Origin of the sequence: Sphingomonas sp. 179-I 2A4 NHS (genome assembly GCF_045369135.1) — a bacterium.
In the GTDB taxonomy this organism is placed as follows: Bacteria; Pseudomonadota; Alphaproteobacteria; order Sphingomonadales; family Sphingomonadaceae; genus Sphingomonas.
Genome location: NZ_JBIQFL010000003.1, coordinates 56,028 through 480,156 on the forward strand (window position 1 = coordinate 56,028; position 424,129 = coordinate 480,156).

Consider the following 424,129-nt stretch of genomic DNA (forward strand, 5'->3'; position numbering starts at 1 on the left):
CGCAACTTCCAGTTCTTTGGCGCGCCGGCGGCGTTTTTCGTGACGGTGGACCGCCGCATGGGGCCGCCGCAATGGGCCGACCTTGGCATGTACCTGCAAAACCTGATGCTGCTCGCGGTCGAGAAAGGACTGGCGACCTGCCCGCAGGAATGCTGGGCGGTTTACCCCAATACCGTTGAAGGCTTCCTCGGCACACCGGCGGAGCGGATGCTCTTCTGCGGCGTGGCGATCGGCTATGAAGACCCGGAGGAGCCAGCGAACCGGACACGCGCGCCGCGCGCGCCGGAAGAGGAATGGCTGACCATCCTCGCGTAGGCAGCGGTAGGGATAAAAGGAGGGGGGCCGCGCGGATCGCGGCTTCCCCTGCTTCAGCAAGCTATCGGCGCTTAGTCTGGCTTGCCCTCGTCGATGGCGGCGAGGATCATCCGTTCCCATGCGGCGGTATCACCGACGTTCGCCATCGCTTCGGTGGGCGCACGCAGGGTGTGTAGAACCGCCAGCGCATCGTTGCGGAAATCGCGCCAGGTTGCGTCCACCGCATCGGCCGCCGATTCCTGATCGCCTTCCCCGTTCGCGCTGATGCGCTGGCCGGCGAGGACCCGCGCAATCCGTTCAAGTGCCGGGACGGTAGCTATATCCATGCTGGCTTCTCCTTGTTCCGGAGAAGCAACAGTTTAGGCGGCGCCGGGTTTCCACGGCGCCGCACTTATCAACGACCGTAAGCCGTTCAGGCCTGGGCGGCCGCACGCGGGCCGCCACGGCCGCGTCCGCCGCGACCACGGCTGCCGCCCGCCCCACGGCGGCTGGCGTTCGCATAGTCGCGTGTGGCGGTCGGCTGATGCGTTGCTTTCGGACGTGCCGGGCCACGCTGCTGGCGTGGGCGATCCTCGCGCGGGGCGGGATCATTGCCGATCGCCTTGATCCGCGCCGCCTTCAACGCGTCGGCGCGCTTCATGAAATCTGCCGGAAGCGCGCGGACCGGCACCTTCTGGCGCGTCAGCTTTTCGATGTCCTTCAGGTACGGACGCTCATCGTCCGCGCAAAAGGCAACTGCGATGCCGCTGGCGCCGGCGCGCGCCGTACGACCGATGCGGTGCACATATTGCTCCGCGACGTTCGGCAGTTCGAAGTTGAACACGTGGCTGACGCCCGAAATGTCGATGCCGCGCGCCGCGATATCGGTCGCGACGAGGATCGGCACTTCGCCCGATTTGAACGCGGCGAGCGCACGCTCACGCTGCGGCTGGCTCTTGTTGCCGTGGATGGCGTTGGACGCGATACCGTTGCCCGCCAGCAGCTTCACGACGCGGTCGGCGCCGTGCTTGGTGCGCGTGAAGACGAGCGCACGGTCGATCTGCTCTTCCTGGATCAGGATCGTCAGCAGCGCCTGCTTTTCAGTCTGGTTGACGAAGATAACCTGTTGGTCGACGCGCTCCGCCGTGGTCGAGGCCGGAACGACGGAGACGGTCTGCGGCTGATGCAGGAACTGGTCCGCGAGTTCGCGGATCGAGTTTGGCATGGTGGCCGAGAAGAACAGTGTCTGGCGGCGTCGCGGGACCATCTTCACGATCTTGCGCAGTGCGTGGATGAAACCGAGGTCAAGCATCTGGTCGGCCTCGTCCAGCACGAGGATCTCGAGCATGGTGAGGTTGCAGAAACCCTGCTCGACGAGGTCGAGCAGGCGACCCGGCGTCGCGACAAGGATATCAACGCCGCGCGACAGATCCTGGCGGTTCTTGTTGATGCTGGTGCCGCCGAAAACGGTCGCGACGGTCAGCCGCGAGTTGCGGGCATAGCCGCGCGCATTGTCCGCGATCTGATTGGCGAGTTCGCGCGTCGGGGCGAGCACGAGCATGCGCACATGCGTCGGCAGCACCCGCTTCTGGCCTTCGAGCAAGCGCTGGATCGAGGGGAGAACGAAAGCGGCGGTCTTGCCGGTACCCGTTTGGGCAATGCCGAGAAGGTCGCGCCCGGTCAGCACGATCGGGATCGAATCGCGCTGGATCGGCGTCGGCGTCTCATAACCCTTGGTCTCGAGCGCACGAACGAGAGGCTCGGCGAGACCGAGATCGGAGAAGTTCATCAAAAACGTACCTAATATGATCGCACCCGCGCATCACGAGGACACACGGGTAGCGGGGAAAAATGACACCCCGCGTGACTTGGGAAGCCGGTTCGATCGACCGAGGCGGAGCCTGGGCTTGATGCCCGATCACGCTGCATACGCCTCGATGCTCGAATAAATGCGCACGTGCGGCGCGTAAGTCAAGCTGCGCCGCGAGTGCCAACTGCCACGCATGGCGCGGATTAACCTTTACTTGGCGCTAATTGTTCTTCCGCCAAGGGGAGCGCATGAGCGTATCTTCTGTGCCTGCAACCTGGATCGCGGTTCTCACGCAATTTGCCCTTGGGAGCGGCGCGCTGGCTGCGCTGGCGTTCGCGCCGCCCGCCAACGGCGCGATGCTGCTGCTACCGCTGACGGACGGCGCATCGGGGGTTGCGATTGCGCGCAAGCATGATGCGCTGCTCGTCTCGTCGAGTGCCGGCGGCCAACTGGTCGTGCGGGGGGAGCGCGACGAATTGCTCTGGCCCCTCATGAAGGCGGGTATTCTCGTCGTGGCCGCGCCGGTCAGTGGTTGCGGGGAGCCGGGCTGATGTCCTCCCTCGTCTCACTGCGGCGTCGCGGCATGCGGTTGCTGGTCGGCATGGGCTGGCTGTGCATTCCCTCGCTGTTGATCCTGGGGCACGCGCTGTCGAGCCCGAACATCGGGTTTGCTGTCGCTGTCGCCGCCGCGGCGAACGTCGTGCCCACGATGATGGTGCTGCGCCGCCGGCACGATGCGGCGGCGCGGATGAGCGTTGCTGCGCTGGGTGCGGTTCTGCCGGCCTGCTTCGTCTACATGCTGGCGGGAAATGCGTGGCAGATGGACGCGCACATGTACTTTTTCGTCGCGTTGTCGATGCTGGCGGTGTTGTGCGACTGGCGACCGCTGGCGCTGGCCTCGGTCCTCGTCGCGCTTCACCATTTCTCGCTGTCCTTCCTGATGCCGGCCTGGGTCTTTGGAACCGATGGAACGATGGGGCGCGTGCTGTTCCATGCGTTTGCCGTAGCGCTGCAGTTCGCGGCGCTCGGCTATCTCACCGTACGCCTGCGCACGCTGATCGTCGGGCTGGATGCGGCGCGGGCCGAAGGGGAGCAGTTGGTCGCCGTAGCAGAGGAGGAGCGGCGGCGCGCGATCGACGCGCTGGCATCCGCGAAGGTCGCGGAGGAGCGTTCCGCCGATGAACGTCGTCGGCGTGTCGCGGCGGAAGCGCGGCTGGACGATGAGCGCCGTCATGCGCTGGCCGCCCTGGCGGACGAGTTCGAGCAAACCGTGGCAGGTGTGGCCGTCGCGATCGAAGGCGCGGCGTCATCAATGGAAGTGTCGGCAGCGAACCTCACGCGGATTGCCGCGGATGCGGGGAGACAGGCGAGCGAAGTGGCTGCAGGTGCAAGCCAGGCTGCCGGTGCAACCCAGGACGTGGCCGACGCGGTTCACCGCCTTACCGGCTCGATCGTCGGGATTTCCGGTAGCGCGGAGGCTCAGGCGACACTCACCAGCAGCGTGCGCCGCCATACCGATGAGGGCAAAGGCGCGGTGCTTGACCTCTCCGTGCAGGCACAGAGCATTGGCGGATTGGTGGGCGAGATCCACGCGATTGCCGCGCGCACCAATCTCCTCGCGCTGAACGCGACCATCGAGGCCGCGCGCGCAGGAGACGCCGGCCGCGGCTTCACGGTGGTGGCAGGTGAGGTGAAGCAGCTTGCTGGCGGAACAGCACGCGCTACCGAAAAGATTGTGGCGCTGATGCAGGGCGTCGAACAGGCAATCCGGGCGACCGAGGCGAACATCGTGGAGGCGTCCGACGGGGTCGGCCGTGTCGCAACAGCCGCAAGCGACATCCGCGGTGCGGTGAGCGATCAGCGTTTGATGGCAGCAACGATCGAGCGAACCTCGCAGGAGGCCGCCCGGGGCGTCGATATGATCGAGCGGCGCATCGTCGAGGTCGCCACCGCGGCGAACGAAGTGGGTGCGCTGTCGCGTCACGTGCGCGACGCTGCGGACGCACTGTCCGATCAGGCGCGGAGGCTGCGCGTCACCACCGATGGCTTCGTGCAGCAACTGCGCAGTGGCGATACGCCGGCACCGCACAGCTTGACGGCCAAAGTCGCGGCATAGCCAGAAAAGAACGGCCGGCAGCGTGGCGGCCGGCCGCAAGGCCGCTTAGTTGCGCTGCTTAAAGCTTGCGGCTGATCACTTCCTTCATGATCTCGTTCGTGCCGCCATAGATCCGGCTGACACGCGCGCCGCGCCACATCTTGGCGATCGGATATTCGTTCATATAGCCAGCGCCGCCGTGCAGCTGGAGGCACTTGTCCATGACTTCCCACTGGAGGTCGGTATGCCACAGCTTGGCCGCCGCGCCTTCCTCGTTGGTGAGTTCCCCCTTCAGATGGCGCGCGATCGCCCAGTCGAGGTGCGCCCAGCCGACCTGCAGCTTCGCCTTCAGATCAGCGAGTACGAACTTGGTGTTCTGGAAATCGAACACGGTGCCCTTGAACGCCTTGCGCTCTTTCACGAAAGCAACCGTGTCGTCGAACGCCTTTTGCGAGGAGGCCATGGTGCTGACCGCAATCGACAGACGCTCCTGCGGCAGCTGGCTCATCAGATAGATGAAGCCCATGCCCTCTTCACCAAGGCAGTTGGTGATCGGAACGCGCACGTCCTCGAAGAACAGCTCGGAGGTGTCGGCGGCGTCCTGGCCGATCTTGTCGAGCTTGCGGCCCTTGCTGAAGCCCTCACGGTCGCTTTCGACGAGGATGATCGACATGCCCTTATAGGCGGGCTGCGCATCGGGATCGGTCTTCGCGACGACCAGCGTCAGATCGGTGTTCTGGCCGTTGGTGATATACGTCTTCGAGCCGTTGATGACGTAGTGATTGCCGTCCTTCTTCGCGGTCGTGCGGATCGACTGAAGGTCGCTGCCAGTGCCCGGCTCGGTCATCGCGATCGCGGTGATGACGTCGCCCGACACCATCTTCGGAAGCCATTCCTTCTTCTGCTCTTCGGAGCCGTAGGTCTCCATATAGCCGGCGACGATGTCGGACTGGAGCGAGAAGCCGGCGGGGACGCCCGAATAGGCCATTTCCTCGTCGACGATGGCATTATAGCCAAAGTCGAGGCCAAGGCCGCCATACTCTTCCGGAACGGTCGGGCAGAGCATGCCGACTTCGCCTGCCTTCTGCCAGAAAGCCTTGGGAACGAGGCGATCCTTTTCCCACTGATCCGCGTGCGGCACGCCTTCCTTGGCCAGGAAGCTGCGGACGGTCTGGCGGAACGCCTCATGATCTTCGTTGTAAGCGAAACGGCCCGCGATCTGGTCGAGCGACATTGAAGAAACCCCTCCGAAAACTGATCGCTTCTTCTCGCGATGCGGCCGCAGAGGGTCAAGTAACTTTTGTTATGGTGGCAGGCGGCGTGCCGCGGCCCTCGACTTCCATTGCGGCCAAGGCCTATGCGGGATGGGAAAGAGAGGTAACGGATGAAACTTGCGAGCCTGAAACATGGTCGTGACGGCAAGCTCGTCGTGGTGTCGACCGATCTCGCCTGGTATGCCGATGCATCGCACATCGCGCCAACGCTGCAGGCGGCGCTGGACGACTGGGATCGGCTGCTGCCGGACCTGCAGAACCTCGCCACCGACCTCGATCATGAGGTGATCCCGCGGGAGCGCTTCCACGAGCGCGAGGCGGCCTCACCGCTCCCGCGGGCATATCATTGGGCGGATGGCTCGGCCTATGTGAATCATGTCGCGCTCGTGCGGCAGGCGCGCGGCGCAGAGATGCCGGAGACGTTCTGGCACGATCCGCTGATGTATCAGGGCGGCTCGGATGGTTTCCTGGCCCCGCGCGATCCGATCCCGCTCGCCGACGAGAGCTGGGGCTGCGACCTGGAAGCGGAAGTGGTGGTGGTCACCGGTGACGTCCCGATGGGCGCGACCCGAGAGGAGGCACTGGCGGCCGTCCGGCTCGTCGGCCTCACCAACGACGTTTCGCTGCGTAATCTGATCCCGGGGGAACTCGCCAAGGGCTTCGGCTTCTTCCAATCGAAGCCGGCATCCGCCTTTTCACCAGTGTTCGTGACGCCTGACGCGCTGGGCGACTGGTGGCGGGACGGCAAGCTGCACCGCAAGCTGATGGTGGACCTGAACGGCCAGCCGTTTGGCCGCGCCGAGGCGGGCGAGGACATGACGTTCGACTTCGGTACGCTGATCGCGCACGCCGCGAGAACACGTGCTCTTGGCGCGGGGACGATCGTCGGCTCCGGTACGGTGTCCAACCGTGATGCTGACGGGGGCCCGGGCAAGCCGATCGCCGAGGGCGGGGTCGGCTATTCCTGCATTGCCGAGGTGCGCACGATCGAGACGATCGCGGGGGGCAAGCCGATGACGCCGTTCCTGAGGAAGGGCGACACCGTCCGCATCTGGGCCGAGGATGATCGGCATCATCCTATCTTCGGCGTAATCGAGCAGGTTGTTGGAGGCTGATGCGACGCCAGCCGCCGGGCGGCCGGCGGCTGGAAGGCTTCTTAGCCGCGGGGCAGCTCGTGGCGGCTGGGCTCCCCCGCCGCGTCCGTGATCCCCAGCATGCGGGCGCTCGCGACGGGGCGGTTCGGATCACCCTGATGTGCATCCATGTCGAGCGTCACCGCGCGGCGGCCGGTGCGACGCGGTGTGACACGCGCGACGAGCGGTAGCGTGGCGAGCGCAGGCGCCAGGAAGCGGATCTCGATATCGAGCGGGCGGAAGGCAGGATCGATCGCTGACACGCCGGCATGTTCAAGCAATGCCGCGATCACGCCGCCGTGGTAAGCGGGCAGTGGCGCGCCGACATGCTCCACGCACGGCTGCATCGTCAGCCCGTCAGTTGAAGCGATCGCGCTGAGGTAAGCGGCGAAGTCTGGCGCGGGCGAGGGCGGCAGCACCTCGTGGCGTTCATCCATCCGCCCCGGCGTGCCGCCAGGCATCGAACCAATCAGATATCGTGCCATCGCGGCTCCGACGGGTTGGCCATTCGACGTCAGGCGAGCGCGTGACAGCGCCAGGTCGCCCTCGCGCGTCACGTCGTCGATGACGCAGTCGAGCGGGCCGGCGGGCAGCGGGCCGAACCAGTCGACACGCAGGTCCAGCGTCATCATCGGCGTTGGCCGCGGCAGGATGGTGAACACGCCGCCGGCAGTCGCCTGGTCTGCAAGCACCAGCGCTGCGCCGCGTGATATGCGTCCGTCCGCGTCGCAGACGGCCGGCAGCGCCCCGTCAAGCGAGGTAGACACTGGTTCGCCAACGGTCGCGCATTGGCGCATGCCGAGTGCTGCGCAGGCCGGGATGGTGCTGATATGCTCGTTGGGTCGGCTGCCCGGAAAGCCCGGGTACAGCCGCTCAGGATCGCTGCGGCTCACTTCGTGCGGTACCGGATCGGCAGGCGCTTCAAGCCGCTGACGAAGCTGGCGCGGGTCCATGCTGGTTCGCCGGCGAGCTCGAAATCATCGAAGCGGGCGAGCAATTCCTCGAACAGGATACGCATCTCCATCTTGGCCAGATGCTGGCCCAGACACAGATGCGGGCCATAGCCGAAGGCGAGATGCTGGCGCACATTCTCGCGATCGACGCGGAATGCGAAAGGATCTTCGAACACCGCAGCGTCGCGATTAGCGGACGGATAGGCCATGACAAGCCCGTCGCCGGCCTTGACCTGCATGCCGCCAACTTCCGCATCCGCGGCGGCAGTGCGGAAGAAATGCTTCACCGGGCTGGACCAGCGGATCATCTCGTCGACTGCGTTGGGCAGCAGATCGGGGTCGTCGCGCAGCTTCTGAAGCTCGCCGGGATTGCGGATCAGTTCGAGCAAGCCGGCGGAGGAGGAGGAACTGGTAGTGTCGTGGCCCGCGGCGGCGATGATGAGGTAATAGCTCATCGCCTCCATGTTGCCCATCGGCGAACCGTCGGTCAGGGTGGCATTGGCGATGATGGTCGACACGTCGTCGCGCGGGTTGGCCTTGCGGTCGGCAGTGATGCGATCACACCAGGCGTTGAATTCGGCGATGGTAGCAAAGAGGCCACCCATCTCTTCAGGCCGCATGTGATCGAAGTCCTGGGCGCCGAATACTTCTTGGGTGATCTTCATCAGGAACTTCTCGTCCTCACGCGGCACGCCGAGGGTCAGCATGATGACGCGCAGCGGGAACCAGATCGCGACCTCGGTCGCAAAATCGCATTCGCCGCCGAGCGAGACCATCTGCTCGACGCTTTCTTTCGCCAGCAAGCGGATGTCCTCTTCCAGCTGCCGCATGTGTTTGGCCGAGAAGTAACCCTGGGTCATCGCGCGGAAGTGGCGGTGATCGGGGTTGTCCATGCTGACGAGATTGCGGGTCAGTTTGCCGTCGCCGCCGGTAATCGCCTTGACGCGTTCCTCGTCGGCGATGGTCGTCAGCGTCAGGCGCGGGTCGTTGAGAAACGTGTCGGTATCGAGTTCGACCCGCTTGATGTCCGCGTGGCGCGCCACGGTCCAGAACGGGCGATAGCCTTCTGGCTCGCACCAATAAACCGGCGCTTCCTCACGCAGGTATTTGAAGATCGCGTGGTACCGCTCCTCATGCGCGTAGCTGTCGGGATCGACGATCGCGGCATCGAGAGCGGCCTTGTCAGCAGGCGAGGGAACGTTGGGGGTGAGGCCGATGTCCGGTTCGGCAATGGCGGCGGCTGTGGCCATGGTATCTCTCTCCATCATGCCGGTCGCACCGCCGGCTCGCCGCGACGTAAGCCGATCGCTTTATCAAGATCAATGGAAGTCGTGGCTGCGGATCGGAATCACGTCCTCCGGCCTGTCGCGATAATGATAATCCGTACGGTTGCGCGGCTTCCACCCGGCGTCGCCGCGATCGGGGGCGCCGGGGTGGGTCGCGCCGTCGCCGCGCGCGACGAGGGAGGGGAGGTCGATCTCGCCCACCTCGCGCAGCATCCAGGTGAGATCGGTGATCAGATCCGCGACGACATGGATCACGATGCCCTCTTTCTGCACGCGCCCGCGGATGCTCACCATCGCGGAGGACATGACGGTGCGGCGCTGCGCCTCGAACCGGTCAGGCCACAGGATGCCGTTGGCGACACCCGTTTCGTCCTCGATGGTGATGAACAGCACGCCCTTGGCGCTGCCCGGTCGCTGGCGGACGAGGATGATGCCGGCGATGTCGACCAGCGCATCTTCCTTGATCGTCTTCAGGTCCTCGCAGCGGACGCAGCGCCGTTCACGCAAGCGATCGCGCAGGAAGGTGAGCGGGTGCTGGCGCAGCGTGAGTTGCGTGGCGCGATAATCCTCCACCACCTCGCGCCCCGCGGTGAGCGCCCGCAGGTGGACAGGATCCTCCTTCGTCTCGATCGCGGCGAGTAGCGGGAGCGGCGTATCGCCAAGGCCGCGGATCGCCCACAACGCCTGCCGCCGATCGAGCCCCATGCCGGCAAAGGCATTGGCCTTGGCCAGCTTCTCCAGCGCGGCGAGCGGTACGCCAGAGCGGCGCCATACATCCTCCACGGAGGTGAAGGGGCGGACGGCGCGAGCGGTGAGGATCTTGCCTGCATCGGCGGCGGAAAGCCCGTGGACGATGCGCAGGCCGAGGCGGAGCGGCTTTCGCGCCCTCCGATCCTCCAGCAGCGTCGTGTCCCATTCGCTGGCCATGATGCATACCGGCCGGATCTCGACACCATGCGCCCGGGCGTCGCGGACGATCTGCGCCGGGGCGTAGAAACCCATCGGCTGGGCGTTGAGCAATGCCGCGCAGAACACGTCGGGATGATGGCATTTCATCCATGACGAGGCGTAGGCGATCTTGGCGAAACTGGCCGCGTGGCTTTCGGGAAAGCCGTAGCTGCCGAACCCCTCAATCTGCTTCACCAGCCGTTCGGCGAAAGCCTGCGAGATGCCGTTGGCGCGCATCCCCGCGATCAGCTTCTCGCGGAACTCGCCCACCCCGCCGGTCATCTTGAACGTCGCCATCGCGCGGCGCAGCAAGTCGGCCTCGCCTGGGGTGAAGCCGGCGCCGATGATCGCGACCTGCATCGCCTGTTCCTGGAACAAGGGCACGCCAAGTGTCTTCTGCAGCACCGCTTTCAAGGCCTCATTGGGGTATTCGACCAGTTCCTTGCCTTCACGGCGCTTCAGATACGGATGCACCATGTCGCCCTGGATGGGGCCGGGACGAACGATCGCGACCTGGATGGCGATGTCGTAGAAATTTTTCGGCTTCATGCGCGGCAGCATGCTCATCTGCGCGCGGCTCTCGATCTGGAACACGCCGAGCGTATCGGCCTGGCGGATCATCTCGAACGTCGGTTCATCGTCGTCCTGCAAGGGATCGCTGGCCATCGTCATCGCGATGCCCTTTTGCTGGCCGAGCAGATCAAACGCGCGGCGCATGCACCCGAGCATGCCGAGGCCAAGGATATCGACCTTCATGAAGCCGAGATGCTCGATATCCTCCTTTTCCCATTCGATGACGTGGCGATCGACCATCGCGGCGGGCTCGATCGGTACGAGATCATGCAGCGGATCGCGCGTCAGGACGAAACCGCCGGGGTGCTGCGACAAATGGCGCGGGGTGCCGATCAGTTCCCGGGCTAGCTCCAGCGCGAGCGCGAGGCGCGGTTCGCCGGCGTCGAGGTTGAGTGCCTGTACGTGACTGTCGGGCACGCCGTCGTTCGACCAGCCCCACACCTGGCCGGCCAGCGCGGAGGTCATGTCCTCTGGCAGGCCGAGCACCTTGCCGACTTCGCGGATCGCGCCGCGGGTACGGAAGCGGCTGACCACGGCGGTCAGTGCGGCATGGTCACGGCCGTAGGTTTCGTAGATCCACTGGATCACTTCCTCGCGCCGTTCATGCTCGAAATCGATGTCGATGTCGGGCGGCTCGCGGCGTTCCTCCGAGACGAAGCGCTCGAAGAGGAGCTGGTGCTTGATCGGGTCGATCGAGGTGATGCCAAGGACGAAGCAGATGACCGAATTGGCCGCCGATCCCCGGCCCTGGCACAGGATCTCGATCGAGCGGGCGTAGCTGACGATCGAGTTTACGGTGAGGAAATACGGCGCGTAGCCCATCTTCGCGACGAGCAAGAGTTCGTGTTCGAGTTGCCGGGTATAAGCGTCGGGTGGTTGGCCATCGAAGCGGGCGGCGAGCGCGTTGCGCGACAGGCGTTCCAGCGCTTCCTGCGCGCTGCGGCCGGACATGATGATCTCGTCGGGATATTGATAGTCGAGGTCGCGCAGCGAGAAGGTGCAGCGTTCGACGATCGCCTCGACCGCGGCGAGCGCATGGGGGTGGGCAGCGAAGCGGCGCGCCATTTCCTCGGGTGGCTGGAGATGGCGATCGGCATGGCGTTCGCGGCGAAAGCCAAGTTCGTCGATGGTGCATTTCTCGCGGATCGCGGTGACGACATCCTGCAGCATCCGTCGGTCGGGATGGTGGTAAAGCACGTCGCCGGTGGCGAGCGGGGTGAGGCCGTAAGCGGTGGCGGCGGCGATCGTCTCGGCGAAGCGCCGCCACTCGCCCGGGCGGCGCCAGGGGGTGAGGCAGACATGGCCGCGCTTGCCGAAGATGTCGGCGGTGGCGGCGAGCGCATTGGGCGGCGCGCCGCTGCGCCCCGGCACCAGCGCCGAAACGAGGCCATCGGCGTAAGCGGAGACATCCTCCCAATGGAGGAAGCATTGCCCCTTTTCACCGCGTTGTGCGTCCGCACGCGACTTGCCGAGCGTGAGCAGACGGGTGAGCCGGCTCCAGGCGGCGCGATCCTCCGGCCAGACGAGCAGGGATTCGCCAGTGACAAGATCGAGCCGGCAGCCGGGGATGGAGCGGATCTCCAGCCCCTGATCCTTGCGTACCTGTTCGGTAGCGTAGAGCGCGCGGACCACGCCGGCGACCGAGTTGCGATCGGTGATGCCGAGCGCTGGCATCCCCATCAGCGCGGCGGTGGCGAACAGTTGCTCGCACGAGGATGCGCCGCGCAGGAAGGAGAAGTGCGTGGTGACCTGAAGCTCGCTGTAGGTCATGCGGCACCATGCGGATCACGCGAATGTGCCATGGATGTACCAGCTGAGATCGCCCGTTTCCGCGCGCACGCCATCGCCGCGGCGGAACAGCCAGTAGCGGTGGCCATGTTCGTCCTCGACGCGGAAATAATCGCGCACCCCGTCGCGCTCACCGGCGCGGCGCCACCATTCGCCGGTGATCCGTTCGGGGCCGTCGGAATGGGTGACTCGGTGCGGGCGGCCACGCCACGTGAAGCGGCGGGGCGCATGATCGGGCATTTCGGCGATGACGTGGTCTATCCGCTCGGGCCGGCGCAGTAGCCGCGGGGGGCGCGGCCAGCGCGGGTGCCAGGCATGATCCGGCGTGCGGGCGTCGAGCTGACGCACGTCGTCGCGCTTCAGCCGGGTGGCAGCAGTGGCGGGGGGATCGAGCGGCGGCAGCGGGGCGACCGAGCGTTCGGGAACATCGCTTTCGATCGGCTGGTGCCGCCACAGACGCGTCGGGCCGATGCGATTGGCGAGCGTATCGACCAGCGGGGCGAGATCGGGCGCCTGCTGTTCCGCGAGGGCCGCGCCCAGCGTTTCGGGGGCAAGCGGATCGGCGCGGACGAGGTGAAGCGTCAGCGCGTCAAGGCCGTAGCCGACGTCGATTTCCTCGATGCGGCGGGCAATGAGGCGCAAGAGGTGCGATGGTTCGCGGCTGGCACGGGCAAGGCCGATGCGGATCACCTGATCGGTCGAATCGACACGCGCGGCGACGAAGGCGAGCGCGCGGGCACCGACCCCAGCCTTCGCCAGCGCGTCTGCCAGATCATCGACGAGGCCGGACAACCAATGGCCGATCGCATCGGCGGTGGCGATCGGCTCGGCGAAGCGGCGGGTGATGGCGATCGGCTGCACCGGGATGATCGGATCGAGCGGTTCGGGCACGGCGCCGGTCGCCTGGTCGAGCCGCTGCGCAATTGCCTTGCCGAAGCGGCGGACGAGTGGGGCGCGTGGCATCGCCATGAGTTCGCCGATCGTGTCGACACCGAGCCGGGCGAGCAGCTCGCGCGCGGCATCCTCAAGGCGCAGCGCCGCGACCGACAGCGGGGCGAGCGCGGCGACGTGCGCGCCGGGCGGGATGATCGCAGCGGGCGCGGCCTGACGCGCGAAGGCCCAGGCGGCGCCGGCAGTGTCGGCGATCGCCAGCTGCGCCGTGATGCCGAGCCGGGCGAGCAGGCGCAGCAGGCGGCGCGCCATCGCTTCCTCGCCGCCGTGAAGGTGGGCGGTGCCGCTGATCTCGAGGAACAGGCCGTCTTCGCCGGACAGCGCAACCACCGGGCACCAGCGGCGGGCGAGCGCGGTGGCAAGGCGCTGCAGATCGGCGAGATCGCCGGTGGCATCCGCATCGCGCACGTCGATGTCGGGCACGGAGGCGCGTGCCTGGGTCAGCGCCATGCCGGGCGTGAGGCCGAGGGCGCGTGCTTCGGGCGAGGCGGCGGCGATTTCGATGCGGCTGCCTACCTTGTGCACGGTGATGAGGGGGGCGCAAACTTCTCGAACATTGCGCTTATGGGGTTGGTTGGCGGGATTTTGGAGATTGCTGGCGCGGGCGACGGTGTTGGCGAGGGTGCGGCCAGTGTCGAAAAAGGCGGCGACGCCCGGCACATGGGCACCGGCATCGTTGGAGCCGCACCGGGCGTGCTTGTCGGGATGTGGACCCTCGCCCGGGTAGCGGACCGACGGCATGGCATTCCACCGCGCGAGCGCGGCGGCGGCGCGGTCGTCAGCATTGGGATCGAGGCCCTCGAAACCGCGCCAGCGGGTATTGGGCACGTCCTCCGGATCGGGACGCCCGGGAAGGCTCGTCGGCACGGGGCGCGCGCCCTCGTCCGGCGGCATGGCGCGGAAGGGATGATCGGCGGCCTCGCTGCGGCGACCCATTTCGCGCATCGGCGGGCGCTGGTGCGCGGGCATGGCCTCCACCTGACGTGCGACATCGGCGCGCGTCGATTGCGACCAGCGCTTCTCAACAGGCGCAGCCGCATCACCGCGAGCCCAGCGGGCGCCGGGACGCCAGCCGGTGTTCTTGGGCGCGTCGCATTGCAGCACCTGTTCCTCGGCCACCGCCGCGGTGAGCGGCGCGAGATCGAGCGGGGTTCCCGGTTCAGGCCGCGGCGTTGGTGCGCGGCGACGCTCGGCCCGGCGCACGCGATCGATTGCCCAGTGCGGCAGGTAGAGCGAGACGACCCGTGTCATCGCAGGCCTCCAGTAAAGTATCGAAAGGTTCGCCGCCGCGTTGCCGCACCAGCGAGACGGACCAGCGCGGACGGCCCATGCTGCCGCAGCGCAGGGGAACGGAAGGAGCAGCGCCGATTCGCCAGCGGGTGAGCGCGGCAGAAGGCATGCCGAGCGGATCGGAATCCTCGCGCGCATGGCGGCGCATGAGGAGCGCGATCGTGCGGCCCCCCTCTGCCGCGAGTTGCAGCCGGCGGGTGGCGCCCATGCCGGCGCGCTTCACTTCGCCGATCACCGCACCAAGGCCGCGGTGACGCAGCCCTTCCTCCATCAGCGCGAGCAATTCGGCATCATCGCGTGCCTCGGCATAAAGGACGCGTTCGGGCGTCAGCCCTGCCTGATAGAGGCCGGGAGCGAACAGATCGCGGCGACGCACGACCCACAGGATCGGGCCCCAGGCACGCGCGGCGATCCCGGCCATGAACAAGGTGGCGGCGGCATCGTCCGACATTTCGGCAGAGCCGGCCGCGACCTCGTGCAGGGCATCCAGCCGCAGCCCGCCATCGGCCAGCCGCGAATCAACTTGCGCAATCCCGAACGGCAGGGTTTCACGCCGGCGATGACCGTCGCCTTCAATGGCGCGGAGCGTTTCGCGAAGCTCTGCAATGACGGCGGGAGAGGACACTGGCACGACTCGATCAAGACTGTTGTTCCCATTTTGTTCCAACAGTCATCAGAGTCAATCAGGCAAAACCGCGCCCTGATTTCCGCGCTGATCGTTTCAGCTGCAACCATCACTAGCGCGGCGCTTTGAAATTTTATAACAAGGGCTCCAAGGACCCGCTGGTGCGTTTTGCCGGCGGTTTTCAGACCGGAGAGATCATGGCGGACGCCGCCCGCAGCAATTTGCCCCCGCTCGCGCTGCATGTGCCCGAGCCCAAGTTTCGACCCGGCGACACGGTGGATTTCGCGGACGTCGATGTTCCCGCGGCAGGATCCGTGCGCCGGCCCGACACGGCCGAGGACCCACGCGCCTTCACCGACCTCGTTTACACGATGGTGCGGGTGCTGGACGAGAACAACCAGGCCGTCGGCCCATGGAATCCCAAGCTGTCACCCGACACGCTGCGGCGCATGCTGCGCCACATGGCAACGGTGCGCGCGTTCGACGAGCGCATGTTCCGCGCGCAGCGGCAGGGCAAGACCAGCTTCTACATGAAGTCGCTGGGCGAGGAGGCGGTCGCCGTGCCGCAGGCCTATGCGCTGGACGCCGACGACATGTGCTTTCCGTCGTATCGCCAGCAGGGCCTGCTGATCGCGCGCGGCTGCCCGCTGGTCGACATGATGAACCAGATCTATTCGAACACGGGCGACAAGCTGCAGGGAAAGCAGCTGCCGATCATGTATTCGGAAAAGCGCTTCAGCTTCTTCTCGATCTCCGGCAACCTGACGACGCAATATCCGCAGGCCGTGGGCTGGGCGATGGCGTCGGCATCGAAGGGTGACACGCGCATCGCCGCCACCTGGTGCGGCGAGGGATCGACCGCGGAAGGCGACTTCCACTCCGCGCTGACCTTCGCCACCGTCTACCGCGCGCCGGTGATCTTCAACGTCGTCAACAACCAATGGGCGATTTCAAGCTTTTCCGGCTTTGCCGGCGCGGAGGCGACGACCTTTGCCGCGCGCGCCGTGGGCTATGGCATCGCTGGCCTACGGGTCGACGGCAATGACGCGCTGGCGGTCTATGCCGCGACGCAATGGGCGGCGGAGCGCGCGCGGACCAACCAGGGCCCGACGTTGATCGAGCATTTCACCTATCGTGCCGAGGGGCACTCCACCTCCGACGATCCGTCGCAATATCGCAGCGCGGGCGAACCAACGGCATGGCCGCTGGGCGACCCGATCCGGCGGCTGAAGGACCACCTGATCGCCATCGGCGAATGGGACGAGGAACGCCACGCGGCGATGGACAAGGAAGTTGCCGACGCGGTGAAGGCCGCGCAGAAGGAAGCCGAGAAGAACGGCATCCTTGGCCATGGCCTGCACCAGCCGCTCGACACGTTGTTCGACGGCGTGTTCGAGGAGATGCCGTGGCATTTGCGCGAACAGCAGGCGCAGATGCTGGCCGAGGAAGAGGAAAGCGGGCGGCCATGGGCGCGCAAGTGAGCCTCTCCTCTGTCGTCACCCCGGGCTTGATCCGGGACCCCGCTTCTCTTCTCCCGCTTCAAAACAGCGGGACCCCGGCTCAGGGCCGGGGTGACGGTGACATGCTATGACCGACACGCAGATCGAAACTGCACAGGCTGAAGCGGCCGGAGCCGCGGATGGCACCGATGCCACCCAGCGCATGAACATGATCCAGGCGATCAATTCCGCCATGGACGTGATGATGGCGCGCGACCCGGACGTGGTGGTGATGGGCGAGGACGTCGGCTATTTCGGCGGCGTGTTCCGCGCGACCGCGGGCCTGCAGGCGAAATATGGCAAGACGCGCGTGTTCGACACGCCGATCACCGAAATCGGCATCATCGGCGTCGCGATCGGCATGGGTGCCTATGGCCTGAGGCCCGTGCCAGAGATCCAGTTCGCCGATTACATCTATCCCGCGCTCGACCAGCTCGTCAGCGAGGCGGCGCGGCTGCGTTATCGTTCGGGCGGGGAATTCACCGCGCCGATCACGGTGCGATCGCCGTTCGGCGGCGGCATCTTCGGCGGGCAGACGCACTCGCAGAGCCCGGAAGGCATCTTCACCCACGTATCGGGCCTGAAGACCGTGATCCCGTCGACGCCGTATGATGCCAAGGGCCTGCTGATCTCCGCGATCGAGGACAATGATCCGGTGATCTTCTTCGAGCCCAAACGCATCTACAACGGGCCGTTCAACGGCCATTGGGACCGGCCGGCGGCGAACTGGTCCAAGCATCCCGGCGGCGACGTGCCGAGCGGCTATTACAAGATCCCGATCGGCAAGGCCGCCGTCGTCCGCGAGGGCGAGGCGGTGACGATGCTGGCCTATGGCACGATGGTGCACGTCTGTGCGCAGGTGGTGGAGGATACCGGCGTCGATGCCGAGATCATCGACCTGCGCAGCCTGGTGCCGCTCGACATCGAGACGATCGAGGAGAGCGTGAAGAAGACCGGGCGCTGCCTGATCGTGCATGAGGCGACGCGCACCGGCGGGTTCGGTGCGGAGCTGTCGGCGCTGGTTCAGGAGCGCTGTTTCTACCATCTCGAGGCGCCGGTGGAGCGCGTGACGGGTTTCGACACGCCTTATCCGCACAGCCTGGAATGGGCATATTTCCCGGGCCCCGTGCGCATCGGCATGGCCCTCAAGAAGATTCTGAAGGACTGATCGGCACATGGCGCGTTTTACCTTCAAGCTGCCGGACATCGGCGAAGGCATTGCCGAGGCGGAGATCGTCGGCTGGCACGTCGCGGTGGGCGACCGCGTCGAGGAAGACCAGAATATCGCAGACATGATGACCGATAAGGCGACGGTCGAGATGGAATCGCCGGTGTCCGGCGTGGTGGTGGAGCTGGCCGGCGAGGTCGGCGACCAGATCGCGATCGGCGCGATGCTGGTGGTGATCGAGACCGATGCCGATGGCGCGGTGGAGCCGGAGGGCGAGACGGCGGCGGACGTCGAGCACAAGCTGGGCGGCGCGGACGAAGCCGAGGCGTTCGAGGCGGAGAACCCGGGGGTCGAGGAGGTGGTGGAAGCCGCTCCTGCCACGCCGGCTCCTGCTGCACCCGCTGCGGACGTGGCTCCGGCTGATGCCGCGGCATCGCCAACGGCTCCCGTCCTTGCTTCGCCCGCGGTGCGGGCGCGCGCGAAGGATCTGGGCGTCGACCTGTCCGAGGTGAAGGTGTCGGAAGGCGATCGCATCCGCCACGCCGATCTGGACGCGTACCTGCGCTACGCGGGCGGGCAGGGCTATCACCCGCCGCATGCCAGCCGTGCGCGCGCGGACGAGCAGGTCAAGGTGATCGGGATGCGTCGTCGCATTGCCGAGAACATGGCCGCGTCGAAGCGCAACATCCCGCACTTCACTTATGTCGACGAGATCGACGTGACGGCGCTGGAGGATATGCGTGCCGACCTGAACGACAATCGCGGGCAGCGGCCGAAGCTGACCATGCTGCCGTTCCTGATCGTCGCGATCTGCCGCACGTTGCCGGACTTCCCGATGCTGAACGCGCGCTATGACGACGAGGCGGGCGTGGTGACGCGGTCGGGCCGGGTGCATCTCGGCATGGCGGCGCAGACCGATGCGGGCCTTACCGTGCCGGTGATCCGCGATGCGCAGGACAAGAACGTCTGGCAGCTCGCCGCCGAGATCGGGCGCTTGGCGGAAGCGGCGCGCACGCAGAAGCTGAAGCCCGAGGAGCTGGGCGGCGGGACAATTACCGTTACCTCGCTCGGCCCGCTGGGCGGTATCGCGACGACGCCGGTGATCAACCGGCCGGAAGTGGCGATCATCGGGCCGAACAAGATCGTCGAGCGGCCGGTGTTCCGAGGGGATGATATTGTGCGCGCGAAGCTGATGAACCTGTCGATCAGTTGCGACCACCGTGTGGTCGATGGCTGGGATGCGGCAAGCTACGTCCAGGCGGTGAAGAAGCTGCTCGAGACGCCCGTGCTGCTGTTTGCGGACTGAGGGGGGCGATGCTTCCCGCTATCGTCCTGTCCGTCACGATCGCGCGGCCATGGCGAGAGGTTTACGAGGCGTTCTGGCGCCCGACGGCCTTCCCGCGCTGGGCCTCAGGGCTCAGCGAGTTCGCGCTGCGCGAGGATGGCGACTCGTGGGTCGGCGAGGGCGCGGACGGTGGAATCCGCGTCTTCTTTACGCCGCACAACGAGTTTGGCGTGATGGATCATCGCGTCGAGCCGGACGGCGGGGAGCCGGTGAACGTGCCGCTGCGCGTGATCGCCAATGGCGAAGGCGCGGAGGTTCAGCTGACGCTGTTCCGCCAGCCCGGCATGGATGACGAGGCGTTTGCGCGCGACCGCCGCTGGATCCGCAAGGACCTGGCGACGCTGAAGGCGCTGGCCGAGCGCGGCTGACGATTCGCCGCGCCGGCCGGACGCAAGTCGCTAGACGCGGCGGCCGGTAAAGAGCTGCACGAGGCCGACGATCAGTGCGATCACCAGGAGAATGTGGATCAGGCCGCCGGCGACATGCAGGCTAAAGCCGAGGAGCCACAGGATCAACAGGATAACAACGATCGTCCAGAGCAAGGCGCGTTCCTTTCAAGCTTATGCCTTGTGAACGATGCCGTGGAGCGACCGTTCCGTGCTGGCCGGCAACATTGTGTAACACGTGCCCGGCCCCGTGGATGATGGATGCGGCCTGCCCGCCGGTGGGGGATTGCTCCGCAACCCATCCCGATCTATATTGGCTGTGCTTTCTCTTACATCGTCAGATGCGAGGGGTCGCGGGGCAAGGCTTCGCGGCGGCAACAACCTGTGTGTATGTGGAGCCCCGATGGCGGATATTGCCGCGCTGACCCAGATGATCGAGACCGAGGCGAAGGCGCTCGGCTTCGACCTCGTGCGTGTCGCGCTGTTCGGCAAGGGTGACGAGCGCACGCTGCAGGTGATGGCCGAGCGGCCCGATACGCGGCAGCTGACGATCGACGATTGCGCCGACCTGTCGCGCCGCATCTCCGACGTGCTCGACGTGCTGGAGGAAGAAGGGCGTGACCCGATCGAGGGCGCCTATCGCCTGGAAGTGTCGAGCCCCGGCATCGATCGCCCGCTGACGCGCCTGTCGGATTACACCGACTGGACCGGGCATGAGGCGAAGCTGACACTGGACGCGCCGCTCGACGGGCAGAAGCAGTTCCGCGGCGAGATTGCCGGCGTTGAGGGTGAGGACATCGCCATCCGCAATCGTACCGGCACGGTCGCCCACGTTCCCTTCGGTCGGATCATCGATGCGAAGCTGGTGCTGACCGACAAATTGATCGCTGCCACCGTCCCGCTCTCCGTCGAGGGCGCGGAAGAAGAAGAAATCGAAGCAGAGGAAACCGAGTAATGGCTACCGGCGTCACCGCGAACCGCGCGGAACTGATCGCGATCGCCAACAGCGTCGCCAGCGAGAAGATGATCGACAAGGCGATCGTCATCGAGGCGATGGAGGATGCGATCCAGCGTGCGGCACGTACCCGCTACGGCCAGGAAATGGATATCCGCGCGAAGCTGGACCCGAACAACGGCGACCTCAGGCTGTGGCGCGTCGTCGAGGTGGTCGAGCAGGTCGACGACATCTACAAGCAGGTTGACCTGAAGGGCGCGCAGAAGCTGCAGGCGGGCGCGAGCGTCGGCGACTTCCTGGTCGATCCGCTGCCGCCAATCGAATTCGGCCGCATCCAGGCACAGGCCGCCAAGCAGACCATCTTCCAGAAGGTGCGCGACGCCGAGCGCGAGCGCCAGTATGAGGAGTTCAAGGACCGCGCGGGTGAGATCATCACCGGGGTCGTCAAGCGCGTCGAGTTCGGGCACATTGTCGTCGACCTGGGCCGCGCCGAGGGCGTGATCCGCCGCGACCAGCAGATCCCGCGCGAAGTGGTGCGCGTGAACGATCGTATCCGGTCGCTGATCCTGAAGGTGGTGCGCGAAAACCGCGGGCCGCAGATCTTCCTCAGCCGCGCGCATCCCGACTTCATGAAGAAGCTGTTCGCGCAGGAAGTGCCCGAGATCTACGACGGCATCATCGAGATCAAGGCCGCCGCCCGCGACCCTGGGAGCCGCGCCAAGATCGGTGTCATCAGCCACGATTCCTCGATCGACCCGGTCGGCGCCTGCGTCGGCATGAAGGGCAGCCGCGTTCAGGCCGTCGTGCAGGAAATGCAGGGCGAGAAGATCGACATCATCCCCTGGTCGCCCGACATCGCGACCTTCGTCGTCAACGCGCTGCAGCCGGCAAACGTCAGCCGCGTGATCATCGACGAGGAAGAGGAGCGGATCGAAGTCGTCGTTCCCGATGACATGCTGAGCCTTGCCATCGGCCGCCGCGGCCAGAACGTTCGCCTCGCCAGCCAGCTGACCGGCAAGGCGATCGACATCATGACCGAGACCGATTCGAGCGAGAAGCGCCAGCAGGACTTCGTCGCCCGCACCGAGATGTTCCAGAACGAGCTCGACGTTGACGAGACGCTGGCGCAGCTGCTGGTCGCCGAAGGCTTCACCGAGATGGAAGAGGTCGCTTATGTCGAGCTCGACGAGCTCGCCGCGATCGAAGGCTTCGACGAGGATCTCGCGCAGGAGCTGCAGAGCCGCGCTGCCGAGGCGATCGAGCGTCGCGAGCAGGCGAACCGCGACGAGCGCCGTGCGCTGGGCGTCGAGGATGCGCTGGCCGAGCTGCCGTACCTGACCGAGGCGATGCTCGTCACGTTGGGCAAGGCGGGCATCAAGACGCTCGACGATCTCGCCGATCTGGCGACCGACGAGCTGATCGAGAAGAAGCGCGCCGAGCCGCGTCGCCGCAACGAGGATGCGCCGCGCCGGCCGGAGCACAAGGGCGGCGTGCTGGGCCAGTATGGCCTGACCGAGGAGCAGGGCAACGAGATCATCATGGCTGCCCGCGCCCATTGGTTCGAGGACGAGAATGAGGACGCTGGCGAGCCGGCGGCCGCAACGGAGGAATCGAACGCCTGATGCCGTTCGTATCGATCAGACTGTCGGGCTCCGCATCCAAGGAGCAGAAGGCGGGGATTGTGGCTGACGTCACGTCCTCGCTGGTCACGCGGCTGGGCAAGAACCCGGCCGCGGTGCAGATCGTGATCGAGGAAGTTTCGACCGAGAATTATGGTGCCGGCGGCGTGCTGATCGCCGACCGGGACGCGCCGAAGGTGCCAAGTGCCAAGGTGCCAAGTGCCAAGGTGCCAAGTGAGGGAGACGCACATGCGGAACCCTCACAATGATGCGCTAACGCCGCCCCGTATCAGTGTCTCGCGTTGCGACGCGCTTCCGAAGGAGGCGCGGCGATGAGCGAGCGTACCTGTATCCTGACCCGCGACTCGTCGTCGCCGGCGCATCTCATCCGGCTGGCGCTGGCGCCCGAAGGACGCGTGCTGCCTGACGTGCGCGCGAAGGCGCCGGGCCGCGGCGCCTGGATCGGCGTGACTGCGGCCGAGCTTGCCGAGGCGCAGGCCAAGGGCAAGCTGCGCGGCGCGCTTGCCCGTTCGTTCAAGACCGGCACCTTCACCGTACCGGACGATCTGCCGGCGCTGATCGCCATTGCACTCGAGCGAAATGCGCTCGACCGGCTGGGGCTGGAATCGCGCGCCGGCATGGTGCTGACGGGATCGGAGCGCATCGTCGAGGCGGCGCGCAAAGGGCGGGTATTCGCGCTTTATCATGCGTCGGACGCCAGCGAGGACGGCCGTCGCCGGCTTGCCCAAGCATGGCGCGTGGGATCCGATCGGGAGGGCAGCGATCTTGAGGGGTTGGTTCTTCCGGTCCCACGCCCCATATTGTCGATGGCGCTGGGCCGCGAGAACGTGGTACATATCGGCGTCATCGACCGCATGGCGGCCGGCAGATTGGGCGAAGCACTCGATCGCTGGCGGCGCTTTATCGGCCCCGACCCTGTAGAAGCCCGTCAAGGTGACACTTTGATGGGCGCTTTAGACTCCGCATCTTGCGCAACGGCCGCGCAAGGCGCATCGGCGCCCGGACTTTCCGGGCGCGTACCGGCCGTGACGACACACGAGGAATTTGAGTGAGCGACACCGACAACGAAAAGCCGAAACTTGGCATGCGCGCGCCCTTGGGCCTTCGGCGCACGGTCGAGACCGGCAAGGTGCAGCAAAGCTTCAGTCACGGCCGCAAGAATACGGTGATCGTGGAGACGAAGAAGGCGCGCCCGATGCGCCGGCCGGGCGACCCCGCCCCGGCCGAGCAGGTTGCGGCGCCTGAAGCTGCGCCCGCGCCGGTCCAGCAGGCGCCTGCCCCGGCGCCCGCACCCGCGCGCCCGCCGTCGAACGAGACGCCGCAGGAGCGCCAGGCCCGCCTGTTGCGCGAGGCCGAAGCGCAGCGGATGCGCGCGCTGGAAGAGCAGCGTCTGCGCGAGGAAGCCGAGCGCGCCCGCCAGGCCGAGGAGGAGCGCCGCCGTGCGGAAGAGCGCGCCGCTGCCGCTGCTGCCGCCGCTGCACCGGAACCCAAGGCCGAGCCCGCGCCCGAGCCGACGAAGGCTCCCGAGGCGGCTGCTACGCCGGCGCCTGCAGCGGAAGAGCCGAAGGCTGACGTGACGCCCGCGGCGGCGGAACCGTCTGACGCGCCGGCGGCAACGCCTGCACCGGCCGCGCCGGCGCATGAGCCGGAAGTCGTGCGTGCTGCCGCTACGCCAGCACCGCGCGCGCCCAAGGCTGCGCCGCCGGCACCGCCTGCGCCGCCGCCCGTGCTGGAACTGAGCCGGGATCCGTCGATGCCGGCGCCGCGCCGCTTCTCGCCGGTGCCGCGCCCGGAGATCCCTAAGCCGCAGCCCAAGCCCGAGCCGAAGCCCGAGCCTGCGCAGCCCACCGCGACCGCTTCGTCGTCGTCCTCGTCGTCCACCCCGCAGCAGCGCAACCTGCCGTCGGGGCAGGCGACGCCGCGCAACAATGCGGCGCCGGCGCGTCCGCAGCAGCGCGACCGCAAGGGCGACGAGCGTCGTGGCGGCAAGCTGACGGTTACCCGCGCGCTGAACGAGGATGGCGCACGCGCCCGCTCGCTCGCCGCGCTGAAGCGTGCGCGCGAAAAGGAAAAGCGTGGCTGGACCGGCCCGCGCGAACCGCAGGCCAAGCAGGTCCGCGACGTTCAGGTGCCGGAGGCGATCACCGTCCAGGAGCTGGCGAACCGCATGGCGGAACGCGGCGCTGACCTGGTGAAGGCGCTGTTCAAGATGGGTTCGCCCGTCACCATGACGCAGACGATCGACCAGGATACGGCCGAGCTGCTGGTCACCGAATTCGGCCACAATGTCGTGCGCGTCAGCGACAGCGACATCGATCTGGTGCTGGATACCGCGCCCGACGCCGAGGCCGATCTGAAGCCGCGTCCGCCGGTCGTGACGATCATGGGCCACGTTGACCATGGCAAGACCAGCCTGCTCGACGCGCTGCGCGGCACCGACGTGGTGCGCGGCGAGGCCGGTGGCATCACGCAGCATATCGGCGCCTATCAGGTGACGCTGAAGGACAAGTCGAAGATCACCTTCCTCGACACGCCGGGCCACGAGGCGTTCAGCGCCATGCGTGCGCGTGGTGCCGACGTCACCGATATCGTGGTGCTGGTGGTTGCCGCAGACGACGGGCTGATGCCGCAGACGATCGAGGCGATCAATCACACCAAGGCGGCCGGCAAGCCGATGATCGTGGCGATCAACAAGATCGACAAGCACGATGCCAATGCCCAGCGCGTGCGCGAGCGCCTGCTGGAGCATGACATCCAGGTCGAGGCGATGGGCGGCGAGACGCAGGACGTCGAGGTCTCCGCGCTGAAGAAGACCGGCCTCGACGAGCTGATCGAGAAGATCCAGCTGCAGGCCGAGCTGATGGACCTGAAGGCCAACCCCGACCGCGATGCCGAAGGCAGCGTGATCGAGGCGAAGCTGGACAAGGGCCGTGGCCCGGTTGCCACCGTGCTCGTCACCCGCGGCACGCTGAAGGTCGGCGACGTGTTCGTCGTCGGCGCGGAAAGCGGCAAGGTGCGTGCGATGGTCGACGACAAGGGTCGCCAGCTGAAGGAAGCGGGCCCGTCGACCCCGGTCGAGGTGCTTGGCATTTCGGGCACGCCGTCGGCTGGTGACCAGCTGCAGGTGGTCGAGAGCGAAGCGCGAGCACGCGAAGTGGCGGAATATCGCCAGGGCGTGCTGACGCAGAAGCGCACGACGGCGGCGCCGGCGAGCCTCGAGAGCATGTTCTCTGCGCTGGCAGCGAACAAGGCGATCGAATATCCGCTGGTGGTGAAGGCGGATACGCAAGGGACCGTCGAGGCGATCGTCGCTGCGATCAACAAGATCTCGACCGACGACATCCGCGCGCGCATCCTGCATTCGGGCGTCGGCGGCATCACCGAGAGCGACGTGAACGCGGCTGCGGCCTCGGGCGCGCCGATCATCGGCTTCCACGTCCGTGCCAATGCCAAGGCGCGCGAGATCGCCGAGCGGCACAAGGTGGCGCTGAAATATTACGACGTCATCTATGACCTGATCGACGAGATCCGCGCCGGTATGGCGGGCGAGCTTGGCCCCGAGGCGTTCGAGACGGTCGTTGGCCGCGCCGAAATCCGCGAGGTCTTCTCCGCCGGCAAGCACGGCAAGGCGGCCGGTCTGCTGGTGGTCGAGGGTGTCATCCGCAAGGCGCTCAAGGCCCGCATCACGCGCAACGACGTCATTATCTACAATGGCGAAATTGCTTCGCTGCGGCGCTTCAAGGACGACGTGCCCGAGGTTCGCGCTGGTCTGGAATGCGGTGTGACGTTCACGCAGAACTTCACCGACATCCGCCCGGGCGACTTCCTCGAAACGTTCGAGGTCGAGCTGCGCGAACGCACGCTGTAAGGACATGAACCCTCTCCCCCATGCGGGGAGAGGGGAGTCTCACGATGACCGATCAACCAGAAAAATCCGTCCGTACTCTGCGCGTTGGCGAGCAGGTGCGTCATATCCTGTCGGAGATCCTGCAGCGCGGCGACGTGCATGACGACGTGCTCACGACTCACCTGGTGAGCATCACCGAAGTGCGCATGTCCCCCGACCTGCGCCATGCGACGGTGTTCGTGAAGCCGCTGCTGGGCAAGGACGAGGAAGCGGTGCTGAAGGCGCTGCGTACCAACACCGCCTATCTGCAGCGCGAAGTCGCGCGGCGGGTGAAGATGAAATATGCCGCGCGCCTGAAGTTCCTGAGCGACGAGAGCTTCGACGAGGGCAGCCATATCGACCAGCTGCTACGATCGCCCACCGTGGCGCGCGACCTGGAGGCGGGCGAGGAGTAAGCCGCCGGCTGCCGATCAGCAGCCGAGCTTTGCCGCCAGGTCGATGAGGCTGTCGGCGGACCATTCCCAATCCTGCGCCAGCTTGGCATCGGGGGCGGGGCGGCCGCCATATTCCATCGGGCGTGACACGAAGGCGGTCTTCAGCCCGCAGGCGCGCGCGGCCGCGAGGTCGCTGTGGTGTGCGGCGACCAGGCACACCTCCTGCGGCAACAAGCCGAGGATCTCGGCAGTGCCGAGATAGGCGCGCGGATCGGGTTTGTAGGCGCGGGTGACCTCAGCCCCCATGATCGCGTCCCAGGGCAGGCGACCGCGACGCGCCATTTCGAGCATCAGCGCGATATTGCCGTTCGACAAGGTGACGATCGGGAAGCGGCCCTTGAGGCGCGTCAGCCCCTCAACCGAGTCGGGCCACGGCGTGAGGCGGCGCCAGGCGAAGGTCCAGTCCTGCAGCAATGCCTCGTCGAGCGTGGCGGGATCGACGCCCGCATCGTTCAGCGTTTCGTCCAGCATCTCGCGGTGAAGCACATCGAGGATGGTGAAGTCGCGGCCCGACTTCGCATAGGTCGCCATGCCGGTGAGATAGCGGCGGCGCCAATTGTCCGTGAAGGTGGCGGGATCGAGGTCGCTGCGGCCGATGCGCGCGAGGAAATCGGCGGATTCGGCGGTGATGCTGGTGCGCCAGTCGACCACCGTTCCGAACACGTCGAACGCGAGCACCTTCGGCAAATCGGAACCGGCCATTTCATCCCCTCGCAGATTGCACCGGCGCGTCGCGGCGCGCCCTTTTGCCGGGTGCTACGAGTGATGCCCCCCGTGGACAAGCCGCGTCGATCGGGCCACTCACGCGACCGGCAACAGCAAGGCGGTGCGGCATGGCGTTCACGGCAACAATCCTTCTGCTCGGTTCGGGCGAGCTTGGACGCGAGTTCGTGATCTCGGCCAAGCGGCTCGGCTGCTATGTCATCGCCTGCGACAGCTATGACGGCGCGCCGGCGATGCAGGTGGCGGATGCGCGCGAGGTTTTCTCCATGCTCGACGCCGACCTACTGCGTGCAGCCGTGGAGAGGCACCGGCCCGATTTCGTTGTTCCGGAGGTGGAGGCGATCCGCACCGAAGTGCTGGCCGAGCTGGAGGCGGCGGGGACGACGATCGTCCCGTCGGCGCGCGCGACGATGATGACGATGAACCGCGACGGCATCCGCGAAGTGGCGGCGGTCGAGCTGGGGCTGCGCACGTCGCGCTATCGCTATGCCGAGACGCTGGACGAGGTGCGCGCGGGCGCGGCACACACCGGGCTGCCGTGCGTGATCAAGCCGGTCATGTCCTCATCGGGCAAGGGACAGAGCACGGTTCGCAGCGAAGCGGATCTGGAAGCGGCGTGGGATTATGCCGTCGCCAATATGCGCGGCGACCGGGCGCGGGTGATCGTCGAGGAGTTCGTCGATTTCGACTATGAGATCACGTTGCTGACGGTGCGCACGCGCGACGGCGTCGTCTTCTGCCCGCCGATCGGCCACAGGCAGGAACGCGGCGATTATCAGGAAAGCTGGCAGCCGGCCGCCATGTCGGAAAAGGCGATCGCCGACGCGCAGGACATGGCGCGCAAGGTGGTCGACGATTTGGGCGGGTATGGCCTGTTCGGCGTGGAGTTCTTCGTCAAGGATGACGAGGTGATCTTTTCCGAATTGTCACCGCGCCCGCATGACACGGGGATGGTGACGCTGATCTCGCAATCGCTGAGCGAGTTCGACCTGCACGCCCGCGCGATCCTTGGCCTGCCGATCCCGACGCTGACCAGCTACGGCCCGTCCGCCTCCGCAGTGATCCTGGCGGATCGCGCGTCGGACACGGTGCGCTATGACGGCATCGCCGAGGCGCTGGCTACACCGGGGGGCGACGTGGACGTGCGGATTTTCGCCAAGCCGACGACACGGCCCTATCGCCGCATGGGCGTGGCGCTGGCGCGCGCCGCGACCACCGACGACGCCCGGCGCATTGCGGCCGAGGCGGCGTCGAAGGTTCAGCTTAGCTACGATCCGGCTTAGGCAGCGCGCTTGACGAGGCGCGGGTCGGCGGCGGCGACGCCGGTGGCGAGCACCAGCGCATCCTCGACGAAGCCGGTGGCGGTCTGGCCATAGCGGCGAAGCGCGGCCATGCGGATGCGCCAGCCGATGTAGGAACTGGCAAGTGCCGTGCCGAGCGCGACCGCGGCGCCGGTCACCCGTTGCCCCTTGGGCGCCAGCGCCGCGCCGGCATAGGCGGAGGTGACGCTGCGCACGGCAAGGCCGATCGGCACGATCCGGTCGGGTGCGGTCTTCTGCTTGTCGCCCGCCATTTCCGCGGCGCTGAAGGCGACGGCGCCCCAGGCGATCAGCGGGTTCTTGAACAATTTGGCGAGCGGCATGTCATCGGGCAGCGCGCCGCGACGGCCGGCGGCGGCGAGCGCGGCGAGCGGCACGATCCCGCGCTGACCCGCGGCCAGCCCGATGAGGTAGGAACGAAGCATCGGCGAATTCCTCGTGTGGTTCGCGCGAACAATCGCTGGGAGCGGTTTCGTATCCCGCGCGAGCTGCAAAACGGGCGGCAGGAAAATAGTGGCGCGGCACGCGCCGATGGGGAACAGCAACGCGATGGCCAAGCTCTATTTCTATTATGCCAGCATGAATGCGGGGAAATCGACCAACCTGCTGCAGGCCGATTTCAACTATCGCGAGCGCGGCATGGCGACGATGCTGTTCACCGCTGCGATCGACGATCGCTTTGCGGCGGGCACGATTACCTCGCGCATCGGCCTGTCGGCGCCGGCGACGATGTTCGACGCGAGCACCAACATCGCCGCCTGCGTGCTCGATCGCCATGCCGAGGAAACGGTGGCGTGCGTTCTGGTGGACGAGGCGCAGTTCCTGACGGCGGCGCAGGTCGATCAGCTCGCGCGGCTGGCGGATGTCGATGGCATTCCGGTGCTGGCCTATGGCCTGCGCACCGATTTCCAGGGGGCGTTGTTTGAGGGATCGGCGCGGCTGTTGGCGCTGGCCGACGCGCTGATCGAGATAAAGTCGGTTTGCGAATGCGGGCGCAAGGCGACCATGAACCTTCGGGTCGACGCCAAGGGGCGCCCGGTCGCGGCGGGGGCGCAGACGGTGATCGGCGGGAACGACCGCTATGTCGCCTTGTGCCGGCGGCATTTCACCGCCGCGCTGGAATTGGGCGCCGCGGGCCAGGCGTGACACGCGGGGGCGCTGGCGCTCGCTCGCCCGCCCCCCTATCTCGCCGGCATCATGACACCCGACAATCCCATCTACGCCGCGGCGGTGTGGATCATTCCGCTGATCATCGCGATCGTCTTTCACGAGGTGGCGCATGGCCTGATGGCGCGTGCGCTCGGCGATCCGACCGCGGCGCAGCTCAACCGGCTGTCGTTCAACCCGATCCGCCATGTCGATCCGATTGGAACCGTGATCCTGCCGCTGGGCCTTGCGCTCGCCAAGGCGCCGGTGTTTGGATGGGCCAAGCCGGTGCCGGTGGATGCGCGGCGGCTGCGCAATCCGCGCTGGGGCATGGTGGCGGTGGCGCTCGCCGGGCCGGGGATGAACTTCCTGCTGGCGGCGGTCGCGGCGATCGCGATCGGCGTGCTTTATGGGCAAATGAGCGGGCCGCCGGAGGGCGTCAGCCAGTTCATCTTCGCCAATCTCGTCAACTTCCTGCTGATCAACATCTTCCTCGCGGTGTTCAACCTGCTGCCGCTGCCGCCGTTTGACGGCGGGCATGTGGTGGAAGGCGTGCTGCCGCGGCGGCTGGCAGTGGAATGGGCGAAGCTGGCGCGTTTCGGCTTTCCGCTGATCATCGTCCTCCTGGTGGTGGTGCCGATGATCTGGCCGAGCGCGAGCATCGTCGGCAAGATCGTCGGTCCGCCCGCCGACTGGCTCGTGCGCCAGTATCTCGCCTTTGCGCAGCTGTTCGCCTGAGGACCCCTGACATGCATGGATGGCTGATCCTCGACAAGCCGCTGGGGCTTGGATCGACTCAGGGCGTGAGCGCGGTGAAGCGGTCGCTGCGCGAGGGCGGATATGGCAAGGCGAAGGTGGGCCACGGCGGCACGCTCGACCCGCTGGCGTCGGGCGTGCTGCCGATCGCGCTGGGCGAGGCGACGAAGCTCGCCGGGCGGATGCTCGACAGCGATAAGGTATATGATTTCACCATCCGCTTCGGCGAGCAGACCGATACGCTGGACGCCGAGGGCAAGGTGATCGCGACCAGCGACGTGCGCCCGACGCGGGATGCGCTGACGGCGGTGCTGGCGGACTTTACCGGGCCGATCGAGCAGATGCCGCCGGCGTTCTCCGCGCTGAAGGTCGATGGGCAGCGCGCCTATGACCTGGCGCGGGCGGGCGAGGAGGTGATCCTGAAGACGCGCGCGGTGACGGTGTTCGCGCTGAGCGTCACCGCGGCGGCCGACGCAGGCGCGCTGGAAGAAGCGACGCTGACCGCGCATGTTTCCAAGGGCACTTATATCCGCAGCCTCGCGCGGGACATTGCGCTCGCCCTTGGAGCCGTCGGCCATGTCACCTATCTCAGGAGGACCAAGGCGGGGCCCTTTGGCCTCGGCCGAGCGATATCGCTGGACAATTTGAGCGAAGCCGCTAAGGCGCGCACCCTTGAACATATTCTCCTGCCGTTGAGGGCGGGGCTGGACGACATCCCGGCTCTACCCCTCACTCCCGACCAGGCAGGGGCGCTCCGCCAGGGGCGTGTTCTGGCCGGGATCGTTGCCGACGATGGCCAGTATTTTGCCTGCCTGCACGATGTGCCGGTAGCGCTGATCGAGGTCCAGGCCCGCGAGGGTCGTGTCGTCCGCGGCTTCAACCTGTAAAGATGTCGAAGGAAAACACATGTCGATCACTGCGGAACGCCGCCAGGAACTCATCAAGGATCACGCCCGCGCCGAAGGCGACACCGGTTCGCCGGAAGTTCAGGTCGCGATCCTGACCGAGCGGATCCGGAACCTGACCGAGCACTTCAAGGGCCACGCCAAGGACAACCATTCGCGTCGCGGCCTGCTGATGATGGTCAACAAGCGTCGTTCGCTTCTCGACTATCTCCGCAAGAAGGACGGGGATCGCTACCTCGCCCTCATCGCGAAGCTCGGTCTTCGCAAGTAATAACGGAAGGGCGCCCTCGCGGCGCCCTTCTCGCATATGCGCTTCGCGTGTGACGCGAGCGTGCAACGCCAGCGGGCAATAAGGCCCGACTGGCACGAGCCAAGACTGGCTCAAGCAGGCCCCGGCTGCATAGGGCGGCCGGAGTGAAGGAAACGAAATGTTCGACAAGAAAACGGTAAGCATCGAGTGGGGCGGCAAGACCCTGACGCTCGAGACGGGCAAGGTTGCCCGCCAGGCCGACGGCGCGGTCATCGCGACGCTCGGCGAGACGGTGGTGCTGTGCGCCGTCACCGCGGCCAAGACGGTCAAGGAAGGGCAGGATTTCTTCCCGCTTACCGTCCACTACCAGGAAAAGTTCTCCGCCGCCGGTCGTATCCCGGGCGGCTTCTTCAAGCGTGAGCGTGGCGCGACCGAGAAGGAGACGTTGGTCTCCCGCCTGATCGACCGCCCGATCCGCCCGCTGTTCCCCGAAGGCTTCTACAACGAGATCAACGCCATCGCTCAGGTGCTGAGCTATGACGGCGAGAACGAGCCGGACATCCTCTCGATGGTCGCCGCCTCGGCTGCGCTCACCATCTCGGGCGTGCCGTTCATGGGCCCGATCGGCGCGGCGCGCGTCGGCTATGTCGATGGCGAGTATATCCTCAACCCCACCGACAAGCAGGTCGAAGAGGGTCAGCTCGACCTGGTCGTCGCCGCTACCTACGACGCGGTGATGATGGTCGAATCCGAAGCCAAGGAGCTGTCGGAAGAGATCATGCTGGGCGCCGTGCTGTTCGCGCACGATGCCTGCCGTGAGGTCGTCAAGGCGATCGTGAAGCTCGCCGAGCAGGCCGCCAAGGATCCGTGGGAGCTGGCGCCGGTCGACGACAAGTCGGCGACGCTGAAGAAGCTCGACAAGGCGATCGGCAAGGATATCGCCGCTGCCTACAAGCTGACCGACAAGCAGCAGCGCCAGAACGCCCTGAACGAGGCGCGCGCCAAGGCCCGCGAAGCCTTCGCGGACCTCAAGGAAAGCGATCCCGCCCAGTATCTCGGCACGCTGAAGCTGGTGAAGAAGCTGGAGGCGAACATCGTCCGTCAGGCGATCCTGAAGGACGGCAAGCGCATCGACGGCCGCACCACCACGCAGATCCGCCCGATCGAGGCGGAAACCCACTTCCTGCCGCGTGCGCATGGCTCGGCACTGTTCACGCGTGGCGAAACCCAGACGATCGCGACTGCGACGCTTGGCACCCGCGACGCGGAGCAGATGATCGACGGTCTGAACGGCCTGTCGTACCAGCACTTCATGCTGCACTATAACTTCCCGCCGTATTCGGTCGGTGAAGTGGGCCGCTTCGGCGCGCCGGGCCGCCGCGAGGTTGGCCATGGCAAGCTGGCGTGGCGTGCGCTGCACCCGGTGCTACCATCGAAGGAAGAGTTCCCGTACACGATCCGTCTGACCAGCGACATCACCGAGTCCAACGGCTCGTCGTCGATGGCGTCGGTGTGCGGCGGCTCGCTGGCCCTCATGGACGCCGGCGTGCCGATCAAGCGTCCGGTGTCCGGCATCGCCATGGGCCTGATCCTGGAAGGCAAGGATTTCGCGATCCTGTCCGACATCCTGGGTGACGAGGATCACCTGGGCGACATGGACTTCAAGGTGGCTGGCACGTCCGAAGGCATCACCACGATGCAGATGGACATCAAGATCGCGGGCATCACCAAGGAGATCTTCGAGGCGGCGCTGAACCAGGCGAAGGCCGGTCGTGCGCACATCCTGGGCGAGATGAACAAGGCGCTGGGCGAGACCCGCACCGAGCTCAGCGCGCACGCACCGCGCATCGAGACGATCACGGTCGACAAGTCGAAGATCCGCGACATCATCGGCACCGGCGGCAAGGTGATCCGCGAGATCGTCGCCACCACCGGCGCCAAGGTCGACATCGACGACGAGGGCGTGGTGAAGATCAGCTCGTCCGACCACTCGCAGATCGAAGCCGCGATCAACTGGATCAAGGGCATCGTCGAAGAGGCCGAGGTCGGCAAGATCTACACCGGCAAAGTCGTCAACATCGTCGACTTCGGTGCATTCGTGAACTTCATGGGTGGCAAGGACGGCCTCGTCCACGTCTCCGAAATGAAGAACGAGCGGGTCGAGAAGCCGACCGACGTCGTGTCCGAAGGCCAGGAAGTGAAGGTCAAGGTCCTCGAGATCGATCCGCGCGGCAAGGTTCGCCTGTCGATGCGGGTCGTGGACCAGGAAACTGGCGAAGAGCTGGAAGACACTCGTCCGGCACGCGAACCGCGCGAGCCGCGTGGTGATCGTGGTCCGCGCCGCGATGGCGGTGGTGATCGCGGTGGTCGCGGTGGTGACCGTGGTGGCGATCGCGGCCCGCGCCGTGACCGTGGCCCGCGCCGCGAGCGTTCGGAAGGCGGCAACGGCGGTGGCAACGATGACGGCCCGGCGCCCGAGTTCGCACCTGCGTTCCTGACGAACGACCGCGATCGCGACTAAGCGATCCGTCGCCTTCGGGTGATACAGGAAGGGCCCCGGCAGCGATGCCGGGGCCCTTTCTCGTTTCGGGGAGTGGAGGAGTCGGAAGGTCAGGCGAACGCGGGCGCCTGGCGGAGCTGCTGATAGGCGGAGATTACCTTCTGCAGCATCGCCTCGTGGCTGCGATCGCCGCCGTTCCGATCCGGATGATAGCGGCGCACCAGTTCGCTGTAGCGCTTGCGCAGGGCGCTGCGATCCGCGTCGGGGGCGAGGCCGAGCACTTTCAGGCTGGCGCGATCCTGGCCGGAAAGCGGCTTGCCGTCCTTGCGCTCGGGCGCGACTTCGCGGCGGAAGCGCGCGCCGATCGCGTCGAGCGGATCGGCAAAGTCGGCCCAGCGTGGCCCCTGGTCCCCGCCGCCGGCACGCGCGAAGGCGCGTGTCTCCCGCTCCCAGCCGGCCATCGGCCGCTGGGCGTGGTGAATCTCCTCGGCCGTCATGCCGTCAAAGTAGTTATAGCCGGCATTGAACGCGCGCACGTGATCGAGGCAGAACCAGCGGAACGCCGGCGGACCATCGCTGCTGGGACCCTCCAGCGGCGGCGCGCGGAACTCGCCCGGCTCATCGCAGCCCGGCACGCCGCACGGCCGATCCCCCTCGATCCTTCCATGAAAGCGCGTGTTCCGACGCTCCTTCGCCAAAATCCGATCTTCCCTGCAAAAACCGGCTATATAGGCGCGATGACTGATACTTTCATCGGGCCGATCCAGCAGGCGATCACGGCCCGTCTCACCGAGGCGCTCGATCCAACCCGGCTGGAGGTGATCAACGAAAGCGCCCAGCATCGCGGCCACGCCGGCGATGACGGCTCCGGCGAATCGCACTTTCGCGTGATGGTGGAAAGCGCCGCCTTCGCCGGCCTCAATCGAGTCGCGCGGCAGCGACTGGTGAACCAGGCGCTCGCTGAGCTGTTGCGTGATCATGTTCATGCGTTGGCGATGAAGACCATGGCACCGGGAGAAGCGTGATGACGTACCGCCTCTGGTATTGGCCGGGGATCCAGGGGCGGGGTGAGTTCGTCCGCCTGCCGCTGGAGGCAGCCGGAATCGCATATGAGGATTGCGCGCGCGAAGAGGGTGCGGACGCGCTGGTCGCGAACATGGAGGCATGGGGGGGGCGCGGGCCGTTCGCGCCGCCCTATCTGGAGGCGGACGGCTTCACCATCGCGCAGGTCGCCAACATCCTTCTGTTCCTCGGCGAGCGTCATGATCTGGCGCCGGAGGCACCCGCCGATCGTTACTGGATCCACCAGCTGCAACTGACCGTCACGGACATTGTGGCCGAGGTCCATAACGTCCACCATCCGGTGGAACTGATGTCCTATTATGACGAGCAGAAGGACGAGGCGGCACGTGCCGCACGCCAGTTCCGCGAAGAGCGGCTGCCCAAGTTCCTGGACTATTTCGAGGCCGCGGCGAACGCGAACCCCGGCGAATGGCTGATCGAGGGCCGCTGGACCTGTGCGGATACGTCTCTGTTCCAGCTGATCGAGGGGCTTCGTTACATGTTCCCGCGCCGGATGGCGGCGATCGAGGAGGATTATCCCGGCCTGATCCGGATCCGCGATTCTGTCTCGGCGTTGCCCGGCATCGCGGCCTATCTCGCCAGCGATCGGCGGCTGGCGTTCAACACCGACGGCATCTTCCGCCATTATCCCGAGCTTGACGGTGAGTGACACGATTGCGCGGGCGGCGCGGCCCGCGGCGCGGATATTGCTGGTCGATGGAGCAGGCCGCGCGCTGCTGTTCCGTTTCGTGACGGACGATCGGCCGCCGTTCTGGTGTACGCCTGGCGGCGCGCTGGATCCCGGCGAAAGCTACGTCGCGGCGGCGCGGCGCGAGTTGTTCGAGGAGACCGGCATCATCGCCGATCCGGGGCCTGAAGTTGCGCAGCGCACCGTTGATTTCCTGACGATCGAGCGGGTGCCGGTGACTGCGGACGAGCGCTGGTTCCGTGTCGATATCGACGCGGCGGAGGTGGATCCGGTGGGCCATACCGAGCTTGAGCGGCGCGTGATGACCGAGTGGCGCTGGTTCGCGCGTGATGAGATCGCGGATTGGCCCGAGTTGATCTATCCTGCGGATCTGATGGCGATGCTGGAGGCGACGGATCGATGACGAGAGACGAACTGATCGAGTTGACGCTGCTACCGGCGACGCACGACATCGGCGGCTTCAAGGTTCACCGCACGCTGCCGCATCGCGAGCGCACGATGGTCGGCCCGTTCCTGTTCTTCGACCAGATGGGGCCAGCGCATCTGCCGCCGGGGCAGGGGATCGACGTTCGGCCGCACCCGCACATCAATCTCGCCACCGTCACCTATTTGTTCGACGGCGCGATCGGGCATCGCGATTCGCTGGGTACCGAGATCGTCATCCGTCCCGGTGCGGTGAACCTGATGACGGCAGGGCACGGCATCGTCCATTCCGAGCGATCGCCGGGCGACGAGCGCGCGGCCGGCCCGGGCCTGTCCGGCATCCAGACCTGGCTGGCACTGCCGGACGGGCGCGAGGAGATCGATCCCGCGTTCGAGCACGTGCCCGCCGGCGACCTGCCGATCGTGGAGGGTGCGGGCGTCAACGCGCGCGTCATCATGGGCAGCCTGTGGGGCAAGTCCGCACCCACGACCACTTATGCCGACACAATCTACGCCGATATCGCATTGGCGGCCGGCGCGAGCGTGCCGATCGATGCCGATGCCGACGAACGCGCGATCTACCTGGTCGAGGGCGATGCCGTGCTGGAGGGCGTGCCGCTGGAACCGCAGAAGCTCTACGTGCTTCGACCGGGCATCGCGGCGACGCTGCGCACGACCGGCGGCGCGCGCGCGATGCTGGCCGGAGGCGACGCCTTCAAGACGCCGCGGCATGTGTGGTGGAACTTCGTCAGCTCCTCCCGCGAGCGGATCGAGGAAGCGCGGCGCGCGTGGATGGCGCGGGAGTTTCCGGTGGTGCCGGGCGACGAGATCGAGTGGATCCCGATCCCGGGACAGCCGAAGACCGTCAGCTATCCGTGACGCCTTGGGGCGGCGGCGGGCGGCTTCATGCCCCCGCCAGCTTGCGAGTCGCGGCGTTGGCCCAATAGCCTTCCCCGCCGGTAACGAAATCGCTCTCCATCGGCGTATCGGCAGGATCCGTCAGTGATACCCAGGTGCCGTGTGCGTGGGTCTGCGCCAGGCGGCGCGGGGCAGCAGCGCCGGGCCATGCCTGAACCCAGACTTCCTGGACCGCCGTGTCCTTGTTCGGCTCCATCCGTACCCAGGCGAGCGGGCGCTCGGGCGTTGCGGCAGCGGCGGCGCGCGCCATGGTGGCGCGAATCCGCTCCTGCCGCTGTTCGCCGAGGTACTGCCACACCACCGAATGAACGAGCGTGCGCGTGGTGCCTTCCGCCTGCGATTGCGCAAGTTGCTCCTCCAGCCAGTCAGCCGCGTCACCATGCGTGAGGTCAGGCGGATCGGCGTTGATCAGCGCGATGACCTGCTCGATCCGCGCGATCCGTTCGGGGGTGTCGATCCAGGCATAGGCCGCGAGCCGCCGGGCTGCGGCCGGATCGCGCGCGTCGATCGGATGTACATCAACGCCGCGCACCGAGGCGAAACGCACGTCGGCCGGCGGCGGGGCTGCGCCGTGCCACTCCGGCCGAATCGTCACGGCTGCATCGGCCGGCCCGTAGCGACTGCCGCCGAGATCAAAACCGAAGCGGTCGATCATCAGGTTCAGTCCGGCGCTCGATCCGATCTCCAGCAGCTCGATCGGCTGGCCGAAGCGGCGCGCCACGTCGATCAGGCCGACCATCAGCGCCGCCGAGCGACCAGGCTCGTTCGTTTGCGGCGGGCCGTCGAGCCAGGGGTAGAGTTCGTCGTCATGCGCCACCAGCGTCTCGCCGATGATCGCGGCGACCTCGCCCTCCTCCGCTACCGCGCCGGTGAAGACCTGGTCGAGGCGTGCGTCAGCGCCCGTGCGATGCAGTGCGTGGAGGCCGCCGACGAGGCGCAGCGGCAGGGCGTCGGCGGTGGGCTCGCCGGGCCAGTCGAGCACGCGGGCGCCGGTGCGGCTGTCGCGTGACACTGCGTTTGCCAGCGCCTTGCATATTCGCGCGGTGATCGGCGCCGCCATGACGGTGCAATAATGGTGCTGAATCAGGAACGCGCCGCGGTTCGTGTGCTCGTTTGCCATCCGCTCTCTCCCTCTTGTGCCCATGTTGCGCCTTCCGGGGGCGCTGCGTAAAGCCCGCGGCATGAGCGATCCGATCGTCATTGCCGTGCCCAAGGGCCGTATTCTCGGCGAGGTGCAGCCACTGCTCGCGGCGGCCGGCATCGTGCCGGAGGCCGCGTTCTTCGACGAGGACAGCCGGGCGCTGCGCTTCGCCACCAGCGACCCCGATATCGCGCTGATCCGCGTGCGTGCATTCGACGTCGCGACCTTCGTCGCACATGGCGCGGCGCAGCTTGGCGTGGTCGGGTCCGACGTACTGGGCGAATTCGCCTACCCCGAGCTTTACGCGCCGGTGGATCTGGGCATCGGCCATTGCCGACTGTCGGTGGCCGAGCCGGCGGACCTCGCCGCCACGGACGATCCGCGCGGCTGGAGCCACGTGCGAGTGGCGACCAAATATCCCCACCTTACCGCGCAGCATTTCGCGCGCCGCGGCGTGCAGGCGGAATGCATCAAGCTGAACGGTGCGATGGAGCTGGCGCCGATGCTTGGCCTGGCGCCGCGCATCGTCGATCTCGTCTCGTCGGGCCGAACGCTGAAGGAAAACGGCCTCGTCGAGGTGGAGACGATCGTCGAGGTCTCCTCGCGCCTGATCGTCAATCGCGCGGCGATGAAGACGCGCGCCGCGGTGGTTCCGCTGGTGGAGGCGTTCCGACGCGCCGCGAACGAGGCGGCCGCCGCATGATCCGCCTGTCCACTGCCGACGCATCGTTCACGACGGACTTTGCCGCCTTGGTCGATGCACGCCGCGAATCGGATGCGGACGTGACCCGCGATGTCACCACGATCCTGCGCAGCGTACGGGACGAGGGCGATGCCGCGCTGAAGGCTTTCACGCTGAAGCTCGACCGGCACGATCTTGATGCGAGCGGCTGGTCGATCCCGCTGAGCGAATGTGCCGCTGCCTTTGGCGGGCTCGACCCGGCGCTGCGTGAGGCGCTGGAACTCGCCGCGGCGCGGATCCGTGCCTATCACGAGAAGCAGCGGCCCGAGGATACCGCGTTCACCGACGACGCCGGCGTCCGGCTGGGCGCCCGGTGGCGGGCGGTGGATGCGGCAGGCATCTATGTGCCCGGCGGCCGGGCGGCTTACCCCTCCACGCTGCTGATGAACGCGATCCCCGCGAAAGTCGCTGGCGTCGAGCGGCTGGTGGTGGTGACGCCGACCCCTGATGGCATCGTCAACCCGCTGGTGCTGGCGGCGGCGCACCTGGCGGGCGCTGACGAGGTGTGGCGGATCGGCGGCGCGCAGGCGATCGCGGCGCTCGCCTGGGGCACGGACCGGATCGCACGCGTCGATGTCGTCACCGGACCGGGCAATGCCTGGGTCGCTGAGGCCAAAAGGCAGGTTTATGGCGTCGTCGGCATCGACATGGTCGCGGGACCTAGCGAGATCGTGGTGGTGGCCGATGGCAAGAACGATCCGGACTGGATCGCGGCCGACCTGCTGAGCCAGGCCGAGCATGACGTGACCACCCAGTCCATCCTGTTCACCGACTCGCCCGAATTTGCCGACGCCGTCGTGGCGGCGGTGGAGCGCCAGCTTGGCGATCTGGCGACCGGCAAGACGGCGCGCATCGCGTGGGAGGCGAATGGCGCGATCGTGCTGGTGCGCGACTTGGCGGAGGCGATGCCGTTGGTGGATGCACTGGCTCCAGAGCATGTCGAGATCGCGGTGGATGATCCGCAGCCGCTGTTCGATCAACTGCGCCATGCGGGTTCCGCCTTCCTTGGCCGGCACACGCCCGAGGCGATCGGCGATTATGTGGCCGGGCCCAACCACGTGCTGCCGACCGGGCGCCGTGCGCGGTTCGCCAGCGGGCTGGGCGTGACCGATTTCATGAAGCGCACCAGCTTCCTCCAGCTCGACGCTGCGGCCCTGCAGAAGCTTGGTCCGGCGACGGTGGCGCTGGCCGAAGCGGAAGGGCTTCCGGCGCACGCGCAATCGGTGGCGCTGCGGCTCTAATCACGGCACCGCCAGCACGGGGCAGGCCAGGGGGACTGGCCGATCCGCGCCTGGCGGCGTAAGGGCCGCCGCCATGTCCCGTACCGCTGCCCGAACCAAGGCCCGCGCCGCTGCGCGCCTCGCCGCCACCCAGGCGCTCTATCAGCACGATATGGAATCGACCGCGATTCCGGCGCTGCTGCACGAATTCCATATGCACCGCATCGGCGCGACCATCGAGGACGCCGAATATGCCGAAGCCGACGTCGCTTTCTTCGACGACATCGTCACGGGCGCCCATGCCCGGATGGGCGAGATCGACCAGCTGATCGAGAAGAAGCTTGCCGCCGGGTGGAGCCTCGATCGGCTCGACAAGCCGATGAAGGCGATCCTGCGCGCCGGCACCTATGAGTTGCTGTCGCGCGTTGACGTGCCCAAGGGCGCGGTGATCAGCGAATATGTCGATGTGGCGCACGCCTTCTACGAGCGGCGCGAGGCGGGCTTCGTCAACGGTCTGCTCGATGCGATTGCGCGCGAGGTCCGCCCCTGATGGTGGAAATCATCAACCTGCGTCGCATGCGGAAGGCACGCGCGCGGGAAGATGCTGCCGCGACCGCCGCGGCGAATCGGGTGGCCTTCGGCCGCACCAAGGCTGAGCGCGCCGCCGCGAAGGCCGAGCAGGAGCGGCAGGAGCGCGCCCTCGACGGCGCGCGCCTCGAAGACTGACTGCCGCCGGCCGCAGCCGATCAGATCAGGCGTGCGGCACCGATTCGGCCGGCACGACCGTCACTGGCCGGGCACTCGGCGAATCGATCACGATGGCGATCGCCCAGCCGGCAAGCACCAGCGTCACCACCCATGTCACCAGAGCGCCGCCGGCGCGCAGCGGATTGGGGCTGTTGCGCGCCATGCCCAAGGGGTGCGCGACGCGCGCGATGACGAACAGGATGCCCAGCACCCACAGGGCCACCAGCGGCCCGCGCGCGAACTCGATCAGGCCCATCAGGATCAGCACGATCGGGGCATATTCGATGAAGTTCGCATGTGCCCGCATGCCAGACAGCATCGCCGGATCGCCGCCATCCCCCACCATCACCTTGCCGCGCACGCGCCCACGAACCAGCCGTACCGCCAGCCAGATGTTGATCACCGCGCAGGCCGCCGCAGTGGCGAGCGTGACCGGTAGAACCATATTGTGCCTCCCCTTTGCTGTGCGGATCAGCCTGCCGGGGGCGGAGGCGGGTTGCAACCGCCGCGTGTTCCGCTATAGGCGCGGGGCTTCGCGATGCGCCCGGCTGCCCGGCGCGGCCGGTTCCCTCCGGTCCGTGCCGATCGTCGTCGGGCCAATCGCATTTGTTTAGAACATCAAGATTAAGGTGCCGCAATGGCCGTCCCCAAGCGAAAGACCTCCCCCTCCCGTCGTGGCATGCGCCGTTCGCATGATGCGCTGTCGGTCGAAGCGTTCCAGGAATGCCCGAACTGCGGCGAGCTGCGTCGCCCGCACAACCTGTGCACCTCGTGCGGCCACTACAATGGCCGTGAGGTCGTGTCGGTCGAGGGCTGACCCCACAGGTCACGGGAGTACGACGCATCATGGCCGACAGTTCCTGGATCGCCGTCGATGCGATGGGCGGCGACGAGGGGCTGGCGGTGATGCTGTCCGGAGTCGCGCGTGCGCGTCATCGGTTCGAGGGGATCAAATTCCTCCTCGTCGGTGACGAGCAGGCGATTCGCGCCGGCCTGGAACGTCACCCCAATCTCAGTCGCCACGCCGAGATCGTGCACGCGCCCGATGTGATTTCGGGCGACGAGAAGGCCGGTCAGGCGCTTCGCCGTGCGAAGACCACGTCGATGGGGATCGCGATCGACTGCGTGAAGCAGGGTCGCGCTGCCGCCGCCGTGTCTGCCGGCAATACCGGTGCGCTGATGGCGATGGCCAAGCTGTCGCTGCGGACGATGCCCGGCATCGATCGCCCGGCGCTTGCTGCGCTGCTGCCGACGCTGGGCGAGAACGACGTCGTCGTGCTGGATCTTGGTGCCAACACCGAGGTCGAGGCGAAGAACCTCGTCCAGTTCGCCGTGATGGGCGCTGCCTATGCGCGCGTCACGATGGATCTCGACAGCCCGCGCGTCGCGCTACTCAACATCGGCAGCGAGGACCAGAAGGGTACCGAGGAAATCCGCGACGCCGCCGCTGCGCTGCGCGGTGGCGGCCATTTGCCGATGACCTTCACCGGTTTCGTCGAGGGCGATCGGCTGTCTCGTGGCGATCATGACGTGATCGTCTGCGACGGCTTCTCCGGTAACATCGCGCTCAAGACCGCGGAGGGGACCGCGCGGTTCGTCGCGGACCTGCTGAAGCGCGCCTTCACCAGCTCGGTCCGCTCGAAGATCGGCTTCCTGATCTCGCGCCCGGCGACCCAGCTGCTGCGCGACCATCTCGATCCCAACAATCACAATGGCGCCGTCTTCCTTGGCCTGAATGGCCTGGTGGTGAAGAGCCATGGCGGCGCCAACGAGCTCGGTATCGCGACGGCGATTGGTGCCGCGGCCAAGATGGTGCAGGCCGATCTTGTCCGGCGTATTGCCGACGACCTCAGACATTTCGAGAAACAGGCGGCATGATTCGCAGCGTCATCATCGGAACCGGTTCGGCGCTGCCCGCGCGTCGCGTGTCGAATGCCGATCTGGCGCAGATGGTAGATACGACGGACGAGTGGATCGTCGAGCGGACCGGTATCCGCTTTCGCCACATCGCCGGCCCTGACGAGACGACTGCAACGTTGGCGCGCGACGCATCGAGCGCAGCGCTGGCGGCCGCCGGCATCACCGCGCAGGACATCGACCTGATCGTGCTGGCGACCGCGACGCCGGACCAGACCTTCCCCGCCACGGCGACGAAGGTGCAGGCGATGCTTGGCATCGACGATTGCGTCGCGTTCGACGTCGCGGCGGTCTGCTCGGGCTTTCTCTACGCGGTGCAGGTGGCGGACAGCATGATCCGCGCCGGCACGGCGAAGCGCGCGCTGGTGATCGGCGCCGAGACGTTCAGCCGCATCCTAGACTGGGAGGATCGCACCACCTGCGTCCTGTTCGGCGATGGTGCGGGCGCGATGGTGCTGGAAGCGCAGGAAAGCGCCGATGCCGACGGGCGCGGCATCCTGGCGACGAAGCTGCACGCCGACGGCCGCCATAATGAACTGCTCTATGTCGATGGGGGACCATCGACGACCGGCACCGTGGGCAAGCTGCGCATGAAGGGGCGGGAGGTGTTCCGCCATGCCGTGGTGAACCTTGCCACGGTCATGCAGGAATCGCTCGCCATCGCCGGGCTGGAGCCGAACGCGGTGGACTGGGTGGTACCGCATCAGGCCAATGCCCGCATTCTCGATGCGACCGCGCGCAAGCTGGGGCTGCCGGCCGAGAAGGTGGTGATGACCGTTGACCAGCACGCCAACACCTCTGCCGCCTCCGTACCGCTCGCGCTGGATGCTGCGGTGCGGGATGGGCGTATCAGGCCGGGACAGATCCTTGTCCTCGAGGCCATGGGTGGCGGATTTACGTGGGGCGCTGCGGTAGTCCGTTTCTAATATGTAACAATTACCATACATGTGCCTTCCGGTGATCGGTGGGAGGTGGTAACGTCCTCCAATCACTTCCGGGGGATAAGGCACGAACGATGAGCGAAGCTGGCACGTTGACCAGGGCCGATCTGGCCGAGGCACTTCATCGCCAAGTGGGCCTGTCACGCGCGGATTCCGCTCAGTTGGTAGAGCAGATTCTGGAAAAGCTGTGCGGCGCGCTGGCCAAGGGGGAGAACGTCAAGATCTCCGGCTTCGGCACATTCGTGCTGCGTGACAAGGGCGAACGGATCGGACGCAATCCGAAGACGGGCGTCGAGGTGCCGATCGCACCGCGCCGGGTTCTCACTTTCCGCGCCAGCCAGATGATGCGCGATCGCATCGTCGCCGCGGGCGCGTGAGCGGCAGCGACAAGGCCGCCGGCGCCTTTCGGACGATCGGCGAAGTCGCCACGGCGACGGGCGTCGCGCCGCATGTGCTGCGCTATTGGGAAACGCGCTTTCCGCAGCTGCGCCCGATCACGCGTGCCGGCAATCGCCGCTATTATCGGCCCGAGGACGTGGCGCTGGTGGAGCGGATTCAGCGGCTGCTGGCGACTGAAGGCTATACAGTGAAGGGCGTGCAGAAGCTGCTGGCGACCGAGGGGGATCAGCCCGCCGGGGCTGCCACGCCCATCGATGTGCCGGGCGCCAAGCCGGATCACACCGCGCTTATCTCGATCCGCGATCGACTGCAGCGAGCACTGGAAGCGGCCTGAGACGGCCGAGGCTGCCTCAGGCGGCGAGTGGGAAACGCAGCAGGCGATCGTTGATCGCGACCAGTGCCTGCGCGGGGCCGCCCATCGCGCGCACGATCTCGGGATGATCGGCATCCAGCCCGCCGGTGAGCGAGCCGAACGCCGGCAGGATGATCTTCGTGCTCGTGGCCACGAAACACCGCCGCGACACCAATTTGCCGCGCACGCGTACGCGCAGCTTGGGGTGGAAGTGGCCCGACAATTCTGGCCGGTGTTCGGCTGGCGATGCCTCGTGCCGCAGCACCAGACCGTCCACCGATGCCTCGTCCACGACATCGCCGCCGCACCGGTCGACGAAGTGGGGATCGTGGTTGCCGGTAATCCACGTCCAGCGAGTCGTTTGCGTCAGAGTTCTCAGCGCCGCCTGCGCTGTCTCGGGAAGCCGTTCGCATCCGGCGGGATCGTGGAAGCTGTCCCCCAGGCACCAGACCTCCTCGGCCCCGGTTGCTGAAACGACGGCGGACAGTTCCGCCAGGGTCGCCAGCGAATCATAGGGCGGCAGCATCTGGCCCGATCGCGCGAACCAGCTTGCCTTCTCCAGATGGAGATCGGCGACCAGCAACGCGCGCCGTGCAGGCCAGAACATCGCGCCTTGCGGCAGCGGCGTCAGATCATGCCCGGCGAACGAAAAGGGAACCATCCCCGTGCCTTGCCCGAAGCGAGTCGGCGGATCAACCGCCGGCCTCGTCTTCGGGGACACATCTGGTGGCGATCAGAAGGTGTAGCCAATGCCCAGCACGCCGGCCCATTGGTTGCGCGAACCGGCGATGCTGACGAGCGGGCTTGCCGCCACGTCATCAAGCATCCGGCGGTACGTACCCCCGCCGACCAGCTTGAAGCCCTTGAGCAGGTCCCCGGTCAGCGAGACCGTACCGACTGCGCCCAGCGTATAGCTCTTCCAGCCGCCGCGGCCGTTGTAGACTGGCAGGCCGGAAGCCACCGATGCCTCCGGCGACACGTTGAAATAGGTGCGGACGTACTTCGATTCGACTCGCTCAGCCGAGGCGAACAGAGCGACCGCGGTCTTCCGGCTCAACGGCGTGAAATAATTCAGGGTCGGTTGCCAGATGCCGCTGCGATGAACGCCGGCGACGTCGTGACGATAGCTCAGCGACAGGGATAGCTTGTCATACGGGCTGGTGATGACGCCCGTTTTGCCGATGCCGAAGTAGCCGCCCACTTCGACCGCTGTATCAAGCTCGCCCAGGCGGCGTACGCGCGGGTCATCGATCCCCTGGCGGCTGCTGCGGGTGAAGTTGATCACTGCCACCGGGCCCAGCTGGATGTCCCATGCCTCGCCCGGGCGGCTGGGGAGGAGATCCGCGCTAGCGCGGTTGCCGGTGACGGAGAAATTGATACCGCCGATGGTGCCGATTGCCGCCGGTACGGGAACGAAGCGATAGTCGTTCGAACCGTCGTAATCAGGCAGGTAACCTGCGCCGATGCCGATCGTGACCATGTCGCCGCTCGGCTGCTCGGTCGCCGTGGGGGTATCGGCAGGGCCAGAGACGCTCTGGGCCGAAACGGCCGTTGGGACGGCAGCAATGAGGGCAACAAATCCGATCAGGCTCTTGGGATTCACGTTGGGGCTTCCTTATGGTCGCCCTGCGTAACAACCCTGATTGATTTAAGGTCCGCCCCGCGCGTCAGAGCATGTAGCGCAATTTCACCTGTTGCGATTCAGCATCACCATCGAGGGTGAAGCGCGCCGCCTCGAACTTCGGCGGGCCGAAGCGGATCGGCGGATTGCGCGAGAAGCCGAAGCCTTCGCGCGGGATGCCGGCGAAGGTATCGAGCTTCTTGTTGCCGTTCTCGTCATGGATCACCGCCACGGCATATTTGCCATAGGGGAGCCCGGCGAGGTGAAGCGCGGTCGTGCCGGCAGGGATCGAACGCTTGGTGGCGTTGTGATCGTTCGTGCAGCGGGGAAAATTGTCCGGATCACCCGTCACGCAGATGCGCAGCATGCCCTTGTTCGAGCGCACATTGGAAAAGGTTAGGTCAAGCTGGCCCACCGGCGCCGCGCCGATCATGAGCAGCGCAGCCGCCCCCAGCACGAGCGCGCGCGCGGGCCTGATCGCGCGTGAAATCGCCGAGCCCGTCATCGGTGCCGCACAACCGGTCCCAGAAGCGGAAATAAAGCCCATAATTGCATCCGTACCGTTCGTGATGGCGCTGATGGTGACTGGCCGTGATCAGCCAGGCACCCAATGGCCCGCGCCACATGAACCGCGGGAAAACCTCCCAACCCATGTGGTTGGTCACTCCCATAACCGTCATGATCGTCAGCACTACCCCGAGCGCCGCGACGTGGATCGGAATGAGAAACACCAGTAGCGGAATTACCACAGCACCGGTGATCGCTTCGATCGGATGGAACGCCATCGCCGCCCAAGCGGTGGGCGGGCGGCTGGCGTGATGGACGGTATGGGCGATGCGGAAAGGCTTTGGCCAGTGCATCCAGCGGTGCGTCCAGTAGAACCAGGTATCGTGTGCAGCCAGGTACAGGAGCACCGACACCGGCAGATACCACAAGGGATAAGCGTGGACGTCGTCGTAGATCCGCGTCCAGCCGCGGTTCTGCCAGCCCCAGGCGACGATGCCGGCCGGGATGCCGTAGATCGCCGCGGAGGCGAGGCTCCACAGGATCTCGCGCCGGATCTGCGGATCGAGGCCGACGTAGAGTCCCGGATGCTTGCGCCGGGTGACGAATGCGAAGGCGCCGCTTGCCGCGAGATAGCGTACGCCAACGATCAGCGTCATGGCGACAGCAGAGAGGGCAATGGCAAGCGCAGCGGTCATGCTGCTGCTCTACGCCTGCCGGTGGGACGGGGGAAGGCGCTGCCGTTGATGCGCCGTTGGACAAGCTCGCCACCCCGTGCCGAGACAGGCCATGCGCCGATCCCGCTTTCGCGCGCATGCCCGATCCGCTAGGCGGAGGGTTATGCCCGAAACCCACCATTGCGATCTCGCCATCGTCGGCGGCGGGTTGGCAGGCGGCCTCATCGCGCTGGCGATGGCCGCGCGCCGCCCTGATTTGTCGGTGCGGCTGATCGACAGCGGCGAGAAGCTGGGCGGCAACCACGTCTGGTCGTTCTTCGATGGTGACGTGGCGAAGGACGACCGCTGGCTGCTGACGCCGCTCGTCTGCCATGCCTGGCCGAGCTACGACGTGCGCTTCCCGGCACACAGCCGCACCATCGCGCAGCCTTATTATTCGATCGAGTCGGAGCGCTTCGATGCGGTTGTGCGCAAGGCGCTGCCGGCGAGCGCGATCATGACCGAGCGCAAGGTGCTGGCATGCAGCGCCACGGCGGTAGTGCTGGCCGACGGCGAGCGTGTCGAGGCGACGGGCGTGATCGACGCGCGCGGCGCGGGCGACATGTCGATGCTGGAAGTGGGCTGGCAGAAATTCGTCGGGCGACTGCTCGATGTTCCTGCCGGCCACGGCGTCGAGCGACCGATGGTGATGGACGCGACCGTCATGCAGCACGACGGATATCGCTTCATCTATCTGCTGCCCTTCTCGCCGACGCAGATCTTCGTCGAGGACACCTATTACAGCGATACACCCGCGTTGAATGTCGGGGCGCTCAATCGCCGCATCGGCGTCTATGCTGAAAGCCGCGGCTGGGCCGCCACCCCGTCGGGGCGCGAGGAAAAAGGCGCGCTACCGGTGGTGATCGGCGGAGACTTCGAGGCTTACTGGCGTTGGGGCGGGGCGAAGGTCGCCAAGGCCGGGGCGCGGGCCGGGCTGTTCCACCCCACGACCGGCTATTCCCTGCCCGACGCCGTCCGGCTCGCGGTGCGGATCGCCGGGACGGCGGACCTTAGTGGTGAAGGATTACACGAACTGACCCATGATTATGCGCGGGAGCGGTGGGACGAACGCCGCTTCTACCGCTTGCTTGACGCGATGCTGTTTCGCGCCGCTGACCCGGAGGCCCGATACAAGGTGCTCGAACGTTTCTACCGCCTGCGCCCCGGGCTGATCTCGCGGTTCTACGCCGCGCGCTCGACGGGCGCAGACAAGATGCGGATTCTGTCCGGCAAGCCGCCGGTGCCCTTCTGGCGCGCGGTACGCGTGGCGAGGCGTGTGTCATGACCAAGGCGATCGTCATCGGTGCCGGTTTCGGCGGGCTCGCGCTCGCCATCCGGCTGCAATCGGCCGGAGTCGACACCACCATTGTCGAGGCACGCGATAAGCCAGGTGGTCGGGCTTACGTATGGCAGCGCGACGGGTTCACTTTCGATGCGGGCCCGACCGTCATCACCGATCCCGCCTGCCTGGAGGAATTGTGGGCGCTGACCGGTCAGAACATGGCCAGCGACGTGATGCTGGAACCGGTTCAGCCTTTCTATCGGCTGAACTGGCCCGACGGTACGAATTTCGATTACACCAACGACGACGTCCTGCTGCGCGATCAGATCGCGAAGCTCGATCCGGCTGACGTCGCTGGCTACGAGAAGTTCCTGACCTACTCCGCAGGCGTTTATCGCGAAGGCTATGAGAAGCTTGGCCACGTCGCGTTTCTCGACTTCGCCTCGATGATCAAGGCGGCGCCGGCGCTGGCGAAATACCAGGCATGGCGTTCGGTCTATTCGATGGTGTCCTCGTTCGTGAAGAGCGAGAAGCTGCGCGAGGCGCTGTCGTTCCACACGCTGCTCGTTGGCGGCAATCCGATGACGACCAGTGCGATCTACGCGCTCATCCACAAGCTGGAGCGGGACGGGGGCGTGTGGTTCGCGCATGGCGGCACCAACCGGCTGGTGCGCGGAATGGTGGCGCTGTTCGAGCGCCTCGGCGGGAAGCTGCGGCTCGATGATCCCGTGGCCGAAATCGAGACGTTGGGTGACCGGGTGACGGCGGTGCGCACGCAGAGCGGCTGGCGGCAGGAAGCGGCGATGGTCGCCTCCAACGGCGATATCGTCCACACCTATCGCGATCTGCTGAGCGGATCGAGCAGCGCGCGCCGTTCTGCGGCACGGCTGGAGCAGAAGAAGTATTCGCCGTCGCTGTTCGTGGTGCACTTCGGGATCAAGGGCACCTGGCCCGGGATCCCGCACCACATGATCCTGTTCGGCCCGCGCTATAAGGGGCTGCTGGCGGACATCTATGATCACGGCGTGCTTAGCGAGGATTTCTCGCTGTACCTGCACCATCCGACCGTGACAGATCCGAGCCTGGCGCCGGAGGGTTGCTCGACTTTCTATGCGCTCGCGCCGGTGCCCCACATGGGCAAGTTCCCGGAGGATTGGGATCGCGTCGGCCCGATCCTGGAGAAGCGCATTCTGGACGAGGTGGGGCGGCGGCTGATCCCCGACATCCATGATCGGATCATCACCAAGTTCAGCTACGCCCCGCCCGATTTCGCGCGGGATCTGAACGCCCATCTCGGCAGCGCCTTCAGCCTAGAGCCGGTGCTGACGCAAAGCGCTTGGTTCCGCGTGCACAACCGGGACGATGCGATCTCGAACCTCTATTTCGTTGGCGCCGGTACGCATCCCGGCGCGGGTATCCCGGGCGTCGTCGGCAGCGCGAAAGCGACTGCGGCGCTCATGCTTGAAGGAGTAAGGCGGTGAAGCGCCTGGCAATTTACTGCGGCTCTGCCACGCCGCGTGACCCTATCTACATGGAGAATGCGCGCACGATCGGTCGCACGCTGGCCGAGCGCGGCATCGGCGTGGTCTACGGCGGCGGACGGCTGGGCCTGATGGGCGCAGTGGCGGATGGCGCGCTGGAGGCCGGCGGCGAGGTGATCGGCGTGATCCCGCAGGCGCTGGTCAATGCTGAAGTCGCGCACCGCGGCCTTACCGAGCTTCACGTCGTGGAAGGGATGCACGAGCGCAAGCGTATCTTCACCGATCTGGCGGACGGCTTCGTCACACTGCCCGGCGGTACCGGCACCATGGACGAATTGTGGGAGGCGCTGAGCTGGGCGCAGATCGGTTATCACTCCGATCCGGTCGGCCTGCTCAACACGGACGGCTATTATGATCACCTCATCGCCTTCTGGGAGAAAATGGGGGAGGTCGGCTTCCTGCGTCCGCAGCATCGGGACCTGCTGATCGTCGCCGACACGCTCGATCTGCTCCTGGAGCGGATGGCGGCGCATCAGCCGAGCCAGCCGATCGTGCGGATGAGCGCGGCCGATCTTTGAGGCAGGCAGTGGCCGCGGCACCTGAAGAGCGCGCCCGGCTAGTCGAGGCGGCTCGCGACTCGATCGCGCGCGGCTCCAAGAGCTTCGCCATGGCGAGCAAGCTGTTCGATCGGGAAACGCGCGAGCGGGCGTGGCTGCTCTATGCCTGGTGCCGTGCCTGCGACGATATCGTCGACGGGCAGGACCATGGCCATGGCGCCACCGCCGTCAGCGACGCGGAAGCGCGCGTCGCGCTGATCGCCGAGAAGACGACCGCGGCGCTGGCCGGGCGGGTGGTTGGCGATATGCCCTTCGATGCGCTGCGCGTCGTGGCGGCGGAGACCGGCCTCCCGCCCCGTTTCGCGCACGACCTTGTCGCCGGCTTCCGCCTTGATGCCGAAGATTGGCGGCCGCGTAGCGAGGACGACCTGTATCGCTATTGCTATCATGTTGCCGGCGCGGTCGGCTGCATGATGGCGGTGGTGATGGGGGTGGACCCGGCCGACGAGGATACGCTGGACCGGGCATGTGACCTCGGCCTTGCCTTCCAACTCGCCAACATCGCGCGCGACATCGAAGAGGATGATCGCATCGGCCGGTGCTACCTGCCGGTGGAATGGCTGGTGGAGATGGACATCCCGCCGGGTCAGCACATGAAGCCGCCATTCCGTGATCGCCTGGTGGTGCTTGCGCGCCGCCTTGCCGGTCGCGCTGCGCTGCATGAGGCGAGCGCGCGGGTCGGTGCGGCGAAGCTGCCGCCGCGGGCACGCTGGGCGGTCCTGGCCGCGGCCGGGATCTATGGCGACATCGCACGCGAAGTGGCGGCACGCGGTGCCCACGCCTGGGATCATCGCGCCAGTACCTCGAAGGCGGCGAAGCTCGGCTGGGTGGCCAAGGCGGCCGTGGCGGCTCGGCGGCCCGTGCGAGAGACGCCCCGCGATCCGCGGCTTTGGACGCGGCCGCGCTAAGCGCCTACTATTAAGTGGCCGTCAGGCCATCTGGCGGCGGCCCCGCTCGACCGTCGCGCTGTGCCCCACCCTGGCAGCCGGATTGGGGGTCTTGACGGTGTCGACGAACAGCCAGTCATTGCTGACGCGATCGGGCGTGATCGTCAGCGCCATATATCCGCGCCTGCTGGTATCGCACCATTTGAGCTCCGGGCTGGCCGCAACGAGGGCGCGCGCGACGGTCGCCGGGTCGACGGTGAGGGCGCTTTCGAAACCGGACGACGTGACCGACTGGCCGGCAAATTCCACGCCGACGGGCTTACCCTTCTGCGCGAGGTCGAACGCCCAGGCATTATGACTGTCACCGCACAGCACGACGAGGTTCGCGTCTGCCGCTTGCGCCGCATCGAGGAAGCGGGCGCGCGCCGCCGGATAGCCGCCCCAATTGTCGAGGTCCGACGGCAGACCGGCCTTTCCGACCGCCACTGCAGCCTGGATGTATCCTGCCGCCCCCGGGCGCGCCTGCGCGATCCAGCCTTCCACTTCGGGCGGCACGCGCATCGTTCCCATGATCGTGCCGAAGCCGACGATCTGCCACCGTGCACCCGACGTCACCGATCTGGCGAGACCATGCTGGAGCCATGCTTCCTGCTGTGACCCGAGCATGGTCCGCGCCGGATCGTGCCATGCGCCGTCGCGATAGGCGGCAAGCGCGCGCATCGGATCGGGGCCGCGCAGCATGTCGGCCAGTTCCGGCGATTGTGACCGGCCGGCAAGGCGCGTGTCGGTGCGGAACAGCGTCGCGAGGCGGCCGATGTCATAGGCCTTCCACGGTTCGTCGGAGACCGGCATCCATTCGCGCCACGCCTGGATCGCGGCCGCACGCCGCGCGATCCATTCGCCTTCGCTCGCCGGATCGTGATTCTGTGCGCCGCCTTCCCAGCTGTTGTTGGCGCTTTCGTGGTCGTCCATCGACGCGATCATCGGCAGCCGCGCGTGCAGTGCCTGGAGATCGGGATCGGCGCGGTAGCTCGCATAGCGCAGTCGGTAATCGGCAAGGTGGATGATCTCGGTCCGCGGCTGCGGCAGCCGGCTCGCCACCACTTCCTGAAGCGATGGATAGGTGCCGTTGGCATATTCGTAGAAATAGTCGCCGAGGTGGATCCACAGATCGAGATCATCGCGGGCGGCGGCATGGGCATAAGCGTTGAAGAAGCCGAAGCCGATATTGGAGCAGGAGAAGATCGCGGCGCGAAAGCGGCTTGCGCGATCATCCGGCAGGGTACGCGTGCGGCCGACGGGTGACATCGTTCCGTCCGCCGCGACGAAACGGAAGTGATAATCGCGGGCCGGCTTCAGCCCGGTCACGGTGACTTTCGCGGTCCAGTCGCGCCATGGCCCTGTGATTGTCTCCCCGCCGGCGGCAACGCGCGCGAAATCCGGTGTCTCGCTCAGTTCCAGCTTCAGACGCGCGCTATCGCCGCTGGCCGGCACGTAGCGGGTCCACAGCAGCATCTCGTCGGGCCCGGGCTCACCGCTGGCCACCGAATGGGTGAAGCCGCGCGCGGTGAGGACGGTCTGCGCAGGGGCAAGCCCGGGCAGCGCGAGTGCGCCTGCGCCGAACATGCCAGTGGCCAAGAGCGAGCGGCGGCTGACGTTGATCATCAAATCCCTCCCCAAAAGCGGTGCGGTTCGTGCCGCCCCTGCCGTGGGAAGGTGACAGATCGGTGTCAGGCCCGCTAGGCGCGCCATGGATGGATGCGCGCTGGCTCGATCGCAATCGCTTGATGGTGCTGATCGCTGTTGCCGTCGCCGCGCGCGCCGCCACGTTCGGCAACCCGCTGATCCACGTCGACGAGGATTTCTACTTCGCCGCGGCGCGGCTGATCGCGGATGGGGCGGTGCCGTACGTCGAGGTGTGGGACCGTAAGCCGATCGGGCTGTTCTTGCTTTACCTTGTGCCGGCCTCGCTGCCGTTCGGCTGGGGGATCATCGCCTATCAGTTGATGGCGCTCGCCGCGGTGGTGACCGCCGCGTGGATCGTCGCACGCCTGGCAATGCTCGCAGGGTGGGGACGGGGCGCCACATATGCCGGAATCCTCTACATCCTGTGGCTCAACCTGGCGGACGGGCACGGCGGGCAGGCGCCGATCCTCTATAACCCGCTGGTGGCTGGTGCGGCTTGGCTGATCGTCACCAACACGCGCCGCCGCAGTTGGTGGCAGGACGCAGCAGCGATGACGCTGATGGGCCTTGCGCTGCAGGTAAAGTATTCCGTCGTGTTCGAGGGCGTGTTCTTCGGCCTGTGGACTCTTGTGCGCGAGTGGCGTGCGGGGGTGAGACCATCCCGCATCGCCGCTCGCGCCGGCGTGCTGGCGGCCATCGCGCTGCTGCCGACCTTGGCAGTCATGGGCTATTACGCGGCGATCGGGCAGATCGACGCCTTCCTCTACGCGAATTTCGAGTCGATCATCGCGCGGCAGGCCGATCCGCCACGCGAGCGCTGGGGCAATCTCGCCAAGCTCGTCCTGATCCTGTCGCCCCTGATGGCGATGGCGCTTGTGTCGGCGAGAAGGAGCACGTTGGCAGAAGCGTCCGAGCGTCGTTTCATGCTGTGCTGGTTTGCCGCGGCACTCCTCGGCATCCTCGTCCTCGGCGGCTGGTTCGATCATTATGCGCTGCCGGCGGCGGTGCCGGGCGCGGTCTGCGCCGCCGGTTTCCTCGAGACGCGACCTCGTGGCCGCATCGCCGTGCTGCTGTCGGCGGCGCTGATCGGGCAGGTGCTGGTGATCGCCAACCGCGTGTCACGGGGCAATGGGCGCGAGTTGGCCGCCATCACCGCGTCGATCGGGGCGGGGCCCGGTTGCCTGTGGGTCTATTCCGGCAGCCCGAAGATATATGCCACGGCAAACCGATGCCATGTCACGCGCTACCTCTTCCCCAGCCACCTTTATCGCACGCGTGAAGACGGCGCGATTGGCGTTCCGCAGGCTTTGGAAGTCGCGCGGATCCTGCGCCGGGGGCCGGAGGTGATCGTGATGCGGCCGCCGTCGATCGGCGAGCGGCGCGACATTCGCGCTATGGTCGAGCGTGCCGTCGGTGCGGATTATGTTGTCGCCGCCCGGCATCCGTTGGGGAACGAGGTGCTGACGATCTACCAGCGGCGCTGAGGCTTGATGGTCAGGCGGCGCGCCGCTCGCGCTGCGCGATCTGATCCGCGTAATAGGCCATCAGCTCGACGGTATGTTCCCGGTCGGTGCGCACTTGCCCGGCCGCAACGAGGGCCGTCCTTCGGAGGAGTGCCCGATCGCGCGCGTGCATTCGTTCGATCGCCCAGGCGCAGGACATCGGGTCACGCGGTTCGTACAGCTCGGCGCACCGTGCGTCCGCCACTTCCGCGCATCCGCCGGTGTGCGGCACGATGAGCGGCAGGCCCGATGCCATGGCTTCGGCCGCGACCAGCCCGAACGGCTCGGCCTCCGATCCATGGATCAGTGCGTCGCAGCTTGCCATGATCCGCGCGAGTCGCTCGCGATCATAGACCGGGCGGAAGATGCGGATGTGCGGGCTTCCAGCGATCCGGCGCTCGATCCGGTCGCTGTCGACCCCCTGGCCGAGCAGCACCAGCCCGACCGGCAGGTTGGCGCCCGCCCGCTCCACCGCATCAATCACCATCGGCCAGCGCTTTTCAGGGTGATGGCGGCCAAGCCCGAGCAGCAGGAGGCCGTCGTGCGGCAACTCGCACTGCTCCAGCAGCGCGCGACGCAGGCGCTCGTCACGAAACCCGGGGGAAAAGTGGCTGCGCTCGATTCCCAGTGGCATCGCCGCGTCAATCCGCAGGCCGCGTGCGCGCAGCCGCTTCACGAGCGCCGGGCCGTTGGTGACGACGCAGTCGTAAAGATCGAGAAAGCGCGCCATGTAGCGGGTGTACCAGCCGAATGCCTGCTCGATCCGCTCGTGGCTGGCGAACCCCTCGAACCAGCGCTGGGCGTAGGCGGCCATGTTGTCGTTGTGCATGAAGAACGACTTGAGCGCCGTTCCCTGCCATTCGCCCACGAACCAGGCCGGCCGCCAGGGCGAGGAGCATTCCACCACATCCGGTGCGTAGCGATCGAGCAGACGGTGAACCGCGGCGCGATCCCAGAACAGGCCGTAGTTCCGATCGAACGGCAGACGGGGTGATCGCACGTAATGGATCCGCCCGCCGCCGGGCTGTTCCTCGATCCGTTCGTCAGGCCCGGGCGCGAGCACGATCAGTTCGTGGCCCAGATCGTTCATGATGCCGATCTTGCGATCGATATAGGTGCGTACCCCGCCGCCGGTCGGCGAATAGAATTCGTTGACGTCGACGACGCGCACGTCAGTTGCCGACCGGTCCGAAGCTCGGGATGATGCCGCGCAGATACTGTGCGCGGATGGTGAGGCGGGTCAAACCGCGCGGTACGTTCACGATCGCCTGCGACAGCTTCGGCTTGGCCCGGCCGATGCGGTTGTTGGTCGGCACGCCTGCACCATCCGTCCAGACGTTGAACTTGTTCTTGCCGTCGCGATCATGGGTGAAGAACAGTGCGTAACGGCCCGGTTGGGGTGCCTGGATGCACAGCACCACCGGCCCGCGCGCCGGCGTATCGGCGCGTACGCGGTGAAACACCTTGCCCTCGCGCCGCAGATCGCGGTCGTCCTTCAGGAAATCCTCTTCGGTGGCCGGGTATAGCTCGAGCTTCAGCCCACCGGTGCGGTCCTTCAGCCCCTCCACCGTCACCTCGATCGCCGGCACATTACGCGCGGCGCAAGCAGGGGCATCGCTGCCGATCGGGGCAGCGACGGCGGCGGCAGGCGCAAGAAGCGCGGCGAGGCCGAACAGCATCAGCCGCGCCACAGCCGCAGCCCCTTCCAGCCAGCCGCCCCAGAGAAGACAAGCACCAGCAACAGATGCACGCCAAGCGTCAGCGCGGCGACAAAGGCTATCATCGCGCTCAGCGCCTCGTCCTGCCCGATCACCAGGATTGCGAAGCTCGCGAACAGCAGGTCCTTGTTCGGCACCAGCGGCAAGCGCGAGACGAGCAGGCGCGCCGCGGCCAGGAACAGCCAAACGCCAAGCGCCACGTCCGGCATCGCGAAATGCCAAGCAAGCGCGACGAACAGCGAGCTTGCGGCAATACGGCCGGTGTGGATCCAGAAGATCCAGCGCAGCTGCTGCCGGGGCAGCGAGAAGATCCGCCGCGAAAAGATCAGCATCAACAGGCTGATCACGAGCGTGATCGCGGCCGATCCCGCCACGGCGTGCAGCACGTTCGGCGACATCAGCTGATAGCCGATCGGCAGCGCGATGGCGCACAACAGGATGGTGACGGTATTGCCGGCGATCGCCGACAGTAGCGACACGTCCTTCACCGCACCGAATGGGGCCGCCACGATGTTCGCCCGTGCCCGTGCCCAGGCGTAGAAATATGCCTCGCCCGAATAGCCGAGCACCACGTCATTCGCGATCCGCTTCTTGTGAAGCGCGACGAAGCCGGACAGCGGGATGCGCCAGAGCCGGCGGAAGATGATGAAATCGCCCGTCGGTGCAGCCATGTAGAGGCAGAAGAAGGCAAGGTAGAACCACGGCGAATCAGGCGTTGTGCGGCTCAGCCCCTCAAGGCCGGAGCCCAGGAGCTCACGGCCGAGCATCACGACCATCGCCGCGCTGATCAGCCCGCCGACGATCGTCGGCCAGCGCCGACGGATCGTTTCGGCAGGCTCAAGCGCTGCAATGTCCGGCAGTTCGGCATCGATTACCGATGCCGGCATCCGGTCAGCTTTCGCGGTCAAGACAGGCGAGTTCCTTTGCACATTCCCACGCAACATACGGCAGGTCGGTCTGGCCGGTGCCCGCGGAATGTGGTGTCTTTGAGCGGCAATTTGGGCTGCAGCATGACGGGCTTCAAGATGACGGCGGCTCACCACATCCTTGGATATGCGCAAAGCTTCAAAGGCGGCGGGGTGGAGCGTGCGCTTCTACGGCTGGCTGGCGCCTGGGTGGAGGCGGGGCGAAGGGTAACGCTGGTGGTCGCCGACCCGCGAGGCCCATTGGCCGCCGAGGTCGCTGAAGATGTCGACGTCGTGCCGCTTGGATCAGCCACTTATCGTGCGTTGTTCGCACTACCCCGGCATGTGCGGACAATCAGGCCAGACGTCATTTTCTGCGCCGGGAGCCATTATACGAGTGTGGCGGCATGGACACGGCTACGGTTGAGGGGAGCCTGCCCGCCGATCGTCGGGAAAGTGTCGAATGCAATCCGCCGACCCGATCATCATGTCGCGCTAGCCGCCGGTCACGCCGCCTGGCTTCTCCTCCATCCGCTATTTCTCGATCGAGTGGTGGGGATGAGCGCGGCGAGTGCTGCGGCAATTGCGGCGGCAATGCGGCTGGCGCCCGAGGATGTGGTGGTGATCCCCAATCCGCCGGCCCGGCCGATCCCCAGTGGGGCACCTGTGCAGTTGCCCCCGCGCTACATCCTCGGCGTCGGGCGGCTTGCCCGGCAGAAGCGCTGGGACCGCCTCGTTGCCGCCGTGCCGCGATTACGGGATCGGCAAGTGCCGCTGGTCATCCTGGGTGAGGGAGAGGAGCGCGCCGCGCTGATGGCGCAGGCTCAAACACTCGGCATCGCGGATCGGCTCATCATGCCGGGCCATGTCCGCGATCCGCTCGGGGCGATGGCGAATGCGGCGGTGGTGGCGCTGTCGTCGGACTTCGAGGGGGTGCCGGGCGTGTTGCGAGAGGCCCTGTCGGTCGGCACGCCGGTGGTGGCGACCGATGCGTCGCCGGCAGTGGCAGAAATCGTGGTCTCGCCGGTCCTCGGCACCATCGTGGCGCGAGATGATCCTGATGCGCTCATCGCGGCGCTGGATCATTGGCTGGACGGCGCGGCGCGCCCGGCGCCGGTGCCGCCGCCCGGTGCTGATTCGGCGCTGCGCTACCTTGAGCTCTTCGATTCGCTCAGGCGGGCTTGACGCGGTCGGGGGCTGCAGCCTGCACCTCGGGCAGCGCAAGGTTCGCCTCTTCTGCCGTCAGAAGCCGTGGATAGGCGTCGAGCGGAAGCGCGAAACGGCGCGCGTTCGCCATCTGGGGGACAAGGCACAGGTCCGCGATGTCCGGCCCGTCGCCGCCAAGGAACGGGCCGGGCAATGGCGCCGCCATCTCCTCCAGCGCGGCCAGGCCCTCCGCGATCCAGTGGCGATACCAATCGTCCTTCGCCGCTTGATCGGCGCCGAACTGGGTCTCCAGCCGCTTCAGCACGCGCAGATTGTCGATCGGATGGATATCCGCGGCGATCACCAGCGCGCGGGCGAGCTGGCCGGATCGCTCGAACGGGTCCTTCGATACCATCGGCGGTTCGGGGAAGTTGGCATCCAGCCAGTCGACGATCGCGAGGCTCTGCACCAGCGGCCGACCATCAACCCTCAACGTCGGCACGAAGCCCTGCGGATTGATCGCGCGGTTTTCCGCGCCGGCCTGCTCCCCCGTCAGCAGGTTCACCGGCAGCGTTTCGTAGGAGACGCGCTTCAGGTTGAGGCAGATCCGGACCCGGTAAGAAGCGGAGGATCGCCAGTAATCGTGGAGGACGATGTTCATACCATGGCCGCTTCCGGGGTGTTGTCGTCGTCGCGTTCTTCCTCGATCTCGCTGCGGCGCTCCATCGCGGTCTTGATCAGCGCCGTCATCGGGTCGGCAAGCGCAAGGCCCAGGATGCCGAACAATGCGCTGGCCAGGATCTGCGCGCCCAGCGTCAGCGCCGGCGGCATATCGACGGTGCGCTTCGCGACCATCGGGATCAGCACATAACCGTCGAACGTCTGGACGATCACGTAGGTACCGATGGCCCAGATCCCGGTGTCGACGCCGGCCGAGAAGCCCACAGCCACCATCAGCGCGCCGGAGACGAACGCGCCGATATTCGGGATGAAGGCGAGCACGCCGGTCAGGATGCCGAGGATCATCGCCATCGGGACCCCGCCCATCATCAGCGCAACCCAGGTGAGCACACCCTCCGCCACCATGCCGATGATCCGCCCGAACAGCAGCCGGCGCAGCGTCGTCCCCATGCGCGTGATGGTGAGGGCGAACTCGGTGCGATGCTCCTCCGGGATCATCCACTGCAGCCCGCGATCATAGACCCTGGGATCCATCGCCACGAACAGGCCGATCACGATGATCATGAACATGGTGGTGAGCGCGCCGAACGCGCTGCCGACCCAGGAGGTCAGCCGACCGACCGAACTCAGCGCCTGGCGTGCGACGCTGCTGATGTCGGACGCGCCCGGCATCAGGCCCTGGCTTGTGAGCCACGTCGTCAGCTTCACCGTCTGCGCCTCGAGTGTCGTGCGCAGCTGCGAGATCTGCTCCGCGACCTGAACGCCGGTGAGATAGAAGGTGCCGAGCAGGAAGACGATTGTCAGAACGCAGACGATCAGCAGCCGCCAGCTGCGCCCGATCGGCAGCACCCGGTTCAGCAGCCGCACGCCGCCATCGAGCAAGGAGGCGAAGACGAGGCCTGCAAAGATGATCAGCAGCGGCTGGATGAGCAGCACGACGAGCGCGATCGCCGATGCCATCCCAAGCCACACCGCGGCCCGCTTGATCTCGCGCCGGGTGGCGGGATCGTGCACCTCGCTTGGGCTGGCGCCCTTGACGACGCGGACCTGGTCTTGGCTCATCGGGTCTCCTCTGGCCTCAGTGACGTGCCGGCGCGGCCCGGTCGAAGCGATGACCACCAGCTCAGCGGATTGAGGGTCGCCGATCCATCGACCGAGAAAGTGATGAACTCCGCGCGGCCGCCGATATTCTCCCAGGGCACCGCGCCGCCAAGGCCCTTTTCGGTGCCGCCCAGCGCGAAGCGGCTGTCGGCGGAGCGGTCGCGATTGTCGCCCATCAGGAAGACGTGATTGGCCGGGATCTTGACCGGGCCATAATCGTCGCCCGGGCTCGCCCCGAGCTCAACAGTGTCATAGCGGCGGCCTTCGGGGTTGGTTTCGGTGACGATCGGCAGGCGGCACACAGTCGTGCCGTCCGCCCGCGTCACACGCGCATCCGGATATTGCCACTGATCGCAGGTCGCATTGGCGTCGACTGGCAGGTCCTTGTAGTGGAGCGGCCCGCGTGCCAGCGGCTTCCCGTTCAGGATCACGGTGCCGCCGCGGACCTCCAAGGTGTCGCCCGGCAGCCCGATCACCCGCTTGATATAGTCGCTGGTCTGACCGGGCGGGGTCACGATCACCACGTCGCCGCGTTCCGGCATCTTCCCCCAGATGCGGCCCTGCCATGCCGGCAACTGGAACGACCAGCTTTCCACCGGTTTGTGCAGCACCGTCCCTTCGAAGATCGCCACCGGATTGGGGACGGTCGGCGATACGAACGACCAGCCATAGGCGAACTTGGACACGATCAGGCGATCGCCCACTTCTAGGCCCGGGAGCATCGATTCGCTGGGGATGTAGAACGGCTTGGCGATGAAGCTGTGAAAGCCGAGGACAGCGAGGATGAGCCAGAAGAGGCCCTTTGCCTCGCCCCACCAGTCCAATCCGCGCGCGGGACGCCTCGGCCCCTCGTCGGCTGCTGGTTTGCCCGTCAACGCCACGTCCTCGGCCACATCATTCACTCGGTTGGAGAAAATCGGTCTGATGCCGCGACCGCTTCGATGATCACGAAGGCCTGCGCCCAAGGATGATCGTCGGTCAAGGTCAGGTGAATACGCGGCTTATGCCCCGCCGGCGTCATTGCCGCCAGCCGGGCGCGTGCGCCGCCCGTCAGTGTTAGCGCGGGGGCACCCGCCGCGTCGGTGACGACCTCGATATCCTTCATCGTCACACCGCCACGAAAGCCGGTGCCGATCGCCTTGGAGAAAGCCTCTTTCGCGGCGAAACGCTTCGCATAAGTGCCGGCGGCGGTGAACGGCCGGCTGCGGGCGCGTTCCTGTTCGCCGGCGGTGAAGATGCGCTCCTCGAAGCGCGCGCCGTACCGGGTCAGAGACGTCTGGATCCGCTCGATATTGCAGAGATCCGCGCCCATCCCGATGATCACCGGGCGGCGTCCATCGCCGCGCGCATTTGCCGGATGCTTGCGTCGAGCCCGACGAAGATCGCTTCGCCGATCAGGAAGTGGCCGATGTTGAGCTCCACCACTTGCGGAATCGCGGCGACGGGCGCGACATTGTCGAAGGTGAGGCCGTGTCCTGCATGCACCTCGATGCCGTTCTTCGCCGCGAGCGCCGCTGCGTCGGTTAGTCGGCGAAGCTCCTCCGCCCGTGCCGGGCCCTGCAGTTCGCAATAGCGGCCGGTGTGAAGCTCCACGACCGGCGCGCGCAGCCGGGCTGCGGCGTCGATCTGCCGGGCGTCCGGCTCGATAAACAGCGACACGCGCGAGCCGGCGTCGTTCAGTGCCGCGACGAGCGGTGCCAGCCGATCGTGCTGACCCGCAGCGTCAATGCCACCTTCGGTGGTGCGCTCCTCGCGCTTTTCCGGAACGATGCAAACGGCATGCGGGCGATGCTTAAGCGCGATCGCCAGCATTTCCTCGGTCGCTGCCATCTCGAGGTTGAGCGGGATGTCCAGCGCGTCCATCAGCCGTGCGATGTCCTCGTCGGTAATGTGCCGACGGTCCTCACGCAGATGGGCGGTGATGCCGTCTGCGCCGGCGTCGGCGGCGAGCAGCGCCGCGCGCACCGGATCGGGATATTCGCCGCCCCGCGCATTCCGCACGGTCGCGACATGATCGATGTTGACGCCGAGGCGAAGCGGGCGGGGCGGCATCAGGCCGCCGCCCGGCTGCCCGGCTTGATCGCCGGAATCGCGGCCAGTTCCGGCGGCAAGGCATCGGGGTCATAGGTGGGCACGTCGAGCCGGATCAGCGGGAAGAACGGGACGCCGATGTCGGCGCTGCCGTTCGATCGGTCGACCAGCGCTGCGCCGGCGATCACCCGCCCGCCCGCGGCCTCGATCGCCTTGATCGCCTCCCGACTGGAAAGCCCGGTGGTGACGACATCCTCCATCATCAGCACTTCCTGGCCTAGCTCGAGGCGGAAACCGCGGCGCAGTTCGAAGGTGCCAGTGGGGCGTTCGACAAACATCGCGGGGACGCCGAGAGCGCGCGCCATCTCGTGCCCGGCAATGACGCCGCCCATCGCCGGCGATACCACGGCGGTGATCCGCTCGCGAAGTTCGGCCGGGATCTGCGCGGCAAGTGCTTCGGCCAGCCGCGCACCGCGGCGCGGGTCCATCAGCACGCGCGCGCACTGCAGGTAGCGCGAGGACCGCAGTCCGGATGAAAGGATGAAATGGCCTTCGAGCAACGCATCCGCCGCGCGGAATTCGGCCAACACCTCGTCTTCAGTCACAATTCGCCCTTTCGTCTTGCCGGCGAGATACGGTTGCTGTGGCGCCTGTGCAACGGAACGTGGCCGTCCGGCGCCAAATAATGCCGCTTGCGTGCTTGAGGCGCAGGGGTGCCCTGCGTATAGGCCGCCCGATGGACGGATTCCGCGCGGCATGGCGCTGGCGTCGGCCGGGACGAGCAGGGGTAACGACAAAACGATGAGAAGCGCGTTTAAGGGAGTGATGCTGGCCGCGGGGCTCGCGCTGGCGGGGCTCGCCCCGGCCGCCGCCCAGCCGGCGGGCAATGCCACCGCTGAAGCGGCGACGGCGATCGGAAACTCGGCGGATACGGGCAACGTGACGGCGGATACCGCCCCGTCTGCCCCGGTCCTCGCCATGGACGGCGCGCCTGCCATGACGGCGAAGCCGATGCTGGGACAGCCGACCGACGGCCTGATGACGATCCAGCCGCAGGTGACCGAAAATGGTCGCCGCGCGCACTGGTTCCATGATCGCATCCTCCTGCCGCTGATCACGATCATCTGTCTGCTCGTGCTCGCGCTGCTGGTCTATGTCTCGATCCGCTATCGCCGCGCTCGCAACCCGGTGCCGTCGAAGACCAGCCACAACACCATGATCGAGGTCGTCTGGACGCTCGTTCCGGTGCTGATCCTGGTCGCCATCGCCGTGCCGTCGATCGGCCTCCTCTCGGCGCAGTTCAAGCCGGCTCCGGCCGGTGCCGTCACGCTGAAGGCGATCGGCAACCAATGGTACTGGAGCTACCAGTATCCGGATCATGGCGGGATCGAGATCACCGCCAACATGCTGAAGGAGAAGAATGAGGTCGCCGCCGGTGAGCGTTTCCGCACCGACGCTGATGGTCCCCGTCTCCTCGCTATCGACAATCGCGTGGTGCTGCCGGTCGGCGTGCCGATCCGCCTGATCACCACGGCGAACGACGTGATCCACAGCTGGGCGATGCCGGCGTTCTGGATCAAGCTCGACGCCGTTCCGGGCCGTCTGAACGAGACCAGCTTCACCATCGAGAAGCCGGGCCTCTACTTCGGCCAGTGCTCGGAACTGTGCGGCGCGCGCCACGCCTACATGCCGATCGCCGTCGAGGCGGTGCCGCCGGCCGAGTTCGCGGCGTGGATCGCTGCCAAGGGTGGCAAGATGCCGGGCGCGGCCGAACCGTCGTCGTCCGTGATCCCGCAGCCGGGCGCCGACAACTCGGCCGCCGCGGTCGAGGATGCCGCTGCCGCGTCGAACGCTACGGGCCCGGTCGTCAACGCGACCGGCACCTCTCCCACTTCCCCGCAAGGCGCCACCGGCAACCCGGGCGGCACCGGCGACACGGGACGCTAAGATCATGACCGACACCGCTCTTCACCCCTCCGCCTTCCAGGCGCACGGCGATCACGCGCATCACCATGACGCGGATCACAAGCCCGGTTTCTTCCAGCGCTGGTTCATGTCCACGAACCACAAGGACATCGGCACGCTCTATCTGATCTTCGCGATCGTCGCGGGGATCATCGGCGGCGCGATTTCCGGCCTGATGCGCGTCGAACTGCGCGATCCGGGCATTCAGTATCTGCCGACGTGGCTCGCCATGCTGCACGGCCCGGGCACGTTCGACGAAGCGCTCCACCTGTGGAACGTCATGATCACGGCGCACGGTCTCATCATGGTGTTCTTCATGGTGATGCCGGCGATGATCGGCGGGTTCGGCAACTGGTTCGTTCCGATCATGATCGGTGCGCCGGACATGGCGTTCCCGCGCATGAACAACATCAGCTTCTGGCTTCTGATCCCGGCCTTCCTGCTGCTCCTCGCCTCGCCGTTCTTCGGCGCCGGTGCAGGCACGGGCTGGACGGTGTACGCGCCGCTCTCCACTTATGGTGAGCCAGGGCCTTCGGTCGACATGGGCATCCTCTCGCTCCACCTGGCCGGCGCTTCGTCAATCCTGGGCGCGATCAACTTCATCACCACGATCTTCAACATGCGTGCCCCGGGCATGACGCTGCACAAGATGCCGCTGTTCGCCTGGTCGGTTCTCGTCACCGCGTTCCTGCTGCTTCTCTCGCTGCCGGTTCTTGCTGCGGCGATCACCATGCTGCTCACCGATCGTAACTTTGGTACGACCTTCTTCGATCCGGCCGGTGGTGGCGATCCGATTCTCTACCAGCACCTGTTCTGGTTCTTCGGTCACCCCGAAGTGTACATCATGATCCTGCCGGGCTTCGGCATCATCAGCCACATCATCGCGACGTTCAGCCGCAAGCCGGTCTTCGGTTACCTCGGCATGGCCTACGCGATGGTCGCCATCGGTGTGGTCGGCTTCGTCGTGTGGGCGCACCACATGTTCGCCACCGGCCTCAGCGTGAACACTAAGATGTACTTCACCGCCGCGACGATGGTCATCGCGGTGCCGACGGGCATCAAGATCTTCTCGTGGATCGCGACGATGTGGGGTGGCTCGCTCACCTTCAAGACGCCGATGACCTGGGCGATCGGCTTCATCTTCATGTTCACCGTCGGGGGCGTGACGGGCGTCGTCCTCGCCAACGGCGGCGTCGACGATTACATGCACGACACCTATTACGTGGTGGCACACTTCCACTACGTGCTCTCGCTCGGCGCCGTGTTCGCTCTGTTCGCGGGCTTCTACTACTGGTTCCCGAAGATGTTCGGGAAGATGTACAACGAGTACCTCGGCCAGCTGCACTTCTGGGTGTTCTTCCTGGGCGTGAACATGCTGTTCTTCCCGATGCATTTCCTCGGCCTGCAGGGCATGCCGCGTCGTTACCCGGACTATCCGGACGCCTATGCGTACTGGAACCAGTTCGCGACGCACGGCTACGAGATCATGGCCGTCGGCATGGCAATCTTCTTCGTCAACGTGATCTGGTCGCTGATCGCGGGCAAGAAGGCCCCGGACAATCCCTGGGGTGAAGGCGCGACGACGCTGGAGTGGACGCTCTCCTCGCCGCCGCCGTATCACCAGTTCGAGACGCTGCCGGTGATCGAGGACTCCAAGCACTGAGCCTGATCTTCGATCGTCGACACGCTCGATGACAAAACGGAAGCGCCCCGCGAGGAAACTCACGGGGCGCTTTCATTTGCGACGATGGCGGGCTTGGCTGCCCGGCCGGTAAGGAGGGGCTGCGCCCTAGAGGCGTAGAAACAGCGTCAGCGATGCGACATGGGCCATCGCCACCTGTCGGCCCGGTGCGTCCCGCGTCTGGTTGAGATAGCCCGCTTCCACCGTGGAGGTGCCGCCGATCGGAATTTCAAACCCCGCGAACGTGCGGATCTGGTCGAAGCCTTTGCTGCCGCCCCAGTCAGCGGATTTCAGCCCGACGAACGCCTCGGTGGAGCCAAGCAGCGCCAAGCGTTGCGCACCGGGGCGCAACGGATACTCAAGTCGGACCATCTGGCGTGCGCGAAGCGACATGCCGTTACCGTCCGAGCGCCACCGTTGCTCGAGCCTGGTGCGCGATTGCACCTCCAGCTTCCCGATCTTGCCGACGTTCCACGTCGCCTGCTGGAACGATCGATCCTCGTTGCGATCCGGCCCGTCCGCCAGCGGCTCGATGACATGGGCATAGCCCTGGTAGAGCGTCAGGTCCTTCGACACCTGCCAGCCGATCGCCGGGCGCAGCAGCACCTGCGACAGGCGTGATACGCCATCGGTGACGCGCGGCTGGACCTCCGCAAAGAACACCAAGCGACCGCTGATGGGCCCCATCACCGTCGCGTTGATCCAGGCCCCCTCGTCATGGCTCGTCTGAGCGCGTGCGACGCCTGGAAGCACGGTGGTGATTGCAGCAGCGGCGAAGAAAAGATGACGTGGTCGCATGCGCTCACTCTAGCCCTGCCACGGCGGCTGCGTCATGGTTTGCGCCGACAGAGCAACAAAACGTTGGGGAGAACATGATGCCGACCTTCCGCATGATCGACACCGGTGGGTCGACGATCCGCACCGCCATCGAAGGCGAGGGGCCGCTGGTGCTGATGGTGCATGGATTTCCGGAAAGCTGGTATTCCTGGCGTCACCAGATGGGTCCGATTGCGGACGCGGGATTTACCGCTGCGGCAATCGACGTGCGCGGCTATGGCGGATCGGACAAGCCGAAGACGATCGAGGCCTACGCGATGGAGGAACTGGTCGCTGACATCGCGGCCGTTGCGCAAACGCTTCAGCCCGATCGCCCGACGATCCTCGTCGGCCACGATTGGGGCGCGCCGCAGGTGTGGAATTCCGCGCTGACGCGGCCGGAGCAGTTCTCCGCCATCGCGGCGCTTTCGGTCCCCTACACGGGCGTGCCTGCGCGCCCATTCACCGAGATCTTCCGCGAGGCGTTCACGAAGAAGAACCGCTTCTTCTATCAGGAATGGTTCCAGAAGGTGGGTCCGCCGGAGGAAGAGGCGGAGCGCGACGTGCGCGATTTCCTGCGCAAATTCTATTTCGGCATCGCTGGCGATGCGCCCGAAGGGACGTGGCCGACTAAGGCCGCAGACGCGACGCTGTTGGAAGGCATGGTCGATCCGGGCAAGTTCCCCGAGTGGATGACGCCGGAGGATCTGGATTACTATGTCGCGGAGTTCGAAGGCTCCGGCTTCTTCGGCCCGATCAGCCGCTATCGCAATCACGAGCGTGACTGGGCCTGGCTGCAGCAGTTTCGTGACCGCAAGATCGAGCAGCCGGCGCTGTTCATCGGTGGCACGAAGGACCCGGCCAGCACCGGCTTTGGCGCGATTGCCGATCCGATCGCGATCATGCGTCCGCACGTCCCGAACGTTGAAGGACATATGCTGGAAGGGTGTGGTCACTGGACCCAGCAGGAGCGGCCGGAGGAAGTGAACCGGTTGCTTCTCGATTGGCTCAAGCGGCTGAACTAGCCGCTCGGCGGCCCTCGCCAACTGCCGGTCGAGATCAACGCTTGTCCTGCGCTCACAAACCGCGCAGCTTCGTTTGGGGCAACAGGCGGGGGGCAGGATGGCGGTGATCAGCCGGCACGGCGGCAGGTGATCGGTTCGCTCGATCGCGCCGCCACGCTGCGGCTCGGGCGGACGCTGTCGGCGCAGGCTTATGGCCAGGTCGTCACGATCGTCGTTCAGCTCGCACTCGTGCCGTTGTTGCTCGATGCCTGGGGCGCGGATGTTTACGGCGCCTGGCTGGTTCTGGCGGCGATCCCGTTCTTCCTTACCTTCAGCGACCTCGGCTTCACCTTCGTCGCCAAGAACGAGATGGTGATGGCTGTGGCCGCTGGCCGGCGCGACGGCGCATTGCGCACGTTCCAGAGCATTCTTGCGCTACTCAGCATTGCGCTTCCGCTGCTTTTTGTCGTTGCCGCGCTCATCTTCGTGGTCGTCGATGTTCGCGCGGTTCTGCGGATCAACGCGCTTGGTGCAGGCGCTGTCAGTGGCGTGCTCCTGCTGCTTACCGCGAACGTGCTGCTCTACCAGCTGTTTCTCCTGATCTGCGCCGGGATTCGAGCAGAGAATCGGCCCGCCAGCGAGGCTGGCTGGGCCGCGACCGCGCGCCTCGGGGAGGGCGCTGCGATTGCGCTCGCGGCACTGGGAGGGGGGGGTGTGATCGCGGCAGCGGGGGCGGCGTTGCTGAGCCGTCTGTTGTTCATCGTGCTTGCCAGCCACTGGCTCCACGTGCGCTCGGCATGGCTGCGCTTCGGCTTCGCTCAAGCCTCGGTGGCGGAACTGCGTCGGATCGCGCCTCTGGCGTTCGCCTATATGGCGATGCCGCTTGGTCAGGCGCTGCTCATCCAGGGGCCCGTTATCATTGTCGGCGGCACGTTGGGAGCGTCGGCTGTGGTCGTCCTGTCGACATCCCGCACGCTCGCGCGCCTTGGCACGTCGGCTGGCAACATGCTCAACAACAGCGTCGTGAGCGAGTTTTCCGCCCTCGCGGGCGCCGGCGACTGGATCGGATTCGCGCGCCTGATCAGGACGCAGGTCGGGGCGACGCTGATCCTCGGTGCGATCTATATCGTGGCGCTCTTGGTGCTTGCCCCCTGGGGCTTGCGGCTCCTGACGCACGGCAATGTTGCGGTGCAGCAGCCCTTCTTCTTCATCCTACTGATGGGTGTGACGGCGGAACTCTTCTGGTCCGCCCTGTTCACGCCGATCTCTGCGGTCAATCGGCACGGACGGGCCACCTTCGGCTTCCTCATCATTGCGCTCGTCGCGCTGGCCGGAGGTCCCGCGCTGAGCCGGGCGTACGGGCTCACGGGGATCGCGTGCAGCGTGCTCGCCGCGCAACTGGCAATGATCCCGCTCTGCCTGCTGGTCCTGAAAAAGACCAACCATGGCGCGTGAACGCGTGCCGCGGGTCCTGTTCGTTGGCCTCTCCGCGATGGGGCATGGCGGCATCCAGGGTTTCAACCGTCGGTTGAGCGGCGCGCTTCGGCAACTGTCGGTGGAAGCCGGCGTGATCATGTACGCCGATCCGGAGGGCGAGGGGGAGACCGAAGCGCTCTGCGGCAGCTTTCTTGGCCTTTTGAGGGCCGTGTCATCTCGGGCGCGCAGCACGGATATGTTGCTGCTTGGTCACATCAACTTGCTCCCGATCGCCGCGCTCTATCGTATGCTTCGTCCGCGGGGGCGGGTGATCCTGTTCGCGCACGGCATCGAGGTGTGGGGCGATCCTGCGTATCGCCCCGCTCGCGCGCGAGATACGTTGCTGCTGCGCCGGCTGGTGGACCAGATAGCGATCGTCAGTCGCTATTCGCGGAATCGGATGATGCAGGCATTCGATATCGCCGACGCGAGCTTCACGCATTTCCCAAACGCGGTCGACCTTCCGTCAACACCTGTCGGGCCGAAGCAAGGATCCACGATCCTTTCGGTATCGCGGCTTGGCGCCGGTGAGCATGAGAAGAATATCCATCGCTTGATCGAGGCCATGCCGCGGGTGCTGGCCGAGGTTCCTGCCGCACGGCTGCGGGTCGTGGGTGAGGGCGCCCTGCGTGGTCGCCTGCAGGCGCTTGCGAAGGAATTGGGCGTAGGTGATCGCGTCACGCTGTCGGGTGCAGTGGACGCCGCCGGCCTTGCCGATGCCTTCAACAACGCGGCGGTTTTCTGCCTGCCCTCGTCGAAAGAGGGATTTGGCATCGTCTTCCTCGAAGCATGGGCCGCTGGCCTCCCGGTCGTCGGCTCGCAGTTCGGCGCTGCGCCCGATGTGATCGAGAACGGCGTCGATGGCCTCACCGTCGATCCGCATGATGTGCCGGCGCTGGCCGATGCTCTCGTCACGTTGCTTCGGGATTCAAACTTGGCGGCGCGGATGGCGACTGCCGGGCACGAGAAGGTCGCGCGCCTCTATTCTGCCGAAGCGTTCGTCGCCAATCTGGGCGCGTTGCTGGGCGCTGACGCACGCGGCACCCTGCGATAGCCGAGCAGTAACAGCGCTCCCGCGACGATCAGCAGGAACAGGTAGCCGCGGCAGAAGAACGACAGCATGGTGCTGACCTCCCGTTCCGCGAGGAACGTTGTGGACGCGAATACGAAGCTCGCCCAGCAGTTGCTCACCATTCGTCCGCCAATGCCGTCCAGCATGATGAACGTGAACGCCACCGTCAGCCCGGGCAGCAGCAGCACGCCCGCGAGGCCGAAGGCCGCAAGGCTGCTCGCAATCAGCCCGACGACCGGGCGCGCGATCGATCCTTTCGCGCGAAACCCGTAATGCCAGGCGATCCGATCAGGCGCGGTAGCGAGCGTCTTCGTGAGCAGGAACGACGGCAATAGCGTTTCCGCGGCGTCGCGCCACAGATCCGCGCCGCCCATGGTACCCCGTTCCTCCAGCTTTCGCGCCACTTGGTCGATCGGTTGGATCATTGTGAAACGTTCCGTGTTCCACGTCAGCGGGTAAACGTAACTGTCGCGGTACGTCAGGTGGTAGCCCGCGGCAATCGCATCGGCGCGCTGCGACAGTTCGACGGGGTCGAACCCCGCGTTACGAATGACTTCGAAGGTCGCCGCAATCCGGCTGATGCTCCGCACGTCAGGCTGCATCCGCACGATATGGATCGCGGGCACGACATAGACGATCGCGATCAGAGCAGCCGCCGCCGGCGGCACGATCCACCGCAGTCTGGGCCGCACGCCAAAGGCTAGGAAAGTAACGCCGACTACCATCACGAAATCGAACAAGGTGCGCTTCGTGTTGTCCGCCAGCGTCAGCGCTACGATGACGATCGTCATCAGGCCTAGCCGGGCCTTGTGGCCTAGCTGCCCTGGGTGGCTGGCGATCAGCGCCGTCTGCATCGCGGCGCCAAGCAGCAGCAGCGGGTAGAAGGCACCGAAGCCACCGAACCCGCTCGTCTCGAAGCCACCGTTGCTGGCGAGTGGCCGCATCTGCGTCTGCAGAAAGTAGAGAACGGCGCCGAGCGTGAATGTCGGTAGTGCAAGTCGGGCGAGATTGACCGGCGCGGCGGTGATCCCGTGCAAATCATGCTCGATCCGCCACGGCTGCCGCACCAGATGGCTCCCCAAATAACCAATGCTGATCGAGGCAAAGCCGGCGAGCAGCAATCCCGCGGAGAGTTCCGGCATCCGAAGATTCGATTGCACCGGCTGCATCGCCGCTGTCTTCACGATCAGGCTGGCGGTTCCAAAATAAACGCACATCACTGCATAAAGGCCGTCCGAAATGCGCCACCCGCGCATCTGCAACGGAATAAGCGCGCATGCTGCAACGATCACGAGTGATAATAGAACGGGAATATCCGCGCCGAGCATGAGCTGCGCGAAAAAAATAAGAGCAAGAGAAACGCTGTATATAACATAAACAACCCTCATCGGCGCTGAACCTCCCCGCGTCCTTGCTCGCACCGTAAAGGCTAGATGGCGCTACGTCACGCCAGATTAACCATAACTGTTGCTGCTGTTCTCAACAGCACCTACAAACCTCTGCGGGGAGCTTGCATGATTCGTCACGCCAATAGGATGGGGCGGCCGCTTGACGGCCACATGGCGCGTTCGTGGGAGGGCGGCGCCAGCTTCACGCTCGGCAATCGGCTCTATCGCGCGGTCTGGATCGTTACTTGGTGTCTCCTTGCCGCGTGGACGCCACCAGGGTTCCGGGCGTGGCGCCGTGTCTTGTTACGGCTGTTCGGCGCTTCGATAGCCCCAACCGCCAATGTCTATGGCAGTGCGCGCATCTGGTCGCCTGGCAACCTCATCATGGACGATCATGCCGCGATCGGGCCGCGCGCGACGATCTATGCGATGGCCCCGATCCGGATCGGTGCACACGCCGTGGTCTCCCAGGGTGCCCATCTATGCGCCGGGACACATGATATCGAGGATTCAGCCTTCCAGCTCCGCGTACGCCCGATCGTCATCGGCGCACGCGCCTGGATTGCTGCGGAGGCTTTCGTCGGGCCGGGCGTGAGCATTGGGGAAGGGGCAGTGCTGGGCGCGCGCGCCTGCGCGATGCGAGATGTCGCCGCGTGGACGGTATGTAGCGGTAATCCGGCACGCGTGGTGCGGCAGCGCCGAATTCGCTTCGTCGCTACTGCATGATTACCGCCGCGGCGGGCGAGCCGCCTGACCTCACGGTGGTCATCCTCACCTTCAACGAGGCGCATCACATCGCGCGCGCCATCCAGAGCGTTCGGAATATCGCGCGCGAGATCCTAGTTATCGACAGCTTCTCCAGCGATGCGACTGTTACACTGGCGCAGGCGCTCGGTGCGCGCGTGATCCAGCACACCTTCGTCAGCCATGCGGCGCAGCTGCAATGGGCGCTCGATCATGGCGACATCACCACCGACTGGACGATGCGGCTGGACGCCGACGAAGTGGTCGAAGCTGACCTCGCGGATGAAATTGCGCGACGCCTGCCCGATCTGCCACCCGATGTCTGCGGTGCTGAGGTCGATCGCAAGCATATCTTCATGGGACGCTGGATCAGGCATGGCGGCCGTTACCCGCTGCGCTTGGTGCGGCTGTGGCGCACGGGCAGCGGGCGAGTGCAACAGCGCTGGATGGATGAGCACGTGGTCGTCCACGGCGGCCGCACGATCCTGTTGCGCGGCGGTCTCGCGGACATGAACCTGGGGGACCTCAGCTTCTTCACCGCGAAACACAATGATTACGCCAGTCGCGAGGCGGTGGAAGTGCTGGCGGCACGCCACGGCCTGTTCGAGGCCGCCCCGCCACCCTCCACCCGCCAGGCCCGGCGACGGCATTGGATCAAGCTGCGCATCTACAATCGACTGCCGCTGTGGGCGGGGCCACTAACCTATTTTCTCCAGCGCTACGTGGTGCAGCTTGGCTTCCTCGATGGGCGGCCGGGCCTCGTCTATCATCTGCTGCAAGGCTTCTGGTATCGCTTCCTGGTCGCGGCGAAGGTTGCGGAGTGGGGGCCGACGCTGGCGCGCTGCACGTCGCGCGACGAGCAGATCGCCTGCCTTTCGCGCCTGTCCGGATTTACCCTTGGCGCCGCGACGTGACGCGGATCCTGCGTATCATCACCAGCGCGGATCCGCGCACCGGCGGGCCGATCGAAGGCGCACGGCAAGTCGGCGAGATCTGGTCGCGAGCCGGCCACCAACAGGATCTGCTGACGCTCGATCCGCCGGATGAACATCACCTTCATGATTATCCTGGCACCATCGTCGCGCTTGGCCCGTCACGCGGTACGCGGCTGGCCGAGCGCTACCGTTATAGCCCGGCGATGCTGCCATGGCTGGCGGCGCACCTGCGGGATTATGACGCGGTGATCGTGTCCGGCCTGTGGCGCTATGCGGCGCGTGGCGCGATGCGGGCGCTGGCGGGCAGCGACATACCCTATGTCGTCTTCCCGCACGGGATGCTCGATCCCTGGTTTCGGCGTACCGCGCCGCTCAAGCACCTCGGAAAACAGGCATCCTGGTGGTGGGCGGAGGGTCGGCTGCTCGCCGGCGCACGCCACGTATTGTTCACGAGCGAGGAGGAGAGGTGCCGTGCCCGAGGCGCATTCTGGCCGTACCGCGTCAACGGCACCGTGGTTGCCTATGGCACGCCGCGCCCGAGCCACAGCGACGCTTCCGCTGCGGCCTTTCGCGCCCTCTTCCCGTCGCTCGGCGATTGCCGATACCTGCTGTACCTCGGCCGCCTTCATCCCAAGAAAGGTTGCGACTTGCTGGTAGAGGCTTTCGGCAAGATCGCGCCCCATCATCCGGACCTCGATCTGGTGCTTGCCGGGCCCGATCAGACCGGGCTCGGCTCGTCGCTGCAGGAGACGGCGCAGAAGCTTGGCCTCAGCGACCGCATCCACTTCCCTGGCATGATCGAGGGGGAGGCAAAGGCAGGTGCGCTTCGCGCCGCGGAAGCCTTCATCCTTCCCTCGCACCAGGAGAATTTCGGCATCGCCGTGGCCGAGGCGCTTGCGCATGGCACGCCGGTGCTAATCAGCGATCAGGTGAACATCTGGCGAGAAGTGCTCGCGGAGGGTGCCGGGCTCGTCGCGCCGGACACGCTTGCCGGAACGGCGCATCTGCTCACCCGCTTTCTCGCGCTTTCGCCGGAGGAGCGCGCTGCGATGCGCGGTAGGGCCTTGCACTGTTTCGAGCATCGCTTCGATCTCGAACACGCGGCAGCCGAACTCATGACCCTCCTCCAACGCGAAATCCGCTAGCCGCTGTCCTACATGCGACCGTCTGTGGCAGGAACATAACAAGAACTGCAACGGAGGCTTAGATGGCGGTCGAGGTGGAAGTACCGGCGGGTTTTGTCCCGCAATATGCAGTGGCGTTCGGCGCGGTGGACGGCCCCGCGGTATCGGTGAACATGGCCAATCCGCTGCCCGTTCGCTCGGTGGCGGCGGAGGCGGCGACGGTTGCTTTGGCGGGCATCGCCACGGCGAGCGGCGTTTTTGGACCATTCGTGCCTGCGCTCGATCATCCGATCCGCGTCACACTCTCGGGCGCGTGGACCGGAGCGGTGGAGCTGGTGCGATCGGTGGACGGCGGCGCGACCAAGCTGCCGCTGACGATCGGCGGCGAACGCTGGGGCCGGTTCACTGGTAACGCCAACGAGATCGTGACGGAGGAAAGGGAAGCGGCGGCGAGCTACTTCCTCGCGGTTGCCCTGCAGTCCGGCACGCTCGCGTATCGGGTGGCGCAATGAGCGCGGTGGACGTGGTAGCGCGCGGCGTTGCCGTTCGTGCGCGCAGCGCCGTCGCGGCGGGCAGTCGGCACGGCCGGTTGTTGCGCGCCGCAGATGCCGCCGAGGGCCGCAACCCGGTCGTTCTCCCGCCCTGGCTCGCGCCGCCCGCCTACGCCGCCAGCACGAGCTACAATGTGGGTCAGGTGGTCACCAATGGTGGCTTTTGGTTCATGTGCGGTCTGGCCGGTACAACGCCGGCAACGGGTGGTGGTCCGTTGGTCACCAACAGCGGGCAATATGTCGCGGATGGCGGGAGCGGTGTCTATTGGACCTGCCTTGGCGGGGCACGTGCTCCTGATCAGGGCGATGGCGCACCCACGGTCTCCATCGTCACTGCCAGCCCGTCGATCGGGCCCAATTGGCAGCCGGAGACCTACCCCGCCGCTTACGCTGTTCGCGGCGCCGCGCCCTCGCCTTACCGATCGACCTTCTGGTCGCTCGGCACGTTCGAGGCGAAGCTCGGCACGGTCATGTCGGCCGGCGCATCGGTGGTGTTCGAAAGCGACGCGGATCGGCTGGCGCTGTTCCTACCGGCGAATTCGGCGCAGGTCCGCGTGATCGTCGGCGGCCGTTATCTCATGCCGGGCAGCCATGTGGTGGGCGGCAACGACCAGTGGATGGTGATCGACTGGACGGGTAGCACCGGGCGTCGGCTGCGGCGCTACGAACTGGAAACGGGCAAGAGCGCCTCCTTCTTCGGCTGCGCACAGGTTCCTGTGACCTCGACGGTCAGCGCGGCCGGCGCCGGCACGCCGCGCATGGTGGTGATCGGCGACAGCTACAATGCCGGCTCCAGCTACGGGCCGTGGCTCGCCGGGGGATCGATCGCGCAGCTGCTGGGGAAGCGGCTCGGGTGGCGCGACACGTGGAACCTGTCCATCGGCGGCACGGGGTATCTAAACCCGTCTCCGACCGGCTTCTTCACTTTCCGACAGCGCGTGCCGCAAGCGCTGGCGCTCGCTCCGGACGTGCTGCTGCTGATGGGTTCCACCAACGATGTCGATCATCCGCCGGCGGCGCTGCAGGCCGAAGTGCTGCAGACGATGCGGGCCATCCGTGCCGGCACACCGGCGCCGATCATCGTCGTCGGTGTTCCGTCGATCAACGTTGCAGGCGCCGTGGCCGCGGAAGGGGCAGTTCAGGCGGGGGTTGCGCAGTCAGGGGACCCGCTGGCCTTCTTCGTTCCCATTTGCGGTGCATCGCCGCCCTGGGTGCTGGGCAGCTGGAACAATGGCGGCGGCGGTGTGCCGAGCGGTACGGTCAATGGCGGGCTCTATGTCGCCGCGGATAATGTGCATCCGCCGGAGATCGGCTTCGATTATTATGCCCAGCGGATCGAGCAGGCGATCCGGGCCAAGGTGCTGCCGGTGCTGGCGGGCGCCTGATGCAACCGGGCTGCTGGTTCATTCCGCCAGCAGCCCGAGCCTCGGCATCGGCAGAGAACGACGCCAGCTCGGCAGCGCGCGCCACTCTGCGTGGAGGAGCCGCAATTCGCGCTCGAGATCGGCGAGGATCGCGGCCTTGCTCCAGCGGGAGGCCGCGCGCTCCTTCGCCGCCTGTTCGCACGCAGCGCGCAGCGGTGCATCGTCCAGCAGCCGCTCGATCGCCGCGGCAAACGCCAGCGCATCAGACGGCGGCGTGGTCAGGCCGCCCGCGCCGATCTCCTCGGCGAGCCCGGTGCCCTGTGCGGCCGTGGCAACGATCGGCCGGCCGGAGGCGAGCATGTTGGGTAGCTTCGACGGCAGCACCAGATCCGCCGCACCGCCTATTTGCGGCAGGAGGTGGATGGTCGCAAGCCCCAGCAGATCGCCCAATCGCGCCATGGGTTGAAGGCCGAAGATGCGCACGTTCTCGCAACCCGCCGCAAGGTGCTCCAGCCGCTCGCGCTCAGGCCCATCGCCGCAGATCACGAACAGCAGGTCGCGCCGCGCCGCGAGCAACTTTGCTGCCTCAATGATGATGGGAATGCCTTGTTTGGCGGCGATGTTGCCGGAGTAGAGCGCGATGGACGGTTCGTTGATCCGCCACTGTGCGCGGCAGGGCGACGCTTCGGTGAGCGGCTCAACGGCTGGATTTGCCCAGTTGCGGAACTCGATCACCCGACGTGGATCGTTGCCGCTGGCGACCAGCTTGTCGCACATGGCCGGTGAGATGCTGCTCACGCGATTGCCGCGATGGCCGAGGCGCTGGAGCCGGCGCATCAGCGGATGATCGGCGATCGAGAGCTGGCCGGTTGCGCTGGCCATGTCGAGCTCGAAATCCTGAACATGGACCCACACGGGGCGCCGTGCTGCCCACCCAAACAAGCGGGCGACGATCGTCGAGAGGAAGGACGGTGCAATGGCCACGACGATGTCCGGCCGCCGCCGAAGCAACAGCACCGCGATCAGCGCCGCGGCCGCCAGCAGAGCAAAGCAAAGATGATGCGCCGCCCGCGGCCAGCCGCGTGGAACCGCAGGCACGTAAAGCGGGAGCCGAAGCACCGACACCCCGCTTTCGCGCGATCGCCGAGGCAAGATACCGCGATAGGCCGGATCGATCTTCCATGCGGGATAGCAGGGTTGGCCGCAGATCACCCTTACGCGATGGCCACTCTCTGCCAATGCTTCGGCCATCCCTGCGGTGCAGGGTCCGATTCCGATCGGCTCAGGCGCGTAATTGTGACCGAGGATCAGGATATCCAGGGAAGAGCCGATCACGCGATCGATCGGATCGCTGGAGTTCTCCTGGAGTGCGCACGGATACAGTTGGTTGGCACTGCACTGGCCATGTCAGCGATCCCCCCACGGCCGGGTTGTTCAACCGCGACTCGCGAAAAGGATACGTTAACCAAACTATAAGTCTAGCGTGATCTTGGCATAACTCGCCAGATCAAAGATGAGGGCCCGAAACTCTGGCCCTCACCTGATAAGAAACGTTCGTCAGAACTTCGGGCCCGCGACGGCACGCGGCGCGCGTTTTGGCTTTTCGTCGATCAGCTTGGCGATGGCGGGGGAGCGCGCATCGGCATGGGCATAGTCCCGCGCGGACATGCCGGCGACATTATCGGTCTGGTCAGGGTTGGCGCCGGCCGCGAGCAGCGCGCGCACCAATGCGAGGTCCCGCTTCTGCACGGCCCGGATCAGCGGCGTTTCGCCGCCGCCATTCCCGAGATTGGGATTCGCCTTGGCCCCGGTCAGCAGGTCGACCATGCCGTTCTGGCCATATTGCACGGCGAGCAGCAGCGGTGTGTCGCCGCGGCCGTCGCGCAGGTTCGGATCGGCGCCGCGCGACAGCAGATAGCGCAGATAGGTTTCGTCGCCGCGCTTGATCACGATGTGCAGCGCGCCTTCGCCGGTGGTCACGTCGCGCGCGTTGACGATCGTCTGCCCCGGCTGGTCGAGGATCTTGATCACCTCCTCGCCCTTGGCGCTCTTCACGGCTTCGAGGAACTTGTACCCTTGCGACTGCTGCTGCGCGGCAGCGGGCAGGGCAGTGCCGATGAGGGCGGGGACGAAAAGGGCAGGAAGGATCAGTCGGCGCATCGTCTTCACGGGGGTCAATCCATCGTCATGGTTGCAGCGACGGCCCTAACAGACCAAGGCTGGCAAGGCTATGAACGCCCGTATCTTTGCCCTTTTCGCCGCACTCGCCGCAACCGCCTGTTCGCCGGAAGCTCCGCCGCAGCGCCCGCCGCTTGAGGGCGCGCGGATCGGCGGCCCCTTTGCGCTGACTGATCAGGACGGAAAGGCGGTTACCGACGCAAGCTTCGCCGGAAAGTACCGCATCGTCTATTTCGGCTACACCTTCTGCCCGGATGTCTGCCCGCTCGACGCGCAGAACATCGGCGCGGCGCTCAAGCTGCTGGAGAAGACCGATCCCACCCTGGCGCGCAACATCGTGCCGATCGTCATCACCGTCGATCCCGCGCGCGACACGCCCGCGGTGATGAAGCAGTTCGTCTCCGCCTTCCACCCGCGCATGGTAGGCCTCACCGGCAGCCCGGAAGAGATCGCGCGCGTCGCCAAGGAATATGGCGTCTATTTCAAACGCGGTGCCGGCACCCCAGATGGGTATATGATGGACCACAGCCGCCAGGCCTATCTGATGTCGCCGGACGGTAAACCGCTGGCGCTTCTGCCGCAGGAAGGGCCGCCGCAGGGCATCGTGGACGAGATCAAACGCTGGGCGAAATGAGTCGGTTCTGGGAAGACACACCGCTGGAAAAGCTTGATCGCGCGCAGTGGGAGGCGCTGTGCGACGGCTGCGGCAAATGCTGCCTTCACAAGCTGGAAGATGAAGAGACAGGTGAACTGATCCCGACCAATGTCGCATGCAGGCTGCTCGACCGGCGCAGCGGCCAGTGTTCGGATTACCGGCACCGCCACGCCTATGTCTCGGAATGCGTGCGGCTGACGATGCGCAACGTGCGCGAGATCGACTGGCTGCCGACCACCTGCGCCTATCGCCTGCGGGCGGCGGGGGAAGCGCTTCCCGACTGGCATTACCTCGTCTCGGGAGACCGGGATGCGGTGCATCGCGCCGGCGAATCAGTGCGCGGCTGGACGGTAAGCGAAGACGACGCCGGCGAATTCGAGCATCATATCGTCGATCGGGTGCTGTGAGCCACGACATCGATGTCGTGCGGCATCCCACCGCACGGCGGTTGAAGCTGGCCTTCGATCCGGCGAGCGGCCGCGTCCGCCTTACGATTCCCCGCCGCGCCTCGGCCAAGGCCGCGCTCGCCTGGGCGGCCGATTACGAGGATTGGATCGCCGCGCAGCGCGCCAAGTTGCCCGATGCGTGCCCGTTCGTCGATGGCGCCACCCTGCCGTTCGCGGACGCGGTGCTGACGATCGCGTGGCGGGAAGGGGCGTCGCGCGTCGTTCGCCGCGAAGGCGACACGCTCATGCTGTCCGGCCCGCGCGAGACGATTGCCCGGCGAGTCGAGGCCTGGCTACGACGCGAGGCGCTGCGGCTACTGGAAACGGATACGGCCTTCTATGCGGCCCGTGCGCGCGTGTCGGTGGACAAGGTGACGGTCGGCGATCCGCGCGGCCGTTGGGGCAGTTGCAGCAGAAGCGGCGCGATCAGGTACAGCTGGCGGCTCGTGCTGGCGCCCGAAGCGGTGCGGCGGGCGACTGCCGCGCATGAAGTGGCGCACCGCGTCCACATGGATCACTCGCCGGCGTTCCACGCGCTGGTCGCGGCGCTTTATGGCAGCGATCCAACCCCGCATCGCCGCTGGCTGCGCACCAACGGCGCGGCGCTTCACTGGTACGGGCGGTCGGCCGGGGGCGGCGCCTGATAGCGGGGATCGCGGCGCGCCTCGCGATAGGGGTCGCGGCCCATCTCCCGGCTCATGTCACGCCCCTGCTCACGGCCCGGCTCACGCCCCTGTTCACGCCGCGGCTCGCGCGGTTGATCCCGACCCGTGACACGGTCGATCCAGTCCTGGTCCAGTTGCTGCGGCGGCGGCTGATCGCCATCCGGATAGCCTTCGGGCACCGGCCGTTCGGCGCGCGATGAGGGCCGCTCGATGCCCTGGCCCGCCGGGTCGACCGGCACCGGCACGCCGCCGGCCGCCACCGGATCGCCGTTCTCGTCGACGAACACGCCATTGTCGGGTTCGCCGAAATAGCTCTCCTCGTCCGGCTCCAGCTGCCATTCGGGCAACGTCACTTCGGTGTCGAACTGTTCGATCGGCCGGTTCGCCACCGCGACGCGCATGAACTGAGCAAAGGCGCGCGCCGGGGCGGTGCCGCCGTGGAGGCCCGGCACTGGCCTCGCGTCGTCCCGGCCCATCCAGACGCCGGTGGTGATCCCGGAGGAGAAACCGAGGAACCAGCCATCCTTCGACGAAGAGGTCGTGCCGGTCTTGCCCGCCACCGGCCGCCCGATCTGCGCCGCGCGGCCGGTTCCGGTGTTGACGGCCGTCTGGAGCAGATCGGTCATCTGTGCCGCGACGTAAGGCGCCACCAGCACGCGGCTGCGATCCACCTCGTGGTTGTAGATCACCTCGTTGTTCGCGGTCACCTTGGTGATGCCGAACGGCGTGACGGCAACGCCCTTGTTGGCCACGCTGGCGAAGGCACGGGTCATGTCGATCAGCCGCACGTCCGACGTGCCGAGCACCATCGAGGGCTGGGTGTTGACCGGCGTGGTGATGCCGAAGCGGCGCGCCATGTCCGCCACCGTAGTGAAGCCCACCTGCTGGCCCAGCCGCGCCGCCACCGTGTTCAGCGAATAGGCGAAGGCCGTGCGCAGCGTCACCTGGCCGGAGAAACGGCGCGAATCGTTGCGCGGGCTCCAGCCGTCGATCGTGATCGGGCCGTCGAGCTCGCTCGATTCCGGGGTCTTCCCGGCTTCCAGCGCGGCGAGATAGACGAACAGCTTGAACGCCGATCCCGGCTGGCGCTGCGCCTGCGTCGCGCGGTTATAGATCGACGAGACGTAATCCTTGCCGCCGACCATCGCGCGAACGGCGCCGTCGCGGTCGAGCGCGACCAGCGCACCCTGCGCGCCGCCGGGTGCCTGCTGGCGGATCGCCGCATCGGCCGCGCGCTGCATCGAGAGGTCCAGCGTCGTCCAGACTTCCAGCGGCTTTTCCGTCTCGTCGATCAGCATTTCCAACTGGGGCAGCGCCCAGTCGGTGAAATAGCGTACGCTGTTCTGCTTGGGCTCGGGCGCCAGCTTCACCGCCTGCGGATCGGCGCTGGCCGCTTCGGAGGGCGAGATCGTGCCGTTGTCGGCCATCACGCGCAGCACCACCTGCGCGCGATCGACCGCTGCCTGCGCGTCGGCTGTCGGCGAGTAGTTGGAGGGCGCCTTGACGAGGCCAGCGATGATCGCCGCCTCGCTCAGCGTCAGCCGGTTCGCGCCATGGCCGAAGAATTTGCGCGACGCAGCGTCGATTCCATAGGCGCCGCCGCCGTAATAGACCTTGTTCAGGTACAGCTCGAGGATCTGATCCTTGCTGAACTTGCGCTCCATCGCGAGCGCGAGGATCCATTCGCGGAACTTGCGGCCGAACTTCTTCTGGTTGTTGAGGAAGACGTTGCGGGCGAGCTGCTGCGTGATGGTCGAGCCGCCCTGCACCCAGCGGCCGCGATCCAGCCGCACCTTCACCGATCGCGCGACGCCGATCGGATCGACGCCGAGGTGGCTGTAGAAGCGCTTGTCCTCGACCGAGACGGTCGCGTCACGCATCACGCGCGGGATGCGATCATAGGCGAGCCATTCGCCATAGCTTGGCCCGATCGAGACGAGCACGGTGCCGTCGGCCGCATGGACGCGGATCATCTGGCCGTTGGGGGACGATTTCAGCTCCTCGAAGGAAGGGAGCTGCGCGCGGGCGATATAGACCGCGGTGACGAGGGCACCCAGCGCCAGCACGGCGAGCGCGATCATAACCTTGATCGTGATCGACAGGCGGCGGCGCCAGGGCGAGCGGGGTGCGGGGCGGCGTGCCATTGGATACCGCTTGCCGGATAGAAGCTTAGGCCATGCTTAACAAGATGGCCGGACAGGCCGCGATCACCCCCGCTCGGCCGAAATCCGCGTCGCCTGGGCGATCATCCGCACCAGCGCGGGCGCGTGGCGGAAGGCGGGGAGCAGCCGCGCGGCGAGCGGCGGATGCTCGGCGGCGCCGCGCACCGCATCGGCAATTCCGATCGGGCGGCGCAGGCGCCGGGCGAAGCGCGGCTGCCAGTCGCTCATCGCCCCTTCGCGCAAATAGGCGCGCGCCGCCGAAACCCCGCTGGCCAGCGCGATGCCCATGCCCTCACCGGCGAGCGAGGGGATCACTCCGGCCTGGTCGCCCAGCCGGAACAGCCCGGGATGCGATTCCTCGTCGCGCCACCCGTACGGCACGTTCGCCACCGCGTCGGCGCCACTATGGGCAAAGGCGAGGCGGTCGCCGAGCTGTGGGGCCTCGCGGCCGATGCCGGCCAACAGGGTGGCAGGATCGCCCACCTCGTGCAGGCGGGACCGGCGCACCGCGAGGCAGATGTTCGCCGACCCGTCCTCCTGCCGCACCACGCCGGTATAGCCGCGATCGAACAAGTGAAGCTCGATCGCATCGCCGATCAGCCGATCGAGCGCCGGGTGCGTCGCGGCCCGCACGCGCAGGCCGAGTGCCGGATCCTCGCCGCGTGCGCCGGATGGGCGCCCGAGGCCGCGCACCTCATGCTTCCCACTCGCGAGGAACAGCGCCTTGGGGGCAAACAAACTGCCATCGTCGAGCCTGACGGCGTCGCGGATCGACCGAACCGAAACACCTCGCTCAACCGCCGCGCCCAGCGCCGCCGCCTGGTCGAGCAGCAGGGCGTCGAGCCGTCGGCGCGATACGCCGATCGCAGGGCGCGGCAGCGCCGCCTCGGCCACCCGGTCCCCGGCGATGATCCGGACGCGGGTGATCCGTTCCCGGTTCAGCGAATCCGGTTCGATCCCGAGGTCTTGCAGGGTTTCCAGCGTGCGCCAGCTGAGGAAGCCGCCGCACAGCGCATCACCGGCTTCGCGATTGCGCTCCAGCAAAAGCGGCGCTTCGTCGCCCCGCGCGAGCGTGATCGCCGCCGCCGATCCCGCGGGCCCACCACCAACGATCAGCGCGTCTAGCGTTCGCACACGCGCTCCACGCACAGCCGAAAGGGAAAATAGCGCGACACGCGCGCATCCTGAATGCCGGCCTCGGCAAGGATCGGCGGCCATTCCGATGGCCGATAACTGCGGGCGATCGAGAGCGTGCCGTCATGCCGCACGATCGGATGCCAGCGCGCGAGGCGGGCGAGCAGGGGATAGCCGCGATAGGAAAAACCGTGGCGATGCAGGTCGTTGACCAGCCAGCCCACGCGCGCCTCAGCCTCCATGAAGCGCAGGAAAGCGACGAGTTGATCGTGGCTCATGTGATGCGCGACGAGGCTGGAAATGACGAAATCCCACGGTTCGGCCGCCAGATCCGCATAGTCGCCGGTGACGAGCCGGATCGATGCCGGCGTGCGTGGCCGGGCGGCCTGTTCGCTGCGTGGATTGAGATCGACGCCGACGAGATCGAAGCTTCGGCCGTGCCGGTCGGCCCATTTGCCGATGCGGCGCAGCATGTCGCCATCGCCAAAGCCGACGTCCAGCAGCCGGTAACGCCCGCCCTTACGCGTCGCGCGCGACAGGAAGGCGAGCGTCGGCCGGGCCGCCAGCGTCACGACATTCACCTTCGCCAGATCGGCAACGACAGCGGCATAGACCTCTGGTTCGAGATCATCAGCGTCCATCAGTTCCTCGGCCGTAGCGCGCACGGCAAGGCTCATGCGGCGCTCCGGAAGCCGAAGCCTTCCGCCGCCAGCCCCGGCCCGAAGGCGAGCGCCACGCCGTGCGTCACCGGCGGGCCGGCGAACAGCCGCGCAAGCACGAACATCAGCGTCGCGGAGGACATGTTGCCGTTGTCCGCCAGCACGGCGCGCGACCCGGCCAGCGCATCATCCGGCAGCCGTAGGGCATGTTCCACCGCATCGAGGATCGAACGTCCGCCGGCGTGGACCGCCCAGACGTCCGGCGTCGCGCCTTGGGTCAGCACCTCCACGAGGTCGGGATCGGCAAGCGCGGTGCTGATCCGGCCGGGCACCTCGCCAGACAGATGCATGGCAAAGCCGCGGTCGGTGATGTCCCAGCGGATCAGCTCGGCGGAGCCGGGAAGGGTAGTGGCAAAGGGGCGCTCCAGCGCAAAGCCATTCGGCTCGGCAGTGACGAGCGCGGCCGCTGCGCCGTCCCCGAACTGCAGCATGGCAAGCAAAGGTTCCAGCGCGTCGGCAGCCTGCAGGTGCAGGGTGGAAAGCTCCACCGTTACCACCAGCACGCGTGCCTCTGGCTCCGATCGCACGATGTGGCGGGCGCTTCGGAGTGCCGCGACCGCAGCATAACAGCCCATGAACCCGACGAGCAGCCGTTCCACACTGGGCGGCAAGCCAAGCCGGGCGGCGATGATCTGGTCGATCCCTGGCGCGACGAAGCCGGTGCAGCTCGCCACCACCAGGTGCGTGATCGCGCCGAGCGGCTGGCGGCTGGCGAGATCGTCGATCGCGGCGAGTGCCAGGACCGGCGCCGCCTCGGCATAGATCCGCATCCGTTCGGCCGTTCCGGGGTGGGGCTCCGCGGCGTAGAAGCCGCCGGGATCAACCGGCGATCCGTTCGCGTCCGGCAATACCGACCAGCGATGCTCAATCCCCGATCGCGTGCCCATGCGATCGAACAGCCGGCGCTCCCGCTCGGGCAGGCGAGCACGGGCCCAGGCGATGAAGGCGCCATGGATGTCGTGCCCCGGCACCGCCGTGCCGATCATGTTGAGATGGGCGTTCATGTCCGCGGGTAACGCGCGGCAACGCGATTCGGCTCGCGCTCATCCCAGGGTGTTAGCTGCGCCCGCCGCGTTCAGTCGTTCGACCAGCGTGCCCAGATGGCGGTGGGCAGCACCAGCCCGCGCGCTTCCTCGCGCACGCCAAGCTCGCCGCATTCGACCGTGCCGGGCAGGTCGGCGAACAGCTGGCGCAGCATCTCGCCGATCGCCAGTGCGGACATGCGGACCGCATAGACGGTGAGGAACAGCGCGCGCGAGTTCGCATCGAGCAACTGGCGGCAATCGGCGATCAGAGCGGGCAGATGCTCCTCCAGCCGCCAGATCTCGCCCTCCGGTCCACGACCGTATTTGGGCGGATCGAGCAGGATGGCGTCATAGCGGCGACCGCGGCGTACCTCGCGCGCGACGAACTTCGCCGCATCGTCGACGATCCAGCGCACCGGGCGATCGGCCATGCCGGAGAGCTTCGCATTGGCGCGCGCCGCCTCGACCGACTTCTTGGACGCATCGACATGGACCATCTTCGCGCCCGCCGCGGACAGCGCGAGCGTGCCGACGCCCGTATAACCGAACAGGTTCAGCGCTTCGGGCTCGGCAACGCCGTCGATCTGCTCGCGCAGCCATGACCAGACGGGGGCCATGTCGGGAAAGAAGCCGAGGTGGCGAAACGGCGTGTTCTGCGCCGTGAAGCGGATCGTCCCGGCGCCGACACCCCAGGAGAGCGGCCAGCCATTGCGCGGCACGGGCCGGCTGTAATGCCACTGGCCGCCGCCATCCTCGTCGCTGCCGGGGACGAACTCACCATGCGCCTGCCAATTGTCATGTGCCGGCGCCCACAGCGCCTGCGGTTCGGGGCGGATGAAGCGATAGTCGCCGTAGCGCTCCAGCTTGCGACCATGGCCACAATCGACGAGGCCATAATCGCCCCAGGGTTCGCCAATCAGCGTCTCAAGCTTCATGGCCGCAGCGTTACCGACATTGCGATCTGCTTGGAACCGCCGGGCGGCACCAGGAAGATGCCCGGCTTGTCCTTGAGCTCGCCGCGATAGCCTTGCGGATCGGCAATGCCATGCCACGGCTCGACGCAGATGTAGCGCGCACCCGGCTTGGTCCAGATCCCCAGCATCGGCGTATCCGGAAAGCTGATCTCCAGCTGCGGACCGTCGCTTGCGCCATAGGTCACGCTGGACGAGCGGATGTCGTCCCATACCAGCGCGTCGTTGGCGAACAGGTCGTCCGCAAGGTACAGCGTGCGCCCGTCGAGCGGGGAGGGGCGGGTTCCGGGCGCGATCGTCGCGTCGCTGGCGATCACACGCAGCGGCTCCGGCTCGTCATGCGAGAAGGTGATGCGATGATCGCTGCGGTCGCGGCCATAGGGCAGGGGCCATGCGAACGCCGGGTGGAAGCCGAAGCTTGCCGGCATGGGTTCGGCGCCCGGATTGCGGACCGTGATCTCGGTGACGAGCGTCGCGCCGTCGAGGCGAAAGGCCGCGTCGAGCACGAAATCGAACGGATATTGCTTGCGGGTCTGCGCGTCCGCTTCCAGCCGGAACAGCAATCGCGCGTCGTCCCGCTCGACCAGCGCGAACGGCAGTCGCCGCGCGAAGCCGTGCTGCTTCATCGGATAGCTGCGCCCGTCGACGCGGATCTTCTCGCCCGCGGGCTTGCCCACGACAGGGAAGAGCAGCGGCGCGCGGCCGGTCCAGAACTTCGGATCCGCGTCGGTCATCAGCTCGCGCCCGGCGGCGTCCTTCAGCGAGGACAGTTCCGCGCCGAGCGGGTTGATCGCTGCGGACAGTTGATCGTTCGCGATGGTGATCCAGTCGGTCATGCTCGCCTCCCTGGCCGATCCGTCATCCCCGCCAGCGCGAGGATGACGGACATATATTAGCCCCGCAGCGAGGCGCCGAGCTTGGCGGCGGCGGCGACGACCTTGTCGGCGATCGCCTTCAGCTCCGCCTCGACGAACGCCTTGTCGCCCGGCTGCAGCACCACCTCGACCGCCATCGATGTTTCGCCATCCTTGGTGAAGACGTCGAACACCCGGGCGGAGACGATCGCGGCCTTGTCCGCGCCCTTCACCGCTCGGGCGAGCGCATCGGCCGCCAGCCCCTCCGGCACCAGGAAGGCGAAGTCGCGGCGGACGGCCTGGAGCGCGGGCGGCGTATAGGCGGGGCGCATGAAGCCAGCGGAACGCTTCGCCGGGATGGCATCGAGGTACAGCTCAAGCGCGGCAACGCCAGCGTCGAGATCGAACGCGCGGGTGACATTGGGGTGGAGGATGCCGAAAGCAGCAAGCACCGTTTTCGGCCCAAGCCGCAGCGTACCCGACTGGCCCGGGTGCCAGGCGTCGCCTGCTTCGCCGAACACCTGCAAATTATCGACCGGCGCACCCGCGGCGGCGAGCAGCGCCAGCGCCTCCGTCTTGGCGTCGAACGCATCAAAGGCCTGCGCCTTGCCTGTCTGCCAGTGCCGCGCGCGGCGGTCGCCGGCGAGGACGAGGCTGAGCGTCGGGCGCTCCTTGTCGGCAAGATAGCGGCGACCGATCTCGAACAGGCGGATCGTGCCGGCACCGCGCCGCACGTTGCGCGCGGCGGCCGAGAGCAGCCCCGGCAGCAGCGAGGGACGCATGACCTTCAGGTCCTCGCTGATCGGATTGGCGAGCGTGAAAGCACCCCCACCGAACGGCGCGGCCTCGCCTTCCGAGATGAAGCTCCACGTCACTGCTTCGTCCAGGCCGCGCGCGGCGGCGGCGCGGCGGACGCGGCGTTCCAGCTTCTGTTCCGGCGTTGCGGTCGGCGTGGCCACACCCGGCGCACGCGGCAGCGGCACAGAGGGGACGTTATCGATCCCCTCGATACGGATCACTTCCTCGACCAGATCGGCCGCGCCGTCGATATCGCGGCGCCACGTTGGCGGCGTGACCTGCCAATCGTCGCTGACGGTGAAGCCGAGCGAGGTGAGGATCGCGCGCTGCCGCTCCGGCGCGACGGCGAGGCCACCGAGAGTTTCGGCGCGCGCGGGGTCATAGGCATAGCTGCGCGTACCCAGCGGCGGCTCACCGGCGCGGGTGGTGCCGGTCGGCTGACCACCGCACAGGTCGAGCACGAGGCGCGTTGCGATCGCGAGGCCATCGTCCAGAAACGCCGGATCGACGCCGCGTTCGAACCGCTGGCGCGCATCGCTGGTCAGCATCAGCTTCTGGCCGGTGCGCGCGATATGCTCGGGATCGAAAAAGGCGCATTCGATGATGACGTCGGTGGTCGCGTCCGACACGCCCGATTCCTCGCCGCCCATGATGCCGCCGATGTCATGGACATGGGCATCATCGGCGATGACCGTCATCGTCTGATCAAGCGTGTAGGTCTTGCCGTTGAGGGCAAGGACCGTCTCGCCGGCCTTTGCCTTGCGCGCGACGAGGCCGCCGGAGAGCTTCGCCTTGTCATAGACGTGCAGCGGGCGGCCGAGATCGACGGTGACGTAATTGGTGACGTCGACCAATGCCGAGATCGGCTTCTGACCGATCGCGCGCAGCCGCTTCGCCAGCCATTCGGGCGAGGCGCCGTTGCTGACGCCATTGACGCCCTGCGCGAAGAAGGCGGGGCAGCCGGCGGGATCGTCGGTCCGTACGTCGGGGCCGGGGCCTTCGCCCGCAACCGGCTCTGCCGTCAGCGGCTTCAGCGTGCCGAGGCCGGCGGCGGCGAGATCGCGCGCGATGCCGCGCACGCCCATGCAATCCTGCCGGTTGGGCGTGATCGACACGTCGATGACCGGATCGTTGAGGCCCGCCCATTCGGCATAGACTTCGCCGACCGGCGCGTCGGCGGCCAGTTCGATGATGCCGTCATGATCGTCGCCCAGCTCCAGCTCGCGCGTGGAGCACATCATGCCGTTCGATTCGACGCCGCGGATCGCCGCGACCTTCAGCACCATGCCGTTGGCCGGCACCGTCGCGCCGGGCATGCCGAACACGCCGACGAGGCCGGCACGGGCGTTGGGCGCACCGCACACGACCTGAAGCGGGCCGTCGCCGGCGTCGACCGACAGCACCTGAAGCTTGTCCGCCTGCGGGTGCCGCTCGGCGGTCAGCACCTTGGCGATGCGGAAGGCGGCGAGCTTCTCGCCGGGGTTCTCGACCCCTTCGACCTCAAGGCCGATGCGGGTGAGGCCGACGAGGATCTCGTCCAGCGATGCCGCGGTGTCGAGGTGGTCCTTGAGCCAGGAAAGCGTGAATTTCATCTCTATCGTCCGATCACGCCGCGCCGACGCCGCCCGACAGGGTCGGGACGTCGAGGGCGGAGAAGCCATAATGCTTGAGCCAGCGGATATCGCCGTCGAAGAAGGCGCGCAGATCGTCCATGCCGTATTTCAGCATGGCGAGGCGATCGATGCCGCAGCCAAAGGCGAAGCCCTGCCATTCGTCGGGATCGAGCCCGCAGGCGGCGATCACCTTGGGGTGAACCATGCCGCTGCCCAGCACTTCCATCCAGCCGCCGTTGGGCACGTCACCACCGCCGCCGATCACGCGCTTGCCCTTTTGCAGCGTGTAGCCGACGTCGACCTCCGCCGAGGGTTCGGTGAAGGGGAAATAGCTGGGGCGCAGGCGAAGCACGATGTCGTCACGCTCGAAGAAGGCCTTGAGGAAGGTCTCCAGCGTCCATTTCAGGTGACCCATGGTGATGCCCTTGTCGATCACCAGCCCTTCGACCTGGTGGAACATCGGCGTATGGGTCGCGTCGCTGTCGCTGCGATAGGTGCGGCCGGGCGCGATGATTCGGATCGGCGGCTTGTTCGCCAGCATGGTGCGGATCTGCACCGGCGACGTGTGGGTGCGCAGCAGGCGGGGCCGCTCGCGATCCTCAGGCACATGATCGCCGGCGAGATAGAAGGTGTCGTGCATCGCGCGTGCCGGATGGGTTTCCGGAATGTTGAGCGCGGTGAAATTGTGCCAGTCGGTCTCCATCTCCGGGCCGGTGGCGACCGCGAAGCCGAGATCGGCGAAGATTTCCGCCAGTTCGTCCATCACCTGGCTCACCGGGTGGATCGTGCCGGCGAGCGGCGCATCGACCGGCAGCGTCATGTCGATCCGCTCGGCGGCGAGCTTTGCCTCCAGCGCGGCGGCCTCCAGTGTGGCCTTGCGGGTGGCAATCGCGTTGGTAACCGCCTCGCGCAGGCCGTGGATCGCCGGGCCCTTCACCTGGCGCTCCTCGGGGCTGAGGCCGCCCATCGACTTCAGCAGCGCGGTAACGCGGCCCTGCTTGCCCAGCGCGTCGACACGCACCGCGTCCAGCGCGTCCAGCCCCGCCGCAGCCTCGATCGCGGTCAGCAGGTGCGTTTTCAGGTCGTCAATCTCGGTCATCGGTAACTATCCCGTCATTCCCGCGCAGGCGGGAATCCATACGCGCTGTATCCTCGACTGGCTCGAAGCCAAGGTTGATCGCCAAGTCCACCCACCCGGGGTTGTTTTCCTCGATCAGCCGCAGCTTCCAGTCGCGATTCCACTTCTTCAGCTGCTTCTCGCGGCCGATCGCGGCTTCCATCGTGTCTGCCATCTCGAACCAGACAAGACGATGCACCCCGTAGCGGCTGGTGAACCCTTCGATCAATCCTGCGCGGTGCTGATGCAGCCGCGCCAGCAGGTTCGATGTGACGCCTATGTAGAGGGTGCCGTGCTTGCCGCTGGCGAGGATGTAGACGCAGGGTTGTTTGGCCACCTGATGTTCTCCTCACCTGGGGTCGGAGAATATGGCTTCCCGCCTGCGCGGGAATGACGTTTCGATCGCCAGGCGCCAGACACGCAAAGGGCGCGGGTGTTGCCACCCACGCCCTTCGTGTCGCTTCAGGTGAAGAGGCTTAGGCCTGGGCCGGCAGCGCGTTCTTCACCTGAGCGACGAGCGCCGTAAACGCTTCGCCTTCGTGCATCGCGATGTCGGCCAGGACCTTGCGGTCCAGATCGATGCCCGCAAGCTTCAGGCCATGCATGAACTGGCTGTAGGTCAGGCCCTCGGCGCGGACGCCGGCGTTGATGCGCTGGATCCACAGGCCGCGGAAAGTCCGCTTCTTAACCTTCCGGTCGCGATACGCATACTGGCCGGCCTTTTCGACGGCCTGACGCGCGATGCGGATCGTGTTCTTGCGGCGGCCGCGGTAACCCTTGGCCTGTTCCAGAATGTTCTTGTGCTTGGCGCGAGTGGTTACGCCCCGCTTAATGCGTGCCATGTGCTAGTTCCTCTCGCTCAACGCAGGCCGTACGGCGCCCAGGCCTTCACCGTCGCGGTGTCGGCCTTCGACAGCACCTTGGTGCCGCGGTTCTGGCGGATGTACTTGCTGTTGTGGCTGATCAGGCGGTGGCGCTTGCCAGCGACGCCGTGCTTGAGCAGGCCGGATGCGGTGAGCTTGAAGCGCTTCTTGACGCCGCTCTTGGTCTTGAGCTTGGGCATTTTGGTCCTTTCAAATCGAGCGAGACTGGAACCGCCGCGGCAGCCCTGATGGCCGGGCGATTCTTTTCACCTCGCTGGGAAGAAGCGGGGCGCATAGCGGCGGGGCGGGTGAAATGCAACCAACCCCTGCGCCATGCGATTTGCGCTTTCATGGACATGGCGACTGAACCTGATCGGCAGCCTGCGCTGTCTGGGGTGAAGCCCCCGCCGGGCACCGGCCTGCGCGATCCGCGTCGCCGCCGCCATATCCTGCGCAACACGATCATCGCCATCCTCGCCATCCCCGCGCTCATCTGGCTGGTGCTGTTCATCACCAAGGGCCGATTTCTGAAAGGGCCGTTCGAGACGATCGTCGGCCGGATGACCAACCGTGAGGTGCGCGTCGGCGGCGATTTCCAGCTGTATTTCGCGCCGCTCAGGATCAAATTCTACGCCGAGCGCTTCACCATCGCCAATCCGGCCTGGGCGACGCGGCCCTATCTGTTCCGCGCCGACCGGATCGACACTCGGATCGCGCCACTGTCGCTGCTGTTCGGGAAGCGGCGGCTGTACTGGCTCGACCTTCAGAACGGCGCGGCGGACCTGGAATGGAACGCCGGGCACACCACCAACACCTGGACGTTCAGCGAGAAGAAGGGCGGCAAGCCGCTCGATTTTCCCCGCATCGACGTGGCGACGGTGCGTGGAACGACGGTGCGCTATCTCGATCCCCGCATGAGGCTGCTCGCCGACCTCGGGATCGAGGATATCCGCTCGCAAGATGCGCAGATCGGCAAGTCGGTTCGGGTGGGCGGCACCGGACGCATCCGCGACACGCCGTTCCGCGTCACCGCGCAACTGCTGTCGCCCGACGCGACGGTGAACCGCGGCGAGAACAAGCTGACCGCGCGTGCCTGGGCGGCGAACAACGTGGTCGACGTGTCAGGCACGCTTCCTTCTCTGGCCGAGATCGAGAAGGTGCCTCTTGAGACGCGAGCGCGTGGTCGCGACCTGTCTGAACTGCTCGGCATCATCGGCGTCGTGCTGCCGGAAACGCGGCGCTACGCCCTGAAGGGCCGGATGGTGAAGGACGGTGAGGTCTACCGCTTCACCAACATCGCCGGCACCGTGGGTGAGAGCGATGTCGCCGGCAAGCTGACGGTGACGAATGGCGATCGGCTGCACCTCGATTCGGTGATCCGCACCCGCAGCCTCGATATCGTCGATGCGTCGGTGCTGGTCGGCTACAATCCCGACATCGTCGAAACGAAGGGCGCGGTTGCCGCAGCGGCCGCCACCGGCTCCGGCCCGCGCAAGCTGCTGCCGGACGATGACATGCCGGTCGAGAAGATGCGCACCTTCGACGCCGATCTCGTCTGGACGGTCGATCAGGTGAAGTCGCGCCGCGTGCCAATCTCGAACATGGAGCTCACGCTCGATCTCGACCGCGGCCGCCTTGCGCTGTCGCCGTTCAACTTCGCCATGGCGCGCGGCAACGTCGCCAGCGACATCGTGTTCGACACGCGCCAGCGGCCGAGCGCGGTGAAGTACGACTTCCGGCTGGCCCCGACGCCGATGGGGCGGCTGTTCGCCGGCTGGGGCGTCGCGGAATCGGGCACCACCGGCACGATCAAGGGCCGCATCCAGCTGAACGGCCGCGGCGATTCGATCGCGGATTCGCTCGCGACATCAAGCGGCCGCATCGCCTTCGTCATGCCGCAGGGCGCGCTGTGGACGCGCAACGTCCAGCTGTCCGAGCTCGACATAGGCACGTTCGTCCAGAAGATGTTCGCCGGCAAGCTGAAGAAGCCGGTCGAGATCAATTGCGGTCTCGTCGCGTTCACCGTGCGCAGCGGGATCGCGGCGGCGGACCCGATCCTGATCGATACCAGCAAGAACGTGATCCTCGGCCGCGGTGGCTTCAGCTTCCGGACCGAGGCGATCGACATCGCGATCCGCGCCGATGCCAAGAAGTTCAGCCTGTTCTCCGGCCAGTCGCCGGTCGGGATCGGCGGCTATTTCTCCGCGCCGACGCTGAACGTGATCAGCCCGCAACTGATCGGCCGCGCCGGTGTGGGCCTGGGGCTTGCCGTGGCCGCCGCGCCGGTCGCGGGCGTGCTGGCCTTTGTGGATATCGGCGACGCGAAATCGGCCGCCTGCGGTCCGGTGCTGTCCGCCGCCACCGCCGCCGCGCAGCGCACCACCAAGGGCCAGCCGCGCGACGACGTCGGCAGCGGGACGACCGCCAAGGACGAGAAGGGCAAGGACAAGCCCGGCAAGGAACAGCGCAAGAAGTTCCTCGGGATCTTCTGAGCCGGGGGGATCTTCTGATCCCCGCAGCGGCCCCTAGTGCGCGTGCCGAATGGCGTGCAGCGCCTCCAGCACCTCGTCCATCCGCGCAGGATCGCCGATCGCCAGCACCTGGCCCGTGCTCGCCTCGGTCAGCGGATCGCCGTTCCAGTCGCACATCCGCCCGCCGGCGCCCTCGACGATCGGGGCGAGCGCGGCGAAGTCGTACAGCGCCAGCCCCGCCTCGCACACGATGTCGAGGTGCCCGCTCGCGAGCAGCCCGTAATTGTAGCAGTCGCCGCCATAGACCGGCCCTTGCCGCGCATGCCCGCCCGACACCGCCGCGACCAGCGCCATGAAGTGCGGTACCTCGTCGTCGTTGAAGGCATGCGGGCTGGTGGTGGCGAGGATCGCGCCCTCGATCTCGCGACATGTGCGGGTGCGCGTCGGCGCGCCGTTGAACAGGGTCGGCCGCCCCGCCGCGCCGATCCACCGTTCGCGCTGGATCGGCTGGTCGATCACGCCCAGCATCGGCCAGCCATCCTCGACCAGCGCGATCAGCGTGCCGAAGATCGCGCGCCCGACGGTGAAGCTGCGCGTGCCGTCGATCGGGTCGAGCACCCAGCGCCGCCCGGTGACGCCGTCCTTGCTGCCATATTCCTCGCCATGCACCGCGTCGCCCGGCGCCTCGGCATCGAGGATACGGCGCATCGCCGCTTCGGCCGCCCGGTCCGCCAGCGTGACGGGGGAGTGATCGTCCTTCATCTCGGTGCCGAGCTCCCCGCGGAAATAGGGGCGGATGGCGTCGCCGGCAGCATCGGCGAGGCGGGCGGCGAGATCGAGGTCGGACTGGCGGATCGGCATCCTCACTGCCCTATCGTGCGCCGCCCGCCCGCGCTAGGATCAACCCACCCTGGGAGAACCATCATGCGCCGTCTGATTGCCGCCGTGTCGCTTGCCATCCTCGCCACGCCTGCTTCCGCCGCTCTGCCGGTCGGCGCCAAGGCCCCCGATTTCACCACCCGCGGCGCGGTCGCGGGGAAGATCGTCACCGTGAACCTCGCGCAGCAGCTGAAGAAGGGGCCGGTCGTGCTGTACTTCTTCCCCGCCGCCTTCACCGCCGGCTGCAATGCCGAGGCGCGTGCCTTTGCCGAGAATATCGCCAACTTCCGTGCCGCCGGCGCCACCGTGATCGGCATGTCGGCCGATCCGGTCGAGGCGCTGCAGAAGTTCTCCGCCACCGAATGCGCTGGCAAGTTCGCGGTGGCGAGCGCTGGCCCCGGCGTCGTCGCCGGCTATGACGTGGCGCTCGGCCGTCAGGTGAAGGGGCGGGATGCCACCAACCGCACCAGCTACGTGATCGATCGCGATGGGCGCGTCACCTTCGTCCACAGCGAGCTGGCGGCGGACCATCATGTCGCGCTCACGCTTGCCGCCGTTCGCAAGCTGAAGGACCAATGACGACAACGCAATATTAGCAACTCTCGGCTAACCACCGGTTCCGGGAAAGGCCGCGCTTCGGGCGGCATCGCGGGGCGGAGAAGCTGATTGTGGGTTCGATGATGACGCCGATAGGGATCGCACCGTCCGATCTCTTCGACGCCATCGGCACCTTCCTCGCCGATCATCACCTCAGTCCCGAACCGGCCAATTACGCGTTCGCCTACACGGTGCTGAGCGATCCTGCCGGGCCGCTGGCACGTGCCGTTGCCGAAATCACCGACGGCGGCATTCGCCTGTCGCGAGAGGACATCCGCAACCTTGGCGTCGGCGCCGGCGGCGATTGGGCGCCGTGGCGCGCGGCCGACGCGGCACGCGCCGAACTGGCGGATCATGTGGCCGCTGCCAACCAGCGCGCCGACCAGCTGATCGCACGCGCCGATCTTCAGGTCAGCGGGTTCTCCGATCTGGTCCGTGCGATGCACGCCGAAACGACCGGCTTCGGCCGCAACCTGGAAGAAAGCGCTGCGGCCATCCGCCGTGCGGATCCGCTCGCAGGGGGTGACGAATTGGCTCGCCTCACGGGCGCGATGATCGAGCGGGTTCGGTCATCCGAACAGCGGCTGGCCGCGGCCGAGCAGGAAGCTGACGAGCTGCGCCGTGCGCTTGACGAGGCGCGGGACTGCGCGCGACTCGATCCGCTGACCGAATTGACCAATCGCCGCGGCTTCGACGAGGCGTTCGGCGCCTTGTCCCCAGATACGCCGATCGCAATCGCATTGTGCGATATCGATCACTTCAAGCGGGTGAATGACGAATTCGGACATGCCGTCGGCGATCGGGTCCTGCGCGCAGTAGGACAGACGCTCGCGGGTGCCGTCGAACATGGCCTCGTCGCCCGATATGGCGGCGAGGAGTTTGCGGTGCTGATGAGCGGCCCCGCCGTCGCCTCGGCGCGTGATGCGCTTGACCGTGCCCGCGGCGCGGTGGCGGCGCGCCGTTTCCGCGTGCGCGATACGGACATGCCGATCGGCGAGGTGACCATTTCCGGCGGCATCGCCATCGGTCGCGCAGCCGATGCGCTCGAGGCGCTGTACGCGGTAGCGGACGCGGCCTTGTATGAGGCGAAGGCCAATGGTCGGAATCGCGTAATCTGCGCCGCTTGATGGTGTAGCGCGCCAACAGGGGTTGGCGGAATTTTCCACGCGAAAAGCGGCGCTGTCCTAAGTTGTTGATTTTGCGTGGGCCGTGAAATTGGCACGGTCGATGCAATGTCCCTGGCATGCAGATGGATCACCCACTGCCACCCAGGAGACACACCATGATCAACCGTTTCGCCAACCTTCAGAACCACGCCGTCAGCTTCCTCGGCGCTCTCGCATTCGCCGCCCTGATGATCAGCGCTGCAGTGCCCGTATCGCCGATCGCCTGACCGCAACCAGCCACTCTCACTCTCACCGAAAGGATATCGCCATGTTCCGCTCCGCCGCCCTCGCCGTTGCCGCGCTCGCCAGCTCCTCGGCCCTGCTGCTATACGTCAATGCAGCTGCCGCCGTGGTCGCCTGAACCGGCTCCACCCTTCCTTCCTCACCACGTGAATAGGTGCCAATGAGCAATCCCGCAGCCAACACATGCCCGGCCATCGCCCGCATCAGCGCGGTGCGGCCGGGCGATGGGCCGGGATCCTCCACCGAAGCGTCCAGCGCGAACAGCTGAAAGGCATAACGGTGCGGCCCGTGTCCCGTCGGGGGATCGGGTGGCAGCCAGCCCTCGCCAAAATAGGAATGACGGCCGACGTCGCCGCGCTCCTCGCTACCCGTGCCATCGGCGCTGATCGCACCTTCCGCCAGCCGCGCGGCATCCGCGGGCAGGCCCCATACCACCGCATGAACCAGCGGCTGCGGGGCAGGGGCGTCCGCATCCTCCACCAGAAGCGCCAGCATCATCGTGCCTTCGGGCGTGGCACCCCACACCAGCGGCGGGGAAATGCCGGCGCCGTCCGCGGTGAAGCGGGGTGGCAATCGCCCTTCATTCGCGAAGGCGGGGCTGGAAAGATCGAGGGCGTCGAAACGACCGCCCAGTTCGGGTTGAACGATCGCCAGCTTGTCCGCACCCGCGCGGATGCCGGAAAGCGCACGGCCAAGCCATGCGGGAACATGTTCTAACATGGTACCTCCTCCGATCCATCAAACGCGTCAGGCGGCACCGCGGTCCCACCCGCGCGTTGGCCGCTGATGGCAGACCCGCACAATCTCGATCGTTTCGTCACCGCGCAACAGGGCGTCTGGGAAGACGCGCTTGGCGAACTGCGGCGCGGACGAAAGACCAGTCACTGGATGTGGTTCATCTTCCCGCAGCTTCGCGGGCTCGGCCGCAGCGCCATGGCGCATACCTATGGCATTGCCTCGCTCGACGAGGCGCGTGCCTATCTCGCACATCCGGTACTCGGGGCCCGGCTGTACGAGGCGACGGCGACGCTGCTGGCTGCGCCTGGCAGCGCGGAGACGACCCTTGGCGACGTCGATGCGATGAAGCTGCGTTCCTCGATGACGTTGTTTGCCCTTGCCGCCGATGATCCGGCGCCCTTCCGGGCCGCGCTCGACCGCTTCTTTGCCGGCCAAGAGGACGCGGCAACGATTGATGTGCTGAAAGGCCGAACAGGCGCCTAGCGCGCATCAGGCGCTTGCGCTAACCCCCTTGGAAAATGGGGGGATATCATGATGGGGAACTTCCGCCGGCGCGTTGCCGCGTCCGTTGCGCTGCTCGCGCTCGTTTCCGGCTGCGGGGGCGGCGATGGCGGCTCGTCGCCGGTCGCTGGCGGCGGCACCGCTGCGGTGCCAACCCCTTCGCCAAGCCCGACGCCCACGGGTGCCTGCAGCCTTCGCGCCCGGCAGGACTGGGCTGCGGCGCAGCTGCGCGAATGGTATCTCTTCCCTGAGACGCTGCCGACCAGCCTCAATCCGGGCGGCTTTTCGGACCTGTCGGACTATGTCGACGCGCTGACTGCCACGGCGCGGGCGCAGAACAAGGATCGCTATTTCACTTACGTCACCTCCATCAAGGAGGAGAATGCTTATTATCAAAGTGGCTCCAGCGCCGGCTATGGCTTCCGCCTGGCGCTCGATGCCTCGGGGCGGATCTTCGTGACGGAAACGTTCGAACAGACGCCGGCGCTCGCCGCCGGGGTCGATCGCGGGGCCGAAATCGTCGCGATCGGCGAAACGGTTGCGGGTTTGCTCAGCGTATCCAGCCTGTACCAGTCGGGTGGCGTCAACGCGCTCAACAATGCGCTCGGGCCGTCGCAGGCCGGCGTGTCGCGCGTCTTCCGGGTGCGCGTGCCGGGCGGTGCAGAGCGGGACGTGACGATCGCTCAGGCCGATTACGAGATCGCGCCTGTTTCCAGTCGCTATGGCGTCAAGATCATCGAGGATAATGGGCGCCGCGTCGGCTATGTGAACCTTCGCACTTTCATCTCCACCGCTGATCAGGCGCTGCGCGACGGCTTTGCGCGGCTCCGCGCGGCGGGCATCACGGAACTGATCGTGGACCTGCGCTACAATGGCGGTGGGCTGGTCTCCACCGCGGAGCTGCTCGGCGATCTGCTCGGCGGCAATCGCTCCTCGAACGAGGTGTTCGGCTACATCAGCTACCGATCGGAGAAATCGTCCGAGAACGAGCAGCGCCTCTTCTCGCCGCAACCGCAATCCGTGTCGCCGACGAAGATCGCCTTCATCGGCACGGATCAGAGCGCCTCTGCCAGCGAAGTCGTGATCAACGCGTTCGTGCCCTATCTGCACGGCAACGCCGCGCTGATCGGCACCAACACCTATGGCAAGCCGGTCGGCCAGATCGCGCGCGATCTCACCGCGTGCGACGATCGCCTGCGGGTGGTGGCGTTCGCAACGCAGAATGCCGCCCGGCAGGGGGCCTATTACAACGGGCTCGCACCCGTCATGGAGGCGACCTGTCAGGCCGGCGACGATCTCTACTATCCGCTCGGCGATCCGCGCGAAGCATCGACCCGGCAGGCGCTCGACTTCTTGGCCGGGCGCAGCTGCACCCGCATCGGCGGGGCGAGTGCCAGTGCCTCCGCCGCGCGCACGCGCGACGTGCCCGCGCGGCGCGAGCTTCTCGTGCCCGCGCGCCCGACTACGGCGCAGCGCGAGACGCCGGGGGCGTACTAATCGCCGTCCGGGACGTCATCACCGAATCCGGCGGACGACCTCTTCCAGCTGGTCGGTCGCCGCATTCCACCCGGGCTCGAACCCCATGGCGGCGTGCTGGTCGCGCGCGTCCTCGGTCCAATGGCGCGCGATGGCGTTGTAGCGCGTATTGCCGCCTTCATCGGCGAACTCGTCTATCCGGAGCATGAATGGCCCCTGCGGCACCCAGCCGGGCGCAAAAGCGTCTGTCGAAACGATCCGCTGCTCCGGCACCACCTCCAGATAAACGCCCTCGGACGGGTTCTCCTCGCCATCGGGGCCGCGCATGATCATTGCTGATCGGCCGCCGGGGCGAAGATCCATTTCGACAAGCTCGACCGTCCATGGGCGCGGCACGAACCATTCGGTGAAATGATCGGTCCAAGCACGCCAAACGGTCGAAACGGGGGCATCGATCAGCCGCGTGATCCGCAATTCGTTGCTCATACGGTTTTGGCTCCGGCGCGGGCGCGCTCGATCGCTGCGATATCGATCCGCTGCATCGTCATCATCGCCTCCATCGCCCGCTTCGCCGCTTCGCGGTCAGGATCGGCCATTGCCTCCATCAGCGCGCGCGGCGTGATCTGCCAGGAAAAGCCCCAGCGATCCCTGCACCAGCCGCAGTCGCTCTCGGCCCCGCCGTTCCCGACGATCGCGTCCCAGTAGCGATCCGTTTCTTCCTGGCTCTCGGTCATCACCATGAAGCTCACCGCTTCATTGGGCTTGAAGTTCGGCCCGCCGTTCAATCCCAGGAACGGTCGGCCCAGCACCGTGAATTCGACCGTCAGCTCGCCGCCTGCGGGCATCGACGGGTTATCCGCGGCAGATGCCTGGATCGCCTTGATCCCGCTGTCGGGGAAGATGCTGGCATAGAAGGTCGCGGCCTCGCGGGCCTGGCCTTGGTCAAACCACAGGCACGTCACCATCTTGTCGTCGCTCATGGTGTCTCCTCACGCTCTGCCTGGCGCAACGACGCCGAAAACAGCCCCCATCGGGTCTCCAGCGACGATCACCTCGTCGCCACCTGGCACCGTCATCGGACCGGACAGGACCGTTCCACCGCCATTTTCGACCGCTTTTTTGGCGGCCTGAATGTCGTTCGTGCGGAAGTAGAACAGCCATCCAGGCGGCTGCTGGTCGTTGATCTTCATCATCGCGCCGATCGTCTCAGCGCCGATTTCGATGAAGGTATAATCACCCAGATCGTCCGGCATGACCATCTTGTCCGGGTATCGCCAGCCGAACACATCGGCGTAAAAGGCCTGTCCGTCCAACGGGTTGGCCGTGGCAAGCTCGTTCCAGTTGCACTTGCCCATGCCCGTCCGTTCCCAGGCGGTGCTCGGTGCGTCGACCGCGCCGCGCATGACGTAGAAGGTATTGCCCTGCGGATCCGCCACCATCGCCAGGCGGCCGACCCCCGGTATGTCGCGCGCCGGAAGGTGGACGCTGCCCCCCGCGGCCGTGATCCTCTCCACCGCCACATCGACATCATCAACGCCGATGTAGAACAGCCACGTCGGCTTCGCCCCCTGATCGATCATCTCGCGCCACAGCGGCATCATGCCGCCGGTATTTTCCCCGTTGGGAGCGATGATCATGCGATAGTCGGGACCATCCGCCGGCCGGTCGCCGAACTTCCACCCGACCACCGCCTCATAGAAAGCGATTGCCCGCTCGGGCTCCGGCGTGAGCAATTCGTACCAGATCGGCGAGCCATGCACGTTGCGCACCCTGCCCTCTTCAACGATCGACCAGTGGCGTGAAGCTGCCGAACACCATGCGCTTGCCGTCGAACGGGCGCCGGTCGCTCGGCGCGAGCCGCTCGTCGCTCATTAGCTTCTCCCACGCCGCGTCACGGACCTGCTTGGACGGCCATTCGATCCACCCGAACGCCACCGCTTCCCCCGGCTCCGCCTTTACGGTGCGCCGGAAGTCGGTGACCTTGCCATCGCTGACATCGTCGCCCCAAGTGTCGACCACCCGCGTCGCGCCATGTTCCAGAAACGCCGCATCGACCGCCGCGCAATAGGCCCGATAGGCGTCCTTCTGCGTCTCCGGCACCGGCGTCACCACCCCGTCGATATAACCGCACGCGCCGCCCGGCCCGTCCTCGTGCAGGAGCTCGAACCCGCCATAGATCATGCGCTGCCCGTCGAACGGCATATCGTGGATGGCCTTCATCCGCGGGTCGTTCATCATCTTCTCGCCCGCGGCGTTGCGCGTCGCCTTGTCGGGATACTCGACCCAGCTGAACAGGACCGCCTCGTCATCCTTCGCCTGCACAGCGCCATAGAGATCGTTCACCTCGCCGCGGGGGACGTCATCGCCCCAGCCTTCCACCATCCGGGCGACACCGAATTCCTTGAACAGGGGCAGGGCGCTTTCCGCATGATCCTTGTACTTCTGCTTGTTGGCGGTCGGTACGGCGACCAGGAAGCCATCGACATAGGTCATGCGGCTTCTCCCTGGCGTTCGAGCCACGCCTTGATTTCGGGCGGCGGGCTGCCGGTGAAGCCGGCCAGTTGAGCCTCCATCGCGCGCTGGAAGGCAGGTCGCGCGGTCGCGCGCGCAACGTAGGCGACGAGATTGTCGTAGCGGTCGAGATAACCGTCGCCAGACACGATCCGAAGCACATCGGCCATTAGCAAATCGCCAGCGGTGAAAGTGTCGCCATCCAGCCAGGTGCGGTCGCCGAGCCCCTGGGAAACTTCGCCTATCCGCTCGTCGATGCGCGTTTCCACCGAGGGCAGCCGCGGCTTCGACCAGGGCTGCTCCGCCTCGAACAAAGTGCAGATGGCATGATCCATGATCGGCGGCTCGACCGTGTTGAGCGCGGCGAACATCCAGCCAATGGAGCGCGCGCGCGCGCCGGGATCACTCGGGAGCAGCCCGCCGCCGAACCGCTCCGCGATGTGGAGCACGATCGCGCCGCTCTCGAACAACGTGAGATCGCCTTCCTCATAGGTCGGCACTTGCCCGAACGGCTGGCGCGCACGGTGCGGCGCGTGTTTCTGGCTACCTTGGCTGAGATAGCGAACCTCATAGGGCTGGCCAGCTTCTTCCAATGCCCAGCGCACGCGCAGGTCGCGCACCTGGCCCTCCGCGAACGGGGGCACCCAGTCGAAGGCCGTGATGACGGGTCTCGACATCCTCTCTCTCCTGTCATTGATCCGGCAGTTGCCGGCGATGCGTGCTCGGGCGGGGCGTCAGGCGGTGGCCGCTTCGGGCTGCGCCATCGTCTGTTCAGCGGCGGCCATGTCCATGAAGAACGGTCCCCAGCCGTGGCCGTCGGGGTCTTCGAAGGCGCGGCTGTACATATAGCCGTGGTCCTCCGGATCATGGGCCTCGCGCCCGCCCGCCTTTATCGCCGCCTCGGTGATCGCATCCACCTCGCCCCGGCTGTCGAACGCCAAGGCCAACAACACGCCGCTTTGCGAATGCGCGTCGATGATCGTTTTTGGCGTGAAGGTGGCGTAGAATGCGCGATCGAGCAGCATGACGCCGATCTCGTCGGACCACACCATGCCGGAGCCCTGCTCGTTCGAGAACATCGGATTCCTGGTGAAACCGAGTGCTTCGTAGAAGGCGGTCGCCTTGGGAACGTCGCTGACGGGCAGGTTCACGAAGATCTTCTTGGCCATGGCAAACACTCCTTTGCCGACTCGATCCTTGTCTTTGATGCCGGCAACAGTTACTAAAAGCAACTATGAAGTTAGAAAAAGTGACCAAGGAGGATCGTGCGGCCAGGCGCTGGTATGATGATGCGTGCGGCACTGCGCTCGCGATGGAACTGGTCGGCGAGCGCTGGTCGATGCTGATCGTGCGAGAGCTATTGTTCGGCGCCCGGCGCTTCGGGGAGATCAAGGCGGCGCTGAACGGGATCAGCGCGAATGTGCTGACGCAGCGTCTGGAGGGGTTGGAGGCAGCGCACATCCTCCGCCGTGTGAAGCTGCCGTCGCCGGCCAACGTCCAGGTCTATGAACTGACCCCTTGGGGATACCAGGCGGAGGAGCCGATCAAGGCGCTGGCCGCCTGGGCCGCCCGATCACCGGACTATAATCCGCTGCTGTCGCTGTCCGCCGCGTCGATGATGATGTCTCTGCGTGTCAACATCGATCACGGACGAGCGCGTACCATGCCGACAATGACGGTCGGCTTCACTATGGGTGCCGACTCGTTCGTTGCACGCCTTGCCGACGGTGAACTTGCGATCACGCGCGAGACGGGGGCTGGCGACGTGCATTTCGCCACCAGCGCGCGGCTGCTGGCGAACCTCATCTACGGCAAGTGGCCGCTGGAAGAGGCTGAAAGCGCTGGCGAACTCGTCTTCAGCGGCGATCGCGCCGCGGCGGCGCGCTTCATCGATCTCTTCTATCTTCCGGCGAAGGCAAAGGTTGAATAACCCCCGAAATCGCGCCTAAGGCAGTCGTGTTACTTTCGAGGCGCGCATGACCGATATTCCGAACACGCTTCCCGACAGCCGCGAGACGACGATCCTCGACGCGCCTGACAAGATGGTCAGCGTGCGCGAGATGTTCGGCATCGATTCGGACATGCAGTGCCCGGCCTTCAGCGAGGCGGACGAGCGTGTGCCGGATCTCGACCCCGCTTATGTGTTCGATCCCGACACGACCCTCGCGGTACTGGCTGGCTTCGCGCACAACCGCCGCGTGATGGTGCAGGGTTATCACGGCACCGGCAAATCGACCCATATCGAGCAGGTGGCGGCGCGGCTGAAATGGCCGTGCATCCGCATCAACCTCGATGCACACATCAGCCGTATCGACCTGATCGGGCGCGACGCGATCGTCCTGAAGGACGGCCAGCAGGTCACCGAATTCCGTGAAGGCCTGCTGCCGTGGGCGCTGCAGACCCCGACCGCGCTCGTCTTCGACGAATATGACGCCGGGCGCCCGGACGTGATGTTCGTGATCCAGCGCGTGCTGGAGACCGAGGGAAAGCTGACGCTGCTTGACCAGAACCGGGTGATCCGCCCGAACCCGTATTTCCGGCTATTCGCGACCGCCAACACGGTGGGCCTGGGCGACACGAGCGGGCTTTATCACGGCACGCAGCAGATCAACCAGGGCCAGATGGACCGCTGGAACATCGTCGTCACGCTGAACTATCTGCCGGCGGCGACTGAGGCGAACATCGTGCTCGCCAAGTCCGGCGAATATGACAAGCCGGAGGGCCGCAAGCAGGTCGAGGACATGATCCGCGTCGCGGATCTCACCCGCAAGGGCTTCATCAATGGCGATATCTCGACCGTCATGAGCCCGCGCACGGTGATCACCTGGGCGCAGAACACGCTGATCTTCAAGGACGTCGGCTTCGCGTTCCGCCTGTCGTTCCTCAACAAGTGCGACGAGGCGGAGCGGCCGCTGGTCGCTGAATATTACCAGCGCGTCTTCGGCAAGGACCTGCCGGAGAGCGTGGTGGGGAAAGCGTAACCTCTGGCCACCGAAACGCCCATCGATCGCTTCAAGAACGTCCTTGGCGGCGCGTCGCGGGCGCTTGCCGACGAGGCGGAGATCGAACTCGCCTTCACCGCCGACGCGCCGAGCCAGTCGGGCAAGCACCTCAAGGTGCCGATGCCCGCGCGCAGCCTGCCGGCGGACCAGGTGGCGGAGGCGCGCGGCTTTGCCGACAGCTTCGCGTTGCGATTGAAGCATCACGATCCGGCGCTTCACCTGCGCGGTGCACCGCCTGAGGCCGTTGCGCGCGCCGTGTTCGACGCGGTCGAGAATGCGCGCGTCGAGGCGCTGGGCAGCCGTGGCTATCGCGGGATCACCGACAATCTCGCGCACGCGCTCGACGTCAGGCTGCGTGCGGATCCGATCACCCGTGCGCGGACGAAGGACGAAGTGCCGCTCTCGACCGCACTTGGCCTAATGGTTCGTGAAGCGCTGACGGGCGAACAGGCGCCGGCCGCCGCTGCGCCGGGAATCGCGCTGGTGCGTGAATGGATCGAGCAGAAGGCGGACCTGTCGAACCTCGCGCTGGCGCTCGACGATCAGCGCGCCTTCCAGACGCTCGCGATGAAGCTGCTCGAGGACCTCGAGCTCGTCGAGGGCGACCAGACGCCCGAGGACAGCGACGAGGGCGGCAACGAGGACGAGGGCACCGACAGCGAGCAGCAGGACGAAGGCGAGGAAGGCGAGAACCAGGACGGGGAGGGCCAGGCCGAGAGCGAGCAGCGCGGCGAGCAGCGCGAGTCCGACGATACCGAGGGCGAAGGGCAGGAGCAGGGCGAGGAAAGCTACGACGATCTCGATGGCGAGCCAGGGGATGACGGGGAGGAGGGCATGCAGCCCGTTCGCCCAAACCGCCCGGTCGCGGATCTGTCGCCGCACTTTGACTATAAGGTGTGGACGACGCAGTTCGACGAGATCATCGCCGCGACCGAACTGTGCGACGCGGACGAACTAGCGCGGCTTCGTGGCTATCTCGATCAGCAACTGGTGCCGCTGCAGGCGGTGGTGTCGCGACTCGCCAACCGGCTGCAGCGCCGCCTGATGGCGCAGCAGAACCGCTCGTGGGACTTCGACCAGGAAGAAGGGCTGCTCGACGCCGCCCGGCTGGCGCGTGTCGTGATCAACCCGATGCAATCCTTGTCGTACAAGGTGGAGAAGGACACCGAATTCAAGGACACGGTGGTCACCCTCCTGATCGACAATTCCGGTTCCATGCGGGGCCGGCCGATCTCGATCGCGGCGATCAGCGCGGATATCCTCGCGCGTACGCTTGAGCGCTGCGGGGTGAAGACCGAAATCCTTGGCTTCACCACGCGGGCCTGGAAGGGCGGCCAGAGCCGCGAGACGTGGCTCGCCGCCGGTCGCCCGCCGCAGCCCGGTCGCCTCAATGACGTACGCCACATCGTCTACAAGCAGGCGGACGAGCCTTGGCGACGCGCGCGCAACTCGCTTGGGCTGATGATGCGCGAAGGGTTGCTCAAGGAGAATATCGACGGCGAAGCGCTGCTTTGGGCACATGGCCGGCTGATCGCGCGACCGGAAGAGCGGCGCATCCTGATGGTCATTTCGGACGGCGCGCCGGTCGACGACTCGACGCTTTCGGTCAACAGTGGCTCGTATCTGGAGCGGCATTTGCGCCAGGTGATCGACTGGATCGAGCGCAAGTCGCCCGTCGAGCTGATCGCCATCGGCATCGGGCATGATGTGACGCGCTACTACAAGCGCGCCGTGACGATCATGGATGCCGAGCAGCTTGGCGGCACGATCATCGAGCAGCTGGCGGCGCTGTTCGACGCGAACTGACGGGCGGCACGATGGCTGCGGCGATCATGCCACCGGCCGACGGCTTCATCGGACCGGTGAAGCGCTCGATCACCATCGCCGGGCACACCACCTCGATTAGCCTGGAACCCCTATTTTGGAAGTTGCTGGAAGAGGCGGCCGCGGCCCGCGCGCTGCCGCTTTCCGCCCTCGTCGCGCAGATCGATGCGCTTCGCATCGCCGCTGAAGATCCGCCGAACTTGGCTAGCGCTTTGCGCACCTGGATCGTCACCACTGTTTCGGAAAAATAAGAGTCATTCTCATTAGCGTTGACAGTGAGAACGACTCGCAATAGCTGCGTCCCAGGGAAATAAAAAGGGGCAGCTTTCATGTCGACTCTCGGCGCGCCGCGCAGCGGACCGGCCTTTCTTGCACTCGCCGCAGTCGGCTTTATCGCCAGCGCACCGGCACTTGCGGCTGATGCACCCACGGCGGGCGGAGGGCAGGACAGGCCGGCGGAGCGGGACGAGATCATCGTGACCGGCACCGCGGAAGCGCGCCCGCCGGAGGTTGAGAGCCCGAAGGCGACGTCCGACATCCTCGATACGCCGCAGACGATCACCGTCATCAGCGATCAGACGCTGCGCAAGCAGAACCTCCAGACGCTGCGCGATGCGCTGCAGACGGTGCCGGGAATCACCTTCGGCGCGGGCGAGGGCGGCGGCGGTTATGGGGATTCGATCAACCTGCGCGGTTATTCCGCCGCGAATGACATCACCATCGATGGGCTGCGCGATTCAGCCCAATATAGCCGTACAGATCCGTTCAATCTTCAGCAGATCGAGGTCTACAATGGTGCCAATTCGGTCTTCAATGGTTCGGGAAGTGTAGGCGGAACGATCAATCTGGTCAGCAAAGTACCGACCCCCGTTGACCTCACCATCGTTCAGGGCGCGCTCGGCACGTCGGACTATTATCGCGCGGCGATCGACAGCAACGTGCGCGCCAACGATCTGGTCGCGGTTCGCCTGAACGCGATGTACCACCAGAACAAGATCCCGGGCCGCAACCTCGAGAAGTTCGAGCGATGGGGCGTGGCGCCTGCGATCACGCTTGGAATCGATGGGCCGACGAGCCTGACGCTGGCGTATGTCCATCAGGAGGACAACAACACGCCCGTCTATGGCGTGCCATACTTCAAGAGCCTGGTGAACGACGGCGGCCTGCCGAGCGTCGACCGCGCCGACTATTACGGGATCGTCAACCTGGACAAGCAGGACACCGTCGTCGACCGGCTGACTGCGACGTTCCGCCACGATGCCGGCGACGGCATTTCGCTGCGCAACATCACGCGCTGGCAGCGCGTCGGCCAGTATAGCCAGACCTCGGCGCCGCAGGGCACCTTCTGCCTGCCGAACGGATTGCAGCCGGTGGGTGCCAATGGCCTGTCGACCGTCGGCATTCCGTGCCCGTCGGGACTCGCGCCCGGCCAGTATCTGCCGTCCGGACCGCGGGGCACGGTGCGCGACCAGGAGAACCAGCTGCTCGTCAACCAGACCGATTTGCGCGTCGAGAGCGGCGAACGGGGCGGAGCCTTCCGCAACGTGCTGAACATCGGCGTGGCCGGCATGATCGAGGATTATCAGATCTCGTCCGGTTCCCTGCTGCGCACCCCGGCCGGCGCCGCCATAACGCCGCTGCCGATCCTGGCGCTGCGCCATCCAGACACAACATGGACCGGCCCGGTGAACAAGACGATCACCGGCCAGAACAAGGGCGAGTGGCGGAATCTTGCTGTCTACGCGTTCGACACGCTCGAGATCGGGGAGCTGTTCGAGCTGAACGGTGGCATCCGCTGGGAGTATCAATATGCGAACTTCCGCGCCCTGCCGCTGCAGATCACGCCGCCGGGCACGGCGCCGCTGACGCCGGCGCAGCAGGCGCGGCAGATCAGCCGCGAGAAGCTGCTGTCCTATCGCGTGGGCGGCGTGTTCCACCCGGTCCGCGACGTCAGCGTCTACGCAAGCTTCGGCAATTCCAAGGTTCCGGCTTCGGCCACGGTTCGGCTGGGCTGCGGCACGATCAGCGCGCCGGGTGCGGCGGATCCGTGCGCCAGCGCGCCGGAGACGGCGAAGAACTACGAGGCGGGCGTGAAGGCGGGCCTGTTCGATCGCCGGCTGGAGTTGACCGCCGCGTTCTTCCGCAACGAACGAACGAACTTCCGTGTCCCTTCCAACGATCCGCTGCTGCCGGCGGGGCTGCAGGTTCTCGACGGCAAGAGCCGGGTCGACGGCATCACGCTGGGCGCATCGGGCAACATCACGCCGCAATGGACGATCTTCGCCAACTACACCTATCTCGACGGCAAGGTGCGGCAGAGCATCTCTGTACGTGACCGGGCGGCGGGTGTGTTCGATGCGCAAGCGGGGCAGGACCTGCTGCAGACGCCGGACCATTCCGGCAGCCTGTTCACGACCTACAAGCTGCCGTTCGGCCTCGAGATCGGTTACGGCCTGACCTATCAGGGCAGCTTCGCGCTCAACAACCGCGTGCGCGCCGTCGTGAACGGCGTGACCATCGACACGCCGCAGTTCCGTTCCGACGATTACCTGATCCACCGCGCGTATATGGCGTACACGATCGCGGGCGGACTGACAGCGCAGCTGAACGTGCAGAACTTCACCAACGAGAAATATTACACCGGCATCCGCAACAATGCGAATGCGACGAGCGGTGTGATCACCGGCGGCTGGGCCGTGCCGGGCGATGGGCGTCAGGCGACGTTGAGCCTGTTCTACAACTTCTGACGATGGAGCGCGGTGCGGCCTTCGTCATGACGAGATCGAAGGAGACCGTGCCGTGCTGATCGCTGTTCCCGACCTGCTCGATACCGCGGGCGTCGCGCGGCTGCGCGGGATCATCGATGCGGCCGAGTGGGTCGATGGCAACGCGACGTCCGGCCATCAATCCGCGCTCGCCAAGCAAAACGAGCAATTGCCGGAGGACAGCGCGGCAGCGCGCGAGGCTGGCCGGATGGTGCTCGAGGCGCTGGGCCGATCGCCGCTTTTCTTCGCCGCGACCCTGCCGCTCAAGGTCTTCCCCCCGCTGTTCAACCGCTATGGCGAGGGGCAGACGTTCGGCACGCATGTCGACAATGCGGTGCGGATCCAGCGCGGAACCGACTTTCGCATCCGCGCCGATATCTCGGTGACGTTGTTCCTCGCCGATCCTGCCGATTATGACGGCGGGGAGCTGGTGATCGAGGATTTGTTCGGCGAGCAGCGCGTCAAGCTTCCGGCGGGGTATGCCGTGGTTTATCCCTCGTCCAGCCTGCATCATGTGACGCCGGTGACCCGCGGCACGCGCGTCGCATCCTTCTTCTGGCTGCAATCCATGGTGCGCGACGATGGTGCCCGGCGCATCCTGTTCGATCTCGACCGCGGGGTGCAGGCGGTGGCCGGCGACAAGGGGCAGGACGACCCGACGACGATCCGCCTGACCGGCGTGTACCATAATCTGCTGCGCCGCTGGGCGGACGCCTGACAGGCCGATTGACGGCCGGTCGGCCGGCGTGTCACCCGCGCGCCGCTACGAAGGGCGCGCGATGAACAGGCTGGCGGTGCGGCGGCGTTGGTTTCAGGTCCACCGATGGATCGGGCTGCTCCTGGCCGCGGTGATCGTGCCGATCACGCTGAGCGGCGCCGCGCTGGTCTGGAGCGACGGGCTCGACCGGCTGATCCATCCTGCGCGCCATTCGACCAGCGGTTCCGTGCTGCTGCCGCTGGCGCGCTATGTCGCGGCTGTGCAGCCGGAGGTGCGGGACGGCGTGCGGATCGCGAACCTGGTTCTGCCCGCGCAGCATGGCCCCGTGCTGGTGACGCTGACCGCGCCCGCCGCGTTGCCGGACCCGCGTGGGCGGCGGCTGTTGATCTATCTCGATCCGGCCACCGCGCGCGTGCTGGACGTGGCGGATGGCGGCACGGGCGTGATGCGGGCGCTGCATGTGCTGCATGGCAGCCTGTTCGTGCCGGGTGCGGGGCGGCTGATCGTGGGGTGGATCGGCGTTGCGCTGATGGTGGCGAGCCTGACCGGCTTGTGGCTGTGGTGGCCGGTCACTGGCCGCATCGCGCGCGGGCTGCGCTGGCGGCGGCAGCCGAGCCTTGCCGCCAACCTGCACCACATGGCTGGCTTCTGGATCGCGCTGCCGTTGTTCCTGCTGGCGCTGACGGGGGCGTGGATCAGCTTCCCGGCCTTCTTCGGCGCGCTGGTGGGGGAGCCGGTGCAGCGGCGGGCGCTGGCGATCGCGCAGCGTCCGGTGGCGCAGCCCGCGCTGGAGATCGACGACGTGGTGGCGCGCGGGCAGCCGTTCGCGCCTTCCGCGCCGCTGCGCACGATCATCCTGCCGACCGAGCAGCAGGCCGACTGGACGCTTTCCTATGACACCATGCCGCTACGCACGGTGATGGTGGCGGACGACAGCGGGACGGCGGCGCCGGGGAGGGCCTTTGCGGCGGCGGGCGGGGTCAGCTTCGCGCAATGGGCGCGGCGGCTGCATGACGGGACCGGCATGGGCTTGGCGTGGCAGGCGCTGATCTTTGCCGCCGGGCTGATGCCGACGCTGCTGGCGGTGACCGGCGTGCTGATGTGGTGGCGGCGGCGCTGAGCTAGGCTGCGACGGCGGCGGCCCAGGCGGCGACTTCGTCCGCGTGCTGCTCCGACATCACGAGGTCGCGGGCCGCGCCGTTCTCCACGATGACGGTGCCGGACCATTCGAACGTCGCATTGCCGCTAAGCGTGACCATCCCGTCCGTCGCGGCAATCGCGCGGACGAGGCCGCCGCGGTTGCGCACCACGATCGACCGATCGAACGGCAGGCGACCCGTCAGGCCAGCGGCGAAAGTGGAGGCGCCCATCGCGCTGCCGCAGGCGTTGGTGAGGCCGACGCCGCGTTCAAAGGTGCGCACGTAAACTTCTCGATCATCACGCACATGAACGAAGGAGACGTTGGCGCGGTTGGGGAGCCAGGCGGGCGCAGCCTCACAGAGGGTGCCGATGCGGACCAGTTCCGCCTCGTCCACCGTATCGACGAAGGCGATGAGGTGCGGATTGGGGATGGCGACGGCGGTGAAGGCGAGGGTGGGCGAGAGGTGCGCGATCGGGCGGTCGATGATCTCGTCGCCTTCGCCCAGGAGCGGCCAATCGGCGATGCTTAGTGTGGCGGGGCCGGCGGTTTCGCGCACGGTATAGACGCCGGGCGCGAGGTCGGGGTCGCGCGCGACCTCTGCATGGCTGGTCTTGAGGCGGACGGTGGCCGCCTCCAGCCCCAGCGCATCGAGCCCGGCGCGCGCGACGCAGCGCAGGCCGTTGAGGCAGGTTTCCGGTTCCGAGCCATCGGCGTTGAAAATGCGCATGCCGAAGGCGGCTCGGTCATCGCCGGCCGTCAGCAGCAGGATGCCATCGGCGCCGACCGGCCCGGCGCGGTTCGTCAGCGCGCGGGCGATGCCGGCCCAGGCGGCGTCCGACAGATCAAGCGCACGCGCATCGATCAGCGCGAAATCGTTGCCGGAGCCGTGGCACTTCGTGATCTGGAGACGCATGGTGGCGCATATCGACCCGGGCGGGGGATGCCGCAACCCTCCGCCGCCCGAGACACGGCGAGTCAAGGCAAGGCGTAATGATCCGCCAGGCGATCGAGTGCCATGGTGAGCACCAGCCGGCCCGAGCGCGCCGGCCAGCCGAGCGACTTCTCGGCCACCGGCAACGCCTCACCCGCACATACCACGCGCCACAACACGTCACTGAGGCCGCGCCCGACCGCGGCGACCGCCGCATCGAAGCGGCGCTTGGCGGCAATCTGCGCGCTCGTCGGATCAAGGCCGGTGCCGGCGCCGCCGTCGACCCGCGCCGTCCATCGCATGGTGGTGCGCTGCGGCAAGGCGGCGCGCTCGTAATCGGCGCGCAGCCGCTCGCCCGCCTCGATCTGGCGCGCATCAACCAGCCCGCGCGCGCCGAGCCACGAGAGCGGCGATTCGGCGAGGTTTACCGTGACGCTGCGGGCGCGGCGCGCCGCCACCACCCGCCCATCCGAATCCACGCCCCGTTCCGCCAGCATCTGCATCATGTTCTCCTTGTGTTCCGCATGGAGACATGGCACGGATGCGTGTTTGTAGGACAGCCTGCCGCTTGCCGGGAGGCGTTCGATCGGAATCAATAAGCGGTGGCTGAATGAGAAGCGCCGGTGCGCCGCAGTCGCAGCCACGAGCCGAACGCCCACCAGGCAAGCGCCCACAAGGTGCCGGCGCTCCACCCGGCGATCACGTCGCTCGGCCAATGGACGCCGAGATAGACTCGGCTGAAGCCGATCAGCACGACGAGCGCGATCGTCGCGCTGAACAGATACCAGCGCGCCGCACGGCTGGGCACGATCTGCATCACCATCAGCGCGATGGTGAGGTAGATGATCGCGCTGTTCCCGGCATGACCGCTGGGGAAGCTGGCCGAGGAAACCTCGACGAGGTGATCCACCAGCGCCGGCCGCTCGCGCCCGACCAGCCGCTTGCCGATCGAGATGGCGGCCGAGCCGCTGACCGTGCCGGCAAGGACGAGCGCGGCGGTGAGGAAGTGGCGCGACGCGAGGAGGAAGCCGAGCGTCAGCATGACGACGAGCGTCAGCACCGTCTTGCCGCCAAGCGCGGTGATGTCGATCATCGCCTCGACCAGCCACTTCGGGCCGACCGGCGTCGCGAGGTCGGCAGGGGTGCGCAGCGCGAGCATGATCGCGTGATCGAAATCGAACTGCGCCCCGCGCGCGATGGTGCCGCCGAGCAGCGCAATGATCAGCACGGCCCCCGCAACCGCGGCCAGCGCGATGAAGATATAGGGCGGGTGGGAGATGCCTTCGGGCGCGGTCTGATCAGGCGTGGGCGGCGTTTCGGCAAGATGCGCGAGCGTGGATTCGGGAGGCATGGCGGTTGGTGTAGCAGGGATACGCCATCGCGCAGTCCCCTTGTCAGGCCAAAGTGGTGGCCGGGCTCTGAAAGCCGACGCCGCGGTCGCATGGCTACACCGCTTGAACACTGTACGTAAATTCGTACATTGTTCCGATGCAATCGATCAGCATTTCCGAGGCGCGCGCCAACATGAAGGCGCTGGTGGACCGCGTGGTGGCCGACAAGGCGCCGATCGCGATCACCCGGCAGAAGGGCGAAGGCGCGGTGCTGATCTCCGAAAGCGAATGGGCCTCGATCGAGGAGACGCTCTACCTGCTGCAATCGCCGGCGAACGCGCGTGAGTTGCTGGCGAGCATCGCCGAGCTGGATGCGGGCAAGGGCAGCGAGCGCGACCTGATCGAGCCGTGAGGCTGATGTTTTCCGACCGCGCCTGGAACCAGTATCTGCACTGGCAGGGCGACGATCGGCGGGGGCTGGAACGCGTCAATGCGCTGATCAAGGAATGCCAGCGTGACCCGTTTCGCGGCACCGGCAAGCCCGAGCCGCTCGGCGGCAACCTGACCGGCTGGTGGTCCCGCCGGATCAATCGCGAACATCGGCTGGTGTACCGGGTGAGCGGCAGTGGCGATGCGCAGACGCTGGAGATCGCGCAGTGCCGGTATCATTATTGAGGATGGCGCGGGGCCGCGGCGCGGGCAGCGGCCCTTCTGCACCTCCGATCGGCAGACAGCTGGCGTCTTATTCGACGTAGATGCCGGCGACCTTCCAGGTCCCGCCTTCGCGATTGAGCGCAACCGTTTCGATGGCGCCTTTCCTGTTGGCGAAATCGGTGCGGAACTGGACGGTGCGATTGCCATTGGGCGGCGCGGGCGTGTCGATATCGCTGATCAAGGTGCGGGACACGACCTTGCCGAGCGGCAGGCGCACCTTCTGCGCGGCGGATTGCCAGTTTTCGAGTGTGTTGGCGGTGCGGAAGGACTGGGCGGTGGCGGCATAACTGTCCCGCCAGTTGGCAGCGTCACCAAGCTCCAGCCATTCCCGTGCGGCCTTCGCGCCCTCGCTTTCGGTCAGGGGCACGGTGGCGGCTGACGGGGATTGTTCGGCGGGCTGGGTGATGGGACTGGTCAAGGCCAGCAGGGCAGCGGCGATGGTGATCATGGCAACTCCTCCGATCGCCCAGCCAGTCGCTCGCGACGATCGCGGCGTTGGTGGGGATAGAGGCTCATGGTGTTGATCGTGGCCGGGCTGCGCACCCCGTAATCCGGTGTCCCCGAGGATTTCGGGGGTCGTGCCTTCCGCCTCGCGGAGCAGCCGTGCGGCTTCCTTGCTGCTGGAGACGGCGAGCTTTCGGCGTGCGTCGCGCAACCGCTCGTTGATCGTATGGACCGACAGATCGAAGTGCCGCGCCATCGACTTGGCGTCGTGCCCGACAAGGAGCAGGCGAAGCGTCTCCTTCTCCTTTTCTGTCAGCGCCTCAACTCCGGGAGCCATCAAACCTCACGCTGTCCCACCTGATCCTGACACTGAGGCTAGCGGAGCGACCGGCAAGCGTGACCCCCAAAACGATTGTACCCGCGGCTGGTGGGCCGCGGGTACGGGAGAAACAATCGCGCGTGCGGTGTCAGTCGTGTTCGCGGTCACCGGCGCCCATGTAGAGCTCGCGGCCGGTTTCCTCGTAGACGTTGCTCATCTTTGCCATGCCGGCTTCCGCCTCTTCGCTGGCGATGAAGCCTTCGCTGCCCTGGTTCTGCAGCCGGGCAAAGTCGCGCACTTCCTGCGTAATCTTCATCGAGCAGAACTTCGGCCCGCACATCGAGCAGAAATGCGCGGTCTTGGCGCCCTCCGCGGGCAGCGTCTGATCGTGGTACTTTTCCGCCGTGTCGGGATCGAGGCTCAAGTTGAACTGGTCGCGCCAGCGGAATTCGAAGCGGGCGCGCGACAGGGCATCGTCGCGCATCTTGGCCGCGGGGTGCCCCTTGGCCAGATCGGCGGCGTGGGCGGCGAGCTTGTACGTCACCACGCCGACCTTCACGTCGTCACGATCGGGGAGGCCGAGATGCTCCTTGGGCGTGACGTAGCAAAGCATCGCCGTGCCATACCAACCGATCATCGCCGCACCGATGCCGCTGGTGATATGGTCATAGCCGGGCGCGATATCGGTGGTCAGCGGCCCGAGCGTGTAGAAGGGTGCCTCACCGCACGCCTCCAGCTGCTTGTCCATATTCTCCTTGATCTTGTGCATCGGCACGTGGCCGGGCCCCTCGATCATCACCTGAACGTCCTGCGCCCAGGCGCGCTTGGTGAGTTCGCCCAGCGTGTAGAGTTCGGCGAACTGCGCCTCGTCATTGGCGTCGGCGATCGAGCCGGGGCGCAGGCCATCGCCCAGCGAATAGGCGATGTCATAGGCCTTCATGATCTCGGTGATCTCGTCGAACCGCTCGTAGAGGAAGCTCTCCTTGTGGTGCGCGAGGCACCATTTCGCCATGATCGAGCCGCCGCGGCTGACGATGCCGGTGACGCGCTTGGCGGTGAGCGGCACGTAGGGCAGGCGGACGCCGGCGTGGATGGTGAAATAGTCGACGCCCTGTTCGGCCTGCTCGATCAGCGTGTCGCGGAAGATCTCCCACGTCAGGTCCTCGGCGATGCCGCCGACCTTCTCCAGCGCCTGGTAGATCGGCACGGTGCCGATCGGGACGGGCGAGTTGCGGATGATCCATTCGCGCGTGTCGTGGATGTTGCGCCCAGTGCTGAGGTCCATCACCGTGTCGGCGCCCCAGCGGATCGCCCAGACGAGCTTGTCGACCTCGGTCGCGACGTTGCTGGCGACGGCGCTGTTGCCGATGTTGGCGTTGATCTTGACCAGGAAGTTGCGGCCGATCGCCATCGGCTCGGATTCAGGGTGGTTGATGTTGTTGGGGATGATCGCGCGGCCGCGGGCGACCTCGTCACGGACGAACTCGGGCGTGACGTAATCCGGGATGGCGGCGCCGAAGCTTTCGCCGTCGCGGGCGTATTCGCGCAGCATCTCGCGGCCGAGGTTTTCGCGCGTGGCGACATATTCCATCTCGGGCGTGATGATACCGCGGCGGGCGTAGTGCATCTGGCTGACGTTGGCGCCCGGCTTTGCGCGCAGCGGGCGCTTCACGACATTGGGGAAGGGCTGGACCCCGCCGGAACGGTCGGGGCCGAGCTGGCCGTTATCCTCCGGGCGGATTTCGCGCGCATCATAGGCCTCGACGTCGCCGCGGGCCATGATCCACTCGCGGCGCAGCGGCGCGAGGCCGGCGTTGATGTCGATGCGGGCGGTGGGATCGGTGTACGGCCCCGAGGTGTCATAGACGTTGAGCGGCGGCTCACCGCAGCCCGGCTCCAGATCGATCGCGCGCATTGCGACCTTGAGCGGACCGACGTGGATCTTGCGGCTGCCGCGGATCGGGCCGGTGGTGACGCCGATGGCGCCGCGCGCTGCTTCGATGGGGGAATCTGCGTCGGCCATGCTTTTCTCTCCTCAATACGGAGAGAGAACAGGTGCCTTGGGTGGCAGGCCGCTCCTTCCCTCCGCCGGTGTCAACCGGATCAGGTTCAGCGGGTCGCGGGCTCGTGCCCGCCTCTCAACCGCCGACAGCGGTCCCCCGAGGATGCGTCATGTGTACGTGGTTTGCGGGGCGCGGTAAAGCGCCCCGCGGCCGATCAGCTGGCGGCGCTCGTCTTGAGGTTGCCGTTGAGCCCGGCGGGGAAGAAGCCGCCCGAATTCACCGATGCCTTGTTGAGGTAGAGGATGTTCAGCACCTGGGCGGCGGAGCGGCTGTAGGCGATGCCGTTGCCGTCTGCCGGCACGATGTTCGCCGCGCCATCGGCCTGGGTGATGCCCTGATCGATGTCAGTGGTGCCATCGAGGCGATCGCGTTCGTCGCTGATCTTGTTTGCCGCGTCGCGCAGGCCCGTCGCCGGATCGCTGCCGCGGGTGTAGAGGAGCGTGCGGATCAGGCCGGCGTGGTAGCCCTCCGCGCCGAGGATGCCGGCCGCGGCCGACGCGATCGTGGGGCTGACGATCAGCGGCACGCCGCCCTTGTACGCCGAGACAGCGACGTCGGCGAACACATACGCGCCGAGCAGGAAGCTGTTGTCGTTGGCGTAGGGGTTGAAGACCGCGCCCGCGCCGATCACCCCGGCATTGCGCATGAGCGTGGTGAAGGGGCCGTCGGCCGCGCCCGAGATGTTGATCGCCGGCTGCGCGACCGCGACGGCGGCGAGCTGCGCGCGCAGATACGCGACATGGGCACGTTCGTCAGCGGCGAGCTCCCGCGCACAGGCGGCGACCAGCGGATCGGCGAAGGGCACCAGCGCGCCGCCGGTCACGGCGCCGAGCGTGCCGGTGCCGCTGAGCAACGTATCGGGCAGGCCGACGCCGGTGGCGGCGAAAGAGTAATATTGCGCCTGGAGATATTCGAACTGCAGCAGGAAATTGAGGAGATCGCCGTCCGGGTTGGTGGTCGACGTGCCGGTGGGCGTTGGCGTCGGGCTGGGCGTCGGCGAGGGCGTGTCGTCATCGTCGTTGCCGCCGCAGGCCGACAGCAGCGCAAGGCCACCGGCTGCCACGGAGGCGCCACCGGCGAGCTGGAGGAAGCGGCGGCGTTCGGCGCGGCGCCGTTCGGTGGCGTCGAGGATGGCGTCGAGGTTCTTCTGGTCGATCATGAGGGCTGTCCCTGAAATCCGGATGAGGTGGAGCGAGGCGCGGGCGCGCCGTCAGCTCGCGGCAGACGTCTTGATCGTGCCGTTGACGCCGGCGGGGAAGAAGCCGCCGGCGGACACCGCGGCCCGGTTCAGATAGACGATGTTCAGCACCTGGCCGGGCGAGCGGCCGAAGGCGATGCCGTCGCCATCGAGGGGCGCGATATTGGCGACCTGCTGGCCGTTGACGGTGGTTGGGGCGACGCCCTGATCGAGATCGCTGCCGCCATCGAACGAGTCGCGCACGTTCGACAGCGCCTCGGTCGCGTTGATCAGCGACGGCGTGGTGAGGCCCTTGCGGTACAAGGTCGTGCGGATCATCGCACCGTGGTACGCCTCGACGGCAAGGATCCCGCCGACCGCTTCCTGGAAGGTCTTGTTGGCGAGAAGGCCCGTCGCGCCGCGATAGGCGGTGACGCCCAGATCCTCGAACAGGAAAGCTGCGAGGAGGAAATTGTCCTCGCTGGCATAGGGATCAAACGTCTGCCCGGTGCTGATCAGCCCCGCGGTGCGCGCGATGGTGCTGAACGGGCTGAGCGGCGTTGCGCTGAGATCGATCTGCGGCTGGGCGATCGCGACGGAGGGAAGCTGGGTGCGCAGAAAGCGCACGTGCGCCAGTTCGTTCGCGGCGATTTCCCGCGCGAACGAGGCGACCGCCGGATCAGTGAAGCTGACCTGGCGACCGCCAGTGGCGGCGCCCGCCGTTCCGGTGCCGCTGGTGTCAGCGCTGGCGAGCGGGGAGCCCGTGGTAGCGAAGGAATAGAAGTTCGCCTCGAGATATTCGAGGTTCAGCGCGAAGTTCAGCACGTCGACGTCGGTAATCGTCGTCTGCGCTGCGGCGGGGGTGGAAAGGGCGACGGCGCCCGCCCCGACCGCGGCAGCGCCAAGCGCGGCGGCGAAGAAGGCTCGACGATCCTCCCGCACGCGGGCCCGCGATTCCAGCGTCTCAAGCAATTGATCCGATTGCGACATCGCAGCATCCTTCCCTGAACTCGCGCCGACCGGCGCTGCACCGGACGGGCCTAGATCGTTTCGCTGTCCGTTTCCTGAACAAAATGACAGGCACGACGCAAGACGGAGCTACGAACGACAATCCGCAACGATCCGCCAGGGATTTTTTCGAAAGGCGGCGGGCGGGAGCGATCAGTTGCGCTGCGCGACCAGCCCGCGCGCAATCACCTGCGCCTGGATTTCCGCCGCGCCCTCGAAGATGTTGAGGATGCGCGCGTCGCACAGGATGCGGCTGATCTCGAATTCCAGCGCATAGCCGTTGCCGCCGTGGATCTGGAGCGCGGCATCGGCATTGCTCCACGCGGCGCGGGCAGCGAGCAGCTTTGCCATGCCGGCCTCGATATCGCAGCGCTTGCCCGAATCCTTGGCGCGCGCGGCGGCGTAGGTGAGTTCGCGCGCGGCGATGAGATCGACGAGGCTCATCGCGAGCTTGTCGGCGACGCGCGGGAAGTGGATGATCGCGCGGCCAAACTGCTGGCGATCGAGCGCGTAGGACAGGCCGAGTTCGAGCGCGCGGCGGGCGACGCCGACGGCGCGGGCGGCGGTCTGGATGCGCGCGCCTTCGAAAGTGCGCATCAGCTGCTTGAAGCCCTGACCCTCCTCGCCGCCGAGCAGCGCGTCGGCGGGGGCGACCATGCCGTCGAAGGAGAGCGCATATTCGCGCATCCCGCGATAGCCGAGCACCTCGATCTCGCTGCCCGACATGCCGGGTGCAGGGAAGGGATCGCCCTGCGTCCCGCGCGGTTTGGGGACGAGCAGCATCGACAGGCCGGCATAGCCCTTCGCATCCGGCAGCGTGCGGGCGAGCAGGGTCATGAGGTCGGAGCGGCTGGCGTGGGTGATCCACGTCTTCGTGCCGTCGATCCGCCACGTATCGCCATCGCGGCGGGCGCGGGTCTGCAGCGAGCCGAGGTCGCTGCCGACATCGGGTTCGGTAAAGACGGCGGTGGGCAGCACTTCGCCGCTGGCGATGCGCGGGAGCCACTGGGCCTTTTGCGCGTCGGTGCCCGAGCCGGCGATCAGTTCACCGGCGATTTCCGAGCGGGTGCCGAGCGAGCCGGCGCCGATCCAGCCGCGCGACAATTCCTCGGTGACGATGCACATCACGAGCTTGGAGAGGCCGAGGCCGCCGTAAGTCTCGGGAATACAGACGCCGAACGTGCCGAGGTCGGCCATCTTGGCGACGGTGGCGTCGGGGATCAGGTCGTTGGCGAGATGCCAGCCGTGGGCGTGGGGCAGGATTTCGGCATCGGTGAAGCGGCGGAACTGGTCGCGGATCGCGTCGAGCTCCGCGTCGTGGAGCGTTTCGCTGGGCCATTCGCCGGCGGCGAGCCGCTCGACCAGCGCGCGGCGATCCGCGGCGGCGTCGTGATCGAGAAGGTCGGCGCAGGCGGTCGCCAGCGTGCGAGCGGCGGCGGTGAGGCCGAGGTCGGCGGGGCGGAACAGTTCATTCTGGCCCATCGGCAGGCCACCCACGAGCTGAGCGATGCTTTCCTGAAAGGCGAGGCGGGCGACGAGGGCGTTGACCTCACCCTCGTTGCGATCGGCCCAGTCGGCCAACGCCTCCAGCGCAGCGACGGTGGTGGCGACCCAGGCGAAGCCGTGCGCTGCCCGTTGTTCCGTATCGATCGGCGCGGCGTCGAGCCGGGCCGCGAGGGCGGCACGGGCGTCGTCGCGATAGCGTTGCGCCGCCGCCAGTGCCCCCCCAAGCAAGCTCATGCGCGCGTCCTCACCGAAAGCCCCAGCATCAGGCGCGCTCGAAGACCGCGGCGATGCCCTGGCCGCCGCCGATGCACATCGTTTCCAGCCCATAGCGGCCGTCGCGGCGGACGAGTTCGCGCGTCAGGTTGGCGAGGATGCGGCCGCCGGTGGCGCCGATCGGGTGGCCGAGCGAAATGCCCGAGCCGTTGACGTTGAGGATCTCGTTACGGCTGTCGTCCTTGCTCCAGCCCCAGCCCTTGAGCACGGCGAGCACCTGCGGCGCGAACGCCTCGTTCAGCTCGACGAGGTCGATATCGTCCCAGCCGAGCCCGTTGCGGGCGAACAGGCGCTCGACCGCCGGGACCGGGCCGATGCCCATGCGCGAGGGATCGCAGCCGGCGGCGGCCCAGCTGTGGAACCAGGCGATCGGCTCCAGGCCCAGTTCCTCCAATTTGTCCTCGGCGACGACGAGGCAGGCGGCCGCGGCGTCATTCTGCTGGCTGGCGTTGCCGGCGGTGACGACGCCGCCCTCGATCGGACGCAGACGCCCAAGCGATTCAAGCGTGGCGTCGGGGCGGTAGCCTTCGTCGTGATCGAAGACGATCGCCTCGCCCTTCTTCTGCGGTACCGAGACGGGGACGAGTTCGTCGGCGAACAGGCCCTTTTCCCAGGCAGCGGTGGCGCGCTGGTGCGAGCGGACGGCGTAAGCGTCAGCCTCCTCGCGGCTGATGTCGTAATCCTTGGCGAGATTCTCGGCGGTCTCGATCATGCCGCTGATGACGCCGAAGCGTTCGACCGGCTGCGACATCAGGCGGCCGCGGGTGAGGCGGTCGTGGATCGTGAGGTTGCCCGAGCGCACGCCCTTGCGGATGTCGGTGGTGTAATGTTCGACGTTGGACATGCTTTCGCAGCCGCCGGCGACGACCACGTCGCTGACGCCGGTCTGCACCATCATCGCGGCGTCGATCACGGCCTGAAGCCCGGAGCCGCAGCGACGGTCGAGCTGATAGCCCGGCACCTCGATCGGCAGGCCGGCGGCCAGCCATGCCCAGTGGCCGATCGCGGGCGCCTCGCCATTGCCGTACCCTTGCGCGAACACGACGTCGTCGACGCGGGCAGGATCGATCTTGGTGCGCTCCATCAGCGCCTTCAGGATCGTCGCGCCAAGCTGGCCCGCGGTGAGCGAGGAGAGGCTGCCGCCGAACTTTCCGACGGCGGTGCGGATTGGGGCGACGATGGCGGCGCGGCGCAGGCCGGTGCTGGGGGTCATGATGGGATCCTAGTCTGAGGCGAACGGGACGGAAGGTTCATTCCGGGTTGCGGGGCGGGGCGGCGATGCCGGCATCGAACAGCCGCGCGATCTCACCCGATGACAGGCCGAGGGTTTCGGCGAGCACCTGTTCGCTGTGCTGGCCGTTGCGCGGCGCGGGAGCGGGTGGGCGGCGTTCCTCGCCCGGCAGCGTGGCGAAGGCACCGACCGCGGGATAGCGCGTGCCGCTGGGATCGTCGGCGGTGCCGAAGATCGGGTTTTCGGTGACGAGGCGGGGATCGCGCACCGCATCGGCCATGGTGCCGTAGGCGGAGTGGACGATGCCGCCGGCGTCGAAGGCGGCGGCTAGATCGGCATGATCGCGCGCGGCGATCGCAGCCTCGAACAGCGGAAACAGCGCATCGCGGTGGGTGAAGCGCAGGCCATCGTCCTTTGCGAAGCTGACGCCGCGTTCCGCCTCGACCCGCCCGATCGCGTCGCCGAGGTTCAGCGCGGCGACGAGGTTCGCCCACTGGCGATGGGTGACGGCGACGATCATCGTCCGCTTTCCATCGCGCGTCGTGAAATCTCGCCCGAACAGGCCGAAGACGGTGTTGCCCAGGCGCGGGCGGTCAGCGCCGGTGTCCATCACCTCGGCGATACCGCCGAGATTGGCGACGGTGCCGATTGCGACGTCCGACAAGGGCACGCGGATCTCGCCACCTTCGCCGGTGGCGTCGCGGCGGCGAAGCGCGGCCATCATCGCGAAGGCAGCATAGGCGCCGGTCAGCAAATCCCAGGCGGGGAGGACGTGGTTTACCGGGTCCGGACCCGGCCCGGTCAGCATCGGATAGCCGACCGCGTTGTTGACGGTATAGTCAAGCGCCGGGCTGCCGTCGGCCCAGCCCATCACGCGCACGGTGATGAGATCGGGGCGGCCCTGCGCCAGCGTCTCATGGGCGAGGAAGCCCTTTACCGGAAAGTTCGTGACGAACTGCCCGGTCGCGCGGACCAGCGCCTGAAGCAGCTCGCGCCCCTCCGGCCGGCCGAGATCGAGCGCGAGGCTCTTCTTCGCCCGGTTGAGGTTCTCCCAATAGAGCGAGTCGCCGTTTTGCGTGACCGGCCAGCGGCGGAAATCGGGGCCGCCGCCGATCTGGTCCACGCGGATAACCTCCGCCCCCATCTGCGCGAGATAGAGCCCGGCGGTGGGCGAGGCGACGAAGGACGACGCCTCGATCACGGTCAGGCCGGGGAGGAGGTTGTACATCTCAATTCACTCCGGCGTTGAACTCGCGCAGCATGTGCTTGGCGATCTGGAGCTGGAGGATCTGGGTGGTGCCTTCGTAGATGCGATAGACGCGCGCATCGCGGAAGAAGCGCTCCGCCTCATATTCGGCGAGATAGCCCGCGCCGCCGTATACCTGGACCACGCGATCGACGATCCGGCCGCATGCCTCGGAGGCGAAGACCTTGGCGGCAGCCGCCTTGCGCAGCACGTTCTCGCCAGCGTCGGCGCGCCGTGCGGCGTCTTCCAGCATCGTCGTCGCGGCGTAGATCTCGATATCACTGTCGGCCAGCATCTGCTGGATCAGCTGGAAATTGGCGATCGGCTCGCCGAACGCCTTGCGCTCGTTGGCGTAGCGGAGCGCCGAATCCAGCGCGCGCTGGGCATAGCCGATCGAGGCGGCGGCGACAGACAGGCGGCCGTTGTCGAGGCTCTTCATCGCGGTGATGAAGCCCTTGCCTTCCTCGCCGCCGAGCAGCGCGTCCGCGGGCAGGTGCACGTCCTCAAGGATGATGTCGGCGATGTGGCTGGCGGCCTGGCCCATCTTCTTGTCGGACTTGCCGACGCTGACGCCTGGCGTGTTCATGGGCACGATGAAGGCGGAGACGTGCGCGTTCTTCGGCAGCGGCTCCTTCGAGGTGCGCGCCATGATCAGCGCCACCTCCGCCTGCGGCGCGTTGGTGATGTAGCGCTTCGTGCCGTTCAGCACCCACCCGCCATCGCTGCTGCGGACCGCCATCGTCTGCATGCCGGCTGAATCGCTGCCGGAGCCTGGCTCGGTCAGGCCGAAGGAGGTGATCGTGCCGGCGGCGAGCTTGGGCAGCCATCCCTGCCGCTGCGCCTCGGTCGCGCCGTTCTTCATAGCCGAGGTGAACATGCCGATCGTGATCGAGATGATCGAGCGGAAGCACGGCATGGCATAGGCCAGTTCGCGGATCGTGCGCGTGTACTGGGAGATGTTCATCCCCGCGCCGCCATATTCCTCCGGGATGGTGATGCCGAACAGGCCCATCTCGCGCAGCTCGTCGATGATCTCGGGCGGGATGCAGTCGCTCTCGATGATGTCGCGTTCGGCCGGGATCAGCCGATCACGCACGTAGCGGCGCAGCTGATCGATGAACTGTTCGAACGTCTCGGCATCCATGCCGGGGTTGAGATTGGACATGGGCAGTGGCCTCAGATCGGATCGTAGGGGAAGACGTGGGCGGAGACTTCGTCGGCGCGGGCGAAGCTCGGGCGGAAGGAGGGGATCAGCTCGTCGGCGATCGACTGCGGCGTCCAGCCTTCCAGCTTCGTCATCGAGCGGATCGGGCGCGGCTTGGAGAAGAGCACGATCTCGTTCTTGCGCACCGCGAAGATCTGGTTGCTGACGTCCTTCGACAGATCGGAGGCGAGGAACGCGACCAGTGGCGCGATCTTGTCGGCGCTCATCGTCTGGAGGCGGGCGACACGCTCCTTGGCTTCGGGAGTTTCGGCCGGGATCGAGGCGGTCATGCGGCTCCACGCGAACGGCGCAATGCAGTTCGAGCGGACGCCGGCGCGCGCCATGTCGAGCGCGATCGACTGCGACAGGCCGATGATGCCGGCCTTGGCGGCGGAGTAATTCGCCTGGCCGATGTTGCCGATGAGGCCGCTGGTCGAGGTGAAGTGGACGAAGCTGCCGGACTGCTGCTCGCGGAAATAGGGCGTGGCGGCCTTGGAGACGTTGAACGCGCCGTTGAGGTGAACGTCGATCACCGCGCGCCAATCCTCATGGCTCATCTTATGCCAGATCGAATCGCGCAGGATGCCGGCGTTGTTCACCACCGCGTCGATGCGGCCGAAATGCTTCACAGCATCCTCGACGATCGTGGCGGCTGCGGCGGGATCGGCGACGCTGGCGAGATTGGCGACGGCCTTGCCGCCGGCGGCGATAATGTCCGACGCAGTCTGTTCGGCGGGGCCCGATTCGCCCCCTTCGCCGCCACCGCCGACGCCCGGATCGTTGATCACGACCGACGCGCCTTCACGGGCGCAGAGCAGGGCGATCTCGCGCCCGATGCCGCGCCCGGCGCCCGTGACCGCGACGACCTTGCCCTCGAGAATACCCGCCATTCCGCTCTCCTTGTTGCGCTTCGCGCTATCGCAGCGGGCGGCCGATTTCAACCGCGCTTCTTTCAGGCCGCCGCATTGTTTTTCAGAATACTGAAAGATAATGAAGGCGTGATGGATGCGCAGGTGAGATCGGTGAGCCACGCCTTTGCGATCCTGCGCCTGCTAGCGGATGGCGAGGCGCGCACCCTTTCAGAGATCGCGCGCGCCTGTTCGCTCAGCCCCTCGTCGTGCCTCGCACTGCTCAGGACGCTGGTGGCGGAGCGGGTGCTGATCGCCGCGGCGAGCAAGCGATATGCGCTGGCTCCGGCGTGGCGCGAGGGCGCGGCGCGCTGGGCCGATCCGCAGGCGCGGATGATCGCACTTGCCCAGCCGCAGCTCGACCGGCTCGCCCGCACGCTGGACGCGCCGGTGGGGCTATGGTGCGTCGTGCCGCGCGAGCGACTGCAGCTGATCGCCCTGGGAGAAAGCGGGGCGGCAACGCGGATCCACATGCAGGTGGGGCAGCGCCAGCCGATCGGCGGCGGCGCGACTGGGCGTGCGCTGGCGGCGGCGCAAGGCGTGGATCCAGCGCGGCTGGAGACGCGCTTCACCGCGGTTCGCTGGGAGCGGCCGCTGGAATTTGCCCTCTACCTGCAGCAGGTGAGCGACGCCGCGCAGGCGGGCTATGCCGTCGATGATCGCTACGGCCATGCCGGCGTGCGATCGATCGCCGTCGCGGTGCCGCGCACGGACCCGGCCTTGTGCCTATCGGTATCCTTCTTCGCCGATGCCGCACGCCACACAGATGCGGCGGTCGGTGCGGCGTTGCAGGAACTGGCGGCGCAACTGGCGCGGGGCTGAGGTGCCGCCGCGCCAGAGTGCCAGGAACTAGACGGAGGTCAGGCGGCCGCGACCTTGCTGGCGGCCTCGACTGCCTCGATCTCCGCTGCCTTCGCTTCGACCAGCTTCACGATATGGTCGATCATGCCCGCGTCCTGCACGTGGTGATCGGTGACGCCCGACAGATACACCATGTGCTTGCCGTTGCCGCCGCCGGTGATGCCGATGTCCGTCTCGCGCGCCTCGCCCGGGCCGTTAACGACGCAGCCGAGCACCGAGAGCGACATGGGCGTGCGGATGTGCTGGAGCCGTTCCTCCAGCGCCTGTACGGTGCGGATCACGTCGAAGCCCTGGCGCGCGCAGCTGGGGCAGCTGACTACGCGGACACCGCGATTGCGGATGCCGAGCGACTTCAGGATCTCGAAGCCGACTCGCACTTCCTCTTCCGGCTCCGCGGAGAGCGAGACGCGGATCGTGTCGCCGATGCCGAACCACAGCAGCGAGCCGATGCCGATCGCGCTCTTCACCGTGCCGCCGACGAAGCCGCCCGCCTCGGTGATGCCGAGGTGCAGCGGGCAATCCACCGCCTCGGCGAGCTGCTGATAGGCCGCGACGGCGAGGAACACGTCGGACGCCTTCACCGCCACCTTGAATTCGTGGAAATCGCGGTCCTGCAGCAGCTTGATGTGATCGAGCGCGCTTTCGACCAAAGCCTCGGGGCAGGGCTCGCCGTATTTTTCGAGCAGGTCCTTCTCGAGGCTCCCGGCGTTGACGCCGATGCGGATCGCGCAGCCGTTCGCCTTGGCGGCGTTGACGACTTCGTTGACGCGATCCGCCGAGCCGATGTTGCCCGGGTTGATGCGCAGGCACGCGGCCCCGGCGTCCGCCGCCTCGAGCGCGCGCTTATAGTGGAAGTGGATATCGGCCACGATCGGCACGCGGGCTGCGCGCACGATCTGCGGCAGCGCCGAGGTCGAATCGGTATCCGGGCAGCTGACGCGGATGATGTCGACGCCCGCATCCTCGCAACGGCGGATCTGATCGATCGTCGCGCGCGCATCGGCGGTCGGCGTGTTGGTCATCGTCTGAACCGTCACCGGCGCGTCGCCACCGACGGGGACATTGCCGACCATGATCTGGCGGCATTGGCGGCGCTGGATATCGCGCCAGGGGCGGAGGGACATGAAAGGCTTCCTAACGGCTTTGGCAGCGATATAGCGCCTTGCACCAATAAACGAAACAAAGGGCAGGATGATGACGTTTTCGCTGTACGACGCCGTGGTGCCGTCGAACCTCCAGATCCTGGGCGCGGTGGATGGGCTGATCGACAAGGCGGAAGCGTTCGCGGCCGAGAAGGGCATGACCCCGGAGGCGCTGATCGATGCGCGGCTGGCGCCGGACATGCTGCCGTTCGGATACCAGATCAAATCGGTGGCGGAGCATTCGATCGGCGGGATCGAAGGCGTGAAGAGCGGCAATTTCTCGCCAAGCCTGGCGGCATGGCCGACCGACTTCGCCGGGCTGCACCAGCGGATGCGGGATGCGATCGAGACGCTGAAGGGCGTGGATCGTGCCGAGTTCGACGCACTGGCTGACCGTGACACGCAATTTTCGATGGGCGAGCTCCGCATGCCGTTCACCGGCGCGCAGTTCCTGCTCTCCTTCTCGCAGCCCAATTTCTACTTCCACGCCACGACCGCATACGGGATCCTGCGGGCGCAGGGCGTGAAGCTGGGCAAGCGAGACTTCCTGGGGGCGCTGCGCATCAAGCGGTGACGCGCGCCGCGACGGCAAGCATCGATTTCAGCAATGTTTTGTCATCATCGGTGGCGCTATAGCGGCCGCCAATGAACGACCCTGTACCCGACACGCGCCACTATGGTCTCGATTGGCTGCGGATTGGTGCGTTCGGGCTGCTGATCGTCTACCATGTGGCGATGGTGTTCGCGCCATGGCCGTGGGTGGTGAAATGGCCCGAGACGTTCCCGTCGCTGATCGTGCCGATGGCGCTGCTGACGCCGTGGCGGATACCGTTGCTGTTTGTCGTATCGGGCTTTGCGACGCGGCGGCTGATCGCCCGCATGCCGAGCATCGGCGCGTTCGCGCAGCAGCGCAGCCTGCGCCTGCTGGTGCCGCTCGCGTTCGCCATGCTGGTGCTGCTGCCGCCGGAGCTTTGGGTGCGGGTGCGGCTGGCCGGCGATCCTGATGGCCTCGCGACCTATTGGCTGGGCGGTTACTGGAGCCCCCTGGCGCATTACGGCCGCAGTTTCCCGCAGTGGGAGCATATGTGGTTCGTGGTGTACCTATGGGCGTACACCATGGTGCTCAGTGCGCTGCTGGCCAGAGTGGATGCCGGGCGAATCCAGGGGTGGTTCGAGCGGCTGACGGTAGGGCGCCGGATGATCTGGGTGCCGATGCTGGCGCTGGCCGGCGCGAAGATCGCGCTGATGTTCGTGGTGCCGGAAACTCAGGGGCTGACGACCGATTGGGCGGGACATGCGGGATACCTGCCGCTGTTCCTTTTCGGCTTCGCGCTGGGCGGCTCGGCGATGCTGTGGCGTGCGATCGGGCGGCACTGGGCGGGCGCGCTCGTCATCGCGGCGGCCTGTTCGCTGCTCGTGATCTTGGTGGAGCTGCATTACCAGGGGGCCGACGTGCCGGGGCATGCGCTGATGGCGGCGGATCGCGCGGCGCGGCTTGCCATGGCCTGGGGCGTGATCGTCGCGCTGCTGCGGCTGGCAGACGTGGTGCTGAACCGGGATAACCCGGTACGCGTGCCGCTCGCGGAAGCGGTATTCCCGGCGTATCTGATCCATCACCCCGTCCTGGTGGTGCTCGCCTGGGCCGCGTCCACATGGGGGCTGAGCGCGGGTGCCGGCTTCGTCTTCCTGTTGAGCGCGACCGCCGCCGCTTGTGCTGCCTGTTACGTCATCGGGCGCGATGTCGCGTGGCTGCGGCCGCTGATCGGTCTTGCGCCGGCGAAACCCCGGCCGGCGCGGCGCCTGGCCTAGCGGTATCCGCCCTTAAGCGAACCTGCTACGAGCCCGGCGATGCAGCGGCATTATGGTCTGGACTGGCTCCGCATCGGGGCGTTCGCGATCCTTATCCTCTACCATATCGGCATGGTCTTCGTGCCCTGGGGCTTTCACGCCAAGCTGGCGACGGAGCAATGGGTGACCATCCCGATGATGCTGTCCAACCCGTGGCGATTGTCGCTGCTGTTCCTGGTGTCTGGCTATGCCAGCCGGGCGCTGTGCGTGCGGCATCCGGGGCCATGGCCGTTCGTACGCAATCGCACCGCGCGGCTGCTGATCCCGCTGATCTTCGGCATGGCAGTGATCGTGCCGCCGCAGCCATGGGTCGAACTGGTGACCCAGCATGGCTGGGCGGGCGGCTTCCTGGCGTTCTGGAGCCACGATTATTTCGTGTTCCGCCGCGTCGACGGCATCGCGCTGCCGACGTGGAACCACCTGTGGTTCGTCGCCTATCTGTGGGTTTACACGTTGGTCTTCACGGCGGTGCTGGCGATCACCCCACGCGGGGTACGAGCAGCGGCGCAGCGGGGGTTCGAGCGGTTGTTCGGCGGCGTCGGCGCGCTGATCCTGCCCATGGCGTGGCTGATGCTGGTCAGCGGCGTGTTGTTCCCGGGTGCGCGCGAGACGCATGAGATGATCGGGGACTGGGTGGCGCATGCGACCTATTTCCCGATGTTCGCGCTGGGATACGCCATGGCCGGCAGCGAGCGGATGATCGCCACCTTCGCGCGCTGGTGGAAGGTGGCGGCATTGGCCGCCCTGCTGGCGTTCCTAACGGTGGCGGCGATCCAGATCGTCTTTGCCGGCTACCGCGTGACGCCGCGGCCGTTTGGCACGATCTTCAGCCTGGCGCGCGGGGTGCAGGGCTGGATGACGATCGCCGCGCTGATTGGCGTCGCGGAGACTTATTGGAACCGCGACCACCGCTGGCGGCCGATGCTGACCGAGGCGGTATTCCCCTTCTACATCATCCACCAGACGATCATCGTCGTCGTCGCTTACTGGCTGATGCCGCTGGGGCTTTCCGGCGGCGCGGAGTTCGCGATCCTGGTCGCGGCGACGGTGGCGGGATGCTGGGCCTTCTACCTTGCCGGACGCGAAGTGATGTGGCTGCGCCCGTTGATCGGCCTGCGGCTGCACCGGGCCAGCGCCGCTGTGCCGCCCCGCCCCGCGATCATCTGACGCGGCGAGGGGCGGGGCGGGCGCGCTGTCACTCGCGGAAGGCGCGTTCCGACAGGCGGGTGATCGGCGTCAGGATGTATTGCATGACGGTGCGCGGATCGCCGAGCAGATTGACCTCCGCCGTCATGCCGGTGCCGATCGGGAGCAGCTTGCCGGTGCGGCGATCGAGCAGCCCTTTCGTGTCGGTCCGCACGAAGACGTTGTAATAGCTCATCTGCGTGCGCTCATCGACGATTGCGTCGGGCGAGATCGATTCCACCTTGCCATCGATCCAGCCGTAGATGGCACTGTCATAGGCAGTGATGTTGATCCGCGCATGCTGCCCGGTGCGCACGCGGGCGATATCCTGCGGCATCACCCGTGCCTCGACCAGCAACGTATCGCGGCTTGGCGACAGCTCGACGATCGGCGCGCCGGGGGCGACGGCGGCCCCGACCGTGGTGACGATCACGCGGTTGATCCGGCCGGCGAGCGGCGCGCGAACGGTCGTCCGCTCGAGCCGGGCGGCGAGCGCCGGGATGGTCGAGGCGCGTGCGGAGAGATCGGCCTGGGCGCGGGCAAGCTCGTCCGCCGCTTGGGCGCGCCAATCCTGCCGTGCCTGGGCGAGGCTAGCCTGTGCCTCCGCGACGCCCGCCTGCGAGCGTGCCAGAGCGGCCGCTGCCTGCGCGGCTTCGCTGGCGGCGACGGCGGCGGCGCTGCTCGACTGGGTGAGCGACAGGCGCGGCTCGATACCCTTTTCGACCAGCGGCTTGATGGTGGCATATTCCACCTCGCGCGCCTCCCGCGCGCTCTGCTTGGCGGCGAGCGAAGATTGCGCTTCCGCCACGGCGCGGCTGGCCTGAACGCCGCGCGCGGCATAGGTGCCGGTGATGCCGGCGAGCTCCTGCATCCGCGCGGCGTGGAGCGCCTTCTCGATCTCGATCTGCTCGGCGACCACGGCGTTGGTGGCCGGCGGATAGACCGGCTCGCGGCCGAGCACCTCGGCCTTCAGGCGGGCGATCTTGGCGAGGAGCGCGCCAGTCTGCGCTTCGCCAGAGCCGAGTTCGCCGCCCATAGCGGTGGGATCGAGACGGACGAGCGGCTGGCCGGCGCGCACGACCTGGCCGGTCCGAACCAATATCTCCTTCACGATGCCGCCTTCGAGGTTGGAGACGACCTGAAGCTGCGAGCTGGCGATCACGCGGCCATTGCCGCGCACGGTGCGATCGAGCGTCGCCCAGGACGCCCAGATGACGAAGATGACGAAGAAGGCGAGGATCGCCCACAGAAGCACGCTGGATGCCTGGCGCGGCTTGATGCGCGCGGCGAACTCCTCAAGCTGACTGGGATGATCGGCCGATGCCAGTTCGACCGGTGCGGCGGCTGCGGCAGTAGCGTGCGGAATAGCTGCTTGGGACATGGCTCAGGCCACCTTGGGTCGGGTAAGCTGCTGCATCACCTGATCGCGCGGACCATCCATGACGATCTTGCCGCGATCCATGACGATGACTCGCTGGACGAGCTGAAGCAGCGGCTGGCGATGCGTGACGAGCACCATCGTTCGGCCCTGCACCTCGCCTTGCAAACGGTCGATCAGCGCCTGTTCGGTTTGCGCGTCCATGCTGGCGGAGGGCTCGTCGAATACCAGCATCGACGGGCGCCCGGCTAGCGCACGGGCAATGGCGATCGACTGCCGCTGACCGCCCGACAGGCCCTCACCGCGATCGGCCAGTTTCAGATCATAGCCGTTGGCGAGCTGCCCCATGAACTGGTGCGTGCCGGAAAGCTCGGCGGCGCGCAGCACCTCCGCATCGTCGACCCCGGAGCGGCCGAGGCTGATGTTCTCGCGCACGGAGCCCGTCATCAGAACGCTGTCCTGCATGGCGACCCCCATCTGAGCGCGGAGCGTAGCAGGATCGATCTGGCGCAGGTCCGTGCCGTCGATCATCACCAGCCCGTCGGCGGGCGGATAGAGGCCGAGGATCAGCCGGGTGATCGTCGACTTGCCCGAACCCACCCGGCCGAGCAGCGCGACGCGCTCGCCCGGCTGGATCGTAAAGGAGATCCCCTGCAGCGCCGGCTCCGACGCGCCGGGATAGCGGAAGGACACGTTGCGGAACTCGATTCGGCCGGCAATCCGCGCGAGCTTGAGCGGCTCGCCCGCTGGCCCCTCGCTCGGTTGCTCCATCATCGCATTGATCTGGCGATAGGCTGTGCGCGTGGCAGAGAGGCGGCCGAGCAGCTGCGAGATGGTGGTGAGCGGCGCAATGGCGCGGCCCGACAGCAACGAGCAGGCGATGAGGCCACCCGAGGTGAGTTCGCGCGCGGCGATGAGGTTCACGCCGACGATTACCACCGCGGCATAGCTGACCGTGCTGGCCGACCCCGCGACCGTAATCGCAATGGCGGAGATGAGCCGCTGGCGCAGCGAGGATTCGGATTGCTGCCGAACGGCGGTGAGCCAGCGGCGCGACAGCATCGGCCCGGCGCCCGATGCCTTCACCGTCTCCAGCCCGCCGATCGTCTCGACCAGCACCGCCTGCTTCGACAGCCCTTCGCGCATCGTCTGCGCGGTGAGCCGCTCAAGTGCCGGGTTGGTGGCCCAGGCGGTGAGAAGGACGAGTGGAATGATGACGAGGAGGACGATCACCAGCTTGCCGCCGATGATCCAGATGACGATCACGGTGAGGAGCAGGAACGGCAGATCGACCAGCGCGGACATGGTGGCCGAGGCGAAGAAATCGCGCAGCGCCTCCAGCTCGCGCATCATGCCGGCGAGCGCGCCGGTGGAGCCCTGTTTGTGATCGAGCCGGATCGCCAGCAGCTTCGCGAAGACCCGTTTGCCCACCTCGTAATCAATGTCCGCCCCGGCTACGTCGACGAAATAGGAACGCAGCATCTTCAGGAGAAAATCGAAGATGATGACGATGCCGAAGCCGATCGACAGCGCGACCAGGCTGGACATGGCGTTGTTCGGGATGACGCGATCGTAGACGACCATCGAGAACAGCGACGTGACGAGGCCGAAGATGTTGATCAGCACTGCGGCGGCGGCGACCTTGAAATAGGTCTGCCGGTTTTCAAGCATCGGCTCGAGCAGCCAGGCGGCAAAGCGCTTCTTCGGTTCGGGAACGAGCGTGAAATCGCTCATGGCTGGCGTCCTTGGACTGGATCGGTGATGCCAAGTGTCGGGAGCAACTGCCCGGTCTTGGAAAGCAGAACGTAGCGGGAGGCGTCGAGCTCGGTGACGGCCTGGAGATAGCCGACGGCCGTCTCGAAATAGCTGTCCTCCGCGCCAATCACGTCGAACAGGGTGCCCGACGCGACGCGGAAGCGCTCGGCGATGGAATCGCGGGAGCGGCGGCTGGCGATATAGGTCGCCTCCAGCGCGGTGCGCTGCTCTTCGAGCGCCTGAACATCGGACCAGGCGATTTCAGCGTCACGCGCGGCCTCGATCGAGACCCGATCGGCGCGTGCCTCGGTTGCGCGGGCGCGGGCCTGCGCCTGTTGCGCACGTTCCTCGACACCGCCCCACAAACGTTGGCGCAACGTGAGGCGGGCGCGCACGTCATAATCGCGCGGCGTTTCGTAGATGCCGTAGCGGCCGGTATCGAGGCCGGCGGAGAGAGTGGGCAGACGATCGGCACGCGCCGCCCTGGCATCGTTGCGTGACGCCTCCGCCAGCGAGCGGGCTGAGCGCACCGCCGGCACGTCCACCGCCTGTGCGACAGCAAGATCCTTGCTGACGGCAGCCTGGCCGACGAACGGCGCGCGGGCCAGCCCGAGCGGGGGCGGCGTGCCGGTGAGCGACTGGAAGCGCGCGGTCGCCTGCGCCTCGATCCGTCGGAAGCGGGCAAGCCGCGCGTCGGCCGAAGCGATATAGCTGTCGACCCGCGCGATATCCGCCTCTGCCGAGACTCCGCGCCGGATCCTCTCCTGCACCATCACGCGCAGCTCACGCTGGCTGGCGGCAAAGGCGGTGGAGAGGGCGACAAGCGAACGATAGGTGAAGACGTCGTACCAGGAGGCGAGCGTCTGCAGCGCGATGCGGTCCTGCGCGCCGAGAATGTCCGTCTCCGCTGCGCGCAGCCGATCGCGGGCGGCGCCGATCCGGGCGTTGGTGCTGCCCCCGTCGAGCAGTAGCTGATCGACATTGAGCAACTGATCGGTGCGGTGGCCGGGGCGCGCCTCCTCGATCACGTTCTCGATGTTGTTGCCGAAGTTGCGCGACAGCACCTTATAGCTGGTGATGGTGAGATCGACCGTCGGGCGACGTGCCGCCTTGGCTTCACCGAGGGCGGCGCCGGCCTCGTCGCGGGTCGCCTCCGCCTCAGTCGCCTCCGGGGCACGGGCGATCGTCTCCGCGACGATCTGCTGCATCAGTGCAGTCGGCGCGGTGGTGCGCAGGAGCGCGATCAGCGGATCATCGGTGGCGCGGATCCGCATCGGATCCCCGCTGTGCGCGGGCAGCAGCGGGGTCGCGCGCGGCGCGTTATTGAAAGATCGAGCGGCAGTCTGTGCGGCGACGGGCACAGCAAGCCCCGCCACCGCGAACCCTGTGGTAGCGGCGCACAACACACCTCTGCACCCAACAACCGGGAACAAAAACACGGCGCCCCCCGCGGACAAGCAAATGCTCTATTCCGCGCCGTGGCAGCCCCCCGCCCGTGTTACGAGAAGATATGCATCCGGGATGGTTACGTTACTGGCCGAACACACCGGTTCTATAGAGAAGGGTAATAGCGACACGCCGATTACGTGGATCGCCGGGATCGGCGGCAATCATCGGTTCACGATCCGCGACACCTTCGATGCGATGGAAGCGGCTTTCCGGAATGCCGCCAAGCGCCAGCCGCCGCCTAGTCGCCTCGGCGCGGCCGGTGGCCAGCATCCAATTGTTCATCGCGCGCGGATCGCCATAGGGAAGGCTGTCCGTATGGCCGCGGATCATGATCGGATTCTGCGTGGCGCGGATCCCTTCGGCCACCATGCCGATCAGCGCTGAGGCATCACTTTCGAGCGTCGTCGTGCCGAGCGCGAACATCGAGTAATTGGCGTCGTCGACCAGATCGATGCGCATGCCGGCGGGCGTCATCGTGAAGCGGATGTGCTTGGCGAGCGCGGCGAGCGATTTTCGCTCCTTCAGCTGCTGTTCGACCTGCTGCTTGAGCTTGGCGAAGTTGCGCTTGTCCTCCGCAGCAACTGACGTCGGACTGCGCAGTGATCCCTTCTTGCCGGTTCCCATGTCAGGCCCGCCGGCACCATCGGCGCGCGAGACGATCGTGGGCATACGTGAATTACCCTCGTATGGGCCGGTCTGTTGCTGTGAGGTCGCCGATTCGCCGCCAAGCAGTCCGGTGCCGCCCACGCCGAGGGAGCGGGTGTTGATGACCGTCGGCGCGAAATAGTCGGCGATGCCCTTGCGCTGTTTCTCCGTAGTGGCGCCGAGCAGCCACATCAGGAGAAAGAACGCCATCATCGCGGTGACGAAATCGGCATAAGCGACCTTCCAGGCGCCGCCGTGATGGCCGCCATGCCCTTCGACATAGACCTTCTTGACGATGATCTTGGGCGGCTGGTTGCTGCCATGGGGTGCGCGCGCGGCCATGGCTTACTTGCCCCGCAGGCCGTCGAACACCTCGGCAAAGCCGGGCTGGTTGGTGTGGGCGATGCCCGAGCGCGCGGCCTCAATCACCAGCGGCTGCGGATGGCCGTGGAGCGAGGCGATGATGATCTGCTTCACCACGTGATAGATCGCCGCATCGGCATCGATCACCTGCTTCAGCCGCGAGGCGAGCGGGCTGACGATGCCATAAGCGAGCAGCACGCCAAGGAACGTGCCGACGAGCGCGGAGCCAATCATGCCGCCGAGCACGGTTGGCGGCTGATCGATCGAGCCCATCGTCTTCACCACGCCCAGCACGGCGGCGACGATGCCGAGCGCGGGGAGCGCATCGGCGAGCGAGGTCAGCGTGGTGTGCGGCCCCTCCACCTCGTGATGGTGGGTCTTGATGGCGTTATCCATCACTTCCTCGACCGCGTGCACGTCGAGCGTGCCGGAGGAGACGACCACCAGGCGCAGCGTGTCGGACACCAGATTGACCAGCGTGTGATCGGCCAGCAGGCGGGGATATTCGGCGAAGATCGCGGAGGATTTGGGATCCTCGACATGCGGCTCCAGCGCGATCGGGCCTTCCATGCGCAGCATCTTCATCAGCTTCGACACGAGGAAGATGACGTCGAGATAATCCTGCTTCTTGTACTTCGGGCCCTTGAACACCTTGGCGAGGCCGCCGCCGACTGCCTTCAGCTCCTTGCCCGAATTGCCGATGATCAGCGCGCCGGCAGCGGCGCCGCCGATGATCAGCATCTCGTGCGGCAGGGCGTGGAGCACCGGGCCCAGCGATCCGCCCGTGAAGGCAAAGCCGCCGAAGACCATGGCGATAAGAACAACAAGGCCGATGGCGGCGAACATCTTTATCCCCGGACGCTACATAAGGTGCTATCTGTAAAACGACCGGCCGGGCGATTTCTTTACCGCAAAAAGTGCCTCCCGCGGAGGCGGGCGGCCGGCCTCAGCGCAGATAGTCGAACACCGACAGGCTGGAGAGCTTGGAGAAGCTCGCCTGCGTCGCTTGCAGGATCGTCATGGTCTTTTGCAGCTGGACGATCGTCTCGGTCGGGTCGGCATCCTCGATCTCGGCGCGGGCGAGTTCGCGGTCGTCGGCGCTGGTCTTGAGCTGGGCGAGCTGCAGGTCGACGCGCACCTCACGTGCGCCGAGCGACGTCTGCATCGCCGTGACCTGATCACCGATCGTGCCAAGCGTATCGACCGCGCTGTCGGGGATCGGTTCGTCGGCGCGCAGCGCGGCGATGATCGCGGCCATGGCGGTGCCGAGGTCGTCGCCGTCCTTCACCGCCAGGAATTCGCGGGCGTTGACGGTCACCTCGACACTCTGGCCGTCGCCGATCGGGATCGCCGCCGCCTCGCCATCGGCAAAGGTCAGCGCGCCGGCGGCACCCGTCGCGACGGCCGTACCGTCGTCCTTGCCGCCGAACAGCGGCAGACCACGGGCATCCTTGCCGTTCGCCAGCGCGACGATCGATTCCATGATGCTGTCGAGCTCGGTCGCGATCACTTGCTTGGCGGCGGGGGAGTTGGTGCCGTTGCGAGCCTGGATCACCAGTTCGGACGCACGCTGCAGCCGCTCGGTCATCGAGGAGAGGTTGGTGCCGGCCTGCTGCAGCGTCGCCTGGGCGAGCTTCACATTGGCGGCGTCCTGCGTGCCATCGGCGTTGGCGCGGTTGATCACCTGCAGCCGCTGATAGCCCACGCTGTCGTCCGACGGAGCGAGCAGCTTCTTGCCGGTCGCGACCTGTTCGTTGAGCCGGTCGAAATCCGCCTGCAATTTCTGCATCGATGCGGTCGAGCGGTTGTAGAACAGGTTGGTGGAGAGATTGACGCTCATCAGCGGATATCCAGCAACGTCTGGAACGTGTCGCGGGCGATCGAGATGACGCGGCTCGACGCCTGATAGGCTTGCTGGAAGCGCAAGAGGTCGACCGCCTCGCGATCGAGATCGACGCCCGAGATCGTGTCGCGCGCGGCGATCGCGCCGTCATGGATCGCGCTTTGCGCATCGGCGACGACGCCGCGTGCCTGAATCGCGGCGGCGTTGGTCGCGACCATGTTGCCGATCGTGCCTTCGAAGCGCGCATTGTCGCGCAGCGTTTCGAGCGCGGCGAGATTGCCGTTGCCGCGGGTCCCCTCATCCGGTGCCGCCGCGGCGATCTCGCGCGGGTCGGTCATCGTCATGGTGATATCGGTGGGAGAGGCGCCGACAGCGAACATCGGCGCACCGGCGCCATTGTCGAGCGTGCGACCGCCCGCCTGCACCGCATTGACGCCATCGACGAATTGGGTGGCGAGTTCGGCGAGCTCGATCCGCGCGCCCGCGATGCGCTGCGCACCATCAACGATCCCGCCCAGCGCGCCGCCCTGAGGCGACACCACTGATACGGTGTCGCCGTTGGTGACGGCAAAGGCGACCGCGCCTTGCGCATTGCGCGCGTAGCTGACGGTCGCGACCTGGTTCCCACTGACGAGCGTCGTGCCGGTACCGCCGCCGGCGCGCACGGTGGCGCGGCCGGCCGCGTCATAGCTGGCGGTGATGTCGACCAGGCCGCTCATCTCTTCGAGGAGGGCGTCGCGCTGGTCGGCGAGATTCACGGCGGCGTTGGTGTTGGGCGTGACGCGGCTCAGCCCGTCATTCACCTTGGCGAGCGCGGCCGACAGGCTGTTGAGATCAGCGACCGCGCCGTCGGCGGTCGCATCGAGCTCCGCCATGGCATTGGCGAGCGCTACGCCGGTGGCGGTGAAGGAGGCGGCGACGGCATTCGCCTGTTCCAGCATCACCGCGCGCGGCGCGGTGGCAGTGGGGTCGGCGGCAACGCCCTTTGCGGCGTTGAAGAAGGCGGTGAGCCGCCCTTCAAGCCCGGCGCCGGTCAACGAGGACTGGATCCGGTCCATCCACACGCCGCCAGCCTGGGTGCGCGCGAGGTCGGCACCGGCGGTGCGCACGGCGGCGGCCTTGAACTGGTCAGCGGCGCGGGTGACGCCAGTGACGAAGACGCCGTGGCCGGTCGCGCGGCCCGTCGTGCCCGACGCGCTGCTGATCTCCGTCGTCGTGATCGTCCGGCGCGAATAGCCCGTGACCCCGGCATTGGCGATGTTCTCCGACACCACGCCAAGGGCGGTCTGATTCGCGCGGACGCCCGATGCGCCGATGGAAAGAAGGTCGCTCACGCGGGCCTTGTGGATCAGTCGTAGTTAAGGCGGGGTTGAGGCGCAGGCGTTGGTTCCGCATCTTTTTGGCCGACGTTCTGATTTTCGGCGCTTGTGGCGGAAAGGCCACGCGACAGGAATTCGGCCATCGCCTTGCCGATGCCGAGCGGCGTGTGCTGCGCCATCTGCTGCACCATTTTCTGGTCCTGCATGTCGCGGAAGGTGTCGATCGCCTGGCTGTCGAACAATGGCTCGGCAAGCTTTGCCGCGCGCATCGATTTCAGCATCATGCCGGTGAACACCGCCTCGAACTGCTCCCCGGCGGCCTTCAGGTTTTCGCTGGAAGCCTCACGCTTCAGGCCCGAGTCGATGCCGGTGGTTCCGGAAATGCGGCCGATCGGGGCGGCGGCAATCTGCGTCGGCCCGCTCACAGGACGATCAACTCGGCCTTGAGTGCGCCGGCTTCTTTCAGCGCCTCGAGGATGGCGACGAGGTCTGCCGGCGAAGCGCCGATCGCGTTCACGGCCTTGACGATGTCGGCGAGCTTGGGGCCGGGGGCGAGGAGGAACATCGGGCGATGCTCCTCATCCACCGCAACACCCGATTTCTGCTCCCGCGCGGTCTGGCCCTGGCTGAACGGCGCGGGCTGGCTGATGCGCTGATTCTCGTCGATCCGCACCGTCAGCTTGCCGTGCGTCACGGCGGCGGGGCCGACGCGCACCGCGGAATTGATGACGACCGTGCCGGAGCGGGCGTTGACGATGACCTTGGCGGGCGGCTCTGCCGAGACGACGTCGAGGTTCTCAATCGTCGACATCAGCGTCGCGCGCACGTCGGCACCGACCGGTGCGCGCACCGCGACCGACACGGCGTCGACCGCCTGCGCCACGCCGAAGCCGAGACGCTGGTTGATCGCCGCGGCGACATTCTGCGCGGTGGTGAAATCCGCGCGCTGGAGATTGAAGGTGAGGTTGGGCGAATCGGCAAAGCCGGTCGCAACCGCGCGCTCCACCGTGGCGCCTTCGGGGATGCGGCCGGTCGAGGGCGTGTTGACGACGATCTGCGACCCGTCCTTGCCCTCCGCGCCGAGCCCGCCGACGGCGAGGTTGCCCTGCGCCATGGCGTAGATCTGGCCATCGGCACCGAGCAGCGGCGCCATGATCAGGCTGCCGCCGCGCAAGCTTTTCGCCTTGCCCATCGAGGAGACGGTGATGTCGATCCGCTGGCCGGGCTTCGCAAAGGCGGGAAGCTCGGCCGTGATCATCACGACCGCGGCGTTCTTCAGCCCCTGATTCGCATTGGGCGGCAGTTGCAGGCCGAAGCGCGAGGCGACCGCCTTCATCGATTGCACGGTATATTCGAGATTGTCGTCGCCCGTGCCGGGCAGGCCGACGACCACGCCATAGCCGGTGAGCTGGTTCGACCGGATGCCCTGGAACCCGCCGAGATCCTTGATCCGGTCGGCCGAGGCGGGCGCCGCAACGCACAGCGCCGCGATCAGCAGCGCAGGGAGGGCGAGAAGGGTGCGGAACATGGTCATGATGCTCGCTTCTGGGGCAGGCGTGGTTAATTCGGCGCTAAATGGCGGCGGTCAGAACGGGCTGACGACCTGGAAGAACCGGCTGAGCCAGCCCTGCCGCCCGGCGCGTGCGACATCGCCTTTGCCGGTATAGGCGATCTGGGCATCGGCGACGCGCGTCGACGCCACGCGATTGTCGCGGTCGACGTCGGCGGTGCGCACCAGCCCCTTGATCTGGATGAATTCGTCGCCGCGGTTCAGCGTCACGCGCTTCTGCCCCTGCACCAGCATGGTGCCGTTGGGATAGACCTGCGCCACGGTGACCGAGATTTCGCCCGACAGCGAATTGGCCTGGCCGGCGGTGCCGGTACCGTTGAAGTTGCGATTGCCGCTGACGCTGGCGTCGCTGGTGTTGAACAGGTTGAGCGGGCCGGTGGTCGGCGGGGTGATGCCGAAGCCGCCGCCGGAGTCGAGCTTCGACGTCGACGACTTGGACGCTGCGGTGCGTTCCACCAGGACGATCGTCAGCGGGTCGCCGACGCGGCGCGCGCGCCAGCCCTCGTGGAGTGCGGCATAGCCGTCCGCCGCCTGGAAAATCGCGCCGGTCGCCGGCGCCGGCGCCGAGGCGACGGGGAGGGGATGGACGGCGGTGAAATCCTCCGCCGGCGCCTTCTTGCCGAACAGGCCAGCGTGCGCGGGCGCGGCGAGGAGCGCGGCGCTGCACAGCGCGGCGGCGAGCGGGAGCGTGCGGGACGTCATGGCCGGTCAGTCCTCAGATGTTCTGATTGACGTATTTGAGCATTTCGTCGGTGGCCGAGATCATCTTGGAATTGACCTCATAGGCGCGCTGCGTCTCGATCATGTCGACGAGTTCCTCGACGACGTTGACGTTGGACGCCTCCAGCATGCCCTGGCGGACCTTGCCGCGGCCGTCCTCACCGGGAACGCCCATGTTGGCGGTGCCCGACGCGGCGGTTTCGACGAGGTAATTGTCGCCGATCGACTGGAGCCCGGCGGTGTTGGGGAAGCTGGCGACCTGGATCTGACCGAGGTTGGATGATTCCGCTTGGCCGGGGATCGTCGCTGACACCGTGCCGTCCATGCCGATGGTGATCGCGGTGGCATTCTCGGGCACGTTGATGCCCGGCATCACCTGATACCCCTCGGAGGTGACCAGCAGGCCTTCGGGCGAGCGCGAGAAATTGCCGGCGCGGGTGTAGCCGAGCTGCCCGCCGGGCAATTGCACCTGGAAATAGCCGTCGCCGTCCAGCGCCATGTCGAGGCTGTTGCCGGTGGTGGCGAGCGAGCCCTGCGTGTCAATCCGCGCCGTGCTTTGTACGCGAACGCCCGTGCCCAGGTTCAGGCCGGTCGCGTACTTCGTTTCCTGCGTCGACTGCGCGCCGGGCGCGGTGATCACCTGATAGCTCAGCGTCTCGAACGCGGCGCGATCACGCTTGTACCCGGTGGTATTCACGTTCGCGAGGTTGTTCGAGATCACCCGCATGCGCGTATCCTGGGCGTCGAGCCCGGTGCGCGCGATGTGCATGGCGGCGGTGGTCATGGTCTAATTCCTTCTAATCGCGCGCGGGGCTTAGCCGGGCATCCGCATGACGGAGGCGGCGCCTTCGTCCATGGTCTTGGCTTCCTTCAGCAGGTTCGCCTGGACCTCGTAGCTGCGCTGGTTCTCGATCATGTCGACGAGCACTTGGGTCATGTTGACGTTACTTTGTTCGAGCGTGCCGGACGCGATCTTGGCGTCCATGTTCTCGGGCAGCACGCCGCCGCCGCGCACGTGCATCAGATTGTCGAGGCCCTTCACCGTCGACGAGCCGCGGTCCGACACCAGCTTCAGCTTGTCGATCACGGTGACGTCGGTGGCGTCGCCGCCCTGCGGCACGATCGAGATCGAGCCGTCGGAGCCGATCGAGAGCGAATTGTACGGCGGAATGGTGATGGGGCCCCCCGACCCCATCACCAGGTAACCGTCGCCCGTCTGCAACGTGCCCGATGCGGTGACGGTCAAGTCGCCGCGGCGCGTATAGGCTTCGGTGCCGTCGGGCGCCTGTACCGTCAGCCAGGTGTCGGCATCGGTCAGCGCCACGTCGAGATTGCGACTCGTCTGGATCATCGCGCCGACGCTGCGGTCGGCATCGGTGACTTCCTGCGCGGCCGGCGCGCGCGCATCGAAGCGTGCGCCGCCGCCCTTCAGTTCGATCCGGTCGAACACCACGCGATCGGCACGAAAGCCGGTCGTGGAGGCATTTGCCATGTTGTTGGCGATGGCGGCCTGCGCCGCCATGTGCGCCTTGAGGCCCGTCGCCGCCGTATAGACCAGCTTGTCCATGGTTCGATCGATCCAAAGGTGTTCCGTCCACGCCGAAGCGCAAACGGAACACAGCAAGAGTCAGGCCAGAATCACGCGCGGATGTTGAAGATCGTCTGCGAGATCTGGCTGGAGGTATCGAGCGCCTTGGCGTTCGCCTGGAAGTTGCGTTGCGCAGCGATCAGCTCGACCAGCTCCTCGGTAATGTCGACGTTCGATCCCTCGATCGTGCCCGACATCAGCTTGCCGAAGCCGTTCTCGTTCGCGGCGCCCATCGTTGCCGTGCCGGAAAGACCGCTCGCGCTCCAATATTGCCCGCCGGTCTGGCGCAGGCCCGTCGGGTTGACGAAGTTCGCCAGTGCGACCTTGCCCAGCTTCACCGCGTCGCCGTTGGAATAGCTGGCGGTGATGATGCCGCTGTTGTCGACGGTGATGCCGGCGAATTCGCCGGGCGCGGCGCCGTTCTGCGCGCGCGAAGCGACGCTGAACGGCTGCTTTCCGGCGGTGGTGCCGGTCAGGTCGAAGCTGATCGGCGCGCGGGTCGCGTCGCCAGCGTCGGGGAAGGCGAGCGAGAAGGTGCCGCTGCCCAGCAGATTGCCGCTCGAATCAAAGGCGATGTCGGTGCCGCCCTCGTTCAGTTCGACGTCGCCGACGAAGCTGTGGACGGTCCATTCGCTCGCGGTGCTGGTCGCATCGGCCGGTGCCTTGCGCACGAAATAGTTGGTCAGCGTCTGCGGATTGCCGGCCGCGTCATAGATGGTGGTGGTGGTCGCGCTGCCGTAGCTGGCCGGATTGGTACGGTTGAACTCGACGTCCGACGCGGCGGCGCCGGCGTTCAGATTGGCCTTCAGCGACAGCTTGCTGGTCGCGATCGCCGGGCCGCTGCTGTCGGGAACGCGCACGTCGATCAGCGTGCCGGCGCCGGGCACGGTGCCGTCCGTCTCGACCGCATAGGCCTGCAGGCGGCTGCCCTGCGCATCGGTGATGAAGCGGTTGGGATCGACGCCGAAGCTGCCGTTGCGGGTGTAGGCGATGGTGGTGCCGCCGGGCGCGGTCGTCTTGACCGGGAAGAAGCCGTCACCGGCGATCGCGAGGTCGAGCGACGAGCCGGTCGTCACCAGGCTGCCCGCGCCGAACATCTGCTTGTTCTGCGCCAGCGCGGCGCCCGAGCCGGTCAGGCGGCGCGGATCGCTGGTGAAGTTCGATGCCATGATGTCGGTGAATTCGCTGCGGCTCTTCTTGAAGCCGTTGGTCGAGACGTTGGCGAGGTTGTGCGAGATGGTCGACATGTCGGTCTGCGCAGCCTGGAGGCCGGAAAGCGAAGTGTAGAAGGACATGAGGGAAGCTCCTGGAACGTGGGATAGGTGAGGGGAGAGGTCAGCCGATCTGGCGAACGGCGGTGGCGGGAACCTCACCGATCCCCGGCAAGGTGAGGACGGCAGCGCCGCTGGTGGTCGAAACGGAGGTGACGGGCGCCCAGACGAGGCTGTTGGCGGCGACCGAGCCGCTGCCGTCATTGGCGCTGATGCTGACGGTGAAGGGGCCCGGGCCGGCATCCGCGCCGGCCGCGGTCTTGCCGTCCCAGTCGTAGCTGACGGTGCCCGCCTTCTGCGCGCCGAGATCGGCGCTGTGCAGCAGCTGGCCGTTGGCATCGGAGATCGCGACGGTGACGTTGCTGGCATCGGCGCCAAGCTCGATCCCGCCGGCGATACCCCCCGAGGCGCGGCCGTAGGCGACATTGCCCGGCGTCAGCACGGTGCGGCCGACATAGCTGACCGCGTCCTGCATGCTGGTGGCGCCCAGCTTGTCGGCGATCGCCTTCAGCGTGGAGCCCATCTCCGTGATGCCGGCGAGCGAGGAGAATTGCGCCATCTGCGCAACCATCTGCGTATTGTCGACCGGATCGAAGGGATCCTGGTTCTTCATCTGCGCGGTCATCAGCTTCAGGAAATCGGCCTGGCCCATCGTCGGGGACTTTGCGGCCGCATTCTTGGCCGCCGCGTTCGCGGTGCCGATGCCCAAATTGCCGATCGTGGCGTCAAAGGAGGTCGCCATCTATCAGCGCCCCAGCTTCAGCGTGTCGACGATCAACGACTTGGCGGTGTTCATCACCTCGACGTTGTTCTGGTAGCTGCGCGCGGTCTCCATCATGTCGACCAGCTCGCGCGTTTCATCGACCGCCGACTGGTAAACAAAGCCGTCGGCATCAGCCATCGGGTTGTTGGGATCGCGGATCTTGATCGGGTCCTCACCGGCGGTGACGACGCGTTCCACGTTGACGGTAGCCATGCCGCTCGCCTGATCGAACTGTGTCCGGAACACCGGCTTCATGCTGCGATAGGCGGTTTCCGACGAGCCGGTCACCGCGCCGGCATTGGCGAGGTTCGAGGCGGTCGTGTTCATCCGCACGAGCTGCGCGGACATTGCGCGGCCAGCGACCTGGAAGATCGATAGAGGCTGGTTCGCCATGGGTTATTCTCCCTTCAGCGCGCGGGTGAGCTGGTTGATGCGACCGTTCAGGAACGACAGCGTGGTCTGATACTGGACGGCGTTCTCGGCGAAGGCGGTCTGCTCCTTGCTGAGCTCGACCGTGTTGCCGTCCATCGAGGGCGAGTCGGGCGTGCGGTACAGTGTCGCCTGCTCGACGCCGCCCTGCCGCTCCACCGAGGCGAGCGCCTTGGTGAAATCGATGTCCTTCGCCTTGAAGTTCGGCGTGGAGGCGTTGGCGATGTTGGAGGCGAGCACGTTCATGCGCTGCGCCCGCACCTCGAGCGCCGCGCCATGAACCCCGAAAAGACTGCCGTTGGCCATTGGCCTGAAATCTCCTGCACGTGCCTGTGCGCGCAGTGTCCCAGCAAGGTGTGTGCCACTTCGCCTTGCCGGCAGAGCGCCACCCGCCAGCAAGGCGCGGGCGGCAAGATGTTGCCGGGCGGCCGGCAAGGTTGCCGGGTGGCGGCGGTGAGCCGGCGCGATTGCCGTATCAACAAGGACTTGGCCCGTGGGCGACGGAACTGGCCCGGCGCTTGCGTAGGCGCGGGGATGAACTTTGGTGCCTTCCTCGATCCAACAGCGCTTGCCATCGTGGGCGGCGGCACGGTGGCGTCGGCCATCCTGCGCAGCCCGCTGCGCGATGTGGGCGGCGCGATCGTCGCGCTGCGCGCTTTGCCGCGTCGCCCGTTCAGCGCCGATCCGCTGATCGAGCAGATCGGAGCGTTCAGCCGGATCGCGAAGCGGCACGGGGTCCTCGCGCTGGACCGATCGGTCATTGCCGACCCCGATGTTGCGGCGGCGATCGCCGATATCGTTGACGGGCACGGCCCGGCGCAGGTCGCCGCACGGCTGCACTATCTGCGTCGCGCGCGGATCGAGCGTCACGTGTCGGTTGCCGACATCTGGGCCGGCATGGCGGAAGCCGCGCCGTCGATGGGGATGGTCGGAACGTTGGTCGGGCTGGTCGCGATGTTCGTGCAGATGACCGATCCGCAAGCGATCGGTGGGGCGATGGCGGTGGCGCTGCTGGCGACGCTCTATGGCGCGTTGCTGGGCAATCTCGTCGCGCTGCCGATTGCCACGCGGCTGCGGACGGCGGCGCGGATCGAGGGGTTCGAGCGCCAGCGGCTGGAGGCGCCGCTCGTCGCGCTGGCCGCGCGCGAGGAGCCGCAGCCGGTCAGCTTCTCGCCCGCGCGGCGGAGCGAGGCGGCATGACGACAGCCGACGACTTTCCCGTTGCGGCGGCGCATCGGCCATTGTGGCTGATCACGCTGGCGGACCTCGCGCTGCTGCTGGTCGGCTTCTTCGTGCTGCTCCACGCCAATCAGAATCTTGACCGCGCCGCGCTGATGCAGGGGGTGCGGGCGGCCTTTGGCGAGCCGGCCGCGGCGCCAAGGCCGGATCCATTGCCGCTGGCGGCCGCCGGCATGTTCAACTTCGCACCCGGCTCTGCGCGCCTGCCGGCCGCGCCGGGCAGCCTTGTCGCCTGGGCTGAAGAAGCGGCGCGCGACCCGCGTGTGACGCTGCGCATCACGGGCGCGGTCGACGGGTCACCCGCCGATGTCGATCGCGCGACCGGCAGTGCTGCGGTGCTTGCCGCCGATCGCGCGCGCGCCGTCGCGTCCTCGCTTGCCCCGGTGGCGAATGGCCGCATCATCATCCTGACCGCCGACCGGCCATCGCGCCGGCAGGTCGTCGTTACCTTGTCCCTTACCGGAGAATCCATGTGATCGCGCTCGTCCTGGCGCTCGCTGCGCCTGCCACCGCCCATCAGGATACGACCGCACTCGACAAGGCGGTCGCCGCCTTTGCCGGCAAGTCGATCGGCGAGGATGGCGGCCCGCGTGCCGCGATCGACCCGCGGCTGCGGCTGAAGCAATGTTCCACCGTGGCGCTGTCCTGGCGCACCGATGCGCATGATGCCGTGGTGGTGTCGTGCGCCGCGCCGGAATGGCGGCTGTTCGTGCCGATCCGCATGCCCGCCGGCGCGACGGTAGTGACCCGGCCGGGGGGCGCCGCCGCGGCGCCGGCCGCGATGGCGGAAAAGGTCATCAAGCGCGGCGATCCTTTGGTGATCGAGGCGGGATCCGACGGCTTTTCGATCACGCGCGAGGGCATCGCCATGGCCGACGCGGCAGAGGGCCAGCGCCTGATGGTGCGAATCGATGGCGGCAAGATGCCGGTGCAGGCAGTGGCCGTTGCCGCTGGTCGCGCGACCCTGCCCGGATGGGTGGAGTGAAAAAATTCCTAAAGGTGCCTCGCCGCCGGCCGTTTATGCCGGTGGGATCGAGGTGCAACGGGGATTTTTATGGTCGAACCGATCGGGACGAGACCGCGCGACCGCATCGCCGGCGTGTCGCGCGTTACGACGCCGGCGGCCGCCGCCGGCGTGACGAAACAGCCGCAGGCCGCGCCGACGCCGACCGTGGCGGCGCAGCTGTCGGCCAGCGCGCCGGTCGATGTGGAGCGCGTCGCCAAGATCAAGGAAGCGATTGCCAAAGGCACGTTTCCGCTTTCCCCCTCCACCATCGCCGACGCGCTGATCGCCGCCCGCTACGAATGGATGTCGAATGACAAGGCGTGATGCCCTTATCCGCGTGATCGACACGCTGCACGGCGAGATCGCCGCGCTGAAGGCGAACAATGTCGCCGAGCTGGAAAAGGCGACCTCGGCAAAGCTGACCGCGATCGAGACGCTGCGGGGTCTGGGCGAGGGGCCCGCGGGGCCGGAGCTTCGCGACCTGGCCGACGAGGCCAACCGGCTCAACGACACCTGCCGGATTTACGTGAACCTGATGGCGGCCAATGTGCGCCGTCGCCTGCAGCTCCTCACCGGTGAGGACAGCAATTCCTATCGTCGGGCACCGGCCTACGCCTGATCTGTCATCGTTCTGTGGTGCGGGCGGCGTTCGGGCCGCGCAGCACCTGTTTGCCGTTCGACCTGGCGTGCCCCTGATCCCTCGCTGACGCACACGCCTTCTGGCACACTCCTTGCTGATCGTTCCTGCGAACAGGGAATGTTTCAGCACCGATGACCGTCAACGCTCTCAATGCCGCCGCTGGGCGGGTGCAGACCGCGATCCAGCGCGCCGCTGCCAAGACCGGGATCGATTTCGATTACCTGCTTGGCCAGGCGAAGGTGGAAAGCGGCTTCAACGCATCGGCGCGTGCGCGCACCTCGTCGGCGAGCGGCCTGTATCAGTTCATCGAGCAGAGCTGGCTGGCCGTGGTGAAGAACCATGGCGCGGAGCATGGCATGGGCTGGGCCGCGGACGGCATCCAGCGCAATGGCGCCGGACGCCTGACGGTGAGCGATCCCGGCCTGCGCCGCGCGATCCTCGACCTGCGCAACAACCCCGAAGCCGCGTCGCTGATGGCGGCCGAACATGCGTCCGACAACAAGGATGCGCTGGAGGCGAGCCTTGGCCGCGAGGCGACCGGCACTGATCTCTACATGGCGCATTTCCTGGGGCTGGGCGGGGCCAAGCAGTTCCTGAAGGCAATGCAGGTATCGCCCGATCGCAACGCGGCGAGCATGTTCCCCGCCGCGGCCGGCGCGAACCGCAACGTATTCTTCAACCGCGACGGCTCCGCCCGCTCGCTGTCCGACGTGTACGAGCGGTTCGGCGCGAAGCTCGGCGACGGGGCAGGGCCTGCCGGCAGCACCGGCAATGCCGGCAATTCGTTGCCGCGTCTGCAATTTGCCGCCCAGATGCTCGACATGGAGGGCGCGACGGTGATCACCGGTGCCAACCAGTCCGCGTCCGACGCCATGACCTGGGCCAATGCCGCCATGGGCCGTACCGCCAATCAGGCATCGGCGCAGGCCGCCAATCTGCTGCGCCCGTCGCCCGATAATGCCCGGCTGGCGTACATGATGCTCGCGAGCATGGGGGGCTGACCTAAGTGAAGCTGCTCGCCAATTCGCGCCAGGTGGCGCTGCCCGCCGCGATCCTGCTGCTGGTGCTCGTGATGGTTGTGCCGATCCCGGCCTTCCTGCTCGACATCTTTTTTGTCGCCAATATCGCAATCAGCTTGGCCGTGCTGATGGTCGCGCTGAACGCGCAGAAGCCACTCGACTTCTCGTCCTTCCCGACCGTGCTGCTGTTCGCGACGCTGTTTCGCCTCGGCCTCAATGTGGCCTCGACGCGCGTCGTGCTGGTGCATGGGCATGAAGGCGAGGCGGCGGCCGGCCATGTGATCGAGGCGTTCGGAAGCTTCCTGATCGGCGGCGACTATATCGTCGGCATCTTCGTCTTCGCGATCCTGATGATCATCAACCTGATCGTGGTGACGAAGGGCGCGGGCCGCGTGTCCGAAGTGTCGGCGCGCTTCACGCTCGACGCGTTGCCCGGCAAGCAGATGGCGATCGACGCCGATCTCAACGCCGGACTGATGACGCCCGACGAAGCCAAGAAGCGCCGTATCGAGGTGTCCACGGAGGCGGATTTCTACGGCTCGATGGATGGTTCGTCGAAGTTTGTGAAGGGCGATGCGATCGCCGCAATCCTGATCCTTGCGGCGAACATCATCGGCGGGCTGATCCTGGGCCCGGTCAGTCACGGGCTGTCGATCGCCGAAGCGGCCAAGACCTATACGCTGCTCGCGATCGGCGACGCGCTGGTCGCGCAGCTGCCGGCGCTGATGCTGTCGATCGCTGCCGCCGCGATCGTGACCCGCGTGTCGAGCGAGAAGGATCTTGCCGGCCAGATCGGCAGCCAATTCGGTAGCCCGCGCACCTGGACGCCGGTGGCCGGCATCCTTGGCCTGTTGGGCGTCATGCCGGGCATGCCGCACCTCATTCTGCTGCCCGCCGCCGCGATCGCCGGCTTCACCGCGTGGAAGCTGCACAAGATCGCGCAGCGCCCGGCGCCCATCGAGGAAGTCGCCGCGCCCGAGCCGGTCGACCAGTCGCGCATCGGCTGGGAGGAAGTGACCGACGGCATGATGGTCAATCTCGACATTGGCTATGGCCTCGTGCCGCTGGTCGATGAGCGCAAGGGCGCGCCGCTGATGGGCCGGATCACTGGCGTGCGCCGGCAGCTGTCGAAGGAACTCGGCTTCGTCGTGCCGCAGGTGAAGGTGCGCGACGACATCAACCTCGCTCCCTACACCTATCGCCTCCTCGTGGGCGGCGTGGTCGTCGGCGAGGATCAGGTGTCGCCGGACGAGATGCTGGCGCTCGACACCGGCACCGGCTTCGGCGAGTTGCAGGGCAAGAAGGCGAAGGACCCCACCTTTGGCCTCGACGCGACGTGGATCGCGCCGGGTGATGCCGATGCCGCGACCGGCGCGGGTTACCTGGTGGTCGATAGCGGCACCGTGATCGCCACGCACCTCAACCATGCGCTTGGCGCCAATGCCGCCGATCTGCTGGGCGCGGACGAGGTTCAGGCGCTGCTCGACGGGCTGAAGGAGCGCAACCCGCAGCTCGTCGCCTCGATGGTGCCGCAGCCGCTGTCGCTCACCACGCTGACCAGCGTGCTGAAGGCGCTGCTGAACGAAGGCATCACGCTGAAGGAATTCCGCCGTATCGCCTCTGCCGTCGCAGTCGTGGCGCAGCGCACGCAGGATGCCGAGGAGATCGTCGAGCTGATCCGCCCGGAACTGGGCCCGCTGATCATCCAGAAATTGTGCGGCGTGCGCGAGCCGCTGCGCGTGATGACGCTGGAGGGCGGCCTCGAGGGCCTGCTTGGCCAGGCGATGCGGTCCGACCCGTCGCGCCGCCATGTCGTCGAGCCCGAGCTCGGCCGCCGCATTGTCGATGCGCTGCAGCGCGCCGCCCAGCCGATGATCGCCGAGGCCAAGCCCTTCGCGCTCGTCGTTCAGCCCGCGATCCGCGTCGCGATCCGCAAGTTGGTCAAAACCTGTCTGCCGGATACCCCCGTCATGAGCTTCTTCGAAGTCCCCGAGGACAAGGCCGTCGAGGTCGTCGCCGTGATCGGCGCGAATGACACGCATCCTGCAATCGGTGCGGGCCAGCCGCAGATGGCGGTGGCGGCATGAGCGCGATGCCGATGGCAGCAGCCTTCGCCGAGGCGATGCCGCTGACCTATTCGCCGCGGCAGCGCGCGCGCGACGAAGGCGCCCTGGTGCGCGAGCACCTGCCGCTGGTCCGCCGGCTGGCGTGGCACGTTCATGGCAGCGTTTCGACTGCGATTGAGGTGGAGGATCTGGTCCAGACCGGCCTGGTCGCGCTGGTCGAGGCTGCGGGATCGTTCGAGGATCGCGGGCAGGTGACGTTCAAGCAATATCTCACCACCCGGCTGCGCGGCGCGATGATCGACGAGCTTCGCCGCCATGCCGCGATGACGCGCGGTGCGATCAAGCGGCGGCGCGACTATAACCGTGCGGTGCAGGCGCTGACCGGCGAACTGGGACGCGCGCCGTCGGACGCGGAAAGTGCGGCGCGGCTCGGCGTGTCGATAGAGAAGCTGCGTGCGGATTATGTCACCGCGGAAGCGGCGAAGTTCGATTCGATCGATGAAGTCTATGCCGACGACCAGCCCTGGTTCGCGAGCGACGAGCCGAGCGCGTTTGACCAGCTGGCGGAGGGGGAGATGCGCGCTCGACTGATCACCGCCATCACTTCGCTGCCCGAGCGCGAGCAGATGGTAATCCAACTGTATCACGTGGAGGAACTGAACCTCGAGGAAATCGGCGAAGTGCTGGGGGTCGGCGCGGCGCGGGTGTGCCAGATCAAGGCGAGTGCGCACGCCCGCTTGAAGAAGGCGATGCTGCGCGTCTGACCGGCAATCCGTGAGCTTGCGTTCGCAAGATATTGATTGAGATCAACTCAAATCGACGGAACGCGGCCGGGCCGCTGTGCGTAGGACCGGTCCATGCCGCAGCCCGAAACACCGCTCTTTCCCTGGCGCCACGCCGACCAGGATCATTTTGAACGACTGCTTCAGGACCATGTGGCCGACCGCTTGTTCCCGTGCGTCGGGGCGAAGGCGGCGCTGGCGCGTGGCACGCTGAGCGTCCTTGCCTGCAACCGGATCGACAGCGGGTGGGACGATCTGCGCATTCACGACGGGCTGATGCGCTTTGCCGCTGCCTACCGCGAGGAGCCGGCGCTGTTTCGCAGCTTCGCGGTCGTTTTCAACGGGCCGGTCGATCTGGATGAGGCGACGTTCGAGCGCGCCTTGTGGGACCGCGTGCAATCGCTATCCGACAAGGACGTGTGGCGCGGCCAGCCTTATGACCAGCGCGTCAGCCATGATCCGGATGATCCGCATTTCTCGCTGAGCTTCGGCGGCGAGGCGTTCTTCGTCGTCGGCATCCACCCCAATGCCAGCCGCCCCGCGCGCCGTTTCGCCAAGCCGGCGCTGGTGTTCAACCTGCACGACCAGTTCGAACGGCTGCGCGCCGAGGGCCGCTACGAAGGCATGCGCGAGAAGATCCTGGTGCGCGACGAGGCGCTGGCGGGATCGCGCAATCCGATGCTGGCGCGCCACGGCGCGGCCAGCGAGGCACGGCAATATAGCGGCCGCGTGGTCGATGAAGGCTGGGCCTGCCCGTTCCATTATCGCGGCGCTGATACCGATGCCGGCGCCACCGCCGATGATTGAGGCGACGCGCATCCCGGAGCGAAGCGGTACCGCGTTCCGGCTGGAGAAGGGCGCAACGCTTGAGGTGATCGATCCGAAAGGATGCCAAGTGGCGGACCTACTGGCATTCAACGCGGACGACGCGGGGGAGGCGATCTCTTCCGGGCGGACGTTCGACTATGCGGAGACGATCTATCTCACCACCGGGCACACGCTCTATTCCAACCGCTCGCGCCCGTTGCTGGAGATCATTGCCGACGATGTCGGGCGGCACGATTTCCTGCTGACGCCGTGCAGCGTGGACACGTTCCGGCATTTCTATCCAGACAAGCCGTTGCATCGCGGCTGCTTCGGCAACCTCGCCGCGGCGCTGGGACCTTACGGCGTGACCGAGGACATGATCCCCAGCGCATTCAACTGCTTCATGAACGTACCGGTGGATGGCGAGACCGGCAAGCTGCGCGTGCTGCCGCCGATCAGCAAAGCGGGCGACAAGATCGTGTTCCGCGCGGCGATGGACCTGGTGATCGGGCTGACCGCCTGTTCAGCGTATGATTCCAACGGCGGCAGCTTCAAGCCGATTGATTATCGGATCGCCGGCTAGCGCGCCGCCAGAGCGCGCGGGAATGAGCCGGCGCTCTGCTCGTCGCCCATGAACAAGAAAACCCGGCGGCCGATCGGCCACCGGGCTCCCACATCTTCTCTGCTGCGCCGAGCGGAGCGGCACCTGCACCCATTTGGGGGCGGTGCCGGTGCCGCTCACGGATCAGCCGAGAAGCTTCATCACGCCCTGCTGCGACTGGTTGGCCTGCGCCAGCATCGCGGTCGACGCCTGGCTCAGGATCTGCGCCTTGGCGAGAGCCGTCGATTCTGCCGAAAAGTCGGCGTCCTCGATGCGGCTGCGAGCGTCGGCGAGGTTGGTGCTCGTGGTGGTCAGGTTGTTCACCGTCACCTCCAGCCGGTTCTGGACCGCGCCGAGGTCGCCGCGCGTCGCCGAGACCTTGTCGAGAGCGGCGTCGATCGCACTGAGAGCCTGAGTTGCTGCGTCCTGCGTCGCGATTGAGATGCCGCCAGCCAGCTTTCCGTCCTCGCCGCCCTGTGCGGTGAGACCCACCTTTTCAAGCGTTGCGGCGGAACCCTGCACGCGGATGTCCGCGCCGCTTTGCGAAGACAGGGTCAGCTGGCCACGCGACGCCGCCGAGCCGTCTGACACACCAGTTGTGCCATCGACGTTGGTGACTGCCGTCGTGAAGGCGCCATCATCCTTGATCGTGATGTCCTGCCCAGTGTCGGACGTCAGCACCAGCTTGCCGTCAGCGTCGGTCGACGCCTTGATGCCCGAAACCTGTGCCTCGTTGATGGACTTTACTACGGCAGCGGTGTCCGTTGCAGCGGACAGATCGACAACGGTGCCGTTAATGCTGAATTCGTCAGGAGCGACTGCAGTGAGATCGATGTCCAACGTCACCTGATTGCGAGCGCTCGCCTGAACACCAGTCTCACCGGATGCTGCGTTGATCGCTGCCGCCTTCGATGCGGCCGACGCGTCCGACGACTTTCCAATGGTGACGCCGTTGATCTTCAGATCGTCGCTCTCGTCGAGAGCGTCCGCGCTCGCCTTGATGCCGGTGACCGCGCCGTTGGCTGCGGTCTGGTTCAGGCCGACGGACGCGAAGTCTGTGTCGCTGCCATCTTTGCCCTTTCCAACGACGACCGGCGAGCCATCGTTGCTCGAAAGCGCCACGAAGCCCTGGAAAGTACCAGCTTCGAAGCCAGCCTGACCTGGAGTAGTACCGCCAATCTTGATCGCGATGCCCGTGTCGTTGGACAACGTGATCTTGCCATCCTTGAGCGTCGCGGTCACACCCGCCACGTCGCGGTTGATGTTCTTGACCAGTTCCTCCGCATTCGCACCCGACACTTCGACGTCGTTGATCTCGAGCTTTCCTGCTTCGACCCCGGACGAGGACACGGAGTTGCCGGTCAGCGTGTTGTAGGCCGTCGCCGAAACGCCGGTTTTGGCGCTATTGTCGTTGACAGCCTTTGCCAACGCCTTCGCGGTGTCGGTGGCCGCCGTCAGATCCGCGGCGAAGGCTGCCTTACCATTCAGCGTGATGTCGCCCTTGGCGACAGCAGCCAGGGTGTCCCCGACGCGACCCGTGGTCAGCTGACCCTCGACGCGGTAGCCGTTCAGCCCCAGCGCGTTCGTGGATACCGAGCCCATCGAAACCGAGACGGTGTCACCAGCGCTGGCGCCGGTCTGGAGCTTGATGTTCTTGGCGGTGCCGTCGAGCAGCTTCAGGCCATTGAAGTTCGTGGACTTTGCAATATCGTCGATCTGCGCCGTCAGCTGAGACACTTCTGCCTGCAGCGCCTTACGCTCCGACGTGCCCAGCGTGCCGTTGGCAGCCTGGGTGGCCAGCTCCTTCATGCGCTGCAGCATGTTGGTGACTTCGCTCAGCGCGCCTTCAGCGGTCTGCGCCATCGAGATGCCGTCGTTGGCATTGCGAACGGCGATACCCATGGACTTGATCTGACTGGTCATGCGGCTGGCGATCGCGAGGCCGGCGGCATCGTCCTTCGCCGAGTTGATGCGCTTGCCGGTCGAGAGGCGCTCCATCGCGGTCGAGAGATCCGACTGCGCTTTCGTCGATGCGTTGGCGGCGCGAAGCGCCGAGATGTTGCTTCCGATAACGGTCATGGTGGGTTCCTTCGGTGTCTACGACCGCCCCGCCGCCCCCGGAGCGGAGGGCCGAGCCGTCGCCATACGAAACGGCCAACGCGTGGAAGCCTTTAGAACTTTTTGTGGGCCCGCCGGACGGGGGGAAATGCCGGGCGCTAACGCTGGTGATTGCCGGCAGGCGGCAAGATTTGGCCGGCCTTTCCGGCAAGGCGGCAAGCGGCTGCCCAAGTTGCCGTCATCGCGCGCAAGTTCATGCGGGAACGCGCCCATTCGTGTGCGCAGGTGCGTTCGGGCGCATTCGCGCGCGCGCGCGATGCGTGCCCGGAAAAATTCTGCCGGCCGGCTGCCGGTTCAAGAGGTCGTTAACCAAATGGCCGGTAGAGGCAGGATCATTCCGTGGGGGAAAAGTTTTGCGCTCGATCGTTCCGTCCGCTGCTGTTGCCGATTCGCATGTCACGCTGGTTTCATCGCTCCGCGCCCAGGGTTTTATTGTTGCCGCCCCGTCCGTCCGGCCGCAGCCGGACACTGCCTGGCTGGTGACCGAGGGCGAAGCTTCTCCGGTGCCGGCGCGCACGGTCATCCTGTCGCGCGGCGCGCCGCAGGTTACGCCCTTTCGCGACGGCGCGCCGGCGCGGCTGCGGTTCGACCATGGCGATTCGGCGGTAGGCAACGCCTTTGCCCGCGCGCTGGCTGGCGGCCCTGAGCTTCCAACCGCCGCTGACCCCGAGACGCTGGCGCTGTTCGCGCTGGCCGAGCGCGTCGCTGCGGCCGACATCACCGTCCTGATCAACGGGCCGACCGGCACCGGCAAGGAAGTGCTGGCGCGTGCGATCCATCGCAATTCGGGGCGCGCGGACGGCCCGTTCATCGCGATCAACTGCGCCGCGCTGCCCGAGACCATGCTGGAAGCGATGCTGTTCGGCCATATGAGGGGCAGCTACACGGGCGCGTCGTCCGGCGGCGAAGGCTTTTTTCGCGCAGCGAATGGCGGCACGATTGTGCTCGACGAGATCGCCGAGATGCCGCTGCCGCTGCAGGCCAAGCTGCTGCGTGTGCTGCAGGAGCGCGAAGTGGTACCGATCGGCGCGACGCATCCGGTGCCCATCGACGTGCGCGTCGTCGCCTGCGCCAATCGCGACCTTCAGGAAGAGGTCGCTGCGGGCCGTTTCCGCGCCGATCTTTACTACCGGCTGTCGGTGTTCCCGCTGACCACCCGCGCGCTGGCCGATCGCGCGCAGGACGTGCCGGCGCTCGCCGCGACGATGATCCTGCGCCATGCCGGCGTTCGCGCCGTGGTGCCTTGGCCCTCGCACGAGGCGATCGCGAAGCTGGTCGCGCACGATTGGCCGGGCAATGTCCGCGAACTCGAGAATGTCATCCAGCGCGCCCTGCTGTTCTGCGGTGGCGACACGATCGAGGCCGATCACATCCTGTTCGATCGCGCCAGCGCGCCGCGCCCGTTCGTCATTGCCGAAGAGGCCGCCGCAACCCCTGCCAGCACGCTGGGGTCGGTGGTTCAGCTGACCGAATTTGCCGCCATTCGAGAGACTTTGAAGGCGTGCGGCGGAAATCGTATCGAAACCGCCCGCCGCCTCGGCATTTCGGAACGAACCTTGCGTTACCGTCTTGCGAAGGCGCGCGAACAGGGTGAAGAGATCGCTGCGCCGCACGATCGGAGACTGACGGCATGAGCGGTGTTGGTGGGGTAGGCGGCATTGACCGGGTGATGGCGCTTCGTGCCCAGATCCTGGAGCGTAATGCCGCGCTGAGCCGTGCGAACGCGACCGTTGCGGCGGAGCAGACAGCACCCGCTTCCGGCGCGCAACAGGCGGGCAGCTTTGCCGCGACGATGGAAAGCGCGCTTCAGTCCGTGAATGCGCAGTCGCAAAAGGCCTCCGCTCTGTCGGAAGCCTATGAACGCGGCGAGACGGTCGACATCGCGAAAGTGATGCTCGCCCGCCAGGAAGCGTCGGTCGGTTTCGAGGCGACGCTGCAAGTCCGCAACAAGATCCTGTCCGCGTACAAGGACATCATGAGCATGCCGGTCTGATATGGCTAACGCACTTGCCCCTTCGAGCGCGATAATACCGGAGCGCTTCGCGAACCCGCTGAAGCAGATCCAGGGCGTGTTCGCGCAGCCCGCGGTCCGCCGTGCCGGCCCGATGGCGCTGATGGTCAGCCTGATCGGCGCCTCGGCGCTCGCTTGGTCGGCATTGTCCACGCCGCCGCAAAAGATGCTCTATTCGGGCCTGCCGGACGCCGACAAGGCAGCCGTCACCCAGGCACTGTCCGCCGCCAGCATCACGAGCCACATCGACGAGGCGACCGATGCGGTGACGGTGAACGAGGAAGATTATTCCCGTGCGCGCCTTCTGCTCGCCGGCCAAGGACTGCCTAAAGCGGCGCCGGGCGGGTACGCGATCCTCGATCAGCTGCCGATGGGCGTCAGCCGTGCCGTCGAGGGTGAGCGCCTGCGCCAGGCGCGCGAGACCGAGCTTGCCCGGTCGATCCAGGAGATCGACGTCGTCACCGAGGCGCGCGTGCATCTGGCTATGCCGGAATCGAGCGTGTTCGTGCGCGACAATGCCCAGCCATCCGCCTCCGTAGTAGTGAAGCTGCAGGGAGGCCGCGCTTTGAGCGAGGCGCAGGTGCAGTCGATCATCAACCTCGTGGCATCGTCGGTGCCGGGCATGAAGCCCGAAGCCGTGACAATCGTCGACCAAATGGGCGGCCTCCTCTCCAAGCCTGGCGCCATGGGCCAGAGCGGCACCGAACAACGGATCGCGCTGCAGCGGCAGGTGGAGGAGAAATATCGCACGCAGCTGATCCAGCTGCTGACGCCGCTGATCGGCGCGGGGAACTTTACGGCCGAGGTGCAGGCCGACGTCAACATGGACGAGACCTCCGCTACGCGTGAAAGCTATGACAAGCAGGGTGCGCTGCGTGCCGAAACCGGCAACTGGACCAGCAACCAGGCAAGCGACGCACAGGCGCCCGGCGGCATTCCGGGTGCGTTGAGCAACACGCCGCCGCCGGCTGCGACGCTGCAGCAGCCGCAGGTGGCGGTAGGCGCGGACGGCCAGCCGGTTCAGTCCGGCCAGCCGATCGCCGGTGGCCCGGCGCCGAACGCGAACAAGCAATCGGACCAGTTCGCCCGGTCCTATGACCTTGGCCGCGAAGTTTCGGTCACCCGCGCGGCACCGGGTGCCGTCAAGCGTCTATCCGTGGCCGTCCTGCTGCGCGAACCGGAGAAGGGCCGCCGCACCGCAGCCGAAATCAACCAGATTACCCAGCTTATTCGCTCAGCCGTTGGCTTTGATCAGGCCCGCAATGACCAGGTGACGGTGATCAGTCGCAAGTTCGCCGGCGAAGGCGAGGGCGCAAGTGACGGCCCGGCCTGGTATGACAATAGCTGGCTGCCGGTGATCGCGCGAAACGTGACGGCGATCGTGATTGCGCTGATGGTGTTGTTGCTGGGCGTGCGCCCGTTGGCCAAGGCGCTGATGAAGAAGAAGGAAGAGGCGGAGGCACCGTCGCACGCCGTGCTCAGCGCCGGGGGCGAGGCCATCGCTGAGGGCGAGGAGGGCGCGAATGGGGGCGCCGAAATCTCAGTGACCCCGCCGGTGACGCTCGACGAGATCGAGGCCAGTCGCAACTATGACGAGCGGATCGGCAAGGTGCGTGGCTTTACCCGTGACAATCCGGCGCGCGCCGCACTTGCGGTGCGTGACATGATGAAGGCGACGGCGCAGTGAACGAGATCGCGCTTCGCACTTTCACCGGCACGGAACGCGCCGCGGTGCTGATGATGCTGGTGGGCGAGGAGGAAGCCGCAGCGATCCTCCAAAAGCTGGAGCCTGATGAAGTGCGCGAACTTGGCCGCGCCATGTACACCGTCGCCGATGTGAGCGAGGCCGACGTGGAGGGCGTGCTGGACGATTTCGTCGGCCGTGCGCGTGAGCGGACCGGCATCACCTTCGATCCCAAGCCGAAGATCGAGGCGGTGATGCACCGTGCGCTGGGCCAAGAGAAAGCCGAAAGCGTCCTGGCGCGGATCACGCCGCCGGAAGCCGCGTGCGAGATCGAACTGCTCGACTGGCTTGACGCGACCGACATCGCCGCCATGATCGAGAAGGAGCATCCGCAAGTCGCCGCCCTGCTGATCGCGAATCTTGATCCCGCTGTCGGGGCGCAGGTGCTGGAATTGCTGCCCGATGCTGCGCAGCCGGAGATACTGCATCGCATCGCAAAGCTTGGCCCGATCACGCCGGAAGCGGTGGAAACGCTGAAGACGATGATCGGCAGCCGCGCGGCGAGTGCCGCGCAGGGCACGCAGGTCAAGCTGGGCGGTACGCGCGAGGCGGCAAAGATCCTGCAAGGTGCGCGCAAGACAACCGAGCAGCGGGTCATGCCCAAGCTGCTCAAGCTGGACAAGGAAACCGCGCGGGCGATCGAGGAGGCGATGTTCGTCTTCGACAACCTGCTCGACATGGACGACAAGAACCTGGGCACGCTGATCCGAAACATCGACAGCGATATCCTGACGCGCGCGCTGAAGGGCGTCGACGAAGCGGCGCGCAGCCGGTTCCTGGGCTGCATGTCTGCCCGTGCCGCCGACGGCATTCGCGACGAGATGGAAGCGCGTGGCCCGATGAAGCTGTCCGAAGTGCTTGAGGCGCAAAAGGTGATCATCGCGATCGCCCGCAACCTCGCCAAAGACGGTACTATCATGATGGGTGGGGGTGAGGACGATTATGTCTGAGGCGGCGGTGAGCGGTGCGTTCGTTGCGGGCTTTTCCGCGCGACAGGATGATGCGGCAGTACGGCTGCACCGCATGTTCGCGGAGCGGCCGTCAGGCTTCGCGCCGGGCGACCTGATCGCGCGAATCGAGGAAGCGTTCGCGGCCTCACCGAACGGCTTTGGTCCTGCGTCAGCAGGCACAGAGATAGACGAGGAAGAGACGCCGAGCCTTGATCCAGTAACGGCGGCGGCCGAGGTTGTGGCGATCGATCCGCTGGTGGAGGCGCATCGTGTCGGTTACGACGCCGGTTATACTGCGGGGCGGATCGAGCAGGAACAGCAGACCGCGCGGGATCTGGCGTTGCTCGAGGGCATCGCTGCGTCTCTGAAGTCCGATGAACGGCTCGATCGGGAGCGTATTGCGCAGCAGCTGCGCCAGACGGTGCTGCATCTCGTGACCCGCCTGGTGGGCGATACCGGCATTTCCGCCGAGCTGCTCGCCGCCCGAGTGGAGGCAGCGGCTGAACTGCTGGCCGACCAGAGCGAAAGCGCGATCCTGCGCGTGAACCCGGCGGATGTGGCGCTGCTTGAGGGCCGCTTGCCGGATACCGTTTTTGCGGTCGGCGATGCCGCGCTGACACGCGGCAGCTTCGTGCTGGAGGCGGCCTCTACGATCGTCGAGGAGGGGCCGGAGCTGTGGCTGGAGCAACTGACCAGTGCACTCGACAAGGTCGCCGTGCCGGCCGCGGCTTGACCATTTCCTGACTGCCCGGCAACCGCCGGGATTGCGCTCCAGACGCCGGACTGCCGACGCGTTCCGGGTGTTCTTCCACGGGACAATCAATGCTGAACCGTTTCACCGCCGATTATCTCGACGCGCTTGGTGATGCCGATTTCCGACCGGCGCCGAAGGTGGCCGGGCGGCTTGCGTCCTATGACGGGTTGTTGATGGAAGCGGTCGGCCTGACACTGCCTGTAGGTACCGTGTGCCGGATCGGCGACGCGCGTGTGGGCGTGGAGGCCGAGGTGATCGGTTTTCGCAATGGCCGGACCTTGCTGATGAACCTCGGCGGCCCCGCCGCGCTGCTGCCGCAGATGCCGGTGCGGCCAACGGGCGCGCCGGGCGAAGCGGAAGTTGGCGAGGCGCTGCTGGGCCGGGTGGTCGATGGCGCGGGAAATCCGATTGACGGCCTGGGGCCCATCCGCGGCGCCGGTCGCTGGCCGCTTGCCGGCAAGCTTCAGTCGCCGCTCGACCGTGGTCGCGTGCTGGAGCCGCTCGATGTCGGCGTGCGCGCGATCAACGGTTTGCTGACGATCGGCAAGGGTCAGCGCGTCGGCATCATGGCGGGCTCGGGCGTCGGCAAGTCGGTGCTGCTCGGCATGATGGTGCGCGCGGCCAAGGCGGACGTGATCGTCATTGGCCTGATTGGTGAGCGCAGTCGCGAAGTCGCTGACTTTCTGGAAACGAAGGTGGCGGGTGAGGCGCGCAAACGGTCGGTGGTCGTCGCGGTGCCGGCCAACCATTCACCGGTGCTGCGCATCCGCGGCGCGCTGCGCGCGACGGCGATCGCAGAGGCATTCCGCGCCGAGGGCAAGAATGTGCTCCTCATCATGGATTCGCTCACACGTGTGGCGCATGCCGGGCGCGAGATCGGGCTGGCGCTTGGCGAGCCAGCCTCCGCGCGGGGCTATCCGCCTTCTGCGATTGCCATGCTGCCGAACCTGATCGAGCGCGCCGGTACCGATGTGAACACCGGCGGCGCCATTACCGCGATCTACACCGTGCTGGCGGACGGCGACGACGGCAACGATCCCGTGGTGGATTCCGCGCGATCGATCCTAGACGGCCATATCGTGCTGAGCCGCGCGCTTGCCGAGCATGCCGTCTACCCAGCGATCGACGTGTCCAAGTCCGTCAGCCGCGTAATGACTGACATCGCGGTGAAGCCGCACGTTCAGGCCGCACGAGTCCTGCGGCGCCATCTGGCGACCTACGAAGAGAACCGCGATCTGGTGCTGATGGGCGCCTATCGTGCAGGCGCCGATCCGGCGATCGACGCAGCGATCGCCTACCATCCCGCGGTCATGGAGTTCATCCGGCAGGATGCGGACGCGAGCGTGTCACTGGAGGATGCGGTGACGGAACTGACCGGCGTGTTCGGCGATGGATAACAAGAAGCTCCAGCGGTTGCATCGCGTGCGTACGCTTCAGCTTGGCATGGCGCGGGCGGAGGAAACGCGCGCGCATGAGCAGGTGTCGAGCGAGATGACTCTGTCGCAGCGGATCGCCCAGCTTGCCGCAGCGGTTTCGCCCGAAGAAGGACTGAGAGCGGCGTTCTCCTTCGCGGCAATGGCGCATTATCGGGAAAAGCTGCACCGCAATGCGCAGGCGGTGGACAATCGCGTCCGCGCGGCTGAGGCAGCGGCCGCTCGCGCCGTGGAAGCCACACGTGCTGCCAAGCGTGATCAGACGGCGGTGGAGAAGCTGATCGCGCGCGGCGAAGCGGAAGCGGCGTTGCGTGCGATCAGGGCGCTTCAGGATGCGCCGCCGACCCGGAAGATCCGGCACGATCCTTGCTGAACTAACGTCGGAATAGATCCGACGAGAAGCCGATCCATGATGTCGATCCGCACCATCACTATCCCGCCGGTGGCTTCACCAGCCGGTATCCTGCCTGCTGGCGCAGCCGCGGGTGAGAGCTTTGCCGCGTTGCTGCCTGCGATGATGGTACCGGTGATGCCGATGGCGCCGGAAGGTGCCGGCAAGGACTTGCCGGTTGCCGGCGGCGAGGATGACGCCGTGACTGCCGGCGCCGGCACTGTTCTGTGGCTCGCGCCTTCGGTGACGACCGCCATCTATTCAGGCGCCGCGGCACCGAAGAGCGACGATACGGCCCCCGACGTGTCCCTTGCGCCGCCTGCCACGCTGGGGACGGCTTCTTCGGTTCTTCCTAATCCCCTTGCTGACGGGAACGCCGCGCGGCCGGCGCCAGGTGGCGCGGTTGCCAATTTGGTGCCACTGCTAGCGCGCCGGGTCGTAAGCCCGTCTGATGCCGCGGAGAAAAGCTTCGCGCAGAGCCCGTCAGCCGGCGCTGCGGTGCCGGTGAGCCAAGGGGCGGCGCTGGACCCATCGCCGAAGGCAACCCATATTTCGCGGCCGCTATATCCAATCGTGGCAAACTCTATTGCTGCCGGCACCTCGCGGCTGGCTTCGGAGGGCGCCATAGCTGATGCGGTGCCCCCACTGCCGGGCGGGCTGCATAGCGGCGCTGAAGGTATGACGCAGCCCGCATCCGATCGCGCCGTGGCGTCGAAGCGCCGCAATGTAATTTCGGGCGCGCCGCTGACGTCGCGCCATCTGTGGCGTTCGCCATCTCCGGTGATGTCGGATCCACATGCTGGCGGAAACACAGCGCATCTGTTGCCGGTTGGCACTCTCGCGAACACGCCGCAGTCGCCGCCGCCGGGAGCGACTCCGCTGGCAAGCTGGCTGGACGGCGGCGGCGAAAGTACTGCCAGGCGCCACGCAGGCTACGCGATGCCGCCAAAGCACGGGAATGCCGCCCCCGGCGTATGGCGGGCACCGTTTGAACTCTCGCGGCCGCTATCCTCGGTTGTGGCGGACTCACTTGCTGGCGGCGACGCCGCGCGGCTGGTACGAGTGGACGCTCCGGCTCCTGTGGTGCCGCTGCCTGTGAGCTGGCTGGATCACGATGGCGAAGGTGTGATGCAGCGCTCCTCCGAGGGCGCCTCGGTGTCGAAGTGCGAGAACGCAGAGCCGGTAGCATCGCTGACTCCGCGCTATATGTGGCGGTCACCATCTCAGGTAGTTGCGGATCCGCTCGCTGGCGGTAACGCCGCGCGGCTCGTGCCAGCGGAGGCTCCGGCTCTTGTCGGACCGGCGACGATGCCCCCGATGCTGAGCCGGCCGGAAGCTGGCGGGCCAGATGGGACGCACACCGCGCTATCCGACAGCCCGTCACCGAGCCCGGAAAGCGGCCTGAGTGATAAGTCGGCGTCGGCGCAGACCGTGGCGGACAAGGTCACTGGCTCGGGAGCCGCAAGTAGCCGAGATCGTGGCGCGCATCTGCCGGCTGCGAGTGTGCAGGCAGGGCCCGTGCTGCAGCCGGCCGAGGCAAACCGGATCGCGCCGGCCGCGCAGGTGTTCGCCGCCGCGATTCAACAAGTGGTGCGCGAGGAGCGTCGCCCGGCTGCCGCGGAGCAGGCGATCGTGGCCATCGCTCCCACGACGGATCTCGCCGCGCACGCCGTCACCGCGGCGGAGAGCAGCCGCCACGCCGCGCTCGACATGGCGCGCGACACTTGGCCAGCCAAGATGATCGAGCGGATCGAGATGCTGCGCGACGCGGCAAACGCGAACGACACCAGCATTCGCCTGGTGCCCGATCGGCTGGGGACGATCGACGTCTCGCTGCGCCGCGACGGCGATACGGTTGCCGTGCACTTCCAGGCGCAGCACGCCGAGACGCGCCAGCTGATTGCCGAGGCCCAGCCGCGGTTGGCCGACATGGCGGAAGCGCGTGGGCTGCGCTTGTCGACCCAGACGAGCGACGGCGGCAGCCATCCACAGCAACAGCAACAGCGCGCTGGCACCGGCACCGCGCCCACCAACAACGTGTCGCCGGATGCTGCCCAGACGGGCGCGTCGTCGGCCGACGAGCGAGTCGCATGAGAGCGGGGATTTTTGAGCAATGATTGAAAAGGAAGCAGCGGCCGAGCCCGCGTCCAAGAAGAAGGGCAAGCTCGGCAAGCTCGGCAAGATCGTCGTGATGGCGGTTGGCGTTATGGTGCTGGTCGGCGGGGGCGTCGGCGCGGGCCTCTATGCTGCCGGCTCCGGCCTGGTCGGGAGCGGCGCGCATTCGGCGGAAGCTCCGAACACGCCAAAGCTGGTGCCCAAGAGCGCGCAGAAGCGCGGCGGTGAGGGCGGCGACGGTGGCGGTGAAGCAGCCGAAGGCGATGCCGGCCACGAGGGCATGCCGACGCCGGACGGGGCGGGTGGCGAGGCTTATGCCTCCAACTATTATGCGCTTGAAAAGGAGTTCACCGCGAATCTGCAGGATTCGGTGCACTTCATCCAGGTCGGCATCGCCGTGTCGACCCCCTATGACGACAAGGTAATCCAGAACATCAAGACGAACGACATCGCGATCCGCTCAGCGATCCTGATGGCGCTCGGAGATACCACGGAAGATCAGGTATTTACCTCCCAGGGGAAGGCGCAGCTGGCCAAGCGGCTGGTGGCGGCAGTCAACACCACGCTGAAGCAGAAAGAGGGATTTGGTGGCGTTAGTAACGTCTACTTTACCAATTTCGTTGTTCAGTGAACGGGCATGGTTAACGCCAAATCCTCCCCTGCGCCTGAACGGCGCGAGCGCGCCCGCGCTCAAGCGGTCCAGCCGGGCGGCCTGGGGCAGGCGAAGCTCAATCCGTTCGGCGACCTGCATACGCTGCAGCATCTCTCGGCGCGTCTTGCGCGGGGGATGCGCGGCGTGTTCGAGCCGTTGCTGCGCGATGAGGTGCGGGCCTGGGCGGAGCCGCTGTCGGTGCAGCGCTTCGCCGATTATCGCGCGGAACGGCCGGACCGGCTGACCGCGTGGCTGCCGTTGGGGATGGACGATCGCACCGCGCTGCTGGTGCTCGACGGCAAGTTCGTGCTCGAGCTGCTGGACCTGTTCTTCGGTGGCACCGGTGCGGCGCCGGCGGATATGCCGCGCGAATTTTCCCCCGCGGCCGAAGCGATGGTCGCGCGGCTGGGGCAGATGATCGCGGTGCCGCTGACCAGTGCTTGGGAGCCGCTGGCGCGCGTCAGCTTTTCAATCGGACGCTGCGAAGCCAACGCCGCGATGCTTTCCGATTTCGATGGCGACGATGCGATGATCATCACCCGTTTCGGCGTGGCGCCGGGCCACGGAAAGCCTGCCTTTATCGATCTCATTTACCCAGTGTCCGCGTTGAAGCCGCACGGCACCGCGCTGACCGGCAAGGTCGTCGCCAAGGCGGCGGCCGAAGATGCGCTGTGGCAGACCGCGCTGACCCGCGCGGCGATGAACATCCGCTTTCCGGTGCGGTCGGTTCTGGCCGAGCCGACGATCCGCCTGTCGAAGCTGATGGCACTTCAGCCCGGCGACGTCATTCCGATCAGCTTCGGCCAGGATGTGCCGGTGATGGTCGGCAATGATCGCCTGGGCACGGGCACCGTCGGCACGTCGAACGGCCATGCTGCCATCCGCCTCACCTCGCTTGCCTCTCTCGAAGGACTAAATCCATGAACGACATGAGCGGGGGCTTCCCTGCGGACGGCGCGTTGGCGGCCAATTTCCGGCTGCTGCAGGACGTCGACGTGAAGCTGACGGTGGAAATCGGTTCGACGCAGCTGACGCTGCGGGAGCTGCTGGCACTTGGCGAGTCGAGCGTGATCGAGCTCGACCGGCAGGCGAACGAACTGCTCGACGTCTTCGTCAACGGCACGCTTATTGGACGCGGCGAAGTGGTGACCGTAGGTGACCGGTTCGGCGTGCGAATGACCGAGCTCGTCAACCCCGACAAGCGCGGCTGAGCCACCCGATGCTGTGGTCCTACATCCTGAAGCTGATCGTGCTGCTGCCGCTCGTGTGCGGCTTGATGATCGGCTGCCTGTACCTGTGGCGTCGGCTGGAGAGCCGCATGCCGGGCCGCGCCGAGACGCGGCTGATCACGGTGAAGGAAACCATGATGATCTCGCCCGGCCTGCGGCTTGCGGTCATCGATTTCGAGGGCAAGCGCCTGCTCGTGTCGGTTGGCCGCGGCGGCGTGACGCTGGTGGACCGCGCTGATGGGAAGACGCAGCTGTGATCACTGTTCGCCGCACCAATAGCGGCATCGCGCTGTTCGCGGAGCGCGGAGCGCCGGCGCGGCATGGCGCTCGCTCGCGCACCGCCGCCCCGCCGCTGTGCGCGCACACTATCGTGTTGGTCGTGCTGGCCATGGTCGTCGCGCTGCTGGTGGCGATGCCTGCCTTTGCCCAGACCGCGCCGATTGCACCGGCCGCACCTGCTGTGCCGGGCGCAGGAGACGCCGTGGATCGCGCGCTTGGCCAGCTAGGCGGCGGGGCGAACGGCTCGGGATCCATGTCGCTGTCGCTCCAGGTCCTCATCATCATGGGCCTGCTGAGCATACTGCCGGGCATCCTCCTCATGATGACCAGCTTCACGCGGATCATCATCGTGCTGTCGATCCTGCGCCAGGCGATGGGGCTGCAGCAGACGCCGCCAAATCAAGTGCTGATCGGCCTCTCGCTGTTCCTGTCGATGTTCGTGATGGCGCCGGTGATCAGCCAGATCAACACAACGGCGGTGCAGCCTTATGCCGCGGGGCAGATCGGCGGGACGGACCTGATCAAGACGGTCGGCGCGCCGCTTCACGCCTTCATGGCGAAGCAGACGCGGGTAAAGGATGTGACGATGTTCGCCGAGATGGCGAAGTCCGGTCCGTATGCGAGCCCGAATGACATTCCTTATTCGGTGCTGCTGCCCGCTTTCGTCACGAGCGAACTAAAGACCGCCTTCCAGATCGGCTTCCTCATCTTTCTGCCGTTCCTGGTGATCGACCTGGTGGTCGCGACCGTGCTGATGAGCCTCGGCATGGCGATGCTGAGCCCGACGATCATTTCGCTGCCGTTCAAGCTGCTGCTGTTCGTGTTAGTGGACGGATGGGCGCTAACGATGGGCAGCCTGGCGAACAGTTTCGCGACTTAGTCGGCATCCTCCCGTTCGTGCCGAGTGAAGTCGAGGGACGGGCAACATGGTGCTGGCTCGGAGGCACGTGCCTCGACGGCGCTCGGCACGAACGGATTTGAGCAGGCGACCATGGTAGACGCAGATTACTTCCTGACCGTCGCGAACCAGACGCTCTGGGTGCTGGCGCTTGCCGCCGCGCCGATCCTGATCCCGGCGCTCGTTTCCGGCTTGATCCTTGGCATGGTGCAGGCCGCGACGTCGATCCAGGAGCAGACGTTGAGCTTCGTGCCGAAGCTGATCGTCGTCGGCCTGTCACTCGTGATTTTCGGGGCGATGATCCTCGGGCTGCTGACCGATTTCACCATTTCGATCTTCGACCGGATCCCGGATCTGGTCCGCTAAACGGGTGCGGTTGAACTGCCCTCCCGTGGTGTCGCGTGCAGTCGAGGCGCTGTTCCTGTTATGCCCGGCTCGCCACTCGACCGTGCGCGGGACGAACGGCGTTGGGTTGGTGCGTGAAATCACCTCATGGCCGCAGAGCGACGCCGGATGCTAGGCTTCGGCCTCTCGATCGAGCCGCAATTGTGGGCGCTGGTCTTCGTCATGGTTCGCGTCGGCGCCGCATTCATTGCAGCGCCCGTGTTCGGCAACGTCTCCGTGCCGCTGCAGGTGCGCGTCGTGCTAGCGGGGGCGGTGGGCGTGCTGGTGCTGGGTACCCAGAACATCACGCCGCCGGCGCAGGTGTTCGGGCTCGCTACCTTCCTCGCCGTTGCCGCGGAGGCGCTGGTGGGGCTGGCGATCGGCTTCATCCTGCAAGTCGCCTTTGCGGCGCCGCTGATCGCGGGCGAGCTGATCGGCGGATCCATGGGGCTTGGCTTTGCCAATATGATCGATCCGAACACCGGACGTTCCTCGCCGGCGATCGGCCAGTTCCTGTCGATCCTGCTGACTTTGCTGTTCCTGTCGGTAGACGGCCACCTCGTGCTGGTGGAGATGGTGGCGAAAAGCTATGTCGCGCTGCCGCCGGGGGCCGCTTGGCTCGCGCCCGCGCAACTGCGGGACATTGCGATGTTCGGTGGCTATGCCTTTCTTGCCGGCCTCCTGCTCGCGCTCCCCGTCGGCTTCCTTTTACTGTGCCTTAACCTGGTTGTCGGCATGATCTCCCGATCGGCGCCGGCGTTGAACCTGTTCTCCATCGGCCTGCCAGCAAGCCTTGCGGTCGGCGTGATCGCGATGGCCGCCGGCTTTCCTGCCATGGGTGATTATATGCTCGTGATCGTGCGCGAAGGGCTGGAAGCGACGCAAAGCCTGGTCCTTGGCTGATGGCAGACGAGTTCGGCGAAAAAACAGAAGCCCCGACAGCCAAGCGGCTGAAGGACGCCGTCGACAAGGGCGATGTCCTCAAGTCCCGCGAGTTCGCGACCGCGCTGGTGGTACTGGCGGGGGTGGCATGGCTCGTCTTCTTCGGCCCGTCGCTGGTTGCGGCGTGCAAAGGCGTGATGGCGGAAAGCTTCCGCTTCGGGCGCGGTGACGTGGAAGATTTCCAGCCGTTCCGCCCGCTTGCGGCGGCGGGGTGGAAGCTGCTGCCGGCGCTTGGCGCGCTGTTCGCGATCACGGTGGTGGCGGGCGTGCTGAGCCAGGCGGGGCTGGGTTCGCTGCGCTTCAATGCGTCGCTGCTGGCGCCCAAGGGCAACCGCATCAACCCCGCTTCCGGGCTGAAGCGCATCTTTGGGATGCACGGCTGGATCGAGCTAGGCAAATCGCTGCTGAAGGTGGCGCTGCTTGGTACGGTCGGCGGATCGCTGCTGATGCAGTCCTCACGCACCACATTAAGCCTCGCGCGGTCGAACCTGAACGAGGCGGTGAACGCGCTTGGGGGATCGCTGACTCACCTGATGGTCGTCATGGCGATGGGGCTGGCCGCGATCGCATTTGTCGACGTGCCGCTGCAGATGTTCCAGCGCATGAAGAAGCTGCGCATGAGCAAGCAGGAGATCAAGGACGAGCACAAGGAGAGCGAGGGCAATCCCGAAGTGAAGGGGCAGATCCGCGCGCGGCAGCGGGCGATGCTATCCGGGTCCACGCGCGCCGCGGTGGCGGAGGCGCATGTTATCCTGACCAACCCGACGCACTTTGCGGTTGCGCTGCGCTATGATCGCGGGCGTGATCAGGTGCCGGTGGTGGTGGCGAAGGGCCGCGGTGCGACGGCGCTGGCGATCCGCGAACTCGCTGGCGAGGCGGCAGTGCCGATCCTGGAATATCCGATGCTGGCGCGTGCGGTGTATTACACCAGCCGCGAGGGGCAGGAGGTGCGGGACGATCTGTACCTCGCGATCGCGACGGTGCTGGCATTTGTCTTCGGGCTGAACGCCGCGGCGGGCGGGACAACGCCGCCGCTGCCGGCGGTGGATGTGCCCGAGGGGGCGCGCTTCGACGAGCATGGGGCGGCGCTGCATTGATCCGCGCCGGTGACAGACGGTCACCGATGGTACAAAGATGGTAAAGTTTGGCGCGCCTTGGTCGTTTGATGCGACGTCATGACCACCACGACCAGCACCACCGCCGCGCCGACCCCGACGCCGTCCACGACCAGCGTCACCAAATCGGCGGCAAGCGCGCTGCTGACGTCGCTGAATACGGGATCGGGCGTGGATACCGATGCGCTGGTCACTGGCCTGGTGGAGGCACAGTTCGCGGCCAAGAGCTCGATGCTCACGGCAAAGTCCGACCGGCTGACGGCTCAGCTTTCGGGCGTGTCCACGCTGAAGAGCGCGATCACGGATTTCGCCTCGGCTCTGGAAGCGTTGGTAAAAAGCGGGACGCTGCAATCGCAGCCAAAGAGTTCGGATGACCGCGTGCTGACCGCGACCGCGATCTCCGGTGCCAAACTGACCGGGCTGACGGCTAACATTCGCGTCGATCAACTAGCGACGCCGCAGACAGCGGTGAGCAAGGAGAGTGTCGAGTCCAAGGACGCGCCATCATTCAAGGGAAGCTTGACGCTCAGCATTGGTCCCGATCCCGCCAATGGCGATACCACGAACACGTTCACGATTGACCTCACCGGCGATACCTCGCTGACCGGCGTGGCTGCGGCGATAAACGCCAAGAAGAGCGGCGTGACGGCAACGGTGGTGACCGATGCGGATGGACACGCCTTTCTGTCGCTTAAGGGCGACACCGGCGCGGCCAAGGCGTTCACGCTGACGGCCTCCGGGGATTCGACGGACGAGCTGAAGAAGCTGAGCGTCGGGCCGGATGCGACCGGGATGACGATCAACAGCACCGCTGGCAATGCAAAGCTGACGGTTGACGGCATCAGCGTGCAACGTGCGAGCAACAGCATCAGCGACCTGGTGACGGGCGTGAAGCTGGACCTGACCGGCACGTCGGAAGCCCCCGTGTCGCTGTCCACCACTACGCCGACGACGGCGTTGACCAACGCAATCGAAGACGTGGTCTTCACCTACAACTTGGTGATGGCGGAGCTTAAGAAGCAGACCGACCCGATCACCGGCGACCTGCGCGGCGATCCAGGCGCGCAAAACCTGCTGCGCAGCATGAAGGCGCTTACCTTGCGTGACCTACTGCCGGGCGGAGCGCCTGGCACGCCCCGCACGCTGGCGGAGCTCGGCGTCAACACCAATCGCGACGGCACACTATCGGTGAACGTTGATACACTATCGAAGGCGATCACCAACAATCCCGGCGCCCTGGAAGCGATCTTTTCCAATTCCTCGGATGGCTCGGGCCTGCTGGCGGCGATGAACTCGGTGAAGCTGAACGCAACGAGTGCGCTCTATGGCCTTGGCGCATCGGCCAAACGCTACACCGAGGCGAAGGGCGAACTCACCAAAGAGCAGGACAAGATGACAGACCAGCGCGACCGGTTGACGACGCGCATGACGCAGCAATTCGCATCTATGAACGCGCGCGTCGCAGCTTACAAGTCGACGATGACCTTCATGGAGAATCAGATCAAGGCGTGGACCAACGAGAAACCCTGATGATTTACGCGTCCGTACTGTCGCGCGATCCCGCGCAGACCTATCGCCAGATCGACCTTGCGGGACGCACCGCCACCGCGGACGGACCGGCGCTGGTGCAATTGCTCTACGAGGAACTGTGCCAGGCACTTCGCGCGGCGGCTTGGGCGGCGGAGCACAAGAAATTTTCCACAAAAAGCGACCGCGTGACGAGGGCAACCGCCATCCTGTTCGCACTGGAGGCGGGGCTCGACTTCGAGAAAGGCGGCGAGGTGTCGACCACGCTCGCCAAGCTCTATGCCGGTGCGCGGCGGCAGGTGATCGAGGCGAGCCTGGGGAATGACGGCGCGCCGTTCCGCACCGTGGCGGATACATTTGACGAGATTGGCCAGGCCTGGAAGGTGGCGCGGGCCGCCTGACCGTCGTCGCGGTCAGAAGCCGGCGCCCGGGGCGACGGCGTCACCCTGGTTGATTGCTTACCGCGTCAGCGAAGCCAGTGGCGCGCCATGAAATAGCCGGTGACAAGGACCGAGATCACCGCGCAGATCCCGAGAATGGCGTCGAATGCCCATGGCTCCTTGGCGTACCAAAGGCCTTCCACGTTCATCCCGTAGAGGCCGGTGATGAAGGTGAGCGGCAGGAAGACGAGGGCGGCGATCGAGATGATGAGGCTGCGCTTGTCGAGCTGTTCGGCGCGGAGATCGGTCAGTGCCTCGTGCATCAGGCTGGATCGTTCGCGGATCGCCTCCAGTTCCTCCGCCATGCGCGCGGCGCGATCGGCCGCGGCGGCAAGGTGCGCGCGATCGTCCGATCCAAGCCAGTCCCCGGGCAACGCGACAAGCCGCTCGAGCGCAGCACGCTGCGGATTGAGGAAGCGGCGGTAGCTGATGGCTTCGCCGCGCACGCGCGTGACGTTGAGGCGAAGCTTCATGATCTGGCTGCTGTCGAGCTGCTGCTCACAATCGTCGAGATCATCGCCAAGATCGGCCACGACGGGATCTAGATCGCTGGTGATGGCGGTAGCGAAGGCAGTGATGAGATCGCCGGGATCACGGATGCTGCCGGTCTTCACTTCCCGCTGCACCGAATCGACCGCGAGGAGTCGCTTGCGTGCGACCGAGATAACGCGGCCCTTCACCGCCCAGATCCGCAGCGAGGCGAGCATGTCGGACGAATCGAGCGGTTCGGTGCTGCGACCGCGCAGGTTGAGGAAGGCACCGCTATCGAACGCTTCGCAGCGCGGGCGGCTTTCGCTCGCCGTCAAAGGCTCGACGACGTAGTCGGGCAGCTTCGCTTCGTCGGTGAGCCATGCCTGGGCATGCTCGGCGGTGGAGGTGAGATGCACCCAGGCCATCGCATCGCGGACGGCAAGTGCGTCCTTGATGTCGATCTCGTGCGCGCCGGCGTCGTCGATGCGATAGGCAAATCCGCTCACATCATCCTCACGTCGAGGGTCAATCCGGGGAGCCCGGCGGGGGGCTCGGCACAGGCAATGCGATCGGCGTCGGCGCGGGCGCGGTCGAGGATCGCCGTTGGCACCGCGGCATCGTGAGTCACGCGATCGGCATTGGCGAGAAGGCGCGCGTCACGCAGCGTCAGATCATCGGGATCGGTGGAGGTGAGGCGAATGGTCTCGATCGTGCCGGCACCGTCGCCTCGCCTGCCAGCCCGTGCGAGCCAACGGGCGACATCTGAGGTCGAGGAAAGCGGATCTAGCAGACCGCCGGGTCGAAGCGCGTCCGAAATGGCGCGCCTGCGCTCGGCCGCATCGGGAAAGGCCGTGCGGATCGCGCCGCGCGCCGCGAAAAGCGCATCGGCCAGGCGGCCGAGGCTGGCGGGGAATAGACTTTCGAGCCGCTGGCGAAGCGCGGCCGCGAGGCCGGCGGAGGCGCCGCCGGTGCCCACGGCGACAATCACCGGATCGCGGTCAACGATGGCGGGCAGCGTGAAATCACACAGCTCCGGCCGGTCGACCGCGTTCACGAGCACGCCGCGTGCCTTGAGCCGCGCGACGGCAGCGTCGTCGTCGACCACGATGGCGAGCCGGGCGCCCGCGTCAGTTTCGTCTTCACCGACGACGATCGCGCTGGCCCGTTCAAGCAAGCGGCGCTTGGCGTCTGCCGCCTCGCCATCGCCCACCAGGATCACCGCGCGGCCCTGCAGCCGCACGAAGATCGGCAGGCTGTGCAGCGTCACAGCCAGTCCGGCACGCGCTCGGCAGCGAGGATCGTCTCGGCCGCAATGCGATCCGCCACCACGGCGTAGCGATCACCGTCGACCAGCACCTCAGGCACCAGCGGGCGCGAATTGTACGTCGACGCCATGGTCGCGCCATAAGCGCCGGCGGTGCGGAAGATCGCCAGATCGCCCGACTTCACCGCATCGATCTCCCGATCGCGCGCGAAGGTGTCGCCGGTTTCGCACACCGGGCCGGCGATGTTCGCCATCATGCGATCGCCGGTCGGCCGCACCGCCTGGAAATCGTGCCATGCATCGTAAAGCGCAGGACGGGCGAGATCGTTCATCGCCGCATCGACGATGACATAGGGGTTGCTGACACCGGGCTTCACCCAGATCACCTCGGTCAGCAGCACGCCGGCATTGCCCGCGATCACGCGGCCGGGCTCGAACATCAGCGTGACGCCCCAATCCTTCGTGACCCGCGCGACCATCGCCCCAAAATCGGCGGGATCGGGCGGCACGTCGCCCGCCCTGTAGTTGACGCCAAGGCCGCCGCCGAGATCGACATGGGTGATCGTGTGGCCGGCCGCGCGCAACTCGGCGATGAACTGGCCGATGCGAGAATAGGCTGCCTCCAGCGGGGCGAGATCGAGCAGCTGGCTGCCGATGTGGATCGCGACGCCGCGCAGGTCGAGGCCGGGCAGGCCGGAGAGACGAGCGAAGATCCCTGCGGCCTCGTCGATCGGCACGCCGAACTTGTTCTCGCGCTTGCCGGTCGAGATCTTGGCGTGGGTGCCGGCATCGACATCCGGATTGACGCGAAGCACGGCGCGCGCCGTCTTGCCCATCGCCGCGGCGAGCTGCGCCAGGACGGCGCCTTCCTCCTCCAGCTCGATATTGAACTGGCCGATCTCCGCCTCGAGGCCGCGGGTCAGCTCCGCACGGGTCTTGCCGACGCCGGAGAAGACGATGTCGGCGGCGGGCATGCCGGCGGCGAGCGCGCGGGCCATTTCGCCGCCCGAGACGACGTCAGCGCCATAGCCTTCGCGCGCAAGCACGTTCAGCACCGCGATATTGGGATTGGCCTTGATCGCATAAGCGAGATGGACCGGACCGGCGTGCTTCAACCCATCGCGGAAGACGCGGGCGTGGCGGCGCAGCGTGGCGGCCGAATAGACGTAGACGGGGGTGCCGACCTCCGCCGCAATGCGCGAAAGCGGCACGGCTTCGCAATGAAGCTCGCCGTCGACGAGTGAGAAATGGTCCATGATTACCTTGGCGGGAGATCGAATTCGTCGCTGCGGCGCTCATCGGAATTGCGCAGAAGCTCGTCGCTGCGGCCCGGGCGGGCCTGAGCGCTGGGGGTGAGAAGTTCGGCCGGGGTAGGGCGTGCATCGGCGCCGTAAGGGGCGGGCGGCAGCTGTTCCCCCGGCGCCGGTTTCAACCCCCGCGATGCGCCGCAGCCGGCGAGCAGCAGGATAACGCCAAGCAGGGCGAGCGGTGTTGCAGGCTTCATCCCAGGGCCTCACGTGCTTCGCGGATCGCTGCGCGGACATTGTCGGGCGCCGTGCCGCCGAAGCTGGTGCGGCTGGCGACCGAGGCATCGACCGACAGCACGTCATAGACGCGAGCGTCGATGCGCGGATCGATCGCGACGAGATCATCGAGCGGCACCTGATCGAGGCGCACGCCGAGCGCTTCTGCCCGCGCAACGGCGCGGCCGGTGATGTGATGCGCCTCGCGGAACGGAACGCCGGCCTCACGCACCAGCCAGTCGGCAAGATCGGTGGCGGTGGCAAAGCCGCTTTCGGCGAGGCCCCGCATCCGATCCGTGCGGAAGGTGGCGCTTTCGACCATCCCGGTCATCGCGGCGAGGCAGAGCCCCAGGAGATCATGGCATTCGAAGACCGGCGGCTTATCGTCCTGCATGTCCTTCGAATAAGCGAGCGGCAGCCCCTTCATCGTCACCATCAGGCTGACGAGACAGCCGGTGATCCGGCCGGCGTGCCCGCGCACCAGCTCGGCCGCATCGGGATTGCGCTTCTGCGGCATGATCGAACTGCCGGTGGACCATTGGTCGCTAAGCGAGACGAAGCCGAAGGGCTGCGAGGCCCAGAGGACGAACTCCTCGGCGAGGCGCGAGAGGTGAAGCGCGCATTGCGCGGCGCTGGTGAGATACTCGATCGCGAAATCGCGGTCCGACACCGCGTCCAGCGAGTTGCGCGTGGGACCATCGAAGCCGAGCGCGGCGGCGGTAGCCTGGCGGTCGACCGGGAAGCCGGTACCGGCCAGCGCCGCCGAGCCGAGCGGCGACAGGTTCATCCGGGCGCGGGCATCGCGGAAGCGGCCGACGTCGCGCCGCGCCATCTCTACATAGGCCATCAGATGGTGGCCGAGCGTGACGGGCTGCGCCGACTGGAGGTGGGTGAAGCCGGGCATCACGCTGCCGGCATGTTCCTCCGCCCGGGCGAGCAGTGCGCGCTGGAAGGCCGCGAGGGCGGCGAGCGTCTCGTCGATCGCGTCGCGCACCCAGAGGCGGAAGTCGGTCGCAACCTGATCGTTGCGGCTGCGCGCGGTGTGGAGGCGGCCCGCGGCGGGGCCGATCGCCTCGGCAAGGCGCGCCTCGGTCTGCATGTGGATGTCTTCGAGTGAGAGATCCTCCGCGACGCCGTTCGCCTCATACTGTTCGGCGACCTTGCCCAGGCCGGCGCTGATCGCGTCCGCATCCTCGCCCGACACGATGCCCTGCTTCGCGAGCATCGCGACATGCGCCTGGCTGCCGCGGATATCCTGCCGCCACATCCGCTTGTCGAAGGGAATGGAGGCATTTATCTCGCGCATCACCGCGGCGGGCCCTTCGGCGAAACGACCGCCCCACATCTGGTTGGAACCGCTCATGTCATCGCGCTCGGGAACCGTCTTTCTCCTCATGGCCGCGCTCGCGGCAGCGGCTTGCGATAGGCAAACGCCTGCGCCGGAGCAAGCGAACGTCGCGGTGACCCCCGACGAAGTGTCGCCGGACGAAGTCGCGCCCGGGACGGGCACCCCGGCGGCAAAGTCGGGCGAGGTCGATCGGTCGCACAGGGGCGAGGCGGCGCCGGCGGTGTCGTTCGTCGATCCGGCGGGCAAGAAGGTGACGCTGGCGGACTTCCGCGGCAAGCCGGTGCTGCTGAACCTGTGGGCGACGTGGTGCGCGCCGTGCATCAAGGAGATGCCGAGCCTGGATGCGGCGGCGGCGGACCCGCGGATCCAGGTGCTGGCGTTGAGCCAGGACATGCAGCCCGAGAAGGTGGCGCCCTTCTTCACCGAGCGGAAGCTGGCGCGGTTGAAGCCCTACACCGATCCGGACATGGGCCTGAGCCTGCATTACCGGGTGAACCTGCCGACGACGATCATGTTCGATGCCGAAGGGCGCGAACTGTGGCGCGTGGCCGGCGCGCTCGACTGGACCGGCGACAAGGCGAAGGCGCTGCTCGCCGAGTGACGGCGACAGCGGCGCGACAAAGCGTGCGGCGGGCAGGGTGACGATTTCGCTGCGTCGCACTAGATGACGACAATGAACCTCAACGGACTCGACATTGCAGTGCTCACCCTGGTTGGCGGGAGCGCGCTGCTGGGGCTGAAACGGGGGTTCGTCACCGAGGTTCTGGCGCTGTTCGCGTGGGTGGCGGTGATCTTCGCGGTGAAGATCTTCCACTTGCCGACTGCGCAGTTCCTGGCCGGGCCGGTCGGTACGCCATCAGGCGGCGCGGCGCTGGCGTTCGTGCTGCTGGCGGGCGTCACCTATTTCCTGGGACGGATGGTGGCCCGGGCGCTCGGCGAGCGGGTGAAGAAGTCGGTGCTGGGGCCGGTCGACCGCGCGCTTGGTTTCGGCTTTGGTGCGCTGAAGGGGCTGATCCTGGCGAGCCTTGCCTTCCTGCTCGTCTTCCTGGTGCTCGACACGATCAGCGGCGGCCCGCGGCAGCGGCCGGCGTGGACGCGGGAGGCGCGGACCTATCCGCTGCTGAGCGCGACGAGCGCCGCCATGGCCGACTTCGTCGATCGCCGCCGCCGCGGCCAGCCGGTGTTCGGCCCGCGCACCCCGGCGGCGCCCCCCGCCAATGCGAGTAGCCCGTCATGAGCAGCACGCTCTACAATGATGCGATCCTGAAGCTGGCGACCGACAATCCGATCGACGAGCGCCTGGCTGAGCCGCAGGGGACGAGCGAGAAACGATCGCCGATCTGCGGCAGCCGGGTGACGGTGGACGTGAACATCGGCGCCGATGGCCGCGTCAGTGAAGCAGGCATGCTGGTGCGCGCCTGCGCGCTGGGGCAGGCGAGTTCCTCCCTGTTGGCCGGCAACATCGTGGGCCGCACGCCCGACGAACTCGCCGCAGCGCGTGATGCGCTGACCGCGTGGCTGGCGCGGGAGGGGGCGATACCGGACTGGCCGGGCTTGGACGTGCTGGCCCCGGCGCTGGATTATCACGCTCGCCATGCCTCGATCCGTCTCGCGTTCGAAGCGGCGGCGGAAGCGGCAGCCCAGGCCGCGCAGGTGGCTCAAGGGCCGGCAACGGAGGCGAACGAGGCCTGATGGAAGACGCGGCGGGATCCCTGCTCCGCGACGGGTTCATCCTGTTGGGGGCGGGGCTAGGCTTTGTCCTGCTGTTCCGAAGACTGGGCCTCGGCGCGACGCTGGGTTACCTTGTTGCCGGCGCCGTCGTGGGCCCGCAGATCCTGGGGCTGGTGGGGGATGCCGAAGCGAAGCTTGGCATTGCCGAGCTTGGCATCACGCTGCTGCTGTTCGTCGTCGGGCTTGAGCTCAACCCGACGCGGCTGTGGAAGCTGAAGGAAGACATCTTCGGCCTCGGGCTGCTGCAGGTGACGCTGTGCGGCATGGTGATCGCCGCGATCGTGGCGGTGTTCGTCAAATTCTCGCTTCCGGCCGCGCTGGCGCTGGGCCTGCCGCTGGCGCTGTCGTCGACCGCGCAGGTGCTGCCGATGCTGCAATCGTCGGGCCGGCTGCGCACCCCGTTCGGTGAGCGGGCATTCTCGATCCTGTTGTTCCAGGATCTGTCGATCATCCCGCTGATCACGATCATCGCCGCGCTGAGCCGCAACCCGGCCGATGCCGGCGGGCCGCCGGGATGGCTGCTGATCCTTTACACGATCGGCGCGGTCGCGGGCCTCATCGCGGCGGGCCGCTTCCTACTGCGCCCGCTGTTCCGCTGGATCGGCAACATGGGCGAGCGCGAGATGTTCGTGTTCGCCGCGTTGTTCACCGTGATCGCCAGTGCCGCGCTGATGGAGGCGCTTGGGCTGTCGACCGCGCTTGGCGCGTTCGTCGCCGGCGTGATGCTGGCGGACAGCCCGTATCGGCACGAGCTGGAGGCAGATGTCGATCCGTTCCGTTCGATCCTGCTTGGCCTGTTCTTCCTGACGATCGGGATGCTGCTGGACCTCAGCGCGATCGCGGAACGGCCGTTCTTCGTCCTGGCGATGGCGGTGGCGTTGATCGCGACCAAGACGCTGGTGATCTTCGGCCTTGGCCTTGCCTTCAAGATGACCTGGCGCTCCGCGCTCGCGCTGGGGCTGCTGCTGAGCCAGGGCGGGGAATTCGGCTTCGTGCTGTTCGCGCAGGCGACCCACGCGTACCTGATCGCGCCCGAGGCTGCCTCGCTGTTCGGCGCGATCATCACGCTTTCCATGGCGACGACGCCGTTCCTGATGTCCGCGACGCGCCGGTTCCGCGAGGAGCCGATCGTGAAGGAGGAGCGGGACGGGCCGATGGCGGACGGCGCCAATGCGCTGATCGTCGGCTATGGCCGGTTCGGGCAGACGGTGGGGCAGATGCTGCTGGCGCAGGACATTCCCGTCACGCTGATCGACACCGATATCGAGATGATCGACATCGCCGGCGAGTTTGGCGCGAAGGTCTATTATGGTGACGGCACCCGGCTCGACCTCTTGCGCCAGGCGGGTGCGGCGGAGGCGGAGCTGATTCTGTTCTGCATCGATGGCGAACAGGTGACGCCCGAGGTGGTGGAGGCGGTGCACGAGGCCTTCCCGAACGCGGCGATCTATGTGCGCGCGTTTGATCGCCGGGCGCTGATCAAGCTGAAGAACGGCCCGGCGAAGCTCGTGGTGCGCGAAGTGATGGAATCGGCGGTCAAGATGGCCCGGGCCGCGATGGAGGGGCTGGGTATCGAGCGCGGTGACATCGACCGGGCGGAAGACATGTATCGTGCGCGCGACAAGGAGCGGCTGCGCATCCAGATCGAGGCGGGCGACCTGCGCACGGCACGCGCGCTGGTGGCGGAGCAACAGCCATGGGGGAACGGCAAATGAACTGGCTGATGGTGTTGGCGGGACTGTCCGGCGCCCTGGCGGTGGGCGCGGGTGCGTTCGGCGCGCATGGGGCGAGCGGGCAGGCGGCGGAATGGCTGCGGACCGGTGGGCAATATCAGCTGATCCATGCCGTGGCGGCGCTGGTGGCGCTTCGGCTGGAGGTGCGCGGGCCGGGCTGGCTGTTCATCGCCGGCGGCGCGCTGTTCGCCGGTACCCTGTACCTGATGGCGCTGGGCGCGCCGCGCTGGCTGGGCGCGATCACGCCGGTGGGTGGCACGCTGCTAATCGCCGGTTGGCTGTGGCTGGCGTGGGCCGGGATGCGCTCCTAGCCGACGCTCGTGCGCGGGCTCAGCGCTTCTTCCGGCAGGCGTCCGAGCAATAGAGGACGCTGTCCCAGTCGCGGGCCCATTTCTTGCGCCACGTGAACGGCTGGTGGCAGGCGGGGCAGATCTTCGTCGGCAAATCGCGCTTGGCGACGCCGTTCGGCATCAGCCCGCGATTGCCAGATAGTCGCGGACGTCGTCGAGCGAGACGTTCTTGTCGAGATAGGTCTGGCCGATGCCGTGAGCGAGCAGGAAGGGGATGCGCCCGCCGCTCGCCTTCTTGTCGTGCCGCATGTGATCGACGAGGCGTTCTGCCGGGGCATTGATGCCAGCGGCGGCGAGGCCGTCGGGCAGCCCGGCCGCCTGCCAATGCGCCGAGACGCGGATCGCGTCCTCGGCCGAGCAAAGCCCCTGCGCCGCCGAATAACCGAAGGCGAGCGCGCAGCCGGCCGCCACTGCTTCGCCGTGGAGCAGGCGATCGGAAAAGCCGGCTTCCGCCTCCAGCGCGTGGCCGAAGGTGTGGCCGAGGTTCAGCAGCGCGCGGCGGCCGAGCGTTTCGAATTCGTCCTCGCCCACGAGGCGCGCCTTGGCAGCGACGGAGTGAGCGATGGCATATTCGCGCGCCGCGCTGTCGCCGGCGAGGAGCTTCGCGCCGTTCGCCTCGCACCAGGCGAAGAAATCCGCGTCGTCGATCAGGCCGTATTTCACGACTTCCGCGTAGCCAGCGCGAAGCTCGCGGGGCGGGAGCGTATCGAGCACGTCGGGATCGATCAGCACGACCTTGGGCTGATGGAACGCGCCGATCAGGTTCTTGCCCGCGCGCGTGTTGATCCCGGTCTTGCCGCCGACGGACGAATCGACCTGTGCCAGCAGGGTGGTGGGGATCTGCACGAAGCCGCAGCCGCGCTTCAGGATCGCGGTGGCGAAGCCGACCAGGTCGCCGATGACGCCGCCGCCAAGCGCGATCACGTGATCGCCGCGCTCGACGCCGAGATCGAGCAGGCGGTCGGTCAGCGTTTCCAGCGTGCCCCAGCTTTTCGATTTTTCACCCGCCGGAAGCACGATCGGCTCACTGGCCACGCCGGCCGCATCGAGCGAGGTGCGCAGCGTCTCGAGATGTTGCGCGACATTCTCGTCAGCGACGATCGGAACGCGGCGGCCGCGGGCGAGCGGGGCGATCTGTTCACCCGCGCGGGCGAGCAGTCCCGCCTCGATCACCACATCATAGCTGCGCGCGCCGAGCGCCACCCGAACCGTCGTCATGCCGCCCCGTAACCGATCGCATCGAGGATGGCACGTACCGTTGCCTCGTGCGGGACATTGTTGCTGGGCACGCGGATATGCGCCTGGGCGTAGAGCGGATTGCGCACCTCGGCGAGCTCGCGCAGCACCTTGGCGGGATCCTTGCCGCGCAGCAGCGGCCGCGTATCCCGCTTGCGCACGCGTTCGACCAGAACGTCGATATCGGCATCGAGCCAGATCGCCAGCGCTTCGGAGAGGATCAGCGCGCGCGTCGCATCGTTGATGAAGGCGCCGCCGCCAGTGGCGATCACCTTGGGCCGGCCATCAATCAGCCGCTGGATCACGCGCCGCTCGCCATCCCGGAAATAATCCTCACCGAACTGGGCGAAGATCTCCGGGATCGTCATGCCCGCGGCATCCTCGATCTCATTGTCGGCATCGACGAACGGCAGGCCGAGGCGGTGCGCCAGGCGGCGGCCGACCGTTGACTTGCCCGCACCCATCAGGCCGACCAGCACGATCGGGCCGCGCGGGCGGCGGGCGTTGTTCACAGGTTCGGCAGGGGCGGGGCTTTGCATCATCGGCTGGCGGGCTATACAGCGCGTCGGCGCCCCGGGCACAAGGTACGTGCGTGGGGAACTGGGCTGCGGGTGTACTCGCGTCGTACAGGGTAGAAACATGTCGCGGTTGATCGTCTCGCTGGTGGTGCTGTTGGTCGTGGTGGTCGGCGGGTTGTTCTTCCTCGCGGGCAGCGCGACCGAGCGGCCGACGACGCGTGTCGAAAAGGCGGTCGAGCTTGGCAATCTCGCGAGCTAAGGCACTGGCGGCGCTCGCCGCCGCTGCCTCCTTGGCTGCCGCGGCGGTCGCGCAGAACGCCCAGGCACCCGAATCACTGCTGCCGCCCGGGTTCGGCGAGCCCGTGGCTCCCGCGCCGCCGGCACAAACACCTGACGGCGCGACCGTGCAGCCGCTGCCGGCGCCGCTGGACCTGCCCCTGCCGGAGGTGAGCCCCACCCCGACACCGACGCCCACGCCGCCGAGCGAAGAAGAACTGGCGCGCTACGAGATGCCGCTGTTCGCGCGGCGCTCGCTCGCCATCGTCGGCCCGATCGGGACGGCGGAAGGTGGCCTGCCGCGTAATGCCTTCGGGTCTGCCGATGGCGGCTTCGTCGAAACGCTGATGCGGCGGCTCTCGGCTCCGCTGCCATCACGCTGGCTGTCGATCGCGCTTCGCCGTACGCTCGTCTCGCAGCTGGATACGCCGGCGGGCCTCAACGGCGCGGATTTCGCCGCCGAGCGCGCGTGGCTGCTGCTGCGGATGGGCGAATCGGTCGCGGCGCGCAGCGTGATCCAGAGCGTCGACACCGGCAATGCGACGCCCAAGTACCGGCAGGTCGCGATGCAGGCGATGCTGGCGAATGCGGATCCCGCCGGCTTGTGTCCGCTTGCCGATGATGCGGAGAACAGCGAGCGCGGCTGGATCATGGCGCGCGCGATGTGCGCGGCGCTGGGCAATGCCGATGGTGGCGCGCAGCCGTTGCTCGCCGACGCGCGCCGCCGCCGTGTCGCGAGCGGGATCGATCTGCAGCTGGCGCAGAAGGTGATCGGCGCGGGGCGCGACAGCCGGCAGGCGATCACGATCGAGTGGGACCCAGTGGTTCAGCTCACCACCTGGCGCTTCGGGCTGGCGACGGCGACTGGCGTGGCGATCCCGGCCGCATTGTACGAGACGGTCGGTCCGCAGGTGACCGGCTGGCGCGCGCTGGCGCCTGCCATTCCGCTTGCCGATCGCGCACCGGCGGCGGAAGCGGCGGCGGCGATGGGGGTGATCTCGAACGCCGCGCTGGTCGATCTGTTCGCCGCGCTCGATGCCGCCGACGACACTCCGGCGGCGCTTGGCGCAATCGCATCGGACTTGCGCGCGGCTTATGTCGGCGGCGATGTCGCAACCCGGCTGGGCGCGCTTCGACAGCTGTGGAATGCGGGCGAGACGCCGTCTACGCGCTACGCCCGGCTGGTACTGACGGCCCGGGCTGCGGCACGAATCCGGCCGACCGACGGCCGAGAGGAAGCTGACCGCATCGTTGCCTCGATGCTGACCGCCGGGCTCGACCGCTCCGCGCAGCGCTGGCGCGGGCAAGTGGACGAGGGCGGCGATGCGTGGGCGATGCTGGCGCTTGCCGATCCCGATGCGAATACGCGGATGAGCTACAGCAATGTCGCCGGCTACTCGGGGGCGGGCGATGCGGCGCTGAAGCGGCGGATGTTCTTTGCCGGCATGGCCGGGCTCGGCCGGATGACGCAGGACGATGTGGAGCGCGGGGCGCAGGCGCTGGACGTTCCGATCGGCGCGACCAATTCCTGGACGCGCGCGATGGACCGCGCAGTGCGGGAGCGCCAGCCGGCGACCGTCATCCTGCTGTCCGCCGTGGCCATGCAGACGGCGAGCTGGCGCGGCGTGCCGCCGGAGATGCTGTACCGCATCGTTGCATCGCTGCGCGCCGTCGGCCTCGACGGCGAGGCGCGGATGATCGCCGCCGAGGCGCTGGCACGGGCCTAACGATGGGCGCGGACGACGCCTCGATCGACCGCTTCCTGGAAATGCTGGCAGCGCAAGCGGGGGCGGCGCGCAATACGATCGCCGCCTATCGCAGCGACTTGATGCTGGCGTCCGAGGCACTGGATGGTGCGCTCTCGATCGCCGATGGTGCGGCGCTGGCGCGGCTTGGCGACGGATGGGCGAAGCTGTCGCGCGCGACGGTGGCGCGGAAGGCCGCTGCGCTGCGCCGATACTTTGCGTTTCTGGTCGAAGAAGGGGACCGCGCCGACGACCCGGGGGATGCGCTACCCAAGCCGGGTAGCCGGCGGCCGCTGCCCAAGACGCTGAGCCACGAGGATGTCGATCGGCTGTTCGCGGTGGTCGCCGCGCGGGTGGCGCGCGATCCGCCGCTGCCGGCGGACCTGCGCAACGCCGCGCTGCTGGAGCTGCTCTACGGATCGGGCCTGCGCGCTACCGAGCTCGTCTCCCTGCCGCGCAACGCGGTTCATCCTGATCGCCCGTTCGTGATCCTTACGGGCAAGGGCGGGAAGGAGCGGCTGGTACCGATTTCCGACCGCGCGCGAGCCGCGGTGGCGGCTTGGCGTGCACATGTCGCCGTCGATCGGCCATTTCTCTTTCCCTCCGGCGCAACCCATCTTTCGCGCGTCAGGCTGTTCCAGATCATCCGTTCGCTAGGGGCGGAGGCGGGAATTCCGCCCGACCGGATCAGCCCGCACGTGCTGCGTCACGCTTTCGCCACCCACCTGCTGGAAGGCGGCGCAGATCTGCGCGCGCTTCAGTCAATGCTTGGCCATGCCGATATCGCGACGACCGAAATCTACACCCATGTTGATCGCTCGCGTCTCGTCGCGCTCGTCAATGAACGCCACCCGCTCGTTGACGCAGCGAACCGGCGCGCCTAGCTGCGCGCGATGCCGACTTTCCTCGACTTCGAAAAGCCGATTGCGGAGCTTCAAGGCCGCATCGATGAATTGCGCGAGACCGGCGCCGATGGCGGCGTCGACATTACCGCCGAAATCGCCAAGCTTCAGGCCAAGTCCGACAAGCTGCTGCGCGACACCTTTTCCAAGCTGACGCCGTGGCAGAAGACGCAGGTCGCCCGCCATCCGGAGCGCCCGCATTTCAAGGATTATGTCACCGGGCTGTTCAGCGAATTTGTGCCGCTGGCCGGCGACCGCGCCTTCGCCGACGACCAGGCGATCTTGGGCGGCTTCGCCACGTTTCGCGGGCAGCGCGTGCTGGTGCTGGGACACGAGAAGGGTGCGGATACCGCAAGCCGGCTGAAGCACAATTTCGGCATGGGGAAGCCCGAAGGGTATCGCAAAGCCGTGCGGTTGATGTCGCTGGCGGACCGATTCGGCCTGCCGATCGTGACGCTGGTGGATACCTCGGGTGCTTTCCCGGGTCTGCAGGCGGAAGAGCGCGGACAGGCTGAAGCCATCGCGCGATCGACCGAGATGTGCCTTGCCGTTGGTGTGCCGCTGGTCTCCGCGGTTGTTGGCGAGGGTGGCTCGGGCGGCGCGATTGCGCTGGCGAGCGGAAACCGCGTGCTGATGTTCGAACACGCCGTCTATTCGGTGATCTCGCCCGAGGGATGCGCCTCGATCCTGTGGCGCACCGCGGATAAGGCGGCGGATGCCGCCGAGGCGATGAAGGTGACGGCGCAGCATCTGAAGGAACTGGGGGTGATCGACACGATCGTGCCCGAACCGCTGGGCGGCGCGCATCGCGGGCCAGCGGCGGCGATCGGCGCGCTGGGCGATGCAATCGACGGCGCTCTGGGTGAGCTGACATCGCTGGACCCAGACGCGCTGCGCCGTGATCGGCGCGAGAAGTTCCTCGCGATGGGCCGTGCGCTGGCCTGAGGGTTCGGGCGTGATTTTGTCGATGTAGTCTGGGCAAAGAAAAGGGCGGTGAGCCGAAGCTCACCGCCCTTTCTATTTCGATCTTGGAAATGGAGGCTTAGGTAGCCTTCATGTTCGTCGAAACGTTGGTGAAGGTCTTGGTCAGCTGATTGCCGAGGCCCTGCATGGCGGCGATGGCGGCGACGGCGATCAGCGCGGCGATCAGGCCGTACTCGATCGCGGTCGCGCCCTTGGAATTCTTCAGGAAGGCGCGGATCTTCTGCATGTTCGATCTCCAGTGGTTGTCTTAGCTTCAGTCACCCGACCGGATTGGAACATGGCCCCCGTCCGGTGATAGATCTGGTAGGGCGGGCAGGTTGAAAAAAACTTAAGCTGGCAGGGAACTTTTACCGAGCCGCGACGACCTTGGAGCTGATGTCGCTCCACATGTTCGTCGTGACGTCTGCCACTCCGATAAGGCTGGCCATCAACGCCAGCACGATGACGGCGAGGATCAGCCCATACTCGACCGCGGTTGCACCGCGCGTGTCACGCACGAAGTGCAAAAGCGCCCGGATGAGCGATCGTTCGGGCGAGGACGGGGGGCGGCGCATGGCTTAGGGATGACACGCCAGCGTTAATGAAAGGTCGACATGCCGAACGAGGCGCCTGAAAACTCACGAAGCTTCCTGGTGGTTGCTGGCGCGCTCGGCACGCCGGACGGCCGGTTCCTCATGCAGCAGCGACCTGCCGACAAGGAACATGGCGGGTTGTGGGAGTTTCCCGGCGGCAAGGTAGAGGCAGACGAGACACCGGAGGAGGCGCTGGTCCGCGAACTTCGGGAGGAACTGGATGTGGCGGTGGATCCGACCGATCTCTATCCGTTGAGCTTCGCCAGTCGCCCGGCAGCGCGCGGGCGGCAGCTTGTGCTCCTGCTTTATCGAATTGAGCGATGGCTGGGCGAGCCGCGCGCAATCGAAGCGGCCGGATTATGCTGGGGTGCGCCGCAGGCGCTTGTGCGGCTGGCAATGCCACCGGGTGATGCGGCCTTTGTCGATCTGTTGATCAGATCGGAACCGTCAGGCGGCGAGGCAGATGCTGAGACTGCAGAAGACAAAGGCGAACACGAGCCAAGGGTGCGAACGCACCATCCAGTCTGAATCCCCATCCATGTCACGCACGAGTCGCCCCCCGGCTTTGGAGCTTGGCGCAAGGCTTACCGCGCGCGTGCGGCGGCGCGAGGAAGGATCGACGAAACGACGTGATGACGCGCTGGCGGCGCTGCGTGCCGGCTGCGAGTGGTTCGCAAGCGGAGCCGATGGGCGATGATGGCGTTCAGCCAGCAATTCCCCCGACTATCGCCAGAGGCTGCCCATGCGGATCACCATCAACGGCCATACGCACGATGTTGAGGCCGACATCCGAACATCGCTGCTCGACCTGTGCCGCGAGCATCTCGGCCTCACCGGATCCAAGAAGGGCTGCGATCACGGCCAGTGCGGCGCCTGCACGATGCTGGTCAACGGCCGGCGCATCAACAGCTGCCTGACGCTGGCGGTGATGCACGAAGGCGACGAGATTACGACGATCGAGGGCCTGGGCAGTGTCGACACGCTTCATCCGCTGCAGGAAGCATTCGTCCGCCACGATGGCTATCAATGCGGCTATTGCACGCCGGGTCAGATCTGCTCCGCGGCCGGCATGCTGGACGAGGTGGCGAAGGGGTGGCCGAGCCATGTCTCGGCCGACCTTGCTGATGTTTCGCTCGATGATGATGAGATCTCCGAGCGCATGAGCGGCAATTTGTGCCGCTGTTCGGCCTATCCCAATATCGTCGATGCGATCCGCGAGGTGGCGGGCATGGGCGATCGTCGGCCCGAAAAGGTCATGCTCGGGGAGGAACGGGCATGAGGCTGTTCCAATATGAGCGTGCGGCGAGCCCGGAGGCTGCCGCGAGCCAGGCGAATGCACAGCAGACCAAGTTCATCGCGGGCGGGACGAACCTGCTCGACCTGATGAAGCTGCAGATCGAGACACCGGAGCGGCTGGTTGATATCAGCCGCCTCCCGCTCGATACTGTCGAGCAACGCGATGACGGCGGCCTGACGATCGGCGCATTGGTCCCGAACAGCGACCTTGCCGCCGACAAGCGCGTGACCGAAGGCTATGAAGTGCTGAGCCGCGCATTGCTGGCCGGCGCATCCGGCCAGTTGCGCAACAAGGCTTCGACCGGCGGTAATCTGCTGCAGCGCACGCGTTGCTATTATTTCTACGACACTGCCAGTGCGTGCAACAAGCGCGAGCCGGGCAGCGGATGCGATGCGATTGGCGGGTTCAACCGTATTCTCGCGGTGCTCGGTACGTCGGAACAGTGCATCGCCACGCATCCCAGCGACATGGCGGTGGCGATGATGGCGCTCGACGCAACGATCGTCACACTGAAGCCTGATGGCGATCGTCGTCGGATCCCGATCGCGGACTTCCACCGCCTGCCCGGTGACACGCCGCACATCGAGACGGTGTTGGAGCCGGGCGAACTGGTCACCGCAGTCGAGCTGCCGCCGCCCCCAACCGGTCGCCAGCTGTACCGCAAGGTGCGCGACCGCGCGTCCTATGCCTTCGCCCTGGTGTCGGTGGCGGGCGTCGTGGACATGAAGGACGGGAAGATCGCATCCGCGGCGCTCGCCTTCGGCGGCCTTGCGCACAAGCCGTGGCGTGATCCCGCGGTGGAGCAGGCGCTGATCGGAAAGGCGCCGAGCCACGAGGCGTTCGCTGCGGCCGCGGACGCGCTGCTGGCTGGCGCGCGTGGCTATGGCGCCAACGACTTCAAGATACCGCTCGCGCGGCGCACGCTGATCGCGGCGCTCAACGAATTGACGGGAGAGCGCTGATGTTCGGCTTTGGCCACACGAACAGCCTGAAGATGGACAAGCCGGTCGAGCAGAGCCTGCTCGATTCAGGTGCGCAGAACGTCATCGGCAAGCCGCTCAACCGCCATGAAGGGCGCAAGAAGGTGGCGGGGAAGGCGATCTATTCAGCCGAGTACAGCCTGCCGAACATGGCTTATGGCGTGCTCGTCGGTGCAAGGCAGGGTGCCGGCACCGTCAAGTCGATCGATGCGGAGGCAGTGAAGCGGCTGCCCGGCGTCATCGACGTCGTGACCGACTTCAAACACTTCATTCGCAATGCGGGCCAGGGCGGCGAGAGCAAGGCACCCACTACCGGCGTCAAGGACGTGGCCTATTTTGGCCAGGTCGTCGCGATCGTGCTGGGCGAGAGCTACGAAGCGGCGCGTGACGCTGCACTCCGGTTACCGATCGAGGTGGAGGAGGCGGACGGGCGCTGGGACTTCGATGCGCATCGCCACGAGACCGAGGTGCCGCCGCCGAACAATATCCCCGCGCATTTTACCCAAGGTGATCTTGATGCGGCGATGGCCAAGGCGGCAGTGACGATCGACGAGACGTTCACGACGCCGAGCCAGAATTCCGCGGCGATGGAGCCCCACGCCTCGGTCGCGACGTGGGAAGATGGAGAGCTGGTGATCTACGGATCGTACCAGATCCCCACCAAGGACGCGATGGCGCTGGCGGATGCGCTAGGCATTTCGTCGAAGAAGGTGCGGATCATCGCCGAATATGTTGGCGGCGGCTTCGGATCGAAGCTCGGCATCTCGCCGGAAAGCGCGGCGGCAGCGATCGCGGCGAAACAGCTTGGTCGACCAGTGAAGGCAGTCATGATGCGCCAGCAGGTGTTCGAGACGACCGTGCGCCGCTCGAACACCGAGCAGCGCATCCTGCTGGCGGCGAACGCCGACGGGCGGTTGACCGGGATCGGCCACGAGACGGTGTGCGCGAACCTGCCGAACGAGGATTTCTTCGAGCCGGCCGGGATCGGCACCCACTTCCTTTACGCTGGCGAGAACCGGCGGATCACTCATGATCTGGTGCGCATGAACCTCGTTTTGTCGGGGTCGATGCGCGCTCCCGGCGAGGCGGTCGGCATGCTGGCGGTCGAATCGGCGATGGACATGCTGGCAGAGAAGATCGGGATCGATCCGATCGAGCTCCGCCGTCGCAACGAGCCGGCGCAGGATCCAGAGAAGGGCGTTCCCTTCTCGTCGCGCAGCCTGATCGAGTGCCTGGAGACGGGAGCGGCCAGGTTCGGCTGGGATGCGCGCCAGCCTGCCGGCAAACGGCGTGAGGGCGAATGGCTGGTGGGCATGGGCGTCGCCGCGGCCTGCCGGAGCAACCTGCTCCAGAGCGAATCGGCCAAGGTATCCGTGAATTCCGCCGGCCACGCGACGATCGAAAGCGCGATGACCGACATCGGCACCGGCACCTACACTATCCTTTCACAGGTGGCGGGCGAACTGCTCGGCCTTGCGCCCGAGGCGATCACCGTAAAGTTGGGCGACAGCGCGGCGCCGCCGTCGGCGGGCTCGGGCGGGTCCTGGGGTGCATGCGGATCCGGATCAGCGGTGTATCTCGCGTGCGAGAAGATCCGCGAAGATATCGCAAAGAAGCTGGATGCGGAGCCGGCGGACGTCACCTTCAAGGACGGCATGGTGATCGCCGCGAACCGATCGGTGCGGCTTGCCGACATCGTCGGCGACGGCATCGAAGCGACGGGCGAGATCAAGCCGGGCAAGCAGAAGGACGAAACCACCCAGGCGTCGTTCGGCGCGCATTTTGCGGAGGTTGGCGTCAATGCGGTGACGGGTGAGGTGCGGGTGCGGCGGATGCTGGGCGTGTTCGCGGCGGGGCGGATCCTCAATGAGAAGACTGCGCGGTCACAGTGCCTCGGCGGCATGACCTTCGGCATCGGCGCTGCGCTGACCGAGGAACTGGTGCATGATCCCCGGAACGGCAAGCTCGTGAACCGCGATCTTGCCGAATACCATCTGCCGGTGAATGCCGATGTGCCGCAGCTCGAGGTACATTTCCTCGAGGAGCGAGACGTTCATGCCAATCCCTTGCAGGCGAAGGGATTGGGCGAGCTGGGCATTTCGGGTGCCGGCGCGGCGATCGCCAACGCCGTCTACAATGCCTGCGGCGTCCGCGTGCGGGATTTCCCGCTGACACTGGACAAGATCATCAAGGGACTGCCGGAGTGATCTGAAAAGCATCGGGCACAGGCTGGCCCACGGCGGGCAGCCTGTCGCCGCTGGAGGCCCGACCGGGAATCGAACCCGGGTGCAAGGATTTGCAGTCCTCTGCGTCACCACTCCGCCATCGGGCCTCGATGCGAGCGAGGCGCGCAGATGCGGCGGGCGGGCGGCCCTGTCAAGTTTATGCTTGGCCGTTGCGGGTTTCATCGTTGGCGTGGCGGAGCGCGCGCGATAAAGCGCGAGCTTCGACGACGTGTATTGCAACGCTAAAACAGCTGTGCGACAGGATGACCCCGATGACCATGACGACCGAACGCCGCCCGGACTTTGCCGCGATGCGCACCGCGATGGTGGCCAGCCAGCTGCGCACGAATGCGGTGTCGGACGCGCGCGTGATCGCCGCGATGGCGAACGTGCCGCGTGAACGCTTCGTGCCGGAAGAGTCGGCCGCTTTTGCGTATCGCGACGCGCTGCTGCCGCTGGGCGCGGGCCGTCATGCCAATTTGCCGATCGCCACGGGCCGGTTGCTGACCGAGGCGCGGCTGCTGCCGAGCGACCGCGTGCTGCTGATCGGTGCCGCGGGCGGATATACCGCGGCGGTGCTGGCGATGATCGTCGCATCCGTCGTGGCAGTCGAGGTTGATCCCGCGCTGGCCGCCATGGCTCGCGAGGCACTGGCCGGTGAGGACCGGGTGACATTGATCGAGGGACCGCTGGAAGCCGGCCATCCGGCAGGCGCCCCCTATGACGTGATGGTCATCGATGGCGCGGTCGAGCGCGTGCCCGAAGCGCTGGAAGAGCAGGTTCGTGTCGGCGGCCGCGTGGTCGGCGGTCTGGTCGACCGGGGCGTGACCCGGCTCGCTGCAGGTCGGCGCAGCGAGGGCGGCTTTGCGATGATGGATTTTGCCGACATCGAATGCTGCCTGCTGCCGGGCTTCGCCACCCCGCGCCGTTTCACCTTCTAATAAGGACCCCGATGAAGCGCGTCGTTCCCCTTGCCCTTTCGCTGGCATTTGCATCGGCGCCAGCTTCCGCGGACACGCTCCGAGAGGCTCTTGCCAAGGCCTACCGAGACAATCCGACCATCACCGGCAGCCGGGCGCGCCAGCGGGCGACCGACGAGACCGTGCCAATCGCGCGGGCGGCGGGGCGACCCAACCTTTCCAGCAACGCCGGGGTAGTCGACAATTACCTGCGCAGCGGCAATTCCTTCACCACGCCCGAACGCGTGGCGCAGGCGCAGCTGTCGCTGAACGTGCCTTTCTATTCGGGCGGCGCGGTGAAGAATTCGGTGCGTGCGGCGCAAACCCGGGTCGAGGCCGGGCAACTGGGGCTCCGGGGCACCGAGGCGTCGCTCTTCACCGAGGTGGTGGGCGCGTACAACGACGTGATCCGCGACGAGGCGATCGTCAGCCTCAACCTCCAGAACGTGCGCGTGCTGGAAACCAATCTGGAGGCGACGCGCGACCGCTTCCAGGTGGGTGACCTGACGCGGACCGACGTGGCGCAATCCGAGGCGCGGCTGAGCTTGGCGCGCGCCCAGCTGGAGCGGGCGCAGGCGACGCTGATCGGCAGCCGCGAGAATTACGTGCGGCTGGTCGGCACGGCGCCGGGGACGCTTGAGCCGCCGCCGCCGCTCCCCAACCTGCCGCAGAATGCCGATGGCGCGGTGGAAGTGGCGCTGCGCGACAATCCGAACCTGCTGGCGGCGCTGAAGGAGCGCGACGCGACCGCCTATGACGTACGCGTCGCGCGCGCGGGGCGTCTGCCCACGCTGGGCGTGGGCGCCACCGGAAATTACGTGAACTATCTGGGCTCGCTGGGCGACGGAACCGGGCTTGGTGTCGGCCAGTCGGGCAAGTCTGCCGGCATCGGGCTGAACATGAGCCTGCCCTTGTTCCAGGGTGGCCGGCCGGCGGCACAGGTGCGGCAGGCACAGGCAAATCGCGCGCTGGCGTTCGAGAATGTGACGGCGGCGGAGCGGCAGGTGATCGCCTCGGCACGATCCGCCTACGCCGTCTGGCAATCCTCGCTTCAGGTGATCCGATCGTCCGAGCAGGCGGTCGCCGCCAATCGGCTGAGCCTGGAGGGCGTGCGGGCCGAGAACAGCGTCGGCACGCGTACGATCCTCGATATCCTGAACGCCGAGCAGGAATTGCTGAACAGCCAGGTGACCTTGGTGACGGCGCGCCGCGATGCCTATGTCGCCGGCTTCGCGCTGCTTGCCGCGATGGGCGAGGCGGAGGCCGAAGATCTGGGGCTGGACGGCGGACCGCTATACAACCCGAACGACAATTTCCGTTCGGTGCGCGGACGCTTCTCCGACTTCAGCGATGGGCCGGCTCCGACGCCGCTGGCGCCGTCGACCGCAACCGTCCCGCCACAGGACGCGTCAGTCACCCGGCCGCTCGACCCGCTGCTCGACAGCAAGGTTGACAGGAGCCCGACGTTAACGACAGGTGAGAACGCACCGAACCGCTGATCGTCAGCGGTCAATCGTCACGAAGGTGGAGTGCGCGGATGGGGGATATCAGCGCCGAGCCGTCGATGGAGGACATCCTGTCGTCCATCAAGCGTATCATCGCCGAGGAAGGCGATGATCGCCCCGTGCGCCCGCGGCGCCCGTTGGCCCGGTCCGTTTCGCAGGCAGCCGATGAGGAAGAGGCCGGAGAAGTGCTCGAACTGAGCGATCCCATGCCGCCAGCCGCGGCGCGCGAGGACACGGCCGCGACCGAACCGGCGGAGGGAACGCTGGCGGAGATCATCTCCAAGGAAACCGCCCAGGCGACCCGCGGAGCGCTGGAAAACCTGTCACGCATGATGGTGAAGCCCGAGCCGCCGAGCGACGGCACGCTGGAAGGGCTGGTGCGAGAGATGCTGCGCCCGATGCTGCGCGAGTGGATGGACGCGAACCTGCCGGCGATGGTGGAGACGCTGGTCGCCCGCGAGATCGCGAAGATCACGCGGGGCGGCGCCTGACGCTACAGAACGTCACTTGAGGAAATGCCCAGGGGTCACGTTCATTGCGGCGCCGGGCGTTAAAAGCCGCTGAGCAGGCTGGCGACGTTGGCGCCGAGCGCGTCGATCGCATAGCCGCCTTCCATCACGATGGCGGTCGGCAGGCCTAAGCCGGCGATGTCCCGGGCCAGGATTGCATAGTCTGGCGTCGTTAGCGCGAACTGGCTGATCGGATCGCCTTCCCAGGTATCCGCGCCGAAGCTGACCACGAGGAAGGTGGCGCCGAAACGCGCAATGGCCTCCAGCGCGGTGGCCTGTGCGGCGCGGAAGGCCTCCGCCTTTGTGCCGTGCGGCAGCGGGAGGTTCAGCGTGGTGCCTTCTCCAGCGCCTTCGCCGATTTCGTCCGCATGGCCCCAGTAGAAGGGATAATCGGTCGCGGGATCGGCGTGGACGCTGGCGTAGAAGACGTCCCCGCGCTGCCAGAAGATGTCCTGCGTGCCGTTGCCATGATGGTAGTCGATGTCGAGGATCGCCACCCGCTCGTGCCCGGCATCGCGCGCGGCTTGGGCAGCAATGGCGGCAACGTTCAGGTGGCAGTAGCCGCCGAAGTAATCGGCGCCCGCGTGGTGGCCCGGCGGGCGGCAGAGCGCGAAGGCGGCGCGGTCTCCGGCCAGCACGGCGTGGGCGGCCGCGAGCGCGGACTGTGCGCTGCCATAGGCGCTGGCCCAAGTCTGGGGAGTGATCGGGGTCGTGGCGTCGAAGGCGTAGCGGCCCAACAGTGCATCGATGCGATCTAGGCGAAGCGGGCGGCGGCCGACGACCGGGAAGGCGTACGGGATGGCATCGCCGGGGCGTCCGGCGGCGGCCCAGGCGGCGGGCGCATCCTGCAGGAATTGCAGGTAGCCAGCATCATGCACCGCACGGATCGGTGCCTCGCCGCGATCCTCCGGTTCCTCGGCGCCGCCGATGGCATCGAGGATCATCTGCGCGCGCGAGGGCTTTTCGGCATAGTCGGTGAAATTGCCGTTGTGCAGCTCCTGCGCCGGGGCGTGATGGAGCTGATCGGGGGAGAAGAAGCGCCGCATCGGGCTGTACCTTGATAGGAGGAAGGAGGTTGCTCAGCGCACCTGAGTGACGGTCAGGCTGCCTGCCGGGAGCGGCTGGCATAGATCGGCGGATGGCACGGCGGGATCGAGCCAGGCGGACCAGGCGTCACGGCTAAGTACGACGACCTGCCGCGAATGGTAGGGCGCGATATCGGGACCGGGCTCGCAGGTGAGCATGGTGAAGGCCTCACCGACACTTGCGTCCTTGCGCCACAGGCCAGCGATGCAGAACCAGTCATGGCCGGTGAGGCGGAAGGCCCATTTGTCCTTGCGCTTCGCCTTGGGATCAGCGGGCTTGGTGAATTCGAAGAAGCTGTCGACCGGGATCAGGCAGCGGCCGGTGCGCAGATCTCGCCCGTCGGAGCGGAAATTGTACACGGGTTTTCCGCCCGAGCCGGGCCAGCTCCAGCGGCGGGTGACGCATTCCGCCGCATCCGCGCGGCCGTCGACGCCGCGGATGATGATCGTCGGATCGGTGATGCGGAAGCTGTCGAGCGGCGCCATGTTGGGCACGCCCTCGGGGAAGACGAGCGGAATGCGCGTCTCACCCCAATCGTTGCGCAATTCGCCGATGGCGATGCGACGGGCGGCCTCGTTGCACATGGGCGGGAGGGTAGCGGATCGGCGGGGCTGGCGCCAACCTCCCGCGGCGGGGGAGATTGGCGCCAGCTGCCGGTATCACTTGGCCGCGGCGAGCGCCTCGGCGATCAGGCGGCGGGTGTTGGCGACGCCGTAGAGCTTGATGAAGCTGCCCATGCGGGGGCCTTGGCTGGAGCCGAGCAGCGTTTCGTACAGCGCCTTGAACCAACCGCGCAGCTCCGCGAAGCCGGCGGTCTTGCCGATCTCATAGACGGCGTTCTGGATATCCTCCGCCGAAGCGTCCTCACCCAGCGTGGCGAGATCGGCGTCGAGCCGTTCGAGCGCGGCAACCTCGACGCCCTCGGGCGCGCGGCGCTTCAGCGTCGGGGCGATGAAGTCGCGGTGATAGGCGAGGGCATAGCCGATCATCCGGTCGAGCTCCGGATGCGCCGCGGCGTTGGCATCCGACAGGTAATTGCCGAGATAGCCCCAGACCTGCTCCTTCGTCGCGCCTTCGCCCATCACACCGACGAGGTTCAGCAGCAGCCCGAAGGTGACCGGCAGCGTTGCCGCCGGCACGTCGCCAGTGTGGATGTGGTGAACGGGGTTGCCGAGCTTCTCCTTCCACGATTGCGCGGGATAATTGGCGCGGAACTGCCAATAGTCGTCCACCGCACGCGGGATGAGGCCGAGGTGGAGCGACTTCGCCTTCTTCGGCTCGCGATAGATGTAGAAGGCGAGGCTCTCGTCGGGGCCGTAGGTCAGCCATTCCTCGATCGAAAGGCCATTGCCCTTCGACTTGGAGATCTTCTCGCCCTTGGCATCGAGGAACAGCTCGTACACCAGGCCCTCGGGCTTACGGCCGCCGAGGATCTGCGCGATCTTGCCGCCGAGGATGCCGGAATCGATCAGGTCCTTGCCGTACATTTCATAATCGACGCCGAGTGCGGCCCAGCGCATGCCCCAATCGGGCTTCCACTGGAGCTTCGCCTTGCCGCCGAGGATCGACTGTTCGACGGTCTGGCCCCCGGGAACAGAGGTATCCTGGAAGCGGATGATGCCGGCCTCTGCGTCGACCACCTCGACCGGGACCTGGAGCACGATGCCCGAGGTGGGGCTGATCGGCAGAACGGGCGAATAGGTCGCCTGCCGCTCGGCGCGCAGCGTCGGCAGCATGACGGCCATGATCTTGTCGTAGTTGCGCAGCACGTCGCGCAGCTTCTCGTCGAAGCGGCCTGAGGTGTAATAGTCCGTCGAGGAAACGAACTCGTAATCGAAGCCGAAGCGATCAAGGAAGTCGCGCAGCATGGCGTTGTTGTGCGCGGCGAAGCTGTCGAACTTGCCGAAGGGATCGGGCACGCGCGACAGGGGCTTGCCGAGGTTCGCCTCCAGCAGTTCCTTGTTCGGCACGTTGTCCGGCACCTTGCGCAGGCCGTCCATGTCATCGCTGAACGCTACCAGCCGCGTCGGGCGGCCGGTCATTTCCTCATAGGCGCGGCGGACCGTGGTGGTGCGCAGCACCTCCTGGAAGGTGCCGATGTGCGGCAGGCCCGAGGGGCCGTAGCCGGTTTCGAACAGCATGGGTTCACCGTTCGGCTTGCCCTCGGGCCAGCGCTTCAGAAGCTTTCGCGCTTCCTCATAGGGCCAAGCCTTGGACTCAAGCGCTGCGGCGCGCCGTTCGGGATCGAATGCGTCTGTCATAACGCGGTGCGACGTAGCGACGCGGGCGCGCGATGGCTATATGGGCAGCGCATGTCGATCTGGACCGGCCTTCTCCTGTTCTTCCTCACCGTCGCGGGGATGGAAGGCTTTGCTTACGTGATGCACCGCTGGGTGATGCACGGGCCGGGCTGGTTCCTGCATGAGAGCCATCATCGCCCGCGCACTGGGCGGTTCGAACTGAACGACCTCTATGGCGTGATCTTCGCCATCCCCTCGATCCTGCTGATCTATGGCGGGGTGCAGGGCGGCTGGGGCGAGGGTTGGGCCTGGGTCGGCGCCGGCATTGCGGCCTATGGGGCGATCTATTTCGGCTTCCACGACGTGATCGTGCATGAACGGGTGCGCACGCGCTATCTGCCGAAATCCAGCTACATGAAGCGGATCGTCCAGGCGCATCGGCTGCACCATGTGGTGAATACCAAGGAAGGCACGGTCAGCTTCGGCTTCCTCGTCGCGCCCAAGCCGGAAGCGCTGAAGGCCGAATTGAAGCGCCGCGGGCGCGCCGGCGTACGAGCGCCAGCCGGCGCAGACGGGCGATCCTGAGCGACTTTCCTGGGCCACCCCGGACCCAATGTTTGCCGAAAAGTAACTTCTGGCGCGGATAACGCCGCGCATGGACCCCGCTGTACCCCTTCCCAACCCGGGCGAGAGCGAAGAAAGCCGCCGCGCATTACGCAAGGCGGTGAAGATGCGCGCTCACCTGCGCGACCGCGGCACGACTCGCTTCGAGATCGAGGTCGTGGACCTGTCCACCACCGGCTTTCGGGCGCAGACGAGCTTCACGCTATGGCCGGGGACGACCGTGTGGCTGACTCTGCCTGGGCTGGCCGGGCTGGAGGCGGTGGTCGCGTGGCGCGACAAATATCGCTACGGCTGCGCCTTCACAAAGCCGCTGCACCCGGCGGTGTTCGATCACATCGTGGCGCTCGGCAACAGCTGAGCCGCACAGACTACGCGGCCGAGTCGCGGAGCGTTCCGAACGGCTCGACGGCGTGTGGGGGCAGGCGATACCTGCCCCTTTTTCTGTCAGTCGAACAGCGAGGAGACGCTGGTCTCGTCCGCGATGCGCTTGATCGCCTCGGCCAGCAGCGGCGCGATGGTCAGGTGGCGGATGCGCTTGGCGGCGCCGATCGATTCCTGATTGCCGATCGAATCGGTGACGACGAGTTCAAGCAGGTCGGAACCCTCGACGCGGGCGACTGCGCCGCCAGACAGCACGCCATGGGTGACGTAGGCGACGACGTCTTCGGCGCCGGACTGCTTCAACGCCGTCGCCGCGTTGCACAGCGTGCCGGCCGAATCGACGATATCGTCGACCAGGATGCAGAAGCGGCCTTCGACGTCGCCGATGATGTTCATCACTTCCGATTCGCCGGCACGCTCACGGCGCTTGTCGACAATGGCGAGCGGCGCGTTGTTGAGTCGCTTCGCCAGCGCCCGGGCGCGAACCACGCCGCCCACGTCCGGCGAAACGACCATCAGGTTCTTGCTGCCGAAGCGGGCGAGGATGTCCGCCGACATCACTGGCGCGCCGAACAGATTGTCGGTCGGGATGTCGAAGAAGCCCTGGATCTGGCCGGCGTGAAGATCGACCGAAAGGACGCGGTCGGCGCCCGCGGTGGTGATGAGGTTGGCGACGAGCTTGGCCGAGATCGGCGTGCGCGGGCCTGGTTTCCGATCCTGCCGGGCATAGCCGAAATAGGGCACGACTGCGGTGATCCGCTTGGCCGACGCGCGCTTCAGCGCGTCGATGCAGATCAGCAGCTCCATCAGGTTATCGTTGACCGGATAGCTGGTCGACTGGAGCAGGAAGACGTCCTCGCCGCGCACGTTCTCCATGATCTCGACGAAGATCTCCTCGTCGGCGAAGCGGCGCACCAGCGCCTCCGTCAGGGGGATTTCGAGATAGGAGGCGATGTCCCGCGCCAGCGGCAGGTTCGAGTTGCCGGTCATCAGTTTCATGTGCGCGCGTCCCTATGCTCGAATCGGGGGCTCCTTAGGCCGAGGGGCTAGCGACGAAAAGACCCGCGGGGTACGCGCGGCGCATGACCGCTCCCCAGACGATCGTCACCCGCTTTGCCCCGTCGCCCACCGGGCGCCTGCACGTCGGCAATATTCGCACCGCGCTGCAGAACTGGATGTTCGCTAGGGCGAATGGCGGCAAATTCCTGCTGCGGATCGACGATACCGATGGCGAGCGGAGCGAGGAGCGCTTCGTCGAATCGATTCGCGCCGATCTCGGGTGGCTGGGGTTCGACCATGACGGCGAGGTCCGCCAATCGGCGCGATTTGCGCTGTACGAGGAGCGGTTCGTCCAGCTGGTGGCAGCGGGCCGGATCTATCCCGCGTACGAGACGAGCCAGGAGCTCGACCTGAAGCGCAAGATCCAGCTCGGGCGCGGCTTGCCCCCGGTGTACGACCGTGCGGCGCTGGCCTTGACCGACGCGGATCGCGCGCGGCTGGAGGCGGAAGGGGTGAAGCCGCACTGGCGCTTCCGCCTGGATCATGCGGCGCCGGTGGAATGGGACGATCTGGTGCGTGGTCATCAGCGGTTCGACCCCGCGACGATGAGCGATCCCGTCGTGCGTCGCGCCGACGGCTCGTGGCTCTACATGCTGCCTTCCGCGATCGATGACGTCGACATGGGGATCAGTCACGTCGTGCGGGGCGAGGATCATGTCGCCAATACCGCGCTGCAGATTCAGATGTTCGAAGCGCTGGGATCGACGCCGCCGCAGTTCGCGCATGCCGCGCTGCTGACGGGCGCGGAAGGCAAGTTGTCGAAGCGGCTTGGCAGCCTTGGGGTGGATCAGCTGCGCGAGCAGGGCATCGAACCGCAGACGATCCGTGCGTTGCTGGCGCGGCTTGGCACCAGCGATCCCGTTGAGCCGGTGATCGACATGGCGCCGCTGTTCGCGACATTCGATTTCGCGCGCTTCGGCCGGGCACCGGCGCGGTTCGACGAGGCAGAGCTGACGCAGCTGAATGCGCGGATCGTGCACCAGCTGCCGTTCGCGTGGGTCGAGGCGCGCCTCCCGGCCGGGATGACAGAGGCGGCGTGGGAGGCCGTGCGGCCGAACCTGGCGACGGTGGCCGAGGCTGCCGACTGGTGGCGCGTGATCGAGGGGCCGGTGGAGGCGCCGCCGGCTGGCGAGGATGCGGAATACCTCGCCGCGGCTGCCGAGATCGCCGGCACGATTGTGTGGGACGGGGACCCCTGGCACGCGCTGACCGCCGCCCTGAAGGAAGCGACCGGACGCAGGGGCAAGACGCTGTTCCTGCCGCTTCGCCGGGCCCTGACCGGGCGCGATCATGGGCCGGACATGGCCGCGCTGCTGCCGTTGATCGGCCGCGATCGTGCAATTGCGCGGCTGAAGCAGGCGTGATGGAGCAGGTGATAATATCGCTTGCTACGTACTGGCGACGTTGTAACATCTCTATACGGGCGGAAGACCCGGGAAGGAGCATAGCCAAGGAGAGGAAGCATGACCGTGGACCGTTATGGCGCCCAGCAAAGCGTGAGAGTCGGCAGCCTCGTTGTTGCGATTGCGATCAATGCCGGCGTGATCGGGGCCTTGATGTTGTCGACGCCGGTTTTCCGAGTGCTGAAAGGCGACAAGTCGCTTCTCATTACCTCCGTCCCGCTAGACGAGCCGCCGCCGCCGCTGATCGAGATCGCCCCTCAGCGCCAGCCGGATGCACGAACGGCGGCTCAGCCTGAACGGGTCGATGCTTCCCGCTCGGTCACAGCAACCAGCGATTATGTCGTACCTAATTTGCCGCCGTTGCCCCTGCCACCACTCCCGCTTTCGCTTCCGACGGGCGAGGCCACGGTCATCGATCCGCCAGCGCAGCCGGTTCTGATCGGAGCCGAAGTGGACCCCCGCTACGCCAGTGATCTGCAGCCCCACTACCCCGCCGGTGAGCGCCGGGCCGAGCGGGAGGGAAGCGTTACCGTCCGCGTGACGATCCGGGCCGATGGGCGAGTCGCGACGGTGGAGTGCCTCAGCGCCACCACGACCGAATTCTGCCGCGCGACACGGCAGCAGGCGCTGGCGAAATGGCGTTTCCGCCCGGCGACTCGCGACGGCGTGCCGGTCACGGCGACGAAGGATCTGACGGTCAGGTTCGAGCTCGAATCCTGACGCGCCCTCTCAGGGTGGTGGGCGTTGCGGGGCTGGCCTATCCGGCCCCGCATCCCTATCTTCGTCGCTATGCAATTCTTCGCTCGCATGAGCCCGTTGCGCGCCGTGCGCGATTTGCGCCTGTTTCTGCACCAGCGGCAGAAGCACGAGCTGATCTTCCTGTTCCTGTCGATCTTCATCACTGGCCTGCTGCTGATCGGCTTCGCCAAGGATTCGAAGATCGAGAAGGAGTATCGGCCGAACATCGTCTACGTTCAGCAATGGACGCTTGATCGCACCGACGCCGAGATCAAGGCGCAGCAGGCGATCGACGCGCCGATCAAGCAGAAGCGGATCGACGAGGAAAAGCGCCGCCGTGAGGAGCGCCAGGCGGCGTTCAAGCGGCTCGAGAGCAAGATGGATAAGTGGGGCCTGTAACCGCCGGCGACCATCGCTGGATGGGCGCGGCGCTCGCCCTGGCGTCACGGGCACGGGGGCGCACCAGTCCCAATCCGGCCGTCGGCTGCGTCATCGTGCGCGATGGCGTGGTGGTGGGACGCGGCTGGACCCAGCCGGGCGGGCGGCCGCATGCGGAGGCCATGGCGCTGGGTGAGGCGGGTGAGGCGGCGCGCGGTGCAACCGCGTACGTGACGCTGGAACCCTGCGCGCATGTTTCACCTCGCGGGCCGGCTTGCGCCGATCTTTTGCTGGCATCGGGGGTCGCGCGGGTCGTGGCGGCGATCGGCGATCCTGATCCGCGCACGAACGGCAAGGGGCTGGCGCGACTCGCTGCAGCGGGGATTTCCACCACGGTCGGCATCCGCAGTGACCAGGCGCGCGCGTCGATGGCCGGTTTCCTGATGCGCCAGGCGCAAGCGCGGCCCCTGGTGACGCTCAAGCTCGCCACGTCGTTGGATGGCTGCATCGCGCGTGCAGATGGTGAAAGCCGGTGGATCACCGGCGCGGCGGCGCGCGCGCATGTGCATCTTGAGCGCAGCCGGCACGAGATCGTCCTGGTCGGGCGCGGCACCTGGGACATGGATCGGCCGGCGCTGGACGTACGGCTGCCGGGGCTGGAAGCGCGCGCGCCGACGCGCGTAGTGCTGTCGCGTGGCAGCGCGGAGGACGGGGTGACGCGAATCGCGAGCCCCGAAGATGTGGCGACATTACCGGGCGATCATGTCTTCGTGGAAGGCGGCGCCGGGGCGGCCTCGGCTTTCCTGGCCGCCGATCTGGTCGATCGCCTGCTGCTGTACCGCGCGCCGATCCTGATCGGTGGCGGACGCCCGGCGCTGGGCGACATCGGCCTGGAGCGGCTGGCGGATGCGCACTGGCGCTGGACGCTGACCGATTCACGGATGCTTGGCAGCGACCGGCTCGAGGTCTACGAGCGGGCGCGATGTTCACCGGGATCATAACGGACGTAGGGGAGATCACGCGCGTCGATACGCGCGGCGATACGCGCGTCGTCGTCTCCACCAGCTACGAAACGATCGACATCGATCTTGGCGCATCAGTCGCCTGTTCGGGTGTCTGCCTGACCGTGGTCGACAAGGGGCCGGACTGGCTTGCCTTCGACGTTTCCGGCGAGACCATGACGCGGACGCAGCAGGGCCAGTGGATGGTCGGCCGTCGCCTCAATCTCGAACGCGCGATGAAGCTTGGCGACGAACTGGGCGGTCATATCGTAACCGGCCATGTCGACGGCATCGCCGAGGTGATCGGCATCTGCCCCGAGGGCGATTCGAAGCGAGTCGGCTTCCGCGTCGCCAGCGATCTCGCGCCATTCCTCGCCGCCAAGGGATCGGTGACGGTCGATGGCGTGTCGCTGACCGTCAACGAGGTGTCCGATGCCGATGACGGCTTCACCCACTTCGCGGTCAACATCATCCCGCACACCCAGGCGGTGACGACGCTTTCGGATCTGGCGCCGGGCAGCGCCGTCAACATCGAGATCGATGTGCTGGCCCGCTACCTCCAACGGATGGAACATTATCGTGCAAAAGCCCGCTGAACTCGCGCGCCTGCGCCACGCCTTTCTTTCGACTCCGGAAGAGATCATCGACGAGGCCAAGAACGGCCGGATGTTCATCCTGGTCGATGACGAGGATCGCGAGAACGAGGGCGATCTCGTCATCCCCGCACAGATGGCGACGCCGGAAAAGATCAATTTCATGGCACGGCACGGGCGCGGGCTGATCTGCCTTGCGCTCACCAAGTCGCGGGTCGATGCGCTCGGACTCGACCTGATGAGCCGCCATAACGGCACCCGGCACGAGACCGCGTTCACCGTTTCGATCGAGGCGCGCGACGGCGTTACCACCGGCATCTCGGCCGCGGACCGCGCGCGGACGATCGCCGTCGCGATCGACGCCAGCAAGGGGCGGGAGGAGATCGTGACGCCGGGCCACGTCTTCCCGCTGGTTGCGCGCGACGGCGGCGTGCTGGTGCGTGCGGGTCATACCGAGGCCGCGGTCGACGTATCGCGCCTCGCCGGCCTCAACCCCTCGGGCGTGATCTGCGAGATCATGAACGAGGATGGCACGATGTCGCGCATGGACGATCTCGTCTCGTTCGCGCAGCTCCACAACCTGAAGATCGGCACGATCCGTGACCTGATCGCTTATCGGCGCCGCTACGATCATCTGGTCGAGAAGAAGGCGGAGATGACCTTCGAATCGCGCTGGGGCGGGCAGTGGAAGGCCGTGACCTTCCACAACAAGGCGACTGGCGACGAGACGATCGCGCTGGTGAAGGGCAAGATCGATCCCGACAAGCCGACGCTGGTGCGCATGCACACCGCGAGCTTCTTCGTCGACATGTTCGGTGAGGTTTCCGAACGCGCTGGGCTGCTCTCCACCTCGATGGAGATGATCGCTGAGGAAGGTGCGGGGGTGATCGTGGTGATCAACCGCGCGATGAAGGGCGTGGTTTCGCGCTTCATGCAGCTTCGCGCCGAGGGGAAGGGCGCCGGCGCACCGGAGGTTGAGGAACTGCGCGACTATGGCGTCGGCGCGCAGATCCTGGCCGAACTGGGGGTTGAGGAGATGGTGCTTCTCACCAACACGCACCACACGCTGGTTGGCCTCGAAGGCTACGGCCTGTCGATCGTCGGCGAACGCGCGATCCCGGGTACCGGCGGCGAGTGATGCGAACCGGGGCGGACGAAGCGCGTTCGCCCAAATATGCGCATGTCGAGCGTGAGCGCCGCTGGTTGGTCGACCCGGCGGCGCGACCGCCTGTGCCGACCGATCACGTGCTGATCGAGGATCGGTACATCCACAGAACTCGGATGCGGCTGCGGCGGATGACGGACAGCACGACCGGACAGGTCGCGCTGAAGCTGACCAAGAAATATACCGCGGACGATCCGCTCGCCCGCGCGATCGTCACCACGTATCTGAAAGAGGCGGAATTTACCCTGCTGGCACGCCTGCCGGGAACGGCGCTGATCAAGCGCCGGCACGATCTGGTCGGCGGGCCGGTCACCTACAGCCTCGATCGTTTTGCCGGCCCGCTCGAGGGGCTGGAACTCGCCGAGATCGAATGGCCGGACGATGCCGGGCTTCGAGGCTTGCCGCCGCCGCCCGGTTCGATACGGGAAGTCAGCAACGACCCGCGCTACCAAGGTGGCGCGCTGGTCGAGCATGGCAGACCGAAGGAAGATTGATGGCCAACATCCTCATCGTCGAAGCCCGCTTCTACGATCATCTGAACGACATGCTGATCGCCGGCGCCCGCGCCGCCATCGAGGCGGCTGGCCACCAGGCCGAGGTGGTGACGGTCCCCGGCGCGCTGGAAGTGCCCGGTGCGATCGCGATGGCTGCGGAAAGCGGACGCTATGACGCCTTCGTCGCGCTTGGCGTGGTGATCCGGGGCGAGACCTATCACTTCGAGATCGTCTCCAACGAAAGCGCGCGCGGGATCATGGCGCTAACCATGGACGGCATTGCAATCGGCAATGGCATCCTCACCACCGAAAACGAGGGGCAGGCGATCCGGCGCGCGGATCCGGCGCAGCTCGACAAGGGCGGCGGCGCCGCGCTGGCCGCGATCGCGATGATGGACCTTCGCGATCGTCTATCCTGATCAAGCGCAGCCGCAGATGACGGCTGCGACATAAAGTATCTGGCAAGATTCCGTGAGCTTACTTATACGGGTGTAAGTAAGCTCACGGAGGAAGAGGATGCCGTACGCCCACACGATCGAGGGTAACCCGCATTGGCTGCCGGTTAATCCCCCGTCCGCGTTGAACGATATTCCCGGTGAGCGCGGTTTGCCCTTCGTCGGCAACACGTTCCGCGTGCTGAAGGACCCGCTGGGCTTCACCCGGAAGATGGTGGCCAAGCACGGGCCGGTTTATCGCAACAACAGCTTCGGCGGCGATTCGGTCGTCCTGCTCGGTCCCGACGCGAACGAACTGGTGCTGTTCGACAAAGAGAAGAACTTCTCTTCCGAACAGGGCTGGGGCCCGATCCTCAATCTCGTCTTCCCGCGCGGCCTGATGCTGATGGATTTCGAAAAGCATCGTGCCGACCGCAAGGCATTGTCGGTGGCGTTCAAGCCGGAGCCGATGAAGCATTACGCCGAGGAACTGAACGCCGGCATAGCGTCACAGGTGGATGGCTGGGCCAACCGCACCATGCCTTTCTACAGCGCGATCAAGGCGCTGAGCCTCGATCTTGCGGCAACGAGCTTCCTCGGTGTGCCGCTGGGGCCGGAGGCGGCGCGAATCAACCAGGCGTTTGTCGACGAGGTGCAGGCCTCGGTCTCCCCCATCCGCACGCCGCTGCCGGGCACGTCGATGCGCAAGGGCGTGAAGGCACGCGAATATCTGGTCGACTTCTTCACTCGCGAAGTGCCCGCACGGCGCAACGGGACGGGGCAGGATTTCTTCTCGCAATTCTGCCGCGCGACCGACGAGAAGGGCGACCTGCTGCCGACCGACGCGATCGTCGATCACATGAACTTCCTGATGATGGCGGCGCACGACACGATCACCTCCTCGGCGACGAGCCTAGTGATGCTGCTGGGGCAGCACCTGAAATGGCAGGACCGCCTGCGCGAGGAAATTGCCGGCATCGGCAGCAACGACGGCACGGTGCCCTATGGCCAGCTCGATCGGCTGGTGTTGACCGAATATGCCTTCAAGGAAGCGCTGCGGATGATGCCGCCGGTGCCCTCAATCCCGCGCCGCGCGATGCGGGATTTCGAATTCGGCGGTTATCGCATCCCTGCTGGAACGTTCGTGGGCGTCAACACCGCTTACACTCATCACATGCCGGAGCATTGGCCGAACCCGGACCAGTTCGATCCGATGCGCTTTACGCCAGAAGCATCAAAGGGGCGGCATCGTTTCGCCTGGGTGCCGTTCGGCGGCGGCGCGCATATGTGCATCGGGCTTCACTTCGCGACGATGCAGATCCGGATCCTGATGGCGCAGCTGCTGAGCCGCTATCGCATCGAGCTGGCGCCGGGCGCAGGTGAGGATTGGCAGATCTTTCCGATCCCGAAGCCGAAGGATGGCCTGCCGGTGACCTTCCAGCCGATCTGAGGAGCCGGCACCGTTAGCGAACGTCACCCCGATCGGCACCGGGGTGACGCGAACGTGTTGGTTAGGCGGCAGGTCCGCCGTGGCGGCGGACAGCTGCAATCAATCCTTGTTACGGTTCGCGAAGAGCACCGCGGCGGCGACGGCGGCGGAGCCGATGCCCACGCCAAGCCCGATTTTGCCCAGATCCCATCCCTTGCGGTCGCGCTTGGCGTCCTTGGCGGCCTTCTCGTGCTGCTTTGCCGAAGCGGCGGTGGCGAGGATCTCATTGGGTTCGTCGGACACGCTTACTCTCCTTTGCTCCGTTGATAGCGCCCGCGGAACGTGTCCGCGAACGATTTGAGCCGTTGCTCGGCGATTGCCGCGCGCAGGTCGGCCATCAAGGCCTCGTAAAAGACGATGTTATGTTCGGTCATCAGCATCGCGCCGAGGATTTCTCCGGCGCGCACCAGATGATGGAGATAGGCGCGGCTCCACGTCGCGCAGGTCGGGCAGGCGCATTCGGGATCGAGCGGTCCCTGGTCCTCCGCAAAGCGCGCGTTGCGGATGTTGATCGGCCCGTTCCGGGTGAACGCCTGGCCGGTGCGGCCGGAGCGGGTGGGCAGCACGCAATCGAACATGTCAACGCCGCGCTCGACCGCGCCGACGATGTCGTCGGGCTTGCCCACGCCCATCAGGTACCGCGGCTTGTCTGCCGGAAGCTGGCCGGGAGCGAAATCGAGGCAGCCGAACATGGCTTCCTGTCCTTCGCCCACGGCAAGGCCACCAATCGCATAGCCATCAAAGCCGATGTCGATCAGCGCGTCCGCGCTTGCCTTGCGGAAGCCTTCGTCCAGCGCGCCTTGCTGGATGCCGAAGATCGCATTGTTGGCGGCATGCTCACCGCCGCTGTCGAATGCCTCGCGCGAGCGCTTGGCCCAGCGCATCGAACGTTCCATCGCGGCGGCCTGCACCTCGCGCGTCGAGGTGGTCGGCACCAGTTCGTCGAACGCCATGATGATGTTCGAGCCGAGCAGGCGCTGGATCTCGATCGACCGTTCGGGGCTCAGCAGATGGCGCGTCCCGTCGAGGTGCGACTTGAAGGTGATGCCTTCTTCCGACCGTTTGGTGAGATCGGCGAGGCTCATCACCTGATAGCCGCCGGAGTCAGTCAGGATCGGCTTGTCCCAGCCCATGAAGCGATGAAGGCCGCCGAGGCGCGCGACGCGCTCCGCCCCCGGGCGGAGCATCAGGTGATAGGTGTTGCCAAGGATGATGTCAGCGCCCGTCGCGGCAACATCAGCTGGCTTCATCGCCTTGACGGTGGCCGCGGTACCGACCGGCATGAAAGCCGGCGTGCGGATGACGCCCCGCTGCATCGCGATCGAACCGGTGCGCGCGGCGCCATCAGTCGCAGCGATGGTGAAGGTGAAGCGATCGCTCATCACCGGCGCCGCTTTCCCTTGCCCTGCGGCATGCGATCGTCGCCGAACGCGCGCGCACGGATCGTCAGCAGCTCCGCGCGTGTGACGACACCATCCTTGTCACGGTCGTAGCGGGTGAAGAATTCACCGAGCTTCGCCTGAAGCTCGGGGAGGGTGATGCGATTGTCGCCGTCACGATCGGTCTCGAACGGGCTTGGCAGGGCGTTGCGATCGCCCAGGAACCGCTCTGCCCAGTCGGCGAAGGCGATATAGCCGAGCGCGCCGGTGCCGCCGGTGTCGATCGCCTCGAACGTGCGGCGAGCGCCTGCATCGAGTTCCGCGCGCGTCACGCGTGCGTCACCATCGGCATCGAAGGTCGCGATCAGCATCGCGGCAGGCTCATAGGCCATGGTCGCCGGCGGCTGGGCGGGGCCGGGGGGCACGGCGGGGACAGGCGTGGCCTGAAGAAGCAGGGGGAGGATCAGCATCGGTCGGCCGGTGTTCGCACAAGAAAAGGAGAGGGGCCTGCCATCGCGGCTGGATGGCATGCCCGTCAACGCTGTTTTCCGCAGCGGCGATGAACGGAACGTGAGTGCTTTGCGGCGGCGCGAGGCTGCTCAGTCGTCGACGTGGAAGATCTGGAGATCGCGCAGGTTGATCGTCAGCTGGACGCTCAGCGCATGTTCCATCTGCGATTCCCCGCCGTCGCGGCCGGGTCGGAACTGGTTCAGATAGCCGATGTCGGCCACCGTGTTCTTGCCCAGCGGCACCGCGAAGCCGACGATGTTGCGCATGCGGTCATAGCCGCTGCGCTGGCCCCAGCGGGTGCTGTTGGGCATGAAGAAGCTCTCGTGACTTAGGAACAGCGCGAGGCCGTTCTCGCCGATCTTGTGGTTGTAACGGACCAGCGGACGGATCCGCACGCCGACGCCGCCGCCACGAACGGAGAAGCGCTCGTCGACGCGGAAGCGGGTGCTGAACGGGCCGAAGCTGGCGACGACCTGCTGGCGCAGCCGATCCTCGTCACCGCTGTTGTTGCCGTTATGCGCGCCGACCTTGCGATAACCGGTGCCGATCTCGACGTTGTCAGCGACGCGGTAGCCGATCAGCACGCCGAACTCGGTTTGGTAGAGGCCGTCCTGCCGATCGCTGAAGCGAGCGATCTGCTCCAGCGTGACGCGGACCTTATCCTGGATCGGCACGTGCGTGTTGATCTGGAACCAGAGCTGCTCGTCGTGCCGCTGCGCCAGCGCGGGCGTCCCGACGCTGACGGCGGCGACCGCGCTTGCGGCGCCGAGCGCCATACGGAGAGACCCGGCAAACCGGCGGTGGTCAGATCGCGACATGGGGAGCGTCATCCGCGCAGCGATGCTGGCCGCGGGAAGCGGGGGATCGCCATCGAAGGGGAGGATAGTGCTGGATGCCCGACAAGGATTCGAACCTTGATTGACGGAGTCAGAGTCCGCTCTCTTACCATTAGAGGATCGGGCAACAGCCGCTCGCTGCTCCGAGAAGCAACGACAGGGGCGCGCCTCTAAGCCGGCATGAAACGAAGGTCAAGCACTGGAATCGCGCGCCGCTTGCGGCAGGTGGTTGCTCACGCTACCTTCCGCTTCAAGCACCGAGCGGGCCGCGAGGGCCCGTGACGGCAGAACATAGAAGAAAGACACGGCACGTGGCGAAACAATCCGCCGACCTGCCGTACCGGCGCGGAGAGGCCCGCGCCCGTTCGGCCTCCGAGGGCCCACCTGTGGCCCGCCTTCGCCAAGGCTTTGCGCGCCATTATGCGGCGCTGGATCTTGGCACCAACAATTGCAGGTTACTGATCGCACGGCCGCAGGGAGACGGCTTTGCGGTGGTCGACGCCTTTTCGCGAATCGTGCGGCTGGGCGAGGGGCTGGCGATCACGGGGCGCCTGTCCGACGAGGCGATCGAGCGCACGATCGGGGCGCTACGCATCTGTTCCGACAAGCTGAAGCGCCGCAACGTCACACTGGCGCGGTCTGTCGCCACCGAGGCGTGTCGGCGGGCGAGCAACGGTGCTGCGTTCATCGCCCGCGCCTATGAGGAAACCGGCATCCACCTCGATGTGATCTCGGCAGAGGAAGAGGCACGCCTGGCGGTGCTTGGCTGCCACGTGCTGCTGGAACCCGGCAACGCGCCGGCATTGGTGTTCGACATCGGCGGCGGCTCGACCGAACTGGTGCTGATCGACACTTCCACGACCGTGCCGACGGTGATCGACTGGCATTCGGCCCCATGGGGCGTCGTGTCGCTCACCGAAAGTGCCGGCGGCGGCGAGGGGCCGGCGGGGCTGGCTGCGGCTTATGAGCGGATGCGCGGGCTGGTGCGCGAGAGCTTCGCGCCGTTTGCCGCCCGCCTCCCCAAGGAGCCGGGGCCTCGCCGGCTGCTCGGCACGTCGGGGACCGTGACGACGCTGGCAAGCGTTCACCTTGGGCTCGATCGTTATGATCGCACCCAGGTGGACGGGCTGATTGCGCCGGCCGAGTCGATGCGCCGGATCAGCCATGAGCTTGCCCATATGTCGATCGCGCAGCGCGCGCAGTTGCCCTGCATCGGCCGCGAGCGGGCGGATCTGGTGGTTGCCGGATGCGCTATCCTGGAGACGATCCTCGATCTATGGCCCGCCGAGCGGCTTGGCGTGGCCGATCGTGGCATACGGGAGGGCATTTTGCGGCGTTTGATGGCGAACGGACGGTGAGAGGCGGAGGCGGATTGCGCACGCGTGTGCGCACTGCGCGCGGCCGGACGGCGCAATCCACGCGCTGGCTGGAGCGGCAGCTCAACGACCCCTACGTCAAGCGGGCGAAGGCCGAGGGCTATCGCAGCCGCGCGGCGTACAAGCTGATCGAGCTGGACGAGCGGTTCGGCATCCTGAAGGGCGCAAAGCGGATCGTCGACCTGGGCATGGCGCCGGGCGGCTGGAGCCAGGTGGTGCGCCGGCAGGTGCCGGGAAGCACCGTCGTCGGGATCGACTTGTTGCCCGTAGACCCGCTGGACGGCGTTACGATCTTCCAGATGGATTTCATGGCGGACGAAGCGCCCGACCGGCTGATCGAGGCGCTCGGCGGCGCGCCCGATGTCGTCATGTCCGACATGGCGGCGAATACGGTGGGCCACCCGCAGACCGATGCGCTGCGCACCATGGCGTTGGTTGAGGCGGCAAGCGACTTCGCCATCCAGGTGCTGAAGCCGGGCGGCACGTTCGTGGCGAAGGTGTTCGCCGGCGGCGCCGATTCGTCGCTGATCGCCCTTCTGAAGAAGAACTTCACGACCGTGAAGCACGCCAAGCCGCCGTCGAGCCGCAAGGGTTCGGTGGAATGGTTCGTCGTGGCGCAGGGCTTCAAGGGCCGGCCTGATGAGGCCGCGGAGGAATAAGCGGATGCGTCACCCCGGGCAGCCCGGGGTGACGTTCCCAGCCGCTATGCAGGGCCGCCGCTCGCCCGGATCGTGCCGTTGACGCCGGCGGGGAAGAAGCCGCCGCTCTGGACCGCCGAGCGGCTCTGATAGACGACGTTCAGAACCTGCTGGCCCGTGCGGCCGATCACCAGGCCACCAGGATCTGTCGGCACCAGATTGGCGACGGCTGCGGTGCCGATATCCTGGTCTGTGTCATCCCCGCCATCGAGTAGATCCCGCGATTCCGAGATCCGCGCGATCTGACCGTAGATCGCCGGCGTCGTCAGCCCACGCCGCCAGAGTTCGGCGCGAATGACCCCGTCATGGTAGCATTCGGTGGCAAGGATGCCGGCTGCCGCTTCCAGGAACGTCTTGTTCGAGATCAGCCGCGCCGCGCCGCGATAAGCGGTGACCCCGACATCGGTGAGGAGATACGAGCCGATCAGGAAGTTTTCGTCATTGGCGAAGGGATCGAAGATGTCGTTCGGTCCAACCACACCAGCTGCTCGCGCAGCCGCCGTGAACGCACCAACCGGCGTTGCATTGCCGATCGTGACGGTGGCACTCCCCGAGAGGTTGATCGCCGGCTGCGCGGCCGCCGCGCTCCCCAGTGCATTGCGCAGGAAGGTGATGTGGCCGATCTCGTCGAAGGCGATTTCGCGCGCATATTGCTGCACCACCGGATCGGTGAAGGTGACGGCGCGCGCCGCTCCCGGACCGGTGCCGGTGGCGACAGCCCCTTGCGTGCCGGTGCCCGTCTGCAGAGCGGCGGGGATGCCCTGGCCGGAGACGGCGTAGGCGTAATAATTGCCCTCCAGATACTCGAGCTGAAGCGCGAAGTTCAGGATGTCCTGATCGGTCAGCCCCGGAGGCGGCGGGGGCGGCGGTGGAGGCGGCGGCGGAATGACATCATCGTCATCGTCGCATGCCGAAAGCAGGGACAGGCCCCCCGTCATCGCGGCCGCGCCGCCGCACAGGCGGATGAAGCTGCGCCGCGCTTGCCGCTGATGCTCTGCGCGCTCCATCAGATCCAGGAACTCGATTTGGTCGCTCATCGCCGCCTCCTCAATTTGCGCCCGAGCGGCGAAGCGCCGGGTTCGGATTGTTGGTGCCGTTCGGGAAGAAGCCGCCTGACGTCACGGCATTGCGCGTCAGATAGGCGATGTTGTGGACCTGCTCGGTGTTCCGGCTGAAGACGATGCCGTTCGCGTCGGTCGGCACAAAATTGGCCGTGAGGCCGAACTGGGTCTCCACCGGCGAGACGCCCGAATCGTCATCGGCGACGATCTGCGGCGGCCCCGCCGAGTTGAACGATCCGTCGACCAGATTGCGCAGCGCGGAGATCTTGTCGGTATTCGTACGGAGGACCGGGACCTCGACGCCGCGCCGATAAAGCGCGCCGCGGATGATCCCGGCGTGGAAGCCCTCGGCAGCGAGGATTCCGGCCGCGCCGTCGATATTGTCGACATTGGTCAGCAGTGGTGCCGCGCCCTTGTACGCGGTGACGCCGACGTCCTCGAAAATGTACGCGGCGAGGAGGAAATTGTCGTCGCTGGCATAGGGATCGAACACGCCGCCCGAGGCGGATAGATCGATTCCGGCCGCGACGGCCGCTGCGGTGAATATCGTGGGCGACAGGTCAATCGCCGGCTGCGCAACGGCGGATGAGCCGAGCACGCGGCGCAGCGTGGTGACATGCGCGAGCTCGTCAGAGGCGATCTCGCGGGCATATTGGATGACGGCCGGGTCCTGCAGATTGGCTTGCCGCGCGCCGACCGCCTGGCCCTGCGTTTGCGTCCCCGTCAGACGATCCGGCGGGATGCCCGTGCCGATCGTGGCGAAGCTGTAGAATTGCGCCTCAAGATATTCGAGGTTGAGTGCGAAGTTGAGAAGATCGATGTCGCTTGGTGCGGTTTGCGCCGCCGCACGCCCGGCCAGGCCGACGGCGCCGACACCAAGCGCCGCCCCGGCCAGCGCCATTCGGAAGAAGTCCCGCCGTCCGCCACCTCGGCCTGGCTCTGCTTCGAGCGCCAGGGTCAATTGCTCGCTTTCAGCCATGCTGTCTCTCCTTCCCGATCGATGATCGTCGCCGCGCTTTTCATGCGGAGTGCTTCGGAGCGGGGAGGGTTATCGGAATCGAATGGCGCGGCGATAAGTAAGACAACCTAGAACATATTGATTGTTGTCAGTGCCTTCGGGCTGAAAGGCGCCGGATTTGAGAAGCTGTTCTCTGAGAACGCGAGGCCGGTTCGCGGGGCAAGGGGCACAAAAAAAGCCGCAGCGTCCGCTGCGGCCTTTTTTGTTCGGATGGGGCAGCGACTGATCGCCGCGCCGGTTTAGCCGTCGTAGTCGGCGCCGAGGTTCTGGTTGCGCGGCGGGGCAGCGGCGGTGAGGCGAAGTGCCTCGGCCGAAGCCGCCAGCGAGCCGACCGCATCGGCCTCTTCCTCGTCGTCGATCTGCACGCGCTGCAGGCTCTGCACGACGGCTTCCTTGAGATCCGTCGGCTTGACCGTCTGCTCCGCGATTTCGCGCAGCGCGACGACCGGGTTTTTATCGCGATCGCGATCGATGGTCAGCTCCGCACCGCCCGACACCTGACGTGCACGCTGCGCAGCGAGCAGGACCAGATCGAACCGGTTGGGGATCTTGTCGACGCAATCCTCGACGGTGACGCGCGCCATGGACGCTTCCTTCGCAAAAATACCGCTGGGTAGAAGGCGGGCGATCTAGGGGGCGGCGCGGCACAAGTCAAGGAAAGCGCGTGCTTGCCCCGGGGGGAGCGGGCGGCCATCAGGGGCGGAACGATGAAGCATCCACCTGCCTTCGAGGTTGCCGGCAGCCAGCTGACGTTGCTGACCGAGGGACCGGATCGTCTTGCCGCCCTGACTGACCTGATCAACGGCGCGCAACAGTCGCTGCGCATGCTCTACTATATCTATGCCGACGATCATGCCGGGCGGCAGGTGCGCGACGCGCTGATCGCGGCGGCGCAGCGCGGCGTGAAGGTGGCGCTGATCGTCGACGGCTTCGGCAGCGACGAGGCGGCGGATCGCCGGTTCTTCGATCCGCTCGAGCCGGCGGGCGTCAGCGTGTGCCGCTTCATGCCGCGGCTTGGCCGGCGATACCTGCTGCGCAATCACCAGAAGCTGGCACTGGCCGATGGCGAGACGGGCGACAGCCGGATCATCATCGGTGGGTTCAACATCGAGGACGATTATTTCGGCACGGTCGACGAGAAGGCGTGGCGCGACCTGGGCCTGCTCGTCGAAGGGCCCGCGGCGGCGCGGATGGCCGGCTATTTCGATGCCCTGGAAGACTGGATCCGCTCATCCAACGGCAAGCTGCGTCACCTCAATCGTGCATTGGCGCAGTGGAGCGAGCGCGAGGGCGCGGTGCGGTGGCTGATCGGCGGGCCGACGCGCCGGCTGTCCCCGTGGGCGCGGGCAGTGCGAAACGACATGCGCCGCGCCGACCGGATCGACATTATCGCTGCCTATTTCACGCCGAGCCCGACGATGCTTCGCCGGCTGGATCGCGCCGGGCGGCTGGGCCGCGCGGTCCGAGTGGTGACGGCGCGCCATTCGGACAACAATGCGACGATCGCTGCGGCGCGCTTCACCTACCGCGGCCTCCTGAAAAAAGGCGCACGCATCTTCGAGTATCTGCCGACCAAGCTACACACCAAGCTCTATGCGGCGGGCGACGTGGTTCATATCGGCAGCGCCAACTTCGATATGCGCAGCCTGTTCATCAATTTGGAGCTGATGCTGCGGATCGAGGACAAGGCCTTCGCCGATCACGTCCGCGAATATATCGACGGAGAGATCGCGCGTTCGGAGGAGATCACGCAGGAAGGCTATCTGGCGGCGACCGGCCCGTTGCAGCGGATCAAGCAGTTCGTCGCCTATCTGATCGTCGGCGTCGCGGATCCGTTGGTGTCGCGAAGCCTCAACTTCGGGATCGACGAATGAACCAGAAGCACGATTTCGCCAGCCGGATCGAATGGACCGGCAATCGCGGCGCAGGGACGGCGAGCTATCGCGGCTACGACCGGACCTGGTCGATCACCACGCCGGGCAAGCCGCGGGTGGATTGTTCGAACGATCCGCGGCTCGGCGGCGATCCGGCGCTCCACAATCCCGAGGACCTGCTGATCGCCTCGCTCTCCGCCTGCCACATGCTGTGGTACCTCCACCTCGCGAGCGAAGCGGGCCTTGTGGTGGAGGATTATCAGGACGCGCCGCTCGGCCATGGCGAAAGCACGCCGGATGGTGCGGGTCGTTTCGTCGCGGCGACGCTTCGGCCGCGGATCACGCTACGTCAGGGAAGCGACCACGCCCGGGCCGACGCGATCCACCATGAGATCGGCAAGGTGTGCTTCGTTGCCCGCTCGGTCGCCTTCCCGGTGCGGTACGAGGCGACGTACCTGGAGGTGTGACCGCTCGGTTCGGGCGGTGTGCGTTCAGTTCTTCCAGGCCCAGTAGAGCTGCGCTGGCGGCACGTTCCACCATTCCATGTCGTGATCGATGCGGGTGAAATGCGGCGCGATGAAGTCGCGCACCTTGGGGCTGAACTGATAGACCAGGAACGCGCCGCCGGGCCGGAGCACGCGCTGCGTTGCCTCTGCGATTGCCGGGCCGACTCCCGCCGGCAGGGTGGAAAAGGGCAGGCCGGAAAGGACGAAGTCCGCCGCCTCATGCCCGTGTTCGGCGACGATCGCCTCGACGTCCGCCGCCGAGCCTTCGACCGCGACGAAGCGCGAATCGACGATCGTGTGATCGAGATAGCGGATGAAATCGGCGTTGGTGTCGATAGCGATCAAGGTCGCGTCGGGCGCCATCCGCTCCAGGATCGGGCGGCAGAAGGTGCCGACGCCGGGGCCATATTCCACGAACAGCTTGCAGTTCGCCCAATCTACCGGGGCCAGCATCTTGTCGATGAGCTTGCCCGAGGAGGGGATGATCGACCCCACCATCACGGGATGCTTCAGGAACCCGGAGAAGAACATCTGCCAGGGGCCCGGTACGCCGGTACGGGATCTCTCGCGGCGCACCGCACTGGTGGAGCTTGGCATGGAGGAAAGATATCTCCCGAACGGATCGTCAAACGTGCCGAACGCGGCACACGCACGTCGGTTGCCATAGCGGGGTTGCGCCGCCGCCCCAAGGCCCTAATCGAGCCGCATGAATAACGTTGCGGGGCAGGGGAGGGGCGCGCACGCACGCGGCCGGGGCAAGCGAAACGGTAAACCGTTGGACCGACGCTTTGCCCTTTTGTTCATGGTGATGCTGACGATCGCGGCGGGAAATACCGCGCTGCAATCGGTGCTGCCGGCGCTCGGGCGATCGCTTGGCGTGGCCGACAGCGCGGTGGCGGCGGCCTTCTCCGTTTCCGCGCTTCTGTGGGTCATCGCTGCCCCATTCTGGGCCAATCGTTCGGACCGCCACGGCCGCCGCGTGATGATCCTCCTTGGCATGGGCGGCTTCTGCGTCAGCCTTGCGACCTGCGGCGTTTTTCTTGCCGCGGGGATCAACGGGTGGATCGGCGGGACGACCGCCTTCCTGCTCTTCATCATGGGGCGGATCATCTACGGCACCTTCGGTTCGGCCGCGCCGCCGGCCGTCCAGGCGATGGTCGCTGGTGAGACGACGCGGGAGGAGCGCACGCGCGCGTTGACGCTGATCGCCAGCGCCTTCGGCCTCGGCACCATCCTGGGCCCGGCGATCGCGCCGTATCTCTTGCTCGGCCATTTCGGGCCCGTCGAGATCGGGCTTGCCGGGCCGGCGTTCGTCTTCACCATCTTTGGTGTGGCGATGTTCCTGACGGTGCGCGCCATGCTGCCCGATGATCGCGATCTGGCGAACGTGCACGGCGGCACCACAGGCTATCCCTCGATCGGCGGGCAGGGGACCGGCGCCAGCGTACGCAGCGCGACCGAGCCGAAGGGCGGCGCGAAGGTAAGTTACTTCGATCGCCGAATCCGCGCCTGGATGATCGCCGGCCTCGTCATGGGCCATGCCCAAGCGATGACCGGCCAGGCGATCGGCTTCCTTGTGATCGACCGGTTGAACCTGCCGCCGGCACTGGCGCTCGAGCCTACCGGCATCGTGCTGATGATGGGCGCGGGCACGGCGCTGCTGGCGCAATGGGGGATCATCCCGACGCTTAACCTCGCGCCGCGCGCCCTGGTGCTCGTCGGCCTCGTGCTGGCGGCCGCGGGTACGACCCTCACGGGTTTCGCCGACTCTCTCTACGGCATTGCCACGGCTTATGCGCTCGCCAGCCTCGGCTTCGGCTTCACGCGACCGGGGTTCACGGCGGGATCGAGCCTGGCCGTGGGCCCGGGGCAGCAGGGATCGGTCGCCGGCAAGGTGACGAGCGTCAACGGGGCGAGCTTCGTGCTTGGGCCGTCGATCGGCGTTGGCCTTTACGAGGTCTGGCATTCGCTGCCGTATTTCGTCGCCGGCATCGGCTGTATCGCGCTGTTCGCCTATTGCTGGGTAGCCCTGCGCGAGCCCGATCCGCAGGAGGTGGCGGCGTTCGACGATCCGGTGATCTGAATCCTTCGTTGCGGTCCCGCCCCAGCAGCCGTAGACGCGCGCGCCATGACTGACTCCTCCATCAAGCGCGTCGTCCTTGCTTACTCGGGCGGCCTCGACACCAGCGTCATCCTGAAGTGGCTGCAGCAGACGTATAACTGCGAAGTCGTGACGTTCACCGCCGATCTCGGCCAGGGCGAGGAGCTGGAGCCGGCACGTCGCAAGGCCCAGCTGGCGGGCGTGAAGCCGGAGCACATCTTCATCGACGATCTGCGCGAGGAGTTCGTCAGGGATTACGTCTTCCCGATGATGCGCGCGAATGCGACGTATGAGGGACTGTACCTGCTCGGCACGTCGATCGCGCGTCCGCTGATCGCCAAGCGGCAGATCGAGATCGCGCGTCAGGTCGGCGCCGATGCCGTCAGCCATGGAGCGACCGGTAAGGGTAACGATCAGGTCCGCTTCGAACTCGGCTATTACGCGCTGGCGCCCGATATCAAGGTGATCGCACCGTGGCGTGAGTGGGATCTCACCAGCCGCACCCGCCTGATCGAGTTCGCCGAGCAGAACCAGATCATGGTGACGAAGGACAAGCGCGGCGAATCGCCGTTCTCGACCGACGCGAACCTTCTGCACACCTCGTCCGAGGGCAAGGTGCTGGAGGATCCGTGGGAGGAAGTGCCGGATTACGTCTATTCCCGCACCGTGAACCCGGAGGACGCGCCCGACGCACCGGAATATATCACCGTCGATTTCGAGCGCGGCGACGGCGTGGCGCTGAATGGCGAGGCATGTTCGCCTGCGACGCTGCTGGCCAAGCTGAACGACCTTGGCCGCAAGCACGGCATCGGCCGGCTCGACCTGGTCGAGAACCGCTTCGTCGGCATGAAGAGCCGCGGCATGTACGAGACGCCGGGCGGCACGATCTATCACCTGGCGCATCGCGGCATCGAGCAGCTGACGCTCGATCGCGGCGCAGCGCACCTGAAGGACGAACTGGCGATCAAATACGCCGAGCTGGTCTACAACGGCTTCTGGTTCTCGCCGGAGCGCGAGATGCTGCAGGCGGCAGTCGACTACAGCCAGGAGAAGGTTTCCGGCACGGTTCGGCTGAAGTTGTACAAGGGCAATGTCGGCGTCGTCGGCCGCAATTCGCCCAACTCGCTCTACAGCGAGAAGGTAGTGACGTTCGAGGACGATCAGGGCGCTTATGACCAGCGCGACGCGGAAGGCTTCATCAAGCTCAACGCGCTTCGCCTCCGCCTGCTGGGTCGCCGCGACGGCCGCTGATCTCGGCTCGGGCGCGGCGAAGCGCCGCGCCCCGGTCACGTGGTCGTTTCTGACCGGGAACGAGTCCGGCGGATGTGGCGTTCATCAATCGCCTGGGGTGCTCGCACCCCGAGTTGAAGGGAGATTGTGATGAAGGGTGCTACATTCGCCGCGGTGCTGCTCGGCGCGTCCGTGCTCACCGCCTGCGCCAATACACGCGAAGACGTGGTTGCGCCTGCACCGCCCGCCGGCCCGGGCGCGCTCGTCGGCACCGTTGCCGCGGATCGCGACGGCGACGGGATCGTCGACGGCTATTACACCGCAGACGGCATCTATGTGGCGTTCCAGGCACCGCCGTGCCCGACCCCGCCGCCGCCGCCCCCGCCGCCCACCCCGCGCGGCGAGCGAGGCTAAGACTTGCCGGTCGGCCCCAGCGCGCCGGCCCGGCGCGTCGGCCGGCTGGCATCACTGATGTTGATCGCGGCGGTGGCGCTTCCGGGCGTCGCCGTCGCCCAGACCGTTGCTCCCGAGGCGGCAGCCAGCCAGCCCGACAATGCGGTTGCCCAGGCAATCCGCAGTCAGGTGGGTGGGCGCCTCAAGGATTTTTACCGTTCACGCGGTTATTGGCCGCTGTGGATCGTCGACAATGCGCCGGGCCCACAGGCGGTGGCGCTGGTCGACGTGATCGACATGATCGAAGTCGATGGGCTGCGGCCAAGCCGCTACTCGCCCGATCGCCTGCGGCGGCTGATCGACGAGGCGCAGGACGGCAATCTGCGCGCACTTGCCTATCTCGAGATCGCGCTGAGCAGCACGCTTGCCGATCTTGTGCGGGACATGCGCCAGCCGAACGTCGAGATTCGCTACCTCGAGGAATCGCTCGCGCCGACGAAAGTGAAGCCGGATGACGTGCTGCGCCGCGCTGGGCTGGCCAAGTCGATGCCGGATTATGTCCGCAATCTGGGTTGGATGAACCCGCTCTATGTGCAGCTTCGCGAGGCTTTGGCGGCGAGTGAGGGCGGCGGCGGTGATCCGGGGGTTCTGGTGCCCGGCGGACCACTGCTCAAGCCTGGTGCGACGGGTGAGCGTGTCATGCTGCTTCGTCAGCGATTGGGGCTGCCCGATGGCGACAGCTATGATCCCGCGCTTGCCGCTCGCGTGCGAAGCTTCCAGGCGTCGCGCGGCATGCCGGCAGACGGTATCGTCGGCGCGAAGACGCTGGCGGCGCTGAACGCGCTGGAGAGCGGGCCTGATCGAACCGCGCTGCTTCGGCTCAACCTCGAACGTGCGCGGCTGCTGCCCGATGCATATACGCGGCACATCGTGGTCGACGCGGCCGCCGCGCGGCTCTGGTATTACGGCGCCGGCGCAGAGCAGGGGACGATGCGCGTCGTCACCGGCACGCCTGAGACGCAGACGCCGATGATGGCCGGCATGGTCCGCTACGCGACGCTCAACCCTTATTGGAACGTGCCGGTGGATCTGGTGCGGAAGCGAATCGCGCCCAAGGTACTGGCGGGCACCTCGCTGGAGCGTCAGGGCTATGAAGCGCTTTCGGACTGGACGCATGATGCGCAGGTGATCCCGTCCAACTCGATTGATTGGCAGGGCGTGGCGGACGGCACGGTCGAGCCGCGCGTGCGCGAGCTGCCCGGCCGGGGCAATTCGATGGGCTCCGTCAAGTTCATGTTCCCCAACGATCTGGGCATCTACCTTCACGATACGCCGCAGAAGAACCTGTTCGCCAAACCCGATCGGCACTTCTCGAATGGCTGCGTGCGGCTGGAAGATGCGCCGCGGCTCGGTCGCTGGCTGTTCGGCAGCCCGCTGAAGCCGGACAGCTCCAAGCCGGAGCAGCACGTGCCCGTGCCGGAACCCGTGCCGGTGTACCTCATGTACTTTACCGCCAGCCCCAGCGAGGGCGGCGTGAAATATGTCGCGGACGTCTACAATCGCGACGAACCTGCGCTGCAGCACCTCGCCAGTCGCTAAGGGGGAAGGCAGGGCGTTAACCACGCCTCAACCATCCTTCGTCATTGCCGATGCTGCATTGCCATGGGGTAGTGCTTTGGGGCGGGCATCACATGGCGAATCCTGTCGGCACGGTGGACGTGGCGATCATCGGCGCGGGACCGGCGGGGCTGACGGCGGCCTATCTGCTGGGCAAGGCCGGCTATTCGGTCACCGTGATCGAGAAGGACCCGCGCTACGTCGGCGGGATCAGCCGCACCGTCGAGCATGAGGGCTTCCGCTTCGACATCGGCGGGCACCGCTTCTTCTCGCGATCGAAGGAAGTCGTCGATCTCTGGAACGAGATCCTGCCGGACGATTTCATCGAGCGGCCGCGGATGAGCCGCATCTATTACGAGGGGAAATTCTACAGCTATCCGCTGCGTGCGTTCGAGGCGCTGTGGAACCTTGGCGTCTGGCGGTCAGCGTCGTGCATGGCGAGCTTCGCCAAGGCCAAGCTGATGCCCAACAAGAGGGTGCAGAGCTTCGAGGACTGGACCGTCAACGCGTTCGGCTGGAAGCTGTATTCGATCTTCTTCAAGACCTACACCGAGAAGGTGTGGGGCATGCCGTGCGACGAGATGAGCGCGGACTGGGCGGCGCAGCGGATCAAGGGGCTGTCGCTGTGGGGTGCCGTTACCGACGGGCTGAAGCGCAGCCTTGGCCTCAACAAGCGGCCGAACGACGGGATGGCCGTCAAGACGCTGCTGGAAAGCTTTCGTTATCCGCGGCTCGGGCCGGGCATGATGTGGGAAGCGGCGCGCGATCATGTGGTGGCGCACGGCAACCATGTGCTGATGGACCACAAGCTTAAGCAGCTGGCGTTCAATGACGTTACGCAGCAGTGGACGATGACCGCGGTTGATGGCGATGGCGGGCAGGTCGCGATCAAGGCGGCGCACGTCATTTCCTCGGCGCCGATGCGCGAACTCGCGAGCCGGCTGCATCCGCTGCCGGCTGCGCTGCCGGAGGCCGCGAACCTCAAGTATCGTGACTTCCTGACCGTCGCACTGATGATCCGCTCGCCTGACCTGTTCCCGGACAATTGGATCTACATTCACGATTCCAAGGTGAAGGTGGGGCGGGTGCAGAACTTCCGTTCCTGGTCACCCGAGATGGTGCCCGATCCCGATCTCGCCTGTGTCGGCCTCGAATATTTCTGCTTCGAGGGCGACGGTTTGTGGTCCGCGAGTGACGACGAGCTCGTCGCGCTGGCGAAAAGGGAGATGGCGCAGCTTGGCCTCTGCGCAGCCGAGCAGGTGGTCGGCGGTACGGTCGTACGGCAGGAGAAGGCTTATCCCGTTTATGACGAGGATTATGCCGCGAACGTCGAGATGCTCCGACAGGAGATCGAGACGCGCTATCCGACGCTCCACTGCGTCGGCCGCAACGGCATGCACCGCTACAACAATCAGGATCACGCGATGATGACCGCGATGCTGACGGTGCGGAACATCGAGGCTGGGGCGCGGGTGTACGATATCTGGGCGGTGAACGAGGACGCCGAGTATCACGAGAGCGGCAACGAGGGTGAGCGCGCGGCGCTCGCCAGCGTGCGTGTCGTGCCGGAACGCCTGAAGGCGGCGTGATCCTGTGGAAGCGGGGCAACTGACCGGCCCTTTCGTCCCGAGCGGTGGCGAGGGACGTGTGGCCGGAGAGCCGGTTCAAGAACGAGCCTTCACCTCTTTTGGCATAGCCACGGCGGAGCCGGGCGACGAAATCGAGACCGGCTCAATCCTGGTCCCGGTGCTTGTCGCCTGGTTGCTGGCCGCGATCGTCCTTTCGCTGGCGATGGCGGACAATATCGCGACGTTGCGCTTCGCCGATCCGGACGATCCGATGCGTTTGGTTCAGGTGCGTGACTGGCTGGCCGGGCAGAGCTGGTGGGATGTTGCGCAGCATCGGCTCAATGGCGGTGCCTTCCCGATGCATTGGTCGCGGCTCGTCGATCTACCGATCGCAGCGGTGCTGATGCTCGCCAGCCCGCTCGGCGAGCCCGCGGCGACGCGGATCGCGCTGGTTGTGGTGCCGCTGCTTTCGCTGCTGGCCGCCATGGCACTGGTGGCGCAGATCACGCGGCGAGTCGCGGGGGTAGAGGTGGCGCGCTACGCCGTGCTGCTGGCGCCGCTATCCGTGTCGCTGGTTTACCAATTGCGGCCGATGCGCGTCGATCATCATGGCTGGCAGATCTTGTTGGCGCTTGCAGCCGTTGCCGCGTTGCTCGGGCGGTCCACGTTTCGCGGCGGGGCCTTGGCGGGTTTCGCGCTTGCGGCCCTGCTGACGATATCGCTGGAGGGCATGCCGATTGCCGCCTGTATCGCCGGTGTCGCGGCGCTTGCCTGGGCATGGCAGCCGGAGCGGCGGCCGTTTCTGCTGGGGCTGGGCTGGAGCCTGTTCGTCGGCGCGTTGGCGCTGCATCTTGCCACGCGCGGACCAGCGGTCCTTGCACCGGCCTGCGACGCGATTGCGCCGGCATGGCTGGCGATGCTCGGCGTTGCGGCGCTGGGCATCACCATTGCCTCCATGGCGGGGACGCGGACCGGACCGATGGGGCGGGCCGCGATGCTGGGTGGGGCCGGAGCGGCCACTGCGGCGACGCTGGTGGTGCTGTCGCCCGCGTGCATTGCTGGGCCGTTCGCGACACTGCCGCCGATCGTCTACGACCTGTGGTACGTCAATGTTCTGGAAGGCCGTCCGCTGTGGGAGCAGGATGCGTCCTGGGCTGCGATGAGCGTGGGGCTGCCGCTGGTCGGCCTTTATGGCGGCTGGCGCGCGTGGCGGGGGGCGACGGGAGAGCGGCGCGTGCGCTGGGCGCTGTTGCTGGCGGTTGCGACTGTTTCGTTCGCCATCGCGTTGATGGTGAACCGCGCGGGCGCGACCGCCAATGCTCTCGCCATTCCGGGCGCCGCGTCACTGTTGCTGGCGCTGCTCGTTCGGGCGCGAGGGATCTCGCGACTTGCGCCGCGGTTGGCTGCGACGGCCGGCGCGTTGCTGGTCGCGTCGCCCGGGCAGGTCGCGGCGATCGGCCTCATGGCGGCCGGGCGGCAGGACAGCGCGAGCGACGCCGCATCGGCGCCGCATCGCCCGTCATGCGACCGGGTGGGCGACGTGCGCGTGATCGGCCGGCTACCAGCGGGCATCGTCTTTGCCCCGATCGACATCACGCCGGACATCCTGGCGACCACCCATCATCGCGGCGTCGCCGGCGGCTACCATCGCGCGCCGCAGGCGCTGGCAGCGGTGCTGGAGGGCTTTTCTGCCGATCCGGAACGCGCACGGCGCATCATCCTCGCAAGTGGCGCCAGCTATGTGGCGGGTTGCCCCGGGCTGAATGAAACCGATCTTTATCGGGACCGATTTCCGAACGGCCTGTGGGCCCGGCTGGAGCGCGGGGAGCGGTTCGAGTGGCTGCAGCCGATCGCCACCGGCACTCCGGCACTGGCCTGGCGGGTCATTCGCCCCTTGCCCTCGCCGACACCCGAACCGTAAGGCGGGTTGATGGAGCAAACGGGGGCCCCCCTTCGCTGGTGGCAGACGCGCGCGTTCGTCTTGATCGCGACGCTTATCTCGATCGTGCCACTGCTGTGGCCCGAGATACCGCCGCTCGTCGACCTGCCCGGCCACATGGGCCGTTATCGCGTGCAGCTGACGCCCAGCGCCGATGCACCGTGGCTGGCCGAATGGTATGATTTCCAATGGTCGCTGATCGGCAACCTCGGCATCGACTTACTGGTCGTGCCGTTCGCCAAGCTGTTCGGCCTGGAATTGGGCGTGAAGCTGATCGTGATCTCGATCCCGGCGCTGACCACCGCCGGGCTGCTGTGGATCGCGCGCGAGGTGCACGGCCGAATCCCGCCGACGGCACTCTTTGCGCTGCCGCTGGCCTATAGCTACCCCTTCCAGTTCGGCTTCGTGAACTTCGCGCTGTCGATGGCGCTGGCGTTGTGCCTCTTCGCGCTCTGGCTGCGGCTCGCACGGCTCAAGCGGTTCGGCCTGCGCACCGCGATCTTCATCCCCGCCTCGTGCCTTCTGTGGCTGTGCCACACCTTCGGCTGGGGCGTGCTTGGCGTGCTCGCCTTCTCGGCCGAGATGATCCGCCAGCACGATGCCCGCAAAGACGCGGGATCGGGCCATTGGCTGGAGAGCTGGGTGCGCGCCGGGCTTGGCTGCGTGCCGCTCGCGCTGCCGATGGTGCTGATGATCTTCTGGCGCACTGGCGACCATGTGACTGGCCAGACGGCGGACTGGTTCAACTGGCAGGCCAAGGTCGCCTGGGTGATGATGGTCCTGCGCGACCGGTGGGAGCTGTGGGACATCGCCTCCACTGCGATCTGCCTGCTGATCCTGTTCAAGGGGCTGCGCGATCCGGCAATCGAGTATTCCCGCAACCTCGCGCTGTCGGCGCTGTTCCTGCTCGCCGTCTTCGTGCTGCTGCCGCGGATCGTATTTGGATCTGCTTATGCGGACATGCGGCTTGCCCCGTTCGTCATCGCCATTGCGCTGATCGCGATCCGGCCGCGGCCGGCGATGACGGCGCGGCATGCCTCGATCCTTGCGACGCTTGGTCTTGCCTTCTTCCTCGCGCGTACCGCCGGCACGACGGTCAGTTACTGGATGTTCGACCGGGATTACGACACCGAACTGGCCGCGCTGGACAAGGTGCCGGTCGGCGCGCGCCTCGTCACCTTCGTTGGCACCAACTGCCACAACGAATGGAAGATGAGCCGGCTGGAACATTTGCCGGCAATCGCGCTGGAGCGAAAGCTTGCCTATGCCAACGATCAATGGTCGATGGCCGGCGCACAGCTGTTGACCGCGCGCTACCGTCAGGCCGGCATGTTCGCGCATGATCCATCGGAAATCGTGACGCCGGGCTGGTGCCCGCGCGAATGGTGGAAGCCGATCGACTTCTCGATGGCCCGCTTCCCGCGCGAGGCGTTCGACTATGTCTGGTTGATCCGCACGCCGCCGTTCAATTCGCGCTACGCCAGTGACCTTGACCGGATCTGGCGCTCGCCGACCGGCGCGAGTGCGCTGTTCAAGGTGAACCACGATCGCCCGGCGCCGCAGATCACCGATGAGGAGCTGTACCCCAAGTGGTTCCTCGAGTTGCGCGAGCGGCGGATGCGCGCGCGCCAGCAGGAACTGCCGCCGCCGCCGAAGTCCTGAATCGACAGCGCCGCGCAAAAATGCGGCATGCCGCGCATCCGATTGCCGGGTGACGTGTTTGCTTCCTCATAAGAAGACTCGGGGGGCGCTGCATGAATCGTTGGGTGGCCGCGGGCGCGGCGGGGATCGCTTGTCTCGCGATTCCCGCGGCGGCAGAGACCAACCATGGCGGGCAGATCTGGGGCAGCGTGCAGGTGATCGCCCCGATCAGCGACGATTGGTTCCTGACCAGCGAGATCCAGCCGCGCTTCACCACCCGCAATGCCGCCACCGCCCCGATCACTTTTATTCCGCCGGTGATCTCGTGGCGTAAGAACGAATCGCTGATCCTGTCGGGCGGCTATCTCTACGCACTGATTGATGGCGCGCGCTTGCCGAAGGACCTGCACGAGAACCGCTTCTTCCAGCAGGCATCGTACCGGCTGGGCGCGGTCAGCCGTATCGGACTTCGCGCGCAGACCCGGCTGGAACAGCGCAATCGCTCCACTGGGAAAGACTGGAACCTGCGCGTCGCGCAGCAGGTGCTGGTCGCGACGCCGCTGACGCGCAAGGAAAGCGGCGGGCCGGTCGGCGTCCTTTCGATGGAGCTCTACTGGAACCTGACCGATGCCGATTGGGGCGCCCGCAAGGGCTATGACGATCTATGGACCTATGCTGGCGTGCAGTTGCCGGTCGCGGAGGCGGCGGCGCTCGAGCTTGGATATCTCAATCAGCGCCAGCGTGCGGTGAATGGCCGGGCGAACATGAATCACGCCGCGGTGGTCGGTGTGTCTTTCCGGCTGTCTCCGAAGATCCGGCCACCAGTCGCGGTGCGCACGCTCGGGCCGGAGGCGGGGCCGCCATCAGGCTATGAAAGCGTGGTGATCAAATAGGGCGGCCGCTCGGGATATGGCGCCCTAGCCGCGTTTGAAGGGCGTCATGCGGCCGAGAAACTCCTGGTCCGCCTCTACCGCGGCACGTTCGCGCACCAGATAGTCGGCCACCGCGCGACGAAACCCCGGGTTGGGGATGTAGTGCGCCGACCAGGTGGAGATCGGCGCATAGCCGCGCGCAAGCTTGTGTTCGCCCTGCGCGCCCGCCTCGACGGTGGAGAGCCCCCGCGCGATCGCGGCATCGATCGCCTGGTAATAGCAGAGCTCGAAATGGAGGAACGGTACGTCCTCCGTGCAGCCCCAGTAGCGCCCGTAGAGGGCATGGCCGCCGATGAGGTTGAGCGCGCCGGCAATCGGCACGCCGTCCCGCTCCGCGAGGATCAGGAGAACCCGCTCGCCCATTTGCTCGCCCAGCAGCGGAAAGAAGCTGCGGGTGAGGTAGGGGCGCCCCCACTTCCGCGCGCCGGTGTCCTGGTAAAAGGTCCAGAAGGCGTCCCACTCACGTGAGCCGATCTCACGGCCGGTGAGATGGCGGATGGTGAGGCCCTCGACGGCTGCGGCGCGTTCCTTGCGGATCGCCTTGCGCTTCCGGCTCGCAAGCGTGTCGAGGAAATCGTCGAAGCTGCCAAAGCGCTGGTTCTGCCAGTGGAACTGGGTGCCTTCCCGGATCAGCCAGCCCGCCGCCTCGAACGCTGCCACCTGATCACGCTCGACGAAGGTTGCATGTGCGGAGGAGAGGTTGTGCTGGTCTGTGACGGCCTCTAGCGCGGCGATCAGCGCAGGTGCCGCGGTGGGATCGCGCAGCAGCAGGCGCGGACCCGGCACCGGGGTGAAGGGTGCGGCAACCTGAAGCTTCGGGTAATAGTTTCCGCCCGCGCGCTCCCAGGCGTCTGCCCAGGCGTGGTCGAAGACATATTCGCCCTGGCTGTGTGACTTCGCATAGGCCGGCGCGACTGCCACGGGGGCGCTATCCGCTCCGTCGACGATGACAGGAATCGGCTGCCACCCACTTCGCCCGCCGACGCTGCCCGATCGCTCAAGCGCGCTGAGGAAGGCGTGGCTGACGAAGGGGTTGTCGCTGCCGGCGCAGGCATCCCACTGGTCGGCGGGGATGCTGGCGACGCCGTCGGCGAGGCGGGCGGTGACGGCGGTCATGCCCGCCTAATCTAGGGTGCGATCGCTCGCGCTCAAGCCACGGCGATGATGGCGTCGATCTCGACCGCCGCATTGCGCGGCAGCGCGGCGACGCCGACTGCGGCGCGGGCATGCTTGCCGGCATCGCCGAACAGCGCGACCATCAGGTCAGACGCACCGTTCGCCACTTCCGGCTGATCACCGAAACCGGGCGCGGAATTGACGAACACGCCGAGCTTCAGGATCCGCGCAACCCGCGAGAGGTCGCCGAGCGCGGCCTTCACCTGCGCCACCACCATCAGCGCACAGAGCTGGGCGGCATCCTTGCCCGCTGCGACATCGAGATCGTCACCCAGCCGGCCGGTCACCACCTTGCCATCGCGGAACGGCAGCTGGCCCGACACATGGAGCAACCCGCCGGCCTCGACCGTGGGGACGTAGGTGGCAACGGGAGCGGCGGCCTGCGGCAGCGTCAGGCCAAGCTCTTCGAGCGCGCGATCGGTACGGTTCGTCATGACCTCGGGTTCAACACAGCGCCTTCGAAGCGTCAATCCTCTGCGGGGCGCCCATCAGCGAAGCGCTGCGTGATCCAGGGCAGCGCCTGAGTCCAATCATCGATCCGCGCATGCGCCGCCGGGGCGGGGGGCACGCCCGGCGCGAGCGCAGGCTCGGCCACCATGTGCAGGCGGTGGACATGAGGCGCGAGTTCGGCGACCGATTCGTGGTGATGCGGCAGATCGTCGATGAACACGGTGACGGGATTGCCGTGCTCCGCCACCAGCGCGGCCACCGGACCGCCCTTGGGCCCCTGGTTACATTCGACCCGATGCTCGATGCCGAAAGCGGAGAGCTGCTCGATGCGATGCACGCGGCAATCGTCCTGCAGGTTGGTGAGGATCACGATGTCCGCCACCTCGGCAATCGCGGCCAGCGCTTCTCGGGCATGGGGCACCAGCGTCTGCCGCCCCATCTGGTGCGGGAAGAAGCCGCCGAGGAAGCCCATCATCTCCTCGCGCTCGACGGGGGCGCCGGTGCCGCGACGGCGCATGTTCTTCGCCAATTCCCAGCTCGATGGCGTGAAATCGATGTCATGCGCATCGCCCAGCCATTCGCCGAAATGCCGCACCATGTGCAGCAGCACCTCGTCACAATCGGAGATCAGCAGCGGACGCTTCATGCGGTTTCCAGTGTTTGGCGGGCGCGGACCAGGGCCTCGGGCCGGCTGTCGATCGCTGCGGCGCAGGCGATCAGATCGGGTTCGTATGCCTCCAGGAACTGAAGGCAGGCGGCGAGTACGGCTGGCTTGGTAAGCCGCGCGCGCAGATCATCGGGATCAAGGCCGGTGAGCGAGATCAGGCGGGAAGCGCGATCGGGCTCCTGCAACGTCCACACCAGCGCACGCAGCGCGAGCGCATCGGCAGGTTCTCCGTTTGAATCGCTCTGTCTCATTGCCTATCGTCATCCGCGAACGGGGGACAAACGCGCGTGGCAAAGAAGGTGCTCGTTGTCGAGGACAACGAACTGAACCTGAAGCTGTTTTGCGATCTGTTGCGGGCGCACGACTATGTGGTCGAACCGGTCCGCGATGGTCGAGAAGCGGTCGAACGTGCGCGCGAATTCGCCCCGGATGTGATCATCATGGACATCCAGATGCCGCATGTGACCGGCTATGAGCTGATCCTGGAGCTGAAGGCTGACGAACGGCTGCGCGAGATCCCGGTAATGGCAGTCACCGCTTATGCCGGGCGCGAGGACGAGGAGCGAATCCGCGCGGCGGGGGCTGAGGCCTATGTTTCCAAGCCGATCAGCCTGGTCCGCTTCATGGAGGCAGTGCGCGCGCTCACCGGACCAACGCCGAGCCTAGAGCAGCAGGCGGAAGGCAGCGCCCCCTAAGGCACTGTCACCAATATCCAGCGTGCCGCCATGAGCGACGGCGATCTGCCGGGCGAGATTGAGGCCGACGCCCGTGCCCTGAGCACGCGTGGTGAAGAAGGGCAGGAACACCTCCTGCCGCAGCGCGTCCGGCACGCCAGGGCCATTGTCCTCGACGGTGATGGCGACGCCATCGGCAGTGCGGGTGATCGAGAGCTTTACCTCCGGCTGGTCACCATGGGAGCTCGCTGCCTGTGCCGCGTTGCGCATCAGGTTGAGCAGCAATTGCGACAGGAGCGCGCGGTCGCCGTCAATCGTTGTGTCGGCGCATTCCACATCCAGCGCCACATGCGGCCATTCGGCGCGGAACAGCCGTTCATGCTCGTCGGCGAATTCGCGTGCCGAGAAGCGGTGGCGCACCACGCGCGGCTCGCGCGCGACGGCGCGGTAGCTGTCGATGAAGTGCCGCAGCCCCTCCGTGCGCCGGGCGAGCGCGCCGGCCGCCTCGCGCGCGTCGGCAATGCGCGGATCGGCAGTGTCGACGGACCCGAGCAGGCCGGCGGTGGTCTGCGCCAGCGACATCACGGGCGTCAGCGAATTCAGGATCTCGTGCGTCAGGACGCGCACGATATCGGTCTGCGCCGCCATCTCGACCGCGTCGAGCGTCTCCTGCACCGGCTGGACGACGACCGCGCTGGTCTGCCGACCGAGCCGGTTGAGCGAGGCGTGACGGACGAGCGTGCGCTTGGCACGGCCGTCGAGGTTCAGGATCAGCATCTCCTCGCTTTCGCGCGGATCGGCGAGGCGCGCGGCGAAGGTCGCGCCATAGACGGCGTAATCCTCCGGCCGCACGCCGCTATGACGCGCGAACAGGCGGCGGGCGGCCTTGTTGCCAAGCTCGACCCGGCCACCGTCGATCGTCAGCAGTGCGACCGGCATGTCGTCGATCAGCGCCTCGAAGTACCGCAGCTCGGAGTCGGTCTGCCCGCGCTGCTCGCGCAGCCGCCGGATCGTATCGTTCAGCGCCGCTCCGAGCGCACGAAAGCCGGCGCCGCCCCGTTCGGGGAAATGTGCCGCGAAGTCGCCGATCCGCAGCGCCTCGAGGAAGCGGGCGAGCGCGATGTTGGTTCGCTCGACGTGATACCACAGGGTCATCGCCGCGACGATGGCGACGCCGACCGCCACCAGACGGACCATCACGAAGGAGGGCGTACGGAAGGCCCACACCACCATCATCAGCGCCAGCACCAGCAGCGCGACGCGGAAGATCAGGCCGAGCGTGAAGCGCCCGTCAAAGCCCATGTTTTTCCATGCGCCGGTACAAAGCGGCGCGTGACAGGCCCAGTTCGGAGGCAGCGAGGGTGATATTGTAGCCGTGCTTGCGCAGCGCCTCCTCGACCAGCCGGCGCTCGACGCGGTCGAGGTTGAGATCGTCCGTCGCGGCACGGTGGGGCGCGGCGGCGGCATTGCGCGGCGCGGCCGCCTCGAGCCCGAAATCCTCGATCTCCAGCACCGGACCGGTGGAGAGGATCACCGCGCGTTCGACGGCGTGGCGCAGCGCGCGCACATTGCCTGGCCAGTCGTAGCGCGTCAGCGCGGCGCGCGCGCTGTCGCTCAGCGTCGGCCGCGGACGGTTGTATCGTTCGGCGTAGACGGTGAGGAAATGCTCCGCGAGGTCGCCGATATCCTCGGGCCGCTCGGCAAGCGGCGGCAGGGTGATCTCGACGGTATTGAGGCGGTAGAGCAAATCCTGCCGGAACACGCGTTCGTCCGTCAGCCGGTCCCGCGTCATATTGGTCGCGGCGATTACGCGGATGTCGACCTTGATCGGCTTGTTCGCGCCGACAGGCGTCACTTGCCGCTGTTCCAGCACGGTGAGCAACTTGGGCTGCAAGTGCAGCGGCAGGTTGCCGATTTCATCGAGGAACAGCGTGCCGCCATCCGCCTCCTGGATACGGCCGACCCGGTCGGTTCGAGCGTCGGTGAAGGCGCCCTTCACGTGGCCGAACAGCTCGCTGTCGATCAGCTCGGCCGATACTGCGCCAAGATCGACGGTCTGGAGGACGCGCCCCGCGCGCAGCGATCGCGCATGAAGCTCCCGCGCGACCAGCTCCTTGCCGGTGCCATTATCGCCCAGCACCAGGACGTTGGCGTCGGTGGGCCCGGCGCGCTCGATCAGCGAATGGACGCGTGCCATGGCGGGCGACCGGCCGAGCAGCGAGGACTTTGCGCCGCTACGCTCGGTATCCTGCCCGCGCGAGGCGCCGGCCGCGACCCGCGATCGGCGCAGCGCCGCTGCGGTGCGGACGGTGGCGAGCAGCCGTTCGTTCGACCACGGCTTTGGCACGAAGTCCGTCGCGCCGCGCTTCATCGCCTCCACCGCGACGTGGACGCCGGCATGGGCGGTGATCATGACCACCACGATCTCGGGATCGATCGCGACCAGTTGATCGAGCCAGGCAAGCCCTTCGCGCGCATCGGTCGCGCCGCGAGCGAAGTTGGCGTCGAGCAGCACTACGTCAGGCACGATGCTGCGGATTTCCGGAAGGGCCTCGTCCGGCGTGCCGGCCGTGATGATCTCCTGGAATAACGGCCGCAGCAGCAAGCGGGCGGCCAAAAGGATATCGTCGTCGTCATCGACGATGACGCATCGGTTGAATTCAGGCCCCATCCCGTTCGATCCCGTACAGCAAGTGTCCATCCGCGGACAATCAACAACTGTGCCACATTGATCATACACCTCGCCGGCGCGGAGGAAACCCCGGGAGATTTGTCAAAGAGCATCTCTCCACGCGCCAATTGGCACGCACGATGCAATGCTGTGTCTCATGATGAGGCAAGCCTGTAACCGTATCCTGATCGCTGCCGGTGCGATCGCTGTGGCGGCGAGTGTCTTGAGCGAACCCCGCCTGCCGCGATTATCGCTGACGATCACCACGCCGACACTGAGCTTGGCGGTCTCGCTGTGAGCATGCGCGGGGGCTTCTGCCGGAACTTTTCCTCGAGCTTCTGTCCGGAAGCGGACAATGCTTGCGTTCGGAAGCGGACATGAGCGTCGTTTCCTTGCCCAAGGATCGGGAAACGGGGAGCGCCGCGGTCTCCGGCAGCGGCATGGACCGGGTGATCGAGCGCCGGAAGATGCCGAAGGCGGTGATCGCGGGTGCAGTCGCGCTGGTCGTGTTGATCGCCGCCGGGCTATTCTGGTGGGCCGCGCCGCGCGCCGGGACTCAGAGCGTGGCGGCGGAGCGGCTGAACATCGCCACCGTCGCGCGCGGCACATTCGACGATTACATCCCGCTGCGCAGCCGGGTGGAGCCGCTTCTGACCGTCTACATCGACGCGATCGAGGGCGGCCGCGTCGAGGAAGTGCTGGTCGAGGACGGCGCCAACCTTGCCAAGGGGCAGCCGATCGCGGTGCTGTCGAATGCGGAGCTTCAGCTGTCGACCCTCGCGCGGCAGACCGAGGTGGAGCAGCAGATCAACAACATGCGCAGCCAGGAACTGGCGCTGGCGCAGACGCGCGTCGCCAATCAGCGCAACGTGCTGGAGGCTGAGCTGGCGCTCGACAAGGCGCGGCGTCAGTATGAGCGCGAGGCCCCGTTGGCGAAGCGCGGGTTCGTCGCCGGGCGGCAGTTCGCCGACACGACCGATCAATTCCATTACGAACAGCGCCGCGTCGCCGTGCTGCGCCAGGGGCAGACGACCGACGACCGGTTGCTGCGCAGCCAGCTGGCCCAGCAACGCGCCTCCACCGGATCGCTCCAGGCCGGGCTGGAACTTGCCCGTGCGAACCTCGAAGCGCTCAAGCTGCGCGCACCGGTGGCGGGGCAATTGTCAGGCTTCTCGATCCAGGTCGGCCAGTCGATGCAGCGCGGCGAGCGGATCGGGCAGATCGACAGCCCCGGCCGGAACAAGCTGCGCGCCGGCGTCGACGAATATTATCTCGGCCGGGTCGCGGTCGGCCAGCGCGCGACGATCGAGACGGCGGGCGGCCGGGGCGAGCGGCAGCAGGCACGGGTGACGAAGATCTTCCCGCAGGTGCAGAACGGCCAGTTCGAGATCGAGCTTCAGTTCGTCGGCACCGAGCCGGCCGGGTTGCAGCGCGGCCAGACGGTACAAGCCAGGCTCACCCTGGGCGATCCAACGCCGGCGGTGCTGATCCGCAACGGCGCCTTCTACAATGACACGGGCGGCGCCTGGGTCTTTGTCGTCACCCCGGACGGATCGCGCGCGGTGAAGCGCAACGTCCGCCTCGGTCGACGCAATGCCGATACGATCGAGGTGCTCGACGGGCTCAGCCCCGGCGAGCGCGTGATCACCTCTCCCTATACCGGGTTCGCCGACAAGGACGCGCTCGACCTCACCAAAGGAAAGGACATTTGATGCTCCGCATGCGTGATGTGGCGCGGCTCTATCGCACGGACAGCGTGGAGACGGTGGCGCTCGACGGGATCGACCTGGATATTGCCGCTGGCGAGTTCGTGGCCGTGATGGGGCCGTCCGGCTGCGGCAAATCGACGTTGCTCAACGTCGTTGGCATGCTCGATAGCCCGACCAGCGGATCCTATGTGTTCGATGGCACCGAGGTGGCGGGGCTTGCCGAAGGGAAACTTGCCGATTTCCGCAAGGAAAACATCGGCTTCATCTTCCAGAGCTTCAACCTGGTCGATGAGCTGTCGGTGCGCGACAATATCGAGCTTGCGCTCCTCTACCATGACGTGCCGGCTGCCGAGCGGCGGCGGCGCACCGACGAGGTGATGGATCGGGTCGGCATCGCGCATCGCGCGCGGCATCGGCCCAGCCAGCTGTCCGGCGGCCAGCAGCAGCGCGTGGCGGTGGCTCGCGCGCTCGTCGCCAAGCCCAAGCTGATCCTTGCAGACGAGCCGACCGGCAACCTCGACACCAATCATGGCGAGGAAGTGATGCGGATGCTGCAGGGGCTGAACGCCGAAGGGGCGACGATCGTGATGGTCACCCACTCGCCCGCGCATGCCGATTACGCCAGCCGCGTCGTCAACATGCTCGACGGGCGGATACTGCAAGAACGGCGCCGCGCGGCGTAACCGGCAAGGGGGGCAAAGCCCATGTGGCGCAATTATATCACCGTCGCGTTCCGGGCGCTGGCGAAGAACCGCACCTATTCGCTGATCAACCTGCTCGGTCTCGCCATCGGCATGGCGGCGTGCCTGCTGATCCTGGTCTTCATCCGCTACGAAACCAGCTTCGATCGCTGGGTGCCGGATGGCGAGAACACCTATCAGGTGCAGACCTGGTGGCCGAACCCGCGCGACGGGCCGCCGACGTTCCTGCAGATGACGAGCTACATCACCGAGGATCGGCTGCGGAAGGATTTCCCGCAGATCGACAAGACCGTCTACGTCCTCGGCGGCAGCCCGACGATCGTCAAGGACGGGACGGTTACGAGCGCCAAGGACTACCTGATCAGCAACGGGGACTTCCTGGCGGTCGTCAACCTGCCGCTCCTTCGCGGATCGAAGACGGCCCTGAACGCACCGGACACCGCGGTGATCACGCGATCGGAAGCGATCCGCCAGTTCGGTACGGATGATGTCATCGGTCGCACGCTGAGCCTGATCCAGAAGGGCAAGACCTATGACTATCGCATCAACGCGGTACTCGAGGACCTGCCGAAGAACTCGCACTTGCGTATCAACGCCGTGGTGCGCCGCGACTTCCCGTCCTACTTCGCGCAGGAGCCCGGCTTCCTTGATTGCTGGGGCTGCCAGTCCGGCTGGGTCTATGTGAAGCTGAAGCCGGGCACGGACGTCGACACGATCAACGCGCAGCTTCCGGCGTGGGAAAAGCGCAATATCGCCGACGAGAATTTCGGCGGCACCCACTACAACGCCGGCGACGACACCGACTGGAAGCTGGTGCCGCTGGCCGATGTTCACCTCGGCACGGCCCAGGCCGGCGCGATGACGCCGGGGAACGACCGCCGCACCATCGCGACCTTCGCGATCATCGCCGTGCTGATCCTGGCCATGGCGGTGGTGAACTTCACCAATCTCGCCACCGCCAGGGCCGGCCAGCGCGCGCGGGAAGTGGCGCTGCGCAAGGTGCTGGGCGCGACGCGCAAGCAGTTGATCGGGCAGTTCGTGGGCGAATCGCTCCTCGTCTCCGCCATTGCGGTGGTGATGGCGCTCGCGCTGGGCGAACTGCTCGTCCGGCCGTTCTCCGCGCTCCTCGATGCAGATCTTGGCTTCAGCTATCTCGGCGCGGACGGCATGCTGCTGCCGGCACTGGCGCTGGTGCTGATCGTTGGCGTGCTCGGCGGGCTTTACCCTGCGTTCTTCCTGTCGCGCTTCCAGCCGGCGAGCGTGCTGAAGGCCAATAAATCTTCTGCGGAAACGCCGGGCACGGGCCGGCTGCGCAGCGTGCTGGTGGTGGCGCAATTCGCCATCTCGATCGGGCTGATCATCTGCACCGCGATCGTCTATGGCCAGACGGTGTACGCGCGTTCGGTGGATCCGGGCTATAAGCGCAACAACATCCTCCAGATCGACGGGCTGGCCCGATACCAGCTGATCGGCCGCGGTGAGCAGCTGGCGGAGCGGATGAAGCGGGTGCCCGGCGTGGTCGCGGTCGGCCGTACGGACATCGGCGTCGCAACGAGCGACTCGAGCAACACCGGCGTGCTGGTGCCCGGGCAGCCACAGCCGGTGACGCTGGGGCGCTACCGGGTCGATGTCGGCTTCAAGGATGCGATGGGGCTGGATCTCGTCGCGGGCCGCTGGTTCGATCGGGCGCGCCCGATGGATGACCAGACGACCTCCTTCCCCGAAAATAAGGAGGAGATCCGCGCACTGGCGGCCCGCGGCGCGAACATCCTCGTCAACGAATTGGCGGCCCGCAAGATGGGCTACCGCAATCCTGCCGACGCCGTGGGCAAGACGATCAGGATCGGCATTTCCACCGAACATGGCGACATGGCGAACACGATCATCGGCGTCGTGAAGGATTCGCGCTTCCGCTCGGTTCGCCAGCCGCTCGATCCGATCATGTTCCTCGGCACGCGTGAGGGCGAGACCAAGATGGTCATCCGCTACGATGGCGATCCGGCCGCCGTGCGTGCGGGTGTCGAGCGGGTGTGGAAGGAAGCCGCGCCGGATGTGCCGTTCGAGGCGGAGTTCAGCGAAGCGATCATCCAGGAATTGTACAAGGCCGAGGATGTGCGGGCGAAGATATTCGCCGGCTTCGCTTTGCTGGCCGTGGTGATCGCCTGCCTAGGATTGTTCGGCCTCGCTGCCTTCACGGCGGAGCGGCGGACGAAGGAAATCGGCATCCGCAAGGTGCTGGGCGCGCGCACGCAGGATATCGTCCGGCTGCTGGTGTGGCAGTTCAGCCGGCCGGTGCTCATCGCCAATCTGATCGCCTGGCCGATCGCCTGGTGGGTGATGCGTGACTGGCTGAACAGCTTCGACACGCGGGTGACGCTTGGGCCGACGCCGTTCCTGCTGGCCGGGGCACTGGCGCTGGCGATCGCGGTCGGCACAATCGCGGGCCATGCATGGCGCGTGGCGCGGGCGAACCCGATCCGGGCGCTGCGTTACGAATAAGGAGTTTCGCAAACAGGCTCGACCCTGCCGCCGCGGCACCCGGCGGCAGGGGAGGGGCGGCGGCGGAGCGTATTTTCCCTCTCGCTCCGCCGCCGGTGCTGCCGGTACTGATGCAGCGACGGGTCGGCGCTGTTACCCCAGCGTGCTGCCGCGGTCGGCCGCGAAGCCCGGTGCGTGGCCGGTCGCCGGGCGAAGCGCCTCACGTTCCGATGCGGGCACCGGCGCGGTGGGATCGGGGCGGAAATGATCGACCGCCCGATCATGGGGCCCGGGGTGATGATCGCCCTCGAGATCCGGCGCCGGGTGCCCGTCCTTCGGTGGGAAGAAGCGGTCGAACAGGCCGAAATGGATCGCGCTGGCGAGGCCGGTGGCAATCGCCCCGATCGCGGTGGCAACGCCGATCGCGGTGTTGCGCTGGCTGTGATCGGCCTTGAAGCGGCCGCTGCTATCGCGTTTCTGGGTCATGCGCGCTCAACACCTGTGGCAAGCCGCGCGTTCCCCCCGATGCTGCATGCACTGCACTCTGGGCGCTACATGGTTCAAAAACCGGCCGCCCGGCCCTAGATCGCGAGAACGATGCAAGGTTCCTACGGCCCGCCAGACCGGTTCAACGAAGAGAAAGCGACGTTCGCGATCCGCGGCAGCGACCAGCCCGATCTGGATGCTGGCGTGGCGGCGATCCGCAACGTCGTGCGCACGCTGCCGGCGCGTCCGGGGGTGTACCGGATGCAGGATGCGCGCGGCGACGTGCTCTATGTCGGGAAGGCGCGTGCGCTGAAGAACCGCGTCAGCAACTATACGCAGATCAACAACCTGTCGAAGCGGCTCCAGCGGATGGTGTCGCAGACCCGGTCGATGACGATCGTCACGACCAACAACGAGGCCGAGGCGCTGCTGCTCGAGGCGCAGCTGATCAAGCGCTACCGCCCGCCGTACAACGTGCTTTTGCGCGACGATAAGAGCTTCCCCTTCATCCTGTTGCGCGCCGACCATGACTTCCCGCGCATCCAGAAGCATCGTGGCGCGCGCCGCGCGAAGGGCGATTACTATGGTCCTTTCGCCAGCGCCGGCAGCGTCAACAACACGCTGAACGCGCTTCAGAAACTGTTCCTGCTGCGAAGCTGCACCGACGGCTTCTTCAAGACGCGCGACCGGCCATGCCTGCTGTACCAGATCAAGCGCTGCTCGGCCCCGTGCGTCGGCCGGATCGACAAGGCCGGCTATGACGAGCTCATCGCAGACGCGAAGAAATTCCTCGCCGGCAAGACCACCGACGTTCAGGCGAAGCTTGGCGCGCAGATGGAGGCCGCGGCCGCGGCGATGGACTTTGAGCTCGCCGCCGTGCTGCGCGACCGGCTGCGCGCGCTGACCTTCATCCAGGGATCGCAGTTCATCAACGCCGAAGGGGTGGGCGATGCGGATATCTTCGCGCTCGCCAGCCATGAGGGCGTGATCGGCATCCAGGCCTTCTTCATCCGCGGTGGTCAGAATTGGGGCCACCGCAGCTTCTTCCCCGCGCACACCGCCGATGTGACTGAGGAAGAGGTGATGACCCTGTTCCTGATGCAATTCTATGAGGAGGTTCCGCCGGCCAAGGCAGTGCTGGTCGATCGCGTGCTGCCGGAGGCCGACCTGCTGGCCGAGGCGCTGACGACGCAGGCCGGGCGCAAGGTGTCGATCGAGGTGCCGCAGCGGGGCACGCGCAAGCGGCTGATGGAACAGGCGTGCCGCAATGCCAAGGAGGCGCTGGAACGCCGTCTGGCGGAAAGCACCACGCAGGCGAAGCTCAACCGCGAGGTCGCGGACCTGTTCGGCCTGGCGGAGCCGCCGCAGCGAATCGAGGTGTACGACAACAGCCATATTCAGGGCACGAATGCGGTGGGTGCGATGGTCGTCGCTGGGCCGGAGGGCTTCCGCAAGGGGCAGTATCGCAAGTTCAACATCAAGCAGGCGGCGACCGATGACGATTTCGCGATGATGCGCGAAGTGCTCACCCGCCGCTTCGCCCGCGCGATCGAGGAGGATCCCGATCGTGATGGTGACAATTGGCCTGATCTGGTGCTGCTTGACGGTGGCCGGGGGCAGCTGAACGCTGCCAAGGCGGTGCTCGAGGATCTCGGCATCGAGGACGTGTGTCTCGTCGGTGTCGCCAAGGGACCGCACCACGGCCGCGAGGGGCGCGAGGTGTTCCACCTGATGGACGGGCGCGAACTGACGCTGCCCGTCAATTCGCCGGTCCTGTTCTACCTCCAGCGGCTACGTGACGAGGTGCACCGCTTCGTCATCGGAGCGCATCGTGAGAAAAGGGCAAAGGCGATGGGGGCGAGCCCGCTCGATGAAGTCCCCGGCATCGGCCCGGCGCGCAAGAAGGCGCTGCTGATGCACTTCGGCACCGCGCGCGCGGTGCGCAACGCCAGTCTTGCCGATCTGCAGAAGGCGCCCGGCGTCAGCGCCGGCGTCGCGCAACAGGTGTACGACTTCTACCACGCGAAGTGACGCCTGCCGGGCGTCTGATCGAAAATCTCAGGCGAAATCAGGAAATCTGCTGCGCCATTTCGGCAAGCATCACGCGCGCGATGGGCTGCTGGATCTCGTTTTCGATATCCAGGCTGCCGCCGAGTACGCGCGTGCCACGGCGCACGGGCACCCGCACCATCGAGCGCGCGGTACGCTGCGCAAAAGCAAGCGCAGCATTGATATCCGGAAGCTCATGACACTCCGCCCGGCGAACGACCTGATCAGGAGTACGGACACGGAAGAAGTAGCTGGGCATGCTGCGGATAATGCGCGAGAAATCGGTCGGTTGCGCAACGCAACATAAGTTTGCAAATTTCTTGCCGCAGCCATGCTGCAGCAAGCGGCACCACGCCTACATCAGCCCCTTGGCGCGGAGGCTGACATGGCCGCTCGTGCCGATGATCAGGTGATCGTGCACCGCGATCCCCAGCCCGCGGCCTGCCTCGACGATCGCGCGCGTGATGTCGATGTCGGCCCGGCTCGGTGAGGGATCGCCGGACGGGTGGTTGTGGACGAGGATGATCGCGGCCGAACCAAGATCGATGGCGCGGCGGATCACCTCGCGCACATGAACTTGCGCTTGGTCGATCGACCCTTCGCTCATCACCTCGTCACGGATCAGCATGTTGCGCGTGTTGAGGTGCAGCACGCGCACTCGTTCGATGGCATGATGCGCCATGTCGGCGCGCAGGTAGTCGAGTAACGCTTGCCAGTTGCCGAGCACCGGTCGCGCCGCGACCTCCGCCTGCAGCAATCGCAGCGCGGTGGCCTGCGCGATCTTCAGCGCGGAGATGCTGACTTCGCCCATGCCCTTCACCCGCAGCAACGCCTCGCGATCGGCAGTGAAGACGCCGCCGATGCCGCCGAACTCGCGCAGCAACGCCTTGGCGATCGGCTTGGTATCGATCCGCGGGGTGGCGAGGGTAAGAAGGTACTCGAGCAGCTCGTGGTCGAGCAACGTGTCACCGCCGCTGCCGAGCAGTCGTTCGCGCAGCCGCGCGCGATGGCCCTGTGTGTCGTTCGGTGGATCGGCGTCGGCCATCGTCGAAAGGCTAGCAGGACGCAGCTTGTACGCAATCGGGAACGATCGGTCGTGGGCGGCAGTGCGTGGGGATGACGGGGCCCTGTTCAGCCGGTAGAGCGGCCCGCGTCGGGAGGACGAACGAGGGCGCGTGGAAGCGGCAGACGAGGAACGATTGCCGCATGTCCGCCGCCGGCCCTTCCGCCGGAGGCTGGCGGTCGCCGCGATCCTGCTGGCGCTTCTGCTGCTTGGCTTGTGGCTGGCGAGGGTGCCGATCGCGACGCGCTACATCGATCGCACGCTCGGCGCGCGCAAGGTGCCGGCACGCTATGCGATCACTGAACTCGGTTTCGGGCGCCAGCGGCTGACCAACGTGGTGGTAGGCGATCCGCGTTCGCCGGATCTCGTCGCGGACTGGATCGAAACCTACACCGATAGCGACCCCGGCGGCGCCCGGCTTAGCGGCATTCGCGCGGGCAAGCTTCGGATGCGCGCGCGCCTTGTCGAGGGCCGGATATCGCTCGGCGCGATCGATCAGTTGCTGCCGGCGCCCAGCGGCGGCCCCTTTGCGTTGCCGGCGCTCGACCTGTCTGTCGACGACGCACGCGTCCGGCTGGAGACGCCGCTGGGACCGGTGGGCCTTCGCATCGCCGGCCGGGGGCGGCTGGACGACGGCTTCCGCGGCACCGTCGCGGCGATCAGCAACGGGGTGGCGATCGGCGATTGCCGGCTGCTGCGTCCCAGCGCGCTGCTCGGCGTGGCGGTGAACAATTTCACGCCGCAACTAAGCGGCCCGGTGCGGCTGGCCGGGCTGCGATGCGGCCAGGCCACGGTCGCGGCGCCCGAGGCGCGGGTCGACGTGACTCTGGGGCCGGCGCTTGACCGCTGGCAGGGATCGGCCGGGCTGCGCGCCGGAAAGATGACGGCGGCCAATGCATCGCTCGGTGCGCTGACGGGCCAGATCGAGTTTCGCGGCAACGCCTCGCGCACCGAAGGCGAGGCGCAGGTGCGGGGCGAAAGGTTCAGCGCCGCCGGGGTGAGCGGGGCGTTGCTCGCCTATGCCGGTACCTGGCGGGTGGCAGCCGGCCGGGCGCTGGCGGCCGGCCGGGTCGACGCTGGCGACGTCTCCGTTTCCGCCTCGCGACGCGCTGAATTCGCCTCGCTCGCGGACAGCACGGCGGGAACGCCGGTCGGCCCCATCGCTGCAGCAGCGGCACGCGCGGCTGCGCGCGCTGCGCAACGCTTCGACCTCGGCGGTGAAGTCGCAATTGGCACTGCCTCTGGCCAGCCGCTGGCGACGGTGCGGCAGCTCGTCTTGCGCGCGGCGAGTGGCGCATCGATCCAGTTCGGCGATGGCGAAGGGCTGGTGTTCGGTGCGCCCGACGGCGTTCGCGCCGACGGCGTTTTGTCGATGGGCGGCGGGGGGCTGCCCGATGCACGACTGACGTTGGCCCAAGCGGCACCGGGCGAGACCGTCACCGGCACTGCGACCTTGGCGCCCTATGCGGCCGGCGGCGCGTTTCGGCTGAGCACCGTGGCGGACGTGAGTGGTCCGCTGGGCGACGGCGCGGTCGAGGGGCTGCGCCTGCCGATCGTCGCGCGGCGGAGCGCCGGTGGTGATCTGCGCGTGATCGAGACATGCGCACCGGCAAGCTTCCGGCGACTTGCGGTGGCGGGCCTCACGCTGCGTGAGACGGGTTTGCGGCTATGTCCGCTCGACGGTGCGCTGCTGCGGATCGATGGCGGGAAGATCGGTGGCGGCTTGGTCATTGCCGCGCCGCGGCTTGCGGGGGCGCTCGGCGGATCACCGGTGACGCTGGCGGCGGCGCGTGCCGAGTGGCGGCACGGCTCGGCCCGCTTCGTGCTAGATGACGTGAAGGCGCGGCTGGGGCAGGGGGATCGCGTCACCCGGCTCGATCTCGCGCGGCTTGATGGCGGGATAAGCGGCGGCGGGATCAGCGGGCGCTTTGCCGGCGGAGCGGGGCAGATCGGCGCGGTGCCGCTGCTGCTGAGCGAGGCCGCCGGAGAGTGGCGATTTGCCCGTGCAAATCTGGCGCTGAATGGCGCGCTGACGGTGGCGGATGCGGCAGCGTCGGCAAGGTTCCGGCAGCTGATGGCGCGCAATGTCACGCTTCGGTTGGCGAATGGAACGATCAGCGCGGAAGGCGCGCTGTTCGAACCGGGCAAGAGCGTGAAGGTGGCCGACGTGACACTCCGCCACGTGCTCGCGAGTGGCACCGGCGCCGCGCACCTCGCCGTCTCGGGCATCACCTTCGGCGATGGTTTCCAGCCGGAGGAACTGACCCCGCTCACCTTCGGCGTCATCGCCGACGTGCGCGGAACGGTGCGCGGCAGCGGCGATATCGCCTGGACGCCCGAGGGCGTCACCTCCACCGGTAGGTTCGCGACGGACCGCGCGGATCTCGCCGCCGCTTTCGGGCCGGTCGCCGGGCTGAAGGGCGAGGTGGTCTTCACCGACCTTCTCGGACTGGAGAGCGCGCCCAGCCAAGTGGCAACGGTCGCCTCGATCAACCCCGGTGTCGAGGTGACGGACGGGCGGATCGATTATCAGCTGCTGCCGGGTCTGCGCATCAAGGTGAACGACGGGCGCTGGCCGTTCGCCGGTGGGACGCTGACGCTGCGGCCCACCTTGCTCGATTTCGGCGCGCAGCAGCAGCGCCGACTGACCTTCCATGTCGAAGGCGCCGAGGCGCGCCAGTTCCTGCAGCAGTTCGATTTCAAGAACCTCGACGCGACCGGCGTCTTCGACGGCGAGCTGCCGATGGTGTTCGACCAGACCGGCGGCCGGATCGAGAACGGGACGCTGACCGTGCGCGAAGGCGGCGGCAGCCTCGCCTATCTCGGCGAGCTGACCAAGGAGGACCTGGGTACCTGGGGCAATATCGCGTTCCAGGCGCTGCGCTCGCTGCGCTATCGTAATCTGGACGTCGTGATGAACGGGCCGCTGGCGGGCGAGATGATCACGGAGGTGCGCTTCGCCGGGGTCAGCCAGGGGGAGGGCGCGAAATCGAACTTCCTCATCCGCCGGCTGCAGCGGCTGCCGTTCGTGTTCAACATCAGGATCAAGGCGCCGTTCCGCGGGCTGATCGATTCGGCCGCGAGCTTCTACGATCCCAAGCGTCTGATCGAACGCAACCTGCCCGCCCTGCTGGAAGAGCAGAACAAGCGCACCAACCCGCCCGCCGTGCCTTCATCGGCAGCGACGCCGGCCATTCAGTCATCCGCAAGCGAGAACATGCCATGAGCGACACATTGAAGAAGCGAGGAGGGCACCCGATTTCCACGATGACGAGGAAGGCGGCGATCGGACTGGCGGTGGTGACGGGCGGGTGCGTCAACGTCGCCGCACCTGACAAGCCGATCGTGATCAACCTCAACATCAGCGTGACGCAGGAAGTGGTGTACCGTCTCGACAGCGAAGCGAAGTCGCTGATCAAACAGAATCCGGGGATCTTTTAAGATGACCAGCAAGGCAGTGAGCAAGACGATCCTGATGATGGCGGGGGCGCTGGCGTTGACCGGCGTGTCGGCCACTGCCTGGGCGCAGCGCGACCCGGCCTATGCAGCGGCGCGCTCTGCCGGCGAGGTCGGCGAACAGCCTGACGGCTATCTTGGCGTCGTGGGTGCCGGCTCGCCGCAGGTCCGCGCGCTGGTCAATGCGATCAACATTCAGCGCAAGGCAGCCTACACGCAGAAGGCGCAGGCCTCGGGCGCCACCGTCGAACAGCTGGCCTTCACCAGCGGCTGCAACCTCATCCAGCAGACCGCGCCGGGCGAGAAGTATCGCACGCCGGACGGCAACTGGGAGACGCGCGGCGCCGGCGCACCGATTCGCGACCCGCGCTGTGTCTGAGGTCGCCGGGCGGGTTCCCTGCCGCGGCAGGGACGCTCGCTAAGCGGCTGTTTCCGCTGGACCGGACGGGGCCCTGGCATGGCATTCCGGGTCGTGTCCGAATGTTGCGCAAAGGTTGACACCCCCGGACCCCCCGGCTAACCGGACCGCGCCTTGGCGGGCTCGCCACTTGGCACTCTTCGCGCCTGCCCAGAACACGGGGAAGCGCGCGGATGGCGGAGAACGAGCCCGGACCAGACACCCTCGGCCAGGATGCACGCATCACCTCGCTCGACGAGCGGTTGAATGCAGCGCAAGCGGACGAGGCACGCCGGACAAAGGCGAGCAAGGCGGAATCCGATGGCGGCTATCGCCTCGGCAACCGCGTGCTCGCAGAATTGACTGGCGGAATGGTCGGCGGCGCGCTGATCGGTTGGGTAATCGACCGATTTGCGGGCACGCAGCCCTGGGGTCTGCTCGTGATGCTCGCCCTCGGGACGATCGCCGCGTTCAGAAACATCATTCGGATTTCGACCAAGCGCCCGAAGTAACGATCGGGCGCTTTCGTTAGGGAATTACAGGCGTGGCGGAAGGCGGCGGCAAGATCGATCCGATGCACCAGTTTCTGGTAGAGCCGTTGTTCGGCACCCAGGACTGGCAGATTGCCGGCTATAACATCGCCTTCACCAACTCGGCGATGTGGATGGCCGTGGCGACGATCGTGCTGATCGCGTTCATGTCGCTCGGCACCAAGGGCAAGGTTGTTCCCACCCGCGGGCAGATGATGGTCGAGGGCGCGGTGCGCTTCGTCGACAACATGCTCGCGTCGAACATCGGGCCGGAAGGGAAGCGCTACGTTCCCTACGTCTTCTCGCTGTTCATGTTCATCCTGTTCGCCAACGTGCTCGGCCTCCTGCCGCTCGGCGTCGTCGGCATCCACCCCTTCACCTTCACCAGCCACTTCACCATCACCGGCGTGCTCGCGATCATGTCGTTCGCGATCGTCCTGGTGGTCGGCTTCTGGCGGCATGGCCTGCACTTCTTCAGCCTGTTCGTGCCGCACGGCACGCCGTGGTGGCTGATGCCGGTCATCCCGCTGATCGAGTTCGTGTCGTTCATGGTGCGCCCGTTCAGCCTCGGCCTGCGACTGTTCGTCGCGATGACCGCCGGGCACATCCTGCTGAAGGTGCTGGCCGGGTTCGTCGTCAATGCCGGCAGTGCCGGGCTCGGCGTCGGCCTACTGGTGGGCATCCCCAGCTTTGGCCTGATGGTCGGAATCTCGGCGCTCGAGCTGCTCGTCGCCGGCATCCAGGCCTATGTCTTCGCGCTGTTGACCTCGCTCTATCTGAACGATGCGGTCAACCTGCACTAAGTTTCACCTGTTCTTTCCAACCGTTTGATTTTCATAGGGAGTTATTGAAATGGACGCAGAAGCCGCAAAGCTGCTCGGCGCTGGTCTCGCAGCCGTGGGTGCGGGCCTCGCCTCGCTCGGCGTGGGCAACGTGTTCGGCAAGTTCCTCGAAGGCGCGCTGCGCAACCCGGGCGCGGCTGACGCGCAGCAGGGCCGTCTGTTCATCGGCTTCGCCGGCGCCGAGCTTCTCGGTCTGCTCGCGTTCGTCGTGGCGATGATCCTGGTCTTCGTCGCCTAACATTACGATCCTCGACGGGGCGCGCCGGTCGGCGCGCCCCGTTCAGGCGGGATTTTCGATGCCTCAGATCTCCCAACTTGCCGCGACCTGGGCTTCCCAGTTCTTCTGGCTGGCCGTGACCTTCGGTATCGTCTTCTTCGTCGTGGGCCGCGGCATGCTGCCCAAGGTGCAGAAGACGATCGATACGCGCGATCAGTCGATCGCTGCCGATCTCGCTGCGGCGTCGGCGGCGCGCGATGCGGCGGATCAGGCGGAAGAGGCATGGCGCGTGCGCGACCAGGCCAACCGCGAAAAGGCTCAGGCGCTCGTCGCCGAGGCGCGCCAGCGCGCCGCTGCTGCGTCGGCGGAGACGCTGAGCGCGGCGCATGCCGAGCAGGCGGCGCGTATCGCGGCCGGCGAGGCTGATATCCGGGCGGCGACCGAGCGGGCGCTGGCCGAGATCGAGGCGGTTGCCGCTGAGGCCGCGCAGGATATCGTGGCGCGCGTGTCCGGCACCCAGGTGTCGGCCGAGGAAGCGAGGAGCGCCGTTCAGGCGGCGATGGCCAATGGCTGAGTTCATCATCATGAGCGCCATGTCCCCGGGCTCGGCCGAAGTGGCGCACAACCTCGCCACCGCCGCCAATGCCGAGGGCATGAACGCGCATGGCACCGAGGCGCTGTCGACCTCGATCGCCGAGGGCGGGCCCGATCACCACGTCGATCCGGCGCTGTTCGGCTTTGCCAACGGCACGGTGATCGTCTCGCTGGCGATGCTGGTGCTGATCATCATTCTGCTGGTGAAGAAGGTGCCGGCGATGATCGTCGGCGGCCTCGACAAGCAGATCGCGGACATCCGCCGCCAGCTGGACGAGGCGAAGACGCTTCGTGCCGAGGCCGAGGCGCTGCGCGACGAATATGCGCGCAAGATCGCCGACGCCGAGAAGAGCGCCGCCGACATGGCGACGCAGGCGACGCATGAGGCCGAGGCGATCGTGGCGCAGGCGCGCACCGATGCGGCCGAGCTGGTCGAGCGTCGTGCGCGCATGGCGCAGGACCGCATCTCCGCGGCCGAGCGTGCAGCGATCGCGGAAGTCCGCGCCAAGACGGCCAGCGCTGCCGCCAGCGCAGCGGCGCAGCTGATCAAGCAGCGCCACGGCGCCGAGGCCGACCGGGCACTGGTCGATCGCGCGATCTCGGGCCTTGGCCGCCTGAACTGATCACCGCCTGATCTTGGGATCACGAAGGGGCCGCGTCCGCAAGGATGCGGCCCTTTTGCTTTTGGGCGAGCGGACGCGGTAAGCGATTGCTCATGCGCCGGATCATTATCGCCATCGCGGGGATCAGCGGCGTGCTCGCGGCCTATCCGGTGGCCGGGCTTGTCGGGGGCACGATACCGAGCAACGCCGGCTGGACGGAGCCTTCAGCGGGCATCGTGCTCTATGTCGAATCAAATGGCGTCCACGCGGGCATCGTCATGCCCAAACAGGCCGCGGGGGTTGACTGGCGCGGCGTCTTCCCGGCGCGCGACCTCGCCGATCCGCGCTACGCCGGGTTCGACCATGTCTCGATCGGCTGGGGCGAGCAGGACTTTTACCTCGAAACGCCGACCTGGTCCGATCTCAGGCTCTCTACCGTGATCGCCGCGGCGTTCGGGAGCGATCGCACGCTGGTGCATGTCGATCACGTGCCGCGGCCCAAGGCCGGAGAAGACGTTCGCCGTGTCATCGTACGGCCGGCCGAATATCGCCGCCTGGCCGCCTACGTACAGGCGTCACTGGTGCCGGGCGGTCAGCGCTATCCCGGCTATTACGGCTACGACGCTTTCTACGCCGCCAGGGGCCATTACAGCGCGGTGCACACCTGCAACGCCTGGATCGGCGATGCTTTGCGTTTCGCCGGTATCCGTATCGGCGCCTGGACGCCTTTTCCGTCAACCGTCCTGCACTGGTTCCCGGCTCAGCAGTGATTGCTCCAGCAAATTTCCGCGGTAAACGGTTACACGTTTTAAAGGGGATCTTATGGCTTTCGCCCACGGCACAAACACCGCCAACAGTGCCGACCCGGTGCCTGAAACGGGCGATGGCGGGCATGTAGACGCGCCGGATCTGCGCTGGTTCGTCTTCGCACTGTTCTTCATCTTCGGCGGCATCACCAGCCTCAACGACATCGTGATGCCGAAGCTGCAGGAACTCTTCACCCTCAGCCACGCGCAGGCGAACCTGGTCAATTCGGCCTTCTTCCTCGCGTATCTGCTGTTCTCGCTCCCGGCCGCGGCGATCGTGCGCCGTGCAGGCTACATGCGCACCGCATCGATCGGCCTCGTCACCATGACGGTGGGCTGTCTGCTCTTCATCCCCGCATCGAGTTCGGCGACGTTCGGCATGTTCCTGCTGGCGCTGTTCGTGCTGGGTGCCGGCATCACGGTGGTGCAGGTGGTGGCGAACCCGCTCATCTCGCTGCTCGGGCCGGCGCGCACCGCGCACAGCCGCCTGACGTTCGCGCAGGCGTTCAACTCGCTCGGCACGACGATCTTCCCGCGCGTCGGCTCGACACTGATCCTCGGCAGCCTCGCCGGCGTCAGCGCGTCGGCGCTGAGCGGGCCGGCGCTGGACGCATATCGCGTCGAGGCGTCGCGCGCCATCGTCCACACCTATATCGGCCTTGCCGTTGCGCTGCTGGTGATCGCCGCGGTCGTCTGGACGCGGCGCAACCGGTTGCAGGAGGAGCAGGAGCAGACCGGCTCGATCTTCCACGCGCTGACGTTGCTCGGCCGGCCGCGCTTCGCATTCGGCGTGCTGTGCATCTTCCTTTACGTCGGTGCGGAAGTGGCGATCGGCTCGAACCTCGTCGTGTATCTCGCGCAGCCGACGGTTTGGAACGTGCCGCACCAGATCGCGGGCAATTACGTGCCCTTCTACTGGGGCGGCGCGCTGATCGGGCGTTTCCTGGGGTCGGGGCTGCTGCGTGTCGCGTCGCCGGGCAAGGTGCTGGCGTCGGCCGGAACGCTGGCCATCCTGCTGATCGCTTACTCCGCCAACGCGACGGGCGTGTCGGCCGGCTGGGCGCTGATCGCGGTTGGCCTCGCCAACTCGGTGATGTTCCCGACGATCTTCAGCCTTGCGTCGGAAGGGCTGGACAAGCGCGCGGCGGAAGGGTCGGGCGTGATCGCCACCGCGATCGTTGGCGGTGCGGTGATCCCGCCGCTCTACGGCTCGCTGGCCGACGGGTTCAACAGCCTGTCGTTCGCGCTGATCCTGCCGGTGCTGTGCTACGTGGTGATCGCCGGCTTCGGCGTGTTCGCGCGGCGCCCTGCCGTGGCCTGATGCCGACAACAGGCAAGAGACTGAGCGGTCCCGGCCATGTGCCGGGGCCGCTTTTATTTTGCATGAGCAGCAGTGCTTCCAGGCGGGGCAGGGCGCCCGTGTAGAGCTTAGGGCGTGGGATGGCCGCCATGGCCACATCGCCGTGAGGAACCGCCGTGGCGGCCCTCCAGCGGCTGCTCAGGCGGTATAGTCGATCGGGTAGAGTGCGGCAGCGATCTGCCGTCCTTCGCTGCGCAGCACGCCCCAGGCGCGCGCTGCGGCGCGGCTGTCCATCGCCTCCATGCCGATGTCGCGCGCCTCGAGCGCCGTCACCAGCCCGCGGGGCGGCCGCGCCAGCAGCTTGCCGGTGCCCACCAGGACGAACTCGGGGTTTTCTTCCAGGACGGCCTCAAGCGCCTCGATCGTCAGGTCGCCGAGGACAGGGGGGCTCCAGCTGCGCGCTTCCTTCACTGTCAGCAGGGCAGCGGGAAGGACCGTTTCCTCATCGATGCGAAAGCCGGTGCGGGTGAAGCCGCGCACCAGCGGCCCTCCCGCGCTCCGGTCAAGGCTCATCCGCACCGCGTTGGTCGCCCTTAAGCGCGCGGCTCGCGCGGGGCGACACGCTCGGCATTGTCGATGCTGCCGCCGCGCGCCGGCTTGTCGGGCGCCGGGTTGGCGCGCAGGCCGAGCACGATCAGCAGCGACGAGGACACGTAGATCGACGAATAGGTGCCGACGACGATGCCCAGGATCATCGCCGCGGTGAAGCCGCGCAGCACGTGGCCGCCCAGGAACAGCAGCGCGCCGAGCGCGAGCAGGATGGTGACCGAGGTCATCACCGTGCGCGGCAGCGTTTCGTTCACCGACAGGTTCACGATCTCGCGGATGTCCATCTTGCGATAGCGGCGCATGTTCTCGCGGATGCGATCGTCGATGACGATCTTGTCGTTGATCGAATAGCCGATGATCGTCAGCACCGCGGCGACGATGTTGAGGTCGAACTCGAACTGCGTCAGCGCGAAGAAGCCCAATGTCATCAGGAGATCGTGGACGATCGCCGCGATGGTCGAGACGCCGAACTGCCATTCGAAACGCACGATGGCGAACAGGCCGATGCCCAGGATCGACAGGACGACGGCCAGGATACCGTTGCGGATGAGCTCGCCCGAAACCTTGCCGGAAATGGTCGAGTAACGGCTGAACGTCGCGCCGGGGAACGCCTCGGCGATCGCGAGCTCCACCTTCTTCACCGCGGCGTTGGTGGCACCTTCGTCGGCACCTTCCTGCACCGGCAGGCGGATGGTGAGCGTGCGCGGATCACCGAACTGCTGCAGCGATGCCTCGCCCAGGCCCTGGGCGTCGACCACGGCGCGCAGCTTGTCGAGATCGGGCGGCGTTGCGAACCGCTCCTCGATCATCAGACCGCCTTCGAAGTCGACGCCGAAGTTCAAACCCTTGGCGAAGGTGATGCCGACCGCCAGCACCGACAGGATCAGCGTCAGGCCGAACGCCCAGCCACGCAGGCGGACGAAATCGAAGTTCGTGTTGTCGGGGACGAGCTTGAGGAGTTTCATTCGCAAACCTCCGCCAGGCCCGCACCGGCGGGCATGGCGATCAAGGTGGGGGAGGCGATCATATGTTGATCGTCTGCGGCCGCGTGCGGCGCAGCCACTGCGCAACCAGCATGCGGGTGAAGAGGACGGCGGTGAACACGCTGGTCGCGATGCCGATCAGCAGCACGACGGCGAAGCCCTTCACCGGGCCCGAGCCGAGCAGGAACATGATGATGCCCGAAATCGCGTGCGTCATGTTCGCCTCGAAGATCGTGCGGCTCGCTTCCTTATAGCCCAGTTCGACCGACTGGACCACGCTGCGGCCACGATGCCGTTCCTCGCGGATACGCTCGTTGATCAGCACGTTCGCGTCGACGGCGGTGCCGATCGTCAGCACGAAGCCGGCGATGCCCGGCAGCGTCAGCGTGCCGCCGATCAGCGCCAGGACGCCGACGATGACGAACACGTTGATGATGACGGCGAGGTTCGCATAGATGCCGAAGCGGCCGTAGGTCACGAACATGAACGCGACGACCAGCGCCACCGCGACGGCGGAGGCGAGGATGCCGGCGCGGATCGATTCGGCGCCGAGATCCGGGCCGACGGTCGATTCCTCGACGACCTTCAGCGTCACCGGCAGCTTGCCCGACCGCAGCGCGATGGCGAGCGCGTTGGCGCTTTCCGTCGTGAAGCTGCCCGAGATCTGCGCGCGGCCGCCGATGATCGGCTCGTTGATGTTCGGTGCCGAGATCACCTGATTGTCGAGGATGATGGCGAACGGCTTGTTGACGTTCTCCGTCGTCACCCGGGCGAACTTGCGGCCGCCCTGGCTGTCGAAGGTGATCGCGACCTGCGGCTCGTTGGTCTGCTGGCTGAATTCCTGACGGGCGTCGGTCAGCTGGTCGCCGGTGAGGATCGCCGTGCGCTTCACCGCGATGAACGGGATACCGGCGGGATTGTTGGGATAGGGAAGCACCTGGCTGCCCGGGGGCGCCTGACGAGCGACCAGTTGCTGCGGGGTCGCGCTTTCGTCGACCAGCTTGAATTCAAGCTTCGCGGTCTTGCCGAGCAGCTCCTTCAGCGCCTGCGGATCCTGCAGGCCGGGCACCTGCACGACGATGCGGTTCGAACCCTGGCGGATGATCGTCGGCTCGCGCGTGCCGAGCTCGTCGATACGGCGGCGGACCACTTCGGTCGCATCGCCCATCGCGGTGTCGATCGCCTGGTCGAGCCCGGCCTTGGTGGGGGTGAGCACCAGGCGGCTCGAATCGACCACCTGGATGTCCCACTCGCGCTGGCCGGTCATGCCGACGCCGCCGCCCGTGATGCTCAGCAGGCGCTCGCGTGCCGCGTCCACCTGGCTCGGATCACGCAGCAGGAACGAGAGGCGCCCGCCGCGCGTGGAGATGTCGCCGATCTCGATCCGCGGCTTCTGCCGCCGCATCTCGGTCTGCACCTGTTCGCGCATCGCTTCCAGCCGGCTCGCGGCGACGTCGTTCACGTCGGCCTCGAGCAGCAGGTAGCTTCCCCCGGCCAGGTCGAGGCCAAGGTTGATCCGCGGATGCGGGAAGCTGCCCCACTGGTCAGTGATGCGCTGCGGCAGAAGGCTGGGGATGGCGAGCGCGCAAAGCACCGCAATCGTCAGCCAGATCGATACGACCTTCCAGCGCGGGAAATCGAGCATCTCGGTTGCCCAGTCTTAGTCGTTGGCGGGCTTGGAGCCGAGCGCGGTCACCTCGGCGAGCGTGGCCTTGACCACACGGACGCGGGTGTTCGGCGCGATCTCGACCTCGACGAAGCGTTCCTCCACCTTGGTCACCTTGCCGACGAGCCCGCCGGCGGTGACGACGCTATCGCCCTTCTTCACCGCGGCGACCGCATTCTGCAGCGCTTTCATGCGCTTCTGCTGCGGGCGGATCATCAGGAAATAGAAGACGATGAAGACGAGGATCAGCGGCGCGAGGCTGAGGAAGCCGGCGAGGCCACCCTGCGAGCCGGCGCCAGTCGCCGTCTGAGCATAAGCTGGGGAAATGAACATGCCGTCCTTGCGTGCACATGGGGCGCGGGGCCCGAGATCGGACCCCACGTGAAGCGCGAGCCGCTACCATCGCTGCGGCCTTGGCGCAACTCGCGCGCCGCGATAGGTGCTGCTCGCGACCGGTCGGCAACACGGCCGCCAACGGGAGAGAATGATGACGATTTTGGTGATGGGCACGATCAAGCTGGGTGAGGGCGAAGGCGCCAAGGCGGCCAAGCTGTTCGCGGATCATGCGGCCGTGGTGAAGACCGAGGAAGGCTGCGAGGAATATAGCTTCGCCTTCGATGCGGCCGATCCCGATCTGGTCCGCGTCGCCGAACGCTGGGCCAATGCGGAGGCGCTAGGCGCACACGGCCAGGCGGAACACCAGAAGGCATTCGGCCGCGCGCTGCGGGCCCATTCACCCAGCGCCATGTCGATCGACGCGTGGGACGGGCAGCATTGGCGCAAGCTGATCTGAACGGTGCTTGCATAACCGGCGGGCGCGGCGTAGAGCCGCGCCCCTCGGTCGGGGCGTAGCGCAGCCTGGTAGCGCATCACACTGGGGGTGTGGGGGTCGCAGGTTCGAATCCTGTCGCCCCGACCAGAGATTTCCGCCACTCAGCTGGCGGGTGGAGCGGAAGCGACGTGTCGCTTCTCTCCCCACAGGGCACCTGATCCTTATTGGCACGTCTGCGTGCTGCACCCGCACAGCTACGAAGCGCATGGCAGGGACGGCAGGCTGCCGAGCCGCGGCAACATTGCGTGGCAGGCGGTTGAAAACACGATGAGCCATGCGAGCTACGCCAGCGGCTTTAATCCGGCGGCATTGACACGTCCGGCCCTCGCCGGTTGGTCCTCGGATCAACGAGCGATCTGCGCAGCATCGGTGCAGGCTGCGCTTCCGCATGTGGCGCGCCGCGCCTCGGCTAGAAGTTGAACACCACGTTCGCGAACGCGCCGGTCCAGGTCGGCGCCTTGCCCGGAAGCTCCGCCTTGATGCCGGCGCCGGGGAAGGACGCGGCGAGGCCGATCGTCAGGAACAGATTCTCGGTCAGGATCTGGTTGTATTCCAGGAAGAGGTCGTCGGACAGATGGTGCTTGGTCACGCCGTCGACCAGGTTGAAGCCGCTCGGCGTGGAGACGAGGCGGGTCGCCTGGCCGAACTGCAGCGGGCTCTCCAGCTTGTCCGCGCTGATATAGGCGTAGCGCAGCGTGACCGTGATCTTGTCCGACGGCTGAACTGCCGCGCTGAACTCCAGCGCCTTCAGATTGGTGTTGATGAACACCATCGATGATTCCGCGCCCGTCGCCCAGATGCCGGGCGATCCCTCATAATAAAGCGGATCGAACCGCTCGAGCTTCGGCGTGTTCGGATCGTCGCCGGAAAAGAATTTCGCAGTGTAGATCAGCGTCGGCTTCCAGGGGGCCTCGGCGAACGTGTAGCCGATCTGCCCGCGTGCCGCCCAGGCGGACATGTTGATCCGGTTGTTCCACTCGTAGGCGACATCGCCGGTGACGAACCAGTTGCGCCAGATGCCCTGGTCGCGGCTGCCCTTGAAATAGAGGTTGATGACGTTCGTCTTGTCGCGCCCGTCGGGGATGATGGTCGGCGCGCCGATGCCCCCCGGCGCGGCGCGGATGTAGGGGGACTGCGATTTCAGGGCGTTGATATAGGTGAAGCCGATGAAGTCCTCGTTCGTCGCGTCATAGCGGAAGTCGACGCCGGCAAGCTGGTTGTGCCCGTTATTGGACTTCAATTCGCGCGGTTCGATGAAATAGCCGGTAATCGTCTGGCGACCGTTGATGATGCGGCCGATTGCGGCCTGCTTCCACGCCTTGCGCGGCCCGAACTTCAGCGCGCCCCGCTCGAACCCGTTCACGCCGCCGTTGGCGATGAGCATGCCGCTGCCCAGCACCAGCTCGCGCGGGCCGAGCGACAGGTCGAAATTGGTGCCGGTGCCCTCGGTGCGGAAGCCAAGATAGCCTTCCTCCAGCGTGATCGCGCCCTGGTTGCGCGAGTCGAACGCGTCCGTCCCCCAGGTGCGCGACGCGACGCCCGAGATCTTGCCGTAGAAGACGTTGCCGCCCGAGAAGGCTTTATCGAAGCCGATCCCCGGCTTCACATATCCCTCGAGCCAATCCTCGTCGGAATTGAACTTCGATTGCGGCGAATAGGCGGATGCGAGATTCCAGAAGAGGTTGTTCTCAACATCGTAGTCGAGGCCGCCCTGCAGATACCAACGCACATGCAGCCCGTCCTTGTCGTAGATGTCGGTGATGGGCGGTCTGTCCTTGGCGGCGGCGGTGAGCTGCTCGGTCCGCAATCCGGACGGGCCGCCTTGTGGCAGCGTGGGCGGGCCAGACCGTCGTATCCTACCGTCAATCACCTGGATGCCGTCCGCGCGGCCGGCGGGAATGTCGCCGGATGTGCGGCGTGCCGGCGGCGCCTCCTGCACGGCTTGCGCGACGATGGCGGGCGGCACATCCATCATTGTGTGAGTTCCCGCCACGATGGAGTGGCGTCGGCATCGCGCCGGGAGGCATTTGCCTGCCCAAGCATCGTCTGACGACTGCTGCCCATAGACTTGCTCCCTTTGAGCAAATTTGTACGACGCGCTGAATCCAGGACATATAGTGGCAAGTACTTATCGAAAGGCGAAGATCACTTCTTCGCAGGTGAGAGCCGATGGAGTCTGCTGACAACACTGAACGTGTTCATCTGTTGTGATCTTGTCATGCCGGAATTTCCCGAAGCCGTTCAGTCACATCGGAACGTTTGCGCATTCAGGGAAATAGGTAAATTCGCGGATATGTACCCCTTCAAGATGGTCTAACCTGAATGCTGTAGTCCCCACGTGCAGGGGGCAATAGGCGCGTCGATGACGATGAAGGAGCCGATGGTGCCCTGACTACAGTGAGGAACCATTGATAAACTGAACGAAGCGCGCCCGGACGCCGCAGTTTGCCGTGTTTCAGGAAAATGGAGGCCGGACATGTGTACGGGGCTCAGCTTCGCTACCAAGGATCATTATTTCGGCCGCAATCTCGATTACGAGCGATCCTATGGAGAATCGGTCGCCGTCACGCCGCGCAACTATGCGATCGAGCTTCGCAAGCTTCCGCCGATCCCCACCCACCATGCGATCATCGGCATGGCGACGGTCGTGAATGATTTCCCGCTCTATTACGATGGCACGAACGAGAAGGGGCTCAGCATGGCCGGGCTCGCCTTCATGGGGAACGCCGTCTACCGGCCAGAGGAACCGGGCAAGACGAACGTCACGTCGTTCGAGTTCGTCCTGTGGGTGCTCGCGCAGTTCGAGACCGTTGACGAGGTCAAGGAGGCGCTGCGCGCCGTCAATCTCGTCGACATCGCGTTCAGCGAGGGCCTGCCGCCGTCACCGCTGCACTGGATCATCGCCGATCGGTCGAAGTCGATCACGGTGGAGCCGATGCCCGACGGGCTGAAGGTCTATGACAATCCGGTGGGGGTGCTGACCAACAACCCCACTTTCGATATTCAGTTGTTCAACCTCAACAATTTCATACACCTGTCGCGCTATTCGCCGACCAATACCTTCTCGGACGCGATCAAGTTCGACGTCTATAGCCGGGGCATGGGTGCGCTGGGCCTGCCGGGGGACCTGTCTTCCTCGTCGCGCTTCGTGCGTGCCGTCTTTACCAAGATGAACTCGATCGCCGATGAATCCGAATCCGCGTCGGTCAGCCAGTTCTTCCACATTTTGGGGTCGGTCGCCCAGCAACGCGGCTGCGCGAACGTCGGCGGCGATCAATATGAGATCACGATCTATTCGTCCTGCTGCAACGTCGACAAGGGCATCTATTACTACACCACGTACGAGAACAGCCAGATCACTGCCGTCGACATGCACAAGGAGGATCTGGATGGATCGGCGCTCGCTAATTATCCGCTGATCCAAGGCCAGCAGATCCGGATGCAGAACTGACCGCCCGCGTCTTCGCGCCCCACGTCGCAACAGCGCTCACATGATGGAAGGTGGCGGCCGATGACGAGCGGCGAGCTTATCGAGCAGCATATGCTGCATCAGTTGCTGTCCTTCATGGATCTGGGCGGCACGTTTGTCTTTGCGATCAGCGGCGCGATGCTGGGCGTTCAACGCCGCCTGGACATATTCGGCGTGCTGGTACTGTCGTTCGCCGCCTCCAGTGCAGGCGGTATCCTGCGCGATATCCTGATCGGTGTGGTGCCGCCGGCAGCGATCAGCGACTGGCGCTATCTCGCGGCCTCGGTCGCGGCGGGGCTGATCATCTTCCTGTGGTACACGCCGATGTCGCGCCTCCACAATGCGATCATGATGTTCGATGCCGCTGGCCTTGCCCTCTTTTCGGTCGCCGGCGCGGAAAAGGCACTGGCGCACGGGCTTGATCCGCTGATGGCGGCGCTGCTCGGAATGGTGACGGGGGCGGGCGGCGGCGTCGCGCGGGATATTCTGGTGGCGCGCGTGCCAGCGATCTTGCAGAGCGACATCTATGCGGTTGCAGCGCTGCTCGGCGCGGGGCTTGCGGTGACGGGCACTCACTTTGGCCTGCCGCTGGTGCCGACGATGATCGTCTCTGCCCTGGCCTGTTTCGGCGTGCGGGTAGCGGCGATCCACTTCGGCTGGCGCTTGCCGGTCGCACTGTCCCCGGACCGCGAACCGGGCGGCGAAGCTCGAAAACAAGCCGGCGTGTTGAAGCGGCCGACTGGTGGCGAGCTCAAGTGAAGCGGTTGAGGAACTGGCGGCGCATCTCCGGCCCCCAATCATCAGTGCCGCACCGCCCCACCATGGCCTTGGCGCTCCAGTCGCGCACCATCCGCGGCACCTGATCGGCGTCGAGCGGACGGCTGAACAGGAAGCCCTGTGCCGCGTCGCATCCCTTCAGGATCAGGTATTTCGCCTGTTCCGGCGTCTCGATGCCCTCCGCCACCGTATCGATGCCGAGGTTCCTGGCCAGATCGATGACCGCGCCAACGATCGCCGCGTCCTCGCCATCTGCGGAGCCGAGGCGCGAGACGAAGGACCGGTCGATCTTCAGCGCGTCCACCGGGAACTGCTTGAGGTGGGTCAGCGAAGCATAGCCGGTCCCGAAATCGTCCAGCGCGATCGTCACACCCTCCGCTGACAAGGTGGTGAGCGCAGCGCTGACGTTGGCGGCCAGCTGACGCAGGAACACCGTTTCCGTCACCTCGAGCTCAAGGAGGGAAGGGGACAGGTTTGCGCGATGCAGGCGTTCCAGGATCCGGTCGGCAAAGTCGCCGCGCCGGAAATCTTCCGGAGAGCCGTTGATCGCCAGCCGGCCGAAGTCGAGGCCGTGCTCCTGCCATTGCGCCATGTCGGTGATGGCGCGGTCGAGCATCCGGTCGGTGATCTGAACGGACGTTCCCGGATCGTCGAACGCGGCCGCGATGGCATGCGGCGCCAACAGCCCCTGTTGCGGATGGTGGAGCCGAAGCAGCGCTTCCAGCCCCAGAAGCTTGCCGCTGCGCAGGCACACCTTGGGCTGGTAGAACGGCACGATCCACTCGCCCTGCAGGGCGGCGCGTGCATCCGACAGCATCTGCTTCTGCCGCTCCGCGTCATCGCGAAGTTCGCGCTGGAAGGTGCGAGCCCGGCCCGGTCCGTCGCGCTTGGCGGCGTACAGGGCAAGGTCAGCGCTCTTGTGCAGTTCCTCCGCGACGGCGCCGTCGCGCAGCGCGACCGCAATGCCGGCACTCAAACCGACCTCGATCGTACGGCCGGCGTAGACCATCGGGGTGGATATGTCGGTCAGCAGCGTTTCGATGGCGCCGATACTGTTCTGGCCACCCGCGGCGCCCGGCAGGATGATGGCGAATTCGTCGCCGCCGAGCCGCGCGACCGTGGCCTGGCCTGGCGCGGACTCCATCAGCCGCGCCGCGATCTCGCGCAGCAGCGCATCACCGCAATCATGGCCGAGGCTGTCGTTCACCGTCTTGAAGCCGTCGACGTCGAGCACGACCAGGATCACTTCGTGGCCGAACCGGCGCGCATCCTCCAGCGCAGCGTCCAGGCGCTCGGCGAACAGCAGCCGGTTGGGCAGGCGGGTGAGCGCATCGTAATGTGCGGCGAACCGCAGCTCGTCCTGGAAGCGCCGTTCGGCCGTCACGTCCTGCAGCGATCCGATCAGCCGGGTCGCACGGCCCTCCTCGTCGCGCACCACATAGCCGCGGCTTCGCATGTGGAGATATTCGCCCGAGGCGGCGAGCATGCGAAACTCCTCCGACCAGTAAGTGAAGGCCGGATCATCCAGCCTCACCTCGGTGCCGACCCTGCCGCGATCGTCGGGATGAACATGCGCCAGCAGCCAGGCGAACGAGGTGCCTTCGGCCGTCTCCGGGAAGCCCAGCACGGCGCTGGTCGCCCCGCTCCAGGAGATCACGCCCTCATCGACGCGGAAGTCCCAGATGATGTCGTTGGTGGCACGGGACGCGAGGCGATACCGCTCCTCGCTGTGCTGCAGCGCCTGCTCCGCGAGCACCTGGTCGTGGATGTCCTCCAGGTTGCCGTACCACGAGATGATCGTGCCATCGGCGTCCCGCCGCGGGGCGGCACGCGAGCGGAACCAGCGATAGCTGCCGTCGGCGACGCGCACGCGGAAGCGGGCGTCCGCCAGGTCGGTCCGCCCTGATGTCAGCGCCTCTCTCCACTGCGCTCGCGTGCGGGAAAGGTCCTCCGGATGAATGTTGTCGATCCAGCGCGCGCCCAGCGATTGCTCGACCGGCAAATTGGTCAGCCGTGTCCAGCGCGGGCTGAGTTCAGTCAGCAGGCCATAGGGGTCGCTGATCCAGGGGATCTGCGGGTTGAGGTCGACCGAGTGGCGGTAATGCTCCTCGCTTTGTCGCAGCGCTGCGATAAGCTCGCTCATCGCCGATTGCGCCTTGATCGAGGCCACCATGGTCGCGTGGTTCGCGGTCAGCGTGCGCAGGATCACGCCCGACACGAGCAGGAAGCTCGCCGCCGTGCCCACCTGGTACCAGTCGCCCGACCCCGCCAGCGTCAGCGTGATCGGCAGCGCGCCGAACAGCAGGACGAAGCGGCCCGCGATCGGCAGTGCCTGCAGGCAGTAGCAGCAGCTGATCGAGCCGACGAAGACATAGAGCGCGATCGCGGTGGCCCGCGACGGCCCGGCTTCCTGCAGCAGCAGAACGCCCCAGGCGCCGAACCCCGCGCTCAACACGGCGGATACGAACACCGTCCCGCGGAAATAGCGCCGGATCGTCTCCGGATCGGGATCCTTGAACCCGCGGAAGATCCATATTCCCGATCGCGCCGCGGTGCCGACGAGCAGCAGCAGCGGTGCAGCAAGGCTGTAGGTGAGAGGCACCTCGCCCACCGTGGCAAGCGCTAGGAACCCTGCATTCATCAGCATCAGCGCGTACATCAGCGGGATCTGCGTACGCAGGTTCGCGAACTGCGCCCGGACCAGATCGTCGGGGCTGTTCGTGATTTCCTTGAGCGGACTGGACAGCATGGGCTTGATCACCAACCGAACATAGCCGTTCGCTATCGGCGCCTTTCCGTTAAGATCACGTGACTTGCCGATGGCGGATGTTCCCCACCCCGCGATCAGCGCCGGCCCGCAACCAAGCCGCCCGCGGCGCGTACCTTGATCGGCATTAACAAGAAGAAGGAACCCGATGAGAAAGCTTCTGGTCGGCGCTGCCGCGATCGGCATCCCGGCAGTTCTGGCGGCCTGTGTGGCCATTCCTCGCCCGGGCCCGGTCGGCAACCGGTCCGTCCCCGATCCCGCGCGCCCGGTGGACCTGCCGCAATATCTCGGCCGCTGGTACGAACAGTTTCGCTACGAAGCATCGTTCCAGAAGGGGATGGATGCCGTCATGGCATTCTACAGCCTGAACGATGATGGATCGATCCGCGTGGTCAACAGCGGCCGCAAGGGCGGCGTGAACGGCAAGGAGAAGTCCACCACCGGCAAGGCGAAGATCGTCGATCCTGCGACCAACGCCAAGCTGAAGGTTTCCTTCTTTGGCCCGTTCTATGGCGACTATTGGGTGCTTGACCATGGCGACAATTACGAATGGTCAATCGTCGGCGAGCCGTCCGGCCGTTACCTGTGGGCATTGACGCGCGAGAAGAAGCCAAGCGCCGAGACCATGGAATTGCTGAAGAAGCGGGTGCAGGAACTGGGCTACGACTGGTCGCTCGTCCGCGTCACCGCGCAATGACGATATGCTGAACTAGGCGCGCGCGGCGCTGGCTGCTGCGCGCGTTACCGCGGCTGGCGCGCTAAGGGCGCCGCTGCTCATTCTCAACCTGTCTAAGGTGTCAGGCGCGCCCACCGGCGGCGCTGCTACCTACGCACGCTACAGAGCCCGGACGAACGGGCCCGTGACATCTAGAGAGGAAATAACATGGTCGGATCGGTTCGCACGCGCACCTTGCTGGGTCTTGGCGTCAGCTTGGGTGCCTTCGTGATCGCAGGGGCCGCGCAGGCGCAGGACGCGCCGGCCGCAGCGGAAGCGCCTGCCGAGACCACCCAGACGACCACCGCGGCACCGGCAGATCACGCCACGGCCGCGAACGACGGCGCGATCGGCGATATCGTCGTGACGGCGCAGCGCCGCGCAGAATCCATCAACCGCGTCGGCATCTCGGTTCAGGCGCTGGAAGCGGACACGCTGCAGGAGCTGCGCGTCCAGAACGTGCGCGATCTCGCCGCCGTGGTGCCAAGCTTCACCGTTGCGCAAAGCTATCAGGGCGTGCCGACCTACACGCTGCGCGGCATCGGCTTCAATTCGATCAACCTTTCGGCACAGTCGACTGTCGGCACGTACGTCGACGAAGTGGCGTACGCCTATCCGATCATGAACACCGGCCCGATGATTGATATCGAGCGGGTCGAAGTGCTGAAGGGCCCGCAGGGCACACTCTACGGCCGCAATACGACCGCCGGCCTTATCAACTTCGTCACCGGCAAGCCGAGCGAGACCGCGTCCGGCGCGATGACGGTCGACGTCGGCAATTACGAGACGTTCAACGTCGGCGGCTATGTCACCGGCCCGATCGCCGAGGGCATCCAGGCGCGTATCGGCTACCGCGTCGACCTGTCGAACGAAGGCTGGCAGATCAGCAACAGCCGGCCCGACGAGCGGCTCGGCCGCGTGAAGCGCTATGGCTTGCGCGGCTCGCTGGCGTTCCAGCCGGGCCCGTTCGAGATCGATCTGTCGGCCACCTATTGGGTCAACAAGTCGGATACCGTCTCTGGCCAGGCGATCGGCTTCACCCCGGCGACGACGCCGGGCGGGGGCGGCTCGGCCAGCAACTTCAACGCGCCGGGCGCAGCCGCCTATATCGCGGCGAACTTCCCGACCCGCGGCAACCAGGCCGACTGGGCGCCGTACGCGCGCCGCTCGGCAGACATTGGTCGCGGCGCCGGCATCAGCGATCCGCTCGCCGAGGACAATTACTTCCTCGGGCTGAAGGGCCGCATCCAGCTCAACGTGTCCGACAGTGTCCGCGTCGTGTCGCTCACCGGCTATAACGAGTTCGATCGCAAGGCGACCTTCGACTGGTCGGGCATCCCGGCGGAAGTGCTGATCCAGAAGGCGGACGGCCATATCGAAAGCTTCGCGCAGGAGCTGCGCGTCGAAGGCGACGGCCCGGGCTATAACTGGCTCGTCGGCGGCTATTATTCGAAGGACACGATCAGCGACACGAACCGCACGCTGCTTGGCCAGAATGCGAACTCGGCGCTGCTGCGCTTCGCCACGTCGCAGCTGATCAACACGCCGATCAACACCTTCGGCTATACGCTGGCGGACGCGGCAAGCACCTTCCGCACCTATCGCGACGAGGGTGCGTTCGACACGCGGACGTGGAGCATCTTCGCCAACGGCGATTACGCCTTCTCCGATCTCATCAAACTGACGCTGGGCGCTCGGTACACGCAGGATCTGCAGAAGTTCACTGGCTGCTCGCGCGATTTCAACGGCAGCATGGTCACCAACATCAACCTGTTCAACCGCGGCCTCTACCAGCAGCTGTTCAATCCCACCGGCCCGCTCGCGGCGCCGATCGGGGTGAATGACTGCAACACGTTCAACCCGGCGACGAACAGCTTCGGCGTGGTCAATTCGCGCCTCGACGAGGACAATTTCGCCTGGCGCGGCTCGATCGACGTGACGCCGAACGCTACCACCTTGTTCTACGCCTCGATCTCGCGCGGCTATAAGTCCGGCACCTCGCCGATCAACGCAGCCAGCAACGCGCGCCAGAACCTGCCAGCCAGGCAGGAGCAGCTGACCGCCTATGAAATCGGCGCGAAGCTCGGTTTCCTCGATCGCAAGGTCCAGCTGAATCTCGCCGGCTTCTACTATGATTACAAGGACAAGCAGATCAGCGCCTATTTCGCTGATCCGATCTACACCGCGCTTGCCCGCCTCGATAACATTCCGAAGTCGGAAGCTTATGGTATCGAAGGCGAGCTGACGGTCCGTCCGGCCCGTCCGCTGACGCTGATGGCGAACGCCTTGTGGCTGAAGACGCGGATCAACGGCTATGTCGGCACCAACGCCGCCGGCAAGCCGCAGGATTTCGACGGCGCGCGCTTCATCTACAGCCCGGAATGGACGCTGTCAGGAACCGCGCTGCTCGATCAGCCGATCAACGACGACCTGGCGTTCACTGCCAATGCCAACGTGCGGTATCAGTCGCGCCAGACCACGATCTTCGAGGTCAATCCGCTGTATGACATCAAGCCGTACACGGTGGTCAACGCCGGCTTCGGCGTGAAGGCGACCGACGACAGCTGGGCGCTGAACGCCTGGGCGCGTAACCTCTTCAACCAATATTATTGGAACGCCGTCGCCAGCAACGCGAACATCGTGGTCCGCTTCCCGGGCCAGGTCCGCACCTATGGCGTGACGGGGGCCTTCCGCTTCTAAGCTATGGCTCGAACGGGATGACGACGGCGCCCCGGGCAAAACCGGGGCGCCGTTTCGTTTGGAAGCCGGCGAGGAGCGATCAGCGCGCGCGCAGGCTTCGGAAGGTGATCGACCAGCGCGTCCGGTCCATCTCGGCGATGCTATGCTCCCAATCGTGGCGCGCCTCACCGGTAAGGTGATAGGCGCCGCGCGGCGGCAGTGGCGCTGAGACGCGCTCGAACTTCGCGCCCACGCGCCGGCGAAAGCGCATCGCGGTCGGCGCGCCGAGCGATAGGCCGACGACATGCTCGAACGCCGGCCGGTCGCGATGCCAGCCGATCCCGGCGCCCGGATCGTAGCGGATCAGCAATGCCTGGACGAGTTCGTCCTCGGGAAGGCCGGCGAAGCGCGCCGCGCGGGCGCGGATCGGCAGCAACCAGTCCGGCAGCGGCTCGCCCGTCAGCAGGCGGCCCTTGTCGAAGTCATAGGTCCAGCCGAACGAGGCGGTCAGCCGCTTGCCGGTCCATCCCTGGAAGCGGAACGGCGCCAGCGCTTCGCCATCGATCGCGGCGGTCAGCGCGCGCTCCTCCGCCTCGCTGACGAGATCGTCGGTCGCTGTGAGGCCCGGCAGCAGCGGCGTATCGAACAGGTCGAGCATCAGGACGCCTTCGCCTGCTCGCCGCCGGCGGGCGGCTCCCAGCCGAAAACGCTTCGCCCGCCATAGTCGTGCGATCGCGCGCGCTCCTTGGCGATCAATGCTTCCACCGATGGTCCGGTCGCGGTCCGCTCCAGCCGGCGCGCCTGTTGGTCGAGGCGGCGGATCGCAGCCAGCTTCTCGTCCTGACCGAGCTTCGCCGCATCCACCGCCTGCTTCATCACCGCGATCGTCCGGTCATAGACCTTGGTGGGCACGGGGAAGGGGTGACGATCCTTGCCGCCATGCGCCAGGCTGAAGTGCGCCGGATCGGTGAAGCGGCACGGCGCGCCGTGCACCACCTCCGCCACCAGCGCGAGCGAGCGGACGGTTCGTGCGCCGATGCCCGGCACCAGCAGCAGGTCGGCGAAATCCTTCGGGCCGCGATCGGCGGCAGCAGCAAGCGCGCCGTGGAGCCGTCGCTCCACCACATTCTCCGCGTGTAAGGCATGATGATCGGGCATCACGAGATGCGGCAGCAGCGGCTGGGCCGATGCTGTGGCGGCACGCGCCGATGGTGGTTCGAGGCGGGCAACCTCGCGCATGATGCCGTCCGGCCCGGCATCGCGCAGCAGATCGAGCTGGCGGTTCCGCGAGGCTGCCGCCCGTCGATCCGCGAGGTTCACGATCGCGCCCTGCTGCCGACCCTCGATCGCGGCGTGCGGCGCGTCGACGAAGCTTTCCAGCCCCTCCGACAGCCAGTGATAGCGGCGCGCCTGCCGGCGATCGCCGTTCATGCCCTGCTGCACCACCACCCAGCGGCCGTCGTCCGCCACGATGAAGCCGTGGAGGTACAGGTCGAACCCGTCCTGTACCGCGGCGCTGTCCACCTTCGCGACCAGCCGGCTGGCCTGCGCCAAAGCCGCGCCATCGATGCCGACACGCTCACCGATCGCGACGAGTTCCCCCGGGGTGGCGCGGCTATGCCGTCCGCGTCCGCCGCAGACGTGAAGGCCAAGCTCGCCGGAAAGCGGGGCGAGCCCACGCTTCAACGCGCCGATCACGCTCGTCGTGATGCCGGACGAATGCCAGTCCATCCCCATCACCGCGCCGAACGACTGGAACCAGAAGGGGTGGGCGAGCCGCCGCAGCAGCTCGTCGCGGCCATATTCCAGCACGATCGCCTGGGTGATGACGGCGCCGAGCCGGGTCATCCGCTGGCCCAGCCATGCCGGCACGCGGCCGCCATGCAGCGGCAGATCCGCGCTTCCCGCCCGCCGCCCCATCAGCGTGCTCCCGCAGCGACGGCGTCGAACAGCGGCAGCGTCTCCGCCGGCGCTGCGCTCGCCGCCTCGAAGTTCGATACGGTCACGCCGACGAGGCGGATCCCGTTCTCGGGTGGATAGATCGACCGGATGAGATCAAGGCTGGCTGCGTGCAGTTGTTCGCGCGTGTTGACCGCCCCGGGGTGGCTGCGGCTGCGCGTGATCAGGCGAAAATCCTGGAACTTGATCTTCACCGTCACCGTCCGTCCAAAGGCCTGCGCCTTCTCGCACCACTCCCACACGTCGTCCGCCATGCGCAGCACGCCGGCCTCGATCTCGGCCGGCTCGGTCAGGTCGGTGCGGAACGTGGTTTCCGAGCCCGAGGATTTGCGCTCGCGATTGGGGTTCACCGGCCGGTCGTCCTGCGCCCGGGCGATCGCGTAATACCAGCCCGCCGAACTGCCGAAATGCTGCTCTAGGAACGCCATCGACTTGCCGCGCAGGTCCGCGCCCGTCTCGATGCCCAGCCGCTTCATCTTCGCCGCCGTCACCGGCCCGACGCCATGGAAGCGCGACACTGGCAGCGTCTCCACCCAGGCCGGGCCCATCTCCGGCGTCACCGCGAACTGACCGTTCGGTTTGCGATGATCGGACGCGAGCTTCGCCAGGAACTTGTTGTACGAGACGCCGGCGGAGGCGGTGAGGCCGGTTTCCTCGAGGATGCGCGCGCGGATCGCCTTCGCCGTCGCCCAGGCGGTGGGCAGCCCGGCGCGATTTGCCGTCACATCGAGATAGGCTTCGTCCAGCGACAGCGGCTGGATGATGTCGGTAAACTCGGCAAAGATCGCATGCACCTGCCGCGATACGGACTTGTAGACGTCGAACCGCGGGCGAACGAAGATGAGGTCCGGGCAGCGGCGCAGGGCCGTTACCGAGGGAAGGGCTGAGCGGACGCCGAAAGCCCGTGCCTCATAGCTCGCCGCCGCCACCACGCCGCGCGCGGCGGCGCTGCCGACCGCAACGGGCTTGCCGCGCAGCGCCGGGTCGTCACGCTGCTCCACCGACGCGAAGAAGGCGTCCATGTCGACATGGATGATCTTGCGAGTCGATCCGCCTTCCATCTGCGGGCCTATAGCAGCTGCGGAACGGATGCGGAACACCGCGGCGGCGCGATGCGATAAGCCGCGCCGCCGCGATGGTCAGTCAGCCGGTCGTGTCAGGCGACTTCCTCGACCTGCGGCAGGTACGCGCCATAGCCTTGCGCCTCCATGTCGTCGCGGTGGACGAAGCGGAGCGAGGCCGAATTGATGCAGTAACGAAGCCCACCGCGATCACGCGGCCCATCGGGGAAGACATGGCCCAGATGGCTGTCGCCGTGCTTGGAGCGCACTTCGGTGCGGGTCATGAAGTGCGAGTGATCGGCGAGCTCCGTCACGTTCGCGGGCTCGATCGGCTTGGTGAAGCTCGGCCAGCCGCAGCCGGATTCATATTTGTCGGAACTCGCGAACAGCGGCTCGCCCGAGACCACGTCGACATAGATCCCAGGCTCCTTGTTGTAGAGCAGGGCGCCGGTGCCCGGCCGCTCGGTGCCGCTCTCCTGCGTCACGTAATATTGCTCGGGGGTCAGTGCGGCGATCGCTTCGTCGGTCTTGCGGTAGCTTGTCATCAGCGCCTCCATTCGCCGCCCAAGATGGGGCCGCCGGGCGGAAATTTCGAGCCCGTCCCGGAACGCGCGCGCCGCTGCTTCGCTGACGCGCCGCAACAACGGAAGTTCGACATGGCCGAGACGAAGAAAGCGATCCTCTATCGCATGGTGCTGCCCGATCACACCTGCCCTTTCGGCGTACGCGCCAAGGAGATGCTCGAGCAGGCGGGCTATACGGTGGAGGATCACATCCTCGCCACGCGCGGGGAGGTGGATGCGTTCAAGGACGAGCATGGCGTCGCCACCACGCCGCAGGTGTTCATCCAGGGAGAGCGGATCGGCGGCAGTGACGATCTGGAACGCTACCTGGCGCAATAATGGTTCGTCACCCCGGCGCGCAGCCGGGGTGACGATGTCGATCAATTGCCTTCGGGAGGCTCCACCTTGAACGGCGCCGTTCCCGGGTGGGCCGGCGGCTCGGGCGTCAATCCTGGCGGTGTCGGCGTCACCCAAGCCGCTTCGTGGGTCGGTCGCTTCGGTGCGGGCGGCGGCGGGAGCTGCCGCGGGGCAGAGGATGGCCAGGTCGAGGACTTGCTCTTCCCGCCGCGAAGCGCCGCGAACAAACCAACACCAACGGCCAGCACCGCACCCGCCTTCAGCGCAAAGCCCGCCTTGTTATGCTTCCACTCGGCCTGCGCGCCCATCTCGGCCGGTACGTTGGGCACCTTGCCCTTGGCCAAATCCTCGACCACGCCCTCGACCACGTTGATCCGGTCCGCGCCCATCAGCAGCAGCCAGTGCCACCAGTCGGATTCGCTGTGGCGGAAGGCGTAGCGGCGAATCATGCCCGAAAGCCCGCTCGGCGGGGTCGAGGTGCCGATCACCGCGGGCAGCCGGTTGTGCTCGATCGATCGCAGCACCTCCACCTTGGGGCTCTGCTGCGCCGGGCGTTCCCAGGTCAGCCCCCGCGTCTGGTTCTCGATGTGCCGGATCGGCCAGGTCGGGTTGTTGTCCGGCTCGGCATCGACGCCCCAGCCGGGGATCGTGGACGTATCCACCATGGCTTTCGTCATCCTTGCGTCCTCTCTCACTGGCCGTTGGGCAGCAGCAGCGGCTTGATGCAGCCGTCGAGCTTGGCGGAGAAGATGTGATAGGCGTCGGCCACGTCCTCCAGCGGCACGCGGTGCGTGATCATCGCCTTAGGGTTTATGTGTCCGGCCTTCACGTGATCGATCAGCCGCGGCAGCAGGCGCTTCACCGATGCCTGGTTGGCACGGATGGTGATGCCCTTGTTCACCACGTTGCCGATCGGCACGATGTTGCCCGTCGGACCATAGACGCCGACGATCGAGACGATCCCGCCCTTCTTCACCGAGTTGATCGCCCAGTGGAGCGCGATGGCATTGCCCGCTTCCAGCTTCAGCTTGGTGCCGAGCACGTACTGGATCGCATTGCCCGCCGCGTCGCCGCCGACCGCGTCGATGCACACGTCGGCGCCCAGCGAATCCGTCTGCTTCTTCAGGAACACGACGACGTCGTCGATCTCGCGGAAATTATAGACCTCCGCCGGGCCGAAGACGCGGGCGAACTCAAGGCGATAGTCGAGATGGTCGATCACGATCACGCGGCCTGCGCCAAACAGCCAGGCCGATCGCGCCGCCATCAGGCCAACGGGGCCGGCGCCGAACACGACGACGGTGTCGCCCTTCTGGATGCCGCCCATCTCGGCGGCTTGGTAGCCGGTCGGCACCACGTCGGTCAGCAGCACCGCATCATCCGGGTCCATCCATTCCGGGATCACCGTCGGGCCCACATCGGCATAGGGCACGCGAACATATTGCGCCTGCCCGCCGTCATAGCCGCCGGCGGTATGCGAATAGCCGAAGATGCCGCCGACCGCGGTCGCCTGGGCGTTCGATTCATGGCAATTGCCGAACAGGCCCTGCTGGCAGAAATGGCATTTACCGCAGGCGATGTTGAACGGCACGATGACGTGATCGCCGCGCTTCAGGTTCTGCACCTCCGGCCCCACTTCCTCCACGATCCCGCAGAATTCGTGCCCGAACGTCATGCCCACCCGCGTGTCGGGCACCATGCCGTGATAGAGGTGGAGGTCCGATCCGCAGATGCAGGATCGGGTGACGCGCACGATCGCATCCTCGGGATGCAGGATCTTGGGCATCGGTCGTTCGTCGGCGCGGACGCGATACGGCCCGCGGTAATTCATCGCCAGCATTCATGGGCTCCCTGAAGCGGCAGAGGCTTGCCTGCCTTCATGAAGCCCGGTCGCCCGCAACGGTTCCTGATCTTGCGGCAGATCAGGGACTTTTCAGGCTCAATGCTCGCGCTGCCGCCGCAGCCGCAGGCCGATGAACAGCACCGTCGGCCAGAACAGCGTGTTCAGCGTATCGCCGATCGTGTCCGGCCAGCGCCATGATCCATGGTTGTACCGGTCGATACACTCGTTGATCGCCTGCAGCACCACCACGCACAGCAGCGGGATCGGCGTTGCCAGCGACCGGCGCGTGATCAGCCGCGCGAGCAGCAGCACCGCCATGCCGCCATGCACGTGCGCCAGCGAATCGCCGCCGGTGGTGAGGATGCCGGCAACGTGGGTCTTGAGCGCGACATAGTCCATGGTCAGCGCCTTGGCCGCGGTTCCTCAATCGCGCAATCGCGGCTCACGCCTTCAGGCGATAGCCGGTGCGGAATATCCACCACACTGCGGCCAGGCACACCGCCAGGAAGCCGGCCGTCACGGCAAGGCTGATCAGCGGCGACACGTCCGCGGTGCCGAAGAAGGTCCAGCGGAAGCCGTTGATGAGATACGCGATCGGGTTGAACAGCGTCACCGTGCGCCACGGCTCGGGCAGCATGTCGAGCGAGTAGAAAGCGCCGCCGAGGAAGGTCAGCGGGGTCACGACGAGCAGGGGGATGACCTGCAATTGCTCGAAGCCCTTGGCCCACACCCCCAGCACGAAGCCGAAGAGCGAGAAGGCGCAGGCGACGAGCATCAGGAACGCCAGCATGGCCACCGGGTGCGCCACCTCGACATCGACGAAGAGGTGAGCGGTGCCCAGGATCACCAGCGCCACCGCCATCGCCTTGGTCGCCGCCGCGCCGACATAGCCCAGCACCGTCTCGAACGCGGACATGGGGGCGGAAAGCAGTTCGTAGATCGTCCCGGTGAAGCGCGGCATGTGGATGCCGAACGCGCCGTTGAACGTGCTTTCCTGGAACAGCGACAGCATCATCAGCCCGGGCACGATGAAGCTGCCATAGGGAATGCCGTTCACCTCGGTCATGCGCGATCCGATCGCGGAGCCGAAGACGACGAAGTAAAGCGTCGTCGTGATCACCGGCACGGCAAGGCCGGTCCACAAGGTCCGGCGGAAACGATGCATTTCGAAGCGGTAGAGGGCCCAGACGCCGCGGGCGTTGAAGCGGGCCGGGTTGATGCTGCTCTGGTTCATGCGGCCCGCCGATCGTTGACCAGCCCGACGAAGATTTCCTCCAGCGAGCTTTGGTGAGTGTTGAGATCCGAGAATTCGATGCCGAGATCGCGCAGCCGCGCCAGCAGCGACGGAACGCCGGTGCGCTCGGCGTGGCGATCGAAGACGTAGCGCAGCTCGCGCCCATCGGCGGTGAGGTCCAGCTTCCAGTCGGCGAGGCTGGGCGGCAGTGCGTCGAGCGGCTCGGCCAACTGGACGATCAGCTCCTTGCGGCCCAGCTTCTTCATCAGCGTGGCCTTTTCCTCGACCAGCACCAGTTCGCCGCGATCGATCACGCCGATCCGGTCGGCCATCTCCTCGGCCTCCTCGATATAATGGGTGGTGAGGATGATGGTCACGCCGCGCTCGCGCAGCCGCCGCACCATCGCCCACATGTCACGGCGAAGCTCCACGTCGACGCCGGCGGTCGGCTCGTCGAGGAACAGGATCTCGGGTTCGTGCGCCAGCGCCTTGGCGATCATCACCCGGCGTTTCATGCCGCCCGACAGTTCCTTGATCTGCGCGTCTCGCTTGTCCCACAGTGACAGTTCGCGCAGCAGTTCCTCGACCAGCGCGGGGTTGGGCGGCCGGCCGAACAGCCCACGGCTGAACGCGACGGTCGCGCCAACCGGCTCGAACTGATCCGTGTAGAGTTCCTGCGGCACCAGCCCGATGCGCGCGCGTGCCTCGCGATACTGGCGAACATTGTCATAACCGTCGACCAGCACCGTTCCGCCCGTCGCCGTCACCAGGCCGCAGATTGCGCCGATCAGCGTCGTCTTCCCCGCACCATTGGGGCCGAGCAGCGCGAAGATCTCGCCGCGCGCGATATCGAGGTCCACTCCCTTCAGCGCCTGATGACCGGAAGCATAGGCCTTGCGCAGGCCACGGATCGAAATGACAGGTTGCATTGCTTCTCCGGAAGGGGAGGTAGGCTGCCCCGGCCGGGGCTTGCGCCATCTAGGAAGCCGATTGGCAAATACCATAACCGGCCGTGCACGTGCGGTTAGCAAGGCGCGCCATCCCGCTGTAAAGGCGCGGCATGATCCGCCTGACCAATTTGCGATTGCCGCTCCGCCACGCCGCCGAACACTTGCCCGCCGCCATCGCTGATCGGCTTGGCCTCGCGTCGCACGAGTTGCTTGGCCACAGCGTTGCACGGCGCGGCAACGATGCCCGCAAGCGCGGCCGGATCATGCTGGTCTATACGGTTGACGTCGAGGTCGCCGACGAGGCGGCACTGCTCGCGCGGTTCGCGGCGGATCAGGATGTTCAGCCGACGCCCGACACCGAATATCGCCCGATCGGCACGGCCCCTGCCGGCGCCCCGCGCCCGGTGGTGGTCGGGGCGGGGCCGTGCGGCCTCTTCGCCGCGCTGATCCTGGCGCAGATGGGATATCGTCCGATTGTCCTCGATCGAGGCAAGGTGGTGCGCGAACGCACGAAGGACACCTGGGGGCTGTGGCGCCGCAGCGTGCTCAACCCTGAGTCGAACGTCCAGTTCGGCGAGGGCGGGGCGGGTACCTTCTCGGACGGCAAGCTCTACAGCCGGATCAAGGATCCCCGGCATCTCAATCGCAAGGTGCTGACCGAGTTCGTCAAAGCCGGCGCCCCGGAGGAGATCCTGACCGAGGCGCATCCGCATATCGGCACGTTCCGCCTGGTGACGATGGTGGAGAGCATCCGCGAGACGATCGAATCGCTCGGCGGGGAGTATCGCTTCTCCACCCGCGTCGACGGGCTCGACATCGCCACCGACGGTTCGGGCGTGCGCCGCGTGCGCGGGCTTCATCTGGCGGGCGGCGGATACCTGGAGGCAGAACATGTCGTGCTCGCCGTCGGCCACAGCGCGCGCGATACCTTCGCGATGCTGCAGCAGGCCGGCGTCCATGTGGAGGCCAAGCCGTTCGCCATCGGCGTCCGGATCGAACATCCGCAATCCTGGATCGACCGCGCTCGCTTCGGCGACGATGCCGGCCACCCGATCCTCGGCGCCGCGGAATATCATATCTCGCATCACTGCAATAACGGGCGGACGGTCTACAGCTTCTGCATGTGCCCCGGCGGCACGGTCGTGGCCGCCACGTCCGAGGAAGGGCGCGTCGCCACCAACGGCATGAGCCAATATTCGCGCAACGAGCGTAACGCCAATTCCGGCTTTGTCGTCGCGATTGACCCTGCGCGCGACTATCCCGGCGATGCGCTCGCCGGCATCGCGCTTCAGCGCCGGCTGGAGGAAAAGGCCTTCGTCGCCGGTGGATCGAACTACAAGGCGCCGGCGCAACGGGTCGGTGATTTCCTCGCTGGCCGCCCGTCGACCGAACTGGGCAGCGTCGTCCCGTCGTACCGCCCCGGCGTGACGCCGACCGACCTCGCCGACGTTCTGCCCGGCTTCGTCGTCGAGGCGATGCGCGAGGCGATCCCCGTCTTCGGCCGGCAGATCCGCGACTATGATCATGAGGATGCGGTGATGACGGGGGTGGAGACGCGCACGTCCTCGCCGGTCCGCTTCACGCGCGGCAAGGACATGCAGAGCCTCAATACCGCCGGGCTCTTTCCGGCGGGCGAGGGCGCTGGCTATGCCGGCGGCATCCTCTCCGCCGCCGTCGATGGCATCAAGGTGGCGGAAGCGGTGGCGCAGAGCATGATGCAGGGGGCAGGTCTGGTCGGCGCGCAAAGTCTCACCGCGTGGCGCTGATCCTGTTCAACAAGCCCTATGACGTGCTGAGCCAGTTCACCGATCGCGGCACGGACACCAAGCGGGCGACGCTGTCGGACTATATCGACGTCCCCGGCGTCTATCCCGCCGGCCGGCTCGATCGCGACAGCGAAGGGTTGCTGCTCCTGACGGATGATGGCCGCCTCCAGGCGCGGATCGCGGATCCCAGATTCAAGCTGCCCAAGACCTATCTTGTCCAGGTGGAAGGCGAGCCGAGCGCCGAGGCGCTCGACCGGCTGCGCCGCGGCGTCACGCTGAAGGATGGTGTCACCCGCCCGGCGGAGGTGGAGGCGATCGACCCCCCGGATCTCTGGCCGCGCGTGCCGCCGATCCGCTACCGCGCCAGCATCCCCGATCACTGGCTGCGCCTCACGATCCGCGAGGGACGCAATCGCCAGGTGCGGCGGATGACGGCGGCGCTCGGTCACGGCACGCTCCGGCTGGTGCGGTGGAGGATCGGGGACTGGTCGCTCGACGGGATCGTGCCGGGCGAATGGCGCCGCGCGTGAAGATCTTCTTCGATGGCGGCAGCCGGCCTTCCGGCATGGAGATCGCTGTGGTCGCCGCCGGCCGCAGCTATGTCACGCGCGATCTCGGGCCGGGCAGCAGCATGGATGCGGAGTGGCTGGCGCTGATCGAGGCGACGCGGCTCGCGCATGATCTGGCCCTAGAGGATGCGTTGCTGCTCGGTGATGCCGCGGCGGTGATCGCGCAGGCAAACGGCGCCGTCCGATGCCCCGCCTCCTGCCGCCAGCATCTCGATCGTTTCCGCGCGCTGCCGCGGCCGCCGGGGCGGCTCGTAATCCGCTACCTGCGGCGTACGCAGAACCTCGCCGGCATCGCGCTGCAGAAGCTCAACGCCGGCTGATCGATCAGGCGGCGGCGCGGAAGCGTTCCTTGCGCTGCGCCTGCTGGTCCGCGCTGATGCTGTCGACCACCAGCTCATATTGTTCGGGCGTGAAGCCCGCCGCGAGGAAGCGCTCCACTTCGCGCCCCGGCACCGTATAGCCGAAGTGCCAGCTCAGCACCGCGATCCGGCGCAGCGCCTCGAGCCGCTCGTCGGCCAGTCGCGGATTGCCGCGCGACCCGAAGATCGTCCCCATCGCCACCGACAGCCGGCTCGGCTCGCGCAGCGAGGACAGCCGGTCACGCTTGGCCAGCGCCACCACCAGCCAGTCCAGCGCCGACAGGTTCGGCGCCTTGGCTTCCACTTCGGATTCGTTGACGAGCTGCGGCACGAAGGAGCGGGCGACCTGCCCGCCGACACTGCTCGCTTCGGAAAAGGCCAGATAAGCCATGGAAACTCTCCCTTTGGTACACCGGAGAGCACTCGCCGTTGCCGGCGACGCACTGCGCCCGGTGGAAAATGTCGTCAGATCCTGAGAGGAAGCCTGCGGTACACCGCGTGGGAGCGGCTAACTGCGTCGCTTCACTTCATTCCGTACCAAGGGGTATATAAACCACCGACCGGCGCGTCAATCGCCTTTTCTACCGATCGGTACTTTAATCGAGCGGCCGAGCGCTACTTGCTCGGCCACATCGCCATGCTGGTCTCGATCAGCCGCTCCAGCTCCTCGCGCGTCGCGCCCGATCCGGCCTGCACTGCCATTCCCTGCAGCAGGGCATAGAGATAGCTCGTGAGCCCTTCGGGATCGACGTGCTCGGGCAGGTCGCCGTCGCGCTGCGCCTGGCGGAACCGCTCGACCAGCATGACCTGCGAGGAGGCGCGCCGTGCCACCACATCGGCCTTGATCGCCTCCGCCTCGGAACCGCACGCGACCGAGCTGATGACGCCAAGGCAGCCCTTGGGCTCGCTGCAGCTCATCTGCGCGTCGAGCGCGCCGCGCATGTAGAATTCGGCGACCTTGCGGGCGGTCGGCTCCAGCAGCGCCTCGCGGGTATATTCCAGCTTCTCGGCCTCGTAGAGGTCGAGCGCCTTGTGAAACAGCGCCTCCTTGTTGCCGAAGGCGGCGTAGAGGCTTGGCTTGGTGATGCCCATCGCTTCCGTCAGATCGGCCAGCGAGGCGCCCTCATAACCCTTGCTCCAGAATACGCGAAGCGCCGCCGCCAGCGCCGCTTCCGTGCAGAACTCGCGCGGGCGGCCCTTGGGGGCGGGGATGGTGGCTGTTTCCATAACGGCTGGTATATATATTGTCCCGTCAATGATTCCAAGCTTTTGCGGCTCGGCTAACGCATTGAGCAGTAACGGAAACCCTGCGGTTCCTCGCGCGGCCTTGTGATCACAGGCGTAACTCGCCAGCTTCTTCTACATGAAAAAGATCGGCTTCCTCTCGTTCGGCCATTGGTCCGCGTCCCCGCAATCCGCGACTCGCTCGGCGAGCGACGTGCTGCTCCAGTCGATCGACCTTGCGGTGGCGGCGGAGGAGCTTGGCGCGGACGGCGCCTATTTCCGCGTCCACCATTTCGCGCAGCAACTGGCCTCGCCCTTTCCGCTGCTGGCGGCCGTCGGCGCGCGCACCAGGCGGATCGAGATCGGCACCGGCGTCATCGACATGCGCTACGAAAACCCCTTCTACATGACGGAGGACGCCGGCGCGGCGGATCTCATCTCGCGCGGCCGACTTCAGCTCGGCATCAGCCGCGGCTCGCCCGAGCAGGTGATCGATGGCTGGCGCCACTTCGGCTACCAGCCGGCCGAGGGCCAGAGCGATGCCGACATGGGCCGCCGCCATGCCGAGGTGTTCCTCGAACTGCTGAAGGGAGAGGGCTTCGCGCAGCCCAACCCGCGCCCGATGTTCCCCAACCCGCCCGGCCTGCTGCGCCTCGAGCCGCACGCGCCGGGCTTGCGGGACCGCATCTGGTGGGGCGCCGGCTCGAACGCGACCGCGGCGTGGGCGGCGCAGATGGGCATGAACCTGCAAAGCTCGACGCTGAAGATGGACGAGAGCGGGGAGCCGTTCCACGTCCAGCAGGCGAAGCAGATCCGCGCCTATCGCGAGGCTTGGGCCGCGGCAGGCCACGATCGCGCCCCGCGCGTCTCCGTCTCCCGCTCGATCTTCGCCCTCGTCGACGATCGCGACCGCGCCTATTTCGGGCGTGATCGCAGCGAGGACCAGATCGGCGTGATCGACAATATGCGCGCCGTCTTCGGCCGCAGCTATGCCGACGAGCCCGACCGGCTGATCGAACAGCTCCGCGCCGACGAGGCGATCGCCGAAGCCGATACGCTGTTGCTGACGGTGCCGAACCAGCTTGGTGTCGACTATAATGCCCATGTCATAGAGGCGCTCCTGACGCACGTCGCGCCGGCACTCGGCTGGCGCTGAGTCGCCCCGAGCTGGTTTGCGCCGATAGACCGATCCCCGCCACCCCGGCCTTGAGCCGGGGTCCCGCAGCGTGCCCCAAATCCGCCGGCCGTTACGTCAAGCTGCCCAACGCCGCCGCTCAGCGCTCCATCAGCCGCGGCATCAGTTCCACGAAGTTGCAGGGCCCGTGGCGGCTATCGAGCTGGCTCGCCAGGATCCCGTCCCACGCATCCTTCACCGCGCCCGTCGAGCCGGGCAGGGCAAAGATATAGGTCCCGCGCGCCACGCACGCGCAGGCGCGGGACTGCACCGTCGAGGTGCCGATCGTCTGGTACGACAGCCAGCGGAACAGTTCGCCGAACCCCGGGATCATCTTGTCCGCCACCCGTTCCACCGCTTCCGGCGTCACGTCGCGGCCCGTCACGCCGGTGCCGCCGGTGGTGATGATGCAATCGACGTTCTCGTCGTCGATCCAACGGTGCAGCAGGGCGACGATGGCGTCGCAATCGTCGCGCAGGATCGCGCGTTCCGCCAGTTCGTGCCCCGCGTCGCTCAGCCGAGCGATCAGCGTGTCGCCGGATCGGTCCTCCGCCAGCCCGCGCGTGTCGGAAACGGTGAGCACCGCGATGCGCACGGGGATGAAGCGGCGGGTTTCGTCGATCGGCATTGGTCATCTATCGCCTGCCGCCCGCCCACGATCAACGCCCCAGCTTCAGCGATAGCGCTTCGTGGCGGCAGCGAAGCGGGGATTGGCGAAACTCTCCTCGAATGCCGCGGCATGGCCCGTGTCGCTCGGCGACCGGAGCATCGCCTTCAGTGTCACCAGCGCGGCGGGATCGTTCTCGGCGATTGCCGCTGCCACCGCCGCGCCGTCGTCGATCGTATCCACCAGTCCGATGCGCACAGCTTCCGCGGCGTCGATCGTCGCGCCGGTGAACAGCAGCCGCGCTGCCTGCGCTTCGCCGACCCGCGCCGACAGCCGCGCGACATCCTCGGCCGGATAAGCGATGCCGAGCCGCGCGGGCGGCACCGCGAAACTCGCCAGATCGCTCGCGATCCGCAGGTCAGCCGCCAGCGCCAGTGCGACGCCAGCCCCGAAACAGCCGCCGTCGATCGCGGCCACCACCGGCATCGGCAGGGCCGCCAGCGCGTCGATCGCGCCGCGCATCGCCAGCCGGAACGGCGCACGCCGGCCCGCGTCCTCGGCCAGCAGCGCCAGATCGCGCAGGTCTGCGCCCGCGGAAAAGATGCCCGGCGTCGAGGATCGCAGCAGCACCGCCGCCGCCGATCGCGGCACCGCGGCGATCGTATCTTCAAGCAGCCGCCAGTCCGAGGTCGCGAGCGCGTTGCGCTGCGCCGGGCGGTCGAGCGCCAGTACCGCGACCGTGCCATCGTCATCCAGCCGGATCATGCCAGCACCGTCGCCATCCGCCACCAGTGCGGCGCTTGGGTCGCGACTGCCGCATCGGCCGCATCACGCGCGGCTTCCGTATCGAACAGCGCGAAACAGGTCGCGCCCGAACCCGACATGCGCGCCATCGTCACGCCCGGTTGCGCCTGAAGCAGCGACACTACCTCCGCGATCACCGGGGCGATGGCTCGGGCAGGGGGCTCGAGATCGTTGCGCCCACCAAGCGGGTCGGCAGGATCCAGCGCGCCGCGATCCACGCCATCCCACCCGGCGAACACCGGCCCGGTCGAAACGGCAACGCCAGGGTTCACCAGCAGCGCCGGCGTGCCGGACCAGCCATCGAGCGGCACGAGCGCGTCACCCTTGCCGGTACCGAATGCGGTTTTTCCCGAAAGGCAGGCAGGCACGTCGGCCCCGAGTGCCGCGGCGATCGCCACCAGCCGCGCATCATCCGGTGCGATCCCATGCCGACGTGCCAGCGCCCGAAGCGTCGCCGCCGCATCGGCCGATCCGCCGCCAATGCCGGATGCGATCGGCAGGTTCTTCTCCAGCGCAATCGCATGGCGCTGGTCGATGCCGAAGGCGGCGCGAAACGCGTCGGCCCCGCGCACGACCAGATTGCCTGCCGGCCAAGCGTCACCGATACCGAGTCCCTCGGCGAACGGCCCGCTGATCAGCAGCGAATCTTCCGGTGCGTCGGCCAGCGTCACCACGTCGCCGTCCCGGCAAAAGGCGAACAGCGTCTCCAGGTCATGATAGCCGTCCGGGCGCCGGCGGCGGACGTGAAGCGCCAGGTTCAGCTTGGCCGGCGCGGCCTCGACGATGTGCGACATTATTTCTCTTCGACTGATCTCTGTTGGCCCGGCCCGTTCGCGATCTTGGCCTCGAGCCGCGCGCTCTCCGCGTCCTCCGCCGTCAGCTTCGCCGCGCGCCACGCATAACGGGCCTCGAACCGGCGGCCGAGCGTCCAGTAGATGTCGCCGAGATGCTCGCCGATCTCGGCATTGTCGGGCGAGGCCGCTGCGGCGCGCTCGATCAGGGGCAATGCGCGATCGGCTTTGCCGGACAGGTAATAGGCCCAGGCCAGCGAGTCCCCGATCGCGGCATCGTCGGGGCGCAACCGGTTCGCTTTCTCGAGCAGCGCTTCCGATTCCGCGATCGCCTCGCCGCGGATGATGCGCGCATAGCCAAGGTAGTTCAGCGCCAGCGGCTCGTCCGGCGCGAGCTCGACGGCCTTCTGCAGCGCGGCGCGCGCACGCGGCCAGTCGTCGGCCTCGTCCAGCGCTGCGCCATATTGAAGCCACTGCGACCATTCGGGCGTGTCCGCATCGTCGATCAGCCGGCGATAGATCGCGGCCGCCTCGCGCGGCTTGCCCGCCTCGATCAGCAGATCGGCATAGCGCTGCGATCCTGCCCGTGATCCGTCGCTCGCCAGCGCTTTCGCCTCAGCCAGCGCCTGCTCCATTCGGCCGGACTGGCTCAGCGTCTGCACCCGGCCGGCGCGCGCCGGCTCGATATAGGGGCTGGCTTCCGGGATCTCGGCCAGCGTTGTCAGCGCGCGGTCTTCCTGCCCGCTGCGCCCCAGCGCATAGGCCAGCAGCAACTTCGCGCGGTCATTGGTCGGGTCCGCGATTACCGCCGCCTGGGCGAGCGACAGCGGAAGCGGGCCCGGGGGCCCAAGCGCAATGTCGGTCGCGACGCGCGTGAACAATATCGACGCACCGAACCCCAGCGAGGGCTTCGCGCCGCCGGCAGGCTTGGCGCGCAGAGCGGCGATCGGCGCCGCATCGCCCACCAGCAGCGATCGCGCATCCTCGGTCCGGCCCACCCCGATCAGCAGGCGCGCCGCCGCGATGCGCAGATCCTCGCCCGCCTGCCCGGTGCTCATTACCGCGCGCAGCGTCGCCAGTCCTTCGGCATGATGCCCCTGCGCGATCAGGATCAGCCCGCGTGCCTCGCCGGCGAAGCGCCGCGCCACCATGTCGTCGCGATGCGCGGCGAGCAGCGGCAGCGGGTTCTCGCCGCGCTCGAAGGCCGCCCAGCCCGCCAGCGGCGCTGCCAGCACCGCCAGTCGCCCCTTGGCGAGCCGGGCGATCGCGCTGTCCGCGGCTGCGCGGTCGCCACGCACGGCGGCATCAGCGACGATCAGAAGGTCGGCATCGGCCGGCGCGGCCGGGCCGAGCGCGCGGGCGGCCCGCAGCGCCAGTGCCAAGTCGCCCGCGCTGATCGCCTCGCGATAGGCATAGGCCGCCACCCGCGGATCGTCCGGCGTCGCATTCAGCGTCTGGGTATAATAAGCTGCGGCCTGATCGGCCGCATCGTCACCGCTCGCGGCCCGTGCCTTCAGATAGGCGAGCAGGTCGGGCGCGGCGGCATGCGCCGGCGCTGCGGCGATGATCGCCGCAAGCGCCGCCGCTGCCAGCAGCTTACATGTTGGGATAGTTCGGGCCACCGCCGCCCTCGGGCACCACCCAGTTGATGTTCTGCGTCGGGTCCTTGATGTCGCACGTCTTGCAGTGGACGCAATTCTGCGCGTTGATCACGAACTTCGGATCGCCCGTTTCCTCGCCGACGATCTCATACACCCCCGCCGGGCAGTAACGCTGCGCCGGCTCGTCATACAGCGGCAGGTCGTATTCGACCGGGATGTTCGGGTCCTTCAGCGTCAGGTGGATCGGCTGGTCCTCCTCGTGATTGGTGTTCGACAGGAACACCGACGAGAGGCGATCGAACGTCAGCACCCCGTCGGGCTTGGGATAGTCGATCTTCTTCGCCAGATCCTTGCGCCACAAGGTCTCATGGTCGGCATGCTGCTTCATGGTCAGCGGCCACTTCAAGCCGATATATTCCATCCACATCGCGATGCCGGCGATGCCCGAGCCCATGAAGTCGCCGAACTTCTTCACCAGCGGCGCGACGTTGCGGACGATCGACAGCTCCTTCTTCACCCACGACGTCTCGAACGCCGCCGGATAGGCGGTCAGCTCGTCGCCCTGACGCTGCGACAGGATTGCGTCGACCGCGGCCTCGGCGGCCATCATGCCGCTCTTCATCGAGGTGTGCGTGCCCTTGATCCGCGGCACGTTGAGGAAGCCCGCGCTGTCGCCGATCAGCGCGCCGCCCGGGAACACGAGCTTCGGGATCGACTGCAGCCCGCCGTCGCTGATCGCGCGCGCGCCATAGCTCACGCGCTTGCCGCCCTTCAGCAGCCGCGCGATCTCGGGATGCGTCTTCCAGCGCTGCATTTCGGCGAACGGGAAGACATAGGGATTGGAATAATTGAGCCAGGTGACGAGACCCAGGCTCACCTGCCCGTTCGCCTGATGATAGATCCAGCCGCCGCCATTGGTGTCGCTCTCGCTCAGCGGCCACCCTTGCGTGTGGATCACCTTGCCCGGCTCGTGCAGCGCGGGGTCGATGTCCCACAATTCCTTGATGCCAAGGCCATAGGATTGCGGATCGCAATCGGCGCGCAGGTCGAAAATGCGCATCAGCTCCTTCGACAGATGCCCACGGCACCCCTCGGAGAAGAAGGTGTATTTCGCATGCAGCTCGAGGCCCGGCTGATAATCGGGCTTGCGGGTGCCGTCGCGCGCCACGCCCATGTCGCCGGTCGCGACGCCCTTCACGCTGCCGTCCTCGTTGAACAGGATCTCGGCCGCGGCGAAGCCCGGGAAGATCTCGACGCCCAGCTCCTCGGCCTTGCCCGCCAGCCAGCGGCACAGATTGCCCAGGCTCCCGGTGTACGTGCCCTTGTTGTGCATGAACGGCGGGGTGACGAGGTGGGGCATGTTGAACTTGCCCTGCTTGCTCAGCACCCAGTGGATGTTCTGCGTCACCGGCACTTCCGCCAGCGGGCAGCCGTCCTCGCGCCAGTTCGGCAGCAGCTCGTCCAGGCTGCGCGGATCGATCACCGCGCCCGAGAGGATGTGCGCGCCGACTTCGCTGCCCTTCTCGAGCACGCAGACCGAGATTTCGGCCTCTTTTTCCGCCGCGAGCTGTTTCAGGCGGATCGCCGCGCTGAGGCCGGCCGGCCCCGCACCCACGATCACCACGTCATAAGGCATCGACTCGCGTTCGCTCATCACCATCTCCATCCGCCGGCCCCTGATCGCTAGCCTCGACCGCTAGCCTTGATCGGGCGCGCGTTCGGGCGCGCGCCGGCAACGTCCTATCCTCATCGGCTGTCGAGCGAATTGACCGCTGCGTCAACCATTGCGCTAACGGTAATGCGATGGGGGCCGAGCAAAACCACGATTGGCGGCAACAGGCCGCAAGTACACTGGAATGGTGGCGGGATGCCGGCGTCGACGTGCTCGTCGGCGACGATCCGTTCGATTGGCTGGGCGCCGAGGAGCCGCTTGCCGTAGCGTCCCCGGCGATTGCGGCGCCGGCAACTGATGCCGCCGCCTTGCCGCAGACGCTCGACGCGTTCCTTACGTGGCGCACAGGCGATGGCGCGCCGGAGGCGGGCTGGGGCATCCCCCTCGTCTCGGCGACTGGTCCGCTCGACGCCGATCTCATGATCCTCGTCGATTGCCCAGAGCGGGATGCGGCCGATTCGCTGCTTGGCGGCAGTGCCGGTCGCCTGTTTGATCGGATGCTCGCTGCGATCGGCCGCAGCCGTGCCGATGTCCACCTCGCCAGCGTCTGCGCCGCGCGCCCGGCCGTCGGCCGGCTGCCGCGCGACATGGAGGCGCGGCTCGGCGAGATCGCCCGTCACCATGTCGCGCTCGTTGCGCCGAAACGGCTTCTGGTGCTCGGTGATGCGGCGAGCCGTGCGATCCTGTCGGCGAACGTCATGGCAGCCAGTCATCATTTACAGGTACTTAACCACAGCAACGGGAAAACGACCGAAGCCATCGCGAGCTTCCACCCGCGCATGTTGGTGGAGCGGCCCGCGCTCAAGGCAGAGGCGTGGAGGAACCTGCAAATGCTGATCGCCGGGAAAACGGGGGAAACGAAGTGATCCGGAAGTTGCTGACCGCAGCATCGCTCGCCGCGATGACGCCGGTGCTGGCCTCGGCCGAGCCCGCGCGCGAGGCGTCGGCCAAGCCGGTGATCCCGAACCAGCTGACCGCGGAGCAGCGCACGCAATATCGCGCCGTCTTCACCGCGATCCGCGAAAGCCGCTGGCAGGATGCGCAGATCGGCCTCGATTCCATGGCGCCCGGGCCCTTGCACAATTACGCCCGCGCCGAGCTGTACACCGCCAAGGGCTCGCCCCGCGTCGAGCTTGAGCCGCTGGTGCGCCTCCTCACTGAAGCGCCGGAACTGCCGCAGGCGGAGGCGATCGCGCGCCTCGCCAAGATGCGCGGCGCGGAGGAGCTGCCTGCGCTCCCGGTCGCGCAGCGCCTCGTGTGGCAGAATGGCGCGCCCACCCGCGTTCGCGCCAAGGCGACGCGCAGCGATGCGATCGCCGCCGATCTTGCGCTGAAGATGCAGCCCTATGTGAAGGGCGACATGGGCCGCGAGGCCGAATCCCTGCTCGATTCCACCAGCGGGCTGACGCCGGAGGCGCAGACCGAATGGCAATCGCGCGTCGCATGGATCTATTTCCTCCAGGGGCTCGATGCCGATGCTCGTCGCGTCGGTGACAAGGCCTCGCGCGGGCAGGGCGATTGGGCCACTCACGGCCGCTGGACGTCGGCCCTCGCTGCCTGGCGCCAGAACGATTGCGCCGCCGCCGGTGAAGGCTTCGAGGCGGTCTCCGCCCGCGCCGGGGACACCGACATGCGCGCCGCCGGCCTCTACTGGGCAAGCCGCTCCGACATGGTCTGCGGCCGCCCGGACCGGATCGAGGCACGGCTCAAGAATGCCGCCCAATATGGCGAGACCTTCTACGGCCAGCTCGCCCGTCAGGCGCTCGGGATGCGCACCGCCGCGGTGAAGCCGCAGAAGGTGACCAGCGACTGGGCCAGCCTTGAGCGTCGCCCGAACATCCGCGTCGCCGCTGCCCTGATCGAGATCGGCGAGGAGGGCGCCGCCGACACCGTCATCCGCCAGCAGGCGAAGATCGGCCCGAAAGCCGAATTCGCCAGTCTCGTGCGTGTCACCGAGCAGATGAACCTGCCGGCAAGCGTCGTCTGGCTCGCGCACAATTGCCCGGAAGGGTTCGTCGCCACCGCCGATACGCGCTACCCGACGCCGAACTGGACGCCGGATACCGGGTGGCGCGTCGACAAGGCACTGGTGTACGCGCACACGCTGCAGGAATCGGGCTTCCGCAACAAGGTCGTCTCGCCCGCGGGCGCCTATGGCCTGATGCAGATCATGCCCGCCGCCGCGACCGATTACATGCGCGAGCGCGGCGTCACTGTCGACAAGACGGCGCTCACCCGACCCTCGACCAATATCGACATTGGCCAGCGCCATCTTGAGCGGCTTCGCGACATGGGGCTGACCCAGGGCCTGCTGCCCAAGGTGATCGCCGCCTATAATGCCGGACCCAAGCCGGTTGGCGAATGGAACTCGCTCGTTCGCGACAATGGCGATCCGCTGCTTTACATCGAGAGCATCCCTTATTGGGAGACCCGCGGCTATGTCGTGACGGTGCTGCGCAATTACTGGATGTACGAAGGCCAGACCGGCCGCGAGAACTCTGTCAGCCGCTCGGCACTCGCCCAGGGCATGTGGCCACGCTTCCCGGGCATGAAGGGCGAGCCCGCGATCCGCATGGCGGCGCGCGCCCCTGCGAACACCATCGCTTCCAACGCCACGGTGGCCCCGGCTTCCCGCACGACGCTCACGAGCGCGCAGTAAGAACGGGGCAGGGGCGCTGCCCGGCACGAGCCGCAGCGCCCGCCCGTTCGCGTCCACGGCTCCCGCGTCCTCGTTCGCATTCCCGTCCGTTCGGCCGGAGCAACGTCGAGGGGCGTGCGCCCATGCGCCATCTCGCCCATCGACCCGACTTGCCTCAGCCACACCCGCGCCGTCACCCTGGACTTGATCCGGGGTCCCGCTGCTGCCTTCCCACACCTATCGCAAATAACTTCGTTCGCCTCTTGTTCCGATGGAACAAACAAGATACACGAAGTTCACGCGTTGAACGGTTCGCGCGCTTGCTCTAGCGAAAGGGCTTCCCAATGGCCGCCAATCTCAAGGTGATCCCCAACAACATGGCAAGCGCGAACTCCGATCGTCAGAAGGCGCTGGACGCCGCCCTGGCGCAGATTGACCGCGCCTTCGGCAAGGGCTCGGCGATGAAGCTCGGCCAGAAGGAAACGATGAAGGTCGAGGTGGTCTCCACCGGCAGCCTCGGGCTCGACATCGCGCTTGGCGTCGGCGGTCTTCCCAAGGGCCGTATCGTCGAGATCTTCGGTCCGGAATCCTCGGGCAAGACGACGCTGGCGCTCCACGCCATCGCAGAGGCGCAGAAGGCAGGCGGCATGGCGGCCTTCGTCGATGCCGAGCACGCGCTCGATCCTGCTTATGCGAAGAAGCTGGGCGTCAACATCGACGAACTGATCGTCTCGCAGCCGGACACCGGTGAGCAGGCACTGGAGATCGTCGACACGCTCGTGCGCTCCAACGCGATCGACGTTCTCGTTGTCGATTCGGTCGCCGCGCTGGTGCCGCGCGCCGAGATCGAGGGCGAGATGGGCGACAGCCATGTCGGTCTCCAGGCTCGCCTGATGAGCCAGGCGCTGCGCAAGCTTACCGGCACGATCAGCCGGTCGAACTGTCTCGTCATCTTCATCAACCAGATCCGCATGAAGATCGGGGTGATGTACGGCTCGCCTGAAACGACGACCGGCGGCAACGCGCTGAAGTTCTACGCCTCGGTGCGTCTCGACGTGCGCCGCATCGGCTCGGTCAAGGATCGCGAGGAAGCGACCGGCAACCAGACGCGCGTGAAGGTCGTCAAGAACAAGGTCGCCCCGCCGTTCAAGCAGGTCGAGTTCGACATCATGTTCGGTGAAGGCATCTCGAAGCTCGGCGAGATGATCGATCTCGGTGTGAAGGCCGGGCTCGTCGAGAAGTCGGGTTCCTGGTTCAGCTATGATTCGATCCGCATCGGACAGGGCCGTGAGAATTCGAAGGGCTATTTGCGCGACAATCCCGAAGTCGCGGAGCGGCTGGAACGCCAGATCCGTGCGCGTCAGGAAGGCCTCGGCGAGGAACTGATGGCCGGCCAGACCGACGAGGATGACGTCTGATCAATCGTCAATTGCCGGCCGGCCATGTCCAGCGCCGCTGATCCAGCATCGACGAGGGGCCGGTACCGCAAGGTGCCGGCCCTTCGCACGTCGTGGGGAACTGCATCTGTTGGAGAAAAAAGCGCCAGCGCCTCAACTTCCTCAACATTCGCTCCAACACGCACAGTCATCGGTCTCGCGCACGCGTGCGAAAAAACGCGCCAGAGCCTCAACTTCCTCAACATTCGCGTTGCATGCAGGCGGTCGGCAATCTGCTACCATCCCCGCATCCGCGACGAAGAAGGAGCGCCGATGACCACTGCACCCGACTGGCAAGCACGCGTCGGTGACGTCTGGGCAGCCGAGTGGCGCCGTACCGATCGGAGCTTCGCCGATCTCGCCAGGCAGCTGGACGCGGCGATCCTTGCCGTCGCTCCCACGCAAGGCCGCGTGGCCGATCTTGGATGCGGCGCCGGGGCGACCAGTCTGTCCCTGGCCGCCGCAAGGCCGCAGCTCGACGTATATGGCGTCGACCTGTCAGCCCCGCTGATAGACGTCGCGCGCAGCCGCGCCGCCGAAGAAGGTTTGCCCAACCTATCCTTCGCTGTCGGTGCCGTTCCTGAGGCGCTTCAGGCGCATCAGCCCTTCGATCTCGCCGTGTCGCGCCACGGCGTCATGTTCTTCGACGATCCGATCGGCGCCTTCCGCGGGATCGCGGCTGCGTTGAAATCCCGCGCTCCGCTCGTGTTCTCCTGCTTCCGCTCCTCGCAGGAGAATGCATGGGCCTCACGAACGATCGCCGCGATCGGCGGTCGCCTTGATCCGCCCGGCGATTATGCGCCGGGCCCGTTCGCCTTCGCCGATCCCGCTGTGATCCGCCGCATCCTGACCGGCGCGGGCTTTGACGATCCGTCGATCGTCGCCGCCGATTATGCCTATCACGCCGGCGCCGGCCCCGATCCGGCAGCGGACGGCGCCAGCTTCTTCCAGCGCATCGGCCCGGTCTCCCGCACCATCGCCGAGGCATCCGATGCCGATCGTCCGGCGTTACTGTCCCGATTGCACGCCGTTCTGGCTGAGCAGGTGAGGGGGAATGCGCTCGACTTTCCCGCTGCCGCCTGGCTGGTCACGGCGCGCGTTAGCGGGAGAGGCCAATGATCATCGTCCACCACCTCGAGGATTCCCGGTCGCAGCGCGTGCTGTGGATGCTCGAGGAACTGGGCCTGCCCTACGAGATCAAGCGTTATGAGCGCGACAAGAAGACGATGCTCGCGCCGCCCGAGCTGAAGCAGGTCCATCCGCTCGGCAAGTCACCGGTGATCGAGGATACCGACGACGGCAATCGCGTGATCGCGGAGACCGGTGCAATCGTCGAGTATCTCGTGGACAAGGCCGATGGACGCCTCGGCGCACCGGCGAACCGCAAGGGCGCGCTCGAATATCGTTACTGGCTACATTATGCGGAAGGCTCGCTCATGCCGCCGCTGTTGCTGAAGCTCGTGCTCGGCCGGATTCCCCTGTTCGGCAAGGCGGCGCTCAAGCGGATTCAGCCGATGATCGACGTCCATCTCGATTTCGTCGAGGCGCACCTCGCCACGCGCCCATGGCTTACCGGTGATGCGATGACTGCCGCCGACGTGATGATGAGCTTCCCCCTGGAGGCCGCCCGCAGCCGTGCCGGCCTCGACGCGTCACGCCCCGCCACCATCGCCTGGCTCGACAAGGTTCACGCCCGTCCTGCCTTCCAGCAGGCGCTGCGCAAGGGCGGCCCCTACGCTTATGCCTGATCGAGGAGCCGTTCGTAGAGCTTGATGTAATCGTCCGCCATCCGCTCAACGCTGAACCGTTCGGCGACCCGGGCGCGGCAGGCGGCGCGATCGATCTCGCCGACCCGCTCGATCGCCGCCACCGCTTCCTCGACAGTGTCGACCAGGAACCCGGTGACGCCATGCTCGATCAGCTCGGGCATCGATCCGCGGTTAAACGCGATCACCGGCGTCCCGCACGCCATCGCCTCGACAACGGAAAGCCCGAACGGTTCGTCGAACCCGATCAGGTGGAGGAGAGCACGAGCCTGCCCCAACGCCCGGACCCGTTCCTCTCCACCCACCACGCCCCGGAAGACCACGCGATCATCATCGATATGCGGCGCAACCTCGCGCTGGTGATAGTCATGGTCCTGCACCAATCCCGCCATGATCAACCGCCGATCCGCACCCTTCGCCGCGGAAATTGCATCATGCGGCCCCTTGTCCGGGTGAATCCGCCCGAAGAACAACAGGTCCTCGCTTCCCGCAGGATCAAAGGCGAACTCATTCACCGGAATGCCGTGATGGATCGTAGCGGCATAGCTGAGCGACGGATGCCGATCCGCGTCGCTGATCGAGACGTAATGCACGTGATCGTCATAGCGCTGGTACACCGGCACGATCCGTTCGGAGGAAAAGCCGTGGATCGTCGTCAGCATCGGCGTGTCGATCAGCCGCGACCAGGCGAGCGGCATGAAATCGGCCTGGTTGTGGATGAGGTCGAAATCGCCCGCGCGCTCGATGCAATGCGCGATGTGCATCGCCTCCCACACCTTGGCGTCGAGGTGCGGTGGCTCCGAATAGCCGCGCGGGGCGACGCCCTCCAATTTGCCGGCGGTGCGCGAATTCTGCGTGGCGAAAAGCGTGACGTCGACGCCGCGCGCGACCAGTGCCTCGGTCAAGAGGCTGGTCACCAATTCCCACGGGCCATAGCCGGTCGGCGGCGTCGGCCAGGAGATCGACGACAACATGGCAATGCGCATCAGGCGAGTAGCTCCACGACATAGGCTTCATCGGCACCGACCGTGCCGTCGAATGTGGTCCGCGTGCCGGTCGCGACGATGATCCGGCCGGGGCGGGTGGCATCGGGCAGCGCCACGCCGCGCGGCGTGCTGCCGAGGTTGAGGACGACCAGCAGCCGCTCGTCGCCGTGGCGGCGTTCGTAGGCGAGCACGTCGGGTGCGGCCGCGTGCAGCGTCATGCTGCCCAAGGACAATGCGGGGCTGGCACGCCGCGCGGCAAGCAGGCGGCGGTAGAGCCATAGCATCGAGGCCGGGTCCGCCTCCTCCGCGGCGACGTTTCGGGTGCGCCAGTCCGGGTGGAGCGGGAGCCACGGCTCGGCGGTCGAGAAGCCGGCGTTGGGCGAGGCATCCCATGCCATTGGGGTGCGCGAGCGGTCGCGGCCGAGCCCCATGCCGGGCTGGCGCAGGTCCTGCGGGTCGCGGATCCGGTCGGGCGGGATGTCAACCGTGCCGATGCCAAGCTCGTCACCCTGATAGAGCGTCGGGGTACCGCGCAGCGTCAGCAGCAGCATGGCGGCGACGCGTGCCTGTGCCTCGCCGATGCGTGCAGCGATGCGCGGCGCGTCGTGGCTGCCGATTACCCAGTTCGGCCAGCCGTGGTCCGGAATGGCGGCGTCGTATTCCGCGATCAGCCGCGCGAGGGTGTCGCGATCCCACGGATTTTCGATCAGTTCGAAATTGAAGGGCAGGTGGACGCCGGGCTCGGCGGTGCTGCCATACCAACGCATCAGGCGATCGCGCGGCAGGAAGATCTCACCCACCAGCAGCGTCTCGCCGTACGTGTCGGCGAGCTGGCGCATCGCGCGGGTCAAGGTGTGCGCCTCGGGCTGGTCGGTGGAATTGTGCTGGAGGACGCGCAGCTTCTCGGCCTGTCCTTCGTGCCAGTCGGGGTTGGCCGGATTGTCGGGCAGCCCTTCCGCCTTCACGATGTGCCACAGAACGTCGATGCGGAAGCCGTCGACGCCGCGGTCGAGCCAGAAGCGCAGCACATCGGTCATCGCCGCCGCGACCTCAGGATTGCGCCAGTTGAGGTCGGCCTGCTCCTTCAGAAATGTGTGAAGGTAATATTGGCCGGTCGCGGGATCGAACTCCCACGCTGGCCCGCCCATGTCGCTGATCCAGTTATTGGGTGGGCCACCCTCCGGTGCGGGATCGCGCCAGATATACCAGTCGCGCCGCGGGTTTTCGCGGCTGGAGCGGCTTTCGACGAACCAGGGATGCTGGGTCGAGGAATGGTTGGGGACGAAATCGAGCAGCAGCTTCAGCCCGCGCGCATGGACCGCGGCAAGCAGGCGGTCGAAGGCGGCGAGGTCGCCGAACATTGGCTCTACGCCGGTGTAATCGGCGACGTCATAGCCGAAGTCGGCCATTGGCGAGGGAAAGATCGGCGAGAGCCAGATCGCGTCGACGCCGAGCGAGGCGATATGATCGAGATGCGCCTCGATCCCCGCGAGGTCGCCGATGCCGTCGCCATCGCTGTCCGCGAAGGAGCGCGGATAGACCTGATAGATGACGCCGCGCTTCCACCAGGGCGCAGCGGGGGTGCCCTCGCTCATGCGGTTCGTAACGCCCCGGCAATGGATGGGTTCACGCGGGCGATGCCGGCGGCGGCAGCGGGCAACAAAAAAGGCCGGGGTTACCCCCGGCCTTTTTCGTTACGCGAACTGGAAAGCCCGGATCAGGCCGAAGCGACTTCCGCCACGTCGACCTTGATGCCCGCACCCATGGTGCTGGAGATCGCGACCTTGCGGACGTACTTGCCCTTGGCGCCGGCCGGCTTGGCCTTGACCACCGCATCGACCAGCGCGTCGAAGTTCGCGCGCAGGTCCTCGGCCGGGAAGCTCGCCTTGCCGATGCCGGAGTGGATGATACCGGCCTTTTCGACGCGATACTCGACCTGGCCACCCTTGGCCGCCTTCACTGCCTCGGCGACGTTCATCGTCACGGTGCCGAGCTTCGGGTTCGGCATCAGGCCCTTCGGACCCAGGACCTTACCGAGACGGCCGACGATACCCATCATGTCCGGGGTTGCGATGCAGCGATCGAAGTCGATCTTGCCGCCCTGGATGGTTTCCATCAGGTCTTCCGCACCGACGACGTCGGCGCCGGCCTCGCGGGCCTCGTCAGCCTTCGCGCCGCGGGCGAACACGCCGACGCGAACGGTCTTGCCGGTGCCCTTGGGCAGCGTGACGACGCCGCGGACCATCTGGTCAGCGTGACGCGGATCGACGCCGAGGTTCAGCGCGACTTCGATCGTCTCGTCGAACTTGGAGGTCGCACCCGACTTGGCGAGCTGGATCGCCTCGTCAACGCCGTGCAGCTTCTCGCGGTCGATCGTGATCGCCTTCTGCTTCTTCGTGAGCTTCGCCATGTTCTTAGCCCTCCACAACCTGGAGGCCCATCGCGCGAGCGGAGCCTTCGATGATCTTCGTTGCTGCGTCGATGTCGTTCGCGTTCAGGTCCTTCATCTTGACCTGGGCGATTTCCGACAGCTGCGAGCGCTTGATGGTTCCCGCGCTGGTCTTGCCCGGCTCCTTCGAGCCCGACTTCAGGTTCAGCGCCTTCTTGATGAGGAAGGTCGCCGGCGGCGTCTTCGTCTCGAAGCTGAACGAGCGGTCGGCGTAGACGGTGATGACGGTGGGGAGGGGCGAACCCTTTTCCATGTCAGCGGTCTGCGCGTTGAACGCCTTGCAGAACTCCATGATGTTCACGCCGCGCTGACCCAGCGCCGGGCCGATCGGCGGCGACGGGTTTGCAGCGCCGGCAGGCACCTGCAGCTTGATATAGCCTGTGATTTTCTTCGCCATGTCACTCTCTTTAAGTTTAGCGGTCGTCGCGGGCGCGTTGCCGCACCCTCCCGCAAGCGTTCCAGCGATTTACCTGGAAGAGCGCGCGCATAGCGGGGTCGCGCGGGAAAATCCAGTCCCGTGCACGACCCGCGCTGCGCCGCCTGCGTGGCCGGTCAGGTCATCGCCATGAGGCTGGCATTGCCGCCCGCCGCGGTGGTGTTGATCGAGGTGGAAACCTCCTCGACCAGCCATTCGAGGCGATAGTCATTCGCCTGCGTCAGCACGATCGGGCCGTCGAGCGCGGCGAGTCGCTGCTGCAGGCCCTGCACACGCGCCGCGTCGCCCTCGATCAGCGCGCCGGCATAGGGACCATCGTTCGCCCAGTCGCTGGTCCAGCGGACGCGCGCCGCGATCGGCGCAGGCAGATCGGTGCGGAGCGCCGAGTCCACCACCAGATCGTTACCGGTGGCGAGCGCGGCGGCGAGCTGCGCCATCAGCCCGGCGCTGGTTTCCGGCAGCAGCAGGATGCGGCCGCGCGGGTGGAGGGCATAAAGGTTGCGCTCACCCACCGGGCCGTCGAGCTCCGCCTCGAGGCCGAGCGGGGAGGTGGCGGCGATGTCGCGGGCGTGCGCGGCGCCTGCGGTGTCGCCGTGCTGTTCGAGCCAGAGTGCGAGGTCGCGGGTGGCCGCATCCGTGGCGGTCGAGGTGCCCGCGGGCGCCTCGATCGCGCCTCGCACCAGGCGGCCGAGATAAAGCGGTCCGCCCGCCTTGGGCCCGGTGCCCGACAGACCGCGCCCACCAAAGGGCTGAACGCCGACGATCGCGCCGATGACGTTGCGGTTGATGTAGAGATTGCCTGCCTTCACCCGCGCGGTGACATGGGCGATCGTCTCGTCGAGGCGGGTGTGGAGGCCAAAGGTCAGGCCGTAGCCGGTGGCGTTGATGCGATCGATCAGCGCGTCGAGCCCGCTGCGCTTGTAGCGGATGACGTGGAGCACCGGGCCGAACACCTCGCGCTCCAGCTCGGCGATGTCGGGCAGCTCGACGATCGTGGGGGCGACGAAGGTGCCGTTGGCGGTCGCTTCGCCGAGCGGGAGCGAATCTACCTTGTGCCCGCGATCGCGCATCGCCGCGATGTGGCGAGTGATGTTGCCTTGCGCCTCGGCGGTGATGACCGGGCCGATGTCGACCGCCAGCCGGTCGGTGCGGCCGATGCGCAGCTCCTGCAGCGCGCCGCGCAGCATGGTGAGGATACGGTCGGCGACCTCCTCCTGCAGGCACAGGATGCGCAGCGCCGAGCAACGCTGGCCGGCGCTGTCGAAGGCGGAGGCGATGACGTCTGCCACCACCTGTTCGGCGAGCGCGGAGCTGTCGACGATCATGGCGTTCTGGCCGCCCGTCTCGGCGATGAGCGGGATCGGCGCGCCATCGGGCGAGACGCGGGTGGCGAGCTCGCGCTGGATGAGGCGGGCGACTTCGGTCGAGCCGGTGAACATCACTGCGGCAGTCTCCGGCGCGGCAACCAGCGCGGCACCGATCGATCCGTCGCCGGGAACGAGCTGAAGCGCGTCGGTGGGGACGCCGGCCGCGTGGAGGATCGCGACGGCCTGCGCGGCGATCAGCGGGGTTTCCTCGGCCGGCTTCGCCAGCACGGTGTTGCCTGCGACGAGCGCGGCGGAGACCTGCCCGGTGAAGATCGCCAGCGGGAAGTTCCACGGGCTGATGCAGGTGACGGTGCCGAGCGGCTGGTGTGCGGGGCCGAAGCTGCGGCGGGCCTGGTCGGCGTAATAGCGCAGGAAGTCGATCGCCTCGCGCACCTCGCCGATCGCATTGGGGACGGACTTGCCGGCCTCGCGCACGGTCAGGCCGATCAGCTCGGCCATGCGCGCCTGCATCGTGTCGGCGGCGCGATCGAGGATGGCCGCGCGGTCGGCGGGGGAGGTGGCGGCCCATGACTGGGCGGCGGCAGCGGCGGTGCGCGCGGCGGCCCATGCCTGCTCGGGGCTTGCCTCGACGACGGTGCCGACGGTGTCGCGGTGGTCGGCGGGGTTCAGCACGGGGCGGGGCGTGCCCTGACCATCGGCGGGGGCGGCGCGCCAGTTGCCGTACGCGCCGGCCTGCATCGTCTCGCCCAGCGCGGCGAGCGTGCGTTCGTCGGTGAGGTCGAGGCCGTCCGAATTGCAGCGGCGGGGGTAGAGATCGGCCGGGAGCGCGATCGCGGCGTGCTTTTGCCCCGGCGTATCGGTCGCGCGGACGACCGCGACCGGATCGGCGACGAGATCGGCGACCGACACCTCGGGATCGGCGATGCGGTTGACGAACGAGCTGTTCGCGCCGTTTTCCAGCAAGCGGCGGACGAGATAGGCGAGCAACGTCTCGTGCGTGCCGACCGGCGCGTAGATGCGGCAGGGGCGGTTCAGCTTGTCCGCGCCAACCACCTCATCATACAGCGGCTCGCCCATGCCGTGGAGGCATTGGAACTCATAATCGCCGATGGTGAAGTCGGGGCCGGCCATGGCGTGGACGGTGGCCAGCGTCTGCGCATTGTGGGTGGCGAATTGCGGAAACACCACATCGCGGTTCGCCAGCAGGCGGCGGGCGCAGGCGAGGTAGGATACGTCGGTGTGGATCTTGCGCGTGTAGACGGGGAAATCCGCCTGCCCATCGACCTGCGCGCGCTTGATCTCGGCGTCCCAATAGGCGCCCTTGACCAGCCGGACCATGATGCGGCGGTCGGCGCGGCGGGCGAGGTCGACGATCCAGTCGATGACGAACGGGCAGCGCTTGCCATAGGCCTGGATGACGAAGCCGAGGCCGTTCCAGCCGGCGAGAGCGGGATCGAGCGCCAGGCTTTCGAGGAGGTCGAGCGAGAGTTCGAGGCGGTCCGCCTCCTCCGCGTCGATGTTGAAGCCGATGTCATAGCCACGGGCGATCAGCGCGAGGGCGCGGACCTTGGGCAGCAGCTCGGCCACTACGCGGTCGGCCTGCGCGCGGGCGTAGCGGGGGTGGAGGGCGGACAGCTTGATCGAGATTCCGGGGCCGACATAGATGCCGCGGCCAGCGGAGGCCTTGCCGATCGCGTGCACCGCGGTTTCATAGTCGCGATAATAGCGATCGGCGTCGGCGGCGGTGGTCGCGGCCTCGCCCAACATGTCGTAGCTGTAGCCGAAGCCGCGTGCCTCGAGCGGGCGGGCGCGCTTCAGCGCTTCGTCGATCGTCTCGCCAGTGACGAACTGTTCGCCCATCATGCGCATCGCCATGTCGACACCGCGGCGGATCACCGGTTCGCCGGCCCGGGCAATGAGGCGGGTCAGCGCGGCGGCGAGCCCGCGGTCGTTGACGCTGTTGGTGAGCTTGCCCGTCACCACCAGGCCCCAGGTGGCGGCGTTGACGAAGAGGGAGCGGCCGTCGCCGATGTGGCTGCGCCAGTCACCGCCGGCGATCTTGTCGCGGATCAGCGCGTCGCGGGTTTCGTCGTCGGGGATGCGGAGGAGGGCTTCGGCGAGGCACATCAAGGCGACGCCTTCCTGGCTGGACAGGGCATATTCCTGGACGAGGCCCTCGACACCGGTGCCCTTGTGCTTGGCCCGCAGCGCCGTGATCAGCTTCGTCGCTGTCGCCAGCGCTTGCGCCTTCACCGCATCGGGTAGCGTCGCCTCGTCGAGCAGCGGCGCCAGCGCCTCCGGCTCCGGGCGGCGGGTGGCGGCGGTGATCGCGGCGCGAAGCGGCGTCGCGGGGCGGATCGGCGGGGCGAAATCGGCGAACAGCGGTTCCATGGCCGCAGATATAGCGATTCCGCCACAGGCCATCCGACTTTTGATCGCGGCCGTCGCAGGCTATTTAGCCTGGCACCGGAATGTAGGACAGGCCAAATGGACGAGATCGACGCGTTTGACCGGAAAATCATCGCGGTGCTGGAGAAGGACGGGCGGCTTTCCGTCACCGAGCTGGCGAAGCGGGTGGGCCTGTCCAAGACACCGTGCCAGACGCGGCTGAAGCGGCTGACCGACCGCGGCTATATCCGCGGGTTCAAGGCCGTCGTGGACCCGGAAAAGCTGGGCCTTGGCCATGTCGCCTTCACCGAGGTGAAACTGTCCGACACGCGGGAGGCGGCGCTGGCGGAATTCCGCCGCGGCGTGCTGGCCATCCCCCAGGTGGAGGAATGCCACATGATCGCCAGCAGCTTCGACTATCTGCTGAAGATCCGCACCAGCGACATCCGCCAGTATCGCGACGTGCTGGGGGAGCGGATCTCAACGCTGCCGCATGTCGCCAGCACCTCCACCTTCGTGGTGATGGAGACGATCAGGGAAGGAGGGTTCTAGCCGGCCGCGGTGAGCGGGGCGGTGGCGGCAGCAGCGGCATCGCGCTGCGCCGCGGTTGCGGCCTCGCGCTCGTGACGCTGGACGGCGACCCGCTCGGCGCGCTCGGCCATGGTTTCCCACGCACGCGCGGCGCGTTCGCAGCGATCGCGCACATTGGCGAGCGTTGCGCCCTTCGCATTGGCCATTTCGGTCGCGGCGCGGGCCCGGTACATGGTTGCATCATCGGCCATCGGGGGAAGCTCCTTGGTTCGAGGATCCGCGGGCCGGCACCATTGCCGGCCCACGCGGCAACGGGAGGGTTACTCCGCGGCTTCGAGCGAGACCGCGCTGGTCCGCCCGCGGCGATCATTTTCCAGCTCGTAGCTGACCCGCTGGTTCTGGTTCAGCGTAACAAAGCCGGCACGCTCCACCGCGGAAATATGGACGAACGCATCCGCGCCGCCATTGTCGGGAGCAATAAAGCCAAAGCCCTTGTCAGCGTTGAAGAACTTGACGGTGCCAAGATTAGCCATGTGTATTTTCCTTCTTGTTTCGGACGGGGGCCGACGACCGGTACGCCCCGGTGCCGCGGCAGCAGGGAAAGAAGGAAGAAGGTGCCGCAAAGCGCCAAAGACCGTCGATTTGCGAACGTAGCTTTACCTATATAGGCGCATCGGCCGGAAATAGCGAATCGGACGCCTCCGCCCACCGCCGCTGACGCTCCGCCAGCCGCATCGCCGCCCCCGCAAAGAAGCCCTCGCGTCGATCCGCGAGCAGATCGAGCGTCGTATCGTCGAGATATTCGGGAGGGGGGCCGATCGCCGCCTCCTCCGCCGGGGTGAGCGTGCGGCAATAATCGGGATGATCGGGCGTATGCTCCTCATCGCCATCGAAATCGTCGGGCGGGGGAAAGCGGGTGAGCCATTCCTGCTGATCCTCGTCCCACCACAACAGGGTTTCGGGCTCGATCGGGCCGTCGCCATCGCCGTCGAGCAGGTCAGTCTCCCGCGAATGTTGAGGAAGTTGAGGCGCTGGCGCGTTTTCGCCGGCGAGCGGATCGGTGTCTGCGGCGGGATCGGACGGGACGGCGAGGCGGAGCAGGCCGGCGGCCTCGGCGCGGGCCCATTGCTCCGCGGTCCATTCGCCGCGCCGGGCGGGATCGAGATCATCGACCGGCACCTCGCCGGCGGTGGCGATGCCGGTGCGCGCGAGGCGATCGGCGGTGGCGAGCGCATAGATGGGCGCGAGATCGGCGGTGTCGCCCGCCTCGTCACCATCATCGCCGATGAGGCCGCCGCAGCGCCGGGCGAGGAACAGGCCGGCGCGCGCCGGGCCTTCATCGCGGCCGACGAGATCGAGATAGGCGTGGAATTCCTGCGCCACGAGCCGCGCGGCCTTCACATCCGCATCGGGCGCGGCCTCCACCTGGCGATCGAGCCGGGCGAGCAGCGACATGGCGAGGCGATTGTCGTGCCGGTGGCGGGTGACGTGGGTGCCGTCGGCGCGGACATAGGTATCGACCTGGCCTTCAAGGGCGCGGACGAGCAGCGTTTCGGCGATCGCCTCCCGCGCGACGAGCGAGGCGGCGCGCCAGCCGAGCGCGAAGGCGGCGCCCTTGGGCGTGCGGCGGAAGGCATAGGCGGACGCGACCGACAGGCCGACGCGGCGGCACGCGGCCTCCACGCCATGCCCTTCGCCGATCGCCTCGAGGAAGCGGCGCTGGTTGGCGGCGGACCAGCCATCGGCACGGCGCGAGACACGGCCGAACGGCTCCTCCGCATCGGGATCGGGGAGGAAGGTTTCGTCCGGCAGCGCGGGCGGGGCGGGGAGCGCGGCGATGGCGGGCTCCGGCGCGGCGGGCGCGTCGATGATGGCGGCGGCGGGGGAGAGGCTGGCGGGGGCCTTGCGGCGGCTCATCGTGCTTCTCCCGTGCTGAGTGGCTGCCCGGTTGGGGGAGCGGCGGGGCGGGGGTGGCCGGGATCGATGCAGGGCGGTGGCAGGGTGAAGGAGGCGGCGCGTTCCAGCCGGCGGCGATCGTGCGCGATGCTGCGGAACAGCGCGTCGGTGGCGGCGCGGTTGGCGGCGACGTTCGGCGGGGTTTCGGGGCGGGTGCCGATCAGGCGCGCATCAAGCAGCGCTTGCCAGTGGCGGACGGCATCGAGGCTGGTGTCGCTGATGGGCGCGTGGGTGGGAAAGGGAGGGATGGCGGCAGGATGCGGCATCGACTTCGTCCTCGCGGGTGATCGCTGGACGGGGGAGTTATACCGAAAAGGGGGTTGTAGGACAGCGCGCGCGGCGTGCGCCGCGAGGGCGTAGCAAAGCTACGCACGAGCGCACCCGGCGCGGCCACGGCCAAGGGCACCCCGCAAAGTAGTACTTTGCGGGGACCCCGCCAGCGGCGCTCAAGCGCCGACTGACGACGCGGCTTTGCCGCGGCGGGGTGTTCCCGTTCCCTTTGTAGGGGTCATTCCCGCGAAGGCGGGAATCCATAAACGCCAGCGCTCACGATCGCCGGGGTTCGGAGGTTTTGGATCCCCGCCTGCGCGGGGATGACGAGTGAGTGACGCCGAAACGGTGCGGCCACATTGACCGTCAACAATCCGTAGCTACATATTTTCCGATTTGGAGATCAGCTTCGACCCGGAGAAGCGCGCTAGGACGCTGCACGAGCGCGGGCTGGACTTTGCGCAGGCGGAGCAGGTGTTCGCCGGGCCGGCATTTACGCAGGCGGACGAACGGTTCGACTATCGGAGCCGAGGTTCGTCACTTTCGGCCTGCTTGACGGCCGGATGATCGTCATCGTCTGGACCGCCACCAGCGGGGGACGGCGCATTATTTCGATGAGGAAGGCCAATGAACGCGAACAAGCCCGATATCGGCAGCGATTGGGTTGATCCCGACGACGCACCGGAGTGGACGGAGGAAATGTTCGAGACCGCCGAATTCTCGATCGGCGGGAAGGTCGTGCGCCCCGCGACGGGCTATCTTGGCCGGACCGGCGTCGTGCGCGGCCGCCCGCCGCTGCGCGGCGCGGCGAAGCGGCAAGTGACGCTGCGGCTCGATCCCGACGTGATCGAGAAGTTTCGCGAGGGCGGGCCGGGGTGGCAGGCGCGGATGAACGAGGCGCTGCGGAAGGCGGTGGGGTTGGGTTGATTAGAACAATGTTGGTTGAACCGTTGGCTTCATACGGACCACGCCGATGATCATCCATACGTCCGGATAAGCTGAGTGAGTGCCCATCGCGAGGGCCATGCCGCCTGAAGGATACTCCTTCCCGTAACGTTCAGCCATGAGCTCCAGAGTTCGCCGTTCCCCGTATTTTCGCTGCCAATTTATAAAGGTCTGCTCGACCTCCCAGTCATGACATCTGCATTCGTGAGGTCCATCGTTGTCGCGATACTTGTAGTAGAACTCGTAAGGTGCCGGGGGTAGTGGCTTAAGAGGCTTGCTGTTGAACATGTCGGGTTGACTAGCCAGTCGCCTGTAAGCGGACAAGCGATCCGCTATGGCATCATCCGAACGCGCGCGCCAAAAGAACTCTACGTCGCTCGGCTTTATAAGGGCTAGGCTGCGACCTTCTGAGCGCTCTCTTTTAGTACTATCTACAAGCGCCTTCTCTATGAACGCTGTTCTATTTTGAGGCTTCAACTCGCCCAGCAACTCAATCGAATCTTGATCGACATTTCGAGACTCAAATCGTCGATCCTTGTTCGGAGGCACCATCCTGAGTTGGACGCCGACTCTGCTCCATCTTGTAAAGCGCTGATCACCCGACAGCATTCGGAAAGTGATGGGGTAGAGCCTGAACCATTGCCTATTATCGTCCAAAGCTGCCACGCATACAGTCTCACCGTGCTTATCGCCGACCTGCGGCAATGCTTTGGCGATTATGTGAACCTCAGCACGGTGCGATCGCGACTGTTCCATGGCCCTTCGGTGTTCCTCTCTCAGTCGAGCGCCCTACCTTCTGAACGCCTAAATGACGTATCTGAAAGGCATAAAGCTCGGACATTGCGTTCGCTACAATCGTTCGATGGCAATGTCTGCTGTCCCGTTCATAACATAGCAGCACAGATCGAACGCTCTTCGCAACTTCCACCGCCGACTTCAAAGCTTCTTGTCCAGCATCAAGTGTCAAATGTTTTTCATAGATCGCCCGGAATGCATCAAACTGTCCTGCTCGTGCAGCCTCGCGGCCCGGCTTGGGATCGCCGAGCGCCTTGTAATGCACATAGCTTACACCCTGGTCGTGAAGGGCGCTTGCGAGGATATTCTTCGAAAAGCCTGGACGCCTGGACACAGGAACATCCCGAATATCAATTACTTGCTTTACGCCAGCAAGGTCCAGCGTGGCCAAAAAATCAGCGATTGAAGCACCTTCGTAGCCGATCGTAGCGAGCATAGTCATAAGCCGTTCCCCTTGGCGCCCGTTTGGGCGCGCAATGAGTCGAGATTATGCCCGTCGTCAATCAACGACGATCACTCCGCCGCCACAGCCTCCCGCTTCCCCAGCAACGGCGCCAGATACTTGCCCGTAAATGATCGCGGTTCCGCCGCCACCACCTCCGGCGTGCCTTCGGCGACGATCTCGCCGCCCTTGACGCCGCCTTCGGGGCCCAGGTCCAGCACCCAGTCGGCGGTCTTGATGACGTCCAGGTTGTGCTCGATCACCACCACGGTGTTGCCCTGTTCGACGAGGGCGTGGAGCACTTCGAGGAGCTTGCGCACGTCCTCGAAATGCAGGCCCGTGGTCGGCTCGTCGAGGATGTAGAGCGTGTTGCCGGTGGCGCGGCGGGAGAGTTCCTTGGCGAGCTTCACGCGCTGCGCCTCGCCGCCGGACAGCGTCGTCGCCTGCTGGCCGACCTTGATATAGCCGAGGCCCACCTCGACCAGCATCGCCATCCTGTCGCGGATCGGGGGGACGGCCTTGAAGAACTCCGCCGCGTCCTCGACCGTCATGTCGAGCACGTCGGCGATCGAGTGGCCCTTGAACTTCACCTCCAGCGTCTCGCGATTGTAGCGCGCGCCGTGGCACACGTCGCAGGTGACGTACACGTCGGGGAGGAAGTGCATCTCGATCTTGAGCACGCCATCGCCCTGGCACGCCTCGCACCGGCCGCCCTTGACGTTGAACGAGAAGCGGCCGGGCTTGTAGCCGCGCGCCTGCGCCTCCGGCAGGCCGGCGAACCAGTCGCGGATCTGGGTGAAGGCGCCGGTATAGGTCGCCGGGTTCGAGCGCGGGGTGCGGCCGATCGGCGACTGATCGATGTCGATCACCTTGTCGAGATGCTGCAGCCCGGTGACCTTGTCGTGCTTGCCGGCGAGGATGCGCGCGCCGTTCAACTGGCGCGCGGCGGCGGCGTAGAGCGTGTCGATGGTGAAGCTGGACTTGCCCGAGCCGGAGACGCCGGTGATGCAGGTGAAGGTGCCGAGCGGGATCGAGGCGGTGACGCCGGTGAGGTTGTTGGCGGTGGCGTTGTGCACCGTCAGCTTCTTGCCCGAGCCCTTGCGGCGCTTGGCCGGCACGGGGACCTCGCGCGTGCCGTTGAGGTAATCGGCGGTGACGCTGCCCTTCGACTTGAGGAGCTGCTTGAGCGTGCCTTGGGCCACGATCTGCCCGCCGTGGACGCCGGCGCCGGGGCCCATGTCGATCACGTAATCGGCGGTGCGGATCGCATCCTCGTCATGCTCGACGACGAGCACGGTGTTGCCGAGATCGCGCAGGCGGCGCAGCGTGGCGAGCAGCATGTCGTTGTCACGCTGATGCAGGCCGATCGAGGGTTCGTCGAGGACGTAGAGGACGCCGGAGAGGCCGCTGCCGATCTGCGAGGCGAGGCGGATGCGCTGGCTTTCGCCGCCGGAGAGCGTGCCGGACGTGCGATCGAGGTTGAGATAATCGAGGCCGACGTTGTTGAGGAAGCCGAGGCGCTCGACGATTTCCTTCAGGATGCGCTCGGCAATGGCGCGCTGCTGGTCGTTGAGGTGATTGGGGAGGTCGGTGAAGAAGGCGAGCGCGTCGACCACCGAGAGGTGGGTCGCGTGACTGATGTCCTGCATCGCGACCTTTACCGCCAGCGCCTCGGGCTTCAGGCGGGCGCCGTGGCAGACCTCGCACGGCTGGGACGACTGGTACTTGCCGAGCTCCTCCTTCATCCACGCGCTCTCGGTCTGGAGCATGCGGCGATTGAGATTGCCGATGACGCCCTCAAACGGCTTGCTGACGTCGTAGCTCTTCTTGCCGTCGATGAAGGTGAGGGTGACCGCCTTTCCCTTGGTGCCGTGGAGGATGATGTTCCGCACCTCCTCCGGAAGCTCGGCCCAGGGGGTGTCGAGGCTGAAATCATAGGCGCGGGCGAGGGAGCCGAGCACTTGCATGTAATAGGGTGAGGGCGGGTTGGACTTCGCCCAGGGGACGACGGCGCCCTTCTTGATGGTGAGCGCGTGGTTGGGGACGACGAGATCCTCGTCGAAGATCAGCTTTTCGCCGAGGCCGTCACAGGCCGGGCAGGCGCCCTGGGGGGCGTTGAAGGAGAAGAGGCGCGGCTCGATCTCGGCGATGGTGAAGCCGCTGACCGGGCAGGCGAACTTTTCGGAGAAGACGATGCGGTTGGCGGGGATGCCGGCGTTCTTCATCGCGCCGCCCGACGCGGCCTCATCCTCGCGCCCCGGGACGACGCCGTCGGCGAGATCGACGTACGCGAGGCCGTCGGCGAGCTTCAGCGCGGTTTCGAAACTGTCCGCGAGGCGCGTCGCGATGTCCGCGTTCACCGCGAGGCGATCGACCACGACCTCGATGTCATGCTTGTACTTCTTGTCGAGCGCGGGCGCGTCCTCGATCTCGTGGATCTCGCCGTCGATCCGTACGCGGGTGAAGCCGGCCTTCTGCCACTCGGCCATTTCCTTGCGATACTCACCCTTGCGGCCACGCACGACGGGGGCGAGGAGGTAGAGCCGCGTGCCTTCGGGCAGCGCCATGACGCGGTCGACCATCTGGCTGACCGTCTGCGCCGCGATCGGCTCCCCGGTGACGGGGCTGTAGGGCACGCCGACGCGCGCCCAGAGGAGGCGCATGTAATCGTATATCTCGGTCACGGTCGCGACCGTGGAGCGCGGGTTGCGGCTGGTCGTCTTCTGCTCGATCGAGATGGCCGGCGAGAGCCCCTCGATATGATCGACGTCCGGCTTCTGCATCAGTTCGAGGAACTGGCGGGCGTAGGCGGAGAGCGACTCGACGTAGCGGCGCTGACCCTCGGCATAGATGGTGTCGAACGCGAGACTCGACTTGCCCGAGCCGGAGAGGCCGGTGATCACCGTCAGCGTATCCCGGGGGATATCGACGCTTACGTCCTTGAGATTGTGCTCGCGCGCGCCGCGGACGGAGATGTGAGTCAGCATGCGTTTAGTTCTACTTCCGTTCCGGTCGGGAGGATAGACCGGAGATGTAGGAAGCGGGCAGCGGGGTTGCGAGTGGAGCGATGCAGGCGAGTTAGAACGTTGCCGTGCGGCATGGTGAACCGGCCGTACTACAGCGCCAATCTGAACGTGCTGCGCGAGCATGTGTGCGACGAAAGCGCGACTCCTCAGGTCCGATCAATCCCACCGGCACGCGGCAAGTGCGCCGCGACTCGAAGAGGACTCTACCTAAGACGGAACGGTGCGTGGGTTCGAAGATCTAACAAGAAGCATCCGTTCTGGAGATTCCTCTTCAAACATGGATCATCATCGGATCGGTTGATCGGAACAACTGTTCGGGCCGATATCACGCCTCCCGTCGACGTTCGTGCCGTGGGTTCCCACTCCGTCCAAGGTAATAAGGGCGCTGTTCAGAGCAACACTTGTGTCGGTTAGGCCGAGCCGATCTGACATCGCAAGTGCCTGTCGAACTCGCTTGATCAATTCTTCATTATCGCTTGAATGTGCCATAGCTATCGTTTCGAAATAGGGTTAACGGCGAGATAATAAGTCGCGTACAACCGACTACTGGGGAGTAGTGAGATGACTAGCCGCTTTGATTCCGATTGGGAATGCCAACAATCGGCGCGCTTCTCGGCGCCGCTTTCAGACTATGGGCTCGGCCATGACCATGTAGCAGCTGCCCGGGCGATCTACAGTGCACGGCGCCAGCGTGATTTTCATTTCCGGAACAGTGATCTGTTCGCTGATCCAGCTTGGGATATGATGCTCGCGCTCTTGATTGATTGCGCCGATGGGCGGGCTACATCGATCAGCTCCGCTTGCATTGCCTCCTATGTACCCGCCACAACTGCGTTGCGCTGGATTGACAAGATGGTGACCATTGGGCTTCTGAGCAGGGAGGCAGATCCGTTTGATCGGCGGCGTTCCCACCTAAACCTGACCCGCGAAGCCTGCGAAAAGTTGGCGCTGGCTCTTTCCACAAAGCCCCGCTTGGGCGGATCGCGCCGTGTCAGCTAGTGGATCCAACTGCCGTTCGGCGGCAAGAACGCGGGCCCCGACCGTGGGAACAACGGTATCGCCGCTTCAAGCCTGATGGGAAGGAGGCAGAGAAGGCGATCGTTTCCGTCAAGGGCGCGACAATGTCGGCGTGCCGGTGATCCGCGACCTTCATTCGGCGATGGCGCGCGAAAAGACGCCGATCGGCGTGTTCATCACCAAGGCGCTGCCGACCAAGGTGATGGAGCGCGGGGCGGCGGCGGTGGGGTGTTCCACTCTGCGCTGACCGGCAAGAGCTATCCCTGGTTGCAGATTCTGACGCTGGCGGAATTGTTCGCGGGGAAGCGGCCGGACATTCCCTATGTCGATCCGAGTGCCGCGTTCAAACGCGCCGCGCGCGAAACCACAGAAGTGCAGGCGCGATTGTTGTAACGGCGGGCGACACGGGCGCAATCGACGTCGGCTGAGTAGCGTCGGCGGCTTGCGGCGTCACAGCGATTGCGTCGAAGTCGCGCAAAAGTCGTCCAAATCAGGGACACACCGCGGCGAAGCGACGTTAAGGGCGCGGAGGCTGAGGATGGCGCGATACCGGATCGAGCTGCGCACGCCCGCTGGCGTACAGGCGACGCGGAACGTGGAGAAGGATGATCTGGCGGCGCTGCGCCATGAGGCGGCGCTGTTTGCCAGTGACATGCTGCGCGCACGGGCTTCGCAGGTCTGGGACGATGGTGACTGGAGCATCGAGGCGAGCGACGCCACCGGGCTGATCCTGTTCGTGCTGCATCTGTTCGTGACCAATGCGGCGGCGCTGACGGAGCCGCGGCGGTAAGCGTGCCTGCGCGCGAGCGGTGAGCCGCGGCGCCTTTCTCGGTTGCTGGTGAGGATGCGGGATCCCGGCTCAGGGCCGGGGTGAGGGTGGTCTTTGTCGCGGTGCTGGGTGCAGTGCCGGGGTGAGCGCAGGATGTGGCCGCCTGACCGAGAGCAATGGCGGTGCGTCCCCTTCAACGACAGGCTTGTCGCGCAGGTGGTTAAGAAGCGGGACCCCGGCTCAAGGCCGGGGTGACGGGGCGTTCTGGGGTAGCGGAGTGGCCGTGCCCGGGTGACCGGGCCGACGGGGGCTTTTTGGGGTGCCGGGGGTGGGTGTTCGGGGGGCGGCGGCGCGGTGCGGCGGCGGGGCCTAGACGAGGCCGAGTTCGGCGAGCTTGCCGAGCAGGGCGGGGGGCAGGGTGGCCATGCCGCTGCCGTCGCCGCCGAGATCGACGGGCGCGTCGGCATGTTCGAGATAGCGCCAGCCCTGGTGGGCGCGCTTCGGGCGGGCGGCGACGAGGCGGAGCGCGGGATCGATGTGGATCGCGACGCGGCCGCCCTCTGCCTCGCCGAAGCCGAGGATGGGGGAGCGGGCGACGAGCTGGTGCTTGATGATCCAGAACAGCGAGCCTCGGCCGGCGATCTCCTCATGCCGCTTGGGCAGATAGCGCGTCGTCAGGAACAGCGGGCCTTCCTCGCCACGCTGGCGCAGGCGGTCGGCGAGATGCTCCACCGCGCTGTGGCCGAAGGCAACCTTGGTGATGTGGAGCGGTGGGCGTTCTGAATCCATCGGGGCTGGCATGTGGGGTGGGTGGGGGCGGGTTGCCAATGGCGTTTGCGTGGCGAGCGGGGCTATCCCTCGACTGCGCTCGGGACGAACGGGCTGAGGGCGCCCCTCGTTGCTGGAGACGAGCGTTGGCGATCGCTTTGGCTCGGGACGAACGGGGGCGGTCATCCCGTTACCTCGTGTGGCAAGCCCGGGTGGCGACCGCGCGTGGGTTAGCCGACGAGGCCGGAGGCGGTGGCCAGGCCGAGGAAGGCGAGGAAGCCGATCGAATCCGTCGTCATGGTGACGAAGACGGAGGAGGCGACCGCGGGGTCCGCGCGCAGCCGCTCAAGGACGACGGGGACGAGCACGCCGGCAAGCCCGGCGACGAGGATGTTGGTCATCATAGCCGCGGCGATGACGCCGCCGAGCAGGGGATTGGCGAAGATCAGCGCGACGCCGGTGCCGATCACCACCGCGATCGTCGCACCGTTGAGCAGGGCGACGCGGATCTCGCGGCCGATCGCGCGCGCGGTGTTGGATTGCGTCAGCTGGTTGGTGGCCATCGCGCGCACCGTGACGGCGAGCGTCTGCGTGCCGGCATTGCCGCCGACGCCGGCGACGATCGGCATCAGCGTGGCGAGCGCGACCATGCGTTCGATCGTGCCTTCGAACCGCGAGATGATGAACGAGGCGACGAGCGCGGTGAAGAGATTGGCGATGAGCCAGCGGACGCGCGCCTTGTAGCTGTCCAGCACCGGCTCGTTGATGTCGCCTTCGCCAGCGCCGGAGAGCAGCAGGGCGTCCTCGCCGGCCTCTTCCTGGATGATGTGCACGATATCGTCGACGGTGATCATGCCGACGAGGCGGCCCGAGCCGTCGACCACCGCGGCGGAGATGAGCGCGTATTTCTGGAAGCGGAGCGCGACCTCTTCCTGATCCATGTCGACCGGGATCAGCGTCTGTTCGCGCGCCATCACGTCGGAGATGGCGATCGCGCGCGGAGTGCGCAGGATCCACGACAGCGCGCAGGTGCCGACCGGCTTGTGCTGCGGATCGACGACGAAGATTTCCCAGAAGTCGGTGGTGAGTTCCTCGTCACCGCGCAGGAAATCGAGCGTGTCGCCGACCGTCCAATGTTCCGGCACCGCGATCAGCTCGCGCTGCATCAGGCGGCCGGCGGATTCCTCCGGGTAGCTCAGCGCCTCCTCGATCGCGGCGCGATCGTCGGGCTCCATCGCGCGGAGCACCTCGCGCTGCTCCTCCACGTCGAGATCCTCGATGATCGCGACCGCGTCATCGGTATCGAGCTCGGAAGCGAGATCCGCGACCTGGCGCGCATCGAGCGCGTCGATCAGCTGTTCGCGGACGTGATCGTTCATCTCGGCGAACACGTCGCCGTCGAGCAGATCGGCCACCGCGGCAGCGAGCGCGGCGCGTCGATCCTCCGGCGTCAGCTCGAACAGGTCGGCGATGTCGGCGGGGTGGAGCGGCTCGACGAGGCGCTGCGCCTCCTCGGTATCGCCGCGATCGACCGCATCGAGCACCGCGTCGACATAATCAGGCTTCAGCCGATCGTCCGCGTCGAGCTGGTTCTCGTCCTCGCCCGGACGCTCGGCACTACGGAGTTCGGTTTCGCTCATCGCTGGCCTCCTCCGGCGGGTTGATCTGCGGGCGCTCCTAGCCGCCGCGACGGCGCCTGCCAACCGGGGGAGATTTGCGTTCGAAGAGAGCCAAGTATAGGGCGCCGGCTTTCCGGTTATCCCGAAGGAGGCTTTCCATGGCCGATACGTACAACACCCTGACGCTGACGCTGGACGGCGGCGACGTGACGATCAAGCTGCGCCCGGACCTGGCGCCCGAGCATGTGAAGCGCATCGGCGAGCTGGCCAACGAGGGCTTTTACGACGGCGTCGTGTTCCACCGCGTGATCCCGGGCTTCATGGCGCAGGGCGGTGATCCGACGGGCACTGGCATGCACGGTTCGGACAAGCCGAACCTTAAGCAGGAGTTCTCCAAGGAGCCGCACGTGCGCGGCGTCTGCTCCATGGCGCGGACCAATGATCCGAACAGCGCCAATTCGCAGTTCTTCATCTGCTTCGACGACGCGCGCTTCCTCGACGGCCAGTATACCGTGTGGGGCGAAGTGACGAACGGCATGGAGCTGATTGACGCGCTGCCCAAGGGCGAGCCGCCGCGCGAGCCGGGCAAGATCGTGAAGGCACGCGCCGAGTAAGCACCGGCCGATCGTCGAGGGATGAAGGGGGCTCGGGTGACTGGCCCCCTTTTTCTTTGCGCCGAGCCGGGCGATGGGGCGGGCGTTCAGCTCGGGTCGGAAGCGAGCGTGTCGATCAGCCAGTCGCGGAAGATGCGCACCTGCTTCAGCTGGAGCGCGCGCGGGCGGCAGACGAACCAGTAGCTGTAGGGGCTGACGACCTCGATATCGAAGAGCCGCACGAGGCGCGGATCCGCGGCGTCGGCGAAATGGCTTTCGTGCATGAAGGCAACGCCGAGGCCCTGTGCCGCGGCCTCCAGCATCAGCGCGCCCGAATCGAAATGATCGACCGCCATCGGCTCGATGTCGTTGAGCCCGGCGGCGGTGCGCCAGGCGACGAACGTATCCGGCATGTCGCGGTGGACGAGCGCGGTGAGCGCGGCGAGCTGCTGCGGGCGGACGACGGGGTCGGGGCGCTCGATCAGCGAGCGGCTGCCGATGACATAGACCATGTTGCGATCGAGCCGGCGGGCGTAGAGCGCGGGATCGATGTCGCGCGCGAGGGCGATGACCGCGTCGAGCCCGTCACCCAGCCGGGCGATGCCGTGGCCGGCGGTGTCGATATCGAGGTGAAGCTCCGGATGCGCGGCGCGCAATTCGGGCAGGCGCGGGAACAGCCGCTGCGAGGCGAAGAGCGGGAGCACGCCGAGGCGCAGGCGGACGACCTCGACCGCGCTGGTCATGGATTCGACCGCATCCGACAGCTGATCGAGCACCGGCGCGATCTGCGCCAGCAGCCGCTCGCCTTCCGCATTGGGGACCATCGCCTGGTGGCGGCGATCGAACAGCGGGCGGCCGAGGAAGCGCTCGAGCGTCTGCACGCGGCGGCTGAGCGCGGGGGCGGAGAGCGCGAGTTCCTCCGCCGCGAGCTTCACCGATCCCAGGCGCGCGACGGCGACGAACGCCTCGATCGCGGTGAGGGGAGGGAGCCGGCGCATCGTCAATCCAGTCGCTTATGGTGCGGTGCATCATGCGGGAATGCCGGACACGCGGCAAGCCGAATTGCACAAAATGCACGCGGCGGTGTTTTCTTCGCACTTGCACAATAAGCGGGTTCGACGCACATAGGGCGGGCCTTTCAGGCATCCTCTCCTAAAAACTTCCATGGGCTGGCCTTCGGGCCGGCCCTTTTTTTGTGCCTTTGCCGGGGCATGGGACATTCGTGCGTCGTGCACGAAAAAGGCCGCCGGGCCGGCTACTCCAAAAGCGTTCGTGCGTATCTATCTTAGCGGACACGGATACCGAAGGAGAAGCGGCTTGGCCGACAGCGACACACAAGCCACCAAATTGCAGGTTGCCAACGCCCGCCCGGAAGACAGCGGGCGCGGTATCGCGCATTTGCCGCGGGCGTTCATGGCGTCGCTTGGCCTCACCGAAGGCGACGTGATCGAGATCATCGGCAAGAAGACCACGCCGGCGCGCGCGGTCGGCCCCTATTCCGAGGACGAGGGACTGGCGATCGTCCGCATCGACGGCCTGCAGCGCGCCAATGCCGGCGTCGGCTCGGGCGATTTCGTCGAGGTGCGCAAGGCCGAGTCGAGCCCGGCGACGCGCGTGGTGTTCGCGCCGGCGGCGCAGAACCTGCGGCTGCAAGGGTCGACCGTGGCGCTGAAACGCACCTTCATCGGCCGGCCGCTGGCGCAGGGCGATGTGGTGGCGACTGCCGGGCACCAGCGCGTGGCGAACATGCCGCCGGGGATGCAGCAGTTCGTCAACGCCCCGGCCTATGCGTTGCAGGAGATCCGGCTGGTCGTCGTGTCCGCGGCGCCCAAGGGCATCGTCCACATCGACGAGAATACCGAGGTCGAGCTGCGGCCCGAGTATGAGGAGCCGAACGAGGCGCGCCGCGCCGACGTCACCTACGACGATATCGGCGGCATGGCGGCGACGATCGACCAGCTGCGCGAGATGGTCGAGCTGCCGCTGCGCTACCCCGAGCTGTTCCAGCGGCTGGGCGTCGACCCGCCCAAGGGCGTGCTGCTTCATGGCCCGCCCGGCACCGGCAAGACGCGGCTGGCGCGGGCGGTTGCCAATGAAAGCGACGCGCAGTTCTTCCTGATCAACGGCCCCGAGATCATGGGCTCCGCCTATGGCGAGAGCGAGGGCCGGCTGCGGCAGGTGTTCGAGGAAGCGGCCAAGAGCGCGCCCTCGATCGTGTTCATCGACGAGATCGATTCGATCGCGCCCAAGCGCGGGCAGGTATCGGGCGAGGCGGAGAAGCGCGTCGTCGCGCAGCTGCTGACGCTGATGGACGGGCTGGAGGCGCGCGCGAACCTGGTGGTGATCGCGGCCACCAACCGGCCCGAGGCGCTGGACGAGGCGCTGCGGCGGCCGGGGCGGTTCGACCGCGAGATCGTGGTCGGCGTGCCTGACGAGCGCGGGCGACGCGAGATCCTGGGCATCCACACTCGCGGCATGCCGCTGGGCGACAAGGTGGACCTGGGCGAGCTGGCGCGCACCACCTTCGGCTTCGTCGGCGCGGACCTTGCCGCGCTGACCCGCGAGGCGGCGATCGAGGCGGTGCGGCGGATCATGCCGCGGCTGAACCTGGAGGAGCGGACCATTCCGCCCGAGGTGCTCGACACGCTGGCGGTGACTCGCGAGGACTTCATGGAAGCGTTGAAGCGCGTCCAGCCGAGCGCGATGCGCGAAGTGATGGTGCAGGCGCCGACCGTCCGCTGGGACGATGTCGGCGGGCTGGACGATGCGCAGATGCGCCTGAAGGAAGGCGTCGAGCTGCCGTTGAAGGATCCCGATGCGTTCCGGCGCCTCGGCATCCGGCCGGCCAAGGGCTTCCTGCTCTACGGGCCGCCGGGCACCGGCAAGACGCTGCTGGCGAAGGCGGTGGCGCGCGAGGCGGAGGCGAATTTCATCGCCACCAAATCGAGCGACCTCTTGAGCAAATGGTATGGCGAGAGCGAGCAGCAGATCGCCCGGCTGTTCCAGCGCGCGCGGCAAGTGGCGCCGACGGTGATCTTCATCGACGAGCTCGACAGCCTGGTGCCGGCGCGCGGCGGTGGCCTCGGCGAGCCGCAGGTGACCGAGCGGGTGGTGAACACCATCCTTGCCGAGATGGACGGGCTGGAGGAATTGCAGTCCGTGGTGGTGATCGGCGCGACCAACCGGCCCAACCTGGTCGATCCCGCGCTGCTGCGGCCGGGGCGGTTCGACGAGCTGATCTATGTCGGCGTGCCGGACGAGGCCGGGCGGCGGCGCATCCTGGGCATCCAGACCGCCAAGATGCCGCTGGCGCATGACGTGGACCTCGACGTGGTGGCGCGGCGGACGGAGCGGTTCACCGGCGCCGACCTTGGCGACGTGGTGCGTCGCGCGGGCCTGATCGCGCTGCGGCGGTCGCTGGGTGCGCGCGAAGTGTACATGGGTGACTTCGAGGCGGCGCTGGAGGAATCCCGCGCGAGCGTGACCGAAGAAATGGAGCGCGATTACCAGCAGATCGCATCCAAGCTGAAGCAGGACGCGGCCTCGATCCAGCCGATCGGCTTCATCTCCCCGGGGCAGCTGACCCCGCGCGGCGAACGCCGCGACTGACCCATGGCGCGGCGCCCCGGTGCATGCCGGGGCGCCCGTCCATGGCGCATCAGGTGGCGGCTTCTTGGAGCTTCACCACCTCCAGCGGCCGGGCAAGCAGCTGCATCAGCTGATCCATCGCCCCGCTGCCCTGTCGCCAGGCGACATATTTCTCGTAATCCTCGATCGACGCCCAGCGTGCCAGCAGCAGCGCGCGATCGGGCTGATCATCCACCGTGTAGAGCGCGACTGACTCGCAGCCAGGGAAGGCGCGGGTCTCCTTCAGCCTGGGTGCCAGATAGGTGACGACCTTCCAGCCGTGACCCGGCTTGGCGGTAATCTTGAGCATCAGCGAGACCGCCATCGGGCGTTTTCCTTTCGCGAGATGAGGGGGCGATCGCGATGGCTGAGGTTCGTGACGGACGGGCTGCGCGACGACTGCTCCTAGCTACCTTCGCAATGCAGTTGCGGCCCGCGCGGCTGTTTTTCGAAGCCAGGTGCGGGGCGGTTTCCGAGAAAAGAGCGTGTTCTCTGTCGCTTGGGGCCAGTTCCGCGGATCAAGATAGGATCTCCATCAATGATGATCCTATAAAGCCTATCGACCTAGTAGGTGATCGTTCGTAACCAGCCCCTCCACGCGGCCCGAGCGGCGACAAGCAGCCGGCGCCGCACGCAAGATGGTGGGGGATTGAATGGTGTTCGCACGTCGCTTCGTGTTCCTGGTGTCCGCATCCTTGCTGCCGGCGACGGCGATGGCGCAGACCGCGCCCGATACGAGCGGCGTGGCGGCCCCCGTGGACCCGGCCTCTGCAGGAGCAGCCTCGGCAGACACGGTCTCCGCCGACGCGGCGCAGGCAGGCACTGGGGTGGCGACAGGCGCAGGCGCGACGGTGGTGGAGGGTGACAGCGGGCCGGACATCACGGTCACCGGATCGCGGGTGATCCGCAACGGCTATGATGCGCCGACACCGCTGACGGTGGTGAGCACGCAGGAACTGGAGGCGGCGGCCCCGGCGAACCTTGCCGATTATGTGAACCAGCTGCCTTCGGTGGCGGGAAGCATCACGCCGGCGAACAGCAACCGATCACTGGCGAGCGGGGCGGCGGGGCTGAACACCGTCAACCTGCGCGGGCTGGGAAGCAACCGCACGCTGGTGCTGGTCGACGGGCGGCGATCGGTGGCCTCCACGACGGACGGGACGGTGGACATCAACACCGTTCCGCAGGGGCTGGTGAAGAGCATCGAGATCGTCACCGGCGGCGCTTCGGCCGTTTATGGTTCCGACGCGGTGGCGGGGGTGGTGAATTACATCCTCGACAAGGATTATACCGGCATCAAGGGCGACCTGAGCTACGGCCAGACCACCTATGGCGACGACGACAGCTATCGCGCGACGCTGACGGCGGGGGCGCCGTTCGCCGGCGGGCGCGGCCATGTGCTGCTGAACGGGACCTTCATCCAGCGCGAGGGCGTGAACGGTGCCCCGCGCGGCTGGGCGGCGAAGGGCATGTATATGACGCAGAACCCGGCGTACGTGCCGGGGAACGGCCAGCCGCAATATATGCCGTCCACCAGCGCCGGGCTGAACAGCGTGACGGGCGGCGGGATCGTGGTGAGCGGGCCGGCGCGCGGCGTCTATTTCGGGCAGGGCGGGACGATCAACCGCTATGACTATGGCCCCGGTTACAATCGCGCCGGGAATGGCGAGTGGACGATCGGCGGCGACTGGCGCGAGAACCAGCATGTCGACGGCACCTCGCTTCAGCCGGGCGAGCGGATCCGCGGGCTTTACGGCCGGCTGAGCTACGAGATCACCGACGGGATCGAGCTGTTCGGCGAGGCGGCGTATAATTACACGCGCGGCCTGAACTGGGGCGGGCGGCAGACCGACCGCGGCAACATCGCGATCCGCGGCGACAATGCCTTCATCCCGGCCGCGCTGCTGGCGCAATATCCGAGCATCGCCACCACCGGCCTGACGCTGGGATCGTTCAACGCCGATTATCCGACGCGCCAGAGCGACAATCGCCGCGAGGTGCAGCGCTATCTGATCGGGGCCGAGGGCAAGTTCGACCTGATCGGGACGCGGTGGAGCTGGGACGGTTATTACCAGCGCGGGGTGACGGAGAACCACATCTCGCTGGTGTCGCCCAATCGCACCAAGCTTGGCTATGCGCGCGATGCGGTGTGGGATGCGGCGCGCGCCACGATCGTGTGCCGCGTGACGCGGGACGGGAGCAGCGACCCGCTGGCGCAAGGATGCGTGCCGTACAACAGCTTCGGCATCGGGGTGAATTCACCCGCCGCGGTCGGCTACATCATGGGCAATCCCTGGACGAAGACCCGCTTCCAGCAGGATGTCGCGGCGCTGAACCTCAGCACCGATATCGCCAATCCGTGGATCAAGCCGATCGGCCTTGCCTTCGGCATCGAGCATCGCCGCGAGGAGACGTCCGCCTATACACCGCCATTTGCGCAGAGCGGCTGGTACAGCGGGAACTTCCCGGACAATTCGCAGGTGGCGGGCGCCTATGACGTGACCGAAGGCTATATCGAGACGCTGATCTCGCTGCCGTTCAACATCGGGTTCAACGGCGCAGCGCGGCTGACCAGCTACAGCCAGGCGGGCGAGGTGGTGACGTGGAAGGCGGGGCTGACGTGGAGCCCGGTGAGCGACCTGCAGCTGCGCGCGGTGCGATCGCGCGACATCCGCGCGCCCAACCTGTCCGAGCTGTTCCAATCCGGCGGGGGGAACACGAACTCGCTGCTGAACCCGTGGACGCAGGCGAGCGCGCGCTATCGCGGGGTGCCGCAGGGCAACCTCAACCTCCGGCCGGAGAAGGCGGATACCTGGGACGTGGGGCTGATCTATCGCCCGTCGTTCGTGCCGGGGCTGGGCCTGTCGGTCGATTATTACGACATCAAGATCAATGGATCGATCGGCGCGCTGAGCGCGCAGCAGATCGTCGACCGCTGCTTCGAGGGGAACGAGGCGCTGTGCCAGCAGATCGCGCTGGCGACGACCGACAATGTCGCCGCGCCGCGCTATGCCTATGGCGACGGGTGGGACCGGACGACGGGGCCGAACGTGATCCCGAACCTTGGCGACATCTGGGTCTATACCACCAACTTCAATTACGTCGTCGAGCGTACCCGCGGGCTGGACGTGGAGGCGAGCTATCGCACTGCGCTCGACCGCATCTCGGCCGGGCTGCCGGGGACGATCTTCCTGCGCGCGCTGGGCACCCGCTTCATCGAGCGCTGGTCCGACAATGGCACGCAGCCGCCGGTGAACAGCGTTGGGCAGAACAGCGGCGCGCTGCCGAAGTGGAAATATCGCGTGACGGCGAACTATTCGCTCGACGATCTGACGGTGCAGCTCACCGGGCGCGGATTTAGTGCGGGGGTGTACAACAACACCTACATCGAGTGCACGAGCGGCTGCCCGGCCTCGACCGCGCTGAACCGCACGATCTCGAACAACCGGCTGCCGGGCGCCTTCTATGTCGATGCCTATCTGGCGAAGAAGGTGACGCTGGGCGGCGCGCGCGGCGAGCTTTATTTCCAGACCAACAACCTGTTCAACCGCGATCCGGCGCTGGTGGGGAGCGGGCCGTCCGACACGTCAAGCCCCGATCCGGGGACGAACCGGTCGCTGTACGATTTCCTCGGCCGCACGTTTCGTGTCGGCCTGCGGTTCGAGATCGGGAGCTGATACGAAACGTCCCGCCGGCGAGGGGCCGGCGGGACGCATTTTCTTGCCGCGAGGGTCCGCGTCAGACGCGCATCGGCATCAGGACGTAGAGCGCGGGCGCCTTGTCGTTCTCGCGGATCAGCGTCGGCGCGGCGGCGTCCGCGAGGTGGACCTCCACCACGTCACCGTCGATCTGGCCGAGGATGTCCATGAGGTAGCGGCTGTTGAAGCCGATCTCGAACGGGGCCGCGACATATTCGCCGGGCACTTCTTCGGCCGCCGTGCCGTTTTCCGGGCTGGTCACCGAAAGCGTGATCTTGTCGCGATCGAGCGCCATCTTCACCGCGCGGGTCTTTTCGGTGGCGATGGTCGAGACACGGTCGACGCCCTCCATGAAGGCGGAAGGATCGAGCTTCAGGATCTTGTCGTTCGCGGTCGGGATGACGCGGCTGTAATCGGGGAAGGTGCCGTCGATCAGCTTCGAGGTGAGGATCGCCTTGCCGAGATCGAAGCGGATCTTGGTGCCGCTCAGCGACACGCCGACCGAGCCGTCGACCTCGTCGAGGAGCTTGCGCAGCTCCGCCACGCACTTACGCGGCACGATGACGTCGGGCATGTTCTCCGCGCCTTCGGGGCGCGGCAGCGTCACGCGCGCTAGCCGGTGGCCATCGGTCGCCGCGGCCTTCAGCACCGGCTGCGATCCGCCCTCGTCCGATACGTGCAGGAAGATGCCGTTCAGATAATACCGCGTTTCCTCGGTCGAGATCGCGAAGCGCGTCTTGTCGATGATCTGCTTCAGCGCCTCGGCCGGCATCTCGAACTGCGTCGGCAGCTCGCCCTCGGCGATAACCGGGAAATCGTCGCGCGGCAACGTGCCGAGCGAGAAGCGCGCGCGGCCGGCGACGATCGTCATGCGGCCGTCCGCGGCGGTGAGCGAGACCTGCGCGCCCTCGGGCAGCTTACGCGCGATGTCGAACAGCGTGTGCGCCGACACGGTGGTGGCGCCCGGCTGGTCGACCGCGGCGGCGACATTCTCGTTGATCTGCAGATCGAGATCGGTCGCCATCAGCTTCAGCGAGCCTTCGGCCGTCGCCTCGATCAGCACGTTCGACAGAATCGGGATGGTGTTGCGCCGCTCCACCACCGACTGGACATGGCTCAGCCCCTTGAGGAGCGTCGCGCGTTCGATCGTCGCCTTCATGATTCAGATCCCCCGGCCCGCCGGATTCGACCAGGGGCAACTCCCGGGTTTCCTAGACAAAGAGAAAGGGCCGGAGCAAGCGCCCCGGCCCTTGTTTTCGGTGGATAGTTCGCATCTTCGTCCAGACAGGTGCGGCGAGGCCGCACCCGCAGGAGTTCAGAAGCGGAAGCCCAGGCCAACCGCCACCTGGTGACGATCGGTATCCACGCCGAACGTGCCGGTGCTGGCGCCGTTCGGATATTCGAGGCGGGCATCGCCATAGTTGGAGTAGCGATACTCGAGCTTCGCATAGGTGTTCGGGCTGAGCGACTGCTCGACACCGGCACCGAGGCGGTAGCCGTCGAGGTTGAAGTTCGCACCGGTCGTGGTGGTCGCGTCAGCGCGCGTCAGATCGAGACGGGCGTTGGTGTAACCGACCTTACCGTAGATCAGCGTCTGCGGCGCGGCCATGACACCGATGCGGGCGCCGACGTACAGATCGCGGCCAGCCTTCACGCGGCCATAGCCGAAGTCGTTCGGGTTGCGCGGATCGTTGCGGACCTTGCCGGTCGAGCCGGTGATTTCGCCTTCGACGCCGACGACGAGGTTGTTGAAGGCCACGTCATAGCCGATTTCGCCGCCGTACAGGAAACCGTCGGCACCCTGATCGCCACGGATCTGCGAATCCTGCGTGTCGCCGGGGCGCAGCGCGTCGTACCCGAGGATGACGCCAGCGCGCGGGCCAGTGAACGGCCCCGCATCCTGCGCGGCAGCAGGAACGGCAACTGCGGCGGTGGTGGCGGCGAGCGTCGCCAGGATGAGCTTACGCATAAGAGACTCCATTTTCACGTTGGTCGCCGAAACTCGCCGGCGACAGCGCTCAAATGGGGGGAAAGCGCAGGCGTTGCATGAACCTCAGATAAACAGCAATTTTCGTGGCTTTTTGGCAACAGGGACTTGAAGAGGAAGCTGACTCTCTTACGCGCGAGCGCACCTGCGTGCTGCTTATACAGGAGGGGCTCGGAACTTTTCTTGGCGAGCATCGGCTTCGCTTATCGAAACGCTGTGTTGCGATTGTAGCCCATGTGCGGCGACCGCCTTGCCCCGGCGGCGGTAGCGCATGGGCTACACGCGTCCCTTGATCAGAAGCGGACGCCCACACCGGCCATCAGCTGGTGACGATCGGCATCGATATCGAGGCCCTTCTGATCGCCGTAATGCGAGTAGCGGTACTCGCCCTTCACGTAGAAGCGCGGGTTGATCGCGACCTCGACGCCGGCGCCGGCGCGGAAGCCATCGAGATTGGTCGAATCCTTCAGCGTCGTCGGCCCGGTGGTGATGCGCGTCGTGACGCGGGCATTGGTGTAGCCGGCCTTGGCGTAGATCATCGCGCGCGGCGAGAGGACGTACCCGACCCGCGCACCGAGATAGAGGTCGCGGCCGAGATCGCTGCGGAAGCCGACATCGCGCTGGCGCACCGTGGAATCGGTGATCTCGCCTTCGAGGCCGAGCCGCACCTGGCCGAGCGCGGCATCATAGCCGCCGGCGGCGCCGTAGGTGAAACCGCCCTTGCCATCACCGTCGCCCGAGATGTGATCGTAGCCGGCGAGTGCCTCCAGCCGGAAGCCGCTGAAATCGGGCTTGCCGCCGTCCTGCGCCAGGGCCGGCGTGGTGAGGAGGGCCGCGGCGGCGGCGGTGGTGATGACGAACAATCGCATGATGAATCCCCTTGTCGTGCCGCCGGGCTGGCGGCCTTGCGAGGGCCGGTTTGCGGTGCGGGGCGCGGCTGTCCCATCGCTGCGCGCCAAAAGCCGTTGCTTTCGCGCCCGTGGCGACCAAAAGCGGGCGGATGGCGATAAACCCTTTTGAGCGCCGCGGTCGTGATTTCGTCGCGCGGCATGGAGAGACTGTATTCAATGCTGCCCGCCGGCTGCAGGGCGAGGCACCGCATACCCCGCTGACCCGCGCCGGTTTCGCCCAGGCGGAGGAGATGGGCCGCGCGCTGCGCGACTATCTGGGGCCCAAGCCGAAGCTGACCATGTATGCTTCCGCCACCGGCCGCGCGCTGCAGACGCTGGCGATCATCGCCGAGCATCTGGAACTCGACTGGCACGAGGCGAAGCATGACGGGCGGCTGATCGAGATCGGCATGGGAAGCTGGGGCGGCCGTTATTACTCCGACGTGGTCGGCGAGGTTGGTCCGGTGATCGACGAGCGCGGCCTGCTGCGCTGCGCCCCCGATGGCGAGCGCTACGAAGCGATCGCGGAGCGCGTGTCGGGCTGGCTGCGCGAGACGATGGACGACCACGGCGACCGGCTGGTGATCATGCACGGCATTTCCAGCCGGGTGATGCGCGGCGTGATGACCGGTGCGCCGATCGACCCGTGCGGGGCGCCCGTGATGGACGCGCATCCGCAAGGCACGGTGACGATGCTGGAGCGCGGGCGCGAGACGGTGATCCACCTTGGCACGGGGCATGCCCCGGCTTGATCGCGCTGCTCGCCCTGTTGCTGGCGAGCGATCGGACGGCGATCGGCGTCTATGACGCCTGGGGTGCATTCCGCGAAGGATCGCCGCCGCGCTGCTATGCGATCAGCGCGCCGGTGCGCGGATCGCGCGCACGCCGGGCGGCGACCAAGCCGTTCGCAAGCGTGGCGGCGCATTTCGGGCGCACGCGGCGCCCCGCGCTGTTCATCCGCCTGTCGACCGAACGAAGCGCGCGCGCGCCGGTGACGCTGGCGATCGGGGAGCGGCGCTTCACCCTGTCGGGCAATGCGCGGGCGGCGTGGTCCCCGGATGCGGCTACCGACCGCGCGATCGTGGCGGCCATGCGTGGCGGCCGAAGCATGAGCATATCATCGGTAAGCGCGAGCGGGCGGCCGTTTGCCGACAGCTATGCGCTGGGCGGCGCGGCGACGGCGATCGACGCGGCGGTGCTGGGGTGTGTGGGGTGATCTGATCTCCTCCCGCTTCTGGGCGGGAGCGTGAGGCGGGAGCCTCGACAGGCTCGGCACGAACGGGACGGTGGGAGATTGGCTGGTGGGCAAGGGCAAGGCCCCTCGCCGACCCCTCTCGCGAGCGGGAGGGGAGTTTGGGCGGCCGGCTGGAAACTCCCGGGCTTTTGCGCTATATGCGCGCGATGCAGACACTGTCGGCCGCTCCCATGCCCATACCGGGGCACATCGATCCCGTGCCCGTTGCACGCGCCATCACCCCGCGTGAGGACGGCCGCGTCGACCTCGTCGGCCTGTCACGCGATGAAGTGCGCGAGGCGCTGGCCGCCGCCGGGTTGGAGCCCAAGCAGGCGAAGCTGCGCGCCAAGCAGATCTTCCACTGGATCTACAATCGCGGCGCGACCGACTTTTCGGTGATGACCGACATCGCCAAGGCGCAGCATCCGTGGCTGACCGAGCGGTTCGTGATCGGACGTCCCGCCGTGGTGGAGGCGCAGGTATCGACCGACGGTACGCGCAAGTGGCTGCTGCGATCCGACGACGGGCAGGATTACGAGATGGTGTTCATCCCCGATGCGGATCGGGGGACCCTGTGCGTGTCGAGCCAGGTCGGCTGCACGCTGAACTGCCGTTTCTGCCACACCGGCACGATGCGGCTGGTGCGCAATCTGACGGCGGGCGAGATCGTCGGCCAGGTGATGCTGGCGCGTGACGCGCTGGGCGAATGGCCGAGCCAGCCCGAGGGCCGCATGCTCACCAACATCGTGATGATGGGGATGGGCGAGCCGCTGTATAATTTCGACAATGTGCGCGACGCTTTGTCCGTGGTGATGGACGGCGACGGCCTGGCGCTGTCGAAGCGGCGTATCACACTGTCCACGTCCGGCGTGGTGCCGATGATGGCCCGTGCGGGCGCGGAGATCGGCGTCAACCTGGCCGTCTCACTGCACGCGGTGACCAAGGAAGTGCGCGACGAGATCGTGCCCTTGAACCGCAAATACGGGATCGAGGAGCTGCTGCAGGCGTGCGCCGATTATCCCGGCGCGAACAACGCCCGGCGCATCACGTTCGAGTACGTGATGCTGAAGGACAAGAACGATTCGGATGACGACGCGCGCGAACTGGTGCGCCTGATCCGGCACTACAAGCTGCCGGCGAAGGTGAATTTGATCCCGTTCAATCCCTGGCCGGGCGCGCCGTATGAGTGTTCGACGCCGGAGCGGATCCGGGCGTTCTCGAACATCATCTTCGAGGGTGGCATTTCCGCGCCGACCCGCACCCCGCGCGGGCGCGATATCGATGCGGCATGCGGCCAGCTGAAGACCGCCGCGGAGAAGAAGACCCGCGCAGAGCTGGACCGGCAGGCGGAGGAAAAGCTCGCCGCTTTGGGGTGAGCGTTGCGGTTGCTTGAAGGTGAGCGGGACCCCGGATCACGTCCGAAGCGACACTGAGCTGTTACGTTGCCGCGCAGGATCTGCGTTGCGTGGATGACGGCGGAGTTGCGGGCGCGCCGCGTCTCGACTTCGCTGGTTACGACCGGATGAGCCGGCCTTTTACGCCGTCTCGATCAGGCGATCGGCCTGGGCGCGGGCTTCGTCGGTGATCGTGGCGCCCGACAGCATGCGGGCGATTTCCTCGCGGCGTTCGGCGTCGTCGAGCTGACGCACGCCGGTGCGGGTGACCACGCCGTCGTTGCGCTTGGCGATGAGGAGGTGCGCGGCGCCGCGGGCGGCGACTTGTGGCGAGTGCGTCACGACCAGCAATTGCGCGCTGGAGGCGAGGCGGTGGAGGCGTTCGCCGATCGCCGAGGCCACCGCGCCGCCGACGCCGCGGTCGATCTCGTCGAAGATCATCGTCGCTGCTCCGCCTTCCTCGGCGAGCGCGACCTTCAGCGCGAGGATGAAGCGCGAAAGCTCGCCGCCCGAAGCGATCTTGATCAGGGCGCCGAACGGCGCGCCGGGGTTGGTCGCGATCTCGAACTCGACGCGGTCGCGCCCGGCGGGGCCCCATTGCTCCTCGGGCAGCTCGGCGACGGTGGTGCGGAAGCGAGCGGCATCGAGCTTCAGCGGCGGCAGTTCGGCGGCGACGGCAGCGTCGAGGCGGGCAGCGGCGGCGGCGCGATCGGCCGACAGGCGCTCGGCGGCGGCGAGATAGCTGGTGCGCGCGGTCGCGGCGCGCTGCTGGAGCGCAGCGATGCCTTCCTCGCCGGCCTCCAGCCGATCACGGCGGCCGCGCAGTTCCTCGGCGAGGGCCGCGAGATCGTCGGGCTGAACGCGGTGCTTGCGGGCCATGGCGCGAAGCTCGAACAGGCGGGCCTCGTCATCCTCCAACGCCCGGGGATCGAAGCTCAGGGCGCGCGCGGCCTCGGCCACCTGCTCGGCGGCATTGCCGGCCTCGATCATCGCGCGGTCGATCGCGGCCAGCGCTTCGGCCAGCGCCTCGTGATCGCCGGAGATACGATCGAGGATGCGGGCGGCCTGGCGCATGTTCGACATCGCGCCGTCGGACCCCTCGAGCGTATCGGCGAGAGCGTTCAGATCCTCGGTGATCTTTTCCGACCGCTGCATGATGCGGCGGCGTTCGGCGAGCGCTTCCTCCTCGCCCACTTCCGGTGCGAGCGAATCGAGTTCGGCGACGGCGTGGTCGAGCCATTCGCGGTCGCGCGCTGCGGTCTCGATCTCGGCGCGCGCCTCGGCCAGCGCGTCCTCCGCCTCGCGCCAGCTGCGCCACGACTGCGCCACGGCGGCGGTGTCGAGCCGGGCGAACGTATCGAGCAAGGCGCGGTGGCCGCGCGGGTTCAGGAGGCCGCGATCGTCGTGCTGGCCGTGGATCTCGACGAGGCGCGTGCCGAGCTCGCGCAGCAGCGCCGCGGAAGCGGGCTGGTTGTTGACGAAGCCGCGGCTGCCGCCGTCCGCCTTCACCACGCGGCGAACGATCAGCGGCTCGCCCGAATCGGCCTCGATGCCATTGTCGTCGAGCAGCGCGGCGACGCCGGGGGGCGGATCGAAGGTGGCGGTGACGCTGGCCTGCGCGGCGCCGTGGCGCACGAGGCCGCTGTCCCCGCGCGCACCGAGCGCGAGACCCAGGGCATCGAGCAGGATCGACTTGCCCGCCCCGGTTTCGCCGGTGAGGACGCCAAGGCCGGGGCCGAAATCGAGGTCGAGCGCCTCGATCAGCACCACGTCGCGGATCGAGAGCGCGGTCAGCATGGGTGCGTCAACGCCCTAGGATGCGCGGGGTGCCTCAGGGGTTCTGCGGCGCATCCGCCGAGGGCGTGTCCGATGCGGGCGGCGTGCCGGGCTGGACGCCGGTGGGCGTCGCGGTGCTGGGCGCGTTGCCGCCGGGCGTGGCGCCTGCGCCGCCGCTGGTGGTGGCCGGCGTGGGGGCGCCCGGTGCCTCGGCACGCGGGGTGGGCGCATCGCCCTCGATCGGCAGCACTTCCACCTCGGTCCGCGGCGGGGTGGCCGGCGCGGGCACGGTGAGCTGCGGCACGACCTGTTCGCCCGGCGCGAGCGGCTTGATCGGCGTCGCCGGGTTCTCGCCGAGCAGATCGAAGGCGCGCTTGTACCAATAGGTTTCGGGGTAATTGGCGCCGAGCACCGCGGCGGCGCGCTTCGCCTCTTCGCGCACGCCGAGGGCCAGATACGTCTCGGTCAGGCGCATCAGCGCCTCGGGCGTGTGCGTGGTGGTCTGATAATCGTCGACGACCTTGCGGAAGCGCAGCGTGGCGGCGAGCCACTGGCCGCGGCGTTCGTAGAAGCGGCCAACTTCCATTTCCTTGCCCGCGAGGTGATCGCGCACGAGGTCCATCTTCAGCCGCGCATCGGCGGCATAGCGGCTGTTGGGATAGCGACGGGTGAGCTCGCCAAGCGCGTCCTGTGCCTGCTCGCTGATCTTCTGATCGCGCGTGACGTCGCTGATCTGCTCGTAATAGCTCATCGCGATCAGGTAATAAGCGTAGGGCGCGTCGCGGTTGCCGGGGTGGACCGACAGGAAGCGCTGCGCGCCCTGGATCGCGGCGGTGTAGTTCTTCGCCAGATAGTTGCTGAACGCGCCCATCAGCTGCGCGCGCCGGGCCCAGACCGAATAGGGATGCTGGCGCTCCACCTCGTCGAACAAGGCGGCAGCCACCTTGTACTGGCGCTGATCCAGCTTTTGCTTGGCGGCGGTGTACAGCGTGCCCACGTCGCGCGCGACATAGGGAAGATCACCCTTGGTGCTGTTGCGGGCGCAACCCGCCATCGGCAGGGCGACTGCCGCAAGCAGCAGAGCGACGAGTGGGCGGGACGGATTGATACGCATCGGGAAGGGCCTTTAGCGCAGGGCGGCGCATGCGAACAATGGCGAAACGTTCGCGCCGGTTCGGGGGAAGAAGCGATGTGAAACAGGTTGGTCGTGGCAGCGTTGAGCGGGTAACGAAACATCTTCCAAGATCGGGGCATAAAGATGACTGCAACCTTGCTGGCCACCAAGCGCGTCGAAAAGCCGTGGGGACGCCACAAGCTGTATCCCGGCTTTCCCGATCCCGCGCCCGGCGGCGAGCCGATCGGCGAGGTGTGGTTCCAGTCGCCGCACCCCGAAGAACCCGAGATGCTGATCAAGTACCTGTTCACCAGCGAGAAGCTGTCGGTGCAGGACCATCCGTCGGACGAGGAAGCGCACAAGCGCGGCCTGCCGCGCGGCAAGGACGAATGCTGGCTGATCCTGGACGCCGAGCCGGATTCGACGATCGCGATCGGCCCCAAGCAGCCGATGACCGCCGACGAGCTGCGCGCCAGCGCACTGGACGGTTCGATCGAGGACAAGCTGGACTGGAAGCCGGTGAAGGCCGGGGACTTCTATTATTCGCATTCCGGCGTGGTCCATGCGATCGGCGCGGGGCTGACGCTGATCGAGGTGCAGCAGAATTCCGACACCACTTATCGCCTGTATGACTATGGGCGGCCGCGCGAGCTTCACCTCGACGACGGGATCGCGGTGGCGGACCTCAACCCCTATGTCGCGCCGCCGCAGCCCGGCACGGTCGAGCCGGGACGCACGATCCTGGTGGAAGGGCCCAAGTTCGTGCTGGAGCGCTGGACCGGCGGCAAGCGCGACATCGCGCTGCCCGAGGGCAAGACGGGCTGGCTGGTGCCGATCCGCGGCGAGGGCGTGATCGGCGGCGTCGCGTGGAAGGCGGGCGAGTGCGTGATGGTGACGGGCGAGGAGATCCTGCACGCGTCCGTCGATGCGGACATGCTGTTCGCCTATCCGGGGACGACCCGCATCTGATCGCCAATCGCCGCCGGGAGGCGCGCCACAGGGGGGAATAGCCGCGTGGAACGGCGAACTTGATCGATTGGGCCGCGGTGGCGCTGGCGGCGGGCGCGGGCGTCATCGGCGGGGCGATGAACGCCCTGGCGGGGGGCGGCACCTTTGCGACGCTGCCCGCGCTGCTGGGCATGGGGCTGCCCGCCAATATCGCCAATGCGACATCGAACTTCGCCTTGCTGCCGGGCGCGGCGACCAGCGCCTGGGCGTTTCGCGACGAGCTGGAGCCGGTGGGCGGGCTGTCCGTGCGCGTGCTGGCGAGCGTCACCTTCCTTGCGGGGCTGGTGGGCAGCGCATTGCTGGTGCTGACCCCGTCGCGCACGTTCGACCTCATCATCCCCTGGCTAGTGCTCTACGCCTTCGTGGTGCTGGCGTTCGGGCAGCGCGCGTCGGCGTGGCTGGCGGCGCGGGTGACGATCGGCGTGCCGACACTGATCGTGGTGCAGGTGCTGCTGGGCATTTACGGCGGGTATTTCGGCGGCGGCGTCGGGCTGATGATGACCGCGACCTATGGCCTGCTGGCGGGGCTGGACCCGCGGCGCATGTTCGCGCCGCGCACGCTGATGCTGGCGGTGGCGAATGCCGCGGCGGCGATCGTCTTCGTCGCGGCGGGCATGGTGGCGTGGACCGCGTTCGTGCCGATGATGCTGGGCGCGATCCTTGGCGGATGGGGCGGGGCGGCCGTCGGCAAGCGGCTGCCGCCGGTCGCGGTGCGCATCTGGACCCTGTTCGTGACCGGCGCCACGACACTGGTGTTCTTCTGGCGCGCCTATACCTGAGGATGATCCGCGCTGCCTTCGCCGCGGCGCCGCGCCATGCTAGATGATCGCCGATGACTGCCGTCTATCGCCATCGGCTCGCCACGCGGATCTGGCATGCGATCAACGCAGTCGCGATCTTCATCCTGATCGGATCGGGCCTCGGCATCTCGAACGCGCATCCCCGCCTGTACTGGGGACATTATGGCGCGAACTTCGATCATGCCTGGTGGCAGCTGCCGCGTTTTCCCGCGTGGCTGACGATCCCGGCCAACTACAATCTGGCACTCTCCCGCCGCTGGCATCTGTTCTTCGCGCTGGTGCTGGCGTTCGGGCTGCTCGGCTACATGATCGTCAGCCTGATCAACCGCCACTTCGCGCGTGACCTGCGCGTGCGGCGCGCCGAGCTGGCGCCGAGGCACCTGATCGAGGACGCGCAGGCGCATCTCGATTTCCGCTTCCACGATCCGGAACGGCCGCTGGCCTATAACATCTGGCAGAAGCTGTCGTACGTCGGCGTGATCTTCGTGCTGCTGCCGCTGGTGATCCTGACGGGCCTGGCGCTGTCCCCGAACATGGACGCGGCCTGGCCGTGGCTGATCGAGCTGTTCGGCGGGCGGCAATCGGCGCGCTCGATCCATTTCCTGTGCATGATCGCGCTGACGCTGTTCGTCATCATCCACCTATCGCTGGTGATCCTGGCCGGGCCGCTCAACGAGGTGCGTTCGGTAATCACCGGCTGGTGGCGAGTGCCAGAGGAGCCGCGGCCATGATCATCTCGCGGCGGCGGCTGATCGCGGGCGGGGCGCTGGGCGGTGCGGCGCTGCTGGCGGGATGCGACCGGGTGATCGAGCAGCCCGCGGCGCGGCGGATCCTGTTCATGGGCGAGGACATGCACCGCGGGCTGCAGCGCGCGCTGACCAACCGCGATGCGCTGGCGCCCGAGTTCCGGCCCGACCAACGATCACCCTTCTTCCGACCGAACGGCACGCGCGATCCGGGCACGCCCGAATATGCCGCGCTGCGCGATGGGCGGTTCGCGGACTGGCGGCTGGCGGTGGGCGGGCTGGTGGCGCGGCCGCTGTCCTTGAGCCTCGCCGATCTTGGCGCGATGCCGCAGCGTGCGCAGATCACGCGCCACGATTGCGTGGAGGGGTGGAGCGCGATCGGCAAGTGGCAGGGACCGCAACTGGGCCAGGTGCTGAAGGCGGCGGGGATGCGCGACGGCGCGCGCTACATCGTCTTCACCTGCGCCGACCTGTACGGCGGCGCACCTTATTATGAATCGATCGACCTGATCGACGCCTTTCACCCGCAGACGATCCTGGCCTGGGCGCTGAACGACCGGTTCCTGCCGGTGATGAACGGCGCGCCGTGCCGCCTGCGAGTGGAGCGGCAGCTGGGATACAAGCACGCCAAATATCTGATGCGGATCGACGCCGTGGCGAGCCTTGCAGGCGTAGGCAAAGGCAAGGGTGGCTATTGGGAGGATAATGTCGATTACGATTGGTATGCCGGCATCTGATTGTTACGGGTTCGCACCATGGCCCTGATCGATATCTTCCTCTCGCGCGCCGTGAAGCGCGGAACGTTGACCCTTCATCGCCCCAAGGCTGCGACGCGCACCTATGGCACGCCGGAGCCAGGCTTTCCCGACGTGACGATCCGCTTCGCCGACAGCCGCGTTGCGCTTACGATCGCGCGCAACCCCGCGCTTGGCGCGGGCGAATGCTTCATGAACGGGCGGCTGATCGTCGAGAAGGGCGACATTCGGGACCTCGTCGAGCTGCTGAAGCGCAACGATGCCTGGGAATCGGGGCAGAAGAACCTGAAGCCCGGCCTTGCCGCGCGCACCTTCAACGCGGTGAAATATCGCGCCGACCGGATCAACATGGAGCGCCGATCGAAGCGCAACGTGGCGCATCACTATGACCTGTCGGGACGTTTGTACGACCTCTTCCTCGATCGCGACAAGCAGTACAGCTGCGCGTATTTCACCGATCCGGGCAACAGCCTGGAGCAGGCGCAGGAAGACAAGAAGGCGCATATCGCGGCCAAGCTGGCGCTGAAGCCGGGGATGCGCGTGCTGGACATCGGCTGCGGCTGGGGCGGCATGGCGCTGTACCTCAACAAGCATTTCGACGTCGACGTGCTGGGCGTGACGCTGTCCGAAGAGCAGCTGAAGGTAGCGCGCGAGCGCGCTGCCGAGGCGGGCGTCGCCGACCGGGTGAAGTTCGAGCTGATCGATTATCGCCGCGTCACGGGAAGCTTCGACCGGATCGTCTCGGTCGGCATGTTCGAGCATGTCGGGCCGCCGCAGTATCGCACGTTCTTCCGCAAGTGCCGCGAGCTGCTGACCGATGATGGCGTGATGCTGCTGCACACGATCGGCCGCATGGGTCCTCCGGGCGTCACCGACGACTGGACCGCAAAATACATCTTCCCGGGCGGCTATAACCCGGCGCTGAGCGAGATCGTGACGGCGTATGAGGGGCTGAAGCTGTTCCCGACCGATATCGAGGTGCTGCGCGTCCATTACGCGTACACGCTCGACCATTGGTACGACCGGACGGTGGCGGCCAAGGACGCGATCGTCGCGCTGTATGACGAGCGCTTCTTCCGCATGTGGACCTTCTACCTCGCCGGCGCGGCGGCGGCGTTCCGCAACGGGGGGCTGTGCAATTACCAGGTGCAGCTGACCAAGGGGCGCTATTCGGTGCCGCTGACGCGCGATTACATGATCGAGGGCGAGCGCAAGCTGCGCGAGGGGTAAGGGGGTTGCCGTTGCCCCGGACTGGACCGGGGCCCCGCTGCCTTGCTCGTCAGGTACAGAAGAAGCGGGATCCCGGGTCGAGCCCGGGGTGACGGTGGGATGTGGGATCAGCCGCCGCCGTGGAGGTTGATCTTCTGACCGTTGGTATATTCGCCGTCGGCCGAAACGAAATAAGCGACCGCCGCGGCGACATCCGCCGGGGTGGAGACGCGGCCGAAGGGGGATTGTGCCGCCAGATCGTGGATATCCGCCACGCCGCGCGTCGCCTTGGCTAGCCGCTCGCCCATGTCGGTGACAGTGAGTCCGGGGGCGACAATGTTGGTGCGGATGTTGTTGGGCCGCTCCTCCTTCGACAGAACGAGCGCGAGTGCCTCGGCCGCGGCCTTGCCCATCGAATAGGGCGCACCATTGGGGGCATGATAGAGCGTCGCAACGCTGGAAATCATGATGATGTCGCCGCGACCCTTTTCTTTGGCGCGTTCACGCATCGAGGGGAGGACGAGCTTCGACATGTAGTGCGGCGCGAAGCAGTGGGTGCGCATGACACGCTCGAACTCGGCCGGGTCGGTATCGGCGACGCTCTGCCCACGGCTGGCGATGCCGGCGTTGTTGACGAGGATATCGATGCCGCCGAAGTCAGCGACGACCGCGCCGACCAGTTTCTCGCAATCCTCGAACCGGTCGACCGAGGCGGCATAGGCCTTGGCGCGGCGGCCGAGGCCTTCGATCTCGCGCACCACTTCCTCGGCGGCCTCGGCATCGCGTCGGTAGTTGACCGCGACGTCGGCGCCGTCGCGCGCCAGGCGGAGCGCAATCTCGCGCCCGATGCCGCGGCCCCCGCCGGTTACCAGTGCGACCCGGCCCTCAAGTCCCCCACTCATGCCGCCTGCTCCTTGCTCTTCTTGCTGTAATTCGGGCGGCGCTTCTCGAAGAACGCCTTGATGCCCTCGCCGAAATCGGGGGCGGTCGCGCACAGGATCTGGTTGCGGTCCTCCATCGCCACTGCCGCCTCTAGGCTGGGCGCGTCGATCGACATGCGCAGGCACTCCTTGGTGAGGCGAAGGCCCATCGGCGAGGTGGTGAGCATCTGTTCGATCAGCGGCGCGGCGGCTTCCTCCATCTGGTCGTCCGGCACGACGCGGCTGACGAGGCCGGTGGCGAGTGCGCGATCGGCGGTGATGAAATTGCCGGTGAGCATGAATTCGGCTGCCACGCTCGCGCCGACCAGGCGGGGGAGGAAGTAGCTGACGCCGATGTCGCAGGCGGAAAGGCCAATGCGGATGAAAGCGGCGTTCATGCGGACGGATTCGCCCGCGATGCGGATGTCCGATGCCAGCGCCATCGCGAAGCCGCCGCCGCATGCGGGCCCGTGGACCAGGCTGATGATCGGCTGCGGGCAATAGCGCATCTTCATCACGATCTCGGCGATCGAGCGCTGGTGCGCGAGGCGATCGATCGTATCGAACTCGGAACGGCCGCCCTCCTGAAGATCGAGGCCGGCGCAATAAGCGCGGCCGGCGCCCTTCAGCACGACGACGCGGCAGTCGCGATCCTTGTGGAGCGCGCCGAAATAATGGCTCAGCTCCTCGACGTGGCGATCGTTCAGCGCATTCAGGACGTGCGGGCGGTTCATCGTCACCCAATCGACTTCGCCCCGGCGCTCGACCGAGATCATCTCATATTCCAACGTGCCTCTCCCGTTCCTGCTTGTTGCACTGATCTGTTGACGGCGCATCCTACATAACTAAAGTTATCCTGCAATCGCGAGGTCGCATGAGACCCGCGCACGACTCGGGAGGGGATGCTTTGAAGCTTGGACCAGATATCGCCGCGATCATCACTGGCGGCGCCTCGGGACTGGGGCTCGCGACGGCGAAGGCGCTGCGCGCGGAAGGCGTGAAGGTCGCGCTGTTCGACAAGAATGGCGAGATCGGCCCGGGCGTCGCGGAGGAAATCGGCGCGGTCTATTGCGAAGTGGACGTCATGGACCAGGCGTCGGTCGACGCCGGCTTCGCCAAGGCGCGTGCAGCGAACGGCCAGGAGCGTATCCTGGTGAACTGCGCCGGTGGCGGCTTCGGCGGGCCGAACAAGACGGTCGCGCGGTCGAAGGAAGACGGCTCGATCAAGCCCTATCCGGTCGAGAACTACCAGAAGACGATCGAGCTGAACCTCGTCGGCTCGTTCCGCTGCATCGTCGGCGCGGCTGCCGGGATGATGACGCTGGAGCCGACCGAGGATGGCGACCGCGGCGCGATCGTCAACACCGCGAGCGTCGCGGCGGAGGACGGCCAGATCGGGCAGGTGGCCTATACCTCGGCCAAGGCGGGCATCGTCGGCATGACGCTGAACGTCGCGCGTGACCTGTCGTCGGAAGGCATCCGCTGCAACACGATCCTGCCGGGCATATTCGACACGCCGCTGCTGGGCCGTGCGAAGCCGCAGGTGAAGGCCGCGCTTTCCGCCATGGTGCCGTTCCCCAAGCGGCTGGGCATGCCGGAGGAATATGCCAAGCTTGCGCTGGAGATGATCCGCAACGGCTATTTCAACGGCGAGGACGTGCGGCTGGACGGCGCGATCCGGATGCAGCCCAAGTAACCAACAGGATGGCAGCTTCCCGTTCGTGCTGGGCATGGCCGAAGCACGAACGGCGCGGGCGGGGAGAGTTTAGATGAACTTCGATTATTCCGACGACCAGAAGATGCTGAAGGACGAGGCGCGCAAGTTCCTCGCCGCGAAGTGCGACGCCAAGGTGGTTCGCGGCGTGCTCGACAATGACGACCGCGCCTATGACGAGGCGCTGTGGAAGGGCGTGGCCGAGCAGGGCTGGCTGGGCGCGGCGATCCCTGAGGAGTTCGGCGGGCTGGGGCTCGGCCATGTCGAGCTGTGCGCGCTGGCGGAGGAACTGGGCCGCGCCTGTGCGCCGATCCCGTTCGCCTCGACCGTTTACTTCGTCGCCGAGGCGCTGATGAAGTTTGGCTCGCAGGAGCAGAAGGCCAAGTGGCTGCCGAAGATCGCCGCGGGCGAAGTGATCGGCGCGTTCGCGACGGCCGAGGGCAAGGGGCCGGTGACGGTGCGCTCGATCAAGACGAGCGTGTCGGGCGGGAAGCTGACCGGCGAGAAGATCCCGGTCACCGATGGCGATGTCGCTGACCTGATCGTCGTGCTGGCCAAGGACGGGCTGTATCTGGTCGAGAAGGGCGAGGGCGTATCGGCCGAGGTACTGACGACGCTGGACCCGACGCGATCGGCGGCGAAGCTGACCTTCTCCGGCGCGCCGGCCGAGCGGCTGGGGGACGAGGACGGCATTGCGGCGATGCAGGCGGTGTTCGACCGCGCGGCGATCCTGCTGGCGTTCGAGCAGGTCGGCGGTTCGGACAAGTGCCTGGAGATGGCCAAGGCCTATGCGCTGGAGCGCCATGCCTTTGGGCGCGCGATCGCCGGCTATCAGGCGATCAAGCACAAGCTGGCCGACATCTATGTGAAGAACGAGATCGCGCGGTCGAACGCCTATTACGGCGCCTGGGCGCTCAACACCGATGCGGGCGAGCTGCCGCTGGCGGCGGCGACCGCGCGCGTCGCGGCGAGCGAGGCGTTCTGGTTCGCCGCCAAGGAAAATATCCAGACGCATGGCGGCATCGGCTTCACCTGGGAAGCGGACCCGCAGCTTTATTACCGTCGCTCGCGGCAGCTCAGCCTCGTGGCGGGTGCGCCCGCGACGTGGCGTGAGCGGCTGGTGAGCCAGCTTGAAATGAAGAACGCCGCCTGAGCGCGTGAGAGGATAGCGAGATGGACTTCAACGATTCCCCGGAAGAAGCCGAGTATCGCGCCAAGGCGCGCGCCTGGCTGGAAAAGAACGTCGCCGAGCACAAGGCGATGAATCACGCCGACGACATGGCGGCGGGCAAGGCGTGGCAGCGGCGCAAGGCCGAGGCCGGCTATGCGCAGATCACCTGGCCCAAGGAATGGGGCGGCGCCGGCGGCACGCCGATCCAGTCGGTGATCTTCGGCCAGGAAGAGGCCAAGTTCCCCGTGCAATACGGCTATTTCACCATCGGGCTCGGCATGTGCGTGCCGACCGTGATGGCCTTCGCCGATGCCGATACCAAGAAGCGCTTCGTCGGCCCGGCGCTGCGCGGGGAGGAAATCTGGTCGCAGCTGTTCTCCGAACCCGCGGGTGGCTCCGACGTGGCGGCGATCCGCACCCGTGCGGTGCGGGACGGCGACGATTGGGTGGTGAACGGCCAGAAGGTGTGGACATCTGGCGCGCATTATTCGGACTATGGCATCGTCCTGGTCCGCACCAACCCGGACGTGCCCAAGCACAAGGGCCTGACGATGTTCTGGCTCGACCTGAAATCGCCGGGAGTCGAGATCCGGCCGATCCACCAGATGTCGGGCGGGTCGAACTTCAACGAAGTGTATTTCACCGACGTTCGCATCCCCGATTCGCAGCGGCTGGGCGCGGTGGACGACGGCTGGAAGGTCGCGCTGGTCACGCTGATGAACGAGCGGCTCGCGGTCGGCGGTGCGAGCGGGGCGAGCCCGAAGGAGATCCTGGCGCTGGCCAAGGATCTGGACGCGGCGGACGGCCCGCTGATCAAGGACAGCGCGTTCCGCCAGCGGCTGGCCGACTGGTACGTCCAGTCCGAGGGGCTGAAGAACACCCGCATGCGCACGATGACCGCGCTGAGCCGCGGGCAGACGCCGGGACCGGAAAGCTCGATCGGCAAGATCATCGCCGCCAACGTGCTGCAGGACCTGGGCAATGCCGCGGTGGAGGCGGAGGATCAGTATGGGATCATCAACGATCCCGCGCTGCTGCCGCTGAAGGGGCTGTTCCAGGGCGCGGTGATGAACGCGCCGGGCCTGCGCATCGCCGGCGGCACCGACGAGATCCTGAAGAACATCATCGCCGAGCGCGTGCTTGGCCTGCCGGGCGAAATCCGGACGGACAAGGACGCGGCGTTCAAGGATCTCGCCGGCTGAGGCGATGTAGAAGGATCAACTGACGATCGTTACCGGGGTTCGGCGGGCGACGGGAATGCAGCGGTTCGATGCCGCTGCCGCTCCCCGGCTCTCCGGACCCCGGTGTTCGTCCGGCGTCCGACGTCGCGAGATCTATCGCCCGCACCGGCGATCGCCGTCCGGATTTTCCAAACGCAGCCGCGTTATGCGAACGGCCGATGCCGGCGGCATCGGGGCGGTGTTGCCCTGACGCCACGGTGTGGCCCGGGAACGTCGCTGCTGCATTCACTGGGTGTTCAATCCCTTACCGCTATGCCACCCCCGATGCGGATGCTCATTCCCCTTGCCTTGCTGTTGCCGGCCGCGCCCGTTGCCGCGCAACCGGGCGACCAGCAGCGCGACGGCATCGCCGCGTGGCGGGCGTTGCGCGAAGGACGCATCCTTTCGATCAAGGACATCGAGCGGCGGGTGATCCCGACGATGAAGGACGCGCAATATATCGGTTTCGATTTCGAGATGCCGAGCGCGATCTACACGCTGAAGTTCCTCAAGGACGGCAATGTCATCTGGGTGGATGTGGATGGACGTTCCGGCCAAGTGATCGGTCGCACCGGCAAGTGAGCACACTTTTGCGCACGCCACGGCGGTGCTAACCACCCCTCTTCATTTCCGGGAGTCACCATGCGCGTCCTGATCGTCGAGGATGAGCCCAATCTGGGCCAGCAATTGAAGAATACGCTGGAGGGCGCCGGCTATGCGATCGACCTCGCCACGGACGGCGAGGAAGGGCATTTCCTCGGCTCGACGGAGAATTACGACGCGATCGTGCTCGATCTTGGCCTGCCGGAGATCGACGGGCTGACCGTGCTCGACCGCTGGCGCAAGGAAGGCAAGGTGACGCCGGTGCTGGTGCTGACGGCGCGTGACAGCTGGTCCGACAAGGTGGCCGGGCTCGACGCTGGCGCGGACGATTATGTCGCCAAGCCGTTCCAGACCGAGGAACTGATCGCCCGCCTGCGCGCGCTGATCCGCCGGGCATCCGGCAACGCCTCGTCCGAGCTGACGGCTGGCGACGTTCGCCTCGACACCCGATCGGGCAAGGTGACGCGCGCCGGCGAGCCGGTGAAGCTTACCGCGCAGGAATACAAGCTGCTGTCATACCTGCTGCATCACAAGGGCAAGGTGGTCAGCCGCACCGAGCTGATCGAGCACATCTACGACCAGGATTTCGACCGCGATTCGAACACCATCGAAGTGTTCGTGACGCGCATCCGAAAGAAGCTGGGCCAGGACGTGATCACCACGATCCGCGGCCTTGGTTACAGCCTGGAAGATCCGTCGGCGTGAAGATCGCTCGGCTCTTCCCATAGGCCGATGCGGGCATAGCCTGCCTCGCGCCAGCTGTCGGGGGCGGCAAGGCTCGAGTCCACGCTGGCGACGCCGGGGACGTTGCTGGAGGAAACCGCGGGGGGAACGGCATAGGCGGGGGTGATGCCGGCAATCGCCCAGGACGCCAGCAGGAAGCCGGCAAGCATGCTGACGACAAGACCGCCCAAGAACCCGACGGCATATAACGGAAAGGTACGCGCCACGACTGGTCTCCCTTCTCCGCTGCCCAACATCATGGCGACGACATGGTTCCGAATCGCGACGAAGTGAACAACGGCGCAAAGATCCGGCGTGCGGGATCCTTGACGCGTCGCATGATCGTGATCGCGGCAGTGTGGATCAGCTTGCTGCTGGCGGGCGGAGGATTTGCGCTCGACCGCGTGCTGACTTCTGCCGTCACGCAAAACTTCGACGATCAACTGGAATATGTGCTTCGTTCCTTGCTGGTCTCAGCCGAAATCGGCCCGGACGGCGAGGTGATGTTCAACCGCGAGCCGGCCGACCAGCGCTTCCTGGAGCCGTATTCGGGGCTCTACTGGCAGGTTTCCGCCAAGGGGCGGGAGGCGTTTCCGTCACGATCCTTGTGGGACCGGCAGCTCGATTATGGCCAGCCGCACGACGATCGCGCGGTGCACATCTACGACAGCACGCAGTTCGGTGCGGAAAAGCTGCGCGTCGTCGAGCGCGACGTGAAGCTGCCGGGATCGGACGTGCGCTGGCGGTTCCAGGTGGCGCAGAGCCGCGAGGGGCTGGACGCGCAGATCGGCGCGCTACGCCGCACGCTGGTGCGCAGTTTCCTGTTGCTTGGGCTGGGACTGGTGGTTCTGGCGGCGCTGCAGACGTTCTACGGGCTGCTGCCGCTGAGGAAGCTGCGGCTGGAGATCGCGCGGATGCGCGGCGGGCGGACGAACCGCGTTGGCGGGCCGATGCCGAACGAAGTCGCGCCGATGGTGGAGGAGCTGAACGCCCTTGTCGCGCATAACGAGACGCAGGCGGAGGAAGCGCGGCGCCACGCCGGGAACCTCGCCCATGCGCTGAAGACGCCGCTGACGGTGATCATGAATGCGGCGACCGCGCAGTCGGACGATCTGGCGGACACCGTGGTGCGCGAGGCGCGCACGATGCGGCGGCAGGTGGACCATCATCTGGCGCGCGCCCGCGCGGTCGGCCGGCGCGGATCGGCGCACAGCCGGGCGGAGGTGTGGCCGAGTGTCGAATCGGTCGAGCGGGCAGTGCGGCGGCTCTATCCGCATGTGCGGGTGGACGTGGACGGGCCGAAGGACCTGGTCGCGCACATCGAGCGGCAGGACCTCGACGAGATCATGGGCAACCTGGTCGAGAATGCCGCGAAATATGGCGGCGGCAGCGTGTTCGTGACCGTGGGCGCGCAGGCCGGGTTCGTCGAGATCCTCGTCGAGGATGACGGGATGGGCATTCCCGAGGAAGACCGCATGCGGATCTTCGATCGCGGAGTGCGGCTGGATACGGGGAAGCCGGGGACCGGCCTTGGCCTCGCGATCGTGCGCGACGTGGCGGAGATCTACGAAGGCACGGTGAGCCTGGAAGAGAGCGAGGACCTGGGCGGGCTGCTGGTGCGGCTGCGGCTGCCGATGGCGACGTGATGGGGTAAGGAGCGGACCCCGGACCTAGGCCGGGGTGGCGCAAGTTGCTCGGCCAGCCCCGACGTCCCGCGGGACGACGGGGTTGGCGGTCAGGCCGCTTCCCTTACCCGCATGGCGTCTGCGGCGATGGCGATGCTGCGCTTGCGGGCTTCGTGATCGTAGATGCTGCTGGTGAGCATCACTTCGTCGACGCCGGTGCGCTTGACGAAGGCTTCAATGCCGGCGGCAACGTCGTCGCGGTCACCGATCGCGCTGCACGAGAGCACCGAGTTCAGGATCGCGGCATGTGAGCGCGGCAGGCTTTCCAGATAGCCGCGGACGGGCGGCTTCATCTTGCCCGGGTTGCCGGTGCGCAGCGCAACGAACTGCTGCTGCTGCGAGCTTGCCAGGAACTCCGCCTCGTCGCGCGTCTCCGCGGCGAAGACGTTGAAGCCGGCCATCGCATACGGCTTGTCGAGCGCCGCCGAGGGGCGGAAATCGCGGCGGTAGATGGCCATGGCTTCGTCCAGCGCATCGGGCGCGAAATGCGACGCGAAGGCATAAGGCAGGCCGAGGATCGCGGCGAGCTGCGCGCCGAAGGTGGAGGAGCCGAGAATCCACAGCTCGGGCTTCGCGCCGGCGCCGGGGGTGGCGGTGATGCCGGTGCGGCCATCGTCCGCGAAATAGCTCTGCAGCTCGACCACATCGTTCGGGAAGGCGTTGGGATCGCTGTCGAGCGTGCGGCGGATCGCGCGGGCGACGCGCTGATCGCTTCCGGGGGCGCGGCCGAGGCCGAGATCGATCCGGCCGGGGAAGAGCGCGTCGAGCGTGCCGAACTGCTCGGCGATCTGCAGCGGCGCGTGATTGGGCAGCATGATGCCGCCGGCGCCGACCCGGATCGTGCTGGTCGCTGCGCCGACGTGCGCGATCACCACCGCGGTGGCGGCCGACGCGATGCCGGCCATGCCGTGATGCTCGGCCACCCAATAGCGGTTGTAGCCATTGGCCTCCGCATGGCGCGCGAGATCCGCGGCATTCGCGAGCGCGCCGGCGACGGTGCCGCCTTCGACGACGGGGACGAGATCGAGCAGCGAATATTTGGTCATATTCGAAATGTGGGCCGACCGGTTGCGGATCGCAACCGTGCTTTGCCCTTCAGCCGGCCCAAGCTGGGCTTGGGGAGGATGTACGGCGATCGGCATTGCCCAATGCGCGCGTGCCGCTTAACGCACCGCCATGCCGCCGGACCTTGACCATATCCGCGCCTGGGTCTTCGATCTCGACAACACGCTGTATCCGTCGAGCGCGGACCTGTTCGCGCAGATCGATGCGAAGATGACCGATTACATCGCGCGGCTGCTGGACCTCGACCGCGTGGAAGCGCGCCGGATCCAGAAGGCGTATTTCTTCGGCCATGGCACGACGCTGGCCGGGCTGATGGCCGAGCACCAGGTGGACCCGCACGATTTCCTGAACTTCGTCCATGACGTGGAGATGGACGTGCTGGAGGAGAATGTGCCGCTTGCCGCGGCGGTGGCGAAGCTGCCGGGGCGCAAGGTGGTGTTCACCAACGGCGACGGACCCTATGCGCGGCGCGTGCTCGACCGGCTGGGGCTGGGGCGAAGCTTCGAGGCGATCCACGACATCCACGCGATGGACCTGGCGCCCAAGCCCGCCGCCTCCGCCTATGAAGGGCTATGCGCCTCGCTCGACATCGATCCCACGACCGCGCTGTTCGCCGACGACATGGCGCGCAACCTGGCGCCGGCCAAGGCGATCGGCATGACGACCGTGTGGGTCGACAATGGATCCGAGCAGGCGGCGGACATGGACCGCAGTTTTATCGATTACACGACCCACGACCTGACGGCGTGGCTGGAAGGGATATTGGAGACGGCATGAGCGACCTCGAAGCGACCATCGACGCAGCCTGGGAGAATCGCGCGGAGATCGGCCTTACCACGGCGGGCGAGGTGCGGATCGCGGTGGACCGGGCGCTGGCGCTGCTCGATTCGGGCGCGGCGCGCGTGGCGGAGCCGGACGGCGAGGGCGGCTGGCGCGTCAACCAGTGGCTGAAGAAGGCGGTGCTGCTGTCGTTCCGCCTCAATGACAATGCGCTGATCGACAACGGGCCGGGCGCTGGCCACTGGTTCGACAAGGTGCCGTCGAAATTCTCTGGCTGGAGCGAGGGCGAGTTCCGCGATGCCGGTTTCCGCGCGGTGCCGGGCAGCGTGGTGCGGCGCGGCGCCTTCATCGGCAAGGGCGCGATCCTGATGCCGAGCTTCGTCAACATCGGGGCTTATGTCGGCGAGGGGACGATGGTCGATACCTGGGCGACGGTGGGCAGCTGCGCGCAGATCGGCAAGAACGTCCACCTTTCGGGCGGCGCGGGGATCGGCGGCGTGCTGGAGCCGCTGCAGGCGGACCCGGTGATCATCGGGGACGGCGCGTTCATCGGTGCACGGTCCGAAGTGGCGGAAGGCGTGCGCGTCGGCGAAGGCGCGGTGCTGTCGATGGGCGTGTACCTTGGCGCCTCGACCAAGATCATCGACCGCGCGACGGGCGAGACGTTCATCGGCGAAGTGCCGCCTTATGCCGTGGTGGTGCCGGGAACGACGACGACCTCGGGCGGGCTGGGCCTGTATTGCGCGGTGATCGTGAAGCGCGTCGACGAGCGCACCCGCAGCAAGACGAGCATCAACGAGCTGCTGCGCGACTGAGGCGGGGGCGGGCGCCGGGCTCGTTTGCGCCGCTGCCGCTTACGGAAGCGGCGGCGTGGCCGGTTCGGGCGGGCGAACGAGGGCGAGGACGTGGTTCTCGCACACGTTGACGCTGAAGGTGATCGTGCGGCGATCCTGATCGTCGCGCGGATCGATGGTGGTGAGTTCCAGCCCGTCGAAGCGGCAGGGGCCGCGCCAGTAGGTTTCGCGGGAGTAGCTGGTCACTTCCATCGCGGAATTGTTCGGGCGCTCGTTGAAGTTGAGGAATTCGTAGCTGTCAGGATCCCGGCGAAGCTGGCGGCGCACGCCCGGGGCGTAGACAAACTTCGTGAGATGCCGGCGCGAGGTGCTGGGATCGCGCACGCTGACGATCTTTCGATCAGAACAATTCACCAAGAGCAGCACGCCGGTTTCGTTGCGGCGACCGGGCCCGGCAAATGCCATCAGGCTGAAACGGTCGCCCGGCACCGCCGCGAGCGTTTGCGTACAGACGGCGTCGCGGACGCTTTTCTTTGCCACATCAGCCTGTGCCGTCGGAGGCGGCGCAGAAACAAGCATCGCGAGCAGCATCAGCATGGTGATGATGCTGACACAGCATCAGCTATTCTGCCAGTGATCTTGCGAACCGCGTGGACAGTCGTGATCGGCGGCGCGCCGCTGCCTTTGCGATGAACCGGACGTTGTGCTGCGTTCATGCAACCCTCGCCATCAGCACACGTTACGACCCCGTCACTTGTTTGGGGTCTTCTTGGAGGGAAGTTACATGCGTAAGATGATGCTGGCGCTTGGCGCCTCGGCGTTGGTGCTGCCGACGCTCGCCGTGACCACTACCGATGCCGATGCGCAGCGCCGCTATCAGTATCGCGAATGGAAGGGCACGGACGGCCGCTGGCGCTGCCGCAAGCCGGACGGCACGACCGGCCTGATCGTCGGTGGCGTTGCGGGCGCCCTGGTCGGCCGCACGATCGATACGCGCGGCGATCGCACGCTGGGCACGCTGGGCGGCGCTGCGGTGGGCGCGCTCGCCGGCCGCGAAATCGAGCGCAGCGGCAGCCGCAAGCGTTGCCGCTGATCGGCGCTGCCACCATCTGAGTTTCTGGGGGCGCGGTCTGATGCAGGCTGCGCCCCTTGCGCTTTGAGGAGAAGACGAGATGCCGACACGTAGTGGTTCCGCGCGGTATGAAGGCTTTGGCAAGGACGGAAAGGGTTGGGTTTCGACCCAGTCCGGCGTGCTGGCCGATCAATCCTATGGTTTTGGCACGCGCTTCGAGGATACGCCGGGGACGAACCCGGAAGAGCTGATCGCCGCCGCCCATGCGAGCTGTTTCACCATGGCGCTGAGCTTTGCGCTGGCGCGCGCCGGGCACGACAAGGGCACGCTGGAAACGACCGCCAAGATCTCGCTGGAGAAGGACGGCGACGGCTTTTCGATCACCAAGTCCGCGCTTGATCTGCGGGCCTCGGTCCCGGGCATCTCGTCCGACGAGTTCGAGAAGATCGCAGCGGATGCCAAGGCGAATTGCCCCGTGTCCAAGGTGCTGAACTGCGAGATCACGCTGACACATTCGCTGGCGGAATGACCATCGTCGCCGTTGCCCGTACGTAGCTTAACGTATCGGCAACGGCGGCGCGCACGCGGATGCTCTTTCGTTCACAGGACGGGAGAGAAACATGCGTCTGCTCGTTGTTGCTACGCTGGTCGCGACAACCTTCGCTGCTGCGCCGGCGCAGTCGCAGGGCCCTCCCGGGCAACCGCCGCCCGGACGCCCGGGCGGACCGGGTGCGGGGCCACCGCCCCGTCCGCAGGGGCCCGGCCCGGTGCGGCCGCCGGGAGCGCAAGGGCCCGGGCCGGTACGCCCGCCGGGTGGGCCGGCGTGGAACCGCCCGCCGAATATGCGGCCGCCGGCCCCGCTGCCGTCAAACTGGCGCAACAATTGGAGGCAGTGGCGCCGCTGGGACTATAACCGGCCGCCGCCGGGGCAGCCCTGGTATTATGCCGACCATTATTACCGTGACGGCCGCTATTATCGGCCGCGGCGTCTGGGGCGGTACGACCGCATCTATCGCGGCTTTAACGGGCGCTATTATTGCCGGCGCAGCGACGGGACGACCGGGCTGATCATCGGCGGGATCAGCGGCAGCATTCTGGGCAGCCTGCTCGGCAATGGCGATTCGAACACCGTCGGCGCGCTGATCGGGCTGGGCGCGGGTGCGGCGCTCGGCAATGCAATCGATCGTGGGCAGGTGATCTGCCGCTGATCGGTGAGTGAGCAGAAAAGGGAGCCGGGGCTCAGCGGGCGATCGCTGGGCCTCGTCGCTTTTGGTAGCGCGGGAGGCTAGAGCCACAGGCGTGAGTGGCGAATTGACAGTCCTGGGCGCGGTGCTGGCCGGCGGCGAGGCGCGGCGGTTCGGATCGGACAAGGCGCTGGCGCTGTTCGAGGGACGGCCGCTGATCGACCATGTGATCGCGCGACTGGCGCCGCAGACGGATGGTGTGGTGGTGGTGGGCCGCGATCATGCGGGGCTGGCGCGTGTGCAGGATCGGCCGGCCCATGGCCTGGGGCCGCTGGGGGCCATTGCCGGCGCGCTTCACTGGGGGCGTGCGCACGGGTTCGACGCGGTGCTGACGGTGCCGTGCGATACGCCGCTGCTGCCATTGGATCTTGCGCACGCACTGGCGGGCGAGGGGGCGGCAGTGGTGGATGGGCTGCCGGTGATCGGCTGGTGGCCAACCACCCTGTCAGGCGCGCTGGACGCCTGGTTGGCGGAAGACCGGTCGCGCGCGGTGCGGCACTGGGCAGCGGCGGTGGGCGCGCGATCGGTGGTGCTGGAGACGCTGCCGGCGAATGTGAATACGGTGGCGGATCTGGACGGGCTAAGCGGCGCTTAGCCGATCCAGCGCCAGATGCCGGCGGGCCAGCCGGCGAGCGGGAGGTGCGCCCAGGTGGCGACCAGCCAGACGGTGACGCCGCCGCCGAGCGCATGCATGCCGATCTTGCCGATGCGCGCGCGATGCTGCGCGATGGCGAGGAACGGCCAGTAGCTGGTGCGCCGTTCCCATTCGCGCCAGAATTCGGGCTGCAGCGCCTCCTTCTTGCGATCCTGCAGATGCGCACCGACTAGCGCGAGGATGATGATCGCGCCGGCCAGCACGATGTTCGCCGGATCAGGGAAGACGAGGATGTGGACGAGGCCCCAAATGGCCAACCCCCACATCATCGGGTGGCGGGTGATGGCGAAGACGCCGCGTGCCTCCGGCACCACATCGGTCTTCGCTTCGGGCAGCGCGGGATTGCGGACGAGCGAGCCCATGAAGAGGATCGCGCCGGCCAGCATCAGCACGGTGCCGAGCGCCCACAGGCCATCACCGACCGGCCAGAGCGGGGCTTCGGCTGGCGCCGCGCGATAGGCGAGCGCCAGCCAGACCAGGGTGATCAGCGAAACGAGGCTGTAGAGGCCAAGGAAACCCTTTTCGCCGGCCGCGCGCACCAGCGGCGCGCGCAACGGGTGGGAGAGGAGGAAATGCGTCCCAACGAAGGCGATTGCTGCCGCGACGACATTTCCCATCCTCTTCCCCCCTTTTAGCTTATCGGCGTGTTTCGCCTGCCGTGTTGACCCCTGCGGCCTGCGGCTCGGCCAGCTCGGCTTCCCCCGCGAGGCCATGGCCCGCCTCGTCGCGCAGCGTATCGAGATGCATCCAGCGGCGCACCAGCGGGCTGAGTGCCAGCACCGCGACCGCGATGCCGATCGTCCACCAGCCGATCGTGGAATAGATGGCGAGCGTGCCCTCCTTGGTCATCTCTCCGCCTTCGCCGCCGGTCGCCTCGCCGATCTTGCCGGCGACGAAATTGCCGACCGCCGTCATGTAGAACCACGCGCCCATGATGAGGCTGGCGAGGTGCTTGGGGGCGAGCCGGTTCATCGCGCTGAGGCCGACGGGCGACAGGCAAAGCTCTCCGGTCGTCTGCAGGAAGTAGATCGCGAAGACGAAGAACACCGGCGTCGCGACTTCGACGCCGACGGTGTTCGCGCCCCAGACGAAGACCAGGAACGACAGGCCGACCTGCGCCAGCGCAAGGCCGAACTTGGCCGGCGCGGACGGCTCCAGCCCGCGCTTGCCGAGCCATACCCACAGCCCGGCGAAGATCGGGCCGAGCAGGACGATGTAGATCGGGTTGATCGACTGGAAGAGCGATGCCGGGACCCCGCCACGATCGACGTAGCGATCGGTGTAGAGGTTGAGGCTGCCGCCGGCCTGTTCGAACAGGCCCCAGAACACCGGATTCAACGCGATCAGGAACAGCACCGCGAACATGCGATCGCGCGCGTGCGGCTCGAGCTTGAAGCTTTCGAACAGCACATAGCCGAGCAAGGCGACGCCCGAGATGATCAGCAGCGTCTGGATCACGCTCTGATACTGGATCAGCGCCCAGATCACCGCGATCGCGGCGAGGCCGAGGCCGTACAGCGACAATTCCTTCTTCTTCGTCAGCGGGTTCGGCGCTTCGCCCTTGCCGAGCAGCAGCGGCTTGCCGAGGATGAAGACGATCAGGCCAAGCAGCATGCCGACGCCGGCGGCGCCGAAGCCATAGGCCCAGCCATAGGTTTCACCCAGCCAGCCGGCCATGATCGTGCCGATCGCGGCGCCGGTGTTGATGCCGATGTAGAAGATCGTGTACGCACCGTCGCGGCGAACGTCGGTCAGCGGATAGAGCTGGCCCACGATGACCGAGATGTTCGCTTTCAGGAAGCCCGAGCCGACGATGATGAAGGCGAGCGCCAGCCAGAAGACGTTGATCGCGGCCGATCCCTGGCCGCCGTCACCTTCCACCGCCATCAACAGGTGGCCGAACGTCAGCAGCACGGCGCCGTAGAGCACCGCCTTGCGCTGACCCAGATAGCGATCGGCGAGATAGCCGCCGAGCACCGGCGTGATGTACACGAGGCTGGTGTAGGCGCCGTAGATGAGGTTCGACTTGCCGTCGTCGAACAGCCAGTGCTTCGTCAGGTAGAAGATCAGCAGCGCGCGCATGCCGTAGTAGGAAAAGCGTTCCCACATCTCGGCGAAGAACAGGACGTAGAGCCCCTTCGGGTGCCCCATGAACTCGGGGCCCTTGGTGGTCGCGGCGGCGGCACCGCCGGCCAGCAGGATCGCGAGAAACCCTAACGCGATCGCGGGAATGATGGGCAAGGATACGCTCCCCAGGTGATTACGATCGGGGCGGTCGCCCCGGAAGTGGCGAGCCTAGCGCGGAAATTCGCGCTGCTAAAGCATTGTTACGAACGAAACGTTTCTGAGGGGGTGCTCGACTTGCGAGCCGTTCGCGATAAGAGGGTGCATGTTCAACGATACCGCCACGCCATTGTCGCTTCTCGCCACCCGCCGATCGGGCAAGCCGCGCGACCTCGGGGCGCCCGGACCGAGTGAGGAGCAGCTGGCGCAAATGTGCGCCATCGCTGCGCGCACGCCCGATCACGGCAAGCTGGCGCCATGGCGGTTCGTGATCGTCGGCGCGGAGCAGCGCGACGCCTTCGCGACGTTGCTGCTGGATGCCTATCGCGCCGACCGCCCGGAGGCGAAGCGGGCGGAGATCGAGGCAATCGAGCAATTCGCGCACCAGGCGCCGGCGCTGGTGGTGGCGCTATCCTCGCCGCGACTCGACAGCCAAATTCCCGTGTGGGAGCAGGAACTGTCGGCAGGCGCGGCGTGCATGAACCTGTTGCACGCAGCGCATGCGATGGGTTTTGCCGGCGGATGGCTGACGACCTGGGCCGCGTTCAACGACCGGGTGCGCGACGCGTTCGGCGCGGCGCCCGAGCGGATCGCGGGGTTCATCTTCATCGGCACGCCCACGCGCCCGCTGGACGAACGCCCGCGGCCGGACCTCGCCACGACCGTCCGGAAGTGGACAGCTTAAGACTCGACTGGGCGCACCATTGCTGTATTAAGGCAGCATGACAGCGCTGAGCAGTGAGGACAGCCCGGTCTACATCCGGCTGCGTGGCACGATCGCGGCGGGGATCCTGCGCGGTGACTTCCGCGCCGGCGACCAGCTTCCCTCCGTCAGGGCGCTTGCCGCCGAGCATGGCGCCAACCCGCTGACCGTCGCCAAGGCCTATCAGTCGTTCCAGGACGAAGGCTATGTCGAGGTGCGGCGCGGTGTGGGCATGTTCGTGCTGCCGGGCGCCGCGGAGCGGCTCCGCGTGGCGGAGCGCGATGCGTTCGTGACCCAGCAATGGCCGCGGATCCGCGCTTATATCGATCTGCTGGGACTGGATCTGGCGGGCCTGCTGGAGCGCGAGCGGGCCTGAGCGGTGCCGTTTCGGCCAAGTTTCACGACAAAGGACAAGAGGCTGGAGCGCGGGCTGTGCCCGGCCTGACGGTGCTTTGCGTCAGCCGGCCAAGGCCTGGAGCAGGGCAGTGGCGGGTGCGCGATCCGGGAAGGCGGGGTCGCGCAGCGCGATCGAGATCTGCGCGCGCGCTTCGGCCTTGCGGCCCGCTTCTGCCAGTGCCTGCGCAAGATGCCAGGCGATGCCGGCATGGGCGGGGGCGAGCTTCGAGGCCTTGACGAGCAACTGCAGCGCGCCGGGCGTGTTACCGCCCTCATAGAGCGCCCAGCCGTAAGCGTCGCAGACGGCGGGGTTCATCGGCGCCAGGGAATATCCATGGCGGGCGTAGATCGTCGCCGTTGGCGCGTCGCCGGCACCGGAATAGGCGTAGCCGAGCTGGGCCATCAGCAGCGCGTCGCGGTTCCCGATCGCGGCGCGCAGATCCTCGAGCGTCTCGATCGCTGGTTCCCATTCGCGAGCGGCGAGCTGAAGGTTCGCCAGCGCGCGGCGGGCGACGAGGCTTTGCGGATTCTGCGACAGGTACAGCGCCAGCGCCTCCGCACCGAGCCGCTGCTGGCCAGTGTGGCCGGCGGCCTCGGCGAGCCGCAGCAGCGCGGGCGCATCGAAGCGGAGATCAGCGGCACGACGGTATGCATCGAGCGCGGACGCGAAGTTGCCGGTGCTGGCAAGCACATCACCTGCGAGCAACTGCGCGTCCGGCACGCCGGGCGAAACGCCAGCGATCGATTGTGCGCGGCGAAGCGCGCCGTCACGGTCCCCGGCGGCGAGCAGGCCACGGACATAGGGGACGGAGACAGTGGGATCGCCAGGCGATGCGGCGACTTCGTTGGCGAGGACGGCAACGCCATTGTCGCCGTCGAAGGGCGTCGGGCCGGCGAGCAGCGGGCGAGCGGCGCGATCGAGGAAGCGGGCAGCCCAGTCGCGCTCCCCGGTCGCTTCAAAGGCGCGACCGACGAGGGCGAGCGTGTAGCTGTCCGCATCCGGGCGGAGCGCCAGCGGGCGAAGCATGTCCAGTGCGCCGCGTGCGTCGCCCGAGCGCAGCAGCGCGGCACCGAGCAGCCGGCGGGCGGCGAGGTTCATCGGCTGGCGGCCGACGATCTCTCGGAAGCTGACGACGGCCTGCTCGTAGCCGCCGTCGGCATAAGCGAGCATGCCCGTGAGGAGCACGACGCCGGGTGTGTCGAGGCCGGCGTCGCCCATCTTGGCGAGCAAGGCGCGGGCGAGATCGCGGTTGCCGGCGCGCGCCGCCATGACCGCCTCGAGATACAGCGCCGGCGGGCTGCCGGGGCGCGCGGCGCGGGCGCGGCGGGTGGCGTCCAGCATGTCGGCGTAGCGCCCGGCGTCGCCAGCCGTGGCGGCATATTCGATCAAGGCGGGGTGATAATAAGCGTCGAGCGCGAGCGCGCGATCGAACCAGGGCAGGGCGGCGGTGAGGCCGTAGCGGCTGCGCACGACCTGCCCGGCAAGGACGATGGCGGCAAGGTTCGTCGGATCGAGTGCGAGTGCCTGGCGTGCGGCGACGTCTGCGCTACCAATGTCGCCCGCGTCGAAGCGGACGCGGCCGAGATCGGCGTAGGCATAAGCGTCACGGGGCGCGCGGGCGACGAGCGCCTCGAGCATGCGGGTGGCGGCGGGAACGTCGCCCGCGGCGGCGAGGGCGCGGGCGCGCACGCGGACCGCGTAAGCGGCGTAGGGCGGCGCCGCGCGTGCGGCCTCCGTCAGCGCGCGCTGCGGATCGCCCTGCATCAGCCAGGCGTCGGCGAACAGGTGGTGGAGGCGCGCAGCCGGGACGCCGTCGGCACGGGCACGGTTGAGCGCCCCTTCAGCGGCGGCCCCATCGCCCAGCAGCAGATAGATGCGCCCCAGCAGCGCGCTCGCCACCGCCCCGTCCGGGCCCTTGGTAGCGGTGATCGCATGGTTGCGCGCGGCGCTGTAATTGCCACGCGCCAGCGCGGCGAGGCTGGCCTGTAGCGCACCCGCGGGATCCGGCGCGGCGGCACGGCGGGCGAGGAAGACGATGCCGCCCAGCACCAGCGCGATCGCGGCGAGCACGGCCAGGATGCGCGTGGTGCGCGCGCGATACCAAGCGCGGCCGGGCATGCCCGCGCGCGAACGGCGGCGTCTGCCCCGCAGCATCGGGTATCGCGCGGGCGTATCAAGCATGCAGATCGTAGCTTTTCAGGAGATCGTAGAGCGTCGGGCGGCTGACGCCGAGGAGGCGGGCGGTGTGCGAGATATTGCCATCCGCCCGGGCGAGTGCGTGGCGGATCGCGCGACGGTCCGCCGCCTCGCGGGCGGCGCGAAGGTTGATCGGCGCGTCGTCCGCAGACGCAAGATCGAGGTCTGCGGCGGTGACGAGCTTGCCGTCGGCCATGATCACCGCGCGCTTCATCCGGTTCTCCAACTCGCGGACATTGCCGGGCCAGTCGTGCGCGTCGATCGCGGCGCGGGCGTCGGGCGCAAGGCCAGTGACGGCGGGGTTCATGGTGCGCGCGTACTTCGCCACGAAATGCCGCGCGAGCAGTGCCGCGTCGCCGGGACGCTCGGCCAGCGCGGGGATGCGAACGACGATTTCGGCGAGGCGATAGTAGAGGTCTTCGCGGAACGAGCCGTCGGCGACCATCGCATCGATGTCGCGGTGCGTGGCGCAGACGATGCGCGTGTCGACCGCGATCGGCTTGCGGCCGCCGATCCGCTCGATCACGCGTTCCTGAAGGAAGCGCAGCAGCTTGACCTGCAAGGGCAAGGGAACGTCCCCGATCTCGTCGAGGAACAGGGTGCCGCCTTGTGCCTGTTCGATCTTGCCCTCGGTGGTTTTCACCGCTCCGGTGAAGGCACCCTTTTCGTGGCCGAACAGCTCGCTTTCGAGCAGCGTTTCCGGGATCGCGGCGCAGTTGATTGCAACGAAGGCGCCTTTGGCGCGTGGCGAGGCTTCATGCAGGCCGCGGGCGAGCAGCTCCTTGCCGGTGCCACTGGCGCCGAGCAGCATTACCGAGACATCGGCCGGCGCCACCCGCTCGATCGTGCGCATGACCTTGGCCATTTCGGGCGCGGCGGTGATGAGGCCGCCGAGCGCCGGGGCGGCGGCGCTGGCAGACAGGCGGCGGTTCTCGGCCTCCAGATCGTGGACGTGGAAGGCGCGCGCGACGATCAGGCCGAGCGCATCGATGTCGATCGGCTTCTGGTAGAAATCCCAGGCGCCGTCGGCAATCGCCTTGAGCGCGCTCTCGCGCGCGCCGTGGCCGGAGGCGACGATCACCTTGGTATTGGGCTTCAGCGACAGGATTTCGGCAAGGAGCGCGAAACCCTCGCTGGTGCCGTCGGGATCGGGCGGCAGACCCAGATCGAGCGTGACGACGGCGGGCTCCTCCGCGCGCAGCGCCTCGATCGCGCTGCTGCGATCGCCGGCGACGATCACCTGATATCCATCATAAGCCCAGCGCAACTGGCGCTGCAGCCCGAGATCGTCCTCGACGATCAGCAGCTTGCGTTGTTCGGTCATGCCGCAATCCCCACCGCGGTGGTTTCGGGTGCCGCCAGCGGCAGCGTGACACGGAAGCTCGTGCCTTCGCCTTCGCGGCTGGTGACGGTGACGGTGCCGCCCATCGCCTCGGCCAACTGGCGCGCCTCGAACGCACCGAGGCCGAACCCGCCGGGCTTGGCGGAGACGAACGGCTTGAAGAGCTGATCGCGCACGAAGGCGGGCGACATGCCGCAGCCGCGATCGCTGACGGTAATGACGGCGCGGCCGTCTTCGGCGGAAACGTGGAGTGCGACGGCGGCCTCCTGGCCGCTCGCCTCGATCGCATTCTGCACCAGATGCGAGAGCAACGTTTCGAGCGCGCTGCAATCGGCGTTGGCGAGCACGTGAGGGGCGCCATCGGCGGTGACCGGGTGCTGGGCGCGGCGGGCGTTGGCTATCCGTTCGGCGAGATCAAGCAGCGCGACCGCGCGGCGCGGTTCGCCGCGCGCGCCGTGATGCTGCGACAGGCGCGCGAGAAGCGCGTTCATGCGGTTCGACGTTTCGGTAAGAGTCGCCACCATGTCGGCACGGAAGGCCGGATTGTCGGCATGCCGCTCGGCATTGCGTGCGACCAGCGTCAACTGGCTCACCATGTTCTTCAGATCGTGCATGATGAAGGCGAAGCGGCGGTTGAACTCGTCAAACCGCTGCGCGTCGGCGAGTGCGGCCTGGGTGCGTGCCTCGGCGATATAGCTGGCGGCCTGTCGCCCAGCCACGCCGAGCAGGTCGAAATCCTCCCAGTCGAGCGCGCGGTCGACCGGCGGGCGGGCAAGCACGATCGCTCCGGCGAGCCGATCGAAGTGGATCAGGGGGACCACCGCCCAGGCATCCGCATGATCGCGCAGCCAGGGCGCGATGCTTGCCGCATCGGCGCGATCGGCACGACCGGCGCGCACTGCGTCGAGCTCCAGGATGCGGTGGCTGGCGGCGAGATGGGCGAACAGCGCCTTGTCGGCGGCCGGCGGCGCTGGCGAGTCGGGCCAGTTCCACGCCGGGCCGGCATCCAGACCCGCATCATCCGGCACCAGCAAGGCGCCGCCCGGCGAACCGGTGAGGTCCGCCACCGCCTTCACGACGCGGGTGTCGAGCGGTGATGCGCCGGCGCCGGGCGTGCCCAACGTCTCCGTGAAGCGCAGCCATTCGTTGCGGTAGTCGTAGCGGTGCGAGAAGAGATGCTTCGAGATGAGCACCTTCACCCAGGCGCGAATCCAGGGGGTGGAGACCACCGTCAGCAATGCCGCGGCGGTGCCGAAGACAAAGGCTGTCTGTACGATCCGCGCGTGGCTGCCGCCGACCGAAGCAAGCAGCCCGGTCGCGAGACCCGTCACCACCACGTAGAGCACGATCGTCAGCAACGAGAGCGATTGCAGCGCAATCGTGCGCGAGACCTGGAGCTGCCACTCGCCGTCCCGCTGGACGGCGAGACCGAATAACGGGGCAAGCGCGACCATCACCGCGCCGCGGGCGTCGATCAGCCCGACCGGCCAATCGCCCGTTGCCCAGGCGGCGGCATAGATCACCAGATCCGCGCTCCACATCAGGGTGAGCGCGAGCGTCGCCACCCGCACGCCGCCGCGCGTGCGCCAGGCCGCCGCGCCGCGGAGCCGATAAACGAGGATCAGCGCCGCGACGGTCGACAGCGTGCGGAACGCCGAGCGGGTGTAAGCTATTGCGGCGGTTGCCTCCGGATCATCCACCATCGCCGAGGCGATCGCGAGGCCCGCGGTGGCCACCACCACCAGCGCGACCGCCGCATAGACCCCCGCGATCCAGTGAAGATCGGGATTGCCCCTATCCCGCCGGGCGATCGCATACATGAAGGCGAGCCAGGCGAGATTGCGGATGCTTTCGGCGATCCGGGTGGCGACGTCCAGATTGTCGATCCCGGCGACGGCGAGCGCCCAGAGCGAGGTCGCGAGCAGCGCGGCGATGAAGGTGACGCGCGGCAGCCCGCTGCCGCCGGCGCGAAGCTGCGCCAGCGCGAGCGTACCGAACAGCAGCGCGGCAAGCGCGTGCGTCCACAAGCCGAGCGATGCGCCGATCACCGCGTCACGACCAAGGCTGACGCATCAGCGCGCGCCTGCCGGCCACAGCACCACGCGCAATGTCTGGAGCAGGATCAAGAGATCGAGGAACGGCGAGTAATTCTTCGCGTAATAGAGATCATACTCCAGCTTGTGCCGCGCATCCTCGACCGAGGCGCCATAGGGATAATTGATCTGCGCCCAGCCTGTGATGCCCGGTTTCACCATATGCCGTTCGGCGTAATAGGGCAGATGCTCTTCCAGTTCGGTGACGAACTGCGGGCGCTCCGGGCGGGGACCGACGAAGCTCATCTCGCCCTTCAGCACGCTCCAGCATTGCGGCAGCTCGTCGATCCGCACCTTGCGGATGAAGCGGCCGATGCGGGTGACGCGCGGATCCCTCTCTGCGGCCCAGACCGCCTTGCCGGCGACTTCCGCATCGGCGCGCATCGAGCGGAGCTTCAGGATATCGAAAGGCTCGTTGTAGAGCCCGACGCGGCGCTGGCGGTAAAAGGCGGGGCCGCGGCTTTCGAGCTTGATGGCGATCGCGGTGAGGAGGATCACCGGCGCGGCGAACAGCAGCAGTAGCGCACTCGCAGCGACGTCGAACGCGCGCTTGGCCATGCCCGACAGCATGCGTCCCGACGCGAAGCCATCGGAGAAGATCAGCCACGACGGGTTGACGCTGGCGAGATCGATCCGGCCGGTTTCGCGTTCGAGGAAGGTCGAGAATTCGTTGACATGGACGCCCGTCGTCTTGACGCGCAGCAGATCCTTCAGCGGCAGCGCGTTGCGGCGCTCCTCGATCGCGAGCACCACCTCGGTCGCGCCGAGTTCGACGACATGGGCCGCGAGGTTAGGAATGTCGCTGCGCGGGATAGCGCCGTCGACGACGATTGCCGGTTCGCCCATGGCCACGAAGCCTGCGACGACGAAACTGGAACGATTGGCGTGCTCCAGGGCGGCGAGCCGCGCGGCGCGATGGCCGGCGCCGAGCACCACGATGCGGCGCTTGAACCGTTCACCGCCAAGCAGCTTGCCGAACAGGAGGCGGACGGCGACGAGCCCGGTGATCGCGATCAGCATCGCGTAGAAGAGGCTCGATCGCCAGAAGGTGATCGAGGGGAAGAAGAAGAAGAGCAGGCTGAGGAAGATGACGCCGAGCGAGATCGCGACCACCAGCCGCATGGTTGCCTGGCGGGTCGAGACGAGCACGTCGGCCTGGTAGGCGCCAACCGCGACCATCGCGGTGGCGAGGGGCAGCGCAAAGGTGACGAGCTGCGGCAGCCGGGTCCAGATCGTCTCCGGCGCCATATCGAGCTGCCAGGCGCGGATCAGCCAACCGGCTTCGGCGGCGAACAGCAGGATGACGAGGTCAATGAGGCCAAGCAGCGCGACGGCATTGGGAACGTAATGTTTGAATACCCTGATCATCGCCCGCGCTTTGCCCGTACCGCCGTGTAAAGGGATCCGACACCCCCTGTCGCAGGAAATGGCAAACAAAGCCTGAATCGCGGAGTTGGTGATGGATCGGAAATGAAACATGCGCATTGTACGGCGCGGGGGATTTCCAGATAACCATCTGCGTGTCGGCCATCCGGTCGACTGCTCTGCCATGTGAGGAGTAAACGATGCCGTCGATCGTTCCCGTCATCCTGTCCGGTGGATCGGGGACACGTTTGTGGCCGATGTCCCGCCCGGAGCGTCCCAAGCAGATGCTGGCGCTGACCGCGGAGGAGACCATGCTTCAGCTGACCGCAAGTCGTGCGGCCGGTGAACAGTTCGCAGCACCGATCGTGGTGGCGAACGCGCGGCACACCGACATGATCGAGGAACAGCTGGCGGCGATCGGCGCCAAGCCGCAGGCGCTGGTGCTGGAGCCGATGGGCCGCAACACCGCGCCGGCCATCGCGCTCGCCGCCTTGGTTGCGCCGCAGCCGGACGCACCGCTACTGGTGATGCCGTCCGACCATGTGATCGAGGATGTGGCCGCGTTCCGCGCGGCGATCGCGTCTGCCTTGCCGATGGTGGAGGACGGCTGGCTGGTAACCTTCGGCATCACGCCGGACGCTCCGGAAACCGGCTATGGCTATATCAAGGTGGGCGAGGAGATCGCCGAGGGCGTCCACCGCGTCGACCGCTTTGTCGAAAAGCCGCCGCGCGCGGCGGCCGAGGCGATGCTGGCGAGCGGCGACCATGCGTGGAACGGCGGCATCTTCCTGTTTCGCGCGGACGCGTTCCTGGATGCGCTCGCGCAGTACGAACCCAAGATGCTGGAGGCGGTGCGGCGCTCTCTCGCGGAAGGCGAGCGCGCCGGCACGCAGGTCCGGCCGTCGGCGCGCGCCTTCGCCGAAGCGCCGAACGAGTCGATCGACTATGCGGTGATGGAGAAGGCCGACCGCGTGGCGGTGGTGCCGGTGGCGATGGGCTGGAACGACGTCGGCAGCTGGGACGCGCTGCACGCGATTAGCGCAGCCGATGAGGCCGGCAATGCGATCCGCGGAGAAGTGATCGCGCTCGACACCACCAACTGCCTGGCGCGGACTGACGGCGTGCGCATCGCGATGGTGGGCGTGCAGGACCTGATCGTGGTCGCGTCGGGGAACGATATCCTGATCCTGCCGCGCGGACGCAGCCAGGACGTGAAGAAGCTGCTGGAGGCGATGAAGGACTGATCCCGCGGCGATGGGCGGGAGGCGTTGCACCGGCGTCGCCCGGCACGTAGCAGCCGGGTATGGACGATCTCGCCCGCATTGCCGACGCGCTGGAGCGGCTGGCGCCCCCGCCGCCGGCGGCTGCCGATCCGCTAGCCCACCCCGCCTACGTCTGGCGTGACAGCGTTCTGGTGGCGGCGCGCGCCTTCGCGCCGCTGCCGCTGGAGTTGCTCCACGGGGTGGAGGCGCAGAAGGATGCGCTGCTGGCGAACCTGGAACGACTGGCGGCTGGCCATGCCGCGCAGGACGTGCTGCTGTGGGGTGCGCGGGGCACCGGTAAGTCCGCACTGGTGAAGTCTGCGGTTGGTGCGGTGCAGGGCGCGGGCGGAGCGCTCGCGATGATCGAGATGGCTGCGGATCGGCTCGACAGCCTGCCGGCGCTGTTCGACACAATCGCGGATGTGCCGCGCGCCTTCGTGCTGTTCCTCGACGATCTGGGCTTCGATGCGGCGGCCGATGCGCGCACCTTGCGGTCACTGCTGGAAGGGGGTGCCGAGGCGCGGCCAGCCAATGCGCGGCTCGTGGTCACGTCTAACCGGCGGCACCTCATCCCGCGTGACATTCACGAGCAGGAAAATGCGATCAATCCGCGCGACGCGGTGGACGATCATCTCGCCCTGGCGGACCGCTTCGGCCTGAGCCTGGGCTTCCACGTCGTCGACCAGCCGCTCTACCTCGACATCGTGCGCGGCTATGCCGAGCGCTACGGCTTGCCGTTCGAGCCGCAGGATGCGCTGCTATGGGCGACGAAGCGCGGCAGCCGATCGGGCCGCGTCGCGTGGCAATATGTGGTCGACCTTGCCGGGCGCGCGGGCAAGGCGCTTTAGCCCAGCCCCTCGACCATCTCGGCGAGTTCCAGCCAGCGCATTTCGGCGGCGTCCTTCTCGTCGCGGGCGGCAGCGACTGACTTCATCAGCGCGTCGAATCGGGCGGGATCGCGGGTGTAGAGGGCGGGATCGGCGAGCAGTGCCTCATCGCGCGCGATCGCTGCGTCGAGCGCCTCGATCCGCGCGGGCAGTTGGTCGAAATCTCGCTGGTCCTTGTAGCTGAGCTTGGTGCGCGTCGGCGGCGGGGGGGCTGGCGTGGTGGCCGTCTTTGCCGCGGCCTTGCGTGCGGGCTCGGCCCGAACGGCGCGCTGGCGCTCCCAATCTTCATAGCCGCCGGCGACGATGTCGACCTTGCCCGAGCCATCGAGGCCGAGCGTGACCGTCACGGTGCGATCGAGGAAATCACGATCGTGGCTGACGATCAGCACCGTGCCGTCATAGTCGCCGATCACTTCCTGCAGCAGATCGAGCGTTTCGAGGTCGAGATCGTTGGTCGGCTCGTCGAGGACGAGGAGGTTCGAGTGGCGGGCGAACTCGCGCGCGAGCAGCAGGCGGGAGCGTTCGCCGCCGGAGAGCGAAGCGATCTTGGCCTCGGCGAGGCTCGGATCGAACAGGAATTCCTTGAGATAGCCGTGGATGTGCTTCTTGGTGCCGAGCACGTCGATCCAGTCGCCACCGTCGGCCAGCACATCGCGCACCGTCTTCTCCGGCGCCATCAGCTTGCGCTGCTGATCGATGATGATGCCGTCGAGCGTCTTGGCAAGCTTCACACTGCCGCTATCGGGGGCAAGCTCGCCGGTGAGGAGGCGCAGCAGCGTGGTCTTGCCCGCGCCGTTGCGGCCGACGATGCCGATGCGGTCGCCGCGCGTCACCCGGAAGGTGAAATCGCGGATGATCGTGCGGCCGTCATATTCCTTGGTGACATGCTCGGCATCAATGACGACCTTCGTCTTGTTGTCGTCATGCCCCATGGCGAGCGCGGCAGCGCCCTGCGGGCCGATCATTGCGGCGCGGGCGGCGCGCATTTCCTTCAATTTGGTAAGGCGGCCCTGGTTGCGGCGGCGGCGGCCGGTGACACCGCGCAGCAGCCAGTGTTCCTCAAGCTTGAGCTTCGCGTCGAGCCGTTCGGCGGCGCGCTGCTCCTCTGCATAGACCTGCTCGGTCCAAGCATCGAAGCCGCCGAAGCCGACCTCGGCCCGGCGCAGATTGCCGCGATCGAGCCACAGCGTCTGCTTGGTCAGGCGGGTCAGGAAGGTACGGTCGTGGCTGATGACGACAAAGGCGCCGCGGTAGCGGTTCAGCCATTCCTCCAGCCATTCGATCGCGCCGATGTCGAGATGGTTGGTCGGCTCGTCGAGCAGGAGCACGTCCGGGTCTTGTGCCAGTGCACGGACGATGGCGGCGCGGCGGCGCTCGCCGCCTGAGGCAGTGGCGGCGTCGCGCGACAGATCGATGCCAAGCTGGTCGGCGATCGCATCCGCCTCGAAATGCTGGGGCGCGTCGGCTCCCGAAAGGACGTAATCGGCCAGCGTGGCGAAGCCGGCGAGGTTTGGATCCTGTTCGAGCAGAACGACGCGGGTGCCGGGCACGATGGTGCGGCGGCCCTCGTCACTGTCGATCGTGCCGGCGATAAGCTTCAACAGCGTCGTCTTGCCGGCGCCGTTCCGGCCGATCAGCGCCAGCCGATCACGCGGGCCGACATAGAAATTGAGGTGGCGGAACAACCAGCCGGCGCCCTGGATGAGGCCAAGGTCTTCGTACGCGAGAATAGGGGCAGCCATGGGGGCGGCAGATAGGGGGCCGGGCGCGATGCGCCAAGCCGGCAATAACGACGGGCGGCTTCTTGCGATGGGGTGAGAGGTATCGCCCGCAAAAGCGCGGCTGTCTGGCGTCCGCCGTCGCCCTCTGCCACGGGTGCGGCATGAAGATCCGCGACTTCCTGCTCCTCGTCCTCATCTGTCTGGTGTGGGGATATAGCAACGTGTTGAGCAAGATCGTGGTGGGCAATTGGGCGGTGCCGCCGCTGTTCTTCGCCGCGGTGCGCTTCCTGGTGGTGATCGCGGCGACCTTGCCGTGGCTGCTGCCGATGCCGCGGCCGCGCTGGCGGATCGTGGCGATCGGCATCCTGATGGGTGCGGGCAATTTCGCGCTTCTCTTCATCGGTCTGCAGACCGCGTCGCCGTCGGCCGCGGCGGTCGTGATCCAGATCGGCGTGCCGTTCACGACACTGCTGTCGATCGTCATGCTGGGCGAGCGAATCCACTGGCGTCGCGGGCTGGGCATTGCGCTGACGCTGGCGGGCGTGCTGCTGGTGGTGTGGAACCCGGAGGGCATCGATCTTTCCGCCGGGCTGTGGTTCGTCGTCGGCGCGGCGTTCACGGGATCGCTGGGCGCGGTGCTGATGAAGCAGGTGGAGGATGTGGCGCCGCTGCGCTTCCAGGCGTGGGTGGGCCTGGTCTCGTTCCTGCCGCTGGCGCTGGCATCGGCAGTGTTCGAGGACGGCCAATGGGCGAGTGCGATGGCAGTCGGCTGGCCATTCGTTGGCGCAGTGCTGTTTGCCGCGCTCGTCGTCTCGGTGCTGGGGCACACAAGCTATTACGGGCTGATCCGCCGCTATGAGGCCAATTTGCTAGCGCCGCTGACGCTGATGACGCCGCTGTTCACCATCGCCTTTGGTGTCGCGCTGACCGGGGACAAGCTGGACATGCGGATGATTGCGGGGGCGATGCTGGCGCTGGCGGGGGTGCTGGTGGTAGCGCTTCGATCCAAGAAGGCGACGCAGTTGCTGGCGGAGCGGGAGCAGGCCTGAGGGACCTGGCGCCCGCATAAGAAAAGGGCCGGGGCGCTGGTGCGCTCCGGCCCTTTCTTTTGGTCGATGGCAGCGGCGGAGCCGCTGCTGGACGTCAGACTGGTTCGGCTTTGCCGACCGGCTGGCCGATCCGGTGCGAGTCCGTCGCCAGCGTTCGCGCTGGCGACGGCCGCAATCTGATCAGAAGTCCATGCCGCCCATGCCGCCGCCGGGCATTGCCGGCATTGCGGGCTTGTCTTCCGGCAGCTCGGAAACGGTCGCCTCGGTGGTGATGAGGAGGCCCGCCACCGATGCGGCGTTCTGGAGCGCGGTGCGGACGACCTTGGTCGGGTCGATCACGCCGGCCGCAACCAGGTTCTCGTAGGTGTCGGTCGCAGCGTTGAAGCCGAACGCGGTATCCGTCTGGTCGAGCAGCTTGCCCGAGACGACGGCGCCGTCCTGGCCAGCGTTCTGTGCGATCTGACGCACCAGCGCAGTCAGCGACTTGCGGACGATGTCGACGCCGCGCGTCTGGTCGTCATTGTCGCCCTTCAGGCCTTCGAGAGCCTTGGTCGCGTACAGCAGCGCGGTGCCGCCGCCCGGAACGATGCCCTCTTCGACGGCAGCGCGGGTTGCGTGCAGCGCGTCGTCAACGCGGTCCTTGCGCTCCTTCACCTCGACCTCGGTCGCGCCGCCGACCTTGATCACGGCAACGCCGCCAGCGAGCTTCGCGAGACGCTCCTGGAGCTTCTCACGATCGTAGTCGGACGTGGTGACTTCGATCTGCTGACGGATCGCCTCGGTGCGGCCCTTGATCGCTTCGGCATCACCCGCGCCATCGACGATGGTGGTGTTGTCCTTGTCGATCGTGACGCGCTTCGCGGTGCCGAGCATGCCGAGCGTGACGCTCTCGAGCTTGATGCCGAGATCCTCGGAGACGACTTCGCCCTTGGTGAGGATCGCGATGTCCTCGAGCATCGCCTTGCGACGATCGCCGAAGCCCGGTGCCTTGACCGCTGCGACCTTCAGGCCGCCGCGCAGCTTGTTGACGACGAGCGTGGCCAGAGCCTCGCCCTCGATGTCCTCGGCGATGATGAGGAGCGGACGGCCCGACTGCACAACCGCCTCGAGGATCGGAAGCATCGACTGCAGGTTCGACAGCTTCTTCTCGTGGATCAGGATATACGGGTCGTTCAGTTCGACCTGCATCTTTTCCGGGTTGGTGATGAAGTACGGCGACAGGTAGCCGCGGTCGAACTGCATGCCCTCGACGACGTCGAGCTCGAATTCGAGACCCTTCGCCTCTTCGACGGTGATCACGCCTTCCTTGCCGACCTTCTCCATGGCCTCGGCGATCTTCTCGCCGACTTCACGGTCGCCATTCGCGGAGATGATGCCGACCTGGGCAACTTCCTGCGACCCCGAGACGGGCTTCGAGCGCGCCTTGATGTCGTCGACGACCTTGTGGACGGCGAGGTCGATACCGCGCTTCAGGTCCATCGGGTTCATGCCGGCTGCGACCGACTTCATGCCCTCGCGAACGATCGCCTGAGCGAGAACGGTCGCGGTGGTGGTGCCGTCACCGGCGATGTCGTTGGTCTTCGAGGCCACTTCGCGCACCATCTGCGCGCCCATGTTCTCGAACTTGTCCTTGAGCTCGATTTCCTTGGCGACCGACACACCGTCCTTGGTGATGCGCGGCGCGCCGAAGCTCTTGTCGATGACGACGTTGCGGCCCTTCGGGCCGAGCGTGACCTTCACCGCGTCGGCGAGGATGTCGACACCCTTCAGGATGCGCTCGCGTGCGTCGCGGCCGAATTTTACGTCCTTGGCTGCCATGGGGCTACCCTTTCAAATGAACGAATGTTGAGGAAGTTGAGGCGATCGAACGAGATCTCAGGCGATGACGCCGAGGATGTCCGATTCCTTCATGATCAGCAGGTCTTCGCCGTTGACGCGGACTTCAGTGCCCGACCACTTGCCGAACAGGACGCGATCACCGGTCTTGACGTCCAGCGGCGTGACCTTGCCGTCCTCGGCCTTCGTGCCCGAACCGGCGGCGACGACTTCGCCCTCCTGCGGCTTTTCCTTTGCGGTGTCCGGGATGATGATCCCGCCAGCAGTCTTTTCCTCGGCCTCGACGCGGCGTACGAGCACCCGGTCGTGCAGCGGACGGAAGTTCATGGCTGTACCCTCTTGTTGAGCGGTGTGTGACAGTTTCTTGGCACTCCCCTGAAACGAGTGCCAACAGCCGCCATATGTGAATGGCCCGTTGAGTCGTCAACGGGGGGACGACGCAAAAAATCGGAACAAATCGTCAGGACGTGCGTGGCAACAGCCCAAGCCGCCCGCGTGCATGCCACCGCCACATGAGAAGGATCGAGACGGCGAGCAGCCCGACGGCCAGGCCGACCCAGATCCCGACGCCTTCCCATCCGGCCCAGAAGCCGAGCAGCCCGGACGTGCCGAAGCCGATCACCCAATAACCGAACAGCGCGATCAGCATCGGGACGCGCGTGTCCTGCAGGCCGCGGAGCACGCCCGCCGCCACGGCCTGCGCGCCGTCGACGAGTTGGAACATGGCGGCGATGGCGAGGAACTTGATCGCGAGCGCGACGACGGCCGCATTGGCAGGATCATCGACATCGACATAGGCGCTGACGAATAGGCGCGGCATCGCCCAGATCGCAAAGGCAGTGACCGCCATGAAGCTGATGCCGAGGGTGAGCGCGACGCGGCCGGCGCGGGCGATCCACAGCGTGTCGCGGGCGCCATAGGCCATGCCGACGCGGATCGTGGCTGCCTGGGCGATGCCGAACGGCACCTGGAAGGCGATCGCGGCGATGTTGAGCGCGACCGCATGGGCGGCGACCTCGGTGACGCCGATCAATCCCATCAGGATCGCCGCGCCGCCGAACAGCGCGCCCTCGAACACCCAGGTCAGCATGATCGGCACGCCTAGCCGGATGATCTCGCGGAAGCGGGACCATTCGGTGCGCCACCAGCGGCCGAACAGACGGTACCGACGCAGGCGGCGGTCGAACTTGAGGATCACCCCATAGGCCAGCGCCATGGCGGTCAGGCTGATGACGCTGGCGAGCGCGGAGCCTTCGAGCCCCAGCGCAGGGACGCCGAGATTGCCGAACACCAGCATCCAATTGGCCAGGATGCTGATGCCGAGCGCCAGGCCGGTGACGACGAAGGCCCAGCCCGGACGGCCGAGCGCAGCCGCCGAGGTGCGCATGACGCCCGCGGCAACGCCCGGAACGATCGCGATCATGATGATGTCGAGGAAATGGCCGGCGCGCCGCGCGACCTCGGGATCCTGGCCGGCCAGCAGCAGCAATGTCTCGCCGTGCGCGAGGAGCAGGATCACCGGGATCGCGCCCGCGGCGCCGACCCACAAGGCCATGCGGACGCTTCGACGCACCTCGCGGACGGCATGTTTGCGCCGGCCGAGCTCCGCGGCGATCAGCGGCGCGGCGGCGCTGGTGAGGCCGATCAGCGCGTACATGGTGAGATTGAACATGAAGACGCCAAGCGTCGCGGCGGCGAGATCGACGGTACCGAGCCGCGCGACGAAGATCACGTCGACTGCGCTGACCGCCATCTGAAGCAGGTTCGCGCCCACCAAAGGCGCCGCGATCCGAACGAGCGCCGACAATTCCGCGCGATCGGTTTCCGGCCGGCTACCGGTCAGCGGGGGAGGGGCGGCAAGTTCCATGGTCGCCGGGCGTTAGGCGCAAAGTGTTACATGGGAAAGAGACGGCGCGGTCGCCCGACAGGCCGGATCCAGAAATGTTTGCTTACGGTGCCGGAACAAAGGCGCAGCAAGACGGGTTCCAGCGCAGTGTAGACAGTGTTGAGGGAGAGGAAGTCATGGCCGATTATCGTACAACGGACGATCATGTCGTGGTTCGCCGTGGCGGCGCCGGGCGGACGATTGCAATTCTGCTCGGGATCGTGGCCCTGGTGGTCGTGGTCCTCTTCGCGACCGGCTTCTGGAGCGCGGACGTCAAGGAAGGGTCGCTGCCGCAGGTGGACGTGAGCGCCAAGGGCGGCGAGCTGCCTAAGGTGGACGTCGACAGCAAGGAAGTGGTCGTCGGCACCAAGAAGACCGAAGTCGACGTGCCGGTGGTCGGCGTCAAGGACAACGGCGAGAAGTAAGCACCAGAGCCGGGCGGGTGTGGCGCGGCACGCGCGTCACACCCGTCGGGTCAGATGGTGATCCGAATGGCGGGGCTCAGCGCTGCGCGACGTTGACCGGCGCGAGCGGCGGCGGGAAATCGAGCGCGCCGCACTTGCGCACCTGCCACTCGCCCTTCTTGGACCAGCAGACATTGTCCAGCCGCGGGATTCGCGGATCGGTGTGAACATAGCGCGGGAACTGCTGCTCGCCCCACGGCACCAGGCTGTTGCGCAGCTTACGCATCTGCTCCTGCGCGACGGTGCCGAAGCTGCCGCGCGGCGCATATAGCGCCTGACGGCCGATCTCGCCGGCGGCCTGGCAGAAATTGTACTGCGATGCGACGGCGTTGAAGCTGGAATAGGTGCGGGTGCCGAACTGGTCGAGCGCCGACTGACCGGCCTTCACGCCCTTGTTGGTGCGGGCGAAATAGCCGCGCAGGGTATCATAGGACTCCTTGAGCTCGTCCTTATGATCGGTCAGCACGGCATTGTAATTGTCGACCGTCAGCAGCGTCGGCTCGAACTGGCATTGCAGCGCGGCGACGTTGAGCGCGGCACGCAGCGTCCAGCTGAGGCCAGCGCGCAGCTCCTTCTCGGTCGCGCCGGGCATCGGCTGCGCCACGCCCTGCTCGTCGCCACGCACCACCTGGCCGGACAGATCCTTGGATTTCATGAAGAATTGCGCCGATGCCGGCGAGGACATCAAAAGCGTCGCTGCCACCATGCCAGCGCCAACCAACCGCAACCCGCTCATCACAAAACCCCTTTGACGCAACGCGCGGGATTCATAGGCGTTTTGGCGTGAATCGCCAACCTAATTTGTGGCCGGCATGGAACATTTCGGACGCTGGTGAAACGACCGCCGGTGTGGGTACCGCCTCAGATATGGAAAGGGCCGCCCGGTTGCCCGAGCGGCCCTTCAAACACGCCAAAGGCGCGATGATTACATCGCGTTGGTGGCGGTCATGTCGTTCGACATCATCGTGTCGTTCGACATCATCGTGTCGTTCGCCATCATGCCGCCGTTCATGCCAGCGTCCACCGCCGTCATGTTGTCGGTCATGGTGTCCATGCCCTCGGTGGCGTTCATGTCGGTGATGGTGGTGTTGTCGACGGTCGTGTCGGTCTTCGAGCCGCAAGCCGACACGGCCAGAGCGGCCGCGGCGAGGGCGGAACCCGTCAGAATCTTCGAGATAACACGCATGGATAGCTCCCTAGATAGTGGATTTGGACGCGGATGGATCCTTAATACCCAAATCAAAGTGGATATTAGACACAGAACCGCGCCCCCTCAAGCCTCGATTTCACCCTTGCAAGAAAGACTTTGCAGGAACGCGTCGGCCGTCAACGCGAGCGCGGCGTCAAAGGTTTCAAGGGTGGCGTCGCTGCCGAGCGCCGCAGCGCTCGTAACCGGGTATTCCGCGATGCCGCAGGGGACGATCCCACCGAAGTGCGCCAGATCAGGGGACAGGTTCACCGAGAAACCATGCATCGTCACCCAGCGGCGCACACGGACGCCGATCGCGCCGATCTTCGCTTCCTGTCCTGCCGCGTCATGGGTCCAGATGCCGATCCGGCCGGGCGCGCGGAAGGCGGTGATGCCAAGCTGCGCCAGCGCGTTGATAACCCAGCCTTCGACGGCGTGGACGAAACAGCGCACGTCGCGCCCGCGGCGATTGAGGTCGAGCACGAGATAGCCGATGCGCTGGCCGGGCCCATGATAGGTGTAGCGACCGCCGCGGCCGGCATCGACCACGGGGAAGCGCGGGTCGATCAGCTCGGTGGGATCGGCACTCGTCCCCGCAGTATAGACCGGCGGATGTTCGAGCAGCCAGACCAGCTCGCGCGCCTCGCCAGCCACGACGGCGGCGGCGCGCGCCTCCATCTCGGCCAGGGCAGCGGGATAGTCAGTGAGGCCGGGCGTCACCCGCCATTCGATAGTGTCATCAATCACGCCGTGCGAGATGCGGACGGGCGAACCAATTGGCAAGCATCGCAGCGATAGAGTAGCGTGGGCGACGGGCAACAGCGAAAGACGGGTCGGTTGATGGTCAGCGTGGGTACGGTCTGGGACCGGACGATGGATGTGATCGCGGGAAGGTTCGCGATCCTCGCGTCCATCGCGCTGATGCTGCTGTTCGTGCCGACGGTGCTGCAGGCGCTGGTCGACGCGAATACGAGCGGATCGACGACATCCATAATTGGCGGGCTCGTCTCGATCGCCGTAGCGGTGGCGACCGCGATCGGGGCGCTGGCGATCACGGCCGTGGCGACGGACCCGTCGGTCGATCGCGGTTCTGCGCTGGCGATCGGCGGCGCGCGCGTCGGGCCGCTGCTGGGGATCCTCATCGTGCTGGTGCTGGTGCTGTTCATGGCCGCGCTGCCGGGTGTTCTGCTGCTCGTCTCGTCCGGCTTCGATCCGGTTCGCGCGCGGGCGAACCTGCCGCAGGAGGGGGTGAACCTTGCCAGCGCCGGATTTGCCTCGCTCTATTTCATGGCGCTGCTGATCGCGCTGTTCTGGGTGACGGCGCGGCTGGTGCCGCTGCTCGCCGTCATCGTGAACGAACGGCTGGGGCTGGGCGCGATCCGGCGCTCCTTTGCGCTGACCCGCGGATCGACGATGAAGCTGATCGGCGTGCTGATCCTCTATTCGATCGTGATGCTGGTGACGCTGCTGGCGGTGACCTCAATCATCGGCGTCGTCGTGCGGCTGGTTGTCGGCAGCGAGGGCGCGGCGACGGTGACCTTCATGGTCGCGCTGTCGACCGCCGCCGTGACCGCAGTGTTCAGCGTGCTCCAGTCGGTCTTTTCCGGCCAGTTCTACCTGGCGGCCCGGGACGCGCGCGGGGAAGCATGAACCCTTCCTTCGTGCGGCTGCTGGCAGACGCCTGGGGCGTCTTCCGGCGCGAGGCCGATCTCATCGTGCGCCTGGCCGGCGCGCTGATCTTCCTGCCCGCCTTTGCGGTGCAATTGCTGTGCGATCCGTTGCCGACGCTGCCGCGCGAGAGCGGCGATGAACAGGCGATGGAGGCGTGGTTCAACGCCGTCGCGGTTTGGGGGCAGGGCAACGCCTTCTGGTATGTCGCGGCGGACCTGATCGGGATCGTCGGGCTGTCAGCGATCGCCACCTTGCTGCTGACGCCCGACCGGCCGAGTGTTGCCGACGCGCTGCGGCTGGCGCTGCGCCGGATCGGGCGGTTCGTGCTGGCGAACCTGCTGGTCGCGATCCCCGTGGGGCTTGGCCTGTGGATGTTCGTGCTGCCCGGCCTGTTCATGCAGGCACGGCTGATCGTGGTGGTACCGGTGATCGTGGCGGAGCCGAACCAGAGCGCCGCGCGCGCGATGGGGCGCAGCTGGCGTGTGACCGGCGATGTGCGCTGGGCGCTGCTGGGCGCCGTCGTCACCCTGTTCCTGGTGCAATGGATGGTGGTGAGCCCGCTGTTCCCGCTCGACACGTGGCTGCGCGAGCCGGGGCATGACAATCCGTTCGTGATCGCGCTGGTGACCGCGCTGATGGCAATCGCGGGGACGATCTACAATGTCGCGCTGCTGATGTTGGGGATCGCGACCTATCGCGGCTTCGCCAGCAGCGGCACGTGAGGCGCGCACTCCTCGGGTAGCAGGCCCGCGGCGCGGGGATCGATGAAGGTTTCCACGGTGCGCCTCACCGGGATGAAGCCCTTGGCACGGTAGAACCCGAGAGCGGAGGGATGATCGAGCGTGCAGGTGTGAACCCACACACGATCGATCCCCTTGCGCCACATGCGCGTCATCGCCTCGGCCATCAGCCAGCTCCCATGGCCCTGGCCGGTCAGTTCCGGCACGAGGCCGAAATAGGAAAGCTCGCAGGCGCCGGCGTGGCGGAAATCGAGCTCCAGCATCCCGACCTCGATGCCGGCCGCGTCAGTGGCGGCATACACCTCGATGCCGGCATCGTGGATGATCGCGAGCAGCGCCGAATCGTCGAGCACGAGGCGCGAGAACCACAGCCATGGCGCGCCGACACGGCGGAACAGCGTGCGATAGGCGGCCGGGGAAGGGCGATCCCAGCGCACCAGCCGCAACCGCGAGGGCGGGCTGGGGCGGAGCGGCGGGCGCCGGTGCATCTCGAGCGTGGTGACGATGGTCGCGAGCTGATCATCGGGGACGTCGATCAGGCTCATGCCGTCAGCCTCCTTGCTCAGCCCCAGGTGGCGACAGGGGGCAGGCTCATCAGGATCGCATCGATGTTGCCGCCGGTCTTGAGGCCGAAGAGCGTGCCGCGATCATAGACGAGGTTGAATTCCGCATAACGGCCACGCCACGCGTTGCGCTGTTCCATCTCCGCCTCGGTGAAGGGCAGGTTCATGCGGCGGCGGACGATGCGGGGAAAGACGTCGAGGAAGGCGCGGCCGACATCCTGGGTGAAGGCGAAGTTGGCGGCGAAATCACCCTCGAGGTGATCGTAGAAGATGCCGCCGACGCCGCGATGAACCTTGCGATGGGGGATGTAGAAATAATCGTCCGCCCATTGCTTGAAGCGCGGATAGTGCGTGGGATCATGGGCATCGCAGGCATTCTTCAGCGTGCGGTGGAAGTCCTCGGTATCCTCGGCGATCGGCAACGGCGGGTTGAGATCGGCGCCGCCGCCGAACCAGCGCTTGGTGGTCGACAGGAAGCGCGTGTTCATGTGCACCGCGGGAACGTGCGGGTTGGCCATGTGCGCGACGAGGCTGATGCCGGTGGCGACGAAGGTCGGGTCTTCCTCCGCGCCGTGAATGGTCTTGCCGAAATCGCTCTCGAACCTGCCGCCGACGGTGGAGACGTTGACGCCGACCTTCTCGAACACGCGGCCCTTCATGACGCCGCGGACACCGCCGCCGCCGGGCGCGCGGGAGGGATCGGGGCGGTCCCAGGGGATATAGGTGAAGCTGGCATCGGAACCGGCCTCACGCTCGATCGCTTCGAACTCGGCGCAGATCAGGTCGCGCAGCTGTTCGAACCACGTGCGGGCGATTTCTTGTTCGGTGTCGAGGTCGATCATGGTGGTGCCTTAACGATAGCGCGGACGGCGTGTCGAGGTGACAGAATGTCTCAGCGGGGAAGGAGAGGAGGTCACCGTTGTGGCTGCGTCTGGCGAAGTGCCTCTGCCAGCATGATGCCGGCACTGACCGCGACGTTGAGGGAGCGGAGGCCAGGGCGCAGCGGGATTCGCACCGCAAGATCGGCGCGGGCATGGACGTGATCGGGCACGCCCGCGCCCTCGCTGCCGAAGAGGAGCACGTCATCGGGATCGAACCGGGCGGACCATAGATCCACCGCGCCGCGTGTGGTGGCGAGCACCAGACGCCCGGTGATGTGCGCCTCAAACGATCGCCAATCGACATGGCGGACGATGTCCCCCGCGGCGGCATAATCCATGCCGGCGCGACGCAAGGCGCGATCGCCCCAAGGGAAGCCCATCGGCTCGATCAGATCCAGCCCGACGCCGAAGCAGGAACAGGTCCGCATGATGGTGCCGACGTTGCCGGCGATGTCCGGTTCGTAGAGGGCGAGGCGCATGGCGCCCGTTACAGCACCGTCACGCCCGCGCAAAATGGCAGTTGGCAGGCGCGGGGGGCGCAGCTATCAGGCCGCGAACCTCCGTGGGGACGGGGGGATTCCATGGGCGGGCGCAGGGGACCTCTATCTCCAAAGATGCGGCCGACTCCGGCAGGAAGGACAAGGGTTTAGCGAATGGCGACGGTCGAGAGCACGATTCCTCCAGGCGAAAACCCGAAACCTTATCTGGAGGAAGCCCACGACCCCCGCCGGCGCGATTTCATCAATATCGCGGCCGTTGCATGGGCGGGCGTTGGCGCAGGCGTGATCGTTCTGCCGCTGATCAACCAGATGAATCCGTCGGCCGACGTGCTGGCGCTGTCGACCACCGAGATCGACATCAGCAAGATCGAGCCGGGGCAGGCGATCAAGTCCACGTTCCGCAAGCAGCCGCTGTTCGTGCGCAACCTGACGCCGAAGGAGATCGCGGAAGCCGATGCGGTGGCGGTGAGTTCGCTTCGCGACCCGCAGACGCTGGAAGAGCGCACCAAGAGCGGCAAGAAGAACTGGCTGATCACGCTGGGCGTGTGCACCCATCTCGGCTGCGTGCCGCTGGGCGCCGGCGAAGGCGAGAACAAGGGGCCGTTCGGCGGCTATTTCTGCCCGTGCCACGGCTCCGCCTATGACACCGCCGGCCGCATCCGCCAGGGACCCGCACCGACGAACCTCGTCGTTCCCGATTATGAATTTACGTCCGACACCGTCGTGACGGTCGGTTGAGGTAGCACACAGATGAGCTTTCCCTGGGCCAATCATTATGAGCCGAAGCAGCCGCTGATGCGGTGGATGGACGAGAAGCTGCCGCTGCCGCGCCTCGTCTACAACGCCGTTGGTGCCGGTTATCCGGTGCCGCGCAACCTCAACTATTGGTGGAATTTCGGCGTGCTCGCCGGCCTTGCGCTGGTGGTGCAGATCGTCACCGGCGTCGTGCTGGCGATGCATTATGCCGCCAATGGCGCGGTGGCCTTCGCCTCGGTCGAAAGCATCATGCGTGACGTGAATGCCGGCTGGTTCCTGCGTTATGCGCACGCCAATGGCGCGTCGATGTTCCTCGCCGTCGTCTACATCCACATTGCCCGCGGCCTTTATTATGGGTCGTACAAGGCGCCGCGCGAGATGGTGTGGCTGCTGGGCGTCGTGATCTTCCTTCTCATGATGGCGACCGCCTTCATGGGTTACGTGCTTCCGTGGGGCCAGATGAGCTTCTGGGGCGCGCAGGTGATCACCGGCTTCTTCTCGGCGATCCCCCTGGTCGGCGAGCCGATCCGCGTGTGGCTGCTGGGCGGCTTCGCGCCGGACAATGCCGCGCTTAATCGCTTCTTCTCGCTGCACTATCTGCTGCCGTTCGTGATCGCGGGCGTCATCATCCTGCACATCTGGGCGCTGCACATCCCGGGTTCGAACAATCCGACCGGCGTCGACGTGAAGGGCGAGCAGGACACGGTGCCGTTCCACCCGTATTACACGGCGAAGGACGGCGTTGGCGTCGCTGTCTTCTTCCTGATCTTCGCGGCGCTGATCTTCTTCTCGCCGAACCTGCTTGGCCATCCGGACAACTACATAGAGGCGAACCCGCTCTCGACGCCGGCGCACATCGTTCCGGAATGGTACTTCCTGCCGTTCTACGCGATCCTCAAGAGCTTCACCGCGGACTTCATCCTGACGGGCAAGCTGTGGGGCGTGCTGGCGATGTTCGGCTCGATCCTGCTGCTGTTCTTCCTGCCGTGGCTGGACAGCTCGCCGGTCCGTTCGGCCAACTATCGTCCGACGTACCGCTGGTTCCTGCTGGTCCTGCTCATCGACGTGCTGGTGCTCGGCTATGTCGGCGGCGCAGAAGCAACCGCGCGCAACGTTATCATCGGTCAGATCGCGACGGCTTATTACTTCGCGCACTTCCTGATCATCCTGCCGATCGTTTCGCGCTCGGAGCGTCCGCTCCCGCTGCCGAACTCGATCACCGAAGCGGTGCTCGCGAAGCATGGCGGCACCTCGCCGACCAAGACCGCGATGGCGCACTGAGCCGATACGGGGGAATTAGAAAACAATGGTTCGTACCATCGCACTCCTGATCGGGGCCGGCTTCGTCTTCGTGCTCGGCATCGCGCTGTTCGGCACGATTTCGACCGCGATCACCGATCCGGCGCCCGAGACCGCGGAGCATGAGTTCCACCTCCATCCCAAGGATGTGGGGCTCTCCTCGGCCGGCATGTTCGGCAAGTTCGACAAGCAGCAGCTGCAGCGCGGCCTGAAGGTGTATCAGGAGGTTTGCGCCGCCTGCCACAGCCTGAAGTACGTCTCGTTCCGCGATCTCGAGCAGATCGGCTATAGCGAGGGTCAGGTGAAGGCGCTGGCACAGGCCTGGCCGATCGAGCAGCCGAGCGTGAACCCGGACACGGGCGAAGCCGCGACGCGCAAGAACTTGCCGTTCGACCGCTTCCCGAGCCCGTATGCCAACGAGGTTGCGGCCCGCGCGGCGAACAACAATGCGCTGCCGCCTGACCTGTCGCTGATCACCAAGGCACGTCACGACGGGGCGAACTATGTCGCGTCGCTGCTGACCGGCTACCAGAACCAGCCGGCCGAGCTTCTGCGCAAGTTCCCGGACGCCAAGACGCCCGAAGGCCTGCACTACAACCCGTATTTCGCGAACCTCAACATCGCGATGCCGCCGCCGCTCACCTCGGACGGGCAGGTGACCTACGAGGATGGCACGCAGGCGACCAAGCAGCAGATGGCCGACGACGTCGCCGCCTTCCTGACCTGGACCGCGGAGCCGAACCTGGAGTCCCGCCACGCCGCAGGCTTCGCGACGATCATCTTCCTGGCGATCTTCGTGTTCCTGACCTGGGGCGCCTACCAGAACGTATGGCGCAACGTGAAGCATTGAGCCCGGCCTTCACCGAAGGCTGACGAGAACGAGCCCCGCCCGCATGATGCGAGCGGGGCTTTTTCGTGGGCCGGGCACGCGCAGCCCGCGGGGGAGGGCGCATCACGGTTGCTTGCGATGGCGGGCGGCGAAGAGCATGTGGGGCGGATGAGCTATGACGACCGCCGCTCGACCGACCTGTTGCCCGTATCGACGGGAGGCAGCAACGAAGACCTGAAAGCGCTGATCCGGACGATCCCCGACTTCCCGAAGCCCGGGATCCAGTTTCGCGACATCACCACGCTGTTGCTCGACCCGCACGGCCTCGCCACCGCCGTCGATCGGATGGTGGCAGCGGTGAAGGGGCCGGTGGATCTCGTTGCGGGGATCGAGGCGCGCGGCTTCCTGTTCGCCGCTGCGCTGGCCGTGCCGCTGAAGGCAGGCGTGCTGCTGATCCGCAAGGACGGCAAGCTGCCGGGTGCGACGATCGCGGAGGATTACGCGCTGGAATATGGCCAGGACCGGATCGCCATGCATGCCGATGCCTGTGCGCCGGGCGCGCGCGTGCTGCTGATCGATGACCTGATCGCAACCGGCGGCACGGCGCGCGCCGCGGTCCGGCTGCTGCGCAAGGCGGGGGCCGAGGTAGTACAGGCGCAGTTCCTGGTAGATCTGCCCGATCTGGGCGGCGCCGATCTGCTGCGCGGCGATGGTATTCAGGTGGACGCGCTGATGTCGTTTCCCGGGCACTAGGGAACTTCACTTATCAGGCCGAGTTTGCCGTTAACTGCGCGGCGCGTTTTCTGCCGCGGCTCCAACGTTCGGGAGACATGAGATGAAGTGGAAACGCATCGGCCTAGTCGCGTTGCTCGCCGGGATCGGCATGGGCACGGCCGCCTGCACCGACGGCTATGGCTATGGCGGTGCGTCGCTTGGCTATAGCTCGGGCTATGTCGGCGATCCCTATTACGACGGGTTCGGCGGTTATCCGGGCTATGCCGGCTATGGCTATGGCAGCACCTTCGGCTGGTATAACAACTTCTATTATCCGGGCACCGGCATCTACGTGTACGATCGCTATCGCCGCCCGCATCGCTGGAACGATGCACAGCGTCGTTACTGGCAGGGCCGGCCGGGGTGGAATCGTTCGGGCGCGCAGGCGAACTGGGACGGATTCCGGCGTGATTACCGCAATGAGCGGCGCGACTATCGCGGCGACCTGCGCGACAATCGCCGCGCGTATGGTAGCGGCGAAATCGATCGCGGGCAGTTCCAGCAGGGGCGGCGCGAGGCACGCCGCGAATTCCGCAACGACGTTAGGCAGGACTATCGCGACTACCGCCGCGAAAACCGCACCGAGGGATATCGCGCGCCGCGATCCTCGCCGGGGTTCAACCGTGCCCAGCCGCGCACGGCGCAGCCGCGCTACGCCCGGCCGCGCCGGCAGTAACCGGGCCGGGCCACGGCGCGTGGTCTAAGGGAAACGAACTGCCATCCCGGATCATCATCCGGGGTGGCGTTTGTCGTTGAGCGTCAGGCGGCCGGGCGCGTGGCGATGAGGCCGTTAGACACCATCGACATGACCGGCACGTCATCCTGATTGTAGACTGTCATCCGGCTTTTGAAGATCCCCATTTCGGGGCGTGACTGCGACTGGCGCTTCTCGATCACCTCGGTTTCGCAGCGCAGCGTATCGCCGGGATAGACCGGCTTCAGCCAGCGCAGCTCGTCTACACCGGGCGAGCCGAGGCCCGCCTGGCGGTTGTTCTTCAGGTTCTCGACGATCATCGACATCACCATCGCGCAGGTATGCCAGCCGCTGGCAGAGATGCGGCCGAAGTGCGTCTGCGCGGCAGCTTCGTCGGAGAGGTGGAACGGCTGCGGATCGTAACGCGCGGCGAATTCCATCACTTCCTCGCGCGTCACCCGGTAGCTGCCGAAACTGGCCTTCGTGCCGACAGCGATGTCCTCGAAATACTGCATTGCCTCTCCTTATCGTTGCGTCAGCACCGGGCGGAACGGTGCATCCGTCCCGTCCAGCGTAGGATCCGCCGGCAGGCCGAGCAACGTGCGCAGCAGCGGCGCGACCGAGACGTTGTCGAAATCTTCGATACGCTGCCCGCGGGCGAAGGCCGGGCCATTGGCGATGAACAGCGCGCGCATGCTGGGCAGATTGTTGTCGAAGCCATGTTCGCCGCGCGAGAAGGGCGTGGTCGGCGCGGTCTTGTACGTCATCCAGCCGTCCTCGGCGAGGCAGAGGAACGGCGGGACGCGCGGATTCTTGCCATAATGGAGGTGGGCCGGGATCTCAGCCTTGCGCCAGCATTCCATGTGCGCGTGCGGCTTCAGCAGCGCGGCAGCGACGGCCGCGTCGCGGCCCGGCAGCGGGGCGAAGGTGGCGTAGGGACCGCTTTCGACCACGCGCGCGTCTTCGGTCGAAACGATCTTGTCGAGCGCGATCACGCGATCGCTCGAGGTGGCCGCCATGCCGTGATCGGAGACAATGACGAGGTTCGCGGCCTGGCCCTGCGCGGCAAGCCCTTCGACGAGCTGGCCGATGGCGCGGTCGACCTCGACCAGCGCCTCGTTCACCTGCGGCGAGGTGGGACCGTATTGATGGCCGGCGGTGTCGACGACGTCGAAATAAGTGGTCACCAGCCGGGGACGGGTGGCGGCCGGACGGCGCATCCAGTCCAAGATTGCGCGCACGCGGTTCTCGTTCGGCATTTGCTGGCTGAACTGCTGCCAGTCCGTGGGCCGCGTGCCGCCGGTGACATAGTTGGGCCAGGTAGAAGCGCGCACGCCGCCCCAGCCGACGTTCGATCCGGGCCAGTACATGGAGGCGGTGGGAATGCCCGCCTTTTCCGCCGTCACCCAGATCGGCGGAGCGGCGTTCCACCAGAAGGGATCGTCGTTCGCCATGGTGAAGACTTCGCCGGGGCGCGCGGGATCCTCCATCGAATTGGCGGTGATGCCATGGCGATCGGGGCGCAGGCCAGTGACGATCGTCCAGTGGTTCGGGAAGGTCTTGGACGGGAAGCTCGGCCGCATCGGCCCGGTGACGCCATCCGCGGCGAGGCGGGAGAGCACCGGCGTCAGCCCGCGATCGAGATAATCGGGCCGGAAGCCGTCGATCGAGATCAGGATGGTGACCGGGGCGCGGCGCGCGACGGCATCGGCGGCGGCAAGCGGGGCCGGTGTGTTCGCGGGCGGGAGCGCCGGTGGGTTGGCGGGATAAGCGCATCCGGCCAGAGCGGAGAGCGCAGCGAGAGTCGGGAGGAATCGGCGAAACATGGGCGCCCCGGTAGCGCCTGGGATCTCGCCTGTCTTGCTTGGCCGTGTCACAATTGACGCGCTTCCCAAGGGAAGCGCGCCAGGGAAGGGATCAGCGGGTGGCGGGCTGCCCAGCCCGCTGTGCTGCAGCCGGCTGGCCTGCGGCAGGCTGCCCTGCCGCGCTCACCCGCCAGATCACGTTGCCGACGTCGTCCGCCACCAGCAGCGCGCCGGTTTGATCGGTGATGACGCCAACCGGGCGGCCCTGCGCCTCGCCCTTGGCGTTGAGGAAGCCGGTGAGCACGTCGACCGGCTTTGCGCCGGGCACCGGCCAGCCGCGATCGGTGAAGGGCACGAAGACGACCTTATAGCCGGAGACCGGCACGCGGTTCCATGAGCCATGTTCGCCGATGAAGGCCCCGTTCGCGAAGCGATCGCCAAGCTTCGCATCGGTAGCGAAGGTGAGGCCGAGCGCTGCGACGTGCGGCCCGAGCGCGTAATCCGGACGCTTCGAATACTGCTGAAGCTGCGGGTTGGCGGGCTCGACGCGCTTGTCGGGGTAACCGCCCCAATAATACCAAGGCCAGCCGAAGTGATCGCCAAGCTCAATCGCGGTCAGATAGTCCGGCACGATATCCGAACCGAGCATGTCGCGCTCGTTAACGACCGTCCACAGCTGCTTGGTATTGGGGTTGAGCGCCATGCCGTTCGCGTTGCGCACGCCGGCGGCGTAGATGCGGTACGTCTTTTCCTTCGGCCAGACCTGCAGGATGACGGCGCGCAACCGCTCCTTGTCGAGGCCGTTCTCGCCGATGTTCGAGGCCGAGCCGATCGAGAGATAGAGGGTGCGGCCATCCTCGGCATTGATGACGTTGCGCGCCCAGTGATTGGCGCCGCCCGGATATTTGATGACGGTCTCGGGCTTGGCGGTGACCTTGGTTGCGCCCTCGGTGTAGGGCACGCGCACCAGCGCATCGGTGTTCGCGATGTAGAGCTGTCCTTCGAACAGAGTCATGCCATGCGGCGAGTTCAGCCCGGTCATGAACACGTGCTTTTCATCGACCCGGCCGTCGCCGTTCGAATCGCGCAGCAGGGTGATGCGGTTCGCGGACGGCACCGCGGCGCCGCCGCGACCCATCAGAAGCTTCATCGCAGCGCCCGTGATCCCGCCACCCTCACGCGGCGGTGAGTTCGTCTCGGCAACGAGGATATCGCCGTTGGGCAGGCGGTACAGCCAGCGCGGGTGATCGAAGCCCTCGGCATAGCGGGTGACGGTGAGGCCCTCGGCCGCCGTCGGGGCGGCGCCCTGCGGCCAGCCGACGGCCTTCGCCACCTTGACCGTTGGGATCATCTGCCGGCGGGGTTCGGTGATCTGCGGCCGCTGGCCCGTGACGTCGGCGAAATCGACCTTCGCCTTGTCGGGCCAGCCAAGCCAGACAAGGATGCCGGCAGCCACCAGGATCAGCAGGCCGATCACGATCAGGATGTGTTTGCGCATGACCAAGAGATAGGCCGCGACGCGAAGCGGGGGAAGGGTGGTTCGTTGCCGGCGCGAACCGACCGGTCAGGGCAGCAGCACGTCGGTGAGCAGCAGCATAAGCTTCACATCGATCGCGACGCCCGCGGCGCGCTTCGCCGCGACGAAGGCAGCAAGATTCCGGCGCAGGACGAGATGGACGGTGATATCCTCGTCCGCATCGCCGCCGCCATCGCTGACCCGCGTGAGATCGCGGGCGCGCACCAGCGTAAAGCTTTCGCTGACCATGCCGGGCGAGGAACAGAAATCACCGAGTGGCTCGATCGACCCGGCGCGGTAGCCGGTTTCCTCCTCAAGCTCCCGGCCTGCGGCTTCGGCCAGCGGCTCGCCCGAAGTCACATCACCGACGAGACCGGCGGGAAGCTCGAGGCAGGTACGGCCGAGAGGCACGCGATATTGCTCGACCAGCACCACCTCGTCATTGTCGGTGATAGCGATGATCACCGCGGCGCCGATTCCGCGACTGCGATCGGCATATTCCCAATTGCCCTGCCGCATCATGCGAATGAAGCGGCCTTCCCACATGACTTGCGGGGCATCGGTGGGTGCGCTCATAGCTCGATCAGGCGATCGGGCAATTCGTTGGGATTGCTGCCGGTGCGCGGGAAATGTTCGGCCAGCACGACGCCGATTTCCTGGACTGCCGCCGCCATGCCGTCTCCGGGGCGCCCGTCCTTCACCGCGGCGACGAGCGCGGCCATCGCGTGGCCCCACACGTCACTGGAAACGCGGCTGTGGATGCCGACATCGGCGACGATCTCGGCGCGATGCTCGTCGAGGCTGAGGTAAAGGAGCACGCCGGTCGCGGCGATGGTGCGGTGTTCGGCGCTGGTGCGGAACAGGGCGAGCGCGCGGGCATGGACCCGGCGCGTCTTGGTCGCAGCGGGTGTGAGCGCCATACGCAGCGGGCGGATCGCGAGGAGATAACGCACGACAAGGAAGGTGACCGTCGCGAGCACGGTTGCGATGGTGAGTGCCGTGCCGGTCGAGACATGCTCGTTCCACGGATCGCCGGTGAGGAAATGGATCGCATCGACCGAATTGGGGAATGCCGACAGCAGTGCCAGCACGAGCAGCGAGGCCAGCACCGCCCAGTGCAGCCCGACATCGTGATACGCATCGGAGGTGCGGGCGACGATCGTCACGATCTCGCCATCGGTATGCTCTTCGGCCGCAGCGACCGCCGCCGTCACCTTGGCATGATCTTCAGCAGACAGGCGCATCACCAGCTCCCCGAGGCGCCGCCGCCCCCGAACGATCCGCCGCCGCCGCCGCCGAAGCCGCCGCCACCCCAGCCGCCGCCACCGCCGCCGAAGCCGCCACCACCGCCGAAGCCCCCGCCGCCCCAGTGATCGTCGTCGTCGTTATCACGCAGCGCCGCGCTCGCGACATTGGCTGCGATGTTCCACAGGATGACGGAGCTGAGGCCGCCATCGTCGCGGTAGCGCTTGCCGCGACCGACCGAGCCGCGCCGGCCGAGCGACAGCAGCACGAACATCGCGACCATGCCCCAGAAGACAAGGCCGAGCGGGAAGCCGCCACCGCCGCCGCTGCGCTGCGCCTTGCGGGTGCTGTCGAATTCCTTGATCGCGGCGTCGAGCCTGGCCTGCGCTTCCTCCGGCGAGGCGCGCAGCTGCGCGATCAGCGCGTCCGTGCCGGCGACCACACCGGCCGCCATGTCGCCTTCCTTGAAGTAAGGCAGGACATCATTGTTGATGACGACGCTGGAATAAGCGTCGGTCAGGAAGGGCTCGAGGCCATTGCCGACCTCGATCCGCACCTTGCGATCATTGGGGGCGACCAGCAGGATCGCGCCGTTGTTGACGTCCTTCAGGCCAACGCCCCAGGCCCGGCCGAGCTTGTAGCCATATTCCTCGATCGGATAGCCTTCGAGGCTGGGAACGGTGGCGACGACCAGCTGCCGTTTCGTATCCCGCTGCAGCGCGTCGAGCTTCTGCGTCAGCTCCGCCTCGACATTCGGGGGCAGGATATCGGCCGCGTCGACGACGAAGCCGGTGAACTTGGGGAATGTCTGCGCGGTTGCCGGCAGGACAATCATCGCGGCAAGGGCCACGATCATCGCGGCGAGCAAGGACCGCCATGCGTTCGCGCTGAGCCTGTGGAAGCGCTGCACTATTTACTCCGGCGCAAGATGGGGCGGGGCGCCCCGGGAGGCGACCCCGCCGGGAAACGATCGATCAGCTGCCGAAATCGACCTTGGGCGCGGCTTCCGCGCCGGGCGTGGTCGCCTGGAACGGCACCATCGGCTTTGCACCGTAGAAGATCTTCGCGCCGACCGCGTCGGGGAAGGTGCGGATGCGCGTGTTATACGCCTGCACCGCCGCATTATAATCGTTGCGGGCGATGGTGATGCGATTCTCCGTGCCCTCGAGCTGGCTCATCAGCGTGGTATAATTCGCCTGGCTCTTCAGCTCCGGATACGCTTCCTGCAGCCGCTGCAGCGACAAGGTGAGGCCCGCCTGCGCGCGCTGATAGGCCTGCATCTTCGCCGGATCGCTGAGATCGTCAGGCGACACCTGGACCTGCGTGGCGGACGCGCGCGCGTTGGTCACCTCGGTGAGAATATCCTTCTCCTGCGCGCCGGCCGCCTTCACGGTCGACACGAGATTGGGGATCAGATCAGCGCGGCGCTGATACTGATTCTGCACGTCGGCCCAGCGCGCCTTGGCATTCTCCTCCGCGGTCGGAACGCTGTTGATGCCGCAGCCGGCGACGCTGGCGGAAAGCGCAACGATAAGAAGGGGACGAAAGGTCATTAGCGTGGGTCTCCGAAAACGGCCTGTATCATTCATATAGGACAGCGGCTGCGCTTGGCGAGGGGGCAATCGGCGCGTAACCTAGATTAGAACAGCGGAAGGTTTTGTCATGCTCAAGGAATTCCGGGCGTTCATCGCGCGCGGCAACGTGCTGGATCTCGCGGTGGCGGTGATCATCGGCGCCGCGTTCAGCAAGATCGTCACGTCGCTGACTGAGGACGTGCTGATGCCGGTGATCGGCAGGGTCTTCGGGGGGCTCGATTTCTCCAGCTACTTCATCACGCTGGGCAAGGTGCCGCCGAACCTCGTCGGATCGACCGATTATGTCGCGCTGAAGAAGGCGGGCGTGCCGCTGCTTGGCTATGGCGCGTTCATCACCCAGGCGGTGAACTTCGTCATCGTCGCGTTCATCATCTTCATGCTGATGCGCACGGTGAACCGCGCGGTGGCGATGTTCGAGCACGAGAAGAAGAAGAGCGCCGAGGAGCCCAAGGCGGAACCCGCGGATGTCGCGTTGCTGCGCGAGATTCGCGACGAACTGAAGGCGCGGCCGAAAATCTAAATCCGGCGCAGCGGACGGTGAGGATCGGCGCGCCGCGATCAGGCGGCGGCCATCTCCACCGCCGTCGCATCGGCGAGGCTGGTGCCGTCGAGGATCCGCGCCGTCTCGTCCCGTACGCGGGCCATGGCGTGGCGGATCGCGCAATCCGCCTCGCTCTTGCAATCGCGGCACGGGCGATACGCGGTCCGGCTGACGCAAGGGACGAGCGCGAGCGGGCCTTCGATCACGCGGATGATCTCACCCAGCGAGATGAGATGCGCCGGACGGGCGAGGACGTAGCCGCCCATCTTGCCGCGGTGGCTGTGCAGCAGCCCGGCATCACGCAGATCGGCGAGGATCAGCTCGAGGAACTTGCGCGGGACGTTCGCCTCGACGGCGATACGGTTCATCGGCACGGGCGGGCCGCCTGCGGGCGTCGTTGCGAGATACAGCATCGAGCGCAGGGCGTAACGGGAACGCTGGGTAAGCATGATACCCTGTTATATGCACCCGCATTATGGCGACCGAAAGGCGGTCTTTGCAGTTTCGTCCCGACGCCCTATATCGGTCGGGCTCGCGGGGCTTGCCCCACGGCTATGGCGATAAACGCCGGCGAAGAATAGGCACAGCGGACCCGGGGGCAGTACCCGGCGGCTCCACCATCGCTTCTGCTTTCAGCAGAGACGTTGACGGGGCCGAACCAGGATCGACGTGTGTTGAAAGGCGCTGGCTTTTGCTCGGAATGGGACCACCGTGACGGCCCATACACAAGTGCCAACGATAACGAAGCACTCGCGATTGCGGCGTAACCTGACGGCTTAACGGCCTAAGGTTATACCAAAATAGCGCGGTTGGACCGCACCGGGCAACAGAAGCGGATTCCAGCGGCACGGGGGGCGCCGGGCAACAGAAGCCCCCCACCTGCCATGTCTCCTCAACATCGACACGCGTCCCGAAGCTGGCGCGGTAAGGTCAGTCGTGCCCGCCGAGAGGGCCGCATTGGCACCGCCCTTGTCTTCGGCCGGGCGGCGCGCAAATAGGTGCCATGGCGAGCCAATCTGTACCCGGACATCCATCGCAGCATCGCGCGCAGATCGGGGCGGCGGTCGCGGCGCGGCTGTCGGCTGATCCGCGCGCCGTGAAGCTGCTGAGCGCAGTCGCCGACGCCTGGAAGATCCCGAACTATCTCGATGTCGCCACCTGCAAGCGGCTGGTGGCGATGATCGACGCCAACCGGCGGCCCTCGACGCTGCTGTCCGATCGCGGCGATACGTCGTTCCGTACCTCCGAAAGCTGCGACATGAACCGGCATTCGCCTGAGATCCGGCCGATCGACGAGGGGCTGGCGGACTTGCTGGGGCTCGATCCTGCCTGGGGCGAGACGATGCAGGGGCAGCGCTACGCGCCCGGCCAGTATTTCAAGGCGCACCACGATTATTTCCACGAGGGCGAAAGCTATTGGCCCGCCATGAAGGCGTCCGGCGGGCAGCGTGTGTGGACAGCGATGATCTTCCTCAACGATGTGGAGGAAGGTGGCGCGACCTGGTTTCCGCAGGCCGGCGTGCGGGTTGCGCCCAAGCGGGGCACGCTGCTCGCGTGGAACAACATGCTGGCGGACGGCAGCCCCAATCCGATGACGCTGCACGAAGGGACGGCAGTGTCCGAGGGGGTGAAGTACATCATCACCAAGTGGTTCCGCGAAGCGCCCTGGACGGCGCGGGCGTGAACCGATGATGCACGTTCTGGGGGTCGAACGGTCAATCATGGGCCAGCCGTGGCGGTGGCGCGCGACGGCGGCGGACAATCTGTCGCTCGACGACCTCGTGACGCAGCTGCTGCTGGCGCGCGGCTGCCCGCGGGAGGCGCTGGACGATCACCGCAGCCCGTCGATCCGCGCCTTCATGCCCGATCCGTCGATCTTTCGCGACATGGACCGTGCCGCCGAGCGGCTCGCCGACGCGGTGGTGGCAGGCGAGCAGATCGCGGTGTTCGGCGATTATGACGTCGACGGCGCGACATCGGCGGCGGTCATGATCCTGCTGCTGCGGCAGCTGGGGATCGAGGCGCGGCCCTATATCCCGGACCGGCTGGTCGAGGGCTATGGCCCGACCGCGACGGCGATGACGCGGCTGGCGCAGGAAGGCGCGAGCCTGATCGTCACGGTCGATTGCGGCGCGCAAGCGTTCGAGGCGCTGGAGGCGGCACGTGCGGTGCCGGTCGACGTGATCGTCGTTGACCATCATCAATGCGCCAGCGCCTTGCCGGTCGCCCATGCGGTGGTGAACCCCAATCGGCTGGACGAAGATGAAGGCGCGGCGCACGGGCATCTCGCGGCCGTCGGCGTCGCCTTCCTGCTGGGTGCGGCGCTGCTGCGCGTGCTGCGCGGCCGTGGCTTCTTCGCGGCACGGCTGGAACCGCGCCTGCTCGACCTGCTCGATCTGGTCGCGTTGGGAACGGTTGCCGACGTTGCGCAGCTGCGCGGGCTGAACCGGGCCTTCGTCGCGCAGGGGCTGAAGGTAATGGCCGGGCGGCGCAACATCGGCCTTGCTGCGCTGATCGAAGCGTCGCGCCTGACCCGCGCACCGACCGCAAGTGACCTGGGCTTCGCGCTGGGGCCGCGGATCAATGCCGGCGGGCGGGTTGGGCGCGCGGACCTGGGCGTGCGCCTGCTGACCACGCGCGATCCGGACGAAGCGCGGATGATCGCGCAGGAGCTCGATCGGCTGAACGAGGAGCGGCGTGCGATTGAAGGCGCCGTGCAGGCCGAGGCGGAGACGATGTACGCGGCGGATCGCGCCGTGACGGTGGTCTCGGGGCGCGGCTGGCATCCTGGCGTGATCGGCATCGTGGCGGGGCGCCTGAAGGAGAAGCTGGGGCAGCCGGCGATCGTCATCGCTTTGGACGAACATGGCCTCGGCAAGGGATCGGGTCGCTCCATCCCCGGCGTCGACCTTGGCCAGGCGGTGCTGGCGGCGAAGGAGGCAGGGCTGCTGGTGGCGGGCGGCGGCCATGCCATGGCGGCCGGCCTCACCATCGATGCTGACAAGGTGCCGGCCTTTGCCGATTTTCTGGAGGAGCTTCTGTCCGCGCGGGTCGCGGCGGCGGTGGCGGATCGCGCCTTGCTGGTCGATTCGGTTCATGCGCCAGGGGGTGTGACGCCTGATCTCGTCACCGCGCTGGAAATGGGCGGGCCCTATGGCATGGGATGGCCGAGCCCGCGTGTGGCCATCGGGCCGGTGCGCGCAGTGCGCGTGGACGTGGTCGGCAATGGCCATGTCCGCGCGATCGTCGCCGGAGATGACGGCCGCAGCCTGAAGGCGATGGCCTTTCGCGCCGCGGACACGCCGCTGGGCGCCGCGCTGCTCGGCGCCGCGTCGCACCGCCGGCTGTGGCTCGCCGGCCGCGCAAAGATCGACGACTGGGCACAGCGCCCGGTCGCCGAGCTTCATCTCGACGATGCGGCCTGGGCGGATTGAGCAGCTGCAGCAATAAAAATATCTTTCGGGCGTGAGTGCGATTGACAGGTCGGGAGACCCCCTCTAGCTGCACCCCCCGCTGGCCCCTTCGTCTAGTGGTTAGGACGCGGCCCTTTCACGGCTGAAACACGGGTTCGAGTCCCGTAGGGGTCACCAGCACATCGCCCGCTCGCAGCTTGCGTCACCGAACGGGCGCAAGGCGAGGGGGGATGAATGGCTTTCGATCTCACTGGGCGCATTGCGCTCATTACCGGTGCATCCTCCGGTCTGGGCGCCCATTTCGCGGAAATCTTTGTTGCTGCCGGCGCGCGGGTAGTGATCGGCGCGCGGCGGATCGACCGGGTCGAGGCGCTTGCCGCCGAGCTTGGCGACAAGGCGCTGCCCGTCGCGATCGACGTGACCGACCAACAATCCATCGCCGCTGCCTATGACGCTGCCGAGGCGCATTTCGGCACGGTCGACACCGTGATCGCCAATGCCGGTGTCGCCAACGGCGGGCGCACGGTGGACGTCGCGCCCGACGCGCTTCGCCAGACGATCGACACCAACTTCACCGGCGTGCTGCTGACCGCCCGTGAAGGCGCCAAGCGGCTGATGGCGGCAGGATCGCGCGATACCGGCCGCGGACGCATCGTGCTGATCGGATCGATCACCGCCCATGTTACCGGCCATGGCGACAGCGCCTATGCCGCTTCCAAGGCAGCCGTCGCCCATCTGGGGCGCAACCTGGCGCGCGAGTGGGTCCGCATGGGAATCAACGTGAACGTGATCCAGCCGGGTTATATCCAAACCGAGATCGCCGGCGACTGGTTCGAGACCGAGGGCGGGGCCAAGCAGGTTTCCAGCTGGCATCGCCGGCGCTTCATGCCGATCGACGTGCTCGACCCTCAGCTCCTCTATTTCGCATCCGATGCCAGCGAGATGGTGACCGGCACGGTGGTGGACATCGACGACGGCCAGTCGCTCTAGGCGCGCGTTCCGTCACAGCCCCCTTAGACAAGCGGGGGGTGAAAGGCGTAGATGGCGGCGATGCGGTCGATCGATCTGAACGCCGATCTCGGCGAAGGCTTTGGCCCCTGGTCGATGGGCGACGATGCCGCGATGCTCGCGCTCGTCAGCAGCGCCAACGTCGCCTGCGGAGGCCATGCGAGCGACCCAGAGACGATGTTCCGTACGATGCGGCTCGCGCGCGAGCGCGGCGTCGTGGTGGGCGCGCATCCGAGCTATCCGGATTTGCCGGGATTCGGACGGCGGCGGCTACCGGCCACCCCGGCCGAGATCGAGCGATTCGTTGCGGCGCAGGTGGGCGCCCTGATCGCGATCGGCGCGCTTGCCGATCATCCCGTCAGCTATGTGAAGCCGCATGGCGCGCTGGCCAATGTCGCAGCCGCAGAGGCCGAGGTGGCGGCGGCGATCGCACGCGCGGTGGCGGCGGTGGACCGCGAGCTTGCCGTTCTGGCGATTTCCGGCACCGCGCTTGAGCAGGCCGCGCGGGCAGCGGGCCTGCGCGTGTTCAGCGAGGTCTTCGCCGATCGCGGCTACACCCCCGCTGGTGACCTCGTCCCGCGCAGCATGCCGGGCGCGGTGATCCATGACGCCGACGAGGCGGCGGCGCGTCTCGCGCGCTTCCTGGAGACGGGCGAAATGGCGACGATGGAGGGTGGGACGGTGCGCCTCGACGTCGATTCGATCTGCGTCCATGGCGACAACCCGGCCGCGGTGGCGATGGCCGGGCGCGTGCGCGACGTGCTGATGGCGCGCGGGATCACCATCGCGCCGTTCGTCTGATCAGTAGAAGTCGCGCAGCGTCAGCTTGCGCTCGGTGCCGTCGCACATCCGGAGCGTGACGGTTCGGCCCGGCGTCCCTGCGGACCAGCTGGCGAGCGGGCTGGCGGGATAATCGGCCGGGATCGTTTGCCCGTCGATGGCGCAGATCATGTCGCCTTCCTTCCACCCCGCCGCCTGTGCCGGCCCGCCCTGCATCACGTGCAGAACCTTCAGCCGGTCCCTGGCGACGCCGACCAACAGGCCGCTGGTCGAGCGGACCGGGGGCTGATCGGCATGCGGGACGGGGCTCAGGATCATTCGCCCGGCGGTGGGATCGAGCAGCACGCGGTAATTCTGCAGGAAGCCCGAACCGATCCGGCCCGCCGCCTCGATCGAATCGGAGAATCCGCCAGCCGGCTCGACACGGATTTCGACATTGCGCGCGGTAAGCTCGCCCAGCCGGAGCGTCGGCACGATGCCGATCGTGCTGGTGACCGCGCCGGCGAGGCCGAAGGAGATGGCGGTGGTCGTGGGGATGCCGGGAAGGCGGGCATTGGCCCAGCCGCCGGCGGTGACCGTCACTGACGAGCCATCGCCGGTATCGACCACCATTGGCCGCAGCCGCGCGGCGCCCAGCGTGATCTCGCTGACATACACCAGTCGGTCGCGCGAAATGCTGAGCGGCGCGGTGAAGCCGCGGAAAGGCAGGCGGCCGCTTGGCAGCAGGCGGAAGCGCCGGCCGGCATAATCGATGTCGAGCGCAAAGCCGCCGGTGAGGTCCCGGCCGACGAGAAGGTCGACCGCATCGGCGCTGCCGGTTGCGATCGCGGGGAGCGTGGCCACGGTGAGGCCGCCGCCGCGCCGCGTCAGGCCGCCCATCGCGATCGTCGCGGTCGGCGTCCATCCAATGTCCACCACGCCGCCGATGGCGGTCGCATTGCCGCCGGGGCGCACCTTCAGCGCTGCGCGCTCGGCGAAGCGACGGGAGAGGACGGAATAGCTGACCCCGGTGTCGAGGATGGCCGTTGCCGGCCGGCCGTCGACCGTCATGGTGAAGCGGAGCTGATTGCCGGGCGTGAGCTCGAACGGCACCCAGCGCGTTTCGGCGTCGCGCGCCAAAGTCGCGCTGCCGACCGGCTGGGCCGCGGGCAGGGCAAGCGGTGCGGCGGCAGCGACAAGCAACGGGAGAAGCAACACGTTGTGCGTTTAGCGCGGCACCGCGGAAGCGGCTACCGGCATGTCAGGGGTACGTTGGGCGCCCGTTCAACGATCACCGCCGCCGTCCAGCATCGGCAGGCGGCGGGGATCGTCGTGAGGCTGGTGATCAGCCCTTGTTCGCCTGACGCTTCGCCATGAAGGCGAGGCGTTCGAACAGCATCACGTCCTGCTCGTTCTTCAGCAATGCGCCGTGGAGCGGCGGAATCGCCTTCGTCGGATCGCGGTTCTGCAGCACGTCGAGCGGCATGTCCTCATGCAGCAGCAGCTTCAGCCAGTCGAGCAGCTCGCTGGTCGACGGCTTCTTCTTCAGGCCTGGCACGTCGCGGACCTCGTAGAAGATGTCCATCGCCTTGGAGACCAGGATCTTCTGGATGCCGGGGAAGTGGACGTCGACGATCGCCTGCATCGTTTCGCGGTCGGGGAATTTGATATAGTGGAAGAAGCAGCGGCGCAGGAACGCGTCCGGCAGTTCCTTCTCGTTGTTCGACGTGATGACGACGATCGGGCGCTCGGTGGCGCGCACCGTCTCCTTCGTTTCGTATACGTGGAATTCCATGCGATCGAGCTCCTGCAGGAGGTCGTTCGGGAATTCGATATCCGCCTTGTCGATCTCGTCGATCAGCAGCACCGGCAGTTCGGGGGAGGTGAACGCCTCCCACAACTTGCCCTTGCGGATATAGTTCGAAATGTCGTGCACGCGCTCGTCGCCGAGCTGACCGTCGCGCAGGCGGGCGACCGCGTCATATTCGTACAGGCCCTGCTGCGCCTTGGTGGTGGATTTGACGTTCCACTCGATCAGCGGCGCGCCGGTCGCCTTGGCGATCTCATAGGCCAGAACCGTTTTGCCGGTGCCCGGTTCACCCTTCACCAGCAGCGGCCGGCGTAGCGACACGGCGGCGTTCACCGCGACTTTCAGATCGTCGGTCGCAACGTAGCTCTGCGTGCCCTCGAACCGCTTCATGCCCTCATCCCGTCTCGTTCGACTATCGGGTACGACGATGGGGGAATTTTCGATCGTGCGCAAGCCAGTTAAGCCGCGGTGATTAAAGCGCGTTGCGTGCCTCCGCGCGGGCGGCGAGCAGATGCCACAGGCCGCGATGCTGCGCGACGAGTTGCTGGGCGCCGAACATCATGGCGCGGGCGCAGGCCGGCTCGCTGGCTAGCCGCTCGGCAATCGGCGCGATGTCGTCCGCGGACGGCAATGAGGTTTCGCGGAGCGTGACTCCGGCACGGGTGGCGGCCACCGCCAGGACGGAGCGGATCGCACGCCAGTCGATGAGGAACGCGAAGGTAGCGCCAAGCGCGCATCCATTGCGGTCCGAGCGCGCCAATGTGGCGAGCGCGCGCTGCTGCGTGGCGATCGCGGCTTCAGTCTCCGCCTGTCCGGGCGTGGAGGGGAGCGGGCCGATCGCGGCGGTCAGCTTGACCAGGAGGTGGCGCTCGTCATCGAAGGCGACCGCCGTCTCGTAGAGCCAGGCGCGAATATCCTGCGCACCGCGCGCATCAAGCGAGATCTCGACCATGCTGGGCGCGGCGCCGTGTAGCGCGCACAAAGCATGGACCGCATCGGACAGATCGCGCGTCAGCGCCGCCGGCGCGCGCAGTGCCAGTGCATGCTCCATGGCGGCGCTGCCCTCGTCGGCGACCAGATCGCCGATCGAGCGACCCGTCGTCGCGAAGCCTGGACTGGTAAGCGTCGGCACCCATGTTCCCCGATGGTTGAGGGTTGACCATAGGCCGACAGCGTAAACATGGCGTTTACGACGTCGTAGGCGTGACGACGACGGTAACCCCGACGACGCGCCCGGAGCTGGCAAGTGGCGCCAGGCCGACGCGAACCGGGCGAAGCTCGGCGCCGCCGACCAGCAGCGAGGCGGTGACCGACTGCGGGGTGCGTTCGTCGATCGCCGCTTCGAACGCTTCGCCCACGGTGCTGCGATCTCCCACGGTAACCAGCGAGACGATGCGCGCGAGGGACAATGCCTCGACACTGGCGCCGGTGAGCTTGGCAAGGGCAGGGGAGGCCTGTTCGATCCGACCCCGCAAATTGATGATCGCGCAGGCAGCGCCGGCGGCCTCGAGCGCGCTGAACGCCGAATCATGCCGGTCCCGCCAGTGCTGGCGTTCCTCCGCTGCAGTCGCGTCGCTGATCTGAACGATGCAGCCGGCGGGCACGCAATCGACCGCATAGGCGAGCAGGCGATCGGGGAAGCGAGGGGAGCGGCACTCGGTCGTCTCCGACAAGCCGGAGACGGCGACGCGCGTGACCGTCGCTGCCAGTGCTTCGTCACCGGGAGAGGCCAAGCCGCTGACCGGCGCGCCGACATCAGCGGCATCGCCAAAATAGGCGCGCGCGCCCCGACTTGCCGCAATGATCGTTTGCTCCGCGCCAAGCACGACGATCATATCGCCGAGCGCGTCGAGCAACGCGCCGAGCTGCCCGCCCTCGACCGGTTGACCGCTGTGCGTCGAGCACAGCGCGTCCATCACGTCAACCGAGGTCATCACCAGCCGGGGACGGCCGCGGTGGAGGATATAGACCGGCCCGCGCCCGGCGCGCTCCTGCCAGATGCCGAAGTGGCGCACGAGATCGGAGGCGGTGACCTGCTGGTCCGAAGCGATCGGAAAAACGGGAGCGTTCTTCATGAGCCGAAACTTGCGGGCGCGATGCCGGGGGCGACAAGTGGATCGATCCAAAGTGGCAAGAGGCGCGCGTATTTGCGTGGCCGATCGCGCCGATCTGGCTTGAACTCCGTCCGCGCCTCCCGTTCCGAACGCAAAAAAAGGAGCGGGAAGATCACTCCTCCCGCTCCGTTCGTGTCATTTCAGCCGTTGGTTACTGGTCGAGGAAACTGCGCATCTTGCGGCTGCGGCTCGGGTGCTTCAGCTTGCGAAGCGCCTTCGCCTCGATCTGGCGGATACGTTCACGCGTCACGCTGAACTGCTGGCCGACTTCCTCGAGCGTGTGATCGGTGTTCATGCCGATGCCAAAGCGCATGCGCAGCACGCGCTCCTCACGCGGCGTCAGGCTGGCGAGGACGCGGGTGACCGTTTCCTTGAGGTTCGCCTGGATCGCGGCATCCACCGGAATGACGGCGTTCTTGTCCTCGATGAAATCGCCCAGGTGGCTGTCTTCCTCGTCGCCGATCGGGGTTTCGAGGGAGATCGGCTCCTTGGCGATCTTCATCACCTTGCGCACCTTCTCGAGCGGCATGCTCAGGCGCTCGGCCATTTCCTCGGGCGTGGGCTCGCGGCCCTGCTCGTGGAGGAACTGGCGGCTGGTGCGGACCAGCTTGTTGATCGTCTCGATCATGTGGACCGGGATGCGGATCGTGCGCGCCTGGTCCGCGATCGAGCGGGTGATCGCCTGCCGGATCCACCACGTGGCGTAGGTGGAGAACTTGTAGCCGCGGCGATACTCGAACTTGTCCACCGCCTTCATCAGGCCGATGTTGCCCTCCTGGATCAGGTCCAGGAACTGCAGGCCGCGGTTGGTGTACTTCTTGGCGATCGAGATCACGAGGCGCAGGTTCGCCTCGACCATCTCTTTCTTCGCGATACGCGCTTCGCGCTCGCCCTTCTGCACCATGTTGACGATGCGACGGAACTCGCCCAGCGCCATGCCGGTCTGCTGCGAGATCTCGGCGATTTCGCTGCGGATGCGCTCAACGGCAGCCGCCTCGTTGGTCGCGAAGGCGGTCCACTTCTTGTCGAGGCCGTTCACCGTCGCCAGGAACGTATCGTCGAGTTCATGGCCCATGTAGCGATCGAGGAAGTCCTTGCGGCTTACCTTGTGCCGCTCCGCCAGCCGCAGCATCTGACCGCCCAGCGCGGTAAGGCGCCGGTTGTAGCTGTACAGCTGGTCGACCAGATACTCGATCTTGGCGTTGTGGAACTGGACGCTCTCGACCTCGGCCGTCAGTTCCTCGCGCAGCTTCTGGTACTTGCGCTCATCGGCCGCCGTCAGCTCGGTCCCGCCGCCCATGGCGTCGAGCCGGCCCTGCTGCATCTTCGAGAATTTCTTGTAGATCGACGTGATGTTGGCGAACTTCTCAAGCGCCATCGGCTTGAGCGTTTCCTCCATCTGCGCGAGGCTGAGGGTATTGTCCTCTTCCTCGTCGTCCGACGGCCGCGGCGTGCGGCGCTCGGTCATGTCATCGTCGTCGTCAGCCGAGACTTCCTCGGGCTCTTCCTCTTCCTTGAAGGAGGCGCCAGCGGTCTTCTCGCTAATCTCGCCATTGTCTTCCTCGGCACCCTCGACCTGTTCGGCCGAAGGACCCTTGGAAAGCATCGCGTCGAGATCGAGGATCTCGCGCAGCTGCATCGTGCCTTCATTGAGCTGGGTGGACCAGTCGATGATCGCGTTGAAGGTGATGGGCGATTCGCACAGGCCCATGATCATCGTGTCACGGCCGGCTTCGATGCGCTTGGCGATCGCGATTTCGCCTTCGCGGCTGAGCAGCTCGACGGCGCCCATCTCGCGCAGGTACATGCGCACCGGATCATCGGTGCGGTCCACCGTTTCCTTCTTCTTCTCGACGACAGGCGCGTTTTCCTGATCGACGTCGACGGTCTCGACCTCGTCCTCAGGCTGATCCTCGCCGTCCTCGCCCGCTTCCTCGTTCTCGACGATGTTGACGCCCATCTCATTGAGCGCGGACATCACGTCTTCGAGCTGATCCGAGGACATCTGGTCCTGCGGCAGCGCGGCGTTCAGCTGGTCATACGTGATGTACCCACGCTTCTTCGCGCGGGCGATCAGCTTCTTGATATCCGCGTCATTCAGGTCGATCAGCGGGGCATCGGCCACTTCCGCGCCTTCGTCTGCACCGCTACCGTTCACCTTCGCCATCAATCGTCCTCGGCATCAAAAGCGCGGGCGTCTTCGTTCGACTGCACGAGATTTGCAAGCCGAAGCTCCAGCGCCTGTTTTTCCTTCACCAACGCAACCTGCCGTTCAAACGCTTCTTCGGTGAAGCGCGCCTGCATGGCAGAGGTTGCATCGGCCAATGCCGCATCCACTTCTGGCTGCGCGACGAGGATCGCGATCGCTTCGTCAAGGTCTTCCCTGGCGCGCGTCTCGTCCCCCGTCGGTTGCGTGAAGGAATAGGGCATCGTATCGGCTCTCAGCAGATCGCGGGCGATCGCTTCGAAACCACTGCCGGCCAATATGGTGACGAGGCGGTCGCTATCAAGCGCCCGATCTTCAAGCGCCACATCAACAACCGCCTCGAACAATCGGCCAAGGGCGCCATCCGCCATGCGGAGCGATCCCAGCACCTCGACGTGGCGGGCGATTTCGGCCGGATGGCGGATCAGACCGGCGAGCACCGCCTTGGCAAGGACGCGGTCGATACCGGCAACGCGGAAGGCCTTTGCGTCCTCGGTGACGGGGGCGGGCGGCGGCGTCCACTTCTGCCCCGGGCGCCGCGGGGTGAAGGGCTGGCGTGGTTCGAACGGACGCCCGCGCTCGAAAGGGCGGCGGCTTTGGCCGAACTGCTCGTCGTAGCGGCGACGGAACTCGGCCTGATACTCCGATCGCACCACCGGATCGCCGATCGTCTTGGCGAGCTCCCCCATGCGGGCACGGAACCCCGCGCGCTGCTCGGGCGTCGTCAGCGGCTCGGCGGCGAGTTCATGTGCCCATAACCGGTCGACCAGGGGGGTCGCCTCGCGGACCAGCGCTTCGAACGCGCCGACACCCTTGGCGCGGATCAGGTCATCAGGATCCTGCCCTTCGGGCAGCGTCACGAACTGCAGGCTGCGGCCGGGCCCGAGCAGCGGCATGGCGCGGTGCGCGGCCCGGATCGCGGCTTTCTGCCCGGCATTGTCGCCATCGAGGCATAAAGTCGGCACGTCGCTGATCCGCCACAGGCGCTCCAGCTGATGCTCGGTCAGTGCAGTACCGAGCGGGGCGACCACTTCGCCGATCCCGGCCTGCGCCAGCGCGATCGCATCCATATAGCCCTCGACCACGAACACCCGGTCCGCCTTGCGGGCGGCAGGCAGGGCGCGATCGAGATTGTAGAGCGTGCGGCCCTTGTCGAAGAGCGGCGTATCGGGCGAGTTCAGATATTTAGGCTCGCCGTCGCCGATGATCCGGCCGCCGAAGGCGATCACCCGCCCGCGCTGATCGCGGATCGGGATCATCAGCCGCCCGCGGAAGCGGTCATAGGGCTCCTTGTTTTCGACGCTGATCAGAAGGCCAGCCTCGATCAGCATCGCGTCCCCGAATTGCTTCAGGGCGGTGCGAAGCTTGCCGCGCGAATCGGGCGCGAAGCCGAAGCCGAAGGCGCGGCGAGTCGCTTCCGTGATGCCGCGTCGTTCGAGCAATTCGCGGGCGGGCGCGCCCTCAATCCCGTCTAGCTGGGTGCGGAACCACTCCGCCGCCGCCGCCATCACGTCGTGCAGCGATTGCGCCTTCTCGGCTCGCTCGGCCGCGCGACGGTCGGGCGCGGGCACGTCCATTCCCGCCGCCTGCGCGAGTTCCTTCACCGCATCCATGAACGGCAGCCCGCGCTGATCCGTCATCCAGCGAATCGCATCGCCGTGAGCGGAGCAGCCGAAGCAATGATAGAAGCCCTTGTCGTCGTTGACGTAGAAGCTGGGCGTCTTCTCGTTATGGAACGGGCAGCATCCCTTATACTCCCGGCCCGCCTTGGTGAGCTTGGTCGTCTTGCCGATCAGCGCAGACAGCGACGTGCGTGCGCGCAGTTCGTCGAGGAAGGCGGGGGTCAGGGACATGGGTGTTCTGTCTTCAATCGACGTCCTTCGAGAAGCTCGGAACGAGCGCGCTTTCGCGCGGCGCCGGGCCTCTCTCCGCCCGTTCGCCCTGAGCCTGTCGAAGGGCGTGCCGGATGGGAGGCGGCCAGTCGGGAAATTTGATCCCACCCACCCGTGATCAACGCTTCCTTCTTGGCACGTGACCATCCCTTGATGCGGCGTTCGGTCTCGAGCGCCTCCAACCGCGTTGAAGACTCCCGGGACCATGCCAGCGAACCCGGCTGCCGCCGTGCCGTGTAGTCACTCCTGCGTGCGGCGTGATGCCGCGAAATTCGCGGGTCCAAGTTACCCGTATGTCCGGCGTAGAAGCTGCCGTCCGAACAGTGCAGTAAGTAGACCCAGAACAGCATGTCGTTGGCTTGGCAGATCGATGCGAGTCGGTCGAGGGGCGGTGGGTGGGCGCGCCCTTCGACAGGCTCAGGACGAACGGAGGGTTTTGTGCTGTCCGGTTTGACAGCCTGAACCTAGGCCAGCGCCGCCTTCACCAGCCCACTGGCCTTCGACATGTCCAGCACCGTGCCGTGGCGCGCCTTCAGTTCCGCCATTACGCGGCCCATGTCCTTCATGCCGGAAGCGCCGATCTCGGCCTTGATGGCCTCGATCGCGGCGGTGGTTTCTTCCTCGCTCAATGCGCGGGGGAGGAAGCGGTCGATAACGGCGACTTCGGCTTCCTCGGCTGCGGCCAGTTCCTCGCGGCCGCCCTTGCGATACATGTCGATCGACTCGATGCGCTGCTTCTTCATCTTCTGCAGCACTTCGACGACCAGCGCATCGTCTTCCGGCGCGTTCGTCTGGGTGCGGGCCTCGATGTCGCGATTCTTGATCGCGGCCTGAATCAGGCTGATCGCAGCGCGGGTTTCCTTGTCGCCGGATTTCATGGCGGCGATCTGGGCTTGCTTGATATCGTCTCGAATCATGATGACTGCGCCCATATCAGATTGACGCGGGGGAGGGGCGAGTTTAGCGCGCCGCACTTAACGTACATCGCCGCTTACCCCAGGAGTGCCCGCCACCATGGCCGACGCCGACCCTTCGCACGCGCCCAAACCTGACGGCGCCACCGGCGTCCTCGTCCTCGCCTCAGGCGATGTGATCTGGGGCCGTGGCTTCGGCGCCGAGGGACAGGCAGTGGGCGAGGTGTGCTTCCACACCGCGATGACCGGCTATCAAGAGATCATGACCGATCCCTCCTTTGCCGGGCAGATCATCACCTTCACCTTTCCGCATATCGGCAATGTCGGTGCGAACCCGGACGATGTGGAGGCGGATGAGCCGCACGCGCTGGGCATGATCGTGCGCGAGGATCCGACCGCGCCGTCGAACTTCCGTGCCGCCGAGAACCTCGAGGGCTGGATGAAGCGCCACGCACGCATCGGCCTTGCCGGGATCGACACCCGCGCGCTGACCCGCCGCATCCGCGCGGGCGGGGCGCCCACCGGCGTCGTCGCGCATTCCGCGGACGGCAATTTCGATCTCGACCTTCTCCTGAAGATGGCGCGTGAGTGGCCGGGGCTGGAGGGCATGGACCTCGCCAAGACGGTAACTCGTGAGACGCACGCCACCTGGGGTGAGGACCGCAACGGCGGGATCTGGCAGATCGGCTTTGGCTATAACGGTGTGCAGGGCGACGATCGCCCGCACGTCGTGGCGATCGATTATGGCAGCAAGCACAATATTTTCCGCAACCTAGTTCAGGCGGGCGCGAAGGTGTCGGTGGTGCCGGCGGAGACCGATTTCGACACGATCATGTCGCTCAATCCCGACGGCATCTTCCTGTCGAACGGCCCGGGCGATCCCGCCGCGACCGGTGAATATGCGGTCCCGGTGATCCAGAAGCTGCTGGAGACCGGAAAGCCGCTGTTCGGCATCTGCCTTGGGCACCAGCTGCTCGGCCTTGCGGTCGGTGCGCGCACGACCAAGATGTTCCAGGGCCATCGTGGTGCAAACCACCCGGTGAAGCGCCTCGCGGATGGCGCAGTCGAGATAACCAGCATGAACCACGGGTTCGCAGTCGAACGCGAAAGCCTGCCGGCGAATGCGCGCGAGACCCACGTTTCACTGTTCGACGGCAGCAATGCCGGCCTGGAGCTGACCGACAAGCCCGCGTTCAGCGTGCAATATCACCCCGAGGCGAGCCCGGGTCCGCAGGACAGCTTCTACCTGTTCGAACGGTTCGTGGGCTCGCTGCGTTGATCACCACGGGCCGGCTTGCTGCTCCGGTGCTGATCCTCGCCTTGGCTGCCTGTTCGCAGGCTGCCCCGGCGAACCAGCACCAGTTGCAGGCGCGGCTTTCCTCGATCCCGAACAAATGCGGGGTGGAGAAAGCGCGGCTCAAGGCGACGTCTGCCGCGGACGTGACGATGGAATTGCCGGGCGACATGCCAGCGTCTGCTGCCGAAAAGGCCGCCGCCTGCATCGCCGCCGAAGTGAAGAAGATTTCGGGAGCCAGCCTCACGCCGATCGGCGCGACGGCTGGCGCCGCCGAGTAGGACCAAGAGAGACATAATGCCCAAGCGCACCGACATCTCCTCCATCCTCGTCATTGGCGCCGGACCGATCGTGATCGGTCAGGCGTGCGAGTTCGATTATTCGGGCACGCAGGCGATTAAGGCGCTCAAGGAAGAGGGCTATCGCATCGTCCTGGTCAATTCGAACCCGGCGACGATCATGACCGATCCCGAGCTGGCGGACGCCACCTATGTCGAGCCGATCACGCCGGAGATCGTCGCGAAGATCATCGAGAAGGAGCGGCCCGACGCCGTCCTGCCGACGATGGGCGGGCAGACCGCGCTAAATACTGCGCTGGCGCTGTTCCGCGACGGCACGCTGGAGAAGTACGGCGTGACCATGATCGGCGCCGACGCGGAAGCGATCGACAAGGCGGAGGACCGCCAGAAATTCCGCGACGCGATGGACAAGATCGGGCTGGAAAGCGCTCGCTCGGCCGTGGCGCATACCGAGGCGGAGGCGCTGGAGGCCCTGGAGAAGACCGGGCTTCCCGCGATCATCCGGCCGAGTTTCACTTTGGGCGGCACCGGCGGCGGCGTCGCCTACAATCGCGAGGAGTTCCTCGAGATCGTCCGCAAGGGGCTCGATGCCTCGCCGACCACCGAGGTGCTGATCGAGGAATCGCTGCTCGGCTGGAAGGAATATGAGATGGAGGTGGTCCGCGACCGTGCGGACAATTGCATCATCATCTGCTCGATCGAGAATATCGATCCGATGGGCGTCCACACCGGCGATTCCATCACCGTCGCGCCGGCGCTGACGCTGACCGACAAGGAATATCAGATCATGCGCAACGCCAGCATTGCGGTGCTGCGCGAAATCGGCGTGGAAACAGGCGGTTCGAACGTACAGTTCGCGGTCAATCCGAAGGACGGCCGCCTGATCGTGATCGAGATGAACCCGCGCGTGTCGCGCTCCTCGGCGCTCGCCTCCAAGGCCACCGGCTTCCCGATCGCCAAGGTCGCGGCGAAGCTGGCGGTTGGCTACACGCTGGACGAGATCGAGAACGACATTACCGGCGCGACCCCGGCTTCGTTCGAGCCGACGATCGACTATGTCGTCACCAAGATCCCGCGATTCGCCTTCGAGAAGTTCAAGGGCGCCGAAGCCGTGCTGTCGACCGCGATGAAGAGCGTCGGCGAAGTGATGGCGATCGGGCGCAATATCCATGAGTCGATGCAGAAGGCGCTGCGTGGCCTGGAGACCGGTCTCAGCGGCTTCGATCGCGTCGAGCGGCTGGTCGGCGCGCCGCGCGCCGAGATCGAGGCGGCGCTTGCCGTTGCCTCGCCCGATCGCCTGCTGGTCGCCGCCCAGGCGCTGCGCGAGGGCTTCACCGTCGCCGAAGTGCACGCGATCGCCAAGTACGACCCCTGGTTCCTTGAGCGGATCGAGGAGATCGTGCGCGCCGAAGAGGAAGTGTGCCGCAACGGCCTGCCGATCGACGCGGCCGGCATGCGCCGCCTGAAGGCGATGGGATTCAGCGACAAGCGGCTTGCCTGGCTCGCGCTCCAGTCGGCGAACCTTCGCGGCATGCGTCGTGGCATTGCGCAAGGGTCGGGCCTGATCCATGAGGCGGTGAAGGCGATGACCGGCGGCGTCACCGAGCAGGAGGTGCGCGAGCATCGCCACAAGCTGGGCGTGCGCCCGGTGTTCAAGCGGATCGACACTTGCGCGGCCGAGTTCGACGCCAAGACGCCCTACATGTATTCGACCTATGAGGCGCCCAGCTTCGGCGAGCCCGAGAATGAGGCGATGCCGTCCGATCGCCGCAAGATCGTGATCCTGGGCGGTGGACCGAACCGGATCGGGCAGGGGATCGAGTTCGATTACTGCTGCTGTCACGCCTGTTTCGCGCTGGCGGATGCCGGGTTCGAAACGATCATGGTCAACTGCAACCCGGAGACGGTCTCGACCGACTATGACACGTCGGATCGCCTGTATTTTGAGCCGCTGACGGCCGAGGACGTGCTGGAGATCCTGCATGTCGAGCAGTCCAAGGGCGAACTCGTCGGCGTGATCGTCCAGTTCGGTGGCCAGACGCCGCTGAACCTGGCGCGTGCGATCGAGGCGGCAGGGATTCCGATCCTCGGCACCTCGCCCTCGGCAATCGACTTGGCCGAGGATCGCGAGCAGTTCGCGGCGCTGGTCGACAAGCTGCGCCTGCTCCAGCCCAACAATGGCATCGCCCGCAGCCGCGAAGAGGCGCTGAACGTCGCCGAACGCGTCGGCTATCCGGTGCTGATGCGCCCGAGCTTCGTGCTCGGTGGCCGCGCGATGGAGATCGTCGACGGGCCGCAGCAGCTGGAGGATTACATCCAGACCGCGGTTCAGGTGTCCGGCGACGCGCCGGTGCTGATCGACCAGTATCTGCGCGACGCGATCGAGGTGGACGTGGACGCGATCTGCGACGGCGACGATGTCGTGGTTGCCGGCGTGCTGCAGCATATCGAGGAGGCCGGCGTCCATTCCGGCGACAGCGCCTGCTCGATCCCGCCCTATTCGCTGCCGGCCGAGATCATCGCAGAGATCGAGCGTCAGGCCGAGGCGCTGGCGCACGGCCTTGGCGTGCGCGGCCTGATGAACATCCAGTTCGCTGTGAAGGACGGCAAGGTCTACCTTATCGAGGTGAACCCGCGTGCCAGCCGCACGGTGCCGTTTGTCGCCAAGGCGATCGGATCGCCGATCGCCAAGATCGCGGCGCGCGTGATGGCGGGTGAGAAGCTGAAGGACCTGCCGGCGATCGATCGCAACATCGATTATGTCGCGGTGAAGGAAGCGGTGTTCCCCTTCAACCGCTTCCCGGGAATCGATCCCGTGTTGTCCCCGGAAATGAAATCCACCGGCGAAGTGATGGGAATCGATCGCGATTTCACCACCGCCTTCGCCAAGTCACAGCTCGCGGCAAGCAATGTGCTGCCGAGCGGCGGCAAGGTGTTCGTCAGCGTGAAGGACAATGACAAGGCGGCGATCACGCCCGCGATCCGCGAACTGGTAGACGCCGGCTTCACCATCGTCGCGACCGGCGGCACCGCCGATCACCTGCAGCGTGCCGGCCTGCCGGTCGAGGTGGTAAACAAGGTGGCGCAGGGCCGGCCGCACATCGTTGACCGGATCAAGGACGGCGACATCGCGCTTATCTTCAACACCACCGAAGGTTGGCAGAGCCTGAAGGATTCGCAGCCGATCCGCGCGTCTGCGGTGAATCAGAAGATCCCGTACTTCACCACCGCCCAAGCAAGCATTCAGGCAGCAAAGGCTATCACGACGGTGTCGCAGAACCTTGAAGTGCGCCCGTTGCAGGCCTATTATTCGCAGTCGCACAACTAATCCCCGACAATTTGTTTGAGGTGCGAAGCGGCTAAGAGGAGGCCGCTCGGGGACGTGTTTATTGAAGGGTGACGCGCACATGGCGACCGTCGAGAAGATGCCGATGCTGCAGGAAGGCTATGACAAGCTGACTGCGGAGCTTAAACGGCTGAAAATCGAACGGCCACAGATCGTCGATGCCATCGAAGAAGCGCGTGCCCACGGCGATCTGTCGGAAAACGCCGAATATCATGCCGCCAAGGAGCGGCAGGGCCAGATCGAGGCGACCATCGCCGACATCGAGGACAAGCTGTCGCGCGCCCAGATCATCGATCCGCGTGACCTGTCCGGCGACAAGGTGGTGTTCGGCGCGACGGTGACGTTGCTCGACGAGGACGACAAGCCGATCAAGTATCAGATCGTTGGCCAGACCGAGGCCGACGCAAAGTCTGGGCGGATCAGCTACAATTCGCCTATCGGGCGCGCGTTGATCGGCCGCAGCGTCGACGACGAGGTCGAGGTGTCGGTGCCGGCTGGCGACCGCTACTACGTCGTCTCGAAGATCGAGTTCATCTGAACCGCGGGGCAGGGAAACCTGCCCTTTACGGCCGCCCATGTGTGTAGCCGCGTCTCGCGTCTCAGGGCGGGCCTGCGGCACCATAAGCGCCAGCGCACAACGGACATAAAGAAAGTGCCGGGATGTCAGTCCCGGCACGTGAAGGTTGGCGATCTCGGATCCTGGATCAGTCCTTGGTGTCGGGCTTCAGCAGATCCGGCTCGAGCAGCCGGTGCAGGTGTACGACGACATACTTCATTTCCGCGTCGTCCACCGTGCGCTGCGCTGCGCCGCGCCACGCCTTTTCGGCCGAGGCATAATCAGGGAACACACCGACGATATCGATCGAATTGAGATCGTCGAACTCAAGGGTACGGGGGTCGGAGACCCGGCCGCCGAAAACGAGATGAAGCTTGCTCATGCGGCGCTCCATAGTGCCTCGGCGGCCTTGTTTGAAGCCGTAGGAAGACGGCTATTCACGATCGCGCCCACGAAAATCATCTCGCCGGCAGTTTCGTTCACTGCTCCTGCGACTGTGCCGTGGCTGTCATCTGCTCCTTTCCGGCCTGGGCCGCAGCAGTTCCGGCCTGCGCCGCCGCCTTGGTCACGCCCTGGAACAGCGACTTCACCTGCTCACGCGCCGCTTCCTTGCTGAGGCCGCGCTCGTGGAGTTCGTTGCGCCCGGCTTCCTTGGCGGCGACGACCGCGGCGGCAGCGGCGGCGTTCACGCGCTTGCCGACCGGCGCGAGGATGGTTTTCTCGCGCTCGCTGCGTGGCACCAGCGCACCAACGAGGGCGCCAAGCGCCAGCCCGCCCGCCAGGACGCCCAGCGGGTTGTTCTCGATCGCGCTGCCGGCGGTGTCGCGCGAATGCTCAACGGTGTCGCCCGCGCGCGCGACGGCGCTTTCATAGGCGTGAGTCGCGCGCTCACGCAGCGACTCATGATCGTGATTGGTCTGCGTCTGGTCGTCGGTCATATATCGTTCCTCTCGGCCGTGGCTGGCCAGTCACCAGGGATCGAACGCGCTAGATTGTCGGCGGTTGCGCCGTGCTTGTGGCGGCGTCGGAACAGCGAGGCGATCCGGCGTCGGCCAAGCCAGGCGACCGCCAGCGCGCCTACCCCGGCGACGATTTCGGGGTGTGTCTTGGCGGTATCAACGCTGGTGCGCAGCGCCTTCGTGCCGGATTCAGTCAGCCCATCCATCGCCCCGCGTGCCAGCAGGCGCGGATCGAGCTTCACCTGGAGCGCGCCGATCGTTCTGTTCAGCCGCTCGCGTGCGGCAGCGGCACGGGCTTCGGCAAGGGCAAGGCTGGCCGCTGCGGCGTCGGTGCTCAAGGCGTCACCTGCGGCGTAAGGCGCTTCTTGCCCATCAGGCCAAGGACCGCAGCGATGATTAGCACGGTGCCGACCACCGCCAGTGTCGCGAGCCCCGGCCCGATCAACGTGGCAAGCGACAGGATCAACCCGACGAGAAGCGCGATCAGCGCCGCCAGCGCGAGCACACCGGCCACCGCGAAATAGACGGCGGCGGTGCGATAACGTGCGACGGCGGACGTGGCGCGAGCCTTGGCAAGCGCCACTTCCGCCTGCGCCATTTCGCGCGTGTCGAGTGCAAGCTGCGCGACGAGCTCGGCAATGCCGGCTTCCTCGTCACGGGCCGTCCTGTCCCCCAGCACGAAGCTTAGGCCTGATCGCGCTGGTTGCTCTGGCCGCCCTGCTCACGCTGGTCGAGGCCGGCCGAAAGCAGGCGAGCGAGGACGAAGCCGATCGTCGCAGCGGCGCCGATCGCCACCGCCGGGCTCTTGCGCACCAGTTCGCGCGCATCATCGAGCAGGTCATCGACCGACTTGTCGTTCAGCGAGGACGAGAGGCCCTGCACCGAATCCGCCGCCTGGCGGGCGTATTGGCCATATTGCGAGCCGAGCTTCTCATCGACCTGCGCGGCGGCATCGTTCAGCATTTGCGACAGCTGATCGAGCGCGCCCGTCGCCTTTGCCTTGCCTTCGTCTGCGAGGGTGCGCGCCCGGTCGCCGGCCTCGCCCTTCAGCTTCTGGACGCTGTCGCTGATCGTCTGCTTCGCGCCTTCGCCGCTGGCACTGGCGGCCGAACCGTTGCTGCCTGCCGCGGCAAGCGGGTCACCGCCATCGGTGTCCAGCCCCTTCAGCGGATCGGCAGGAGCGAACGGATCAGCCGCCGCCGGCGTAATGTCCTGATCGGTCATCGGCTTCAGAGTGTCGTCTGCCATTGCGAATCCTTCCTTGGTCGAAGCGACAAACCCCGTGGCGCGCGCAGCGGTTCCATCGTGAATTGCCGCGGGCGGCTCGCCTCGTTATCGGGCTTGCCGAACCCGTTCCTCGATATCGTAGAAGGATCGTTACGTGACCGCAATCATTGAGCTCCAGGGCCGCCAGATCCTCGACAGCCGCGGCAATCCGACCGTGGAGGTCGATGTGTTCCTTGAGGATGGCAGCTTCGGCCGCGCGGCCGTGCCGTCGGGGGCGTCGACTGGCGCGCATGAGGCGGTCGAGAAGCGCGACGGCGACAAGAGCCGCTGGATGGGGAAGGGCGTCGACGCTGCGGTCGAGGCGGTGAACGGCGAGATCGCGGACACCATCCGCGGGCTTGAGGCCGAGGACCAGATCGAGATCGACGCCGCGCTGATCGAGCTCGACGGAACGGAGAACAAGGGTCGCCTCGGCGCCAACGCGATCCTCGGCGTCAGCCTGGCGGTGGCGAAGGCCGCGGCGGATGCGCGCGGCCTGCCGCTGTATCGCTATGTCGGCGGTGTCGCCGCCCATGTGCTGCCAGTGCCGATGATGAACATCATCAATGGCGGCGAACATGCCGATAACCCGATCGACTTCCAGGAATTCATGATCATGCCGGTCGGCGCGGCGAATATCGTCGAGGCGGTGCGCTGCGGTTCGGAGATTTTCCACACGCTGAAGAAGGGCCTGCACGACAAGGGCCTGGCGACGTCCGTCGGCGACGAGGGCGGCTTTGCCCCGAACCTCGCGAGCACAACCGATGCGCTCGACTTCATCATGCAGTCGATCGAAAAGGCGGGGTACACGCCGGGCGACGACGTGATGCTGGCACTGGACTGCGCGGCGACGGAGTTCTTCAAGAACGGCAAGTATGAGATTTCGGGCGAGGGCCTGTCGCTCGAGCCGGGTGCCATGGCCGATTACCTCGCCGATCTCGTCGCCCGCTATCCGATCCTCTCGATCGAGGACGGCATGGCCGAAGACGATTTCGAGGGCTGGAAGGCGCTGACCGACAAGATCGGCGACAAGGTGCAGCTCGTCGGTGACGATCTGTTCGTCACCAATCCGACGCGTCTGCGCGACGGCATCAAGCGCGGCCTTGCGAATTCGCTGCTGGTCAAGGTCAACCAGATCGGCACACTCTCGGAGACGCTGGAGGCGATCCGCGTCGCCGAGCGCGCCGGCTACACCGCCGTGATGAGCCACCGGTCGGGCGAAACCGAGGATGCGACGATCGCGGATCTCGCCGTCGCCACCAACTGCGGCCAGATCAAGACGGGCAGCCTCGCCCGGTCGGACCGGCTCGCCAAGTACAACCAGCTGATCCGTATCGAGGAAGAGCTGGGCAGCATCGCCGCTTATGCTGGCCGGGACGTGCTGCGCACGCGGTAAAGACGCTTGAATCCATTGGGGGTTTGCGCGAGAATCGATGCCGATGCGCCGCAAACCCTCCAACTTCCGGTCCGTGCTGAAGCGCGCCGCCTGGCCGGCGGTGGCGCTGACGATCATGGCGTTCTTTGGCGGCTATGCCGTGCTGGGCGCCAACGGCTTGCTGGCCTTTGGAGACTACAAGCGGCAACTGGCGCAGCGCGAGCGGCATTATGCCGCGCTTGATCAGCGGCGCGAGATGCTGCGCAACCGCGTGGCACTTCTCGATCCGCGCCATGCCAACCCTGACATGGTCGATGAACTGGTGCGGCGCGAACTGAACGTCGCGCATCCCGACGAGATCATTGTCCCGCTGAAGTAAGGCGTCGTCGTTAGGGCGTGTGTCGCCCGCAGGCTGACGGCTGCGGCTTCCCACGCGCCCTGTTCCGCGCCATGCTGCCCGCCAGATCAATGGGGCAAAATGATTGGGGGGCGGGACGCATGGCGATCCTTGATATTCTGTGGCCGACGTTTGCGCTGGTGGCGCTGGTGTTCATCGTGTGGTTCACGCTGTTCCTGCAGCGCTTCGGCCACATGAAGCGCAACCCGCCGAAGCCCGCGGACTTTGCCGATGGCGAGACGGCGATGCGCTATTTCCGCCCGGTCGAGATGCCGGCCAACAACCTCGCCAATCTGTTCGAGATGCCGGTGCTGTACTTCGCGCTAGTGCCGCTGATGATGCTGACGGCGCAGGTAAACTACATCCAGGTCACGCTCGCCTGGCTGTTCGTCGGCCTCAGGGCGCTGCACAGCTTCATTCACATCGGCCCGAAGAAGGTGCAGGCGCGGTTCCTGGTGTACCTTTTGTCGGTGATCGTGCTGATGGCGATGTGGATCGGCTATTTCGTCGATATCGCACAGGCGGCGGGGGAGTATCGCCGCGCGATGGATTCAATGGGGGGTGTTCTTTGAAGATGAAGTGTCTTGCCAGCCTGCTGGGCGCGGCGGCAATGGTGGCGCCGTTCGCGGCCGCGGCCGAAACTGTGGTCATTACAGCGGCCCGGATGCTGGACGTCGAGAAGGGCGCGATCGTCGACCGGCCGGTGATCGTGGTGACCGACGGCCGCATCGCCTTGATCAACCGCGGTGAGCCGAATGCGCCGGCCGGAGCAAAGCGGCTGGACCTGGGTGACGTGACGCTGCTGCCCGGGCTGATCGACATGCACGTCCATCTCGATGCCAACCCGCGCTACGGCCCTTATCAAGCGCTTCAGTTTACCGACACTTTCTGGGCAGTGCAGGGTGTCGCCAATGCCCAGGCGATGCTGCGCGCTGGCTTCACGACCGTGCGCAACGTCGGCTCCGAGAACTATGACGACGTCGCTTACAAGCAGGCGATCGAGGAGGGGTTGATGACCGGGCCGCGCATCGTTCCCGCAGCGCATGCGCTTTCCGCGACCGGCGGCCATTGTGACAGCACCTTCTTCCCGCCCTCGTTCAACCAGCGCGGCAAGGCGGTCGGCGACACGCCCGACGAGCTTCGCACCCATGTTCGCCAGCAGCGCAAATATGGCGCCGAGGTAATCAAGGTCTGCGCGACGGGCGGCGTCTTCAGCCGCAACACCGAGCCTGGCCAGCAGCAACTGTCCGAAGCCGAGTTGCGCGCGATCGCCGACGAGGCGCATCAATGGGGCCTGAAAGTCGCCGCCCATGCGCATGGCGCGGCCGGCATTAAGGCCGCGATCCGCGCCGGCATCGACACGATCGAGCATGCCAGCCTGATCGACGACGAGGGTATCCGCCTGGCCAAGGAGCGGGGCGCGTATCTTTCGATGGATATCTACAACACCGAATATACCCAGGCCGAGGGCAAGAAGAACGGCATCCTCGAGGATAACCTGCGCAAGGACCGCGAGGTCGCGCAGATCCAGCGCGACAATTTCCGCAAGGCCAATGCGGCCGGCGCAAGGATGGTGTTCGGCACCGATGCTGGCGTGATGCCGCATGGCGATGCCGCCAAGCAGTTCCGCATCATGGTGCAATATGGAATGACGCCGCTGCAGGCGATCCGCGCCGCCACCGTCACCGCGGCCGAAGCGCTGGGCCGCACCCGCGATGTCGGCGCCATCGCGGTCGGGCGTTATGCCGACATGGTGGCAGTGCCGGGCAATCCACTGACCGACGTGACGGCGCTGGAGCGCCCGGCAGCGGTGATCAAGGGCGGCGAACAGGTCGACTGAGCCTGTGCTGATTGCAGCCGGGCAGGGGGCTGTCCTCCTGCCCCGCCAAGCCCGCCAGCATTGACGCGTGGCGAGTCGATGCGTATAGGGCCGCCGGTTCGTGGTGGGTCCTGCCCGTCCGAGCAGCTTGAACATTGCTGGATGCGTTAAGGGCCGGAAGTGTCGCCTTGCGACCGCCCCCGGTCCTTTTTGTATTCCACGTGCTGTTATGGCTCCAGCAAAGTAACCTATGGAAAGGTGAAGGCTTCAATGCCGACGATCAACCAGCTGGTCCGCAAGGGCCGCGAACCGCAGAAGGCCAAGTCGAAGGTCCCTGCGATGGAGCAGAACCCGCAGAAGCGCGGCGTTTGCACCCGTGTCTACACCACGACCCCGAAGAAGCCGAACTCGGCGCTGCGCAAGGTGGCCAAGGTCCGCCTGACCAACCAGCGCGAAGTCATCAGCTACATCCCGGGCGAAGGCCACAACCTGCAGGAGCACTCGGTGGTGCTCATCCGCGGCGGCCGTGTGCGCGACCTTCCGGGCGTGCGCTATCACGTGCTGCGCGGCGTGCTCGACACACAGGGTGTCAAGGACCGTCGTCAGTCCCGCTCCAAGTACGGCGCCAAGCGTCCGAAGTAAGCCGGTCGCTGCCCTCCGGCCATGGCCGGACGTGGCAATGCGATCACCCAGGCTGAAGTTTAGAAGGAAGATACCAGATGGCTCGTCGTCGTCGTCCCGAGAAGCGGGAAATCCTGCCTGATCCCGTTTACGGGGATGAGGTTCTGTCGAAGTTCATGAACTCCGTGATGCTGGACGGGAAGAAGTCCGTCGCGGAGGGCATCGTCTATTCCGCGCTGACCACCGTCGAAGCCCGCGCCAAGCGTGAGCCGCTCGGCGTGTTCCACGAAGCGCTGAACAACATCAAGCCGGGCATCGAAGTCCGTTCGCGCCGCGTCGGTGGTGCAACGTACCAGGTGCCGGTCGAGGTTCGTCCCGAGCGCGCGCAGGCGCTGGCGATCCGCTGGCTGATCAACGCCGCGCGCGGCCGCAGCGAGAACACGATGGATGCGCGTCTGTCGGGTGAACTGCTCGACGCGGCAAACAACCGCGGCAACGCGGTGAAGAAGCGCGAAGACACGCACCGCATGGCGGAAGCGAACCGCGCCTTCAGCCACTACCGCTGGTAATGGCCGCGGCTTCCGTCTTGGAAGCGCAACGCACCTGAACTATATCGTGGGGAGCCGGCCATGGGCCTGCTCCCCACATCGCTAAGGAAAGCCCGACCATGGCCCGCAGCCATCCGCTCGAGAAGTACCGTAACATCGGCATCATGGCGCACATCGACGCCGGCAAGACGACGACGACCGAGCGCATCCTTTATTACACCGGTAAGTCCTACAAGATCGGCGAAGTGCACGAAGGCACCGCGACGATGGATTGGATGGAGCAGGAGCAGGAGCGCGGCATCACCATCACGTCCGCGGCGACCACGTGCAAGTGGCGCGCGAACGAAGGCAAGGGTGACGAGCACCTCATCAACATCATCGACACGCCCGGCCACGTCGATTTCACCATCGAGGTGGAGCGGTCGCTGCGCGTGCTCGACGGCGCGGTTACCTGCTTCGACGGCGTCGCCGGCGTTGAGCCGCAGTCCGAGACGGTGTGGCGTCAGGCCGACAAGTATCGCGTTCCGCGTCTCTGTTACGTCAACAAGCTCGATCGCACCGGTGCGAACTTCGATCGCTGCGTGCAGATGATCAAGGATCGTCTGGGTGCGCGCACGGCCGTGCTCTACCTGCCGATCGGCATCGAGAGCCAGTTCGTTGGTCTCGTCGACCTCGTCGAAAACCGCGCGATTGTGTGGCTGGACGAGTCGCTGGGCGCGAAGTTCGAGTATCGCGAGATCCCGGACGACATGAAGGACGCGGCTGCCGCAGCACGTGCCGAGCTGATCGAGATCGCCGTCGAGCAGGACGAGGAGGTTCTGGAAGCCTATCTCGAAGGCAACGAGCCTGACACGGCGACGCTGAAGCGCCTGCTCCGCAAGGGCACGCTGGCGTTCGACTTCGTGCCGGTGCTGTGCGGCTCGTCGTTCAAGAACAAGGGCGTTCAGCCGCTGCTCGACGCGGTGGTGGACTACCTGCCGAGCCCGCTCGACATTCCTGACGTTCAGGGCGTGAAGCTCGACGGCGAGACCGTCGATTCCCGTCCGCCGTCGGATGACGCGCCGATGTCGCTGCTCGCGTTCAAGATCATGAACGATCCGTTCGTCGGCTCGCTCACCTTCGCTCGCATCTATTCGGGTAAGCTCGCCAAGGGCACCTACCTGAACTCGGTGAAGGACAAGAAGGAAAAGATCGGCCGTATGCTTCTGATGCACGCGAACTCGCGTGAGGACATCGAGGAAGCGCGCGCTGGCGACATCGTCGCGATCGCGGGTCTGAAGGAAACGACGACCGGTGACACGCTGTGCGATCCGGCCAACCCGATCATCCTCGAGCGGATGGAATTCCCCGAGCCCGTCATCGAGCTCAGCGTGGAGCCGAAGACCAAGGCCGACCAGGAGAAGATGGGCGTGGCCCTGAACCGCCTGGCTGCCGAGGATCCCTCGTTCCGCGTGTCGACCGATCACGAATCCGGCCAGACGATCATCAAGGGGATGGGCGAACTCCACCTCGAGATCCTCGTCGACCGCATGAAGCGTGAGTTCAAGGTCGAGGCGAACGTCGGTGCGCCGCAGGTGGCGTATCGCGAATACCTGAAGAAGCCTGTCGACATCGACTTCACCCACAAGAAGCAGTCGGGTGGTACGGGTCAGTTCGGTCGCGTGAAGGTGAAGCTGACGCCGGGCGAGCGCGGTGCCGGCATCATCTTCAAGGACGAGATCAAGGGCGGTAACATTCCGAAGGAATATATCCCCGCGATCGAGAAGGGCTTCCGCGAGACGGCGGCTACCGGTTCGCTGGTCGGCTTCCCGATCATCGACTTCGAGATCGTGCTGTATGACGGCGCGTACCACGACGTCGACTCGTCGGCTCTGGCGTTCGAAATCACCGCCCGCGGCGCGATGCGCGAAGCGGCGCAGAAGGCCGGCATCACGCTGCTCGAGCCGGTGATGAAGGTCGAGGTCGTGACGCCCGAGGATTACCTCGGGGACGTGATCGGTGACATGAACTCGCGTCGTGGCCAGATCCAGGGCACCGACACGCGCGGCAACGCGCAGGCGGTGACGGCGATGGTCCCGCTGGCGAACATGTTCGGCTACGTGAACTCGCTGCGTTCCTTCACCCAGGGCCGTGCGAGCTACTCGATGCAGTTCTCGCACTATGACGAAGTGCCGCAGAACGTCGCTGACGAAGTGAAGGCGAAGCTCGCCTGAGGCGCGCGGGAGTAAGCATGCTTGCTCCCGACACGCTGCAAGGCCGGCCGGCGGGTCGGCAAAGCCGGACCCGTCCGACGACGCGGGACTTGTTTCCGCGTCGGCCCCGCCGGAAGGCAGGGTTTGCGAAACGGGAATTCAGCCGCTATGGGGCCGCCTTCACGGCGAGTCCTCGTGCGGCTCAAGTGGAAATCCAGAAGGTAGGACAACAATGGCTAAGGCTAAGTTTGAGCGGACCAAGCCGCACCTGAACATCGGCACCATCGGTCACGTCGACCATGGCAAGACCTCGCTGACGGCGGCAATCACCAAGGTGCTCGCTGAGAACGTCGCTGGTAACGCAGCGGTCGACTTCGCGAACATCGACAAGGCTCCGGAAGAGCGTGAGCGCGGCATCACGATCTCGACCGCGCACGTCGAGTATGAGACGGCCAACCGTCACTATGCGCACGTCGACTGCCCGGGTCACGCCGACTACGTGAAGAACATGATCACCGGCGCGGCCCAGATGGACGGCGCGATCCTGGTCGTCTCGGCGACCGACGGCCCGATGCCGCAGACCCGCGAGCACATCCTGCTGGCCCGTCAGGTCGGCGTGCCGGCGATGGTTGTGTTCCTCAACAAGGTCGACCTCGTCGACGACGAGGAAATCCTCGAGCTGGTCGAGCTGGAAGTCCGCGAGCTGCTGAGCTCGTACGAGTTCCCGGGCGACGACATTCCGATCATCAAGGGCTCGGCTACCTGCGCCCTCTCGGGTTCGGACCAGAAGCTCGGCACCGACGCCGTCATGGAGCTCATGAAGGCTGTTGACGAGTACATCCCGCAGCCGGAGCGTCCGCTCGACAAGCCGTTCATGATGCCGATCGAAGACGTGTTCTCGATCTCGGGTCGTGGCACGGTCGTCACCGGCCGCGTCGAAACCGGCGTGGTGAAGGTTGGTGAGGAAGTCGAGATCGTCGGCATCCACCCGGAAGTCCGCAAGACCACGGTCACCGGCGTCGAAATGTTCCGCAAGCTGCTCGACCAGGGCCAGGCTGGCGACAACATCGGTGCGCTGATCCGCGGCGTTGCTCGCGACGAAGTCGAGCGTGGCCAGGTGCTCTGCAAGCCGGGCTCGATCAAGCCGCACACCGAGTTCTCGTCGGAAGTGTACGTGCTGTCGAAGGAAGAAGGCGGTCGTCACACCCCGTTCTTCGGCAACTATCGTCCGCAGTTCTACTTCCGTACGACGGACGTGACCGGCACCGTCGAGCTGCCTGAGGGCACCGAGATGGTGATGCCGGGCGACAACGTCGCTCTGGGCATCAAGCTGATCGCGCCGATCGCTATGGACGTGGGCCAGCGCTTCACGATCCGCGAAGGCGGCCGCACCGTCGGTGCAGGCGTCGTCAGCGCGATCGCCAAGTAAGATCTTTCTCTAAGATCTAGCGGTTCGCCGCAAAGCTGCCGCCCGGCGCGCCACAAGGTGCGTCGGGCGGTTGCCTTTTAGTGAGGGCAGGGCTATTGGCCGCGCCTTCGACAGTTTCACGAACAGCAAGAGCCGCGTTCACGTGGCCCGCTCTTTCGCATCGGTAGGGATTATGGACAGCAACATCCGCATTCGCCTGAAGGCGTTCGACCATCGTGTGCTCGATCAGGCCACCGGCGACATCGCCGACACGGCCCGACGTACCGGTGCCCTCATTCGTGGTCCTATTCCCCTGCCGACGCGCATCGAGAAGTTCACGGTCAACCGTGGTCCTCACGTCGACAAGAAGAGCCGCGAGCAGTTCGAGGTCCGCACCTACAAGCGCATGCTCGACATCGTGCAGCCGACCCCCCAGACCGTCGACGCGCTGATGAAGCTCGACTTGGCCGCGGGCGTTGACGTTGAGATCAAGCTGGCGTAATGGCCCGCATCCCGCGGTTGACGTGAGTCCCGCGGGTTTGTCGTTCCCGTGGTGAGGGAATGGTTGGGAAGCCCCGGGGGCCCCTGACAAGCAAGAGATACCGCCAGTCGCTCGCGGCTGGGACAGCGTCTCCCGTCTGCTTCCGCGAGGAAGCGACCAGCCCGGGACGGGGGCACGTTTCGCATTTTCCGGGCTGAGGGATCTCGTCAAAGGCGTTCTTTGATGGGGTCCCGAAACGATGCCTCCTTCCAGGGGGTGTCACAAGCACCTTGGGGATGGGCCTCAGGGTGCCTCTGTTGAGGAGCTACGGATCATGCGTACCGGCGTGATCGCGAAGAAGATGGGCATGACCCGCCTGTTCCAGGACGACGGCCGCCACGTGCCCGTCACCGTCCTGCAGCTGGAAGGGCTTCAGGTCATCTCTCGCCGCGAAACAGAACGTGATGGCTATACGGCCGTCCAGCTTGGTGCAGGCGTCGCCAAGGCAAAGAATGTCGCCAAGCCGCAGCGCGGCCACTTCGGCAAGGCCGAAGTCGAGCCGAAGGCGATCGTCCACGAATTCCGCGTCAGCGAGGACAACCTCCTCGACGTCGGCGCCGAGATCGCTGCCGATCACTTCGTCACCGGCCAGTTCGTCGATATCCAGGGTCGCACCCAGGGTAAGGGCTTTGCCGGCGCGATGAAGCGCTGGAACTTCGGCGGTCTGCGCGCGACGCACGGCGTGTCGGTCTCGCACCGTTCGCACGGTTCGACCGGTAACCGCCAGGATCCGGGCCGCGTCTTCAAGAACAAGAAGATGGCCGGTCACATGGGTGATCGTAACCGCACGCAGCAGAACCTCGAGATCGTCGGCACCGACGTCGAGCGTGGCCTCATCTTCGTGAAGGGCTCGGTGCCCGGCTCGAAGGGTGGCTGGCTGTTCGTCAAGGACGCCGTGAAGCTGAAGCCGCATGCCGGCGCACCGCGTCCGGCCGGCCTGAAGGCTGCCAATAGCAACAACGCAGCGGCTGCTCCGGCAACCGAAGCGACCGACGGCCAGGAGGGCTGAACGTGAAGGTCAAGGTTTCCTCCTTCGATGCCAAGGCGAGCGCCGCGGACGTCGAGCTGTCGGACGAGGTCTTCGGCCTCGAGCCGCGCGCCGACATCCTGCATCGCGTCGTCACCTGGCAGCTCGAAAAGCGTCGCGGCACCGCCCGCGGCACCCGCGAGCGTTCGGACGTCGCACGTTCGGGCAAGAAGCTCGGTCGCCAGAAGGGCGGCGGTGTGGCGCGTCACGGCGATCGCCGCGCTCCCGTCTTCATCGGCGGCGGTAAGGCTCACGGTGCCCGCGTTCGCGACTTCAACCCGTCGCTGAACAAGAAGGTTCGTGCGCTCGGCCTGAAGATGGCGCTTTCGAGCCATGCCAAGGCCGGCTCGCTGATCGTGCTCGACGGTTTCCAGGTCGCCAAGACCAAGGAACTGAAGGGCCACTTCGAGGCGCTCAACGTTGGCAAGCGCACGCTGGTCATCGACGCCGAGACGGCCGAGGGCTTCCGCGCCGGCTACAACCTGCCGGGTGTGGATCTGCTCCCTGCGGTTGGCGCCAATGTCTATGACATCATCAAGGCCGATACGCTGGTGCTGACCCGCGCTGCGGTCGAGAAGCTGGAGGCTCGCTTCAATGGCTAAGCAGCAGCAGAAGGCGATCGACAACCGTCACTATGACGTGATCGTCGCGCCGCACATCACCGAGAAGTCGACCCTTCTCTCCGAGCAGAACGCCGTGGTGTTCAAGGTCGCGCAGAACGCGTCCAAGCCGGAGATCAAGGCGGCGGTTGAAGCGATCTTCGACGTCAGCGTCGTTGGCGTGAACACCATCGTCCAGAAGGGCAAGACGAAGCGCTGGAAGGGCAAGCCCTATTTCCGGTCGGACATGAAGAAGGCGATCGTCACGCTCAAGGATGGGCAGACGATCGACGTCACCGAGGGGGCCAAGTAAGATGGCACTCAAGCATTATAACCCGACCAGCCCCGCGATGCGCGGGCTGGTGCTGATCGACCGGTCGGGCCTGCACAAGGGCGCGCCCGTCAAGGCGCTGACCGAAGGCAAGCGCAAGACCGGCGGTCGCAACAACAAGGGTCACGTGACCAGCCGCGGCATCGCGGGTGGCCACAAGCAGAAGTATCGCTACATCGACTTCAAGCGTCGCAAGTGGGACGCCGAGGGCACGGTTGAGCGGCTCGAGTATGACCCGAACCGCACGGCGTTCATCGCGCTGATCAGCTACGCCGACGGCGAGCAGGCCTACATCATCGCGCCGCAGCGCCTGAATGTCGGCGACAAGATCATCGCCGGCAAGAAGACCGACGTGAAGCCGGGTAACGCCATGGAGCTGGGCCAGGTCCCGGTCGGCACCATCGTCCACAATGTGGAGATGAAGCCGATGAAGGGTGGCCAGATCGCCCGTTCGGCCGGCACCTACGTGCAGGTCGTCGGTCGTGACCGCGGTCTCGTGATCGTTCGCCTGAACTCGGGCGAGCAGCGTTACCTGCGCAGCGACTGCATGGCGACGGTTGGCGCGGTGTCGAACCCCGACAACCAGAACCAGAACTTCGGCAAGGCGGGCCGTAGCCGCTGGATGGGCAAGCGTCCGCTTACCCGTGGCGTCGCGAAGAACCCGGTCGACCACCCGCACGGCGGCGGTGAAGGCCGCACTTCGGGCGGCCGTCATCCGGTCACCCCGTGGGGCAAGCCGACGAAGGGTGCGCGCACCCGCCACAACAAGGCGACGGACAAGATGATCATCCGCAGCCGTCACGCGAGGAAGAAGTAATGGCTCGCTCCGTCTGGAAGGGTCCGTTCGTGGACCTTCACCTGCTGAAGAAGGCAGAGGTGGCGCAGGACCAGAATGGCCGCTCGGGTCCGATCAAGACCTGGTCGCGTCGTTCGACCATCCTGCCGCAGTTCGTCGGTCTGACGTTCAATGTCTACAATGGCCGCAAGTTCGTGCCGGTGTCGGTGAACGAAGAGATGGTCGGCATGAAGCTGGGTGAGTTCGCGCCGACGCGCTACTTCCCGGGTCACGCCGCTGACAAGAAGGGCAAGCGCTGATGAGCAAGCCTCAGTCCCCCCGCAAGGTCGGCGAGAAGGAAGCCCTCTCGGTCGGCACGCAGATCCGTGGTTCGGCGCAGAAGCTGAACCTGGTCGCGGGTCTGATCCGCGGCAAGAAGGCCGGCGACGCGATGAACATCCTGGCCTTCTCGAAGAAGGGCATGGCGGTCGACGCGCGCAAGGTGCTCGCCTCCGCGATCGCCAACGCCGAGAACAACCACAACCTTGACGTCGATGCACTCGTCGTCGCCGAGGCGTCGGTCGGCAAGTCGATCACCATGAAGCGGTTCGCCACGCGCGGCCGCGGCAAGTCCACCCGCATCCTCAAGCCGTTCTCGCGGCTGCGGATCGTCGTGCGTGAGCAGGAAGAAGCCTAATGGGTCATAAGAGCAACCCGATCGGTCTGCGCCTGCAGATCAACCGCACCTGGGACAGCCGCTGGTACGCCGACGGCGCGGACTATGGTCGCCTGCTGCTGGAGGATCTCAAGATCCGCCAGTACATCCTGAAGACGCTGCCGCAGGCAGCGATCTCCAAGGTGGTGATCGAGCGTCCGGCCAAGCTGTGCCGCATCTCCATCTTCGCTGCACGCCCCGGCGTGATCATCGGCAAGAAGGGCTCGGACATCGAGAAGCTGCGCAAGACGCTCGGCTCGATGACCTCGTCGGATGTGTCGCTGAACATCGTCGAGATCCGCAAGCCGGAAGTCGACGCGAAGCTCGTCGCGCAGGGGATTGCCGACCAGCTCGAGCGTCGTATCGCCTTCCGCCGCGCCATGAAGCGTGCGGTGCAGTCGGCGATGCGCCTGGGTGCCGACGGCATCCGCGTGGCCTGTGGTGGCCGCCTCGGCGGCGCCGAGATCGCGCGTTCCGAGAGCTATCGCGAAGGCCGCGTTCCGCTCCACACGCTGCGTGCGAACATGGACTATGCCGAGGCGCAGGCCCACACCGCTTACGGCGTGTGCGGCGTCAAGGTCTGGATCTTCAAGGGTGAGATCCTGGGCCATGATCCGACGGCGACCGATCGCCTGATGATGGAGGCCCAGACCTCCGGCGTGCGCCCTGCGCGCGATGACCGCCGCTAAGGAGTAGAAGAAGTGCTGCAACCAAAGCGCACCAAGTTCCGCAAGGCGTTCAAGGGCCGCATCAGCGGCGACGCCAAGGGCGGTACCGCGCTCAACTTCGGGTCGTACGGCCTGAAGGCGATGGAGCCGGAGCGCATCACCGCGCGGCAGATCGAGGCGGCTCGCCGCGCGATCACGCGTCACATCAAGCGCCAGGGTCGCCTCTGGATCCGCGTGTTCCCGGACGTGCCCGTGTCGGGCAAGCCGGCCGAAGTCCGCATGGGCTCGGGTAAGGGCTCGCCGGAATTCTGGGCGGCTCGCGTCAAGCCGGGCCGTATCCTGTTCGAGCTGGACGGCGTTCCCGGGCCGCTCGCTGCCGAGGCGTTCGAGCGCGCGGCAATGAAGCTGCCGATCAAGACCAAGGTCGTGGCGCGCCTCGGCGACACGTCGCACCTCGGAGGCGAGTAAGATGGCGAAGACTGACTACAACGGCCAGAGCGACGATCAGCTCGTCGAGGCGTTGGGCAACCTGAAGCGCGAGCAGTTCAACCTGCGCTTCCAGGCGGCGACCAACCAGCTCGAGAAGCCGAGCCGCGTGCGCGAAGTCCGCAAGGACATCGCCCGCATCAAGACCCTGCAGGCGCAGCGTTCCGCTGCCGCCAGCAAGTAAGAGGACCACAGCAATGCCGAAGCGCGTGCTGACCGGGCTGATCGTCTCCGACAAGGGCGACAAGACGGTGGTCGTGAACGTTGAGCGCAAGGTGAAGCACCCGCTCTACGGCAAGATCATCCGCCGTTCGAAGAAGTATCACGCCCATGACGAGGCGAACGAGTACAAGCAGGGCGAGACCGTGCGGATCGAAGAGACCGCGCCGATCTCCAAGCTGAAGACCTGGAAGGTCGTCGATCGGGTGAACACCCATGCGACGCCGGAGCGGGTCGAGATCGACGAGCCGGCGTCGGCGTAAGCCGCCGCTCGGCACGTAGACCAGGGCCTCGCGCCAGTATCGGCCAGGGTCCGGCATCCGCCGGAGACCAGTCGAGGGGCACGAGGAAGCGACGGCAGGAATAGGCAGCGCACCACGGGGCATTGCCTTTCTCCTGCGGAGCGGCTAACGGGCCGCTCCCCCTGGACGCGGAATGCTCCGCGCCCGGGGCGTTTTTTTAGGCGGGGCTGGGTCGGTATCCACCCCATCAGAGAGAAGGAAGCGGATCGATGATCCAGATGCAGTCCAATCTCGACGTCGCTGACAACAGCGGCGCGAAGCGGGTACAGTGCATCAAGGTGCTTGGTGGTTCCAAGCGCCGCACGGCCAGCGTCGGCGACATCATTGTCGTGTCGATCAAGGAAGCTCAGCCGCGTGGCAAGGTGAAGAAGGGTGACGTGCATCGCGCCGTCATCGTGCGCACCGCCAAGGACATTCACCGTGCGGACGGCTCGACCATCCGTTTCGACGGCAACGCCGCCGTGCTGGTCAACAAGAACGAGGAGCCGATCGGCACCCGTATCTTTGGCCCGGTGGTGCGTGAACTTCGTGGCAAGAAGCACATGAAGATCATCTCGCTGGCTCCGGAGGTGTTGTAATGGCTGCCGCGAAGATCAAGAAGGGCGATCAGGTCATCGTCCTGTCCGGCAAGGACAAGGGCAAGACGGGCACCGTCACCGCCGCCATGCCGAAGGACGGCAAGGTCGTCGTGTCGGGCGTCAACGTCGCGACCCGCCACGCCAAGCCCACCCAGCTGAACCCGCAGGGTGGCCTGCAGCGCTTCGAAGCGCCGCTCCATGTGTCGAAGGTCGCGCACGTGACTGCCGACGGCAAGCCGACGCGCGTCCGTTTCGAGACGCAGGACGGCAAGAAGGTCCGCGTCGCGGTCAAGACCGGGGAGAAGATCGATGGCTGATGGCTACACGCCGCGCCTGCGCAAGCTGTACGACGAGTCGATCGCCAAGGCGATGACCGAGAAGTTCGGCTACAAGAACGCACTCGAGATCCCGCGGATCGAGAAGATCGTGCTCAACATGGGCGTCGGTGAGGCGACCCAGGACAAGAAGCGCGTCGAGCAGGCCGCTTCCGAAATGGAGCTGATCGCGGGCCAGAAGCCGGTGATCACCAAGGCGAAGAAGTCGATCGCGCAGTTCAAGCTGCGTGAAGGCATGCCGATCGGCGTGAAGGTCACGCTGCGTCGCGAACGCATGTACGAATTCCTCGATCGCTTCATCACCATCGCGCTTCCGCGTGTCCGCGACTTCCGCGGCCTGAACCCGAAGAGCTTCGATGGACGCGGCAACTATGCCTGCGGTCTGAAGGAGCAGATCGTGTTCCCGGAAATCAACTATGACCGCATCGACAAGGTGCGCGGCATGGACGTGATCGTCACTACCACCGCCAAGACCGACGAGGAGGCGCGCGAGCTGCTTCGCCTGTTCGGATTCCCGTTCCCGCGGGACGAGGCGGAAGAAGAGAAGAAGGCGGCGTGAGCCCCTTGGCAACGAACTGAACGAGAGAGCTTAAGTCCATGGCGAAACTGAGTTCCGTGAACAAGAACGAGCGTCGCAAGAAGCTCGTGAAGCAATATGCCCCGAAGTGGGCGAAGCTGAAGGCAACGGCGAACGACAAGTCGCTCGACGAGACCGAGCGTCTCATCGCGCGCCTCAAGATGGCCGAACTTCCGCGCAATTCGAACCCGACCCGCGTCCGCAATCGCTGCGAAATCACCGGCCGGCCGCGCGCTTACTATCGCAAGTTCCGTCTTGCCCGCGTGATGCTGCGCGATCTGGCCAACAAGGGCCTGATCCCCGGTCTGACGAAGTCGAGCTGGTAAGGACACCAAGATGGCAGTGACCGATCCCCTGGGTGACCTGCTCACCCGCATCCGCAACGGCCAGCGCGCACGCAAGGACAGCGTCGTGTCGCCGGCGTCGAAGCTGCGGACCCGCGTGCTCGACGTGCTTCAGCGCGAAGGCTACATCCGTGGCTATAGCGAGGAAGATATGGGCCCCGTGAAGGGCGTCCGCATCGAGCTCAAGTATTTCGAGGGCCAGCCGGCGATCAAGCATGTCGCCCGCGTCTCGAAGCCTGGTCGTCGTATCTACAGCGGCTCGCAGAGCCTGCCGCGTGTGATGAATGGCCTTGGCATCACGATCGTCTCGACGCCGCGTGGCGTGCTCTCGGATGCCGAGGCACGCGAGCAGAACGTCGGCGGCGAAGTGCTGGCGGAGGTGTTCTGATGAGCCGCATCGGCAAGAAGGCAGTCACGGTTCCGGCCGGTGTCACTGCCACGATCGAGGGCAAGCAGCTGACCGTGAAGGGCCCGAAGGGTACCCTCGGTCTCACGCTGCGCGACGAGATCAAGTACACGCTCGAGGACGGTGGCATTTCCGTGCAGCCGGCGAACGACTCCAAGCAGGCGCGCGCCTTCTGGGGGATGCAGCGTACGATGGTGCAGAACCTGGTCACCGGTGTGACCGAGGGCTTCACCAAGAAGCTGCTGATCACCGGCGTCGGCTATCGCGCCGCTGCGCAGGGTCGCAAGCTCAAGCTGCAGCTCGGCTACAGCCATGATGTCGACATCGACGTGCCGGAAGGCATCGAGGTGAAGACCCCGGATCAGACCACGGTCGAGATTTCGGGTGCCGACAAGCAGAAGGTTGGCCAGCTGGCCGCCGAGATCCGCCGCTGGCGCAAGCCCGAGCCGTACAAGGGCAAGGGCATCAAGTACGACGGCGAGTTCATCTTCCGTAAGGAAGGAAAGAAGAAGTGACCAAGGGCCTTTCGCTTTTCGAGAAGCGGCGTCGCCGCAACCGTACGGCGCTTCGTGCGCGCAGCGGCGGCCGTCCGCGTCTGTCCGTGCATCGCTCGGGCAAGCACATCTACGCTCAGGTGATCGACGACGCACAGGGCCGCACGGTCGCTGCTGCCTCGACGCTCCAGGGCCACGAAGGTGCGACGTCGAACGTCGATGCTGCCAGTGCCGTTGGCAAGCGCATCGCCGAGGCGGCGAAGGCTGCCGGCGTCACGCAGGTCGTGTTCGACCGTGGCGGCTTCCTCTTTCACGGACGGGTGAAGGCGCTGGCGGAAGCCGCGCGCGAAGCCGGACTGGAGTTCTAAGACATGGCTGACGAAAACAACGCGCCGGAAGCGGTGCAGCAGGACGCAGCTCCCGCCACCAACGACGCGCCGCAGGGCGGCGGTTACGCCGGTGGCGGCGGTGGCGGTCGCGGTCGCGGCGGTCCGGGTGGCGGTCGTGGCCGTGGTGGCCCCGGTGGCAATCGTGGCGGCCGTGACGGCGGTCGTGGTCGTCGTGACGACCGCAACCGTGATGACGGTGGTGAGGAGCTGATCGAAAAGCTCGTTCACATCAACCGCGTGTCGAAGACGGTGAAGGGCGGTAAGCGCTTCGGCTTCGCAGCGCTCGTCGTCGTCGGTGACGGCAAGGGCCGCGTCGGCTTCGGTCACGGCAAGGCGCGCGAAGTGCCGGAGGCGATCTCCAAGGCCACTGCCGCTGCCAAGAAGGCGATGGTCCGCGTGCCGCTGAAGGAAGGCCGCACGCTGCACCATGACGTGAACGGCCACTTCGGTGCCGGCCGCGTCACCGTTCGCTCGGCGCCGCAGGGCACAGGCATCATCGCGGGTGGCCCGATGCGTGCCATCTTCGAATCGCTCGGTGTCGCCGACGTGGTGACCAAGTCGGTCGGTACGTCGAACCCGTACAACATGATCCGCGCCACGTTCGAGGCGCTGAACAACCAGACCTCGCCGAAGGCGGTTGCCCAGCGTCGTGGCAAGAAGATCGCCGACCTGCTCGGCCGCGGTGGTTCGCAGACCGCCGAGGCGGACGCTGCGGCCATCACGGAGTAAGCCGACATGGCAACCATCAAGGTGAAGCAGACCGGATCGCCGATCCGTCGCACCAAGGACCAGCGTGCAACGCTGATCGGCCTTGGCCTCAACAAGATGCACCGTGTTTCGGAGCTCGAGGACAGCCCCGAGGTCCGCGGCATGATCCGCAAGGTGCAGCACATGGTCGAGGTTCAGGACTGAGCGTCCTTGCCTGACTAGTGACAAACACGGGGGAGGGGGCTAAGCGGCCCCCTTCCTTTTTATCAGCGCGACAAAAGCGAAAGCGAGTGCACACATGAAACTGAACGAACTGCGGGACAACGAAGGCGCCCGTCATCGCAAGATCCGCGTCGGCCGCGGCATCGGCTCGGGCAAGGGCAAGACCGGCGGTCGTGGCCAGAAGGGTCAGAAGAGCCGTGAGGGCGTGTCCATCGCGGGCTTCGAGGGCGGTCAGATGCCGCTCCACATGCGTCTGCCGAAGCGCGGCTTCAACAACATCTTCGCCAAGGATTATGCCGAGGTGAACCTGGGCGCGATCCAGAAGGCGGTCGACGCAGGCAAGCTGACCGGCACCGACATCGACCATGCAGCGCTGAAGGCCGCAGGCCTTGCGCGCGGTGGCAAGGACGGCGTTCGTCTCCTCGCCAAGGGCGAGATCAGCGCGAAGCTGAACTTCACCGTTGCCGGCGTCTCGGCCTCGGCGCGTGAAGCGATCGAGAAGGCCGGCGGTTCGGTCAACGTGATCGAAGTCGTCGCTGCTGGCGAGAAGGCTGCCGCGAAGAAGGGCAAGACCCGCGAAGCGCGCCTGGCCGACAAGGCTGCCAAGCAGGCCAAGTAAGCCATAGCTGCCGCCCCGGCGCCATGCCGGGGCCCAGTTACGGGCCGCTCGCGACTGGGTTCCGGCCTCGAGCCGGAGCGGAATTTGCTCGCTAGGTTAGACAAGCCTTCGAGCGAGACTATATGAGCGGCGGGGCGGGGCGTTAGACCTTCTCCGCCGTTTTTCGTTTCCGAAGGCACCGACGTACGATGGCATCCGCAGCCGACCAGATGGCGCAAAACATCAGCCTCGCGAAATTCGCGCAGGCGACCGATCTCAAGAAGAGATTGTGGTTCACGATCGGTGCGCTGATCGTCTTCCGCCTGCTCAGCTATGTGCCGCTTCCCGGCATCGACCCGACCGGCCTCGCCGCGCTCGCGCGTCAGACCCAGGGCGGCGTGCTCGATTTCTTCAACACCTTCTCGGGTGGTGCGCTGGAGCGTGCCTCGCTGATCGCGCTGGGCGTGATGCCGTACATCACGGCCTCGATCGTCGTTCAGCTCGCGACTTCGCTGTCCCCGCAGCTTGCGGCGATCAAGAAGGAGGGCGAGAGCGGTCGCAAGAAGCTCAACCAGTACACGCGCTATGGCACGGTGCTGCTCACCGCGATCCAGGGCTATGTCATTGCGACCGGCCTCGAGGCGGGCGGTGCGGTGGTCGAGCCGGGCATGCTGTTCCGCGTCGCCGCGGTCATCTCGCTGATCGGCGGCACGATGTTCCTGATGTGGATCGGTGAGCAGATCACCAGCCGCGGCATCGGCAACGGCATCTCGCTGATCATCATGGCGGGCATTGTCGCGCACCTGCCGACGACGATCGTCAACCTGCTCGAGGGCGGCCGCACCGGCTCGATGAACCCGGCGGTCCTGCTGGCGATCATCGTCGCGGTGGCTGGCCTCGTGCTCTTCATCTGCTTCATGGAGCGCGCGCAGCGCCGCATCCTGATCCAGTATCCCAAGCGCCAGACGCAGCGCGGGATGCAGGCCGATCGCAGCCACCTGCCGCTGAAGATCAACACCGCCGGCGTGATCCCCCCGATTTTCGCCTCGTCGCTGCTGCTGCTGCCGCTGACGATCACGCAGTTCGCCGGCACCGCCGTTTCGGGCGAGAGCTGGTGGGGTGACACGATCATCAGCCTCAACCAGTATCTGCAGCACGGCAGCCCGCTGTACATGTTGCTCTACGGCGCCGGCATCATCTTCTTCTCGTTCTTCTACACCGCGGTGGTCTTCAACCCGGAGGAGACGGCGGAGAATCTGAAGCGCTATGGCGGCTTCGTGCCGGGCATCCGTCCGGGCAAGAACACCGAGGTCTATTTCGATTACGTGCTGACGCGCATCACCGTCATCGGTGCGGCGTATCTGGCCTTCATCTGCCTGGTGCCGGAATATCTCGTCTCGGCGCTGTCGATTCCCTTCTATCTTGGCGGCACGAGCTTGCTCATCGTCGTCAACGTGACGATGGACACGGTCACGCAGATCCAGTCGCACTTGCTGGCCCACCAGTATGGCGATCTGATCAAGAAGGCGAAGCTGAAGGGTGGCCGCCTGCGCTGAGTGGCGCTAGCGGTCGAACGGGGAGGGCGTTTTTTCCGTGAACATCATTCTTCTTGGGCCGCCGGGAGCGGGCAAGGGCACCCAGTCCGAACGACTCGTGGCCGAGCGCGGCATGGTGCAGCTGTCGACTGGTGACATGCTGCGCGCCGCGGTGAAGGCGGGCACGCCGGTTGGGCTCCAGGCGAAGGCCGTGATGGACGCGGGCGAGCTCGTTTCCGATGCGATCGTCTCGGCGCTGATCGGTGAGAACCTCGATCGTCTGGGCCCGGGGCAAGGTGCGATCTTCGATGGCTATCCCCGGACCGCCGCACAGGCGGACGCGCTGGATCTGCTGCTCGACGAGCGCGGTCGATCGCTCGATCACGTGATCGAGCTTGAAGTGAACGAGGATGCGCTGGTCGAGCGCATCGTCGGCCGCTTCACCTGTGGCAATTGCGGTGCTGGCTATCACGACCGGTTCAAGCAGCCGAAGGTCGAGGGCACCTGCGACGTCTGCGGCAGCCATGAATTCAAGCGCCGTCCGGACGACAACGAGGAAACCGTGCGCACGCGCATGACCGAATATCGCGCCAAGACCGCGCCGATCCTGCCGATCTACGAGGCGCGCGGGTTGGTGCGCCGGGTCGATGGCATGGCAGACATCGCCGAGGTCACGCGCTCGATCGAGTCGATCCTCGACGGCGCTGCCTGATCCTGCATTCCCCAAGTGGCGTGGCGTTTGAGGTGAAGATCGCCTGTATCCGAGCGCTAGACAAGGATTTTCTGCCGC

At 66.6% G+C, this 424,129-nt stretch carries 447 protein-coding genes, 4 tRNA genes, 1 other RNA gene, 2 pseudogenes and 1 riboswitch (1 of these 455 running past the window's edge); of the genes and pseudogenes, 254 read left to right on the forward strand and 200 right to left on the reverse strand.

Annotated features, from left to right (window positions below; all coding sequences use genetic code 11):
* On the forward strand, positions 1-315 hold the 3' portion of the coding sequence (locus tag ACH0CP_RS06365) for a nitroreductase (RefSeq protein WP_294443551.1). Its footprint begins 351 nt before the window's first position; the window shows 315 of its 666 coding nt (coding positions 352-666); the start codon falls outside the window, past its left edge; it ends in the stop codon at positions 313-315.
* Positions 316-386: 71 nt separating this feature from the next.
* On the opposite strand, the gene ACH0CP_RS06370 is transcribed toward ACH0CP_RS06365, so the two are convergent.
* Together ACH0CP_RS06370 and ACH0CP_RS06375 are read right to left on the reverse strand one after the other, a co-directional pair.
* Positions 387-641 carry a hypothetical protein gene (locus ACH0CP_RS06370; RefSeq protein WP_294443554.1) on the reverse strand — a complete coding sequence of 85 codons (255 nt, stop codon included), beginning with the start codon at positions 639-641 and terminating at the stop codon, positions 387-389.
* Between the two features lie 86 nt (positions 642-727).
* On the reverse strand, positions 728-2,083 hold the full coding sequence (locus tag ACH0CP_RS06375; RefSeq protein WP_294443555.1) for a DEAD/DEAH box helicase: 1,356 nt from the start codon (positions 2,081-2,083) through the stop codon (positions 728-730).
* A gap of 269 nt (positions 2,084-2,352) precedes the next feature.
* On the opposite strand from ACH0CP_RS06375, the gene ACH0CP_RS06380 reads away from it, so the two are divergent.
* Positions 2,353-2,655, forward strand: coding sequence for a hypothetical protein (locus ACH0CP_RS06380; protein WP_294443556.1), 303 nt, complete (start codon positions 2,353-2,355; stop codon positions 2,653-2,655).
* Positions 2,655-4,220, forward strand: coding sequence for a methyl-accepting chemotaxis protein (locus ACH0CP_RS06385; protein ID WP_294443558.1), 1,566 nt, complete (start codon positions 2,655-2,657; stop codon positions 4,218-4,220). The genes ACH0CP_RS06380 and ACH0CP_RS06385 overlap by 1 nt, the downstream gene beginning before the upstream one ends.
* A gap of 58 nt (positions 4,221-4,278) precedes the next feature.
* Here the strand turns inward: ACH0CP_RS06385 and ACH0CP_RS06390 are convergent, their stop codons facing one another.
* Positions 4,279-5,433, reverse strand: a complete 1,155-nt coding sequence (locus ACH0CP_RS06390; RefSeq protein ID WP_294443560.1) for an acyl-CoA dehydrogenase family protein — start codon at positions 5,431-5,433, stop codon at positions 4,279-4,281.
* Between the two features lie 150 nt (positions 5,434-5,583).
* Here ACH0CP_RS06390 and ACH0CP_RS06395 point away from each other — a divergent pair, with 150 nt between their 5' ends.
* Positions 5,584-6,588 (forward strand): fumarylacetoacetate hydrolase family protein, encoded by a 1,005-nt coding sequence (locus tag ACH0CP_RS06395; RefSeq protein ID WP_294443561.1) that lies wholly within the window; start codon positions 5,584-5,586, stop codon positions 6,586-6,588.
* A gap of 41 nt (positions 6,589-6,629) precedes the next feature.
* Here the strand turns inward: ACH0CP_RS06395 and ACH0CP_RS06400 are convergent, their stop codons facing one another.
* The 5 genes from ACH0CP_RS06400 to ACH0CP_RS06420 all read right to left on the reverse strand — a co-directional run bounded on the left by ACH0CP_RS06400 (position 6,630) and on the right by ACH0CP_RS06420 (position 15,020).
* Entirely contained in the window at positions 6,630-7,559 is a 930-nt protein-coding gene (locus ACH0CP_RS06400; protein WP_294443562.1) for an acyl-CoA thioesterase domain-containing protein, read from the reverse strand.
* Positions 7,496-8,809 carry a cytochrome P450 gene (locus tag ACH0CP_RS06405; RefSeq protein ID WP_294443563.1) on the reverse strand — a complete coding sequence of 438 codons (1,314 nt, stop codon included), beginning with the start codon at positions 8,807-8,809 and terminating at the stop codon, positions 7,496-7,498. Before ACH0CP_RS06405 ends, ACH0CP_RS06400 begins: the two co-directional genes overlap by 64 nt.
* Before the next feature lie 69 nt (positions 8,810-8,878).
* Positions 8,879-12,136: an error-prone DNA polymerase gene (locus ACH0CP_RS06410; protein ID WP_294443564.1), complete on the reverse strand. Its 3,258-nt coding sequence runs from the start codon at positions 12,134-12,136 to the stop codon at positions 8,879-8,881.
* 15 nt (positions 12,137-12,151) lie between these two features.
* Positions 12,152-14,356 carry a DUF6504 family protein gene (locus ACH0CP_RS06415; RefSeq protein ID WP_294443565.1) on the reverse strand — a complete coding sequence of 735 codons (2,205 nt, stop codon included), beginning with the start codon at positions 14,354-14,356 and terminating at the stop codon, positions 12,152-12,154.
* Positions 14,265-15,020, reverse strand: a complete 756-nt coding sequence (locus tag ACH0CP_RS06420; RefSeq protein ID WP_294443566.1) for an ImuA family protein — start codon at positions 15,018-15,020, stop codon at positions 14,265-14,267. Before ACH0CP_RS06420 ends, ACH0CP_RS06415 begins: the two co-directional genes overlap by 92 nt.
* Before the next feature lie 197 nt (positions 15,021-15,217).
* On the opposite strand from ACH0CP_RS06420, the gene ACH0CP_RS06425 reads away from it, so the two are divergent.
* The 4 genes from ACH0CP_RS06425 (at position 15,218) to ACH0CP_RS06440 (ending at position 19,400) form a co-directional block, all read left to right on the forward strand.
* Positions 15,218-16,501, forward strand: coding sequence for a 3-methyl-2-oxobutanoate dehydrogenase (2-methylpropanoyl-transferring) subunit alpha (locus tag ACH0CP_RS06425; RefSeq protein WP_294443576.1), 1,284 nt, complete (start codon positions 15,218-15,220; stop codon positions 16,499-16,501).
* A gap of 181 nt (positions 16,502-16,682) precedes the next feature.
* Entirely contained in the window at positions 16,683-17,687 is a 1,005-nt protein-coding gene (locus ACH0CP_RS06430) for an alpha-ketoacid dehydrogenase subunit beta (protein ID WP_294443577.1), read from the forward strand.
* A 7-nt stretch (positions 17,688-17,694) separates the two neighbouring features.
* The gene (locus tag ACH0CP_RS06435) at positions 17,695-18,993 is read left to right on the forward strand and encodes a dihydrolipoamide acetyltransferase family protein (protein WP_294443567.1); all 1,299 of its coding nucleotides are present in this window, start codon (positions 17,695-17,697) and stop codon (positions 18,991-18,993) included.
* 8 nt (positions 18,994-19,001) lie between these two features.
* Positions 19,002-19,400 carry a polyketide cyclase gene (locus tag ACH0CP_RS06440; RefSeq protein ID WP_294443568.1) on the forward strand — a complete coding sequence of 133 codons (399 nt, stop codon included), beginning with the start codon at positions 19,002-19,004 and terminating at the stop codon, positions 19,398-19,400.
* Between the two features lie 30 nt (positions 19,401-19,430).
* Here ACH0CP_RS06440 and ACH0CP_RS06445 read toward each other — a convergent pair whose 3' ends face one another.
* Positions 19,431-19,574 (reverse strand): lmo0937 family membrane protein, encoded by a 144-nt coding sequence (locus ACH0CP_RS06445; protein WP_294443569.1) that lies wholly within the window; start codon positions 19,572-19,574, stop codon positions 19,431-19,433.
* Positions 19,575-19,821: 247 nt separating this feature from the next.
* Here ACH0CP_RS06445 and rimP point away from each other — a divergent pair, with 247 nt between their 5' ends.
* The 6 genes from rimP to rbfA all read left to right on the forward strand — a co-directional run bounded on the left by rimP (position 19,822) and on the right by rbfA (position 26,315).
* Positions 19,822-20,373, forward strand: a complete 552-nt coding sequence (gene rimP / locus ACH0CP_RS06450) for a ribosome maturation protein RimP (protein ID WP_294443570.1) — start codon at positions 19,822-19,824, stop codon at positions 20,371-20,373.
* Positions 20,373-21,995, forward strand: coding sequence for a transcription termination factor NusA (gene nusA, locus ACH0CP_RS06455; protein WP_294443571.1), 1,623 nt, complete (start codon positions 20,373-20,375; stop codon positions 21,993-21,995). The genes rimP and nusA overlap by 1 nt, the downstream gene beginning before the upstream one ends.
* Complete coding sequence (locus ACH0CP_RS06460) at positions 21,995-22,261, forward strand: 4-oxalocrotonate tautomerase family protein (RefSeq protein WP_294443572.1); 267 nt, start codon at positions 21,995-21,997, stop codon at positions 22,259-22,261. Before nusA ends, ACH0CP_RS06460 begins: the two co-directional genes overlap by 1 nt.
* 63 nt (positions 22,262-22,324) lie before the next feature.
* The gene (locus tag ACH0CP_RS06465; protein ID WP_294443573.1) at positions 22,325-23,065 is read left to right on the forward strand and encodes a DUF448 domain-containing protein; all 741 of its coding nucleotides are present in this window, start codon (positions 22,325-22,327) and stop codon (positions 23,063-23,065) included.
* Positions 23,062-25,881 carry a translation initiation factor IF-2 gene (gene infB, locus ACH0CP_RS06470; protein ID WP_406888449.1) on the forward strand — a complete coding sequence of 940 codons (2,820 nt, stop codon included), beginning with the start codon at positions 23,062-23,064 and terminating at the stop codon, positions 25,879-25,881. Before ACH0CP_RS06465 ends, infB begins: the two co-directional genes overlap by 4 nt.
* Positions 25,882-25,925: 44 nt before the next feature.
* Positions 25,926-26,315 (forward strand): 30S ribosome-binding factor RbfA, encoded by a 390-nt coding sequence (rbfA, locus tag ACH0CP_RS06475; protein ID WP_294442627.1) that lies wholly within the window; start codon positions 25,926-25,928, stop codon positions 26,313-26,315.
* 15 nt (positions 26,316-26,330) lie between these two features.
* Here rbfA and ACH0CP_RS06480 read toward each other — a convergent pair whose 3' ends face one another.
* On the reverse strand, positions 26,331-27,056 hold the full coding sequence (locus ACH0CP_RS06480) for a haloacid dehalogenase type II (protein ID WP_406875446.1): 726 nt from the start codon (positions 27,054-27,056) through the stop codon (positions 26,331-26,333).
* Between the two features lie 131 nt (positions 27,057-27,187).
* On the opposite strand from ACH0CP_RS06480, the gene purT reads away from it, so the two are divergent.
* The gene (purT, locus tag ACH0CP_RS06485) at positions 27,188-28,360 is read left to right on the forward strand and encodes a formate-dependent phosphoribosylglycinamide formyltransferase (protein ID WP_294442629.1); all 1,173 of its coding nucleotides are present in this window, start codon (positions 27,188-27,190) and stop codon (positions 28,358-28,360) included.
* Here purT and ACH0CP_RS06490 read toward each other — a convergent pair.
* On the reverse strand, positions 28,357-28,821 hold the full coding sequence (locus ACH0CP_RS06490) for a hypothetical protein (RefSeq protein ID WP_046409690.1): 465 nt from the start codon (positions 28,819-28,821) through the stop codon (positions 28,357-28,359). The two genes, purT and ACH0CP_RS06490, sit on opposite strands and share 4 nt — an antisense overlap.
* A gap of 124 nt (positions 28,822-28,945) precedes the next feature.
* Between ACH0CP_RS06490 and ACH0CP_RS06495 the strand changes: the two genes are divergently transcribed.
* The 5 genes from ACH0CP_RS06495 to pnp all read left to right on the forward strand — a co-directional run bounded on the left by ACH0CP_RS06495 (position 28,946) and on the right by pnp (position 33,974).
* Positions 28,946-29,542 (forward strand): thymidine kinase, encoded by a 597-nt coding sequence (locus ACH0CP_RS06495; protein WP_046409979.1) that lies wholly within the window; start codon positions 28,946-28,948, stop codon positions 29,540-29,542.
* A gap of 51 nt (positions 29,543-29,593) precedes the next feature.
* On the forward strand, positions 29,594-30,280 hold the full coding sequence (locus ACH0CP_RS06500) for a site-2 protease family protein (protein ID WP_046409692.1): 687 nt from the start codon (positions 29,594-29,596) through the stop codon (positions 30,278-30,280).
* A gap of 11 nt (positions 30,281-30,291) precedes the next feature.
* On the forward strand, positions 30,292-31,185 hold the full coding sequence (gene truB, locus ACH0CP_RS06505) for a tRNA pseudouridine(55) synthase TruB (RefSeq protein WP_294442630.1): 894 nt from the start codon (positions 30,292-30,294) through the stop codon (positions 31,183-31,185).
* 19 nt (positions 31,186-31,204) lie between these two features.
* Positions 31,205-31,474 carry a 30S ribosomal protein S15 gene (gene rpsO / locus ACH0CP_RS06510; protein ID WP_046409695.1) on the forward strand — a complete coding sequence of 90 codons (270 nt, stop codon included), beginning with the start codon at positions 31,205-31,207 and terminating at the stop codon, positions 31,472-31,474.
* A gap of 157 nt (positions 31,475-31,631) precedes the next feature.
* Complete coding sequence (gene pnp / locus ACH0CP_RS06515) at positions 31,632-33,974, forward strand: polyribonucleotide nucleotidyltransferase (protein WP_294442632.1); 2,343 nt, start codon at positions 31,632-31,634, stop codon at positions 33,972-33,974.
* An 89-nt stretch (positions 33,975-34,063) separates the two neighbouring features.
* Here the strand turns inward: pnp and ACH0CP_RS06520 are convergent, their stop codons facing one another.
* Positions 34,064-34,651: a J domain-containing protein gene (locus ACH0CP_RS06520; protein WP_406875447.1), complete on the reverse strand. Its 588-nt coding sequence runs from the start codon at positions 34,649-34,651 to the stop codon at positions 34,064-34,066.
* A gap of 39 nt (positions 34,652-34,690) precedes the next feature.
* On the opposite strand from ACH0CP_RS06520, the gene ACH0CP_RS06525 reads away from it, so the two are divergent.
* Genes ACH0CP_RS06525 through ACH0CP_RS06540 form a run of 4 tightly spaced genes read left to right on the forward strand, consistent with a single transcriptional unit; the run spans position 34,691 to position 37,026 of the window.
* A complete protein-coding gene (locus tag ACH0CP_RS06525; RefSeq protein WP_294442634.1) occupies positions 34,691-34,978 on the forward strand; it encodes a BolA family transcriptional regulator in 288 nt (95 codons plus the stop codon).
* Positions 34,978-35,685, forward strand: coding sequence for a glutathione S-transferase (locus tag ACH0CP_RS06530; RefSeq protein ID WP_294442635.1), 708 nt, complete (start codon positions 34,978-34,980; stop codon positions 35,683-35,685). Before ACH0CP_RS06525 ends, ACH0CP_RS06530 begins: the two co-directional genes overlap by 1 nt.
* Positions 35,678-36,127, forward strand: a complete 450-nt coding sequence (locus ACH0CP_RS06535) for an NUDIX hydrolase (protein ID WP_294442636.1) — start codon at positions 35,678-35,680, stop codon at positions 36,125-36,127. Before ACH0CP_RS06530 ends, ACH0CP_RS06535 begins: the two co-directional genes overlap by 8 nt.
* Complete coding sequence (locus ACH0CP_RS06540; protein WP_406875448.1) at positions 36,124-37,026, forward strand: pirin family protein; 903 nt, start codon at positions 36,124-36,126, stop codon at positions 37,024-37,026. The genes ACH0CP_RS06535 and ACH0CP_RS06540 overlap by 4 nt, the downstream gene beginning before the upstream one ends.
* 25 nt (positions 37,027-37,051) lie before the next feature.
* Here ACH0CP_RS06540 and ACH0CP_RS06545 read toward each other — a convergent pair whose 3' ends face one another.
* Positions 37,052-38,185, reverse strand: a complete 1,134-nt coding sequence (locus ACH0CP_RS06545) for a DUF2332 domain-containing protein (protein ID WP_294442638.1) — start codon at positions 38,183-38,185, stop codon at positions 37,052-37,054.
* 61 nt (positions 38,186-38,246) lie between these two features.
* Between ACH0CP_RS06545 and hisG the strand changes: the two genes are divergently transcribed.
* The 4 genes from hisG (at position 38,247) to ACH0CP_RS06565 (ending at position 40,894) form a co-directional block, all read left to right on the forward strand.
* Complete coding sequence (gene hisG, locus ACH0CP_RS06550; protein WP_294442639.1) at positions 38,247-38,909, forward strand: ATP phosphoribosyltransferase; 663 nt, start codon at positions 38,247-38,249, stop codon at positions 38,907-38,909.
* Positions 38,906-40,189, forward strand: coding sequence for a histidinol dehydrogenase (gene hisD / locus ACH0CP_RS06555; RefSeq protein ID WP_294442641.1), 1,284 nt, complete (start codon positions 38,906-38,908; stop codon positions 40,187-40,189). The genes hisG and hisD overlap by 4 nt, the downstream gene beginning before the upstream one ends.
* Positions 40,190-40,262: 73 nt before the next feature.
* Positions 40,263-40,718, forward strand: coding sequence for a transcription antitermination factor NusB (gene nusB / locus ACH0CP_RS06560; RefSeq protein WP_294442642.1), 456 nt, complete (start codon positions 40,263-40,265; stop codon positions 40,716-40,718).
* Positions 40,718-40,894: a DUF4169 family protein gene (locus ACH0CP_RS06565; protein WP_294442643.1), complete on the forward strand. Its 177-nt coding sequence runs from the start codon at positions 40,718-40,720 to the stop codon at positions 40,892-40,894. Before nusB ends, ACH0CP_RS06565 begins: the two co-directional genes overlap by 1 nt.
* Before the next feature lie 25 nt (positions 40,895-40,919).
* Here ACH0CP_RS06565 and ACH0CP_RS06570 read toward each other — a convergent pair whose 3' ends face one another.
* Positions 40,920-41,360, reverse strand: coding sequence for an MAPEG family protein (locus ACH0CP_RS06570; RefSeq protein ID WP_294442644.1), 441 nt, complete (start codon positions 41,358-41,360; stop codon positions 40,920-40,922).
* A 192-nt stretch (positions 41,361-41,552) separates the two neighbouring features.
* Here ACH0CP_RS06570 and rpmF point away from each other — a divergent pair, with 192 nt between their 5' ends.
* The 5 genes from rpmF to ACH0CP_RS06595 all read left to right on the forward strand — a co-directional run bounded on the left by rpmF (position 41,553) and on the right by ACH0CP_RS06595 (position 44,506).
* Positions 41,553-41,732, forward strand: coding sequence for a 50S ribosomal protein L32 (gene rpmF, locus ACH0CP_RS06575; protein ID WP_294442645.1), 180 nt, complete (start codon positions 41,553-41,555; stop codon positions 41,730-41,732).
* Between the two features lie 29 nt (positions 41,733-41,761).
* A complete protein-coding gene (gene plsX / locus ACH0CP_RS06580; protein WP_294442646.1) occupies positions 41,762-42,793 on the forward strand; it encodes a phosphate acyltransferase PlsX in 1,032 nt (343 codons plus the stop codon).
* On the forward strand, positions 42,790-43,758 hold the full coding sequence (locus ACH0CP_RS06585; protein ID WP_294442647.1) for a beta-ketoacyl-ACP synthase III: 969 nt from the start codon (positions 42,790-42,792) through the stop codon (positions 43,756-43,758). Before plsX ends, ACH0CP_RS06585 begins: the two co-directional genes overlap by 4 nt.
* A gap of 89 nt (positions 43,759-43,847) precedes the next feature.
* On the forward strand, positions 43,848-44,150 hold the full coding sequence (locus ACH0CP_RS06590; RefSeq protein WP_294442648.1) for an integration host factor subunit alpha: 303 nt from the start codon (positions 43,848-43,850) through the stop codon (positions 44,148-44,150).
* Positions 44,147-44,506, forward strand: a complete 360-nt coding sequence (locus tag ACH0CP_RS06595; protein WP_294442649.1) for a MerR family transcriptional regulator — start codon at positions 44,147-44,149, stop codon at positions 44,504-44,506. The genes ACH0CP_RS06590 and ACH0CP_RS06595 overlap by 4 nt, the downstream gene beginning before the upstream one ends.
* 16 nt (positions 44,507-44,522) lie before the next feature.
* On the opposite strand, the gene pdeM is transcribed toward ACH0CP_RS06595, so the two are convergent.
* From pdeM to ACH0CP_RS06615, 4 genes are all read right to left on the reverse strand, one after another.
* Positions 44,523-45,185 carry a ligase-associated DNA damage response endonuclease PdeM gene (pdeM, locus tag ACH0CP_RS06600; protein ID WP_294442650.1) on the reverse strand — a complete coding sequence of 221 codons (663 nt, stop codon included), beginning with the start codon at positions 45,183-45,185 and terminating at the stop codon, positions 44,523-44,525.
* A gap of 72 nt (positions 45,186-45,257) precedes the next feature.
* On the reverse strand, positions 45,258-46,127 hold the full coding sequence (locus ACH0CP_RS06605; RefSeq protein WP_294442651.1) for a MipA/OmpV family protein: 870 nt from the start codon (positions 46,125-46,127) through the stop codon (positions 45,258-45,260).
* Positions 46,128-46,191: 64 nt separating this feature from the next.
* Positions 46,192-46,578 (reverse strand): DUF2141 domain-containing protein, encoded by a 387-nt coding sequence (locus tag ACH0CP_RS06610; protein WP_294442652.1) that lies wholly within the window; start codon positions 46,576-46,578, stop codon positions 46,192-46,194.
* Positions 46,547-47,347: a sterol desaturase family protein gene (locus ACH0CP_RS06615; RefSeq protein WP_294442653.1), complete on the reverse strand. Its 801-nt coding sequence runs from the start codon at positions 47,345-47,347 to the stop codon at positions 46,547-46,549. Before ACH0CP_RS06615 ends, ACH0CP_RS06610 begins: the two co-directional genes overlap by 32 nt.
* Positions 47,348-47,489: 142 nt before the next feature.
* Here ACH0CP_RS06615 and crtY point away from each other — a divergent pair, with 142 nt between their 5' ends.
* From crtY to ACH0CP_RS06635, 4 genes are read left to right on the forward strand one after another with little or no spacing between them, the layout of a single operon-like run.
* Positions 47,490-48,650 (forward strand): lycopene beta-cyclase CrtY, encoded by a 1,161-nt coding sequence (gene crtY, locus ACH0CP_RS06620; protein ID WP_294442655.1) that lies wholly within the window; start codon positions 47,490-47,492, stop codon positions 48,648-48,650.
* Entirely contained in the window at positions 48,647-50,128 is a 1,482-nt protein-coding gene (locus ACH0CP_RS06625; protein WP_294442656.1) for a phytoene desaturase, read from the forward strand. Before crtY ends, ACH0CP_RS06625 begins: the two co-directional genes overlap by 4 nt.
* The gene (locus ACH0CP_RS06630) at positions 50,125-50,706 is read left to right on the forward strand and encodes a TIGR00730 family Rossman fold protein (protein ID WP_294442659.1); all 582 of its coding nucleotides are present in this window, start codon (positions 50,125-50,127) and stop codon (positions 50,704-50,706) included. The genes ACH0CP_RS06625 and ACH0CP_RS06630 overlap by 4 nt, the downstream gene beginning before the upstream one ends.
* An 8-nt stretch (positions 50,707-50,714) precedes the next feature.
* Positions 50,715-51,653: a phytoene/squalene synthase family protein gene (locus tag ACH0CP_RS06635; RefSeq protein ID WP_294442660.1), complete on the forward strand. Its 939-nt coding sequence runs from the start codon at positions 50,715-50,717 to the stop codon at positions 51,651-51,653.
* Between the two features lie 21 nt (positions 51,654-51,674).
* On the opposite strand, the gene ACH0CP_RS06640 is transcribed toward ACH0CP_RS06635, so the two are convergent.
* Complete coding sequence (locus ACH0CP_RS06640) at positions 51,675-53,297, reverse strand: alkaline phosphatase D family protein (protein WP_406875449.1); 1,623 nt, start codon at positions 53,295-53,297, stop codon at positions 51,675-51,677.
* A gap of 89 nt (positions 53,298-53,386) precedes the next feature.
* On the opposite strand from ACH0CP_RS06640, the gene ACH0CP_RS06645 reads away from it, so the two are divergent.
* Positions 53,387-54,802 (forward strand): hypothetical protein, encoded by a 1,416-nt coding sequence (locus tag ACH0CP_RS06645; protein ID WP_294442662.1) that lies wholly within the window; start codon positions 53,387-53,389, stop codon positions 54,800-54,802.
* 10 nt (positions 54,803-54,812) lie between these two features.
* Here the strand turns inward: ACH0CP_RS06645 and ACH0CP_RS06650 are convergent, their stop codons facing one another.
* Genes ACH0CP_RS06650 through ACH0CP_RS06660 form a run of 3 tightly spaced genes read right to left on the reverse strand, consistent with a single transcriptional unit; the run spans position 54,813 to position 57,446 of the window.
* Entirely contained in the window at positions 54,813-55,991 is a 1,179-nt protein-coding gene (locus ACH0CP_RS06650; RefSeq protein ID WP_294442663.1) for a glycosyltransferase, read from the reverse strand.
* 1 nt (position 55,992) lies between these two features.
* Entirely contained in the window at positions 55,993-56,499 is a 507-nt protein-coding gene (locus ACH0CP_RS06655) for a DUF2141 domain-containing protein (RefSeq protein WP_294442704.1), read from the reverse strand.
* Entirely contained in the window at positions 56,499-57,446 is a 948-nt protein-coding gene (locus tag ACH0CP_RS06660) for a hypothetical protein (RefSeq protein ID WP_294442664.1), read from the reverse strand. The genes ACH0CP_RS06655 and ACH0CP_RS06660 overlap by 1 nt, the downstream gene beginning before the upstream one ends.
* A 102-nt stretch (positions 57,447-57,548) precedes the next feature.
* Between ACH0CP_RS06660 and ACH0CP_RS06665 the strand changes: the two genes are divergently transcribed.
* Positions 57,549-58,628 (forward strand): glycosyltransferase, encoded by a 1,080-nt coding sequence (locus tag ACH0CP_RS06665; RefSeq protein ID WP_294442667.1) that lies wholly within the window; start codon positions 57,549-57,551, stop codon positions 58,626-58,628.
* Here ACH0CP_RS06665 and maiA read toward each other — a convergent pair.
* The 6 genes from maiA to pyrE are packed head-to-tail and all read right to left on the reverse strand — an operon-like array spanning position 58,615 to position 63,007.
* Positions 58,615-59,250 carry a maleylacetoacetate isomerase gene (gene maiA, locus ACH0CP_RS06670; protein WP_294442668.1) on the reverse strand — a complete coding sequence of 212 codons (636 nt, stop codon included), beginning with the start codon at positions 59,248-59,250 and terminating at the stop codon, positions 58,615-58,617. The two genes, ACH0CP_RS06665 and maiA, sit on opposite strands and share 14 nt — an antisense overlap.
* On the reverse strand, positions 59,247-60,332 hold the full coding sequence (locus ACH0CP_RS06675; protein ID WP_294442669.1) for an AI-2E family transporter: 1,086 nt from the start codon (positions 60,330-60,332) through the stop codon (positions 59,247-59,249). The genes maiA and ACH0CP_RS06675 overlap by 4 nt, the downstream gene beginning before the upstream one ends.
* Entirely contained in the window at positions 60,329-61,264 is a 936-nt protein-coding gene (gene lepB, locus ACH0CP_RS06680; protein ID WP_294442671.1) for a signal peptidase I, read from the reverse strand. The genes ACH0CP_RS06675 and lepB overlap by 4 nt, the downstream gene beginning before the upstream one ends.
* Positions 61,265-61,269: 5 nt before the next feature.
* Positions 61,270-61,695, reverse strand: a complete 426-nt coding sequence (acpS, locus tag ACH0CP_RS06685) for a holo-ACP synthase (protein ID WP_294442673.1) — start codon at positions 61,693-61,695, stop codon at positions 61,270-61,272.
* Positions 61,692-62,423 carry a pyridoxine 5'-phosphate synthase gene (locus ACH0CP_RS06690; RefSeq protein ID WP_294442674.1) on the reverse strand — a complete coding sequence of 244 codons (732 nt, stop codon included), beginning with the start codon at positions 62,421-62,423 and terminating at the stop codon, positions 61,692-61,694. The genes acpS and ACH0CP_RS06690 overlap by 4 nt, the downstream gene beginning before the upstream one ends.
* Positions 62,423-63,007, reverse strand: a complete 585-nt coding sequence (gene pyrE / locus ACH0CP_RS06695; RefSeq protein ID WP_294442675.1) for an orotate phosphoribosyltransferase — start codon at positions 63,005-63,007, stop codon at positions 62,423-62,425. Before pyrE ends, ACH0CP_RS06690 begins: the two co-directional genes overlap by 1 nt.
* A 196-nt stretch (positions 63,008-63,203) precedes the next feature.
* Here pyrE and coxB point away from each other — a divergent pair, with 196 nt between their 5' ends.
* Both coxB and ctaD read left to right on the forward strand, forming a co-directional pair.
* Positions 63,204-64,349: a cytochrome c oxidase subunit II gene (coxB, locus tag ACH0CP_RS06700; RefSeq protein ID WP_294442677.1), complete on the forward strand. Its 1,146-nt coding sequence runs from the start codon at positions 63,204-63,206 to the stop codon at positions 64,347-64,349.
* A 4-nt stretch (positions 64,350-64,353) separates the two neighbouring features.
* Positions 64,354-66,030 carry a cytochrome c oxidase subunit I gene (gene ctaD / locus ACH0CP_RS06705; protein WP_294442678.1) on the forward strand — a complete coding sequence of 559 codons (1,677 nt, stop codon included), beginning with the start codon at positions 64,354-64,356 and terminating at the stop codon, positions 66,028-66,030.
* A gap of 126 nt (positions 66,031-66,156) precedes the next feature.
* On the opposite strand, the gene ACH0CP_RS06710 is transcribed toward ctaD, so the two are convergent.
* Complete coding sequence (locus ACH0CP_RS06710) at positions 66,157-66,846, reverse strand: DUF2490 domain-containing protein (RefSeq protein WP_294442679.1); 690 nt, start codon at positions 66,844-66,846, stop codon at positions 66,157-66,159.
* A 77-nt stretch (positions 66,847-66,923) separates the two neighbouring features.
* Between ACH0CP_RS06710 and ACH0CP_RS06715 the strand changes: the two genes are divergently transcribed.
* The 3 genes from ACH0CP_RS06715 to ACH0CP_RS06725 all read left to right on the forward strand — a co-directional run bounded on the left by ACH0CP_RS06715 (position 66,924) and on the right by ACH0CP_RS06725 (position 70,398).
* Positions 66,924-67,889: an alpha/beta fold hydrolase gene (locus ACH0CP_RS06715; RefSeq protein ID WP_294442680.1), complete on the forward strand. Its 966-nt coding sequence runs from the start codon at positions 66,924-66,926 to the stop codon at positions 67,887-67,889.
* Between the two features lie 126 nt (positions 67,890-68,015).
* Positions 68,016-69,323 (forward strand): lipopolysaccharide biosynthesis protein, encoded by a 1,308-nt coding sequence (locus ACH0CP_RS06720; protein ID WP_294442681.1) that lies wholly within the window; start codon positions 68,016-68,018, stop codon positions 69,321-69,323.
* Entirely contained in the window at positions 69,313-70,398 is a 1,086-nt protein-coding gene (locus tag ACH0CP_RS06725; protein WP_294442682.1) for a glycosyltransferase family 4 protein, read from the forward strand. Before ACH0CP_RS06720 ends, ACH0CP_RS06725 begins: the two co-directional genes overlap by 11 nt.
* On the opposite strand, the gene ACH0CP_RS06730 is transcribed toward ACH0CP_RS06725, so the two are convergent.
* A complete protein-coding gene (locus ACH0CP_RS06730; protein WP_294442683.1) occupies positions 70,326-71,558 on the reverse strand; it encodes a hypothetical protein in 1,233 nt (410 codons plus the stop codon). The two genes, ACH0CP_RS06725 and ACH0CP_RS06730, sit on opposite strands and share 73 nt — an antisense overlap.
* 372 nt (positions 71,559-71,930) lie before the next feature.
* On the opposite strand from ACH0CP_RS06730, the gene ACH0CP_RS06735 reads away from it, so the two are divergent.
* The 5 genes from ACH0CP_RS06735 to ACH0CP_RS06755 all read left to right on the forward strand — a co-directional run bounded on the left by ACH0CP_RS06735 (position 71,931) and on the right by ACH0CP_RS06755 (position 76,543).
* Positions 71,931-72,530, forward strand: coding sequence for a putative colanic acid biosynthesis acetyltransferase (locus ACH0CP_RS06735; RefSeq protein WP_294442684.1), 600 nt, complete (start codon positions 71,931-71,933; stop codon positions 72,528-72,530).
* Positions 72,527-73,462: a glycosyltransferase family 2 protein gene (locus ACH0CP_RS06740; RefSeq protein ID WP_294442685.1), complete on the forward strand. Its 936-nt coding sequence runs from the start codon at positions 72,527-72,529 to the stop codon at positions 73,460-73,462. Before ACH0CP_RS06735 ends, ACH0CP_RS06740 begins: the two co-directional genes overlap by 4 nt.
* Entirely contained in the window at positions 73,459-74,628 is a 1,170-nt protein-coding gene (locus tag ACH0CP_RS06745) for a glycosyltransferase (RefSeq protein WP_294442686.1), read from the forward strand. The genes ACH0CP_RS06740 and ACH0CP_RS06745 overlap by 4 nt, the downstream gene beginning before the upstream one ends.
* A gap of 62 nt (positions 74,629-74,690) precedes the next feature.
* Positions 74,691-75,119, forward strand: a complete 429-nt coding sequence (locus ACH0CP_RS06750; protein ID WP_294442687.1) for a hypothetical protein — start codon at positions 74,691-74,693, stop codon at positions 75,117-75,119.
* On the forward strand, positions 75,116-76,543 hold the full coding sequence (locus ACH0CP_RS06755) for an SGNH/GDSL hydrolase family protein (protein WP_406875452.1): 1,428 nt from the start codon (positions 75,116-75,118) through the stop codon (positions 76,541-76,543). Before ACH0CP_RS06750 ends, ACH0CP_RS06755 begins: the two co-directional genes overlap by 4 nt.
* Before the next feature lie 18 nt (positions 76,544-76,561).
* On the opposite strand, the gene ACH0CP_RS06760 is transcribed toward ACH0CP_RS06755, so the two are convergent.
* Both ACH0CP_RS06760 and ACH0CP_RS06765 read right to left on the reverse strand, forming a co-directional pair.
* A complete protein-coding gene (locus ACH0CP_RS06760) occupies positions 76,562-77,857 on the reverse strand; it encodes a WcaI family glycosyltransferase (RefSeq protein ID WP_406875453.1) in 1,296 nt (431 codons plus the stop codon).
* 222 nt (positions 77,858-78,079) lie between these two features.
* Positions 78,080-78,682 carry an ankyrin repeat domain-containing protein gene (locus ACH0CP_RS06765; RefSeq protein WP_294442705.1) on the reverse strand — a complete coding sequence of 201 codons (603 nt, stop codon included), beginning with the start codon at positions 78,680-78,682 and terminating at the stop codon, positions 78,080-78,082.
* Between the two features lie 70 nt (positions 78,683-78,752).
* On the opposite strand from ACH0CP_RS06765, the gene ACH0CP_RS06770 reads away from it, so the two are divergent.
* The 3 genes from ACH0CP_RS06770 to ACH0CP_RS06780 are packed head-to-tail and all read left to right on the forward strand — an operon-like array spanning position 78,753 to position 80,445.
* Positions 78,753-79,334: an SCO family protein gene (locus ACH0CP_RS06770; RefSeq protein ID WP_294442690.1), complete on the forward strand. Its 582-nt coding sequence runs from the start codon at positions 78,753-78,755 to the stop codon at positions 79,332-79,334.
* Entirely contained in the window at positions 79,331-79,762 is a 432-nt protein-coding gene (locus tag ACH0CP_RS06775) for a YcgN family cysteine cluster protein (RefSeq protein WP_294442692.1), read from the forward strand. Before ACH0CP_RS06770 ends, ACH0CP_RS06775 begins: the two co-directional genes overlap by 4 nt.
* Positions 79,759-80,445, forward strand: coding sequence for a M48 family metallopeptidase (locus tag ACH0CP_RS06780; RefSeq protein WP_294442693.1), 687 nt, complete (start codon positions 79,759-79,761; stop codon positions 80,443-80,445). Before ACH0CP_RS06775 ends, ACH0CP_RS06780 begins: the two co-directional genes overlap by 4 nt.
* On the opposite strand, the gene ACH0CP_RS06785 is transcribed toward ACH0CP_RS06780, so the two are convergent.
* From ACH0CP_RS06785 to rpmI, 11 genes are all read right to left on the reverse strand, one after another.
* Positions 80,409-82,610 carry a transglycosylase domain-containing protein gene (locus ACH0CP_RS06785; protein WP_294442694.1) on the reverse strand — a complete coding sequence of 734 codons (2,202 nt, stop codon included), beginning with the start codon at positions 82,608-82,610 and terminating at the stop codon, positions 80,409-80,411. The two genes, ACH0CP_RS06780 and ACH0CP_RS06785, sit on opposite strands and share 37 nt — an antisense overlap.
* A gap of 63 nt (positions 82,611-82,673) precedes the next feature.
* Positions 82,674-83,762 carry an NAD(P)/FAD-dependent oxidoreductase gene (locus ACH0CP_RS06790; RefSeq protein ID WP_294442695.1) on the reverse strand — a complete coding sequence of 363 codons (1,089 nt, stop codon included), beginning with the start codon at positions 83,760-83,762 and terminating at the stop codon, positions 82,674-82,676.
* The gene (locus tag ACH0CP_RS06795; RefSeq protein WP_294442696.1) at positions 83,750-84,439 is read right to left on the reverse strand and encodes a methyltransferase domain-containing protein; all 690 of its coding nucleotides are present in this window, start codon (positions 84,437-84,439) and stop codon (positions 83,750-83,752) included. Before ACH0CP_RS06795 ends, ACH0CP_RS06790 begins: the two co-directional genes overlap by 13 nt.
* Positions 84,436-85,485: a type III polyketide synthase gene (locus ACH0CP_RS06800; RefSeq protein WP_294442697.1), complete on the reverse strand. Its 1,050-nt coding sequence runs from the start codon at positions 85,483-85,485 to the stop codon at positions 84,436-84,438. The genes ACH0CP_RS06795 and ACH0CP_RS06800 overlap by 4 nt, the downstream gene beginning before the upstream one ends.
* Before the next feature lie 71 nt (positions 85,486-85,556).
* Complete coding sequence (locus ACH0CP_RS06805; RefSeq protein WP_294442698.1) at positions 85,557-86,441, reverse strand: class I SAM-dependent methyltransferase; 885 nt, start codon at positions 86,439-86,441, stop codon at positions 85,557-85,559.
* Positions 86,438-87,313 (reverse strand): aldose 1-epimerase family protein, encoded by an 876-nt coding sequence (locus ACH0CP_RS06810; RefSeq protein WP_294442699.1) that lies wholly within the window; start codon positions 87,311-87,313, stop codon positions 86,438-86,440. The genes ACH0CP_RS06805 and ACH0CP_RS06810 overlap by 4 nt, the downstream gene beginning before the upstream one ends.
* 56 nt (positions 87,314-87,369) lie before the next feature.
* Complete coding sequence (pheT, locus tag ACH0CP_RS06815) at positions 87,370-89,721, reverse strand: phenylalanine--tRNA ligase subunit beta (protein ID WP_294442701.1); 2,352 nt, start codon at positions 89,719-89,721, stop codon at positions 87,370-87,372.
* 13 nt (positions 89,722-89,734) lie between these two features.
* Entirely contained in the window at positions 89,735-90,841 is a 1,107-nt protein-coding gene (gene pheS, locus ACH0CP_RS06820) for a phenylalanine--tRNA ligase subunit alpha (protein WP_406875454.1), read from the reverse strand.
* Positions 90,828-91,196 carry a GIY-YIG nuclease family protein gene (locus ACH0CP_RS06825; protein ID WP_406875455.1) on the reverse strand — a complete coding sequence of 123 codons (369 nt, stop codon included), beginning with the start codon at positions 91,194-91,196 and terminating at the stop codon, positions 90,828-90,830. Before ACH0CP_RS06825 ends, pheS begins: the two co-directional genes overlap by 14 nt.
* Before the next feature lie 139 nt (positions 91,197-91,335).
* Positions 91,336-91,701 carry a 50S ribosomal protein L20 gene (rplT, locus tag ACH0CP_RS06830; protein WP_145117787.1) on the reverse strand — a complete coding sequence of 122 codons (366 nt, stop codon included), beginning with the start codon at positions 91,699-91,701 and terminating at the stop codon, positions 91,336-91,338.
* A gap of 17 nt (positions 91,702-91,718) precedes the next feature.
* A complete protein-coding gene (gene rpmI / locus ACH0CP_RS06835) occupies positions 91,719-91,922 on the reverse strand; it encodes a 50S ribosomal protein L35 (RefSeq protein ID WP_046407959.1) in 204 nt (67 codons plus the stop codon).
* A 156-nt stretch (positions 91,923-92,078) separates the two neighbouring features.
* On the opposite strand from rpmI, the gene ACH0CP_RS06840 reads away from it, so the two are divergent.
* Positions 92,079-94,214, forward strand: a complete 2,136-nt coding sequence (locus ACH0CP_RS06840; protein WP_294444812.1) for an AsmA family protein — start codon at positions 92,079-92,081, stop codon at positions 94,212-94,214.
* A 33-nt stretch (positions 94,215-94,247) separates the two neighbouring features.
* On the opposite strand, the gene ACH0CP_RS06845 is transcribed toward ACH0CP_RS06840, so the two are convergent.
* Complete coding sequence (locus ACH0CP_RS06845) at positions 94,248-95,054, reverse strand: inositol monophosphatase family protein (protein ID WP_294444811.1); 807 nt, start codon at positions 95,052-95,054, stop codon at positions 94,248-94,250.
* A gap of 63 nt (positions 95,055-95,117) precedes the next feature.
* On the opposite strand from ACH0CP_RS06845, the gene ACH0CP_RS06850 reads away from it, so the two are divergent.
* A complete protein-coding gene (locus ACH0CP_RS06850; RefSeq protein WP_294444810.1) occupies positions 95,118-95,651 on the forward strand; it encodes a peroxiredoxin in 534 nt (177 codons plus the stop codon).
* Between the two features lie 101 nt (positions 95,652-95,752).
* Entirely contained in the window at positions 95,753-96,796 is a 1,044-nt protein-coding gene (locus ACH0CP_RS06855) for a diguanylate cyclase domain-containing protein (RefSeq protein ID WP_406893894.1), read from the forward strand.
* Between the two features lie 288 nt (positions 96,797-97,084).
* On the opposite strand, the gene ACH0CP_RS06860 is transcribed toward ACH0CP_RS06855, so the two are convergent.
* Positions 97,085-97,798, reverse strand: coding sequence for a YbhB/YbcL family Raf kinase inhibitor-like protein (locus ACH0CP_RS06860; protein WP_406888444.1), 714 nt, complete (start codon positions 97,796-97,798; stop codon positions 97,085-97,087).
* Positions 97,799-97,864: 66 nt separating this feature from the next.
* On the opposite strand from ACH0CP_RS06860, the gene ACH0CP_RS06865 reads away from it, so the two are divergent.
* Both ACH0CP_RS06865 and ACH0CP_RS06870 read left to right on the forward strand, forming a co-directional pair.
* Entirely contained in the window at positions 97,865-98,299 is a 435-nt protein-coding gene (locus ACH0CP_RS06865) for a DUF1810 domain-containing protein (RefSeq protein ID WP_294444807.1), read from the forward strand.
* A gap of 48 nt (positions 98,300-98,347) precedes the next feature.
* Positions 98,348-99,814 (forward strand): S41 family peptidase, encoded by a 1,467-nt coding sequence (locus ACH0CP_RS06870; protein WP_294444805.1) that lies wholly within the window; start codon positions 98,348-98,350, stop codon positions 99,812-99,814.
* An 18-nt stretch (positions 99,815-99,832) separates the two neighbouring features.
* On the opposite strand, the gene ACH0CP_RS06875 is transcribed toward ACH0CP_RS06870, so the two are convergent.
* The 6 genes from ACH0CP_RS06875 to ACH0CP_RS06900 are packed head-to-tail and all read right to left on the reverse strand — an operon-like array spanning position 99,833 to position 103,473.
* Entirely contained in the window at positions 99,833-100,279 is a 447-nt protein-coding gene (locus tag ACH0CP_RS06875; RefSeq protein WP_294444803.1) for an SRPBCC family protein, read from the reverse strand.
* Positions 100,276-100,773 (reverse strand): VOC family protein, encoded by a 498-nt coding sequence (locus tag ACH0CP_RS06880; RefSeq protein WP_294444801.1) that lies wholly within the window; start codon positions 100,771-100,773, stop codon positions 100,276-100,278. The genes ACH0CP_RS06875 and ACH0CP_RS06880 overlap by 4 nt, the downstream gene beginning before the upstream one ends.
* Before the next feature lie 9 nt (positions 100,774-100,782).
* Complete coding sequence (locus ACH0CP_RS06885; RefSeq protein ID WP_294444799.1) at positions 100,783-101,562, reverse strand: VOC family protein; 780 nt, start codon at positions 101,560-101,562, stop codon at positions 100,783-100,785.
* Between the two features lie 10 nt (positions 101,563-101,572).
* Complete coding sequence (locus ACH0CP_RS06890) at positions 101,573-102,286, reverse strand: DUF1428 domain-containing protein (RefSeq protein WP_406875456.1); 714 nt, start codon at positions 102,284-102,286, stop codon at positions 101,573-101,575.
* Positions 102,283-102,981, reverse strand: coding sequence for a glutathione S-transferase family protein (locus tag ACH0CP_RS06895; RefSeq protein ID WP_406875457.1), 699 nt, complete (start codon positions 102,979-102,981; stop codon positions 102,283-102,285). Before ACH0CP_RS06895 ends, ACH0CP_RS06890 begins: the two co-directional genes overlap by 4 nt.
* 57 nt (positions 102,982-103,038) lie before the next feature.
* Complete coding sequence (locus ACH0CP_RS06900) at positions 103,039-103,473, reverse strand: VOC family protein (RefSeq protein ID WP_294444075.1); 435 nt, start codon at positions 103,471-103,473, stop codon at positions 103,039-103,041.
* Between the two features lie 65 nt (positions 103,474-103,538).
* On the opposite strand from ACH0CP_RS06900, the gene ACH0CP_RS06905 reads away from it, so the two are divergent.
* The 7 genes from ACH0CP_RS06905 (at position 103,539) to ACH0CP_RS06935 (ending at position 111,733) form a co-directional block, all read left to right on the forward strand.
* Positions 103,539-104,234, forward strand: coding sequence for a helix-turn-helix domain-containing protein (locus tag ACH0CP_RS06905; protein ID WP_294444074.1), 696 nt, complete (start codon positions 103,539-103,541; stop codon positions 104,232-104,234).
* 46 nt (positions 104,235-104,280) lie between these two features.
* The gene (gene cobS / locus ACH0CP_RS06910; RefSeq protein WP_294444073.1) at positions 104,281-105,285 is read left to right on the forward strand and encodes a cobaltochelatase subunit CobS; all 1,005 of its coding nucleotides are present in this window, start codon (positions 104,281-104,283) and stop codon (positions 105,283-105,285) included.
* Between the two features lie 3 nt (positions 105,286-105,288).
* On the forward strand, positions 105,289-107,112 hold the full coding sequence (gene cobT, locus ACH0CP_RS06915; RefSeq protein ID WP_406875546.1) for a cobaltochelatase subunit CobT: 1,824 nt from the start codon (positions 105,289-105,291) through the stop codon (positions 107,110-107,112).
* Between the two features lie 11 nt (positions 107,113-107,123).
* Positions 107,124-107,381 carry a ribbon-helix-helix domain-containing protein gene (locus ACH0CP_RS06920; protein ID WP_294444072.1) on the forward strand — a complete coding sequence of 86 codons (258 nt, stop codon included), beginning with the start codon at positions 107,124-107,126 and terminating at the stop codon, positions 107,379-107,381.
* 78 nt (positions 107,382-107,459) lie between these two features.
* Positions 107,460-109,877 (forward strand): TonB-dependent siderophore receptor, encoded by a 2,418-nt coding sequence (locus tag ACH0CP_RS06925; RefSeq protein ID WP_294444071.1) that lies wholly within the window; start codon positions 107,460-107,462, stop codon positions 109,875-109,877.
* A 52-nt stretch (positions 109,878-109,929) separates the two neighbouring features.
* Positions 109,930-110,613 (forward strand): Fe2+-dependent dioxygenase, encoded by a 684-nt coding sequence (locus ACH0CP_RS06930; RefSeq protein WP_294444070.1) that lies wholly within the window; start codon positions 109,930-109,932, stop codon positions 110,611-110,613.
* 61 nt (positions 110,614-110,674) lie between these two features.
* A complete protein-coding gene (locus ACH0CP_RS06935; protein WP_294444069.1) occupies positions 110,675-111,733 on the forward strand; it encodes a PepSY domain-containing protein in 1,059 nt (352 codons plus the stop codon).
* Position 111,734: 1 nt separating this feature from the next.
* On the opposite strand, the gene dapF is transcribed toward ACH0CP_RS06935, so the two are convergent.
* The 3 genes from dapF to ACH0CP_RS06950 form a co-directional block, all read right to left on the reverse strand.
* Positions 111,735-112,667: a diaminopimelate epimerase gene (gene dapF, locus ACH0CP_RS06940; RefSeq protein WP_294444068.1), complete on the reverse strand. Its 933-nt coding sequence runs from the start codon at positions 112,665-112,667 to the stop codon at positions 111,735-111,737.
* 62 nt (positions 112,668-112,729) lie between these two features.
* Positions 112,730-113,188 carry a DUF6456 domain-containing protein gene (locus ACH0CP_RS06945; protein WP_294444067.1) on the reverse strand — a complete coding sequence of 153 codons (459 nt, stop codon included), beginning with the start codon at positions 113,186-113,188 and terminating at the stop codon, positions 112,730-112,732.
* 89 nt (positions 113,189-113,277) lie between these two features.
* A complete protein-coding gene (locus tag ACH0CP_RS06950) occupies positions 113,278-114,036 on the reverse strand; it encodes a phosphatase PAP2 family protein (RefSeq protein WP_294444066.1) in 759 nt (252 codons plus the stop codon).
* A 137-nt stretch (positions 114,037-114,173) separates the two neighbouring features.
* On the opposite strand from ACH0CP_RS06950, the gene ACH0CP_RS06955 reads away from it, so the two are divergent.
* Both ACH0CP_RS06955 and ACH0CP_RS06960 read left to right on the forward strand, forming a co-directional pair.
* Entirely contained in the window at positions 114,174-114,428 is a 255-nt protein-coding gene (locus ACH0CP_RS06955) for a type II toxin-antitoxin system Phd/YefM family antitoxin (RefSeq protein WP_294444065.1), read from the forward strand.
* Entirely contained in the window at positions 114,425-114,691 is a 267-nt protein-coding gene (locus tag ACH0CP_RS06960) for a Txe/YoeB family addiction module toxin (protein WP_365928594.1), read from the forward strand. Before ACH0CP_RS06955 ends, ACH0CP_RS06960 begins: the two co-directional genes overlap by 4 nt.
* 67 nt (positions 114,692-114,758) lie before the next feature.
* On the opposite strand, the gene ACH0CP_RS06965 is transcribed toward ACH0CP_RS06960, so the two are convergent.
* The 9 genes from ACH0CP_RS06965 to ACH0CP_RS07005 all read right to left on the reverse strand — a co-directional run bounded on the left by ACH0CP_RS06965 (position 114,759) and on the right by ACH0CP_RS07005 (position 126,091).
* Positions 114,759-115,511, reverse strand: a complete 753-nt coding sequence (locus tag ACH0CP_RS06965) for a DUF4019 domain-containing protein (RefSeq protein WP_294444063.1) — start codon at positions 115,509-115,511, stop codon at positions 114,759-114,761.
* A 130-nt stretch (positions 115,512-115,641) separates the two neighbouring features.
* Positions 115,642-117,516: a phosphomethylpyrimidine synthase ThiC gene (thiC, locus tag ACH0CP_RS06970; protein WP_406875459.1), complete on the reverse strand. Its 1,875-nt coding sequence runs from the start codon at positions 117,514-117,516 to the stop codon at positions 115,642-115,644.
* A gap of 40 nt (positions 117,517-117,556) precedes the next feature.
* Positions 117,557-117,665: riboswitch (TPP riboswitch) on the reverse strand.
* 45 nt (positions 117,666-117,710) lie between these two features.
* On the reverse strand, positions 117,711-118,715 hold the full coding sequence (locus tag ACH0CP_RS06975; protein WP_294444061.1) for a ferritin-like domain-containing protein: 1,005 nt from the start codon (positions 118,713-118,715) through the stop codon (positions 117,711-117,713).
* A 51-nt stretch (positions 118,716-118,766) separates the two neighbouring features.
* Positions 118,767-119,723 (reverse strand): ferritin-like domain-containing protein, encoded by a 957-nt coding sequence (locus ACH0CP_RS06980; protein WP_294444060.1) that lies wholly within the window; start codon positions 119,721-119,723, stop codon positions 118,767-118,769.
* Between the two features lie 171 nt (positions 119,724-119,894).
* Entirely contained in the window at positions 119,895-121,481 is a 1,587-nt protein-coding gene (locus tag ACH0CP_RS06985; RefSeq protein WP_294444059.1) for an acyl-CoA dehydrogenase family protein, read from the reverse strand.
* 28 nt (positions 121,482-121,509) lie between these two features.
* On the reverse strand, positions 121,510-122,733 hold the full coding sequence (locus tag ACH0CP_RS06990) for an acetyl-CoA C-acetyltransferase (protein WP_294444058.1): 1,224 nt from the start codon (positions 122,731-122,733) through the stop codon (positions 121,510-121,512).
* A 37-nt stretch (positions 122,734-122,770) separates the two neighbouring features.
* Positions 122,771-123,979 carry a CoA transferase gene (locus tag ACH0CP_RS06995; protein WP_294444057.1) on the reverse strand — a complete coding sequence of 403 codons (1,209 nt, stop codon included), beginning with the start codon at positions 123,977-123,979 and terminating at the stop codon, positions 122,771-122,773.
* 1 nt (position 123,980) lies between these two features.
* Positions 123,981-125,162 (reverse strand): acyl-CoA dehydrogenase family protein, encoded by a 1,182-nt coding sequence (locus ACH0CP_RS07000; protein WP_294444055.1) that lies wholly within the window; start codon positions 125,160-125,162, stop codon positions 123,981-123,983.
* Positions 125,163-125,173: 11 nt separating this feature from the next.
* Entirely contained in the window at positions 125,174-126,091 is a 918-nt protein-coding gene (locus ACH0CP_RS07005) for an SDR family NAD(P)-dependent oxidoreductase (RefSeq protein ID WP_294444054.1), read from the reverse strand.
* Positions 126,092-126,202: 111 nt separating this feature from the next.
* Here ACH0CP_RS07005 and ACH0CP_RS07010 point away from each other — a divergent pair, with 111 nt between their 5' ends.
* Positions 126,203-126,931, forward strand: a complete 729-nt coding sequence (locus ACH0CP_RS07010) for an IclR family transcriptional regulator (protein WP_294444053.1) — start codon at positions 126,203-126,205, stop codon at positions 126,929-126,931.
* Between the two features lie 38 nt (positions 126,932-126,969).
* On the opposite strand, the gene ispG is transcribed toward ACH0CP_RS07010, so the two are convergent.
* The gene (ispG, locus tag ACH0CP_RS07015) at positions 126,970-128,094 is read right to left on the reverse strand and encodes a flavodoxin-dependent (E)-4-hydroxy-3-methylbut-2-enyl-diphosphate synthase (protein ID WP_406875463.1); all 1,125 of its coding nucleotides are present in this window, start codon (positions 128,092-128,094) and stop codon (positions 126,970-126,972) included.
* Positions 128,095-128,164: 70 nt separating this feature from the next.
* On the opposite strand from ispG, the gene ACH0CP_RS07020 reads away from it, so the two are divergent.
* The 3 genes from ACH0CP_RS07020 to ACH0CP_RS07030 all read left to right on the forward strand — a co-directional run bounded on the left by ACH0CP_RS07020 (position 128,165) and on the right by ACH0CP_RS07030 (position 131,127).
* Positions 128,165-128,686 (forward strand): DUF1993 family protein, encoded by a 522-nt coding sequence (locus ACH0CP_RS07020; RefSeq protein ID WP_294442357.1) that lies wholly within the window; start codon positions 128,165-128,167, stop codon positions 128,684-128,686.
* 71 nt (positions 128,687-128,757) lie between these two features.
* Positions 128,758-129,921 carry an acyltransferase family protein gene (locus tag ACH0CP_RS07025; protein ID WP_294442356.1) on the forward strand — a complete coding sequence of 388 codons (1,164 nt, stop codon included), beginning with the start codon at positions 128,758-128,760 and terminating at the stop codon, positions 129,919-129,921.
* A 39-nt stretch (positions 129,922-129,960) separates the two neighbouring features.
* A complete protein-coding gene (locus ACH0CP_RS07030) occupies positions 129,961-131,127 on the forward strand; it encodes an acyltransferase (RefSeq protein ID WP_294442355.1) in 1,167 nt (388 codons plus the stop codon).
* 28 nt (positions 131,128-131,155) lie between these two features.
* Here the strand turns inward: ACH0CP_RS07030 and ACH0CP_RS07035 are convergent, their stop codons facing one another.
* From ACH0CP_RS07035 to ACH0CP_RS07110, 16 genes are all read right to left on the reverse strand, one after another.
* Complete coding sequence (locus ACH0CP_RS07035; RefSeq protein ID WP_294442354.1) at positions 131,156-132,526, reverse strand: HlyD family type I secretion periplasmic adaptor subunit; 1,371 nt, start codon at positions 132,524-132,526, stop codon at positions 131,156-131,158.
* A 3-nt stretch (positions 132,527-132,529) separates the two neighbouring features.
* Positions 132,530-134,257, reverse strand: coding sequence for a type I secretion system permease/ATPase (locus ACH0CP_RS07040; RefSeq protein WP_294442353.1), 1,728 nt, complete (start codon positions 134,255-134,257; stop codon positions 132,530-132,532).
* Entirely contained in the window at positions 134,254-135,552 is a 1,299-nt protein-coding gene (locus tag ACH0CP_RS07045; RefSeq protein ID WP_294442352.1) for a TolC family protein, read from the reverse strand. The genes ACH0CP_RS07040 and ACH0CP_RS07045 overlap by 4 nt, the downstream gene beginning before the upstream one ends.
* A 256-nt stretch (positions 135,553-135,808) precedes the next feature.
* Positions 135,809-136,714 carry a flagellar motor protein MotB gene (locus ACH0CP_RS07050; protein ID WP_294442351.1) on the reverse strand — a complete coding sequence of 302 codons (906 nt, stop codon included), beginning with the start codon at positions 136,712-136,714 and terminating at the stop codon, positions 135,809-135,811.
* A gap of 3 nt (positions 136,715-136,717) precedes the next feature.
* Positions 136,718-137,581, reverse strand: coding sequence for a flagellar motor stator protein MotA (gene motA, locus ACH0CP_RS07055; RefSeq protein WP_294442350.1), 864 nt, complete (start codon positions 137,579-137,581; stop codon positions 136,718-136,720).
* A 100-nt stretch (positions 137,582-137,681) separates the two neighbouring features.
* A complete protein-coding gene (locus ACH0CP_RS07060) occupies positions 137,682-138,575 on the reverse strand; it encodes a flagellin (protein WP_294442349.1) in 894 nt (297 codons plus the stop codon).
* Positions 138,575-139,912, reverse strand: a complete 1,338-nt coding sequence (gene flgK / locus ACH0CP_RS07065) for a flagellar hook-associated protein FlgK (protein ID WP_294442348.1) — start codon at positions 139,910-139,912, stop codon at positions 138,575-138,577. Before flgK ends, ACH0CP_RS07060 begins: the two co-directional genes overlap by 1 nt.
* 14 nt (positions 139,913-139,926) lie before the next feature.
* Positions 139,927-140,322 (reverse strand): rod-binding protein, encoded by a 396-nt coding sequence (locus ACH0CP_RS07070; protein ID WP_294442347.1) that lies wholly within the window; start codon positions 140,320-140,322, stop codon positions 139,927-139,929.
* On the reverse strand, positions 140,319-141,425 hold the full coding sequence (locus ACH0CP_RS07075; RefSeq protein WP_294442363.1) for a flagellar basal body P-ring protein FlgI: 1,107 nt from the start codon (positions 141,423-141,425) through the stop codon (positions 140,319-140,321). Before ACH0CP_RS07075 ends, ACH0CP_RS07070 begins: the two co-directional genes overlap by 4 nt.
* A gap of 57 nt (positions 141,426-141,482) precedes the next feature.
* Positions 141,483-142,169 (reverse strand): flagellar basal body L-ring protein FlgH, encoded by a 687-nt coding sequence (locus ACH0CP_RS07080; RefSeq protein WP_294442346.1) that lies wholly within the window; start codon positions 142,167-142,169, stop codon positions 141,483-141,485.
* A gap of 13 nt (positions 142,170-142,182) precedes the next feature.
* Positions 142,183-142,971 carry a flagellar basal-body rod protein FlgG gene (gene flgG, locus ACH0CP_RS07085; protein WP_294442345.1) on the reverse strand — a complete coding sequence of 263 codons (789 nt, stop codon included), beginning with the start codon at positions 142,969-142,971 and terminating at the stop codon, positions 142,183-142,185.
* 30 nt (positions 142,972-143,001) lie between these two features.
* Positions 143,002-143,754, reverse strand: coding sequence for a flagellar basal body rod protein FlgF (locus ACH0CP_RS07090; RefSeq protein ID WP_294442344.1), 753 nt, complete (start codon positions 143,752-143,754; stop codon positions 143,002-143,004).
* Between the two features lie 71 nt (positions 143,755-143,825).
* Positions 143,826-145,070 (reverse strand): flagellar hook protein FlgE, encoded by a 1,245-nt coding sequence (locus ACH0CP_RS07095; RefSeq protein ID WP_294442343.1) that lies wholly within the window; start codon positions 145,068-145,070, stop codon positions 143,826-143,828.
* Positions 145,071-145,110: 40 nt separating this feature from the next.
* Positions 145,111-145,788: a flagellar hook assembly protein FlgD gene (locus tag ACH0CP_RS07100; RefSeq protein ID WP_406875468.1), complete on the reverse strand. Its 678-nt coding sequence runs from the start codon at positions 145,786-145,788 to the stop codon at positions 145,111-145,113.
* Between the two features lie 3 nt (positions 145,789-145,791).
* On the reverse strand, positions 145,792-146,202 hold the full coding sequence (gene flgC / locus ACH0CP_RS07105; RefSeq protein WP_046407775.1) for a flagellar basal body rod protein FlgC: 411 nt from the start codon (positions 146,200-146,202) through the stop codon (positions 145,792-145,794).
* 3 nt (positions 146,203-146,205) lie between these two features.
* The gene (locus ACH0CP_RS07110) at positions 146,206-146,544 is read right to left on the reverse strand and encodes a flagellar basal body protein (RefSeq protein ID WP_046407777.1); all 339 of its coding nucleotides are present in this window, start codon (positions 146,542-146,544) and stop codon (positions 146,206-146,208) included.
* Between the two features lie 228 nt (positions 146,545-146,772).
* On the opposite strand from ACH0CP_RS07110, the gene ACH0CP_RS07115 reads away from it, so the two are divergent.
* The 10 genes from ACH0CP_RS07115 (at position 146,773) to ACH0CP_RS07160 (ending at position 154,380) form a co-directional block, all read left to right on the forward strand.
* A complete protein-coding gene (locus ACH0CP_RS07115) occupies positions 146,773-147,438 on the forward strand; it encodes a motility protein A (protein ID WP_294442341.1) in 666 nt (221 codons plus the stop codon).
* Positions 147,435-147,953, forward strand: coding sequence for a flagellar motor protein MotB (locus ACH0CP_RS07120; RefSeq protein WP_294442340.1), 519 nt, complete (start codon positions 147,435-147,437; stop codon positions 147,951-147,953). Before ACH0CP_RS07115 ends, ACH0CP_RS07120 begins: the two co-directional genes overlap by 4 nt.
* On the forward strand, positions 147,950-148,462 hold the full coding sequence (locus tag ACH0CP_RS07125) for a flagella basal body P-ring formation protein FlgA (RefSeq protein ID WP_294442339.1): 513 nt from the start codon (positions 147,950-147,952) through the stop codon (positions 148,460-148,462). The genes ACH0CP_RS07120 and ACH0CP_RS07125 overlap by 4 nt, the downstream gene beginning before the upstream one ends.
* 69 nt (positions 148,463-148,531) lie before the next feature.
* On the forward strand, positions 148,532-148,807 hold the full coding sequence (gene flgM, locus ACH0CP_RS07130; protein WP_294442338.1) for a flagellar biosynthesis anti-sigma factor FlgM: 276 nt from the start codon (positions 148,532-148,534) through the stop codon (positions 148,805-148,807).
* Positions 148,794-149,102: a hypothetical protein gene (locus tag ACH0CP_RS07135; RefSeq protein WP_046407784.1), complete on the forward strand. Its 309-nt coding sequence runs from the start codon at positions 148,794-148,796 to the stop codon at positions 149,100-149,102. Before flgM ends, ACH0CP_RS07135 begins: the two co-directional genes overlap by 14 nt.
* Positions 149,103-149,254: 152 nt before the next feature.
* Complete coding sequence (locus tag ACH0CP_RS07140; protein ID WP_294442337.1) at positions 149,255-150,124, forward strand: lytic transglycosylase domain-containing protein; 870 nt, start codon at positions 149,255-149,257, stop codon at positions 150,122-150,124.
* Between the two features lie 5 nt (positions 150,125-150,129).
* Entirely contained in the window at positions 150,130-152,229 is a 2,100-nt protein-coding gene (gene flhA / locus ACH0CP_RS07145; protein WP_294442336.1) for a flagellar biosynthesis protein FlhA, read from the forward strand.
* Positions 152,226-152,972, forward strand: coding sequence for a sigma-70 family RNA polymerase sigma factor (locus ACH0CP_RS07150; RefSeq protein ID WP_294442335.1), 747 nt, complete (start codon positions 152,226-152,228; stop codon positions 152,970-152,972). The genes flhA and ACH0CP_RS07150 overlap by 4 nt, the downstream gene beginning before the upstream one ends.
* A gap of 93 nt (positions 152,973-153,065) precedes the next feature.
* The gene (gene gntA, locus ACH0CP_RS07155) at positions 153,066-153,797 is read left to right on the forward strand and encodes a guanitoxin biosynthesis heme-dependent pre-guanitoxin N-hydroxylase GntA (protein ID WP_294442334.1); all 732 of its coding nucleotides are present in this window, start codon (positions 153,066-153,068) and stop codon (positions 153,795-153,797) included.
* Positions 153,790-154,380 (forward strand): urea carboxylase-associated family protein, encoded by a 591-nt coding sequence (locus ACH0CP_RS07160; protein WP_294442333.1) that lies wholly within the window; start codon positions 153,790-153,792, stop codon positions 154,378-154,380. Before gntA ends, ACH0CP_RS07160 begins: the two co-directional genes overlap by 8 nt.
* A 162-nt stretch (positions 154,381-154,542) precedes the next feature.
* Here ACH0CP_RS07160 and ACH0CP_RS07165 read toward each other — a convergent pair.
* Both ACH0CP_RS07165 and ACH0CP_RS07170 read right to left on the reverse strand, forming a co-directional pair.
* Positions 154,543-154,797: pseudogene (locus tag ACH0CP_RS07165) on the reverse strand (flagellin); the annotation flags it as partial.
* A 276-nt stretch (positions 154,798-155,073) separates the two neighbouring features.
* Positions 155,074-156,477 (reverse strand): annotated as a pseudogene (locus tag ACH0CP_RS07170) (flagellin hook IN motif-containing protein); the annotation flags it as partial.
* A 392-nt stretch (positions 156,478-156,869) separates the two neighbouring features.
* Between ACH0CP_RS07170 and ACH0CP_RS07175 the strand changes: the two are divergent.
* From ACH0CP_RS07175 to fliS, 18 genes are all read left to right on the forward strand, one after another.
* A complete protein-coding gene (locus tag ACH0CP_RS07175; protein ID WP_294442332.1) occupies positions 156,870-158,150 on the forward strand; it encodes a sigma-54-dependent Fis family transcriptional regulator in 1,281 nt (426 codons plus the stop codon).
* Positions 158,147-158,509, forward strand: a complete 363-nt coding sequence (gene fliE, locus ACH0CP_RS07180) for a flagellar hook-basal body complex protein FliE (RefSeq protein ID WP_294442331.1) — start codon at positions 158,147-158,149, stop codon at positions 158,507-158,509. Before ACH0CP_RS07175 ends, fliE begins: the two co-directional genes overlap by 4 nt.
* A 1-nt stretch (position 158,510) precedes the next feature.
* Positions 158,511-160,214: a flagellar basal-body MS-ring/collar protein FliF gene (gene fliF / locus ACH0CP_RS07185; protein ID WP_294442329.1), complete on the forward strand. Its 1,704-nt coding sequence runs from the start codon at positions 158,511-158,513 to the stop codon at positions 160,212-160,214.
* Positions 160,211-161,221 (forward strand): flagellar motor switch protein FliG, encoded by a 1,011-nt coding sequence (fliG, locus tag ACH0CP_RS07190; protein ID WP_294442328.1) that lies wholly within the window; start codon positions 160,211-160,213, stop codon positions 161,219-161,221. The genes fliF and fliG overlap by 4 nt, the downstream gene beginning before the upstream one ends.
* On the forward strand, positions 161,214-161,954 hold the full coding sequence (locus tag ACH0CP_RS07195) for a FliH/SctL family protein (RefSeq protein WP_294442327.1): 741 nt from the start codon (positions 161,214-161,216) through the stop codon (positions 161,952-161,954). The genes fliG and ACH0CP_RS07195 overlap by 8 nt, the downstream gene beginning before the upstream one ends.
* Before the next feature lie 89 nt (positions 161,955-162,043).
* A complete protein-coding gene (locus ACH0CP_RS07200; RefSeq protein ID WP_294442326.1) occupies positions 162,044-163,372 on the forward strand; it encodes a FliI/YscN family ATPase in 1,329 nt (442 codons plus the stop codon).
* Positions 163,365-163,781, forward strand: coding sequence for a hypothetical protein (locus tag ACH0CP_RS07205; protein ID WP_294442325.1), 417 nt, complete (start codon positions 163,365-163,367; stop codon positions 163,779-163,781). Before ACH0CP_RS07200 ends, ACH0CP_RS07205 begins: the two co-directional genes overlap by 8 nt.
* Before the next feature lie 39 nt (positions 163,782-163,820).
* Positions 163,821-165,893, forward strand: coding sequence for a flagellar hook-length control protein FliK (locus ACH0CP_RS07210; RefSeq protein WP_406888441.1), 2,073 nt, complete (start codon positions 163,821-163,823; stop codon positions 165,891-165,893).
* Positions 165,894-165,912: 19 nt separating this feature from the next.
* A complete protein-coding gene (gene fliL, locus ACH0CP_RS07215; protein WP_294442322.1) occupies positions 165,913-166,545 on the forward strand; it encodes a flagellar basal body-associated protein FliL in 633 nt (210 codons plus the stop codon).
* A gap of 6 nt (positions 166,546-166,551) precedes the next feature.
* Positions 166,552-167,490, forward strand: a complete 939-nt coding sequence (locus tag ACH0CP_RS07220; protein WP_294442321.1) for a flagellar motor switch protein FliM — start codon at positions 166,552-166,554, stop codon at positions 167,488-167,490.
* On the forward strand, positions 167,487-167,777 hold the full coding sequence (gene fliN, locus ACH0CP_RS07225; RefSeq protein ID WP_088333445.1) for a flagellar motor switch protein FliN: 291 nt from the start codon (positions 167,487-167,489) through the stop codon (positions 167,775-167,777). The genes ACH0CP_RS07220 and fliN overlap by 4 nt, the downstream gene beginning before the upstream one ends.
* Positions 167,778-167,785: 8 nt before the next feature.
* A complete protein-coding gene (locus tag ACH0CP_RS07230) occupies positions 167,786-168,052 on the forward strand; it encodes a flagellar biosynthetic protein FliO (protein WP_294442319.1) in 267 nt (88 codons plus the stop codon).
* A gap of 131 nt (positions 168,053-168,183) precedes the next feature.
* Positions 168,184-168,954 (forward strand): flagellar type III secretion system pore protein FliP, encoded by a 771-nt coding sequence (gene fliP, locus ACH0CP_RS07235; RefSeq protein ID WP_294442362.1) that lies wholly within the window; start codon positions 168,184-168,186, stop codon positions 168,952-168,954.
* 111 nt (positions 168,955-169,065) lie between these two features.
* Complete coding sequence (gene fliQ, locus ACH0CP_RS07240) at positions 169,066-169,338, forward strand: flagellar biosynthesis protein FliQ (RefSeq protein ID WP_294442318.1); 273 nt, start codon at positions 169,066-169,068, stop codon at positions 169,336-169,338.
* A 147-nt stretch (positions 169,339-169,485) separates the two neighbouring features.
* A complete protein-coding gene (fliR, locus tag ACH0CP_RS07245; protein ID WP_294442316.1) occupies positions 169,486-170,259 on the forward strand; it encodes a flagellar biosynthetic protein FliR in 774 nt (257 codons plus the stop codon).
* The gene (locus ACH0CP_RS07250) at positions 170,259-171,395 is read left to right on the forward strand and encodes a flagellar biosynthesis protein FlhB (RefSeq protein ID WP_406888440.1); all 1,137 of its coding nucleotides are present in this window, start codon (positions 170,259-170,261) and stop codon (positions 171,393-171,395) included. The genes fliR and ACH0CP_RS07250 overlap by 1 nt, the downstream gene beginning before the upstream one ends.
* A 78-nt stretch (positions 171,396-171,473) precedes the next feature.
* A complete protein-coding gene (gene fliD, locus ACH0CP_RS07255; protein ID WP_406875478.1) occupies positions 171,474-172,943 on the forward strand; it encodes a flagellar filament capping protein FliD in 1,470 nt (489 codons plus the stop codon).
* On the forward strand, positions 172,943-173,341 hold the full coding sequence (fliS, locus tag ACH0CP_RS07260) for a flagellar export chaperone FliS (protein ID WP_294442312.1): 399 nt from the start codon (positions 172,943-172,945) through the stop codon (positions 173,339-173,341). Before fliD ends, fliS begins: the two co-directional genes overlap by 1 nt.
* A gap of 65 nt (positions 173,342-173,406) precedes the next feature.
* Here the strand turns inward: fliS and ACH0CP_RS07265 are convergent, their stop codons facing one another.
* The 5 genes from ACH0CP_RS07265 to argH are packed head-to-tail and all read right to left on the reverse strand — an operon-like array spanning position 173,407 to position 177,983.
* The gene (locus ACH0CP_RS07265; RefSeq protein WP_294442311.1) at positions 173,407-174,357 is read right to left on the reverse strand and encodes a CorA family divalent cation transporter; all 951 of its coding nucleotides are present in this window, start codon (positions 174,355-174,357) and stop codon (positions 173,407-173,409) included.
* Positions 174,354-175,112 carry a bifunctional precorrin-2 dehydrogenase/sirohydrochlorin ferrochelatase gene (locus ACH0CP_RS07270; protein ID WP_294442361.1) on the reverse strand — a complete coding sequence of 253 codons (759 nt, stop codon included), beginning with the start codon at positions 175,110-175,112 and terminating at the stop codon, positions 174,354-174,356. The genes ACH0CP_RS07265 and ACH0CP_RS07270 overlap by 4 nt, the downstream gene beginning before the upstream one ends.
* 2 nt (positions 175,113-175,114) lie before the next feature.
* The gene (gene lysA, locus ACH0CP_RS07275) at positions 175,115-176,371 is read right to left on the reverse strand and encodes a diaminopimelate decarboxylase (RefSeq protein ID WP_294442310.1); all 1,257 of its coding nucleotides are present in this window, start codon (positions 176,369-176,371) and stop codon (positions 175,115-175,117) included.
* A 2-nt stretch (positions 176,372-176,373) separates the two neighbouring features.
* Positions 176,374-176,619: a hypothetical protein gene (locus ACH0CP_RS07280; protein ID WP_294442309.1), complete on the reverse strand. Its 246-nt coding sequence runs from the start codon at positions 176,617-176,619 to the stop codon at positions 176,374-176,376.
* The gene (gene argH / locus ACH0CP_RS07285) at positions 176,616-177,983 is read right to left on the reverse strand and encodes an argininosuccinate lyase (protein WP_294442360.1); all 1,368 of its coding nucleotides are present in this window, start codon (positions 177,981-177,983) and stop codon (positions 176,616-176,618) included. Before argH ends, ACH0CP_RS07280 begins: the two co-directional genes overlap by 4 nt.
* A gap of 16 nt (positions 177,984-177,999) precedes the next feature.
* Between argH and ACH0CP_RS07290 the strand changes: the two genes are divergently transcribed.
* The 5 genes from ACH0CP_RS07290 to ACH0CP_RS07310 all read left to right on the forward strand — a co-directional run bounded on the left by ACH0CP_RS07290 (position 178,000) and on the right by ACH0CP_RS07310 (position 181,761).
* A complete protein-coding gene (locus ACH0CP_RS07290) occupies positions 178,000-178,587 on the forward strand; it encodes a TlpA family protein disulfide reductase (RefSeq protein WP_406893895.1) in 588 nt (195 codons plus the stop codon).
* Between the two features lie 72 nt (positions 178,588-178,659).
* Positions 178,660-179,223, forward strand: coding sequence for a CvpA family protein (locus ACH0CP_RS07295; RefSeq protein WP_294442307.1), 564 nt, complete (start codon positions 178,660-178,662; stop codon positions 179,221-179,223).
* On the forward strand, positions 179,220-179,678 hold the full coding sequence (locus ACH0CP_RS07300) for an iron-sulfur cluster assembly scaffold protein (protein WP_406875479.1): 459 nt from the start codon (positions 179,220-179,222) through the stop codon (positions 179,676-179,678). Before ACH0CP_RS07295 ends, ACH0CP_RS07300 begins: the two co-directional genes overlap by 4 nt.
* Positions 179,678-181,432 carry a cation:proton antiporter gene (locus ACH0CP_RS07305; RefSeq protein WP_294442305.1) on the forward strand — a complete coding sequence of 585 codons (1,755 nt, stop codon included), beginning with the start codon at positions 179,678-179,680 and terminating at the stop codon, positions 181,430-181,432. The genes ACH0CP_RS07300 and ACH0CP_RS07305 overlap by 1 nt, the downstream gene beginning before the upstream one ends.
* Complete coding sequence (locus ACH0CP_RS07310; protein ID WP_294442304.1) at positions 181,429-181,761, forward strand: DUF423 domain-containing protein; 333 nt, start codon at positions 181,429-181,431, stop codon at positions 181,759-181,761. Before ACH0CP_RS07305 ends, ACH0CP_RS07310 begins: the two co-directional genes overlap by 4 nt.
* A gap of 19 nt (positions 181,762-181,780) precedes the next feature.
* Here the strand turns inward: ACH0CP_RS07310 and ACH0CP_RS07315 are convergent, their stop codons facing one another.
* The 3 genes from ACH0CP_RS07315 to ACH0CP_RS07325 are packed head-to-tail and all read right to left on the reverse strand — an operon-like array spanning position 181,781 to position 183,578.
* Entirely contained in the window at positions 181,781-181,921 is a 141-nt protein-coding gene (locus tag ACH0CP_RS07315; RefSeq protein ID WP_294442303.1) for a DUF2256 domain-containing protein, read from the reverse strand.
* Complete coding sequence (gene aroB, locus ACH0CP_RS07320; protein ID WP_294442302.1) at positions 181,921-183,018, reverse strand: 3-dehydroquinate synthase; 1,098 nt, start codon at positions 183,016-183,018, stop codon at positions 181,921-181,923. The genes ACH0CP_RS07315 and aroB overlap by 1 nt, the downstream gene beginning before the upstream one ends.
* On the reverse strand, positions 183,015-183,578 hold the full coding sequence (locus tag ACH0CP_RS07325) for a shikimate kinase (protein ID WP_294442301.1): 564 nt from the start codon (positions 183,576-183,578) through the stop codon (positions 183,015-183,017). The genes aroB and ACH0CP_RS07325 overlap by 4 nt, the downstream gene beginning before the upstream one ends.
* Positions 183,579-183,675: 97 nt before the next feature.
* Between ACH0CP_RS07325 and ACH0CP_RS07330 the strand changes: the two genes are divergently transcribed.
* From ACH0CP_RS07330 to ACH0CP_RS07345, 4 genes are read left to right on the forward strand one after another with little or no spacing between them, the layout of a single operon-like run.
* Positions 183,676-183,813: a hypothetical protein gene (locus tag ACH0CP_RS07330; protein WP_294442300.1), complete on the forward strand. Its 138-nt coding sequence runs from the start codon at positions 183,676-183,678 to the stop codon at positions 183,811-183,813.
* Positions 183,794-185,557, forward strand: coding sequence for a hypothetical protein (locus tag ACH0CP_RS07335; protein ID WP_294442299.1), 1,764 nt, complete (start codon positions 183,794-183,796; stop codon positions 185,555-185,557). The genes ACH0CP_RS07330 and ACH0CP_RS07335 overlap by 20 nt, the downstream gene beginning before the upstream one ends.
* A gap of 2 nt (positions 185,558-185,559) precedes the next feature.
* Positions 185,560-186,459, forward strand: a complete 900-nt coding sequence (locus ACH0CP_RS07340; protein WP_294442298.1) for a tyrosine-type recombinase/integrase — start codon at positions 185,560-185,562, stop codon at positions 186,457-186,459.
* 9 nt (positions 186,460-186,468) lie between these two features.
* Complete coding sequence (locus ACH0CP_RS07345; RefSeq protein ID WP_294442297.1) at positions 186,469-187,422, forward strand: acetyl-CoA carboxylase carboxyltransferase subunit alpha; 954 nt, start codon at positions 186,469-186,471, stop codon at positions 187,420-187,422.
* A gap of 97 nt (positions 187,423-187,519) precedes the next feature.
* Here the strand turns inward: ACH0CP_RS07345 and ACH0CP_RS07350 are convergent, their stop codons facing one another.
* The gene (locus tag ACH0CP_RS07350; protein WP_294442296.1) at positions 187,520-187,687 is read right to left on the reverse strand and encodes a Flp family type IVb pilin; all 168 of its coding nucleotides are present in this window, start codon (positions 187,685-187,687) and stop codon (positions 187,520-187,522) included.
* 121 nt (positions 187,688-187,808) lie between these two features.
* Positions 187,809-187,958, reverse strand: coding sequence for a Flp family type IVb pilin (locus ACH0CP_RS07355; RefSeq protein ID WP_406875480.1), 150 nt, complete (start codon positions 187,956-187,958; stop codon positions 187,809-187,811).
* Positions 187,959-188,054: 96 nt separating this feature from the next.
* Here ACH0CP_RS07355 and ACH0CP_RS07360 point away from each other — a divergent pair, with 96 nt between their 5' ends.
* From ACH0CP_RS07360 to ACH0CP_RS07375, 4 genes are all read left to right on the forward strand, one after another.
* A complete protein-coding gene (locus ACH0CP_RS07360) occupies positions 188,055-188,561 on the forward strand; it encodes a (deoxy)nucleoside triphosphate pyrophosphohydrolase (RefSeq protein ID WP_294442294.1) in 507 nt (168 codons plus the stop codon).
* Between the two features lie 214 nt (positions 188,562-188,775).
* A complete protein-coding gene (locus ACH0CP_RS07365; RefSeq protein WP_294442293.1) occupies positions 188,776-189,312 on the forward strand; it encodes a 2Fe-2S iron-sulfur cluster-binding protein in 537 nt (178 codons plus the stop codon).
* Positions 189,309-190,292 carry a xanthine dehydrogenase family protein subunit M gene (locus tag ACH0CP_RS07370; protein WP_294442292.1) on the forward strand — a complete coding sequence of 328 codons (984 nt, stop codon included), beginning with the start codon at positions 189,309-189,311 and terminating at the stop codon, positions 190,290-190,292. Before ACH0CP_RS07365 ends, ACH0CP_RS07370 begins: the two co-directional genes overlap by 4 nt.
* Positions 190,292-192,517 carry a xanthine dehydrogenase family protein molybdopterin-binding subunit gene (locus tag ACH0CP_RS07375; protein ID WP_294442291.1) on the forward strand — a complete coding sequence of 742 codons (2,226 nt, stop codon included), beginning with the start codon at positions 190,292-190,294 and terminating at the stop codon, positions 192,515-192,517. Before ACH0CP_RS07370 ends, ACH0CP_RS07375 begins: the two co-directional genes overlap by 1 nt.
* Positions 192,518-192,568: 51 nt before the next feature.
* On the opposite strand, the gene ACH0CP_RS07380 is transcribed toward ACH0CP_RS07375, so the two are convergent.
* Positions 192,569-192,642: transfer RNA gene (locus tag ACH0CP_RS07380), tRNA-Cys, on the reverse strand.
* A 165-nt stretch (positions 192,643-192,807) separates the two neighbouring features.
* On the opposite strand from ACH0CP_RS07380, the gene ACH0CP_RS07385 reads away from it, so the two are divergent.
* The 3 genes from ACH0CP_RS07385 to ACH0CP_RS07395 are packed head-to-tail and all read left to right on the forward strand — an operon-like array spanning position 192,808 to position 195,490.
* Positions 192,808-193,476, forward strand: a complete 669-nt coding sequence (locus ACH0CP_RS07385) for a protein-L-isoaspartate O-methyltransferase (protein WP_294442290.1) — start codon at positions 192,808-192,810, stop codon at positions 193,474-193,476.
* 11 nt (positions 193,477-193,487) lie between these two features.
* Positions 193,488-194,993, forward strand: coding sequence for a TolC family outer membrane protein (locus ACH0CP_RS07390; RefSeq protein ID WP_294442289.1), 1,506 nt, complete (start codon positions 193,488-193,490; stop codon positions 194,991-194,993).
* Between the two features lie 38 nt (positions 194,994-195,031).
* Positions 195,032-195,490, forward strand: coding sequence for a DUF2497 domain-containing protein (locus ACH0CP_RS07395; protein ID WP_294442287.1), 459 nt, complete (start codon positions 195,032-195,034; stop codon positions 195,488-195,490).
* A 59-nt stretch (positions 195,491-195,549) separates the two neighbouring features.
* On the opposite strand, the gene ACH0CP_RS07400 is transcribed toward ACH0CP_RS07395, so the two are convergent.
* From ACH0CP_RS07400 to ACH0CP_RS07410, 3 genes are all read right to left on the reverse strand, one after another.
* Positions 195,550-196,554 (reverse strand): histone deacetylase family protein, encoded by a 1,005-nt coding sequence (locus ACH0CP_RS07400; RefSeq protein WP_294442286.1) that lies wholly within the window; start codon positions 196,552-196,554, stop codon positions 195,550-195,552.
* Between the two features lie 33 nt (positions 196,555-196,587).
* The gene (locus ACH0CP_RS07405; RefSeq protein WP_294442285.1) at positions 196,588-197,178 is read right to left on the reverse strand and encodes an SOS response-associated peptidase family protein; all 591 of its coding nucleotides are present in this window, start codon (positions 197,176-197,178) and stop codon (positions 196,588-196,590) included.
* A 75-nt stretch (positions 197,179-197,253) separates the two neighbouring features.
* Positions 197,254-198,855, reverse strand: coding sequence for a lysine--tRNA ligase (locus ACH0CP_RS07410; RefSeq protein ID WP_294442283.1), 1,602 nt, complete (start codon positions 198,853-198,855; stop codon positions 197,254-197,256).
* A gap of 51 nt (positions 198,856-198,906) precedes the next feature.
* On the opposite strand from ACH0CP_RS07410, the gene ACH0CP_RS07415 reads away from it, so the two are divergent.
* Complete coding sequence (locus ACH0CP_RS07415; RefSeq protein ID WP_294442282.1) at positions 198,907-199,419, forward strand: sterol desaturase family protein; 513 nt, start codon at positions 198,907-198,909, stop codon at positions 199,417-199,419.
* A gap of 145 nt (positions 199,420-199,564) precedes the next feature.
* On the forward strand, positions 199,565-199,816 hold the full coding sequence (locus ACH0CP_RS07420) for a PilZ domain-containing protein (RefSeq protein ID WP_231731744.1): 252 nt from the start codon (positions 199,565-199,567) through the stop codon (positions 199,814-199,816).
* An 86-nt stretch (positions 199,817-199,902) separates the two neighbouring features.
* Here the strand turns inward: ACH0CP_RS07420 and ACH0CP_RS07425 are convergent, their stop codons facing one another.
* Complete coding sequence (locus ACH0CP_RS07425) at positions 199,903-200,838, reverse strand: ribose-phosphate pyrophosphokinase (RefSeq protein ID WP_294442281.1); 936 nt, start codon at positions 200,836-200,838, stop codon at positions 199,903-199,905.
* Positions 200,839-200,921: 83 nt separating this feature from the next.
* On the opposite strand from ACH0CP_RS07425, the gene gltX reads away from it, so the two are divergent.
* The 9 genes from gltX to ACH0CP_RS07470 all read left to right on the forward strand — a co-directional run bounded on the left by gltX (position 200,922) and on the right by ACH0CP_RS07470 (position 208,554).
* Positions 200,922-202,262, forward strand: a complete 1,341-nt coding sequence (gltX, locus tag ACH0CP_RS07430; protein WP_294442280.1) for a glutamate--tRNA ligase — start codon at positions 200,922-200,924, stop codon at positions 202,260-202,262.
* Between the two features lie 99 nt (positions 202,263-202,361).
* A complete protein-coding gene (locus ACH0CP_RS07435) occupies positions 202,362-203,021 on the forward strand; it encodes an energy transducer TonB (protein WP_294442279.1) in 660 nt (219 codons plus the stop codon).
* Positions 203,022-203,108: 87 nt separating this feature from the next.
* Positions 203,109-203,438, forward strand: a complete 330-nt coding sequence (locus ACH0CP_RS07440; RefSeq protein WP_294442278.1) for a hypothetical protein — start codon at positions 203,109-203,111, stop codon at positions 203,436-203,438.
* Between the two features lie 20 nt (positions 203,439-203,458).
* Entirely contained in the window at positions 203,459-204,418 is a 960-nt protein-coding gene (ribD, locus tag ACH0CP_RS07445) for a bifunctional diaminohydroxyphosphoribosylaminopyrimidine deaminase/5-amino-6-(5-phosphoribosylamino)uracil reductase RibD (RefSeq protein WP_294442359.1), read from the forward strand.
* Positions 204,400-205,014: a riboflavin synthase gene (locus tag ACH0CP_RS07450; RefSeq protein ID WP_294442277.1), complete on the forward strand. Its 615-nt coding sequence runs from the start codon at positions 204,400-204,402 to the stop codon at positions 205,012-205,014. Before ribD ends, ACH0CP_RS07450 begins: the two co-directional genes overlap by 19 nt.
* Positions 204,959-206,149, forward strand: coding sequence for a 3,4-dihydroxy-2-butanone-4-phosphate synthase (ribB, locus tag ACH0CP_RS07455; protein ID WP_406875481.1), 1,191 nt, complete (start codon positions 204,959-204,961; stop codon positions 206,147-206,149). Before ACH0CP_RS07450 ends, ribB begins: the two co-directional genes overlap by 56 nt.
* Positions 206,149-206,670, forward strand: coding sequence for a hypothetical protein (locus ACH0CP_RS07460; protein WP_294442275.1), 522 nt, complete (start codon positions 206,149-206,151; stop codon positions 206,668-206,670). The genes ribB and ACH0CP_RS07460 overlap by 1 nt, the downstream gene beginning before the upstream one ends.
* Complete coding sequence (gene ribH, locus ACH0CP_RS07465) at positions 206,670-207,089, forward strand: 6,7-dimethyl-8-ribityllumazine synthase (RefSeq protein WP_294442274.1); 420 nt, start codon at positions 206,670-206,672, stop codon at positions 207,087-207,089. Before ACH0CP_RS07460 ends, ribH begins: the two co-directional genes overlap by 1 nt.
* A gap of 97 nt (positions 207,090-207,186) precedes the next feature.
* Positions 207,187-208,554, forward strand: coding sequence for a cytochrome P450 (locus ACH0CP_RS07470; RefSeq protein WP_406875483.1), 1,368 nt, complete (start codon positions 207,187-207,189; stop codon positions 208,552-208,554).
* A gap of 99 nt (positions 208,555-208,653) precedes the next feature.
* Here the strand turns inward: ACH0CP_RS07470 and ACH0CP_RS07475 are convergent, their stop codons facing one another.
* The 5 genes from ACH0CP_RS07475 to ACH0CP_RS07495 form a co-directional block, all read right to left on the reverse strand.
* Positions 208,654-208,836: a hypothetical protein gene (locus ACH0CP_RS07475; RefSeq protein WP_294444746.1), complete on the reverse strand. Its 183-nt coding sequence runs from the start codon at positions 208,834-208,836 to the stop codon at positions 208,654-208,656.
* A gap of 2 nt (positions 208,837-208,838) precedes the next feature.
* Positions 208,839-209,975: a tRNA guanosine(34) transglycosylase Tgt gene (gene tgt / locus ACH0CP_RS07480; protein ID WP_294444745.1), complete on the reverse strand. Its 1,137-nt coding sequence runs from the start codon at positions 209,973-209,975 to the stop codon at positions 208,839-208,841.
* The gene (locus tag ACH0CP_RS07485; RefSeq protein WP_294444744.1) at positions 209,975-210,442 is read right to left on the reverse strand and encodes an EF-hand domain-containing protein; all 468 of its coding nucleotides are present in this window, start codon (positions 210,440-210,442) and stop codon (positions 209,975-209,977) included. The genes tgt and ACH0CP_RS07485 overlap by 1 nt, the downstream gene beginning before the upstream one ends.
* 129 nt (positions 210,443-210,571) lie before the next feature.
* Positions 210,572-211,258 (reverse strand): DUF2490 domain-containing protein, encoded by a 687-nt coding sequence (locus ACH0CP_RS07490; RefSeq protein ID WP_294444743.1) that lies wholly within the window; start codon positions 211,256-211,258, stop codon positions 210,572-210,574.
* A gap of 113 nt (positions 211,259-211,371) precedes the next feature.
* Positions 211,372-211,445 (reverse strand) — tRNA-Gln (locus ACH0CP_RS07495).
* A 184-nt stretch (positions 211,446-211,629) separates the two neighbouring features.
* Between ACH0CP_RS07495 and ACH0CP_RS07500 the strand changes: the two genes are divergently transcribed.
* Entirely contained in the window at positions 211,630-212,676 is a 1,047-nt protein-coding gene (locus tag ACH0CP_RS07500) for a Ppx/GppA phosphatase family protein (RefSeq protein ID WP_406875485.1), read from the forward strand.
* A gap of 26 nt (positions 212,677-212,702) precedes the next feature.
* Positions 212,703-213,353, forward strand: a complete 651-nt coding sequence (locus ACH0CP_RS07505; protein ID WP_406888436.1) for an RlmE family RNA methyltransferase — start codon at positions 212,703-212,705, stop codon at positions 213,351-213,353.
* A 44-nt stretch (positions 213,354-213,397) separates the two neighbouring features.
* Here ACH0CP_RS07505 and ACH0CP_RS07510 read toward each other — a convergent pair whose 3' ends face one another.
* The 3 genes from ACH0CP_RS07510 to rpoZ form a co-directional block, all read right to left on the reverse strand.
* Positions 213,398-214,429, reverse strand: a complete 1,032-nt coding sequence (locus ACH0CP_RS07510; RefSeq protein WP_294444739.1) for a ferritin-like domain-containing protein — start codon at positions 214,427-214,429, stop codon at positions 213,398-213,400.
* A gap of 10 nt (positions 214,430-214,439) precedes the next feature.
* Positions 214,440-215,432, reverse strand: coding sequence for a ferritin-like domain-containing protein (locus tag ACH0CP_RS07515; RefSeq protein ID WP_294444738.1), 993 nt, complete (start codon positions 215,430-215,432; stop codon positions 214,440-214,442).
* A gap of 278 nt (positions 215,433-215,710) precedes the next feature.
* A complete protein-coding gene (rpoZ, locus tag ACH0CP_RS07520; RefSeq protein ID WP_294444737.1) occupies positions 215,711-216,055 on the reverse strand; it encodes a DNA-directed RNA polymerase subunit omega in 345 nt (114 codons plus the stop codon).
* Between the two features lie 123 nt (positions 216,056-216,178).
* Between rpoZ and ACH0CP_RS07525 the strand changes: the two genes are divergently transcribed.
* The gene (locus ACH0CP_RS07525) at positions 216,179-217,345 is read left to right on the forward strand and encodes a phosphatidylserine/phosphatidylglycerophosphate/cardiolipin synthase family protein (protein WP_294444736.1); all 1,167 of its coding nucleotides are present in this window, start codon (positions 216,179-216,181) and stop codon (positions 217,343-217,345) included.
* The gene (locus ACH0CP_RS07530; protein ID WP_294444735.1) at positions 217,342-217,812 is read left to right on the forward strand and encodes an OsmC family protein; all 471 of its coding nucleotides are present in this window, start codon (positions 217,342-217,344) and stop codon (positions 217,810-217,812) included. The genes ACH0CP_RS07525 and ACH0CP_RS07530 overlap by 4 nt, the downstream gene beginning before the upstream one ends.
* Before the next feature lie 24 nt (positions 217,813-217,836).
* Here the strand turns inward: ACH0CP_RS07530 and ACH0CP_RS07535 are convergent, their stop codons facing one another.
* Positions 217,837-218,448, reverse strand: a complete 612-nt coding sequence (locus ACH0CP_RS07535; protein ID WP_294444734.1) for a class I SAM-dependent methyltransferase — start codon at positions 218,446-218,448, stop codon at positions 217,837-217,839.
* A gap of 205 nt (positions 218,449-218,653) precedes the next feature.
* Between ACH0CP_RS07535 and ACH0CP_RS07540 the strand changes: the two genes are divergently transcribed.
* The 8 genes from ACH0CP_RS07540 (at position 218,654) to ACH0CP_RS07575 (ending at position 229,233) form a co-directional block, all read left to right on the forward strand.
* Positions 218,654-219,934 carry an MFS transporter gene (locus ACH0CP_RS07540; protein ID WP_294444748.1) on the forward strand — a complete coding sequence of 427 codons (1,281 nt, stop codon included), beginning with the start codon at positions 218,654-218,656 and terminating at the stop codon, positions 219,932-219,934.
* Positions 219,935-219,979: 45 nt separating this feature from the next.
* Positions 219,980-221,203 (forward strand): argininosuccinate synthase, encoded by a 1,224-nt coding sequence (locus tag ACH0CP_RS07545; RefSeq protein WP_294444733.1) that lies wholly within the window; start codon positions 219,980-219,982, stop codon positions 221,201-221,203.
* A gap of 129 nt (positions 221,204-221,332) precedes the next feature.
* On the forward strand, positions 221,333-221,596 hold the full coding sequence (locus tag ACH0CP_RS07550; protein WP_406875487.1) for a hypothetical protein: 264 nt from the start codon (positions 221,333-221,335) through the stop codon (positions 221,594-221,596).
* Positions 221,597-221,653: 57 nt separating this feature from the next.
* Positions 221,654-223,174 carry a murein L,D-transpeptidase gene (locus tag ACH0CP_RS07555; RefSeq protein WP_294444332.1) on the forward strand — a complete coding sequence of 507 codons (1,521 nt, stop codon included), beginning with the start codon at positions 221,654-221,656 and terminating at the stop codon, positions 223,172-223,174.
* A gap of 92 nt (positions 223,175-223,266) precedes the next feature.
* Complete coding sequence (locus tag ACH0CP_RS07560) at positions 223,267-224,781, forward strand: NAD(P)/FAD-dependent oxidoreductase (RefSeq protein ID WP_294444333.1); 1,515 nt, start codon at positions 223,267-223,269, stop codon at positions 224,779-224,781.
* 58 nt (positions 224,782-224,839) lie between these two features.
* Positions 224,840-226,681: a hypothetical protein gene (locus ACH0CP_RS07565; protein WP_294444334.1), complete on the forward strand. Its 1,842-nt coding sequence runs from the start codon at positions 224,840-224,842 to the stop codon at positions 226,679-226,681.
* A 9-nt stretch (positions 226,682-226,690) separates the two neighbouring features.
* The gene (locus ACH0CP_RS07570; protein WP_294444335.1) at positions 226,691-228,361 is read left to right on the forward strand and encodes a hypothetical protein; all 1,671 of its coding nucleotides are present in this window, start codon (positions 226,691-226,693) and stop codon (positions 228,359-228,361) included.
* Positions 228,362-228,453: 92 nt separating this feature from the next.
* Positions 228,454-229,233, forward strand: a complete 780-nt coding sequence (locus ACH0CP_RS07575) for a DUF2490 domain-containing protein (protein WP_294444336.1) — start codon at positions 228,454-228,456, stop codon at positions 229,231-229,233.
* Between the two features lie 24 nt (positions 229,234-229,257).
* Here ACH0CP_RS07575 and ACH0CP_RS07580 read toward each other — a convergent pair whose 3' ends face one another.
* From ACH0CP_RS07580 to ACH0CP_RS07595, 4 genes are read right to left on the reverse strand one after another with little or no spacing between them, the layout of a single operon-like run.
* On the reverse strand, positions 229,258-230,388 hold the full coding sequence (locus ACH0CP_RS07580) for a GNAT family N-acetyltransferase (protein ID WP_294444337.1): 1,131 nt from the start codon (positions 230,386-230,388) through the stop codon (positions 229,258-229,260).
* Between the two features lie 32 nt (positions 230,389-230,420).
* Complete coding sequence (locus tag ACH0CP_RS07585) at positions 230,421-230,882, reverse strand: RidA family protein (protein WP_294444338.1); 462 nt, start codon at positions 230,880-230,882, stop codon at positions 230,421-230,423.
* Between the two features lie 32 nt (positions 230,883-230,914).
* Positions 230,915-231,544 carry an HAD family hydrolase gene (locus ACH0CP_RS07590; protein ID WP_294444339.1) on the reverse strand — a complete coding sequence of 210 codons (630 nt, stop codon included), beginning with the start codon at positions 231,542-231,544 and terminating at the stop codon, positions 230,915-230,917.
* Positions 231,541-231,816: a DUF3572 domain-containing protein gene (locus tag ACH0CP_RS07595; RefSeq protein ID WP_294444340.1), complete on the reverse strand. Its 276-nt coding sequence runs from the start codon at positions 231,814-231,816 to the stop codon at positions 231,541-231,543. The genes ACH0CP_RS07590 and ACH0CP_RS07595 overlap by 4 nt, the downstream gene beginning before the upstream one ends.
* Before the next feature lie 36 nt (positions 231,817-231,852).
* Between ACH0CP_RS07595 and ACH0CP_RS07600 the strand changes: the two genes are divergently transcribed.
* Entirely contained in the window at positions 231,853-232,260 is a 408-nt protein-coding gene (locus ACH0CP_RS07600) for a response regulator (protein ID WP_294444341.1), read from the forward strand.
* Here ACH0CP_RS07600 and ACH0CP_RS07605 read toward each other — a convergent pair.
* Positions 232,228-233,541: a PAS domain-containing sensor histidine kinase gene (locus tag ACH0CP_RS07605; RefSeq protein ID WP_294444342.1), complete on the reverse strand. Its 1,314-nt coding sequence runs from the start codon at positions 233,539-233,541 to the stop codon at positions 232,228-232,230. The two genes, ACH0CP_RS07600 and ACH0CP_RS07605, sit on opposite strands and share 33 nt — an antisense overlap.
* The gene (locus ACH0CP_RS07610; protein ID WP_294444343.1) at positions 233,531-234,910 is read right to left on the reverse strand and encodes a sigma-54 dependent transcriptional regulator; all 1,380 of its coding nucleotides are present in this window, start codon (positions 234,908-234,910) and stop codon (positions 233,531-233,533) included. The genes ACH0CP_RS07605 and ACH0CP_RS07610 overlap by 11 nt, the downstream gene beginning before the upstream one ends.
* A gap of 157 nt (positions 234,911-235,067) precedes the next feature.
* On the opposite strand from ACH0CP_RS07610, the gene ACH0CP_RS07615 reads away from it, so the two are divergent.
* The 4 genes from ACH0CP_RS07615 (at position 235,068) to ACH0CP_RS07630 (ending at position 239,819) form a co-directional block, all read left to right on the forward strand.
* Entirely contained in the window at positions 235,068-235,208 is a 141-nt protein-coding gene (locus tag ACH0CP_RS07615; RefSeq protein WP_406888433.1) for a hypothetical protein, read from the forward strand.
* Between the two features lie 79 nt (positions 235,209-235,287).
* Positions 235,288-236,622, forward strand: coding sequence for an efflux RND transporter periplasmic adaptor subunit (locus tag ACH0CP_RS07620; protein ID WP_294444345.1), 1,335 nt, complete (start codon positions 235,288-235,290; stop codon positions 236,620-236,622).
* Positions 236,622-237,302, forward strand: a complete 681-nt coding sequence (locus ACH0CP_RS07625) for an ABC transporter ATP-binding protein (RefSeq protein ID WP_294444346.1) — start codon at positions 236,622-236,624, stop codon at positions 237,300-237,302. Before ACH0CP_RS07620 ends, ACH0CP_RS07625 begins: the two co-directional genes overlap by 1 nt.
* A gap of 21 nt (positions 237,303-237,323) precedes the next feature.
* Positions 237,324-239,819, forward strand: coding sequence for an ABC transporter permease (locus tag ACH0CP_RS07630; RefSeq protein ID WP_294444347.1), 2,496 nt, complete (start codon positions 237,324-237,326; stop codon positions 239,817-239,819).
* Between the two features lie 132 nt (positions 239,820-239,951).
* Here the strand turns inward: ACH0CP_RS07630 and ACH0CP_RS07635 are convergent, their stop codons facing one another.
* A complete protein-coding gene (locus tag ACH0CP_RS07635; RefSeq protein WP_294444349.1) occupies positions 239,952-240,284 on the reverse strand; it encodes a hypothetical protein in 333 nt (110 codons plus the stop codon).
* Between the two features lie 111 nt (positions 240,285-240,395).
* On the opposite strand from ACH0CP_RS07635, the gene uvrC reads away from it, so the two are divergent.
* A complete protein-coding gene (uvrC, locus tag ACH0CP_RS07640; RefSeq protein ID WP_406875488.1) occupies positions 240,396-242,315 on the forward strand; it encodes an excinuclease ABC subunit UvrC in 1,920 nt (639 codons plus the stop codon).
* Positions 242,316-242,352: 37 nt separating this feature from the next.
* Here uvrC and ACH0CP_RS07645 read toward each other — a convergent pair whose 3' ends face one another.
* Complete coding sequence (locus ACH0CP_RS07645) at positions 242,353-242,676, reverse strand: DUF6894 family protein (protein ID WP_294445107.1); 324 nt, start codon at positions 242,674-242,676, stop codon at positions 242,353-242,355.
* A gap of 12 nt (positions 242,677-242,688) precedes the next feature.
* On the reverse strand, positions 242,689-243,378 hold the full coding sequence (gene radC, locus ACH0CP_RS07650; protein ID WP_294445106.1) for a DNA repair protein RadC: 690 nt from the start codon (positions 243,376-243,378) through the stop codon (positions 242,689-242,691).
* Positions 243,379-243,508: 130 nt separating this feature from the next.
* Here radC and ACH0CP_RS07655 point away from each other — a divergent pair, with 130 nt between their 5' ends.
* From ACH0CP_RS07655 to ACH0CP_RS07700, 10 genes are all read left to right on the forward strand, one after another.
* The gene (locus ACH0CP_RS07655) at positions 243,509-246,622 is read left to right on the forward strand and encodes a YdbH domain-containing protein (protein WP_406888432.1); all 3,114 of its coding nucleotides are present in this window, start codon (positions 243,509-243,511) and stop codon (positions 246,620-246,622) included.
* Positions 246,619-246,837, forward strand: a complete 219-nt coding sequence (locus tag ACH0CP_RS07660; RefSeq protein WP_294445104.1) for a YnbE family lipoprotein — start codon at positions 246,619-246,621, stop codon at positions 246,835-246,837. The genes ACH0CP_RS07655 and ACH0CP_RS07660 overlap by 4 nt, the downstream gene beginning before the upstream one ends.
* Before the next feature lies 1 nt (position 246,838).
* On the forward strand, positions 246,839-247,231 hold the full coding sequence (locus ACH0CP_RS07665) for a YdbL family protein (RefSeq protein WP_294445103.1): 393 nt from the start codon (positions 246,839-246,841) through the stop codon (positions 247,229-247,231).
* Positions 247,232-247,443: 212 nt separating this feature from the next.
* Complete coding sequence (locus ACH0CP_RS07670; RefSeq protein WP_294445102.1) at positions 247,444-247,761, forward strand: AtpZ/AtpI family protein; 318 nt, start codon at positions 247,444-247,446, stop codon at positions 247,759-247,761.
* Positions 247,762-247,793: 32 nt separating this feature from the next.
* On the forward strand, positions 247,794-248,582 hold the full coding sequence (locus ACH0CP_RS07675) for a F0F1 ATP synthase subunit A (protein ID WP_406875491.1): 789 nt from the start codon (positions 247,794-247,796) through the stop codon (positions 248,580-248,582).
* Positions 248,583-248,631: 49 nt separating this feature from the next.
* Positions 248,632-248,859: a F0F1 ATP synthase subunit C gene (locus ACH0CP_RS07680; protein ID WP_228945703.1), complete on the forward strand. Its 228-nt coding sequence runs from the start codon at positions 248,632-248,634 to the stop codon at positions 248,857-248,859.
* A 58-nt stretch (positions 248,860-248,917) separates the two neighbouring features.
* A complete protein-coding gene (locus ACH0CP_RS07685; protein ID WP_294445024.1) occupies positions 248,918-249,412 on the forward strand; it encodes an ATPase in 495 nt (164 codons plus the stop codon).
* Positions 249,405-250,055 (forward strand): hypothetical protein, encoded by a 651-nt coding sequence (locus ACH0CP_RS07690; RefSeq protein WP_406875492.1) that lies wholly within the window; start codon positions 249,405-249,407, stop codon positions 250,053-250,055. Before ACH0CP_RS07685 ends, ACH0CP_RS07690 begins: the two co-directional genes overlap by 8 nt.
* 92 nt (positions 250,056-250,147) lie before the next feature.
* Complete coding sequence (locus ACH0CP_RS07695; RefSeq protein WP_294445025.1) at positions 250,148-250,804, forward strand: TIGR02117 family protein; 657 nt, start codon at positions 250,148-250,150, stop codon at positions 250,802-250,804.
* Positions 250,805-250,856: 52 nt separating this feature from the next.
* A complete protein-coding gene (locus tag ACH0CP_RS07700; RefSeq protein WP_294445026.1) occupies positions 250,857-252,161 on the forward strand; it encodes a sugar MFS transporter in 1,305 nt (434 codons plus the stop codon).
* A gap of 177 nt (positions 252,162-252,338) precedes the next feature.
* Here the strand turns inward: ACH0CP_RS07700 and ACH0CP_RS07705 are convergent, their stop codons facing one another.
* Genes ACH0CP_RS07705 through yajC form a run of 4 tightly spaced genes read right to left on the reverse strand, consistent with a single transcriptional unit; the run spans position 252,339 to position 255,731 of the window.
* The gene (locus ACH0CP_RS07705; RefSeq protein WP_294445027.1) at positions 252,339-252,713 is read right to left on the reverse strand and encodes an Mth938-like domain-containing protein; all 375 of its coding nucleotides are present in this window, start codon (positions 252,711-252,713) and stop codon (positions 252,339-252,341) included.
* A gap of 20 nt (positions 252,714-252,733) precedes the next feature.
* Complete coding sequence (secF, locus tag ACH0CP_RS07710) at positions 252,734-253,714, reverse strand: protein translocase subunit SecF (protein ID WP_294445030.1); 981 nt, start codon at positions 253,712-253,714, stop codon at positions 252,734-252,736.
* A gap of 58 nt (positions 253,715-253,772) precedes the next feature.
* On the reverse strand, positions 253,773-255,377 hold the full coding sequence (gene secD / locus ACH0CP_RS07715; RefSeq protein ID WP_294445031.1) for a protein translocase subunit SecD: 1,605 nt from the start codon (positions 255,375-255,377) through the stop codon (positions 253,773-253,775).
* A gap of 15 nt (positions 255,378-255,392) precedes the next feature.
* Positions 255,393-255,731, reverse strand: a complete 339-nt coding sequence (gene yajC / locus ACH0CP_RS07720; RefSeq protein ID WP_294445032.1) for a preprotein translocase subunit YajC — start codon at positions 255,729-255,731, stop codon at positions 255,393-255,395.
* Positions 255,732-255,885: 154 nt separating this feature from the next.
* Here yajC and ACH0CP_RS07725 point away from each other — a divergent pair, with 154 nt between their 5' ends.
* Together ACH0CP_RS07725 and ACH0CP_RS07730 are read left to right on the forward strand one after the other, a co-directional pair.
* Positions 255,886-256,191, forward strand: a complete 306-nt coding sequence (locus ACH0CP_RS07725; RefSeq protein WP_406875493.1) for a putative quinol monooxygenase — start codon at positions 255,886-255,888, stop codon at positions 256,189-256,191.
* Between the two features lie 49 nt (positions 256,192-256,240).
* Positions 256,241-256,317, forward strand: a tRNA-Pro gene (locus ACH0CP_RS07730).
* A 322-nt stretch (positions 256,318-256,639) separates the two neighbouring features.
* On the opposite strand, the gene ACH0CP_RS07735 is transcribed toward ACH0CP_RS07730, so the two are convergent.
* The gene (locus ACH0CP_RS07735; RefSeq protein ID WP_294445204.1) at positions 256,640-258,205 is read right to left on the reverse strand and encodes an alginate export family protein; all 1,566 of its coding nucleotides are present in this window, start codon (positions 258,203-258,205) and stop codon (positions 256,640-256,642) included.
* A 501-nt stretch (positions 258,206-258,706) separates the two neighbouring features.
* On the opposite strand from ACH0CP_RS07735, the gene bsh reads away from it, so the two are divergent.
* A complete protein-coding gene (gene bsh / locus ACH0CP_RS07740) occupies positions 258,707-259,681 on the forward strand; it encodes a choloylglycine hydrolase (RefSeq protein ID WP_406888429.1) in 975 nt (324 codons plus the stop codon).
* Between the two features lie 60 nt (positions 259,682-259,741).
* Positions 259,742-260,458, forward strand: coding sequence for a trimeric intracellular cation channel family protein (locus ACH0CP_RS07745; RefSeq protein ID WP_294445167.1), 717 nt, complete (start codon positions 259,742-259,744; stop codon positions 260,456-260,458).
* Here ACH0CP_RS07745 and ACH0CP_RS07750 read toward each other — a convergent pair.
* Positions 260,451-263,225 (reverse strand): bifunctional diguanylate cyclase/phosphodiesterase, encoded by a 2,775-nt coding sequence (locus ACH0CP_RS07750; RefSeq protein WP_294445166.1) that lies wholly within the window; start codon positions 263,223-263,225, stop codon positions 260,451-260,453. The two genes, ACH0CP_RS07745 and ACH0CP_RS07750, sit on opposite strands and share 8 nt — an antisense overlap.
* Positions 263,226-263,391: 166 nt before the next feature.
* Between ACH0CP_RS07750 and ACH0CP_RS07755 the strand changes: the two genes are divergently transcribed.
* Together ACH0CP_RS07755 and ACH0CP_RS07760 are read left to right on the forward strand one after the other, a co-directional pair.
* Complete coding sequence (locus ACH0CP_RS07755) at positions 263,392-263,940, forward strand: lipocalin family protein (RefSeq protein ID WP_294445165.1); 549 nt, start codon at positions 263,392-263,394, stop codon at positions 263,938-263,940.
* A gap of 186 nt (positions 263,941-264,126) precedes the next feature.
* Positions 264,127-266,658, forward strand: a complete 2,532-nt coding sequence (locus tag ACH0CP_RS07760; RefSeq protein ID WP_406888426.1) for a TonB-dependent receptor — start codon at positions 264,127-264,129, stop codon at positions 266,656-266,658.
* Between the two features lie 79 nt (positions 266,659-266,737).
* Here the strand turns inward: ACH0CP_RS07760 and ACH0CP_RS07765 are convergent, their stop codons facing one another.
* The 4 genes from ACH0CP_RS07765 to msrB all read right to left on the reverse strand — a co-directional run bounded on the left by ACH0CP_RS07765 (position 266,738) and on the right by msrB (position 270,202).
* Positions 266,738-267,295 carry an alpha-ketoglutarate-dependent dioxygenase AlkB gene (locus ACH0CP_RS07765; RefSeq protein WP_294443471.1) on the reverse strand — a complete coding sequence of 186 codons (558 nt, stop codon included), beginning with the start codon at positions 267,293-267,295 and terminating at the stop codon, positions 266,738-266,740.
* Entirely contained in the window at positions 267,295-268,557 is a 1,263-nt protein-coding gene (locus ACH0CP_RS07770) for a DUF763 domain-containing protein (protein WP_294443472.1), read from the reverse strand. The genes ACH0CP_RS07765 and ACH0CP_RS07770 overlap by 1 nt, the downstream gene beginning before the upstream one ends.
* On the reverse strand, positions 268,557-269,657 hold the full coding sequence (gene dinB, locus ACH0CP_RS07775; RefSeq protein WP_294443511.1) for a DNA polymerase IV: 1,101 nt from the start codon (positions 269,655-269,657) through the stop codon (positions 268,557-268,559). The genes ACH0CP_RS07770 and dinB overlap by 1 nt, the downstream gene beginning before the upstream one ends.
* A 95-nt stretch (positions 269,658-269,752) precedes the next feature.
* On the reverse strand, positions 269,753-270,202 hold the full coding sequence (gene msrB, locus ACH0CP_RS07780; RefSeq protein ID WP_294443474.1) for a peptide-methionine (R)-S-oxide reductase MsrB: 450 nt from the start codon (positions 270,200-270,202) through the stop codon (positions 269,753-269,755).
* A gap of 111 nt (positions 270,203-270,313) precedes the next feature.
* Here msrB and ACH0CP_RS07785 point away from each other — a divergent pair, with 111 nt between their 5' ends.
* Positions 270,314-270,559 carry a glutaredoxin domain-containing protein gene (locus ACH0CP_RS07785; RefSeq protein WP_365928277.1) on the forward strand — a complete coding sequence of 82 codons (246 nt, stop codon included), beginning with the start codon at positions 270,314-270,316 and terminating at the stop codon, positions 270,557-270,559.
* A 41-nt stretch (positions 270,560-270,600) separates the two neighbouring features.
* On the opposite strand, the gene ACH0CP_RS07790 is transcribed toward ACH0CP_RS07785, so the two are convergent.
* The 5 genes from ACH0CP_RS07790 to ACH0CP_RS07810 all read right to left on the reverse strand — a co-directional run bounded on the left by ACH0CP_RS07790 (position 270,601) and on the right by ACH0CP_RS07810 (position 274,583).
* On the reverse strand, positions 270,601-271,254 hold the full coding sequence (locus ACH0CP_RS07790; RefSeq protein ID WP_294443476.1) for a hypothetical protein: 654 nt from the start codon (positions 271,252-271,254) through the stop codon (positions 270,601-270,603).
* Between the two features lie 14 nt (positions 271,255-271,268).
* On the reverse strand, positions 271,269-272,417 hold the full coding sequence (locus ACH0CP_RS07795; protein ID WP_294443477.1) for a zinc-dependent alcohol dehydrogenase: 1,149 nt from the start codon (positions 272,415-272,417) through the stop codon (positions 271,269-271,271).
* A 99-nt stretch (positions 272,418-272,516) separates the two neighbouring features.
* Positions 272,517-272,819, reverse strand: a complete 303-nt coding sequence (locus ACH0CP_RS07800) for a hypothetical protein (protein ID WP_294443479.1) — start codon at positions 272,817-272,819, stop codon at positions 272,517-272,519.
* A 43-nt stretch (positions 272,820-272,862) separates the two neighbouring features.
* Positions 272,863-273,654 carry an ABC transporter permease gene (locus tag ACH0CP_RS07805; protein WP_294443480.1) on the reverse strand — a complete coding sequence of 264 codons (792 nt, stop codon included), beginning with the start codon at positions 273,652-273,654 and terminating at the stop codon, positions 272,863-272,865.
* A complete protein-coding gene (locus ACH0CP_RS07810; protein ID WP_294443481.1) occupies positions 273,651-274,583 on the reverse strand; it encodes an ABC transporter ATP-binding protein in 933 nt (310 codons plus the stop codon). The genes ACH0CP_RS07805 and ACH0CP_RS07810 overlap by 4 nt, the downstream gene beginning before the upstream one ends.
* 131 nt (positions 274,584-274,714) lie before the next feature.
* Between ACH0CP_RS07810 and ACH0CP_RS07815 the strand changes: the two genes are divergently transcribed.
* Genes ACH0CP_RS07815 through ACH0CP_RS07825 form a run of 3 tightly spaced genes read left to right on the forward strand, consistent with a single transcriptional unit; the run spans position 274,715 to position 277,259 of the window.
* Entirely contained in the window at positions 274,715-276,370 is a 1,656-nt protein-coding gene (locus ACH0CP_RS07815; protein ID WP_294443482.1) for an NAD(P)/FAD-dependent oxidoreductase, read from the forward strand.
* A complete protein-coding gene (locus tag ACH0CP_RS07820) occupies positions 276,361-276,900 on the forward strand; it encodes a pseudouridine synthase (protein WP_294443483.1) in 540 nt (179 codons plus the stop codon). Before ACH0CP_RS07815 ends, ACH0CP_RS07820 begins: the two co-directional genes overlap by 10 nt.
* The gene (locus ACH0CP_RS07825) at positions 276,897-277,259 is read left to right on the forward strand and encodes a hypothetical protein (RefSeq protein ID WP_294443484.1); all 363 of its coding nucleotides are present in this window, start codon (positions 276,897-276,899) and stop codon (positions 277,257-277,259) included. The genes ACH0CP_RS07820 and ACH0CP_RS07825 overlap by 4 nt, the downstream gene beginning before the upstream one ends.
* A gap of 4 nt (positions 277,260-277,263) precedes the next feature.
* Here the strand turns inward: ACH0CP_RS07825 and ACH0CP_RS07830 are convergent, their stop codons facing one another.
* Positions 277,264-277,689: a hypothetical protein gene (locus ACH0CP_RS07830; RefSeq protein ID WP_294443485.1), complete on the reverse strand. Its 426-nt coding sequence runs from the start codon at positions 277,687-277,689 to the stop codon at positions 277,264-277,266.
* Between the two features lie 224 nt (positions 277,690-277,913).
* Positions 277,914-278,525: a TetR/AcrR family transcriptional regulator gene (locus tag ACH0CP_RS07835; protein WP_294443486.1), complete on the reverse strand. Its 612-nt coding sequence runs from the start codon at positions 278,523-278,525 to the stop codon at positions 277,914-277,916.
* A gap of 136 nt (positions 278,526-278,661) precedes the next feature.
* On the opposite strand from ACH0CP_RS07835, the gene ACH0CP_RS07840 reads away from it, so the two are divergent.
* Positions 278,662-279,678, forward strand: coding sequence for an LLM class flavin-dependent oxidoreductase (locus ACH0CP_RS07840; RefSeq protein ID WP_294443487.1), 1,017 nt, complete (start codon positions 278,662-278,664; stop codon positions 279,676-279,678).
* A 118-nt stretch (positions 279,679-279,796) separates the two neighbouring features.
* Here ACH0CP_RS07840 and moaB read toward each other — a convergent pair whose 3' ends face one another.
* The 5 genes from moaB to ACH0CP_RS07865 are packed head-to-tail and all read right to left on the reverse strand — an operon-like array spanning position 279,797 to position 285,153.
* On the reverse strand, positions 279,797-280,324 hold the full coding sequence (moaB, locus tag ACH0CP_RS07845) for a molybdenum cofactor biosynthesis protein B (protein ID WP_294443488.1): 528 nt from the start codon (positions 280,322-280,324) through the stop codon (positions 279,797-279,799).
* A 45-nt stretch (positions 280,325-280,369) separates the two neighbouring features.
* Complete coding sequence (locus ACH0CP_RS07850) at positions 280,370-281,092, reverse strand: enoyl-CoA hydratase/isomerase family protein (protein WP_294443489.1); 723 nt, start codon at positions 281,090-281,092, stop codon at positions 280,370-280,372.
* Positions 281,065-281,901 carry a 4-(cytidine 5'-diphospho)-2-C-methyl-D-erythritol kinase gene (locus ACH0CP_RS07855; RefSeq protein WP_294443490.1) on the reverse strand — a complete coding sequence of 279 codons (837 nt, stop codon included), beginning with the start codon at positions 281,899-281,901 and terminating at the stop codon, positions 281,065-281,067. The genes ACH0CP_RS07850 and ACH0CP_RS07855 overlap by 28 nt, the downstream gene beginning before the upstream one ends.
* A complete protein-coding gene (locus ACH0CP_RS07860) occupies positions 281,901-283,520 on the reverse strand; it encodes a tetratricopeptide repeat protein (RefSeq protein WP_294443492.1) in 1,620 nt (539 codons plus the stop codon). The genes ACH0CP_RS07855 and ACH0CP_RS07860 overlap by 1 nt, the downstream gene beginning before the upstream one ends.
* Positions 283,495-285,153 carry an electron transfer flavoprotein-ubiquinone oxidoreductase gene (locus ACH0CP_RS07865; protein ID WP_294443494.1) on the reverse strand — a complete coding sequence of 553 codons (1,659 nt, stop codon included), beginning with the start codon at positions 285,151-285,153 and terminating at the stop codon, positions 283,495-283,497. The genes ACH0CP_RS07860 and ACH0CP_RS07865 overlap by 26 nt, the downstream gene beginning before the upstream one ends.
* Before the next feature lie 149 nt (positions 285,154-285,302).
* On the opposite strand from ACH0CP_RS07865, the gene ACH0CP_RS07870 reads away from it, so the two are divergent.
* The 5 genes from ACH0CP_RS07870 (at position 285,303) to ACH0CP_RS07890 (ending at position 290,993) form a co-directional block, all read left to right on the forward strand.
* A complete protein-coding gene (locus ACH0CP_RS07870; RefSeq protein ID WP_294443496.1) occupies positions 285,303-286,037 on the forward strand; it encodes a uracil-DNA glycosylase family protein in 735 nt (244 codons plus the stop codon).
* Positions 286,038-286,072: 35 nt separating this feature from the next.
* Positions 286,073-287,830: a lytic transglycosylase domain-containing protein gene (locus tag ACH0CP_RS07875; RefSeq protein ID WP_294443512.1), complete on the forward strand. Its 1,758-nt coding sequence runs from the start codon at positions 286,073-286,075 to the stop codon at positions 287,828-287,830.
* Between the two features lie 323 nt (positions 287,831-288,153).
* Positions 288,154-289,227, forward strand: coding sequence for a recombinase RecA (gene recA, locus ACH0CP_RS07880; RefSeq protein ID WP_294443497.1), 1,074 nt, complete (start codon positions 288,154-288,156; stop codon positions 289,225-289,227).
* A 291-nt stretch (positions 289,228-289,518) separates the two neighbouring features.
* Positions 289,519-290,364: a trans-aconitate 2-methyltransferase gene (locus tag ACH0CP_RS07885; RefSeq protein WP_294443498.1), complete on the forward strand. Its 846-nt coding sequence runs from the start codon at positions 289,519-289,521 to the stop codon at positions 290,362-290,364.
* On the forward strand, positions 290,361-290,993 hold the full coding sequence (locus ACH0CP_RS07890) for a glutathione S-transferase family protein (RefSeq protein ID WP_294443499.1): 633 nt from the start codon (positions 290,361-290,363) through the stop codon (positions 290,991-290,993). Before ACH0CP_RS07885 ends, ACH0CP_RS07890 begins: the two co-directional genes overlap by 4 nt.
* Here the strand turns inward: ACH0CP_RS07890 and ACH0CP_RS07895 are convergent.
* The 5 genes from ACH0CP_RS07895 to putA form a co-directional block, all read right to left on the reverse strand.
* On the reverse strand, positions 290,984-291,997 hold the full coding sequence (locus ACH0CP_RS07895) for a glycosyltransferase family 4 protein (protein WP_294443501.1): 1,014 nt from the start codon (positions 291,995-291,997) through the stop codon (positions 290,984-290,986). The genes ACH0CP_RS07890 and ACH0CP_RS07895 overlap by 10 nt on opposite strands.
* The gene (locus ACH0CP_RS07900) at positions 291,997-293,592 is read right to left on the reverse strand and encodes an alpha-amylase family glycosyl hydrolase (RefSeq protein ID WP_294443502.1); all 1,596 of its coding nucleotides are present in this window, start codon (positions 293,590-293,592) and stop codon (positions 291,997-291,999) included. The genes ACH0CP_RS07895 and ACH0CP_RS07900 overlap by 1 nt, the downstream gene beginning before the upstream one ends.
* Before the next feature lie 122 nt (positions 293,593-293,714).
* The gene (gene rplA / locus ACH0CP_RS07905) at positions 293,715-294,407 is read right to left on the reverse strand and encodes a 50S ribosomal protein L1 (RefSeq protein ID WP_227771687.1); all 693 of its coding nucleotides are present in this window, start codon (positions 294,405-294,407) and stop codon (positions 293,715-293,717) included.
* A gap of 4 nt (positions 294,408-294,411) precedes the next feature.
* Positions 294,412-294,843, reverse strand: a complete 432-nt coding sequence (gene rplK / locus ACH0CP_RS07910) for a 50S ribosomal protein L11 (RefSeq protein ID WP_227771686.1) — start codon at positions 294,841-294,843, stop codon at positions 294,412-294,414.
* Positions 294,844-294,998: 155 nt separating this feature from the next.
* The gene (gene putA / locus ACH0CP_RS07915; RefSeq protein WP_294443503.1) at positions 294,999-298,601 is read right to left on the reverse strand and encodes a trifunctional transcriptional regulator/proline dehydrogenase/L-glutamate gamma-semialdehyde dehydrogenase; all 3,603 of its coding nucleotides are present in this window, start codon (positions 298,599-298,601) and stop codon (positions 294,999-295,001) included.
* A 96-nt stretch (positions 298,602-298,697) separates the two neighbouring features.
* Between putA and ACH0CP_RS07920 the strand changes: the two genes are divergently transcribed.
* The gene (locus ACH0CP_RS07920) at positions 298,698-299,150 is read left to right on the forward strand and encodes an Lrp/AsnC family transcriptional regulator (protein ID WP_294443504.1); all 453 of its coding nucleotides are present in this window, start codon (positions 298,698-298,700) and stop codon (positions 299,148-299,150) included.
* Here the strand turns inward: ACH0CP_RS07920 and ACH0CP_RS07925 are convergent.
* The 4 genes from ACH0CP_RS07925 to ACH0CP_RS07940 form a co-directional block, all read right to left on the reverse strand.
* On the reverse strand, positions 299,147-299,380 hold the full coding sequence (locus ACH0CP_RS07925; RefSeq protein ID WP_294443505.1) for a hypothetical protein: 234 nt from the start codon (positions 299,378-299,380) through the stop codon (positions 299,147-299,149). The genes ACH0CP_RS07920 and ACH0CP_RS07925 overlap by 4 nt on opposite strands.
* 69 nt (positions 299,381-299,449) lie before the next feature.
* Positions 299,450-299,662, reverse strand: a complete 213-nt coding sequence (locus tag ACH0CP_RS07930) for a cold-shock protein (RefSeq protein ID WP_227771683.1) — start codon at positions 299,660-299,662, stop codon at positions 299,450-299,452.
* 127 nt (positions 299,663-299,789) lie between these two features.
* The gene (locus ACH0CP_RS07935) at positions 299,790-301,046 is read right to left on the reverse strand and encodes a hypothetical protein (protein WP_294443506.1); all 1,257 of its coding nucleotides are present in this window, start codon (positions 301,044-301,046) and stop codon (positions 299,790-299,792) included.
* Complete coding sequence (locus ACH0CP_RS07940) at positions 301,043-301,351, reverse strand: hypothetical protein (protein WP_294443507.1); 309 nt, start codon at positions 301,349-301,351, stop codon at positions 301,043-301,045. Before ACH0CP_RS07940 ends, ACH0CP_RS07935 begins: the two co-directional genes overlap by 4 nt.
* Before the next feature lie 567 nt (positions 301,352-301,918).
* Between ACH0CP_RS07940 and ACH0CP_RS07945 the strand changes: the two genes are divergently transcribed.
* Positions 301,919-302,023 carry a hypothetical protein gene (locus tag ACH0CP_RS07945; protein ID WP_294443508.1) on the forward strand — a complete coding sequence of 35 codons (105 nt, stop codon included), beginning with the start codon at positions 301,919-301,921 and terminating at the stop codon, positions 302,021-302,023.
* Complete coding sequence (locus ACH0CP_RS07950) at positions 301,983-302,282, forward strand: BrnA antitoxin family protein (RefSeq protein WP_294443509.1); 300 nt, start codon at positions 301,983-301,985, stop codon at positions 302,280-302,282. The genes ACH0CP_RS07945 and ACH0CP_RS07950 overlap by 41 nt, the downstream gene beginning before the upstream one ends.
* Here ACH0CP_RS07950 and ACH0CP_RS07955 read toward each other — a convergent pair whose 3' ends face one another.
* The 3 genes from ACH0CP_RS07955 to uvrA form a co-directional block, all read right to left on the reverse strand.
* On the reverse strand, positions 302,283-303,056 hold the full coding sequence (locus tag ACH0CP_RS07955) for a hypothetical protein (protein ID WP_406875497.1): 774 nt from the start codon (positions 303,054-303,056) through the stop codon (positions 302,283-302,285).
* The gene (locus ACH0CP_RS07960; RefSeq protein WP_406875498.1) at positions 303,028-303,537 is read right to left on the reverse strand and encodes a DUF488 family protein; all 510 of its coding nucleotides are present in this window, start codon (positions 303,535-303,537) and stop codon (positions 303,028-303,030) included. Before ACH0CP_RS07960 ends, ACH0CP_RS07955 begins: the two co-directional genes overlap by 29 nt.
* A gap of 71 nt (positions 303,538-303,608) precedes the next feature.
* Entirely contained in the window at positions 303,609-306,524 is a 2,916-nt protein-coding gene (uvrA, locus tag ACH0CP_RS07965; protein ID WP_406875499.1) for an excinuclease ABC subunit UvrA, read from the reverse strand.
* Positions 306,525-307,124: 600 nt separating this feature from the next.
* Here uvrA and ACH0CP_RS07970 point away from each other — a divergent pair.
* The 4 genes from ACH0CP_RS07970 to ACH0CP_RS07985 all read left to right on the forward strand — a co-directional run bounded on the left by ACH0CP_RS07970 (position 307,125) and on the right by ACH0CP_RS07985 (position 308,370).
* On the forward strand, positions 307,125-307,562 hold the full coding sequence (locus ACH0CP_RS07970) for a MarR family transcriptional regulator (RefSeq protein ID WP_406875500.1): 438 nt from the start codon (positions 307,125-307,127) through the stop codon (positions 307,560-307,562).
* Between the two features lie 130 nt (positions 307,563-307,692).
* Positions 307,693-307,827, forward strand: coding sequence for a hypothetical protein (locus ACH0CP_RS07975; RefSeq protein WP_406888420.1), 135 nt, complete (start codon positions 307,693-307,695; stop codon positions 307,825-307,827).
* Positions 307,809-307,973, forward strand: coding sequence for a hypothetical protein (locus ACH0CP_RS07980; protein ID WP_406875502.1), 165 nt, complete (start codon positions 307,809-307,811; stop codon positions 307,971-307,973). The genes ACH0CP_RS07975 and ACH0CP_RS07980 overlap by 19 nt, the downstream gene beginning before the upstream one ends.
* A gap of 145 nt (positions 307,974-308,118) precedes the next feature.
* On the forward strand, positions 308,119-308,370 hold the full coding sequence (locus ACH0CP_RS07985) for a DUF6894 family protein (RefSeq protein ID WP_406888417.1): 252 nt from the start codon (positions 308,119-308,121) through the stop codon (positions 308,368-308,370).
* A 348-nt stretch (positions 308,371-308,718) separates the two neighbouring features.
* On the opposite strand, the gene ACH0CP_RS07990 is transcribed toward ACH0CP_RS07985, so the two are convergent.
* Both ACH0CP_RS07990 and mgtE read right to left on the reverse strand, forming a co-directional pair.
* The gene (locus tag ACH0CP_RS07990; RefSeq protein ID WP_294443578.1) at positions 308,719-309,138 is read right to left on the reverse strand and encodes a DUF1489 family protein; all 420 of its coding nucleotides are present in this window, start codon (positions 309,136-309,138) and stop codon (positions 308,719-308,721) included.
* Between the two features lie 209 nt (positions 309,139-309,347).
* Complete coding sequence (gene mgtE, locus ACH0CP_RS07995; RefSeq protein ID WP_294443580.1) at positions 309,348-310,757, reverse strand: magnesium transporter; 1,410 nt, start codon at positions 310,755-310,757, stop codon at positions 309,348-309,350.
* A 137-nt stretch (positions 310,758-310,894) separates the two neighbouring features.
* Between mgtE and ACH0CP_RS08000 the strand changes: the two genes are divergently transcribed.
* Positions 310,895-311,350, forward strand: coding sequence for a peptidylprolyl isomerase (locus tag ACH0CP_RS08000; protein ID WP_294443581.1), 456 nt, complete (start codon positions 310,895-310,897; stop codon positions 311,348-311,350).
* A gap of 86 nt (positions 311,351-311,436) precedes the next feature.
* Here ACH0CP_RS08000 and ACH0CP_RS08005 read toward each other — a convergent pair whose 3' ends face one another.
* Positions 311,437-312,327 (reverse strand): LysR substrate-binding domain-containing protein, encoded by an 891-nt coding sequence (locus tag ACH0CP_RS08005; protein ID WP_294443582.1) that lies wholly within the window; start codon positions 312,325-312,327, stop codon positions 311,437-311,439.
* Positions 312,328-312,646: 319 nt separating this feature from the next.
* On the opposite strand from ACH0CP_RS08005, the gene ACH0CP_RS08010 reads away from it, so the two are divergent.
* Positions 312,647-314,938 (forward strand): CDC48 family AAA ATPase, encoded by a 2,292-nt coding sequence (locus ACH0CP_RS08010; RefSeq protein WP_294443583.1) that lies wholly within the window; start codon positions 312,647-312,649, stop codon positions 314,936-314,938.
* Positions 314,939-314,987: 49 nt separating this feature from the next.
* Here ACH0CP_RS08010 and ACH0CP_RS08015 read toward each other — a convergent pair whose 3' ends face one another.
* Positions 314,988-315,281: a putative quinol monooxygenase gene (locus tag ACH0CP_RS08015; protein ID WP_294443584.1), complete on the reverse strand. Its 294-nt coding sequence runs from the start codon at positions 315,279-315,281 to the stop codon at positions 314,988-314,990.
* Positions 315,282-315,609: 328 nt separating this feature from the next.
* Here ACH0CP_RS08015 and ACH0CP_RS08020 point away from each other — a divergent pair, with 328 nt between their 5' ends.
* Positions 315,610-318,633: a TonB-dependent receptor domain-containing protein gene (locus tag ACH0CP_RS08020; RefSeq protein WP_294443585.1), complete on the forward strand. Its 3,024-nt coding sequence runs from the start codon at positions 315,610-315,612 to the stop codon at positions 318,631-318,633.
* A 61-nt stretch (positions 318,634-318,694) separates the two neighbouring features.
* On the opposite strand, the gene dnaN is transcribed toward ACH0CP_RS08020, so the two are convergent.
* The 3 genes from dnaN to ACH0CP_RS08035 form a co-directional block, all read right to left on the reverse strand.
* Entirely contained in the window at positions 318,695-319,813 is a 1,119-nt protein-coding gene (gene dnaN, locus ACH0CP_RS08025; protein WP_294443586.1) for a DNA polymerase III subunit beta, read from the reverse strand.
* A 156-nt stretch (positions 319,814-319,969) separates the two neighbouring features.
* The gene (locus ACH0CP_RS08030) at positions 319,970-320,623 is read right to left on the reverse strand and encodes an outer membrane protein (RefSeq protein ID WP_294443587.1); all 654 of its coding nucleotides are present in this window, start codon (positions 320,621-320,623) and stop codon (positions 319,970-319,972) included.
* A 311-nt stretch (positions 320,624-320,934) separates the two neighbouring features.
* Entirely contained in the window at positions 320,935-321,510 is a 576-nt protein-coding gene (locus tag ACH0CP_RS08035; protein WP_294443588.1) for an outer membrane protein, read from the reverse strand.
* Between the two features lie 131 nt (positions 321,511-321,641).
* On the opposite strand from ACH0CP_RS08035, the gene ACH0CP_RS08040 reads away from it, so the two are divergent.
* From ACH0CP_RS08040 to rlmN, 3 genes are all read left to right on the forward strand, one after another.
* The gene (locus ACH0CP_RS08040; protein WP_294443589.1) at positions 321,642-322,283 is read left to right on the forward strand and encodes a histidine phosphatase family protein; all 642 of its coding nucleotides are present in this window, start codon (positions 321,642-321,644) and stop codon (positions 322,281-322,283) included.
* Positions 322,280-322,747, forward strand: a complete 468-nt coding sequence (locus ACH0CP_RS08045) for a hypothetical protein (RefSeq protein ID WP_294443590.1) — start codon at positions 322,280-322,282, stop codon at positions 322,745-322,747. The genes ACH0CP_RS08040 and ACH0CP_RS08045 overlap by 4 nt, the downstream gene beginning before the upstream one ends.
* Before the next feature lie 185 nt (positions 322,748-322,932).
* Positions 322,933-324,141: a 23S rRNA (adenine(2503)-C(2))-methyltransferase RlmN gene (gene rlmN / locus ACH0CP_RS08050; protein WP_406889628.1), complete on the forward strand. Its 1,209-nt coding sequence runs from the start codon at positions 322,933-322,935 to the stop codon at positions 324,139-324,141.
* Positions 324,142-324,300: 159 nt separating this feature from the next.
* Here the strand turns inward: rlmN and recN are convergent, their stop codons facing one another.
* Together recN and bamD are read right to left on the reverse strand one after the other, a co-directional pair.
* Entirely contained in the window at positions 324,301-325,956 is a 1,656-nt protein-coding gene (gene recN / locus ACH0CP_RS08055; RefSeq protein WP_294443592.1) for a DNA repair protein RecN, read from the reverse strand.
* Positions 325,957-325,990: 34 nt separating this feature from the next.
* Complete coding sequence (bamD, locus tag ACH0CP_RS08060) at positions 325,991-327,049, reverse strand: outer membrane protein assembly factor BamD (RefSeq protein WP_294443594.1); 1,059 nt, start codon at positions 327,047-327,049, stop codon at positions 325,991-325,993.
* 144 nt (positions 327,050-327,193) lie between these two features.
* Between bamD and ACH0CP_RS08065 the strand changes: the two genes are divergently transcribed.
* From ACH0CP_RS08065 to ACH0CP_RS08085, 5 genes are read left to right on the forward strand one after another with little or no spacing between them, the layout of a single operon-like run.
* Positions 327,194-328,018 (forward strand): class I mannose-6-phosphate isomerase, encoded by an 825-nt coding sequence (locus ACH0CP_RS08065; RefSeq protein ID WP_294443595.1) that lies wholly within the window; start codon positions 327,194-327,196, stop codon positions 328,016-328,018.
* A gap of 59 nt (positions 328,019-328,077) precedes the next feature.
* Complete coding sequence (locus ACH0CP_RS08070) at positions 328,078-328,836, forward strand: sulfite exporter TauE/SafE family protein (protein ID WP_294443596.1); 759 nt, start codon at positions 328,078-328,080, stop codon at positions 328,834-328,836.
* 53 nt (positions 328,837-328,889) lie between these two features.
* Positions 328,890-329,588 (forward strand): cytochrome b/b6 domain-containing protein, encoded by a 699-nt coding sequence (locus ACH0CP_RS08075; protein ID WP_294443597.1) that lies wholly within the window; start codon positions 328,890-328,892, stop codon positions 329,586-329,588.
* Entirely contained in the window at positions 329,585-330,340 is a 756-nt protein-coding gene (locus tag ACH0CP_RS08080) for a molybdopterin-dependent oxidoreductase (RefSeq protein WP_294443598.1), read from the forward strand. Before ACH0CP_RS08075 ends, ACH0CP_RS08080 begins: the two co-directional genes overlap by 4 nt.
* 18 nt (positions 330,341-330,358) lie before the next feature.
* The gene (locus tag ACH0CP_RS08085) at positions 330,359-331,588 is read left to right on the forward strand and encodes a cyclopropane-fatty-acyl-phospholipid synthase family protein (protein ID WP_294443599.1); all 1,230 of its coding nucleotides are present in this window, start codon (positions 330,359-330,361) and stop codon (positions 331,586-331,588) included.
* A 107-nt stretch (positions 331,589-331,695) separates the two neighbouring features.
* On the opposite strand, the gene ACH0CP_RS08090 is transcribed toward ACH0CP_RS08085, so the two are convergent.
* Together ACH0CP_RS08090 and ACH0CP_RS08095 are read right to left on the reverse strand one after the other, a co-directional pair.
* Positions 331,696-332,469, reverse strand: a complete 774-nt coding sequence (locus ACH0CP_RS08090) for an SDR family NAD(P)-dependent oxidoreductase (protein WP_294443600.1) — start codon at positions 332,467-332,469, stop codon at positions 331,696-331,698.
* Positions 332,466-333,263 (reverse strand): enoyl-CoA hydratase/isomerase family protein, encoded by a 798-nt coding sequence (locus ACH0CP_RS08095; RefSeq protein WP_294443610.1) that lies wholly within the window; start codon positions 333,261-333,263, stop codon positions 332,466-332,468. The genes ACH0CP_RS08090 and ACH0CP_RS08095 overlap by 4 nt, the downstream gene beginning before the upstream one ends.
* 131 nt (positions 333,264-333,394) lie before the next feature.
* Between ACH0CP_RS08095 and ACH0CP_RS08100 the strand changes: the two genes are divergently transcribed.
* The 5 genes from ACH0CP_RS08100 (at position 333,395) to ACH0CP_RS08120 (ending at position 337,900) form a co-directional block, all read left to right on the forward strand.
* Positions 333,395-334,183: an SDR family NAD(P)-dependent oxidoreductase gene (locus ACH0CP_RS08100; RefSeq protein ID WP_294443601.1), complete on the forward strand. Its 789-nt coding sequence runs from the start codon at positions 333,395-333,397 to the stop codon at positions 334,181-334,183.
* A gap of 73 nt (positions 334,184-334,256) precedes the next feature.
* Positions 334,257-335,354 carry an acyl-CoA dehydrogenase family protein gene (locus ACH0CP_RS08105; RefSeq protein ID WP_294443602.1) on the forward strand — a complete coding sequence of 366 codons (1,098 nt, stop codon included), beginning with the start codon at positions 334,257-334,259 and terminating at the stop codon, positions 335,352-335,354.
* 20 nt (positions 335,355-335,374) lie between these two features.
* Positions 335,375-336,574 carry an acyl-CoA dehydrogenase family protein gene (locus ACH0CP_RS08110; protein WP_294443603.1) on the forward strand — a complete coding sequence of 400 codons (1,200 nt, stop codon included), beginning with the start codon at positions 335,375-335,377 and terminating at the stop codon, positions 336,572-336,574.
* Positions 336,575-336,877: 303 nt separating this feature from the next.
* Entirely contained in the window at positions 336,878-337,174 is a 297-nt protein-coding gene (locus tag ACH0CP_RS08115; RefSeq protein ID WP_294443604.1) for a hypothetical protein, read from the forward strand.
* Positions 337,175-337,234: 60 nt separating this feature from the next.
* Positions 337,235-337,900, forward strand: a complete 666-nt coding sequence (locus ACH0CP_RS08120; protein WP_406875506.1) for a response regulator transcription factor — start codon at positions 337,235-337,237, stop codon at positions 337,898-337,900.
* Here ACH0CP_RS08120 and ACH0CP_RS08125 read toward each other — a convergent pair.
* Positions 337,873-338,145 carry a hypothetical protein gene (locus ACH0CP_RS08125; RefSeq protein WP_294443606.1) on the reverse strand — a complete coding sequence of 91 codons (273 nt, stop codon included), beginning with the start codon at positions 338,143-338,145 and terminating at the stop codon, positions 337,873-337,875. The genes ACH0CP_RS08120 and ACH0CP_RS08125 overlap by 28 nt on opposite strands.
* A 42-nt stretch (positions 338,146-338,187) precedes the next feature.
* Between ACH0CP_RS08125 and ACH0CP_RS08130 the strand changes: the two genes are divergently transcribed.
* Positions 338,188-339,564: an ATP-binding protein gene (locus tag ACH0CP_RS08130; RefSeq protein ID WP_294443607.1), complete on the forward strand. Its 1,377-nt coding sequence runs from the start codon at positions 338,188-338,190 to the stop codon at positions 339,562-339,564.
* A gap of 89 nt (positions 339,565-339,653) precedes the next feature.
* Here the strand turns inward: ACH0CP_RS08130 and ACH0CP_RS08135 are convergent, their stop codons facing one another.
* Positions 339,654-340,649, reverse strand: coding sequence for an LLM class flavin-dependent oxidoreductase (locus tag ACH0CP_RS08135; RefSeq protein ID WP_294443608.1), 996 nt, complete (start codon positions 340,647-340,649; stop codon positions 339,654-339,656).
* A 130-nt stretch (positions 340,650-340,779) separates the two neighbouring features.
* Between ACH0CP_RS08135 and ACH0CP_RS08140 the strand changes: the two genes are divergently transcribed.
* Positions 340,780-341,445: a pyrimidine 5'-nucleotidase gene (locus ACH0CP_RS08140; RefSeq protein ID WP_406875507.1), complete on the forward strand. Its 666-nt coding sequence runs from the start codon at positions 340,780-340,782 to the stop codon at positions 341,443-341,445.
* On the forward strand, positions 341,442-342,263 hold the full coding sequence (dapD, locus tag ACH0CP_RS08145; protein WP_294445245.1) for a 2,3,4,5-tetrahydropyridine-2,6-dicarboxylate N-succinyltransferase: 822 nt from the start codon (positions 341,442-341,444) through the stop codon (positions 342,261-342,263). The genes ACH0CP_RS08140 and dapD overlap by 4 nt, the downstream gene beginning before the upstream one ends.
* A 39-nt stretch (positions 342,264-342,302) precedes the next feature.
* Here the strand turns inward: dapD and ACH0CP_RS08150 are convergent, their stop codons facing one another.
* Entirely contained in the window at positions 342,303-342,839 is a 537-nt protein-coding gene (locus ACH0CP_RS08150; protein WP_294445246.1) for a hypothetical protein, read from the reverse strand.
* Between the two features lie 187 nt (positions 342,840-343,026).
* Between ACH0CP_RS08150 and ACH0CP_RS08155 the strand changes: the two genes are divergently transcribed.
* From ACH0CP_RS08155 to ACH0CP_RS08170, 4 genes are all read left to right on the forward strand, one after another.
* A complete protein-coding gene (locus ACH0CP_RS08155; RefSeq protein ID WP_406875508.1) occupies positions 343,027-343,335 on the forward strand; it encodes a glycine zipper 2TM domain-containing protein in 309 nt (102 codons plus the stop codon).
* Between the two features lie 79 nt (positions 343,336-343,414).
* Positions 343,415-343,843: an OsmC family protein gene (locus tag ACH0CP_RS08160; protein ID WP_294443758.1), complete on the forward strand. Its 429-nt coding sequence runs from the start codon at positions 343,415-343,417 to the stop codon at positions 343,841-343,843.
* 313 nt (positions 343,844-344,156) lie between these two features.
* Positions 344,157-344,522, forward strand: a complete 366-nt coding sequence (locus ACH0CP_RS08165) for a glycine zipper 2TM domain-containing protein (RefSeq protein ID WP_365928428.1) — start codon at positions 344,157-344,159, stop codon at positions 344,520-344,522.
* A 91-nt stretch (positions 344,523-344,613) separates the two neighbouring features.
* Positions 344,614-345,153 carry a molybdenum cofactor guanylyltransferase gene (locus tag ACH0CP_RS08170; protein ID WP_294443753.1) on the forward strand — a complete coding sequence of 180 codons (540 nt, stop codon included), beginning with the start codon at positions 344,614-344,616 and terminating at the stop codon, positions 345,151-345,153.
* Here ACH0CP_RS08170 and ACH0CP_RS08175 read toward each other — a convergent pair.
* Together ACH0CP_RS08175 and ACH0CP_RS08180 are read right to left on the reverse strand one after the other, a co-directional pair.
* Positions 345,150-345,830 carry an NnrU family protein gene (locus ACH0CP_RS08175; protein WP_294443750.1) on the reverse strand — a complete coding sequence of 227 codons (681 nt, stop codon included), beginning with the start codon at positions 345,828-345,830 and terminating at the stop codon, positions 345,150-345,152. The genes ACH0CP_RS08170 and ACH0CP_RS08175 overlap by 4 nt on opposite strands.
* A 19-nt stretch (positions 345,831-345,849) precedes the next feature.
* Complete coding sequence (locus ACH0CP_RS08180) at positions 345,850-347,364, reverse strand: peptide MFS transporter (protein ID WP_294443767.1); 1,515 nt, start codon at positions 347,362-347,364, stop codon at positions 345,850-345,852.
* 238 nt (positions 347,365-347,602) lie between these two features.
* Between ACH0CP_RS08180 and ACH0CP_RS08185 the strand changes: the two genes are divergently transcribed.
* Together ACH0CP_RS08185 and ACH0CP_RS08190 are read left to right on the forward strand one after the other, a co-directional pair.
* Entirely contained in the window at positions 347,603-348,181 is a 579-nt protein-coding gene (locus ACH0CP_RS08185; RefSeq protein ID WP_294443748.1) for a nitroreductase, read from the forward strand.
* Between the two features lie 37 nt (positions 348,182-348,218).
* Entirely contained in the window at positions 348,219-348,575 is a 357-nt protein-coding gene (locus ACH0CP_RS08190) for a GntR family transcriptional regulator (RefSeq protein WP_294443746.1), read from the forward strand.
* A gap of 81 nt (positions 348,576-348,656) precedes the next feature.
* Here ACH0CP_RS08190 and ACH0CP_RS08195 read toward each other — a convergent pair whose 3' ends face one another.
* From ACH0CP_RS08195 to ACH0CP_RS08210, 4 genes are read right to left on the reverse strand one after another with little or no spacing between them, the layout of a single operon-like run.
* On the reverse strand, positions 348,657-350,714 hold the full coding sequence (locus tag ACH0CP_RS08195) for a tetratricopeptide repeat protein (RefSeq protein WP_294443742.1): 2,058 nt from the start codon (positions 350,712-350,714) through the stop codon (positions 348,657-348,659).
* A 55-nt stretch (positions 350,715-350,769) separates the two neighbouring features.
* Positions 350,770-352,116, reverse strand: coding sequence for a PEP-CTERM-box response regulator transcription factor (gene prsR / locus ACH0CP_RS08200; protein WP_294443741.1), 1,347 nt, complete (start codon positions 352,114-352,116; stop codon positions 350,770-350,772).
* Positions 352,113-354,182: an XrtA/PEP-CTERM system histidine kinase PrsK gene (gene prsK, locus ACH0CP_RS08205; RefSeq protein WP_294443740.1), complete on the reverse strand. Its 2,070-nt coding sequence runs from the start codon at positions 354,180-354,182 to the stop codon at positions 352,113-352,115. The genes prsR and prsK overlap by 4 nt, the downstream gene beginning before the upstream one ends.
* Positions 354,183-354,206: 24 nt before the next feature.
* Positions 354,207-355,595 carry a TIGR03013 family XrtA/PEP-CTERM system glycosyltransferase gene (locus tag ACH0CP_RS08210; RefSeq protein ID WP_294443739.1) on the reverse strand — a complete coding sequence of 463 codons (1,389 nt, stop codon included), beginning with the start codon at positions 355,593-355,595 and terminating at the stop codon, positions 354,207-354,209.
* A gap of 254 nt (positions 355,596-355,849) precedes the next feature.
* Here ACH0CP_RS08210 and ACH0CP_RS08215 point away from each other — a divergent pair, with 254 nt between their 5' ends.
* Both ACH0CP_RS08215 and ACH0CP_RS08220 read left to right on the forward strand, forming a co-directional pair.
* The gene (locus ACH0CP_RS08215) at positions 355,850-356,836 is read left to right on the forward strand and encodes a mannose-1-phosphate guanylyltransferase (protein ID WP_406875547.1); all 987 of its coding nucleotides are present in this window, start codon (positions 355,850-355,852) and stop codon (positions 356,834-356,836) included.
* A gap of 59 nt (positions 356,837-356,895) precedes the next feature.
* Positions 356,896-357,702, forward strand: coding sequence for an ATP-binding protein (locus tag ACH0CP_RS08220; RefSeq protein WP_294443735.1), 807 nt, complete (start codon positions 356,896-356,898; stop codon positions 357,700-357,702).
* Here ACH0CP_RS08220 and ACH0CP_RS08225 read toward each other — a convergent pair.
* Positions 357,699-359,483 carry an ABC-F family ATP-binding cassette domain-containing protein gene (locus ACH0CP_RS08225; protein ID WP_294443734.1) on the reverse strand — a complete coding sequence of 595 codons (1,785 nt, stop codon included), beginning with the start codon at positions 359,481-359,483 and terminating at the stop codon, positions 357,699-357,701. The two genes, ACH0CP_RS08220 and ACH0CP_RS08225, sit on opposite strands and share 4 nt — an antisense overlap.
* Before the next feature lie 140 nt (positions 359,484-359,623).
* Between ACH0CP_RS08225 and ACH0CP_RS08230 the strand changes: the two genes are divergently transcribed.
* Positions 359,624-360,511, forward strand: a complete 888-nt coding sequence (locus ACH0CP_RS08230; protein WP_294443732.1) for a DMT family transporter — start codon at positions 359,624-359,626, stop codon at positions 360,509-360,511.
* A gap of 180 nt (positions 360,512-360,691) precedes the next feature.
* Here ACH0CP_RS08230 and groL read toward each other — a convergent pair whose 3' ends face one another.
* From groL to ACH0CP_RS08245, 3 genes are all read right to left on the reverse strand, one after another.
* Entirely contained in the window at positions 360,692-362,329 is a 1,638-nt protein-coding gene (gene groL, locus ACH0CP_RS08235) for a chaperonin GroEL (protein WP_406875510.1), read from the reverse strand.
* Between the two features lie 57 nt (positions 362,330-362,386).
* The gene (gene groES, locus ACH0CP_RS08240; RefSeq protein ID WP_294443729.1) at positions 362,387-362,674 is read right to left on the reverse strand and encodes a co-chaperone GroES; all 288 of its coding nucleotides are present in this window, start codon (positions 362,672-362,674) and stop codon (positions 362,387-362,389) included.
* A gap of 133 nt (positions 362,675-362,807) precedes the next feature.
* A complete protein-coding gene (locus ACH0CP_RS08245) occupies positions 362,808-364,214 on the reverse strand; it encodes an MATE family efflux transporter (protein WP_294443727.1) in 1,407 nt (468 codons plus the stop codon).
* A gap of 155 nt (positions 364,215-364,369) precedes the next feature.
* On the opposite strand from ACH0CP_RS08245, the gene ACH0CP_RS08250 reads away from it, so the two are divergent.
* The gene (locus tag ACH0CP_RS08250) at positions 364,370-364,657 is read left to right on the forward strand and encodes a hypothetical protein (protein WP_294443726.1); all 288 of its coding nucleotides are present in this window, start codon (positions 364,370-364,372) and stop codon (positions 364,655-364,657) included.
* Positions 364,658-364,733: 76 nt separating this feature from the next.
* Here the strand turns inward: ACH0CP_RS08250 and ACH0CP_RS08255 are convergent, their stop codons facing one another.
* The 3 genes from ACH0CP_RS08255 to lipB all read right to left on the reverse strand — a co-directional run bounded on the left by ACH0CP_RS08255 (position 364,734) and on the right by lipB (position 366,629).
* On the reverse strand, positions 364,734-365,432 hold the full coding sequence (locus ACH0CP_RS08255; RefSeq protein WP_294443724.1) for a hypothetical protein: 699 nt from the start codon (positions 365,430-365,432) through the stop codon (positions 364,734-364,736).
* 189 nt (positions 365,433-365,621) lie between these two features.
* Positions 365,622-365,882 (reverse strand): hypothetical protein, encoded by a 261-nt coding sequence (locus ACH0CP_RS08260; RefSeq protein ID WP_294443722.1) that lies wholly within the window; start codon positions 365,880-365,882, stop codon positions 365,622-365,624.
* A gap of 87 nt (positions 365,883-365,969) precedes the next feature.
* A complete protein-coding gene (gene lipB, locus ACH0CP_RS08265) occupies positions 365,970-366,629 on the reverse strand; it encodes a lipoyl(octanoyl) transferase LipB (RefSeq protein WP_294443765.1) in 660 nt (219 codons plus the stop codon).
* A 105-nt stretch (positions 366,630-366,734) separates the two neighbouring features.
* On the opposite strand from lipB, the gene ACH0CP_RS08270 reads away from it, so the two are divergent.
* A complete protein-coding gene (locus ACH0CP_RS08270; protein ID WP_294443719.1) occupies positions 366,735-367,535 on the forward strand; it encodes a hypothetical protein in 801 nt (266 codons plus the stop codon).
* Positions 367,532-368,278, forward strand: coding sequence for a hypothetical protein (locus ACH0CP_RS08275; RefSeq protein WP_294443718.1), 747 nt, complete (start codon positions 367,532-367,534; stop codon positions 368,276-368,278). The genes ACH0CP_RS08270 and ACH0CP_RS08275 overlap by 4 nt, the downstream gene beginning before the upstream one ends.
* Here ACH0CP_RS08275 and ACH0CP_RS08280 read toward each other — a convergent pair.
* From ACH0CP_RS08280 to ACH0CP_RS08290, 3 genes are all read right to left on the reverse strand, one after another.
* Positions 368,248-368,841, reverse strand: coding sequence for an N-acetyltransferase (locus ACH0CP_RS08280; RefSeq protein WP_294443716.1), 594 nt, complete (start codon positions 368,839-368,841; stop codon positions 368,248-368,250). The two genes, ACH0CP_RS08275 and ACH0CP_RS08280, sit on opposite strands and share 31 nt — an antisense overlap.
* Before the next feature lie 17 nt (positions 368,842-368,858).
* Complete coding sequence (gene hemF, locus ACH0CP_RS08285) at positions 368,859-369,701, reverse strand: oxygen-dependent coproporphyrinogen oxidase (RefSeq protein WP_294443714.1); 843 nt, start codon at positions 369,699-369,701, stop codon at positions 368,859-368,861.
* Positions 369,702-369,772: 71 nt separating this feature from the next.
* On the reverse strand, positions 369,773-370,219 hold the full coding sequence (locus ACH0CP_RS08290; protein ID WP_294443712.1) for a tRNA (cytidine(34)-2'-O)-methyltransferase: 447 nt from the start codon (positions 370,217-370,219) through the stop codon (positions 369,773-369,775).
* A gap of 174 nt (positions 370,220-370,393) precedes the next feature.
* Between ACH0CP_RS08290 and petA the strand changes: the two genes are divergently transcribed.
* The 5 genes from petA (at position 370,394) to ACH0CP_RS08315 (ending at position 374,574) form a co-directional block, all read left to right on the forward strand.
* Positions 370,394-370,978 carry a ubiquinol-cytochrome c reductase iron-sulfur subunit gene (gene petA, locus ACH0CP_RS08295; RefSeq protein WP_294443711.1) on the forward strand — a complete coding sequence of 195 codons (585 nt, stop codon included), beginning with the start codon at positions 370,394-370,396 and terminating at the stop codon, positions 370,976-370,978.
* Between the two features lie 12 nt (positions 370,979-370,990).
* Positions 370,991-372,277 (forward strand): cytochrome bc complex cytochrome b subunit, encoded by a 1,287-nt coding sequence (locus ACH0CP_RS08300; RefSeq protein ID WP_406875512.1) that lies wholly within the window; start codon positions 370,991-370,993, stop codon positions 372,275-372,277.
* Positions 372,278-372,302: 25 nt separating this feature from the next.
* Entirely contained in the window at positions 372,303-373,145 is an 843-nt protein-coding gene (locus tag ACH0CP_RS08305; RefSeq protein ID WP_294443709.1) for a cytochrome c1, read from the forward strand.
* Between the two features lie 147 nt (positions 373,146-373,292).
* The gene (locus ACH0CP_RS08310; protein ID WP_294443762.1) at positions 373,293-373,877 is read left to right on the forward strand and encodes an adenine phosphoribosyltransferase; all 585 of its coding nucleotides are present in this window, start codon (positions 373,293-373,295) and stop codon (positions 373,875-373,877) included.
* An 82-nt stretch (positions 373,878-373,959) separates the two neighbouring features.
* A complete protein-coding gene (locus ACH0CP_RS08315) occupies positions 373,960-374,574 on the forward strand; it encodes a peptidase (protein ID WP_406875513.1) in 615 nt (204 codons plus the stop codon).
* Between the two features lie 83 nt (positions 374,575-374,657).
* Here ACH0CP_RS08315 and ACH0CP_RS08320 read toward each other — a convergent pair whose 3' ends face one another.
* The 7 genes from ACH0CP_RS08320 to ACH0CP_RS08350 form a co-directional block, all read right to left on the reverse strand.
* Positions 374,658-375,107, reverse strand: coding sequence for a MaoC family dehydratase (locus tag ACH0CP_RS08320; RefSeq protein ID WP_294445045.1), 450 nt, complete (start codon positions 375,105-375,107; stop codon positions 374,658-374,660).
* A gap of 9 nt (positions 375,108-375,116) precedes the next feature.
* Positions 375,117-376,418, reverse strand: a complete 1,302-nt coding sequence (locus tag ACH0CP_RS08325; RefSeq protein WP_294445044.1) for an ectonucleotide pyrophosphatase/phosphodiesterase — start codon at positions 376,416-376,418, stop codon at positions 375,117-375,119.
* Positions 376,419-376,509: 91 nt separating this feature from the next.
* Complete coding sequence (locus ACH0CP_RS08330) at positions 376,510-377,895, reverse strand: sorbosone dehydrogenase family protein (RefSeq protein ID WP_294445042.1); 1,386 nt, start codon at positions 377,893-377,895, stop codon at positions 376,510-376,512.
* Between the two features lie 66 nt (positions 377,896-377,961).
* Positions 377,962-378,489 carry an NUDIX hydrolase gene (locus tag ACH0CP_RS08335; RefSeq protein WP_294445040.1) on the reverse strand — a complete coding sequence of 176 codons (528 nt, stop codon included), beginning with the start codon at positions 378,487-378,489 and terminating at the stop codon, positions 377,962-377,964.
* On the reverse strand, positions 378,486-379,157 hold the full coding sequence (locus ACH0CP_RS08340) for a TPM domain-containing protein (RefSeq protein ID WP_294445039.1): 672 nt from the start codon (positions 379,155-379,157) through the stop codon (positions 378,486-378,488). The genes ACH0CP_RS08335 and ACH0CP_RS08340 overlap by 4 nt, the downstream gene beginning before the upstream one ends.
* Positions 379,157-380,014, reverse strand: a complete 858-nt coding sequence (locus tag ACH0CP_RS08345; protein ID WP_294445048.1) for a YgcG family protein — start codon at positions 380,012-380,014, stop codon at positions 379,157-379,159. The genes ACH0CP_RS08340 and ACH0CP_RS08345 overlap by 1 nt, the downstream gene beginning before the upstream one ends.
* A 118-nt stretch (positions 380,015-380,132) precedes the next feature.
* Positions 380,133-380,711, reverse strand: a complete 579-nt coding sequence (locus ACH0CP_RS08350; RefSeq protein ID WP_294445038.1) for a LemA family protein — start codon at positions 380,709-380,711, stop codon at positions 380,133-380,135.
* Between the two features lie 109 nt (positions 380,712-380,820).
* Between ACH0CP_RS08350 and mscL the strand changes: the two genes are divergently transcribed.
* Complete coding sequence (gene mscL, locus ACH0CP_RS08355) at positions 380,821-381,273, forward strand: large conductance mechanosensitive channel protein MscL (protein WP_294445037.1); 453 nt, start codon at positions 380,821-380,823, stop codon at positions 381,271-381,273.
* Between the two features lie 38 nt (positions 381,274-381,311).
* Here the strand turns inward: mscL and ACH0CP_RS08360 are convergent, their stop codons facing one another.
* The gene (locus tag ACH0CP_RS08360) at positions 381,312-381,743 is read right to left on the reverse strand and encodes an Rrf2 family transcriptional regulator (protein WP_294445036.1); all 432 of its coding nucleotides are present in this window, start codon (positions 381,741-381,743) and stop codon (positions 381,312-381,314) included.
* Between the two features lie 42 nt (positions 381,744-381,785).
* Between ACH0CP_RS08360 and ssrA the strand changes: the two genes are divergently transcribed.
* The 6 genes from ssrA (at position 381,786) to ACH0CP_RS08390 (ending at position 386,516) form a co-directional block, all read left to right on the forward strand.
* Positions 381,786-382,174: a transfer-messenger RNA gene (ssrA, locus tag ACH0CP_RS08365) on the forward strand.
* 123 nt (positions 382,175-382,297) lie between these two features.
* Positions 382,298-382,978, forward strand: a complete 681-nt coding sequence (locus tag ACH0CP_RS08370; RefSeq protein WP_294445218.1) for a 2OG-Fe(II) oxygenase — start codon at positions 382,298-382,300, stop codon at positions 382,976-382,978.
* 4 nt (positions 382,979-382,982) lie between these two features.
* Positions 382,983-384,728: a single-stranded-DNA-specific exonuclease RecJ gene (recJ, locus tag ACH0CP_RS08375; protein ID WP_294445220.1), complete on the forward strand. Its 1,746-nt coding sequence runs from the start codon at positions 382,983-382,985 to the stop codon at positions 384,726-384,728.
* 81 nt (positions 384,729-384,809) lie between these two features.
* Positions 384,810-384,884 (forward strand) — tRNA-Glu (locus tag ACH0CP_RS08380).
* 57 nt (positions 384,885-384,941) lie between these two features.
* On the forward strand, positions 384,942-385,697 hold the full coding sequence (locus ACH0CP_RS08385) for an SDR family NAD(P)-dependent oxidoreductase (protein WP_294445094.1): 756 nt from the start codon (positions 384,942-384,944) through the stop codon (positions 385,695-385,697).
* 60 nt (positions 385,698-385,757) lie between these two features.
* Positions 385,758-386,516: a LamB/YcsF family protein gene (locus tag ACH0CP_RS08390; protein WP_294445095.1), complete on the forward strand. Its 759-nt coding sequence runs from the start codon at positions 385,758-385,760 to the stop codon at positions 386,514-386,516.
* Here ACH0CP_RS08390 and ACH0CP_RS08395 read toward each other — a convergent pair whose 3' ends face one another.
* The 8 genes from ACH0CP_RS08395 to ACH0CP_RS08430 all read right to left on the reverse strand — a co-directional run bounded on the left by ACH0CP_RS08395 (position 386,517) and on the right by ACH0CP_RS08430 (position 395,413).
* The gene (locus ACH0CP_RS08395; protein ID WP_406875516.1) at positions 386,517-387,689 is read right to left on the reverse strand and encodes an aspartyl protease family protein; all 1,173 of its coding nucleotides are present in this window, start codon (positions 387,687-387,689) and stop codon (positions 386,517-386,519) included.
* A 130-nt stretch (positions 387,690-387,819) separates the two neighbouring features.
* On the reverse strand, positions 387,820-388,674 hold the full coding sequence (locus ACH0CP_RS08400; RefSeq protein ID WP_294445097.1) for a MoxR family ATPase: 855 nt from the start codon (positions 388,672-388,674) through the stop codon (positions 387,820-387,822).
* 82 nt (positions 388,675-388,756) lie between these two features.
* Positions 388,757-389,416, reverse strand: a complete 660-nt coding sequence (locus tag ACH0CP_RS08405) for a DUF6975 family protein (RefSeq protein ID WP_294445098.1) — start codon at positions 389,414-389,416, stop codon at positions 388,757-388,759.
* A 55-nt stretch (positions 389,417-389,471) separates the two neighbouring features.
* Positions 389,472-390,359 (reverse strand): PAS domain-containing protein, encoded by an 888-nt coding sequence (locus tag ACH0CP_RS08410; RefSeq protein ID WP_294445099.1) that lies wholly within the window; start codon positions 390,357-390,359, stop codon positions 389,472-389,474.
* Positions 390,360-390,549: 190 nt separating this feature from the next.
* A complete protein-coding gene (gene rpoD, locus ACH0CP_RS08415) occupies positions 390,550-392,565 on the reverse strand; it encodes an RNA polymerase sigma factor RpoD (RefSeq protein WP_406875517.1) in 2,016 nt (671 codons plus the stop codon).
* Positions 392,565-394,457 (reverse strand): DNA primase, encoded by a 1,893-nt coding sequence (dnaG, locus tag ACH0CP_RS08420; RefSeq protein ID WP_406875518.1) that lies wholly within the window; start codon positions 394,455-394,457, stop codon positions 392,565-392,567. The genes rpoD and dnaG overlap by 1 nt, the downstream gene beginning before the upstream one ends.
* A complete protein-coding gene (locus tag ACH0CP_RS08425; protein ID WP_294444153.1) occupies positions 394,448-394,846 on the reverse strand; it encodes a GIY-YIG nuclease family protein in 399 nt (132 codons plus the stop codon). The genes dnaG and ACH0CP_RS08425 overlap by 10 nt, the downstream gene beginning before the upstream one ends.
* 114 nt (positions 394,847-394,960) lie before the next feature.
* The gene (locus ACH0CP_RS08430) at positions 394,961-395,413 is read right to left on the reverse strand and encodes a GatB/YqeY domain-containing protein (RefSeq protein WP_294444156.1); all 453 of its coding nucleotides are present in this window, start codon (positions 395,411-395,413) and stop codon (positions 394,961-394,963) included.
* Between the two features lie 97 nt (positions 395,414-395,510).
* Between ACH0CP_RS08430 and carA the strand changes: the two genes are divergently transcribed.
* The 4 genes from carA to greA all read left to right on the forward strand — a co-directional run bounded on the left by carA (position 395,511) and on the right by greA (position 400,887).
* Positions 395,511-396,689, forward strand: coding sequence for a glutamine-hydrolyzing carbamoyl-phosphate synthase small subunit (gene carA / locus ACH0CP_RS08435; protein WP_406875519.1), 1,179 nt, complete (start codon positions 395,511-395,513; stop codon positions 396,687-396,689).
* Positions 396,686-396,985 carry a hypothetical protein gene (locus ACH0CP_RS08440; RefSeq protein ID WP_294444151.1) on the forward strand — a complete coding sequence of 100 codons (300 nt, stop codon included), beginning with the start codon at positions 396,686-396,688 and terminating at the stop codon, positions 396,983-396,985. Before carA ends, ACH0CP_RS08440 begins: the two co-directional genes overlap by 4 nt.
* A 16-nt stretch (positions 396,986-397,001) precedes the next feature.
* The gene (carB, locus tag ACH0CP_RS08445; protein ID WP_294444150.1) at positions 397,002-400,331 is read left to right on the forward strand and encodes a carbamoyl-phosphate synthase large subunit; all 3,330 of its coding nucleotides are present in this window, start codon (positions 397,002-397,004) and stop codon (positions 400,329-400,331) included.
* A 79-nt stretch (positions 400,332-400,410) separates the two neighbouring features.
* Positions 400,411-400,887, forward strand: a complete 477-nt coding sequence (gene greA / locus ACH0CP_RS08450; RefSeq protein WP_294444149.1) for a transcription elongation factor GreA — start codon at positions 400,411-400,413, stop codon at positions 400,885-400,887.
* A gap of 166 nt (positions 400,888-401,053) precedes the next feature.
* On the opposite strand, the gene ACH0CP_RS08455 is transcribed toward greA, so the two are convergent.
* From ACH0CP_RS08455 to ACH0CP_RS08475, 5 genes are all read right to left on the reverse strand, one after another.
* Entirely contained in the window at positions 401,054-401,287 is a 234-nt protein-coding gene (locus ACH0CP_RS08455) for a DUF4170 domain-containing protein (RefSeq protein WP_294444148.1), read from the reverse strand.
* Positions 401,288-401,384: 97 nt separating this feature from the next.
* Positions 401,385-401,843, reverse strand: a complete 459-nt coding sequence (locus ACH0CP_RS08460) for a hypothetical protein (RefSeq protein WP_294444147.1) — start codon at positions 401,841-401,843, stop codon at positions 401,385-401,387.
* Positions 401,840-402,202: a phosphatase gene (locus ACH0CP_RS08465; RefSeq protein WP_294444146.1), complete on the reverse strand. Its 363-nt coding sequence runs from the start codon at positions 402,200-402,202 to the stop codon at positions 401,840-401,842. Before ACH0CP_RS08465 ends, ACH0CP_RS08460 begins: the two co-directional genes overlap by 4 nt.
* Positions 402,199-402,543, reverse strand: a complete 345-nt coding sequence (locus tag ACH0CP_RS08470; RefSeq protein ID WP_294444145.1) for a phage holin family protein — start codon at positions 402,541-402,543, stop codon at positions 402,199-402,201. Before ACH0CP_RS08470 ends, ACH0CP_RS08465 begins: the two co-directional genes overlap by 4 nt.
* Positions 402,544-402,548: 5 nt before the next feature.
* Positions 402,549-403,112, reverse strand: coding sequence for a hypothetical protein (locus ACH0CP_RS08475; RefSeq protein WP_294444144.1), 564 nt, complete (start codon positions 403,110-403,112; stop codon positions 402,549-402,551).
* Positions 403,113-403,245: 133 nt separating this feature from the next.
* Here ACH0CP_RS08475 and eno point away from each other — a divergent pair, with 133 nt between their 5' ends.
* The 31 genes from eno to ACH0CP_RS08630 all read left to right on the forward strand — a co-directional run bounded on the left by eno (position 403,246) and on the right by ACH0CP_RS08630 (position 424,051).
* Positions 403,246-404,526: a phosphopyruvate hydratase gene (gene eno / locus ACH0CP_RS08480; protein WP_406889634.1), complete on the forward strand. Its 1,281-nt coding sequence runs from the start codon at positions 403,246-403,248 to the stop codon at positions 404,524-404,526.
* A gap of 43 nt (positions 404,527-404,569) precedes the next feature.
* The gene (locus ACH0CP_RS08485; protein ID WP_294444142.1) at positions 404,570-404,884 is read left to right on the forward strand and encodes a septum formation initiator family protein; all 315 of its coding nucleotides are present in this window, start codon (positions 404,570-404,572) and stop codon (positions 404,882-404,884) included.
* Between the two features lie 119 nt (positions 404,885-405,003).
* Entirely contained in the window at positions 405,004-405,474 is a 471-nt protein-coding gene (locus ACH0CP_RS08490; protein ID WP_294444141.1) for an MAPEG family protein, read from the forward strand.
* Positions 405,475-405,476: 2 nt separating this feature from the next.
* Positions 405,477-406,742, forward strand: a complete 1,266-nt coding sequence (locus tag ACH0CP_RS08495; protein WP_406875548.1) for an amidohydrolase family protein — start codon at positions 405,477-405,479, stop codon at positions 406,740-406,742.
* A 249-nt stretch (positions 406,743-406,991) separates the two neighbouring features.
* Entirely contained in the window at positions 406,992-407,363 is a 372-nt protein-coding gene (gene rpsL, locus ACH0CP_RS08500; RefSeq protein WP_029936467.1) for a 30S ribosomal protein S12, read from the forward strand.
* A gap of 77 nt (positions 407,364-407,440) precedes the next feature.
* Entirely contained in the window at positions 407,441-407,911 is a 471-nt protein-coding gene (gene rpsG / locus ACH0CP_RS08505; RefSeq protein WP_294444139.1) for a 30S ribosomal protein S7, read from the forward strand.
* Between the two features lie 98 nt (positions 407,912-408,009).
* Complete coding sequence (fusA, locus tag ACH0CP_RS08510; protein ID WP_294444138.1) at positions 408,010-410,103, forward strand: elongation factor G; 2,094 nt, start codon at positions 408,010-408,012, stop codon at positions 410,101-410,103.
* A 211-nt stretch (positions 410,104-410,314) separates the two neighbouring features.
* Positions 410,315-411,511 (forward strand): elongation factor Tu, encoded by a 1,197-nt coding sequence (tuf, locus tag ACH0CP_RS08515; protein ID WP_294444137.1) that lies wholly within the window; start codon positions 410,315-410,317, stop codon positions 411,509-411,511.
* A gap of 172 nt (positions 411,512-411,683) precedes the next feature.
* A complete protein-coding gene (gene rpsJ, locus ACH0CP_RS08520; protein WP_066776796.1) occupies positions 411,684-411,992 on the forward strand; it encodes a 30S ribosomal protein S10 in 309 nt (102 codons plus the stop codon).
* A 313-nt stretch (positions 411,993-412,305) separates the two neighbouring features.
* Positions 412,306-413,040, forward strand: coding sequence for a 50S ribosomal protein L3 (rplC, locus tag ACH0CP_RS08525; protein WP_406875520.1), 735 nt, complete (start codon positions 412,306-412,308; stop codon positions 413,038-413,040).
* Positions 413,041-413,042: 2 nt separating this feature from the next.
* A complete protein-coding gene (gene rplD / locus ACH0CP_RS08530; protein WP_294444135.1) occupies positions 413,043-413,660 on the forward strand; it encodes a 50S ribosomal protein L4 in 618 nt (205 codons plus the stop codon).
* Complete coding sequence (locus ACH0CP_RS08535) at positions 413,653-413,970, forward strand: 50S ribosomal protein L23 (RefSeq protein WP_227770952.1); 318 nt, start codon at positions 413,653-413,655, stop codon at positions 413,968-413,970. Before rplD ends, ACH0CP_RS08535 begins: the two co-directional genes overlap by 8 nt.
* A gap of 1 nt (position 413,971) precedes the next feature.
* The gene (gene rplB / locus ACH0CP_RS08540; RefSeq protein ID WP_227770951.1) at positions 413,972-414,805 is read left to right on the forward strand and encodes a 50S ribosomal protein L2; all 834 of its coding nucleotides are present in this window, start codon (positions 413,972-413,974) and stop codon (positions 414,803-414,805) included.
* Positions 414,805-415,083 (forward strand): 30S ribosomal protein S19, encoded by a 279-nt coding sequence (rpsS, locus tag ACH0CP_RS08545; RefSeq protein WP_085810277.1) that lies wholly within the window; start codon positions 414,805-414,807, stop codon positions 415,081-415,083. Before rplB ends, rpsS begins: the two co-directional genes overlap by 1 nt.
* Positions 415,083-415,460, forward strand: coding sequence for a 50S ribosomal protein L22 (rplV, locus tag ACH0CP_RS08550; RefSeq protein ID WP_227770950.1), 378 nt, complete (start codon positions 415,083-415,085; stop codon positions 415,458-415,460). The genes rpsS and rplV overlap by 1 nt, the downstream gene beginning before the upstream one ends.
* Complete coding sequence (rpsC, locus tag ACH0CP_RS08555) at positions 415,460-416,167, forward strand: 30S ribosomal protein S3 (RefSeq protein WP_294444134.1); 708 nt, start codon at positions 415,460-415,462, stop codon at positions 416,165-416,167. The genes rplV and rpsC overlap by 1 nt, the downstream gene beginning before the upstream one ends.
* Before the next feature lie 12 nt (positions 416,168-416,179).
* Positions 416,180-416,614: a 50S ribosomal protein L16 gene (rplP, locus tag ACH0CP_RS08560; protein WP_066776779.1), complete on the forward strand. Its 435-nt coding sequence runs from the start codon at positions 416,180-416,182 to the stop codon at positions 416,612-416,614.
* A gap of 1 nt (position 416,615) precedes the next feature.
* Complete coding sequence (rpmC, locus tag ACH0CP_RS08565) at positions 416,616-416,816, forward strand: 50S ribosomal protein L29 (RefSeq protein ID WP_294444132.1); 201 nt, start codon at positions 416,616-416,618, stop codon at positions 416,814-416,816.
* 13 nt (positions 416,817-416,829) lie between these two features.
* Positions 416,830-417,114, forward strand: coding sequence for a 30S ribosomal protein S17 (gene rpsQ / locus ACH0CP_RS08570; RefSeq protein ID WP_046408562.1), 285 nt, complete (start codon positions 416,830-416,832; stop codon positions 417,112-417,114).
* A 248-nt stretch (positions 417,115-417,362) separates the two neighbouring features.
* Positions 417,363-417,731, forward strand: a complete 369-nt coding sequence (gene rplN / locus ACH0CP_RS08575) for a 50S ribosomal protein L14 (protein ID WP_017979484.1) — start codon at positions 417,363-417,365, stop codon at positions 417,729-417,731.
* The gene (gene rplX / locus ACH0CP_RS08580) at positions 417,731-418,048 is read left to right on the forward strand and encodes a 50S ribosomal protein L24 (protein ID WP_294445084.1); all 318 of its coding nucleotides are present in this window, start codon (positions 417,731-417,733) and stop codon (positions 418,046-418,048) included. The genes rplN and rplX overlap by 1 nt, the downstream gene beginning before the upstream one ends.
* Positions 418,041-418,625 carry a 50S ribosomal protein L5 gene (gene rplE, locus ACH0CP_RS08585; RefSeq protein WP_406875521.1) on the forward strand — a complete coding sequence of 195 codons (585 nt, stop codon included), beginning with the start codon at positions 418,041-418,043 and terminating at the stop codon, positions 418,623-418,625. The genes rplX and rplE overlap by 8 nt, the downstream gene beginning before the upstream one ends.
* A gap of 38 nt (positions 418,626-418,663) precedes the next feature.
* Positions 418,664-418,969 (forward strand): 30S ribosomal protein S14, encoded by a 306-nt coding sequence (gene rpsN / locus ACH0CP_RS08590; protein WP_231021864.1) that lies wholly within the window; start codon positions 418,664-418,666, stop codon positions 418,967-418,969.
* Between the two features lie 10 nt (positions 418,970-418,979).
* Positions 418,980-419,375, forward strand: coding sequence for a 30S ribosomal protein S8 (gene rpsH, locus ACH0CP_RS08595; protein WP_046408570.1), 396 nt, complete (start codon positions 418,980-418,982; stop codon positions 419,373-419,375).
* Positions 419,375-419,908, forward strand: coding sequence for a 50S ribosomal protein L6 (gene rplF, locus ACH0CP_RS08600; RefSeq protein ID WP_294445081.1), 534 nt, complete (start codon positions 419,375-419,377; stop codon positions 419,906-419,908). Before rpsH ends, rplF begins: the two co-directional genes overlap by 1 nt.
* Positions 419,905-420,255, forward strand: a complete 351-nt coding sequence (gene rplR / locus ACH0CP_RS08605) for a 50S ribosomal protein L18 (protein ID WP_227770943.1) — start codon at positions 419,905-419,907, stop codon at positions 420,253-420,255. The genes rplF and rplR overlap by 4 nt, the downstream gene beginning before the upstream one ends.
* 3 nt (positions 420,256-420,258) lie before the next feature.
* Entirely contained in the window at positions 420,259-421,005 is a 747-nt protein-coding gene (rpsE, locus tag ACH0CP_RS08610) for a 30S ribosomal protein S5 (protein ID WP_294445080.1), read from the forward strand.
* Positions 421,006-421,011: 6 nt separating this feature from the next.
* A complete protein-coding gene (gene rpmD / locus ACH0CP_RS08615) occupies positions 421,012-421,188 on the forward strand; it encodes a 50S ribosomal protein L30 (protein ID WP_046408576.1) in 177 nt (58 codons plus the stop codon).
* 94 nt (positions 421,189-421,282) lie between these two features.
* The gene (gene rplO / locus ACH0CP_RS08620) at positions 421,283-421,825 is read left to right on the forward strand and encodes a 50S ribosomal protein L15 (RefSeq protein WP_294445079.1); all 543 of its coding nucleotides are present in this window, start codon (positions 421,283-421,285) and stop codon (positions 421,823-421,825) included.
* 188 nt (positions 421,826-422,013) lie between these two features.
* Complete coding sequence (secY, locus tag ACH0CP_RS08625) at positions 422,014-423,360, forward strand: preprotein translocase subunit SecY (protein ID WP_294445078.1); 1,347 nt, start codon at positions 422,014-422,016, stop codon at positions 423,358-423,360.
* Positions 423,361-423,397: 37 nt separating this feature from the next.
* Entirely contained in the window at positions 423,398-424,051 is a 654-nt protein-coding gene (locus tag ACH0CP_RS08630; RefSeq protein ID WP_294445077.1) for an adenylate kinase, read from the forward strand.
* Positions 424,052-424,129 lie beyond the last annotated feature (78 nt).

Bases quoted from the DNA above. Each gene is read 5' to 3' on its own strand.
- ACH0CP_RS06370 (WP_294443554.1), bottom strand. From the start codon at position 641: ATGGATATAGCTACCGTCCCGGCACTTGAACGGATTGCGCGGGTCCTC.
- ACH0CP_RS06375 (WP_294443555.1), bottom strand. From the start codon at position 2,083: ATGAACTTCTCCGATCTCGGTCTCGCCGAGCCTCTCGTTCGTGCGCTC.
- ACH0CP_RS06380 (WP_294443556.1), top strand. From the start codon at position 2,353: ATGAGCGTATCTTCTGTGCCTGCAACCTGGATCGCGGTTCTCACGCAA.
- ACH0CP_RS06385 (WP_294443558.1), top strand. From the start codon at position 2,655: ATGTCCTCCCTCGTCTCACTGCGGCGTCGCGGCATGCGGTTGCTGGTC.
- ACH0CP_RS06390 (WP_294443560.1), bottom strand. From the start codon at position 5,433: ATGTCGCTCGACCAGATCGCGGGCCGTTTCGCTTACAACGAAGATCAT.
- ACH0CP_RS06395 (WP_294443561.1), top strand. From the start codon at position 5,584: ATGAAACTTGCGAGCCTGAAACATGGTCGTGACGGCAAGCTCGTCGTG.
- ACH0CP_RS06400 (WP_294443562.1), bottom strand. From the start codon at position 7,559: ATGGACCCGCGCCAGCTTCGTCAGCGGCTTGAAGCGCCTGCCGATCCG.
- ACH0CP_RS06405 (WP_294443563.1), bottom strand. From the start codon at position 8,809: ATGGCCACAGCCGCCGCCATTGCCGAACCGGACATCGGCCTCACCCCC.
- ACH0CP_RS06410 (WP_294443564.1), bottom strand. From the start codon at position 12,136: ATGACCTACAGCGAGCTTCAGGTCACCACGCACTTCTCCTTCCTGCGC.
- ACH0CP_RS06415 (WP_294443565.1), bottom strand. From the start codon at position 14,356: ATGACACGGGTCGTCTCGCTCTACCTGCCGCACTGGGCAATCGATCGC.
- ACH0CP_RS06425 (WP_294443576.1), top strand. From the start codon at position 15,218: ATGGCGGACGCCGCCCGCAGCAATTTGCCCCCGCTCGCGCTGCATGTG.
- ACH0CP_RS06430 (WP_294443577.1), top strand. From the start codon at position 16,683: ATGAACATGATCCAGGCGATCAATTCCGCCATGGACGTGATGATGGCG.
- ACH0CP_RS06435 (WP_294443567.1), top strand. From the start codon at position 17,695: ATGGCGCGTTTTACCTTCAAGCTGCCGGACATCGGCGAAGGCATTGCC.
- ACH0CP_RS06440 (WP_294443568.1), top strand. From the start codon at position 19,002: ATGCTTCCCGCTATCGTCCTGTCCGTCACGATCGCGCGGCCATGGCGA.
- rimP (WP_294443570.1), top strand. From the start codon at position 19,822: ATGGCGGATATTGCCGCGCTGACCCAGATGATCGAGACCGAGGCGAAG.
- nusA (WP_294443571.1), top strand. From the start codon at position 20,373: ATGGCTACCGGCGTCACCGCGAACCGCGCGGAACTGATCGCGATCGCC.
- ACH0CP_RS06460 (WP_294443572.1), top strand. From the start codon at position 21,995: ATGCCGTTCGTATCGATCAGACTGTCGGGCTCCGCATCCAAGGAGCAG.
- ACH0CP_RS06465 (WP_294443573.1), top strand. From the start codon at position 22,325: ATGAGCGAGCGTACCTGTATCCTGACCCGCGACTCGTCGTCGCCGGCG.
- rbfA (WP_294442627.1), top strand. From the start codon at position 25,926: ATGACCGATCAACCAGAAAAATCCGTCCGTACTCTGCGCGTTGGCGAG.
- ACH0CP_RS06480 (WP_406875446.1), bottom strand. From the start codon at position 27,056: ATGGCCGGTTCCGATTTGCCGAAGGTGCTCGCGTTCGACGTGTTCGGA.
- purT (WP_294442629.1), top strand. From the start codon at position 27,188: ATGGCGTTCACGGCAACAATCCTTCTGCTCGGTTCGGGCGAGCTTGGA.
- ACH0CP_RS06490 (WP_046409690.1), bottom strand. From the start codon at position 28,821: ATGCTTCGTTCCTACCTCATCGGGCTGGCCGCGGGTCAGCGCGGGATC.
- ACH0CP_RS06495 (WP_046409979.1), top strand. From the start codon at position 28,946: ATGGCCAAGCTCTATTTCTATTATGCCAGCATGAATGCGGGGAAATCG.
- ACH0CP_RS06500 (WP_046409692.1), top strand. From the start codon at position 29,594: ATGACACCCGACAATCCCATCTACGCCGCGGCGGTGTGGATCATTCCG.
- truB (WP_294442630.1), top strand. From the start codon at position 30,292: ATGCATGGATGGCTGATCCTCGACAAGCCGCTGGGGCTTGGATCGACT.
- rpsO (WP_046409695.1), top strand. From the start codon at position 31,205: ATGTCGATCACTGCGGAACGCCGCCAGGAACTCATCAAGGATCACGCC.
- pnp (WP_294442632.1), top strand. From the start codon at position 31,632: ATGTTCGACAAGAAAACGGTAAGCATCGAGTGGGGCGGCAAGACCCTG.
- ACH0CP_RS06525 (WP_294442634.1), top strand. From the start codon at position 34,691: ATGACTGATACTTTCATCGGGCCGATCCAGCAGGCGATCACGGCCCGT.
- ACH0CP_RS06530 (WP_294442635.1), top strand. From the start codon at position 34,978: ATGACGTACCGCCTCTGGTATTGGCCGGGGATCCAGGGGCGGGGTGAG.
- ACH0CP_RS06540 (WP_406875448.1), top strand. From the start codon at position 36,124: ATGACGAGAGACGAACTGATCGAGTTGACGCTGCTACCGGCGACGCAC.
- ACH0CP_RS06545 (WP_294442638.1), bottom strand. From the start codon at position 38,185: ATGGCAAACGAGCACACGAACCGCGGCGCGTTCCTGATTCAGCACCAT.
- hisG (WP_294442639.1), top strand. From the start codon at position 38,247: ATGAGCGATCCGATCGTCATTGCCGTGCCCAAGGGCCGTATTCTCGGC.
- hisD (WP_294442641.1), top strand. From the start codon at position 38,906: ATGATCCGCCTGTCCACTGCCGACGCATCGTTCACGACGGACTTTGCC.
- nusB (WP_294442642.1), top strand. From the start codon at position 40,263: ATGTCCCGTACCGCTGCCCGAACCAAGGCCCGCGCCGCTGCGCGCCTC.
- ACH0CP_RS06565 (WP_294442643.1), top strand. From the start codon at position 40,718: ATGGTGGAAATCATCAACCTGCGTCGCATGCGGAAGGCACGCGCGCGG.
- ACH0CP_RS06570 (WP_294442644.1), bottom strand. From the start codon at position 41,360: ATGGTTCTACCGGTCACGCTCGCCACTGCGGCGGCCTGCGCGGTGATC.
- rpmF (WP_294442645.1), top strand. From the start codon at position 41,553: ATGGCCGTCCCCAAGCGAAAGACCTCCCCCTCCCGTCGTGGCATGCGC.
- plsX (WP_294442646.1), top strand. From the start codon at position 41,762: ATGGCCGACAGTTCCTGGATCGCCGTCGATGCGATGGGCGGCGACGAG.
- ACH0CP_RS06585 (WP_294442647.1), top strand. From the start codon at position 42,790: ATGATTCGCAGCGTCATCATCGGAACCGGTTCGGCGCTGCCCGCGCGT.
- ACH0CP_RS06590 (WP_294442648.1), top strand. From the start codon at position 43,848: ATGAGCGAAGCTGGCACGTTGACCAGGGCCGATCTGGCCGAGGCACTT.
- pdeM (WP_294442650.1), bottom strand. From the start codon at position 45,185: ATGGTTCCCTTTTCGTTCGCCGGGCATGATCTGACGCCGCTGCCGCAA.
- ACH0CP_RS06610 (WP_294442652.1), bottom strand. From the start codon at position 46,578: ATGATCGGCGCGGCGCCGGTGGGCCAGCTTGACCTAACCTTTTCCAAT.
- ACH0CP_RS06615 (WP_294442653.1), bottom strand. From the start codon at position 47,347: ATGACCGCTGCGCTTGCCATTGCCCTCTCTGCTGTCGCCATGACGCTG.
- crtY (WP_294442655.1), top strand. From the start codon at position 47,490: ATGCCCGAAACCCACCATTGCGATCTCGCCATCGTCGGCGGCGGGTTG.
- ACH0CP_RS06625 (WP_294442656.1), top strand. From the start codon at position 48,647: ATGACCAAGGCGATCGTCATCGGTGCCGGTTTCGGCGGGCTCGCGCTC.
- ACH0CP_RS06640 (WP_406875449.1), bottom strand. From the start codon at position 53,297: ATGATCAACGTCAGCCGCCGCTCGCTCTTGGCCACTGGCATGTTCGGC.
- ACH0CP_RS06645 (WP_294442662.1), top strand. From the start codon at position 53,387: ATGGATGCGCGCTGGCTCGATCGCAATCGCTTGATGGTGCTGATCGCT.
- ACH0CP_RS06655 (WP_294442704.1), bottom strand. From the start codon at position 56,499: ATGCTGTTCGGCCTCGCCGCGCTTCTTGCGCCTGCCGCCGCCGTCGCT.
- ACH0CP_RS06665 (WP_294442667.1), top strand. From the start codon at position 57,549: ATGACGGGCTTCAAGATGACGGCGGCTCACCACATCCTTGGATATGCG.
- maiA (WP_294442668.1), bottom strand. From the start codon at position 59,250: ATGAACATCGTCCTCCACGATTACTGGCGATCCTCCGCTTCTTACCGG.
- ACH0CP_RS06675 (WP_294442669.1), bottom strand. From the start codon at position 60,332: ATGAGCCAAGACCAGGTCCGCGTCGTCAAGGGCGCCAGCCCAAGCGAG.
- ACH0CP_RS06690 (WP_294442674.1), bottom strand. From the start codon at position 62,423: ATGCCGCCCCGCCCGCTTCGCCTCGGCGTCAACATCGATCATGTCGCG.
- coxB (WP_294442677.1), top strand. From the start codon at position 63,204: ATGAGAAGCGCGTTTAAGGGAGTGATGCTGGCCGCGGGGCTCGCGCTG.
- ctaD (WP_294442678.1), top strand. From the start codon at position 64,354: ATGACCGACACCGCTCTTCACCCCTCCGCCTTCCAGGCGCACGGCGAT.
- ACH0CP_RS06710 (WP_294442679.1), bottom strand. From the start codon at position 66,846: ATGCGACCACGTCATCTTTTCTTCGCCGCTGCTGCAATCACCACCGTG.
- ACH0CP_RS06715 (WP_294442680.1), top strand. From the start codon at position 66,924: ATGCCGACCTTCCGCATGATCGACACCGGTGGGTCGACGATCCGCACC.
- ACH0CP_RS06725 (WP_294442682.1), top strand. From the start codon at position 69,313: ATGGCGCGTGAACGCGTGCCGCGGGTCCTGTTCGTTGGCCTCTCCGCG.
- ACH0CP_RS06730 (WP_294442683.1), bottom strand. From the start codon at position 71,558: ATGCCGGAACTCTCCGCGGGATTGCTGCTCGCCGGCTTTGCCTCGATC.
- ACH0CP_RS06735 (WP_294442684.1), top strand. From the start codon at position 71,931: ATGATTCGTCACGCCAATAGGATGGGGCGGCCGCTTGACGGCCACATG.
- ACH0CP_RS06740 (WP_294442685.1), top strand. From the start codon at position 72,527: ATGATTACCGCCGCGGCGGGCGAGCCGCCTGACCTCACGGTGGTCATC.
- ACH0CP_RS06750 (WP_294442687.1), top strand. From the start codon at position 74,691: ATGGCGGTCGAGGTGGAAGTACCGGCGGGTTTTGTCCCGCAATATGCA.
- ACH0CP_RS06755 (WP_406875452.1), top strand. From the start codon at position 75,116: ATGAGCGCGGTGGACGTGGTAGCGCGCGGCGTTGCCGTTCGTGCGCGC.
- ACH0CP_RS06765 (WP_294442705.1), bottom strand. From the start codon at position 78,682: ATGCGCCGACTGATCCTTCCTGCCCTTTTCGTCCCCGCCCTCATCGGC.
- ACH0CP_RS06770 (WP_294442690.1), top strand. From the start codon at position 78,753: ATGAACGCCCGTATCTTTGCCCTTTTCGCCGCACTCGCCGCAACCGCC.
- ACH0CP_RS06775 (WP_294442692.1), top strand. From the start codon at position 79,331: ATGAGTCGGTTCTGGGAAGACACACCGCTGGAAAAGCTTGATCGCGCG.
- ACH0CP_RS06785 (WP_294442694.1), bottom strand. From the start codon at position 82,610: ATGGCACGCCGCCCCGCACCCCGCTCGCCCTGGCGCCGCCGCCTGTCG.
- ACH0CP_RS06795 (WP_294442696.1), bottom strand. From the start codon at position 84,439: ATGAGCCTTGCCGTGCGCGCTACGGCCGAGGAACTGATGGACGCTGAT.
- ACH0CP_RS06800 (WP_294442697.1), bottom strand. From the start codon at position 85,485: ATGAACGCCCATCTCAACATGATCGGCACGGCGGTGCCGGGGCACGAC.
- ACH0CP_RS06805 (WP_294442698.1), bottom strand. From the start codon at position 86,441: ATGAAGCTTGAGACGCTGATTGGCGAACCCTGGGGCGATTATGGCCTC.
- ACH0CP_RS06810 (WP_294442699.1), bottom strand. From the start codon at position 87,313: ATGACCGACTGGATCACCATCGCGAACGATCAACTGTCCGCAGCGATC.
- pheT (WP_294442701.1), bottom strand. From the start codon at position 89,721: ATGAAATTCACGCTTTCCTGGCTCAAGGACCACCTCGACACCGCGGCA.
- pheS (WP_406875454.1), bottom strand. From the start codon at position 90,841: ATGACCGAGATTGACGACCTGAAAACGCACCTGCTGACCGCGATCGAG.
- rplT (WP_145117787.1), bottom strand. From the start codon at position 91,701: ATGGCACGCATTAAGCGGGGCGTAACCACTCGCGCCAAGCACAAGAAC.
- rpmI (WP_046407959.1), bottom strand. From the start codon at position 91,922: ATGCCCAAGCTCAAGACCAAGAGCGGCGTCAAGAAGCGCTTCAAGCTC.
- ACH0CP_RS06840 (WP_294444812.1), top strand. From the start codon at position 92,079: ATGGCGACTGAACCTGATCGGCAGCCTGCGCTGTCTGGGGTGAAGCCC.
- ACH0CP_RS06845 (WP_294444811.1), bottom strand. From the start codon at position 95,054: ATGCCGATCCGCCAGTCCGACCTCGATCTCGCCGCCCGCCTCGCCGAT.
- ACH0CP_RS06850 (WP_294444810.1), top strand. From the start codon at position 95,118: ATGCGCCGTCTGATTGCCGCCGTGTCGCTTGCCATCCTCGCCACGCCT.
- ACH0CP_RS06855 (WP_406893894.1), top strand. From the start codon at position 95,753: ATGACGCCGATAGGGATCGCACCGTCCGATCTCTTCGACGCCATCGGC.
- ACH0CP_RS06860 (WP_406888444.1), bottom strand. From the start codon at position 97,798: ATGTTAGAACATGTTCCCGCATGGCTTGGCCGTGCGCTTTCCGGCATC.
- ACH0CP_RS06865 (WP_294444807.1), top strand. From the start codon at position 97,865: ATGGCAGACCCGCACAATCTCGATCGTTTCGTCACCGCGCAACAGGGC.
- ACH0CP_RS06870 (WP_294444805.1), top strand. From the start codon at position 98,348: ATGATGGGGAACTTCCGCCGGCGCGTTGCCGCGTCCGTTGCGCTGCTC.
- ACH0CP_RS06875 (WP_294444803.1), bottom strand. From the start codon at position 100,279: ATGAGCAACGAATTGCGGATCACGCGGCTGATCGATGCCCCCGTTTCG.
- ACH0CP_RS06880 (WP_294444801.1), bottom strand. From the start codon at position 100,773: ATGAGCGACGACAAGATGGTGACGTGCCTGTGGTTTGACCAAGGCCAG.
- ACH0CP_RS06890 (WP_406875456.1), bottom strand. From the start codon at position 102,286: ATGACCTATGTCGATGGCTTCCTGGTCGCCGTACCGACCGCCAACAAG.
- ACH0CP_RS06895 (WP_406875457.1), bottom strand. From the start codon at position 102,981: ATGTCGAGACCCGTCATCACGGCCTTCGACTGGGTGCCCCCGTTCGCG.
- ACH0CP_RS06900 (WP_294444075.1), bottom strand. From the start codon at position 103,473: ATGGCCAAGAAGATCTTCGTGAACCTGCCCGTCAGCGACGTTCCCAAG.
- ACH0CP_RS06905 (WP_294444074.1), top strand. From the start codon at position 103,539: ATGAAGTTAGAAAAAGTGACCAAGGAGGATCGTGCGGCCAGGCGCTGG.
- cobS (WP_294444073.1), top strand. From the start codon at position 104,281: ATGACCGATATTCCGAACACGCTTCCCGACAGCCGCGAGACGACGATC.
- ACH0CP_RS06920 (WP_294444072.1), top strand. From the start codon at position 107,124: ATGGCTGCGGCGATCATGCCACCGGCCGACGGCTTCATCGGACCGGTG.
- ACH0CP_RS06925 (WP_294444071.1), top strand. From the start codon at position 107,460: ATGTCGACTCTCGGCGCGCCGCGCAGCGGACCGGCCTTTCTTGCACTC.
- ACH0CP_RS06935 (WP_294444069.1), top strand. From the start codon at position 110,675: ATGAACAGGCTGGCGGTGCGGCGGCGTTGGTTTCAGGTCCACCGATGG.
- dapF (WP_294444068.1), bottom strand. From the start codon at position 112,667: ATGCGTCTCCAGATCACGAAGTGCCACGGCTCCGGCAACGATTTCGCG.
- ACH0CP_RS06945 (WP_294444067.1), bottom strand. From the start codon at position 113,188: ATGCAGATGCTGGCGGAACGGGGCGTGGATTCGGATGGGCGGGTGGTG.
- ACH0CP_RS06950 (WP_294444066.1), bottom strand. From the start codon at position 114,036: ATGCCTCCCGAATCCACGCTCGCGCATCTTGCCGAAACGCCGCCCACG.
- ACH0CP_RS06955 (WP_294444065.1), top strand. From the start codon at position 114,174: ATGCAATCGATCAGCATTTCCGAGGCGCGCGCCAACATGAAGGCGCTG.
- ACH0CP_RS06965 (WP_294444063.1), bottom strand. From the start codon at position 115,511: ATGGCTCCCGGAGTTGAGGCGCTGACAGAAAAGGAGAAGGAGACGCTT.
- thiC (WP_406875459.1), bottom strand. From the start codon at position 117,516: ATGGCCGACGCAGATTCCCCCATCGAAGCAGCGCGCGGCGCCATCGGC.
- ACH0CP_RS06975 (WP_294444061.1), bottom strand. From the start codon at position 118,715: ATGATCGACCAGAAGAACCTCGACGCCATCCTCGACGCCACCGAACGG.
- ACH0CP_RS06980 (WP_294444060.1), bottom strand. From the start codon at position 119,723: ATGTCGCAATCGGATCAATTGCTTGAGACGCTGGAATCGCGGGCCCGC.
- ACH0CP_RS06985 (WP_294444059.1), bottom strand. From the start codon at position 121,481: ATGAGCTTGCTTGGGGGGGCACTGGCGGCGGCGCAACGCTATCGCGAC.
- ACH0CP_RS06990 (WP_294444058.1), bottom strand. From the start codon at position 122,733: ATGACCCCCAGCACCGGCCTGCGCCGCGCCGCCATCGTCGCCCCAATC.
- ACH0CP_RS06995 (WP_294444057.1), bottom strand. From the start codon at position 123,979: ATGTACAACCTCCTCCCCGGCCTGACCGTGATCGAGGCGTCGTCCTTC.
- ACH0CP_RS07000 (WP_294444055.1), bottom strand. From the start codon at position 125,162: ATGTCCAATCTCAACCCCGGCATGGATGCCGAGACGTTCGAACAGTTC.
- ACH0CP_RS07005 (WP_294444054.1), bottom strand. From the start codon at position 126,091: ATGGCGGGTATTCTCGAGGGCAAGGTCGTCGCGGTCACGGGCGCCGGG.
- ACH0CP_RS07010 (WP_294444053.1), top strand. From the start codon at position 126,203: ATGGATGCGCAGGTGAGATCGGTGAGCCACGCCTTTGCGATCCTGCGC.
- ispG (WP_406875463.1), bottom strand. From the start codon at position 128,094: ATGTCCCTCCGCCCCTGGCGCGATATCCAGCGCCGCCAATGCCGCCAG.
- ACH0CP_RS07020 (WP_294442357.1), top strand. From the start codon at position 128,165: ATGACGTTTTCGCTGTACGACGCCGTGGTGCCGTCGAACCTCCAGATC.
- ACH0CP_RS07025 (WP_294442356.1), top strand. From the start codon at position 128,758: ATGAACGACCCTGTACCCGACACGCGCCACTATGGTCTCGATTGGCTG.
- ACH0CP_RS07030 (WP_294442355.1), top strand. From the start codon at position 129,961: ATGCAGCGGCATTATGGTCTGGACTGGCTCCGCATCGGGGCGTTCGCG.
- ACH0CP_RS07035 (WP_294442354.1), bottom strand. From the start codon at position 132,526: ATGTCCCAAGCAGCTATTCCGCACGCTACTGCCGCAGCCGCCGCACCG.
- ACH0CP_RS07040 (WP_294442353.1), bottom strand. From the start codon at position 134,257: ATGAGCGATTTCACGCTCGTTCCCGAACCGAAGAAGCGCTTTGCCGCC.
- ACH0CP_RS07045 (WP_294442352.1), bottom strand. From the start codon at position 135,552: ATGCGGATCCGCGCCACCGATGATCCGCTGATCGCGCTCCTGCGCACC.
- ACH0CP_RS07050 (WP_294442351.1), bottom strand. From the start codon at position 136,714: ATGGCCGCGCGCGCACCCCATGGCAGCAACCAGCCGCCCAAGATCATC.
- motA (WP_294442350.1), bottom strand. From the start codon at position 137,581: ATGTTCGCCGCCATCGGCCTTGTTGTTCTTATCGCCATGGTCTTCGGC.
- ACH0CP_RS07060 (WP_294442349.1), bottom strand. From the start codon at position 138,575: ATGAGCGTCAATCTCTCCACCAACCTGTTCTACAACCGCTCGACCGCA.
- ACH0CP_RS07075 (WP_294442363.1), bottom strand. From the start codon at position 141,425: ATGTTCCGCACCCTTCTCGCCCTCCCTGCGCTGCTGATCGCGGCGCTG.
- ACH0CP_RS07080 (WP_294442346.1), bottom strand. From the start codon at position 142,169: ATGACGTCCCGCACGCTCCCGCTCGCCGCCGCGCTGTGCAGCGCCGCG.
- flgG (WP_294442345.1), bottom strand. From the start codon at position 142,971: ATGACCACCGCCGCCATGCACATCGCGCGCACCGGGCTCGACGCCCAG.
- ACH0CP_RS07090 (WP_294442344.1), bottom strand. From the start codon at position 143,754: ATGGACAAGCTGGTCTATACGGCGGCGACGGGCCTCAAGGCGCACATG.
- ACH0CP_RS07095 (WP_294442343.1), bottom strand. From the start codon at position 145,070: ATGTCCTTCTACACTTCGCTTTCCGGCCTCCAGGCTGCGCAGACCGAC.
- ACH0CP_RS07100 (WP_406875468.1), bottom strand. From the start codon at position 145,788: ATGGCGACCTCCTTTGACGCCACGATCGGCAATTTGGGCATCGGCACC.
- flgC (WP_046407775.1), bottom strand. From the start codon at position 146,202: ATGGCGAACCAGCCTCTATCGATCTTCCAGGTCGCTGGCCGCGCAATG.
- ACH0CP_RS07110 (WP_046407777.1), bottom strand. From the start codon at position 146,544: ATGGCCAACGGCAGTCTTTTCGGGGTTCATGGCGCGGCGCTCGAGGTG.
- ACH0CP_RS07115 (WP_294442341.1), top strand. From the start codon at position 146,773: ATGAACTTTGGTGCCTTCCTCGATCCAACAGCGCTTGCCATCGTGGGC.
- ACH0CP_RS07120 (WP_294442340.1), top strand. From the start codon at position 147,435: ATGACGACAGCCGACGACTTTCCCGTTGCGGCGGCGCATCGGCCATTG.
- flgM (WP_294442338.1), top strand. From the start codon at position 148,532: ATGGTCGAACCGATCGGGACGAGACCGCGCGACCGCATCGCCGGCGTG.
- ACH0CP_RS07135 (WP_046407784.1), top strand. From the start codon at position 148,794: ATGACAAGGCGTGATGCCCTTATCCGCGTGATCGACACGCTGCACGGC.
- ACH0CP_RS07140 (WP_294442337.1), top strand. From the start codon at position 149,255: ATGACCGTCAACGCTCTCAATGCCGCCGCTGGGCGGGTGCAGACCGCG.
- ACH0CP_RS07150 (WP_294442335.1), top strand. From the start codon at position 152,226: ATGAGCGCGATGCCGATGGCAGCAGCCTTCGCCGAGGCGATGCCGCTG.
- gntA (WP_294442334.1), top strand. From the start codon at position 153,066: ATGCCGCAGCCCGAAACACCGCTCTTTCCCTGGCGCCACGCCGACCAG.
- ACH0CP_RS07160 (WP_294442333.1), top strand. From the start codon at position 153,790: ATGATTGAGGCGACGCGCATCCCGGAGCGAAGCGGTACCGCGTTCCGG.
- fliE (WP_294442331.1), top strand. From the start codon at position 158,147: ATGAGCGGTGTTGGTGGGGTAGGCGGCATTGACCGGGTGATGGCGCTT.
- fliF (WP_294442329.1), top strand. From the start codon at position 158,511: ATGGCTAACGCACTTGCCCCTTCGAGCGCGATAATACCGGAGCGCTTC.
- ACH0CP_RS07195 (WP_294442327.1), top strand. From the start codon at position 161,214: ATGTCTGAGGCGGCGGTGAGCGGTGCGTTCGTTGCGGGCTTTTCCGCG.
- ACH0CP_RS07200 (WP_294442326.1), top strand. From the start codon at position 162,044: ATGCTGAACCGTTTCACCGCCGATTATCTCGACGCGCTTGGTGATGCC.
- ACH0CP_RS07205 (WP_294442325.1), top strand. From the start codon at position 163,365: ATGGATAACAAGAAGCTCCAGCGGTTGCATCGCGTGCGTACGCTTCAG.
- ACH0CP_RS07210 (WP_406888441.1), top strand. From the start codon at position 163,821: ATGTCGATCCGCACCATCACTATCCCGCCGGTGGCTTCACCAGCCGGT.
- fliL (WP_294442322.1), top strand. From the start codon at position 165,913: ATGATTGAAAAGGAAGCAGCGGCCGAGCCCGCGTCCAAGAAGAAGGGC.
- ACH0CP_RS07220 (WP_294442321.1), top strand. From the start codon at position 166,552: ATGGTTAACGCCAAATCCTCCCCTGCGCCTGAACGGCGCGAGCGCGCC.
- fliN (WP_088333445.1), top strand. From the start codon at position 167,487: ATGAACGACATGAGCGGGGGCTTCCCTGCGGACGGCGCGTTGGCGGCC.
- ACH0CP_RS07230 (WP_294442319.1), top strand. From the start codon at position 167,786: ATGCTGTGGTCCTACATCCTGAAGCTGATCGTGCTGCTGCCGCTCGTG.
- fliP (WP_294442362.1), top strand. From the start codon at position 168,184: ATGGTCGTCGCGCTGCTGGTGGCGATGCCTGCCTTTGCCCAGACCGCG.
- fliQ (WP_294442318.1), top strand. From the start codon at position 169,066: ATGGTAGACGCAGATTACTTCCTGACCGTCGCGAACCAGACGCTCTGG.
- fliR (WP_294442316.1), top strand. From the start codon at position 169,486: ATGCTAGGCTTCGGCCTCTCGATCGAGCCGCAATTGTGGGCGCTGGTC.
- ACH0CP_RS07250 (WP_406888440.1), top strand. From the start codon at position 170,259: ATGGCAGACGAGTTCGGCGAAAAAACAGAAGCCCCGACAGCCAAGCGG.
- fliD (WP_406875478.1), top strand. From the start codon at position 171,474: ATGACCACCACGACCAGCACCACCGCCGCGCCGACCCCGACGCCGTCC.
- fliS (WP_294442312.1), top strand. From the start codon at position 172,943: ATGATTTACGCGTCCGTACTGTCGCGCGATCCCGCGCAGACCTATCGC.
- lysA (WP_294442310.1), bottom strand. From the start codon at position 176,371: ATGGACCATTTCTCACTCGTCGACGGCGAGCTTCATTGCGAAGCCGTG.
- ACH0CP_RS07280 (WP_294442309.1), bottom strand. From the start codon at position 176,619: ATGAAGCCTGCAACACCGCTCGCCCTGCTTGGCGTTATCCTGCTGCTC.
- argH (WP_294442360.1), bottom strand. From the start codon at position 177,983: ATGTGGGGCGGTCGTTTCGCCGAAGGGCCCGCCGCGGTGATGCGCGAG.
- ACH0CP_RS07290 (WP_406893895.1), top strand. From the start codon at position 178,000: ATGTCATCGCGCTCGGGAACCGTCTTTCTCCTCATGGCCGCGCTCGCG.
- ACH0CP_RS07295 (WP_294442307.1), top strand. From the start codon at position 178,660: ATGAACCTCAACGGACTCGACATTGCAGTGCTCACCCTGGTTGGCGGG.
- ACH0CP_RS07300 (WP_406875479.1), top strand. From the start codon at position 179,220: ATGAGCAGCACGCTCTACAATGATGCGATCCTGAAGCTGGCGACCGAC.
- ACH0CP_RS07305 (WP_294442305.1), top strand. From the start codon at position 179,678: ATGGAAGACGCGGCGGGATCCCTGCTCCGCGACGGGTTCATCCTGTTG.
- ACH0CP_RS07310 (WP_294442304.1), top strand. From the start codon at position 181,429: ATGAACTGGCTGATGGTGTTGGCGGGACTGTCCGGCGCCCTGGCGGTG.
- ACH0CP_RS07315 (WP_294442303.1), bottom strand. From the start codon at position 181,921: ATGCCGAACGGCGTCGCCAAGCGCGATTTGCCGACGAAGATCTGCCCC.
- aroB (WP_294442302.1), bottom strand. From the start codon at position 183,018: ATGACGACGGTTCGGGTGGCGCTCGGCGCGCGCAGCTATGATGTGGTG.
- ACH0CP_RS07325 (WP_294442301.1), bottom strand. From the start codon at position 183,578: ATGATGCAAAGCCCCGCCCCTGCCGAACCTGTGAACAACGCCCGCCGC.
- ACH0CP_RS07330 (WP_294442300.1), top strand. From the start codon at position 183,676: ATGTCGCGGTTGATCGTCTCGCTGGTGGTGCTGTTGGTCGTGGTGGTC.
- ACH0CP_RS07340 (WP_294442298.1), top strand. From the start codon at position 185,560: ATGGGCGCGGACGACGCCTCGATCGACCGCTTCCTGGAAATGCTGGCA.
- ACH0CP_RS07345 (WP_294442297.1), top strand. From the start codon at position 186,469: ATGCCGACTTTCCTCGACTTCGAAAAGCCGATTGCGGAGCTTCAAGGC.
- ACH0CP_RS07350 (WP_294442296.1), bottom strand. From the start codon at position 187,687: ATGCAGAAGATCCGCGCCTTCCTGAAGAATTCCAAGGGCGCGACCGCG.
- ACH0CP_RS07360 (WP_294442294.1), top strand. From the start codon at position 188,055: ATGCCGAACGAGGCGCCTGAAAACTCACGAAGCTTCCTGGTGGTTGCT.
- ACH0CP_RS07365 (WP_294442293.1), top strand. From the start codon at position 188,776: ATGCGGATCACCATCAACGGCCATACGCACGATGTTGAGGCCGACATC.
- ACH0CP_RS07370 (WP_294442292.1), top strand. From the start codon at position 189,309: ATGAGGCTGTTCCAATATGAGCGTGCGGCGAGCCCGGAGGCTGCCGCG.
- ACH0CP_RS07375 (WP_294442291.1), top strand. From the start codon at position 190,292: ATGTTCGGCTTTGGCCACACGAACAGCCTGAAGATGGACAAGCCGGTC.
- ACH0CP_RS07385 (WP_294442290.1), top strand. From the start codon at position 192,808: ATGACCATGACGACCGAACGCCGCCCGGACTTTGCCGCGATGCGCACC.
- ACH0CP_RS07390 (WP_294442289.1), top strand. From the start codon at position 193,488: ATGAAGCGCGTCGTTCCCCTTGCCCTTTCGCTGGCATTTGCATCGGCG.
- ACH0CP_RS07395 (WP_294442287.1), top strand. From the start codon at position 195,032: ATGGGGGATATCAGCGCCGAGCCGTCGATGGAGGACATCCTGTCGTCC.
- ACH0CP_RS07400 (WP_294442286.1), bottom strand. From the start codon at position 196,554: ATGCGGCGCTTCTTCTCCCCCGATCAGCTCCATCACGCCCCGGCGCAG.
- ACH0CP_RS07405 (WP_294442285.1), bottom strand. From the start codon at position 197,178: ATGTGCAACGAGGCCGCCCGTCGCATCGCCATCGGCGAATTGCGCAAC.
- ACH0CP_RS07410 (WP_294442283.1), bottom strand. From the start codon at position 198,855: ATGACAGACGCATTCGATCCCGAACGGCGCGCCGCAGCGCTTGAGTCC.
- ACH0CP_RS07415 (WP_294442282.1), top strand. From the start codon at position 198,907: ATGTCGATCTGGACCGGCCTTCTCCTGTTCTTCCTCACCGTCGCGGGG.
- ACH0CP_RS07420 (WP_231731744.1), top strand. From the start codon at position 199,565: ATGCGCGCTCACCTGCGCGACCGCGGCACGACTCGCTTCGAGATCGAG.
- ACH0CP_RS07425 (WP_294442281.1), bottom strand. From the start codon at position 200,838: ATGAAACTGATGACCGGCAACTCGAACCTGCCGCTGGCGCGGGACATC.
- gltX (WP_294442280.1), top strand. From the start codon at position 200,922: ATGACCGCTCCCCAGACGATCGTCACCCGCTTTGCCCCGTCGCCCACC.
- ACH0CP_RS07435 (WP_294442279.1), top strand. From the start codon at position 202,362: ATGACCGTGGACCGTTATGGCGCCCAGCAAAGCGTGAGAGTCGGCAGC.
- ACH0CP_RS07440 (WP_294442278.1), top strand. From the start codon at position 203,109: ATGAGCCCGTTGCGCGCCGTGCGCGATTTGCGCCTGTTTCTGCACCAG.
- ribD (WP_294442359.1), top strand. From the start codon at position 203,459: ATGGGCGCGGCGCTCGCCCTGGCGTCACGGGCACGGGGGCGCACCAGT.
- ACH0CP_RS07450 (WP_294442277.1), top strand. From the start codon at position 204,400: ATGTTCACCGGGATCATAACGGACGTAGGGGAGATCACGCGCGTCGAT.
- ribB (WP_406875481.1), top strand. From the start codon at position 204,959: ATGTGCTGGCCCGCTACCTCCAACGGATGGAACATTATCGTGCAAAAG.
- ACH0CP_RS07460 (WP_294442275.1), top strand. From the start codon at position 206,149: ATGCGAACCGGGGCGGACGAAGCGCGTTCGCCCAAATATGCGCATGTC.
- ribH (WP_294442274.1), top strand. From the start codon at position 206,670: ATGGCCAACATCCTCATCGTCGAAGCCCGCTTCTACGATCATCTGAAC.
- ACH0CP_RS07470 (WP_406875483.1), top strand. From the start codon at position 207,187: ATGCCGTACGCCCACACGATCGAGGGTAACCCGCATTGGCTGCCGGTT.
- tgt (WP_294444745.1), bottom strand. From the start codon at position 209,975: ATGAGCGATCGCTTCACCTTCACCATCGCTGCGACTGATGGCGCCGCG.
- ACH0CP_RS07485 (WP_294444744.1), bottom strand. From the start codon at position 210,442: ATGCTGATCCTCCCCCTGCTTCTTCAGGCCACGCCTGTCCCCGCCGTG.
- ACH0CP_RS07490 (WP_294444743.1), bottom strand. From the start codon at position 211,258: ATGGCGCTCGGCGCCGCAAGCGCGGTCGCCGCCGTCAGCGTCGGGACG.
- ACH0CP_RS07510 (WP_294444739.1), bottom strand. From the start codon at position 214,429: ATGAGCGACCAAATCGAGTTCCTGGATCTGATGGAGCGCGCAGAGCAT.
- ACH0CP_RS07515 (WP_294444738.1), bottom strand. From the start codon at position 215,432: ATGGCTGAAAGCGAGCAATTGACCCTGGCGCTCGAAGCAGAGCCAGGC.
- rpoZ (WP_294444737.1), bottom strand. From the start codon at position 216,055: ATGGCGCGCGTCACCGTCGAGGATTGCGTCGACAAGATCCCCAACCGG.
- ACH0CP_RS07525 (WP_294444736.1), top strand. From the start codon at position 216,179: ATGAAGCATCCACCTGCCTTCGAGGTTGCCGGCAGCCAGCTGACGTTG.
- ACH0CP_RS07530 (WP_294444735.1), top strand. From the start codon at position 217,342: ATGAACCAGAAGCACGATTTCGCCAGCCGGATCGAATGGACCGGCAAT.
- ACH0CP_RS07535 (WP_294444734.1), bottom strand. From the start codon at position 218,448: ATGCCAAGCTCCACCAGTGCGGTGCGCCGCGAGAGATCCCGTACCGGC.
- ACH0CP_RS07540 (WP_294444748.1), top strand. From the start codon at position 218,654: ATGGTGATGCTGACGATCGCGGCGGGAAATACCGCGCTGCAATCGGTG.
- ACH0CP_RS07545 (WP_294444733.1), top strand. From the start codon at position 219,980: ATGACTGACTCCTCCATCAAGCGCGTCGTCCTTGCTTACTCGGGCGGC.
- ACH0CP_RS07550 (WP_406875487.1), top strand. From the start codon at position 221,333: ATGAAGGGTGCTACATTCGCCGCGGTGCTGCTCGGCGCGTCCGTGCTC.
- ACH0CP_RS07555 (WP_294444332.1), top strand. From the start codon at position 221,654: ATGTTGATCGCGGCGGTGGCGCTTCCGGGCGTCGCCGTCGCCCAGACC.
- ACH0CP_RS07560 (WP_294444333.1), top strand. From the start codon at position 223,267: ATGGCGAATCCTGTCGGCACGGTGGACGTGGCGATCATCGGCGCGGGA.
- ACH0CP_RS07570 (WP_294444335.1), top strand. From the start codon at position 226,691: ATGGAGCAAACGGGGGCCCCCCTTCGCTGGTGGCAGACGCGCGCGTTC.
- ACH0CP_RS07575 (WP_294444336.1), top strand. From the start codon at position 228,454: ATGAATCGTTGGGTGGCCGCGGGCGCGGCGGGGATCGCTTGTCTCGCG.
- ACH0CP_RS07580 (WP_294444337.1), bottom strand. From the start codon at position 230,388: ATGACCGCCGTCACCGCCCGCCTCGCCGACGGCGTCGCCAGCATCCCC.
- ACH0CP_RS07585 (WP_294444338.1), bottom strand. From the start codon at position 230,882: ATGACGAACCGTACCGATCGCGCGCTCGAAGAGCTTGGCCTGACGCTG.
- ACH0CP_RS07590 (WP_294444339.1), bottom strand. From the start codon at position 231,544: ATGAAGCGTCCGCTGCTGATCTCCGATTGTGACGAGGTGCTGCTGCAC.
- ACH0CP_RS07595 (WP_294444340.1), bottom strand. From the start codon at position 231,816: ATGAGACAGAGCGATTCAAACGGAGAACCTGCCGATGCGCTCGCGCTG.
- ACH0CP_RS07605 (WP_294444342.1), bottom strand. From the start codon at position 233,541: ATGGGCTTTGACGGGCGCTTCACGCTCGGCCTGATCTTCCGCGTCGCG.
- ACH0CP_RS07610 (WP_294444343.1), bottom strand. From the start codon at position 234,910: ATGGGGCCTGAATTCAACCGATGCGTCATCGTCGATGACGACGACGAT.
- ACH0CP_RS07615 (WP_406888433.1), top strand. From the start codon at position 235,068: ATGATGAGGCAAGCCTGTAACCGTATCCTGATCGCTGCCGGTGCGATC.
- ACH0CP_RS07620 (WP_294444345.1), top strand. From the start codon at position 235,288: ATGAGCGTCGTTTCCTTGCCCAAGGATCGGGAAACGGGGAGCGCCGCG.
- ACH0CP_RS07625 (WP_294444346.1), top strand. From the start codon at position 236,622: ATGCTCCGCATGCGTGATGTGGCGCGGCTCTATCGCACGGACAGCGTG.
- ACH0CP_RS07630 (WP_294444347.1), top strand. From the start codon at position 237,324: ATGTGGCGCAATTATATCACCGTCGCGTTCCGGGCGCTGGCGAAGAAC.
- ACH0CP_RS07635 (WP_294444349.1), bottom strand. From the start codon at position 240,284: ATGACCCAGAAACGCGATAGCAGCGGCCGCTTCAAGGCCGATCACAGC.
- uvrC (WP_406875488.1), top strand. From the start codon at position 240,396: ATGCAAGGTTCCTACGGCCCGCCAGACCGGTTCAACGAAGAGAAAGCG.
- radC (WP_294445106.1), bottom strand. From the start codon at position 243,378: ATGGCCGACGCCGATCCACCGAACGACACACAGGGCCATCGCGCGCGG.
- ACH0CP_RS07660 (WP_294445104.1), top strand. From the start codon at position 246,619: ATGAGCGACACATTGAAGAAGCGAGGAGGGCACCCGATTTCCACGATG.
- ACH0CP_RS07665 (WP_294445103.1), top strand. From the start codon at position 246,839: ATGACCAGCAAGGCAGTGAGCAAGACGATCCTGATGATGGCGGGGGCG.
- ACH0CP_RS07670 (WP_294445102.1), top strand. From the start codon at position 247,444: ATGGCGGAGAACGAGCCCGGACCAGACACCCTCGGCCAGGATGCACGC.
- ACH0CP_RS07680 (WP_228945703.1), top strand. From the start codon at position 248,632: ATGGACGCAGAAGCCGCAAAGCTGCTCGGCGCTGGTCTCGCAGCCGTG.
- ACH0CP_RS07685 (WP_294445024.1), top strand. From the start codon at position 248,918: ATGCCTCAGATCTCCCAACTTGCCGCGACCTGGGCTTCCCAGTTCTTC.
- ACH0CP_RS07690 (WP_406875492.1), top strand. From the start codon at position 249,405: ATGGCTGAGTTCATCATCATGAGCGCCATGTCCCCGGGCTCGGCCGAA.
- ACH0CP_RS07695 (WP_294445025.1), top strand. From the start codon at position 250,148: ATGCGCCGGATCATTATCGCCATCGCGGGGATCAGCGGCGTGCTCGCG.
- ACH0CP_RS07700 (WP_294445026.1), top strand. From the start codon at position 250,857: ATGGCTTTCGCCCACGGCACAAACACCGCCAACAGTGCCGACCCGGTG.
- ACH0CP_RS07705 (WP_294445027.1), bottom strand. From the start codon at position 252,713: ATGAGCCTTGACCGGAGCGCGGGAGGGCCGCTGGTGCGCGGCTTCACC.
- secF (WP_294445030.1), bottom strand. From the start codon at position 253,714: ATGAAACTCCTCAAGCTCGTCCCCGACAACACGAACTTCGATTTCGTC.
- secD (WP_294445031.1), bottom strand. From the start codon at position 255,377: ATGCTCGATTTCCCGCGCTGGAAGGTCGTATCGATCTGGCTGACGATT.
- yajC (WP_294445032.1), bottom strand. From the start codon at position 255,731: ATGTTCATTTCCCCAGCTTATGCTCAGACGGCGACTGGCGCCGGCTCG.
- ACH0CP_RS07725 (WP_406875493.1), top strand. From the start codon at position 255,886: ATGACGATTTTGGTGATGGGCACGATCAAGCTGGGTGAGGGCGAAGGC.
- ACH0CP_RS07735 (WP_294445204.1), bottom strand. From the start codon at position 258,205: ATGATGGATGTGCCGCCCGCCATCGTCGCGCAAGCCGTGCAGGAGGCG.
- bsh (WP_406888429.1), top strand. From the start codon at position 258,707: ATGTGTACGGGGCTCAGCTTCGCTACCAAGGATCATTATTTCGGCCGC.
- ACH0CP_RS07745 (WP_294445167.1), top strand. From the start codon at position 259,742: ATGACGAGCGGCGAGCTTATCGAGCAGCATATGCTGCATCAGTTGCTG.
- ACH0CP_RS07750 (WP_294445166.1), bottom strand. From the start codon at position 263,225: ATGCTGTCCAGTCCGCTCAAGGAAATCACGAACAGCCCCGACGATCTG.
- ACH0CP_RS07755 (WP_294445165.1), top strand. From the start codon at position 263,392: ATGAGAAAGCTTCTGGTCGGCGCTGCCGCGATCGGCATCCCGGCAGTT.
- ACH0CP_RS07760 (WP_406888426.1), top strand. From the start codon at position 264,127: ATGGTCGGATCGGTTCGCACGCGCACCTTGCTGGGTCTTGGCGTCAGC.
- ACH0CP_RS07765 (WP_294443471.1), bottom strand. From the start codon at position 267,295: ATGCTCGACCTGTTCGATACGCCGCTGCTGCCGGGCCTCACAGCGACC.
- ACH0CP_RS07770 (WP_294443472.1), bottom strand. From the start codon at position 268,557: ATGGGGCGGCGGGCGGGAAGCGCGGATCTGCCGCTGCATGGCGGCCGC.
- dinB (WP_294443511.1), bottom strand. From the start codon at position 269,657: ATGGAAGGCGGATCGACTCGCAAGATCATCCATGTCGACATGGACGCC.
- msrB (WP_294443474.1), bottom strand. From the start codon at position 270,202: ATGACAAGCTACCGCAAGACCGACGAAGCGATCGCCGCACTGACCCCC.
- ACH0CP_RS07785 (WP_365928277.1), top strand. From the start codon at position 270,314: ATGGCCGAGACGAAGAAAGCGATCCTCTATCGCATGGTGCTGCCCGAT.
- ACH0CP_RS07790 (WP_294443476.1), bottom strand. From the start codon at position 271,254: ATGACGAAAGCCATGGTGGATACGTCCACGATCCCCGGCTGGGGCGTC.
- ACH0CP_RS07795 (WP_294443477.1), bottom strand. From the start codon at position 272,417: ATGCTGGCGATGAATTACCGCGGGCCGTATCGCGTCCGCGCCGACGAA.
- ACH0CP_RS07800 (WP_294443479.1), bottom strand. From the start codon at position 272,819: ATGGACTATGTCGCGCTCAAGACCCACGTTGCCGGCATCCTCACCACC.
- ACH0CP_RS07805 (WP_294443480.1), bottom strand. From the start codon at position 273,654: ATGAACCAGAGCAGCATCAACCCGGCCCGCTTCAACGCCCGCGGCGTC.
- ACH0CP_RS07810 (WP_294443481.1), bottom strand. From the start codon at position 274,583: ATGCAACCTGTCATTTCGATCCGTGGCCTGCGCAAGGCCTATGCTTCC.
- ACH0CP_RS07815 (WP_294443482.1), top strand. From the start codon at position 274,715: ATGATCCGCCTGACCAATTTGCGATTGCCGCTCCGCCACGCCGCCGAA.
- ACH0CP_RS07830 (WP_294443485.1), bottom strand. From the start codon at position 277,689: ATGGCTTATCTGGCCTTTTCCGAAGCGAGCAGTGTCGGCGGGCAGGTC.
- ACH0CP_RS07835 (WP_294443486.1), bottom strand. From the start codon at position 278,525: ATGGAAACAGCCACCATCCCCGCCCCCAAGGGCCGCCCGCGCGAGTTC.
- ACH0CP_RS07840 (WP_294443487.1), top strand. From the start codon at position 278,662: ATGAAAAAGATCGGCTTCCTCTCGTTCGGCCATTGGTCCGCGTCCCCG.
- moaB (WP_294443488.1), bottom strand. From the start codon at position 280,324: ATGCCGATCGACGAAACCCGCCGCTTCATCCCCGTGCGCATCGCGGTG.
- ACH0CP_RS07855 (WP_294443490.1), bottom strand. From the start codon at position 281,901: ATGTCGCACATCGTCGAGGCCGCGCCGGCCAAGCTGAACCTGGCGCTT.
- ACH0CP_RS07865 (WP_294443494.1), bottom strand. From the start codon at position 285,153: ATGAGCGAACGCGAGTCGATGCCTTATGACGTGGTGATCGTGGGTGCG.
- ACH0CP_RS07870 (WP_294443496.1), top strand. From the start codon at position 285,303: ATGGGGGCCGAGCAAAACCACGATTGGCGGCAACAGGCCGCAAGTACA.
- ACH0CP_RS07875 (WP_294443512.1), top strand. From the start codon at position 286,073: ATGACGCCGGTGCTGGCCTCGGCCGAGCCCGCGCGCGAGGCGTCGGCC.
- recA (WP_294443497.1), top strand. From the start codon at position 288,154: ATGGCCGCCAATCTCAAGGTGATCCCCAACAACATGGCAAGCGCGAAC.
- ACH0CP_RS07885 (WP_294443498.1), top strand. From the start codon at position 289,519: ATGACCACTGCACCCGACTGGCAAGCACGCGTCGGTGACGTCTGGGCA.
- ACH0CP_RS07890 (WP_294443499.1), top strand. From the start codon at position 290,361: ATGATCATCGTCCACCACCTCGAGGATTCCCGGTCGCAGCGCGTGCTG.
- ACH0CP_RS07895 (WP_294443501.1), bottom strand. From the start codon at position 291,997: ATGCGCATTGCCATGTTGTCGTCGATCTCCTGGCCGACGCCGCCGACC.
- ACH0CP_RS07900 (WP_294443502.1), bottom strand. From the start codon at position 293,592: ATGAGCGAGGGCACCCCCGCTGCGCCCTGGTGGAAGCGCGGCGTCATC.
- rplA (WP_227771687.1), bottom strand. From the start codon at position 294,407: ATGGCGAAGCTCACGAAGAAGCAGAAGGCGATCACGATCGACCGCGAG.
- rplK (WP_227771686.1), bottom strand. From the start codon at position 294,843: ATGGCGAAGAAAATCACAGGCTATATCAAGCTGCAGGTGCCTGCCGGC.
- putA (WP_294443503.1), bottom strand. From the start codon at position 298,601: ATGGAACCGCTGTTCGCCGATTTCGCCCCGCCGATCCGCCCCGCGACG.
- ACH0CP_RS07920 (WP_294443504.1), top strand. From the start codon at position 298,698: ATGGACGAGATCGACGCGTTTGACCGGAAAATCATCGCGGTGCTGGAG.
- ACH0CP_RS07925 (WP_294443505.1), bottom strand. From the start codon at position 299,380: ATGGCCGATGATGCAACCATGTACCGGGCCCGCGCCGCGACCGAAATG.
- ACH0CP_RS07930 (WP_227771683.1), bottom strand. From the start codon at position 299,662: ATGGCTAATCTTGGCACCGTCAAGTTCTTCAACGCTGACAAGGGCTTT.
- ACH0CP_RS07935 (WP_294443506.1), bottom strand. From the start codon at position 301,046: ATGAGCCGCCGCAAGGCCCCCGCCAGCCTCTCCCCCGCCGCCGCCATC.
- ACH0CP_RS07940 (WP_294443507.1), bottom strand. From the start codon at position 301,351: ATGCCGCATCCTGCCGCCATCCCTCCCTTTCCCACCCACGCGCCCATC.
- ACH0CP_RS07945 (WP_294443508.1), top strand. From the start codon at position 301,919: ATGATCGTCATCGTCTGGACCGCCACCAGCGGGGGACGGCGCATTATT.
- ACH0CP_RS07950 (WP_294443509.1), top strand. From the start codon at position 301,983: ATGAACGCGAACAAGCCCGATATCGGCAGCGATTGGGTTGATCCCGAC.
- ACH0CP_RS07955 (WP_406875497.1), bottom strand. From the start codon at position 303,056: ATGGAACAGTCGCGATCGCACCGTGCTGAGGTTCACATAATCGCCAAA.
- ACH0CP_RS07960 (WP_406875498.1), bottom strand. From the start codon at position 303,537: ATGACTATGCTCGCTACGATCGGCTACGAAGGTGCTTCAATCGCTGAT.
- uvrA (WP_406875499.1), bottom strand. From the start codon at position 306,524: ATGCTGACTCACATCTCCGTCCGCGGCGCGCGCGAGCACAATCTCAAG.
- ACH0CP_RS07970 (WP_406875500.1), top strand. From the start codon at position 307,125: ATGACTAGCCGCTTTGATTCCGATTGGGAATGCCAACAATCGGCGCGC.
- ACH0CP_RS07985 (WP_406888417.1), top strand. From the start codon at position 308,119: ATGGCGCGATACCGGATCGAGCTGCGCACGCCCGCTGGCGTACAGGCG.
- ACH0CP_RS07990 (WP_294443578.1), bottom strand. From the start codon at position 309,138: ATGGATTCAGAACGCCCACCGCTCCACATCACCAAGGTTGCCTTCGGC.
- mgtE (WP_294443580.1), bottom strand. From the start codon at position 310,757: ATGAGCGAAACCGAACTCCGTAGTGCCGAGCGTCCGGGCGAGGACGAG.
- ACH0CP_RS08000 (WP_294443581.1), top strand. From the start codon at position 310,895: ATGGCCGATACGTACAACACCCTGACGCTGACGCTGGACGGCGGCGAC.
- ACH0CP_RS08005 (WP_294443582.1), bottom strand. From the start codon at position 312,327: ATGCGCCGGCTCCCTCCCCTCACCGCGATCGAGGCGTTCGTCGCCGTC.
- ACH0CP_RS08015 (WP_294443584.1), bottom strand. From the start codon at position 315,281: ATGGCGGTCTCGCTGATGCTCAAGATTACCGCCAAGCCGGGTCACGGC.
- ACH0CP_RS08020 (WP_294443585.1), top strand. From the start codon at position 315,610: ATGGTGTTCGCACGTCGCTTCGTGTTCCTGGTGTCCGCATCCTTGCTG.
- dnaN (WP_294443586.1), bottom strand. From the start codon at position 319,813: ATGAAGGCGACGATCGAACGCGCGACGCTCCTCAAGGGGCTGAGCCAT.
- ACH0CP_RS08030 (WP_294443587.1), bottom strand. From the start codon at position 320,623: ATGCGTAAGCTCATCCTGGCGACGCTCGCCGCCACCACCGCCGCAGTT.
- ACH0CP_RS08035 (WP_294443588.1), bottom strand. From the start codon at position 321,510: ATGCGATTGTTCGTCATCACCACCGCCGCCGCCGCGGCCCTCCTCACC.
- ACH0CP_RS08040 (WP_294443589.1), top strand. From the start codon at position 321,642: ATGGCGATAAACCCTTTTGAGCGCCGCGGTCGTGATTTCGTCGCGCGG.
- rlmN (WP_406889628.1), top strand. From the start codon at position 322,933: ATGCAGACACTGTCGGCCGCTCCCATGCCCATACCGGGGCACATCGAT.
- recN (WP_294443592.1), bottom strand. From the start codon at position 325,956: ATGCTGACCGCGCTCTCGATCCGCGACGTGGTGCTGATCGAGGCGCTC.
- bamD (WP_294443594.1), bottom strand. From the start codon at position 327,049: ATGCGTATCAATCCGTCCCGCCCACTCGTCGCTCTGCTGCTTGCGGCA.
- ACH0CP_RS08065 (WP_294443595.1), top strand. From the start codon at position 327,194: ATGACTGCAACCTTGCTGGCCACCAAGCGCGTCGAAAAGCCGTGGGGA.
- ACH0CP_RS08075 (WP_294443597.1), top strand. From the start codon at position 328,890: ATGACTGCCGTCTATCGCCATCGGCTCGCCACGCGGATCTGGCATGCG.
- ACH0CP_RS08080 (WP_294443598.1), top strand. From the start codon at position 329,585: ATGATCATCTCGCGGCGGCGGCTGATCGCGGGCGGGGCGCTGGGCGGT.
- ACH0CP_RS08085 (WP_294443599.1), top strand. From the start codon at position 330,359: ATGGCCCTGATCGATATCTTCCTCTCGCGCGCCGTGAAGCGCGGAACG.
- ACH0CP_RS08090 (WP_294443600.1), bottom strand. From the start codon at position 332,469: ATGAGTGGGGGACTTGAGGGCCGGGTCGCACTGGTAACCGGCGGGGGC.
- ACH0CP_RS08095 (WP_294443610.1), bottom strand. From the start codon at position 333,263: ATGATCTCGGTCGAGCGCCGGGGCGAAGTCGATTGGGTGACGATGAAC.
- ACH0CP_RS08105 (WP_294443602.1), top strand. From the start codon at position 334,257: ATGAACTTCGATTATTCCGACGACCAGAAGATGCTGAAGGACGAGGCG.
- ACH0CP_RS08110 (WP_294443603.1), top strand. From the start codon at position 335,375: ATGGACTTCAACGATTCCCCGGAAGAAGCCGAGTATCGCGCCAAGGCG.
- ACH0CP_RS08115 (WP_294443604.1), top strand. From the start codon at position 336,878: ATGCGGATGCTCATTCCCCTTGCCTTGCTGTTGCCGGCCGCGCCCGTT.
- ACH0CP_RS08120 (WP_406875506.1), top strand. From the start codon at position 337,235: ATGCGCGTCCTGATCGTCGAGGATGAGCCCAATCTGGGCCAGCAATTG.
- ACH0CP_RS08130 (WP_294443607.1), top strand. From the start codon at position 338,188: ATGGTTCCGAATCGCGACGAAGTGAACAACGGCGCAAAGATCCGGCGT.
- ACH0CP_RS08135 (WP_294443608.1), bottom strand. From the start codon at position 340,649: ATGACCAAATATTCGCTGCTCGATCTCGTCCCCGTCGTCGAAGGCGGC.
- ACH0CP_RS08140 (WP_406875507.1), top strand. From the start codon at position 340,780: ATGCCGCCGGACCTTGACCATATCCGCGCCTGGGTCTTCGATCTCGAC.
- dapD (WP_294445245.1), top strand. From the start codon at position 341,442: ATGAGCGACCTCGAAGCGACCATCGACGCAGCCTGGGAGAATCGCGCG.
- ACH0CP_RS08150 (WP_294445246.1), bottom strand. From the start codon at position 342,839: ATGCTGATGCTGCTCGCGATGCTTGTTTCTGCGCCGCCTCCGACGGCA.
- ACH0CP_RS08155 (WP_406875508.1), top strand. From the start codon at position 343,027: ATGCGTAAGATGATGCTGGCGCTTGGCGCCTCGGCGTTGGTGCTGCCG.
- ACH0CP_RS08160 (WP_294443758.1), top strand. From the start codon at position 343,415: ATGCCGACACGTAGTGGTTCCGCGCGGTATGAAGGCTTTGGCAAGGAC.
- ACH0CP_RS08165 (WP_365928428.1), top strand. From the start codon at position 344,157: ATGCGGCCGCCGGCCCCGCTGCCGTCAAACTGGCGCAACAATTGGAGG.
- ACH0CP_RS08175 (WP_294443750.1), bottom strand. From the start codon at position 345,830: ATGGGAAATGTCGTCGCGGCAGCAATCGCCTTCGTTGGGACGCATTTC.
- ACH0CP_RS08180 (WP_294443767.1), bottom strand. From the start codon at position 347,364: ATGGGGCACCCGAAGGGGCTCTACGTCCTGTTCTTCGCCGAGATGTGG.
- ACH0CP_RS08185 (WP_294443748.1), top strand. From the start codon at position 347,603: ATGTTCAACGATACCGCCACGCCATTGTCGCTTCTCGCCACCCGCCGA.
- ACH0CP_RS08190 (WP_294443746.1), top strand. From the start codon at position 348,219: ATGACAGCGCTGAGCAGTGAGGACAGCCCGGTCTACATCCGGCTGCGT.
- ACH0CP_RS08195 (WP_294443742.1), bottom strand. From the start codon at position 350,714: ATGCCCGGCCGCGCTTGGTATCGCGCGCGCACCACGCGCATCCTGGCC.
- prsR (WP_294443741.1), bottom strand. From the start codon at position 352,116: ATGACCGAACAACGCAAGCTGCTGATCGTCGAGGACGATCTCGGGCTG.
- ACH0CP_RS08210 (WP_294443739.1), bottom strand. From the start codon at position 355,595: ATGATCAGGGTATTCAAACATTACGTTCCCAATGCCGTCGCGCTGCTT.
- ACH0CP_RS08215 (WP_406875547.1), top strand. From the start codon at position 355,850: ATGTCCCGCCCGGAGCGTCCCAAGCAGATGCTGGCGCTGACCGCGGAG.
- ACH0CP_RS08220 (WP_294443735.1), top strand. From the start codon at position 356,896: ATGGACGATCTCGCCCGCATTGCCGACGCGCTGGAGCGGCTGGCGCCC.
- ACH0CP_RS08225 (WP_294443734.1), bottom strand. From the start codon at position 359,483: ATGGCTGCCCCTATTCTCGCGTACGAAGACCTTGGCCTCATCCAGGGC.
- ACH0CP_RS08230 (WP_294443732.1), top strand. From the start codon at position 359,624: ATGAAGATCCGCGACTTCCTGCTCCTCGTCCTCATCTGTCTGGTGTGG.
- groL (WP_406875510.1), bottom strand. From the start codon at position 362,329: ATGGCAGCCAAGGACGTAAAATTCGGCCGCGACGCACGCGAGCGCATC.
- groES (WP_294443729.1), bottom strand. From the start codon at position 362,674: ATGAACTTCCGTCCGCTGCACGACCGGGTGCTCGTACGCCGCGTCGAG.
- ACH0CP_RS08245 (WP_294443727.1), bottom strand. From the start codon at position 364,214: ATGGAACTTGCCGCCCCTCCCCCGCTGACCGGTAGCCGGCCGGAAACC.
- ACH0CP_RS08250 (WP_294443726.1), top strand. From the start codon at position 364,370: ATGGCCGATTATCGTACAACGGACGATCATGTCGTGGTTCGCCGTGGC.
- ACH0CP_RS08255 (WP_294443724.1), bottom strand. From the start codon at position 365,432: ATGAGCGGGTTGCGGTTGGTTGGCGCTGGCATGGTGGCAGCGACGCTT.
- ACH0CP_RS08260 (WP_294443722.1), bottom strand. From the start codon at position 365,882: ATGCGTGTTATCTCGAAGATTCTGACGGGTTCCGCCCTCGCCGCGGCC.
- ACH0CP_RS08275 (WP_294443718.1), top strand. From the start codon at position 367,532: ATGAACCCTTCCTTCGTGCGGCTGCTGGCAGACGCCTGGGGCGTCTTC.
- ACH0CP_RS08280 (WP_294443716.1), bottom strand. From the start codon at position 368,841: ATGAGCCTGATCGACGTCCCCGATGATCAGCTCGCGACCATCGTCACC.
- hemF (WP_294443714.1), bottom strand. From the start codon at position 369,701: ATGATCGACCTCGACACCGAACAAGAAATCGCCCGCACGTGGTTCGAA.
- ACH0CP_RS08290 (WP_294443712.1), bottom strand. From the start codon at position 370,219: ATGCGCCTCGCCCTCTACGAACCGGACATCGCCGGCAACGTCGGCACC.
- petA (WP_294443711.1), top strand. From the start codon at position 370,394: ATGGCGACGGTCGAGAGCACGATTCCTCCAGGCGAAAACCCGAAACCT.
- ACH0CP_RS08300 (WP_406875512.1), top strand. From the start codon at position 370,991: ATGAGCTTTCCCTGGGCCAATCATTATGAGCCGAAGCAGCCGCTGATG.
- ACH0CP_RS08305 (WP_294443709.1), top strand. From the start codon at position 372,303: ATGGTTCGTACCATCGCACTCCTGATCGGGGCCGGCTTCGTCTTCGTG.
- ACH0CP_RS08310 (WP_294443762.1), top strand. From the start codon at position 373,293: ATGAGCTATGACGACCGCCGCTCGACCGACCTGTTGCCCGTATCGACG.
- ACH0CP_RS08315 (WP_406875513.1), top strand. From the start codon at position 373,960: ATGAAGTGGAAACGCATCGGCCTAGTCGCGTTGCTCGCCGGGATCGGC.
- ACH0CP_RS08320 (WP_294445045.1), bottom strand. From the start codon at position 375,107: ATGCAGTATTTCGAGGACATCGCTGTCGGCACGAAGGCCAGTTTCGGC.
- ACH0CP_RS08325 (WP_294445044.1), bottom strand. From the start codon at position 376,418: ATGTTTCGCCGATTCCTCCCGACTCTCGCTGCGCTCTCCGCTCTGGCC.
- ACH0CP_RS08330 (WP_294445042.1), bottom strand. From the start codon at position 377,895: ATGCGCAAACACATCCTGATCGTGATCGGCCTGCTGATCCTGGTGGCT.
- ACH0CP_RS08335 (WP_294445040.1), bottom strand. From the start codon at position 378,489: ATGAGCGCACCCACCGATGCCCCGCAAGTCATGTGGGAAGGCCGCTTC.
- ACH0CP_RS08340 (WP_294445039.1), bottom strand. From the start codon at position 379,157: ATGCGCCTGTCTGCTGAAGATCATGCCAAGGTGACGGCGGCGGTCGCT.
- ACH0CP_RS08345 (WP_294445048.1), bottom strand. From the start codon at position 380,014: ATGATCGTGGCCCTTGCCGCGATGATTGTCCTGCCGGCAACCGCGCAG.
- ACH0CP_RS08350 (WP_294445038.1), bottom strand. From the start codon at position 380,711: ATGACCTTTCGTCCCCTTCTTATCGTTGCGCTTTCCGCCAGCGTCGCC.
- mscL (WP_294445037.1), top strand. From the start codon at position 380,821: ATGCTCAAGGAATTCCGGGCGTTCATCGCGCGCGGCAACGTGCTGGAT.
- ACH0CP_RS08360 (WP_294445036.1), bottom strand. From the start codon at position 381,743: ATGCTTACCCAGCGTTCCCGTTACGCCCTGCGCTCGATGCTGTATCTC.
- ACH0CP_RS08370 (WP_294445218.1), top strand. From the start codon at position 382,298: ATGGCGAGCCAATCTGTACCCGGACATCCATCGCAGCATCGCGCGCAG.
- recJ (WP_294445220.1), top strand. From the start codon at position 382,983: ATGATGCACGTTCTGGGGGTCGAACGGTCAATCATGGGCCAGCCGTGG.
- ACH0CP_RS08385 (WP_294445094.1), top strand. From the start codon at position 384,942: ATGGCTTTCGATCTCACTGGGCGCATTGCGCTCATTACCGGTGCATCC.
- ACH0CP_RS08390 (WP_294445095.1), top strand. From the start codon at position 385,758: ATGCGGTCGATCGATCTGAACGCCGATCTCGGCGAAGGCTTTGGCCCC.
- ACH0CP_RS08400 (WP_294445097.1), bottom strand. From the start codon at position 388,674: ATGAAGCGGTTCGAGGGCACGCAGAGCTACGTTGCGACCGACGATCTG.
- ACH0CP_RS08410 (WP_294445099.1), bottom strand. From the start codon at position 390,359: ATGAAGAACGCTCCCGTTTTTCCGATCGCTTCGGACCAGCAGGTCACC.
- rpoD (WP_406875517.1), bottom strand. From the start codon at position 392,565: ATGGCGAAGGTGAACGGTAGCGGTGCAGACGAAGGCGCGGAAGTGGCC.
- dnaG (WP_406875518.1), bottom strand. From the start codon at position 394,457: ATGTCCCTGACCCCCGCCTTCCTCGACGAACTGCGCGCACGCACGTCG.
- ACH0CP_RS08425 (WP_294444153.1), bottom strand. From the start codon at position 394,846: ATGCTGTTCTGGGTCTACTTACTGCACTGTTCGGACGGCAGCTTCTAC.
- ACH0CP_RS08430 (WP_294444156.1), bottom strand. From the start codon at position 395,413: ATGATTCGAGACGATATCAAGCAAGCCCAGATCGCCGCCATGAAATCC.
- carA (WP_406875519.1), top strand. From the start codon at position 395,511: ATGGCCGACGCCGACCCTTCGCACGCGCCCAAACCTGACGGCGCCACC.
- carB (WP_294444150.1), top strand. From the start codon at position 397,002: ATGCCCAAGCGCACCGACATCTCCTCCATCCTCGTCATTGGCGCCGGA.
- greA (WP_294444149.1), top strand. From the start codon at position 400,411: ATGGCGACCGTCGAGAAGATGCCGATGCTGCAGGAAGGCTATGACAAG.
- ACH0CP_RS08455 (WP_294444148.1), bottom strand. From the start codon at position 401,287: ATGAGCAAGCTTCATCTCGTTTTCGGCGGCCGGGTCTCCGACCCCCGT.
- ACH0CP_RS08460 (WP_294444147.1), bottom strand. From the start codon at position 401,843: ATGACCGACGACCAGACGCAGACCAATCACGATCATGAGTCGCTGCGT.
- ACH0CP_RS08475 (WP_294444144.1), bottom strand. From the start codon at position 403,112: ATGGCAGACGACACTCTGAAGCCGATGACCGATCAGGACATTACGCCG.
- ACH0CP_RS08485 (WP_294444142.1), top strand. From the start codon at position 404,570: ATGCGCCGCAAACCCTCCAACTTCCGGTCCGTGCTGAAGCGCGCCGCC.
- ACH0CP_RS08490 (WP_294444141.1), top strand. From the start codon at position 405,004: ATGGCGATCCTTGATATTCTGTGGCCGACGTTTGCGCTGGTGGCGCTG.
- ACH0CP_RS08495 (WP_406875548.1), top strand. From the start codon at position 405,477: ATGAAGTGTCTTGCCAGCCTGCTGGGCGCGGCGGCAATGGTGGCGCCG.
- rpsL (WP_029936467.1), top strand. From the start codon at position 406,992: ATGCCGACGATCAACCAGCTGGTCCGCAAGGGCCGCGAACCGCAGAAG.
- rpsG (WP_294444139.1), top strand. From the start codon at position 407,441: ATGGCTCGTCGTCGTCGTCCCGAGAAGCGGGAAATCCTGCCTGATCCC.
- fusA (WP_294444138.1), top strand. From the start codon at position 408,010: ATGGCCCGCAGCCATCCGCTCGAGAAGTACCGTAACATCGGCATCATG.
- tuf (WP_294444137.1), top strand. From the start codon at position 410,315: ATGGCTAAGGCTAAGTTTGAGCGGACCAAGCCGCACCTGAACATCGGC.
- rpsJ (WP_066776796.1), top strand. From the start codon at position 411,684: ATGGACAGCAACATCCGCATTCGCCTGAAGGCGTTCGACCATCGTGTG.
- rplC (WP_406875520.1), top strand. From the start codon at position 412,306: ATGCGTACCGGCGTGATCGCGAAGAAGATGGGCATGACCCGCCTGTTC.
- ACH0CP_RS08535 (WP_227770952.1), top strand. From the start codon at position 413,653: ATGGCTAAGCAGCAGCAGAAGGCGATCGACAACCGTCACTATGACGTG.
- rplB (WP_227770951.1), top strand. From the start codon at position 413,972: ATGGCACTCAAGCATTATAACCCGACCAGCCCCGCGATGCGCGGGCTG.
- rpsS (WP_085810277.1), top strand. From the start codon at position 414,805: ATGGCTCGCTCCGTCTGGAAGGGTCCGTTCGTGGACCTTCACCTGCTG.
- rplV (WP_227770950.1), top strand. From the start codon at position 415,083: ATGAGCAAGCCTCAGTCCCCCCGCAAGGTCGGCGAGAAGGAAGCCCTC.
- rpsC (WP_294444134.1), top strand. From the start codon at position 415,460: ATGGGTCATAAGAGCAACCCGATCGGTCTGCGCCTGCAGATCAACCGC.
- rpmC (WP_294444132.1), top strand. From the start codon at position 416,616: ATGGCGAAGACTGACTACAACGGCCAGAGCGACGATCAGCTCGTCGAG.
- rpsQ (WP_046408562.1), top strand. From the start codon at position 416,830: ATGCCGAAGCGCGTGCTGACCGGGCTGATCGTCTCCGACAAGGGCGAC.
- rplN (WP_017979484.1), top strand. From the start codon at position 417,363: ATGATCCAGATGCAGTCCAATCTCGACGTCGCTGACAACAGCGGCGCG.
- rplX (WP_294445084.1), top strand. From the start codon at position 417,731: ATGGCTGCCGCGAAGATCAAGAAGGGCGATCAGGTCATCGTCCTGTCC.
- rplE (WP_406875521.1), top strand. From the start codon at position 418,041: ATGGCTGATGGCTACACGCCGCGCCTGCGCAAGCTGTACGACGAGTCG.
- rpsN (WP_231021864.1), top strand. From the start codon at position 418,664: ATGGCGAAACTGAGTTCCGTGAACAAGAACGAGCGTCGCAAGAAGCTC.
- rpsH (WP_046408570.1), top strand. From the start codon at position 418,980: ATGGCAGTGACCGATCCCCTGGGTGACCTGCTCACCCGCATCCGCAAC.
- rplF (WP_294445081.1), top strand. From the start codon at position 419,375: ATGAGCCGCATCGGCAAGAAGGCAGTCACGGTTCCGGCCGGTGTCACT.
- rpsE (WP_294445080.1), top strand. From the start codon at position 420,259: ATGGCTGACGAAAACAACGCGCCGGAAGCGGTGCAGCAGGACGCAGCT.
- rpmD (WP_046408576.1), top strand. From the start codon at position 421,012: ATGGCAACCATCAAGGTGAAGCAGACCGGATCGCCGATCCGTCGCACC.
- rplO (WP_294445079.1), top strand. From the start codon at position 421,283: ATGAAACTGAACGAACTGCGGGACAACGAAGGCGCCCGTCATCGCAAG.
- secY (WP_294445078.1), top strand. From the start codon at position 422,014: ATGGCATCCGCAGCCGACCAGATGGCGCAAAACATCAGCCTCGCGAAA.